The sequence below is a fragment of the Pseudomonas sp. F-14 TE3623 genome (assembly GCF_053629015.1).
This window is the reverse complement of the sequence record NZ_JBRJHM010000001.1, coordinates 685308-1146680: the sequence shown is the minus strand read 5'-3', so window position 1 is coordinate 1146680 and position 461373 is coordinate 685308. Positions and strand designations below refer to the sequence as shown.

Sequence of the window (461373 nt, the reverse complement as noted above, 5' to 3'; positions counted from 1 at the left end):
ACTACCCGCCCTGCCCTCGTGGCCTGGACGAACCCGTGACCCTGGCCATCGGCCCCGAAGGCGGCTGGATTCCCTACGAAATCGACTTGCTGGGCAAGGCCGGCCTGCAACCGGTGCAACTTGGCGAGCGCATCCTGCGGGTTGAAACCGCCGTCACTGCGCTGCTTTCGCGACTGTTTTAACGTCAAACACCCTACTTGTGGCGAGGGAGCTTGCGCCCTCGCCACAAGTGTTTACTCCCCTACAGATCCCTGCCAGCCGGCCGATACAGTTCCCATAAAACCGATTAGGTCCTAGGGGAGTTGCAGCATGTACCGTTGGCTAGCCGAGAAACTGGGAAACGTAAGCGTCAATCGCAAACTGGGTATCGGCTTCGGTCTGGTGCTACTTCTGACCTTGTTGATCACCTTCACCGGCTGGACCGGTCTGAGCGGTGTGATCAGCCGTGGCGATACGCTTGGGTTTATTTCCAGCCTCAATGAGCTGACCAAAGACCTGCGCCTCGCCCGCCTGGATTACGACATGCGCCGTGGCGAACAAGGCCCGGGCGCTGTCAACGAGCTGATCGGCCAACTCGATACCGGCCTGAAAACCGCCCGCTCGCTGATCGAACAGCCTGCCGACGTGGCAATGATCGATCAACAATTGGCCGCGGTCAGCGAATACAAACGCGCCTTCGCTGATATGACTCAGGCCACCGCTACCCGCGAAGATGCTCGCAGCAAACTGGGCGCCACCGCCGATAACGCCGTGGCCCGTGTCGCCGAAGTCGAAAAATCCTTGTTGCAAGGCGACAGCGTCGCTCAGTTCAACAACGTGATCGACCTGAGCAAGCTGATCCAACAAGCGCGTTTCCAGGTCCGCGGCTATACCTACAGCGGTAAACCCGAGGCCGAGCAGCCTGCGCTGGACGCCATTGGCAACGCTCTGAAAAACCTCGAAAGCCTGCCGTCTCAACTGCCGGAACAACACATCGCCAACCTGCAACAAGCGACCGACTCACTCAAAGCCTATCGCGCGGCCGTCAGCCAGTTCCGCGACTCCCAGGTCGCCAGCGCTGCCGCCCTCAAACGCATGAGCACGCAAGGCGACATTCTGCTCGACCTCAGCAAAAAGCTCACTGTCTCGCAAACCGTCGTGCGTGACTCCGATGCAGCGCACGCCAAAAACCTGCTGCTGATGGCCACCGTCCTCGCGTCGGCCTTTGGCTTGTTCGCAGCTTGGGCCATCACTCGCCAGATCGTCATTCCTCTGAGCCAGACCCTCAAAGTGGCCGAGCGTGTCGCCGCGGGCGACCTGACTCACAACCTGACGTCCGAACGCCGGGACGAACTGGGTCAGTTACAGCGCGCCATGCAGAGCATGACCCTGGGCCTGCGAGATCTGATCGGTGGCATCAGCGATGGCGTGACCCAAATCGCCAGCGCCGCTGAAGAGCTGTCTGCCGTCACTGAGCAGACCAGCGCCGGAGTCAACAGCCAGAAGGTCGAAACCGATCAAGTGGCCACCGCCATGCACGAAATGACGGCCACCGTGCAGGAAGTCGCGCGCAACGCCGAGGAAGCGTCCGAAGCCGCCGTCGCCGCCGACCAACAAGCCCGCGAGGGTGACAGAGTGGTCGGCGAAGCCATCGCCCAGATCGAACGCCTGGCCGTCGAAGTCGGCAACTCCACCGCCGCCATGGGCGATCTGAAGCGCGAAAGCGACAAGATCGGCAGCGTGCTCGACGTGATCAAGTCCGTGGCCCAGCAAACCAACCTGTTGGCGCTCAACGCCGCCATCGAAGCCGCCCGCGCCGGTGAAGCCGGGCGCGGTTTTGCGGTGGTCGCAGACGAAGTCCGCAGCCTGGCCCAGCGCACCCAGAAGTCCACCGAAGAAATCGAAGAGTTGATCGTCGGCCTGCAAACCGGCACTCAGCAAGTCGCAACCATCATGGACAACAGCCGCAGCCTGACCGACAGCAGCGTCGAACTGACCCGCCGCGCCGGTGGTTCGCTGGAAAGCATCACCCGCACTGTGTCGGCGATCCAGTCGATGAACCAGCAGATCGCTGCTGCTGCCGAGCAACAGAGCGCAGTGGCCGAAGAGATCAACCGCAGCGTGCTGAACGTGCGCGATGTGTCCGAGCAGACCTCGGCCGCCAGTGAAGAGACCGCGGCCTCCAGCGTCGAGCTGGCGCGGTTGGGGACGCATTTGCAGATGCTGGTGGGGCGGTTCAAGGTTTGAGCTGATGCGGGTATCCCGGTTCGCTTGAAACCGGGTGATGCATTCGCGAGCAAGCCCGCTCCCACAGGATTCGCGCCGCTCAGTCAGATCAGCAGCACAAAAAAAACCCCGCTTTCGCGGGGTTTTTCATTAGGCCAACTGAGGCTGTACGCTCACAGGCTTGAGCGGCAACAGCGGCGCATGGGGATCGGCATCCACCGATGTGCGCCAGGCTTGTAGCCACTCGGCGTGGCCTTCGTTCCAGACTTGCTCATGCAAGCGACCCAGTGCCACCGGATCACTCAGCAGGGCCACACGCTCGTCGTTGGTCAGCCCGGCAGGTCCGACCTTCATCGCATGGCGAACCCGCTCGATACGCAGCCATTCGATCGGTTCTGCCTGACGGTGACGGGACGTCGCCAGCGCGCACGCCAAGGCGTTCTGTTGTGGATCGACCACTGCCCGGACGAAGCCGTCGTTCAGCGCATGCCAACGGTTTTCGTGGGTGTACTGATCGGTCGCCAGCAACGCCTGTGGCGGATTGTATTCCTCAGGGATCAGGAACAGGCTTTCGTCACGGGACTTGAGGCCCAGGCCGACACGGCTGGAGATCACCGATACCGGGATCGACAGCATCAGCGAACCGACAATCGGCACCAGCCACCAGAGGAAGCTCGGGTTCAGCCAGATCACCAACAGCGCCCAGAAGAAGCCCAGCAAGGTTTGCGGACCGTGGCGTTTGACCGCTTCGCTCCATGGCGTGGAGTCATCGTCACGTTGTGGCGAGTTCCAGGTCGCGGCCCAGCCGAGGAACGCTGCGAGTACGAAACGGGTGTGGAAAATCATCCGCACCGGCGCCAGCAACATGGAGAACAACATCTCCAGCAGCATCGACAGCGTCACCTTGAACTTGCCACCGAACTCTTTCGCGCCCTTGGCCCAGATCAGGATGATGCTCAGCAATTTCGGCAGGAACAGCAGCACGATGGTCGTCGAGAACAGCGCAATCGCCTTGTCCGGCTGCCATTGTGGCCACAGTGGATAGAGCTGACGCGGTTCCAGGAAGTATTGCGGCTCCATCAACGTGTTGACCGCCAGCAAGGCCGTCGACAACACCAGGAACAAGAACCACAACGGCGCAGACAGGTACGACATGACGCCGGTCAGGAACACCGCACGGTGCACCGGGTGCATGCCCTTGACCAGGAACAGCCGGAAGTTCATCAGGTTGCCGTGGCACCAGCGACGGTCACGCTTGAGTTCGTCCAACAGGTTCGGTGGCAGTTCTTCGTAGCTGCCCGGCAAGTCGTAGGCAATCCATACGCCCCAGCCGGCACGGCGCATCAGCGCAGCTTCGACGAAGTCGTGGGACAGAATCGCACCGGCAAACGCGCCTTTACCGGGCAACGGCGCCAGGGCGCAGTGCTCGATGAACGGCTTCATGCGGATAATCGCGTTGTGACCCCAGTAGTGGGATTCGCCCAACTGCCAGAAGTGCAGACCGGCAGTGAACAGCGGACCGTACACACGCGTGGCGAACTGCTGCATACGCGCATAAAGGGTGTCCATGCCCGACGCACGCGGCGCGGTCTGGATGATCCCGGCGTCCGGCGTGGCTTCCATCAGGCGCACCAGACTGCTCAGGCATTCGCCGCTCATTACGCTGTCGGCGTCGAGCACGACCATGTACTTGTAGTCACCGCCCCAACGACGGCAGAAGTCGTCGAGGTTGCCGCTTTTACGTTTTACGCGGCGGCGGCGGCGGCGATAGAAGATCTTGCCGAAGCCTTTGCCTTCACGGCAGACGTCCAGCCAGGCCTGCTGCTCGGCAACGCAGATGTCGGCGTCGTTACTGTCGCTGAGCACGAAAAAGTCGAAGCGATCCAGATTACCCGAGGCCGCAACCGACTCGAAGGTCGCCCGCAAACCGGCGAACACCCGCGGCACGTCTTCGTTGCAGATCGGCATCACCAGTGCGGTGCGTGCGTCCTTGGCGATCGGCTCGTTGCCGGCGCTGGCGCCGGAAATGCGGTACTTGTCACGGCCGGTGATCAACTCGAGGAAGCCCATCAGCGCGGTCCAGAACCCCGCCGAGACCCAGCAGAACAGAATCCCGAACATAATCAGAATGCTGGTTTGCAAGGCATATGGCAGCACTTGCGTGGCGGTTTGGGTCAGAGGTTGATGCAGAACTTCTTCAAGATCGACGAACGACCAGCCCTGGTACGGCATGATGCCTTTCATGTACCAGCCGGCGACGATCGTCTGACCGAGCATCAGCACCAGCAGAATGTAACGGCGGATCGAACCGACGGTGCGCCAGCGAGCTGCCGGCAGCACGTTCTCATCCTTCGGCGGAGCCGGCGGATTGGTGCGACCGGTCAGCCGACGCCAGCCACGCACCAGAATGTTGGTGCGCCACGGCTCCGGCACGACTTTGGTCCGACGGATCGGCGGGGTTGCCTTCAGGCAAACCCGGCCACTGGCGTCGAGCACCAGCATTTCCGAGTCCGCCAGTTCTTCGGCGGTGTTCAGGGTCAGGCGCCGGCCAACCGAGGCTTGAGCAGCCTCGGTCGGCGCGTCGAACGTCGAGGACGACAGACGTTCATGCAGTTCACTGAAAGACTTGCAGCCCGCGAGTTCCGCGCGCTGCTCGTCGCTCATCGGCAAATGCGCCAGATATTCGGCAAGCGTTTGTGGCTGTACTTGTGAATTACTCATCGGCGGGCAACTGATAGCTCCAGGTCTCGGTCAGGACTTGTTCAGTCGGTGCCGATTCCGTTGTGGCTGGGGCCGCTTCAGCAGCAACAGGCTGCTTGGCGTCTTTGTTGTCCTTGTCCTTGGTGTCCTTGACTTGCTGGGCTTGCGCTTCAGTCTGCTTGGCTTCCTTGTCCTTCTTCTCTTGCTGTCGGGCGGCGATCTTGTCGGCCTTGGCAACGGAAGAACTGGACGCTGGCGCCGCGGTCTTGAGCGCCTCGGCAGGCGAGATGTTCTTGACCAGCGCTGCGCGCATTTCGGTGGCTTTGCTTGGATCCTTGATCTTCATCCGCAATGTCAGGCGCCAGCCCTTGGTTTCAGGGTTGTAACGGACGCTGTTCTCGACCAGTTCTGCGTTGTCGCCAACACTCACCTGGCTGCGTACTTCAGCATCTTCCGGCAGGACTTGCAGGGACGGGCCTTCGAAATCCACCAGATAGGCCACGCTGCCGTCCGGCTGACGAATCAGGTTCGACTGCTTGACGTCACCCGTGGAACGCAGGGTCTGTTGAACCCAGGCGCTGTCCGGCGAATGCAGGGAGGCTTCGTCGATGGTCCAGTGCATGCGGTATGCAACGTCCAGGGACTGGCCAGGCTCAGGCAGTTTTTCCGGGCTCCAGAAAGCGACAATATTGTCGTTGGTTTCGTCAGCCGTAGGAATCTCTACCAGATCGACGGAGCCTTTGCCCCAATCGCCTTTCGGTTCGATCCAGGCACTTGGGCGCTTGTCGTAGCGGTCATCGAGGTCTTCGTAGTGACTGAAGTCACGGCCACGTTGCAGCAAGCCGAAACCGCGCGGGTTCTCGATCGAGAAGTTACTCACGGACAGGTGTTTCGGATTGTTCAGTGGACGCCAGATCCATTCGCCGTTACCAGCATGAATCGACAGGCCGCTGGAATCGTGCAGTTCGCGACGGTAGTTCAGCACTTTCGACGGCTGGTTGGCGCCGAACAGGAACATGCTGGTGAGCGGCGCAACGCCGAGTTTGGCGACCTTGTCACGCAGGAACATCCTGGCCTTGACGTCGACGACCGTGTCGCTGCCCGGACGCAGGGTCAGGCGATAGGCACCGGTGGCACGCGGCGAATCCAGCAGGGCGAAGATCACCAGGTGCTTGTCGCCCGGCTTCGGCTGTTGAATCCAGAACTCGGTGAAGCGCGGGAACTCTTCGCCGGATGGCAACGCGGTATCAATGGCCATGCCGCGAGCGGACAGACCGTAGGTTTGCCCCTTGCCGATGACGCGGAAATAACTCGCGCCAAGCATCGTCATGATTTCGTCTTGCTTGTCGGCCTTGTTGATCGGGTACAGCACACGGAAACCGGCATAACCCAGCTGTTCGGTGGCTTTAGGATCGAACTTCACGTCGCCGAAATCGAAACGACTTGGGTCGTATTTGATCTCTTCGACGGTGTTGGCCGTGATTTCGTTGATTTTCACCGGCGTATCGAAGTGCATACCCTGATGATAGAACGATAGCTTGAATGGAGTTTTCTGGTTCGCCCATTCGGCTTTTTCCGTGAGGAACCGAATTTTTTGATAGTCCGCGAATTTCATCTCGCGAAATTCATTCGGCAGGTTACTGCGCGGGGCTTCGTATTTTTGCCCGGCCAGCTCTTTTGCCTTGACCGATACGTCATCCAGATTGAATGCCCAAAGTTGGCCGGCGCTGAACAGGCAGAGCAGTGCAGAGCCTGCTACCAGAGCGCTTCGAAACCGTTTGGCAGACAATTTTGGTGCATTACAGGGACTAACAATCACGAGCAACCCTCGCCGAAAACAGATCAAAAAACCAACGGCCAGTTAAAGTGCCAGCACGGTGTGCGGTGGAAAAAAACCGACCCTGCGAACGACTCTTGCCAAGTTGGCGAGCATTGTTCCGACTCCTATGGGGCAAAATGATTCCCCAACAGGCCTCGGACAAGTCTCTACCTAAGTCAAAACGGACCAACGAACGCCGATCCCCGTAGCGCGCGATTATCTAGCAGGCCGCGTTACAACGCATCAGGGGGAACCAAGTATTTATCGGGAAAAGCCTCTGTTTACAGTCGAAATGCACCTAAAAAGATATTTCAAGCGCTTTCACGTCTGTAACAGGAAGGTTACCGGGCCATCATTGACCAGATGCACCTGCATATCCGCGCCGAATCTACCTGATGCCACAGTGCCATGCACCTGTTTCGCTTTACCCAATAGATAGTCGAACAGCTCCTCGCCCAAAGCAGGAGGAGCCGCAGTCGAAAAACTGGGGCGCAACCCGTTTTTGGTGTCGGCGGCCAGGGTGAACTGCGAGACCAGCAGCAACCCACCGCCTACGTCCGCCAGGGACAGATTCATCTTGCCCTCGGCGTCACTGAATACTCGATAGTTAAGCAGTTTATGCAGAAGTTTGTCGGCACTGGCCGGAGTATCGTCGGGCTCGACCGCCACCAGCACCAGCAACCCCTGATCTATCGCGCCAACCACCTCTCCCGCAACCTCGACTCGCGCGCCACGCACGCGTTGCAGCAGGCCCTTCATGCTTCGTCAGGCGACAGATTGAGCATACGGCGGGCCATCAGATCAGCGGCGCGTACCAAGGCATCGGTGATACCCGATTCGGACGCTGCATGACCGGCGTCGCGAATCACCTGCAACTCGCTGTTCGGCCAGGCCTGATGCAATTCCCAGGCGTTGTCCAACGGACAGATCACGTCGTAACGACCATGGACGATAACGCCAGGCAGGTGGGCGATCTTGGCCATGTCACGAATCAGTTGGTTCGGCTCGAGGAAAGCATTGTTGGTGAAGTAGTGACACTCGATACGGGCGATGGACAACGCACGCTGAGGCTCGGAGAAGCGGTCGACCACCAGCGGATTCGGCCGCAGGGTGGCGGTGCGGCCTTCCCACATGGACCAGGCCTTGGCCGCGTGCATCTGGGCAATCTGATCGTTGCCGACCAGGCGTTTGTGGAACGCCGAGAGCAAGTCGTGGCGTTCGTCCTGCGGGATCGGCGCGATGTAGTCCTGCCAGTAATCGGGAAACAGGCGACTGGCGCCACACTGGTAGAACCACTCGATTTCCTGGGGACGACAGAGAAAAATCCCGCGCAGAATCAAACCGTGTACGCGCTCCGGATGGGTTTGCGCGTAGGCCAGGGCCAGGGTCGAACCCCAGGAGCCGCCGAACAGCACCCACTTGTCGATGCCCAGGTGTTTGCGAATGCGCTCAAGGTCGGCGACCAGATCCCAGGTGGTGTTGTTTTCCAGGCTGGCGTGGGGCGTGGAGCGACCGCAACCACGCTGGTCGAAGGTGACAATGCGATACAGGTTCGGATCGAAATACCGGCGGCTCTGGGCATCACATCCGGCGCCAGGGCCGCCGTGGATGAACACCACCGGCAAACCTTCCGGCGAACCGCTTTCGTCGACATACAGCGTGTGGGTTTTATCGACAGCCAGATCGTGCCGGGCGTGGGGTTTGATCTGCGGGTACAAAGTCTGCATTGCGCGCTCCGTAAGGGGTCGAGGTCATCCCTGGGGGGACTTCTATTATTCTGCCGTCCGGCATCATAAACCCGAATTACTTCAATGAGCATGCCCCTTGGCACGTCAGAGTTTGTCAGCCCGTTTTCTCAGCCAAATAGCCGAGCAGGGTTTCATAGAGTCGGTCGACCTCGGCGACCTGCCCCCGCGCCCGCAAACAGCCGTGAACCAGCCCCTCCCCGTAATAAAGCGTTGCGCTTACGCCTGCGGCGTTGAGTCGCTCAGCGTAAAGCACGCCGTCATCGCGCAGCGGGTCGAACTGCGCTACGGCGATCAATGCCGGTGGCAGACCGCTGAAATCGTCGGCGAGCAAGGGCATCGCATAGGCACCCGGTTGTCGGGGTCCGCCTAAATACAACGCGTGATAACAATCCAGATCGCTGCTGCTGAGCAATGGCGCATCGGCGCATTCGTTGCGCGACGGCAATCGGTGGTCGCCGCCCAGTCCCGGATAGATCAGAACTTGTGCGCATGGCATTGGCTCACCGGCATCGCGCAACGCGAGGCACAACGCAGCGGCGAGATTGCCGCCAGCGCTGTCGCCCGCCACCAGGGTGCGCACAGGGTCGAGCTGAAACGGTCCCGCGTGCAGCGCGCGCCAGATACTCAGGCAGTCATCGAACGCCGCCGGGAACGGATGCTCCGGTGCCAGCCGATAATCGACGGCGATCACCATCACCCCGAGCACCGACGCCAGTTCGGCGCAGATGAAGGCGTGGGAATCCAGATCCCCCACCACCCAACCGCCACCGTGCAGATACACAATGCACGGCCAACCGTTGGTCGGCGGCGTGACCGGCGGTTGCCAGGAGCGTACGGCTACGCCTGCCAATTGAAAGTCGACCACCTCAAGCCCCGCGGGACGCGGTGGGGTAAACTCCCGGCACATCTCGCTGTAGACCTGACGCAAACCGGTGAGGCTGCTGTCGGTGCTGTTGAAGCTGAGGGTTTTCTCGACGAAAGCCGCCATGTGTTCAGAGAGTGGATAAGGAGCCATGAGCCTGCAGCCAGCCAAATAGAGGAAGTCAAAAAATTTGAACGACGCAAATCCTGTGGGAGCGTGGCTTGCCCGCGAAGAATGCGCCGCGGTTTTTCAGGTATTACGCGTCATCGTTCTTCGCGGGCAAGCCACGCTCCCACAGGTTCTGCGCTCCCCCTCGCCACAGTGATCCCCGTTCGACTAGTCAGTTTTTCAAACTGGCCTGAACGGTTGCCACACCCTCCTTGCCATCAAAACTGCTGACACCTGCCAGCCAGCGTTGAAGATCTTCGGGATGATCACGCAGCCATTGCCTGGCGACCTCCTGCGGCGTCTTGCGCTCCATGATCGGCACCATCAACTGGCTTTCCTGAGCGGCGGTAAAAGTGAGGTTTTCCAACAGGCGGTTCACGTTCGGGCAGCGTTCGGCATAGTCCGGCGCGGTCACGGTGGAAACGGTCGCCGCGCCTTCGTTCGGCCCGTAGACGTCTTCGCTGCCGGTCAGGTAGGCGATGTTCATGTTGATGTTCATCGGATGCGGGGTCCAGCCGACAAACACCACGAACTCCTTGCGATTGACCGCCCGCTGAACGGCGGCAAGCATGCCGGCCTCACCGGACTCGATCAGCTTGAAATCCTTCAAGCCAAATTGATTGGTCTCGATCATGGTTTTGATCGTGGTGTTAGCACCGCTGCCCGGCTCGATGCCATAGATCTTGCCGCCAAGCTGTTCCTTGAATCTGGCGATGTCGGCGAAGGTTTTAAGGCCCGCCGCCGCAACGTAGTCAGGCACGGCAAGGGTCGCCTGGGCATCCGAGAGGCTCGGTTTGTCCATGACCTTCACTTGATTGGCGGCCACGAACGGCGCGATGTTTTTGTCCATCGCTGGTTTCCAGTAACCGAGGAAGATATCGAGGCGTTTGTCGCGGATGCCGGCGAAGATGATTTGCTGCACGGCGCTGGTTTGCTTGCTTTCGTAGCCGAGGCCGTTGAGCAATACGTCAGCCATGCCGCTGGTGGCGATCACATCGGTCCAGTTGACCACGCCCATGCGTACGGTCTTGCAGGAAGGGGGGTCGTTGGCGAAAACGCTGGTGCTCAGAAGAGCAGTGCCGGTGAGGATTAACAGACAGCGGTTGAACAGTCGTTTCATCGGGAAGGCTCGCTCGGCAGCAGATTATTATGGGCCCGGTGTCTTCATGCACCGTGCCCAGAACATTACGCAGCGTCGAGAGGGTAAAAGCGAACTGTAGCGACCGAGATTTGCACAGTGGCGACAGTTCCAGTCAGGTATCGAGGCGACCTGTGGCGAAGGGGTTAATCGCAATCCATGTGGGAGCGGGCTTGCTCGCGAAGGCGGTGTACCAGGCAACATAGATGTCGACTGACACTCCCTCTTCGCGAGCAAGCCCGCTTGTATGGTAGGACTTGAAGGGAGGAGGAGGGACAAAGCCCGATTCTGACTGTTGACGCAGTACAGATCCGTGGGAGATTTCGCCCCTCCTCCTTTCACCCAAGCGCCGATAAAGAATGCATCTGGCTAGGACCGACGATAGGAACAGGCCTGCGCCTCTGGGTGAGCCCTTCAAGTGCTCAAAACATATCCCGGAGGAAATCCAATGGCAATGCCGGTTTCTGTCACAAAGCCAATCGTAGGCGTGGATGTCGCCAAGAACGAACTGGTGATCTATCACGCCGAACTTGACCTGCTTGAAGAGATTCCCAACAACAAGGCTGCCATCAAGCAGTGGTTGAAAGCCTTGTCGGGGACAGTCGCGGTAGCCATTGAGTCGACCAATATCTATCACCTGGAGTTCGCCGATCTGGCCTATGAGGCTGGCTGCGTGATTTACATGGTGGGTGGCTATGAACTCAGCCATTACCGAAAAGGGGTGAATATCCGCGCCAAAACCGATGCGTTGGATGCCAGACTGCTCGCCCGCTATCTGAAGAACGAAGGTGATGATCTTCATCCTTGGACCCCGCCATCACCGCTGTACCGCCAGCTCTTGAGCCTTTTTCGTCGTCGCGCAGCCTTGGTTCAGGCGCGGGTCGGCCTAGTGCAAAGTTGGGCGAATGAACCGCTGCTGAAATCTGCTTTCGCCGCGCAAGTGAAAGCCATGCAGCAGCTTGAAACGCTGGTCGAAAAGACGATTAATGATCATCTGAAAGAAGCCGGTTTGCTCGGTCAGTTGAAGCGTTGCCTGAAAGTTGAAGGCATTGGATTTCTGACCGGAGCCCGCTTGCTCACGGCGTTTCAGCGGGGCGACTTCAGAAACGCAGATGCCTTTATTGCCTTTCTGGGAATGGATTTGCGGGTGGCGAAGTCAGGGCAAAAAGACGGGCGCCGGAGCTTGACCAAGCGAGGTGACCCGGAAGCTCGCCGGCTTCTGCACAATGCAGCTATGTCGGCCAGCCGTACGCCAGCCTGGAAAGGCTTTTATGAAGAGCAAAGAGCTCGAGGTTTCAGCACCACTCAGGCGCTGGTGATACTGGCTCGCAAGCTTGCTCGGATCGTATTCGCTCTACTGAAAGGACAGAGCGAATATCAACCCAAAGCTGGTTGAGGGCTTCCCTTCAACCATAGAATCTCCCACAGGTGAATGGTTATGCCTGATATCGCTGTTGACCCCACGCCAGCAGCCCTTGCAGCAATTCCCTGAGCACCACTTGCGTCGGTGCCGCCAGGTCCGGGCGATAGCGGAATGGCTCGAACTCTTCCATGTACGTGCACTGACCCAACTCCAGTTGCACGGCATGGATGTTCTCGGCCGGGTTACCGTAATGCCGGGTAATGTGCCCGCCCTTGAAGCGACCGTTCAGCACATGGCTGTAATCGCCATGCCGTGCGCAGATAGCTTCCAGTTGGCTGGCCAATTGTGGATCGCAACTGGCGCCGTTGAAGGTGCCGAGGTTGAAGTCCGGTAGCTTGCCGTCGAACAGGTGCGGGATGATTGAGCGGATCGAGTGCGCATCGAACAGCAGCGCGTAGCCGAACTCGGCTTTCAGTCGCGCCAACTCCTCCTGCAAGGTCCGGTGGTACGGCGTCCAGATCTGCTCCAGATAAGTCGCCCGCTCTGCGGCCGATGGCTCCAGCCCTTCGCGGAACAACGGAATGCCGTCGAACAACGTCGCCGGGTACAGACCAGTGGTCGCACCGACATACAAAGGCTTGTCGTCGGACGGCCGGTTCAGGTCGATGACAAACCGCGAGTACTCGGCCGCCAGGGTGCTGGCGCCCAGCTCGGCGGCGAATTCGTAAAGCCGGGGGATGTGCCAATCAGTGTCCGGCAGGCTTTTCGCGTCGGGAATCAATCCCGCTTCGACCACTGGGGTCAGGCGCAGGCCGGCGTGGGGCATGCTGATCAGCAGCGGCACGCGGCCTTGTTTGAAGTTCAGAACCTTATCCACAACTGCTCTCCTAAACGCTTGTTTCGACGCCGTGACGCACGACGCGTTTTTCCAGGTCGCCGCCCAGCCAGTACGACAGGTCCGCCGGTCGATCAATCTGCCAGGCGACGAAGTCTGCGACTTTTCCGGCTTCCAGCGAACCGTGAGTCTCGGCCATGCCCAGCGCGGTGGCGGCATGAATCGTTGCGCCAGCAAGAGCCTCTTCCGGGGTCATGCGCAAACAGGTGCAGGCCATGTTCAGCATCAAGCGCAACGACAGCGCCGGCGAAGTGCCCGGGTTGAGGTCGCTGGCGATGGCGATTTTTACACCGTGTTTGCGCAGGGCTTCCATCGGCGGCAATTGGGTTTCCCGCAGGAAGTAGAACGCGCCGGGCAGCAATACCGCGACCGTGCCGGACTTGGCCATGGCGATGGCGTCGTCTTCGGTCATGAATTCCAGATGGTCGGCGGACAACGCGTGGTAACGCGCCGCCAGGCTCGAACCGTGCAACGACGACAATTGCTCGGCATGCAGCTTCACTGGCAAGCCGAGGTTCTGCGCAGCGACGAAAACCCGTTCGACCTGTTCCGGCGAAAACGCCAGGTACTCGCAGAAAGCGTCCACTGCATCCACCAGCCCTTCGGCGGCCAGGGCCGGGAGCATCTCGGCGCAGATGTGATCGATGTAGTCGTCGGCGCGATCAACGTATTCCGGCGGCAAGGCATGGGCGGCAAGGCAAGTGCTGCGCACGCTGACCGGCAGCTCGGCGCCAAGACGGCGGATCACCCGCAGGATCTTGCGTTCGCTGGCCAGGTCCAGGCCGTAGCCGGACTTCATCTCGACCGTGGTCACGCCGTCGCGCATCAGGCTCTTCAGGCGCTTGGCGGCGCTGGCGAACAGCTCGTCTTCGGTCGCCGCGCGAGTAGCGCGCACGGTGCTGGCGATGCCACCACCGGCCGCAGCAATTTCTGCATAGCTGACGCCTTGCAGGCGCTGTTCGAATTCACCGCTGCGGTTACCGCCGAACACCGTGTGGGTGTGGCAGTCGATCAGGCCCGGAGTCACCCAGGCCCCTTTAAGATCATTGACGGCCGGGTACTCGCCCGACGGCAGTTCGCCGCGCGGACCAATCCACTCAATGTGCGCACCTGACGTCACGATGGCCGCATCCTCGATGCTCGAGTAGACGCCTTGCGCCATGGTTGCGACGTGGCAGTGTTGCCAGAGAGTTTTCATCCCTTAGTCTCCACAATGTTCAAAATCGTATCGCGGGCAAGCCTGCTCCCACAGGTTCAGCGAGTTCCTTGTGGGAGCGGGCTTGCCCGCGAAGGGGCCCTTACAGGCTAGGAAGTAATTTCACCGACACCAATTCATTCAGGCAACGCGTGGCCAACAACTCACTGGCCGCATTGATGTCTGGCGCAAAGAAACGGTCCTTCTCATAAAACGGCACTTCAGCCCGCAAAATCGCCCGGACCTTTTCCAGTTTGGCCGAGGTTTTCAGACCTTCACGCAGGTCGAGGCCCTGAGCCGCCGCCAGCCACTCCACTGCCAGAACCCCACGCGTGTTTTCCGCCATTTCCCACAGACGCTTGCCCGCTGCCGGGGCCATGGACACATGGTCTTCCTGGTTGGCCGACGTCGGCAGACTGTCCACCGAGTGCGGATGAGACAGCGCCTTGTTCTCGCTGGCCAATGCTGCTGCAGTCACCTGAGCGATCATGAAGCCGGAGTTCACGCCGCCATTGGCCACCAGGAATGGCGGCAGTTGTGACATGTGCTTATCCATCATCAGCGAGATGCGGCGTTCGCTCAGCGAACCGATTTCGGCGATGGCCAAGGCCATGTTGTCGGCAGCCATGGCCACCGGTTCGGCGTGGAAGTTACCGCCGGAGATCACGTCGCCTTCAGCGGCGAACACCAGCGGGTTGTCGGAGACGGCGTTGGCTTCGATGACGAGCACTTCGGCGGCCTGACGGAACTGGGTCAGGCAGGCGCCCATGACTTGCGGCTGGCAGCGCAGGGAGTACGGGTCCTGGACCTTTTCGCAGTTCTGGTGCGAGTCGGACACTTCGCTGCGCTCACCCAGCAGATCGCGGTAAGCGGCCGCAGCGTCGATCTGGCCTTTCTGACCGCGCGCGGCATGAATGCGTGCGTCGAACGGCGAGCGCGAGCCCAGCACGGCTTCGACGGTCAGGGCACCCAGCGCTACGGCACCGGCGAACAGATCTTCGCCTTCAAACAAGCCACGAAGAGCGTAAGCGGTGGAAACCTGGGTACCGTTGAGCAGCGCCAGACCTTCTTTGGCAGCCAGGGTCAGCGGAGTCAGACCAGCAACTTTCAGCGCTTCGGTGGCGGGTAGCCACTCGCCTTTGTAACGCGCCTTGCCTTCACCCAGCAGCACCAGCGACATGTGCGCCAATGGTGCCAAATCGCCGGAGGCGCCGACCGAACCTTTCAATGGAATGTGCGGATACACCTCGGCATTGATTAGCGCGATCAGTGCATCGATCACCACGCGGCGAATGCCGGAAAAACCACGGCTCAGGCTGTTGACCTTGAGCACCATGACCAGCCGCACCAAGGCGTCGCTGATCGGCTCGCCAACACCGGCGGCGTGGGACAGCACCAGCGAGCGCTGGAGGTTTTCCAGGTCTTCACTGGCGATGCGGGTCGAGGCCAGCAGGCCGAAACCGGTGTTGATGCCATAAGCGGTGCGGTTCTCGGCGAGGATCTGTTCCACACAGGCAACGCTGGCTTCGATTTGCGCCGAAGCACTTTCGTCGAGGGTGATGTTGACCGGTTGCTGATAGACATCACGCAGCTGGGCAAGGCTCAGTTGGCCGGGAATCAGGTTAAGCGCAGTCATTTTGTGCTCCTTTTGAGAGTTTGTTATTAACTCACCAGACGCTCCGGAGATGTCCGTTGTCCGTCGCGTCAACCCTTTTGGGGAGCCGCGCCTTGGCACGCTGGTGTTGGTAGAAATCAGTTCAGGTTCGGTAAAGCCTTGTGCAACAAAATCGGGTCTTTCAAAACACCGGCAGCGGCAGCGATGTCCGGTGCCAGCCAGCGGTCCTGGTCGTAGGCCGGAACCCGCTCACGCAGTAGACGCCACGCGGAATCGGTGCCAGCGCCAAAGCGTTGCTCCTTGAGGAATTCAAACGCCTGGGATGCCAGCAAATATTCAATGGCGAGGATCTGCGTGCAGTTTTCCAGCGCGCGATGCAGCTTCAGCGCCGCGTTGGTGCCCATGCTCAAGTGATCTTCCTGCAAGCCCGAGGTGACGTAGTTGTCGAGCACCGCCGGTTGCGCCAGTTGACGATTTTCCGCACACAGGGACGCGGCAACGTACTGGACGATCATCATCCCGGAATTCACCCCGGGATTGGCCACCAGAAACGCCGGCAGACCGCTGACGTGCGGGTTGATCAAACGGTCCAGGCGACGCTCGGCGATGGAGCCGATTTCGGCCATGGCGATCGCCAGCAAATCCGCCGCCAATGCCACCGACTGACCGTGCGGGTTGGCCTGGGACACCACCCGGAAGTTGTCCGGCGTGCCCAGCAGCATCGGGTTGTCGGTGACCGAGTTGAGTTCGGTTTCGATCTGCTTTTTCGCGTGCTCAAGTTGATCGCGAGCGGCGCCGTGGACTTGCGGGATCGAGCGGATGCTCAATGCATCCTGAGTACGAATGCCCTTGCTGCTGGCAATCACTTCACTGCCATCGAGCAACGCCCGCAGGTTGATGCCGACTTGCTGCATGCCCGGGTGAGGCTTGAGCGCGATGATCTCGGCGTCGAACGCGGCGATCTGGCCACGCTGAGCTTCGAAGCTCATGGCACCGATCACATCGGCCCACTGCACCAGACGCGTCGCATCGGCAATTGCCAGACAGCTGAGACCGGTCATGCACGGCGTGCCGTTGACCAGGCACAAGCCATCTTTGGCGCCCAGTTGTACCGGCTGCAGACCTTCTTCGCTCAACGCCTGCTGCGCGGAAACGATCTGCCCGCGATAGCTGACATTGCCGACACCCAGCAGCGTGATTCCGATGTGGGCCATGTGGGTCAGGTAGCCCACCGAACCCTGGGACGGCACTTGCGGGGTGATGCCGCGATTGAGCAGTGCCAACAGGGCTTCGACCACCTGGCGATGAATGCCGGATTTGCCATGGCTATAGTTGCGAATAGCGGCGCAGATGATTGCGCGGGTCTGCTCGTCGGCCAAAGGCGCGCCGACGCCACAAGCGTGGCTAAGCAAGGTGTTGCGCGATAACTGGCTGAGTTGTTCGTCTTTGAGCGAGACGTTGCACAGCGCGCCGAGTCCGGTGTTGACGCCATAGGCACGCTCGCCACTGACGACGATGCGCTGGACGATCGCCTGGGCATTCTCGATCCGCGCCCAGATCTGGGGCGATAGCTCGAGCTGTGCGCCGTGACGGGCTACGGCAACCACATCCTGCCAGCGCAACGGGGCGTCGGCGATAACGATTTTTTCAGCCTGGGACATCTTCAACCTCGTGCGTACAACCTGAATATTGATGCAGCTTCACCGCCGCCTTCGCGAGCAAGCCCGCTCCCACATTGGATCTGTGTCGAACACAAATTTTTAATACACCAACAATCTAATGTGGGAGCGGGCTTGCTCGCGAAGAGGCCAGCACAAACACCGCAAATCTCTTTAAACCACCGCAGCCCGCCGCTGTACAAACCGGTCCACATACTCATCCGCCGGCGAATGCAGGATCTCTCGTGGTGTGCCGACCTGAATCAGGCGGCCATCCTTGAGGATCGCGATGCGGTTGCCGATGCGCACGGCCTCGTCGAGGTCGTGGGTGATGAAGACAATGGTCTTGTGCAGGGTCTTTTGCAGTTCCAGCAACTGGTCCTGCATCTCGGCGCGGATCAGCGGGTCGAGGGCGCTGAACGCCTCGTCCATCAGGATGATGTCGGTGTCCGCCGCCAGAGCGCGAGCCAGGCCCACACGCTGGCGCATACCGCCGGAAAGCTGATGCGGGTATTTGTTTTCGTAGCCCTTGAGGCCCACGGTGTTGATCCAGTGCAGCGCGCGCTCGGCGCACATCTGCTTGCTCTCGCCACGCACTTTCAGGCCGTAGGCGACGTTATCCAGCACGGTCTTGTGCGGCAGCAGGCCGAAGCTCTGGAACACCATGCTGATCTTGTGCCGGCGAAATTCGCGCAGAGCTTCCATGTCGTATTGCAGGATGTCCACGCCGTCCACCAGGATCGCGCCGCTGGTGGGGTCGATCAGGCGATTGAAGTGGCGCACCAGGGTCGACTTGCCGGAACCCGACAGGCCCATGATCACGAAGATCTCGCCAGTGCCAATGCTCAGCGACAGGTCGTTCACGCCGACCACGCAGCCGGTTTCGGCCAATACCTGATCTTTGGTCTTGCCCTGGCCAATCATGCCCAGCGCATCCTTGGAGCGGCTGCCGAAAATCTTGAAGACGTTTTTGACTTCGATCTTGCTGATGGCTTCGTTGCTCATTTGCTCACCTCATGCCGTGGCCGACCATACGCCTGAGTAATGCGGTCGATGACCACTGCCAGAATCACGATCGCCAGACCGGCTTCAAGGCCGCGTCCGACGTTGAGGGTCTGAATCCCCACCAACACATCTTCACCCAAGCCACGGGCACCGATCATCGAGGCGATGACCACCATCGACAGGGCCATCATGGTGGTCTGGTTGATCCCGGCCATGATGCTTGGCAGGGCCAGCGGCAGTTGCACGCCAAACAATTGTTGCCAGCGATTGGCGCCGAAAGCGTTGATCGCTTCCATCACTTCACCGTCGACTTGGCGAATACCCAGATCGGTCAGGCGGATCAGCGGCGGCGCAGCGTAGATCACCGTGGCGAAAATCGCCGGGACCTTGCCCAGGCCGAACAGCATCAGCACCGGGATCAGGTACACGAAACTCGGCATGGTCTGCATGATGTCCAGCAGCGGCATCAGCACCGAACGCAGGCGATTGCTGCGCGCCGAGAGGATGCCCAGCGGAATGCCGATCAGCACCGAGATGACCGTCGCCACCATCATCAGCGCCAGGGTCTGCATCAGCTTGTCCCAGAGGCCGACCGCACCCACCAGGAACAGCAGACCGACGATGACCGACGTGGTCACGACTTTGCGGGTCGCGTGCCAGGCAACGCCCGCCACGATCGCCAGCATCAGCCACCAGGGCGCCGCACGCAGCAGCCCTTCAAGATTGACGATGGCCCACAGCAGGGTGTCGGAGATGCTGCGGAATACGTCGCCGTAGTTGGTGACCAGCGAATCGACCCAACTGTTGACCCAGTCGGCGATGGAAAAGGTAAAGCTTTCGGGAAACATAAAAAGACTCTCAATCAAGGGGTTGCGATCAAGCATCCGACTGCCGTTGCCGACAGTCGGAGAAACTCAACCTACAAGGCCGCGTCGATCTTTTTGGCTGCGTCTTCGCTCACCCATGCGTGCCAGACTTCAGGATGTTCCTTCAAGAAGATCTTGGCCAGTTTTGGCGATTCGATCCGCTCTTTGGCCATGCGCCCGAGGTTCTGATTAAGCAAGTCGATTGGCAGGTTGACCTTTTCCAGCACAGCCACCAGTTCCGGGGCTTGCTCGTGGAAGGTCTTGGACAGGCCGACCTTGATGGTCACTTCCTTGTTCACGCCTGGTTTCTCTTCGAGTTTCACCAGGTCAACCTGGCCCATCAGCGGGGTTGGCGACCAGTAGTAGAACAGGATCGGCTCGCCACGCTTGTAGCTCGACAGCACCGCGGCATCCAGCGCCGGACCGGTGCCCGGACGGAAGTTGGTGTAGGTGCTTTCCAGGCCGTAGCTTTTCAGCATTTCGCTGTTGTCCAGCTCACAGGTCCAGCCGGCCGGGCAGTTGTAGAAACGGCCCTTGGATGGCTCTTCCTGATCCTTGAACACTGCAGCGTATTTACCCAGATCGGCGATCGCTTTCAGGTCTGGTGCTTTAGGCTCCAGCTTGCGCTTGGCGTCGCCTTCGATCACGTAACGCGGCACGTACCAACCTTCGACAGCACCCACGACAGGCGCGCCGACACCGACAACTTTGCCGGCCTTCTCGGCCTTGTTCCAGACTTCGCTACGACCAACCCACTCTTCGGCGAAGATTTGAATATCGTTGCTGCTCAGGGCGTTTTCCATGGTGATGGAGTTGCCCGGCAGGCTGTCGGTCTTGCAGTCGTAGCCTTTCTCCAACACGACTTGCAGCACGTCGGTCAGCAGCATGGCGCTTTCCCAGTTCAGGCCAGCAAATTTCACCGGTTTGCCCGACTCGCACCAACCAGCCGCCTGAGTGGCGCCGGCGCTGGCCAACAGGCCCATGGAAAGCAATGTGGTCAGCAGGGTCTTGTTCGATTTCATTGTTTGACGCTCCTAATCATGAGTTGGCTTACGGCAGTCAAGAGGCATCCAGCCCTGTCCACGTCCAGTCAGGCCTGCGCCGCAGCGCGACCGGCCCCGCTTGTTATAGGTGCTGCATCGCTGTCCTGCTCGACTGGCAGAATCAGGTGATCGGGTACTGCGCTGTGCCATTTTTTTGCGCACACGTAATACAGGCCTGCGGGAAACACCAGACCGATGATCCAGGAAATATCCACACCACCCAGAGCGTGCACCAGCGGACCGGTGTAGAACTTGGTAGAGATGAACGGCAGTTGCACCAGCACACCGAAGACATAGACGCTGATACCGAGGGGGTTCCAACGGCCGTAGCGACCGTTCGGATCGGCCAGTGCCGGCACGTCATAGCGCTCGCGGGTGATGCAGTAGTAGTCCACCAGGTTGATCGCGCTCCATGGCGTGAAAAAAGCCAGCAAAAACAGGATGAAGGACTTGAACGCACCGAGGAACGAGTGCTGACCGAGCAACGCGATCAGGGTCGCAGTGCCGACGATGACCAGCACGAAGACCAGACGCTGCAAACGCGTTACTTTCAGGTCACCACGGAAACCGCTGATGACCGTCGCAATGCACATGAAGCTGCCGTAGGAGTTCAGTGTTGAGATGGTGACCTTGCCGAACGCGATGCTGAAGTACAGCAGCGCCGCGGTGGCACCGGTACCGCCCAGACCCACGATGTAGGCCACTTCGTGGCCGGCGAACTGCCCGTTGGCCGAGGCGGCCGCAAGCACGCCGAGGATCATCGCCACCTGTGCACCGATAACCGAACCGGCGCCAGCGGCGAAAAAGGTTTTCACCGAGGACGTGCTGCTCGGCAGGTAGCGTGAGTAGTCAGCCACGTAGGGGCCGAAGGCGATCTGCCAGGACGCCGCGAGCGACACCGCGAGCAGAAAGCTGGTCCAGCTGAAGTGGCGGATTTGCAGGAGTGCGCCAACGTCAGTCTGGCTCATCAGGCGACTGAACAGGTAAACAAAGGCAATCACGCCAATGACGCTGGCGACACGGCCGATCCAATGGATCACCCGATAACCGAGCACCGTGACCAGCACGATGACGCTGGCGAAGATGAGGATCCCGACGCTGTCGCTGACGCCAAACAACTGGCCCAGCGCCTGGCCGGAAAGCACGGTGCCCGTTGCGGTGAAGCCCAGGTACATCAGGCACACCAGCACGATCGGGATGGCCGCGCCGTAAACACCGAACTGCACCCGGCTAGAGATCATCTGCGGCAGGCCAAGCTTGGGCCCTTGCGCCGCATGCAGCGCCATTACGCCACCGCCGAGCAGCTGACCGATCAACAGACCGATCAACGACCAGAACACGTCACCGCCCAGCACCACGGCCAGGGCCCCGGTGACAATCGCGGTGATTTGCAGGTTGGCACCCATCCACAGGGTGAACTGGCTCAACAGACGACCGTGTCTCTCCGCTTCCGGGATGTAGTCGATCGAACGTTTCTCGATCAACGGTTTACTGCCTGCACGATCGTCATTAACAGCCATTGTTCAACCTCTGTGGATTGTTATGGGAAGCCATTGTGGAACTGCTTTTTTGTGGGAGCGGGCTTGCTCGCGAAAGCGGTGGATCAGCCAGCACAGATGTTGAATGTGCCGGCCTCTTCGCGAGCAAGCCCGCTCCCACAGGTAAAGCAATCTGCGTTACTTGCCGGTAATCATCGGCAGGTTCAGGCCCTGCTCCTTGGCGCAGTCGATTGCGATCTGGTAACCCGCATCGGCATGACGCATGACACCGGTAGCCGGGTCGTTGTGCAGCACGCGAGCGATACGCTCGGCCGCTTCGTCAGTACCGTCGCAGACAATCACCATGCCCGAGTGCTGGGAGAAGCCCATGCCGACGCCGCCGCCGTGGTGCAGGGAAACCCAGGTCGCGCCGCTCGCGGTGTTGAGCAGAGCGTTGAGCAGTGGCCAGTCGGACACGGCGTCGGAACCGTCCTGCATCGATTCGGTTTCGCGGTTCGGGCTGGATACCGAGCCGGAGTCCAGGTGATCGCGACCGATCACGATCGGTGCGGACAATTCCCCGCTGCGGACCATCTCGTTGAAAGCCAGACCGAGCTTGGCGCGCAGGCCCAGGCCAACCCAGCAGATACGTGCCGGCAGACCTTGGAAACTGATGCGCTCACGGGCCATGTCCAGCCAGTTGTGCAGGTGGGCGTCGTCCGGAATCAGTTCTTTTACTTTGGCGTCAGTCTTGTAGATGTCCTGCGGATCGCCCGACAGCGCCGCCCAACGGAACGGGCCGATGCCACGGCAGAACAGCGGACGGATGTAAGCCGGTACGAAGCCTGGGAAGTCGAACGCGTTCTCGACGCCTTCTTCCTGAGCCATCTGACGGATGTTGTTGCCGTAGTCGAAGGTCGGAATACCCATTTTCTGGAAGTCGAGCATCGCTTTAACGTGCACGGCCATGGACTGCTTGGCGGCTTTGACCACGGCAGCAGGCTCGGTCTTGGCGCGAGCGCGGTACTCTTCCCAGGTCCAGCCGGCCGGCAGGTAACCGTTGAGTGGGTCGTGGGCGCTGGTCTGATCGGTGACCATGTCCGGGCGCACGCCGCGCTTGACCAGTTCAGGCAGGATTTCAGCCGCGTTGCCCAGCAGGGCGATGGAAATCGCTTTGCCTTCTTTGGTGTATTTGGCGATGCGGGCCAGCGCGTCGTCGAGGTCGGTGGCTTGCTCATCGACATAGCGGCTGTTCAGGCGGAAATCGATGCTGATCTGCTGGCATTCGATGTTCAGCGAGCAAGCGCCGGCCAGGGTTGCGGCCAATGGTTGAGCGCCGCCCATGCCGCCGAGGCCTGCGGTCAGGACCCAACGACCTTTCAGGTCATCGTTATAGTGTTGGCGACCGGCTTCGACGAAGGTTTCGTAGGTGCCCTGAACGATGCCCTGGCTGCCGATGTAGATCCAGCTGCCAGCGGTCATCTGGCCGTACATGGCCAGGCCTTTGGCGTCGAGTTCGTTGAAGTGTTCCCAGCTCGCCCAGTGTGGCACCAGGTTGGAGTTGGCGATCAGCACGCGTGGGGCGTTGCTGTGGGTCTTGAACACGCCGACCGGCTTGCCGGATTGCACCAGCAGGGTCTCGTCGTCGTTCAGGTTGGTCAGGCTTTCGACGATCTTGTCGTAGCATTCCCAGTTACGTGCCGCACGACCGATACCACCGTAAACCACCAGTTCTTTAGGGTTCTCGGCGACTTCCGGGTCGAGGTTGTTCATCAGCATGCGCAGCGGCGCTTCAGTCAGCCAGCTCTTGGCGGTCAGCTTGTTACCGCGCTGCGCACGTATTTCAACATCACGGTACTTTGTAAAAGAGGCGGTAGTAGGTTTCTGGGTATTGTCAGTCACGAAAAAGACTCCTCAGCGATCAATCCAAACCAACCCTGGCGGTGGGCAAGCGAGCTTGTGCGCGTCAGAGCGCCACAAGCGAATCAGTGGACGTTGCGAGGAGTCTCGATCGACTCATACGCATACGTCTTTACTTGTACATACAAGCATATGCAATCAAGCGGCCAACTTGCTGGATGAGTGTTCAAGAAAAGTTTTGAAAGGGCTGGAAAGGCTGTAGATCAAGGGCCTTGAGGAAGATGAAATTTTTGGGGGGGGGGATTTTGCGCGAGGACGATGGCTGTTACTTGAGCGTGGTTTTGCGCCACGCTGGGGCGTTCGGTAACAAAGTGGTGCGCAATGGGAAACGGGGTTTCGAGCTCTGAAAAGCATCGCGGGCAAGCCCGCTTCCACAAGTACGACGGTGTCCTGTGGGAGCGAGCTTGCCCGCGATAGAGGCGACTCTCGGTGTTGGATCAGCGCGCGATCAGCTCGATCACACAGCACTGCCCCTTGATAGAGATATCCAGCAGGCCAACGTTACCGTCCAGTTGCAGACAATCATGGCGTCCTAGCTGAGAGGCGTTGTTACCCACCGTCACTTCAAGCTGTTCAGCGACGCTGAACACCAGCACGGTGCCGGCCGAACTGAAAAACCGCTGCTCACCCTCCAGCCACTGCAACCGCGCGCGGTAACGGTCCGGCGCATAAATCAGGTTGAAATCGCGAATCGGGCCGCCGAGCAATGTGCAAGACACATGACTCTCGCCACTGAAAGCAAACGGGTCCAGCGGTAACAACGACCGTGTGTCCTGACCGTCGACACGCAAGGTCATGCCCTCGCCTTGCAGCACAGTGATCACCCGCTCATAGCCGGCAAAGGTGGAAAACCCGCCCGACTCGCCGATGTCGGCAATCGACAGGCGCCAGCCAAAACCATCAAGGCCCACACCGGTATCGCGGGTGATTTCTTCAGTGCTGCCACCGCCGTTTTTCCACGGCATGCGCGGGTAATCGGCCGCGCGTAAAACTTTCAACTGGCTCATTTATGGCTCTTTATTTATGGAACCGTCCTTCCAGACGATGACGGGAACCGGGGTGAATCAAACGGGCGGCGGTCACGGGCTGACGGCCGGACCAGGTACGGCGACGAATCAGCAGGCAAGGTTCGCCCTTCTCAATCTGCAGCAATTTGCATTCGGACGGCTCGGCGAGAATCGCTTCGACCACGTGCTCGCCTTCAGTCAATGGCGCGACCTGATTCAGATAGGCGTAAGGCGTTTGCAAGGTGAAGTCTTGCTTGAGGTAGTCCGGCGCCACCAGCGCGTTGACGAAACGGTCTTCGATTTGCACCGGAATGTCGTTTTCGAAATGCACGATCAGCGAGTGGAAAACCCTCTGGCCTTCGCGCATGTCCAGGGCCAGGGCGCGCTCGGAACCGGCAGCCTCTTCTTCAAGGGTGATTACCTTGCAGGTGTGGCGATGGCCACGGGAGGCGATCTCGTCGGCGATGTTGTGCACTTCAAACAAGGCAGACTGACTTTTCGGCTCGGCGACGAACGTACCGACACCCTGCATGCGCACCAGCAAGCCGTCGGCAGTCATCTCGCGCAGGGCGCGGTTGATGGTCATGCGGCTGAAACCCAGCTGATTGACCAACTCGCTTTCCGACGGAACGCGGTAGTGCGGCGGCCAGTTTCCACTGTCGATTTGCTGGGTGATCATCTGTTTGACGCGGGCGTACAAGGGCGCCGGACTGTCGCCCATGTGTGCGGCCAACGGGGAGACTGCAGGCGGAGTCGGCACGTTTAATCCTTGTTGGTTGAATAGAGGTAATGTGGCTCGTGTTGTTAGTTCTGTCAGTCAATTTCGGCGCCAGAAAATCCAGATCCTGCGTTGCTGCTCCTCGCCATAGCCAGCTATGACTCGTCGCAGCGCCTTGGCTCTGAATTTCTGGCATCCGAACTTGAGCTGACGAACTAACCACACGAGCCACATAGCTTGCCGGAGTTTACCGAGCAGGCAAACGTCTGTATATGTATATACAAATAACACACGATGGGGTGCTGAACCATGTCCGCCTTCTTTGCCGAACGCGCGCTACTGCCTAGTGGATGGGCCAACAATGTACGTCTTGAGGTCAGTGCCGATGGCGTGCTGACCCATATCCAGGCCGATTCCCACGCAGATGACGCCGAACGGCTGAGCGGTCCGCTGCTGCCGGGAATGCCGAATTTACACTCCCACGCCTTCCAGCGGGCCATGGCCGGGTTGGCAGAAGTGGCGGGTAATCCGAACGACAGTTTCTGGACCTGGCGCGATTTGATGTATCGGCTCGTCGGAAAAATCAGCCCGGATCAACTCGGCGTCATCGCCCGTCAGCTGTACATCGAAATGCTTAAGGCCGGTTACACCTCAGTCGCGGAGTTTCATTACGTACACCACGATACGAGCGGCCAACCGTACGCAGACCCGGCCGAACTGGCGCTGCGCATCAGCCAGGCGGCCAGCTCCGCCGGTATTGGTTTGACCCTGCTGCCAGTGCTCTACAGCCATTCCGGGTTCGGTGGCCAGACCCCGAACGAAGGTCAGCGCCGCTTTATCAACAGCACCGAAAACTATCTGAAACTTCAGTCGCGCTTGCAGCCGATCCTGGCGCAGCAACCGGCCCAGGCCCTGGGTTTGTGTTTCCACTCGTTGCGTGCGGTCACCCCGCAGCAGATCAGTGAAGTGCTGGCGGCCAGCGACAAGCAGTGCCCGGTACACATTCACATTGCCGAGCAGCAGAAGGAAGTCGATGACTGCCTTAGCTGGAGCGGTCGCCGGCCGTTGCAATGGCTGTACGAAAACACCGACGTCGATCAGCGCTGGTGCCTGGTCCACGCGACCCACGCCAATCCCGAAGAAGTCACGCTCATGGCCAAGAGCCGCGCCATCGCAGGCCTGTGCCTGACCACCGAAGCCAACCTCGGCGACGGGATTTTTCCGGCGGTGGATTTCCTGGCGCAGGGCGGGCGCATGGGCATCGGTTCCGACAGCCATGTCTCGTTAAGCGTGGTGGAAGAATTGCGCTGGCTGGAATACGGCCAGCGTCTGCGCGATCAGCGGCGTAATCGTTTGTATGGCGCGGATCAGCCGATGGTAGGCCGCACACTGTACGACGCCGCGCTGGATGGCGGCGCCCAGGCGCTGGGGCAGCCGATCGGCGCCCTGGAGGTCGGCAAGCGTGCGGATTGGTTGGTGCTCGATGGCAACGATCCGTACCTGGCGACGGCCAGTGGTGACGGGATTCTCAATCGCTGGTTGTTTGCCGGTGGTGATCGTCAGGTGCGGGACGTGCTGGTCAACGGCCAGTGGGTCGTGCGTGATGGGCGGCATGCCGGGGAAGAAGAGAGTAACCGCGCCTTCACCCAGGTTCTGCGCGATCTCTTAGGCTGACACAAAAAAATGTGGGAGCGGGCTTGCTCGCGAAGGGACCGTCATCTTCAACACAATTGTTGACTGACAGACCGCTTTCGCGAGCAAGCCCGCTCCCACATTTAATCTTCGTTGGCAATCAGTTCGAAGTCTTGGCCATCTTGGTATCCGACGCGCGCCAGATCAGTCGCGTCGTGTCATAACCCTGCTGACGCGCCTTGCTCAGCAGTTCTTCTCGCACCACACCATTGACCGTCGGGGTGCGTGACAGCAGCCAGAGGTGACGGCGGCTCGGGTCGCCGACAATCGCGGTCTTGTAATCATCGCTGACGTACAACACCCAGTATTCTCCCTTCGCCACACCGGGTATCAATCGCGAGAACCAGGTATCGAACTCGACCCACAGCTTGTCGGCCTTGCCGGGCACCTGTGGATAAGCCGTGCCTTTGGCCTCTTCCCATTGCCAGTCCGACGTCAGACAGCGGTTCAGCACCGCCATGTCACCTTCAGGCTTGAGGCTGTAATGGGCTTCGGATTGCGCGCAGTTGCGCTGAAAATACACCGGCAGACGCGCCAGTTCGTACCAGGTTCCCTGGTAGCGCTTGAGGTTGACCGAGTTGACGGTCTTGGGTGCCAACGGATCTACGCCAGAAGTGGCGCAGCCAGCCAATACCAGGCCGGCAAAAAGAACGATCAGTAACCGCTTCATTATTTTTTCTCCCGTGGGCGAATAGCCCCGGTTTACTTCAGGCCTTGGCCAGAAAACATCAGCACTTTGTCACCGGCATACTGCACGCTGATAAAGCTGTTTTGGTCGCCCCAGGTGCAACTGGACATGCCGAGCGCGCCCGAGCAATCGGTAGGTTTGCCCAGCAAGGTTTCAACCTCGGCCTTGGGCATGCCAGTCGACAGCTTCGAGTAATTTTCCTGATTGATCTTGCCGCACGCTGCCAACAACACGCAGAACGAGAGCAAGGCGATAGATCGCAGCGACATGGTGTAACTCCTGGGGCGAAGGGAATGGCATGGCTGCCAAGCTGAAGCTTAGAAGAGAAAACTCCTGTCTGGTTCCCTGAGCATTCGGCTATTTGTTTGGTCGCCGTCAGCCTTTTGACGATAAATCAGCCCACTTTTTCGCGCCGTTGAGTATTTCGTCGGTTTTCCCCCAGGCCGCCTAATCTTTGGCGCTTGCCAGTCGACATAGAAGCAGCGCAAAGCCTTCCACTGTGGCAAATCGACACCCCTTGTTGACCAGCCCTTCGCGGTAGCTCATTTAATGACCAGAAATATGAAGTTCAGCCACAAAATCCTGTTGGCCGCCGCCCTCGTGGTGGCCGTTGCATTCGCCTGCTTCATCCTGTTCAACGATTACCGCCAGCGGCAGACCTTACTCAGCAGTACCGAGTCCTCGATGCAGGAACTTGGCAGCCTGACCACCAGCAACATCCAGACCTGGCTGGAAAGCCGTATCCAGCTGCTGCAATCGCTGTCCCAGCAGATTGCCGTGGACGGCAGCGCACAGGCCAACCTCAAGCGCGCCATCGACCTGCCGGCTTACACCAGCAACTTCCAGCTGAGCTACTTTGGCGGCACCGATGGCGTGATGTTCTCGGTCCCGGCCGGCAACCGCGCGGCAGACTACGACCCGCGCGCCCGTGGCTGGTACAAGGCGGCCAACAACGCGCAACAGACCATCGTCACTGAACCCTACATTGCGGCATCGTCGGGCAAACTGGTGATTACCGTTGCCACGCCAGTGAAGCATCAGAATCAAATGATTGGCGTCGCCGGCGCAGACATTGATCTGTCCAGCGTCAGCGCGATCATCAACTTGCTGAATTTCGGCGGCCACGGCCATGCGTTTATCGTCAGCGCCGACGGCAAGATCCTGATCCACCCGGACAGCAAACTGGTGCTCAAGAATCTGGCCGACGCCTATCCCAACGGCGCGCCGAAAATCAGCCCGGGCCTGAAGGAAGTCGAACTGGACGGCAAAACCCAATTCATCTCCTTCACTCACGTCAATGGTGTGCCGTCTGCCGACTGGTATGTGGCGCTGGTGCTGGATAAAGACACCGCGTTCTCGATGCTCAGCGAATTCCGCACCTCGGCAATCATTGCCATGGTCATCGCCGTGGTGATCATCATCGCACTGCTGAGCATGTTGATCCGCGTGCTGATGCAACCACTGCTGACCATGGGCCGCGCCATGCATGACATCGCCGAGGGCGAAGGTGACCTGACCAAGCGCCTGACCATTCACGGCCAGGATGAATTCGGCGCACTAGGCACCTCGTTCAACCGTTTCGTGGAACGCATTCATACCTCGATCCGCGAAGTGTCCTCGGCCACCGGCCAAGTCAACGAAGTGGCCTTGCGGGTCGTCGCGGCCTCCAACTCGTCGATGTTCAACTCCGATCAGCAAGCCTCACGCACCAGCAGCGTGGCTGCAGCGATTAACGAACTGGGCGCCGCCGCCCAGGAAATCGCCCAGAACGCCGCCCTCGCCTCGCAGCATTCGAGCGACGCCCGTGCCCTGGCCGAAGACGGTCAGCAAGTGGTGGATAAAACCATCGCCGCGATGCAGCAGCTGTCGGCAAAAATCAGCGATTCGTGCGGCAACATCGAAACCCTGAACAGCAACACGGTGAACATCGGCCAGATTCTGGAAGTGATCACCAGCATTTCGCAGCAAACCAACCTGCTGGCGCTCAACGCCGCCATCGAAGCGGCCCGTGCCGGTGAAGCCGGCCGTGGTTTTGCCGTGGTCGCGGATGAGGTACGCAACCTCGCTCACCGCACTCAGGATTCGGCCCAGCAAGTGCAGAAGATGATCGAAGAGTTGCAAGTCGGCGCCCGGGAAGCGGTCAGCACCATGACCGACAGCCAGCGCCAGAGCGAAAGCAGCGTCGGCATCGCCAACCAGGCCGGCGAACGCCTGGGCAGCGTGACGCAGCGCATCGGAGAGATCGACGGGATGAACCAGTCCGTGGCGACCGCGACCGAAGAACAGACCGCCGTGGTCGAGTCGATTAACGTCGATATCACCGAGATCAACACGCTGAACCAGGAAGGTGTGGAGAACTTGCAGTCGACATTGCGTGCGTGTGCTGATCTTGAGCAGCAGGCGGCGCGGTTGAAGCAGTTGGTGGGTAGTTTCCGGATCTAGTGCTTTTGCAGACCCCTTCGCGAGCAAGCCCGCTCCCACATATGATCTTCAGCGAACGCAGATTTTGTGTCCGACCGAGATCCAATGTGGGAGCGGGCTTGCTCGCGAAGGCGGCTTCTGCCGCAATGAAAATCTAAAACCGAGACCCGGGACCTGAAAGAAACTCCAGCTCCTCAGCCGTAGATTCACGCCCCAACACCGCATTGCGATGGGGAAACCGTCCAAACCGCGCAATGATCTTCTGATGCCGCTCGGCATAATCCAGGTTGTCGGCAAACACCGCCCGATCCGCCTCCGGTTGCTGTTCAACCAGATCAAGAAACCGCGAAACCGCTTCGTTCTGTACTGCCAGATTTTCGCAGTGCTCGAACACCAGATAGATAAACACCCGCTGGATCGGTCGCAGTTGCCGATCGAAATCCGCAGCAATGCCTTGCGCTACCAGTGCCTGAGCCCTGAGGTCGCCTGAAAAGGATTTGGGAGTGTCGCGAAAGATCATTCGCGGAAGTTGATCGAGTAGCAGCACCAGGGCCAGCCAACCTTCAGGATGTTGCACCCATTCGGTCAATCCGCCGGCCAGTGCCTGCTCGACCTGGTCCCCGAAACGCATCCGCGCTTCGAGGTCCTGGCTGTCGCGCTTGCCGAACCATAACTTGCCCTTGTCAGCCGATATCTCGTTGGGTGATTCGAAAGATCCGAACCACCATTCGAGCAACGGCTGCCAGGGCGCGGTCATGGTTTATTCCTTGTGGTAAGCCGTGACGCGGGCAACTTCTTCTTTCGAACCGAGGAACACCGCAACACGCTGGTGCAGGCCTTCCGGCTGGATGTCGAGGATGCGCTGGTGGCCGTCGGTGGACGCGCCGCCCGCTTGCTCCACCAGGAACGACATCGGGTTGGCTTCGTACATCAGGCGCAGTTTGCCCGGTTTCGACGGCTCGCGGCTGTCGCGTGGGTACATGAACAGGCCACCACGGTTCAGGATGCGGTGCACGTCGGCGACCATTGCGGCAACCCAACGCATGTTGTAGTTCTTTTTCAGCGGGCCTTCATCACCTGCCAGCAATTCGCCCACGTAGCGCTGTACCGGAGCTTCCCAGTGACGCTGGTTGGACGCGTTGATGGCGAATTCCTGGGTGGTTTCAGGAATGGTGATGTTTTCGTGGGTCAATACGAAACTGCCCATTTCACGGTCCAGGGTGAAGCCTTTCACGCCGTCGCCCAAGGTCAGGATCAGCATGGTCTGCGGACCGTAGATCGCGTAGCCGGCGGCCACTTGCTGGGTACCTGGCTGCAGGAAGGCCTTTTCATTCAAGGGCTCGTTCTGGGTCAGGTATTCGTTCGGGCAACGCAGTACCGAGAAGATCGTGCCGACCGGCGCGTTGATGTCGATGTTCGACGAACCGTCCAGCGGGTCGAATACCAGCAGGTACGCGCCTTTCGGGTATTTGCCCGGGATCTGGTAGGCATTGTCCATTTCTTCGGACGCCATGCCGGCCAAGTGACCGCCCCATTCGTTGGCTTCGAGCAGGATCTCGTTGGAGATCACATCGAGCTTCTTCTGCACTTCGCCCTGGACGTTTTCAGTGCCCATGCTGCCCAGAACGCCACCCAGGGCGCCTTTGGACACGGCGTGGTTGATCTCCTTGCAGGCACGCGCCACCACTTCGATCAGGAAGCGCAGATCGGCAGGAGTGTTGTTGCTGCGGGTCTGCTCAATCAAATAGCGACTCAAGGTAACGCGGGACATGGAAGGCTCCGGTGGAATGGGGGGGCTAAAAACCCGCGCAGTTTAGCGCGAGTCGGGGCGCATTTCCTCCTATCAGACGTGATACACCCAATAGAGTTCATGTGCGGGGTTGAGCGTAGTTCGAAATGGGGCCGATGTGGCTTGTGGATCAGTGGCAGATTGAGTTTTTTTGTGGCGGATAGACCGCTTTCGCGAGCAAGCTCGCTCCCACAGTAGATCTTCAGCGTACACAACATTTGTGTACGACCGAGATCCAGTGTGGGAGCGGGCTTGCTCGCGAATGGCGCGTAGCGCCAGCCATCCTCAGGACTTAACAACCGGCTTGCGCAGCAAGCTGAACGCCATGGCCCCCAAAAACAGCACACTGAGCAACAGCACCGCCCACAACCCGAATTTCTTCCAGTTTGTGTCCGCCACCGTTGGCACGGTCGCCGCCGGAGTCACCACGACCCCACCCTCCACCGTCGCCTTGCCCAACGCCGCCAGCTTCGCAGCGCTGTAATCCGGAATCAGCGTCGACAACGGCAAGCTCGCCGCCTTCACCGTCGCACTCCCCAGCGCCAGCGTATAAGGCCCGGCGCCGCGCGCCAGGAACACCAGTTGCGTGGAGCGCACCGCAAATCGGACGGTCGGCGCTTCGGCGCCCAGGCCACCGCCGCGCTCATCCACCGTCAGCTTCAATTGCTGTACGGTCTGGCCCGACAGCTGCAATTCGTTCTGCACCACGTCCTGGCCATTCTGGGTCAAGCGGTAGAGCAAACCGCTGGTCAACGTTTGCCACGGCAGGCTGGTTTCCCGGCGACCCGACAACGTCACCGGTGCCAGGCTGTTGGGTTGATTCAGCTCGATCTGCAAGCGCTGGACGTTCAGCCCCATCGGCAATTGCCAGATGTACTCACCGGCCTTCACGCTGGTGCCAACCAATGGTTGCGACCAGACCAACGGCAGCGGCAAGGTGCGAGGGTTAGTGCTTTCCAGTTGCGCCGACGTCAGCACTGGCGCCGATTGCGGTGAGCTCCACAGCAAGCGCAAGTAGCGCGCCGATTGCCCCGGCAGGCCGACTTCATGTTGCTCGACCCGTTCGTCGGCAAACGTCAGACGCGCCACCTGCCCTTCGCCCCACGACTGCCAATGCTGCAAGTCGTCGCTGGCTTCAATGCTGAAACGCTGGAAACCGTCACGATCACTGGTCCAGTCGAGGATCAATTGCTGTAACGGCGCCTTGATTCGACTGGCATCGAGTAACCAGCCGCGCAGCTCTTCTTCGCCCGCCTCCAACTGGCTGGACGGCTGCACTTCGATCAACGTGCCATTGGTGTTCGATTGCACGCGCACACTCGGCGCGCGCTCGGTGGCATCCGCCGAGTTGTACAACGGGAACCACTTTACGTCGTTCAGCGTGCGGTTTTCGCGGGTCTGCGCCGGTTCTCGGGCCAGAGCATAAGCCTGAGGCTCACCGGCGGCGTTGAACACGCGCAGATCGCTGAGATCGGTTTGTCGCGCTTTCAGTTGCACGCCCAAGGGCAACTCCAGGCGATACCACGGGCCCTCGCCACTCAACGACAACGGCACCTGCGTGGCAAAGTCCGCCGGTTTTTCCTGCGCGCCGGCCGATAGCGTCACACCCAGCACCACAGCCCCCCACCAGCCAAGGTTCAGTTTCTGACTCAAGACGACACTCCTTCGGTTTCAGGGGCCGGTTTTTCAACATCCGGCACAGCTTCGGCACGTTTGGGCGGCAACGGAGCGAAATAGCCCACCACCAACAGCAACACGCCAACGCCGATAAACGACACGATCCGCGCCAGCCCGCCGCGGTTACTCAATTCAACGAAGAACAACTTGGCGACCACCAGCCCTATCAGCGCTGCGCCGATCAGCCAGACTTCGCGGCGATGGCGCAGATGCCCACCGATCATCAGACTCAGGGCCATCAGGGTCCAGACGATGGACAAGCCGGCCTGCACCAACATAGACCCAAGCAGCAGATCCAGCGCGTACGGCACGCCACCCCAATGGTGAGCCGCGCGCATCACCAACGCGGTGAAGAAGACGAACAGCGAAACCCCGGCGATCACTTGCGTGGCGTTATCGGCGTACTCCCTGCGAATTGCCAGTTGCGTCACGGCGGTCCGAGACCAGACGTAAACGCCGAACAGAGCAAACAGCAGGCCCAGCTCCAGCGGGTTGATCAGTGGCACATATGGCAACGGCTCGGCGGTGCCGTCACTGGCGATGTTCGCCAGCCAGAACCAGCCGAGCATCAACAACGCCAACGGCGCAGCGGCATAGACCCGGTACTCGCGGGAATACTCCGATACCGGCCATGGCCACGCACGCGGTGCAGCCATCAGCACCAGATACAGGCTCGGCAGAATCGCCCAGCCCAACCAGCGCCAGGCGTTGTACTGCTCCGACAACAGCAACAAACCGTAACGCAGCTCCAGGGCCAACACGCCGATCAACAGCCAGCAGCCGAGTACATGGGCGGTGCTCAGGGCTGTTGCAGGCAGCGTCGGCGCCAGGCGCCGCAGGGAGAAGAAATGCACGACAAACACCGCAACCCAAACCAGCCAGCCGAAGTTGGCGCCAGGGTGATAACGCGAATGCCAGGCCGCGAGCAGCACCAGACCGGCTGCGGGAATCAGCAAGGTGCAGAGCAAGCCCAGCGACGACCACTTCAGGCGCAGCGCCAACACCGCCCACAGCGCGACACTCACGGCGGCAACGGCCAGCAACAAGGTGGCTTGCAGATTCAACGGCGCAAAGCGCAGCACTTCGCTGACCCACGCCAACGCCCACCAACCCGCGCCCCACACCAGCAACACTTCCGATAAGCGCTGCAGGCTCAACCCATCGAAGGACGAAGCATGGTTGCCGAGCTGCAGACGCCAGGCCCCGACGAATGCGGCCAGCCCCAGCACCAGCGGTGTCCAGAAACCGCTATGCGCCAGCGGTCGCAACCCTTCGCTAAGCAGTGGGCCAAGCAGATCCGGCCCGGCGAACAGGAACGCAGCGCCACCGATCACCTGCAACAGCAGACCAAAGACAAAACTCACGCGCTGCTTCAGGTACAGGCTCAGCCAGATGATGAACAAACCACTGGCGGCCCATACCGCGCTCGCGGTTTGCCATGGCAACACGAACAGCACCGCGAGGTTGATCAGCACCAGACCGGCCAGCAACACCACTGACAAGCCGCGCAGCAAACGCACGTCACTGCGCACCATTTCGTCGCGGGCCGCCAGCAACATCCCGGCGATCAATGCCAGCCCGATCAGGGACGCGCTGAGCAAACCGCTCCAACCGGCGCTGAACACCGCAGCCGACTCACCGCCCGCCCCTTGCAGCCGCAGCAGGAACAATGCACCGCCGAGCAGTTGCACGGCGAACGCGGTGAACAGGAACGTCCTCGATTGCAGGCGCAGGCCGACGAACAGCGTCGCCAACCCGGCCAGCGCCCAACTGATCGCCGTGCCATGAGTGAAGAAGAACAGCGGTGCCAGCAGATAAAGGAACGTCAGCCCCAGACAGGCCAATACCGGCAGTGCTTGGCGCTCCCACTGCGACGCCTGTTCAGGCAACGCTTTGCGCAATTGGTAGAAACTGAACAGCAGCGCCACGCCGAGCATCAACGCCCCCAGCGGCGCGCCATCGAGCAGGCTGCTCTCGCCGATCCGCAGCTCACTGAGAAACGCCAGTGCCGAGCCCAGTTGCAGCAGCAAGGCAAAGGCTCGCGCCAGCGGTCGTTGTTGGCGCAGGCCGAGCCAGAAAATCCCCGCGCCTTCCACCGCCCAGGCTGCTGCAGTCCAACGCGCGTCGAGCCCCAAGGGAATCGCCAGGCTGGCGAAGATCACCCCGAGCGCCAGACAGGTTTCCGCCAACAACAATGCTCTACCGCCCATCAGCAACCGGGCCAGCCCCATGTAAATCATGCCCAGCGCCAAGGCGCTGAAAGCCGCGGCAAATTCCAGATGCTCCACCAGCGCGAACTGCAAACCGAAACCCACCAGCGGTGGCGCGAACAACATGGTGCCGTCGACGTAATCGCCCTTGCGCGCGGACCAGTGCAGCAGTGCCTCGCGGCTGTCGTCCTCGGGTGCATCGCTCATCTCCAGCAGCTTGCGCCGGGCGAACAACAGGCCGATGGCCAGGTACATCAGGAAAAACAGAATCAGGAACGGCTCGGTGCTCCACAGCAATTCCGGTGTATAGGAACGCAGCCCCCAGGCCAACCCGATGCCGAAGGTGCCGACAAAACCGATCAGGTTGAGCAGCCGCCAGGCCTTGAACCACGCGATGGCGAGGATGCCGGCATTGAGCAAGGCGAAGTAGCTGAACAGCGCGACATGGTTGCCGGCGCCGGTGGAGGTCAGGATTGGCGCGGCGAAACCACCCAGCGCGGCAGCGGCAGCCAGGCCCAACGCGTTTTGGGTAATGGCGAGAATCGCCGAGAACACCGTCACCACCACCAGCAGCCCCAGTGCAGCCGTAGGGTCGAGCAATGGATGCAGGCGCATCGCGGCAAATACTGTCAGGTACAACACCGCAATCCCAGTGCCTTGCAGCATCAGCGCGTAGTTGCTGTTGCGCAGTCGCAGCAACCAGCCCAGCGCGAGCAAACCCAAGGCCGCCGCCGCAACACCGGCGTAACGCAACTCGACCGGCACCACCATGCCTTCAGTGGCGTAGCGCAACAGGAAGGCCAGACCGAGGAACAACAGCACCACGCCGACCCGCAGCACGGTATTGCCGCCGAACAACCAACTGCGCGCGCCGCTGATGGCGCGCTCGATGAAGTTCGGGCCGCGAGGCGCCGCCGGTTGCTGGGGTTCACGAGCAACCGGATCGGGTTTCCAGGCATCAGCGGACGGCGGACGACTGGCTTCGGTGGCAGCAGCTGTGATGGGTTCGAGTTCAGGCGGCAGCTCCCAGATCAATTCCGGGGTGGCGACAGGGGCTTGCTCAAGAATGATTTCAGGGGATGGAACCGGTTCGCTGGCCGCAGGTTCACTGGCTTCAGGTGTTTTGAAGCCCGACACTTCCAGCAATGCCAGTCGCTGCTCGACCGCATGCAGCGCCACCTGCGCCTGATCGAGCAAGCGCCGCTGTTCGGCGGTTTGAGTATTCAAGCGGCTGATGCGGATTGCCTGACCGATGCCCAGCCCGAGTAAAGCGCCCAACAACGCATCGCTGAACGACTCGTCAAGCATCCAGCCCAGCAGCAGCCCAATCAGCATGAACATCCATTGCATGGTCGATATCCCTAAGCAGCCCCGCGGTGGGGCAAATCCGGGCGATATAGCGTCAATGCTCAGTCTAGTGAGCAGACACCCGGAGTCCAGTGTGAGAGCCAGATTGCATCTGCACCACAAACCCAATGTGGGAGCGGGCTTGCTCGCGAAGAGGGCCTGACATTCGACATTGATGTTGAATGTCGGTCCACTTTCGCGAGCAAGCCCGCTCCCACAAGGGTCAAGTTGGTGCTTAGTATATCGATCAGGCCCAACGGACGTTGGGCCTTACGCACATTTGTCGCTAAAAGTTACTCCAACGCTTTCCAGATATCCGTGGCGTACTCGCGAATGGTCCGGTCGGACGAGAACCAGCCCATCCGCGCGCTGCTCAATACCGCCGAGCGCCACCATTCTTTCGAGTCGTGCCAGTGAGCCTCGACGCGCATCTGAGCGTTCCAGTAAGAGTCGAAATCGGCGCAGACCAGGAAGCGGTCATAGTCCACCAGCGAATCGATCAGTGTGGTGTAGCGGGACGGATCGTCCGGTGAGAACACCCCGCCGCGAATCGCTTGCAGCACGTCGTTGAGTCGATGGGAGGCGGCAATGTCCGGCGCCGCACTGTATTCATGGTTGAGCTTGCGCGCTTCCACTTGCTCGGCGCTCAGGCCGAAGATGAACATGTGTTCGGCACCGATGCGCTCGCACATCTCCACATTGGCCCCGTCCAGGGTGCCGATGGTCAGCGCGCCGTTGAGGCCGAACTTCATGTTGCTGGTGCCTGAGGCTTCGAAGCCGGCGGTGGAAATCTGCTCCGACAAGTCCGCCGCCGGAATGATGCTTTCGGCCAGGCTGACGTTGTAGTTAGGCAAGAAGACCACTTTGAGCAAACCACGCACGGTCGGGTCGTTGTTGACCACCCGGGCGATGTCGTTGGTCAGTTTGATGATCAACTTGGCCTGGTGATAACTGGCCGCCGCCTTACCGGCGAAGATTTTCACCCTCGGCACCCAGTCGATTTCCGGTTCGGCACGAATCGCCTGATACAGCGCGACGGTGTGCAGCAGGTTGAGCAACTGACGTTTGTATTCGTGGATCCGCTTGACCTGCACGTCGAACATCGCCGCCGGGTTGATCGCGATCCCCAACCGTTCATGAATCAGGTACGCCAGGGCTTTTTTACTGTGCAGCCGCTGCTCGGCGAACTGTTTACGGAATGCCGTCTTTTCGGCAAACGGTTCCAGCCCTATCAGGCTTTCTTCGGGGTTATCCAGCATATCCGGGCCGAGGGCGTCGACCATCATCGAGGTCAACTCGGGGTTGGCCTGATAGAGCCAGCGGCGGAAGGTAATGCCGTTGGTCTTGTTGTTGATCCGCTCCGGATAAAGTTTATGCAGTTCGGAGAACACCGTGCTGCGCATCAGCTGCGTATGCAGGCCGGACACGCCGTTTACGCTGTGAGAACCAAGGAATGCCAGGTTGCCCATGCGCACGCGACGACCGTTGTCTTCCTCGATCAGCGACACCGCACGCAACACGTCGAAATCGTGAACGCCCTTGGCCCGCAACGAATCGATGTGCTGGGCGTTGATCAAATAAATGATCTGCATGTGCCGCGGCAGCATCCGCTCCATCAAACCGACCGGCCAGGTTTCCAGCGCTTCCGGCAACAACGTATGGTTGGTATACGACAGCGTGTCGACAGTGACCTGCCACGCCGCATCCCACGCCACGTCATAAACGTCGACCAACTGACGCATCAACTCGGCCACAGCGATCGAGGGGTGAGTGTCATTGAGTTGAATGGCCGCGTGATCGCCCAGGGTCAGCACCGAGGTGTGCATGTTGCGATGGCGGCGCAGCAGATCCTGCAGGGATGCGGCGACGAAGAAGTACTCCTGACGCAGACGCAGTTCCTGGCCAGCATCGGTGCTGTCCGCCGGATAGAGTACGCGGGAGATACTTTCGGCCCGGGCCACTTCAGCTACCGCGCCCAAGTGGTCGCCAGCGTTAAAGCGCTCCAGGTGCAAATCTTCCATGGCCCGGGCACGCCACAGTCGCAGCGTGTTGACACTCGCGCCGCGCCAACCGACTACCGGGGTGTCATAAGCGATGGCCCGCACGGTTTCCGCCGGGGACCAGACTTGCCTGGATTTGCCGTTTTCATCGGTCACGGTTTCGACACTGCCGCCGAAGCCGATCGGGTAGGCGACCTCCGGCCGCTCGAACTCCCATGGGTTGCCGAAATCCAGCCAGTGTTCGGTCTGCTCCTGCTGCCAACCGTCGACGATGGCCTGGCGGAACAAACCGTGTTCGTAACGAATGCCGTAACCGTGGCCGGCGATACCCAGGGTCGACATGCTTTCCATGAAGCACGCCGCCAGACGCCCGAGGCCTCCGTTGCCTAGCGCCGCATCGGGCTCCAGCAGACGGATGCGTTCGATGTCGACGCCAAGTTCAGTCATGGCCTCGCGGGCCACATCGAGCAGGCCGAGGTTGCTCAAGCTGTCGTAGAGCAAGCGGCCAATGAGAAATTCAAGGGAAAGGTAATAGACCCGCTTCTGACCTTTACGGTAGATCTGCCGGGTGTGGTCCATCCAGTGCTCGACCATGTGATCGCGCGCCGCCAGGGCGATGGCTTCGAACCAGTCGTGGTCGAAGGCATGATCAGGGTCTTTGCCCACCGCGTAGGTAAGCTTGGTCAAGACGGCGTCGCGGAATGCGGCCACCTCTGCTTCGCGAACAAGTGGTTCTTGAGTCATCGATAAGACCTCGAGCGAGCGTGAAGTTGTCTGAGCCTAGTCGGTCTGACAGACCATTGAGACTCTGGTTCGGCAGTTTTCCCTGTTAGTGCGAGATAGATCGACATTACATTGTCGCGTGCCAGAAACAATGCAGGGGCCGTGCCGGACACAGGGATTATTTTGCGCCAAGTGAAAAAATCTGGCGAAAGGTTGTTCAAAAATCCACCAGTCCCGGTATGATCGCGCGCCCTGATGCACACGCTGGTAACAACCGATGATGAAGCCCAACCTGATCGCCGCCGCGGAGATCGATCGCCTCGATACCTGGGCCAAGTACTCTGCCCCGATGTGCGGTTCCTGCGTGTCCAGCTGCTGCACCTTGCCGGTCGAGGTCAAGATCAAGGATCTGATCCGTATCGGCATCGTTGACGAATTCGAGCGTGGCGATCCGCCCAAGAACATCGCCAAGCGTTTGCAGAAGGAAGGGATCGTCGAGCGCTATAACCAGAAGTCCGAGATCTTCACCCTTCAGCGCATGAGCAACAACGATTGCCTGTACCTGGATCGTAAGAGCCGTCTGTGCACTATTTATGATAAGCGCCCGGACACCTGCCGCAACCACCCGAAGATCGGGCCGCGGCCGGGGTATTGCGCGTACAAGCCCAAAGAAGTGGTGCGCGAGAGCAGCAGCCGTCGCACGCTCGAGAAGTTTTAATCCGCCACCGAGTTCTTCGGCGCCTGACAGCCCGCCTTCGCGAGCAAGCCCGCTCCCACATTTGATTTGTGTACGCCGCAAATCAAATGTGGGAGCGGGCTTGCTCGCGAAGGGGCCAGATCAAACACCATACAAACCCCAGACGTACAAAAACGCCCCCGACCTTGCGGTCGGGGGCGTTTTTTTTAAGCGCTAACTAAGTCGAAACTCAGTTACCGGCTTTCTTGGCAGCGCGGGTACGCTCGCTTTCGCCCAGGATCTTCTTACGAAGACGGATGGACTTAGGAGTGACTTCGCACAATTCGTCTTCTTGAACGAATTCCAGAGCCTGCTCCAGAGTGAAGCGGATAGGCGGAACCAGAGCGATGGTTTCGTCTTTACCCGAAGCACGCATGTTGTCGAGCTTCTTGCCTTTGGTTGGGTTGACACCCAGGTCGTTGTCGCGGCTGTTGATGCCGACGATTTGACCTTCGTACACGTCTTCACCGTGACCCAGGAACAGTTTGCCGCGAGCTTGCAGGGTTTCCAGCGAGTAAGTCAGCGCCTTACCGGTAGCAACCGAAACCAGCACGCCGTTCTGACGGCCGGACATGTCGCCGGACTTCATCACGTCGTAACGGTCGAAGATCGAGGTCAGGATGCCTGCACCGGAGGTCAGGGTCAGGAACTCGTTACGGAAACCGATCAAGCCACGAGCCGGGATGTTGTACTCAAGGCGCACACGGCCCTTGCCATCCGGAACCATGTTGGTCAGGTCGCCTTTACGGATACCGATCTGTTCCATGATCGAACCTTGCGATTCTTCCGGCAGGTCGATGGTCACGTTTTCGTACGGTTCGTGCTTGACGCCGTCAACCATGCGGATGATTACTTCCGGACGACCAACACCCATTTCGAAGCCTTCGCGACGCATGGTTTCGATCAGTACCGAGAGGTGCAGCTCACCACGGCCGGAGACTTTGAACTTGTCGGCGGTGTCGCCTTCTTCAACGCGCAGAGCAACGTTGTAGAGCAGTTCTTTGTCCAGACGTTCCTTGATGTTACGGCTGGTGACGAACTTGCCTTCTTTACCGCAGAAAGGCGAGTCGTTTACCTGGAATGTCATGGAAACGGTTGGCTCGTCAACGGTCAGCGGCTTCATCGCTTCGACGTTCAGTGGGTCGCACAGAGTGTCGGAGATGAACAGCTGGTCGAAGCCGCTGATGCAGACGATGTCGCCGGCAGCTGCTTCTTCAACGTCGATGCGGTGCAGGCCGTGGTGACCCATCAGCTTCAGGATACGACCGTTACGCTTCTTGCCGTCGGCGTCGATAGCGACAACCGGAGTGTTCGGCTTGATGCGACCACGAGCGATACGGCCAACGCCGATAACACCCAGGAAGCTGTTGTAGTCCAGAGCGGAGATTTGCATCTGGAACGGACCGTCACGGTCGACTTTCGGCGCAGGTACGTTGTCGACGATCGACTGGTACAGCGGAGTCATGTCTTCAGCCATGTCGGTGTGTTCCAGACCGGCAATGCCGTTCAGGGCCGAGGCGTAGACGACTTTGAAGTCCAGCTGTTCTTCGGTAGCACCGAGGTTGTCGAACAGGTCGAAGATCTGGTCCAGAACCCAGTCCGGACGCGCGCCTGGACGGTCAACCTTGTTGATAACCACGATTGGACGCAGGCCGGCTTCGAAAGCCTTCTTGGTCACGAAACGGGTTTGCGGCATAGGGCCGTCTTGAGCGTCAACCAGCAGCAGAACGGAGTCAACCATCGACATTACGCGTTCAACTTCGCCGCCGAAGTCGGCGTGGCCCGGGGTGTCCACGATGTTGATGTGGTAGCCGTTCCAGTTGATGGCGGTGTTTTTCGCCAGAATGGTAATACCGCGCTCTTTCTCCTGGTCGTTGGAGTCCATCACGCGCTCGTCGTTGAGCTCGTTGCGCTCCAGGGTGCCGGATTGACGCAAGAGTTTGTCTACCAGGGTGGTTTTACCATGGTCAACGTGAGCAATGATGGCGATGTTGCGTAGATTTTCGATCACTTGTGTATCTCGATCAGAGGATTCGGTGTGCTGACAGGTCGTGGCAGCGATTAACTTTAGAGTCCGTCAAAGCCGTTACAGCTTGACGGCGGCGTCGGGGGGCCGGTGACGCAGGCCACAGGCAAACAGCCCCGGGCACTTAGCTCGGTCGATAAACGCGCACATTGGCATGCCCCTCACTGAGCAAATGGTGGGCATGCAGGCGACTCATCACGCCTTTGTCGCAATACAACAGGTACTGGCGAGTAGGGTCCAGTTCCTTGAAACGAGCGTTCAATGCATAAAACGGCATCGTCTGCACCTCAATGCCAGCCAGTTCCAGCGGCTCGTCTTCAGCGGCATCCGGGTGACGGATGTCGATAATGATCTGGCCCGCCAGTGCTTCGCTGACTTCTTCGATCTGCAAATCCTGGCCCAATTCGTCGATCACGCGATCGATCGGCACCAGTTTGGCGTTCTCGAGCGCACGCTCGAGCACTGCCATGTCGAATTCTTTCTCTTCATGCTCCACGCGCGGACGCTTGGCGTGGGTCTTTGGGTTCACCGAGATGACCCCGCAGTATTCCGGCATGTGCTTGGCGAAATCGGCAGTGCCGATTTCGTTGGCCAGGTCGATAATGTCCTGCTTGTGACTGGCGATCAGCGGTCGCAAGACCAGCTTGTCGGTCACGCAGTCGATCACGGACAGGTTCGGCAACGTCTGGCTCGACACCTGGGAAATCGCTTCGCCGGTGACCAGCGCTTCGATCTCCAGTCGATCGGCAATACGGGAAGCAGCGCGCAACATCATACGCTTCAAAACTACACCCATATGACTGTTATCGACTTTCCCGAGAATTTCTCCCAGTACTTCCTCGAACGGCACACTGACAAATAACACGCGTTGGGAGCTGCCGTACTTCTTCCAGATGAAGTGCGCGACTTCCATGACGCCCAGTTCGTGGGCACGTCCGCCCAGATTGAAGAAGCAGAAATGGCTCATCAGCCCGCGGCGCATGATCTGGTAGGCGGCGACGGTGGAATCGAAGCCACCGGACATCAATACAAGCGTCTGTTCCAGGGCACCCAGCGGATAACCGCCGATGCTGTTGTGCTGGCTGTGGATCACGAACAACCGTTTGTCGCGAATTTCGATGCGAACTTCAATTTCCGGCTCTTTGAGCGAGATTCCGGCGGCGCCGCACTGACGACGCAGTTGGCTGCCGACATATTTCTCGACGTCCATGGAGCTGAATTCGTGCTTGCCGGCACGCTTGCAGCGCACCGAAAAGATCTTCCCGGCCAGGGCGTCACCGAAATGCGGCTTGCACTTGGCGACGATGTCATCGAAGTCGCCCAACGGGTATTCATCGACCTGCAGGAAATGCGCGATGCCCGGCATGCAGCTCAGGCGCTCGGTCATCTCCTTCAGGGCTTTCGGCTCGCTGACGCGGGTTTCCAGCTCGAGATTGTCCCACACACCGTTCACCACCACAGCCGGGTCCAGATCGCGGAGCACGGTACGGATGTTTTTGGCCAACTGGCGGATGAAACGCATCCGTACCGGGCGGCTCTTGATGGTGATCTCGGGGAAGACTTTTACGATTAGTTTCATGAAAACAGCGCGCGCTGGGCCAGCCGAAAAAGGGGGGCGCGGATTATAGCGGAAATTGCTCAAGGTTTAACCAGTTAATGTGCAGAAGGTTTTGCGCGCACCAAAACAGGTCATTTATGGATTTCAACGCTACATTACAGGGCGAGGTTTGGCGCTTTTCGAGGCTTTGCACCTTTATAAGCGTGATATTGGGGCAAAAAACCCATGGTGGGGCACTGGCATGCAATTTGCTCCCTTGTGAGGCAGGTTGCCTTGGCAGAGTATTCGCGCCGGCATCACCCACATTCTAAGGGCATCCACTACTAAGCCCGAAGCCACCCGGAGGACACTATGTCGAAGTCGGTTCAACTCATCAAAGATCATGACGTCAAGTGGATTGATCTGCGCTTCACGGACACCAAAGGCACTCAGCACCACGTGACCATGCCGGCTCGCGATGGGCTGGATGAAGCTTTCTTCGAAGAAGGCAAAATGTTCGACGGTTCCTCCATTGCTGGCTGGAAAGGCATCGAAGCTTCCGACATGATCCTGATGCCGGACGACAGCACTGCCGTTCTCGACCCGTTCACCGAAGAGCCGACCCTGATCCTGGTTTGCGACGTGATCGAGCCTTCGACCATGCAAGGCTACGACCGTGACCCACGTGCGATCGCCAAGCGTGCCGAGGAATACCTGAAGTCGACCGGTATCGGCGACACCGTATTCGTGGGTCCAGAGCCTGAATTCTTCATCTTCGACGAAGTGAAGTTCAAGTCCGACATCTCCGGCTCCATGTTCAAAATCTTCTCCGAACAAGGTTCGTGGATGTCCGACCAGGACGTGGAAGGCGGCAACAAAGGCCACCGTCCAGGCGTCAAAGGCGGCTACTTCCCTGTTCCGCCGTTCGACCACGACCACGAAATCCGTACCTCCATGTGCAACGCCATGGAAGAAATGGGCCTGGTCATCGAAGTTCACCACCACGAAGTGGCGACTGCCGGTCAGAACGAAATCGGCGTGAAGTTCAACACCCTGGTTGCCAAGGCTGACGAAGTTCAAACCCTGAAGTACTGCGTACACAACGTTGCTGACGCATATGGCCGCACCGCGACCTTCATGCCTAAGCCTCTGTACGGCGACAACGGTTCGGGTATGCACGTTCACCTGTCCATCGCCAAAGATGGCAAGAACACCTTCGCTGGCGAAGGCTATGCCGGCCTGTCCGATACCGCTCTGTACTTCATCGGCGGCATCATCAAGCACGGTAAGGCTCTGAACGGCTTCACCAACCCGTCGACCAACTCCTACAAGCGTCTGGTCCCAGGTTTCGAAGCTCCAGTGATGCTGGCCTACTCGGCTCGTAACCGTTCGGCTTCGATCCGTATTCCTTACGTGTCCAGCCCTCGCGCTCGTCGTATCGAAGCTCGCTTCCCGGATCCAGCAGCTAACCCGTACCTGGGCTTCGCTGCACTGTTGATGGCTGGCCTGGATGGCATCCAGAACAAGATCCACCCTGGCGACGCAGCTGACAAAAACCTGTACGACCTGCCGCCTGAAGAGGCGAAAGAGATCCCACAAGTTTGCGGCAGCCTGAAGGAAGCCCTGGAAGAGCTGGACAAAGGTCGTGCGTTCCTGACCAAAGGCGGCGTTTTCAGCGACGACTTCATCGACGCTTACATCGCTCTGAAAAGCGAAGAAGAAATCAAGGTTCGTACCTTCGTACACCCACTGGAATATGAGCTGTACTACAGCTGCTGATCCGGTAGCGCCGTGCTACGCGGCGTGACAAAAGAGAGGCCTCCTTCGGGAGGCCTTTTTTATGGGCGACCGTCTGTCATCGAATGCCCGGTTGCGTGCATCATGGCCTTCATCCGATAAAGCCGAGATGCCCCATGCGCCTACGCCCGTGCCTTGCCCTGCTCACCACCCTGCTGGCCAACAGCGCTTTTGCCAGCCCAGCCCCCGCCACCCTCGTCCCGTTGCTTGGCACCATCGAAGAACGCCTGGCGATTGCCGATCAGGTCGCGCTGAGCAAATGGGACAGCGGCAAACCTGTTGAAGACCGGCAGCGCGAGCGCGAAGTCATTGCCGGCGCCGTCGCTCTGGCACCTGCCTATAAATTGAGCAACGAAGCCGTCGAACAATTCTTCTCGGCGCAGATCGAGGCCAACAAACTGGTGCAATACGCGCACCTGTCTGACTGGCATGCACAAGGCAAGGCGCCCAACGATCCCCGCCCCGATCTCGTCGGGCAGATCCGCCCACAACTTGATCAGTTACAAAAACGCCTGCTGCAACAACTGGCCGATTTCAGCCCTTACCGCAACGACCCGCAGTGCCCGTCCTGGCTGGCCAAGGCCAATAAAACCGGCACCCACGCGCCATTGCGTCAGCTTGCCCAGGTACGCGCCACCGCTGAGTTGTGCAGCGCCAGCCGTTGAGCCGACCTGCCGACGTGCGCTGAAGTGCTCTATGCTCAGCGCTTAGTCGCCATGAACGGAACAGGGCCGGACACTTGCCCAACGGCCAATGGAAGCCTGCAATGCGCTCATTGTTGTTATACCTGCTTGTGCTGATTGCCCTGCCCGCCGCCGCGCAGATCTACAAGTACACCGATGCCAACGGCAACACCGCCTACAGCAATCAACCGCCTGATGGCGTAAAGGCTCAACCCGTGGAGTTGCCACCGCTCAACAGCGTCGAGATTCAACCGCCGAGCGAGCCTGTAGCGCCTGCGCAAGCCAGTAGCCGTGAACAGCCCGGCAGCGCCTATCAAGTGCTGGAGCTGACCGGTTTGCCTACCGAAGAAGCCCTGCGCGCCAACAATGGCACGTTCACGGTCAGCGTATTGATCCAGCCGCGGCTGCAAGGCTCTCATCGATTGAGGTTGTTACTGGACGATCAACCCTACGGCCAACCGAGCAACGTCCCGATTCTGCAACTGGTGAACATCGACCGTGGCGAACACCGCCTCGCGGTTCAGGTGATCGATGGGCAAAACGTCGTGCAGCAGAGCCCTACCGTGACTCTCACCGTACAACGGGTGCATAAGCCTTGAGGTTCTGGCTGTTGGTCGCATGGCTGATCTGCCTGCCGGTAATGGCCGAGGTTTTTACCTACATAGACGCCCAGGGCAATCGGGTCTTCACCGATCAGCCGGGCACCCGTAATGCCAAGCGTGTACCACTGGCGACCAGCAATCGAATGTCGGCCAACCCGAGCGGCGCCGGGCCAATGACGGCCGCGAAAAACCAGGCCAAACTCCTGTTTCATTACGACATGCTTCGTGTGCTGGTGCCGGACCCGGATGCCACGATCCGTAGCACTGCCGGTGAATTGATTGTCAGCGTTACCAGCGAACCCGGCTTGCAACAGGGCCATCGCTATCGTCTGCTGCTGGACGGCCAACCCACCGCCGAGCCCGGCCCGAGCCCGGTGTTCGCCCTGAGCAACATCGACCGCGGCACCCATCGCCTGTCGGTGGAAATCCTCGACGAACAGGGCCGTACCGTCGAACGCACGGCGAATCAACCCTTCCACATGCAGCGCATTTCCCTCGCGCAGAAACGTCAGGTCAAACCCTGCGTCCTTACCGACTACGGCCAACGGCCGGAATGTCCTCTCAAAGACAAACCCGAAGAAGAAAAAAGCTTCTTCTGACGCTAATGCCAGTCAGCTAAGGCGCGGAACCTGTGTGAGCGTGGCTTGCCCGCGAAGAATAATGACGCGTAGTACCTGAAAAACCGCGGTGCATTCTTCGCGGGCAAGCCACGCTCCCACAGGATTCTCGTCGCTCAAATTTCTTCACCACAGGCTCTGCACCGGCCTGGCCCTTTCACCTTCCTGCCCCTCTTCTAACTTCGCTCAGGTTTGCGCACTATATTGGTGCAATAGAGTGCACAGTACTCACATCGCAACCCATTTTGGTTCGAAAGTACCCGCGAAAGCTGGCAGAACGCCACGCAAATGAGCGTCAAACGCCTGTTTCAGGCTCTAAACGCTTCTTTTCGGAGCCTTGGTTTGGTTTTTGCATTTTCCCCGTATCGGCGCGTTATTCATGCGCATGCCCCGCTCCAAAAGAGGTCCTGATGACCATTAGCGACGCACTACACCGCTTGCTACTCGACAACCTGACCACCGCCACCATTCTGCTCGACGCCGAACTGCGCCTTGAGTACATGAACCCGGCGGCGGAGATGCTGCTGGCCATCAGTGGTCAGCGTAGCCATGGGCAGTTCATCAGTGAGTTGTTCACCGAATCAACCGAGGCGCTGAACTCCCTGCGCCAGGCAGTCGAGCAGGCGCACCCGTTTACCAAGCGCGAAGCGATGCTCACCGCCCTCACCGGCCAGACCCTGACCGTCGACTACGCCGTGACACCGATCCTGAGCAATGGCGCCACACTGCTGTTGCTGGAGGTTCACCCGCGTGATCGCTTGCTGCGAATCACCAAGGAAGAGGCGCAGCTGTCGAAGCAGGAGACCAGCAAGATGCTGGTACGCGGCCTCGCCCACGAAATCAAAAACCCTCTCGGCGGGATTCGCGGCGCGGCTCAGTTACTCGCCCGTGAATTGCCGGAAGAAAGCCTGCGCGATTACACCAACGTCATCATTGAAGAAGCCGATCGCCTGCGCAATCTGGTGGATCGCATGCTCGGCTCCAACAAACTGCCGTCACTGGCCATGTGCAACGTCCATGAAGTGCTGGAGCGCGTGGGTCAGTTGGTGGAGGCCGAAAGTCAGGGCTGCATCACTTTGGTGCGCGACTACGACCCAAGCATTCCGGATGTGTTGATTGATCGCGAACAGATGATTCAGGCCGTCCTGAACATCGTGCGCAACGCAATGCAGGCCATCAGCAGCCAGAACGAGCTGCGCCTTGGCCGCATCAGCTTGCGCACCCGCGCCATGCGCCAGTTCACCATCGGCCACGTGCGCCATCGCCTGGTGACCAAGATCGAAATCATCGACAACGGCCCGGGGATCCCCGCCGAGCTGCAAGAAACCATCTTCTTCCCCATGGTCAGCGGCCGCCCGGACGGTACCGGGCTCGGCTTGGCCATTACCCAGAACATCATCAGCCAGCACCAGGGCCTGATCGAATGTGACAGCCATCCAGGCCACACCACGTTCTCGATCTTTCTGCCACTGGAACAAGGAGCCACATCGACATGAGCCGTAGTGAAACCGTGTGGATCGTCGATGACGACCGTTCTATCCGTTGGGTCCTGGAAAAAGCCTTGCAGCAGGAAGGCATGACCACGCAAAGCTTCGACAGCGCCGATGGCGTGATGAGCCGCCTGGCGCGCCAGCAGCCGGACGTGATCATCTCCGACATCCGCATGCCGGGCGCCAGCGGTCTGGACCTTCTGGCACGGATTCGCGAACAACACCCACGACTGCCGGTGATCATCATGACCGCGCACTCCGACCTGGACAGCGCTGTCGCATCCTATCAGGGCGGCGCATTTGAATACCTGCCCAAGCCGTTCGATGTCGACGAAGCCGTCTCTCTGGTCAAGCGCGCCAATCAGCACGCTCAGGAACAGCAAGGCCTGGAAGTCCCGGTCGCCTTGACCCGCACCCCGGAAATCATCGGCGAAGCGCCGGCGATGCAGGAAGTGTTTCGCGCCATCGGGCGCTTGAGCCACTCCAACATCACCGTGTTGATCAATGGCGAATCGGGTACCGGTAAAGAACTGGTGGCCCACGCCCTGCACCGTCACAGCCCACGGGCGGCCTCGCCGTTCATTGCGCTGAACATGGCGGCGATCCCCAAGGATCTGATGGAGTCCGAACTGTTCGGCCATGAAAAAGGCGCATTCACCGGCGCGGCCAACCTGCGTCGCGGGCGTTTTGAGCAGGCGGACGGTGGCACACTGTTCCTCGATGAAATCGGCGACATGCCGGCGGATACCCAGACTCGCTTGCTGCGAGTATTGGCGGACGGTGAGTTCTACCGCGTAGGCGGCCATGTGCCAGTGAAGGTCGATGTGCGAATCATCGCCGCGACTCACCAGAATCTGGAAACCCTGGTGCATGCCGGAAAATTCCGTGAGGACTTGTTCCACCGCCTCAACGTGATCCGCATCCACATTCCACGGCTGTCGGACCGTCGCGAAGACATCCCGACCCTGGCCAAGCACTTCCTCAGCCGCGCCGCGCAAGAACTGGCGGTGGAACCGAAGCTGCTGAAAAGCGAAACCGAGGAATACCTGAAAAACCTGCCGTGGCCAGGCAACGTGCGTCAGCTGGAAAACACCTGCCGCTGGATCACTGTGATGGCTTCGGGTCGCGAAGTGCACATCAGCGATCTGCCGCCAGAACTGCTGAGCCTGCCGCAGGACTCGGCGCCGGTGACCAACTGGGAGCAAGCGTTGCGTCAGTGGGCTGATCAGGCGCTGGCTCGCGGTCAGTCGAGCCTTCTGGATAGCGCCGTGCCGGCCTTCGAGCGGATCATGATCGAAACCGCCCTCAAACACACCGCCGGCCGCCGCCGCGACGCCGCCGTGCTACTGGGTTGGGGCCGCAATACCTTGACCCGCAAGATCAAGGAATTGGGGATGAAGGTTGATGGTGGGGATGATGATGAGGGGGATGAGGGTTAAACACCCTTTAGCTCTTCGTTGACCGCAAGATCCAATCGCGGGCAAGCCCGCTCCCACAGGATTTGTGCCAAGCCCGTCTATTTGTGGCTGACATCAACTCCATGTGGGAGCAGGCTTGCCCGCAAAGAGGCCATCACATTCAACATTGATGTTGAATGACACACCGCTTTCGCGAGCAAGCCCGCTCCCACATTTAGGGCTCAATGCACCGCACCAATGCACCATGACCCGCAATCGCGCACGACAACCGATCCAAAATCCGACCTCCATCTAAAAAAAACCATATCGAAGAAACACAAAAGCCCCGAATTACGGGGCCTTCAGCGCTGCCCAGCGGCTTTCTGTTGCAACTTGTTAAAAACTGGCACGCCCCCTGCAATAGTCCAATCAGTGATTCGATTCACTACCCAGTTTCGGGGACCTTGGTACAGGCAGGCCGGGGATTCCCCTCTTTACACCGGGCTCATACCGCAACTGCGACGAGCCCATCCCGTTTTGGGGTCCTTGGTACAGGCAGGCCGGGGATTCCCTCTTTACACCGGGCTCACGCCGCAATGCGCGAGCCCTCCCGTTTTGGGGACCTTGGTACAGGCAGGCCGGGGATTCCCTCTTTTATTGCTCTCGGAGATGGATCTCCAGCCGCCAGCGGTCATCGACCTCGCTACCGGCCCACTCGCCCTGCAGCGGCCGGGCCGCCACCACCGTCAGCAACAATCCCCCATCACTCAATCGCGTTCGCCAGTTCACGTCTCTGCCGTTGAGCTTGAGCTGACCTTTCTGTGCACGGCCTTCAGCCTCGAACAACAGCGCCACGCTGCCGTCGACTATCTCGCCGTGGGTTTTGGGTTCGTTGTTGAACCACACCACCAGCCCATCGTCCGTCACCTCGACCTGCTGTAAAACGCTGGGGTCGGGCGCGGTCAGTCGACCGATCATCAGGCCCACCATCATCCCGACAATCGCCAGCGAAGCCATCACTCGCGGGAATAGTTTCGAACGAGGGTCCTTTGGCGGCGTAGAATGCCCGTCATCTTTACCTTCGGAGCCGTGCATGTTTCACGTCATCCTTTTCCAACCAGAAATTCCGCCGAATACCGGCAACGTTATCAGGCTGTGCGCCAACAGTGGCTGCCACCTGCATTTGATCGAACCGCTGGGCTTCGAGATGGACGACAAGCGCCTGCGCCGGGCCGGCCTCGATTACCATGAGTATGCCACCCTGCAACGCCACGCAGACCTCGCCAGCTGCCTGGAAAGCCTCGGCCATCCACGGCTGTTCGCCTTTACCACCAAGGGCTCGCGGCCATTTCACGACGCCAGCTTCGCCGAGGGCGATGCCTTCCTGTTCGGCCCGGAAAGCCGTGGCTTGCCGGCCGAAGTGCTCGACGCCTTGCCCGGCGAACAACGCCTGCGTTTGCCGATGCGCGAAGGCTGTCGCAGCCTGAACCTGTCCAACACCGTGGCCGTCGCCGTATATGAAGGCTGGCGCCAGCTCGGGTTCAAGTAACACCACATAACAAATGTGGGAGCGGGCTTGCTCGCGAAGGGGTCATCAGCTGCAACATTAATGCTGACCGATATACCGCTTTCGCGAGCAAGCCCGCTCCCACATTGGACTTGCTTTGACTTCAGGACCGCTTACTGAACGGTTGGAGTCTCGCCAGCCGCCTGCATGCGTTGCAGCTCTTGTGCGTACAGCGCGTCGAAGTTCACCGGGGCCAGCATCAGGGCCGGGAACGAACCGCGGGTCACCAGGCTGTCCAGGGTTTCGCGAGCGTACGGGAACAGGATGTTCGGGCAGAAGGCGCCGAGGGTGTGGCTCATCGAAGCATCGTCCAGGTTCTTGATCAGGAAGATCCCGGCCTGTTGCACTTCAGCAATGAACGCCACTTCTTCACCGTTTTTCACGGTGACCGACAGGGTCAGTACGACTTCGTGGAAGTCGCCTTCCAGAGCCTTCTGGCGAGTGTTCAGATCCAGACCGACGCTCGGCTCCCACTGCTGGCGAAAAATCGCCGGGCTTTTCGGGGCTTCGAAGGACAAGTCACGTACGTAGATGCGCTGCAAGGAGAATTGCGGTGCGGTTTCTTCTTCGCTAGCTGCAGTGTTCTGTTGGTCAGTCATCTCAGATCCTTTCTGATCTCGGGTCTTGTAGGGTTGGCTATTTCAAGTAAGGCAGTCAGGCCTTGAGCATGGCGTCGAGCTTGCCGGCGCGCTCCAGGGCAAACAAATCATCACAGCCGCCAACGTGGGTGTTGCCGATCCAGATCTGTGGCACGGACGTTCGTCCGGCCTTCTGAGCCATCGCGGCACGTACCTGCGGCTTGCCATCGACCTTGATCTCTTCGAAGGCTACGCCTTTGTTCTCGAGCAGGTACTTGGCTCGCGAGCAATAAGGGCAGTAATCGCTGGAATAGACGACGACGTTGTTCATATCACTTCACCAGCGGCAGATTGTCGGCTTTCCAGCTGGAAATACCGCCGGACAGCTTGGCGGCGGTGAAGCCGGCTTTCATCAGTTCGCGGGCATGAGTGCCGGCAGTCTGGCCCATGGCGTCGACCAGGATAATGGTCTTGGCCTTGTGCTTTTCCAGTTCACCAACGCGAGCGGTCAGTTTGTCGTGAGGAATGTTCAACGCGCCAACAATGTGACCGGCGGTGAAATCCTTGATCGGACGGATGTCGATCACCACGCCTGCGTCCTTGTTAACCAGCCCGGTCAGTTCACCGGTGCTCAGGCTGCGGCCGCCGCCCTGCATCTGATAAGCGATCAGCAACGCCAGCAGTACGACGAAGATACCGACGAGCAAATAGTGGTTAGTGGCAAATTCAATCAGGTGAGCAACCATCGAAGGAGGTTCCAGGGCGTTAAAATGTCGGCCAGTATACACAGCCACTATGGTGGGCCAAACCCCGTCCGGCGGTGACGGCGCCGGAACTTCGCTTTAAACTGCCACTCCCTTTTCCATCGCCCTCTTTATAACTCAGCCACGAGTGGAATCCATGACTACCACGCCTAAACCTTTGGTCCTGATTATTCTCGACGGCTTCGGTCACAGCGAGAGCCCTGAATCCAACGCCATCTTTGCAGCGAAGAAGCCCGTACTGGACCGTCTGTGGGCCACCGTGCCGAACGGCCTGATCTCGGGCAGCGGCATGGACGTCGGCTTGCCGGACGGCCAGATGGGCAACTCCGAAGTCGGTCACATGAACCTCGGCGCCGGCCGCGTTGTGTACCAGGACTTCACGCGTGTGACCAAAGCGATCCGCGACGGCGAGTTCTTCGAGAACCCGACCATCTGCGCCGCGGTGGATAAAGCCGTTGCTGCCGGCAAAGCCGTGCACTTCATGGGCCTGCTGTCCGATGGCGGCGTTCACAGCCACCAGGATCACCTGGTCGCCATGGCTGAACTGGCCTACAAGCGCGGCGCCGAAAAAATTTACCTGCACGCCTTCCTTGATGGCCGCGATACGCCACCGAAAAGCGCCCAGTCGTCGATCGAGTTGCTGGACGCGACCTTCGAAGCCCTCGGCAAAGGCCGGATCGCCAGCATCATTGGCCGTTACTACGCCATGGACCGCGACAACCGTTGGGATCGCGTGTCCCAGGCCTACAACCTGATTGTCGATGGCAGCAGCGAATTCAATGCCGCCACCGCGCAGGAAGGCCTGCAAGCGGCTTACGAGCGTGGCGAAAGCGATGAATTCGTCAAAGCCACCTCCATCGGCGAACCGGTGAAAGTCGAAGACGGCGACGCCGTAGTCTTCATGAACTTCCGCGCCGACCGTGCCCGCGAACTGACCCGCGTGTTCGTCGAAGACGATTTCAAGGAATTCGAACGTGCTCGCCAGCCAAAACTGGCCGGTTTCGTCATGCTGACCCAATACGCCGCCAGCATCCCCGCGCCGTCGGCCTTCGCCGCGAGCAGCCTGGACAACGTGTTGGGCGATTACCTGGCGAAAAACGGCAAGACGCAGCTGCGCATCGCCGAAACCGAGAAGTACGCCCACGTGACTTTCTTCTTCTCTGGCGGTCGCGAAGAACCGTTCCCGGGCGAAGAACGCATCCTGATCCCGTCGCCGAAAGTCGCCACCTATGACTTGCAGCCCGAGATGAGCGCCCCGGAAGTCACCGACCGTATCGTCGATGCCATCGAAAACCAGCGTTACGACGTGATCGTGGTCAACTACGCCAACGGCGACATGGTCGGCCACAGCGGTGTGTTCGACGCGGCAGTTAAAGCGGTCGAGTGCCTGGACCTGTGCGTCGGCCGTATTGTCGATGCCCTGGAAAAAGTCGGCGGTGAAGCCCTGATTACTGCTGACCACGGCAACGTCGAGCAAATGTCCGATGCATCCACTGGCCAGGCGCACACCGCGCATACCACCGAGCCGGTGCCGTTCATCTATGTCGGCAAGCGTGACTTCAAGGTTCGCGGCGGCGGCGTGCTGGCGGATGTCGCGCCGACCATGCTGATGTTGCTGGGGCTGGAGAAACCGGCGGAGATGACGGGTACTTCGATTCTGGTGTAATCAAAGGGGAATTGCTCAAATCCCTTGAAACAGCACCAATCAACTGTGGGAGCGGGCTTGCTCGCGAAAGCGGTCTGACAGTCAACATTGATGTTGAATGTGATGTCCCCTTCGCGAGCAAGCCCGCTCCCACATTGGTTTTGTGGTGTTTTTGGAGAACGTAACGCCCTGAACCCCACTCCAGTTATCACACAACCCCAATTGGGCATTTTTTTTGCTGCGCTTGGCGGGCATACTAGGCCGTCCCTTTCCCTGGTGTCGCCCGCCTCTATGCTTCGCGTCCTGATAGCCCTTGCCCTGACTTGCCTGCTTCAACCGGCCTTTGCCGACGAGCGCACGCAAACCCAACAACAGTTGGACGCCACGCGTCAGGACATTGCCGAGCTGAAGAAACTGCTGGGCAAACTCCAGGAAGAAAAATCCGGGGTGCAGAAAGACCTCAAGGGCACCGAAACCGAGATGGGCAAGCTCGAGAAGCAGGTCGAAGCCCTGCAAAAAGAGTTGAAGAAAAGCGAATCCGAGCTGCAGCGACTCGATGGTGAGAAAAAAAAACTCCAGAGCGCGCGCATTGAACAGCAACGACTGATCGCCATCCAGGCCCGCGCGGCCTATCAGAATGGCCGTCAGGAGTACCTGAAGCTGCTGCTCAACCAGCAGAACCCGGAAAAATTCGCCCGCACCCTCACCTATTACGACTACCTGAGCCAGGCCCGCCTGGAGCAGCTGAAGAATTTCAACGAAACCCTGCGCCAACTGGCCAATGTCGAAAAAGACATCGCCATGCAGCAGGCGCAATTGTTGGTGCAGAAAAGCAGCCTCGACAGCCAGCGCGACGAACTCGACAAGGTCCGCAAGGAACGCCAGCAAGTCCTGGCCAAACTCAGCGACGACGTGAAGGCCCGCGATCAGAAACTGGCGGCGCGCGAGCAGGATCAGGCGGACCTGTCTAAAGTCCTTAAAACCATTGAAGAAACCTTGGCCCGTCAGGCCCGAGAGGCAGAAGAGGCGCGGCAAAAAGCGCTGATCGCCCAGCAGGAAGCCGAAAAAAAGCGTTTACGTGAGGCTCAGGCTGAAGCAGATGCCACCGATGCCCCACGCAAACCCGCTAAATCGACACCCGGCGCACTGGTTTCAAGTTCAGGCGAAACCTTTGGCGGCCCCTTTGCTTCCACCCGCGGCAAACTTCCATGGCCGGTTGATGGTCGACTGCTGGCGCGCTTCGGTGAAAGCCGTGGCGACGATGCCCGCACCAAATGGGACGGCGTGATGATCAGCGCCTCCGCCGGCAGCCAAGTGCATGCCGTTCACGGCGGCCGCGTGGTGTTTGCCGATTGGTTGCGAGGCGCCGGGTTGCTGGTGATCCTCGACCACGGTAACGGTTTTTTGAGTCTTTACGGTCACAACCAGACGTTGCTCAAGTCTGCGGGTGACGTGGTAAAAGCCGGTGAGTCCATCTCCACTGTCGGCAACAGTGGCGGGCAGGACACACCAGCGCTGTATTTCGCTATTCGTCAGCAGGGTCACCCGAGTGATCCGGCGCAATGGTGTCGTGCGCAAGGATAAGTACGCCATCTACTTCAGGAGTTCGTTCGACATGCTGTATTTGTCCCGCCTTACCTCGCTGGCCCTGACGATTGCCCTGGTGATCAGCGCGCCGTTGGCGTTTGCCGCTGAGCCTGCCCCGGCGGTCGCACCTGCAGGCACTGCTGCGACCACCAAGGCGCCATTGCCGCTGGACGAGTTACGCACCTTTGCCGAAGTCATGGACCGGATCAAGGCAGCCTACGTAGAACCGGTGGACGACAAGACCCTGCTGGAAAACGCCATCAAAGGCATGCTCAGCAACCTCGACCCACACTCCGCGTACCTGGGCCCGGAAGACTTCGCTGAATTGCAGGAAAGCACCAGCGGCGAATTCGGCGGCCTGGGCATCGAAGTCGGCGCCGAAGACGGTTTCATCAAAGTGGTTTCGCCCATCGATGACACCCCGGCCTCCAAGGCCGGCATTCAGGCTGGCGACTTCATCGTCAAGATCAACGGCCAGCCGACTCGCGGCCAGAGCATGACCGAAGCCATCGACAAGATGCGCGGCAAGATCGGCCAGAAGATCACCCTGACCCTGGTACGCGACGGTGGTGCGCCGTTCGATGTGACCCTGGTCCGCGCCATCATTCAAGTGAAAAGCGTGAAGAGCCAGCTGCTGGAGTCCGGCTACGGCTACATCCGCATCACCCAGTTCCAGGTCAAGACCGGCGAAGAGGTCTCCAAGGCCCTGGCCAAGCTGCGCAAGGACAACGGCAAGAAGCTCAGCGGTATCGTCCTCGACCTGCGTAACAACCCGGGCGGCGTGCTGCAATCGGCGGTAGAAGTGGTCGACCACTTCATCACCAAGGGCCTGATCGTCTACACCAAGGGCCGCATCGCCAACTCCGAACTGCGCTTCTCCGCCACCGGCAAGGACGAAAGCGAAGCCGTGCCAATGGTCGTACTGATCAACGGCGGCAGCGCCTCGGCCTCGGAAATTGTCGCCGGCGCCCTGCAGGATCAGAAACGCGCAGTCGTCATGGGCACCACCAGTTTCGGCAAAGGCTCGGTCCAGACCGTGTTGCCGCTGAACAACGAACGCGCACTGAAAATCACCACGGCGCTGTACTACACACCGAATGGTCGCTCGATTCAGGCGCAGGGCATCGTCCCGGATATCGAAGTACGCAGGGCCAAGATCACCAACGAGCAGGACGGCGAATACTTCAAGGAAGCCGATCTGCAAGGTCACCTGGGCAATGGCAACGGCGGCGCCGACAAACCGACCGGTTCCAGTGGCAAAGCCAAGGCCATGCCACAGGATGACGATTATCAGTTGGCCCAGGCCCTGAGCCTGCTCAAAGGGCTGAGCATCACCTCCGGCCGCTGAGATGCGCCTGCGGTTGCTCCTTGGTCTGCTGTGCTGTCTGGCGGGTGTCGCTCACGCGGCGCCTGCCACAACAGCGGCCACACCTCACAAGGCTTATCTGAGCCTGATCATCGATGACCTGGGGCAGAACCTGCTCCAGGATCGCCGTGTGCTGGCGCTGCCCGGCCCGGTCACCGCGGCAATCATGCCCGACACTCCCCACGCCACCGAGTTCGCCCGCGAAGCCCATCGCGCCGGCAAGATCGTCATCCTGCACATGCCCATGGCCCCGGCCACCGGGCCGTTTGCCTGGCATCCCGAATTACCTATCGAAGAACTCGAGAAGCGCTTGAACGCAGCGTTCAAGGCTGTGCCGTATACCGCTGGCATCAACAACCACATGGGCAGCCGCATGACCGCGCAGCAACCGGCCATGGCCTGGCTGATGGCGGACTTGCAGCGTCGGCACAAGTTCTTCGTCGACAGCCGCACCAGCGCGCAAACCGTGGCGGCCGCGGAGGCGCAGAAGATTGGTCTGGCGAGCGTTTCGCGGGATGTGTTCCTGGATGACGAGCCTACTGAAGCCGCGATTTTTACTCAGCTACAGACAGCTATCAGCCTGGCGCGAAAGCAAGGTTCTGCGGTGATGATCGGGCATCCGTATCCGCAGACATTGGCGGTGCTTGAACGTGAATTACCCAAGCTCAAGGCTCAGGGCATTGACTGGATCGATATCAAACAGATGATCAGTGCGCGCGGCAATCGTGCAACGGCAGCGCACGGCAAGGATGGTCAGTACCACCTCCCGACCGCCCGGTAATTCCTCGCGGCCCACTCCATTTCGCGATAACTATTTATACCTGTCGGCACACAGACGCGTGCCACGATAGCGCTCACCCCGAATTTCATCACCAAGGAATGGACATGAAATATCTCAGCTTCTTTTGCTTCGCCGGCCTGATTGGCCTGCTGGCTATTTCCGCCGTGCAGGCTCGCGATTTGGGCGAAGGCGCCATCAACGATTCTCCTTCAAGAGCCCTGCAAAACAGTGAGCATTTTTATGAAATCTGGAGCGGCGTGGGACGACTCAGTCTCCAATCGGGCGAGACCTGCAGCGCCGTTCTACTGGATACGCGAAACAGGCAAGGCCGAGCGACCGGCCCTGCCTACCTGCTCACCAGTGGTCATTGCGTGTTCTTTGAGTACGGTTCGGCGCGGACCAACCTGCCTTTGAAAGCCAGCGTCACCTTCCACTACTTTCATGACGTGCCACAGCGTAAGCGCCAGTACGCCATCCGAACTGCCCGATGGAGCAGCCTGGTCGGGACCGATCTTGCAGTACTCGAAGTCGACGCGACATTGGCGTCGCTGATACAGGCAGGGGTCAACCCGCTCAAGCTGGCGTCCCATCAAACCTACGAGAGTCAGGATGCGCTTAACATTGGCGCGCCGGGCGGCTTTACCGAACAGGGGCTTCGATTGAGCGCCTGCGCTGAACAAACCGCCGGAACATTCATCGATCATCCCGGGGTGTTCCCTTTAGCCATGAAAAACAGCTGCGACCTTTACGCTGGTAGCTCCGGTAGCCCGATGCTGAACCGCCGCACCAACGAAATCACCGGCATCGTCAGTAAAGTCGGAGCCTACCGCAACCTGTCAGCTCCCCCCGGCTGCGAACATTCGTCGTCCTGCCAGGCAACGCGTTTCAACTACAGCTATTCCGCCAACTTCCTGTACTACTGCTTTATCGACGGCATCTTTACCAGTAATGGGCAGGACTGCTCCCTGGAACCGGTCGAACTGACTGTCTCGGAGCCTTGGAAGCTCAAGTCCTACGTTCATAGAGTGCAAAACGCGGAGGGGCATACCGTATTGCCTACGTGGGATTTCAGGTTTTCCCTCGAGGCACCCTTCTATCGCTATAAAACGGTCCATAACGCCAGGGACTGCAAGGACCTCGACAATTACAGCGCCGCCACCAGCACTGAAGATGCTTACATCAATACTGAAATCGGGCCACAAAGCGGCGCACATGCACTGTGCATTATCGGCGTCGCCTCAGGGGAACAGCAGCTGACAAGGGCGACGTTGAATAACGTGTTTACAAGTGCCGTGTACTTGAGCGCGACACCGGCCATACGCTTCAGACAACATCAAGGTAATTGCTACAGATAGCGCCCCATGATCTCGTCAACCACGCCTTCCTTGCGCAGTTGATCCAGCGCGGCTTGCAGCTTGGCGACGGTTTCGTCCGGTACGTCTTTATTCAACGCCAGGTACAACTCGGCGCTGTTGAAGCGCAGCACGGTCTTGAGCCCGTTCACGCCTTCCTGGCGCGCCAGATAGCGGCCTGCCGGGTCACCGGTAGCCCACAGGTCAATCTGGCCATTGACCAGTTTTTTGGCGTTGTCCTGATCCCGCAGCACAACAATCGGTTTCAATCCTTGCTTGGCCAGTGTCTCGGCAATCGCATCGCCCTTGTAGGCGCCGATCTTGTATTTGCGCGCCTGCTCCAGCGACTCGAGGGTGATCTTGCTATCGGCCTTGGCCAGCAGAATCCAGTCGTCCGGGCCGATAGGGCCGACCCACTTGAAGAGTTTCTCGCGGTCCGGCAACCGCGCCATCACGAACACGCCATAGCCAGGCTTCTCCAGGGCGAGTTTGTAGATTCGCTCCCAAGGGAAACGTAGCGTCAGGCTGTAAGTGATGTCGGCGCGTTTGAACATCTCACGGACAATGTCCACGGCAATGCCGTTGATGTTCTCGTCCTGAGCGAAATTTTTGCCGTTCTTCGCCATGTTGTACGGCGGGAAGTTTTCCGTCAGCAACACCAGACCGGTGCCGGGATTTTCTTCGGCGTGAGCTCCGTTGATGAGCAACAGAGAAGCGCTGGCGAGGACAAGAAGGAGACGTTTAAGCATGTCGGGCTACCGGAATCCATGGCGTGCCCAAGAGTGCCTTGAGCCCGCCATGCTGTCCACTGGCCTGTACTGTTTAGCGCATCACGATGCCGCGATGAGCCATGTAAGCCTTGGCTTCCTGCACGGTATATTCGCCGAAGTGGAAAATACTCGCCGCCAGCACCGCGCTGGCGTGGCCTTCGAGGATGCCATCGGCCAAGTGCTGCAAGTTGCCGACACCGCCGGACGCGATCACCGGAATCCCCAGCGCATCGCTGATGGCGCGGGTGACGCCCAAGTCGAAGCCGTTTTTCATGCCGTCCTGGTCCATGCTGGTCAGCAGGATTTCGCCGGCACCGAGGCCTTCCATCTTCTTCGCCCACTCAACGGCGTCGAGGCCGGTTGGCTTGCGACCACCGTGGGTGAAGATTTCCCAGCGCGGGGTTTCGCCCGGACCGGAAACCTTCTTCGCGTCGATGGCGACGACGATGCATTGCGAGCCGAAATGCTGCGCCGCTTCGCCGACGAATTCCGGGTTGAACACCGCAGCGGTGTTGATAGAGACCTTGTCCGCACCGGCATTGAGCAAGTTGCGAATATCCTGCACGGTACGCACGCCGCCACCCACGGTCAGCGGGATGAACACCTGGCTGGCCATGCGTTCGACGGTATGCAGCGTGGTGTCGCGACCGTCGACACTGGCGGTGATGTCGAGAAAGGTAATCTCGTCGGCACCTTGCTCGTCGTAGCGACGGGCGATTTCCACCGGGTCGCCGGCGTCGCGAATGTTCTCGAACTTGACGCCCTTGACCACCCGGCCGTTATCCACGTCCAGGCAAGGGATGATGCGTTTGGCCAGCGCCATGGTGAGTCCTCAGCCTTTGTACGAATCGCAGAAAGCTTGCGCTTCAGCGACATCGAGGGTGCCTTCGTAAATCGCCCGGCCGGTGATGGCGCCGATGATGCCTGGCGCCTTGGCGTCGAGCAGCGACTTGATGTCACCCAGATTGTGGATACCGCCGGAAGCGATCACCGGAATCTTCGTCGCAGCGGCCAGGGCGGCGGTGTACGAAACGTTGCAGCCCTGCATCATGCCGTCTTTGGCGATGTCGGTATAAACGATCGCGGACACGCCGTCAGCCTCGAATTGCTTGGCCAGGTCGATCACCTGGATGGTGCTGATTTCAGCCCAGCCGTCGGTGGCGACAAAACCGTCTTTGGCATCCAGACCAACGATCACTTTGCCCGGGAACGCGCGGCAGGCCTCGGCAACGAAAGCCGGATCTTTCACGGCTTTGGTGCCGATGATCACGTAGCTCACGCCTGCTTTGACGTAGTGTTCAATGGTTTCCAGCGAGCGGATACCGCCGCCGATCTGAATCGGCAGGTTCGGGTAGCGCTTGGCGATGGCGGTAACTACTTCGCCGTTGACCGGCTGACCTTCGAAAGCACCGTTCAGGTCGACCAGATGCAGACGGCGGCAACCGCCTTCCACCCACTTGGCAGCCATGCTCACCGGGTCATCGGAGAACACCGTGGAATCTTCCATGCGGCCCTGGCGCAGACGAACACAGGCACCGTCTTTGAGATCGATAGCGGGAATAATCAGCATCTGGCAAACCTTCAAATTCGAGTATTCAGCTTCGCTCGGAAATCAGTTTTTCTCGAGCGCCCACAGGTCGCTTTCGATGCTTTCGAACCTCTCTTTGAGGTGCGTCTGCACATCGAAAATCGCCCTGTTGTAATAGTGCGGAGCAATTTCGCGGGTAAACAGCTCAAGGATTTCAGCCGCTTCGAACGAACCCAGGTCCAGCTCGAAGCGATCCTCCATGAAGCGTTTGATCTTGTGATTGGCCTCGTTCTCCTGCTCGGGAGTGAGGGTCAGGATCGGCGGCTTCTTTTTGGCAGCCATTTACCAGCGACCATCCCACGCAGCGAAGTTCTGCAGCAATTGCAGGCCATGGGTATGGCTCTTCTCCGGGTGGAACTGCACGGCGAAACGCGAGCCGTCGGCCAGCGCTGCGGCGAAATCGACCCCGTAGTGACCGCTGCCCACCACCTGCCGCGCATTGCCGGCAGCGATGTAGTAGCTGTGCACGAAGTAAAAACGCGCCAGGTCCGGAATGTTGTGCCACAGCGGGTGTTCTACCGTCTGCTTCACTTCGTTCCAGCCCATGTGCGGCACTTTCAAGTGTTCGCCGTCTTCGTGCAAATCCTTGCCGAAGAACTTCACCTGACCCGGGAACAGGCCAATGCAGTCCACGCCATTGTTCTCTTCACTGCTGTCGAGCAAGGCTTGCATGCCCACGCAGATGCCGAGGAACGGACGGTCCTGGCTGACTTCACGCACCAGCGAGTCGAAGCCCAGGCGACGGATCTCCGCCATGCAATCGCGAATCGCGCCGACGCCGGGAAATACCACGCGATCGGCTTCGCGAATCACATCGGCATCGCTGGTGATAAGGACCTTGCCGGCACCGACGTGCTCGAGAGCCTTGGCCACCGAGTGCAGGTTGCCCATGCCGTAATCGATAACCGCGACCGTCTGCATTACAGAACGCCTTTGGTCGACGGCATCTGACCGGCCATGCGGTCATCCAGCTCCACGGCCATGCGCAGGGCGCGGCCGAAAGCCTTGAACACGGTCTCGATCTGGTGGTGGGTGTTGTGCCCACGCAGATTGTCGATGTGCAGGGTGACGTTGGCGTGGTTGACGAAGCCCTGGAAAAATTCCTGGAACAGGTCAACGTCAAAACCGCCGACGGTAGCGCGGGTATAAGGAACATGCATCTGCAGGCCAGGACGGCCGGAGAAGTCGATCACCACACGCGACAGCGCTTCATCGAGCGGCACGTAGGCGTGGCCGTAGCGACGGATGCCTTTCTTGTCGCCGATGGCTTTGGTGAAGGCTTGACCCAACGTGATACCGACGTCTTCCACCGTGTGGTGGTCGTCGATATGCAGGTCGCCCTTGCTGACAATATCCAGGTCGATCAGCCCGTGACGGGCGATCTGGTCCAGCATGTGCTCAAGAAAAGGTACACCGATATCAAATCGGGCCTTTCCGGTGCCATCCAGGTTGATCGAGGCTTTGATCTGGGTTTCCAGAGTGTCGCGCTCGACAGACGCCATACGTTCGGCCATCACCAGCTCCGCAAAAATCATTGGGGCGAAAAAGGCAGCCATTATAGGGTCGCGGGCGCTAAACAGAAACACGAGAGGTGATATCACTGACGGAGTGAATCCCCTGCCGTCGGGGATAGACATGTCAGTACAAGCCGGCAAACACAAAATCTGTGTCCACGGAGAGCAAATGTGGGAGCGGGCTTGCTCGCGAAAGCAGCGTACCAGGCAACATTGAAGTCGACTGACACGCCCTTTTCGCGAGCAAGCCCGCTCCCACAGGGTTTTGCGTTAGTGGAAGAGAACCGCAGTCTTCTGCAGCGTCACCCAAACACCCCACGCCAACGGTATGCCCACCACCAACCACGCAGCCACCGCCAACGGTTTGGTGCCCGCATCCGCTTTCCACTCCAGCACGGTGCTGGCGTCAGCCCCCTTGTCGTGGCCCAGCGCCTGTTCGGCGGCCAGTTCAGCGTCGGTCATAAAGTACTTGTCGGCCACTGGGCGAACCATCAGGTTGCACAGGAAACCCAGCACCAGCAGGCCCGCGAGGATGTACAGGGTGATGTCGTAAGCCGCGGCACGTTCAACGCCAATGCTCAGCTGATATTCACGCAGGTAGTTCACCAACACCGGCCCCAACACACCCGCCGCCGCCCACGCGGTCAGCAGACGACCGTGGATCGCGCCGACCATTTGCGTACCGAACAAGTCAGCCAGGTAAGCCGGCACCGTCGCAAAACCACCGCCGTACATCGACAGAATGATGCAGAACGCCGCCACGAACAGCGCGACGCTGCCCAGATGACCGAGGTTCGGGATCAGCGCGTACAGTGCGAAACCGAGGGCGAAGAACACGAAATAAGTGTTTTTGCGACCCAGGTAGTCTGAGAACGAAGCCCAGAAGAACCGGCCACCAATGTTGAACAGGCTCAGCAAACCGGTGAAGCCAGCAGCAATGGCAGCGATCGAGGCCAGTTGCCCGGCATCCAGCTGACCAAATGTCTGGTCGGTGCCCAGCAATTTACCGGCGAAGACTTCCTGCAGCAGCGGCGAAGCCATGCCGAGGATGCCGATGCCCGCCGAAACGTTCAGGCACAGCACCAGCCACACCAGACGGAATTGCGGAGTCTTCCACGCCACATTCACGTGGACGTGACGGTGAGTGATCATCGAGTTCGACGCTTTTTTCGCCGGAGCAGTCCAGCCTTCAGGCTTCCAGCCGGTTGGCGGAACGCGGTAGGACAGTGCGCCACCGATCATGAACACGAAATAGATCGCAGCCATTACCAGGAAGCTCTGCCATACGCCCACGCTGGTTGGCGAAGCGAAGTGACCCATCAGCGCTGCAGCCAGTGGAGCACCTACCATCGCGCCACCGCCGAAGCCCATGATCGCCATGCCTGTGGCCATGCCGCGCTTGTCCGGGAACCACTTGATCAGGGTCGAGACCGGCGAGATGTAACCCAGGCCCAGGCCAATACCGCCAATGACTCCGGAGCCGATCCACATCAGCCAGATCTGGTGGGTATAGACCCCGAGCGCCGAAATCAGCAGACCGCCACACCAGCACAGTGCCGACACAACACCGGCCTTGCGAGGGCCTGCGTGCTCAAGCCAGCCGCCCCAGATCGCTGCCGAGCAGCCAAGGAAGATGAAGAACAGGGTGTAGATCCAGCCGAGCATCGAGATCGGCCAGTCGCATTGAGACGAAAAGACCTGAGCGATGAAGCTCATGTCCGGCGCGCAAGTCACGGCCTTGGTGACGCCCAGGGCTTTGGACAACGGCAACCAGAACACCGAAAAGCCGTAGGCCATGCCGATGCACAGGTGGATGGCCAGAGCGGCCGGTGGTACCAGCCAACGGTTAAAACCGGGCTTGGCGATGATGCGTTCCTTGGACAGGAACGCGGGCTGGTCGGCAAAGCCGTCCGCCGTGATGCTCGTAGTCATGGTGTTTCCCCCAATTATTAGTATTGTTCGCCAGCCGTTCTTCACCCCCAGCCTTAATGCACGCAGGCATGACTGTTTTTTAGGTGAAGCTCCATTTTGGTGCGACATCACGCCGCAGAAGGGACGGACGAACGGGCAGAGGTTACCATTTGCACGTGACAGAAAAACCAAACTGATATCACCTTTTGTATGTCATCTGTTCTCGTACAACCGCAAGAACATGTTTTCACACGTAGAGGCCGGATTAACTTTTCAAAGGAAGCGCCATGCCGATCATTGTCGAACTGCTGAACCAAGCCACTTATCAGGATCAGCAAGATCTGCAGAAGATTTACCGCGATGCCCCGGACTGGCTGTTTGCGCCATTCACTGGGGAGATGCAGCTGATCGAAGGCTGCCTGCAGGACGGTTCGCTGATCGCCGGACGCTTCAACGATCGGCTGTTGGGTGCGGCACGTTTGCAACGGCACCAGGACGTCTGGCATTTGTCCCATTTATGCGTACGAAAAATCACCCGTCGTCGTGGGGTTGCCGAGCGTCTGGTGAACGAAGCGCAGAAAATGGCGTCGCAATCAGGCGCGACATTGCGGCTGTTGGCGCCTGCCGGGCACCTCGAAGCTCAAGCGCTGGCGGCTAAGCTGAAGGTACCGCTGGATGAGCTCCCGATGTGATCGCTGACCGGTCAGCCACTTCGGAGCGCTATACTCCCCGGCTAAATTTCGAATTCGACTAATACAAGGACTCGCCCATGAAAGCGTTCGGCAAAATCCTGGGTCTGGTACTTCTCGGGCTGTTGCTGATCATTGTGGCGCTGGGCTTTGCCCTGACCCACCTCTTCGATCCCAACGACTATAAAGACGAGATTCGCCAGATTGCCCGCGACAAGGCCCACATCGAGCTGACGCTCAATGGCGATATCGGCTGGAGCCTGTTTCCCTGGCTGGGCCTGGAATTGCACGAAGCCAGTGTTGCAACCCTGGCCAAGCCTACCGAACCGTTCGCAGACTTGCAGATGCTCGGCCTGTCGGTCCGCGTGATTCCGCTGCTGCGCCGCGAAGTGCAGATGAGCGATGTGCGCGTCGAAGGCCTGAACCTGCGCCTGAATCGTGACAAGGACGGCCATGGCAACTGGGAAGACATAGGCAAGGCACCTGCCACCCCGACGACGTCGGCCACGCCGCCCGCCGCCACCGGCGAACCTGCACCAACCACTACCGTTCAGGCAGAAAAACCGGCCCAGCCGATCCGCCTGGACATCGACAGCCTGACCGTCAACAACGCCCGCGTTGAGTACAGCGACGAGAAAACCGGCAAGCAGTTCAGCGCCGAAAGCATCCAGCTGAGCACTGGCCCCGTGCACGACTCGACCAACATCCCGGTCAAACTCACCGCGTTCCTCGGTACCAACCAACCGGTTCTGCGGGTGCGCACCGAGCTGGCCGGCGAGTTGCGTTTCGAGCGTGCGCTGCAGCGCTACAAATTCGAAGACATGAAACTCTCCGGTGAAGTCGCTGGCGATCCGCTGCAAGGCAAAACCATGACCTTCGCCGCTCAAGGCCAGCTGCTGCTGGACAAGGCCGCCAACGTCGCCGAATGGACCGGCATCAAGATCTCCGCCAATCAGCTGCGCGCCTTGGGCGAACTGAAGGCCAACGACCTCGACAAGACCCCGCAAATCAGCGGCGGCCTGTCGATTGCCCAGTTCGATCTGGCGAAATTCGTCGACAGCATCGGCCAGAAACTCCCGGCGATGGCCGAAGGCAGCCTGAGCAAAGTCGAACTGGCCAGCCAGGTTGCCGGCACGCCGACCAGTTTGACCCTCGACAACCTCAACCTGAAGCTCGATGACAGCACTTTCAGCGGCCGCATCGCTGTCGAGGACTTCGCCAAGCAATCGCTGCGACTGAACCTCAAGGCTGACACCTTCAACGTCGATCGTTACTTGCCGCCAAAATCCGCCGAAGCCAACAGCGCGAAGCAGGTGCGTCAGGCCGAAGTGGCCAGCACCGAGAGCGAGGCGATGGCTGGTGCAGGCAGTTCACCGCTGCCGCCCTCACCGACCAAAGGCCCGTGGAGCACCGAGCGTCTGTTGCCGGTGGAACGCCTGAGCAAACTCGACGTGAACGCCGACCTGACTTTCGGCCAGCTGACCCTCGACAAACTGCCGATTCAGAATGCGGCACTCAAGGCCACAGGCCAAGGCGGCCTGCTGACGCTGGAGAACCTGCGCGGCGACCTGTACGACGGCAACTTCGAAGCCAAAGGTACCCTGGACGTGCGCCAGCAAGTGCCGGCGCTGAACATGCAGACGCGCATCAGCAAAGTGCCTGTAGAAAAAATCCTCGAAAGCCAAGGGAAAAATCCACCGCTCCAAGGCCTGGTTACGCTCGATAGCGCGCTGACCAGCAGCGGCAATAGCCAGAGCGTGCTGATCGATAACCTCAACGGCAATGCCAGTTTCGTCATCAACAACGGCGTGCTGCTCAATGCCAACCTTGAGCAGCAACTGTGCAAAGGCATCGCCACCCTGAATCGCAAAACCCTCACCGGCGAGCCACGGGGCAAGGACACACCGTTCGAAGAGCTCAAGGGCAACCTGACCTTCCGCAATGGCGTGGCCAATAACCCCGATCTGAAAGTGCGCATTCCGGGCATGACCGTCAACGGTAACGGCGACATCGACCTGCGGGTGCTGGGCATGGATTACCGCGTCGGCGTGATCGTCGAAGGCGACAAGAGCGACATGCCGGACCCGGCCTGCCAAGTCAGCGAGCGCTTCGTCGGCATCGAGTGGCCACTGCGCTGCCGTGGTCCGCTGGAACTGGGTGCCAAGGCTTGCCGCGTCGACAATGAACGCATGGGACAAGTCGCGAGCAAACTGGCTGGCGAGCGAATCAGCGAAAAAATCGACGAGAAGCTTGGCGATAAAGTCAGCCCGGAACTGAAAAACGCGCTCAAGGGGCTGTTCAAGCGATGAGAGCCGAGCAGTTTTCAACGGCGGTGCTGGATTGGTACGACCGCCACGGCCGCCACGATTTGCCTTGGCAACAGGGCATCACCCCTTACCGGGTGTGGGTCTCGGAAATCATGCTGCAGCAGACCCAGGTCAGCACTGTGCTGAATTACTTCGACCGTTTCATGGCTTCGCTGCCAACGGTCGAAGCTCTGGCCGCCGCGCCGGAAGACGAAGTGCTGCACCTGTGGACCGGTCTCGGTTATTACACCCGCGCGCGCAACTTGCAGAAGACTGCGAAGATTGTCGTTGCCGAATATGGCGGCGAGTTTCCCCGTGATGTGGAAAAGCTCACAGATCTGCCGGGTATCGGCCTGTCCACGGCCGGCGCGATTGCCAGCCTGAGCATGGGCCTGCGGGCGCCGATCCTCGATGGCAACGTCAAACGGGTGCTGGCGCGCTTTACCGCGCAAGAGGGTTATCCGGGCGAGCCCAAGGTTGCCAAACAGCTGTGGGCCAACGCTGAGCGCTTCACGCCACATGATCGGGTCAACGCCTACACCCAGGCGATGATGGATCTGGGCGCCACGCTCTGCACCCGCAGCAAACCGAGCTGTCTGCTTTGTCCGCTGGAAAAGGGCTGCGAGGCGCACATGCTTGGCCTGGAAACCCGCTACCCGATCCCCAAGCCACGCAAAGCCGTGCCACAGAAGCGCACGCTGATGCCGATGCTCGCCAATGGCGAAGGGGCGATTCTGCTTTACCGTCGCCCTTCCATGGGCCTGTGGGGCGGTCTCTGGAGCCTGCCGGAACTCGACGACCTCGATGACCTTCAGCATCTGGCTTCGCAGCATTCGCTGGAGTTGGGCAGCCAACAGGCCCTGCCGAGCCTGGTACACACCTTTAGCCACTTTCAGTTATCCATCGAACCCTGGCTGGTTCAGGTCCAAGAGGCTGGCCATCACGTGGCCGAGGCCGACTGGCTCTGGTATAACCTCGCCACCCCGCCGCGCCTGGGCCTTGCCGCCCCGGTCAAAACCTTGCTCGAACGCGCGGCCGCCGTATTGAACGCAGGAGAGTCGTCATGACCCGCACCATCATGTGCCGCAAGTACAAAGAAGAATTACCCGCCCTGGAGCGCGCTCCATTTCCGGGTGCAAAAGGTCAGGACATTTTTGACCACGTCTCGGCCAAGGCCTGGGCCGACTGGCAGAAACACCAGACCCTGCTGATCAACGAAAAACGCCTGAACATGATGAACGCCGAAGACCGCAAATATCTTCAAGGCGAGATGGACAAGTTCTTTTCCGGCGAGGAATACGCCAAGGCCGAAGGCTACGTTCCGCCAGCTGAATAATCCCGTTTTTTCGGGGGGCGGATCGTAAGCGACGGTAATAATTAAAATTTTTTTGAAAACTTTCTTGACGACCCCCTGAAAAACCAGTTTAATGCGCCCCGTTGCCCAGATAGCTCAGTCGGTAGAGCAGGGGATTGAAAATCCCCGTGTCGGCGGTTCGATTCCGTCTCTGGGCACCAAATACCGAAAACCCTGAATCGCAAGATTCAGGGTTTTTTTATGCCCGCGATTTGATCAGGCATCGTGCAAGCGTCTCTCTTGGGCTAGTTTTCAGTATTCCAGTGGAAGACAAGATTGCGAGCGGCGCCACTTCCTACATCCGCCGTATCACGCCGTTCCTCACCATTGCGTGTCGCGACGACGGTGTACTTGCCAGGTGGCAGCTGAACATAAACCAACGGGCCGGCTTCGCTCAGCGTCAGCACGGGTTGCCCCGGGTCTTTCTGAATGACCAGATTCACATCCGGAACATATTTGCCCTCCGCCCCGATGGAGAAAGTCATGTGCAGGTTGTAGCCCTGCGCTTGTTGAATGGCTCGAGCCTCATCCTCTCCGATCCCCCCGGACAGGTAAGTAATCCCGTTTTGCTGTTGCTGCTGGACTTGCACGCCTGTGCTGTCGATCGGTTCAAGACTGGCGGCGTTAAGCACGACTGGAAACATCAGTACGCCGACGGCGGCGATGGGCAGCATGAATGAATGGATTTTCTTCATGATGGCGACTCCCGGGTTACGCAGAACCCAATCGTTACGCTTTTTAGATTTGTTGCTGAATGTTCAAGTTTTAGATCGATTAGCACTTGGGCTCACTGCGAATCGGACTACGTGATGTGCTCCTCATGCATGGGCTGCCGCCGGCCCGGTCCTGCAAAGCAAATTCGCCTTTCCTTCCGACTTACCAGTAACGCCCGGCATCGCGGACTATCACTCTCTTGCCATCCTCTTCCGCCTGTTTCCTTAGCCGCGGAAAATGTCATGAGCTCCCTCAAACCCGGTAACACTCAAGATCCACAGATCACTTCACTGCTCGGCAGTCTTGGCGAATTGATCAAGGAAGCGCGCCAGAAAGTGCTGCGAGCGGTCGATACCGTTCAGGTGCAAACCTGTTGGCAGATCGGACGGCATATTGTGGAGTTCGAGCAGGAAGGCGCTCGGCGGGCGGTGTATGGCAAACAGTTGCTATCGACGCTGGCGAAAGTACTGACGGAGCAGTTTGGGAAAGGTTTCGACGCTTCCAACCTTCGCTACATGCGCCTGTTCTATCAAGCATTCCCAATTCGTGACGCACTGCGTCACGAATTGAGCTGGACCCACTACCGCAGACTGCTACGAGTCGACAACGACAACGCTCGCCACTGGTACATGAACGAATCTGCCCTGCAGAACTGGTCAAGTCGCGCCCTCGAGCGCCAGATCAATACCCTCTATTACGAACGCCTGCTGGCGAGCCGCGACCGGGCTGCCGTCAAACAGGAAGCCGCCACCAATATCCAGCAAATGAACGCCAGCCCTCGGGATTTCATCCGCGATCCAGTGCTGCTGGAATTTCTCGGCCTGCCCAATGCGGGCTTGATCCAGGAAAGCGAACTTGAACAAGCATTGATCAATCAACTCCAGGGCTTCCTGCTCGAACTGGGCAAAGGCTTCGCCTTCATCGCTCGCCAGCAACGTATCAGTACCGAGAGCAAAGACTTCTACATCGACCTGGTGTTCTACAACTACCTGCTCAAGTGCTTCGTCATCTTCGACCTCAAGCGCGGCGTACTGACCCACCAGGATGTCGGCCAGATGGACATGTACGTGCGCATGTACGACGACCTCAAGCGCGGCCCGGAGGATAGCCCCACTGTCGGCCTTATTCTTTGCGCGCAAAAAGATGAATCAGTGGTGCGCTATTCAGTACTGCAAGGCAACGAACAACTGTTCGCCAGTACCTACAGACTGGTGCTGCCGAGCGAGGAGGAACTTCGCACAGAACTGGATCGGGAATGGGCGGTGATTGAGGAGCGGTTGTGTGGCCGGGTAATCCGGTGAACGAGTTGACCCTTCATTTTCTGCCAACCCTGGCACAAATCACCTGGAAACTCGCAGGTGAAGAACAGGCATACGAACACTTTGGCCTACCGTTTTTACTGACGACGACTCAGGTGCTGCATCGCATACGTAATATTGACTACAAGCTTTTTCCACAAAACCAATTGCTGGCCACCGAAGTCAGCAAATATGACACTCGCGTCATCCTGGAAGCCTTGCACAACTGCATTGCCCATCAGGACTATCAACTGCGCTCACGCATCATCGTCATAGAGCGCGTTGACAGATTGGTATTCGAAAATGCTGGCCGCTTCTATGAGGGTGAACCTGAGGATTACTTCAGCGGCGAGCATACGCCAAGCCGCTACCGTAACCCTTGGCTCACCCAAGCGATGGTCGGCTTGAACATGATCGACACCATGGGTTTCGGTATTTCCACAATGACCCTGTCCCAACGTAGCCGATACTTCCCGCTGCCGGACTACAACAAGTCCAAGGAAAACAAAGTTGTGCTGGAGATTTACGGGAACGTGATCGACGAAAACTACACCCGTCTACTGTTGGAAAATCAAGATCTGCCATTGAATACAGTCATGCTGCTCGACAGGGTGCAGAAAAGACAACCCATCACAGAAAATGCCGCGGTCTTGCTGCGCAAGCAAGGGCTTATCGAGGGGCGAAAACCGAATTATTACGCGGCCGCCCAAGTGGCGCGCAGCACGGGCAACCAAAGCGACTATATTCGCAACCGGGCTTTCAATGATGGCTACTATAAAGATCTGATTCTCGACTATTTGAGGCAATACGGGTCAGCATCACGCCTTGAGCTAGTCGCGCTAATCCTAGACAAACTGTCAGATGCTTTAGACGAAAAACAAAAGCAAAACAAATTTCGCAATTTGCTGCACTCGATGTCGACACGTGACCAAAGCATTGAAAAATCAGGTAGCTTGCACAAAGGCCGCTGGATTCTCAGGCGTTTTACTGACGCCATACCGTAGACAAACTCTAGACAAACTTTCTCGCTCTAAATGGGCCCGGTTAGCAACGGAGCACCAATGAGACAACAAGTCCTGCTCACGCAATTTCCAATGCTCCAACCAGGAAAATCGCCCTCCCGTGCCGCCGGAGAGCCGTTCAGCGAACCCGCCGCCGACGGCTTCATCCTTGGCGGCTTCACCTGGCGGCATGCGAATCAAGACCCAACCCGTCCAGTGGTGATCATCAACGCCGCTACTTCAGTTCGTTGCCGACACTACTCGCGCTTCGCCGATTACCTGTTCACCAACGGCTTCGACGTAATCACCTATGACTACCGCGGCATCGGCGAGTCGCGCCCTGCGTCGCTGAAGGGGCTTGAGGCCTCATGGTCCGACTGGGGCGCGCTGGATTTCGAGGCGATGCTGCAAAGGGCGCAACGCGAGTTTGCGGAACAACCCATCAATGTCGTCGGCCACAGCTTCGGCGGTTGCGCGGCCGGACTGGGAACCTCCGGGCATGTGATCCGACGCCTGGTGACAGTGGGTGCGCAGTTCGCTTACTGGCGCGACTACGCCCCTGCTCATCGCTGGCGAATGTTTGGCAAGTGGCATGTGGTGATGCCATTGATGACCATGCTGTACGGCTACTTTCCCGGCAAACGCCTCGGCTGGCTCGAAGACACCCCGGCTGGCGTAGTTCGCGACTGGAGCAAGCCCACCGCCCGATACGAGAAACGCCCCAGCGGTCGTGTGATCCACGTCAAAAACGGCCAGCTTCCCTTCGCTAACGTCACCGCCCAGACCCTGGCGATCAGCCTCAGCGACGATCCCTATGGCACGATTCCGGCCATCGAACGCCTGCTCGGCTACTTCACTGGCAGTACAAACACCCACCTGCGAATCACCCCTGAAGATATCGGCGAAGAAGAAGTCGGACATTTCGCCTTTTTTCGCAGCGCATACCAAGCCACACTATGGCCCATTGCATTGTCCTGGCTGCAGACCGGCGAGCTGGCCCCCGATACACCCGGGCGGCGAGTGCCACGCAGTTGATGGATGCGCCCCCTCAATGAATTACGGAACGACGCCCATGGCCTCCGCCAACAAGCAGAACAAACGCGCCTCCCGCGCCAAAGCCAAGGCCAAGCAAAACCGCACCCAGCGGGCTGCCGCGCCGGTCGAGCTGGACCCGAACGACGATCGCATCGACTTCGAATCGGTAGACCTGACTGAACTGTTCAAGAAAATGATCGATGCTGAAAAAATCAGTCAGCAAGCGATGTGCGCAGCCTTCCTCGAAGACCCGCTGCTGGAACTGGTGTACGAGCAGGAAGGCGAAGAAGGCGCAATGGACTTCATCCTCGCGGCACTGATCGAATACCGCCAATGGTCCACCGAGACCGACGAAGCCGGCGCTCTGGCGTGGATCGAATCCCCGGCCTTCCAGGCTGACTACGTGGCGGCGTCCGACGCCATCGCGGCCCAAACCCAACAGAAACCAAACTGAGTTCCCATGGCATCCCTGAACAAGCAACAGAAACGCGCCAAACGCGCAAAGGCCAAAGCCAAGCAAATCCGCATGGTCGGCAGAAAACCCGCGGAACTGGACGACGACCTGGGCGAACTCGGCGAGCCAATCCCGGAATACACCCTGGCGATGTTCAGCAAAATGCGCGACGCCGAGGCTACCAGCCGCAACGACATGCTGCTGACCCTGCTGTCGAACCTCGCCGAAATCATCAGCGACCATCCAGAATTGCTGGACATGGAAAACGCCGACAACGAAGCCATGGCCGCCACGCACCTGGCCGCCGACATGCTGATCGACTACCGCATGTGGGCCGATGGCATGGACCGCGACGCCGCCCAGGCCTGGCTGACCGACCCGCAATTCATCACTGACTTTGGCGATGCGCTGGACAGCTATCGTCAGTCGCTGGACTTGCCGGTGGAAAAGGCTAAGTAAGGCCACTCTGGAAGTAAAAACGGCTGCTTGTCATCTCTGACAGCAGCCGTTTTTTGTAACCATTGAAACTGTCGTGACTATCACAACCTTTCATCAGTCATCGCGTATATCCCATTGACATATCCCAACAAAATTCTATCCTTCTGACTTCAAGCGTTAGCAAAGCGCAGGAGGCCTGCCATGGAACAAACCACCCTTTTTATGAGCAATCGAAGCCAGGCCGTCCGCCTGCCCAAAGCTGTCGCAATGCCCAGTGATGTGAAGCGTGTCGATGTTATCGCTATCGGCAGGACTCGCCTCATCACCCCGGCAGGAGAAGCCTGGGATAGCTGGTTCGACGGCGAAGGCGTGAGCGCAGACTTTATGGCTGACCGTGAGCAACCAACCGATCAGGAGCGTGAGTCGTTTTAATGATCAAATTCATGCTCGATACCAACATCTGCATCTTCACCATCAAGAACAAGCCACAGATTGTACGCGAAGCCTTCAATCGTCATCACGGCCAGCTATGCATAAGCGCTGTCACCTTGATGGAGTTGATTTACGGTGCAGAAAAATCTGCTGCACCGGAAAAAAACCTCGCTGTCATCGAGGGCTTTGTTGCCCGTCTTGAGATCTTGCCTTTTGACTATGAAGCAGCAGCACACACCGGAATGATTCGCTCGGAATTGGCTAAAGCAGGGACACCAATAGGCCCTTATGACCACATGATTGCCGGCCACGCACGCTCACGAGGGTTCACCATCGTGACGAATAATCTACGGGAATTTGAGCGTGTATCCGGTTTACGAGTTGAAGACTGGGTGCACCCCGCTTGAATCGAGCACAACAGACAAAACAAAAACGGCCGCTTGTCATCACTGACAGCGGCCGTTTTGCATTACGCGGTACGAATCAGTTCAGCACCACCGCGCCCACTTTCTGCAGCTTGCGACGACGAGCCACAAACAACCCGGCAGCCACTACCAACAAGCTCAACAGGCCGGTCGCGAGGATCTCCACGCGGTGGGCTTCCTGGAACAGCATGATGGTCAGGGCCGCAACGATGAATATGATCACCGCGTAGGTCAGGCCCGGGAACAGCCACATGCTGAAGGCGATTTTTTCACCGCGAGCCATACGCTGCTTGCGCATACGCAGTTGCGAAATCGCGATCACCAGGTACACCAGCAACGCGATGGCGCCAGAGCTGGCCAGCAGGAATTCAAATACAGCGGCCGGGGCCACGTAGTTGGCGAAAACCGCGATGAACGCAGCACCGGTGGACAACATGACGGCCCAGTACGGCGTGCCGCTCTTGTTGGTGCGCTGGGAAACGGCAGGCGCATCACCGCGTTTGCCCAGAGAGAACATCATGCGCGAGGCGGTGTACAGCGCCGAGTTCAGGCAGCTGGTTACCGCAACCAGAACCACGATATCGACGATCAGCTTGGCATTCGGGATACCCATGCGCTCCAGCACGGTCTGGTAGGAACCGACGCTGGCCAGGATCGGGTCGTTCCATGGCACTAAGGCCACAACGATGAAGATGGATACAAGGTAGAACAAGCCAATCCGCCAAATGACCGAGTTGGTAGCCTTGGAAATCTGCTGGCCAGGGTTCTTCGACTCCGCGGCCGCGATGGTCACGATCTCGGTGCCCATGAAGGAAAACATGGTGGTCAGGATGGCACCCAGCACCGCGCCCATGCCGTTTGGCAGGAAGCCTTGAGTGTCAAACAGGTGCGACACGCCGCTGACCTGACTGGTAGGCAGGAAGCCGAAGATTGCCAGAATGCCAAGACCGATAAAGCCGATGATCGCCACGACTTTGACCAGGGCGAACCAGAACTCGAACTCACCATAGTTCTTCACACTGAACAGGTTGGTCACCGTTAGCAGCAACGTGATAACCAGCGTGAAGGCCCAGATCGCCACATTCGGGAACCAGGCATGCAGAATGGTCGCGGCAGCGTTAGCCTCCAGCGGGATGACCAACACCCAGAACCACCAGTAGAGCCAGCCGATGGTGAAACCGGCCCAATGACCGATCGCGCGATCGGCGTACGTGGAGAAGGAGCCTGTATCTGGCGATGCAACGGCCATCTCACCGAGCATTCGCATGACCAGAACCACCAGAGCACCGGCGGCCGCGTAGGCCAACAGTACAGCCGGGCCGGCAGCAGCAATGGCGTGGCCGGAGCCGACGAACAGCCCGGCGCCAATAACCCCGGCGATCGACAGCATGGTCACATGACGCGGTTTTAGCCCCTGCTCGAGGCCATTGGAGGAGCTTTGGCTACTACTCATTAAGACTACCTTTGCAAGTAAAGCGATGACGTCGGCCCGGTCTGACATTCCTTCTCGTAAAAAGAATCCAACAGGGCGTTTCTTATTCTGCACGCAATAATTGCGCCAAAATGTTTCATAAGCCCGCTATACGGGGCCTGCGCTTGAATCGAGCAATCATCGCAAGTCATTGAGATTAATGGCATTTCGCCAGAACGTTACCCTGCCACCCACTTCAAGAACGAATCAGCGCACCGGAAACACACCAAAAAATTCGGGCATGCACAATAAAAGTGCAGATCAGGAACGTTTGTCCGGTTAGCGCTTCCAACACCCCGCCAAAGCTGGCAACATCGCGCCTTTTTTTGGAACAGCCGCCCCGTCTCTTTATTCAAAGGCAGGGTTCAAACGGCTGTTCGGTTGATAGCAGCGCGACAGTCTGCTGCGCCGATGCGACAACCTGCCACATGCCACCCGTTTACCGTCCGTAGCGCTGTTGGCTGCCATTCGAACGCTATGCTAGCTTGGCCGCCTCGCCAGGAAGGCCGCCAACAGCAGGAGCGAAAACACTATGAGGAACGCACATGGCTGAGGCCACGCCCGCGCTTGAAATCCGCAACTTGCACAAACGCTACGGACAGCTTGAGGTGCTCAAAGGCATCTCGCTGACCGCCCGCGACGGCGACGTGATCTCGATCCTGGGTTCCTCCGGTTCCGGCAAGTCCACGTTCCTGCGTTGCATCAACCTGCTGGAAAACCCGCATCAGGGCCAGATCCTGGTGGCCGGCGAAGAACTCAAGCTCAAAGCCGCCAAGAACGGCGAACTGGTCGCTGCCGACGGCAAGCAGATCAATCGCCTGCGCAGCGAGATCGGTTTTGTATTTCAAAACTTTAATCTCTGGCCGCACATGAGCGTGCTCGACAACATCATCGAGGCCCCGCGCCGCGTGCTCGGCCAAAGCAAACGCGACGCCATTGAAGTCGCCGAAGCCTTGCTGGCCAAGGTCGGCATCGCTGACAAGCGTCATGCCTACCCGGCGCAACTCTCCGGCGGCCAGCAGCAACGCGCGGCCATCGCCCGCACCCTGGCGATGCAGCCCAAGGTCATTCTGTTCGACGAACCCACCTCCGCCCTTGACCCGGAAATGGTCCAGGAAGTACTTAATGTCATCCGCGCATTGGCCGAAGAAGGCCGCACCATGCTGCTCGTGACCCATGAAATGGGCTTCGCCCGTCAGGTGTCCAGCGAAGTGGTGTTCCTCCACCAGGGCTTGGTAGAAGAACAAGGATCGCCGCAGCAGGTGTTCGAAAACCCGCTTTCGGCGCGCTGCAAACAATTCATGTCCAGCAACCGCTAACGGAGCTACCCGCATGCAGAACTACAAAAAAATCTTCCTGGCCGCTGCTGTCACCCTCGCCTTTAGCGCCGGTGCCGCCGCCGAGACCTTGAAGATGGGCATCGAAGCGGCCTACCCGCCGTTCAACAACAAAGATGCCAGTGGCAATGTCGTCGGCTTCGACAGAGAAATCGGTGATGCCCTGTGCGCCAAGATGAAAGTCGAGTGCACCGTGGTCACGTCCGACTGGGACGGCATCATCCCGGCCCTGAACGCCAAGAAGTTCGACTTCCTGATCTCCTCGATGTCGATCACTGACGAACGCAAGCAAGCGGTGGACTTCACCGAACCGTACTACTCCAACAAACTGCAGTTCATCGCGCCGAAAGACAAAGAGTTCAAAACCGACAAGGATTCCCTGCAGGGGAAAGTGATCGGCGCACAACGTGCGACCCTCGCCGGCACCTGGATGGAAGACAACATGCCCGGCGTTGAAGTCAAACTCTATGACACCCAGGAAAACGCTTATCTGGATCTGACTTCCGGACGTCTGGACGGCATCCTGGCCGACAAATACGTCAACTATGAGTGGCTGAAAAGCGACGCTGGCCGTGCTTACGAATTCAAGGGCGACCCGGTGGAAGAAAGTGACAAGATTGGTATCGCCGTGCGTAAAGACGACACCCTGCGCGCGAGGCTGAACCTTGCCCTGAAAGAAATCGTCGAAGACGGCACTTACAAGAAGATCAACGACAAGTACTTCCCGTTCAGCATCTATTGATTCTGACCTGCCTGACCGGCGCCGTTCGCTGACGGCGCCGGTCCTTGGCGTTGCCTGCCGCGATTTGAAAAGAATTCCATGATTATCGACCTCTACGGATTCGGCCCGGCGCTCGCCGCTGGTGCGCTGATGACTGTGAAACTGGCACTCTCGGCCTTGTGCCTGGGGCTGGTGCTCGGTCTGCTCGGCGCCTTGGCCAAGACTTCCCCGTACAAGCCGCTGCAATGGCTTGGCGGCACTTATTCGACGCTGGTTCGCGGTATCCCGGAATTGCTTTGGGTGCTGTTGATCTACTTCGGCACGGTCAACCTGATGCGTGCCCTGGGCGAGTTCTTCGGCAACCCCGACCTCGAACTCAACGCCTTCGCCGCCGGCGTGATTGCGCTGGGGCTGTGCTTTGGCGCCTACGCCACGGAAGTGTTTCGCGGTGCGATTCTGGCGATCCCAAAGGGTCACCGTGAAGCCGGCGTGGCCCTGGGCCTGTCGAAATTCCGCATCTTTACCCGGCTGATCATGCCGCAGATGTGGCGCATCGCACTTCCCGGCCTGGGCAACCTGTTCATGATCCTGATGAAAGACACCGCACTGGTCTCCGTCATCGGCCTGGAAGAAATCATGCGTCACACACAAATCGGCGTGACCATATCCAAGCAACCGTTCACCTTCTATATGGTGGCCGCCTTCATGTATCTGGGCCTGACCATTCTGGCCATGACCGGCATGCACTTTATGGAACGACGCGCCGCTCGCGGCTTCGCGAGGAGCACCCAATGAACTGGGAAGTCATCATCAAGTGGCTGCCGAAACTGGCTCAGGGCGCGACACTGACTCTGGAACTGGTGGCTATCGCCGTGATTGCCGGGTTGTTGCTGGCGATTCCGCTGGGCATCGCTCGCTCGTCGCGACTCTGGTACGTGCGGGCATTCCCCTACGGCTACATCTTCTTTTTCCGTGGTACGCCGTTGCTGGTTCAGCTGTTTCTGGTCTATTACGGCTTGGCGCAGTTCGACGCGGTGCGTAACAGTTCGATGTGGCCCTATCTGCGCAGTCCATTCTGGTGCGCTACCGCGACCATGACCCTACACACCGCGGCCTATATCGCCGAGATCCTGCGTGGCGCGATCCAGGCGATTCCGCCGGGCGAAATTGAAGCGGCGCGGGCGCTGGGCATGTCCCGGGCCAAAGCGCTGTTCTACATTATGCTACCGCGTGCTGCGCGCATCGGCCTGCCGGCCTACAGTAACGAAGTGATCCTGATGCTCAAAGCCAGCGCCCTGGCCAGCACCGTGACCTTGCTGGAACTGACCGGCATGGCCCGCACCATCATTGCCCGCACCTACCTGCCGGTGGAGATCTTCTTCGCAGCAGGCATGTTCTATCTGCTGATGGCTTACGTGCTGGTTCGTGGCTTCAAGCTGCTGGAGCGCTGGTTGCGCGTCGATGCCTGCCAAGGGCGTTGATTCCTGCGCGCTGACGGGCGAGGCCCTGCTCGCCCGTTTCACCGCGCTGGATGCTTTTCTGATCGAGCATCAGGCGCTGTGGAAACCTCGACCGTTTACCCATTTGCAACTGCCTTGGGAAGCGTCCTACCCGGAGTTGGCGTTTTGGCTACGCGGGCGGTCGCTGGAGGATGCGGAAAGCAGTCATAACCAACCTTGTTTGCTTGATGCGCCGGAGCCGTTTGCTTCATTGGCGGCGATGTCTGCTGAACTGAGCGCGGTGGGTGAGTTGCCGGCTCGTGCGCTTGAAGCGGCAGGCCATCGCTTGAATGTGGATGTGCCAGGGCGCAAGTGGCAGCAGATCGAAGCCTTCGCCAGTCGGTTGGAGTTCGCTTCGGCACCGAAGCATTGGCTGGATTGGTGCTCGGGCAAAGGCCATTTGGGGCGACGCCTGCTGCAAACCGGGCAACAATTGACGTGCCTGGAGTTCGATCCGGCACTGGTTGCCAGCGGCCAGGCACTCAGTCAGCGTCATCAATTGCATGCGCTGCATGTCGAGCAGGATGTACTCGCGCCTGGCGCAGCCTCATTATTGAACGCCGATCACACGCCGGTCGCATTGCACGCCTGCGGTGATCTGCATGTACGGCTGATCCAACTCGCCAGCGTCGCCGGTTGCAAACAACTGGCCATCGCACCCTGCTGCTACAACCGGATCAGTCTGAACACCTATCAGCCGCTTTCCTGTGCAGCTGAGCGCTCCGACCTACACCTTTCCCTCGATGATCTTGCGCTGCCGATGAACGAAACCGTCACCGCCGGCGCTCGCGTTCGACGTCAGCGCGACACCTCCATGGCCCGGCGCTTGGCGTTCGACCTTCTGCAACGACAACTGCGCGGCATCGATGAATACCTGCCAACCCCTTCCCTTCCCAGCGCCTGGCTGGACAAACCTTTCGCCGATTACTGCCGCGATCTGGCTGCACTCAAAGACTTATCCACAGTCGGCGCGCCGGATTGGACTACACTGGAAGCCGCCGGTTGGCAGCGATTGGCCGAAGTGCGCAACCTGGAGCTGCTGCGAGGCCTTTTCCGACGGCCGCTGGAACTGTGGCTGGTACTTGATCGGGCACTTTTCCTCATTCAGCAGGGTTATACCGTTCGCCTCGGCACCTTCTGTGAAACTCCACTCACGCCGCGCAATTTCCTACTCCTTGCAGAACGCCCTTAAACAGCCACATCCTGTGGATAACTCTGTTGATAGATTTATCATGGATCCAATATCCACGCTGTTTTACGCCCAAAACACTGCTGGTCATTTTTTGTTCACACAAATAAAAAACCCGCAAAACAGGCATTTGCGGACAAATGAGAACGAGTCTACAAAATCGTAATGAACAGGTAGTCGCCCCTAGTCCATTGTGCATAAGCATTTCATCAAAACGTCATAACCGCCGAATACCGGACACCCATTGCGGAAAATTGCGCCCTGCAATACACGTTCACAAGAACGCCGACAATACGGTCATGAACAAGAAAAAACTGACCGACAGGATGCGACCGTGACGTTCATTTCTTATGCACAGAATTTCGAAGACATCCGCCTGCGGCGCACTCAAACCCGCCTTCGACATCCCGCCGCGCAACCTGGAGGACTTCCATTTCCACAAAGCCCACAACTTCAGACCTCCATCCCCGACACCGAAAACCACCTCGCCGCTGCCCTGTAACGCGCCGGACACGCTGAAGCGCAGCTATGGACGATGAAAAACAGCCGAGCCTGGCGCACCCTTCAGAAACTCAAGAACGTGCTGGTTCACGCCAGATCAAACGCCTGCATAAAAATAGTCTGAATTCAGGGGTTTACAGAACCAACCCAATCGCTATAATCGTCGCCCTAACACGCCGGTATAGCTCAGTTGGTAGAGCAACTGACTTGTAATCAGTAGGTCCCGGGTTCGACTCCTGGTGCCGGCACCATACAAGGTTCCAGAGAAGGCTTTCAAAATCTCTGGAACCCCCGAAAAACCCGCCTTCTGGCGGGTTTTTTCGTTTTGGCGTTCCATCGGATTCCGTCAGAAACCGGTGGATTCCAACCGTTTTAGGGGTAGTGTTAGGGGTAAGGTAATTCGATAAAGGGGGAGTACCCTTATGTCGCGCACCACTGCTCCACTCTCCGATTCGGCTTGCCGCTCAGCCAAGCCCACCGACCGCGCTTACAAGCTTTTCGACGGCGACGGCCTCTACCTTCTAGTCCAACCCAATGGCCGTAAAGGCTGGCGTCTCAGGTATGTAAAACCTGATGGCCGCGAAGGACTGACCTCGTTCGGCAGCTACCCCGTGGTCGGCCTCGCCGATGCTCGCAACAAGCGCCTGGAGGTCAAGCGGATGCTGGCGAAAGGCATCGACCCCATAGAGACCAAACACCAAGCCAAGACGCAGGCCGCAATCAAAGGCCGATCCTTTGAAAGCGCCGCACTGGACTGGCACAAAGCGATGTCTGCCAAATGGGCTCCGGGCCATGCCAAGACCGTCCTGAGCCGCCTCAAAACCCATGTCTTCCCGCTGATCGGCGCTCGCTCTATTGTCGATCTGGACACCCATGACCTGATGCAGCCTTTGGAAGCGATCCAGAAACGCGGCACGATTGACGTCGCTTTAAGGGTACAAAACTATCTACAAAGCATCATGCGCGAGGCGAAACGTGCTCGACAGATCGCGGCAAACCCTGCCTCCGACCTTGAAGGCTTGATCAAAGCCCCGAGGGTGATTCACCGCCCTGCTTTACCCTTATCGCGTCTGCCTGAATTGCAGGAGCATATCGACACCTACAGAGGCCGAGCACTTACTCGGCTGACGGTCATGCTCTCGCTGCATGTGTTCGTCCGCTCCAGCGAACTGCGCTTCGCCCGCTGGAGCGAGTTCGACCTCAAGCGCGGCACCTGGGAGATACCGGACACTCGACCCGCGTTGGACGGAGTACCCTTTTCAACAAGAGGTACGAAGATGGCCGGGGACATCCACCTTGTACCCTTATCGCCGCAAGCCGTGGCCCTGCTTGAACAGATCCACGCCCTCACCGGCGAATTCGACCTGGTGTTTGCAGGCGATGCCAAGCCCTGGAAACCCATGTCTGAAAACACGGTGAATAGCGCACTCAGAAAGATGGGCTACGACACCAAAACGGAAATCTGCGGTCATGGCTTTCGCTCAATGGCCTGTAGCTCACTGATTGAATCAGGACTGTGGTCCGAGACCGCTATTGAAAGGCAGATGAGTCACAAGGAACGCAACAACGTCCGCGCCGCATACATCCACAAGGCCGAGTTCATTGAGGAGCGCAGGCTGATCATGAACTGGTGGAGCCGGTATCTGGAGGCCAACCGGCAGGAACATGTCACTCCACACGAATTCGCGAACCAGACGGGGGCGAACGTCACTCGCCTAAAAGCAAAACGTGGCGCAACCGAGTAAGCGCTCGGTCTTCATATCTCAGTGATCCGCTTGTCCACGCGGGTCCATCCAAACAGGGCTGCAAAGCCGCCCTGTTTGGATGGACCTCACTTAAAAAATCTAAAGCCCACGCAACTGTCTGTGGAAAACCACTGATTTCCACCGGTGGATAATTTCATCCACAGCCGCAGCACTCCCGAAAATTCGAGTCTTGACCCGAATTATCCACAGGCGTAGAAAAGATCGGGCAAAGCGCTGTCGTTGACAGCAACCCAAGTAGCCAGAACCTTTGAGGCTACGCCACACCGTGGTGGTTCTCCCAAAGTGCGATTAGCGTCCGGCGGCTCGCACGGTCACAGCGATGTGATGGATGCCTACTTTTACCAGTGTGCCCACTGTGGCAACTCATCCCCTTTTCATAGCTGCCCTGCAGCAACCTATCCGCTTGGCCATTTCCTTGCTCCAACCTGCGCCCGTCTCTTTCTACCGGAAAGAGACGGGCGCTCCTACCGCTGCTGCAGCCCAACTCGTACAAGGCTTTGCGGCATTCCCCCTTGTGACAATCGGCGTGACAAACACCGAAGCCACCAGCAACAGCGATGCAGATGATGGTGCCGCAGCCCACGGAATGGACTGCACCTGACTGACAGTCAGGTATGCCCCGGTCATCGCTTCACTGCCTTCACCCGACTCAGGATCTCGCGGCATTGGTCTCGTCAACCGGCGCAGCCTCCACCCGCCCACTTCTTCGGAAGTGCTCAGGAGGCCAGATCATGAGGTGCCCAAGCTCTCGGTCGTAAAGAGCCGCCAGTCCCGCGTTAGTGGACAACCCTCACAGGTCGCAGGGGCCTTGATCCCTGATAACACTCAACATTCGTGGCGGGATGACGTGGGGGAGGGTTTTAAAAGTTTTTGCTTCGAGAGGAGTTTGATCATGGCCTTGGTCGGTAGACGGGATGGGCGAAATTTTGGGTATGGTCGGCAGTTGAGTTATGCCGGGGTGCAGGCATTGAAAGACATGTTCGGCGGTGGCCACTACGGCACGGTCAAGGCGCATTCTGATCGGTGGCAGGCATTTGTGAAGTGGTGCCGATCCGAACAGGGGCCCGGTATCAATGATGCGCGGCAGGTTGATCGGAAGGTGTTGGCCGACTATGCGGCGTATCTCCGTGACCTGGTTGGGCGCGGCGACCTCGCCATCAGCACCGCGCAAAATCGGCTATCCAGCGTTAACAGGACCATAGCGGCGCTTCGCGGTGATCAGTGCGTGAAATTGCCAAGTCCGAGCAAGGCGTTGGGTATGCAGCGCACCGGGGTTCGACACTCGGTGCCGCAGGGCCAGGACCGCGAACAGGTTAAGCAGATCGTCGATGCGCTTTGCAGCCATCATCAGCTAAGGGCCGCCGCTATCGTTCTATTGGCGCGAGCCACCGGCATGCGCTTGCGTGAGGCCATCTTGGCGGATCTGCCACGGTTAAGTCGGGAGGCTAGAGAATTCGGCAAGATCAACATCCAAGACGGCACCAAAGGCGGCCGCGCCGGTGCATCCGCTCCCCGCTGGATTACGGTGGATGAGAAAGTTCGAATAACACTGGGATTTGCGGAGCAGGTATCGCCTGCGGGTAGCCACAACCTGATTGCGCCAAGCGAAAGTTACTTGAGTGTTCTGCAGAAAGTCGTCCGCCCGGCACGGGACGTCCTACATGCACAAAACCTCAAAGGCTTCCATGAGCTACGAGCGGCCTATGCATGTGAGCGCTATGAGCAAATCACCCAACACCGCGCGCCTATTAACGGTGGCCAATGCTGCCAGTTAGATCAGCGTCTTGATCATGAAGCCCGACGGCAAATCAGCTATGAACTGGGGCACGGTCGGATTGACGTGGTTGCTGCCTACATTGGGGGGCGCGCATGAGCAAGCCATTCGATATGGAGCTGTTCTTGGCTGGAGTGCTGACCGGATCGCACGCGACGCGGCAACGTCACTTACGGCAGGCACAAACCATACAGAATAAAATTGCACTGCGCTGGCAGCGAGCGACTCCCTGGGCTTGGCAGCGAAAGCATTTGACTTGGTTCATAGAGCATTGTCTCGCCAGCCATGACGAGACGACACAATACTACTATCTGCTTACTATCCGACTGCTCGCTCGGCGCCTAGAAACGTCATGGGCTTTCAATCTCAAACTGGGATGTGATTCAGATAGTCACGACCGACAGCAACCGGCTCAAAGCAGACGTCAACATGAGTAGGAAATGCCTGCTCTGCGTCAAAGTGAATAAATCTTCTCGTGCACGCCACTCTTCTTGACTTTCGACGTTTCGAACGCATAGTCATGTTCATCAAAATTACACTCCGAAATAAAATGAGTGTATTTCAAACTCTTCACGCGAGCCATGGTCTTGCTTTTGCGCAACTCCGTTGTTTTATTCTGAACATTCATTTCAGGTTTGAAGTAGTTGATCAAACCGGCCTCGGCGGCGAGCACAAGATTTTCTTCCCCTAAGGTCATATAGTCGTTAGGTTGTTTGATGACCATGCCGTCGCGAGACGCCATCGCCTCGAACTGTGGCGTGAAGAAGTACAGATAGATTTCCGCATTGTCCTCGCATTCTGCTTGGGCTTGCTGCACACGCTTGTGCCCATCCATTCGGTCAGACAGCTCCATGGCCTTGCCGATGTACATAACTTCGTACTTTTCCGGAAGGTCATCGGTAACACGCAGCAGTTGATGAGCAAAGATGATATGCCTATTTTCATCCTTGGGCGTCGGGTCCACAGGTGTCAGAAAATGGTAGGCGATTGCCCGATCCGCACGCTCCTTCTCCCCGCTCCCCGGCATGACGGCTGCAACCATGGGCTCTCGCTTCAACAGGCGCTCATACTCATCTGCGGACTCGACATATTGAATCATTGATTGCAGATGGACCGGTGTCGGAAAGAATTCTTTATTGATAGCAGGCGCGCCGTGCATCAGTTGAGCAATGTCGACCTTGTGAGGGCGCGACAGCATGCCCTGTGAGGCATACTTAAACACAATCTGGCACTTTTTGCTCAGCGAGGCACTGGAAAATCGCACTTTACGTCGTTTGACGAGAAAATAGATTCGCCCGCTTCTGAATCTATCCACCGTCTCTAGAGGCACTTCGAATTCGCGATACAACTTATCAGGCGTAATAAAGAATGCGTCTACCAGATGAGACTTAAGAATTTTGAACGGTGGCTTTATCATAACTAATCCTTAGGCGATATAATCCCACGACACCGGGCCAATTATATCGATTCACCTAACACTCTATAGATATTCAATGACAACCTGCGGCCAATTACCAATGGCAATTATCGAGCCAAAGCTGCTACACCCGAGCCCTACGCTGCCAACCGCCCCTTAGCTGCTCTTTACAGAGAGCAGATAGGGATCGGAAACAGGCTCCAACTCTTGCGCTAACAGTTTCTCCAGCGATCAGTCCATTCGAATAAAGCGGAGAACTTTTTCACGCAAGCGCAGCAGGATAACGAACCAACTGATTGCCAAATCTAGAACGCGACCAACTCGGCAATCTTTTCAGCTATCACCGACATCGAATCTTCAGCGGTGTCCAGACCGCTTCGGGAAGCGAGCAAGGGGCTGACATTGCGGAGAGCTTCATACGTCGTGTTGTGCACGATGGGAACGAGCTGATTACCTGCCAGGAGTGCCGAAAGCTCTTTGTCGGCGACGCTCTCTTTGGGGAGGCGAGCCAACAGCGCAGGGGTCACCAGCACAAGCCCAATTCGCGAATTCGCTAAGCCCTTGTCGATGGCGCGCATCATCGGAACGCCGAGGCCAAGGTCCTTCTCGCTAAACCAAACCTTGACACCAGCAGCTACTAGAAGCTCGTGCAGCTCTTTGGCCGCCCCTTGCCGATCGTCCCACGCGTGGCACAGAAATACGTCACGCAGGTCAGGTTGCGCCGCTGCTCGCGTCTCAACGGTCTGGCGAATTGGTTGAAGTGATTGCACTTGATCCAATGTATATGACACGGACGAACCAGCTTTGGACCAGCGTGGCCTTGAACTACCGCCCGATCTACCAGCCCCACCATTATTGCTATAGCTGCTATAGCTACTCCCGCTGCTACCAAATGATGGGGTGTAGGAGCGAGAGCTGCTGCGGTAGCGGCACGCAGGGCAGGCTGCTGCCGCTGCCGCTGAGCTATGTCCGCGTATCGGTGCTGTACATCTAGACATTTCTTAACCCTTTCATGTACGGAGCGAGTGGCCTTCAGGACACAAAAATGTGTCCTGGGCTCTGTTTAAGCGATTATCAACTGGTCGCTTTTGGGCGAATGACGATACGGAACGGTTGCCCGTTAGCACGTCGAATCACCTTCCCCGACTTGGTGGTGATGGTCATCCGGTAGATAACCTCGCCTTCCCCATCGGGTTTTTCGAACATCTCAAGCTGGGACATGGAATGCCTCCTTCGAGATGGCTCAAACACAGAACTCGCTCCCTTGCGAAAGGACCCCATAGGGGCTACCATCCACAAGCTTTTTCCACAAAGCGCGAGAGACACCTGGAGCCGATTCAGACGTCTTTTTCCGAAGGCCGGTCAAGTTCGTACCTTGACCGGCTTTTGTGTTTCTGGCGTTCTGACATTTCATCCGAGCCGCCACTTTGAAGCTCATAATGTACTACAGATAGACACAACAGGAAACCACAACAGGAATGTATCATCGGCATTTTGATTACGTCAAGTGCTCTCATGTGCTATCGTGGGATCTCAGATGCGCCCGACCAGACGTTGGGGGCATTCCGCAAGGCAGGTAAGAAGGCAAGACCGTAAGAAGGCAAGACGGAGAGCAAATGATTGATTTGAGCGAATATAGCCAGGCGCAACGGGAGCGTCTGGTGTACATAGATTTCCGACTGTATTTCACGGGGACCGCTTCACGCACTGACCTCATGGATAGATTCGGGGTGGGCGCGGCTGCTGCCACTCGTGATTTCGCGCAGTATCGAGAGATTGCTCCTCAGAACACTGAGCTCGACACTGTGACCAAGCACTATGTGATGCGCGAGACGTTCTCGCCTCTAGTCGCGCATTCGCCGGAGCGCGTGCTCACAGCTCTCTCCCATGGGTACGGATACAGTCTGGATGGAGACAAGCCATTCATCCTAAATGAATCGGTTTCGCTGCTCAGCAAGCCGAAAGTAGAAGTTTTGGCGCCAATCTCGCGCGCAATCAGCCTCAACCAAGTGGTGAAAATCAGCTACACCTCGGGCTCGGGAAAATCTGAACGGGAGATTGTGCCGTTCGCTTTCAGTTGCGACGGCTTGCGCTGGCACGTCCGCGCGTACGATCGTAAGCGCGGAGAGTTTGTGGACTTTGTTCTAGCTCGAATCGGATCTGCTCAAGTTCAACTGGGAGAAAAGCCACTCGCCAAAGAGAACCAGAAGAACGATGACCAGTGGAATCGAATGCTCGACCTCCCTCTTGTCCCTCATCCTGATAAGGATTGTGCACAGATCATGATGTGCGACTACGACATGCCTGACGGTGTCCTAAGGCTTCGAGTTCGTGCGGCAATGGCTGGGTACGTCTTGCAGCAGTACCACGTGGACTGCTCGCCTGACCACAGCATCAAAGACAAGGCCTACCGCCTATGGCTTAGCGATCCCTTGGCTCTGTACGGGGTGGGGAGCTCAATGTTTGCGCCCGGATACAGAAGTCCAAATTTTGACGAGGCGGAAAGCGATAAAGTTGAAGGCAGCTAAACGAGCTGCGTTATACGTAAAATCGCGTCCAGGTATTTTCACTTTGCGAGGCAGAGTTTTCTTCGGGCTCACGATCATCTCCGCGATCATTTGGTGGTTTGGCTCTGATGCAGAACCTACTACGTTCATAGTGGAAGACAATCGGGCCAGTGCCTGAGGATAGTTTTAGAGATAGAAGCGCATAAACCTAACAATAAATAAATTATAAATCATATAGATATAAAGTCTTTCGACTCCTGGTGCCGCACCATACAAAACGAAGCCCTCGCAGAAATGCGAGGGCTTTGTTGTTTCTGGCGTACGTGAAATCCGAAACCCGTTCACGCGTCGCAAGCACTAAGCATTTAGCTGCTTTATCCAGTCAAGGCTCGCAACGGTAGAACCGGAAGGACGGTATTCACAACCGATCCATCCTGGATAGCCACGCTGCTCCAGCGCCGCGAACAAGGCAGCAAAGTCGATGCTCCCCGTTCCCGGTTCGTGACGACCCGGGCAGTCGGCAATCTGCACATGGACGGTTCTGTCATAAAACCGGTCCAGAACATCTGCTGCATCTGCGGTCAGAATCTGGGCATGGTAAAGATCGAGAATCAGCCCAACACTTGGAAAGGTCTCCAGCACCTGTTGTGCCTTGCTGAAGTCAGACATGTAGTAGCCCGGCATCGCCTGCGAACTGATCACTTCGATAAGCGGCCGCAAACCCTGATCTTCGAAGTACTTGACCGCATACTCCAGGTTACCCCCGAAAATAAGCGCCGCCTCATCCTGCGTCGTAACGCCAGACATGATGTGGACATCCGAACACGCCAGCGCCTTTGCATAGCTGGCGGCCTGGAGCAACCCGCTGCGAAATTCCTCTTCCTTGCCCTGCAAGGCAGCGATGCCTTTGGTAACGCCAGCCGGTGCAGCAAACTGAATCAGCGGCAGACTGTATTGAGCCAGGTGGTCGGCCAGGAGACTTGCGTCGAATTCGTATGGCGACGGGAACTCCACCGCCCGAAAACCAGCTGCTGCGGCAGCTTCGATGCGTTGTAGAAAAGGCAACTCATTGAATTGGAAACCGAGATGAGCATTGAACTTGAGCATTGGGTGAACATCCATCCTGGGAAGAAACGAAATCATCAGCCTGGAGCATCCTTCGCAGCTCCAGCACTGCACTATCGGGAGTGGTCAATACAGGCAGACCAGAGCAGGCCTGTGCTTGCCCTGCGGCGCTCGTCATCGAAAACTGGGCGAAACAAATCAGATCGCAGGCTCCGACCTGACTGGCCATATCCGCGATGGCAGTATCGTGATCTTCTTTGTTCCCTTCGCTCAGTGCCTGCATTGCGCCGGGGACAAAATAGGGCACCACCTCCAACGCTCGACCACTACGCTCAGCCACTTGTTTGAACTCGGCCATTATCGAGGTGATAGTTGGCTCGAATGTCGCCAGCACGGCAACACGCGATGCCTGCGTTAGAGCCAGGTTGATCATGGCTTCGTTCGGCTTGAGTACTGGAATGGCAATGTCCGGCTTGCATAGGTCGATGGCATCGCCGAAAGCCGAGCAGGTAAAAAGAATGGCGTCCGCTGCGCTTTGTACTGCGTAATGGGAAAGCGTCAGAAAGCGCGCCTTCATACTCGTGGTTAATCCGCCCTCCTCCACTCGGTCTCGGGACAACGAGTCTTCGAGCAGATTGATGATCTGCGCCTCCGGCCATAGCCGGGCAAAGGCCACCGTGATGGGATCGATCGCCAGTGCGGTCGCGTGGACCAGAAAAATGCGTGGAGCCTTCATCCTTAAGTGCCTCGACAAGGTTATTCGACAAGTCCGCCAGCGCTCTTTGTGCAGATACCCACATCCTCTTCGTATGGTATTTTCCAACCCCAGTCCGATGGGGGCATTTGCCCAGACGGGAACGGACTGAAGCTAACCATTCGAGATAGAGCCTGTGATCAAGAAAGACCTCGCCTTGCAGTTGGCCCCACGCGTTATCGACCTGGTTCGCGCCCGGTCGATGAAAGCCGGTGAGCCGTTGCGCGAGCAGACGTTCGCGCAAGCGCTGGGTGTTTCGCGCTCGCCTATTCGGCGTGTGTTTGCCTTGCTCGCTGAGTGGGATCTCGCCATTCAGGAGCCCAATCGTGGCTACTTTCTGAAGCAGGACGCAGGGCAGATTCAGGAAGCAACATTCCCTCTCGCCAGTGATCCTTTCGAAGACTTTTACCTTCGCGTAGTCGACGACATTCTTGGCGGCGAAATACCTGCCCACTTTTTCGAAGCGCAGCTGTTGCGCCGTTACGAAGTGCCCCGCGGACAATTGCTCAAGGTATTGAACAGGCTGGCCAGCGAAGCCATGGTGGAGCGCAAGCCGGGGCAAGGATGGAGCCTTAAAGACTTCGTGCATAACGCCCAGACACACATCCAAAGCTACCGCTTCCGTATGGCCATCGAGCCGGCCGCCCTGCTTGAGCCCGGTTATCAGATCAATCACGCCGCATTTGCCAAGGCCAGGCAGCAACAGCAGGCGATGCTCGATGGGGATATCCACACCTTGTCCCGCGCTCAACTGTTCCAAGTGGGCGCCCAGTTTCACGAACTGATCGTGCAGTGCTCCGGAAATGTCTTTTTCATTGATGCCATACGCCAGCAAAATCAACTCAGGCGTTTCATGGGCTACAAAGCCAACGTCGATCGCACTCGTCTTATGGCGCAATGCCAGGAACACATCCATTTGCTCGACCTCATCGAGTCTGATCGGCGTGAAGAAGCCGCGCAATTTCTCTGGAGGCATCTGGACGAAGTGGGCCGACTCAAGACTTCGCAGGACGTCATGCCAAAAGATGATGGGAATAGAGCGCACCACTAACACCCTATTTACTGATCGAAGCTTCGTCAGAGCGCTGTCCAAGAACTCGCTAATCAGCTTAGCACGATTGTTTCTACTCAATACAAAATACAAAAATACCGCTTCATCCGCACGGGGTGCGTTAATTTTATCGCCTGACATTGTATTTCATTACAATAATGAGCAATTATGCGCGCCGCTCGGACGGAACCGCATCGAATCACACAGGGATGATCGCAATGAACCAAAGGACGTTGGCTAGAGGAGCGGGAGTCTCGAACCTTCTGTTCGGGGTGTACACCATATTTGTTGCCCTGCTTGGATTGGCACTTGCCTATAGAGGGGGCGTTTTAGTTACCGCTGGCGGATCCCCCTATTACGCCATGATGGGCACCGCCCTGCTGCTATCGGCCATTCTCATCGGCCTGAAACAGTCCCTCGGCATCTACCTCTACGGCACAACTTCTCTGGCCACCTATGCCTGGGCGATCTGGGAGTCCGGGTACGACGGGTGGGACTTCATTCCGCGCTTAGCCTGGCTGGCCGTTCTCAGCGTTCTGTTTCTGGCTTTTTGGCCCTTGGTACGTCGTGACTTTGCCAACGCCAGAAGAAGTCATTACTTCACAATCATGGGTCTACTGCCGATTCTGATGGGGGGCACAATCCTGGTGTCCCTGTTCTTCCCGACAACCGTTCACCTTGCCGACTCGACGTGCGCAACGACGCGCCCCGAACAAAATATTGTGGGTTTAGTGGCGCGGACAACATTGGCCTGAACAGTCAGCACAAGAAGTCTCTCAGCCACCAATGAGCGGATTTCCCTCTGCTACGCTTCACAAGCCACTGCTTTCCTCAGTTGTGATTTCCGGTCAGTACGTGGCACCACACGACAAGAAACACAAACGAGTAAGGAACACTCCCATGACTCTCCACAAAATAACCCTGGCTGGTGCGCTGTTATTCACTCTGGCCGGCTGCAACTCCATCGCCAGCAGTACCAACACGCTAACCGATGAGCAGATCAAATCTCAGAGTGCCGGTGCGTTGGGCTATTCACCTTCTGACTTGAGTATTGTCAGCCGTCGTACCGAAGGCACGAATACTTATGTCGCGCTGAAAACCAACGATAACCAGCAGTTCAACTGCATCATTAACGGCGGCAACCTGCTGACACTGGGTATGACCAATCCGCCGTCATGCGCGAAGAAAGGTGAACCGATCAAGGTAGCGCCGTTCGGAGGTTAATGACTCAAGGATGAGAGCGCTGGTCGTCGTCCTTGCTGTGAACAGCGCCCTACTCCTGAACCGCTCTTAGTGTCCCGCACTCTGCCCACCATCGACATGCAAGATCTCGCCGGTGACAAAGTTGGCACTGTCCAGATAAACAACAGCTTGCGCAATGTCGCTGATCTCACCCATATGCCCAACCGGGTGCAAATTCCCCAAGGCTTCGTGAGTTTCCTCACCATGCATCGGCGTCTTGATGATGCCCGGGGAAACCGCGTTCACCCGAATCCCACGTTTGGCGTACTCGATGGCCAGGGATTTGGTCGCAGCGTTCAAGCCACCCTTGGTCAACGACGCCAATACTGACGGCACACCGTCGATGGCATGGTCCACCAGGCTGGTGGTGATGTTGACGACGTGACCGCTGCCCTGTTTTTCCATCTCGGTGATCGCGAGTTGGGTGATGTAGAAGAAACCATTCAGGTTCACCGACAACACCGCTGCGTAATCTTCGTGGGTGTAGGCGGTGAACGGCTTGGCGACGAAGATCCCGGCGTTATTGACCAGCGTATCGATACGGCCGAAACGTTCGATCGCTTCACGGATGACTCGCTGTGCGACCGCGGGGTCGCCGATGTCGCCGGCAACGGTGAGGATGTCTGGGTCGGTGGACGGCTGGATCGAACGCGAAGTGGCGACTACCCGGTAATCGAGATCACGGAAGGCCTTGACCATGCCTGCGCCGAGACCTTGGGAGGCGCCAGTAATAACGATGACTTTTTTCGAATTGCTCATGATGAACCTCGACTAATAAATGATGGTTTGAAAAGTGATCAATCACGCTTCGGCCGCGGCCTGCGCCATTTGCCTAAACATCTGTTCGTAGTACTCGACCGATTGCGACCCGGACACCAGGTGACGACCGTTAAGCACCATGGCCGGTACCGAATTGATGCCGCGCTCGCGGTAAAACGCCTCAAGCTCACGCACCTCATTGGCAAACGCTCCGGACGCCAACACCTCGCCTGCACGCTCTGCATCCAGTCCCGCCTGAGCCGCCAGACGCACCAGCGTCTGGTGATCGCTCGGGTTCTGGCCGGCGGCGAAGTAAGCGCGTAGCAACGCTTGCTTGAGTGCGATCTGCCGCCCTTTCTGCGACGCCCAGAACAACAAACGATGAGCATCAAAGGTGTTGTAGAAATGGCTGCACTTCTCCAGATCGAACTTGAACCCGATGGCCTCACCGCGGGCGATCTGCATCGCTTTGCCGGCGGCGACTTCCTCGGCGGTGCGCCCGTACTTGCGCATCAAATGCTCGACCGCGTTCTCGCCTTCCGCTGGCATGTCCGGGTTTAACTCAAAGGGCTTGAAGGTCAGCTCGACGGAGACTTCACCGGCCACGTTCTCGATCGCTTGCTCCAGCGCCGTCGCGCCCAAGGCGCACCATGGGCACACCACGTCGGAGACGAAATCGATGGTGACGGACGCGGTCATGACTGCCCCTGCTCCTCAGCGAGTTGTTTTCGGTACTGGGTGGTGGTGATCCCGGCATAGCCCCAGTTATCGGTGTCGACTTCTTCGATCACGATGTGGGTCAGGTCCGGGCGCTTGTTGAGGACGCGTTCCAGGGTTTCAGTGATTTCAGCGATCACCTGAGCTTTCTGCTCTGAGGTAACGCCATCGCGGGTGATGCGTACGCTTACGAAAGGCATGGGGGAAATCTCCAGTGACCTTCTCATCGGAATGATGGGGAGGCGTTGGAGAGGACTGTATGAGGTTGGGTCAGGGGGATAAAGGTGGGGGCAGGAACATCATTAGTTACTTGGTGTAATGACTACGTCGATATCGATTGGAGACGTGCGCCACGCAGAAAACCCCGAATCCAACGGGTTTTTTTGCGTTTCGCTGGGCTTCACATCTCGCTGACTTCAAACACAAACGAGATCTTGCGACTGCTCGCACTCCACACATAACGAATGTGCTTCCCTTGCTTCGGAATGGACACAGCGGGCGGTCGAAACGCGGCAACACATTCATGGCCCGGCAAACGAACGCTGTTGTAGAGCAATCCCCACGACAATGTTTCGCGCAATTGGCGGGCGAAGACCTGGGATGGGCCGTACGCGGTGGGGTCCGGATCATAAAGGTGAGGATAGTTTTGCCGGATGTCGTGCAGGGGTTTGACGACCTTGTTGACGTAGGTGCGCATGGTCAACTCAAGGTCCGGTTCGTTCGTCGCGGCGAGGAAGCGTTCCTGGTGATAGCTCGTCTCGGCGATGGCGGCGGCCTGGCTGCTGGCGGCGTAGTAGACGCCGAAGGTGCCGTCGGTGAAGCGGCTGGTTTTGCCGATGTGGGTGAACGCGGCCATGACCGGTGTGGAGCCGGGGCCGGAGACGCGGTCTTCGGGGCGCACGCGGGCGAGAACGCCGGCTTCTTCCATCAGCCGATCGTTGGTCAGGGCTTCCAGCGCGTAGGCGGTGGGCAGGTCTTCGGGGTCGAGCACGTCTTCGAACAACGAGATCGGCGGGAAGCAGCTGTTGACGATCCGGTAAGCCCGCGGCCATTGCGGGTCGGCCAGCTCCGGCGCCATCAACCGCGCACTCCGTCGAGGTAGCGGCGCACGTCAGCGATGTCGACCACGCGGCCGGCCAGCATGTAGGACAGCGCCGACTGGCCATTGAACGGCGCGGCGGTGTTGGGGCTGCTGACCCAGGTGTAGGCGCGCTCGCGGCTGTTGCTGAAGATGATGCTCAAGGCTTTGTGGATGCCCATCAAATACGAGATGCGCTCCAAGGTGTCGTGGGGCAGGCGCACGTTGGGCGGCAGGTGTTTGTACTTGTAGAAAGTGGTGTTGCCGACTTTGCCCAAAAGGGTGCGTTGTTGCTCGGCGGTGCAGCCCCAGCGTTCCATGAGGTTGAAGAAGAACTTCAGCGCGACTCGACCGGCTTCGGGAGTCTCGAGTTGTTGCTGTGGGCTGAGGACGATGGTTGAGGCAGGCATGGGGATGGCCTCCTTGAATGTGCGATATCTTGATTTCAGACTAGTACAGATACGAACAAATATGAAATTTTAATTCGTAAACGTATTACTCTCGAAAAGAGACTTCGCGCAGATTTTCCGCCCCTGAAAAGACTCCGACACACGGTCAAAGACACTCGTTGACACCCGCCATACAGGGGCAGACAATTTAATCGAGAGCGCGAAACCGACTGCCTTCAGGTGGCGATAGTCGATGTAGGAGCCCCGTTGATGACCTGAAAATCAGCGCTCGGGTAAACCTCTCCTCCCCTGCTTGAGGGAGCACAATATCAAGCACCTATTCATGAAAGCAGCCTGATCAGGCTGCTTTTTTTTGCCTTGGAAAAAGGTTTCGCTGATATCCAGAAAACGCCCCACACATCCCCCATCCGGGCCATTTTCTGACCCCGATCACCTACGCCCCACCAAAAACCCCAATCCTGTGTAAGCCTCCAACCATCGGACGCAGAACCATTTCGCTACTAAACTCGGGACAAGCATGCTCAGGTGCAGGATCATAGCCAGCACGCGACCGACGCCCACCGGGGCGATCAGGTACACAACAATAGCCAGCCCACTTTAGAGGGCATTACCCAAATGGATAGCAGAACCTTACGTAATCTCATGCGCATTGTGCAGACCGGCTCATTGTCGGCGGCGGCAGAGCATTCCTGTTTGACCGTGCAGGCATTGGCCGCGCAGTTGAACAAGGTCGAAGAGCAGTTCGGTTTTCGGTTGTTTCGTCGCTCCAACAAGGGGCTGACTCTGACAACACAGGGCACGGAGCTCACGCCCTACATGGACAAAGTGTTGGTCGCTACGCGGCAACTGGAAGAAAAAGTCGCCGCGCTCAAGGTGCCTGGACAGCGCACGCTCAAGGTTGCACTTAACACCACGCTCTCGGCCGACTTCAATCGGCGAATGATCGGGCGCCTCATTGAGGTGTTTCCTGATTATCAGCTGGAATTCAGCTACGCCGAGTCGATGGAAAACCTCAGCAAGTTGAAGAATGAGGACTTCGACCTGGCCGTGCTGATCGGGCCGCAGCAGCCGGGATTACCCAGCATTGCTCTGCCCCATGTACAGGTGCAGGTGGTCGGTGCTCATTGCGGTGAGGAAAACGATCCGCTGATGCTGCTCGGCAATAAGTTTCAGGTTCGTCCTGCCGACGATTGTCCGTATTCCCACAGCTTCTTGCGCTTTCTCGACGCAGGCCTTGGTAATTACGAGTCAGGCAAGCGGATGATCTATTCCTGCAGCGAGACCCTGACCCTGTCATTGATCACGCAAATGGACGGTCTCGGCATGGTTTCCCGTGAGGCGGCCCTGCGTAATGGCTTGACCATTTTCCCGGGTTTCGAGGATTCCCTCGAAGTGCGGCTGGCGGTCAATAACTCCGAGTTGTCGGGCCAGGCCTTAAACGACGTGGTCACTCTGTCGCTACATGAACGACCCGAGCGCGATGTACGCAGCCGTTCCCACCGCTACGCTGAGAAAGAGGTTTTTGCTGAAATACGCACATAACAACGTCGGAATGGCTGCATAAAATTCCGGGCGATCGAGCTGCACCTGCTGATCCTTGATCAACAGCGGCGTGAGGCTGATTGCAGCGACGATCGCCACCGGCAGGTATTCCAGCGCCCGGGCGACCAGGGGTGGCCAATGATCGGTGCTCACCTGCAGCGGCAACGCGCGCGGCAGGAACGTCACGGCCATCATCAGCACGACGACCAGGATCAGGAACGTTTGGTCAGGCATACACCCACCCCGCAGCCCACGAATGTGGCGATGAATACGTTAAAGGGTGAGCTGCCGATCAGGCTCAGGGCACCCATGCAGGCAACCGCGGCCAGTGCGGCGATCAGTTTATTGCGGGTGTTGCACAACGATACCAGCACGTAGAGCATCATCGCGGTCAGCGCATAGTCGAGCTGATATTTGATCAGGTGCGCCGCGTACTGCGCGCAAATTGCTCCCAGCAAACCGCCCAGCACCCATGACGTGTGGCAATACAGATTGAAGCCGATCAGGTAACGCACATTGACCGGCGTGCCCTTGCCCAGCTTGACGCTGTGGAAGGCGAACGATTCATCGGTCAGCCCACCGGCATAACACCAACGCTCGAGACGACTGAGCCCCATCGCCTGCAAGGCCTTGGCCATGTAGACCGACATCAGCATGTGCCGCGCATTGATCAGAAATGTGGTGAGGATGATAGTGGTCAGCGATGCGCCGCTGGAGATCAGCGCCAGGGCGGCAAACTGCGAGGCACCGGCGTAGACGAACAAGCACATCGCGACCGGTAGCCACACGGGCAATCCGGCATTGACGGCCATCAAACCGAACACAAACGACACCGTGAAGTAGCCCGCAATAACCGGGCTGGCTTCAGCGAACGTGCGCGAGGGCTGGGGCTCGACCATCAGCGGCTGGCTGCTGGACGTCTCATTCATAGGTCCCTCTCAAAGGTAGTTTCGCCGCTCGGCTCGCAAAAGCCCTGGGCGCTCCAAAAACGTTTGCCGGCAAGGTTAGCATCGTCGACGAACAGGAACATCCGCAGCACACCGACACGTTTCATGTCTGCCGAAGCCGCTTCCACCAGGCGCTGACCAACGCCCTGGCTGCGATACACCGGGCTCACCGCCAGGTGATTGATGGTGCCGCGGCTGCCGAGCATGCCACCCAACACCGCGCCGACCACTTCGCCGCAGACATCGAGCGCGAGGAACGCGGTGGTGGTTTTCTGCTCCAACACACCGCGCAGGCATTTGGCGTCCTGCCATTCACAGAATGACACTTCTTCGAATTGCCGAAAGAAGCGTTCCAGACGTTGGGCATCCTTGGCCATCGCGCGCTGCAACATCACCGGTGCAGCGCACTCGGCGATGTGCATCATGGGATCTAGCTGTTCAGCGAACAATGTCGAAAGCGGTCCCGGGCCGCGAGAAGGAAATGGCCAGAATCTGCCGATAGGCCATTTCGTGAGCGTGGGTGTTGCGTGCCGGTGTCACGTAGTGACGCATGTCGCGATCGAGGAAGTAGGTGGTGTCGAGGATTTCCAGATAGGTCGTCGCCGCCAATTGTTCCTCTTGGGCCGAATACAAACGGCTCTCCGCCCCATCCACGTTATTACGACCCCAGAAATGCACACCGCTGAATGGATAACCGTCGCAGTGAATGCCCTCAGGGGTGATTTCCAGTTGCTTGCCTGGCTTGATCTCAATGCGGATCTGATGGATCTGGCATTGCCAGATCTCATCATGCAACTCCGGCGGTAATACGTTTTTGTACACCTCGAAATCCACATCGATGAGGCTGCGCATCACCGGCGAATTGATGACTTCATTGGAGAAGTCCTGGAAGTGCCGCTCCAGTCCGCCGACATAGCTGTTGTTGGCCTTCGATTGCACGTAGGCGCGGTGTTCCAGCTGCTTCAAGTCACGAGTTACGGGGTTGTATTCGAAATCGCTGTAACGACGAAAACGCATGCCCGCATCGGCTTGGCCGTAATAACTGTCCGGCTCCATGCTTTCCCAACTTTTGGTCAATCTGACGAAGTCGGAAAAATGACCGAAGAGATTGAAGTCGGCTCCCTGGACGTTGACATATTTGTCGCGCCGTAGCGATTCGCCAACTTCTCTGTTCAAAACGATCATTACTAGGTCTCCACTGCATTTAGCGGCTTAATCTAGTAGGTGCAGGATTTGCGGCCCATGAGAAAGAATTTCAGGCATATCAAGCGTTGATTGAAACGCAGTATGAAGTTGCTTTAATTCGACTTTTTGCGATCGAAAACAGCAGTTTTCAGTATTTTTCCAAAGTTACGAGGCGAAAAAAAACCCCGAACCAGTCGGGGCTTTTATCCAACTCAAGCGATCATTAGAAGATGTTGATCGGGTAATCCACGAAGACACGCAGTTCGTTGCCGCTGACGTTGTACTCGCTGGACTTCTGCGATACGCGCAGGATCGAGCTGCGCACCTTCACGCTCAAATCTTTGGCCGGGCCACTTTGCACAACGTACTTGAACTGGTTGAAGATCTCGCGCTCGGTGCCGCCTTCGCTGGTGGAGGTGGTGATGTTGTCACCGCGCACGTAGGCAACGTTGTAGCTCAGGCCAGGAACGCCGAAAGCGCGGAAGTCCAGACCGTAGCCCAGCTGCCAGCTGCGTTCGTCTTCGGCGTTGAAGTCGGACCAGTAGGAGTTCGCCAGATAGATGGTGTTGCCGCCGTCGCCGACGCGACCTTGATCCTTCTGATAGCCGCCGTAGGCGTAGCCCAGGTTGCTGTCGCCGGTGCTGCGTTGGTGAGCGAGAGTGAACGAGTGCGGACCGGTGGCGAAGGTCGCTGCCAGGCTCCAGATCTTGTTGTCGTCGCCGGTAGCACCGCTTTCGCGGACGTAGGAATCGTCCAGCTTGGTGCGGTAACCGTTGAAGTCCAGGGTCAGGGACTGATCCTTGTCGAAAAGGAACACGTAGTTAGCGTTCACGTACTGTTTCTTCAGCACGTCTTCGACGTCGGACGCGTACAGCGCAGCCTTGAACTGTTCGGTGAATTGGTAGCTACCGCCCAACACGTTGATCGACTTCAAGCCACCGCTGTCACGGCCTTCAGCACTTTTGCGCGATTCGGCGGTGAAGCGACCTGCGTTCAGCTCCAGGCCTTTGATCTCCTTGGAGGTGATCAGGGTGCCGGTGTAGCTTTCCGGCAGCAGGCGCGAGTTGTCGTAGTTCAGCACCGGCAGGGCCGGCATCTGGTCGCCATAGGTCAGCGTGGTGCTGGAAAGACGGAACTTGACTGCCGCGCCACCCTTCGACAGGTCGTCAGCTGCGTTGCCGCTATCGCCCTGTTTGAAGAAGTCGATACCACCGGCGCCGCTGCGGCCTTTGCCGCCGTCCAGACGCAGTGCGTACAGACCGAAGGCGTCCACACCCACACCGACGGTGCCTTGGGTGAAACCAGACGAGAAAGCACCGATGGCCGCTTGGCCCCACTCGGCTTTGTCCTCGTTGCCGTCTTTATAGTCACGATTGATGTAGGCATTGCGCAGCAGCACTTTGAGGCTGCTATCTTCAACAAAACCCTTGGATTCGGCCTGGTCGTTAGCCATGGCCTGAGTGGCACTCAACATCCCCAATGCGATCAGGCTGATCCGCTTGTTCAACATGTTATTTTCCTTATTACGGGTTGATACGCGCTGTGTCGAACCGCTGAAACGGCGCTATCGCGCTCTTTTTTCACCGCAAAAACAAAAAGGCCCGCCCACGAAAATTCGCGGCGGGCCTTTTATTGTTTTGTAAGTCATGGCGGTTAGCCACAGGCGTTGGGCGCATCCTATCTGCGCGCTAAATAAGGTGTCAATTTCAGGAATCGTCTGTAAATAGGCGAAAATCGTCTAAGAAATCACTTGTCAGCGATAGCCAATTGCACGGTATGGCTGTCGACGAATTGTTCGAAATGCGTGACTTGGCCGTTGGCCAAGGTCCACAAGTGAGCGACCCGAGCATTCATCGGGCGGCCGGTGGCTTTGTAGATGCCGCTGTAATTACCGTAGGCAAACACCTTGTCGCCCTGTGCGACATAGTTCTCGACCTTGAACTGAAAATCTTCCCACTCGGTGGCCAGGCGCTTGAAGACATTTTCGACGATAGCGTCGAAACCGACATAGGTCCCGGCGTAGGGAAAACCCGCCGCTTCGGTCCAGCGGGCGTCATCGGCCAGCGCCGCGGCGGTATTGCGAGCGTTCTCCTGGGAGTTGGCGCCTTCGTAGGTGCTTTTGATCAGGCTCAGGTTATCCATGGTGACTCCAGGTGAATTCAATGGGCGCAGCCGTCGAGGCCACAGGCTTGAAACGCGGATGAAGACTCTTTTGCCGCAAACGACTGACCCAGCCATTGGGCGAAAGCTTGCGGCTTGCCGAGCCACGGGCCTATGTCGACCAGAGTGAACTGGCCATCCTGTTCCAACGCGAAGGTCGGGAAACCCTGACCACCGACTTTGGCCAAGAGTGCGCGGCTGTCTTTGATATGGCGCTCTGTGTCGGCTTCAGTAAACGCCAGTTGCAAGGCCTCAGGTTCAAGGCCTATTTGTGTGGCGAGTTCCAGCAGCACGGAGGTGTCAGCAATGCGTCGACCCTCCACGTAATGAGCCGTTTGCAAACGCCCCAGCATTTCAAGACCGCGCTCAGCGATCTGCTCGGCTGCCAACACAGCGGCAATCGGCGGCGTGGAATCGAACACCGCCGTCTCATCGCGCAGCAAGCCTTCAAAATATGCCTCACCAAACGGCTGGCCGGTGTACTCGGCGATGCGTCGGTCATGGGGCATGACGTAATTGCGCAGTTGTGGCGAAACGGTTTGGCGATTGGCGCCGCTCATCATGCCGCCACCGTGGGCGATCACTGGCAGCACGCTTTGGGCGGCCTGCACCAATGGTTTGGCGCCGTAGCACCAGCCGCACAATGGGTCGTAAATGTAGTGAAGGATCATGGGAAGACTCCGGCAACAAAGTGGGAAAACTCAATGCCGGCAGATTAATCCCCAGAAAGTTTCGGAAAAACGCTGGAATGGCTTTCAGTCTGTTTCATGAATCGGTCGAATACTTTCTATTTCCGCCAGGTTATGGGCGACATGACCGGAACCTGAATCTTCTAAACAATGCAAAACCTTGTGGGAGCGGGCTTGCTCGCGAAGGGGCCATCATGTTCAACATCTTCGTTGACCGGCATACCGCTTTCGCGAGCAAGCCCGCTCCCACATTGATCTCCAGTGATCATGAAATCCTTCGCCCCAAAAAAAAGCGCCGCCTTCCCGGCAGCGCTTTTATCAATCCGTTGTTTTTCTTCTTATCCTTCCATCACATCCCACAGTGCTTCCAGTTCTGCCTCGCTGAATAAACCAGCGGGGTAGCGCTCGATCATCATCCGGCGCGGATCAGGTTCCCTGATCTGACGCGTTCCATTGGACTTCAACCACTGCGCCAGGGCCTGGAGCGATTCGCTGTTAACTGCCAGGGGATGCAATGCCCGCTCGCCCACCACATTCATTTCGGCGTTCATCTCAGCGCTCTCTCCTGGTTTGTGAGCGGCTAACTTATCCAAGGTTTATGACAGAACATCGAAGTTCTCTCCCTCCCCGTGTTGCCCCATCGAAGATACAAGAGCTGTGCCAATGTTTTCGAAGTGTCGACAAGTGGATACAAAAAAGCCCGCAGTCCTGATGGGCTGCGGGCTTTCTGCAAAATGACGAGGAAAAATCGTTGCTCAATCGATTTTGCAATCAACTTAAGCTGTTACGACCTCACTCACTCCTTGTGCGGCGCGGGCTGTTGTTGGGTAAGGCAATGGATGTTACCGCCCCCCAGTAACAGTTCGCGCCCCGGCACCATGACCACTTCGTGCTGCGGGAATAAAGCCTGCAGAATCTCTTTGGCCGGACCGTCCAACGGGTCGTCGAAGCTCGGCGCGATGATGCCGCCGTTGACGATCAGGAAGTTCACGTAAGAGCCAGCCAGACGAACGGTCGGATTGCGTTCCTGAGTGCCGTCAACCGGATCCACGCCAGCGCACTCGTCTTCGGTCGCGTACAGCGGCCCGGGAATCGGCATCTTGTGCACCGTGAACGGGCGCCCCTTGGCATCGGTGCTGTTTTGCAGCACGTTCATTGCCGCCTGGCAGCGCGGGTAGTTCGGGTCCTGCGGGTCATCGGTCCAGGCCAGAAGCACTTCGCCCGGACGCACGTAGCAGCAGAAGTTATCCACATGGCCGTCGGTTTCGTCGTTGAACAGACCGTCCGGCAACCAGATGATTTTATCCACAGCCAGATTGGCACCGAGCACCGCTTCGATCTGCGCGCGGTCCATGTGCGGGTTGCGATTGCGGTTGAGCAGGCACTCTTCGGTAGTGATCAGGGTGCCTTCGCCATCGACATGGATCGAGCCGCCTTCGAGCACAAAACCTTCGGTGCGGTAGCGCGGGCTGCGCTCGATTTCGAGGATCTTGCCCGCCACCTGCGAGTCACGGTTCCACGGCGAATACAGACCACCGTCAAAACCGCCCCAGGCATTGAAGTCCCAATCCACACCACGGACTTCGCCGCGGTTGTTGATGACGAACGTCGGGCCAGTATCCCGAACCCAAGCGTCATCGCTGGACATCTCCACCAAACGAATATTCGGCACGTCGAGACGGGCACGGGCATTTTCGTACTGGCCGGCGGAAACCGCCACGGTCACCGGCTCGAAACGCGCGATGGCCTTGGCCACCGCCACATGCGCGGCTTGTGCCGGTTTGCCGCCCAGGCGCCAGTTGTCCGGGCGCTCGGGCCAGACCATCCAGGTCTGGGTCTGTGGTGCCCATTCGGCTGGCATGTAAAAGCCGTCGGTGCGAGGGGTGCTGTTCAACGTGGTCATGGTTCAGGACTCCAGGGAACCGTCGAGGGTTTTGATCGCGCCGTAAAGGTTCGGGCGACGGTCACGGAACGAACCCCATGCGCTGCGGATGTGCTCCAGCTCATCGAGGTCGAAACTGTGAACCAGAATGCCTTCTTCTGTTTCATACAGCTCTTGGACTTTCTCGCCAAACTGGTTGGCAATGAACGACGAGCCGTAGAAGGTAATGTCGTAGCCGTCCTGCTCTTCGTTGCCGATGCGGTTGCTGGCAATCAGCGGCATCAGGTTGGCGCCGGCATGGCCTTGTTGCACGCGCTGCCAGTGGTCGCGGGACGAAATGGTCTTGTCGTGTGGCTCGCTGCCGATGGCGGTCGGGTAGAGCAGGATTTCCGCACCTTGCAGCGCCATGCTGCGGGCGCACTCAGGGAACCACTGATCCCAGCAGATGCCCACGCCGATTTTCGCGTAACGGGTGTTCCAGACTTTGAAGCCGGTATCGCCCGGGTTGAAGTAGTACTTTTCGTGGTAGCCAGGGCCGTCCGGGATGTGGCTTTTACGATAAATCCCGAGGTTGCTGCCGTCGGCATCGATGATTGCGATGCTGTTGAAACGCGCGCGACCGGCCAATTCGTAGAAGCTGATTGGCAGAACAACCTGCAGTTCTTTGGCGACTTTCTGAAAATGCTTGATGGCGACGTTATCTTCAACGGTCGTGGCCAGTTGCAGGTAATCCGGGTTCGGTTTCTGGCAGAAGTACGGCGCCTCGAACAGCTCCTGGATCAGGATGATTTGCGCGCCTTTCGCCGCAGCCTCACGGACCAGCTTCTCAGCGGTCTCGATGTTGGCTTCAAGGTCCCAGGAACAGGCCATCTGGGTAGCGGCGACGGTAACGATACGGCTCATGAATCATCTCCTGGGCAAGTGCTTGAAGGTCGAGGGTGGCATCGACCGATGACAGAAAGAGGCAGCACCAGGCGTGATTCGTCCACACCGTGGGCAATGGCGACTTTATAGCCGATAAAAATCGGCTTTTAAAGCGATAAATACTCACCCAGTCAAAAATAACTCACTTAACCCAGATAATAATCGAATTTAAATACAATCCCTTGTGGGAGCACGTGTTTACAACCCTTCTTCGAGAACCTTCGACAGCATGTCGACAAAGAAATCCACGCTTTGACGCGACGTGACCATCGGCGGCTTGATCTTGAGAATGTTCAGGTCATCGCCAGTCGGCTGCATGAAGATCCCCAACTCACGAAGGCGATCACACAACGCCGTGGTTTCTTCAGTCGCAGGCTCCAGGGTTTCGCGATTGCGGATCAACTCCACGCCCAGATAGAAGCCGGAACCATGCACTGCGCCCACCAACGGATGCCGATCAATCAACGCTTCAAGACGTTCCTTGAAATACCCGCCCACAACCTGGGCGTTCTCCCAGAGTTTTTCTTCTTCCATCACATCCAGCACCGCCATGCCGATCCGGCAACTGACCGGGCTGCCACCGGCCGACGAGAAGAAGTAACCCTCGGCCTCCAGCGCTTCGGCGATTTCCCGGCGGGTAATGACTGCGCCCAACGGCTGGCCGTTACCCATGCCTTTGGCCATGGTGATGATGTCCGGCACCACGCCCTGTTCTTCGAAGCCCCAGAAGAATTTGCCCATGCGACCGTAACCGACCTGCACTTCATCGGCGATGCACACCCCGCCCTGAGCGCGGACCAGCGCATAGACCTGCTTCAAATAGCCCGGCGGCAGCGAGATACCGCCGGCATTGCCGTACACCGGCTCGCAGATGAAACCGGCCAGTTGGCGTTTCTGTTCGGCGATTTTCGCCAGGTTGTGCTCGACGCTGCGCACGTAGTCCGGCGCGCTGTCGACGCCACGAAATTCACCACGATAGGTATTCGGCGCAGTCACCGGATGCACCCAATCGGGACGGCTGCTCAAGGCCTTGGGGTTGTCGGCAATCGAGGTCGAAACCGCATCCGCTGCCACTGACCAGCCGTGATAAGCCTCCAATACGCTGAGCATGTCGCGACCGCCGCTATAAGCCCAGGCCAGACGGATTGCCAAGTCATTGGCCTCGGTACCGCTGTTGACCAGAAATACGCGATCCATGCTGTCCGGTGCCAGCTTCAGTAAACGCTCGGAAAACTCGGCAATCGCCGCGTAGTGAAAACGCGAGTTGGTGTTGAGCAACGACCACTGCCGGCTGGCAACGGCGGCCATGCGCGGATGGCCATGACCCAGTACCGCGACGTTGTTGAGCATGTCGAGGTAAGAGCGACCCTGCATGTCGATCAGGTGATTGCGCCAGCCACGCTCGACGCGCGGCGGGTCGACGTAATAGTGCTTCTGGGAGCGAGCGAAACTCGCGTCACGGCGGGCGAGCAATGTCTGTGGGTCGAGTTCTTCTTCCGCATCGCAGGCCAGGCCCAACAACAGGGCAGGTGACGGACACAGTGCCTGCCAGGCTGCTGCGCGCGAAGGTGTGCAAAACAACGGCGCGTCTAGCTGAGCGCTTCGACACAACTGCACGATCAACGGCCCGCTGACCGAACCCAGGACCTGGCCTTTGACCAGCGCCGCGCTACTGCGTACCGATGGGGCCACACCCCACAATCGGACGCTGAGTTCTGGGCCGTCCAGTTGCAGCAGGTTCTCCCCTTCAATATGGATGACCCCGGCAAACGGCGCTTCGACCGCCGTGCCGTCGGGCACTCGCAATGCAACGTGTAACGGGAAAGTATCCGGTTCACTGGCGCTGTCCGGCCGAGTGCGGGACAGACGATACTGGCCATATCGACTGGCCGCCAGACCGTGTGCCTCGGCGGCTTCCGTCAACAAACGCAGATCGATCCCTTCTTGCTCCCAGTTACCCGCCTCGAAATGCGGACTGAGCACGCCCAGATCGATCAACGCAAATTCACGCCCAACCAGACTCGGCAACAATGGCGCGAAGCCCTCGCTGCCGATGCTTGGAAGGCTTTGCCCAACCGCGTTAAGAATCGCCGCCTCCATCAACGCCAATGGCACCGATGTGGCAACGCGGAAAATTTCCCACTCATGGGTCAGGTTGTCGCGACTGTACCCATTGCCCGGATCGATGCTGACCTGCTGTTCGCCACTCAGCACCAACACCGCCGAGCGCGCAACGATCAGCGGCCATAGCGCTAGCAACTCTTCATGCTGCAACGGATTGACCGCGTGATAAGCCCGAACCGCCAGCAAAATGCAAAATGGATCGCCATCGGCATGGTGCAGCAGCGCGGCGCAGGTCACCGACAGATCAGTGATCCGCCAGGTTCGAACCAGATCGCCGAAATCGATGACGCCCTGCAACTGCCATTGGCGCTGCGAATCCCGCTGCCAGACCACATTGTCGTCGGTGATATCCATGTGAATCGCCTGCACCGGCAGCTTATCCACCAGCGGCTGCAAATGGCGCTCGGCCTGTTCGGCCGCTTCAGCAATTAACGCTCGTTGCCGCTCATCCTTGATCACCGGCAGCAAATGCGCGATCAACGCATTGGCGTGGCGGGCATCCCATTGAAGGGTGCGCTCGAGGCCAGGATGATCGAAACCGGCCAGCGCCAGGTCCATTTCGCCGCAGAGCCGACCGAAACCGGCAACCACTGAATGGCTTAGATGATCGAGGTGCGTCAGGGATTGGCCGTCGATGTAATCAAGCAGTCGTACGTGCACAGCCTGGCCCTCAATCTCAAGGGAGAGAAGGTCTGCGCCGTTTTTGGCAGCAATCACTCCAGGCACCGGCACGCCGGAATGTTCCGCCAGATGCTTGAGCCCTGCGTGCTGGGCTTGCAGCTCCAGGACCGAGTAATCGCCGCGGCAGATTTTCAGGACGAAACGCCCCTGCTCGCTGTCGACCCGGAAATTGAGATCCTGCTGGCTCCCAAGCGTCTGTAATCGTCCGCTCAACCCGTAATGCTCTTTCAACAGCTCAAGCGCTTGCGCCGCAGACACCTGCGGGCTGGGCAGACTGGCGCGGTGAATCAACGTGGCGAGCGGCATACAACAACCCCTGAAATTTTATTAGGCGCTTATATCGCCATTGCTTGGGGCGATACGCAACCCTCTTATACCGGTCAGAGGGTCGGCATTGGGGATGGTTTCCGGTCAGCGACTACTCAGATGAACTTTCCTACAGCAATCTCGGATTGCCTTTCACTGTTCCTGATTCCAACCTATAGCCTAAAGGGATCCATCAACCGTCCAGGATAAAGTCGCCACCATGACGATGCGCCGCCTTGCACTCTCAAACAAAAAAGTCCGCAACATCCCACGTCGATTGAAAGCGCTTGCAGCCTGGTCCTCTCGCTTCGAGGGCTATTTTCCGGACGATCTGACTCTCGAACAGAAATACAGCAATTGGAAAATTCCGGTTCTCACGACACTGGTAGAGGGTAAACAAGCGACCACTGCCATACGCAAAGAATGCGCCCAACAAATGATCAATGCAGCGCACCACATACGCCAGGCAAGGCCTGAAAATGCCATCGACTGTCGAATAGTCACGGTCATTTGCCTACCGGACATGTTCACCAGCGAAATCTGCATTTACACCAATCTGGACTACCACCGAGGACATATCCCGGCAATTGACAGTGAGCACTGCCGAACGGACAAAAGCCTCGCAACAGAATGGGGTCTCGTCCTTCCAGACGGGATGAAGGAAAGAGGATTGCGCTATACCGCTGAAGATTGTGACGGGCAACCCTATGAGGCCGAGCAGTGGTATTTCGGTGAGGTCGATTAACAGAGATCACCAGTTTTTTACTGATGGAACACAGCGACTAAACGAATTTTATCGCCTGAACCACCACACCACTCGCACCAACCACCACTTTGCGTAAGAATGTCGGCCATCACGCCTATTGCTGGAGAAACACCATGAATGTAGTCACCACCGACCTGCCCGGTGTTCTGATCATCGAACCCAAGGTATTTGGTGACGAGCGCGGTTTCTTCTATGAGAGCTTCAACGCCAAGGCTTTCGAAGAGGCAACCGGCCTGAACACCCAGTTCGTTCAGGACAACCATTCCCGCTCGCAAAAAGGTGTACTGCGCGGTCTGCATTACCAACTGGAAAACACCCAGGGCAAACTGGTGCGCGTCACCGCCGGTGAGGTGTTGGACGTGGCGGTGGACATTCGCCGCAGCTCGCCGCATTTCGGCAAATGGGTCGCTGTGCGTCTGTCTGCCGACAACCATCGCCAACTCTGGGTACCGGAAGGTTTTGCCCATGGTTTCGTGGTGTTGAGTGATTTCGCCGAGTTCCTCTACAAAACCACCGACTACTACACCCCGTCGGCCGAGCGCAGCATTCGCTGGGACGATCCGGACCTGGGCATTGACTGGCAGCTGGACGAAGCACCGAAACTGTCGGCCAAGGATCAGTCCGCCGCGTTCTTCAAGGACGCCGAAGTCTTTTCCTGAATTCCTGTGTGAATTTTCACCGCCAGCGCGCACTTGATCCCAGGTGCGCAGACTGCGCCCGCAAGCCTAGGCATAATGCGTCTGTACCCACAGGCGCTTGATGCTCATGACTCCGACCCTTCCCCGCAGACCTCGCTGGCGCAGCCTGGCGTTGCTCGCGCTGTGCCTGGCGCCCTTGCTGTGGCCGCTGGAGCATCTGGCCGAGCGTTACTACCGCAGCGAACTGGCCGGGCAGAACCGTCAGACCCTCGACCTCTACGTCGCCAACCTGCTGGGCACCCTGCATCGGTATGAAGTGTTGCCACAGATCCTCGGCGAGCTGCCCGCGCTGCGTGCGACATTGTCCGCACCCGACGAGGGCGTGGTTCAAGGCAATGCCAATCGCCTGCTGAAAAACATCAGCGCCCAGACCGGTGCCGAAGTCATGTACCTGATGGACACCACCGGCAAGACGCTGGCGGCCTCCAATTGGGACAAACACGACAGCTTCGTTGGCCGAAATTTCGCTTTCCGTCCTTATTTCAGCGAGGCCATGGACGGTCGTTTGGGACGCTTCTTCGGCCTGGGCACCACCTCGGCCAAACGCGGCTACTTCTTTGCGGCGGCAATACGTGATCGCGAAAAAATCATCGGCGTGCTGGTGATCAAGGTCGACCTCGACCACACCGAAAGCCTCTGGGGCAAAACCCCTGAACAACTGTTGGTGACCGACCACAATGGCGTGGTCATCCTCACGTCGCGGCCAGAGTGGCGTTTTCGCTCGACACGCCCATTGAGCGACGCAGAGCGCGAGGCCATTACTGCGATTCAACCCTACCCGACCCGCGATCCCAAGCCGTTGAACCTCGACGCCAACGCCTGGCTGACCCAAACCCGGCAGATCGAAGAAACCGGCTGGAGTGTCAGTATCCTTGCACCGCGTACCCTGATCGACCGCCCGGTGCGCACGGTCGTGGCCATCGGTGGCGCAACGCTTCTGGTATTGATGCTGCTGCTCGGCCTGATGATGCAACGCCGGCGCCATTACCTGGATCGGATCGCCTTCGAAGGCAAGGCCCGCCAGGAACTGGAAGGCCGGGTCGCCGAACGGACCAGCGACCTCGAAGGCCTCAACCGTCGACTGAAGCAGGAAGTGCTGGAGCGCGAACACGCTCAGCAGGAACTGGTGCGCGCGCAGGATGACCTGGTGCAGGCCGGCAAGCTCTCGGCGCTGGGGACGATGTCGGCGAGCATCAGCCATGAACTCAACCAACCGCTGGCAGCGATCCGCAGCTACGCGGAAAACGCCGAAGTGCTGCTCGATCATCAGCGCACCGAGGATGCTCGCGGCAACCTCAAGCTGATCAGTGAATTGACCGGGCGTATGGCCTCGATCATCGCCCACCTGCGCGCCTTCGCTCGGCGTGATCGCCACGCCCCGGAAAGCGTTGCTCTGCAACCGGCGCTGGACGACGCGCTGGCGTTACTGGCCAAGCGTCGACGCAGCATGGAAGTCGAGCTGATCCGTGACCTGCCAGCCGCCACCCTGTGGGTCGAGGCTGGGGAAACCCGCCTGCGCCAGGTACTCGGTAATCTGCTGGCCAATGCCCTCGATGCCCTGACGGAAAAAGGCCCGCCGCGTAAACTCTGGTTGAGTGCCGAATCCACCGCCGACGGCGTCAATCTGTACATTCGCGACAACGGCCCCGGGTTTTGCCTGGAAGCGTTGGGTCGTGCCGGCGAGCCGTTCTACACCACCAAGACCCGCACTCAGGGGCTTGGGCTGGGGCTGGCGATCTGCGACACCCTGATGCGCGCCTTCGGTGGTGAACTGTCGTTCTCCAACCATAAGGAAGGTGGCGCCCTGATTACCCTGAAACTGCGCGCAGGCGCACCGGGCGTGAGCCTGCAACCGTCCGAGGACCGAAGTGCATGACCATCGACAACCGCATCCAGGTCGTGTTGATCGACGACGATCCCCATCTGCGCCAAGCCTTGAGCCAGACCCTGGACCTGGCCGGCCTGAAAATCCTGCCGCTCGCTGAAGCCAAAGGCCTGGCCGGGCAACTGGAACGCGACTGGCCGGGCGTGGTGGTCAGCGACATCCGCATGCCGGGCATGGACGGTCTCGAACTGCTGACCGAACTCCACGCCCAGGACCCGGAACTGCCAGTGCTGCTGATCACCGGCCACGGCGATGTGCCGCTGGCGGTACAAGCCATGCGCGCCGGGGCCTATGACTTTCTGGAAAAGCCTTTCGCCAGCGACGCCCTGCTCGACAGCGTACATCGTGCCCTGGACCTGCGCCGATTGGTGCTGGACAACCGCAGCCTGCGCCTGGCCCTGAGCGATCGCAACGAACTCAGCGCTCGACTGGTCGGGCAATCGGCGCCGATGCTGCGCCTGCGTGAGCAGATCGGTGCATTGGCGGCGACCAAGGCCGACGTGCTGATCCTTGGCGAAACCGGTGCGGGTAAAGAAGTAGTGGCCCGCGCGCTGCACGACCTGTCGAGTCGGCGCAACGGCCCGTTCGTGGCGATCAACGCCGGGGCCCTGGCTGAGTCGGTGGTGGAAAGCGAGCTGTTCGGTCACGAACCTGGTGCGTTTACCGGCGCGCAGAAGCGTCGCATCGGCAAGTTCGAATTCGCCAACGGCGGCACGTTGTTCCTCGATGAAATCGAAAGCATGAGCCTCGACGTGCAGGTGAAATTGCTGCGCTTGCTGCAAGAGCGGGTGGTTGAGCGCTTGGGCGGCAACCAGCTGATCCCGCTGGACATCCGCATCATCGCCGCGACCAAGGAAGACCTGCGTCAATCCGCCGATCAGGGGCGCTTCCGTGCCGACTTGTATTACCGTTTGAACGTCGCGCCGCTGCGCATTCCACCGCTGCGCGAGCGGGGCGAAGATGCGCTGATGCTGTTCCAGCATTTCGCCGATGAGGCGAGCGCCCGCCACGGATTGCCGCCTCATGAATTGCAACCGGGGCACCGGGCGCTGCTGCTACGTCACACATGGCCAGGCAACGTGCGAGAACTGCAGAACGCCGCCGAACGTTTTGCCCTCGGTCTTGAACTGGCGCTGGACAACAGCGCGCCGGATGGCGGCGTCGGCACCATGATCGAAGTGGTCAGCGGCGGTTTGAGCGAGCAAGTAGAGAACTTCGAAAAGAGCCTGATTGCCGCCGAACTGGCACGCTCGCACAGCTCCGTACGCAGCCTCGCCGAAGCGCTTGGCATTCCGCGCAAAACCTTGCATGACAAACTGCGCAAGCATGGTCTGAACTTCGCCGATAGCGGTGCCGGCAACCCCACCGACGATATCGATTGAGCTACCGTCAAATCATCATCTTCAAACAAGAGGCCTTTGAATGAACCGCGACTGTCGTCACCTGGAATCGATCCTCCACCACGACATCCCTCTCACGCGGGACATGGGCCTCAAAGTGCTCGACTGGCAAGACCATCAACTGCGCCTGCATCTGCCGTTGGAGGCCAACGTCAATCACAAGAGCACCATGTTCGGTGGCAGCCTGTATTGCGGCGCGGTGCTGGCCGGATGGGGCTGGTTGCATTTGCGTTTGCGCGAAGAAGGCATCGATGACGGGCATATCGTGATTCAGGAAGGGCAGATCAGCTACCCGCTGCCGGTCACCATGGACGCGACGGCGATTTGCCAGGCACCGAGTGCGGCGGTGTGGAAGAAGTTTCTGGCGATGTATGAGCGGTATGGACGGGCGCGGTTGACGCTGCATTCGCAGATTGTGAATACCGGGAGTGAAGAGGATGCGGTGAAGTTTACCGGGCAGTACGTTCTTCACCGCTAAACCTCAGCCGCCACAAAACCTGTGGGAGCGAGCCTGCTCGCGATAGCGATTTATCAGTCAACATCATTGAATGTTCGACCGTCATCGCGAGCAGGCTCGCTCCCACGAGGATTTTGCATAACTGGCAGGAATTTTGGCAAAGCCTCTCTTGCTACGGTCACGAGCGTGCGAGTTTCAGCAGCTTTTCCCGCCATGCCGCCTTAGCCGGCAGCGCCAAAAAGAATTCATTCAACAACGATTCCCGCGCCGGATAGCAGAACGGCTCACCGCTCAAATCCAGCACCTCCCCCCCCGCGCCTTCCAGCACGCCTTGAGCCGCAGCCGTGTCCCACTGAGACGTCGGCGCCAACCGCGGATAACAATCCGCCGCCCCTTCTGCCAGCAGGCAAAACTTCAGCGAACTGCCAATATTGGCCAGTTGCAACTCACCCAGACTGTCGCTCAACCCCGCGAGTAAGCGCTCCTGCTCAGGGCTCGAATGCCGACGACTGGCGACCACCGTGAAGGCTTCACCCGTAGCCGGAATTTCGCGAACCTGAATCGGCAACGGTTCGGCGCCTTTATCGCCACGCCAGGCACCCAACCCGGCACCGCCGACATAAAAGCGCCCGTTGGTCGGCATCGACACCACGCCAAACACCACCCGCCCCTGCTCGATCAACGCGATGTTGACGGTGAACTCTTCGCTGCCGGAAATAAACTCCTTGGTCCCGTCCAACGGATCGACCAGCCACCAGCGCTGCCAGCCGGCGCGCACGCTCTGGGGGATATTGGCGTCCTCTTCGGACAGCACCGGAATGCTCGGATCCAGCGCCGTCAGCCCGGCCAGAATCAGATGATGAGCGGCCATATCGGCGGCGGTGACCGGGGAATCATCGGACTTTGCAGTCACGGCAACGTTGACGCGCCAGAACGGCAGGATCGCCTTGCCAGCCTTCAAAGCCAGTTCAACGACTGGCGCCATCAACGGATGGGGAAAATTCAAGTTCACGGCAAAAACACCCCACGTTGAGTCAGCAAGTCACGGGCCAGATACAGCGCCGCCAAGGCACGGCCCTCGGTGAATCGCGGGTTCTGCGCCAGGGCCGACAATTCACGCAGGTTGATCTTGTCCACCCCCATCGGCTCGGGCTCGTCACCCTCCAGGCGCTCTTCGTACAGGTCGGTGGCCAGCACCACCTGGATCTTCTGGCTCATGTAGCCGGGCGACAAAGACAACTCGGTCAGATGTTCCAGCTGCCGCGCGCCATACCCGGCCTCTTCCATGAGCTCCCGTTCGGCCGCCGCCAACACGTCTTCGCCCGGCTCGATCAAGCCTTTGGGCAAGGACAGTTCATAGGCATCGGTGCCGCCGCAGTATTCCTCCACCAACACCGCGTGGTCCGCGTCGAGCATCGCCACGATCATCACCGCGCCATGACCGGTGCCTTTGCCGACCAAGCGCTCGTAAGTACGCTCCACGCCATTGGAAAAGCGCAACTTCAGCTCTTCGACGCAGAACAAACGGCTGGTGGCGACGATCTCGCGGGCGAGTACGGTGGGTTTCTGGCGCATGGGAAGCTCCTTGGCGTGAACGCGTTACTATACCCGGCCTATCCTGATTGTTTATCTCGGATATCTTTTTTACCGCTGGAGAAGTTTTTTATGTCCCTGCTGCCCTGGCGCGACATCGATACCGTTTTGCTGGATATGGACGGCACGTTGCTGGACCTGCACTACGACAACCATTTCTGGATGGAGCACCTGCCCCAGCGTTATGCCGAGCTGCATGGGGTGAGCCGGGCCATGGCGGAGCTGGAACTGCAGCCGTTGTTCGAACGCAATGCCGGTCAGTTGCAGTGGTACTGCCTGGACTTCTGGAGCGCCGAGCTGAAGCTGTCGGTGCGCGAACTGAAACTGGAAACCGCGCACTTGATCGCCCTGCGACCGGATGCGGACACTTTTCTGGCAGCGATCAAACGGGCCGGCAAACGCGTGGTACTGATCACCAATGCCCACCGCGACTCGCTGTCATTGAAGCTGGAACGAATTGAACTGGCGCCGTATTTCGAGCGTTTGATCAGCTCTCACGATTACGGTTTCCCCAAGGAAAACCCGCAGTTCTGGGATGCCTTGCAGGCCGACATCGGCTTCGACCCGACGCGCAGTCTGTTTATCGACGATACGCTGCCTATTCTGCGCAGTGCGCGCAATTTTGGCGTGGCGCATCTGCTGGCCGTGAGCGAGCCGGACAGCCGCAAAGGGCCGAAGGACACGGCCGAGTTTGCGGCGGTGGGGGATTATCGGGAGTTGATTGCCGGGCTTTAGACCGAGTCGCTTGTATCGCGGGCAAGCCACGCTCCCACAGGATCTGTGTCGTTCGCATCCTTCGTGAACGACACAATTCCTGTGGGAGCGTGGCTTGCCCGCGATAGCGATCTCAAGCCTTATTCAGGAATCCGCAACACCTGCCCCGGATAGATCTTGTCCGGGTGCGAAAGCATTGGTTTGTTGGCCTCGAAGATTTTGTTGTACTTGTTCGCGTCGCCGTATTCGGCCTTGGAAATCGCGCTGAGGGTGTCGCCCTTTTTAACGGTGACGAACCGCGCCGCCTGAGCAACCGGCCCCGTTACCGTGATCTGGTCATCAACGCTACCGACACCGGCAATATTGCCCACGGCCAGCAGAATTTTTTCCTTCTCTTCCTGACTCGCCACTTCACCGGTGACGATGACTTTGTCACCCTCGATTGTCGCCTGAACATTCGGATTACCCAGGCCGACCTTGCTGATGTGTTCCTTCAACTGTTCGCTGGCATTCGCATTGCCAGGTGTCAGCAGATCGATAAGTTTTTCGCCTGCTTCTTTCACAAAGCTAAAAATACTCATGGTGCACTCTCCTTGGGGTTTAGGTGTCCAGACGCCAAAGACTAGACCAGCCTTGCGCAGCCCGGTTCCCAGCCGACCAATGACCCAACCCCGCGCAGGCGGTAGAATCGCAAACCTTGCCCGCGCCCTGGAGCGAAGATGGACATCAAGCAGCTCAAATTCCTCATCGCTCTCGACGAAACCCGGCATTTCGGCCAGGCCGCCGCGCGTTGCCACATCACCCAGCCAACCCTGTCCATGCGCCTGCGCAGCCTCGAAGAAGAGCTCGATCTGCCGCTGGTCAACCGTGGCCAACGCTTCGAAGGTTTCACTGCGCCGGGTGAGCGTGTGCTGGCGTGGGCGCGTACGGTGCTCGCGGCCTACGACGGTTTGCAGGCCGAAGCTGCAGCCTGTCGCGGTAACCTCGTGGGTACGTTACGTCTGGGTGTGGTGCCGCTGTCGAGTTTCGACCCGGTACCGCTGATGCAACGCCTGCACGCCGAACACCCGAACCTGCGCTTCGAACTTTCGGCACTGAGTTCCGAACAGATCCTCGAACAACTGGCGAACAATCGCCTCGACCTCGGCGTTTCCTATCTGGAACGCCTGGACGGCGAGCGTTTCGACTCCCTGGCCTTCCGCGAAACCCACATGGGATTGCTCTACGATCAGCGTTTCTTCAGTTTCGGCGACGCGCCCTTAAGTTGGAAATCGTTGATTGAACTGCCGCTGGGCATGCTCACCAGCGGCATGCATTTTCGCCAGTCCATCGACCATAACTTCCACAGCCGGGGCTTGGCCCCCCAACCGTTGCTGCAAACCGATGCCGTCCACCAACTGTTACAAGCAGTACACGGTGGTCTGTGCTGCGCCGTGATGCCATTGGAAGGTGGTCTGGAAAACCTCACCGATCACTTGCGCCTGCAGCCCATAGAAAACGCCCAGACTCTCGCCCGGCTGGGGCTGATCATGCGTCGCAGCGCTCCACGTTCGGCGCTTGCAGAAGCGTGTTTCGCCATCTATCAACAATCAATGACAGGCTCTTGATCGACGCCATCTATCGGCAGATCAGTAATAGCAATTAGACGCGACAAGTTGACGCGCCTAGTCTTAAAGCTGACCAAACCGTTGGTGACCCTAATGAACGCCAAGCGCCCTGTCCGCGCGGCGCCTGCTATTGAAACGCCCGCGCCCACCGCAAGCCAGACATACAGTTACTGCAACCTTGAATACACCGAATCGGCCAGCGCCGCGCTGGCCGAGGAAGTCGCCTTGGCAATCGCCTATAACGGCATCAGCCAAGCGGTCATGTTGGTGACGCCCACGGATCTGGAAGACTTCATCGTCGGCTTCAGCCTTGGCAGCGGCATTATCGAAGACGCTTCAGATATCTACGACTTGCAACTCAGCGGCTCGGGATCGGCGCAATACGCGCAAGTGACCATCGCCAACCGCGCCTTCTGGAACCTCAAGCAGCAGCGTCGGCAACTGGCCGGCACCAGCGGTTGCGGGCTCTGTGGCGTGGAAGCGGTGGAGCAAGCACTGCCCGATCTCAAAGTACTGCCCGGCGCCCCGCTGCCCCCGGCAGAATGGCTGGACGGCCTGCGCCAGCGCATCGGCGAATTCCAGCCGCTGGGCCAGTATTGCGGCGCAGTGCATGCGGCGGTGTTCATGAACGGCAACGGTGAATTACTGTTGGGCCGCGAAGACATCGGCCGGCACAACGCCCTCGACAAGCTGATCGGCGGGTTGATTCGCCAGAAAATCCCGACCACTGGCGGCCTGGCGATTGTCACCAGTCGTTGCAGTCTTGAATTGATCCAGAAAGTTTTACGCGCGGGCATCCAGACACTGGTCAGCCTGTCGTCACCCACGAGCCTTGCCGTGCAATGGGCCCGTCGTCACAACCTCAATCTCATCCACCTGCCGCAGAAAAGTGCACCGCGGGTCTACAGCCCAGCGTTGGAGAATCAAGCGTGAGTCAACACCGTCAAGCCGACCAGAAACCCGTCCCCCGCTACAAACCCTACAAAGGCCCAGCCGGTGGCTGGGGCGCGCTGATCAGCGTCGCCCAAGCCTGGTTGACCAGCGATAACGCGCTGAAAAACCTGCGCATAATGCTCAAGACCAACCAGAACGGCGGCTTCGACTGCCCGGGTTGCGCCTGGGGCGATTCTCCGGAAAAGGGCATGGTGATGTTCTGCGAGAACGGCGCCAAAGCGGTGAACTGGGAAGCGACCAAACGGCGTGTCGACGCTGCATTCTTTGCCAAACATAGCGTCACCTCACTGCTGGAACAGAGCGACTACTGGCTTGAATATCAGGGCCGCCTGACCGAGCCGATGAGCTACAACGCCGAAACCGATCGCTACCAACCCATCAGCTGGGATGACGCCTTCGCGCTGATCGGTAAACATTTACAGGGCCTGTCGAGCCCGGACCAAGCCGAGTTTTACACTTCGGGCCGCGCCAGCAACGAAGCGGCGTACCTCTATCAGTTGTTCGTGCGTGCCTACGGCACCAATAACTTTCCCGATTGCTCGAACATGTGCCACGAGGCCAGCGGTGTGGCCATGGCGCAAAGTGTCGGCATCGGCAAAGGCACGGTGACCTTCGACGACTTCGAACACGCCGATGCGATTTTCGTCTGGGGCCAGAACCCCGGCACCAACCACCCGCGGATGCTCGAACCCCTGCGCGAAGCGGTGAAACGCGGCGCTCAGGTTGTGTGCGTCAACCCGCTGAAAGAACGCGGCCTGGAACGCTTCCAGCACCCGCAGCATCCGCTGGAAATGCTCACCAACGGCGATAAGCCGACCAATACCGCGTACTTCCGTCCTGCGCTGGGCGGCGACATGGCGGTGCTGCGCGGCATGGCGAAATTCCTGCTGCAATGGGAACGCGATGCGCAGAAGGCTGGTGCCCCGGCGGTGTTCGATCACGACTTCCTCAATGAACATGCGGTCAACGTGCTGGAATACATGGGCGTCATCGACGACACCCCATGGGAGCAGATTGTCGAGCAGTCCGGCCTGACGCTGGTGGAAATCGAGCAAGCGGCGCGCATGTACGCCAAAGGCAAGAACGTGATCATGTGCTGGGCCATGGGCATCACCCAGCATCGCCATTCGGTGCCGACCATCCAGGAAATCGCCAACCTCATGCTGTTGCGCGGCAACATCGGCCGGCCGGGAGCCGGTCTGTGCCCGGTCCGTGGCCACAGTAACGTGCAGGGCGACCGGACGATGGGCATCAACGAACGTCCGCCGGTGGCGTTCCTCGATTCACTGGAGCGGCGCTTCCAGTTCAAGGTGCCGCGTGAAAACGGCCACAACGTGGTCGAGGCGATTCACGCCATGGCCGACGGTCGCTCAAAAGTCTTCATCGGTCTGGGCGGTAATTTTGCCCAAGCCACGCCGGACAGCACCCGCACCTTCCAGGCCTTGGCCAACTGCGACCTGACCGTGCAAATCAGCACCAAGCTCAATCGCAGCCATTTGGCCCACGGTAAAGAAGCGCTGATCCTGCCGTGCCTGGGTCGTACCGACATCGATATCCAGACCGAAGGCGCCCAAGCGGTGACCGTGGAAGACTCGTTCAGCATGGTCCACGCCTCCAACGGTCAGCTGCAGCCGCTGTCGAACCAGATGCGCTCAGAGCCTGCAATCATCGCCGGCATTGCCGCCGCGACCCTGGGCAGCAAACCGGTGGACTGGAACTGGCTGGTGGCCGATTACCGCCGCATTCGCGACCTGATCGCCGACACCATCCCGGGCTTTCGGGACTTCAACGAGAAAATCCAGAACCCGGGTGGTTTTCACCTGGGTAACAGCGCCCGCGCACGTCGCTGGAATACCCCATCGGGTCGGGCCAACTTCCGTGCGAACATGCTGCCCAAAGACCTGGTGCACGAACGCACCCGCGCCACCGGCGTGCTGCCGGACCTGATCATGCAGTCGATGCGCTCCCACGATCAGTACAACACCACGATTTATGGTCTTGATGACCGTTATCGCGGGGTGAAAGGTCAGCGGGATGTATTGTTCGTCAATGAGGCCGACATCATTCGCCTGGGTTTCAAACCGGGGCAGAAGGCTGACATCGTTTCGATCTGGGATGATAGCCGTGAGCGCCGGGTGAAGGGTTTCACGCTGCTGGCGTTTGATATTCCTGCCGGGCAAGCGGCCGCCTATTATCCGGAAGTGAACCCGCTGGTGCCGCTGGAAAGCACCGGGGATGGCAGCCATACGCCGACGTCGAAGTTTGTGGCGATTCGGTTGGAGGCGGCGAGTGAGACCGGGTTGATCATGGCCAAGTCGGCTTGACGCGGCGACTGGTCTGGCCTCTTCGCGAGCAAGCCCGCTCCCACACTTGATCTTCAGCGGACACAGATTTTGCGTACGACTGAGTTCCAATGTGGGAGCGGGCTTGCTCGCGAAAGCGGTGGATCATTCAACGATTCTTTCGGAACCAACACTTTCCAATCGCCCACAAAAAAGGCCGTTTCTGTATGGAAACGGCCTTTGCGAAGTAGTTAAAGACCGGCGAAAAACAGTTAAGTTCCACCCAAAAAACAGTAACTTATAGAATTGTGCTCAAGTCGTGTTACTCGTCGGATTTCTATTGTCACAACCATGACACAGCCTCAGGATCGCGCCGTCATCCCCTTGAGGTTCCTCTATGAAGTTCTCCTCGATTCTCTTGTTGTCCCTTGGCCTGGTCAGTGGCTTCGCTTCTGCAGGCGGCACCACCGAAGCGGGTGTGGGCGGCGCATTGGGCGGGGTTCTTGGCTCGGTCGTCGGTCAATCGCTAGGCGGCAATACAGGTTCAACCATTGGCGCGGCCTTGGGCGGCGCGGGTGGTAGCGCCGTCGGCGCAGACAAACGCAGCCGTGGCGAAGCCGCCATTGGTGGTGCGTTGGGCGCAGCAGGCGGTAACGTGGTCGGCCGCAGCATGGGCGGCACCACCGGCAGCCTGATCGGCTCTGCAGCAGGCGGCGGCGCTGGTGGCGCGCTGGGTAACTACATGGGCAGAGAGAGTGATCGCGACGATGATCGTCGTTCCTATCGTGACCGTGACGATCGTCGCTACTACCGTGACGGCCATCCAGGTCGCGGCCATGCCTATGGCCATCGCAAGCATAAACATCGCTATCGCGACTGAGGCTTGAATCGCCTCGTTTATCGGTAGATCAAAAAATCGCAGCCTTCGGGCTGCGATTTTTTTTTGCCGCTCAAAGCGCTAGCCGCTCCAATGCACCGCGCAATCCGGCAGGAATCGCCACCGGTTGATTCGATGCCCGATCCACGAACACATGTACGAAGCGTCCCGCCGCGCAGGCTTCCTCTTCATCCGCCTTGAATACCGCCAGTTCGTATTGCACCGAACTGTTGCCCAACTTGCCGACCCGCAGGCCGATCTCGATCCGGTCCGGGAAAGCGATGGAGGCAAAGTAGTCGCAGGCCGAACTCACCACAAAACCCACCACCTCGCCGTCATGGATATCCAGACCGCCGACTTCGATCAGGTAGGTATTCACCGCCGTGTCGAAGAAGCTGTAATAGGTGACGTTGTTGACGTGACCGTAGACGTCATTGTCGTGCCAGCGGGTGGTGATGGGCTGGAAGTGCGGGTAGTCGGAGCGTTGGGGCATCGGGTTGGACATCGGCGTCGGTTCCTGGGGTTGAATGGCTAGTTTAAGGTGAAACCGCGTCGCCCCTCTTCGCGAGCGGGCTCGCTCCCACATTTGGATCTTCATTGATCACAGATTTGTGAACGACTGAGATCCAGGGTGGGAGCGAGCCTGCTCGCGATTAGGCCGTCACAGACGCCACATAAAATCACACGTCAGCAAAGCCTCGCCCCTCTGCCGCCAGCTCACCAATCAACCGCGCCGGCGTCCACTGATCACCCTGACGGGTCTCCAGTGCCAGCAACCGCAGATGAATATCTTCCAACCCTTGCTGATCCGCCCAGGCCATCGGCCCGCCCTTCTCCGCCGGGAAGCCATAACCGTTGAGGTACACCAGATCGATGTCATGCGCCGACGTCGCAATACCTTCCTGAAGAATCTTCGCCCCTTCGTTGACCAGCGCCAGCAAGCAACGCTCCAGAACCTCTTCAGGGCCGATCTGGCGACGCTGGAACCCCAACCCTTCGCTGACTTCCAGCACCAGCGCATCGACCTCCAGATCGTGCTCAGCCTGGCGACTGCCCGGTTCGTAGTGGTAATACCCGTCGCCACTCTTCTGACCGAAACGCCCCAGCTCGCACAAGCGATTGTCCACTTGAACCTCCGGCGCATCCTGACCTTTGCCAGCCAGTTCCCGAGCGCGCCACTCCAGGTCGATGCCGACCACGTCGTACATGCGGAACGGCCCCATGGCGAAACCAAAACCTTGCAGCGCCGCATCCACCTCGTAAGGCAATGCACCCTCCAGCAGCATCTTGCGCGCTTCGAGCACGTACGGATGCAGCATGCGGTTGCCGATAAAACCATGGCAGTTGCCCGACACCACACTGACCTTGCCCATGCGCTTGCCCAGCTCCAGCGCCGCATCAAGCACTGCCGGCGCCGTCTGGGCGCCACGCACAATCTCCAGCAGTTTCATGATGTGCGCCGGGCTGAAGAAATGCAGGCCCAGCACCTGCTGCGGACGGCGAGTGGCAGCAGCAATCGCGTCGATGTCCAGCGCCGAGGTATTGCTGGCCAGAATCGCTTCAGGTTTCATCAGGCCGTCGAGCTCGCGGAAGATTTTCTGTTTCAACTCGAGGTTTTCGTAGACCGCTTCGATGACCAGATCGACATCGCGGATCGCTGCGTAATTGGCAGCCGCCGTCACCCGTGCAATGCGCGCATCCGCCTCTGCCTGATCGATCCGTCCCTGACGCACATTGTGGGCGTAGGTCTCAGCCACGCTGGTCAGTGCCTGCTCAAGCATCTGCGGATTGTTATCGACCCATTGCACCGGCACCCCGGCGTTGGCCAGGCACATGACAATGCCACGGCCCATGGTGCCCGCGCCGATCACGGCGGCGCGCTGAATATCGAACGGTGTCTGGCTCATGATTGTTCTCTTGTTAGCGATCCAAAGACAGTCCTCACCATAGTCAGGCGCCGGGCTTTTTTGAAATTTATTCCTGTGATGAGCGACATTCAGGGGATGGATGTGCGTTCAAAATAAAGGTCATCAAGACAGTTGCTCCCACATTGACGGTGTTTCAGCTTGGCAGGTGCGCTTGAGCCCACTCCCGCACGTCGCCATACGGATAATCCTCCAACGCCGCAAACCCCGGAATCGCCCGAGCCTTGAGTTTGGTAAACAACGGCACGCTGATCCCGCACAGAAACCGCGTCACGCGCTCCGCCGATGGAGCACTCCCCGTGTGCTGCTCGTGCCTGTGGATAAAACCACCACACAACGCCTCGAAATTTTTATCCACAAGCGCTGGCAATTCCGGCGGTGCCGGCAATCGCGCCACCTGACCGTGACACACCGAGCAATGCCCACACTGCCGGGGCGCGTTATCGTCGCCGAAGTACTCGGCCAGGCGGTAACCCAGGCAGTGGTCAGTGGCGAACAGATCGAGCATGGCGTGAATCCGAGCGATCTCGGTGCGCTCGTGTCGGGTGAAATAGGCGTGCAATTCAGCGCTCAGGGTTGGGGAATCAAAGTCCGCGTCCAGCAGGCTGTAGACTTCGGTCATCTGCTTGCTTTCGACCTCGACCCAGCCCTTTTCCTGAAAATAATCCAACGCCTTGACCACCCGACTGCGCTCGGCGGAATACTGCTCATACAGCGCATCGAAATTCACCGTGGCCCAGGTCCGTGCGCGGCTGGAGGTCTGGATGATGGCCGAGACGAAGTCCCTGCGCTCCCCCTCGAAACGGGCAAGCAAGGCTTCGGGCTCCTGCAAATACTTGAAGCGGTATTCGGCGTAATAGGCATAACGCGGTGCGATTATTCCGCGCAGTTCAAGCTGTACCAGCAAGGTCTTGAGCGGCAACTGGCGAATGTTGCTGTGATCAGCCAAAGGTCCCAGCAGAAACTCCCACTGCCCCTCGGGTACAGCGGCTTGCAACTCGTCGAGTACGTAACGAATGCCGTCCCGTTCCGGCGTGTCGCCGTAGACGAAGTTCTCCAGCACGTTGAGGCTGTCGCGGTTGGCCAGCACCAGGCAATCGGATGGCTGCCCGTCACGCCCGGCGCGGCCGATTTCCTGGCTGTAGTTTTCGATGGATTTAGGCAGGTCGAAATGCACCACGTTACGGATATCGCTTTTGTCGATGCCCATGCCGAAGGCAATGGTGGCGACAATGCAATTGGACTGCCCGCCCATAAACCGTTTCTGTATTCCTTCCCGCTGTTCATGGGGCAAACCGGCGTGATAGGCCTCGGCCTGGATGCCATTGCGGCCCAGATGTTCGGCGATGTGCTCGGCGGTTTTCTGCAAGGTGACGTAGACGATACTCGGCTGGCCGGGACGTTGGCTCATCCACTCGACAAGGCGTCGTCGCTTGTCCTGGCCGCGTACCGGTTCCACCAACAGGTTGAGGTTGGGTCGGTAGAAACCGGTGGTCACCACATCCTCAGGGGAGATGCCGAATTTGGCCTCCATGTCAGCGATCACCTTGGGTGTCGCGGTGGCCGTCAGCAGCAAGGCCTGAGGGATGTTGAACTGGCGCTGATAGTCCGGCAGCTTGAGGTAGTCGGGGCGGAAGTTGTGACCCCATTCAGAAATGCAGTGGGCCTCGTCCACCACCAGCAGCGAGATCGGCACCTGCTGCAAAAAATGGCGGAAGCGCTCGTTCTTCAGACGCTCCACGGAAATCATCAGAATCTTCAATTCCCCGGACTTTGCCCGGGCCATCACATCGCTGGCGTCATCGCGGCTCTGGGCCGAATCGATACTGCCCGCCGCAATGCCGTGGCGCTGCAAGAACGCCAATTGATCCTGCATCAACGCCAGCAAAGGCGAGACCACCAATGTCAGGTGCGGCAGCAACAACGCCGGCAATTGATAGCAAAGAGACTTACCCGAACCGGTCGGGAAAATCGCCGCCGCCGAGCGCCCGGCCAACACAGCACTGACCGCCGCCTCCTGGCCAGGCCGAAACTGTGGATAACCGAAAACCTGTTCCAGGGTGTTGTGCATAAGCTGTCACTCCGTTGACCGCTGCGAAGCCCAAAGCCTAGCCGGCGAACGCAGCGAGTCGAGAAAAGGTCGGGGGCAAAAACGATACGGGATGATACAGCGGATAGGTCGGGGGGCTACGGCACCAACACCGCCACCCGCAACTGCTCATCCAGCGCCTGCTCATGAAACACCCGGCTCTTGCTCGCCCAAACCGCAAAAGCCGGGCTGATCTCGCCAGTGAACGCCGCCGCCAACTGACGCAAATCCGCGACACTTCGCACACGGGGGCAAAAGGGTTCACCGTCACAGTTCTGGCTGGCGTTGCGGTAGGTAATCAGCAACCGATCCCACAACCCCTCACGCACTTGCCTGACCGACTTGAGCTTCACAGCCTGCACACCCAGTCGCTGTTTCAGACCCTGTTCATCCAGCGCTTCGCTGGCCAACAGCGCCTTGCCCACCATCAACACCTCGGCGCGGGACGCAGTATCGACGTCTGCCTGAGTGATCAGCCCCTGTGGCCAACCGGTGCGGTCCATGTTGGCAAGGATCAGCGAATGATCCCCGTCAGCAGCGCCGGTCAAACGGTAAACACCGGCCCACAACAACAAAATCGTGGCCATACGCAGCCATTGCATACCTAATTCCCTTTAAGAGTCGACTCAGACGCTTCGAAACGTCCTACAAATTCTGGCGCGCACCATGCAGAGCTTTGATGCGCTAAGCCTGACAGGCCCGTAGGAATATCGACCTCTAAGGGAAAAGCTTAAAAAATAGTTGGGGTATGCGTAGGCAAAGGCCGATAGCGCCGGTAAACAACCTACAAAACCTGTCCATTTGCGCCACCTTGCGATGCCTCGCCACGGCCCTCTATAGTTTTTCGACGCGGCTGAAAACATTGTGTCGGCCTGCCGGCGAGACTGCCCGACTTCCCACAGGACTGACCTCGATGACCACGTTCCATTCGTTAACAGACCGCTATCACCCGCTCAAAACCAGCTACAGCGATACCCCCGTGTTGGTCATCGACACCGAAGCCAATCCTCACGAGATTCTCGACGCCTCCCTGCAACGCATCCGCGCCGCCAGCGATCTGCTCGAAACGCTCTATTGCCTGTGCTTCAAACAGGCTGACGTGAAAGACATTCCCAATATCGTCAACGCACTTTACTTGCTGACCCAAGATGGCTGCAAACTTCTTGAAATCGCCAAACAGCGAATTAAATAAAAACACAAACAACTGACACACCTTACAAAACCAGCAACAACTAATCACTTCACCATTCAAACAACAAAAACTAACGTGCCAGCTCTTACATTAAACAAGAGCAACACAAATGACTGTATTAACTATTTTCTTCTGCGGCACTGGCTCAACTAAATTCGACGACACCAATGCAAATTACTGGGACGGCGAACTGGTATCGACACTCGCATCCCACCATCTTGGCCGTGAGTTTGCCGAATGGATCGTGGTCGACGGGCCCGGCAGCGGTAACCTGCAAGCCGACGATCTCTTTACCAAGTCCGAGGAATACGGCCTCAGCGGCACACTGTTCGGCAACGGCTGGGAGCAAAACGTCCAGCATGCGATCAACATCATCAAAGGCCAGTGTGACTGGCAGCGCGAGCAACTGACCGAAGAAGAATACAACCGCCTCAAAGCAGCCGGCATTCCAATCGAAGACGTAAAAGTTGAAGGCTCGTGGCTCTGGCGAAAATACAACTATGGCGATCGCAGCGTGACCCAGCAGGCGTTACAAGAACAGATCATCAAAACCTTCCGAAAGGACGGTGTTATTCCCACCCAAGTAAACTTGGTCGGCTGGAGCCGTGGCGGCATTAGTTGCCACATGCTGGCCAACGCCATGTTCAAGGACAGCGAACTTAAAAACATCCCGGTTAATATCTTTGCAATTGACCCGGTGCCGGGTATTGGCAACTTTCAGGATGACAAAGTCAAACTCGGCGCCAACGTCAAAGAGTATGTAGGTTTCTATGCCCGTGACGAACGCTCGAAAGGTTTCAGCTGCGTTATTCCGCAAACCGCTACCGGCACCAAAACCCACATTTACCCCATGGCAGGCCGCCACGCCACCCTGGTTGGAAACGCCTCCGCCGATGGCGTCAACGGCCCGAAAATCCTGGCCGAGCCAGGCCGGATCGTCCGCCACTTCGCCGAAGTCTGCCTCCAGCGTTGGGGCGTGCAACTGGACAAGTCGTTGAACCTGACCCATGCCGATCTGGAGAACCTCGGCAAAGCCATGGTCGACAACGAAGCGATGTACCAGCTGATGCACAAATACTCTTACACCTACTTCACCGAGCTGGATCAAGGCGAACGCTATGTTTCGCTGGGCAGCCAAGGGGTCAACTTCTCGGCAGTGAAAGGCACTATCTATACGCCGGCGACTGGGCTGACGACTAGCGTGCTGGATGTTGCGGCGTATCAGCATATTTGTTGAGGTGATGGCGCGGGATGGCGGAAAAATACGAGAAATTGCGTCGCGGAAAATTCCTATAGAAACGGCCTAGCCAAGGCTCATCCGGTTCCTACAAGCGGGGACTCCTTGTCGTCTATCGCTGCCCGGAGCTCGCACCTATAGTCGTGACTGTCGCTGCCAAATCAGTGACTCGGGCTTGGTCACCCGAATTAGATCTACGCACGCACCCGTTGTATGCTGCCGGCGCTTTTGCGTCAGCATGCTTTATGGCGGCTGTGTTTGGGACGTCTTCGGACGTGCCGGGTTTGCGTGTGATCTCACCGGTTGACCAACCCGAACACAGTCCGCCTCCCATCGCTTGGTCACGATGGCGGCGGTTCCTTCTGATGCATTTGAGATTACATAAAATGAATTCATGGAATCCGTCCACAACCGATCGCTACCTCCCGCTGCAAACCAACCTCACCGACTCCCCGCCCCTGATCATCGATACAGAGGCAAACCCTCAGGACATTCTCGAAGCCGCCCTCCAGCGTATCCGAGCCTCCAGTGATCTCCTCAAAACCCTGCACTGCGTTTGCTTCAAACACGGCGACATCGAAGACATCCCCCACATCACCCACGCGGTCTACTTACTGACACAGGACGGCTGCGACCTGCTTAAAGTCGCCCAGCAACGCATGATGGGCTGGAAAGCGCCGGCTTAAAACCACTCTCAGGCAGGCACTGCTCCAGACAAGGGCTGCCTGCCTGATCGACGATCAATGCTGTATCCCCCCCTTTCCAACGTGAGGAGCTGAATCTTGCAAACTATTATTGATTGCGTAGCATATGAGCCACTGTTCAACAATGGACTCGCCTTCATGACAACCGAAACCATCGATCACAGCACCCTCACTCGACTGCTTGAAAACGGTTCGGTAAACAGCGCTCATATCGTCGCAAGACCAGGCGGTTGGTCGATTCAAATCCGATACGGAAGTAAAGAATGCTCGCTGACGGCACAACGCAGTCGTCAAGTGCGCCTATTCAAACGACTTGAAACACTGGTGACTTATCTGCGAGACATGGGCATCAACCACTTCGATGTGGACGCATCGAATTATGATCCGTTCCAATTCAAAACCTACACCCGCCCTGATCGCTCCGAGGCAATGAAACAGGCCCATGAGGCTGCGGCATATGAAGAATGGTTCAAGGAACAGGTACAAAGCAGTGTTGATGATTTGAGACCGAGCGTGAGCGACGAAGAGGCCCGCCGAATATTTGCCGCCAAGCGTGATGCCATACGTCAACGAGCGCGTTGATGAGGTTGGTCTGGCGTCCGATGGCGCTTGATGACCGAAGCAGAATCATGGATCACATCAGTCAGGACAACCCAATCGCAGCTGTTGCCCTCGATGAGATGTTTGAACTGAAGGCAGAGCACGCTCGACAGCGCCCGACTCTTTACAGGAAAGGCATCGTTCCAGGGACACGCGAGATAGTCGTAACCTCAAACTACGTAATGGTCTATCTGATCAGAGACGATTTGGTAGAGATGCTGCGAGTAATGCATGCCAGACAGAAATGGCCCTGAAACGGCTCCGGCACACTATTCATGAGCAAATTAACCTTCAAACAGAAACAAGCGCACTACGAAAAAGTCTGCCGTTCAAACTACTTGGCTAGCCTACGCCTCGCCGGATTTGATACGTCTCCGGCAGACCTTGACGTGCCGCTTCCTACACGAGAAGAAGTGATCGCCAAGTACCGACAAGGAAAACCGACTCAACCTGCCCTCCCCAAGCCAAACGGACGCGCTATGAACCTCGCCCTCAACTTCCCCGACGACCACGCCATGCACCTGCTCATGCAGCTGCTGCACGAAGAACTCGGCCTGCCCGAACGAAATACCATCAGCCTCACCACCTCGATCAACTTTGACCTGGGCTGTGATGGCGCAGACGCGCGGCAGCTGATGGAAGCGCTGGAGGAACAGTTCGCCATTGATTTCGTCGACTACGATGCGTATCGGTATTTTCAGCCGGAAGGGTTTGATGTGTTTCTCAAGCGTCGGGCGAAGGGGTGCGGTGACAAGGTGCCTTTGACCATTGGCATGCTTTACCAAGCGATCAAGGTGCAACGGTGGGATACGCAGGAACTGGAGAACCAATAGGGCAGACGCCACGTCTGGAACGGCTCGCATAAGTGCAATTATTCTGGCGTTATTACCTCAGAAGTGAAGGAATATTAGCTGTATGGCTAGAAAAACAGCGGCACTTCTCCCGCGTATTGCCCGACTGCTTACCGACCTCGGCGAACGCCTAAAACTGGCTCGTTTACGTCGAAGGCTGACAGCTAAACAAGTGGCAGAACGAGCCGGCATGTCTGTCATGACGTTGCGCTCTCTGGAGTCGGGTGGTGCGAGGGTGACGATGGGAGCTTATCTGTCGGTGATGCACGTATTGGGTCTGGAGCAAGACTTGAACAAGGTTGGCGAATCCGATGAGACGGGACGTCGACTACAAGATGCTCAGTTAAGTCGAGCCCTAGGCCCAAAGGCTAAAAAACCCGGGCGCGAACCAAGCACAACTGCCGCCAAAGCAAGCAAACCACACGGCTCTCAGGCAGGTAGCGTTATTCGTAAGTGGTCTCTCAGCGAGAGTGATCTTCGCGACTTCCCGCTGAATACCCACTCACTGTCCGCATTACTGACAAGAAAAAAGAAGCCTTAGCCCAACACATAACGAATGAGGCAGGTTGTTGTGCGCGCATGGGGCTGATGCAGGGGTAAACGCCATCACCGATTACGACACTAATCGCTCTTTGCAGCCCGAAAGCTACGACGTGCACCTCAAGCGCAGGGCGAAAAGACGCGGCGACAACCCCCCATTAACCATCGGGGTCTAGTGGATCAGGACAACAGAAGGGGAATAATTCTGGCTGTTTTGCGTGTTTACTGCGGGAATATTGCCAGTTCTGTCTCGTAGAGAACTGAATCGCGCCCACAAAAAAGCCGCCCCAAAAGGACGGCTTTCTCTTACCTCAAACCACTACCGATTCTTACAACTTCGGCCCAGCAGCCTTGATCGCATCGCTCACATCAAACTTTTTAAAGTTCTCAACAAACAACCCAGCCAATGCCTTAGCAGCTTCATCATAAGCAGCCTTGTCAGCCCAGGTATTACGTGGGTTCAACAGGCCAGTCTCAACGCCCGGCACAACCAACGGAACGTCCAGGTTGATGGTGTCCAGGTGCTCAGTCTCAGCACCGATCAACGCGCCGCTCTGGATCGCTGCGATGACGCCGCGAGTGGTCGGGATGTTGAAGCGTTTGCCGACGCCGTAGCCACCGCCGGTCCAGCCGGTGTTGACCAGGTAAACCTTGGAGCCGAAGCCGCGGATGCGCTTGATCAGCAGTTCTGCGTATTCGCCGGCCGGGCGCGGGAAGAATGGTGCGCCGAAGCAGGTGGAGAAGGTCGACTTGATGCCGCTGCCGGACCCCATTTCGGTCGAGCCCACCAGTGCGGTGTAGCCGGACAGGAAGTGGTAGGCCGCTTGTTCTTCGCTGAGGATCGAGACTGGCGGCAGTACGCCGGTCAGGTCGCAGGTCAGGAAGATCACAGCGTTTGGCTCGCCACCGAGGTTCTTCTCGGAACGCTTCTCGACGTGCTCCAGCGGGTACGCTGCGCGGCTGTTCTGGGTCAGGCTGCCGTCGGCGTAGTCGGCTTTCTTGGTGACCGGGTCGATTACGACGTTTTCCAGTACGGCGCCGTGCTTGATGGCTTTCCAGATGACCGGCTCGTTCTTCTCGGACAGGTCGATGCACTTGGCATAGCAACCGCCTTCGATGTTGAACACCACACCCTCGCCCCAGCCGTGCTCGTCGTCACCGATCAGGTAACGGCTTTCGTCAGCGGACAGGGTGGTTTTGCCGGTACCGGACAAACCGAAGAACAAGGTCACGTCGCCCTCTTCGCCGATGTTGGCGGCGCAGTGCATTGGCAGTACGTCGGCGGCCGGCAGCAGGAAGTTCTGCACCGAGAACATGGCTTTCTTCATTTCACCGGCGTAGCGCATGCCGGCAATCAGCACTTTTTTCTGGGCGAAGTTGAGGATCACGCAACCATCGGAGTTGGTGCCGTCACGCTCTGGAACGCATTCGAAGTTGGCAACGTTGAGAACTTGCCACTCTTCACGGCCAGCCGGGTTGTACTGGGCCGGGTTGATGAACAGGCAACGACCGAACAGGTTCTGCCAGGCAGTCTGGGTGGTCATCTTCACGGCCAGGTAGTGCTCTTCGGCAGCACCTACGTGCACGTGGGAAACGAAATGCTCTTGCGCATTGTTGAAGGCCTCGACGCGAGCCCACAGGGCATCGAACTTGTCGGCCGGGAACTTGCGGTTGATCGGGCCCCAGGCGATGGCGTCCTGGGTGGTCGGCTCTTCAACGATGAAACGATCGACTGGCGAACGGCCGGTACGGTGACCGGTGCGAACAACCAGCGCGCCGGTATCGGCAAGCTCGCCTTCACCGCGATTCAGGGCTTCTTTAACCAGATCATCAACACTCAGATCGGTGTACACGGCGTTATTGGCTTGCGTCATGAGGTTCCCCGTCGGCCAGTGGCCGAGTGCTCCAAACGTTTTGTAGTAGAAAGTCGTGCACTACTACCGCGAAAAAAGTGGGCCGGATTATGCCAGAAAAGCCCAAAAAGTGTAGGGCCCTCCCGTCAGAACGGCGTTATTCCGGCGTTAAGCTGCGCTGAAACGTTTTAGTGACGGGTATCTGACGGCGTATCGACCCCTGCACCAGCGAACAATTGGGTGATATCGGCTGCGTCGAACAGGTAGCGTTCGTTGCAAAACTGGCAATCGATCTCCACGGCGCCACCGTGTTCGATAACGAGTGCCTGGGCATCATCCAGACCCAAACTGACCAACGCATTGCCCGAGCGTTCCCGAGAGCAGCTGCAATGGAAACGTAGGTGCTGCACGTCAAACAGGCGCACCTGTTCTTCATGATAGAGGCGATGGAGCACGGTTTCGTTGTCCAGGCTCAGCAATTCATCGGCCGTCAGCGTGCTGGCCAGGGCGGTGATGTGCTGCCAACTGGCCGCGCGTTCTTCTTCGTCTTTCAGACGGTCGGCAGGCAATTGCTGCAGCAACAGGCCACGGGCACGACGGCCATCGGCGTAGAGCCAGAAGCGCGTGCCGACCTGCTGAGACATGACGAAGTAGTTAGTGAAGCACTCCGAGAGCGTTGCGCCGTCGAGGTCGACGATGCCTTGGTAACGCTGACCCTGGGTCGGGTCGACGGTCAGCGCCAGGACACCATTGGGCATCAGGTCGGCGAGGGTCGCATCCGGGGCAATCTGGTCGGCTTCGTAACGAGCCAGGCCGCGGATCTCACGCTCGCTGGAGCACTCAATCATCAACAGCGGCACCGGGCCTTCGGAACGGGCCTGCAGAATCAGCAAGCCATCGAACTTCAAGGTGCCAACCAGCAACGCTGCCGCCGCCATCAGCTCGCCCAGCAGTTGCGCGACCGGCTCCGGATAGGCGTGTTTGGCGAGGACTTCGGCATAGCTACGCTCCAACCCAACCAGCTCGCCGCGGGTGTCGCTGTCATCGAAGATGAAGCGTTGGGTGTAGTCGTTATCCGATAGATTGGTCATAGGTCTGGGTATCTGAAAGGGTGACAAAAAAGAAAATCGCGTCATTTCCGCATTATTGAGCGGGCAAAGTTCAGCCGTAAGGGCATTTTATGAACAATCCGGGGTTGTTCCAAGCAAGGTCAAACCTCGGTTTTCGACGAACGGCGTTTTCACTCTGCCGCCGACGAGTACACCCATATGGCTGCGCAGGTGCGCGATTGCAAGTCTGCGCCAGACGACGGTCACTACTCGTCGTTGCTGTTACCGCGAAACTTGAACAGATCCCGACGCTGCTTCTTGCTCGGCTTGCCATCAGTGCTCACGCCCAATGCCCCGGCCTTGCGCATGGCCGCAGCCGCTTCACGTTTGGCAATGCTGGCTTCGGTTTCGGCATACAGGGCCTGAGCCTCCGGCGCACCACGGCGCACGATCGACAGCGCCTGGACTACCACCGTGCGCTCCTCGAAGCCGGTGCGAATCTGAAATTCATCGCCCACCCTCGGCTCCTTGCCTGGCTTGCAGCGCTCGCCCCGGCAATGCACCTTGCCACTCTCAATCGCGGCCTTGGCCAAGGCACGTGTTTTATAAAAACGCGCGGCCCACAACCATTTATCGAGACGGACCTTGTCGTCCTCTTCGCTTTTTTGTGCCATTGGATGACCTCATTCTGAAATATCGATGAACTGTACTACCGTTTCTGTCGTGCCATGAATCACCACGCTGTGGATTAGAATGCAGGCATTCCCCCGCACATTGAGGGATGGAAATTCGGGCAGTAGATATCTGTCGCCTTTTACCCATTATTCTGCGTGAATACCGCGAATTCGGCCGCACGCGGTCTGAGCGTTTTTTGCCGGTTGAGCACTTTTGAAGACATTTGACCATTTGACCGTTATCGGTCTGCGCGAGTGGGTGGCGCTCCCGGATTTGGGAGTCGCGGGCCTTCGGGCAAAAATCGACACCGGCGCCAGCACCTCCAGTTTGCACGCCACCGACATCGAGCCGTTCGAGCGCGATGGGGAACAGTGGGTGCGCTTTACCGCGCACCTGGGCACGGTGGTGCAACTGCGGCACCGGCGCTGCGAAGCCCCGCTGGTAACGAGGAAAACCATTAAAAGCTCCAACGGCCATGCGCAGATGCGCTATGTGGTCAGCACCACCCTGGCCCTCGGTGATCGGGTCTGGCGGGTCGAGTTCACCCTCGCCTGCCGCAAGTCCATGCGATATCGCCTGTTACTCGGTTCCAAAGCCCTGATCGACGGCCAGTTGGTGGTCAATCCGGGCATTAAATATGTACAAGACAAGCCGGTGTTCCCGGTATCTACCTTCTCCACAGGTGTTGCATGAAGATCGCTGTGCTGTCGCGGAACCCGCGTCTGTATTCCACCCGTCGTCTGGTCGAAGCCGGTATGGAGCGTGGCCATGAAATGGTGGTGATCGACACCTTGCGCGCCTACATGAACATTGCCAGTCACAAGCCGCAGATCCACTACCGTGGCAAACCGCTGGAGGGTTTCGATGCAGTGATCCCGCGGATTGGCGCATCGGTAACGTTTTATGGCTGCGCGGTGCTGCGCCAGTTCGAAATGATGGGGGTTTTTCCGCTCAACGAATCGGTAGCCATTGCCCGTTCGCGAGACAAGCTGCGTTCGCTGCAATTGCTGTCGCGCCGGGGAATCGGTTTGCCGGTCACCGGCTTTGCCCACTCCCCGGATGACATTCCCGACTTGATCGAAATGGTCAATGGCGCGCCGCTGGTGATCAAGGTGCTGGAAGGTACTCAGGGCATCGGCGTGGTGCTGTGTGAAACAGCGACGGCGGCGGAATCGGTGATCGAGGCCTTCATGGGCCTGAAGCAGAACATCATGGTTCAGGAATACATCAAGGAAGCCGGCGGTGCGGACATTCGTTGTTTCGTGGTTGGCGACAAGGTCATCGCGGCGATGAAGCGCCAGGCCAAGCCGGGGGAGTTTCGCTCCAACCTGCATCGCGGTGGCAGTGCGAGCCTGATCAAGATCACGCCGGAAGAACGCATGACTGCGTTGCGTGCGGCGAAGGTCATGGGGTTGGCGGTGGCGGGGGTGGATATCCTGCGCTCCAATCATGGACCGCTGGTGATGGAAGTGAACTCGTCGCCAGGGCTTGAAGGGATTGAAACCACCACCGGAAAGAACGTGGCGGGGATCATCATTGAGCATCTGGAGAAGAATGGCGGGCCGAATATGACTCGGACCAAAGGGAAAGGTTGAAGCTGGCAAGGTGATCGTTCCCACGCTCCGCGTGGGAATGCCTCTACGGACGCTCCGCGTTCGGCTCTGGATGGGACGCGGAGCGTCCCGGGCTGCATTCCTTTGCTGCGCGTGGGAACGATCGAGTCAGACAGCATCCCTCGGCAACATCAACCCAAGCGGCAACCGCACCCGCGCTTCCAGCCCACCACCGGACCGGTTGCGCAGCTCGACATTCCCGCCATGCATCGAAGCGATCCGCTTCACGATTGCCAACCCCAACCCCGTCCCCTTCCCGCCCCGGGCACGATCGCCACGGGTGAACGGGTTGAAGATCGCCTCCAGTTCCGACGGATCGATCCCCGCGCCACGGTCCATGACGCTCAGCACCACATACGGTGCACTGGTATCTCCGGACACATAAGCCGCCACTTCGACGCCGCTGCCGGCGTGATGCAGAGCATTGCCGATCAGGTTGTTCAGCAGCCGTTTCATCGACACCCGACGCAACGGGAACGGCTGGATTGGCTCCAGGCGCAAGTGCACTTTCTCTTCGTTCTGGTTGTACGGTGCAGCGACTTCTCGAACCAGCTCGCTCAGGTCCACTTCTTCCACAGACTCGTCACGTCCGTCACGAATGAACGCCAGGAACTGATCCAGAATCGCGTCCATGTCTTCAATGTCGCGGATCATGTCGTCTGTCAGGTCACTGTGATCGCCCATCAGCTCCAGGGACAGCCGCAAACGGGTCAGGGGCGTGCGTAGATCGTGAGAGACCCCGGCCAGCATCAGCTCCCGTTCGCGCCCCGCCTGTTCGACGTCTTCAGCCATTTGGTTGAAGGCGCGATAAACCTCGGTCATCTCGCTCGGTGTATCACTGATCGGCAGGCGCACGCTGCGGCCCTGACCAAGTTGCCTCGCGGCATAGACCAGTCGTTTAAGCGGTTGATTGAGCTGGCTTACGAAGATCCACGCCGAGGCGGTGGACAACAAACCAATGGCGAGGAACCAACCGAGCACGTTCCAGATTTTCTGGCCGCGCAATGGATGCGGGTACAACGGCACTTTCAGCCAGCCATCGCCCAGGCTGGGCGCCCGGACCCACAGCGCCGGCGGTGAGTGCATGCGTAATCGCACTTCGGTGTCGGCACCCAATTCGGCCTGCATCTGTCGCTGGTAGATCTCGCTGTAGGGCCAGTGCTGTTCGCCTTCCGGCACACCGGCACCCACCACCCGGATCAGGGTCGCGGCATCGGCGATCTTCGTGCGGTTCTCTTCGTCGGCGGCCCAATAGGCACGCAGCGTCAGGGCGACGCCGTGGCTGTATTGGCGATCCACCAGCACATCTTCGTTCATCAACAGATAAACCAGGGTCAGCGCCTTGGAGAACAGGACGACGATCAGCACCAGCCACAGGGTGCGGGAGAAGAAGCTCTGGGGGAACCAAACAGGGGTTTTCATGGGTAACCGCTACATACTTGCAGGAGCGAGCGATGCTCGCATATTGCAGATCGCGAGTCTGCGGGAAAGGTCATCTGACCCGTTACCCGCAAGACCCGCTCCTACAAATCACCGATCACTTCGTGGCGGCGCCATCCGGAACGAACACGTAACCCACGCCCCAGACGGTCTGGATATAGCGTGGTTTGGACGGATCGGGTTCGATCATCCGGCGCAGACGGGAAATCTGCACGTCGATGGAACGCTCTAGGGCATCCCACTCGCGGCCACGGGCCAGGTTCATCAGTTTATCGCGGGTCAGTGGCTGACGCGCGTTCATGACCAATGCCTTGAGCACCGCAAACTCACCGGTGGTGAGCATATGCACTTCTTCGCCGCGCTTGAGTTCGCGGGTGGCCAGGGACAGTTCGTAGTCACCGAAGGTCACGCTTTCGTCTTCGCTGCCCGGGGCGCCCGGCACCGGTGCCGCCTGACGACGCAGAACCGCTTTGACCCGAGCCATGAGCTCGTCCGGGTTGAACGGCTTGGCCAGGTAATCGTCGGCGCCCAGTTCCAGGCCCTTGATGCGGCTAAGCTCATCGCCCTTGGCGGTCAGCATGATGATTGGAATCTGATTGTTCGCCGTGCGCAGGCGGCGGCAAGCGGTCAGGCCGTCTTCACCGGGCAGCATCAGGTCGAGGACGACCAGGTTGAACACTTCACGCGCCAGCAGGCGGTCCATTTGTTCAGTGTTCGGGACGGCGCGGGCGCGGTAGCCCTTGCTGACGAAAAAACGCTCCAGCAGGCTGCTCAGCCCAGGATCGTCGTCAACAATAAGAATTTTTTCGCCTTCAGCAATGTTTGCAGTGCTGCTCATTGGATGCTCCTTTGATCTCGGCGCGCATTATGGCGTAGCTGCCGTTATACGCACCGTGTGCATTGTTAGCAGATTTTTCCTCTACCGCCAGAAAACCGGGCATTGTGCCTACAACCCGCGATGCCCCCGAATGGACAGAACGCTGGTTATAATGCGCGGCCTTTTGTGTCAGGCAACGTCTGATCGTTACTGTAAGCAGCCGTTTTTTTTCATGGCGCTGGCAGTAATTGTTCGATTTCACGGGTCAACGGGAAGCCTGTTGGCTCAGGTAGCGGCGCACGCCAGGCCGCTCAACCAGACTCGCCGAGCCCTTATCTCTGCGCCTGCGAGCCTGCTTTCACAATTTGTCAGGTGGTTTTATGGACAGCATCAACAGCCGCATCGCCGAGGAACTCGGCGTCCGCCCACAACAGGTCGAAGCGGCCGTCGCGCTACTCGATGAAGGCTCTACCGTTCCCTTCATCGCCCGCTACCGGAAAGAAGTGACCGGCAGCCTCGATGACATCCAGTTGCGTCATCTGGAAGAGCGTCTGCGCTACCTGCGAGAACTCGACGAACGGCGGATCAGCATCCTCGCCAGCATTCAAGAGCAAGGCAAGCTGACCCCGCAACTCGAACGCGACATCAAACTCGCCGACACCAAGACCCGTCTCGAAGACTTGTACCTGCCGTACAAGCAGAAGCGCCGCACCAAGGGCCAGATCGCCCTGGAAGCCGGCCTCGGCGAGCTGGCCGACGGCCTGTTCAACGATCCGACCCTGAACCCTGAAGCCGAAGCCGCGCGCTTCATCGACGCCGAAAAAGGCGTGGCCGATGTGAAAGCCGCCCTTGAAGGCGCCAAGTACATCCTCATGGAGCGTTTCGCCGAAGACGCTGGCCTGCTGGACAAGTTGCGCAACTATCTCAAGCAGGAAGCCACCCTCAGTGCCCGCGTGATCGCTGGCAAGGAAGAGGAAGGCGCCAAGTTCCGCGACTACTTCGAACACGACGAACCGCTGAAAAGCATGCCATCGCACCGCGCGCTGGCGATTTTCCGTGGCCGCAACGAAGGCATTCTCAGCTCCGCGCTGAAAGTCGGCGATGAACTGCCGGGCACCATGCACCCGTGCGAAGGCATGATCGGCCAGCAATTCGGCATCCAGAACCAGAACCGCGCCGCCGACAAATGGCTGGGCGAAGTGGTGCGCTGGACCTGGAAGGTCAAGCTCTACACCCACTTGGAAACCGACCTGCTGGGCGAACTGCGTGATGGCGCGGAAACCGAAGCGATCAACGTGTTCGCACACAACCTGCACGACTTGCTGCTGTCGGCCCCGGCCGGGCCGCGTGCCACCTTGGGCCTCGACCCGGGCCTGCGCACCGGTTGCAAGGTCGCCGTGGTCGATGCCACCGGCAAGCTGTTGGATCACGCCACGGTTTACCCGCACGTGCCGCACAACAAGTGGGACCAGACCCTCGCCGTGCTCGCCGCCCTGTGCGCCAAGCATTCGGTGGACCTGATCGCCATCGGCAACGGCACCGCCAGCCGTGAAACCGACAAGCTCGCTGCTGAGCTGATCAAAAAATACCCAGCCATGAAGATGACCAAAGTCATGGTCTCCGAGGCCGGCGCATCGGTGTACTCGGCGTCGGAACTGGCCTCCAAGGAATTCCCGGACCTCGACGTGTCGATCCGTGGCGCGGTGTCGATTGCCCGTCGCTTGCAGGATCCGCTGGCTGAGCTGGTGAAGATCGATCCGAAATCCATCGGCGTCGGCCAGTACCAGCACGACGTGTCGCAGCTGAAACTGGCACGCGGCCTGGACGCGGTGGTCGAGGACTGCGTGAACGCCGTGGGCGTCGACGTCAACACCGCCTCCGTGGCGCTGCTGGCGCGTATCTCCGGCCTTAATGCGACCCTGGCGCAAAATATCGTCAGCCACCGCGACGAGCACGGTGCCTTCAAAACCCGTGCGGCGCTGAAAAAAGTCGCGCGTCTGGGTGAAAAAACCTTTGAACAGGCCGCCGGTTTCCTGCGCGTGATGAATGGCGACAACCCATTGGACTCGTCCGCGGTTCACCCGGAAGCCTATCCGCTGGTGCAGCGCATTGCCGCTGAAACCGACCGTGACATTCGCTCGCTGATCGGCGACGCGAGCTTCCTCAAGCGCCTCGATCCGAAGAAGTACACCGACGAAACCTTCGGTCTGCCGACGGTCACCGACATCCTGCAAGAGCTGGAAAAACCCGGTCGCGACCCGCGTCCCGAGTTCAAAACCGCCGAGTTCCAGGAAGGCGTCGAAGACCTCAAGGACTTGCAACTGGGGATGATCCTCGAAGGCGTGGTCACCAACGTGACCAACTTCGGCGCCTTCGTCGACATCGGCGTGCATCAGGACGGTTTGGTACACATTTCCGCGCTGTCGGAGAAGTTCATCAAGGATCCGCGCGAAGCGGTGAAGGCCGGTGATGTAGTCAAGGTGAAGGTCATGGAAGTCGACATCCCGCGCAAACGCGTTGGCCTGTCGATGCGCATGAGCGACACCCCGGGCGAGAAGATCGACGGTGCTCGCGGTGCGCGTCCAGGTTCGGCACCACGCCAATCCCAGAACACCGCACCGCGCAAGGAAACCACGGCAGCAGCCCCGGCCAACAACGCCATGGCCTCGCTGTTCGCTAACGCCAAACAGTTGAAAAAACGCTGATGGAGATCCCGGTCGGCTTGACCGAAAGCGCGTTTTTCAAGCTGCTGGGGTGTCGCTTGCACAGTCTGGAAACCGGGGTGGCGCAAGTCGCCCTGGCGCTTGAGCCAGAACTGCGCAATCGCGGCGGCAAGCTGCACGGCGGCGCTTTGTTCAGTCTGGTGGACATTGCCATGGGGCTGGCCTGTTCCAGCACCCACGGCTTTGACCAGCAGAGCGCAACCATCGAGTGCAAGATCAACTACATCCGCGCCGTCGCCGACGGTGAAGTGATGTGCACGGCACGGGTGATCCATCCGGGCCGCCGCACGCTGGTGGTTGAAGCCGACGTGATGCAAGGCGACAAACTCGTCGCAAAAGCACAAGGCACGTTCGCTGTCCTGTAGCCCCCCATCATCAATTTGAGTTAATTTCGGCGCTGTGACTGCAGCGTCGGAGTTTTCTGTGGGAGCGGGCTTGCTCGCGAAGGCGGTGTGTCAGGCAACTTCAATGTTGACGGACACGCCCTCTTCGCGAGCAAGCCCGCTCCCACAGGGGATTGCGGCGATCAATCCCTGGCTGGCTGACAGCAGGCCAGTGCGGCCCGAAAACCAGGCGAAAACGCCAGTTTTAACTTCACCCTTGTAGACCGTCTTGCCCACCCCCATATTGGGGCGACTGACGCGTGAAGGAATCCAACTTGAGCGAACTTCTCAACCGCCGCCTGGCTCTGCTCGGCGAGCGCGCTAACCTCTCTCTGCTCGAACAGTGCCTTCACGGCATCGAACGTGAATGCCTGCGCGTGACAGGCGAAGGGCGCCTGGCGCAAACGCCGCACCCCGAAGAATTGGGTTCCGCGCTGACCAATGAACAAATCACCACCGACTATTCCGAGTCGCTGCTGGAATTCATCACGCCAGCTCTGCCAGACCCGGCGGATACCTTGGCGAGCCTCGATAAGATCCATCGGTTTGCCTACAGCAAACTCGGCAACGAGTACCTGTGGAGTCCATCGATGCCGTGCCCGTTGCCGGCCGAGGAAGACATCCCGATCGCTTATTACGGCACCTCCAACATCGGTCAGCTCAAGTACGTCTATCGCAAGGGCCTGGCTCTGCGTTACGGCAAGACCATGCAGTGCATTGCCGGGATCCACTACAACTTTTCCCTGCCGGAAAAGCTCTGGCCGCTGCTTAAAGAGGCCGAAGGCTTTGTCGGCACCGATCGCGATTATCAATCGTCGGCCTACATCGCGCTGATCCGCAACTTCCGTCGCTACAGCTGGCTGCTGATGTACCTGTTCGGCGCCTCGCCTGCGCTGGACGCCGGTTTCCTGCGCGGTCGTTCGCATCAACTGGAACAGCTGGACCCGGACACGTTGTACCTGCCGTACGCCACCAGCCTGCGCATGAGCGATCTGGGTTACCAGAGCAACGCCCAAGCCGGCCTGACGCCGTGCTACAACGATCTGACCAGCTACACCGACAGCCTGCGCAAAGCCGTGGCCACGCCTTACCCGCCATACGTCGAGATCGGTACGCACCAGGACGGTGAGTGGGTTCAGCTCAACACCAACATCCTGCAGATCGAAAACGAGTACTACTCCAACATCCGCCCGAAACGCGTGACCTACACCGGCGAGCGGCCGATCCAGGCGTTGGTGGCCCGTGGCATTCAATACGTTGAAGTGCGCTGCCTGGACATCAACCCGTTCCTGCCGATGGGCATCGACCTCACCGAGTCGCGGTTCCTTGATGCGTTCCTGTTGTATTGCGCGCTGAACGACAGCCCGCTGCTGACCAGCACCAGCTGTGGCAATGCGACGTCGAACTTCCTCAGCGTGGTCAAGGAAGGTCGTCGTCCGGGCCTGCAGTTGCAACGCGACGGGCACCTGGTAGACCTGAAGGAATGGGCCGGCGAATTGCTGGAAAAAATTGCGCCATTGGCGGCGTTGCTGGATCAAAGCCATGGCGGCGATGCCCACAGCAAGGCGCTGGACGCACAACTGGCCAAGGTCAAGGACTCGTCCCTGACGCCATCGGCTCAGGTGTTGGCGGCGATGGCCGAGCACAAGGAAAGCTTTGCTCAGTTCTCCTTGCGTCAGAGTCAGGTGCACGCAGAGTTTTTCCGCAGCGAGCCGCTTTCAAGCGAAGAACAGGCTAAATTTGAAGAACGGGCGCGCTCGTCGCTGGCTCAGCAGGTAGAGCTGGAACAGAACGAAGTCGGCGATTTCGATGTGTTTGTCGGGTCGTATCAGGCGAGTATTCTGGCGATCAGCAACTAAACTGCCAGAGCAAGTTCCCTCTGTGGCGAGGGGGCTTGCCCCCGTTGGACTGCACAGCAGTCCCAAAACCGACACACGCAATATTTCGGATAAACCGAGTCGCCTGCATTACGACTGCTTCGCAGCCGAACGGGGCGATGCGGCGGTCCGACAAGCCCCCTCGCCACAACGGCCTCTCTTAGAATTTTCCGCTCATAAGGTAATTCGAAAAAGTTATTTATTTTCGGATTCTTATATCATTTAGTCTCCTTTTCACGCCGACTCTCGGTCGCCTGACAAGGAGCTTCCCGATGAAACTGACTTCCCCTCTTCGCCTTCTGGCCGCCGCGTTTCTGGCTTTGGCGAGTTTCCTGGCTCAGGCGGCAGATGTGACCGTCGCCTACCAGACCACCGTTGACCCGGCCAAAGTCGCCCAGGCTGACGGCACCTACGAAAAAGCCACCAACGCCAATATCGACTGGCGCAAATTCGACAACGGCGCCGACATCATTGCCGCCATCGCGTCTGGCGATGTGCAGATCGGCTACCTCGGTTCCAGCCCCCTGACGGCGGCAATCACCCGCAAAGTCCCGGTAGAAACCTTTCTCATCGCCACCCAGATCGGCGCCGCCGAAGCGCTGGTCGCTCGCGACGGTTCCGGGATCAAGACCCCGCAAGACCTGATCGGCAAGAAAATTGCCGTACCGTTTGTTTCCACCGGCCACTACAGCCTGTTGGCCGCGCTGAAACACTGGAACATCGACCCATCGAAAGTCACCGTGCTCAACCTCGCGCCGCCGGCGATTATCGCTGCATGGAAACGCGGTGATATCGACGCCACCTACGTCTGGGACCCAGCGCTCGGCGTGGCCAAGGAAAACGGCAAAGTGCTGATCACCTCGGGCGAACTGGCCAAATTCGGCGCACCGACTTTCGATGCCTGGATCGTGCGTAAGGATTTCGCCCAGAAGCACCCGGAAATCGTCACCGCGTTCGCCAAAGTGACCCTCGATGCCTACGCCGACTACCGCAAAGACCCGAAAGCCTGGCTCGCCAACCAAAGCAATGTCGACAAACTGGTGAAGCTCTCCGGTGCCAAGGCCAGCGACATTCCATTGCTGCTGCAAGGCAACGTCTTCCCGCTCGCGGCTGATCAGGTGATCACCCTCGGCGCGCCGACCACCAAGGCCATCACCGACACTGCGGTGTTCCTCAAGGAACAGGGCAAGGTCGAGGCCGTGCTGCCGGACTACGCGCCGTACGTCAGCGCCAAATACATCACCAATTGATCGGGAGTTAACCGCGATGGCTTTGCTACAGCTGGAGCGCATCTGCGCACAGTACCCAGGCAGCACGGAACCTGTGCTGGCGGATATTTCCCTGAGTCTGGGGCCCCAGCAGTTGCTGGTCGCCCTCGGCCCGTCCGGCAGTGGCAAGACCTCGCTGTTGAACCTGATTGCCGGTTTCGTCGAGCCCACTGCCGGGCGCATCACCCTTGACGGCGTGCCAGTCAAAGGCCCGAGCGCCGAGCGCGGCGTGGTGTTCCAGGACGACGCCCTGTTGCCTTGGCAGGACGTGCTGGCCAACGTCGGCTTCGGTCTGGAACTGGCCGGCACTCCGCGGGAAAAACGTGAACAGCGCGCCCGGGAAATGCTCACGCTGGTGGACCTTTCCGGTTTCGAAAATCGCCGAATCTGGCAGCTCTCGGGCGGGCAGAAGCAACGTGTTGGCCTCGCTCGCGCCCTCGCAGCAGACCCTCGGGTTTTGCTGATGGATGAACCCTTCGGTGCCCTCGATGCCTTCACCCGCGAACAGATGCAGGAGCTGTTGCTGCAGGTCTGGCAACGCACCGCCAAACCGGTGTTCCTGATTACCCACGACATTGAAGAAGCGGTGTTCCTCGCCACGGATCTGATTTTGCTGGCGCCCAACCCCGGGCAAATCGTCGAGCGTCTGAGCCTGGACTTCGGTCAGCGTTACGCCGCTGGCGAATCGGCGCGGGCAATCAAATCCGACCCGCGCTTTATCGAAACCCGCGAACACGTGCTCGCCAAAGTGTTCTCCCAACGCAGTGCCGTCCAGCCGCAGGAGCGCGCATGAGCACCTATGAAATTCCCGCCGCGACGGTGAAGTCGAGCTCGACGGTCATTCCGTTACGTCGCAGTTTGAACACGCGCTGGATCAGCGTACTGACGCTGATCGCTCTCGTTGCCATTTGGTGGGCCGTCACGGCCACTGGTTTGATCGAACCGCTGTTCCTGCCGCCACCCTCCGCCGTGCTGCAAAAAGGTTGGCTGCTGGTGACCACCGGCTACATGGATTCGACCTTGTGGCAGCACTTGGGCGCGAGCCTCAGCCGTATTGGCCTGGGCTTGGGCTTCGCGGTGCTGACCGCCGTGCCGGTGGGTATCGCCATCGGCCACAACCGTATCGCTCGCGGCATTCTTGATCCGCTGATCGAGTTCTATCGCCCGATTCCGCCGCTGGCCTATCTGCCGCTGATCGTGATCTGGTGCGGCATCGGTGAATTGTCGAAAGTCTTGTTGATCTACCTGGCGATCTTCGCCCCGATCGCGATTGCCACCGCCACTGGCGTGCGCACCGTCGACCCGGCCAAATTGCGCGCCGCGCAGTCGCTGGGCGCGACTCGGGCGCAGTTGATTCGGTACGTGATTTTGCCCAGTGCCTTGCCAGACATTTTGACCGGTGTGCGAATTGGTCTGGGTGTGGGTTGGTCGACGCTGGTGGCCGCCGAGTTGATCGCCGCCACCAGCGGTTTGGGCTTTATGGTGCAATCGGCCGCGCAATTCCTGGTTACCGATGTGGTGGTGCTGGGGATTCTGGTGATCGCATTGATCGCATTCGCCATGGAAATGGGCCTGCGTGCCCTGCAACGCAAACTGGTGCCATGGCACGGCCAGGCTCACTGAATATTCATTGTGGGGGCGGGCTTGCTCGCGAAAGCGGTCCAGCATTCAACATCTAAGTTGACTGACACGGCCTCTTCGCGAGCAAGCCCGCTCCCACAAACAGCTCGACGCCCCAGATTGAAGAGAACCACCATGAGTAACCTGACAATCGTCCCTTTAAGCTCCGCCCTAGGCGCGCAAATCAGCGGCATCGACATCAGCCAGGCGCTGAACCTGGAACAACGCGACGCCATCGAACAAGCGCTGCTCAAGCATCAAGTGCTGTTCTTCCGCGACCAGCCGATCGAGCCGCAACAGCAAGCGCGATTCGCCGCCTATTTCGGCGACCTGCATATTCATCCGATCTACCCGAACGTGCCGGAACAGCCGGAAGTGCTGATCCTCGACACTGCCGTCACCGACGTGCGGGACAACGCGATCTGGCACACCGACGTGACCTTCCTGCCGACCCCGGCGATGGGCGCGGTACTCAGCGCCAAACTGCTGCCGGAATTTGGCGGTGACACACTGTGGGCCAGTGGTATTGCGGCGTATGAAGCACTGTCCGCACCGATGAAAACTCTGCTCGAAGGGTTGACCGCCACTCACGATTTCACCCGATCGTTCCCGCTGGAGCGCTATGGCAATACACCGGAAGCCTTGGCCCAGTGGGAAGAAGCCCGGCGCAAGAACCCGCCGCTGTCGCACCCAGTGATTCGCACGCACCCGGTGAGCGGGCGCCGGTCGCTGTTCGTCAATGAAGGGTTCACGTCGAAGATCAATGAGCTGTCGGAAACGGAAAGCGAGGTGATTCTGAAATTCTTGTTCGCCTACACCACACGACCGGAGTTCACCATCCGTTGGCGCTGGCAGAAAGACGACATTGCGTTCTGGGACAATCGCGTGACCCAGCATCACGCGGTGGATGATTACCGCCCGGCGCGGCGGGTGATGCAGCGGGCGACGGTGTTGGGGGATGTGCCTTTCTTTCGGTGAGCACCCAGCTTCTTCAGTGGCTATGAGGGCCTCTTCGCGAGCAAGCCCGCTCCCACAGGTGATCGCATTCTTATTTAAGGACTCGGTCTAATGTGGGAGCGGGCTTGCTCGCGAACGCTATGTGACAGGCGCCAGAATATCCAGCGCCGAACACTTATTCAGCCGTCGAAGGCTTTTCCCACAAATTGACACCACCCTCCTGGGCAAACCGGTCAATCTCCGCCAACTCTTCCACGCTAAAACTCAGGTTCTTCAACGCCCCGACGTTCTCGATAATCTGCTCAGGCCGGCTCGCGCCAATCAGCGCCGAGGTCACCCGCGGATCGCGCAGGGTCCAGGCCAGCGCCAACTGCGCCAGGCTCTGACCGCGGCGTTTGGCGATTTCATTAAGCGCCCGCACATGGGCGATGTTGGCTTCGGACAGGTGCGACGCCTGCAACGAACCACCGCCCGGACGATTGACCCGCGCATCCGCTGGCACGCCATTGAGGTACTTGTCGGTCAACAACCCCTGAGCCAATGGCGTGAAGGCGATCACGCCGGTACCGAGTTCATCGGTGGTGTCCAGCAGGTCCTTTTCCACCCAGCGATTCAGCAGGTTGTAGGCCGGTTGATGAATCAGCAACGGCACTTTCCACTCTTTCAGCAACCCGGCGATTTCACGGGTTTTCACCCCGGAATAGGACGAGATGCCGATGTACAGCGCCTTCCCCGCTGCACCGCGGTGGCCAGTGCGCTGGCGGTTTCTTCAAGCGACGTGTCCGGGTCGAAGCGATGGGAATAGAAAATGTCTACGTAGTCGAGGCCCAGGCGCTGCAGGCTCTGGTCGAGGCTGGCCAGCACGTATTTGCGCGAACCACCGCCCTGACCGTAAGGGCCGGCCCACATATCCCAACCGGCCTTGCTGGAGATGATCAACTCGTCGCGGTACTGCTTGAAGTCTTCACGCAGCAAACGACCGAAGTTGATCTCGGCGCTGCCGTACGGCGGGCCGTAGTTGTTGGCCAGGTCGAAGTGGTTGATGCCCAGGTCAAACGCCGTGCGCAGCAACGAGCGCTGGGTGTCGATTGGCGTGCTGTCGCCGAAGTTGTGCCACAAGCCCAGGGACAGTGCCGGCAGCACCAACCCACTGCGGCCTACACGGCGGTAAGGGATGGAATCGTAGCGGCTTTCGGAAGCGGTGTATGTCATCGAATCCTCTCTTGTCTGACTTGAATGTGGTATCGACTGCTCTGCAAGTTGCCCAGCATACGCTTGGACAAACGCCGATAAACCTCGGACTCGAGAAAATGCTGAAACGTTTCACAGATTATTAAATCTGACCCAGCGCATAGAGCCGATATCCACTCCCAACGTTTACGCCGACAACTCACGCAACGCGGCAGCCGCCAAAAAACCAGATCTTGAGCTGTATCGCTGATCTCGTCTGACCGTCTGGTCGATACGCTCAAGCAATTGCTCTGGGAGCGTGGCATTGAAGCGCACCGACTTGCCGAAGTAAGGCGTGATATCGAAGTCGACCACACCCCATACACCGCCAGCGTAATCAGAGTTATCAAGATGAGCGTCAATCTCACGCACCTGCGGCAGTGGATCACCATCGGCGACCAAGCCTTCATAGTGCAAAGCCAACGCTTCTTTCACGTTTTCAAATGCCTGCGCCACAGTAGCGCCCGCAGAGAAACAACCCGGCACGTCCGGGATAATCACTCCGTATTCTGAGTCGGCATCCTTGTGCAGAACGACCGGGAATTTCATTTCGATGAGTCCTTCCTGTGATGTGGCCCCTTCGAGGCTCTCGTTTCCGATGTCGGGTCTCATTTCAGACCCGCCTGTTTCAATATGCTGTTGATCGTCCCTTTTGGGAGATCCGAATCAGGGTGCTTTATCGTCACCCTGCCTGACTTGCACGAATGCTTGTACTGATGGTGGCTACCTTTCACGGCCACCAGATATCAGCCATCCTCCTCGATCATCCTGATCATTTCCCGACTTCGCATCACCTTCGTCCTTGTGGGCAGCATCTGCTGAGCACATTACGTGATGATCACATCTTTAATACACACGATACACACTGTGATAAATATTAGCCGAACTCAAGCAAGCCAGATTGCCCGCGGACCATCGGTTATCGGGCCTTTGCAAACCCCTCCCCCAACCAGTCCACAAACACCCGAACCCGTGGCGACATGTGTTTGTTATGGGGATACAACACGGAACTTGCCCGGCTACGCGGTGGGCCGGATTCGGCTTGGGTGAATGGTGGGTTGGTTTAAGCGCAGCGGTGCCTATGCTCAATAAGTAGCAAGGACACCGAGGTGACCCCATCGCGAGCAGGCTCGCTCCCACAGATGACCGAGCTCTCATTCAGCAACGCGGTTGAATGTGGGAGCGAGCCTGCTCGCGATGGCTGCCTCAAAAGCAATGCATACCTGAAGGGTGGACTCACCATGCACACAGCAATCATCATCTTCTTCGGCCTGGTCCTGCTGGCGCTGATGCTGTTCATCGGCGAGAAAATCGGTTTCCCCCGCCAGACCCTGGCCTTCAGCTTTGTCGTGCTGTGGCTGGCGTTGACCTTGATCAACGGCGCGGTCGGCATGGTCAACGCCGGCCAGCCGTTGAGCACCGAACTGGTGGTGGGTAGCGCGGTGTTCGGCGTGCCGGTGGCGGCGCTGGTGTTGTTCATGGCGATGAGCACTGACGCCTGACAAGACGTCAGCGCCATCCGCGTAGATCAACGCACCAAGTGCAGGAACTGCATGTGCCGTTCGTACTGGTCGAGGATGTCGTTGATGACCTGCTCCTTGGTGTAGCCCACCAGATCGTAATCCTGACTGCCCTCCCTCAAATGCACTTCGGCCCGGTGGTAGCGGCGGTTGTTGAGTTGCTTGGAACCCATGCCGCCACGGGCGAATGACGGCGTGAAGTAACCGCGCATTTGCACCTGATAGATGAACGGATGCAGTTCGCCGTGACCGATCTCCAGGCTGACGTTGTCATTGGCCGGGTCGGGCTGAGTAACCACGTGCAAGCCCTTCTCGACGAACACTGCCGTCACCTCTTCAATCGCCGGGCGCACCGTGGTATCGAGGAAGCGATAGACCTCATCCCGAGACGGGAAATGCACCGCCTGACTCAAGCGCTGACGCCATCCACCGCGCCGTGATCCGGACACCGGAGCGAGGGAATGCAGTTGTGCGATTTGCTTCTGCGATTCCAGATAAAACGCCTTGTGCAGCCCCCACATCATCAGCAGCAAAATCATCGAGAACGGTAACGAGGTGAGCACCACCGCTGACTTCAATGCGTCGATGCTGCCGGAGAACAGCAGCGCGCTGGTCACCAACGCCGTCATCGCGCCCCAGAACACTCGCAGCCATTTCGGCCCGTCTTCATCCGGGTTACCACCCTTGGCGGACAACGTCGACAGGACCACGGTGCCGGAGTCGGCGGAGGTCACGAAGAATACGAAGCTGATGAACACCGTGACCGCAATCACGGTTTTGCTCCACGGATAGGTTTCCAGCAGCAGGTACAGGGTCATCGACGGGTTGTCGATGGCCGACATGCCGAGCGCGCTCATGCCGTGGTTGAGGACCTGGTCGATGGCGCTGTTGCCGAAGATCGACATCCACGCCAGGGTGAAACCGAGCGGGATCAGCAGCACGCCGAAGACGAATTCACGGATGGTCCGGCCACGGGAAATCCGCGCGATGAACAGGCCCACGAACGGCGACCATGCAATCCACCAGGCCCAGTAGAACACCGTCCAGCCGCCCAGCCAGTCACTGGGTTTGTCATAGGCGTAGAGGTCGAAACTTTTCATCGGCAAGGCGCCGAGGTAGTCGCCGATGTTCTGGATCAGCGTATTGAGCAGGTGCTGGGTGGGGCCAGCGAACAACACAAACAGTAACAGCGCACAGGCCAGCAGCATGTTGATGTCGGACATCACTCGCACGCCTTTATCGACGCCGGACACCGCGACGATGATCGCCGCGCCCATCATCAACGTGATCAGGCCGACCTGAATCCACTGGGTGTGGGCGATGCCGAACAGGTAGTCCAGGCCCGAGTTGAGGTGCAATACGCCAAAGCCCATATCCGCGCCGAGGCCGAACACCGTGGCGATGATGCCGAAGCCGTCCACCGCGTAACCGATGGGGCCGTTGATGCGCTTGCCGATCAGCGGGTACAGCGCCGAACGCAGGGCCAGCGGCAGGTTATGTCGATAGGCGAAATAAGCCAGCGCCATGCCAACAAAGGCGAACACGCCCCAGCCGTGCAGGCCCCAGTGCAGAAACAGAATCTGCATCGCCTGACGCGCCGCATCCGCCGTGCCGGCCTCGCCTTGCGGCGGTTGTGCCAAGTGCGTCAGCGGTTCGGACACGCAAAAGAAAAACAGCGTGATGCTGATCCCGGCGGCGAACAGCATGCCGGCCCAGGACAGGTAGCTGAATTCGGGCTCGTCGTGGTCGGCACCGAGCTTGATCTTGCCGTAGCCAGACAAGGCGGTGACCACCACGAAGACCAGATACAGCGTCATCGCGAGCATGTAGTACCAGCCGACCGTATTGGCCGCCCAGTTTTGCGCTTGCAACAGCCAGGCACCGGCCTGTTCGGGAATCGCCATGACGACAACGGCGAACAGCAAAATAAAGGTCGCCGCGAAATAAAACACCGGCGGATTCATGCGGACCTGGCCGCTTGCGGGGGTGGACGATGCACTCATGAAAGGTGCACCTCAAGGGGGTGAAACAGGGCAATCAATAACGGACTCGGCAAAGGCAAGCCTCCTGTTGTGAGCGGGCAGCAAACCGGCGGTTTAACTTGAATGAGCGTTCAAGTTAAACATGGATAGGGGGCTAAGGACTAATCGCAGGGCTCGGCGGTAGCTTTTCTGTGCTAGCTCAAGGGAGGGTATAAGGTGGGATTTGCGGGATTCGTTCGGCGGGAAATTAGCTAAATGCCATTATCTGGGCCTGGCTTGAAACCATCGCGGTCAAGCCCGCTCCCACAGGTTTTCGTGTCGTTCACGGAAATACCGTTCGACACAAACCCTGTGGGAGCGTGGCTTGCCCGCGATGGCGTCAGAAAGACCACTAGAGATTTTTGCCCCCTACTTCTGCGTCCCATCATCATGCTGCAGATTCGCTTGGGTCAGATTGCACCCTGCCGGCACGCTGCGGGTCAGCCAGACGTTGCCGCCGATGGTCGAGCCCTTGCCAATGGTGATCCGCCCCAGAATCGTCGCGCCGGCATAGATCACCACATCGTCCTCGACGATCGGATGCCGCGGATGGCCCTTCTGCAACTGGCCGTCCTCGTCCGACGGGAAGCGTTTGGCGCCCAAAGTCACCGCCTGATAAATCCGCACCCGCTCGCCAATGATCGCCGTCTCGCCAATCACCACACCCGTCCCGTGATCGATGAAGAAACTGCGCCCGATCTGCGCCCCCGGATGGATATCGATGCCGGTGGCCGAGTGGGCGATTTCCGCGCTGATCCGCGCCAGCAGCGGCAAGCCGGCGCGATACAAATGATGGGCCAGACGATGGTGAATCACCGCCAGAATCCCCGGATAGCAGAGCAACACTTCATCGACACTGCGAGCCGCCGGGTCGCCGTGATAGGCCGCCAGCACGTCGGTGTCCAGCAGCGTGCGCAGCCCCGGCAAAGCGAGGGCGAAATCCTGAATGATCTGAATGGTTTTGGCCTCGACTTCAGTGTCGGCCTGGGCACTGTGGCGCGCGGCGTAACGCAGTTCGAGCCGGGCCTGAGCGAGCAACGCGTTCAGTGCCACGTCGAGTGTGTGGCCGACGTAGAAATCTTCACTTTCCTCGCGCAAATCCACCGGCCCCAATCGCATTGGGAACAGCGCACCACACAAGGCTTCGAGAATGTCCGCCATGGCCGCTCGGGACGGTAACTCGCGGCCGCCCTGCTCGCCGCTGGCACGGCCGTTTTGTGCGCGCCACCGGTCGCGCGCCGTACGCAGTTGGCTGACGATGGTCTGCAATTGCCAATGGCTGGAACGCTCGCTCACGGTAAAAACTCCTCACGGGCGGCTGGACTGTCTGGCCGCGTTAACCGCGATTACTTTACGGCAACGGCTTGCAGCCGAATTAAGAACCAATAGTGCTGTGCACAATACTTTTGGCTATAAGCGATTGGCAGTTGCCCCACTAAATACCCGTGCCTATAGTCCTGACATCTTCCTCCGCCAGTACGGACCCATGATCAAACAACAGCTTGCCCGCTTTAATCGCCTCGACCTGCTCGGTCATCCTACTCCCCTGGAAAAACTCGAACGCCTGTCGACCTGGCTGGGCCGCGATGTGTACGTCAAACGCGATGACCTGACGCCATTGGCACTGGGCGGCAACAAGCTGCGCAAACTCGAATACCTGGCCGCCGATGCCTTGGCCCAAGGTGCTGATACGTTGATCACTGCTGGCGCGATCCAGTCCAACCACGTGCGCCAGACCGCCGCCATTGCGGCCAAGCTTGGCCTGGGCTGCGTGGCCCTGCTGGAAAATCCGCTCGGCACCGATGACAGCAACTATGTCGGCAACGGCAATCGGCTGTTGCTGGACCTGTTCGATGCCAAGGTCGAGTTGGTGGAAAACCTCGACAACGCCGACGAGCAATTGGAAGCGCTGGCCGGGCGTCTGCGCAGCAACGGTAAAAAGCCGTATCTGGTGCCAATTGGTGGCTCGAATGCATTGGGCGCTTTGGGTTATGTCCGTGCAGGCCTGGAACTGGCTGAACAGATCAAGGACACCGGGCTGAATTTCGCCGCCGTGGTCCTGGCGTCCGGCAGTGCCGGCACCCACAGCGGCCTGGCGCTGGCATTGAGCGAAGCACTGCCGGATTTGCCGGTGATCGGCGTCACCGTTTCCCGTAGCGATGAAGCTCAACGTCCGAAAGTCCAGGGCCTCGCCGAGCGCACGGCCGAACTGCTCGGCGTGAGCCTGCCGGCGAGTTTCAAAGTCGAACTGTGGGACGAATATTTCGGTCCGCGTTATGGCGAGCCGAATGCAGGGACATTGTCGGCGCTGAAGCTGCTGGCGAGTCAGGAAGGGTTGTTGCTGGATCCGGTGTACACCGGCAAGGCCATGGCCGGTTTGCTCGACGGCATCGGGCGCCAACGCTTCAATGACGGCCCGATCATCTTTCTGCACACCGGCGGGGCGCCGGCGTTGTTTGCCTACAAAGACTTTCTATAACTGATCGTTCCCACGCTCTGCGTGGGAATGCAGCCCGTGATGCTCGCGTCACTAGACGCTGAGCGTCCCTAGAGGTGTTCCCACGCAGAGCGTGGGAACGATCATGAAGACGCTTGTCATATCTCAAAAAAGAATAATAAACTGAATATTTAGTATTTTCCTATCTAAATACAACATCATATAGTCGCGCCGCAGGCGAATTTGCAGCAAGACGCATAAGCTGCTTTAGGGCAGGATATCGCAGTCGTTCAAATCCCGAATTTGCCAACTTTCCTTAAGCGTCTTCCATAAGAAAACACAGGGGCTTGTCATGAATTTTTCCGCATTACGTCGAAATCTGCTGGTGGGTTCGCTGGGCCTGGCGCTGAGCGCCGGTCTGCTCGCGCAGGCAGTGGCTGGTGAGCAGCTGCAAAAAATCAAGGACGCTGGCGTGATCAACGTCGGTCTGGAAGGCACTTATCCACCGTTCAGCTTCGTCGACGAGGCCGGCAAACTGAGCGGCTTCGAAGTCGAGTTCTCCGAAGCCTTGGCCAAAGAGCTGGGCGTGAAGGTCAAACTGCAGCCGACCAAATGGGAAGGCATCCTCGCGGCCCTGGAATCCAAGCGTCTGGACGCGGTGATCAACCAGGTGACCATCACCGAAGAGCGCAAGAAGAAGTACGACTTCTCCACGCCTTACACCGTTTCCGGGATTCAGGCGCTGACCCTGACCAAAAACAAAGACACCATCAAGACCGCCGCCGATCTGGCCGGCAAGAAAGTCGGCGTAGGTCTGGGCACCAACTACGAGCAGTGGGTGAAAGAGAATGTGCCTAAGGCTGACATCCGCACCTACGAAGATGATCCGACCAAGTTCCAGGATCTGCGCGTCGGCCGCATCGATGCCATCCTGATCGACCGCCTGGCCGCGCTGGAATATGCCAGGAAGGCCAAGGACACTGCCGCTGCCGGCGAAGCGTTCTCCCGCCAGGAAGCCGGTGTTGCCCTGCGCAAAGGCGAGCCTGAGCTGCTGGCCGCGGTGAACAAAGCCATCGACAAGCTGCGTGCCGACGGTACGCTGAAAAAGCTTTCGGAAAAATACTTCAGCGCTGACGTCACTCAATAATGGGAGAAGCTTTCCAACTTGCGCTGGACTCCGCGCCCTTTCTGCTCAAGGGCGCGTACTACACGGTCATCCTGAGCCTGGGCGGAATGTTCTTCGGCCTGCTGATGGGCTTCGGCCTGGCGTTGATGCGGCTGTCGCGCTTCAAACTGGTGAGCTGGATCGCCCGCATCTATGTGTCGTTCTTTCGCGGCACGCCGTTGCTGGTGCAACTGTTCGTGATCTATTACGGCTTGCCGCAATTGGGTATCGAACTTGATCCGCTGCCGGCGGCCCTGATCGGCTTCTCGCTGAACATGGCCGCCTACGCCTGCGAAATCCTGCGTGCCGCCATCAGCTCCATCGAGCGCGGCCAGTGGGAAGCCGCTGCCAGTATCGGCATGACCCGCGCGCAAACCCTGCGCCGGGCCATCCTGCCGCAAGCGGCGCGCACGGCTCTGCCACCTTTGGGCAACAGCTTTATCTCGCTGGTCAAGGACACGGCGCTGGCGGCCACTATTCAGGTGCCGGAACTGTTCCGTCAGGCACAGCTGATCACCGCTCGCACCTTCGAAATTTTCACCATGTATCTTGCCGCGGCGCTGATCTACTGGGTTCTGGCGACTGTACTGTCGCACCTGCAGAACCAGTTGGAAGCGCGGGTCAATCGGCACGACCAGGAGTCCTGACCCAATGATTGTCGTGGAAAAACTGACAAAGCAGTTCAAGGGTCAGGTGGTGCTCAACGGCATCGATCTGCAGGTGAAGGAAGGCGAGGTGGTGGCGATCATCGGCCCCAGCGGCTCGGGCAAGACCACCTTCCTGCGTTGCCTGAATTTTCTCGAGGAGCCTAGCAGCGGCCGGATCAAGGTCGGCGACATCGAGATCGATGGCAGCCGCCCCCTGAACCAGCAGCAGAGCCTGGTACGGCGCTTGCGCCAGCACGTGGGTTTTGTGTTCCAGAACTTCAATCTGTTCCCCCATCGCACCGCCCTGGAAAACGTGATCGAAGGCCCGTTAGTGGTGAAAAAGATCCCGCGTGCCGAAGCCGTTGCCTTGGGTAAAAAGCTGTTGGCCAAGGTCGGCCTGGCGGGCAAGGAAGACGCTTACCCGCGACGCCTCTCCGGCGGTCAGCAACAGCGTGTGGCGATTGCCCGAGCGTTGGCGATGGAACCGGAAGTGATCCTGTTCGATGAACCAACCTCGGCGCTGGACCCGGAGCTGGTGGGCGAAGTGCTGGCGACCATCCGCGGCCTGGCCGAGGAGAAACGCACCATGGTGATCGTTACCCACGAAATGGGCTTTGCCCGGGACGTGGCCAACCGCGTGGTGTTTTTCGACAAGGGTGTGATCGTCGAACAAGGCGAAGCCAAGGCATTGTTTGCCAATCCGAAAGAGGAACGGACCAAGCAGTTTCTCAGCAAATTTCTTAATAACGCTTAGTGCTATCCCACTCAAAGACAGTCAACTTCCATGGATGGAAGTGACATTAACTCCGCTTTATAAAAGCGTATGACAGCCTTCAACAAATTACACGACTCGCCCTCATCATAAATAACTTCCCGCCGTCCTATGCGGTACATATATATGTCCTGCAACAGATTCATATCGCCTAAAATCTATAAAACACCTCGCTGTCCGCGCTCAAAGGGTTGCTGCCTCGGAGGCATAAAACCCACCAAATACCGGACTATATTCGACAGAGCGATGCGGTTTATTAACCACACCGCGTAGGAGCTTTCTGAATCACGCAAGAACTAACCTTTAACCAACCAACGCTATTGACACCTATTCAAGCGCACTCTTATCTAGTCTCCAACAGGCAACAGCCATCACACTCAATTATTGTTTAAGCGCGCAAATAGTGAATCGTTTTGTTGCTTGGTAATTCACGCCTTTCGATCTTTCAGAAATGGACTTCGCGGCAAAGCTTCAAGGAGAGAAACCCATGACAAGCACTTCAAACAAACCTGAACTTGCAGCCCCGACCCTGGCACAAAGCCAGAAGGCCGGCATCAACATCACTTCGGCCGCTCATCTTATGATCGACGTGCCACCCTACCCCGGCATGGACGAAGGCGATCTGATCGAACTGTTTTGGGACAACTGCTACGTGGCCTCCAATGTCTTGGGTCCCGACCATGGCGGCAACCCCGTGAGCCTGCGGGTGCCGGAAAGCTTCATTGCCAATGGTTCTGCTCGCGTCCATTACAAGGTCATGCAGGTGGGGCAAGGGGCCGCGGTATCACCGGCGGCGCGCGTCCAGATCAAACTTGATTGCCCAGGCGGCCGGCTGCTTTGCGATGAGGAAAACCAGAGCCTGGCACCGGTGTTTATCCCTGAGACCATTCGCCGTCAGGGAGTCAATCCAAACCAAGTCAAACGCGGCGTGCCGTTGACCATCGAGCCTTACCTGAACATGGCCGCCGACGACGAAATCACCCTGCGCTGGGGCGATGTGCGCATGGACCTGCCCAAGCTCAAGGCTTGCGATGTGGGTCAGCCAATTCAGGTCTGGGTACCCCCGGCGATCATTCTCGAAGCCGGCGAAGACCTTCGACTGGAAGTGACCTACTGCATCCTCGACCGCGTGGGTAACAACTCGCGCTGGGCACCGGCACGCACACTGAAAATCGGCTGTGCCAATCCCTACCTGAAAGTACCACCCAAAACAGTGCTCATGGCCGCTGAGCCTCGAAAGCCGTGAGCTCATCGGGTCTGATAACACCTTCTATACATATTCCTAAAAGTTAGTTCATTAATTATTTATACGCGTTTAGGGTATATGCACCGGACCACCGGACATTCGTGTTTTTCGTTCGCCGCAACTTGCGGCGCTTTCATGAGATGTGAGGTAGGTATGGTCCGGAACACAATCACCCCAGTGCAAATCGCCAGGGCATTGCGTGCAGCCAAGGAGCGGCACTGATGTCCAGTCTGGCAGATGCGATCGTCCAGAGTGATCTGGACATCACCCCATTGTTGTTGCCCGCGCAGGTCTTGCGCAACGACGCACAAGCCATCAAGGCTGCCCATGAGCTGGCGCAAGTCGCCCGCCTGCAAGCAGCCAAACGTGACCAGCAGCGCAAGCTGCCGTGGTCGGAAATCGAACAGTTCACCCGCAGCGGCCTGGGCAGCATTGCCATCCCGCGTGAGTACGGTGGCCCGCAGGTTTCATTCGTCACCATAGCCTCGGTGTTCGCGATCATTTCCGCGGCTGACCCGGCTTTGGGGCAAATCCCTCAGAACCAGTTCGGGATTCTCAACCTGATACTCGGCAGCGCCACCGAATCGCAGAAAAAACAGCTGTTCAAAAGCGTGCTCGAAGGCTGGCGAATCGGTAACGCGGGGCCGGAGCGCGGGACCAAAAACACCCTGGAGCTCAAGGCGCGGATCACCGCCGACGGCGATGGCTTCATCATCAACGGGCAGAAGTTCTATTCCACCGGCGCCCTGTTCGCCCACTGGGTGGCCGTCAAGGCGCTGAACGACGACGGCAAGCAAGTGCTGGCCTTCGTCCGTCGTGGTACCCCGGGCTTGCGCATCGTTGATGACTGGTCGGGTTTCGGCCAGCGCACCACCGCCAGCGGCACCATTTTGCTCAACAACGTGCGGGTCGACGCCGAGCTGGTGGTGGATAACTGGAAGATCAATGACAGCCCGAATACCCAGGGCGCCGTATCGCAGCTGATTCAAGCAGCCATCGACGCCGGCATTGCCCGGGGCGCCATCGATGACGCCATCGAGTTCGTGCAAAAACGCGCACGACCCTGGATCGACGCCAAGGTCGAGCGGGCCAGCGACGACCTCTATGTGATCGCCGACATCGGCAAGCTGAAAATCGAACTGCATGCCGCCGAAGCGTTGTTGCGCAAGGCCGGGCAAGTACTCGATGAGGTCAACGCCGCGCCGCTCACCGCCGAGTCCGCTGCACGCGCCTCGATTGCCGTGGCAGAAGCCAAAGTGCTGACCACCGAGATCTCGCTGCTGGCCAGCGAAAAACTCTTCGAACTGGCCGGCAGCCGCGCCACCCTCGCCGAATTCAATCTCGACCGCCACTGGCGCAACGCCCGGGTGCACACGCTGCACGACCCGGTGCGCTGGAAGTATCACGCCGTCGGCGCTTACCACCTCAATGGAACCTTGCCTGCACGGCATTCCTGGATCTGACGACCCGAACCCTTTTGACCAGATCTCTGGAGAAACACATGACTCTTTCTCACCACGTCGCGGTCATCACCAGCGATGAGCAAGCCCTGATTGTCGCCAGTGACCTGGCCGACGATTTCAAACGTGACAGCGCCCTGCGCGACCGCGAACGTCGTTTGCCGTACCCGGAACTGGAAGTGTTTTCCCGTTCGGGTCTTTGGGGCATCAGCGTGCCAAAAGAATACGGTGGCGCTGGGGTTTCCAATGTCACCCTGGCCAAGGTCATCACGCTGATCGCCCAGGCCGACGGCTCCCTTGGACAGATTCCACAAAACCATTTCTACGCCCTCGAAGTGCTGCGCGTGAACGGCACTGATGAGCAGAAAAAACGTCTCTACGCCGAAGTGTTGGCCGGCCAGCGCTTCGGCAACGCACTCGCGGAACTGGGCACCAAAACCGCCCATGATCGCGTCACCAGCCTGACTCGCGATGGCAACGGCTACCGCATCAACGGTCGCAAGTTCTACGCCACTGGCGCGATTTACGCCCAGCGTATCCCGACGTCAGTGGTGGACGAAAAGGGTGTGCAGCAATTGGCGTTCGTCCCGCGCAACAGCAAAGGCCTGACGGTAATCGACGACTGGAGCGGCTTCGGCCAGCGCACCACTGGCAGCGGTTCGGTGGTGTTCGAGGATGTCTACGTCGCCGCCGAGGACGTGATTCCGTTTCAAAGCGCGTTCGAGCGCCCGACCACTGTCGGCCCGTTGGCGCAGATTCTCCACGCCGCGATCGACACCGGCATCGCCCGCGCCGCGTATGAAGATGCCCTGCATTTTGTGCGCACCAAGACCCGGCCGTGGATTGATTCCGGCAACGACAAAGCCACCGAAGACCCGCTGACGATCAAGAGTTTCGGCCACTTGAGCATTCGCCTGCACGCCACCGAAGCCTTGCTGGAACGCTCTGGAGAAATCCTCGATCTGGCCCAGGCCGACACTAATGCCGAGACTGTCGCCGCCGCGTCGATTGCCGTCGCTGAAGCCCGGGCCATCAGCACCGAAATCTCCCTTGCCGCCGGCAGCACGTTGTTCGAACTGGCCGGCAGCCAGGCGACCTTGGTCGAGCACGGCCTGGATCGCCACTGGCGCAACGCTCGGGTACATACCCTGCATGACCCGGTGCGCTGGAAATATCACGCGGTGGGCAATTACTACCTCAACGATGAAAACCCTCCATTGCGAGGGACCATCTGATGGCTGATGCCAAAAAGAAAATCCTGCTCAACGCGTTCAACATGAATTGCATCGGGCACATCAACCATGGCCTGTGGACGCATCCACGGGACAATTCCACCCAATACAAAACCATCGAATACTGGACTGAACTGGCGCAGTTGCTGGAGCGCGGACTGTTCGACGGTCTGTTCATCGCCGACATCGTCGGTGTGTACGACGTCTATCAAAACTCGGTGGACGTGCCGCTCAAAGAGTCGATCCAGTTGCCGGTCAACGACCCGCTGCTACTGGTCTCGGCCATGGCTGCGGTCACCAAAAACCTCGGCTTCGGCCTGACCGCCAACCTGACCTACGAACCGCCGTATCTGTTCGCCCGGCGCATGTCGACGCTTGATCATTTGAGCCGTGGGCGGGTCGGCTGGAACATCGTCACCGGCTACCTCGACAGCGCCGCCAAGGCCATGGGCCTGAGCGAACAGGTGGAACACGACCGGCGTTACGACCAGGCCGATGAATACCTGCAAGTGCTCTACAAACTCTGGGAAGGCAGCTGGGAAAACGGCGCGGTGCTCAACGACCGTGAGCAACGGATCTACGCCCAACCCGAGAAGGTGCACAAGGTCGAGCACAAGGGCGAGTTCTATCAGGTCGAGGGTTATCACCTCTGCGAGCCATCGCCGCAACGCACGCCGGTGCTGTTTCAGGCCGGCAGTTCCGATCGCGGTTTGCTCTTCGCCGGTCGGCATGCCGAGTGCGTGTTCATCAGCGGTCAGAACAAACCGGCGACCCGGGTTCAGGTAGACAAGGTTCGCGCCAGCGCTGTCGAGGCCGGGCGCAATCCCTGGGACATCAAGGTGTTCATGGGCTTGAACGTGATTGTCGGTGAGACAGAAGAGCTGGCCTGGGCCAAACACGCCGAGTACCTGAGCTACGCCAGCGCCGAGGCTGGCGTGGCGCATTTTTCGGCCTCCACCGGGATCGACTTTTCCGAATACGAGCTCGACGAACCGATCCAGTACGTGAAGAGCAACGCCATCCAGTCCGCCACCAAGAACCTGCAAAACAACGACTGGACCCGCCGCAAACTGCTGGAACAACACGCCCTCGGTGGCCGCTACATCACCGTGGTCGGCTCGCCGCAGCAGGTGGCCGATGAGCTGGAATCGTGGATCGCCGAAACCGGTCTGGATGGCTTCAACCTGACACGGATCGTCACCCCGGAAAGCTATGTGGATTTCATTGAGCTGGTGATTCCGGAGTTGCAGCGCAGAGGGTCGTACAAGACCGCTTACGACGACGGCAGCCTGCGGGAAAAGCTGTTTCACGGCGAAGCGCATTTACCTGAGCAACATACGGGCTCTGCGTTCCGCCGCTGATCCCTGTGGCGAGGGGGCTTGCCCCCGTTCGGCTGCGCAGCAGTCGCAAAACCTGCGAAACGGTTTACCTGACACGCCTCATTGCATGGTTTTGGGGCCGCTTCGCGGCCCAACGGGGGCAAGCCCCCTCGCCACAGATGTGTGCACCCATTAAACAATTGACTGGAAAACCATCATGACCAAAAAACTGTTCAACCACCCAGTCAAAGCACTGGCCCTGGCCCTCGGCCTCTTCAGCTCCATCACCTTCGCCGCCGACGCACCACTGAAAGTCGGCACCACCGCCGCCTTCGCCATTCCCCTGGAAGCCGCAGTAGAAGAAGCCAACAAACAAGGCCTGAAAGTCGAACTGGTGGAGTTCAGCGACTGGATCGCCCCCAACGTCAGCCTCGCCTCCGGCGACATCGACGTGAACTATTTCCAGCACATCCCGTTCCTGGAAAACGCCAAGGCCGCCGCCGGTTTTGACCTGGTGCCGTTCGCCCCGGGGATCATCAACAACGTCGGCCTCTACTCGAAAAAATACAAAAGCTTCGCCGAGTTGCCCGAAGGCGCCAGCGTGGCCATCGCCAACGACCCGATCAACAGCGGTCGCGGCTTGCAACTGCTGGCCAAGGCCGGGCTGATCACCCTCAAACCAGGCGTGGGCTACAAGGCCACCGAAGAAGACATCATCGCCAACCCGAAGAAAATCAAAATCCTTCAAGTCGAAGCCGTGCAACTGGTGCGCGCGTACGACGACGCCGATCTGGTTCAGGGCTACCCGGCCTACATTCGCCTGTCGAAGACCTTTGATGCCAGCTCCGCCCTGCTGTTCGACGGCCTCGATCACAAGGAATACGTGATCCAGTTCGTGATCCAGCCGAAAAGCAAAACCGACCCACGCCTGATCAAATTCGTCGACATCTATCAGCATTCGCCAGCCGTTCGTGCGGCGCTGGATAAAGCCCACGGCAAGCTCTATCAAGCCGGCTGGGAAAGTTGAGCATGACGGCCGCGATCCAACGGCGACTGGAACTTCCGGAGCCACATAACGCCACACAAACCGAACTGCACCCAGACCTCAATCGCGCCCACGTGCGCTTCATCGGCCTGGGTAAAACCTACAACGGCCAGCAAGGTCCGGTGGCGGCCCTGCACGGCATCGACCTGGCGATCCAGCGCGGCGAAGTGTTCGGCATCATCGGTCGCAGCGGCGCCGGCAAGTCGTCGCTGATCCGCACCATCAACCGCCTCGAACAACCGAGCAGCGGGAGGGTGCTGATCGATCAGGTCGACATCGGCGAGTTCGATGAAGACCGCTTGGTGGCGCTGCGGCGGCGGATTGGCATGATCTTTCAGCACTTCAATTTGATGTCGGCCAAAACGGTTTGGCAGAACGTCGAATTGCCGTTGAAAGTCGCCGGCGTGCCCAAGGAGCAGCGCGAGCGCAAAGTCCGCGAATTGCTGGAACTGGTCGGCCTGCAAGAGAAACACAAAGCCTACCCGGCGCAACTTTCCGGCGGGCAGAAACAACGCGTCGGCATCGCCCGCGCGCTGGTGCATGACCCGCAGATTCTGCTGTGTGACGAGGCAACGTCGGCGCTGGATCCGGAGACCACGCAATCGATCCTCGGCCTGCTGCGCGAGATCAATCAGCGCCTGGGCCTGACCATTGTGCTGATCACCCATGAGATGGCGGTAATCCGCGATATCTGTGATCGGGTGGTGGTGCTGGAACACGGGCGAATCGTCGAGCAAGGCCCTGTCTGGGAAGTTTTTGGCAACCCGCAACATGAGGTCAGCAAGACCTTGCTCGCGCCATTGCAACACGGTCTGCCGCAAGAGCTGCAAAGCCGCTTGCGTCCACAACCGCAATCTTCGGACGCTGCGGTGGTTCTGCGTTTGCAATTCACCGGCAGTGCCAGCGACGAGCCAGACCTGGTGGCACTGTTCAGCGCCCTCGGTGGCCGCGTGCGCTTGCTGCAAGGAGGCGTGGAACGAATTCAGGGGCATGCGCTCGGGCAATTGCTGCTGGCGGTGACCGGTTCGTCCCTCGGCGCCGAGGAATTGCGTCAGCGCGCCGGCAACTGGGCGCAACAGGTGGAGGTGCTGGGTTATGTGGTTTGATCGGTTGCTTCAGGGTTTTATTGACACGTTTTTGATGGTGGGTGTGTCGTCGCTGATCGCGTTGTTGGCGGGCATTCCGCTGGCGGTGATTCTGGTCACCAGTTCCAAGGGTGGGATCTACGAAGCACCAGCGCTGAATCGCGCGTTGGGTGCGTTTGTGAACCTGTTTCGCTCGATTCCGTTTTTGATTTTGATGGTGGCGTTGATTCCGTTTACCCGGTTGATCGTTGGCACCACTTACGGCGTGTGGGCTGCCGTGGTGCCGCTGACCATAGCGGCCACGCCGTTCTTTGCGCGCATCGCCGAGGTCAGTTTGCGCGAGGTCGACCATGGGTTGATCGAAGCGGCGCAGGCGATGGGCTGCCGACGCTGGCATATCGTCTGGCATGTGCTGCTGCCCGAAGCGCTACCGGGGATTGTCGGTGGGTTCACAATTACGTTGGTGACGATGATCAACTCGTCAGCCATGGCCGGGGCGATTGGTGCCGGTGGGTTGGGGGACATCGCTTATCGATATGGGTATCAGCGGTTTGACAGCCAGATCATGTTGACGGTGATTGTGTTGCTGGTGGTGTTGGTGGCGGTGATTCAGTTGGGTGGGGATCGGTTGGCGCGGGGCCTCAACAAGCGCTGAGTTCGGTGCGGTTGAAGGGCTATTGTGGCGAGGGGGCTTGCCCCCGTTGGGTCGCGAAGCGGCCCCAAAACCATTCAATGAGGTGTGTCAGACAACACCGACCAGCAGGTTTTACGACTGCTGCGCAGCCGAACGGGGGCAAGCCCCCTCGCCACAAAAGCCCCCTCGCCACAGGTAATCACCGACCTCTGAAGGGAACATTTCGCACAAGAAAATCAGAGTGCCAGCAGGCCCGATCCCTTTCTTTTGCAGGACGTTTCCTAGATCATTCCGCTCGCTTGCGCCTGCCAAATTCCGTGGCTAGTCTCGGTCCGTCACTGCTCATCAGTGATCGGGTTTAGTAGCCCGGATCAATAGGCGCATAGCGATTCCTTGCTCATGTCCGGCAATGTTTGCCGCATGCAAAATATGGTGGCTGTGCGTGGGGCACCTTCGGGTGCACCGGTTTTCCTATTGACCGGCCTACTAACCTGCGCGCAGCCGCCACCCAATCGTTTAGTAGGCGATAAGTGATGGCTCCCATGTAGCAATAGGAGCATCACATGAAAAAATCCGTACCCGATCCACCTCCCGAAACACCCACCAACGAAACCGCCACCGAAGACCCGCCCAGGGATCGATCGGCGCTCTACCGTGCGATTGATTTCTACCTCACCGGCGATCAGCCCTCTCCGCCCGACGAGTTTCGCTTCTACAACGTCAGCAAAGACGTGAGCTTCGAGGATACCCAGCTCTATGTGGCTGACCTACTGCGCTGCGCTTCGGTCACGGCGTATCAGTGCGGCGATCAACTCAAGGGTGCCGATCGGGCATTGGTATTCTCCGTCTGGCATTTGCTGGAGATTGCCAAGGCGATGGTCGATCGGTCCATTGAATGTCTGGGGATGAAACAAAGCTGAGTCAGGCTTTAGTCATTGGTTGTCAGTGATACCGCTTTCGCGAGCAAGCCCGCTCCCACATTTGATCTTCGGTGAACATGGAATTTGTGTTCGACGCGATCCAGTGTGGGAGCGGGCTTGCTCGCGAATGGCTGCGCAGCAGCCCCAGGCTTGATGGCGTATATTCAGTGAATCCCAATTGCCTGCGCAGCCGACCATGAAACAGACTCCCGACGACCTGGAGCAGATCACCTCCACCACCCTGAGCCATTACAACTCGGTGGCCGAAGACTTCCGTGAAGGCACTCGCGATCACGATGTCAGCCAGAACATCGAGGCCCTGCTGCGGCATATTCAGGGTGAGGCGCCGTTCAGCATTCTCGACTTCGGCTGCGGCCCTGGCCGTGACCTGAAAACCTTCACTCACCTGGGCCACACCGCCGTCGGCCTCGACGGTTCGGAAAAGTTTGCGCAGATGGCGCGGGAGGACAGCGGTTGCGAAGTCTGGCAGCAAGACTTTCTGAAACTCGACCTGCCGGCCGAGCGGTTTGACGGGATTTTTGCCAATGCAGTGCTGTTCCACATCCCGAGTCAGGAATTGCCTCGGGTGTTGAAGCAACTGCGCGAGGCGTTGAAACCGGGTGGGGTGTTGTTCAGCTCCAATCCTCGTGGTGAGAATCAGGAAGGCTGGAACGGGCCGCGGTATGGGGCGTATTACGATCTTCACGCGTGGCAGGAACTGCTGACTGAAGCGGGATTTGTGGAGCTTGAGCATTACTACCGGCCGGCGGGGCTGCCGCGGGAGCAACAGCCTTGGTTGGCGAGTGTTTGGCGTAAGCCTGTGTAGTCAGGCCGGACGCTTTCGCGAGCAGGCTCGCTCCCACGTTGGAATGCGCTCTACTGTGGGAGCGAGCCTGCTCGCGATGATCTTCAGGGCGACGAAGAAACCTGATAGTTCATCATCGCCCCATCCACACCAAACGCCCTGATGCTCTGCCCAGCCAGTGGCTTGCCTCCAACCTCGCGCTCGCGCGAATCAAAATTGGCCACCAGCCGCGTGCCATCGGCAAACGTCGTCTGCTGCACCAGGCGATCCTCCGTCAGCCAACGAAAATCCGCCATCGCCTCAGTCGCCAGACGTTCATGCAGCGGCCGAAAAAAAACATCCTGCCGTGCAATTACCGGCAGTCGCTGCTTCAACGTATCAGCGCTCAGGTGATACAGCGGTGGCACGTTATAGAGCAACTGCATCAGTTCGTTCTCGGCCCGCACATTGCTCAGTTTAAGACTGTCGAACAGCCAGTGATGGGTGGTGATCACCGAACCGTGGAACACCGCCTGATACAGCGGCAAGCGCGTCTGCGGGGCAAAGTGCACCGTGCGATAGGGTTCCTTGAGCGGCACCGTTTTGAAAAAGACCTGGGGCTTTTCGTTGGGAAACCAGCGGCCCAGGTAATAAGGCGACTTGGGGTTCTTGCTCATGTCCGGATCACCCCAGCCGATCACCGGTGTCTGCATGCCATGGGCAAACAGCACGCCCCGGGCCGTGGTGGCGTTGCCGTCCTCGGAGCCGGCCGGCAGCTGCAACGTTTCGTTCAACCAGCGTGAGGCGTCGATATTGCCCTCGGCGTTTTGCGCCTGGGTCAGGGTGGCTCCGGGGCGATAACTGTCGAACACCATGCCCGTGGCGTAGGCATCGAGAAACCAGCTATTGAACCCGGCCTTAGTCTGTACAGCTTTGATTCGAGCCTCAAGCAACGGCCGCACACAACGCGGATCGGTGTAATGCCCGGACTGCTGGAAGCCGCTTTTGAAGGCGCCGCTGCTCAAGACAATCGCACACTCAAGGTTAGCCCGCGAGCCGAGGTGCGCGGTGGTCCAGTCCGGGTTTTCAGTGGTGGTCAACGCCGTTTCATAAGAGTCGTAAGGCGCCACCAGATACCCGGCCCCTACGCCTTGGCGCACCGCCTCGGGATGCCAAAGACCTCCCTCCCAGCCCTCGCCGAGGCCCAACCACAAGCGCGACAACCCGGCGGCTTGCAACTGGTCAAACATTCTTGGCGACAACGTGCTACCCCAGCGTTCAGGGGTTGCCGTCAGCGCCTCGACGAACGCTCTCGCCACTTCCGTGCGCAGCCGGCCATAACCCTCAGCCAGTTTTTGCATGTCCGGCTCAGCGACTGCCTGCCAACCGCTTCGCGCTTTTTGGTTGAGCGCGCCGTTGAGGCTGCGCAGCAACGTGGTTTGCTGGTAACGGTCGAGGGGCGGTTGGGCGCAGCTCAGAATCTGCCGGGTTTCAGCGTCGAAGCCGCCACGCAACTCGCGGGCCAGAGCACCTGTGCCCCGCAGTAGTCTCAGCAATGCCGGCCAACTGCGCACATCGTCGGGCCCGAGCAGATCATTGCCCCACAGATAAACATGGCTGGCTCCCAGCAATTTTTTTGCTTCAGGGGTTTTCAGCAGTTTGTCGCTCAAGGGTTCGTATTGCCCGTTGTCGATCAACCATTGCCGATAGCGTTTGGCACCAGCCAACGGATCGGCATCGCCCAACGACAGCGTGAAGGTCAGCGGTGTGCCGGGCTCAAGCGCGGTGAAAGCGTGACGGACGGCCAGCGCCAGGGTCTTACCCTCGGCGCTGAACGTCAGGTGATTGTTGTAAGGATTGGTCATCAACCAATTGAGGGTAAAGCCACCGTGATCGACGCCCCACAGCGGCAGGCTCAGGTCCTGGGTGGTATTGAACTCGCCCTGATCGAGCAAAAAGGATTGCCACAGCGGATCACCGGCGGGCACGTAATGCCCCTCGGCCAGCGGCCAGATCAGGCCTTTGCCCATGGCGCTGCCCGGTTGCCTGAGGAAGCTCAGATCTCCGGGGTCGCGGGCGGTGATGGACAGGGAGAGGTCGCGCTGGTCGAGGATGGCACTCAGGGTCCAGGCGCCGTCGTCCCATTGCCAGTCGATGCGGTTGGCGGTTTGCACAAGATGACTGGCCTTGTGCCCGGGTACTCCGGCCGACGGCTGCACGGGCAAGTTGTGCGCGGGAGTGGCGCGAACTGCCAAGGTCGCAGGATCGAGTTCGACACGCCACAGCGGGTTTTCCAGAACGATATCGGCCAAGGCCCAAGGCGAGAGCAGCGAGGTACAGATCAGCAACAGATAGCGATGGAGAGGCTGCATGGGGTGTCCCTTCTGCGTCAAGAGCAGGGAGGGTAAGGCAAGTGGAACGGGGCTGTCGGTCAGTAAAATGTTGGAAAATTGTAGATCGCCATCGCGAGCGGGCTCGCTCCCACAGTTGACCTCACTCCCCTGTGGGAGCGAGCCTGCTCGCGATGAGCGCGCAGCGCTCGCCTTACTGCACCTCTTTCTTCGGCTCGCGAATCTTGTACCAGGCCACGTACAGCGCCGGCAAAAACAGCAGTGTCAGCAACGTCGCGATGATGATCCCGCCAATCATCGCGTACGCCATCGGCCCCCAGAACACTTCCCGGGCAATCGGGATCATCCCCAGGCTCGCTGCCGCCGCCGTCAACAAAATCGGTCGGCGCCGATGTTCCGTGGCCTGCACCACCGCGTCCCACGGCGTGTAGCCGTCCTTCTCGAAAGCGTCGATCTGGGTCACCAGAATCACCGAGTTGCGGATGATGATGCCGATCAGTGCCAGAATCCCGAGGATCGCCACGAAGCCCATCGGCGTACCCGTCGGGATCAGCGCCAGCACCACGCCGATCAGCCCGAGCGGCGCGACGCTGGCCACCAGAAACAGCTTCTGCACGCTGTGCAACTGGATCATCAGGAAGGTCGCCATCAAAAACAGCATCAACGGCACGACCTTGGCAATCGGCCCTTGGGCCTTGCCACTTTCCTCCACCGTACCGCCGGTGGCGACTTTGTAGCCCACCGGCAAACTGGCGGCGAATTTGTCGATGTCCGGTTGCAGCTGTTTCACCAGATCAGTCGGCTGAATCTCGTCGCGCACCGCGGCCTTGATGGTGATGGTCGGTTTGCGATCGCGACGCCAGACCAGCGGCTGCTCCAGTTCATACCGCACCGTGGCAAACGCCAGCAGCGGAATCGAAGTGCCGCCGGGGGTGACGATCTGCAAATTCTGCAGCGTTTCCGGACTGCCGCGCTCGGCATCTTCAGCGCGGCCGACCACATTGATCAGGTAGATATCGTCATCGACCTGCGTCACCGGCGAGCCGACGACGATGCTGTTCATCAGGTTCGCCACGTCTTCGGACGACAGCCCCAATTGCCGGGCCTTGTCCTGGGCGATGTCGATGCGCAGCACTTTGCCCGGCTCGTTCCAGTCGTAAATGATTTCGCCGATGTGCGAGTTCTTATCCAGTTCGGTGGCCAGGGCGATAGCGTGTTTGCGCACCTGATCGATGTCTTTGCCACTGACCCGGTACTGAATCGGCCGACCCACCGGCGGGCCCATTTCCAGGGCCTGGACGTAACTGCCTACACCGACAAACTCTTCGCGCAGGCGCTTTTGCAGACGGGCCGTCAGGGCCGTGCGTGACTCCAGGCCTTTGCTGACGATCACCAGTTGCGCGTAGTACGGGTTCTGCAATTGCTGGTCGAGGGGCAGGTAGAAACGGATCGCCCCCTCGCCGATGTAAGTGCTCCAACGCACGATGTCCGGATCATCCTTGAACGTCGTTTCGAGCTTATCTACCACCTTGCGGGTTTCTGCAATCGAGGCGTTTTGCGGCAAGTTCAGGTCGACGAGAATTTCCGGGCGGTCCGAGGACGGAAAGAACTGGCTCTGCACGAACTGCATGGAAAACACCGAGAGCACAAACAGCGCCACGGTGATGCCAATCGCCCACCAGCGATTGCGCATGGCCCAGAGCAGGCCGCCATTGAACGCCCGACCGATGCGCCCCGGCTCTGCGTCATGAGGCTTCACCTTGGCGCTCAAAATGTGCACACCGAGCACCGGGGCGAACAACACGGCGACGACCCACGACACCAGCATGGCCACCGCGATCACAGCAAACAGCGTGAAGGTGTACTCACCGGCGGAGCTTGCGTTCAAACCGATTGGCACGAAACCGGCCACGGTGACTAACGTGCCGGTGAGCATCGGGAATGCGGTCGAGGTGTAGGCGAAGGTCGCCGCTTGCTCTTTGGTTTCTCCCATTTCCAGGCGCGTGACCATCATCTCCACCGTGATCATCGCGTCGTCCACCAGCAGACCGAGGGCGATGATCAGCGCACCGAGGGAAATCCGCTGCATGGTGATGCCGCTGTATTCCATGAAGAGGAAGACCATCGCCAGCACCAACGGAATCGAACACGCCACCACCAGCCCGGCGCGTACACCGAGACTGATGAAGCTGACGATCAGCACAATTACCACCGCTTCGAACAACGCACTGGTGAAGCCGCCGACGGCTTCCTCCACCACGACAGCCTGGTCGGAAACGGTGTGTACGCCAACGCCCACCGGCAGGTCCGCCGTCAGCTCATCCATGCGCAGGTGCAGCGCCTTGCCGAAGTCCTGAATGTTGCCGCCCTTTTTCATGGCGATCGCCAGGCCGATGGCTGGCTGACCGTTGAAGCGAAACTCCGGGGTCGACGGATCGACATAGCCTCGGCTGATGTCGGCGATGTCGGCCAGTCGGTAGAAGCGGTCGTTGAGCTTCAGGTTAACGTTGGCCAGGTCTTTCTCAGAGGCAAACTGCCCCGAGGTCCGGACCGAAATTCGCTCCGGGCCGGCCTCGATCACCCCGGCCGGGGTCACGGCATTCTGCGATTGCAGGGTCTGCACCACCTCGCGCCGATCAATGCCGAGGGCGGCCAGTTTGCGGGGGGAGAAGTTCAGGTAAAGGACTTCATCCTGCTCGCCGACCATCTCGACCTTGCCCAGCCCCGGGACTTCGCGGATTTCGGCACGCACCTGTTCCACGTAATCGCGCAACTGGCGCATCGACAGGCCGTCGGAGGTAAAGGCATACACCGAACCGAACACGTCGCCGAACTCATCGTTGAAGCCCGGCCCTTGCAGGCCCTGCGGGAAGTCACCGCGAATGTCGTTGATCTTCTTGCGCACCTGGTACCAGATTTGCGGGATGTCCTTGGCGCTGGTGGTGTCGAGCAGGTTGACGAAGACCGTCGATTCGCCGGGGCGGGTGTAGCTTTTCACGTAGTCGAGCGAGTCGAGTTCTTCGAGTTTTTTCTCGATCCGGTCAGTGACCTGCTTGAGGGTTTCTTCCTGGGTCGCGCCGGGCCAGCGGGTCTGGATCACCATGGTTTTGATGGTGAACGACGGGTCTTCTTCGCGGCCCAGGTTCAGGTACGAGAACACGCCCATCAGCAGCGCGACGAACATCAAATACCAGACAAACGACTGATGCTTGAGGGCCCATTCGGATAAGTTGAAACTCCCTTTCATTGCGGGCTGTCCTCGTCAATTTTCACTTTCTGCCCCGGCTTGAGGCTGTTCACACCGGCACTGACCACCCGCTCGCCGGACTTCACGCCGTTGGCCAGGACCACCGTGTCATCAGTCCGGCTGATCAGGCTGACGTCCCGTGGGGAAACGGTTTGCGTCTGCGGATCAACGACCCAGATCCGCAGTTTGCCGTCGACCTCCTGCAGCGCGCTCACCGGCAGTTCGAGGCGTGGCTTGATCGCAGAGCTGAGGGTCACGCTGATCGCCGTGCCGAGGCGAAAGCCCGGCGGCGTATCGGTCAGGCTCAGGCGGGCGCGACGGGTACGGGTTGCGCTTTGGGCCTGGGGTTCGATTTCGCGCACGATGGCAGTGCTGGTGATGCTCGGGTCCAGTTGTGAGGCGACCTGGAACACCACGTCGGCAGGCAATTGATCGACCAGGGTGTCGGGCAAGTCGATCACCGCTTCCTTGATGTCCGGCTGCGCCAGGGTCACCACTTGCTGGCCGGCCGTCACTACCTGCCCGGCTTCGGCATTCCACGCGGTGACAATGGCTTTGTGATCGGTGCGCAACTCGACGTAGTTGAGTTGGTCCTTCGCCTGACTGACTGCGGCGCTGGCTTGATCGAGAGAGGCCTGAGTGGTTTTCAGGTCGGTCTGGGCGATGTCCAGTTGCGCCTGCGCGCCAACCCCGCGATTGAACAGTTCCTGCTGACGCCGGGCGTTGGCCTGAGCATTGATTAGCTGCGCCTGAACACGCGCCAGATCACCTTGAGCCGAGCGCAACTGGTTCTGCTGATCGGTGGGGTCGAGGGTCGCGAGCAAGGCGCCCTTCTGGACTTCGGCGCCGACATCGACGTTACGGCTGGCGATACGCCCCGGCACCCGGAAACCGATATTGCTTTCGTAACGGGCCTGAATGCTGCCGGCAAACCGGCCGAGGTCTTCTTGATTGAGCGCTTTCACCTCCACGGACAACACCGGCCGAACCGGTTCTGGCGGCGCTTCCTCATCAGAGCAAGCTACCAGGAGTGCAGCGGCGGACAACAGCAACAGGCGCTTCATGGCTGGGCTCCTGTCGTTGGCGTCTTATAGGTGTTTTCGACGATCTCCACCTTCACGCCCGGATGCAATAATTGGCCGCCCGCGATGACGACTTTTTCGCCACCGTTGAGGCCGGCGCTGACAATCACTTTGCCGGTCAGGTAACGGCCGACGGTGACCGTGTGCAATTGCGCCTTGCCCTCGGCGTCCACCAGCCACACAGCCGGGTCACTGAGGTTTTTGGTCAGGGCCGACCAGGGCAGCTCCACTGCGGTTTTGCCGACTGGCTTGGCGGTGGCGCTCACCACCGACCCGAGCTGCATGCCCTCGGGAAGGCTGTCGAGGGTGACTTTGACTTGCACCGTGCCGGTCTGCGCGGACACTGCCGGCGTGACTTCCCGAACAGTACCCGTAGTTTTGATCTTCGGGTTGTCGAGCAGGCTGACCACAATCGATCTATCCGACGGCGGCTCGGCCAGCAGCGATTCATAAACGTTGAACACCGCGTCACGCTCGCCGTCCCGGGCCAGGCTGAAAATCGGCACCGTGGCCTGCACCACTTGGCCGACCTCAGCCTGGCGCGCGGTAATCACCCCCGGCGCATCGGCAATCAACGCGGTGTAGCTCAGTTGATCACGGGCGTTGGCCAACTGCGCCTGAGCGGCAGTCAATGCGCTCTGACTGCTGCGCAAGGCGGCTTGGGCGGAATCGTATTCGCTCTGGCTGGTGTAGCCCTTGGGCAGGAGTTTTTGTTGGCGAACGAAGGCCGCGGCGGTTTGTTTGACCCGGGCCTGTTCGGCAACGACTTGAGCCTGGGCTGAGTCAACATTGGTTTGCAGGTCTTTCGGGTCGAGTCTGGCCAGCACTTGTTTGGCCGAGACCCGGTCACCGACATCGACCAGACGCTGGATGATCTTGCCGCCCACGCGAAACGACAATTCGGTTTGTACCCGCGCCTGGACGTCGCCGGTGAGTGTCACCGCGGCGGCGTAATCCGATGGTTTGACCTCTTGCACGAAGACTCGTGGGCGGTCCTTCTCGACGGGCTTTTTATCGCCGCAGGCGGTCAGCAAGGCGATGAGGCTCAGACCAACCATTAATTTCAATCCGGGACCTGCCATGCAAACTCCTTTGCGTTGTACGACCGTGCCAGTGACGATACGACTGTGAGCTTAGAACAGGGTTCAACAGGTGCACGGGGTTGCTGCATTCCCTGTGGCTGAGGCGCTTACCTGTGGCGAGGGGGCTTGCCCCCGTTCGACTGCGCAGCAGTCGTAAACCGGCTGACGCAGTGATCCTGAAAGAAACGCGGTGACTGGTTTTAGGGCTGCTTCGCAACCCAACGGGGGCAAGCCCCCTCGCCACAGGGATCACCGTGTTGCTGACAATAAGGCAGAATGACGAACCATGTAGCAGGAAGCTACCCATGCTCAAAACCCTCGCGGTGGCCAATTACCGCTCGATCAATAAATTGGTGATTCCGCTGGGCCGGTTGAACCTGATCACCGGTCCCAACGGCAGCGGCAAATCCAACCTCTACCGCGCCTTGCGCCTGCTGGCGGAAACCGCTCAGGGCGGGGTGGTCAATGCGTTGGCCCGTGAGGGAGGGCTGGATTCAACGTTCTGGGCGGGGCCGGAAAACATCACTCGACGCATGCGCAACGGCGAAGTCCCGATCGAGGCTACGGTGAGACACGGCGTCAAACGACTGCGACTGGGGTTTGCCGGTGAGGATTTCAGCTATTCGATCAGCCTCGGGCTGCCCGATTCCAACGGCCACTTCATGCTGCCCGAACACAGTTCACCTATTCCGTCACGCTTCAACCTCGACCCGCAAATCAAGCGTGAATGCGTCTGGGCCGGGCCGATTTATCGGCCGGCCAGCCTGCTGGTGGATCGCGACGGCCCGATGATCCGTGCCCGAGCCAATCGCAGCTGGGATGTACTGGCTCAGCACACGCCGAATTTCGACAGCCTGTTCGATCAGGTCGGCAGTTTGCGTTCTTCACCGGAGGTTCTGGAGTTACGCGAGTTCATCCGCCGCTGGCGTTTCTACGATCACTTTCGCAGCGATGCCGACGCGCCAGTGCGCCAACCGCAACTGGGCACCCGCACGCCGGTGTTGCACCACGACGGTCGCGACCTCGCCGCGGCATTACAGACCATCCGCGAAATCGGCGATCCCGAAGCCTTGCAGGCGGCAATCAGCGATGCGTTCCCCGGCGCGACGTTGGACATCGCACCGCTGCAGGGCGGACGGTTTGCGATCGAGTTTTATCAGGAAGGGTTGTTGCGGCCGTTGTCCGCCGCCGAGTTGTCGGACGGGACGTTGCGCTATCTACTGCTGGTCGCGGCATTGCTGACCCCTCGGCCACCGACGCTGATGGTGTTGAACGAGCCGGAAACCAGTCTGCATCCGGACCTGTTGCCTGCGTTGGCGCGGTTGGTCATTCGAGCGTCCGAGCAGTGTCAGGTGTGGGTGGTGTCCCATGCGCGGCGCTTGATCTCGGCGTTGCAGCAAGACCCGGAATGCAATTGCATTGTGCTGGAAAAGAATTTCGGCCAGACCGGGATGGTCGGGCAGCGGATGCTGGATGAACCGGCGTGGTATTGGCCGGATTGATCGGCGCTTGAACAACTGAATCGCGAGCAGGCTCGTTCCTACACTGGTTCGGCGACTGACCCAGATGTTGTGTTCATCGAAGATCCCCTGTGTTGCGGCAGTGGAGGACGACTATTTTCCTTTGCGCTGTAGGAAGGATCTTTTTTTTAAAGTACCCCTCCAAGGACGTGCAGCTTTTGGCCAGACTCCCGGCCGAACCATCACAAGGAAGAGAAAAATGGCTGATGTAAACGTGCCACAGCAGCTGGATCCGCAGGACATCGTGAAATTGCTGATGGCGTTGCGCAAGGCGCTGAAGGCCAGAGTGGCCTGAACGATCTTCAGGTGAGCAGATTCCTCTGTGGCTGGGGACTTGTTGTGGCGAGGGGGCTTGCCCCCGTTGGGCTGCGAAGCAGCCCTATAATCTGCATCCCGATTCCCTCTGTCACACCTCATGGACTGATCGGCGACTGCTACGCAGCCGAACGGGGGCAAGCCCCCTCGCCACAGGTGCCCCCCCTCAATAAAAACGCCGACGCTGTATTAGCCGTCGGCGTTGAAACCTTGAAGGGGTTGGAGACTGCGATCAATCAGAACGCCGGCAGTACCGCGCCGCTGTATTTCTTGGCGATGAACGCCTTCACTTCCGGGCTGGTCAGGGCCTTGGCCAGTTTCTGGATGGCGACGCTGTCCTTGTTGTCCGGACGAGCCACCAGGAAGTTCACATAAGGCGAATCGGCGCCTTCGATCACCAGCGCGTCTTTAGCCGGGTTCAAACCCGCGTCCAACGCGTAGTTGGTGTTGATCATGTCCAGGTCGACCTGGTCCAGAACTCGCGGCAACATGGCCGATTCCAGTTCCTTGAACTTGAAGTTGTGCGGGTTCTTGGCAATGTCTTTCGGGGTGGCCACGGCGTTTTTCGGGTCTTTCAACTCGATCAGGCCGGCCTTCTGCAACAGGATCAGGGCACGGCCGCTGTTGCTGCCTTCGTTCGGGATGGCGATGGTTGCACCGTCTTTCAGCTCAGCCAGGCTTTTGACTTTCTTCGAGTAGCCGCCAAATGGTTCGACGTGTACACCGATCACGGTCACCAGATTAGTGCCTTTGCCTTCGTTGAAGTTTTTCAGGTACGGCAGGGTCTGGAAGTAGTTGGCGTCCAGACGCTTCTGGTCGACCTGCACGTTCGGCTGAACGTAGTCGGTGAAGACTTTGATCTCCAGGTCCACGCCTTCTTTGGCGAGGGTTGGCTTGATCAGTTCAAGAATCTCGGCATGTGGAACCGGCGTCGCCGCAACCACCAGTTTCTCGCCAGCCTGGGCCAGGCCCGCGGTCAGGGCAGCCGCCAATGCGGTGAACAACAGAACCTTTTTCATGCAGTGTCCTTATGGAAATTCGCGGCCATCATCGACGACGGCTAATGAGTACGAGTGCCAGTGATGTGCTATCGCTGGCGTGACGCGGACAATACCGGGATTTTTTATTCCCGAACAATATCTTTTATTCACTTTCATATTCCATTTTGTTCATACAACCGTCACGCCCGATGTAGAAGCTGCCGAAGGCTGCGATCTTTTGATTTTGGCGATTTCAAAGCCACCAACGATCAAGATCAAAAGATCGCAGGCTGCGCCAGCGCCTACAAAAGCCCGGCGTCTTTGAGCAGTTTTTTCAAGGCGTCTTTCTCGGCGGCGGAACCGTTGCCGAGTATCTGTTTGAGTTGCTGCTCGATCGTCACCAGCGACACAACCGCCTCGGGCAGATTCAAATGTTCCGGCAAAATCTCGTCGCCGGTACTCACCAACAGCGCAAAGTGAATGACGTTCTCCAGCTCCCGGGTGTTGCCCGGCCAACTGTGCTGCTCCAGCAGATGCTGCGCGGCTTCGCTGATCAATGGCACCGGCAGGTCGAGGCGTTGGCTGTAGATGCCGAGGAAGTATTCGGCCAGCGACAGAATATCGCCCACCCGCTCACGCAAGGCCGGCAGTTCGAGCTGGCCTTCGCTGAGGTAGTGATAAAGCCGCTCATGGAATTTTCCGGCAGCCACGGCCTGAGCCAGATCGATGCTGGTGGCGGCCACCAGACGTACGTCCACCGGGCTTGGCTGCTGAGCGCCGACGCGGGTGACTTCGTGGTTTTCCAGGGCGGCGAGCAACTTGATCTGGATTGGCAACGGCAAGTCGCCGATCTCGTCCAGATAGAGCGTGCCGCCATTGGCCGAACCAAACCAGCCAGCGCGACTGCTGGCCGAACCGCTGTAGCTGCCTGCGGCATAGCCGAATAGTTCAGCATCGGCGTAGGTCGGGCTGATCGCCCCGCAATTGACTGACACGAACAATCCCCCACGGTCACTGGCGCGATGGATATGTCGCGCCAGCAATTCTTTACCGCTGCCGGTTTCACCGCGGATCAACACCGAGATCGAACGTGGCGCCAGTTGTTCCAGCTCCTGGCGCAACTGCCGGGAACGCGGATCGACGAACACCAACGCCTTGGCGCGAATGCTCAGCGGGCTTTTTTCCGCATCGGGAAAGGTCAGCAGCGGCTGACCGAATGTTTCATGCAAGCTCATGGCAGACTCCCGCCCAAAACCGCCGGGAGGCGGGGGCCGATTCTAAAAAAAAGAAAAAAATAAAAGGTTCAGGCGCGACGCAGGGCGTGCTGTTCCATGCGGTTTTGCAGACGATAGAGGTACGCAAAACCCTGCTCCCAGCGCTGGTGACCGGACTTCACGTTGATGTGCCCGGCACCCGATAAAATCCCCGCCTCGGCGCCCCATTGGCGCGCCAATTCAAGGGCTCGTGGCGCGCTCACCGCGCTGTCGTTGTCGGAGCTGACGACCTGGCTCGGAAACGGCAGCAAATGAGTCGGGATCGGTGCGAAGTTGCGCAGGGCCGGCGCGCAAGCCGGGCGCTCGACGTCCGCTGGCGCGACCAGCAACGCGCCGCGCACCTGACGCAAAAATGGCAGCGGTGCCGTGGCTGCCCAATGGGCGACGGTGATGCAGCCCAGGCTGTGAGCGATCAGAATCACGGGCGTGCTGTCGGCGGCAATCGCCTCGGCCAGTGCCGCAACCCAGTCCTCACGACGAGGCGTCAGCCAGTCGGCCTGCTCCACCCGCGCACTGTTTGGCAGGCTGTTCTGCCAATGGGTTTGCCAATGATCTTCTGGCGATCCTTGCCAGCCCGGCACAATCAGGTAGCGAATTGATTCGTTGCGCATGGGGGAGCTCTCCTGCTGCGTGTCTGTTCCTGATCGAGTATAGGGAGGAGAGTTATATTCGTTAAGGAATAAGAAGCTATTTATTAAGACCTATATCGAATATATGACGCGATCAATGTGGGAGTGGTGTTTGGCCGGAATAAAAAAGGGGCCGCACCCTGCCAAGGAGACGGCCCCGCAAATCGTAAATTTATTAACGCGCGGTAATCACCGACAACTTGGTAATCCCTGCCCGCTCAATGGACGCCATGGCCCGCGCCACTTCGCCGTAGTTCACCTCATCGTCCGCCTGCAATTGCACTCGCACCTCTGGATCCTTGGCCTTCGCCGCCTGAAGCTTGAACTCCAGCAAATCCGGCTGGATTTCATCCTTGTTGATAAACAACTTGCCGGTGCCATCGATACTTACCACCAGCGGGTCTTTCTGCTCCACCGGTGCCACGGCTTCGGTCTTGGGCAGGTTAATCGGAATCGCATTGGTCAGCAGCGGCGCGGTGACGATGAACACCACCAGCAGTACCAGCATTACATCCACCAGCGGCGTCACGTTGATCTCGCTCAACACCTCATCACTGTCTTGCGTGGAAAAGGCCATATCAGGACGCCTCCTTCACTTTCTGCACGCCGCCCTGGACCGCAACCTTGTGCGCCGCCGGGTGAATCAGCACGCGAAACGAACTCTTCTGCGCCAGGCTGTAGAAGTCATGGGCGAAGTCATCCAGATCCGCCACCGTCAATTTCAAGCGACGCAAAAAATAGTTGTAAACCAGCACTGCCGGCACTGCGACGGCGATCCCCACACCGGTGGCGACCAGGGCCGCACCGATCGGTCCGGCAACCGTTTCCAGGCTCGCCGAGCCCGCTGCGCTGATGCCCTTCAACGCTTCCATGATTCCCCACACCGTGCCGAACAAACCAATAAACGGCGAAGTACTGCCAATACTCGCGACTACCGCCAAACCGGTTTCCAGCGAGCGGCGTTCGCGCACGATCTGCTGACGCAAAGCCCGCTCGAGGCGATCTTGATGATTGATCGCCTGGCTCAGGTCCGCCGCTTGTGGCGCCTCACCCACCTGGATCGCCGCATAACCGGCCTGCGCCACACGGGCTGCTGCACCGGGCTGGGTCTCACTCAATTCGGCCGCCGAGTCGAGACTCGAAGCGGCCCAGAACTGTTTATGAAACTTGCGATCCTGAGCCTTGAGCCGGCCGAACTGCACGCCCTTGAGCAACGCCAGGCCCCAAGTGGCGACAGAAAAAACCACCAACAGCCAGATCACCGCGCTTTCGATGGATTCAAGTGGAGATGCCAGTAACGTCATGGTGAATTCCTCGTGTAAACGTTTCGCGCTAAAAAGGTTTCGGTTTAATGAATCTTGAAATCGATGGGCACGCTGACCCAGCCGTCCTGGGCGACATCACCCTGCTTGGCCGGCACAAAACTCCACCGTTTCACAGCGCTTAACGCCGCGTCGTCGAGTGGCTGGCGACCACTGCTTTTCTGAATCTGGATTTCGCCGGGCTTGCCGCTGGCCAGCACGTGCACTCGCAACAACACCGTGCCTTCCCAGCCGCGACGCTGCGCCAGAGACGGGTATTCCGGGGCCGGGTTTTTCAGGTATGCGGCATTGGCCGAGGCTGGGGTCAACGGTGCGGGTGCCGGTGGCGCAGGTGGCGACGGAGCCGCAACAGGGACTGCCGGTTGTGGCGGTGCCGGTGGCTGCAAGACCGCTTTGGGTGTCGGTTTCGGCACCGGTTTGGCGATAGGCTTCGGCTTGGGGATCGGTTTCGGTGGTGGAGATTTCACGGCCAGTTCGTCTTCCACTGGCGGCGGCTCAATCACCGGTTGTACTGGTTGCGGTGGAGGCGGCTCGACTACTGGCGGTGCCGGGCGCGTGAACTCGATGGTCATCGGCGGGACCTCCGGCGGCACGATTGGCAATGCCTTGGTCGGTTGCTGATTGACCCAATAGATCACTGCACCATGCACCAACAACGCCAGCACACCGAGCAGGATCGTTTCCCGTCGACTCAGAATGCCCTTGGGCGCACGCTGCAAACGCAACTGGTCCAAGGGCACACGGTGTGGCCGGCCGAGATCGACCAAGTCGCCGCTCGGTGCCTGGCGCCACAGCGCCTCATGCGCACGGACAGCGGTTTGGACATTGCCCATTGATTTACTCCCTGCGGTCTCTTTTGCGAAAAACCCGACAGGTCGCACCTGATATCCCCCGTGCGTCCAATCGATGGGGGAATCATTGGGCCAGGCGCTTATCTCTTAAAGTAATTTTTAATGTTACATATAGATCAAAATAGAATATTAAAAATCGTCAGATTCGCCAAAGCCACGTCGTATAAGGCTTGTAGCCAAGTGCGTAAAAAACGATGCTTTTTACGCATTGAAATTATTTGTGGAAAGCATGGACTTCCGAGGGAGCGGGACGGTGAACACAACTAAAAATTTGAAAGGACATCCGTTAAATGATACTCACAAACAAAAACAGGCTGATGCATGACTAATGCATCAACCTGTTAGTTACTACAGCAATGTTTATTGCTTGACGAACTCGCCACCCAATGTCACTACATCACCATCGAAGTTGGTACGCGAACCCGCTGCCCGAAGTCGGGAATAGTTGTGGTCCGGCGAAAACAGTGACCAAGCCTGATACCCAGTGCCATCATTCAAACCGGTAAAGGTGACGATGGTCGGTTGCCCGGTGCTGTTCTGAAAGTGGTAATGCCCATAACTGACTTCGTAGTTCACACCACCTTGGCTGAACGAGCCACTGAATGTGCCATTGGAATCGTTGCCATCGGTAATAACCAGCTTGGCGCCAGCGTTGGAGTTCACATAAGTACCATTAATGCTCGACATGGTTCGATTTCCTTTATCGTTTAAATAAGTATCTTCCGATGAAAGCAAGTTTCCTCCTGGAAACTCACGCCAGTGAGCATGGTTCGACCCTTGGATTTTGTCCACATCAGAAAGGCTTTATTCATCTACTAAAATGCAATAATGACTATGTAAACACTTCATAATTTATTCCAAAACAAAGCACTCATTACTTCCCTTCGGACTAAGTCAGAAATCATAACGACCGGTCACGCCCAGCGTCCTTGGTGTGCCGAGTAGCCCTTCGTAGCCGCCATTACCGCCCGTCCACAAGGTCGTGTAGTAGGTCTTGTCGAAGGCGTTTTTCAGCCACAGGGAAACGTCCCATTGGCCCTGATTGAAGTCGCCGCGCAGGCCTGTGGATAAGTTGACCACCGCATAACTCGGGATCTGCCCGTAGTCAGAGTCTTCCACCGTGCCCACCGCTTTGGAGCGGAACGCGTAGCTTGCAGTAACGTACTCTTCGAAGCCGTTGGCGAGGTTCCATTTGTACTCGCCGTTGGCGTTGCCGATCCATTTCGAAGCACCGACCACCTGGTGGCCGCTGAGGTCGCAAGACGCCGGGGCGCCCGGAGCCAGGCTGACTTCCGGTGGGCATGGTGCGTCCTTGTAGGAGAGGTAGCTCACGTCGTTGTAGGAACCGTTAACGTTCAACGTCAGGCCGCGCAACGGGATCAGGGTGCTTTCGAACTCCACGCCGCGAGAGCGCACGGAGCCGGCGTTGGTCAGGTATTGCACGCGGTTCGCGGCGTCGTAGGCGTTGGTCTGGTAACCGTTGACCTGGGTCCAGAACACGTTGGCGTTAAGTTGCAGGCGACGGTCCCACAGGGTGCTCTTGAAACCCAGTTCGGCATTGTTGGCGCGCTCGGTGCCGATCAACAATGAGTCGGCGCCCGCGGTTGGCGCTGAACCGACGGCAAGGTTCACCCCGCCGGACTTCTCGCCGTGGGACAGCGTTGCGTAGCCGAGCAAGTCATCGGTGAAGCGGTAGCTGAGGTTCAACAATCCGGAAGGACTGGAACTGTATTGATTCAAATCGCCGGAATCGTAAGCGCCGGTACGACCGCGCCTTGCGGTGGCCGCCGCGCCGGTGACGGCCGCGCCACCCACCGGTGCATCGCGCGTGACCCAGGCGGTTTTCTCTTCATAGGTGCCGCGCACCCCGGCAGTAAAATCCAGACGCTCGGTGAGGTGCCAGGTGCCTTGGGCGAACAACGCAAAGCTGTCGGTTTCGATATGGCCGTGGCCCACGCTGTTGACGTTGGCCAAGGCGCCGCGTGGCGTGCCGTTCCAGATGTCCGCTTGCGGGCCGTAATAGGCGAAGGATTTGTTGTCCAGATCCGAGCCGAAGTAATAGGCGCCCAGCACGTAATCGAAGAACTCACCTTTAGGCGAGGCCAGGCGAAATTCCTGGGAATACTGTTTGTCCTCCACTGAAACCCCGGCATTGTAGGTCGCTGCCACGTTCAGACCGTCGTCATTGCGCGGGGTGAAATTCCACCAACGATAGGAGCTGATCGACGTCAGGGTGAAATCGTTCGGCAAGGTCCAGTTGGCCTCCAGCGATGTACCGCCCTGATGCACGGTGACGTGTTGATCGTTGTCCAGATTAACCTTGCGGTGGGAACCATTGACCAGCGTCGCACCGGCGGCGTTGGCCCGTGACTGGTAGAGGTTGACGCCATTGATGGTCGGCCCGGTGCTGTACAACACACGAGTGCCGGCGCTGGAGTCCTCTTCGTTGTAGTCGCCGATCCAGCGCAGGTTGAACGACTCGTTCGGTTTGTACAGCAACTGCCCACGGAAGCCCTCGCGAGATCCGCCGTTCAAATCATGGCCATTGAATTCGTTGTTGATGTCGCCGTCGCTGCGGGTGCGATAAGCAGAAAAGCGCCCGGCCAGTTCGTCGTTCAACGGCCCGGAAATCGTGCCCTTGGTCTGGAAGTAACCGTCCTCGCCCACCGACGTTTCGATACTGCGCTCTGGGGTAAAGGTCGGGGCGCGAGTGCTGATGTTGATGACGCCTGCGGTGGTGTTCTTGCCAAATAACGTACCTTGCGGGCCACGCAGCACTTCGAGTTGTTCGATGTCCATCAGATCGAACACCGCCATGCCCGGCCGGCCGAGGTAAACGTTGTCGATGTAGAGCCCGACGCTGCCTTCCAGGCCATCGCTCGCCGGGTTGTTGCCCAGACCTCGGATCGACACGCTGGACTGGCGCGCATGCATGTAGGCGACGTTGACGCTGGGCACCAGTTGTTGCAAATCCTGGATGCGATAGACCCGCTGTGATTCCAGCGCCTGACCGCTGACCACACTCATCGGCGTCGGCACGTCCTGCGAGCTTTCTTCGCGGCGGCGGGTGGTGACAGTCACGGTTTCCAGCTGCGAGCTGTCAGCCGTGACTTTCCCGGCGGGGACCGCTTCGGGGGTTGTGGTATCGGCCGCATACGCTTGGACGCTCCCCGCCAGCAACAGGGCCAGGGGCAGGCGTTTGAGCCGTCGTGGTATCAAGGGTGAGGCAGGGTTCAACGGACTCATTGAGCAGCTCCTGGTCAAAAAACACGCAGTGACTTTTCAGCGATGCATATTCTTTAAAGTTATTTATTTATGTTTTTACAGATATTTACTGCATAAGAGATTGCCTTTATAAGGAGTCGACCTAATGCATATCCAATGCATTTGCCCGATATTTTTAATGTGAAAAATGCATATCGATTTGCGCCAGCTCCGTCACTTCATTGCCCTCGCCGAACAGCGCAGCTTCGTCGCGGGCGCGATGGCGGTGAACCTGTCGCAATCGGCGTTCAGCCGCAGCATTCAGGCACTGGAACACAGCGTCGGCTGTCAGTTGGTGGATCGCGGACGCAAGGATCTGGCGCCGACCAAACAGGGTCAGATGTTGCTCGAACATGCGCGGCGACTGGTCAGCGGTGCGCAGCAGATGGCCAACGAGATCAGCCAGTTCAATGGCCTGGAGGCCGGTGAATTGCGCTTTGGTTGCGGCCCGGCGCCCGCGGCGGGATTGATCCCGCGGGCAATCGGCAGCTTCATCGGGAGCTATCCGAAAGCACGGGTGCAGTTCCAAGTGGACGACTGGCAAAGCCTGAGCAAGCGACTGCTGAGTGAGGAGTTCGAATTCTTCGTCGCTGACACTCGCTATTTCGAGGCCGACCCGGACTACCTGACCCAGCGTCTGCGCCCGCGTAAATGGCACTTCTGCTGCCGCGCCGGGCATCCGTTGGCCGGTCGCGAAAGCGTCAGTGCTGCCGAGTTGATGAGCTATCCGATGGCGGTCAGCATCCGCCCGCCGAACCTGCGAAAAGTCATCGTCGACCTCAGCGGCCGCCCGGACTTCACCCCGAATGTGGAATGCGAGAACAGCGCCAGCCTGCTCAGCGTGGTGATGCGTTCGGACGCCATCGGCATCGTCGGCATCTATTCCGATGCATTGCACAATGCCAAGGGTGAACTGGTGTGCTTGAAGATCGATGGGTTGGCCGATGACCTGGAAGAGCTGTACACCCGTTACGGAATTGTCAGCCGGGCCGGGTATCGGTTGTCGCCGTTGGCTGAGGCGATGATTGCGCAGATCAAGGCGATCGATGGGCAGGATGAGGACGTGTGTTCGCTGGAGAATCTGGCTGTCTGATCGGGCCTCATCGCGGGCAAGCCCGCTCCCACAGTGGATCTGTGCAAGCCCACAATTTGTGATCCACACAAAAACTGTGGGAGCGGGCTTGCCCGCGAAAGCGTCGGCCCAGGCAATGATGCACTTTCTGCATAAACCCCATTCCCCAAATGCACTTGCCCCCACCCCACCCCACCAGCGAAAACCGTCACCTGTCTTTTGATCGGTGAACCCCATGCCCAACACCCCGACCCCCGTGCGCAATGTGCTGTACATCATGTGCGATCAACTGCGCCGCGATTACCTGTCGTGCTACGGCCACCCGCACTTGCACACCCCGAATATCGATCGTCTGGCCGCCGCCGGCGTGCGTTTCAGTCGCGCCTACACCCAAGGCACAATCTGCGGACCGTCACGGATGTCGGCCTACACCGGGCGTTACGTCAGCAGCCATCAAGTGGCCTGGAACGCGGTGCCGTTGCCCCTGGAAGAACTGACCCTCGGCGATTACCTTCGCCCTCATGGCATCCGCACAGCGCTGGTGGGCAAGACCCACGCCACGCCCAATCTCGATGCCTTGCAGCGCTTGGCCATCGACACGCTCAGCGAGCAGGCGCAGGCGCTGAACGAAGTCGGATTCGAAGCGTACTTTCGCCATGACGGGATCTTCCCCGACAACCCGTTGTTCGACGAAAAACGCGAGTCCGCGCCCTACACCCATTACCTGCGCGAGCAAGGCTTCGAGGGCCGTAATCCGTGGCACGACTGGGCCAATGCGGCCCAAGGTGAGCAAGGGGAAATCCTCAGCGGCTGGAAAATGCGCAACGCCCATTTGCCGGCCCGCGTGCCTGAGCAGCATTCAGAAACCGCCTATACCACCGACCGCGCCATCGACTTCATTGACGAGCAAGGCGAGCAGCCATGGTGCCTGCATCTGTCGTACATCAAACCCCACTGGCCCTACATCGCTCCGGCGCCGTATCACGCGTTGTATGGCCCCGCGCAGGTGATCGCACCCGTGCGTGCGGTGCCGGGCAAGGAAAGCGATCACCCGGTGTACAGTGCGTTTCGTCAGCACGAAGAGAGCTTGAATTTTTCCCGCGATGAAGTGCGGTTGAACGTGATCCCCACCTACATGGGCTTGATCAAACAGGTCGATGACCAGCTGGGGCGGTTGTTCGATTTTCTTCAGAGCAACGGCCGTTGGGACGACACGTTGATTGTGTTCACCAGCGATCATGGAGACTTCCTCGGCGACCACTACCTGGGCGAGAAAGAATTTCTGCTGGAGCCTGCCGTGGGCGTTCCGTTGATCGTTCGCGACCCGCGTGCGGCGGCGGATGTTACGCGGGGTTCGGTGGATGACCGACTGGTGGAAACCATCGATGCGCTGCCAACCTTTCTCGAAGCGCTGGGACTACCTGGCGCAGAACATCGGCTTGAAGGACGCTCGCTGATTGCGCTGTTGCATGGGCTGGAAACTGACTGGCGCCGCTATGCGATCAGCGAATACGACTATGCGTTTCAGGCTCCGGCGCGGGAGCGACTGGGGCAGCCCATCGACCGTTGCCGCATGACCATGGTGCGCAGCGAACGCTGGAAATACCTGGCGTATGACGGCTTTGGGCCACAGCTGTTTGATTTGCTGAATGATCCGCAGGAGCTGCACGACTTGGGAGCAGATCCGGCGTTCGCCTCTGTTCGCGAAGAACATGCAGGGTATTTGTTTGAGTGGGTGCGAGGGTTGAAGCGACGGACGACCATCAGCCATCAGGAGATTGATCTACGTGGGCAGCGGTTTCGGTATGGCGAACCGGAGACCGAGAAACTGGTGCAGATCGGGGTGTGGTGAAAAAAAGCTTCGCGGGCAAGCCTCGCTCCTACAGTGTTGTGTCGCGCCCATTATCAAGGTCGGCGCGCAACTGTAGGAGCGAGGCTTGCCCGCGAATACGTCAGATCAGACAACGCCGATTTCAGCCCCCTTAATAGTCTGACTCCGCTGCCCCACCACTCCCACCGGCACTTCCCCCTTGAGCGTCACTCGGCGCACCACCCGATCCTGAGTCCCGTAGTCATCCACCGCGTAATGCTGGGTGGAGCGGTTGTCCCAGATCGCCACGTCACCGGCCTTCCAGCGCCAGCGCACGGTGTTCTCCAGGCGGGTGACGTGACTTTGCAACAGGTTGAACAGATGCGCCGAATCAGCCTGGGAATAACCTTTGATGCGTTTGACGAAATGCCCCAGCAGCAAACTCTTTTCGCCGCTGATCGGGTGTACGCGAACCACCGGGTGTTCGGTCTCGTAAACGGTTGAGGTGAAGACCTTGCGGTAGCGCTCCAGCTTCTCTGCCGAGACGTCAGGCTTGGCGCCGGCGTAGTCGTATTCATTGCTGTGAACGGCCCAGAGCTTGTCGGCCAATTCACGCAGCTCCAACGGCAGTTCGTTGTAAGCGCTGGCGGTATTTGCCCACAAGGTATCGCCACCGAAAGCCGGAGCGACCACCGAGCGCAGGATCGAGGCTTTCGGGTAGGCGTCGACGAAGGTCACGTCGGTATGCCAGGAGTTGGCGCGCTGGCCTTCAGCGCCGTCCAGTTCCAGCAGGTAGCGAGTGCCATCGCGCACCGGCACGGTCGGGTGCGCCACTGGCTCGCCGAGTAAATGCGCAAAGGCTTCCTGGCGCTGATCGTCGAGCTGGGTCTGCTCGCGGAAGAAGATCACTTTGTACTGCACCAGCGCCTGCTGGATGGCGTCAATGACGGCGGCATCCAGCTCACCAGAGAGGTGCACGCCACGGATCTCGGCGCCGATCCGGCCGGCCACCGGATGGATTTCAAGCGCGTGAACAGCGGGTTTTACAGCTAAAGCGGCATTGCTCATGGGTAGACCCTCTATCGGACTGCTGACGGTTGAGCGCCAGCGAAACAACGCTCTATCTATATTCACTTTAGATCTAATAGATATTCACATGCTTCGTTGACGGAATAAGAGCTTGCATTTAAAACCTCAACCACCCTCGTCGCAAATGCCTTCGAACTATTTTTAGGATGCCGGGAAAGCATATGGATCTTCGCCAGTTGCGCTACTTCATCGCCCTCAACGAATACCGCAGTTTTGTCCGCGCAGCCGACGCCATGGGCATCACTCAACCGGCATTCAGCCGCAGCATTCAGGGGCTGGAGCAAGAGTTCGGTTGCGTGCTGGTGGACCGCGGCAACAAGGATTTACGCCCCACGCCCGAAGGCCAGGTAGTACTGCAACACGCACTGACATTGGTGCAGGGGGCAGCACTGCTCAGCGCCGAAGTGACGCAAATGACCAAACTCGACGCCGGTGAACTGCGCTTCGGTTGCGGCCCGGCGCCAGCAGTGAAACTGGTGCCGGACGCCGTGGCGCAATTCATCAATGCACACCCGAAAGTGCGCACCTGTTTTCAAGTGGATAACTGGGAAAAACTCAGCCGTGCACTGAGCCGCGAAGAGATCGAATTCTTCATTGCTGACATTCGTCATTTCGAGGCCGATCCGAACTTCCAGACCCAGGCCCTGACCCCCAAGCGCGGGGTGTTTTTCTGCCGGCCGGGGCATCCGCTGCTCGCCAAGGAAAGCCTGTCGACCAACGACATGTTCGACTATCCATTGGCGACCACGCTGATCCCGCCGGGTATTCGCAAATTGCTGGCGAACCTCAGTGGGCGGATGGACTTTTCGCCGACCATCGAGACTGAACATTTTCCGGCGCTAGTGAAGATCGTGCTGCAATCCAATGCCATCGGCGTGGGGACCCACGAGGCGTTTGTCGAGGACATCGCCCAGGGTTCGTTGGCACTGCTGCACTGGCGCAATTTGCCGCAAAACATCGAGAGCATGAATGCCCGGTGCGGGATTGTGAGTCGCACGGGGTTTCGGTTGTCGCCGGCGGCAAGAGCAATGATCGAGACGTTGGTGGCGGTGGATAAACAGCAAATCGCTGTCGCGGTTTGATAGCTTTTGTGGCGAGGGAGCTTGCTCCCGCTGGACCGCGAAGCGGTCCCAAACCAGCCAGCGCGTTTACTCAGAAAGAGTGCGATGACCGGATTGCGACTGCTGCGCAGCCGAGCGGGAGCAAGCTCCCTCGCCACAAGTGTTCGCTTTAAAGTTTTGCGGCAGCCAACTCAGGCGCCACCCAATCGCTCACCTTGAACGGCTTGCGAATCAGTTTCTGCTGCGAAGCCAGGTCCACCGCGTCTTGCAATTTCCCCAGGAACACCGGGTCCAGCGTCGACGGGAAAACCTCGCTCAATTTTTGATCCTTCAGATCCTGCGTGAGAATCACCGCCGGGTAACTCGCCAACCCCGACACCAACTGAATGTACGCGTCCTTGTTGCTGTCCTGAGTCAACCACTCCACTGCCTGCTGCTGGGCCTTCAGCAATTTGGCGACGACTTCGGGATTCTCGTCGACAAACTTTCCGGTACCCACCAACACAGCCTGAATACTGCCCGCGCCGCCCAGGTCCTTGGTGTTCAGAGGCAACTCGGCCAACCCTTTTGCTTGCAAAGCCGTCAACCCGGAGCTGCCCCAGGATGCATCGATCTGCTTGGCCGCCAGCGCTGCAACGGCGCCGTTGAAGTCGAGGTTGATGATCTTTACGTCCTTCTCGCTCAAACCCTGGCTGGCTAATGCCGCATCGAAGGACAACTGGGTGGCGGTACCCCGAAAGATCGCCACACGTTTGCCTTTGAGGTCTTGCAGCGTTTTGATTCCCGAGCCCGGCACCACGCCCAGATACTGTTTCACTCCACGTGCCGTGGCGCTGAGCAGCCGTGTGTCCAAGCCATTCGACTTGCCGATGATCGCCGCCAGATCGCCGAGGTAGGCCAGGTCCACCTGCCCGTTGGCAAAAGCCTCGTTAATCACCGGCCCGGCCCCCTTGAAGAAACTCCACTGAATCTTGATGCCCTGGTCGGCGAAGGCCTTTTCGTAGATTTGCTGGCTGCGCAATACATCCACCACCCCGCCGCCGCTGTGCTGGGTTCCAGCGCTGAGGTCGGGTACGGCGATCCTGATTTCCTTGAGCTCGGAGGCGTTGGCCGTGAATGCCAGCAAACCCGCCAGGGCCGGCGCGGCAAACAGACTGATGACACGTTTGAAGGGGAGGTTCATGGGTGCGACTCCTGGTGGCGACGGGCGTTGAGGAGTCGAAAGTAGGCTTAATCTGCATCAGCACTTAAATACTATAAATTCACATTTTTATATCTTTTAGACCTAAGCAAGCTGGCGCGGGCATCTTGATCGGGTATGCATGGACAGCATCGAAAATATTCTTCGAATGCATTGGATGCGTGTGGGCTGTAGGCCTTAAATGGTCTCGCTTATCTCTCAATAGCATTGAATTAAATTTTTATAGATCGAATTTGCATACATCTGACCTATGGGAGCGAGGCTTGTGTGGCGAGGGGGCTTGCCCCCGTTGGGGTGCGAAGCGCCCCTAAAAACAGTCACCGCGATCTTGAATTAGAAAGTGGTGACTGATTTTACGACTGCTTCGCAGTCGAACTGGGGCAAGCCCCCTCGCCACACAAGCCTCGCTCCTACAGGTCGACAACGGAGGTCACCCATGGCCCGTGTTTCCCTGCTCAGCCTGCCGCTGACCGCCCCGCCGCTCAAATATCGAGCCCTTTGGCCAAGCCTGAGCCAACGGCTATTGCCCTGGCTGTTGCCAATCAGTCTTTTCGCACTTTGGTGGCTGGCCAGCCGTAATCACTGGATGAGCGAGCAGATCCTGCCCGCGCCTTCATTGGTCTGGAGCAGCGCGGTGGAATTGTCCCAAGGCGAGTTGTGGAGCCACCTGTGGATCAGCCTGCAACGCTTGTTTTGGGGACTGCTCGCCGGAATCGGCGCCGGTGCGATTTTGGGCGCAGCGCTGGGGTTCAGTCGCCGTCTCGAGCGCTTGGTTTTCCCGACATTCGCCGGTTTGGCGCAAGTCCCGACCCTGGCGTGGATTCCGTTGTTTATGGTGTTTTTTGGCATCGGCGAAGTGCTGAAACTGGTAGTGCTGATCAAAGCCATCGTGGTTCCGGTGACGCTGCACACGCTGGTCGGCGTGCGTGATGCGCAACCCAGGCTGCGTGAAGCCGCTGCCGTGTTGCGCTTGCCGCCGCGACTGTCGATTCGCCGTCTGGTGTTACCGGCAGCGCTGCCAGCGTTCATGGCCGGCGTGCGCCTAGCGCTGTCAGCCGGCTGGACGTCGTTGCTGGCCGTCGAATTGCTCGCCTCCAGCGAAGGCATCGGTTACCTGATGGTTTGGGCCCGACAGTTGTTCATGCTTGATATCGTCTTCGTCTGCATCGTGGTCATCGGCCTCATTGGCGTGGTCATGGATCGTGGCATCGGCCTGCTGGACAAAAAACTGGTGCACTGGCCGCACTCGGCCACCGCAGAGATTCGTCGCGGCCCGCGTTATCAGGGCTGGCAACGTGTGCAACCGTGGCTGCTGCCATTGGCATTGCTGACGCTGTGGCAACTGGCGACGAATCAGCAGTGGGTCGACGCGAACATTCTGGTCAGTCCCTTGGTAGTACTGGAAACCACCTGGAACGGTTTGTTCGGCGGCACGTTGATCAACGGCATGGCCTTGAGTCTGGGCCGTACCCTCGGTGGCCTGCTGCTGGGCGGCGGTCTCGGCTTTGCGCTGGGGCTGCTACTGGGGCTTTCGCGCACCAGCGAACGCGTGCTCGGCCCGACGCTAGGAGCGCTCCGTCAAATCGCGATTTTCGCCTGGGTGCCGTTGCTCACTGCGTGGTTCGGTCTGGGGGAATTGGCCAAATGGGTGTTCGTCGCCCTCGCCGCGTTTTTCCCGCTGTTCATCGCCACCCAGCGCAGCGTCGCCAACCTCTCGCCACAACTCAACGAAGCCGCCCAGGTGTTGCGCCTGAGTCTTCTGCAACGGCTGCGTCGACTGGTTTTGCCGGGCGCCGCGCCGGGAATTTTCACAGGGCTCAGGCTGAGCCTGATCTACGCCTGGCTCGGCACCATCGGTGCCGAATATTTCATGCCGTCCAACGGCGGCATCGGCAGCCAGATGATCGGTGCCCAGCAACTGCTGCGCATGGACCTGATCATGGCCGGCATGTTGCTGGTGGGGCTGACCGGCGCCCTGCTCAACCTCATAGGCCAACGCCTCGAAATCCGCGCCACCCGCTGGAGACATGCATGAACGCACCGATTGTCAGCTTCAATCACGTGGGCAAATCCTTCGACGTCGATGGCGTTGAGCTGGAGGCCATTCGCGAATTCAGCCTGGACATCGCCGAGGGCGAATTCGTCGCCATCGTCGGTTCCAGTGGCTGCGGAAAATCTACCTTGCTGCGGCTGTTGGTGGGCCTCGATACGCAGTTTCGCGGGCAGATAACGGTGGACGGAACAGCCGTCACTGGCATCGGCAGCGAACGCGGCATCGTCTTTCAGGAACATCGCTTGTTTCCATGGCTGACGGTGGAAGACAACATCGGCCTGGGCCTGGTCAACGAGCCGCTGAGCGCCGAGCAAAAGCACCAACGCATCGGCGATTTCATCGAACTGGTGGGGCTAACCGATTTCATCCGGGCCTATCCCCATCAACTCTCTGGCGGCATGGCGCAACGGGTGGCTATCGCTCGCGGCCTGGTGGCCAGCCCGCGAATTCTGCTGCTCGACGAACCCTTCGGCGCCCTCGATGCCTTGACCCGTCAGCAGATGCAGGACGAGCTGCTGGCGATTCGCGCCCGGGCAAAAATCACCACGGTGCTGGTCACCCACGATGTCGAGGAGGCGATCTTCCTCGCCGACCGCGTGGTGGTGATGGAACCGCGCCCCGGGCGGATCAAGCAAGTGGTCGACATTGCCCTGCCCCATCCGCGCCAGCGCAGCAACTTCGATTTCCATCAGCTGCGTGAAGAGCTGCTTCACGAACTCACCAGCGACGACCATTACCAACCAAGCGGGCCGGTGCAGATCCATGATCTGCCGCTGTCTTTTATTGCCTGCTGATCAGGAGACTTTTGATGCCGCAACGTCCCAATTTTCTGGTGATCCTGGCCGATGACCTGGGCTTTTCCGATATCGGTGCATTCGGCGGCGAAATTGCCACGCCGAACCTCGACGCCCTGGCCAACAACGGCCTGCGACTGACCGATTTCCATACCGCGCCGACCTGCTCGCCGACCCGCTCGATGCTGCTCACCGGCACCGATCACCACATCGCCGGCATCGGCACCATGGCCGAAGCGCTGACCCCGGAGCTGATCGGAAAACCGGGTTACGAAGGCTATCTGAACGACCGCGTAGTGGCGTTGCCCGAACTGCTGCGTGAGGCCGGCTACCAGACGTTGATGAGCGGCAAATGGCATTTGGGCCTGACCGCTGAACTGGCACCCCATGCCCGGGGTTTCGAGCGCTCATTTTCGCTGCTGCCCGGCGCCGCCAACCATTACGGTTTCGAGCCGACCTATGACGAACAAACACCGAGACTGCTGAAATCCACCCCGGCGCTGTACATCGAAGACACCACCTTCATCGATGAACTGCCGAAGGATTTTTATTCCTCCGATGCCTTCGGCGACAAGCTGCTGCAGTACCTCAAAGAGCGCGATCAGACACGACCGTTCTTCGCCTATCTGCCGTTCTCCGCGCCACATTGGCCGTTGCAGGCACCCAAAGAGATAGTCGATAAATACCGAGGCCGCTATGACGCCGGCCCCGAAGTTTTGCGTCTTGAACGTTTGGCAAAGCTTAAATCTCTGGGGCTGATCGACGTCGATGTCGAGCCCCATCCGCTGATTCAACTAAGCGCTCAGTGGGAGGCCTTGAGCGACGAACAAAGGCAGATCTCCGCACGGGCCATGGAGGTTTACGCGGCGATGGTCGAGCGCATGGACTGGAACATCGGCCGTGTGGTCGATTACCTGCGCAACCAAGGGCAACTGGACAACACCTTCATCCTGTTCATGTCGGACAACGGCGCGGAGGGTGCGCTGTTGGAGGCGTTTCCAAAGTTCGGGCCCGAGCTGCTGACGTACCTGAATCAGCATTACGACAACAGCCTGGACAACATCGGCCGCGCCAATTCCTACGTCTGGTACGGCCCGAACTGGGCTCAGACCGCCACCGCACCGTCGCGGTTGTTCAAGGCATTCACCACCGAGGGCGGGATTCGCGTACCGGCGCTGGTGCACTACCCGCAACTACCGATCAAGGGGCAAATCAGCCATGGCTTCGGCACGGTGATGGACATCACGCCAACCCTTCTCGATCTGGCGGGTGTGCGCCATCCGGGCAAGCAGTGGCGAGGCAAGCCGGTGGCGCCGTTGCGCGGAAAATCGTGGTTGGGGTTTCTGTCCGGAGAGACCGCGCAGGTGCATGACGAGTACACCGTCACCGGCTGGGAGTTGTTTGGACGGCGGGCGATTCGTCAGGGGCAATGGAAAGCGGTGTACATCCCGGGGCCAGTGGGGCCGGCGACTTGGCAGCTATATGACTTGGGAAGCGACCCGGGGGAGATTCATGACCTGGCATTAAGTCAGCCCGAGAAGCTCACTGCCTTGATCGAGCATTGGCAGCGGTATGTGGATGAGACCGGGGTGATTTTGAGTGAATCGCCGTTTCAGCCGGATTGATGGCATCTGAACGACCGCATTCGCGAGCAAGCCCGCTCCCACACTGGATCTATGTTGTTCACAAATTTTGTGTTCACTGAAGATCAAATGTGGGAGCGGGCTTGCTCGCGAAGAGGCCCTCAAAAACAACCCGTCAAGCCCGAACCGTACGCCCCTCTTCCCCCACCACTTTCTCCTTGCGCACAAACCGGTTCGCCCGCCCGAACGTGCCAAAATCATTGAACCTCACCCCCATCTCGCGCATCACCTTATGCGCCACCGGGACGGTCATCTGGCGGATATAAAACGGTTCTTTCACCACAAAATGATGGATCCCGTGGCTGCTGCCAAAGTTGAAGCAGAACGCCTGCAACGGCCACATCCACCAAGGGTTCAACACCTGCGTTTGCTGGATCACATTGCCGGGTTCCACGTCACCGTAGTAGTGCATATTCGAGCTGACAAAATGCAGGCAGAACGTGCGCAACACGTTCGGGCCGATGATCACCACGGCAGCGATGTCGATCACCTGCATCATCGTCAATGTAGTCGCCGACCATTCGATAGGCGCACCCAACAGATGCGCAATGCCATTGGCGGCGTGAAAACCGAGAAACACGTACCACGCCCCCCAATGCACCAGCGCCAGTGGCGCATAGACTTTCAGAGAACGCTTGATGATGCTGAACTTGTGCGCCCAGGTCCTGGCCCGCAGCATGCGGATGAACGCCGACATCACGTTGTCGCCGACCATCAACAGCCGCGCGATGCCCCAGGGCTCACCGTTGGTGATCGCCCGCTCTTCCATGTCGGCTTCGCTGCCGGACACCTTGTGATGGTTTAGGTGCAAATGGCGGCGGATCCAGGGGTTGATGGTGCTCGGTCGCGCCAGCCACACCAGACCCATCATCAGGTTGTGCGGCACGCGCTGTTTGCGGAAGTACATGCTGTGGATCAGGTCATGCTCCAGCTCGTGGGTCAGCGAAGCAAAAAACGCGTTGAGTAGCAGGCATACCCACCAAGCCATGTACCCGGTGATGTACAGCGCTGCGGAGCCGATCATCCCGGCCAAGGCGAAGGCCAGAATGCCCGCACCCAAGGCGTCCTGATGGTTGAGAATCGGGTAGCGCTGACGCAGTTCGACGCCCTTGGCCAATACCACCTCGCGAATATGCGCTGATCGCTGTGCTGCATTCAGTCGCTGGGGACTTGCAGAAGTACCGTCCATGCTTCCATCCTCTGGTTATTGATGTTCGCATCCTGCCCCGTGATGCTTTACTGAGCGGTAGCCGTGAACGCCAACCTGTTGACCGGACGCGCCAATCAACATGACAGAACCGACCTCCCTCGCCAGCTGGACCCGCGCCCTGCGCAAGCAGCTCGATGCGCTGGGGCTCGACAGCACCGCCCTGTGCCAACAGGCGGGGCTCGACCCACAGTTGATGGACGACCCGAACGCCCGTTACCCGTTGTCCGGTACCACGCGCCTGTGGCAAATAGCGGTGCAGGTCAGCGGCGATCCGGCGATTGGCTTGCGGGTGTCGCGTTTCGTCAGCCCCACCACCTTTCATGCGCTGGGTTATGCGTTGGTGGCCAGCGGCAGTTTGCGGGAGGTCTTCGAGCGCATCGTGCGTTATCACCAGGTGGTCAGTAACGCGCTGGATCTGGAGCTGATCCGCGCCGAGGATCGCTACTGCTTCCGCCTGAAAATCCCCCAAGGCAACCCCGCGCCAGCCTTCGAAGCCATTGATGCCTTCGCGGCGATTTACGTGCGCACCTGCCGCAATCGCCTGGGCCGTGACTACGCCCCGTTGGCGGTGTACCTGCGCCGTCCGGAACCTGCCGACCCCCATCAATGGCACAAAGTGTTCCGCTCGCCGGTGTATTTCAACGCCGATGAAGACCGACTGGAGTTCGCTCTGCTGGATTTCGACAGTCACCTGGACGACGCCAACCCGGAACTGGCCGAGCACAACGAAACCGTGCTCAAACGCACCCTGGCGCAACTCAAGCCCCTGACCTGGGAGCGCAAGGTTCGCGACGCCATTGAAGAGCAATTACCCGAAGGCGAACCGTCGGCCGATTGTATCGCCCAGGCGCTGCACTTGAGTCTACGCAGCCTGCAACGGCACCTGGCGGACGAAGGTTGTCGATTCGATACGCTGCTCAACGAAAGTCGGGAAAACCTGGCGTTGCTGCACCTGCGTGATCCGCTGTGCTCGTTGGGCGAAATCAGTTATCTGCTGGGGTTCGCCGACACCAGCAGCTTCAGTCGTGCGTTCAAACGCTGGACCGGGATGACGCCGGGGCAGTTTCGGGATGGGTTGCGGTGACAGATCCGGAAGGTGTTTTGTATATTCCCGCCTCTTCGCGGGTAAGCCCGCTCCCACAGGGTTTTCGGTTGCTCACAACACAGTGATTCACCCAGAACCACTGTGGGAGCGGGCTTGCCCGCGAAGGCGGTAGTCCATACGCCGCAACCTTCAGCGCCCGCGATCCCGCCGCAATAGCTTGCGCACCCGCTTCACCAGTTCACTGACGGCAAACGGCTTGAGCAGGTAATCATCCTCATGCAACTCCAGCCCGCGCAGGCGATCTTCGATGCCGTCCTTGGTGGTGAGGAGCAGCACCGGCGTGTTGCCGAGCTTGCGGATCTGCTGCAGCAACTGCCAGCCGTTGAGCCCCGGCAGCATCACGTCGAGGATGATCAGTTCGTATTCGCCGGATTCGATAAAGCGCCGGCCGTCCATGCCATTGAGCGCCACGTCCACCGCGTAACTCGCTTCGCTCAGGCCTTTGGCCAGGAGACTGGCGGTCTCGGGTTCGTCTTCCACTAGCAACACACGCATGGCACACCTCGATTATCGTTGTCACAGGCTAGGCGCCTTCGCGGATAAAGCCCACCAATACCGTGGCGATCTTTTTTTCAAATCACCGCCAACGCTCGCAACCGCTCGGCATCCAGAATCTCGATCTCGCCATACTTGAGGTCCAGAATCCCTTGCCCCTGCAAATCCTTGAGAAGCTGGTTGGTTGTCTGGCGCGACAGCGACAACATCGACGCCAGCTGCTCCTGAGGCAGTTGCAGAACACGGCGCGGTGGATCGATTTCGCCATAACCCTCGGCGATCATCAGCAAGCGATGGGCCAGGCGCGCCGGAGCTGGCATCAGGCTTAGCTGTTCGAGGTTGATGAAGGTCAGGCGCAGTTTGTGGCTCATCAACAACGCCAGTTGCCGCCAGTAAACCGGTTGTTGGTCGAGCAACTTCAGTAGCGTCGCCTGCGGGATGTGCAACAGCGTGCACTGGCCAACGGCGTAGGCATCGTGGGTTCGCGGCTGGCCATCGAACAGGCAGATTTCGCCGAACCAGTGCGGTGCTTCCACCAGGCTCAGCAGCGCTTCCTTGCCCTGCTCGCTCACCGCGCCAATGCGCACCGAACCTTCGAGCACTGCATACAGCCCGCACGGCGGATCACCGCGTTTGAACAGCAGTTGCCCCGAGGGCAGGCGCCGCACTCGGGCCGCAGCCAGCAGACTATTCTGTAAGGGAACAGGTAAATGACTGAACCACTGCCCCGTATCCAGGCGCGAACGCCAAACCTGCATGTCCATGAAAACTCCTGGAGATTGTCGCCTGGCTGACAGAGCGAGAGATGAACCCGGGGCATCATCCGTCACCCTACAGGAGGAATAACAATGAAAAGCCTCGTTGACCATCTCAGTCAATACGCCGCCTACCACCGTGACCCGCGCAATATTGCCAGCCACTTTATCGGTATCCCGCTGATTGTAGTGGCGGTCGCGGTGTTGCTGTCACGGCCGCAATGGGGCGGAGGCTGGATTTCGCCGGCGGTGCTGGTCGCGATGGCATCGGCGTGGTTTTACCTGCGCCTGGAGGTGCGTCTTGGGGCGTTGATGTCCGTGTTGCTCGGTCTGTGCATTTGGGCGGGTCAGGTTCTCGCGCAGCAAACTACGCTGGTCTGGCTGGCCAGCGGTATCGGGATGTTTGTGGTGGGATGGGCGATTCAGTTTGTCGGCCATCATTACGAGGGACGCAAACCGGCGTTTGTCGATGATGTGACGGGGCTGATTGTCGGCCCGTTGTTTGTGGTGGTTGAGTTGGCGTTTTTGCTGGGGTTGCGGCATGAGCTGAAAGAGCAGATCGAGGCGCGGGTGGGGGGGGTGCGTTTGCGCCAGAAAGATGCTGCGGCGTAGATCGCTTTCGCGAGCAAGCCCGCTCCCACAGGGTTTTGGGTTGGCCACAGATGTGTGTTCAACGCAGATCCACTGTGGGAGCGGGCTTGCTCGCGATGCTTTTGCTTTTAAAGGTTGGCGACTTTCTGCCAGACCTTGGGCTTGAAGAACAACGTCTCACCCTTCGCCAATCCGACCAGGCTGTCGTGATCCTTCACCACTTCAGCTTCGATCAACTCGCTCTGGCCTTCAACCTTCAGCGTCACCCGCGTAGTAGCGCCCAGCGGACGAATATCCCGCACTTGCGCCGCGTGGTGATCTTCCAGTTCATGCCGCGACAGCGACACTTCGTGTGGACGGAACAGCACGTGCCGGTCTTCGCCTAAATGCAGACGGTTCGAATCGCCGAGGAAGTGATAGACGAAATCGCTGGCCGGGTTTTCGTAGACGTCGCCCGGTGAACCGATCTGCTCGATCACCCCCTTGTTCATCACCACGATACGGTCGGCGACTTCCATCGCCTCTTCCTGGTCGTGGGTCACGAACACCGAGGTCAGGTTGATGTCTTCGTGCAGCCGTGCGAGCCAGCGCCGCAGTTCTTTACGGACCTTGGCGTCGAGGGCGCCAAAGGGTTCATCGAGCAGCAAAACTTTCGGCTCCACCGCCAAGGCACGGGCCAACGCGATGCGCTGACGCTGGCCGCCGGAGAGTTGTTCCGGGTAGCGATCGGCCAACCAATCCAGCTGCACCATGTTCAGCAGTTCGTGGACTTTCACCGCGATCTGGCTTTCGTTCGGGCGCTGGTTTTTCGGCTTCATACGCAGCCCGAAAGCAACATTGTCGAACACCGTCATGTGCCGGAACAGAGCGTAGTGCTGGAACACGAAACCAACATTGCGATCCCGCACGTCGTGGCCGGAAACGTCTTCGCCATGGAACACGATGTTGCCCTGATCCGGGGTTTCCAGGCCGGCGATGATTCGCAGCAACGTGGTCTTGCCGCAGCCGGACGGCCCCAGCAGCGCCACCAGCTCGCCGCTTTGAATGTCCAGGCTGATATTGTCCAGCGCCTTGAACGCGTGGAAGTTCTTGCTGACGTTACGCACTTCGATCGACATGACTTATTCCTCCGCGGCGCTGGCGCGCAGGCGGTTAATACGGTTTTCGCTCCACTGCTTGAGCAGCAGGATGAAGAGCGCCAGGATCAGCAACAGGCTCGCCACGGCGAACGCGGCCACGTGGTTGTATTCGTTGTAGAGGATCTCGACGTGCAGCGGCAGGGTGTTGGTCACCCCGCGAATGTGCCCGGAAACCACCGACACCGCACCGAACTCACCCATGGCCCGGGCCGTACACAGCACCACGCCATAGATCAGGCCCCATTTGATATTGGGAACGGTGACGTGCCAGAACATCTGCCAGCCATTGGCCCCGAGCAGGCGCGCGGCCTCTTCTTCTTGGGTGCCTTGTTCCTGCATCAGCGGGATCAACTCACGGGCCACGAACGGCACGGTGACGAAAATCGTCGCCAACACGATGCCCGGCAAGGCGAAGACGATCTGGATGTCGTGGTCCTGCAACCACGGGCCGAACAGCCCCTGGGCGCCGAACATCAACACGTAAACCAGACCTGCAATCACCGGCGACACCGAGAACGGCAGGTCGATCAGGGTCACCAGCATGCTCTTGCCGCGGAACGAGTATTTGCTCACGCACCATGCCGCGCTGACACCGAACACCAGGTTCAACGGTACCGAAATCAGCACCGCGATCACGGTGAGTTTCAACGCCGACAAGGCGTCTGGCTCAAAGATCGCGGTGAAGAACGCACCCAGGCCCAGCTTCAGGCCCTGGGACACCACGATGAACAGCGGCAACAACAGAAACAGCGCAAATACTAACCAGCCGAGGCCGATGAGGATTCGCCGCGAAGTGGCGCTGCCACGTCGGGCGGCGTTCGAGGAGGCTGCTGCAATAGACGATTGGGACATGTTCGCGCCTCCTTATGGGGTTTCGATGCGCCGCTGCAGCAAGTTGATCAGCAGCAACAGGACAAAGGAAACCACCAGCATCAGTACACCAATGGAGGTGGCGCCGGTGTAATCGTACTGGTCGAGTTTGACCATGATCAGCAGCGGCAGAATTTCGGTTTTCATCGGCATGTTGCCGGCGATAAAAATCACCGAACCGTACTCGCCGACCCCGCGGGCAAAGGCCAAAGCGAACCCGGTCAGCCAGGCTGGCAACAGCGCGGGCACCAGAATATGGCGAAAAACCTGTAACGGTTTCGCCCCGAGGCAAGCCGCCGCTTCCTCCACTTCACGCGGGATATCGGCCAGTACAGGTTGTACCGTACGTACTACGAATGGAAGCGTCACGAAAGTCAGCGCCAGCGTGATGCCGAGGGGGGTGTAGGCGATCTTGAAACCCAGGTCCGCCGCGAACTGACCCACCAGGCCGGTAGGGGTGTACAGCGCGGTCAGTGCGATACCGGCCACGGCCGTGGGCAAAGCAAACGGCAAATCGATCATCGCATCGATGACTTTGCGTCCCGGGAAGGTGTAGCGCACCAGCACCCAGGCCAGCAGCGTGCCAATGATGCCGTTGATTATCGCGGCATAGAGCGCGGTGCCGAAGCTCAGCTTCAGCGCCGCCAGTACCCGTGGCGCCGAAATAATTGCCCAGAACTGCTCCCAGGTAAGTTGAGCGGCATGAACAAACATCGCCGCCAGTGGAATGAGCACAATCAGGCTGAGGTACACCAAGGTGTAGCCCAGCGTCAGCCCGAAGCCGGGTATGACGGGGGAGATACGACGCGACATAAAAGTCCTTGGTTGAAAATGCGCTAAGCCCCGACGGTGAAATCGGGGCCTGTTGACTAATGCCAGCAGTAAAGGTGCGAAACCTGTGGGAGCGGGCTTGCTCGCGAAGGCGGTGTATCAGGCGACATCAATACTGACTGTGCCGCCGTCTTCGCGAGCAAGCCCGCTCCCACATGGATTGCGCTCAACTGACCAACATTAGGTCCATTGACTGATCCATTTCAGGTTATTGCGCCTGATAAATCTGGTCGAACACGCCACCGTCATTGAAGAATTTCGGTTGCGCGGTTTTCCAGCCACCGAAGTCCTTGTCGATGGTCACCAACTCCAGTGTCGGGAACTGCTTGGCGTACTTGGCGGCCACATCCTTGTCACGTGGACGATAGAAGTTTTTTGCCGCGATTTCCTGGCCGGCCGGGCTGTACAGGTGTTTGAGGTACGCCTCGGCGATCTCGGTGTTGCCCTTTTTCTCGGCATTCTTGTCGACCACGGCCACTGGTGGTTCGGCCAGGATCGACAGCGAAGGCACGACGATGTCGAACTTGTCGGCGCCGCCGTCTTCTTTCAACGCCAGGAAGGCTTCGTTTTCCCAGGCCAGCAACACGTCGCCCTGACCGTTGTTGACGAAGGTGATGGTCGAGCCGCGAGCACCGGTGTCCAGCACAGGCACGTGTTTGAACAGGGTCTGCACGTACTCTTTGGCCTTGGTCTCGTTACCGCCGTTGGCTTTCAGGCCATAGGCCCAGGCCGCGAGGAAGTTCCAGCGTGCGCCGCCGGAGGTTTTCGGGTTCGGGGTGATGACTTCCACGCCGTTCTTGGTCAGGTCGCCCCAGTCCTTGATGCCTTTCGGGTTGCCCTTGCGCACCAGGAACACGATGGTCGAGGTGTAAGGCGTGCTCGCTTCCGGCAGACGCTTCTGCCAGTCGACCGGCAGGCTCTTGCCCAGCTTGGCGACTTCATCGATGTCACCGGCCAGAGCCAGGGTCACCACGTCGGCCCGCAGACCGTCGATCACCGCCCGGCCCTGCTTGCCCGAACCACCGTGGGACTGCTGGATTTTCACGTTGTCGCCAGCGTGGTCTTTTTTCCAGAAGTTGATGAACTCGGCGTTGTACTCCTGGTACAGCTCACGGGTCGGGTCATACGACACGTTGAGCAGCTCGTAATCCTTGGCAACCGCGGAACCAGCAAAAAGGGCACTGGCCAGGGCGGCCAAAGCAAAATGACGAATCGACGACATGGTGAAAGCTCCTGGAATTCTTGATGTGTTGGCTTTTTCTTATGGTCTGGAACGGGTTGCCTGTTCTTTTGATCTTTCGCTTCAGCTCGGTTTGTTGTTCGGGTTCTGCAAACGGAATTTCTCTTTGCGTTCGATCTGAACCACCTGGGCGTTGTGCACAGTGATTTCCACCGCACCAAAGCGCAGATCGCGCAAGGCGCTCTGGATCTCACGCAAAATGGTGGCTTCGTCCTGCCCGTCAACACTACGTAGGGATGCGCTCATGGTGCTGCTCCTTTAATGAGAGATGCCTGGCAGTGGCGGGCACTGCTTACGGCGTAGGGGCAATAGTAGATAGGCGCTGATATTCTTAAAAAGACTATTTAAGAATGTTTATATAACCATAATGAATTAATTGATAAGGCAAGGGTTTGCGGGGGACAAGGGGCGCACAAAACCCTGTGGCGAGGGGGCTTGCCCCCGTTCGGCTGCGTAGCAGACGCAAAAATTGGGGGCCGCTACGCGACCCAACGGGGGCAAGCCCCCTCGCCACAAAAAGCAGATCAAGCGCTCATCCAATCGTTGGCGCCCGGGCCCAATCCAATAATGCCGCCGGCACTGGCTTTCCAAACCAGTACCCCTGCCCCAAATCGCAGTCGTGCTCGAGCAGGAAAGCCGCCTGCTCGACCTGCTCGATCCCCTCGGCATGCACTTGCATCCCCATGCTCTGAGCCAGTGCAATGATTACCCGCGCGATCGCCGCGTCGTCCTCATCACCCGGCAAGCCCGCGACAAATCCCTGATCGATCTTGAGCTTTTGCACCGGCAAACGCTTGAGTCGCAGCAACGATGAATAGCCTGTGCCGAAGTCATCGATGGCCAGCCGCACGCCCAACTCGCGCAAACGATGCATCTGCTCCAGCGCCACTTCCGGGTCTTCCATTACTGCGCTTTCAGTGACCTCCAGCTCCAGATAGGCCGGATCCAGGCCCGTGTCGTGCAGCACCTGAGCCACCTGCTGATACAACTCGCGCCGGGCGAACAGGCGAGAAGAAACGTTCACCGCGACAAACGACAACACCACGCCCGCCGCTTGCCACTGGCACATCTGCTGGCAGGCCTGGCGCATGACCCAGGCGTCGATCTCGGCGATCAGTCCGGTGCGTTCGGCGATGGGGATGAACTCTGCCGGCGATATTAAACCGCGTTGCGGATGCTCCCAGCGCACTAGGGACTCGACGCCGATCAGGCGACTGGTTTTGAGGTCATGCACGGGCTGGTAATAAACCCGCAACTCCTGCTGCTCCAGCGCGCGTCGCAATTGGAACGCGATCTCCACACGTTGCTGAGCATGCGCGGTCAATTCTTCGGTGTAGAGGGCGTAGCCGTCGCGGCCCGCGCTCTTGGCCTTGAACAGGGCCGAGTCGGCATTGCGCAACAATTGCTCGGCGCTCAAGGCATCGCTGGGGAACAGACTGATGCCGATGCTGGCGTTGATAAACAGTCGATGCCCATCGATCTGGAACGACTCTTTAAGGCCATCGGAAATCCGCTGAGCCAGCGCTGCGGCATGTCCCGGTTGCGGGCAATTTTCAGCCAGCACCGCAAACTCGTCACCGCTGAGCCGCGCCAGCGTGATACCCGAGCCGAACAAGGCGCTCAGGCGCTCAGCCACGGCTTTGAGCAGTTGATCACCGACACTATGGCCGAGACTGTCGTTGATCAACTTGAAATGATCGAGGTCGATCATCAGTAACGCGCAACCGCGCTTATGGACCTGCGCCGAAGCCACGGCCTGCCCGACACGGTCGGTAAGCAGCAGGCGATTGGGCAGATCGGTCAGCGGATCGTGATGGGCCAGGTGCGTTAATTCATGCTCGGAGTTCTTGATCGCGCTGATGTCGGAAAACACCGCAACGTACTGGCTGAGGTGCCCCTGATCGTCGCGAATGAGGCGGATCGTCTGCCATTGCGGGTAGATCTCGCCGCTTTTACGACGGTTCCAGATTTCCCCGCTCCACTCGCCGAGGCAGTCGAGTGCCGCGAACATCGCCTGGTAGAAACCCGGCGAGTGATGGCCCGATTTGAACATATTCGGTCGCTGACCCAGCACTTCCTCGCGCTGGTAGCCGGTGATTTCCATGAACGCCCGGTTCACATGGATGATCAACCCTTTGCTATTAGTGACCAGCACCCCTTCACGGGTGCAATCGAACACCGCTGCCGCCTGACGCAACCGCTCCCGGTCTGCATTGCGCTCATGCAATTTGGCGCCCACGCCCAGGCAGCGAAACAATCGTACCCGTGCAATGAAGATCAGCCCGGCGCTGAACGCCCCCCAGGCATAACCGTTGATCAGTTGCCAGCGCAGCAGGTCGGTGGAACTATCGAAGAACCTGTTCAGTAAATAACCACTAAACTGGAGCCAGGCTACGGAAAGCACCAGATAGAGCAGCGCTGCACGCAAAGCATCGCGATAGGTGGCTGGCATTAGAGCGTCCATGTCCCTACAAAAAGGCTGGAATTATAGATTAAAGAAACATCCAGCCACTCTTATCTGAAAGGGCGACTGGTTTTATCTGTGGGCTAAGTGATAATGCAACGGCTGTTTTTTTCTTTATCGAGGGTCCTATAGGCTATGTGGTACGAAGGTTTTCTTGGCTTATCGCCCTGGTCACTGGTGGCAGTCACCCTACTGATGACCCACGTGACGATCGTCGGCGTCACGGTTTATCTGCATCGTTATTCAGCCCATCGCTCGCTTGAGCTCAATGCCGGCCTGAAACATTTCTTCCGCTTCTGGCTGTGGTTGACCACCGCGCAGAACACCCGCGAGTGGACGGCTATCCACCGCAAGCATCACGCCAAATGCGAAACCGTCGATGACCCGCACAGCCCGGTCATCAAGGGGTTGTCCACCGTTCTGCGCAAAGGCGCCGAGCTGTACCGCGCCGAAGCGGAAAACCCCGAGACCCTGCGCATCTACGGCAAAAACTGCCCCGAAGACTGGATCGAACGCAACCTCTACAGCCGCTTCCCGCTGCTGGGCGTGGCGATCATGGGCGTCATCGACCTGCTGCTGTTCGGCACCATCGGTATCACCATCTGGGCCATCCAGATGATGTGGATTCCGGTGTGGGCCGCCGGCGTGGTCAATGGCCTGGGCCATGCCATCGGCTACCGCAACTTCGAATGCCGCGATGCGGCCACCAATCTGGTGCCTTGGGGCATCCTGATCGGCGGCGAAGAACTGCATAACAACCATCACACCTACCCTAACTCCGCCAAATTGTCGGTGAAGAAATGGGAATTCGACCTCGGCTGGGCCTGGATCCAGGTCTTCAGCTTCCTGCGTCTGGCCAAGGTCCAGCGGGTCGCGCCCATCGCCCACCGTGTCGAAGGCAAAGGCAGCCTGGACATGGACACCGCCATGGCGATCCTCAACAACCGCTTCCAGATCATGGCCCAGTACCGCAAGTTGGTGATCGCGCCGCTGGTCAAGCAAGAGCTGGAAAAGGTCGATCACTCGGTCCGTCACCAGTTCCACCGGGCCAAGCGTTTGCTCTCGCGGGAAACCAGCCTGCTGGACGACAAGCACCATATGCGCATCCAGACCATGCTCGAGCACAGCCAGGCGCTGAAGGTAATTTACGAAAAACGTCTGGCCTTGCAGCAGATCTGGGTCAAGACCAGCTCAAATGGTCACGACATGCTGGCTGCCATCAAGGATTGGGTACACGAGGCCGAGGCCAGCGGGATTCAATCCCTGCGTGATTTCGCCGACCAGTTGAAAACCTACTCCCTGCGCCCTGCCAACGCCTGATCCTCTGTGGCGAGGGGGCTTGCCCCCGTTCGGCTGCGCAGCAGACGCAAAACCTGACGACGCGTCTCACCCGTAAAAACGCGTCGTCAATTCAAGCTGCCATACCGCCCAGCGGGCCCCTTCCCCCAAGCGGGAACTTCGCTCCAAATCCCCTATCTCAAAGACACTTCGCCATCCAGGCGGGCTTTGTTCCCGGCCGCTGTCGACATAGCGGCACGCCCTTTGAGATTTGTGCCGATGGTTAATAAAAGCCTACAAGACACATCCCTTCCGCAGTGGCCCGAGGCCGCGCAAACGCTGATGGCGCTGATGCATGCCCAAGGTGAAGTGGCACGCCTGAGCGAACGCGAACAGCTGTTCAGCTCTCTGCTGGTCAGCGTCAACGCCGTGCTTTGGGCATTCAACTGGGAAACCCGTCAGGTGCTCTACGTCAGCCCAGCCTATGACCGGATTTTCGGCCGCCCCGCCGGTCTGTTGCTGTCCGACTTCAACCACTGGCGCGACAGCGTCTATCCCGACGATCTGGACTATGCCGAGCGCAGCCTCGCCCAAGTGCTGGTCAAAGGCGCCGTTGAAGATCGCGAATACCGCATCATCGCCGCCGACGGCCAGGTGCGCTGGCTCAGCGACAAGTGCTTCATCAACCGTCAGGCCGAGCCGGGCCAACCAGTGATCATCGTCGGCATTGCCGAAGACATCACCGAGAAAAAGCAGATGGAAGCCGAGCTGCAGCGCCTGGCCAGCACCGATGTGTTGACCCAAAGCAGCAATCGCCGACACTTCTTCGAATGCGCCCATCACGAATTCGAGCAAGCGCGGTTGAACGGCGCGCCGATGGCGTTCCTGTTGCTCGATATCGATGACTTCAAAGTGGTCAATGACACCTATGGTCATCAGGAAGGCGATAAGGTGCTGCAATGCATCGCCGAGAGCGGTCGCGCGGCGCTGCGGCGTGGTGATCTGTTCGGACGGATCGGCGGTGAGGAATTCGCAGCGGTGTTTCCCGGCTGTGCACCAGACATGGCCATGCAAGTAGCCGAGCGTCTGCAACGGGAAATTCAGCGGTTAAGCTTCAGCCATGACGACCAGACGTTCGGCATCACCGTCAGCCAAGGCCTAAGCAGCCTTACGCACGAGGATGAAAGCATCGACACCCTGTTCGCCCGCGCCGATGCGGCGATGTACCAGGCCAAACGCCAGGGCAAGAACCGGATTATCTCTGGCTGATCGGCCCAACACAGACCAAATGTGGGAGCGGGCTTGCTCGCGAAGAGGGTGTGTCAGTCAGCATAAATGTGGCTGACACATCGCTTTCGCGAGCAAGCCCGCTCCCACAGGGTTTCGTGTCAGATTCACTTCTTGCGCAAACGCATCAGCTCCGGCAATCCGATCTTGAGCAACCGCGCCGTCCGGCTTTTGGATAACGCTTCGATCCCCTCATGCTCGGTCAGGCGCGCCAACTGGGCGGCCATGTTCATCACCAGCGCCTCGCGGGAGTAAACCCCGCCACCGAGCTGGTACACCGCCGCAATCAGCTCTCGCAACTCCAGAGGCAGGCGCCAGCGGGCCCGCAGCGCCGAACCATAGGCCGCGCCGAATTCGGCCAGGGCATCGCCAACTTCTTCCCATTCATCCAGCTCACCGCCGGCCTGCTTCCACTCCTGCAAACAGCGCAGCAACGCCAGGTCGCCGAGGCAATGCAGCATGCCCGCGCAATAACAGCGCGCCTGATCCAGATCCAGCAAGCGTGCCAGCGTTCGCGCGTATTCGGCGGTGTGCAGGGACAACTCCCAATAACGCTCGGCATAGTCCGCCAGCTGCGGATCGCTGAGCCGGGCACTGCGCTTGAGGGCGAGGCCAAGAATCAGGTTCATGCTTTGCCCGGTGCCCAAGCGGTGCAGCGCCTGAGCCAAGGTTTGCACGGCGACGCCATGATGCTGGGCGGCGCTGTTGGCGGCGGCGATCAAGACAGCGGTGATTTGCGGGTCGGTGCGGATTTCGTCTTCCAGCCGCGTCAGATCGAGGCCATTGGGATTGAGGCTACGTTTGATCGCCACCTGCACATCGGTCATCAACGGTGCACCTTCCGCCAGTTCGCGCCGCCGCTCCAGGTACACCGACAAGGTCATGCCTGGCGCCAATGACGGCACCTCACACGACACCTCTTCACCGGCGTTCAGCAACAAATCCTGCAGGCGCTGGGTCAGGCTTTCCATGTTCAAGGGTTTGGTCAGGTACGCCGTGGGCGCCAGGGGCAAGACTTCACGTACGCTGGCGCTGTCGTTGCGGCTGCTCATCAGGATGAAGGGCAGCGGCGGATTACGTTTGCGCTGACGGACACTGCGCAAGACGTTCAGGCCATCGACGCCAGGCAACTCCCAGTCGACGATCACCAGGTCGTAAGGATTTTCCGCCAACAGGTGCAGTGCCTCCTGGCCATCGGCACACAGGTCCAGCCGTGCGTCGCAGCGCACATTCAACAACACCTGCTTGAGCAGATCGCGAGACCAGGGGTCGGCCTCGGCAATCAGCACACGAGGTACAGCGGGTAACACCACAGCAGTCATCGCACACTCCAACGGCAATGCTTGCACCTTAGTCAATGATGGCCATTCGATACAGCTCAATTGCCCCTGATGGTTTCAAGCGGCATAAAAAAACCCGCCGAGGCGGGTTTTTTGTCGATCAGATCACAATTCAATCAGAGCTCGGCGAAGCACTCTTCGATGATCGCCAGGCCTTTGTCCAGTTGCTCGTCCGGCGAGGTCAGCGGTACCAGTACGCGCAGAACGTTGCCGTAGGTGCCGCACGACAGCAGGATCAGGCCCTTGTCGCGCGCCTTGGCCACAACCGATGCTACAGCAGCTGCGTTCGGCTTGTGGCTGTCACCGTCGACGAACAGCTCGACCGCGATCATCGCGCCCAGGGCACGCACTTCGCCGATGACCGGGTACTTGGCCTGGATGGCCTTCAGGCCAGTCACCAGACGCTCGCCGACCGCTTTGCAACGATCCAGCAGGTGTTCTTCTTCGAACACGTCCATCACAGCCAGGGCCGCGGCGCAAGCGATCGGGCTACCGGCGTAAGTACCGCCCAGGCCGCCTGGAGCGATAGCGTCCATGTATTCGGCCTTGCCGCACACACCGGCCAGCGGGAAACCGCCGGCGATGGATTTGGCGAAGGTGGTCAGGTCGGCGGCAACACCCATCTGTTCCATGGCGAAGAAAGTGCCGGTACGGCCAGCGCCAGTCTGAACTTCGTCAGCGATCAACAGAATGCCGTGCTGATCGCACAGGGCGCGCAGACGCTTCATGAACTCTTTAGGCGCGACGTAGAAACCACCTTCGCCCTGAACCGGCTCGATGATGATGGCAGCGATGTCACGCGGCTCGGCGTCGTTTTTGAAGATGCGCTCGATGCTGGCGATCGAATCGTCGATGCTCACACCGTGCAGCTCGTTCGGGTACAGCGCGCGGAAGATGCCGCCTGGCATCAGGCCCATGCCGGCCGAGTAAGGCACGACTTTACCGGTCAGGCCCAGGGTCATCATGGTGCGACCGTGGTAAGCGCCGGTGAACGCGATCACGCCGGCACGGCCAGTAGCGGCACGGGCGATCTTGATAGAGTTTTCCACGGCTTCGGAGCCGGTGGTCACCAGCAGGGTTTTCTTGGCGAAATCACCTGGCACCTTGGCGTTGATTTTTTCGCACACTTCCACGTACGGCTCGTAGGCCAGCACCTGGAAGCAGGTGTGGGTCAGCTTGTTCAGCTGTTCGGTGACGGCGGCGATGATTTTCGGGTGCACGTGACCGGTGTTCAGCACAGCGATACCGCCGGCGAAGTCGATGAACTCGCGACCTTCAACGTCGGTCACGGTGGCGTTCTTCGCGGACTCGGCGAAGATCGGGTGAATCTGGCCAACACCGCGCGGTACAGCGGCTTCGCGGCGTTTCATCAGGGATGCGTTAGTCTTGCTCATAGTGTCCTCATTCACCGCTCATCGGGCGGCGTGGTTCAAGGAAAATGCGGCGGGGAGGCAACTACGGCAGCATGCGATGATCGACTGCCACAGCTTTCCCGGCCACAGAGAAAATTCCGTTTGAAGCGTCGCAAAGGGACAGCGCTCTCGTGCCCTTTGCGCTTGAAGCAATGCCTTGCCGGGCCGAGCTTAGATACCCAGGCAGAGGTATTTGATTTCCAGGTAATCTTCGATGCCGTACTTGGAGCCTTCACGGCCCAGGCCCGACGCCTTGATGCCGCCGAACGGCGCGACTTCGTTGGAGATCAACCCGGTGTTAACGCCGACCATGCCGTATTCCAGGGCTTCAGCTACACGGAACACACGGCCCAGGTCGCGAGCATAGAAGTACGAGGCCAGACCGAACTCGGTGTCGTTGGACATCGCGATCACGTCGGCTTCGTCTTTGAAGCGGAACAGTGGCGCCAATGGGCCGAAGGTTTCTTCCTTGGCCACGGCAGCGTTGTTCGGCACGTTGGTCAGGATGGTCGGCTCGAAGAAGTTGCCTTGCATCACCTTGCCACCGGACAGCACGATTGCGCCTTTGCCGACGGCGTCAGCAATGTGCTCTTGAACCTTGGCCACGGCTTTTTCGTCGATCAGCGGGCCAGTGGTGGTGCCGTCTTCCAGACCGTTACCGATCTTGAGCTTGGCCACGGCCACTTTCAGCTTCTCGGCGAACGCGTCGTAGACCGAATCCTGAATGTACAGGCGGTTAGCGCAGACGCAGGTTTGGCCGTTGTTGCGGTACTTGGAAATGATCGCGCCTTCGACGGCCTTATCCAGGTCCGCGTCGTCGAACACGATGAACGGCGCGTTACCGCCCAGTTCCAGGGAGATTTTCTTGATGTCCTTGGCGCATTCAGCCATCAGCTGACGACCGATTTCAGTCGAACCGGTGAAGGACAGTTTGCGTACGATCGGGTTGCTGGTCAGCTCGCTGCCGATGTCGCCGGCGCTGCCGGACACAACACTGAACACGCCGTTCGGAATACCGGCACGCTGGGCCAGTTCAGCCAAGGCGAAAGCCGAGAACGGAGTTTGCGAAGCAGGCTTGAGCACCATGGTGCAACCGGCGGCCAGGGCCGGGCCAGCTTTACGGGTGATCATCGCGGCAGGGAAGTTCCACGGGGTGATCGCTGCGGTCACGCCGATCGGCTGCTTGATCACGATCAGGCGCTTGTCTGGCTGGTGGCCCGGAATCACGTCACCGTAGACGCGCTTGGCTTCTTCGGCGAACCACTCGATAAAGGAAGCGGCGTAAACGATCTCGCCCTTGGCTTCAGCCAATGGCTTGCCCTGCTCGAGGGTCATCAGGCGAGCCAGGTCGTCCTGATTCTCGATGATCAGCTCGAACCAGCGACGCAGCTTGTTCGCGCGATCCTTGGCGGTCAGTGCACGCCAGGCCGGCAGCGCTTTGTCCGCGGCTTCGATTGCACGGCGGGTTTCGGCAGCGCCCATTTTCGGCACAGTGCCCAGAATTTCACCCGTTGCCGGGTTGTTGACCTTGATCGTCTGACCGTTGTCCGCATCGACCCAAGCGCCATCGATAAAGGCCTGCTGGCGGAACAACTGGGTGTCTTTAAGCTGCATGTCGGCTTTCCTTAACAGCACCGCGGCACGCGCGGAGCGAATTATGATTGTAGAAAGGCGCCTTATAGGCTGCCGTCAGGGAAATCATTCACCGGGCTGAAGCACATAAATAGCGCACAAATCGAACTCGTGCGGTTCAGCACCCAGACAAGAGCGTTTGAAATCTCAAACGAATCCTAGGATCAAAGGGGGTAAAGGACAATAGCCTGTTCGAAAAAAAGAACGAAAACGCCGCATTTGCCTATTTTTTCAGATCAGCGTAGCAAACGCAGGTTACGCTTTCGAAAACCGCAGGCGATTCAGCAGCATGGACGCCCGCAGTGCATATGAGTATCATGGCGCCCGCATTGCACCAGTAGCTCAGCTGGATAGAGTACTGCCCTCCGAAGGCAGGGGTCGTGGGTTCGAATCCCGCCTGGTGCACCATACGCAAGAACGAGAAAGCCTCAGACCCGCAGGGTCTGGGGCTTTTTTGTTGCTTCGAAATCCATGAAATGACGGCACTTGGAAACATAAACTCACGACAATCGGGTTCATGATGGTGGTTGATTTCCGACACACTGTGTCAAACCGCTTTGAACTCTTTTCCAGCCGACGCATAGACTAACCAGAGCTGATCGTGGAGCGCCCAGATGATTGATCAGAACGACGCCGACTTTCCTACGGCCCCCCAAGGCGAGCTGTTGCTGTTTCAAAGTGTTGACGGTCAGGTACGCCTGGAATGTCGCTTCGGGGCCGATACGCTGTGGCTCTCCCAGGCGATGATCTGTGAACTGTATGGCAAGGCCAAAGCCACCATCAGCGGGCATATCAGCCACATTTTCGCCGAGGGTGAACTGGTGGAAGATTCAGTTGTTCGGTTTTACCGAACAACTGCCACCGACAACAAACCTTACAACGTCAAATATTTCAGCCTGCCGCTGATTCTCGCGGTGGGCTACCGGGTTCGCTCCAAACGCGGTACTCAGTTCCGTCAGTGGGCCACACAGATACTTCAGGAGTATCTGGTGAAAGGCTTCGTGATGGATGACGAACGGTTGAAAAACCCGCCAGTGGGCCACTCGCAAGTACCCGATTATTTCGACGAGTTGCTTGAACGCATTCGAGACATTCGCGCCAGCGAGCGACGGGTCTACTTAAGGGTAAGGGATATTTTCGCGATGGCTGCCGATTATGCGCCATCGAACAGGGAGACCACGGCGTTCTTCCAAATCATCCAAAACAAACTTCACTTCGCCAGCACCGGCCTGACAGCTGCCGAGTTGATTGTCCAGCGCGTTGACGCCACCAAGCTGAATATGGGCTTGACCAGCTTCAAAGGGGATGAAGTACGCAAAAACGATGTCACGATCGCCAAGAATTACCTCAATCAAGAGGAAATCAGTGCTCTAAATCGCATCGTTACCATGTGGCTGGATTTCGCAGAAGATCAGGCATTGATGCGCAAGCAGATTTTTCTGCGGGACTGGCAGGAGAAGCTGGACCAGTTTCTGGAGTTCAACAGTCGTGAGGTTCTACAAGGTGCGGGGCAAATCAGTAAACAGACCGCAGAGGAAAAAGCGCGGGCGGAATATGAACTCTATGCCGAACAGCGCCGGACCTTGAAAGAGACAGAAGGTGAAAGATTAGGTATTGAGGCACTGTGCAGCATCTCACAAAAAAATCGTCACTGAGCCTGTCAGCATTCAGTGGAACGGTTAACCAATCCGAAGTCCCTTGGTTCATGCAGTAGGTTCTGAGTAGCAGGCCGCGTGCTGTACTGCTTTCCAGACAAAGTCCCAAATTATCCGCACCTGCTCAAACCGTACGTCTAACCGAAACACCACAACTGAAGCCCATACAAAACGGGCTTCACTGCCTCCAGTTCAAACGACGCCTGGCCATACGCAAAAACGAGAAAGCCTCAGATCTTAAGGTCTGGCGCTTTTTTGTGCACACCTCCGTAACTCAGGGCTAGCTGGTGGAAAATTCAGTTGTTCGGTTTAACCGAACAACTGCCAGGGTGCCCCCCAGTCAAGATCGTCGTCCCCAATCTCATCGTCCTCGAAGTCGTCTCCTTCAGAATCATCCCTCTTCCGGTTGATTCTGAGGAAAATCCCTACGACCCTCGGAGGTTGCAGGAGATCAGCCTGCGCGTTACCCTTCTGCCGTCGCTGCCAATTCAGCGACCGGGCTTGGTAACCCGAGAGTTAAGCGCAACAGCGCCCCCATTAGATTTGCAGGCGTTTTTTTACGCCCGCAATTTTGAGTTATGGCGGCTGTGCGTGGGACGTCTTCGGGCGTGCCGGATTCCTTGACTCCCGGTTTACCAACCTGCGCACAGCTGCCACCTATTCGCTTGGTAACGAAAAAGTAGCAGTTCCTCGTCAAGGAGCTAGACCATGCGCAATACAAATCCGTACGAAATTCGGTTCACCCCTCAACGCTATCTTGAATCACGCTTCCACCGCACCTCCGTCAATGGAGGTGACAATGACTGACCAATCTGAACTGAAAACCATCGGTTTCACCCCCTTCCACTACTGCTCTGTTGAACCGCTGTTTCGAGTGAACGGTGGTGTACCCATCAGCGAAGCGTTGGCGCAGGCGTCCGACCTGTTGTTTCTGGCCAAGTCATTTGCTGAGGACGCTGCCTACTCAAAAGACACCGACCGCCATGCCTGGGCCGCACACTATTTGACGGCGATGGGTAAGGCTGTGATTGATGATGTGGTGAAAGTTTTGACGCGACCACCGCAGTCGACGACGCAACAAGCCGCAGAATAGCGGCAACTCACCCAAAAAATTGCAGGCCCCGATTTTTCGGGGTCTGCAATTTTTGAGTGAGTGTTTTCAAGGGCGGCTACGCTCTGCTTCAACCTCATCAATGAGCGCATCAAGCTCGGCAAATAGTGTTTCGGCAGGAATAGCCGGACGTGGGTCATTACGGCTGACGCCAATAGACTCACGTATTTCTACGGCTCGTTGCTGATAGGCCGTGTGTGGCAAAGGGTGAGCAGCAGGACGGTTATGGTTGAGAACGGCAACGGGTCGCTGAAGCGGTTTTTTCATTCTTTCGTCCAGTCAAACTCGTCGTAATCATCATCCTCTTCATCCTCGATCAACTCATCATCAAGAACGTCTTCCTCAAGCGCTTCTTCTGCCTGCTTCGCCAGCAGAAACTCCTTACGACTTTCAGTCACTGCTCGCCGTAATTCCTCACCCTTCACCGGGCAGTTGAGCATTTGGGCGATGCGGTCGATTTTTTGTGCCACGGCATCCTCCAACGCATCGGCTATAGGCCGATAGTGCGCGCTTTCGGGTGTCGATGCCAAATTTGCCGACCGCTGCTCACCTCATTTCTTCTGCAAATCCTTGAGTCTTGCAGTGAGGTCTTCCTTGGGAAAGCGCTTGTGCAATGTCGTCAGCAGCGCCTCGGCGGCTTGGGTTTGACCGGTCTCTTGCAGGCGTATCACTTCACGTAATTGATCATCCAATGACTTGGCCGGCGCGGCTAAGCGTTTACTGACTTTGGCCTCGTCTGCCATTTCGCTGTTGATCGACTCGCGCTGCATCGGTGCCGAGAACTCCGCCATGGGCGCAGCAGGCGCCGGCGCGGATATAGCGCTGGTCGGTGCCGCCTGGGAGCGGGCAGCGGCTTCCGGTTTGGCGGCCGGGGCGGAGGCTTTGGGCGCAGGGGCGAAGTCATAACTCGGCAGTTGTTCCGGCGTGCGCTGCACCAGCGCCAACATCAGGGCCACACCGACGAGGCTGGCGAATGCCACTTGCCAGCGAGGCTGCTGGCAGGCGCGGAGCCAGCGTTGCCACAGGTTCGGCTTCGGTGCCGGGGCTTCGCGGTGTGCGGTGGCGAGGATGAAGGCATCGAGATGCGCCGGTGGTTCGCCGGTTGCGTGGTCGCGAAAATGCTTGAGCACTTCATCGTCAGGCGATGACGGTGTTTTTGGGGCGTCAGTCATGTCAGTACCTCCTCGGCCAGCAGCCGACGCAGTTTTTGCTGGGCGTAGCGCAAGCGACTTTTAACGGTTTCCAGCGGTGTTTCGGTGAGGGTGGCGATTTGCGGCAGGTCGAGGTCGCCGTGGGCGCGCAGCAGGAACACTTCGCGCTGGTCGGCAGGAAGGGTTTGCAGGGCGGCTTCGAGGCGTTGACCGTCGCGGCTCAGGCTCAGCAGTTGTTCGGGATCGGCCGCGTTATCGATCAGGGCGTGGGTTTGTTCGTCATAGCTGTCGTGCAAGGGGTTGTGGATTCCGTGTTTGCGCCAGTGATCGATCAGTCGGTTGCGGGCAATCTGGTAGAGCCAGGTACGAAAGTTCGCCCGGCCTTGTGGCTGACTGGTGCTGCGGATCAGGCTCAGCCAGGTTTCCTGATACACCTCTTCGGCCAGTTCGGGTTTACCGCTGAGGCCGAGGAGGAATCGATAAAGGCCCTGACGGTGGCGGGCGTACAAAACTTCGAACGCCGGCCCGTCGCCGGAGCGGTAGCGCGCCAGCAGCGATTCGTCGCTGCCGGCGGCTGAGCTGATTGCAGAATCGGACATGTCAGCGCTGGCCTCTTTCACTCTATCCGGTTGTCGTTGGGCTGTTGATTCGAGGCGGTCGGGGTTCGCAGGCTCTGCGCCAACTCCACCAATTGCACGAATTCACTGCGCAGGCCGAATTGATCATCGCCTCGTGCGCCACGGGCCAGGGTTTCGGTGTCCTTGAGGCTGAAATTACCTGTGTAACGCCCGTCCTTGAGCTGCTGGGAAAAGGCAGCGACGGCCGCGGCAAAGCGCAGATCATTGCTGGCTGCCGACAGTTTACCGGCCTCCCCTCTCAGGATCGGCCGCTCGATCAAGCGACTATTCCCACCTTCCGGCAACTGATAACGCACTCGCAGCATCGCCAATTCACCGGTTTTTGCGGAAACATCGGCCGCAGGATTGCCATAGCGCAGCGGTTCCAGCCAGCCCTTCTCACCCTTGGGCACAATTTCATACAACGCTGTCACCGTATGCCCTGCGCCGACTTCTCCGGCGTCGACTTTGTCGTTGCTGAAATCCTCACGCTTCAAGGCGCGATTCTCATAACCCAGCAGCCGATATTCGCTGACCTGCGCCGGGTTGAACTCCACCTGCAGTTTCACGTTTTTCGCCACCACCGCGAGGGTCGAGCCGAGCTGATCCACCAGTACTTTGCGCGCCTCGCGCAGGTTGTCGATGTAGGCGTAGTTGCCGTCGCCAGCATCGGCCAGTTGCTCCATCAGGTGTTCATTGTAGTTATCCACACCAAAACCCAAGGTGGTCAGGGACACGCCGGTTTTGCGTTTATCCACAGCCATTTGTTTGAGGCTGTCGAAGTCGCTGATGCCGACGTTGAAGTCACCGTCGGTGGCCAACAGGATGCGGTTGATGCCTTTGGGGATAAACGCCTGTTGCGCCAGTTGATAAGCCAGTTCGATACCCGACGCTCCGGCGGTCGAGCCGCCCGCAGTCAATTGATCGATGGCGGTACGAATTTTCGCTTTTTCCCGTCCGGAAGTCGGCTCCAGCACCACGCGCGATTCTCCGGCATACACCACCAGCGAAACCCGGTCCTGCTCGCGCAGTTGATCGACCAGCAATTTCAGCGTGCTTTTGACCATGGGCAAGCCTTCGCGACGGTCCATCGAGCCGGACACGTCCACCAGAAACACCAGGTTCGCCGGGGCCAGCTCCGCCACCGCGCGATCAGATGCCTTGATGCCGATGCGCAGCAAGCGGGTATGGGGGTTCCAGGGCGATTGCGCCAACTCGGTGGTCACGCCGAACGGCGAGCCATCGGTGGGCAAGGCGTAATCGTAGGGGAAGTAATTGACCATTTCTTCCAGCCGCACCGCCCCTTCGGGAGGCAAGCGCCCCTGATTAAGCAAGCGCCGGACATTGGCGTAAGCGCCGGTATCGACATCGGCACTGAAGGTCGAGACCGGCGCCTCGATCACGCTGTGAATCGGGTTATCCGCCAGCGCCTGATATTGCTCCCGCTGCTCATCCCGATAGCCCTGTGGATAAACTTCACCGGCCGGCATGGGCGCGAAAGCGGCCGACGGTGCCGGTCGCGCGCTGCGCTTGGCCTGCGCGGTATCCGCCATGACCGCCTCGCGCACCAACGCTTCAGTTTTCAGCGCACCTTGAACCGGAGGCGCAACCGCTGCCGGGCTGTCTATCTTAGAGTCTGACGTGGATGAAGCGCCGCAACCGGCAATGGCCAGCAGCAACCCGGCGGCGAAACCCTGGGCGGCCGGGCAGAGGTAGTGCAGAGAGAGGGACATGGGGGCTGACCTCAGGAAGAAATTGACTCATTCATCCTCTGAGACGGACAGCCCGTCAGCTTCGGGTTAACTCACCAAAAAAATCTTCAGCGGTGATAACGCCGCACCACGCTGCTGTTTTTCAGCACATGGCCTTTGATCTGCTCCATCAGCTGCGCGCGGGTCAGGCCGGCAGGCAAGGCGTCTGGCGCCAGGTCCAGGGCGTAAAGCTGAATGAGGTAGTGGTGGGAGCTGTCGCCGATGGGCGGGCAAGGACCGATGTAACCGGTGGTACCTTTGCTGTTGCTGCCGCCCACGCCTTCGAGGGCGGATTTGGCGCCGACGCCGGCCGGGATCTGGTGCGTCGTGGCCTTGATGCCGTAATGAATCCAGTGATCGACGCCCAGGCCTTTCTGGCCGTCCGGGTCGTGCATGACGATGGCGTAGCTGAGGGTGTCCGGAGGGCCGGCGTTCCAGCTCAGGGCCGGAGACTGGTTTTTGCCGCCGCAACCGTTGGCATCGCTGGCCGCCACCGACGTGAACAGGCGATTGTCCGAAACGCCGGGAATGCTGAGGGTGAAACGCTCTTGGGCCTGTGCCGGAAACTGCACACAAAGGGCGACTGCAATGGCCGCCAGCCAAGGTTTCAAAGAGGTCAATCGGGTCATACCGGAGCACCTTGTGCGGGGTGGGGCCATCGTCGGCTGGCAAACTATAGCCGGACCGTTCGTGCGGTGGCAGCGGGAATTGGCTGAACCTCGGAAAAGGCGCCAAACTCCTAAGTGAAACACCTGCCTGGAGATCGATCATGGCACTGCATCGCGTCGCCCGTTTCGCCGATGTGCCCCAAGACCGTGGCCTTGAGGTCCGGATCGACAAGATGAAAATCGTCTTGCTGCGGGTCGGCGATCAATTGCGCGCCTATCAGGGCAAATGTCCCCACGCCGGAGCACCGCTGGCCGAAGGTGCGTTGTGTCATGGGCGGCTGATCTGTCCGTGGCACAAGGCAGCCTATCGGCTCGAAGACGGCGCGTTATGCGAGCCACCGTCCCTGGACAGTCTGCGGCGCTACCCGCTTGAAGTCCGCGACGATGAGGTCTGGGTCGATGACCAGCCGATGCCCACCGCGAGCACCCCACCGGCGGACGATAAGCGAACCTTTGTGATCATCGGTGCCGGTGCTGCAGGAACAGCGTGTGCAGCGGCATTGCGGGAGAAAGGCTTCGGCGGCCGGGTGTTGCTGATCGACCGCGAGCCCGAGGCCGGTTACGACCGTACGGTATTGAGCAAATTCGTGATTGCCGGGGAGATGCCACCGGACGAAGTTCCGCCTCTGCGGGATGAAGATTTTTATCGTGAACAGCGCATTGAACGGATAAACAGCGATGTGATGGGCCTGGATGCACCGAACCGGACTCTGCGCCTGGCCGATGGTCAATCGCTGAGCTATGACGGCGCAGTGATCGCCACCGGCGGCGCACCCAATCATCTTTCACTGCCTGGCGCCGATCTGCCACAGGTGTTCGTATTGCGTTCGAAAGCGCAGGCGCTGCAGATTCTTTCAGCCGCCAAACCCGGTCAACGGGCAGTGATTGTTGGCGACAGTTTCATTGCTCTGGAGTCCGCCTCTTCCCTGCGTCAGTACGGCCTGGAGGTCACTGTCCTGGCCCGCCATGCCATCCCTTTCGAGGCGCAATTCGGCGATGCCGTCGGCAAGGCAATTCGTGCCCTGCACGAGGCCAATGGCGTGGTGTTTCATACCGATGGCGAAGCCGCGCAGATCGAAGGCACAGGCAAGGTCGAAGCGGTGCTGTTGGACAACGGTCAGCGCTTGCCGGCAGATCTGGTGTTGGTCGGCATTGGCGTCACCCCGGCAACGACCCCGTTTACCGATCTGCCAAAAGAAAAGGATCAGTCTCTGAAGGTGGATGGCGGAATGCGCGTGACCGACGGGCTCTGGGCCGTCGGCGACATTGCGACCTTCCCGCTCAACGGCCAGCCCCAACGGATCGAGCACTGGCGCCTGGCCCAGCAACAGGCGCGAATTGCGGCGGCGAATATGCTCGGCGGCGATGAGCGCTACCTCGACGTGCCGTATTTCTGGACCTGGCACTTCGGCAAAAACTACGACTACCTCGGACACGCCGAAGCCTGGGACGAGGTCGAGTTCAAGGGCGACCCAGACCATCCACCGTTTATCGGCCTGTTCGGCAAGAACGGCGTGGTGGCGGCGGCCGTTGCCTGCGATCAGGAGCGGACCATGGCAATGCTCGCCGAACGGATGAAACAACCACTGTCGGTGGATGAGGCCTGGCGGCTGATTCGGGACGTTGGCTGACCGACCCAAACAACAGAAACGTACCAGGCTCAAACGTGGCTCAGCGGCTCTCGGTTATCGTCATCTTCGGCTGACAGGCGGATCACCAGTGGATGCTCCAGTGGCGCCAAAGGCGGTGGCAGCTTGGCCGGGTCAACCGGGAAGAAGTGCGTCACGACATGACTGACATCGCCATCCTGATCGTTATGAATGGTCATAGAACCCGGCGTGCGCAGTTTCGCCAGCCGGTCGCCGGTCAGCTTGAAGCTTTTGCTGAGCCCCTGATCATCCACTACCGGCGCCGGCAAACGGCGCTGGGCGAAGCTCTTGCTTTTACGCTGTTGATAACGCGCCCACGTGATCAGGATCACCGCATTCAACAACGCCACCCACAGGTAAATCTGCAACGTGCCGAGGGCGTCGAAAAAAGACGCATCGATGCGCGGGCCCTCATGGGTATCGATCAACGGCCACAAACCCCGCGCCAGCAAATACAGCAGACCGACCCAGGCGAGCACGGTGAGAAGAACATCGATCACGACCAGAAAGGGCCGCTGCCGGGTTCTGATGATTTTCATTTGATGACCTCCTCTTCATCGTCATTCAGCGGCTTGATGCCCCGGTCCGGGCTGACCCAGCGCGCGCGCTTCTGATGTTGGCCGAACAGCACTTTGGGAAAACTGACCAGGGTGGTGAACAAGCTGATAAGCCAGAACACCAGCGGATACCAGACCACCCAGAACATGGTCTTGCCCAGGCCCTTTTCATAACGGCGGTCGATCAGGATGCTGACCGCGAACTGCACCAGGCAGACCACCGCCAATAGCAGACCGGTAAACGCCGGCGGCATCAGGTGATCGACGGCAATGGCTGGCGGCATTTCGACGAATTTGCCGACGCCCCAGAAAATCACCGACAGCAGAAAGGTGAACGCCCAACCGGTGGACAGGCAGTATTCGAACAGCAGCGGCCAGAGGTAACGATGGCGGTATTGCCAGATGCCACGGATGTTTTTGAACAGCACCTCGGCGCCGCCCTGGGCCCAGCGCAGACGCTGCTTCCACAGGCCACCGAGGGTTTCCGGCATGAGGATCCAGCACAACGCGCGGGGCTCGTAGAAAATGCTCCAGTGATCCAGTTGCAGCTTCCAACTGATGTCGATGTCTTCGGTGATCATGTCCGGGCTCCAGTAACCGACCCGGTTCAGGGCCGTACGACGGAACGCGACGATCACCCCGGAGACGGTAAAGATCCGCCCGAACACCCGTTGGGTGCGCTTGATCAGGCCGATGATCGACGAGAACTCGCCGACCTGCACACGGCCGATCAAGGTCGAACGGGTGCGGATTCGCGGGTTGCCGGTCACGGCGCCCAGTCGCGCATTGTCGAGCATCGGCGCCACCAGATACGCCGCGGTGTTCGGCGCCAGCAATGCGTCACCGTCGATGCACACCAGATATTCGCTGCGCGCCGCAATGGCGCCCATGCGCAGGGCCACGGCCTTGCCCTGGTTTTCCGCCAGGTGCAGCACCCGCAGACGCGGATCCTGCAACGCCAGTGCATCGAGCACCGCGGCGGTGTTGTCCTTGGAGCCGTCGTTGATCGCGATCACTTCGATGTTCGGGTAATGCTGGGCCAGCGCCGCGTGGATGGTATCGGCGGCGTTGTCGCCTTCGTTGTAGCAAGGGATCAGGATCGAGATCAGCGGTTCGCCGGCCAGCGGTGGCGGCAAAGTGTCGTCCTGCCACGGCCAGTGCCGCTCCCAATGCAGCCAGAAATACAGGCCGCCGGCGATCCACAGTCCCGACATGAACAGTGGATAGAAGAACACGAAGTCCATCAGGAATTGCCCGGTGAGCAGAAAGATCAGCCCGAGGGGAACCCCAAGGACGATCGCCAGAACCAGCAGGGCTAGAAGTCTGTCCAGCATGTTATGGATTCCACTTGTTGGAGAGCGCGGGCCGCACGGCTTTCAGGTCCGGCTGGTTCTCGAGGAAGTTGTCCGGGTAGTAGCCGAAACTGGTGGCGCCCTGACGCTTGAGGCGGCCCATCCAGTCAGCCAACTGTTCGCCGTCGATGTCGGCGTCGGCGTTTTTCGTCCAGTCACGGGCCTGTAATTCGAACACCGTGCGGTCGAGTGCGCCGGGGCGCGATTTCACCGTCGCCACCAGCGTTTCGAGCCAAGGGCCGGATTGCTGGAGGCTCTGTTTTTCCATGAGTGGCATGGCCATTGGCGCCGTCCAGTCGTAGGCGCTCAGGAAGTCATCGAGGTTCTGCGCGAACCAGGCTTCGCTCTCGGGGTTGAGCATTGGCTCGGCGAAAATATTGCGCGCCGTTTTTACTTGCGGGCCACGAATGGCGCGAACCTTGGCGGTCAGCTCGTGAGTGAAATCGATCAGGTAGCGGCTCTTGAATCGCGTCCAGCGTTGCAGCATGGCTGGATCGTCACGCAGGGTGGCGATCGAACCGGGCAGACCGTTGGCGGCATAAACCTTCAGGGCTTCAGGCCCAGCGTCTTCGAAGTCCGACAGCACTGCGTCATCGTGATAGAGGATGCCGTCGACCGAGGTCAGGCGTGCCACGTCTTCGTAGATTTCACCGATGATGCGCCGCACGTTTGGATCGAATGGCGACAAGCGTTTGTACTGATCCGGATCGATCGACGTGGTAGCGGTTTTCGGGTCCCAGCGAGTGACCCGTGGCAACTTCGAGTCCAGGGCAAAACTCAGCACCGGCATCCACGCGAATACCTTGACGTTAGCCCGAGTACGCAACTGCCAGGCCACGCGGTCGAAGAGATCGGCGCGCACCGGCAGGTGACGGTTGGGGAAGTACAGCGAATGCACCAGGCCATCGCCCACAGGGTCGGCGAAGGCTTGCAGGAATACGGTGTTGGCGCCCATGTCGGCCATGCGCTGGATCAGTTTGCCGAGATTGATTTCCTGTTGGGCCGGGTCCGCGTCGTAGACGTTGTCCAGGTCCACATGCACCACGCGCATCGGCGATTCGGTCTGCACCGAGACGATGCTGTTGGCGAAGTGTTCGCCATCCGGGTCCGAGGCCACCAAAAAGCGCGGGCTGCTCATTAGGTTGTCGAGGGCATCGAGGCCGTCTTCCAGGGTCAGGGCCATCTGATAACCCTGTTCGTTGACCACTTGCAGCGAGGTGCCGTCCGCCGCGCCGTATGGCCAGACCCAGACACGTGGTTTGTAACCGGTGACCTTGCGGATTTTCTCCGAGATGGCCGCCACGTCGGCGCGCATCCGGGCCTGGAATTGGGCTTCGGTTTCATAGCGTCCGTTAACAGCGTCATAGCGCCGGGTCGCGGCCGCTGGTTGCAGGTTGCCTTGCGGGTTGGCCAACACGCCTTTGTGGCTGGCGTCGGTGTGGGCGGCGATTTCCACCAGGCCGGATCGGGAAATCTCTCGGATCTGCTCCCAGGTCAGGAAGTCCGAACGCTTGCGCGGTGTACCGGCAAAATCCACCGGCTGGTTCAGCGGCGTATCGATCCATACCCCGACCGGCGCCAGCAAGGCATGCCAGTTATAGGCGCGCAGCACTGGCAACACGCGGGTGTAGAAGCTCGAATAACCGTCGTCGAAACTCAGCATGATCGCCCGTGGTGGCAGTTCAGGGCCGCCGTTGCGAGCGGCCATGACCTGGTCGACGGTGACCGGTTTGTAGTTGTTCTCCCGCAGCCACGCCAGTTGCTCGAGCAGGCGTTCGGTGCGCACGGCCACTACAGCCTGATCGGGATCACGGTCTTCGACATCGTGGTAAGAGATCCCGAGTACGTGGTTTTTCGGCCACGGCTTTTCATTGGCCGACACCGGGCGTTCGGACGGCGGTGCGAAGGCCGGGACTTGCTGGGCGCAGGCGCTGATCAACAGCGCTCCCAGCAGAAGGATGAAACGCGAAATAAAAGGCATCTTCAAACTCTTCTAGAAGCGGTAAGTGAGGTCGACGAGCAGGCGCAGATCGGTTTCGCGGTCACCGTCATAAGGCCGGTTGATCACGCTCAGCAGGCCACCCACCTCGAATACGTCGTTCCAGCTGTAGCGCTGGCCGTAACCCAGCAGGCCGACGCCGCCGGTCCCGTGATCACGCTGGCTATAGGTGCCCGCACCGGCTTGGAACTGCTGGCTCCAGGAGGTTTCGTAGCGGTGATAGAGCACATGGTTGACGTTCACCGTCGGCAGCACGCTGAAGTCGGATTTTGGGTTGAAGTACGGCACGTCGTCGGACTTGGAGTTATGGCTGGTGCCGACCTCCAGGCCGAGGTCGACTTGTAACCCCGGCGCGCGGTAAACACCCTCGCGACCGGTGAGCAACGCTTCGACACGGTTGTTGCCGTCACTGAAGTGCGAGGGGCTGACCGCCAGCCTCCACTCGCGGCTCTCATTGGCGCGCCAACGGATGAAACCGCTGCCGCCATTGGCGGTGATGTCGCTGTTCAAGGCCCGCAACGGCGTTTGCGCCGACAGGTATTCGAGGCTGCCGCCGTACTGCCAGTGATCGTCGATGTCTCGGGCAATCGCCAGGCGCGCGCCCTGCTTGTCACCGAAGCCATAAGAATGGTTGGAGACTTCCGCTTCCAGGGTCATGTCGCGGGTCCGGCGTTCTAGCCCGACGCGCTGAAAACGATGGTGACCGGTGCCTTCCTGGAAATCGCCGGTGGCGTAACCGGCACCGGCGAACACACGCCAGTCTTCATCGATGGGCGGGCTGTACAGCGTGGTTTCGATGCCGAAATCGCGACTGCCGTTGACCGCCCCGGCATCGCCGTTGCCCCCGCCATAACTCTTGCCGCCGTAGGCCTCTACCCGCAGCTCGGCCATGTCATGGACTGCACGCTGACGCTGCAAACGCTGGACCTGACGGTTGTCCGGAAAACGCGCGACCACATCGTCGGTCAGCGCATCCATCTGCCGCCATTCCTGCAGATCCATGGCGGTGTGACCTTGCGTAACTTCCAGGCCGATGTCCCGCGGGGCCATGCTCTCGGTTTCCTTGAGCTGATTTTCGGCGCGCCGTGGCCAGTCCCGAGCCAGGTACAAATCGGCCTGGGCCAGACGCAGGCCGAGGTTGCCGGGCGCCTGATTCACCAGCACCTGCAAACGCTGCTCGCCCGACGGCAGATCAGCGCCGTAGGTGCCGGCCTGGGCAGCGAGTTGCTGCGCGTCCATCCATTCATCGTTGGGATTGCCCACCGGCAAGCCTTTGAGCTCGACCCGTGGCTTCTGGGTCTTGGCCAAGTCTTCAGCGACCTTACGCGCTTCATCGGCCTTATCGCTTTCGAGCAAGGCGTAATAGAGCGCGGTGCTGTCTTCCAGGCGGTCGCCGACATCGGCATCCGGCGCCACCAGCACCTGACGATACAAATCGGTGGCGATTTCTGGCTGACGCTGGTCAAGATAGGACGACGCCACCCAACGCAGGGCGTAGGTCGGAATCTTCACGCCTTCGGCGAGCAGCTTCTGGTATTCGGCGATCACATCGGCGGTGCGTGCACGGGCCTTGAGGGCGCCCATGCGATCGATTCGCCAGCGGATGACGTCATCGTGGGCCTGAGGATCCGGCGTCCAGGTCGTCAGCAACTGGTCGTAATCGGACAGAGCCCGATCGGCGATCAGATAACGTTCTTTTTCGCTGCGAGTGGCCAGCTCCGCCAAACGCACGCGTTCTGCGGCCAGGTCACCTTCAAGGCGTCGCAGCGTGACCGGATCCAGCAATCCCGGCCGCTGACGCGCCAGGCGCAAGGCCGGTTCCGGTAAACGGGCGCGTTGCAGGGCAATCACGTATTCCCGAGCGACGTCGGGCTTGGTGCCAGCGCGGATGAAGGCCTGGTCGTATTCAAACAATGCGTCGTAGGTGGCGCCGGCGCGGGTCAAGGCATAGGCCAGGGCCAAGCGGCGGGAAGGATCATCCGGTTTCGCCGCCACCAGCGCCCTGGCGCGGGCAACCGCCTCGTCAGGTTTACCGGCGTCGGCCTGGGTCATCGCCAGCCCCAGCTGCAGGTCGGCATTTTGCGGTTCAAGGGCCAGGGCCTTGTTGTACACCTGGGTCGCCGAGTCCCAGCGCTTGAGGTTGCGATAGGATCGCGCGGTGGCGGTCAGAGCCTGAACCGGCAGCGCCCGATTGTGCCCTTGGGTTTCATAGACCTGGACCACTTCGGCATCCAGACCCGCCCAGCTGGCGATCTGCAAGTGATCGCTGATCTGACCGGTGGTGGCCTGGTTTCCCGGTACTTGGCGCAACACAGTCAGCGCAGGCGTGTAGTTGCCGGCCCGTGCATCGCGAACCATTTGGTCGTAGGGGGTGTCGGCGAGCGCCAGCATCGGCCACAGCAACTGGCCGCACAGCGCAACGCGAAACAAGGGGCGCAAACCACGATGAATAAAGGGACCAGCAATACACGGCATTCGTCAGCATCCTTACATGGCCAGCCGGGTCGCAATGTCCCTTGCCCATTCGTAGCGGAAAGCCGGGTCGAAAGACCCAGCCAAGCTTTATCGACGCAGTCTTGCATGCAAGCGTAGTCGACTATTCAGAACACAATAATTGTTCAGATTCGTGACGCATGGGTCTTTTCTGGTGCCAGTCAGCCAAGGTGCGGAACCTGTGGGAGCGGGCATTGGAACCTCCTCCCCCCTCTCTCCGTTTCGAAACCCCAGACAGCAAAACGCCCGGCGCCTGCGTGTTGCAGAGGCCGGGCGTTGAGCTGAAGCCTGCGGTTTTACTGGATGGTGACGTCGCCCGTGCCGCCGAGTTTGCTCATCACGAAGCCGACAAATTCTTCGAGGGTCATTTTCTGGCCGTTGAAGTCCACCTGATTGTTGGCGTAGTGCAGCTTGGTGACGACATTGTTACCGTCCAGTTTCGCCAATTGCGTGCCGACCGCCATGCTGCTGAACATGTCGGCGGTTGCGCTCGCCTGATCGGCGATCAGCTTGGCGTCGGTCTGGCCGTCGATTTGCGACTGCACGGTGAGCACGTCAACCAGCATTGGCTTGGACACCAACAGGTTGAAGTCCAGCAGCGCGATCAATTGCTTGACCAACTGGTCCGGCGGCAGGTCCATGGACTGCGGTTTGGTCAGGTCCAGCACCAGGTTGGCGCGGCTTTCGCCGTTGCTGGTATTGAACGACAGGTTTTCCAGAGCCACCTGCGGGCCGGCGGCCAGCAGTTTCTCCAGGCCGGTCTTGACCTGTGCCTCTTCGGCCGGCGTCAGGTTCAGTTCCGGCGCCGGTAGACCAGCGGCTGCGGCTTCAGCGGCGGCCTTCTCGTACGGTTGCAGTTTGGTCTGGTAGATCTGCATCAGCGACATCGTTGACGGGATGTCGAGGTTTTTCAGGCTCATGGCCATCTGCGCAGAGCCGATAACTTTGCCGTTCAAGGACACTTCACCAACCTTGTAATCGGCACGCCCTGAAGCGTTGGTGCCCGATTCCTCAGTCTTGTTCTTCATTTCAAAGTTCTTGACGCCGAGTATCGACTGTTTGGCGCCGAAGGTGGTCTTGCTGTTGGTCAGCTCGATGGTGTTTTCGCCGGTGTAATAGCCGTACGTGCTTTTGTTCAGGTTACTGGCCACGGTCAAGCCGTTGAGCTCGACCTGCACCGGGGTCTGATCTTCGGCCACGGTGGTCAGCTTCAGGCTGTCCATGTAACCGTCAGCCTTGACCTTTTGCGCCTGGGTACTGGCGGCTACGTCGAGTTTCATACCGGAGAAGGTCAGCTTGGATTTGTCATCCAGTGCTGTTTCCAGCGGCAGAAATTCGAGGGTGCCTTTGGTAGAGTTGTCGTAGCCGATGTTGACCACGCCTTTGACCGGGGAATTGTCCTTGGCGGCCGCAAACCACTTCTCGGTCAGCGGAGTCTTTTCCAACTCGTAGTGACTGGTGGCCAGGACCGGCAACCACTTCAGCGATACCAGACGCGAGAACGGCAGCGGGCCGTGTTCGATGCGGTCGACAAACAGCAACTCGACCGGCGCTTCACCAAACATCTCGCCTTCACCCTTGAGGCGGTAGTGCGCGGTGCTGCTGAACACATGGCGGTCCAGCGACACCAGCTCCAGCGATGCCGTACCGTTGGAACCAGCCAGCGCGGCTTGCAGCTCTTTGTTGGCGTCGGCGATCGAGGTATTCAGCACCCCATCGAGTTTGGAGCCGGTGTACCACGCACCGCCAGCGCTGATTGCACCGATGGCCACGACAATTCCTAGAAGCACGCCTGCTGATTTATTCATGAAGTACCCGTTCAATGTCCGTTGTTGAAAGTGTGGTCGTCTTCCCTGAACCCATGACAGGTTGCGGTCACGACTGCGCTAAAAGTGGGATGGAGATTAGCATTTGCGCCGCAAAGCGGCCCAATGATTAAAGGTGAAAGAGTGTCTATGGGGTATTGCTGCTTGTGGACAACTGGCAGAGGGCAAGAATTCCGGCGGTCATGCAATCGCTTTCGCGAGCAAGCCCGCTCCCACAGGGGAACGCATTCCAATGTGGGAGCGGGCTTGCTCGCGAAAGCGTCAGCCCTGCCAATACATCTTTATGAATACTGAACCTCAATCTCATCCAATTGATGATCAAAGCTCTTGAGCCGTGCGGTCCACGTATACACCAGCACTTCAAAATCCCGATTGATCACCGCCCCGCCGGTCACTTCCGCGCGCGGGTCGCAGAAATCCAGCTGATAGCGTTCGCGGGCCATGGCGGTGGCGACATCGGAAAGCTCTCGCGCATTGTTGAGCCAGTGCCACCCCTCGTCGGCCACTTGCTTGTCCAGCGCCAGGCATTGTTTTTTCAAGGTTTCGAGGCTTTTTTCCAGCGGTGTGCCGGTGAGTTCGCCCATCACTTCCTGGAACGTGCGCCCCGGTTGCCAGTAACTGCCCCAGAAATACCGGTCGAACACCGTTTCGACACGACGCAAAGCCACCTTGGTGTCCCAGATCAGCACCAGGGTCTTGCCTTGTTCGAGTTGTCGTTTCTTGATGCGCTGGCCCTGTAATGAAGCCCAGGCGACCACCACGACAGCCATCACGGCGATCAACGCCACTGCGCTGTCGAGGAATATCAGCGCCGTGTCGAGCTGGTGGGCCAGCATGACGCCGTAGAAATAGGTGGCCGACAGCAAAACCAATGCCGCAATGGCGCACCAGAAGCCGGGAGCATAAGGGTTTTTCATTATTAGATCCCCATGACCAACGCAAGCCTTGATCGACGGGTTCGCCGCGCGCCCCCATCAAATCAAAGCATAGCAACGGCCTCAGGGTTTGCCGGGTTGTGACCCTTGCGTTCGTCCGCTTTCCCAGCCGCCACCCAAAGCAAGGAACAAATCGATCTGGCTCATCGCGACTTGGGTGTTGGCCGAGGCCAGTTGCGCCCGTACGTCGGTGTAGGTGCGGGTGGCTTGCAGGTCCGCCAAAAACGACGCGCGGCCGGCCTGAAAGAAGCGGTGGGTCTGGTCTGCCGCCAGTTGCGCCGATTGCTCGGCATCTGCCAACGCATCGCGGCGCTGAAGCTGCGCGGAATATTGCGCCAGGCCGGTCTGAGTCTCGCGGATGGCGTTGAGCACCACGCCATCGAAATGCGCCAGCGCGCCTTGGGTCGCGGCCTCGGCCTCACGGATTCGCGCGCGGGAGCCGTTGGACGGCACGGTCCAGCTCAGCAACGGGCCGAAGCCCCAGCGATTGGTCGCCGGTTTACCGAGGTTTTCCAGAATCCCGACCGTACCAACGGTCGCGCCGATGCTGATATCCGGGTACAACTCGCCGGTTGCAATGCCGATACCGGCCGTCGCGGCCGCCAATCTACGCTCGGCTTGCCGCACGTCGGGTCGACGCTTGAGCAGCGTGGCGCCGTCACCCACCGGCAACAATTGCGCAATTTTTGGCAGCTCAGCGCAGTCGCTGGTGCCCACAGGCAATTGCTCGACCAGTTTGGCCAACAGCATCGACAAGCGGAACAGCCCGGCCTGACGTGCCGCTTCATAACGCGGCAACTCGGCGCGCAAGGATTTGAATTGGGTTTGCGAACGGGTGACCTGGGTTTCATCGCCGCGTCCGGCATCGCGCAAACGCTGGGTCAGCGTGGTGCTCTGGGCTTGCAGGTCGAGGGAATGCTGAGCGATCTCCCGCTCTTCGTTGGCCGCGCAGACTTGGGTGTAAGCCCGCACCACATCGGCCACCAGCGTGATACGCGCGGTGTCCGCTGCCGCCTGAGTCGCATCGGCATTGGCTTTGGCCGCTTCGATGCCGCGCTGCAACGTGCCAAACAGGTCGAACTGATAGGACGTGGTGATGCCGATGTCACCGACGTTGGCCACCGGCACTTTATCCGCCAGCAAGAACGCCTCGCCAGACTCCTGCAAACGCTGGGCACCGACTTTCACGCCGCCGCTCCAACCGCCCGCCGCCTGCGCTTCGTCGACTTGAGCGCGAGCCCGCGAAAGATTCGCCGCCGCCACCCGCAAATCGGTGTTGGAGGCCATGGCTTGCTGCACCAATTGGTCCAGACGCGGATCCTGATACAAGCGCCACCAATCGCTGGGCACCGGTGCCGAAACGACATTTTTGCCGTTCACCGCCAGATCGCTCTGAAAGTCGTCACGGTGCACGGCGGCCTCGTCCGGCAAGTGATAATCCGGCCCGACCACCTGACAGGCCGATAGCAGCAGCCCTAACCCGGCCACCGCCAATCCAGAGGCCCTGCTCATTGCGCCGGCTCCCGGGTTTGATCGTCGATGATCGACACCGTGGCCGTGCGGCCGGCAATCATGCGGAAGTCCTCTGGCACCTCGTCGAAAGCGATTCGTACCGGAATCCGCTGCGCCAGCCGCACCCAGCTGAACGCCGGATTGACGTTGGGCAACAGGTTGCTGCCGCTGCTGCGGTCGCGGTCTTCGATACCGGCGACGATGCTTTCCACATGCCCGCGCAGCCGAGCGCGGTCGCCGACGACCCGAATATCGACGCCTTGGCCGACATGAATGCCGTCCAGCTTGGTTTCTTCGAAATAACCATCGATGTGGAACGAGTTGCTGTCCACCACCGACAATACCGGCCGCCCGGCGGTGACGAACTCCTGGGAACGCGGCGCCCGGTCGTTAACGTAGCCATCCACCGGGCTGCGGATCAGCGAGCGGTCAAGGTTGAGCTGAGCGCTGTCCACCGCCACCTGCGCCTCCATTAACGCCACTTCGGCGCGGGCGACACGGGACTGGCTTTCTTCCAGTTGTTCGGCCGGGACCAGGTTGCCGAGGCCACGGTTACGCTTGGCCTCGCGCTGAGCCTGGGCCAGGGTTTCCTGGCGGTCGGCGACGGCCGCTTTTGCCTGGCGCAGTGCCAGTTTGAAACGGTCCTGATCGATGCTGAACAGCACCTGGCCGCGTTTCACCCATTGGTTGTCGCGAACCTCTACTTGCTGGATCAGTCCCGACACGTCCGGGGCGATCTGCACGATGTCGGCGCGGATGTGCCCGTCCCGGGTCCAGGGCGCGAACATGTAATACATGACCATGCGCCAGACCACGACAACGGCGAAGGTCACGATCAACAGCGTCAGGACCACGCGGCCGAGGGTCAAAAAAGGTTTTTTCATGTCATCAGGTATCGACTGAGTGAGTCCACGGCGCCGAGGAGCAAGGCGTAGAGACCCACGTTGAACAATGCCCGGTGCCAGACCAGACGGTAAAAGTGCAGGCGCGTCAGCAACCCGTGCACCAACAGGTACAACACGTAGGTAATGCCCATCAATACCAGCAGCGTGGGCAGGAACACCCCGCTGATATCCAGATCACCGATCATAAAGGCGCTCCATCGATGCCATGGGGAAGCGGTTCTTCGAGCTCGCCTGTGCCGACGAACTCCACACCCGGCAGTAAGGCCAGGCGCAAGCCGCTCAGGGCGTGCAGCAAATGCAGACGGGCGCCGTCATCGCACTCGGTGTCGAGGGCACGACGGGTGCGGTCGAGGGTCATCAGCAAAGGGCTCGGCGCTGGCAGACGTTCGTCGGCCTTGAGACAGGCCTTGAAGTACTCACCGACTTCGACCACCACTTGCTGCAGCAGCACCTGCGGCATGCCCACCACACGCGGCGTATAGGCCAGCAGGTCGAGCAGATTCAACGCCACGCGTACTTCCCGCAGCGCGATCCCGGTGTCCTGGCCGGTCATGGCCAGCCGCGGCAAGTGCTGCATCAGGCGATCGAGGACCTGCACGCCCAATTGCCGGTGTTCGGCCAACGAAGCCGGCTCGGTGAGGCTGACGATGTCGCGCCAACTAAAACGGGTCAGGCGCTTGGCCGCCAATTCCGCGCCGAATGGCCGGGCGATCAGGGTCCAGATAAACGCGAACAGCAAACCCATGGGACCAGCCAGGTTGGAGTTGGCGAAGCTGAGGAAGTCCGCGTCGTAGGCGCCCTGAATGCTGATGAAAGATGACGTGTTGACGATGGTCAGCAGCATGCCCAGGTAGAAACGCGGCTGCACCGTCAGGGTGCCAACGCAGATGAACGGGATGGCGAATGCCAGCACCAGCATCGGGAAGTCATGCAGGTTCGGCAGGATCAGAAACAGATAGAGGCTGGCGAACAGCACCGACATCGCGGTCCAGAAAAAGAACCGGTAGATCTGCGGCGCCGGGTCGTCCATCGAAGCAAAAAAACTGCACGCCACCGCCGCCAGAATCACCGCACTACCGCCGTCGGTCCAGCCGAGCAGAATCCACAGCACCGAGGCAACGATGATGGCGGTGACCGTGGACGCGGCCGAATAGAGCATCAACCCACGGTCCAGAAACGGTGACAGCCGACCGAGGCGCCAGTGCCGATACACCGCGCGCCAACTGTCCTGGCTCTCGCACTGAATGGCATGTTGAAGGCTGCGGCAGTCTTGCCACACATCGATCCATTCGCCGAGGCGATACAGGGCGTTGGAGAACAGCAGCTGCTTGCGGTCGTCCAGCGCCTCGGCATTCGGTTGCAGCGCTTCGAGCTGGTTTTTCAGGGCCTGCCAGCGGTCGAGGTCCGCGTCTTTATGGTCGAGCCATTCGGCGGTCGCGGTCAGCAGTGGCGCGAACTTATCCACAAGCTCCGGCGTGCGCCGCTCGAGGGCATAGAGCGCGTCGTCGAGGGCATCGATCACCGGCAGCAGATGGATCATTCGCCCGCGCAGTTCCTTGGTATTACGCACTGTCTGCGGCCGCGCGCCCTCGTGGGGCAACTGACCGATCATCAATTCCAGGCTGTTGAAGTTCGCCACCATCAATGAACGCAGGGTGCTGACTTCGTCCGGCTGCACGTTGCGACTGAGGAAGCGCAGGCTGTAGGTCGAGGCATCGGCGAACCATTTGTTCACCGAATCGTTGAACACCGGCGCCAGCCGCCGAGGCCAGAACATCGCGCCGACCACTGCCGCGCAGGCGATGCCGAGGAAGATCTCTTCGGTGCGCGCCTCGGCCACGTCCCACACCGCCAGCGGGTTATCTACCACCGGCAGGGCGATCAGCGGCAAGGTGTAACCGGCGAGCATCAAGGCGTAGCTGTTGGCGGTGCGCAAGTGCAAGGACAGGAACAGCAAAATCCCGGTCCACAGCGCAATGACCACCACCAACACATAAGGGCTTTGCACAAACATCGGCACGAAAAAAACCGCCGCCGCCGCACCGAGCAAAGTGCCAACGGCGCGGTACAACGCCTTGGAACTGGTAGGGCCGACGAACGGACTGGAAACGATGTACACCGTGGCCATTGCCCAATACGGACGGGGCATTTGCATGAGCATGGCGATGTACAGCGCAATCATCGATGCCGCGAACGTGCGCACACCGTAGAACCAGTCTCGCGCCGGGGGCACGCCGGTGAAAAATCCGCTCAAGGTTGAGCTACCGCTGGATGATTGGCCGCTTCGAATGCTTTCAGTACCCGCAGCGCCGCTTCCAGATCACTCGGGGCGATCCCTTCGAGTACTTCATGGCGCAAACGCACCAACTCGACTTCGACTGCCTGCACCAGCTCACGACCGGTCTCGGTCAGGCTCAGGCATTTGGCGCGGCGGTCTTGGGTGTCTTCGGTACGACAGACGTAACCGGCATGGCACAGCTGATCCAGCAAACGCACCAGAGAAGGACTCTCCATCCCCGCCGCCTGCGCGACCGTCACCTGCCGCACACCCTCGCCCAAACGCCCGATCATCAACAACGGCACGGCGCAGGCTTCGGAGATTCCATAGTTGACCAGCGTGGTCTGACAGATCTTCCGCCAATGCCTGGCGGCCACCACCATGGAGCTGCTGATGTTCATCTGGAGAGCGTCGAGGTTCTTTGGCACGAGGGGATGCACACACTGTTAGTTTGCTAACTATCAATATGGCATTGGAGGGGAAAGTTGGTCAAGTTTTGAAACATATTGGCGAGCAATGGTCAGACATGGGAGCTCCACAGGGATCGCTGTCGAGTTTGAAATCTGTGTAACGTTCGCTATCCGAACCGAGAATCGAACAATGCCTGGTGATACAACAGAAACTGACAATATCTTCGATTTCGGAGAATCGGATCGTTACCACAACTTCCTGCAAAGGAAAGTGGATGCTGCACGATTCTCGCAAAACGAAGGACAGTGCCGCAGTAACGAAGAGATCGAAACCGAATTTGCCGCTATGCGGACGCAAGCGGCAAAAATAAGAGAGGTCTAGAACTATCAGCGCTTCTTGGCTCGGTCGTACACATCGCTGCGCTCGCGCTTACCAACCGCCACCACAGAAACGACTACGCGCTCATCAAAAACTTGATACACAAGCCTGTATCCCGATGACTTCAATTTGATTTTGTAGCAATCAGGCATCCCATGCAGTGAGTCGGAAGGGATTCGAGGCAATTCAAGCCGTTCCGCCAGTTTCTTTTTGAACTGCTCACGCAATGTATGCCCCAGCTTGTCCCACTCCTTGCGTGCGGAGGGCAGGAATTCAAGCTTATAGGTCATCCAGGCTTACCGGGACCGGCGTTTCATTTCTACGAGAGCGAACAATTTCCGCCAACTCGAAGTCATCGAGGCGCTCCATCATTTGCTCGAAAACATCGGCCGGAACCATGTATCCCATCACTCGGTTATGGTTCAGCACTGCCACAGGCCCACCGTGAGCACCGCTCAGAACTGCAGATGGGTTTTTCTTCAACTCAGACACGCTAACCGCCATGTCGGCCAGAACACTTTGCATAATTAAGACCTCAATTCAGGTCTTGATTCTGGTCTATTACCTGTTTCTGAGCAACCCTGGAAAAAGCTAACAAATTAAGTTTTTGCTCAGATTTTTTTACCACTCACCAGTTTTTTTTACATTTCGCCGTTTTCCTACAGATTTTTTTACACCCCCCGCCCCTTCCTCAGCAGCACATCCAGCTGATCCACCACCTCCGCCCAATCCGCATCATCCAGAATCTCCTCACGCAGCAACTCTGCCTGGCTCTCGCTCCAGAAGAACGCGTCCGCCAGGTGCAGTTCGGGTTTGAGCGGTGAATGGGTAGCGATGAATTTATCGATGCTTTCGGCGTCATCGGGCAGGCCGAGTTGTTTGAACAGTGAGGGGAGGTTATGGGTAGGGGATTCCATGTCTGGCTCCTTCTTGATGACTGAATGGGGTGACCGCTGCGCGGTCGATCGCGAGCAGGCTCGCTCCCACAGTTGATTGCGTTTCAATGTGGGAACGAGGCGTGCCCGCGATGACGGCAGTGACGTCGACGCTACGCCGACTGGCTCAACTCGCACACCTCGGCATGCGGCACCATTTTCAAAAATTCCGGCACGCTCATGTGTACCAGATTGTTGTGGTTGCCGGCTTCGAGGTAGATGTCTTTCTGCCGGGTCAGCAGTGGGTCGATGACCATGTCCATCCCGTAGGATTCGCCCAGTGCCGGCACGGCGCCGCGTTCGCAATCGTCGAACAGGCGCGGCAGGTTGCTTTCACGGGTGATTTGCCATTCGCTGCTGCCACGTACTTTGCTCAGGTCCAGGTGACAGCTGGCGGGCAGTACGGCCATCAAGTAGTGGCCGTGACGGTCGTCGAGAATCACCGATTTGGCGACCCGTTCGGCAGGGATACCCGCGAGCCGAGCCGTTTCAAGGCTGCTGGCCGAGTGCGGGTGAGAAACGATGTCATATTCGCAGTGAGCCTTATTGAGGCTGTTCTGCACGGTTTTTGCCATACGCATGATGCACCTCGGTGTCCGCAGCAACGAATCGCGGACGGTGGTTAGCTTTTGGTCTCCCTTAAAAGTCTAGGCCCGCTGGTGGGATCCGGCGGGAAATCCGCCCGTCGGACGCTGTCGACAACTGGTCAAAGTTCATACAAGTGCAGGCTCAACTAGACTTGTGTACAGAGTCAGGAACGATTAGTGGACGGAATGACTCTTGCGGAGGGTCAAGTGAACACTTGTCGCTGTGCAATAGCGTGGCTATTGACCTTCAGCGGGTCGGTTTTCGCGGCGGACACCATCATTGTGCTGGTCCCCAATCCTCTCGGGATCTGGCTGATCACGTTCGGCATTGTGTTTCTGATCGCCGAGGCGGCCTTGCCCAATTACGGCGTGGTCGGTTTGGGCGGCTTGGTGATGTTCGTGATCGGCGCGGTGATTCTGACGAATGCCGAAATTCCTGTTCCGCTGATGATCGGCCTGGGGTTGATCAGTGCACTGCTGCTGATTTTCCTGGTGATCCGCGCCTTGAAAACCCGACCGCGCCGCAACGTCAGCGGTGATGCCGAATTACTGGGCGCCGTGACGCCGGTAACGTCGTTGCAGGCCGACAATGTTTATGTCGGCTGGGTGCACCTGCAAGGCGAGCAATGGCAGGTGTCGAGCGAAACACCGCTGCGACCGGGTCAACAGGTCCGGGTGGTGGCACGCAAGGGCCTACTGCTGGAAGTGGCCGCGGCTGACGCGGCGCCCGCAATGAACAAAGATGGCGGAGAATAATTATGGGCTTGCAACTGGGTTTTGCCGCGCTGCTGTTATTGCTGATTGCACTGGCAGGGTCGGCCTTCCGCATCCTGCGCGAATACGAACGCGGCGTGGTGTTCCAGCTCGGACGCTTCTGGCAGGTCAAGGGCCCTGGCCTGATCCTGCTGATTCCGGTGGTTCAGCAAATGGTTCGTGTCGACCTGCGTACCGTGGTGCTCGACGTACCGCCGCAAGACGTGATCACCCGCGACAACGTCTCGGTCAAGGTCAATGCGGTGCTGTATTTCCGCGTGCTCGATCCGCAAAGGGCGATCATTCAGGTCGAAGACTTTCTCATGGCCACCAGCCAACTGGCGCAGACCACGTTGCGGGCGGTGCTCGGTAAACATGAACTCGATGAATTGCTGGCGGAACGGGAGCGGTTGAACGTTGATATCCAGCAAGTGCTCGATGCTCAAACTGACGCCTGGGGCATCAAGGTCGCCAATGTCGAGATCAAGCACGTGGACCTCAATGAATCGATGATTCGCGCCATCGCCAAACAGGCCGAAGCCGAACGGGAACGTCGTGCCAAGGTGATCCACGCCGAAGGCGAATTGCAGGCCTCGGAGAAACTCATGCAGGCTGCTGAAATGCTCGGGCGTCAGCCGGGGGCCATGCAATTACGTTACATGCAGACGCTGAGTTCGATTGCCGGGGACAAGAGTTCGACCATCGTCTTCCCGCTGCCGATCGAATTGCTCAAGGGGATGGCGGATTTGTCGTCAAAACCCTAAGGAAATAATCTGTCGGCCCCAAAGATCGCAGCCTTCGGCAGCTCCTACAGGTGTACGCCGGGCCATTGTGGGAGCTGCCGAAGGCTGCGATCCTTTTCCAATGCCTCATAAGGCTCGCGCGCCCAGTGCTCCACCCGCTCACGAAGCAGCGCCGAGGCTTCACGACGCTTGTCATCGCTGTCACCGACAAACACCTGCGACGGCTGCTTGGCATGTTGTCCCACCGCCGCAAACACCTGCCTGCGCTGCTCGATATCCACCGCAAAGAACGCCGCCAACCGCCCTGCCATAGCCTGCGGCAATTCGCTGTAATTCACCGCCAGACCGCCAAACGCCTGGCATTGCGCCAACCCCGACGCCAGCAATCGGCCCAATCGCCGGGCGATATAATCCTCACGGCTGCTGAACGGCCATTCCTCATCCAGCACGCTCGCTCCGATCATCCCCGGCACCATGTGCATGCCCGGGCGACGCAGATGCGAGACGGCAATTTCCAGCGGATCGCGATAAAGAAACAACCACGGCGTTTCGGGGAAGCACTCGCGCAGCAACGGCAGTTCACCGATGTTCCAGGCGTCGAGTTTGATCACCAGCCGTTGCTCCACGCCAAGCCGACGTTGCCCGTAGGCAGACAGCAATCCTTTGATGGCCGCACGGTGCTCGACGGCGGGCAAATCACTGCGCAGCAACGCATCCAGCGGCGGTGGCTCGCTGATGACGAGGTGGTTGTCGAGTTGCGCCAGCATCTGGCTGATCAGGGTCGAGCCGCAGCGGGAGGCGTGAAAGATAAAAGCGCTCGGCGTCAGACCGGGGCTGCAAACCTGCCAGTCAGCAAGGGTCGACAATGCGGTTTTCCGGCGAAACGCCTGATTGAACGGCAGCCGCAGCGCATCCTCCACCGCATCACGAAAAAACGGCTGATGCAGCCGCGTGTCACCGAACCAGCACCAGTCGACTTGCCATTGCCCGGCCTCTTGCCAGATGCGGATCGGCAACCAGCCTTCGAGGTTCAGGCGCGCCATTGTTCATTCCATTGACGGCGGCCGTCGCGCATCGCCGCGCGCAGTTCTTCACGGGTGAACGCAAGTCCACGCTCAGCGGCCAGTTCCAGGGTGCGGGTGATAAAGGCTTGGTTGTCCTGCAACCCCTGCAAGGACTTGCACAGCTGCGGATCGCTGGCCACCAATGCCTTGAACTGTGCAAAAGCGTCAGGACCGATTTCCGGCGACGGCGTGGTTGCCAGCCCGTCAATGATCGCCTGCTCCAGCCAGGCACCAGGCCGGCAATCGAGTACCAGATGAATCCGTGCCTGAATATCGCGATTGTCCACGCGATGAGGCCGCGACAGGTCGAGAAACCAGCATTCGCCAGCGGCCATCGGCATGCGTTGGCCGTCCAGCAGAAAGTCCACTTGAGGTGGACTGAGCAGCGGAATGTGCAGACGCAAATCAGCGTCTGGTTCGCCCAGATCATAGTCGCGATGCTCGTGAATCCGCCCGCCGGGGCCGAGCCGCAACAGGCGCGCGCAGACGATCTGCAGCGGCAGATCCCGCAGCCCTTGTTGCCATCGAACATCTTGCAGCCAGGGCGCACGCAAAAGAGTCTCACCGCGACCGGGCGACAGTTCAGTCAAGGCATCGGCCGCGGAAATCAGCGCCACGCCACTCCAGTCGCCAGCGTAATAATCGCTATTGAAGTGACCTTGCCAGTCGTCCTCGCCAATCGCTGCCAGCGCCTGCAACAGCAACGGCAAATCCACCGTCACCGGCAAGCGGGAGAAGGCCGGCCGACTCATCGTTTCGGCAGCACCGCGCACTCGCCGAGCCAGGTCAGCAAACGGTCGAGACAGGCCTCCACCGACTGCGCGCCCGTGTCGAGCACCAGCGACGCGCACGGCGGTGGTTCGTAAGGCGCGGAAACACCGGTAAACCCCGCCAATTCTCCCCGTCGAGCCTTGGCGTAATGACCTTTTGGATCACGCTGTTCGCACACCGTCAGCGAGGCGCTGCACCAGACTTCACGGTAATCCTCGCCCAACCGTCGGGCGAACAACTCACGCAACTCCACCAAGGGTGCGATCATCGCGAGGATGACAATCTGTCCGTTCTCGACCAACAGCGCCGCAAGTTCGCTGGCGCGGCGGATGTTTTCCAGACGATCGCTGTCGGTAAACCCCAGATCGCGATTGAGCCCGACCCGCAGTCCGTCGCCATCGAGCACCACACTCTGCACACCGTGTTCGAACAGCTCGGCGTGCAGTGCCTGGGCCAATGTCGACTTGCCCGCGGCCGGTAAACCGGTCAGCAGAATCGCCGCGCCACGATGGCCGTTGCGGATCTCCCTTTGGGCGCGGCTGATGCTCGCTGTCGGCGCCAGCAGGTTATTGGACCGGGGCATGGGCCACCGGCACTGAGATGTTGCCCGCCGCCCACGCCTCTTCGCGATTGGCCAGGGCGGTGGCGATGGACTGGACTTCGGTCGATTGCACTTCGTCCGGCAGCGGATCGAGACCGGCGCTGGCGAAGATTTGCCCGTAAGCGTTGCGCAGGTCGGCGTAAGACAGGTCGCGACGCAGATCGGCCTGCAAGGTGTTCAACTCGCCCTGGATCAGATCCAGTTCGCCCAGCCCGGCCGCCTGATAGCGGTTGCGCAGTTGACCGACGATTTGCCCATCGATGTCTGACAGTTGCTGATTGGTCTTGAACTGTCGCATCGCCTCGCGATAGTTGGCGTTGGCCACGTAAAGCTGCGCCAGGATGGCAATCGACATCGCCTGCCGGCGTGCCGTGGCAACTTCTTCACCCGCCTTGGCGACGTCAATCGCGGCAGGCGCGGAAATCACATTGAACAGGTTCCAGGTGACTTTCACCCCGTAATCCGCCCAGCCCTGCTCCACCAAAAACGAGTTGCTGTCGTAATGCCCACCGGCGGAAAACTCCAGCCCCGGCAGCAGACGCAGCATGGCTTTGCGGGTTTCGGCGGCGCTGATGCGGGTCTGGTAATCCTGCTCTCGCAACTCCGGCCGACTGGTCAGGGCTTCCTGTTCCAGGCTGGCGAGGTCGACCTTGAGTTCCGGAATGACGTAATCGTCCTGGGTCGCCAGCGTCAGGTTGGTACTCGGAGGCAGGTTGATCAAGGTCGCCAGTTCGGTTTTCGCCAGCGACAGTGCGCGGCGTTGCTCTTCCAGCTGCCGGGTGGCTTCGATCAGTGAGCGCTGATAACCCAGCGACTGAATCGGATCGCCAATGCGCTGCTCGCTCATGCTCTGGCTATTGTTGCGAGCGGTTTCGACCCGGGCCATCAGGCTGTCGATTTGCTTGAGCAAACGTTCGGCGGCCATCGCTCGCCAATAGGCCGAGCGTACGTCCTGAACGATGGTGTTGATCACCTTGCGCCGCCGCTCCTGCACGATCAGCCGCTGATCGCCCTGCTGCTTGGCACTGATGTAACTGACACCGAAGTCGAGCACGTTCCAGACCATGGTCAGGTCCGCCACTTCACGGTCGCGGTCCTGGGAGGTCGACGGTTCCAGAGACTGGGTGCCGGTTTCCACGCTCTGACTGCTGGAAGCGTTTACGTTATTACGCCCCACATACCCGGCGTCCAGCGCCATGCGTGGCAGCATGTCAAAACTGGCGAGGTCGAGTTGGCGCTTGGCCAAGGCCTCTTCCATGATCTTGAGCCGGCCTTCAAGGTTGTATTTCACCGCGCGGGCCATGGCCTGGTGCAGGGTCAGTGGGCCGCTGAGGGGCTCCTGACCCGTGTACATCTTTTGCAGATCGCTTTTGGCGCGCTGTTGGCTGACACCCCGTTCGATCGGTTCACTGGTGACTGCACACCCGCTGATCGCCAGCGCCAGCAGGCTGGCGCCGAATAACTTCTGACTTCTCTTCATCCTTGGAGCCCCCAGGTGCCGCCCTGCTTTAATGGTTTTTTCAGGCCCGCATTTCACTGATGCCGACCTGTTGCAAAGCCGCGGCCAGGCTCTCGACCTGCCGCTGCTCGGTGTCTTTGAGTTGTTGCAATTGCTGACCAAAACTCGGTGCGCCAAACACGCCGCGCAGCCCTTGGGAAGCATCTCCCGCCCTGATTGACTGATTACCAAAGGTGTTCAGCGAATCCCCCTCGCTACTGGTGTCCTGATTGAACAGGCTTGACAGTGTGCTGCTGCCGAAGACCCCGCCATCGCCCCCGCCAAAGCCCAGGAAGCCTTGGCCTGAGCCATCGCCACCGCTCTCACTGAATACCTGCGCGATAAAGCTTGGAGCCAGCGCCCCGTGGTTCATGAAGATGTCACCCAGAGGGCGAATACCATTGCCGATCACCCGTTGTTCAAACAGCGGGGAAAAGCTCAGCGGCGAGCCAAGATCGCCAGTGGGTGGGGTGAAGACGATTGGCTGCAATGGCACGTTAGGTTGGGCGGGCACGGTGACAGGTGGTAAGACCACAAACGCCGGCACGGTGTTGATCGTGTAGTTGTTGGAGACCGCGACGCTGTCGCCGATGTTGCCCGCCAGGTCCGTCACATTGCTGGTGTCCAGCGCAATGAAATTGCTTGGGTCGGTGATGTTCGCGGCAGGTGTGAAGTTCCCGGTCCAGGTCTTGCCGCCGTCGCTGCTGGCCAGGTTGCTCAGCTCGCCGTTGGTAACGCTCAGGTCCGACAAATCGAAGTCGCTTACCGCCTCACTGAACGTGAAGGTCACCAGCGTTGTCTGGCCAATGCCCAGGTTCGGGTTGGCAACCACGATGGTGACGGTCGGGCGAGTCGCATCGAGCGCGTAGTTGTTGGAAATGGCGATGCTGGCGCCGGCATTGCCCGCCGCGTCGAGCACATTGCCGGTGTCGAGCAGGATCAGGTTGGTCGCATCGTTAAGGCTCGCGGTCGGAGTGAGCGTGGCCGTCCAGGTCACACCTCCGTTGCTGCTGGCCAGGTTGGACAGCACGCCATTGGCCACGCTGAGGTCCGACAGGTCGAAACCGGACACCGCTTCGCTGAAAGTAATGGTGACGGTAGTGGTCTCGCCGATACCCAGTTTATTGTCCGCGACCACAATGGTTGCGGTCGGGCGAGCGGTATCGATCGCGTAGTTGTTGGAATCGGTCACGCCGACGCCGCTGTTGCCCGACGCGTTGATCACTCCGCTGTTGTCCAGGCTGATCAGGTTAGTGGTGTCCGTCACGCTGGCTGTAGGTGTGAAAGTCGCGGTCCAGGTCACGCCACCATCGACGGACGAAACGTTGCTGAGTGTGCCGTTGGCAACGGTCAGGTCGGCGTTGGTGAAACCGCTGACCGCTTCACTGAAGGTGATCGTCACCAGCGAAGTTTCACCGACCTTGAGGGCATTGTCGGCAACCACGATGCTGGCGGTCGGCACCTGGGTTTCCACTACATAGTTAGCCGAGTTGGTGGTGCCGGCCCCGGTATTGCCGGCCACATCAGTCACACCAGTATTGGCCAGGGTGATGATGTTGCTGGCGTCGGTAATCCCGATAGTCGGAGTAAAGGTCCCGGTCCATGTGATGCCACCATCGCTGCTACTGACTGCACTCAAAGTGCCATTGGCGACGCTCAAGTCACTGTTGTCGAAACCTGTTACCGCCTCGCTGAAGGTGATGGTCACCAACGCAGTTTCGCCCGGTTTCAGGGTCGTATCGCTCAGCACTATGGTGGCGGTCGGGCGCTGGCTGTCGATGGCGTAGTTATTGGAATCGGTGGTACCGGCGCCCGTGCTGCCGGCCCCATCGATCACTCCGGTGTTGTCCAGGGTAATCAGGTTGGTCGAGTCGGTGACGCTCGCCGTCGGCGTAAGGGTTGCGGTATAGGTGATGTTATCGCTGGTGCTCAGATTGCTCAGGGTACCGTTGCTCACCGTCAGGTCGGCTGTGGTAAATCCGGTCACCGCCTCAGAGAACGTGATGGTCACCACCGATGTTTGACCCACCGCCAGCGCCGCGTCCGCGACCACGATGGTGGCCGTCGGGCGCACGGTGTCGATGGCGTAGTTATTGGAATCGGTGGTGCCGCTACCGGCGTTGCCCGAGCCGTTTTGTACTCCGCTGTTATCCAGGGTAATGACGTTACTGGTATCGGAGATGGCATTGGTCGGCGTAAAGGTTGCGGTCCAGGTGATGCCGCCATCGCCGCTGGTCACGGAGCTCAAAGTGCCATTGGCGATGGTCAGATCGGCATTGCTGAAACCGGTTACCGCCTCGGAGAAGGTGATGGTCACCAGCGACGTTTCACCGACGCTCAACGCATTGTCGGCGACGACGATAGTGGCGGTCGGCAACACGGTATCGATGGTGTAGTTGCCGGAGTTGGTGGTGCCGCTGCCGGTATTGCCGGCCACGTCGGTCACACCGGTATTGGACAGGGTAATGACGTTGCTCGAGTCATTCACGCCGACGGTGGGGGTGAAGGTCGCGGTCCAGGTGACGCCGCCGTCACTGCTGCTCACCGCGGTCAAGGTGCCGTTGGCGATGCTCAGGTCGGCGTTGGTGAAACCGCTGACCGCTTCACTGAAGGTGATGGTCACCAGCGAGGTTTCGCCGGCACTCAGGGTAGGGTCGGTCAGGACGATGGTCGCGGTGGGTCGGACCGTGTCGATCGCGTAGTTGTTGGAATCGGTGGTGCCGCTGCCGGCGTTGCCTGACAGATCGGCCACGCCGGTGTTGTCCAGGGTGATCAGGTTGGTCGTGTCGTTAATGCTCGCAGAAGGCGTGAACGTGGCGGTCCAGGTGATGCCGCCATCGCTGCTGCTCACCGCGGTCAAAGTGCCGTTGGTGATGGTCAGGTCGGCGTTGGTGAAACCGCTGACCGCTTCACTGAAGGTAATGGTCACCAGCGACGTTTCACCGATTCTCAGCGCCGTGTCCGACACCACGATGGTGGCCGTTGCCCGCACGGTGTCGATGGCGTAGTTGTTGGAATCGGTGGTGCCGATGCCCACGTTACCGGTGCCGACAGCCTGCACGCCGGTGTTGTCCAAGGTGATCAGGTTGGTCGTATCGGTGATGCTGGCCGTCGGGGTGAAAGTTGCCGTCCAGGTAATGCCGCCATCACTGCTGCTCACCGCCGTCAAGGTGCCGTTGGCAATGGTCAGGTCGGCGTTGGTGAAACCACTCACGGCCTGGTTGAAGGTGATGGTCACCAGCGACGTTTCACCGATTTTCAGCGCATTGTCGGCCACCACGATCGTCGCGGTCGGCAGGGTGGTGTCGATGGCGTAGTTGTTGGAATCGGTGGTACCGCTACCGGCATTGCCGGACAGATCGCTGACCCCGGTGTTGTTCAGGGTGATCAGGTTGGTCGTATCGGTGATGCTGGCCGTTGGCGTGAACGTGGCCGTCCAGGTGATGCCGCCGTCACTGCTGCTGACCGCGCTCAACGTGCCGTTGGCGATGGTCAGGTCGGCATTGGTGAAACCGCTCACCGCTTCGCTGAACGTGATGGTCACCAGCGAGGTTTCGCCGGCGCTCAGGGTAGCGTCGGCCACAACGATGGTCGCGGTGGGTCGGACCGTGTCGATCGCGTAGTTGTTGGAATCGGTGGTGCCGCTGCCGGCGTTGCCTGACAGATCGGCCACGCCGGTGTTGTCCAGGGTGATCAGGTTGGTCGTGTCGTTGATGCTCGCAGAAGGCGTGAACGTGGCGGTCCAGGTGATGCCGCCATCGCTGCTGCTCACCGCGGTCAACGTGCCGTTGGTGATGGTCAGGTCCGCGTTGGTGAAACCGCTGACCGCTTCGCTGAAGGTGATCGTCACCAGAGAGGTTTCGCCGATTCTCAGCGCCGTGTCCGTAACCACGATGGTGGCCGTTGGGCGCACGGTGTCGATGGCGTAGTTGTTGGAATCGGTGGTGCCGCTGCCCACGTTGCCAGTGACAGCAGCCTGCACGCCGGTGTTGTCCAAGGTGATCAGGTTGGTCGTATCGGTGATGCTGGCCGTCGGGGTGAAAGTCGCGGTCCAGGTGATGCCGCCGTCACTGCTGCTCACCGCAGTCAACGTGCCGTTGGCAATCGTCAGGTCGGCGTTGGTGAAACCACTCACGGCCTGGTTGAAGGTGATGGTCACCAGTGACGTTTCACCGATTCTCAACGCCGTGTCGGCCACGACAATCGTCGCAGTCGGCGGGGCGGTGTCGATGGCGTAATTGCCTGAGGAACTGATCCCGCTGCCGGTGTTGCCCGCCAGATCCGCCACGCCGGTGTTGGCCAGGCTGATGACGTTGGTCGCGCTGACAATGCCTGCCGTCGGGGTAAACGTTGCGGTCCAGGTGATGCCGCCGTCACTGCTGCTCACCGAGGTCAACGTGCCATTGGCGATGCTCAGGTCGGCGTTGGTGAAACCGGTCACCGCTTCGGAGAAGGTGATGGTCACCAGCGAGGTTTCGCCCGCTGTCAGCGCTGTATCGGCCAGAACGATGGTCGCGGTCGGGCGCAGCGTGTCGATGGCGTAGTTGTTGGAGTCGGTGGTGCCACTGCCGGCGTTACCCGCCAGATCGGCCACGCCGGTGTTGTCCAGGGTGATCAGGTTGGTCGTGTCGTTGATGCTCGCAGAAGGCGTGAAGGTGGCCGTCCAGGTGATGCCGCCGTTGCTGCTGCTCACCGCAGTCAACGTGCCGTTGGTAATCGTCAGATCCGCGTTGGTGAAACCGCTCACCGCTTCACTGAAGGTGATCGTCACCAGCGACGTTTCGCCGATTCTCAGCGCCGTGTCTGCGACCACGATGGTGGCCGTTGGGCGCACGGTGTCGATGGCGTAGTTGTTGGAATCGGTGGTGCCGCTGCCCACGTTGCCAGTGGCGGCAGCCTGCACGCCGGTATTGTCCAATGTGATCAGGTTGGTCGTATCGGTGATGCTGGCCGTCGGGGTGAAAGTCGCGGTCCAGGTGATGCCGCCGTCACTGCTGCTCACCGCAGTCAACGTGCCGTTGGCAATCGTCAGATCCGCGTTGGTGAAACCGCTCACGGCCTGGTTGAAGGTGATGGTCACCAGTGACGTTTCACCGATTCTCAGTGCAGTATCGGTCACGACAATCGTCGCAGTCGGCGGGGCGGTGTCGATGGCGTAATTGCCTGAGGAACTGATGCCGCTGCCGGTGTTGCCCGCCAGATCCGCCACGCCGGTGTTGGCCAGGCTGATGACGTTGGTCGCGCTGATGATGCCTGCTGTCGGGGTAAACGTTGCGGTCCAGGTGATGCCGCCGTCACTGCTGCTCACCGAGGTCAACGTGCCATTGGCGATGCTCAGGTCGGCATTGGTGAAACCGCTCACCGCTTCGCTGAAGGTAATGGTCACCAACGAAGTTTCGCCCGCTGTCAGCGCCGTATCGGCCAGCACGATTGTGGCCGTCGGGCGCAGGGTGTCGATGGCGTAGTTGTTGGAATCGGTGGTGCCGGACCCGGCGTTGCCCGACAGGTCACTGACCCCGGTGTTGTCCAGGGTGATCAGATTAGTGGTGTCGTTGATGCTCGCAGAAGGCGTGAAGGTGGCGGTCCAGGTGATGCCGCCGTTGCTGCTGCTCACCGCAGTCAACGTGCCGTTGGTAATCGTCAGGTCGGCGTTGGTGAAACCACTGACCGCTTCACTGAAGGTGATCGTCACCAGCGATGTTTCGCCGATTCTCAGCGCCGTGTCCGCGACCACGATGGTGGCCGTTGGGCGCACGGTATCGATGGCGTAGTTGTTGGAATCGGTGGTGCCGCTGCCGGCATTACCCACCAGATCGCTTACCCCGGTGTTATCCAGGGTGATCAGGTTGGTCGTGTCGTTGATGCTCGCGGAAGGTGTGAAGGTGGCGGTCCAGGTGATCCCGCCGTCGCTGCTGCTCACCGAGGTCAACGTGCCGTTGGTGATGGTCAGGTCCGCATTGGTGAAACCGCTGACCGCTTCACTGAAGGTGATCGTGACCAGAGAGGTTTCGCCGATTCTCAGCGCCGTGTCCGTCACCACGATGGTCGCGGTCGGACGGAGTGTATCGATGGCGTAATTGTTGGAATCGGTGGTGCCGCTGCCGGCGTTACCCGCCAGATCGCTGACCCCGGTGTTGTTCAGGGTGATCAGGTTGGTCGTGTCATTGATGCTCGCGTTCGGGGTGAACGTGGCGGTCCAGGTAATGCCGCCGTCACTGCTGCTCACCGAGGTCAACGTGCCGTTGGCGATGGTCAGGTCGGCGTTGGTGAAACCGCTGACCGCTTCGGAGAAGGTGATCGTTACCAGAGAGGTTTCGCCGATTCTCAGCGCCGTGTCCGTCACCACGATGGTTGCCGTTGGCCGCACGGTATCGATGGCGTAGTTGTTCGAATCGGTGGTGCCGCTGCCGGCGTTGCCCGCCAGGTCGCTGACCCCAGTGTTGTCCAGGGTGATAAGGTTGGTCGCATCGGTGATGCTGGCGGTCGGGGTGAAGGTCCCCGTCCAGGTGATGCCGCCGTTGCTGCTGCTCACTGCAGTCAACGTGCCGTTGGCAATGGTCAGGTCGGCGTTGGTGAGACCGGTGACCGCTTCGTTGAAGGTGATGGTCACCAGCGAGGTTTCGCCGGCCCTGAGCGCCGTGTCGGTGAACACGATGCTGGCGGTTGGTCGCGCCGTATCGACGACGTAGTTATTGGAGTTGGTGGTACCGACGCCGGCGGTGCCCAGACCGTTGATCACCCCGGTGTTGTCCAGGGTGATGACGTTGGTCGTATCGGAAAGACTGGCGGTCGGGGTGAACGTTGCCGTCCAGGTGATGCCGCCATCGCCGCTGCTCACCGCAGTCAACGTACCGTTGGCGATGGTCAGGTCCGCATTGGTGAAACCGGTCACGGCCTCGGAGAAGGTGATCGTCACCAAAGACGTTTCGCCGATGCTCAGTGTGCTGTCAGCGACCACAATGGTTGCGGTCGGCGGCGGCGAATAGGCGGTGTTGAGTACACCGCCATCGTTATAGATTGTCGCGGCGGAGGTCGGCGAGGTGCCGGTTGTCCCTCCGCCCTGCGCAGTGCCACCAGCACCACTGGCCGCGGCATTACCGGCCAGGGCGGCGAAGTTGGCGGCCGTGATCAGCAGCGTGCCTTTGTTCCAGATCGCACCGACGCCTCGGCCGCCCACGCCGCCATTGCTGGCATTGCTGCCTTGGCCACCGCCACCGCCACCGCCGCCACCGGCGCCGATGTTGTTGCTGATGGTCGACGTGCCGACGATGGTGATGGTGCCGCTGCTGGCGTTGTAGATCCCGCCCACCGCGTTGCCGCCAGCGCCACCCACCTTGTCCCAACCGGCCCCGCCGCCGCCACCGCCAATGGAAATCGTGCCATTGGTGGCCGTCGCACCGCTACCGCCGTTGCTGTAATAGGAAACGCCCACCCCACCAGCACCGCCAGTGGTGGTACCGCCGCGACCGCCCATGTGGGTCGCGTCATAACCGCCGCCGTAACCACCGGCGCCACCGCCGCCCGCACCACCACCCAGCGTGCCGGTACCCGGCCCTGCCGAACCGCCATGCCCGCCGCCCTGGCCGCCCAAACCGCCGCCGCCACCACCGCCACCGCCGTAAAAAGCGCCGGTGACACCGCCGCCGCCACCGCCACCGGAAGCGCCGTTGGAGGTCACGGTAACGTTGTTCAGGGTCAGAATCCCTGCGTTGAAAATGCCCCCGGCCATCGCACCGCTGGCACCGTAGCCACCGTTGCCGCCCGTGCCCGACACCAGGCCACGGGTGATCACCAGACCATCGAGTGTCACGATGCTGCCGGACGCCACCTCAATCACTCGGGTCCTGTACTGACCATCGAGAATCACGTCAGCCGCGCCGTCGTTGTTCAAGTCGCCATCAACGGTGATGTTCTTGTTGATCAGCAGTTCGGACGTCAGCTGCACCGTCATGCTGGCGTTGAAGGTGACGATATCGCCGTTCTGCGCCGAGGCGATGGCCGCACGCAGTGAGCCGACGCCCGTGTTGGCGTTGTTGGTGGCGGTCCAGGTGGCCAGGCCCCACTGATAGTCGCTCATGGCTGTGGCCGAGAGGACGTTGGCGCTTTCGATGTTGCCGGTGGCAATTTCCAGATTCCAGTCGCCACCGATCCCGGTGCGATTACTGGAAGCCGCCACATCGCGGCCGGTCAGTTGCGCCAGCGAGTCGACAAAACTCAAGCCACGCTCACCTTCGGCGGTGTAGCAGCCATAGATCAAAATGTCGCCGCCGACGTTTATGTCCTTGCCGATTTCCGTCAGCACTGCGCTGCGGGCCGCGACGTTGTCGGCCGACAGATAACTATCGCCCAGCCACAGATCGCCCGCGTTGCCGTGGGCAATGATCTGCACTGAGCTGATGCCCTGATGGGTGTCCAGATAATCAGCGATTTGCTGCAAGCCATCTTTGCTGGCATCCAGCTGAACCACCTGAGTACCGGGCGCGACGCCCTGAAGCAGGCTGTCGGCGTCCTTGACCCGAGAATCGACGAACACCACGCTCTGCCCCGGCACGGCAGCGGGGGCCGGTGCTGGCGTGGCATCGGCCTGGCCGTGGGTGTCCTTGCTGGCGGCCGGCTGGTCGGCCGTCGGCGCCTTGACCGCCTCGGCGGTGGCATGGCTGTCAGCCTGGGCAGTGTCGGCAACCGTGGCGGCCACCGCGCCGTCGAACAGCATTCGCGGCTCCAGGGACATGATCATTGGCGAGGCCAGCGCTCGTGCGCCTTCGGTAACCCGCGACTTGCCTTTGCTCCACCACATGCTGCTCACCCGGACTCGAACTCTCTGACGCATCAATGAAAACGCCGCGATCAACTGATCGCGGCGTCGGCTTTCATACGAATGACATTGGCGGCGCTGGCTGAGCCATCGAGCCAAAAGGACAACTCGGCGTACTGCTTGAACAAGTCCGGCGGCAGGATCGTGCGCCTGGATTGGAGTTGGACCTTGGCCTTGACCTTGTGCAGCCCCGAGAGGCCGAGCGCCTGATCGAATTCCGGCGCGTCGTAGGCCAAATGATCGAAGTCATGTTCGAACCAGGGTTCGCCGATGAAGTCGTAGACCAGCCGCATCACCCGCTCCGGCGCTTGGCTCAGCAGGTCGTAATCGATGATCAGCAACGAGTCGGCGTGTTCGCCGTAATAGGCTTCCTTGAGGGCGGCCCAGGAAAACCCCACCAGCCGATTGCGCTGGGCCAGGGTTTCGCAGCGGCTGTAGACCGTGTTGCGTTCGACCGCATCGCCGAACAGCTTGGTGTTTTCGAAGGGGTTGGCGCGGTACAGGCGCTCGATACTGTCCATGACCCAGGCGACATTGCGCACGCAGGCAATGATCTTGGCTTGAGGGAACAGATCGCTGATTGCCGGCAGGCGCGAACTCCACAGGCGGTTCGTATCGAACACCACCGGTTTGTCGGCCTTATCGGCGTAGAAAGAATCGAACAGGCCGCGCAATAGGCGGCGACGCAGGTCGGTGTCGATCACCGCACCGAACTCGCTGCCGGCGCTGCATTGTTCCAGAACACCGGAAAAGAGCGCACCCACGGGGCTGGTCATACCGGCATGAAAGCGCGGGTTCTGCAACAGAATCGCAGAAAGCAGGGTTGAGCCTGAACGCGGCAAGCCGGAAATAAAGTGAAATTGTTGCAATCCATTCACCCGTCGACAGTCCTTTGTACGACGGAGCGTAGACCACGAATGGCCATACGACTAGTGGTGCTTTGATATCAAATCGGAGCTAAATCGACTGGAAAATACAACTTATATAACACTCGGAAGATGAATCGTTTAAGCCTCACCATGAGTTATTTCAGTACATCGATCCGGTCGCCGGGAGCGAATGCTGGTTCATATAGCTGACCATGACGCTGATCTGATCATCGGTAGCCACCGTGGCATTGTTTTTCAGGCCCACGAGTTCGATACCGACAAACAGCATCAGCACGGCCAGCGCCAAGACCTTGGAACCCGCGTACAAGCGATCGATGGCCAGCGCCACAAGCATCGGCAGGCCCAAGGCATAAGCGGTCAGGTAACGCTCGATGAACACCGGCGATACGAACGACACCGCAAACACCAGCAACAACGGGAGAACGGTGTAGATCATCGCCAGTGCACTGCCACGGAAAACACTGCGATCCCGCGCCAACGCCACGCCCGCCAGGGCCAGCAGGGCCAGCGGCAGCGCGATAAAAACCAGCGTGGGCAGGTTCTCGCCATCGTCCTGGGTCAGGAACAACCAGATCATCGACGGCAATGAGCCGAACGTGACGGGTATCTCCCATCCCACATCGCCATTGGCCTTGAGCTGATCCATGTGCTGGATCAGATCGAACAGGTTGGGCACCCACGGCAGGTACAACGCCACAATCGCCACATTGGCCAGCCACCAGCCGAAGTGCTGAATGTGCTGCAATCGATACCCTGGCTGCACGCGGATCAGTCCCAGATACAGCCAGTGACAGAGCACGCACAGCACCGTGAAGTAATGGGTGTAGAACGCCGCACTCATCAGCAGGGTGTAAATCACCAGATAGCGCGTGCGTTGCGGCCGCCTGATCCAATACATCAAGGCGATCGTGGCACCGATCAGCCACAGCCCCAGCAGGGAATACATCCGCACTTCCTGACTGTAACGCACCGCCGTGGGTAGCAGCGCCAGCAGAACCCCGGCCAGCAATGCGGCGCGGCGGGTAGCGAGCAAGTCCACCAGCCAGACGCCGAGCCCCACCGTGGCAATCCCCGGCAGCGCACTCAGGCTGCGAATCGAAAAAATGCCGTCGCCGAACAGGCCGATCCAGCCATGCAGCAGCATGAAATACAGGGGTGGATGCACATCATGAGCAGCATGTTCCCAGATCCCGGCCAGGGAATACTGGCTAAGCAACAGGCTGGACCCTTCGTCGCCCCGGATCGCCGCCGCCGTGAGGTCGTAAAAACGCACCAGCGCGGCCAATGTCAGGATCGGCAACAGCCAGTGCTCCCGCGCCCATTGCAGCAAGCGACGGACAGCCGCCCACGATCCCGGCTTCGCATGCGGGTCCTGGGTATCGCCCAGCGGTGTTTCTCTGCGCGCCTCCATTACCTCCCCTTGCAACGGCCAACTGAAAACCGAAGCTTCCCAAGCACTGTAGGACAGGCACGAGCCCGACGTCGATGCTGGCCTTGCGACGGACGACGTCCGGCAATCATTCCGATCAGCGTCTACGCTTTGGCGTGGCGTGACCCAGCCATGGAGATGAAAGGAGTCGGCTGATCAGCGCGAACTGCCCGGATAACCGGGTCTGCAACGTGACGTATCAGACACTAACCTGAGGGACGAGGAACTATGGAAGTTTTCATCGGCACTATTCAGCCATTCGCCTTTAACTTCGCGCCCAACGGCTGGGCCCTATGCAACGGCCAGACGCTGGCGATCTCACAATACAACACGGTTTTCGCACTGTTGGGCGTCAACTTCGGAGGCAATGGCACCACCAGTTTCATGCTGCCCAATCTGCAGGGTCGCATGCCGGTCGCCATGGGCAACGGCTTGGGCCTGACCCCGCGCGTCATCGGCGAAGTCTCCGGGACCGAGAACGTCACCGCGACCATCACCAACCTGCCCAATCACACCCACGCCATGGCCGGGCTCACGGCCACCACCACCCTGCAACTGGCCAGCCCGGCGAGCAACCCCGTCACCAACCCGACCGCCACCAACTCGTACATCGGCGCCTCGGGAGGCGGGCCGGGCTCGGCGAGTATTTACTCCGATCAGCAAGGTGCTGCGGCCGTACCGCTCAAGGGCGTGGCCACTACGGTAACGGGGGAAATCTCGTCCGCCGGCAACGGCTTGCCCATGGAGGTGATGAACCCGTTCCTGGTACTCAACTTCAGCATCGCCCTGAACGGTCTTTTCCCTTCGCGCAACTGAGGGTCTGGCTGGGGGTTCAAATCCCCCGGCCACTTTTGCTTGATGGAGTGATGCCATGCTGCAACAGGTTCAAAGCCAACACTTTCAGGCACTGCTGGGCAAAACGGGGACGCTGCGGCTGCCCGATGGCAGTGAATTGGCGATCCATATTGACACCCTTGAAGAAACGCCCCGCTCACAGATGCCAAACAGCGAGCGCATGCCGTTCAGCGTCGAATTCAACAGCCTGCAACCCACCGATTTTGTCGATGGCTTGTGCGTGCTGGAGTTGCCGGAACTGGGTCAGGTAGAAGATATTTTTGTTTCGCGAGTACCGGCCATGGGGCGTGATCCGCAACTGGGGTACTTCTACATCGCGTTCAACTGAACAATGGGGGAGCGGGCTTGCTCGCGAAGACTGCTTAACATTCAAAAATAATGTTGGCTGTTATACCGCTTTCGCGAGCAAGCCCGCTCCCACAGTTGATCGGCGGTGTGTTCAACCCTGTGGGTACCACACCAACCGCTCCGCCGCCGGGTTGCGCTCTTCAACCTGAAACCCCAGCGCCAGGTAATGCTGGCGCGCATGGGGATTGTTGGCCCAAACCACGGTCGCCACTGGGCAGCGGATTTGTTGCGCGGCTTTCTGCACGCCTTGCAGCACCGTCCGACCGTAACCCTTGCCTCGGGCCTGTGGGATAAACGCCAGGTACAGCACGCGAATTTCATTGGGGCCGAAATCGGTGGTCAGCGCGCCAATGGCCGTGTCGAGTTTCTCGATCACGTAATGCATGGCGTTGGGGAAGTTCTCCCCCAGCCCTTGCTCCTGCACCTTGAATTGCTGGGCAACCACCTGCTCAACCACCTCTTGCTCACCGTCGATCCATTGCAGATCCGGCCGCGCCGCTTGGTAAAGACTGTGCAGAAAAGGCCCATCGCTGGTCCGCGAAGGCCTGACCACCAAGCCGTCCGCTGCCACTGAATCGGTTTTCGCCATCGCTGTTCTCCCTTAGCTATTCACCTTAGAAGCCGCTTTCCCTGACCCCCAAAGCCGCCAATCGCCGCCAGGCAACGCCCAGCAACGACTCGCCACTGCCCTGCAACACCACAATGCCGCGCAACGGCTGCACCGGCGTCGGCGTATTTTCGAGGATGCTCAATCGCGCGCCGTACTGCGCCTGTACCGGCTCGGCGCGCTGATGCTGATCGCGCCGCACGGCAATCGGCCCGTGGTGATCGGAAGTCAGCGCTTCCTGATCGACATAAGCCACTCCATTGGTATCGATTTCACTCAATTGCACTTTGATCGCCGGGTGCATCGGGTCATCGGCGATGAACCGTCCTCTGGCACCCGGGGCGACACGCCAGAGTTCGGCTTCGGCCAGATAACCGCGCAACCGCGCGCCGTCTTCGACCACCCGCGCCAAAGGATCTTTGGTCGAAAGCCAGCGACCGACCGTCAACTGCGGCAGTAGATCGCGCACCTTGCCGCCGTGGGGCGCGCGCAGCAGCAGACGCTCACGCTGGGCGGCCAGGCCCCGATATTCAGCCACGGCTTCGGCCAAGCGCTGTTCGACGATACCGGCATCGGCGGCGGTTTCGCTGCGGCTGGCCTGACGGCGCATCTGTAATTGCTGGATCTGGATTTCTCGACGGACGATAGCCTGGCGTGAGTCCAGATCCGGTGATTCCAGCTCGATTAGCACCTCACCTTGAGCGACGATCTGGCCGTCATGCACATTCACCGTTTTGACCCGCGCCGCCACCGGCGCGTGCAGGGCGCTGGCGCGTCCGGCCTCAAGCATCGTCGGCAACTCCACCGCGCTGCGCCATGGCAGCGCCAGCAGCAACAACAGCCCAAGCAACGCCAGACCGCTGAGCAGTACCCGAGGCGCATGCGCCTGTTCGCGACGGCTCCACCATTGCCGCCACTCGCTCAGGATCGGCAGAAAGATGAACCACACCAGCTCCACCAGCATCAGGAAAATCCCCAACACCTTGAAGAACAGGTGATAAACCGCCAGTGCAATCCCGAGAAACAGCGCCGCGCGCCACAGCCAAGCGCCATACCCCCAGATCAACAAACGCCGCTGCATCTTCGGCGACCAAGGCTCCGGTGCCTGGGCTGCGTAGCCGAACAAAAACTCGCGCAGCCGCCAGCGGCACAAGGCAAAGGCCCGCCCTTGAAGGTTATCCACTTCCCAAAAATCGCTTAGCAAGAAGTAGCCATCGAACCGCATGAACGGGTTGAGGTTGATCACCAGCGTGGTGATCCAGGTCGCGCTGGCGAGCATGAACGCCGCCGTGCGCCCGGGGCCGTCAGGCAGCAGTGACCAGGCAAGCAGCGCGATACACGCCAACACCAGTTCCGCCAGCACCCCGCCGGCACCGATCAGCAACCGCGCACGGCGATCATTGACGCGCCAGGCGTCGCTGACGTCCGTGTAAAACATCGGCAGCAGCACCATGAATGCCACGCCCATGCTCTGCACCCGACAACCGGCGCGCTTGGCCATGAAGGCGTGGCCGAACTCGTGGCAAAGCTTGGCGAAAAACAGCGCCACAGCAAACGCCAGCGCACCGCCGAGGCTGAACAGGTGCGGAAAGGTCGCGATAAACCGCTGCCAGTCCCGCGACACCAGAAACACCCCAAGCCCCAGTATCGCGGGCAATCCGTAGCGCAATGCGCGCGGGCCGAAACGCTCCAGCCACGGCCAGGCGCGATTGAGAAAGGCGTCCGGGCGCCACAGCGAAATCCGGAAAAACAGGTATTGATGCAGCAGGATTTGCCACAGACTCTGGCGCTGAGCCGCGGCCTTCAGGCTGTAGCTGGCGCGTTGCGACGGGTCGAGGGCGCTGATCAGGTCATGGCCGCGCAAAAACTCCAGCAATTGCTCAAGCGCCGCACCATCCAGCGGCAGCCCCGGTTCGCGGTTGGCAGCACGCAGCACTTGCTCTGGATCGCCCAGGGACCAATGGCGCAGCAGGCGCATCGCCGCCGCACCGAGTTTGAAATACCGCCCACGCACCGGGTCGGCCAGGGTCCAGCGCGGCGACCCGTCGAGGGCCGGGGCCGCCGTCGACAATTGCAGATCTGCCCGCAGGCTTGGCAGGCTCATCTAAAGGCCCACGCTCTGACGTAACCCGGCCAGCGGTCGACGCAACAGGTACAACGCCAGCGGCGCACGGTCGCCGAAGACTTTCGCAGTGCCCCGCAAACCAATGCGTGGCGGTGCGGCGTCGAACGTCGCATCCAGTCGATAAGCCAGTTGCCCGGCAGCGGTGGGCTGCGCTTCGTAGGCCGAACGTTCGAGTTTGGCCAAGTGCCGCTGCAGTGGATCGCTGTCGAGAAACAGCGCGACCTGCGCCCCCGGTTCCAGGGCAATCGCATCGCCCACGGCCAATTCGATGCGCAACTCGGCCTGGTTCGGGTCGGCGATTTCCATCAGCCGCTCGCCGGTTTGCACGGGTTTGCCGGTCCAGCGTTCGGCGTCGGCGAACACCGCGATGCCGTCCCGCTCGGCGCGTACTTCGCTGCGTTTGAGCAGTTCACGGGCGTAATCCCGTTCGGCGCGCTTCTGCTCCACTCGCGCCGCCAGCAGATCGATTTTCGAACTGGATTCGGCATCGGCGAAGGAGCGCTGGGAATTGGCCTTGAGTTCCGCTTCGGCAACGCCCAGAGCGCGCTCGGCCACATCGGCCTGAGCCTTGAGCGTAGTGCTTTCGAAGCGCAGCAGCAGGCCGCCGGTTTTCACTGCCTGGTTGGGTTTGACCAGGAATTCGGCGATCACCCCGTCCAGCGGCGCCGCCACCACCCGACCGCCCAACGGGACGACTTCGGCCGGTGCCAACACCGATTGGCGCACCGGGATCAGCAACCCGAGCAACAACACGGCAACCAGCGCCACCTGACGCTTGCGCGTCCAGCGCAGTCGCCAGGGTTTGCGCGGTTGCTGTGCGAGCCAGGCATGGCTGTAAGTGTCACCCAGTTGCGACAGCAGCACTTGTTCGGAAGGGTTCCACGGCACATCCCGCGCCAGCCATAGGCCGCCGAACACCTCGCCCTGATGATCGATCAGTGGCAGCCAGAACACCTGAGCGGCTGACAGACTTTGCCAATCGGCCAGAATCGATTCACTGAGAAGATCGGGCGCGATCACCCGCGCCTGTTTCAACACCTCAAGCTTGAACAGCTGCGCGACTGCTTGCTCGACAAACGCCACGAACGGCGCATTCGGTTCCACGGCACTGACACCGGTGACCGCCTGCACCTTGCCGGCGATCAACAGCGCGGCATGGCGGAAACCGAACAGCGCCTGACCGTCATTGACCAGGCTGTAAGCCAGTTGAGAAGGCGTGCGCGCGGCGCGGGTCTGGCGTTCGAGGTCGAGAAACCTTGCGAACACCTGCTCGGCGCCGCCGGTCACCGGGGCGTTCATTTGAGCTCCGCGAAATGCGCCGTTCCGCTCATCCCAGCCAACAGACCGTTGGCGTTGGGCAGCGCCGCCACCAGCAGCAAGGTCTGGCTGCCCTCGTCGATCCGCGCACCGAGGCGCTTGACCGTGGCATCCAGCGGCTGACCGGTTTCATCGGGGACAAAACTGAACGTCTGGCCGGGCTTGAGTTTGCCCATCCAGCGCGACGGCACCAACAGGTGAATTTCCAGAGTGCGGTTATCGACCACGTCCAGCAACGGCGCGCCAGCGGCAACGCTTTCGTAGCGCTTGACCTTGCGCTCGACGACCTGACCATCGAAGGGCGCCACCACATTGCAGCGCTTGACCTGAACCTGGTAGACCTGGGACTGCGCCTGAATCTCGCTGACCTTGGCCTCGGCCCGCGCCACTTCAAAGCGCCCGACCGAATTCAACGCCGCCAGTTGTTTGTTGTGCGCCAGTTCTTCACCAGCACCACGGCTGGCAGCTTGAGCCGCGTTGAGCTGAGCCTGATAAGCCGAACAGTCAAACCGCGCCAGAGTGTCGCCCTTTTTGAACGACTCGCCCTCACTGAACGGCAACTCCACAATCCGCCCCGACAACTCACTGGCAAGCACCGCCTGATCCCGGGCTCGCAGCACACCACGGGCTTCACTGCTGGCCGACGCATTACCGCCGACCGCGCTGTTTTCCAGCAACGGATCGTCTGGCGCAGGTGTTTGCGCCTGTACTACGCACGTTACAAAGGTCAATCCAATAACCAAAATACGAACACGCCGCATAACCGTAACTCCCTGACGGATTAGCGGAGTCTATGACAGCGGGGGTGAGCGTCAAGCCGGATGGCCATCATTGGTTAGAAATGTAATGTTTCAAAAAGGACGAAATTCTCGGTGTGGTCGTTTGATTCCTAGGGGTAATGAGCATTGGTATTAAATCCCACACGAAATCAGGAACGTCCATTCAATCTAAACTGAAGACGGCAATAGACACTTTGCGGATATAGAGACAGTCGGACATTTCCACCTTCTCCCTGCAACAATCACAAATAGTTGAACCCGGGAATGCCTTGACCATCGATCATGCAATTGCACAAAACTGGTCGGCCGGTGCTGGAAATCGTCCAGTCGAGTAGTACCTTGGTCAGTCGAGGGTTGACGTGCTAACGCACTCAATTTAGGATCAGCCCACTACTCAACCCCGTACGCAGAGATTAGGTTCTCTGGCAGTTGGGGTGAAAAAACCGGCTTAGGCCGGTTTTTTCGTTTCTGAGGATTGGATTTGTGCGTACTGCGTTCTTCGTTGACGGCTACAACGTGTTCTACGGATTGCTAGCAGGCACTCCTTACAAATGGCTGAATTTGCCAAAGTTGTTGGCCCACATCGCCTACGTCGAAAATCCTCAAAGTTCACTCGCTTCAATGGATTACTTCACTTCTTCCGTCAAGCCGGAGCTGGCTACTCGCGGCAGAATTTCCAAGGAAGCTCAGGACACCTATGTTCGAGCACTCAAGGCCAATAATGTGTCTGTTCACTATGGTCGCCACCAACTCGAACCCGCAAGAGCGCCGCGCTTTATCGACAAAAAAATTGGTGCGTCACGCCAGGACAAAGTCGCTATTTGGAAACTCGAAGAGAAAGAAACTGACGTCCATATCGCAATCAGCATGTATCGCACCGCGGCGAGAGAAACCAAAGACCACAACACGGAGCGCATTCAACAGCTCGTTCTTGTTTCCGGGGACACAGATATGGCTCCCGCATTAAAAGCCATCTGAGAGGATTTTCCGCAGATGATAGTTGGCGTTGTTCTCCCATGCAGGACCGAGTTCAAACGCTCACCGCCTGGCTCCTTGAAGGAGCACTCACACTGGATGCGACGTGTCGTAACCTCAGAAGAACTTCAGTCGCACCAGTTTCCAGTTCGTGTGCCTACTCATAAAGCACCCGCGATCAAACCGGATTATTGGTAACGGCACCTGCCACCGGATACACCGACTCCCATCCCCCACCCAACGCCTTGTACAAACCAACCATTGCCAACGACACCCCGGTCGAACTCTCGACCCACTGCTGCTGGGTCGCCAGCAATTCGCCTTGCACGGTGAGGACGTTGACGAAATCCACCACCCCTTCGACGTATTGCTGTTGCGCGGTGCGCAGGGCGATCTGGTTCTGGCGTACGGCTTCGGCGAGGCTGTCGCGGCGCAGTTGGCTGGCATTGTAGGCGGTGAGTTGATCGTCGATTTCATGCCAGGCCCGCAGCACGGTTTGCTGGTAGGCCAGCGCTGCTTCCTGTTGCTGGGCTTCGCGCAGGTACAACATGCCGCGCAGGCGACCGCCGTCGAACAGCGGCAGGCTGAACTGCGGACCGATGCCGAACGAGCGCGAGCTCCAGGAACCGAAATCGCTCAACTGCATGGCTTGCGAACCGATATTGCCCGACAGGGTGATCCGTGGATAAAAGTCGCCCTTGGTCACGCCGATGCTGGCGGTCGCGGCATGCAGACGGGCTTCGGCCTGACGGATGTCGGGGCGGCGCTCGGCCAATTGCGACGGCAAGCCGATGGCGACCTGACGCGGGGTTTGCGGCACCGGGGCGTCTGTGGATAACTCAGCGGACAGCGCTTGCGGCGGTTCGCCCATCAACAGGCTCAGGGCGTTGATCAGTTGCGACTGACGCTGCTCAAGCGCCGGCAAACGTGACTCGATGGCCGCGACTTGCGCAGCGGCTTCGGCAACGTCCAGATCCGTCGCCACACCGTCGGCCAGGCGCAATTGCGAGAGTTTCAAACTATGCCGGGCAACGTCGAGGTTCTGCTCGGTGACGGCCCGCGTGCTTTGCACACCGCGCAGCTGAATGTAGTCCTGAGCGGTTTCGGCAAGCACCGACAGCAGCACGCCGCGACGATCGTTTTCCGCCACTTCCAGGGTGGCATCGGCGGCTTCGGTTTCGCGGCGCACCCGGCCCCAGAAATCCAGTTCCCAAGAGGCGGAAAAGCCTGCGTCCCACAGGTTGAACGCCGAGTCGCCGTTGTTGCCCGACGGATCGTTCAGGCCTTCACCACTGTTGCGTTTGCGCCCATAGCTGCCGCTGGCGGCGGTATTGGGATAGCGGTTGGCGGTGTTCACCTGGCGCGCGACGCGGCTTTGCTGCAAGCGGCTGCTGGCGAGTTTCAGGTCGAGGTTGTCGGTCAGGGCACGTTGGGTCAGGGCAGAGAGTTTCGGGTCGTGGAATACCTCCCACCAGCGTTCGTCCATTTCAGCGGGAACGACCTGACTGGCGGCGGCTTTGGCTGGTTTGGTCCATTCAGCCACTTGTTGCGGCTGAGGTTTCTGGAAGTCTGGGCCGACAGTGCAAGCCGAAAGGCTCATGACCAGCAAGGCATAAAGGGGAATGCGAGGCCACTGGCCTCTTCGCGAGCAAGCCCGCTCCCACACTGGATCTCCTTTTGTGCATAAAGCTTGGGCACCCAGCAGATCAAATATGGGAGCGAGCTTGCTCGCGAAGACGTCAGTCCTATCAACAAAAATCTTCATCGTTGCGCGACCCCATGCTCGCTGGCGCTTGCAGTATCAATCCTCGCCTCCACCGACATCCCCACCCGCAACCGATCGGCCAATGCCTGACCCGGTTCCAGAACGATTTTCACCGGAATCCGTTGCACAACCTTGGTGAAGTTGCCGGTGGCGTTGTCCGGTTTGACCGAGGCGAAGGTCACGCCAGTGGCGGGTGCGATGCTCTCGACGCGACCGCGCAGGGCTTCGCCGCCGAGGCTGTCGACGTGTACTTGCACGCTCTGCCCCGGCTGTACGTCAGTCAGTTGGGTTTCCTGAAAATTGGCGACCACATAGGCCCGCTCCAACGGCACCACGGCCAGAATCTTGCTGCCCGGTGTGACATAGGCGCCGACCCGAACCGCGCGCTCGCCGACCATCCCGTCCTGGGGCGCAACGATGCGCGTATAGGACAGCTCATAGCTGGCCATTTCCAGCGCCGCTTGCGCTCGTTTCAGCCCGCCTTCGGCCGCATCACGCTGCGCAGTCAGGATCTCTACCTGCTTGCGTTCAGCCGCCAGCACTGCCGTGGCATTGGCCAAGCGAGCGGAGGCCTGATCGATGCGCGTGCGCGCTTGCTGAGCATTCTGCACCGTGCCAGCACCCACCCCGGCGAGGTGGTTGTAGCGGTTCAGTTCATGCTCGGCGAAAGCCATTTCAGCCTTCGCCGAAACCACCGTGGCCTGGGCCTGAGCGATCACCGACGTCTGGCGCTCCAGGGTGGCCCGAGCGTTCTGCAACTGCGCCCTGGCCACCAGGGTTTCAGCGTCGGCGGCCTCAGCGGCGGCGCGTAGATCGCGGTCGTCGATCAACGCCAGTAACTGTCCGGCCTTGACCAGCTGGTTGTCTTCCACCAGCACGTCCTTGATGAACCCCGCCACGCGCGGCGCCACCCGTGTGAAGTCTGCCGCGACGAAAGCATCGTTGGTGCTCTGCTGTGTGCGCTTACCGAACAAGCCCGGCGCCAGCAGGTAAACCAACACCCCGACCGCCATCACTACCGCAACGCCGACAGCGACTTTTTGCTTTGATTGAGTCGTCATAAAAACCTTCTGTTTCAGTGAAGCATTCAAGTCGGCGCGCGCGGTGGATAGATCCGCGTTGGCAGCCAGAAAATCAGCAGGATCAGCGCCACGGCGACGCCGGCCATGCACAGATAAAGATCGGAGGAGGTCAGCACTAAGGCCTGTTGATGCAGTCGGTGAGCCAGGCCTGCGTTGTCGCTTTGGACCAAGGGCGAATTACCCAGGTTGTCCACCAGCATGGTCGAATGGAAATGCAGCCTTGCAGTGGTCAGTGCCTCGATCACACCCGTAGCGATCACCGCCGCCAGGCCTTTCACGGTATTGAACCAGGCCGAAGCGAACGGCCCTTCCATTGGAGTGATGCTGCCGGTGGAGAGCATCAACAGCGGCAGCACGGCCATGGGCTGACCGAAAATCTGCAGCCATTGCAGGACATAGAAATCGTCGCGAATCCATGCCGACGTCAGCTGCGAACCACCGAGGCAAGACAGCGTCAGCATGCTCAGCCCGATCCCCAGCACCCAGCGACAATCGACCCAACGCAGGTTGCACAGCACTGCCACCAACGGCAGCGCGATCAACTGAGGCAACGCCGCCAGCAGCATGATCGGCGCGGTCTGCACCGGGCGATAACCCTGGACCTGAGCCAGGTAACTGGAGGGAATGATGACCACCGCGAGCAACACCACCAGCACACCGGCCAGCGTCAACAGGGCGAACGACAGGTTACGGATACCGAGCATCTGTAACTTGAAGAACGGAATCGGTTGCGACCATTCATTGATCAGAAACAGCACCAGCAACAGCAGCCCACTGCCGAGCAGTCCGCAAATCAGGCTCGACTCGAACCAGTCCAGCCGATTGCCTTGCAGAATGCCGATCACCAACATGCAGATCGCCGGAAACCCCAGCAGCAAGCCACGCCAATTGAACTGTTTGAAGCGTTCCAGCCGCAGCGGATCCTGGGGCAAACCGTAAGCCACCGCCGCCATGGCAATCAGGCACGGCACGACGATTTGCCAGAAGGTCCATTGCCAGCCGACGTACTCGGTCCACAACCCGGCCAGCGGCGTGCCGAGACCGGGGCCGAAGGTCGCCGTCAGGGCATAACCGGCCAGGCCATAGAGTTTCACGTTGGCCGGCAGGAACCGCAGGGCAACGGTCATCAGCATCGGCGGCAGCGCGCCACCGGCCAGACCTTGCAAGGTGCGCATGACCAGCAGGCTTTCGTAATTCGGGGCGAACGGGCACAACACACCCAGCAAGGTGAACGCACTGATCGCGTACAGGGTGAAACGCCGCAACGAAAACGTCACCGAACACCAAGGGGCAAACGCCATGGCGGCCACCGAGGTAGCGGTGTAACTGGCGACCAGCCAGGTGCCTTCGTCGTAACCGATGGCCAACGCGCCGCGGATATCGGCCAAGGCGACCTTGGTTACCATCTCGTTCAAGCCCGACACCAGCACCGCCAGCAACACGCCCACCAGGCCGATGATGATTCGCGGGCCGAAGACCGGTGGCGTGATGGCGGCCGCTGGCTTGGCCGCAGCGAGAGGCGCCGAGACCGTGAGGGAAGTCATGTACTGCAAGCTCCGGAAGGGGAATACCGAAGCATTTTAGGGAGCGTGGAAGCTTACGAAAATTGACTTATTGGCAGGTTATAAGTGCGCTTTATGCAGCAATTAGATCCGAATGGCCCGCAAATTTTGAAACAACACAAGCCCCCTGTGGGAGCGGGCTTGCTCGCGAAGAGGCCATCACCTTCAACATCAACGCTGACTGACACACCGCTTTCGCGAGCAAGCCCGCTCCCACAAGGGTATGCGTCAACTCAGGTAGGCTGTGCAGCCAGCCACGTCTCATCACAACAGGTCTTGAGTGTTTCACGCATCCAGCGATGGGCCGGATCCTTGTCGAAACGCGGATGCCAAGCCTGGGTCAGCATCAGGGTCGGTAACGGAATCGGCAGGGTGAATGAGCGCAGTTTCAAGCCCAGCCGCCGCACGCTCAGCAATGCTTCCTTGGGCACCGGCAGAATCAAATCGGAATCCGGCAAGGCGAACATCGCAGCATGGAAACTCGGCGCAATCACCGCCACCCGCCGCTCCAGCCCCAAGGCGTTGAGCGCCGTGTCGATCGGCCCGCGGGCGATCCCCCGGCGCGACATGCTGATATGGGAAAAACCGGCGTACCGTTCGGCGGTGATCTCTTCATCAAACAACGGATGATCTTCACGCACCAGCCCGACAAAGTGAGTGGAAAACAGGTTCTGCACTTTCACTTCCGGCATCAGCGGCCGATTGTTGCTGACACTTAAATCGATACGTCCTTCACGCAACGCTTCGTCGTCCCCATCGCCCTCGGGGACAAAGCGCAATTCACAATGCGGGGCCTGGCGCTCCATCGTGTCGAACAGCTTGCCGCCATAGACGCCAACAAAGAAATCATTGGCGCGAATGCTGAACCGCCGGCGCAAACTGCCCAAGTCGACGTCATCGGCGGAACGGAACAGCAAAGCGGCCTGCTCCACCAGGTCCCGCACTTGCTCGCGTAACTCCAGTGCCTTGGGCGTTGGCACCAGACCGCGACCGGCGCGCACCAGAATCGGATCGCCGATAGCCTCGCGAATTCGCGTCAGCGTCCGGCTCATCGCCGCCGGGCTGAGGTTCATCCGCCGCGCAGCGCCCACCACACTGCCCTCGTCGAGCAAGGCGTCGAGGGCGACCAACAGGTTCATGTCCGGGAGTTGCATGCTGAGCACTCGTGGCTGATCTGGATTGATTCAAACGCAATGCTAGCAAACATCTTTAGATGCGGTGGTGATAGGGCTGGTCCCTTCGCGAGCAAGCCCGCTCCCACAGTTGATCTTCAGTGGTTGCAGATTTTGTGTACGACAAAGAACCCATGTGGGAGCGGGCTTGCTCGCGAAGAGGTCAGCCCAGTCAATAGAGAACTCGAAGCCTAACGCTGCATCCCCCACCGCTTCACCGTCACCCGCTCCAACGTATCAAACACCAGATTCTCCACCAGCAACCCAATCAAGATCACCACTGCCAACCCGGCAAATACCTTGTCGGTGTACAGCTCATTACGATTCTGGAAGATGTACCAACCCAAACCGCCCTTGCCACTGGTAGCGCCAAACACCAATTCAGCAGCGATCAGCGTACGCCAGGCGAAGGCCCAACCGATTTTCAGCCCGGCAAGAATCGACGGCAACGCAGCGGGGATCAGGATGAACAACACGAAACGCATGCCCTTGAGGCCGTAATTGCGGCCGGCCATGCGCAGGGTTTCCGAGACACCCAGAAACCCGGCATAGGTGTTTAAGGCCAACGCCCAAAGCACCGAATGCACCAGTACAAAAATCAGGCTGTTCTGCCCCAACCCGAACCACAGCAGCGCTAACGGCAACAGCGCAATGGCGGGCAATGGGTTGAACATCGAGGTCAGCGTACTCAGCAGATCACGACCGAACCGGGTCGACACCGCCAGCGTCGTCAGGACAAACGCCAGAACGATGCCAATCAGGTAACCCTTGAGCAAAACAACCAGCGAAATCCACACCTTGCTCAGCAGTTCGCCGCTGAGCAAGCCCTCCTGCAGCGCGCTGGCGGTTTGCAAAAAACTCGGCAGCAGCAGGTCGTTGTTCTGATATCGGGCGACGGCCTCCCAAAGCACCGCGAGCAAAATCAGGATCAGACTTTTGCGCAGCCAACCCTGCTGCCAGAGGCGCTGGCCGAGCGGCAATTCGCGCTCCAGCGGCACACTCGTCAGCGGCTGCAAAACAGTTTCGTACTCTTTACGCGCAAATGATGAATGGCTCATCGGGCAATCCTCCAATGGCTCAATAAGCGATGCGAATGTCGGCGAAATCCAACTCACGCTCGGTTTCCGGCGACTGACCTTCATCGAACAGCAGCCGATGAATCCGCCGCGCCGATTCCTGGAACGCCACGCCACCCAAGCTGTGCAAGTCGTATTGATGGCTGTGGACTTCCGCCCGCACCCGACCCGGATGGGGCGACAGCAGCAAAATCCGGTTGCCCACCACCAACGCCTCTTCGATGGAGTGAGTGACGAACAGCAGCGTGAAACGCACCTCCTCCCAGAGCAGCAGCAACTCTTCCTGCATCTTGCGCCGGGTCAGCGCGTCGAGGGCGGCGAAGGGCTCGTCCATCAACAGGATCTTCGGCTGCATCGCCAAGGCGCGAGCAATGGCCACGCGAGCTTTCATGCCGCCAGACAAGGTATGCGGATAGGCATCGGCAAACGCCGCCAGACCGACTTTGTCCAGATAGTGCAGCGCCCGCTCTTCAGCCTCTTTGCGTTTGAGGGTTTTGGAAGCGAGCAGCGGAAACATCACGTTCTGTTTGACGGTTTTCCACGGCGGCAGCTGATCGAACTCCTGAAACACCACGATCCGGTCTGGTCCTGGCGCATCGACCCGCTGGCCTTGCAGGCGAATTTCACCCTCACAGGGCTGAATGAACCCGGCAACGGCTTTGAGCAACGTCGACTTGCCGCAGCCGGAAGGACCGAGCAGCACAAAACGGTCCGCCGGATCGATCTCGAAACTGACCTGATGGGTCGCTCGAACCACCCGCGCAGGCGTGCGGTATTCCAGGCTGACCTGGTCGACCGACAACAGCGCTTGAGCTGTCGTGATCGGTTTGCTGACCGTGTGACCTTGCAAAGGGGCGTTCATGTCGGTCAGCTCCCTTGCAGCGGTTGGGCGTCCTGGAAGAAGTAATCCTTCCACGAATCCGGTTTGTTTTTGATCGCGCCGACGCGGTAGAGGAACTCCGCCAGCGGGTAGGTATTTTTCGGTGTGATGCTGAATTCGAACTGCGGGTTGTCGATGATTTTCAGCAACGCCGCGCGGTCGATTTTGGCCTTGGTGACACGGATGTAAGTGTCGGCCGCCGCACCTTTATCGTTCTGCGCAAACTCGGCCGCTTCAGTCAGCGCAGCGATGAAGGCTTTGTAGGTTTTCGGGTTCTCGTTGCGGAATTTCTCGGTGGCGAACAGCACGGTCGGCGAGTTCGGACCAAGCAAGTCATAGGTGTTCAGCACCACATGCACGTTGGGGTTCTCCAGTGCCTGATCCTGGAACGGCGGGTTGGAGAAGTGCCCGCTTAACTCGGTGCCGCCAGCGATCAGTGCTGCGGTGGCATCCGGGTGCGGAACGGCGATGGTGTACTTGTCGAGGCGATTGAATTCCTTGTCGCCCCATTGCTTGGCTGCCGCGTATTGCAGGAAGCGCGACTGCACCGAGACCCCGACCGCTGGCACCGCAATGCGGTCCTTCTCGGTGAAATCGGCGATGGTTTTGACCTTTGGATTATTGCTCACCAGGTAGTAAGGGAAGTTGCCCAGGGAGGCCACGGCTTTGACGTTTTGCTTGCCGTGAGTGCGGTCCCAGATGGTCAGCAGCGGGCCGACGCCGGCACCGGCAATATCGATGGAGCCGGAGAGCAACGCATCATTGACCGCCGAACCGCCGGAGAGCTGAGTCCAGTCGACCTTGATGTCGATGCCTTCCTGCTTGCCGTACTTCTCGATCAGGTTCTGATCGCGCACTACGTTGAGCAGCAGATAAACGATGCCGAACTGTTCGGCGATACGAATTTCACCTTCGGCGTGAGCCACGGACGGCGCTACCAGGCTGCCGGCGAGCAGGCTGAAACCCAGGCCAATGGCCGCAGCCAATGGTGCAAATGGAAGACGTTTGGACATGGGAATTCTCCGAAATCAGAAAGGCGCGTCGCCCTGGATGGTGGTGCGATACAACTTGCGGCGCAGATGGCTGGGGCATCCGGCGGCGAGGTGAATCAGCGAACGGTTGTCCCAGAACACCAGGTCGTGGGCCTGCCATTGATGGCGGTAAATGTTTTGCGGCAGCACGCTGTGGGCGTAGAGCTCGTCGAGCAATTGTTTGCTCTCGTCTTCCGGCAAACCGACGATGCGGGTGGTGAAGCCCTCGCTGACGAACAACGCCTTGCGACCGTTTTCCGGGTGGGTGCGGACGATGGGGTGAACCACCTCGGCGACTTGAGCGAGCTGCTCCGGCGTCAGGGTCGGGCGCCAGTTGCCCTCGAATTTTGTCTCGCTGTAGCGCGCGGTATAGGAATGCGCGGCCGAGCGGCCTTCGACGGTTTTACGCAGCGCCTCGGGCAGGCTGTCCCAGGCTTTGTGCAGGTCGGCGAACAGCGTGTCGCCGCCTTCGGACGGCAACTCCTGGGCATGCAGCATCGAGCCCAGGCTTGGCAGTTCTTTATAGGACAGGTCCGAATGCCAGAACTTGCCGGCATCACCGAGGCCGATGGATTGGCCGTTTTCGATGATGTTGGAAACGATGAGGATTTCCGGATGCCCGGCCAGCAGGAACTGCTTGAGTACGTGGATCTGCAACACACCGAAACGGCGGCTGAAGGCGATCTGCTGTTCGGGGGTAATGCGCTGGTCGCGGAACACCACCACGTGATGGTCCAGGTGCGCGCGATGGACGCGGGCGAAGTCCTGGTCATTGATCGGGCGGGACAGGTCCAGGCCGATGATTTCGGCACCGACAGCGCCGCTGAATGGTCGGACTTCGAAGACTTGCGACGCGATGGTGGCGGCGCTGGTTGATGCGGGCTTTGGAGAAAAAGAGACAGCTGACATAAAAATCACTCCCACGCACGGCACGCTCAAAGGCGCGCGTCGATCAGAAACTCACGGAGGTCCCGTGTTGGTTCGTGTCGTGCGGCGCGCCGATTGGTCGGCAGGTACGCAGGGGAGTGACTTTATAGGTATAAGAATTGAAATTTAAATACCGTTAGTGAATAACGATATGGCTTTTGGCATGCAGCGTCTATGGGGCCGCCTTCGCGAGCAAGCCCGCTCCCACAGGGGTCTTGTGATCAACACAGATCCCATGTGGGAGCGGGCTTGCTCGCGAAGAGGCCATCAACCGCGCCGGAAAACTACCGCTCGTGCAACGCCTCGGCCCGAGCCCGAATAATCGGTTTGAGCAAATAACTGAGCACAGTCTTCTTGCCGGTAATGATATCCACCGACGCCACCATCCCCGGGATGATCAGCAACGGTTTTTCATCCGTCCCCAGGTGACTGCGCTCGGTGCGCAGCTTGATGATGTAGTACGTGGTCTTCTTGTCTTCGTCGGTGATGGTGTCGGCACCGATCTGCTCCAGCTTGGCCTTCAGCCCACCGTAAATGGTGTAGTCGTAAGCCGTGAACTTCACTGTGGCGTCTTGCCCCGGATGCAGGAACGCAATGTCTTGCGGACGAATCTTGGCTTCTACCAGCAAGGTGTCATCCAGTGGCACGATCTCCACCAGATCGCTGCCCGGCTGGATCACGCCGCCGATGGTGTTCACCAGCAACTTGTTGACGATACCGCGCACCGGCGATGTCACCAGCGTCCGGCTGACCCGGTCTTCCAGGGCCTTGCCAGTGGCTTGGGCCTTGTTCAGATCGGTACGCGCTTCATTGAGTTGGGTCAGGGCTTCGCTGCGGAATTTGCCGCGAGTCTCGTCGATCTTGCGCTGCACTTCCTTGATCGCCGATTCGGCGCGCGGGATCGCCAGGGTAGTGGCGTCCAGTTGCCCGCGGGTTTCGACCTCGGCACGCTTGAGTCGCAAAACCTCCACCGGTGACACCGCGCCCTGAGCCACCAACGGCTCGGACATGTTGATTTCCTGACGCTGCAAGGCCAGACCGCTGCGGTACTGAGCCTGTTTGGAGGTGAACTCGCGCAGCTCTTGTTGACGCTGGATCAACTGCTCCTTCAAGCCACCGATTTCATCGTGCAATTGCTGACGACGACTGATGTACAGCGACTCTTCACTGGCAGCCTGAACGGGAACAGCCTTGAGCACGTCGGCGGGGAAGTTCAGCGGACGGTCATCGACTTCGGCGCTCAAGCGCTCCACACGCAGCAGCATCGACAGCCGATCGGCCTCGGTTTCACCAACGTTGGAGGCAAACCGCGTGTCGTCGAGACGAATCAGCGGCGCGCCAGCCTCGACGATCTGCCCTTCGGTGACGAACAACTCGGAGACGATGCCGCCCTCAAGATTCTGGATTTTCTGGATCTTCGACGACGGAATCGCCTTGCCGTCGCCCTTGGTGACTTCATCGATCACCGCGAAGTTGGCCCAGAGCATCAGGAACACGAAGAAGCCGATGATCGCCCAGATCGTCAATCGCACCACGCGCGGGGCGTCTTCGATCAGCGCTTTGTTGACCTCGGGAAGTGGCTGGCCTTGCAGCGATGCGGAGCCTTTGAAGTAGCGGCGGATGGAATCTTTGACCCCGGACTTAAGCAACACTGATCTGCCCCTTCTTCAACGCTTCCATCACGGCGGCTTTCGGGCCATCGGCGAGTATTTGCCCACGGTCGATCACCAGCAGACGATCCACCAGCGACAACAGCGAAGCCCGGTGCGTCACCAGCACCACGGTCTTGTTTTCAACCACTGCAGCGAGGCGTTGCTTGAGGCGTTCTTCGCCAGTGTTGTCCATGGCGCTGGTCGGTTCGTCCAGCAACAGGATTGGCGGGTTGAGCAGCAGCGCTCGGGCCAGGGCGACGTTCTGACGCTGACCGCCAGACAGGTTCTGCCCACGCTCACCGACTTGCAGCTCATAACCTTGCGGGTGCAGACGGGCGAATTCGTGGACGCCGGCCAGTTCCGCGGCTTGCAGCACCAGTTCGTCTTCGACATAGCGCGCGCCCGACACTAGATTGTCGCGCAGGGTACCGGCGAGCAATTGGATATCCTGGGGCACGTAGCCGATGTTGTGGCGCAATTCGCTGACGTCGATCTGACGGATATCCACGCCATCGACCAGCAACGCGCCGTCGTCCGGTTGATAGAGGCCCACCAGCAATTTGGCCAGGGAGCTTTTGCCCGAGCCGCTGCGACCGATGATGCCGATCTTCTCGCCGGGCTTGATGATCAGGTTGATGTTCTTCAGCGCGGGGTTCTGCTGATCCGGGTAAGTGAAGCTCAGTTGACGGCATTCAATGGCGCCTTGCAGCACTTTGCGGCTCAGTGGGCGCTCGTCGAAATTGCGCTCCTGGGGCAGCTCCATCATCTGATCGACCGAGGTCATGGTCACGCGGGCCTGCTGGTAGCGGGTCAGCAGGCCAGACAACGAAGCCAATGGGCTGAGGGCACGACCACTGAGCATGTAGCAAGCGATCAAGCCGCCCATGCTCAGGTGGCCGTCAATGATCTGGTACACGCCGAAGACGATCATGATCACCCCGGCCAGTTGCTGAATCAGCAAGGTGATGTTCATCGCCAGACCGGACAGCATTTTCACCCGCAGCTCGAGGCGGCTGAGGGTACCGATGGTTTGCTCCCACTGATACTGGCGTTCGCTTTCGGCGTTATTGACCTTCACCGCATCGAGACCGGCGAGGGTTTCGATCAGGCTCGACTGGCGCTCGGCGCCCAGGGCCATGGTTCGTTCCATGGTCGCCACCAGCGGCTTCTGCAAGGCATAACCGATCAGCAGGGCAATCGGGAACGCCAGCACCGGAATCCACACCAGATGCCCGCCCAGAATCGCGATGACCATGAAGATCAACAGCGTAAACGGCAGGTCGATCAGGCTGGTGAGGGTCAGCGACGCGAGGAAGTCTCGCAGGCTCTGAAACTCATGGATGTTCTGGGCGAAGCTGCCGACCCGCGCCGGGCGGTACTTCATGGCCATGCCGACGATGCGCTCGAACAGCGTCGCGGAGATGATCAGGTCGGTTTTCTTGCCGGCCAGGTCCAGGCACAGGCTGCGCAGGCTCTTGAGAATCAGGTCGAACAGGTAAGCGCCCGTGATGCCGATCGCCAGGACCCACAGGGTCGACTCAGCCTGGTTCGGCACCACGCGGTCGTAGACATTCATCACGAACAGCGGCGCGGCCATGGCAATGATGTTGATCAGAAAACTGGCAGCGATGGCGTCGGCGTACAGCCAGCGCGAACGCTTGAGGGTGTCGCGAAACCACGAACGCGCGCGCGGGATCAGCGTGCCGTGATTGACGTCGAATTTGTGTTGGGGTTGGGCGAAGAAGACTTTGCCGCTGTAATCGTCGGCGAGCAGTTCACGGCTGACACAGACCTCGCCACCATCGCTTTCGCTAAGCAGCAGGCGGGCCTGGTCTTCACCGTGCCAGCCGAGCAGCACCGCACTGCGCCCATCCTTGAGCAGCAACAGCGCCGGCATGGCAATCGCCGGAATCTGCTCCAGATTGCGCTGCAACACCCGCCCTTGCAGCCCGGCGCGAGCAGCCGCACGGGGCAGCAGTTCGACGCTCAGGCGTTGTTTGGGTAATGGCAGGCCGGTGGTCAGCATCGCGGCGCTGGCCGGTTTCTGGTGCAAAGTGCAAAGGGCTAACAGGCCGTCCAGTAACGGATCGTCATGCAGCGCGCGCGGATCATGAATGAGTTGAACTCGACTGACTTCTGATTCCACGCTCGACACTCTTGGCTAACGATTAAAATGGGGCAGGACTCAATTCATCCCGGGCAGCTGAACCTTGGGCTTCACGTCGTTCTGCACAACGGATGCCAATGGTGCGACCACGCCCTGACTTTTGAGCAATTCGCCCATGGTCGCCTTGATTCGGTACTGAGTAAATAACTGAATGTTTTTGATCTCAGCCAGCCGACGGGAAGCGCTGAACAGCTCGTTTTCACTGTCGAGCAGGTCGAGCAAGGTCCGTTCGCCAAGGCTGAACTGCTTCTGATACGCACTGCGCACACTGGCGCTGCGATCGACATATTGCTGGGCGATCGGCACTTGGGCGTTGGCGTTATTCAAGGCATTCCAGGCCAGGCCCAGTTCTTCGTTCAATACACGCAGGGCGTTGTTGCGAATATCCAGCGCCTGGTTCGACAAGTAGGACTTGGATTCCAGATCAGCCTTGTTGCTGCCACCGGCAAACAAATTGAAGCGCATGCGCAGCATGGCCTGCCATTCGTTGCTGTGACCGTTCTGACCGTCGATATCGTTATCGGCGCTGCGACCCAGTTCGGCATCGAAGCGCGGGTAGAAGCTCGACTTGGCGGCTTCATACTGTTTCTCGGCGGCAGCGATATCGGATTCGGCGGAGCGCAGAATCGGGCTGTTTTCCAGCATCTGCGCCCGGGCTTCATTCAGGTTGGCCGGCAACAGCGCCATGAAATCTGCAGGCCGCTCCAGTTGATCGGGCATCTGGCCGACGGCGCTGAGGAAGTTGGTTTCGGCATCCGCCAGGTTGGTCTGTTCAGTGATCAGGTTGTTGCGGGCCTGGGCCATACGCGCGTCAGCCTGATCAAGGTCGGCGCCGCTGCCCACACCGCGTTGGGTGCGCAATTTGATCTGGTCAAGAATCCGTTCGTGGTTCTTCAGATTGTCTTCGGCCAGGCGCACGAATTCGCGGCGGGTCAACACATCGAGATAGACCTGAGCAACGGTCAGCCCGGTACGTTCCGACGTACCCAGCAAGGAATAAGCGCGGGAATTAACGGTGGCTTGTTGACGCCCCACTTCGCTGGACGTCGCAAAACCGTCAAATACCATCTGCGACAGACGTAAACTTGACTCACTGCGGTTCAGCGTTTCCCAGTGATTGTTGTTGCCAGCGGCACGGGTGGTGACGCTGTCGGTGCCTTCGCGACCATAACCGCCGAGCAGATCGACCCTTGGCAGGTATCCCCCTTTAGCAGCCTTTAACTGATAATCCGCGGCCAATCGGCTGTTAACCCCTGCCTGAATTTCCGGATGGACATCCAGCGCCTGCTGCATGGCCTGCGGGAGGCTTTGCGCCTGAACAAAGCTGGCGGTAAGGGCGAAGGGTAGAACCTTGAACAGGTGCAAACGCATAGTTGGAATTTCCCGAGACTTCTTGTCTTGAATCACTGCAGAACGTGGCGCTGCATCGGATGATGGCAACCGGAATGACCGTATGTCGGAAAGTTCAAAATCGGAACTGGATCACACGCTGTAGGACAGGTCGCCGCTTAAATATCAATGTGACATTACTGGGGCGATTGTTTAGGATGGCTCCCATAAGGTCAATAGTTTGGCATAAAGTTAATTTCGAAAAAATATAGCCAAATTATTGACGATTACCGCGTCAAAGTTATGCATCAAACATCTTAGAAAGTACGTCCAGCCCCGATCGGCGAACACGCCGAGCGGTTCATGGAGGTCAACTGAACGTGACACCCGGAGAGTCTTCAATGAGCAGTGTTGTTGCCATCGTCAAAAGCATTGTTGGTCAGGTTTTCGCGGTGTCGCCAGAAGGCGTCCGCCGCGTACTCGTTGAAGGCGACCGGTTGTTGGTCGGCGATCAGGTAGACACCGGTGGCGCCGGCGCCATTACGCTCGAGCTGGCTGATGGCCGGACCCTGGACCTGGGCCGCGACACTCAGTGGAGCGGCAGCGATCCGGATTCCAGCACCGACCTTGCGCAAGCCACTGCACAAGCCGCGCCATCGGTTGACGAATTGCAGCAAGCCATCGCCGCCGGCGTCGACCCGACCACCGCTCTTGAAGCCACCGCCGCCGGCCCTACGGCTGCGGGCACGGGTGGTGCTACCGGTGGTGGCCATACCTTCGTGGCCCTGGAGGCAACCGCTGCCCGGGTCGACCCGACTATCGGCTTCCCGACTGAGGGTCTCGCCACTGCCGCGTTGGCAACACAAGACACCACCGGCGGCCAGACTGCTGATACCAGCGCCAATGCCCTGCGCGCATCGACCCTGAGCCTGAGCGCCACGCCGACCATCACCGAGGCCGGTGGCGTACTGGTTTACACCGCGACCCTGACCCAGGCGCCGCTGACCGACCTGACCATCACCCTGTCCAATGGCTCGGTGATCGTGATTGCAGCCGGCCAAACCACCGGCACCGTCAACGTTCCGCTGGCACCGAACGACACGGTTTATAACGATCCGACCCAAATCAACGTGACCGTCACCGGCACCACGGGCGGCAGCGGTATCGTGGTTACCCCACCGACCGTTCCGGCCGTGACCCAGGTCACCGACACCGTCGACACCACTACCGTCACGCTGTCAGCGGGCTCGACCGTCACTGAAGGCGGGCAGATCACCTACACCGCGACGTTGACCAACCCGGCGCAGACGCCGGTCACCGTCACCTTGTCCAACGGTTCGACCATCATCATCGCCGCGGGCAACACCACCGGCAGCGTGAACGTTCCAACACCGGCCAACGACGTCTACAACAACGGCAGTACCGTCAGCACCACGATTACCGGCGCTACCGGCGGCAACTTCGAAAATCTGGTGCCGAACCCGACCCCGGCCGTCACCACCATTACCGATTCCGTCGACACCACCACCGTCACGCTGACGGCGGGCTCGACCGTCACCGAAGGCGGCCAGATCACCTACACCGCGACCCTGACCAACCCGGCGCAGACGCCCGTCACCGTCACCCTGTCCAACGGTTCGACCATCACCATCGATGCCGGCAACACCACCGGCAGCGTGAACGTTCCAACACCGGCCAACGACGTCTACAACAATGGCAGCACCGTCAGTACCACGATCACCGGGACTACCGGCGGCAACTTCGAGAATCTGGTGCCGAACCCGACTCCGGCCGTCACCACCATTACCGATTCGGTCGACAATACTGGCCTGACCCTGTCCGCCACCGGCAGCGTCACTGAAGGTGGCCAGATCACCTACACCGCGACCCTGACCAACCCGGCGCAGACACCGGTCACCGTGACCCTGTCCAACGGCTCGACCATCACCATCGAAGCCGGTAAAACCACCGGCTCCGTGAACGTCGATACCTCGGCCAATGACGTCTACAACAACGGCAGCACCGTCAGCACCACGATCACTGGCGCTACCGGCGGCAACTTCGAGAACCTCGTACCGAGCACCACGCCGGCAGTCACCACCATCACCGACTCGATCGACAATACCGGCCTGAGCCTTAGCGCCACCGGCACCGTCGTCGAAGGCGGCCAGATCACCTACACCGCCACCCTGACCAACCCGGCCGGCACGCCGATGACCGTGACCTTGAGCAACGGCTCGGTCATTACCATCGAAGCGGGCAAAACCACCGGCAGCGTGACTGTTGATACCGCGGCCAACGACGTCTACAACAATGGCAGCACCGTCAGCACTACGATCACCGGCACCACCGGCGGCAATTTCGAGCAACTGACCCCGAGCACCGAGCCGGCGCTCACCACCATTACCGATTCGAAAGACGACACCAGCCTGAGCCTGTCGGCATCCACCGAAGTGGCCGAAGGTGGTCAGATTCTGTACACCGCGACGCTGACCAATCCGGCCGGTACGCCGGTCACCGTGACCTTGTCGAACGGAGCGGTGATCACCATCGCCGCCGGCGCAACCACCGGCAGCGTGAGCGTCGATGCGCCTGCCGATGATGTTTATAAAGATGCCGGCAAGGTTGAAGTGACCATCGCGGACGCCGCCGGTGGCAACTTTGAGAACCTGGTGACGGACCCGGCGGCCGCGGTCACCGATGTGACTGACACCCTCGACACTTCGACGGTCAATCTGACGGCGACGTCTACTGTCGCTGAGGGCGGGACCGTGGTTTACACCGCGTCCGTAACTTCGCCTGTCACCGGTTCGCCAGTGGTTGTCACCCTGTCCAACGGCCAGACCATTACCATTCCGGTCGGATCGAGCAGCGGTTCTGTCGACTTCGTTGCGCCAAACGATGCGCTGGCCGGTGGCAGCTCGCTGAGCGTCAAGATCGACGATGCGAAGGGCGGTAACTACGAGAAGCTGGAAGTTGACAGCAAGTCGGCGGATACCTCGGTGACTGACACTGCGGACACCACCAACCTGTCGCTGACCGCCAGCGGTTCGGTGGATGAAGGCGGCCAGATCACCTACACGGCAACCCTGACCAATGCGGCCGGTACACCAGTGACCGTGACCCTGTCGAACGGCGCCGTGATCACCATCGAAGCGGGTAAAACCAATGGTTCCGTGACTGTCGATGCGCCGAAGGACGACGTCTACAAAGACACCGGCACCGTCGAAGCGACGATCACAGGTACGACCGGCGGTAACTTCGAGAAGCTGGTCGCCAGCGAAATGCCTGCGGTGACCACCGTTAACGACACTATCGATACCAGCACCGTTTCGCTGAGTGCCACCGCGAATGTCGTCGAGGGCGGCACCGTGGTTTACACCGCGTCCGTGACGTCACCAGTCACCGGTTCGCCAGTGGTCGTGACCCTGTCCAACGGCCAGATCATCACCATTCCGGTCGGCTCGAGCAGTGGTTCTGTCAACTTCGTTGCGCCAAACGACGCGCTGGCCGGTGGTGGTTCGCTGAGCGTCAAGATTGATGACGCCAAGGGTGGCAACTACGAGAAGCTGGACGTCGATGGCAAGTCGGCAGACACCTCGATCACCGACACTGCGGACACTACTACCCTCAGCCTGTCGGCGACTGATTCGGTCGCTGAAGGCGGTTCCATCGTGTACACCGCGACACTGACCAATGCCGCCGGCACGCCAGTCACCGTGACCTTGTCGAACGGTGCGGTGATCACCATCGCGGCCGGCGCCACCACCGGTTCCGTGACCGTCGACGCGCCGAAGGACGATGTCTACAAAGACGCCGGCCAAATCGAAGTGACCATCAAGGACGCTGCGGGCGGCAACTTTGAAAACCTGGCGACTAGCCCAACGGCGGCGGTCACCGACGTCACCGATACCATCGACACCTCGACTGTGAACCTCACTGCGACCAGCACTGTGGCTGAAGGCGGCACCGTGATTTACACCGCGTCCGTGACTTCGCCGGTCACCGGCTCACCGGTGGTGGTGACCCTGTCGAATGGCCAGACCATCACCATTCCGGTTGGATCGAGCAGCGGCTCTGTCAACTTCGTTGCGCCAAACGATGCACTGGCTGGTGGCGGCTCGCTGAGCGTCAAGATCGACGATGCGAAGGGTGGTAACTACGAGAAGCTGGACGTTGACGGCAAGTCGGCGGATACCTCGGTCACCGATACTGCGGACACCACCACCCTCAGTTTGAGTGCAACCGACTCGGTCGCTGAAGGCGGTTCCATCGTTTATACCGCGACACTGACCAACGCCGCCGGCACGCCAGTCACCGTGACCTTGTCGAATGGTGCGGTGATCACCATCGCGGCCGGTGCGACTACCGGATCCGTGACCGTCGATGCACCGAAGGACGACGTCTATAAGGACACCGGCACCGTTGAAGCGACCATCAAAGGCGCGACCGGCGGCAACTTCGAGAACCTGGTCGCCAGCAATACGCCTGCGGTGACCACCGTCAATGACACCATCGATACCAGCACCGTTTCGCTGACAGCCACCGCGAATGTCGCCGAAGGCGAAACCGTGGTCTACACCGCGACGGTCAGCGCACCCGTCACAGGTGCGCCAGTGGTCGTCACCCTGTCCAACGGCCAGAGCATCACTATCCCGGTCGGCGAAACTACCGGCAGCGTGAACTTTGTCGCGCCAAACAGCCCGCTGGCGGGCGGCAGCTCCCTGAGCGTCAAGATTGACGGCGCAACGGGCGGTAATTACGAGAAGCTGGACGTCGACGGCAAGTCGGCGGATACCTCGGTGACCGACACCGCTGACACCACCAACCTGTCGCTGAGCGCCAGCGGTTCGGTGGATGAAGGTGGCCAGATCACCTACACGGCAACCCTGACCAATGCGGCCGGCACACCGGTCACCGTGACCTTGTCGAACGGCGCCGTGATCACTATTGAAGCGGGCAAAACCACTGGTTCCGTGACTGTCGATGCGCCGAAAGACGACGTCTACAAAGACGCCGGCACCGTCGAAGCAACCATCCAAGATGCGACCGGCGGCAATTTCGAGAACCTGGTCGCCAGCGATACACCGGCGGTGACCACCGTCAACGACACCATCGACACGTCGACCGTCAATCTGACGGCGACCTCGAGTGTGGCTGAAGGCGGCACCGTGGTTTACACCGCTTCCGTGTCGGCGCCGGTCACCGGTTCGCCAGTGGTTGTGACCCTGTCGAATGGCCAGACCATCACCATCCCGGTTGGCTCGAGCAGCGCCAGCGTCAACTTCACCGCGCCGAACGATGCCCTGACTGGTGGTGGTTCACTGAGTGTGAAAATCGACGACGCCAAGGGTGGCAACTACGAGAAGCTGGAAGTTGACGGCAAGTCGGCCGACACCTCAGTTACCGACACTCCTGATACAACCACCCTTAGCCTGAGCGCTACTGACTCGGTCGCTGAAGGCGGCTCTATCGTTTACACCGCGACCCTGACCAATGCGGCCGGGACTCCGGTCACCGTGACCTTGTCGAACGGCGCCGTCATCACCATCGCCGCCAGCGCCACCACCGGCAGCGTGACTGTCGACGCACCGAAGGACGACGTCTACAAAGACGCCGGTCAGGTCGAAGTCACCATCAAGGATGCCGCTGGCGGCAACTTCGAAAACCTGACCACCAGTCCAGCGGCTGCGGTTACCGATGTCACCGATACTCTCGACACCTCGACCGTGAACCTCACTGCGACCAGCACTGTGGCTGAGGGCGGGACCGTGGTTTACACGGCGTCCGTGTCTGCTCCAGTCACCGGCTCGCCAGTGGTTGTCACCCTGTCTAACGGCCAGACCATCACCATCCCGGTTGGCTCGAGCAGCGCCAGCGTCAACTTCACCGCGCCGAACGATGCCCTGACTGGTGGTGGTTCACTGAGTGTGAAAATCGACGACGCCAAGGGTGGCAACTACGAAAAACTGGAAATCGACGGCAAGTCGGCGGACACCTCGATCACTGACACGTCGGACACCACCACTCTCAGCCTGAGCGCTACGGACTCGGTCGCTGAAGGCGGGTCGATTGTTTACACCGCGACCTTGACCAACGCCGCCGGGACTCCGGTCACCGTCACGTTGAGCAACGGCGCCGTGATCACCATCGCCGCTGACGCCACCACCGGCAGCGTGACTGTCGACGCACCGAAGGACGACGTCTACAAAGACGCCGGCCAGGTCGAAGTCACCATCAAGGATGCCGCTGGCGGCAACTTCGAAAACCTGGCCACCAGCCCAGCGGCTGCGGTCACCGATGTGACCGATACTCTCGACACCTCGACCGTGAACCTGACCGCGACGTCTACCGTCGCTGAGGGCGGGACCGTGGTTTACACCGCGTCCGTGTCGGCGCCGGTGACCGGTTCGCCGGTGGTTGTGACCCTGTCGAATGGCCAGACCATCACCATCCCGGTTGGCTCGAGCAACGGTTCTGTCGACTTCGTTGCGCCAAACGATGCACTGGCTGGCGGCGGCTCCCTGAGCGTCAAGATCGACGATGCCAAAGGTGGTAACTACGAGAAGCTGGAAATCGACGGGAAGTCAGCAGATACCTCAGTTACCGATACCCAGGACACCACCAACCTGTCGCTGACCGCGACCGGCACCGTGGATGAAGGCGGCCAGATCACCTATACGGCAACCCTGACCAATGCGGCCGGCACACCAGTGACCGTGACGCTGTCGAACGGCGCCGTGATCACCATCGAAGCGGGCAAAACCACCGGCTCCGTGACCGTCGATGCGCCGAAGGACGACGTCTACAAAGATGCCGGCACCGTTGAAGCGACCATCAAAGGCGCGACTGGTGGCGGTTTCGAGAACCTGGTGGCTAGCGACACCCCGGCGGTGACCACCGTCAATGACACCCTCGACACCAGCACCGTTTCGCTGACTGCCACTTCGAGCGTCGCTGAAGGCGGGACCGTGGTTTACACGGCATCCGTATCTGCTCCAGTCACCGGTTCGCCAGTGGTTGTCACTCTGTCCAACGGTCAGACCATCACCATTCCGGTCGGCTCGAACAGCGGCTCTGTCGACTTCGTTGCGCCAAACGATGCACTGGCTGGCGGCGGCTCCCTGAGCGTCAAGATCGACGATGCCAAAGGTGGTAACTACGAGAAGCTGGACGTCGACGGCAAGTCGGCCGACACCTCGATCACCGATACCCAGGACACCACCACCCTCAGCCTCTCGGCGACTGACTCGGTCGCCGAAGGCGGTTCCATCGTTTACACCGCGATCCTGACCAACGCCGCCGGCGCACCAGTGACCGTCACGTTGAGCAACGGCGCGATCATCACCATCGCGGCCGGTGCGACTACCGGCTCCGTGACTGTCGACGCACCAAAAGACGATGTCTACAAAGACGCTGGCAAGGTTGAAGTCACGATCAAGGACGCCGCGGGCGGCAACTTCGAAAATCTGGCCACCAACCCGGCAGCGGCGGTCACCGATGTGACCGACACCATCGACACCTCGACCGTGAACCTCACCGCGACCAGCACTGTGGCTGAAGGCGGCACCGTGGTTTACACCGCGTCCGTCAGCGCACCGGTCACCGGCTCGCCAGTGGTTGTCACCCTGTCCAACGGCCAGACCATCACCATCCCGGTCGGCTCGAGCAGCGCCAGCGTGAATTTCACTGCGCCGAACGATGCCCTGACTGGCGGTAACTCCCTGAGCGTCAAAATTGACGGCGCTACGGGCGGTAACTACGAGAAACTGGACGTCGATGGCAAGTCGGCGGACACCTCGGTGACTGACACCCAGGACACCACCAACCTGTCGCTGACCGCGACCGGCACCGTGGATGAAGGCGGCCAAATCACCTACACGGCAACCCTGACCAACACCGCCGGCTCACCAGTGACCGTCACGCTGAGCAACGGCGCCATCATCACCATCGAAGCGGGTAAAACTACCGGCTCCGTGACCGTCGATGCACCAAAAGACGACGTCTACAAAGACGCCGGCACTGTCCAGGCAACCATCTCCACCGCCACCGGTGGCAACTTCGAAAACCTGGTGCCAAGCACTGCCCCAGCTGTAACCAGCATCACCGACACCATCGACACCTCGACCGTCACCCTGAACGCCACCGCTTCGGCAGCAGAAGGCGGCACTGTCACCTATACCGCGACTGTCGGTGCACCGGTGACTGGCAGCCCGGTCACCGTGTCCTTGGCCAACGGCCAGACGATCACTATCGAAGTCGGTAAAACCACCGGTACCGTGACCACCGCCGCACCGAACGACGCATTGGCTGGTCATGCTCCGCTGACCAACTCGATCACCAACGTCAGCGGCGGTAACTACGAGAATCTGGTGGCGGATAAAACGCCGGTCAGCACCACCGTGACCGACACCGTCGACACCACCAACCTCAGCCTGAGCGCGACCAACTCGGTCGCCGAAGGTAGCCAGATCACTTACACCGCGACCCTGACCAACGCCGCCGGCACTCCGGTGACCGTGACGTTGAGCAATGGCGCCGTGATCACCATCGACGCTGGCAAAACCACCGGCACCGTGACTGTCGATGCGCCGAAGGACGACGTCTACAAAGACGCCGGCACTGTCCAGGCGACCATCTCCACCGCCACCGGTGGCAACTTCGAAAACCTGGTCACCAGCAACACCGCTGCGGTCACGACTGTCACCGACACGATCGATAAAACCGAAGCCAGCATCAGCGGCAGCACCTCGGTCACCGAAGGCCAGACCGCCAGCTACACCGTCAGCCTGACGCACCCGGCACAGACCGAAGTGACCCTGAAAATCGTCTACAGCGGCACCGCTGCCGACGGTTCGGACTTCACCGGCGTGTACACCGTGAAAATCCCGGCGGGCGCCAGCAGCGCGAGCTTCAACGTCGCGACGCTGGACGACAAGCTCACCGAAGGCACCGAGAACTTCGTGGTCAAGATTGACTCGGCCACTGGCGGCAACTTCGAAAACCTCGCGGTCAGCGCTTCCAACGGCAGCGTCAGCACCTCGATCATCGACAACGATGCAGCGCCGGTTCTCGATCTGGACGCCAATAACTCCAGCGGCGCCACCGGGGCCAACTACAACGTGACCTTCACCGAAGGCACCACCGGCCAGGGCGTCTCGATCGGCGACACCGACCTGAGCATCACCGACCCGGACAGCACGATGCTGACCGGCGCCACCATCGTGCTGACCAACCGTCAACCGGGCGACGCGCTGAACCTGGGCAATAGCGTCAATGGCATCAGCATCAACGCCAACAGCCAGGACGGCACGGTCACCCTGACCTTGTCGGGCAACGCGACGCTGGCCGACTACATGCAGCAGATCAAAAACATCAGCTTCACCAACAGCAGTGAAGATCCGAGCACCGTGCCGCGGATCATCACCGTGACGGTGACCGATGGCAGCAACTATTCCAACACCGCGACCACCACCGTCAACGTGGTGGCCGTGAACGACGCGCCAACCGCCGCACCGGTTAACGTCACCGGCACCGAAGACACCCCGCTGATCCTCGGCTGGTCGACCTTCGGCGTCAGTGATGTCGACAGCGCAACTGCCAACCTGGGGGTGAAAATCACTCAGCTGCCGGGCGAAGGCAAGTTGCAGTACCTGGACGGTGCGACCTGGAAAGACGTAGCGACCAACCAGACCTTCAGCAAAGCCGACATCGACGCCGGCAAGTTGCGCTTCACGCCAGATGCCAACGAATCGGGCATCGATGGCTATGGTGGCAGCGGCGTGGGCAACAAACAGGCCGACTACGCGCAGATCAAATTCCAGCCAACCGACGGTCAATTGCTGGGCAGCACCGGTACGGTGAAAATCGACATCACGCCGGTTGCCGATGCGCCATCCCTGAGCGTCGCGGACAATAGCGTCAAGTCCACTGGCCTGATCAAGGAAGTCTGGACCGGCCTGTCGGGCCTCGGCACCGATGGCAGCGGCGCAGCTTCCGGCACGCTGAAATCGATCATCGACGGCGCGGGTACCCCGAACTCCAGCAGCACTGTGACCAATGTGCAGTCCAACGGCAGCGTCACGGCCGGCACCGCCTCGAAAACCTCTGGCCTGATTTACCTCGAAGCCGGCAAGACGTACACCTTCAGCGGTACCGGTGACGACAGCCTGTTGGTGACCATCGGCGGTAAAAACGTGGCCGCAATCACTTGGGGTGCCGGCGGTAACCTGAACGGTTCGTTCATCCCGACCACCAGCGGTTACTACACTCTGGACATCTACCACCACAACCAGAGCGGCCCGGGCAGCTATGACGTCAACCTGTCGGTCAACGGCAGTGCGGCGGTCGACCTGAGCAGTGCCGGCGTGCCGCTGTACACCGGCGTGGCCGATCTGGCCGCATCTGGTGTGACGGTTTCCGACCTGCACGGCACCAATGGCGAAGGCTACTACGACGGCTACAAACTCAATGAAGGCGCCGAAGGCACCAGCGTTCATCTGTCCGCGATCAAAACGGCGCTGACCGACACCGACGGCTCCGAAAGCCTGAGCGTGAAGATCAGCGGCATCCCGGCGGGCTCGGTGCTCACCGATGGCGCAGGCCACACTTTCACCGCCAGCACGACCAATGGCGAAGCCAACGTCACCGGCTGGAACCTCGGCACGCTGACCGTTACTCCGCCGCCGTACTACAACGGCCAGTTCACCCTGACCGTCACCTCGACATCCACCGAAGCGCTCGGCGGTTCGGCGCCAAGCACCGCGCAGATCCCGGTCACGGTGTACCCGGCGGTATACAACGCCGTCACCGCCACTGCCGCCGATGACACCATCACCGGTATGGACGGCAATGACATCATGATCGCCGACATTGGCGGGCTGACCGTGGTGCCGGGCACCAACTACAACATCGCCTTCATGGTCGACAGCTCGGGCAGCATGAGCGCTTCTTCGATCAGCGCCGCCAAGGCTTCGCTGACCGAGGTGTTCAACACCCTCAAGCAGAGCATGGGCGGTAACTCCGGGACGGTGAACATTTTCCTGGCGGACTTCGATAACCAGGTCAACAAGTCGGTATCGGTGAACCTGAATGACCCGAACGCCCTGACCTTGCTCAAATCCGTACTGGATTCGATGTCGTCCGGCGGCGGCACCAACTACGAGGACGTGTTCAAAACCACGGCCAACTGGTTCCAGAGTGCCGATGCGATGGCCAACACCGGCGCGAAGAACCTCACGTACTTCATCACCGATGGCAAGCCGACCTACTACCAGAGCGGCGAGCAAACCAACCCGACCTTGTACGGCACCGTGCAGCTCGACGACGTCATCACCACCACCAACTACAAGTTGGGGCAGACCTATTCCCGCTATCTGGACAGCACTCACCAGCTGACCATCGACAGCGCCGGCAACGTCACGCTGCTGACTCAGCAAAAAAAGGGCACCTGGCACAGTTCTGAACTGGGCATCCTCCATGCCGAGGGTAACGGCACCTACGAGCTGTCCGATCGTGATGGTACCGGCAGCTACACCGACTCCACCGCCATCTACAACTCAACCAGCAGCTTCACATTGCTGAGCAAGGTGTCGACGGTGGAAGCCATCGGCCTGAACAAGGACGTCACCCTCGGTGACCTCGCGCCGTACGATTCGGATGACACGCCGCAGACCAACATCGACCCGAAAGACCTGGCCAACTCGATCATCGGCCATACCGAAGCGACGATGCCGGGTGCCGACACGGTCAATGGCGGTGACGGCAACGACCTCCTGTTCGGCGATCTGGTGAGCTTCAACGGTATCGCCGGCGAGGGTTATCAGGCCATGCAGGCGTTCGTGGCCCAGCAAACCGGCGTCGATCTCAGCAAAGTCACCACCAGCAACGTGCACCAATACATCACCGAGCACTACACCGCGTTCGACGTGTCTGGTGCCCACGACGGTAACGACACGCTGCTGGGTGGCGCAGGCAACGATATCCTCTTCGGCCAAGGTGGCAACGACCTCCTCGACGGCGGTAAGGGCAATGACATCCTGCTCGGCGGCAGCGGCAATGACTCGTTGATCGGCGGTCAAGGCAACGACATCCTGATTGGCGGCTCGGGTGCCGACACCTTCATCTGGAAGGCTGGCGACACCGGCAGCGACGTGATCAAGGACTTCAAGGCCAGCGAAGGTGACCGCATCGACCTGCGTGATCTGTTGCAGGGCGAAACCGGCAGCACCATTGATAACTTCCTGAAGATCACCACGGTGGATGGTGTGTCGTCCCTGCAAGTCAGCTCTGGCGGCAAGTTCAACGGCGCCGATGCCGCAGCGGCCGCCCCGGATGTGACGATCAAACTGGAAGGCAACAATTGGTCCAGCGCCAGCATCAACTCGTTGATTGCCGGCAGTGACCCGACCATTAAAGTCGATCACAACAACACCTGATCAGCAGACTGATGGCCGTCCAAACCGGGCGGTCGTCACGTTTGTGCCCACCTCACGGGTGACGATTTTGTCGTCGCACCGCATACTCGCCTGCGTTGGCCTATGCTGCTGACAGCACGACGCTGGTCCATTTCCGAGGGATGCTCAATGTTTTACGTGCAACGCGATGCGCAAGGTCAGTTGGTGCGCGTGGAAGCCACGGCCTACGCCGAGGCCACGGAAACGCTGCCGGCCGACAACCATGAAATCCAGGCCTGGTTTGCCCACGAAGTGGTTGAGACCAGCCTCAAGCAGCTCAAGCAGAGCGACCTGGAAATGATCCGGGTACTCGATGACTTGATTCAGGTGCTGACCCAAAAAGGCGTGATACGCGTCACCGACCTGCCGCCGGCCGCTCAGGCCAAGCTGATGGACCGAAACCAGGCCCGTGAAGCGTTGGGCGGGTTGAGCCAATTGATCGATGATGAAGAGACGGGGTTGATTTAACGTCCCTTCGTCGGCGCCTGCACTGGCGCCTTCGCGAGCAAGCCCGCTCCCACACTGGATTTGTGTCGAACCGCAATCATACGATCAACACAGAACCCATGTGGGAGCGGGCTTGCTCGCGAAGGCGATCTTCAACTCACCACTTCTCTACCCGGCTAAACCTCGGCCCGAGCCTGCATCATTTCCGGCGATTCAAGGTGATCCAGCGCCCGCTCCACCAATAACTGCACGCCATCGGCCATTCGGCTCAGCGCCAAAGCTACTGAGCGCCGTGAACCTTCCACATCATCCGCCAGGTCGGCAGCGATGGCGCTGATGGAGAGCAAGTCTTCGGAGGCGTTGGCGAGAAGGGCTTCGATGTCGATGTCGGGGGAGACGGTGAAGAGGCGGCCTTTGCGGTGGCCGGGGGGATTGGGAGTTACTTTGAACATAGTTAAGTCCTCACAAATGGAAGCTGAACCAGTTCGCTTGCACGCGAAATAAGGTGGCAGCTATGTGCGGGGTGCAAGACCGAGTAGGACCAACAAAACCTCGGCAGATCCGAAGATCTCCCGCACACAGCCGCCATAAAGCAGAGACCGCGAGTACAAATACTCGATGTATCGCCTGAGGCGCCGTTAGGATGTGGTTTTTACCCGGACTTGCACGTCCGTGTCACCGATTATTCAGTGACAAGGCCAGACTAGCCTTGGACTTCGGCCGGAACAAGTTCACCAAAACCGCTACAACTTGAAGGAAATCTCCTAGGATCTTGCCATCAGATTTTTCCGGTGCCTGTGCTGACGCCTTCGCGAGCAAGCCTGCTCCCACAGTTGATCGGGGCTGACCGCAGGATTGTGGTACGACACAAGTCCAATGTGGGAGCGGGCTTGCTCGCGAAGACGGACTGACGGGCACCTCTTGCACTAAAACCCTACTGCCAAGGCTTAGGCTCACCAAACAACTGCCCCTGAACCCCATACAACCCCATCTCACGAATTACCGCCAACTCTCCTTCGGTCTCGACCCGCTCGGCAATCAACGGCAAATCAATGCTATGCGCCGCCCGCTGAATCGCCTCGATGAACAGACGCTTGTCGCTCTCCTGATCAATCGCCCGGATGTAACTGCCGTCGATTTTCAGATACGCCAACCCCAACCGCGCCAGGTTGCCGATCATGCTGAAACGCCCACCAAAACGCTGCAGGCTCAGCGAGAAACCCAGTTCGCGCAGACGCCGCGTCAGCTGTTCCAGCACCGCTTGCTCAGGCAATTGTTCTTCGCCGATTTCCAGGGTCAGTCGTTCCCCGAGATTCGAATGCTGACGCAGAATGTCGAACACTTTGTTCAGCGCCTGCGGATCCGCCAGTGTCGCCGAAGACAGGTTCAGCGCCAGCGACTCTTCATGGTCGGCCATCTGCTCAAGCACCAGTTCCAGCATCAAACGGTCCAGCCGTGCGGTCCAGCCAAAACGCTCAAGCCAGGGCAAGAAACGCCCGGCGGGAATGGTCTGGTCCTGCTCGTCGAGCAGGCGCGAAAGCACTTTGTAGTGCAGCACCACCTGCGTGTCGTGGCTGGCCACCACCGGCTGGAAGTACAGCTCGAAACGCTGCTGATCCAACGCCTGATCCAGCAAGGTGTGCCAGGCATGATGGTCATCGCCAACCCGGGCCGATGTACTGTGATCGAGGCACGCCCAGCTAGGTTCGCCCTGACTTTCCGCCTGGGCCAACGCCTGATCCGCCAACCCGATGACCGCTTGCGGCGAGTCGCCATGGGCAAACGGCGCCAGCCCGATCGAAGCCACCGACGCCACGTCCGTGGCGCCCGTCGCATGCAGGCTCGCCAAGGCACTGTCGAGGTTACTCGCCAGTTGCAGCGCTTCTTCGCGCACCAGCCCCGGCGCCAGCACGGCGAATTCACCGCCACGAATGCGCGTGACGAGATTCTGGGTTTCCGGGTACTTGGCGCACTCACGGGACAACTGCTCGCCCACCGCTTTCAACAATTCATCGGTACGCTGACCGCCCAGCCGCTGGTTCAAACCCGCCAGATCCTTGACCCGCAGCAGCAGCAAATAGCCGGAACTGGCCTGCTCAGGATTGCTCACTCGCGCGTTCAATTGAATTTCGAAATAGCGCCGGTTGGCCAAGCCGGTCAGGTTGTCCTGATAGGATTCGGCTCGCAGTTTTTCACTGCGTTCGGCTTGTTCCTGGAACAGTGCCTTGAGCTTCTCGACCATCTGGTTCATCGCCTGCACCACCCGGCGCAGTTCCGGGGTGCGCGGCAGTTCGGGCAGGCTGAGGAATTCGCGGCGAGCAATGGCGTGGGATTGCTTGACCATGTAATCCAGCGGTTTCAGTTGCCGGCGCAGCAACAGCGCGCCCAGCACCGCACTCACCGCGCCGCAGATCAGCAACCAGCCGAGGCTGCCCACCGCGCTCTGCCATAGCTTGGCCAACGCGAACATCGGATGGCTAACCACCTCGACTCGCGCGGCCTGCTCCCAGCCACGGCTGACAAGCGCGTCGCCACCGGCCGGTTCCAGTCCGATCAGTTTGACGAACCAGTCCGGCACGTTGGTGACCGCCGGGATGCCGCTGCGCTCGACAATCGTCTTGTCGTTGGCCAGATCGACCACACGGATGCTCGCGTAATAACCGCTGTCGAAGATCGAACTGACCAGCAACTCGACCATCGCCGGGTCGTCGATGTTCGGCGTCAGGGACAGCGCCAATGCTGTCGCAGCGTCCTGGGCGTGGGAGCGCAACTGGTTGACATACTGGGTGCGCGAGCTTTCCAGACTGACCATGAAGCTGCCGGTGAAGGCGACCACCAGGAACAGACAGATAGCGATCAACAGCTGTTTGAACAAAGACATCCGAGCGCGTGCTCCTAGTTAGTCGTCTCGACCGGAAAACCTTCGGCCTGCATTTTCTTCAACACATCCTGCCAGCGGGACAGGCGTTTGGTGTCTCCGACCTTTTTGTTGCCCTTGGCACCCGGCAGCCACAACCCTTCGGCATTGAAAGAGTAGACCGGCAGCAAATCGGTTCGCTGGCTGGCAGGCTTGATCGCGTCGATCAGGCTGTCGAGCACCAAAGGCATCGCCTCGGGGCTCGAGTAATAGGTCAGAACCATATGCGCGCGGTTCAGGCGCAAAGCCTTGACGTAGGTGATGCGCAGCTTGTCACTGGAAACACCGAGATGGCGCAGGCTGAAATACTTGGCGATAGCGTAATCTTCGCAATCACCGGCGCCTTTCCATAAGCCTTCGATCGGTGTTTCCCAATAATCGACCTCATGCCACAGGTCGATGTCTTCTTCGTAGCGCATCTGCTTGTTGAAGAATCGGTTGACCACGTTGAGCTGTTCCAGCTCGCCAATCTGCTTTTGCGTGGCCAGCAATTGCTGCCAGGCATCAATGCGCTGCTGCCCTTCACCCAAAGGCCCGTACAATGCCTGCGCGCGACGGCTGATCAGCGAAAAATCCCAGTCGGCATGCAGCCCGCCCAGCATGACGCCGGCCAGCAGCAGTGCGCAGCCTAGCCAGCGCAGAGTCCGAGGGATCGCGAAACATACCGCCAATGCGAGGCATCCAGGGTAGGCAGGTGGAAGTCGGTTGATGGTGCAGGTTAGCCCGGCAAAAGACAATGGCACGGTGAGATCACCGTCGGCACGCTAGACTTTAAGGTAATGCGATCCTTTGCCCGTTTGACAACCCGTCAGGCAGTCACTAGTGTCCATTTGGATCCAAATAATTCAGCCAAACAGGGTGCGTTTGTTGTGACACAGAAGCCCAACCCTCTCAGCAGTATCAAGGTCAACGGGCCAATTCCCGCCCATCTGGCGCGCTCGGTGATCGAAGAAACCCTGCGCGCGGCGATTCTCGACGGTCGCATTCCTTGCGGCATCGCCCTGCGTCAGCAAGACCTCGCCGACCTGTTCGGCGTCAGTCGCATGCCGGTGCGCGAAGCCTTGCGCCAGCTCGAAGCGCAATCGCTGCTCAATGTGATCGCCCATAAAGGCGCGGTGGTAGCACCGCTGGTTCAGGGCGATGCGGCAGAAACCTATGAGCTGCGAATTTTGCTGGAGTCCGAGGCCCTGCGTCGGTCGATCCCCCTTCTTGAAGCCGCCGATTTCGAACAGGCGGCGCGCTATATCGACGAGTTGGAAACGGAACACGACTACACCGAGATCGGCCGGCTCAATCGCCTGTTCCACATGGCGCTTTATAAAAAGGCCCCCAACCAGCGGCTGCTGAGACTCGTCGAAGACGGGTTGAACGAAGAGGAGCGCTTCTTGCGCTTCAACCTGGAAGCCATGGGCCTGGGCAAACTGTCCCAGGAAGATCACCGAGCGTTATTGCGCGCCGCCGAAGAGCGGGACGTCGAGCGCTCGGTGACGTTGCTCGAAAACCACCTCAACCGGGGTGTCGAAGTCATCACCCGCTACCTCGAAAGCCCTGAGGCGCAGCGCCGGAAAACCTCAAAGTAAAAAACCGCAGCGACAACCCCGAGCGAGCCCATTAAGCGGCTCGCTTCGCTATTGAGCTGATCCGCACCTGGATTGGTCGACGAACAAATCTGCTTACAAATCCCCTTTCGTTCACACCGGACCGGTGTGCAGCGACTTCCTGCCCCCGCCCCAAAGCCCCTGCCCCCTTAACCCGACAATTGCACCTGGCAGATCATGCAGCGGTGATAGCGACTGCCGTGAATTACGCTCACTCTTGGGCTGCCAACGAATAATGACGGGCGACGCACCGCCCCGCGGAGCAGTCGACGCACCAAGAACCTATGGAAGGAGTCTTGCCACGGGAAAGGAAGAACCGGCGTCATTCCCAGCCAACTTCCACCCCTCAGATCACATCAACGAACCCAGTAGAAAGTTGCTTTGAGTGAGGCATTCACTCTTTATTTAAATTTTGACTTATATAAGCCGAAAGGAGCAACTACGCCCAAATAAAACTTTATATAAAAGTCTTATTGGAACTTATCACCCCCGAGAAAGTTAAACTTTAAATTAATTAAAAAATAACTTGCCCGACACTTCGATCGTGTATTAGTTTTTCTCCGCCACCCATACACACTGGGCATCATGCACTTCCTGGCGACTTGCAGACACCTGACAAACATCAATTCATATTGAGGCGCCCGCTCGCCAACAGAAAACTTCAACGCACCTTCAACGGTATTCCAGATCACTTATAGGCTCGTTTATGAAACCGACTAAAGATCATCTCAACCAGAAGAAAGCAGAACTTAGTGCGCACCCGATATTCTCTGAAATACATTCGTTATCGGTCCTTCAACGCTTTATGGAATCTCATGTGTTTGCGGTGTGGGATTTCATGTCGTTGACCAAGCGCCTGCAACAGGAACTGACCTGCGTTCAGTTGCCCTGGCTGCCGCCGCGAGATCCGCAGGCTGCGCGGTTGATCAATGAGATCGTGCTCGGTGAGGAGTCTGATGATCGCCCCGCCCAAGGTCACTACAGCCATTTCGAGTTGTACCTGGATGCGATGCGCGAAGTCGGTGCCAGCACGGTCGCCGTCGAACGCTTCGTGGCGCTGCAAAAAGAAGGCGTGAGCTACGACGTGGCACTGCAAAGCGTGGACGTCGACCCGGCGGCCGCGCAGTTCGTGCGCCACACCTTGCACACCGCGATGCATGCACCGGGGCACAGTGTGGCGGCGGCGTTTCTGCATGGCCGCGAGAGTGTGATTCCTCAGATGTTCCAACGGATTCTCGACGACTTGGGCATCGGCATCGAACAGGCGCCGACCTTCCGTTACTACCTGGAACGGCACATCGAAGTCGATTCCGAAGACCACGGCCCGGCGGCGGAAAAACTCCTCGCCCGCCTTGTCGATGGCGATCCGCAGCGCGAAGAAGACGTCTACGCCAGCGCCATTGCCGCCGTGGAAAGCCGCATCGCTCTGTGGGACGGCTTGCGCCTGAGCATGAGCGAACCGGTGGCGGAGGTGAACGCATGAACGCCGCCGACTACCAATCCTTCGCCGACGCCTGGGAAAGCCGCGCGACCATTCGCACCCGCCCCCGGCGCGTACTGGAGAACGACGACAAACTGATCTATCCGCTGAGCCGTCAGCCGCTGGTGCTGAGTGAAACCTTCCTGCGCGAATGCCCGGAGCAACGGGACTTTGCCCTGGTGCAGACGCTCTACAAGTTCATCAATGACGTGGTGATTTTCGAAACCGAGATCGTCGACAAGACCGCCCGCAGCATCGCCAAAAACCGCTTCAGCGTGGCGTTCCCGTTCGCCTGTCGCTACGACGCCATGACCGTGGTGGTGGACGAGGATTACCACGCCCTGGTGGCCATGGATTTCATGCAGCAAACCGTCGCCATGACCGGTATCGCGCCGATTGGGCTGCCAGATGAAATCGAACTGAGCCGTGCCATCCCGGCTGCCGTGGCACTCGCACCGGAACACCTGCGCAGCGCCGTGGAACTGATCTGCGTGGCCATCGCCGAGAACACCGTGACCGGCGATGTCGCGGCGTTCGCCAAGGACGACACGGTCAAGCAATCGATCAAGGGCCTGATGGCCGACCACTTGCTCGACGAGGGCCGTCACTCCGGGTTCTGGGCGCGGTTGGTGCACATCTACTGGCACACCGCTAGCGAAGACGATCGCCAGTGCATCGCGCAAATCCTCCCGGTGTTCATCGGCCATTACCTGACCAACGACATCCAGAAGTCCTTCGACTTCCGCTTGATCGATGCCTTGCAGATCAGCGATGTGGCGCGTCGGGCACTCAAGAGCGAAGTGTCGGGGCTGGCCTTTCCGATCAATCGCCATCACCCGCTGGTCGCCAACATCGTGCGGTTTTTCCGCAGCAGTTCGCTGCTCGATTCACCGTGTGTGCAAAGCGCCCTGAGCGACTACCTGGTTTAACGAGGAGAACATCATGAGACGTCTCGATATTTTGCTCATTGGGCAAAGCCAGGCCCTGACCGACCTGGCGCTGGAACTCGAACAACACGGTCATTCACTGGTGCGGCTGGCGAATCTGGAGGCGCTGGCGCCAAGCACGTTTGATTTGCTGATCGACGATGCGAGCCTGCCGTTTCAGGACTTCGGCGATGCACCACACCTGACGCTGCAGCTGGGTATCGGCGTGCCGGGAGCCTCAGGCCTGCCAGCATTGGACCTGCTGTGCACATACAACTCGATGCAGCTAAGTCGCGTGCCAGTCGCCGAAGAACTGTCCGGTAACGGCCAGGCATTGCGCCTGCGAGCGGTGGCCGATCTGGTCGATCACGTGGCACTGCTTGTCAGCCGCTTCTCCCGGGATGCCGATTATTTCTTGCAGGCAGAACCGATGGCTTCCGCGCACTTCGAGCAGGTGGAAAATCTGCTGTTTTTCGAGCACCTGGCCTACGTCCATCAGCTCAACACCACGGCGGAACCATGGCTGCTGCAACTCGGCAAGATCCCGATGATCGAGCGACTTGAGCAGCGCTTCATCCTGTCTGCCGAGCGGCCAGCGCTGAACATCGCCGGCTCGGTTCTGAGCTATCGGCAATTGCACGCCCACAGCCGCGCCATCCAACAGCGTTTGCAACCGTTGCTCGATCAGCATCAGGGACCGTTGGTGGTCGGGATCTGCCTGCCAAAATGCAGCGCGTTGTATGCAGGGATTCTCGCGATTCTGGGCAGCGGCGCGGTGTACCTGCCGCTGGAGCCAAACCATCCGCTGCAACGTCAGCAGTACATTCTGGAAAACGCCGGGGCGGTGTTGTTGCTGCATGACGGAGAACACCCGCTCAGCGAGACGATGCCGGGACTGGACATCAGCTACATCGACATCGGCGATGTGAATCTCGCTCAACCCTTGATGCGCCAACGACCTGATCTCGACGCACCGTGCATGGCGCTCTATACCTCGGGCACCACGGGTCATCCCAAAGGCGTGTTGCTCAGCCAGGCCAACCTAGCGCACTTCACCGCGTGGTACGCCGACTACGTGCAGCTGACCGAACAGAGTCGGGTGTTGCAGTTTTCATCGTTGAGTTTCGACTCGTCACTGATCGATATTTTCCCGACCCTGCTTCAGGGCGCCGAGCTGATCGTGCCCAACGATGACCAACGTCGCGACCCGCTGCAACTGGTCGAGCTGATCCGCCACCAACGGCTCAGCCATGCCTTTTTGCCGCCAGCGCTGTTGAGCATTCTGCCGCTGGATCAGTTGCAGGTCCTCGATCATGTGATGACCGGTGGCGATGTTTGTGAACCCTACGTGATCGAGCAACTGACCCGCCAAGGCAATCTCTACAACCTCTACGGCCCGACCGAAGCCACGGTGCTGATCACCGCGCGGCAACTACGTACCGGCGACAGCAACCGGACACTCGGCGCACCGATTGCCAACAGTCAGGTGCTGATCCTTGATGAGGACTTTCAACCGGTGGCCGAGCAAACCGTCGGTGAGTTGTACATCGTCGGCCCGGGGGTGTGCCTGGGTTACCTGAATAACCCGCAGCAGACTGCCGAACGCTATCTGAACCTGAGCCTGCCGAACGGCCAGAGCTTGCGCGCCTACCGCTCCGGCGACATGGCCAAGTGGACCCCCGACGGTATCGAGCTGTGTGGACGGCGAGATAATCAGGTGAAGATTCGCGGCTTTCGGGTCGAGCCGGAAGAGATCGAACGCTGCCTGCGCGACAGTCAGCGGTACCGGCAGGTGGCGGTGGTCATCGACCGTCATCGACGAATTCTGGCCTTTCTCGCGCAGCCTCAGGAAGAGCAACCCGGTGCCGCTCGCGAAGCCTTGAAAGTCCACGCGATGCAGTTTCTGCCGGACTACATGCAGCCGACCGCATGGACCGAACTGGCGAGCATGCCGTTCGCCAGCAACGGCAAGGTCGACCGCAAAGCGCTGCTGGAACTGCCTGTCAATGTGACCGAAAACAGCCAACGGCGTTTGCCCGCCAGCGCCGATGAAGCGCTATTGCTGGAGATCTGGGCCGAACTGCTGGAGCTGCCCGCCAGCGATATTTCCACCGACGAAAGTTTCTTCAATCTGGGGGGACACTCGATCCTGCTGTCGCGCATGTTGCTGCGTTTGCGTGAGGAATTCGGCCGTAGCATATCGATCAACCGCTTCATCGAACTGCCGACGATTGCGAAGCTGGCGACCTTGGTGCGCGGCTCCGGGACCGAAGAAGTGCTAAGCGAAAAAGCCCTGGCCGATGCCTTCCGTGAACTGGATGTCGAGCCATTGCCGGTCAGCCGAATGGGCGATGTGCACAAGGTGATCGTCACCGGCGCCAACAGCTTTGTCGGTGTTCATATCGTCGAAGCGCTGCTGGCCTGGGGCGCCAGCGAAGTAGCGTGCCTGGTGCGCGATGGCAGCGGGCAATCGGCGGCGCAACGCTTTGCTCAGGCGTTGCGGGAAAACCGTCTGGAGCATCTGGACCTGAGCCGGGTGCGGGTTTACGCGGCGGACATCACTCGCCCGCAACTGGGGCTCAGCGAAGATGTTTACCAACGACTGGACCGCGAGTTCGGCGCGCTGGTGCACAACGCCGCCAACGTCAATCACGTCCTCGATTACGAGTCGTTGGCGCGGGACAACGTCGAGCCGATTTTCGAGTGCCTGCGTTTGTGTGAAGGGCGCAGCAAGAAGGTCTTCAATTTCATCTCGACGCTCTCGGCGTCCAGCACGATTTCCGACGATGGCCGGGTGCTGGAATTGCCCGCAGCACAGACACCGCCGATCTACATCAAGAACGGCTACAACCTGTCCAAATGGGTCGGCGAGCGGATCCTCGAACGGGCGCGGGAGCGTGGGGTGCGGGTCAATCTTTATCGCCCCGGCAACATCAGTTTCAACAGCCTCACCGGTGTCTGCCAGCCCCACAAGAATCGCTTGATGCTGATGCTCAAGGGCTCGATCCAGCTCGGCAAGGTGCCGGAGTTCGCGCTGAATTTCGACCTGATGCCGGTGGATTTCCTCGCCCGTTTCATCGCCTTCCACGCCAGCCGTTACCAAGCCGAAAAAGCGGTGTTCAACCTGCACAACCCCGAGCCCCTTAGCTGGGATTGCTACGTGGCGTCGTTTCGCGAGGCCGGTCGGGAGTTCGCCATGGTCAGCGTCGCCGACTGGCAGCAGCAACTGGGCCGCGTCGACAGTGATAACGCGCTGTTTGGCGTACTGGGTTTCTACCTCAACGGCTTCGAAGAAGACATCGGCGACATCTCGATGATCGGCCACGACAACGCCCAGGCCGGCGTCCGGCAGATGGGCGCGCACTACCCGGAAAAATCCCCGGCGTTGCTGCGGCGCGGCTGCGACTACCTCAAAGAAATCAACTTCATCTGATTCACCCTAACCCTGCACGGAGCAAAACCATGAATACTCTGCAACCCGATACCCTGATCAAAAATCCTCACGGCTGCCACGTTGTGTCTTCGGTGGAAGTACCGGCCGATGCGGCGCAAGTCTGGACGGTGGTCGGTAACTTTGCCGGCTTCGATCAATTCATTCCGGCGCTGTCGCACATCGAGATGACGGGCGAAGGTGTGTCGTCGCTGCGCAAGAAATTCTTCAAGGACGGCAACCTGGTGGTCGAGCAACTCAACTCCCGGGATGACCAGGCGCTGAACATGACCTGGACGACGATCTACAACACGCTGGGCGTGGCCAATTTGTGGGCGGCGATGAGTGTTGAAACCTTGGGGGCGAGCAAGTCGCGGGCGACCTGGACCATCATCGCCGAACCGGCCCAAGGTGATGCCGAAGCCCTGCCGGGGTTCAAGGATTTTGTTCAGGGGTTTGCCGATGATGCGATGGGGAATGTGTTGAAGCTGTTTGTTTAAGGCTTTGGTTCAGCGGTGACTGATCTACCGCTATCGCGAGCAGGCTCGCTCCCACATGGGATTTTCAGTGATCACAACATTTGTGAACGACTGAGAACCCCTGTGGGAGCGAGCCTGCTCGCGATTGAACGATAACGCGGTAGAACTGACCTCAATCAGATCTTGAAACTATCAACCAACTGCTTCAACCGATTGGCCTGCTGGGACAGCGCATCGCAATCCTTCAATGTTTCATTGAGGTTGGCCACGCTCTGCTGGTTCAGCAGGTTGATCTGGTTGACGTCAACGTTGAGAGTTTCCACCACGGCGGTCTGCTCTTCGGTCGCCGCGGCTACCGACTGGTTCATGCCGTCGATTTCGCCGATGCGCTGGGTCACGCTGACCAGGCGCAGGCCGGCCTGGTTCGCCACTTCAACGCTCTGCTCGCTGGACACCTGACTGGCATTCATCGTGGTCACCGCTTCGCGAGAACCGATCTGCAGCGAGCTGATCATCTTGTGGATCTCTTCCGCCGATTCCTGAGTGCGATGAGCAAGGTTACGCACCTCGTCCGCCACCACCGCAAAACCACGACCGGCCTCACCGGCACGAGCCGCTTCGATGGCCGCGTTGAGCGCCAGCAAGTTGGTCTGCTGGGAGATACCTTTGATCACATCGAGAATGTGACCGATGTTGTCGGTGCTCGCGTTCAGGGTTTCGATCTGCGTGCAGGACAGGCTGATTTTTTGCGACAGCTCAGTCATGGCCAGGATGGTTTTTTCCACCACCTGACGACCGTCATCGGCCTGCTCGCTCGCGCCGCTGGCGTGTTGCGAAGCATCGGCGGCGTTGCGGGCGATTTCCTGGGTAGCAGCGCCCAATTGGTTGATCGCCGCGGCCACGCTGTTGGTGCGGGCGCTTTGTTCGTCGGAGCCAATGATCGAAGCATTGGACGATGCCATCACCCGTTGCGACAGGTCATGCACCTGACGGGTCGCCGAGGAGACTTCGGAAATCGACGCGTGAATCCGCTCCACGAATTGGTTGAAGGAGCCGCCCAACTCGCCGAACTCATCTTTGCTTTCTACGACCAGACGACGGGTCAGGTCGCCCTCACCCTGAGCGATGTCCTGCATCGCTCGACCCATCGTGGTCAGCGGACGCATCAGCACGCTGATCAACAGACTCAGCAGCACTGCAATGGCGGTCACGGCGATGAACATCGCGATCAGCGCCGAGGTGCGGAATTGGCTCAGTGGTGCGTAGGCCTTGGCCTTGTCGATCGACAGACCGACGTACCACTCGGCATTCGGCAAACCACTCACCGGCGTGAACGAGAGGATGCGGTCCTGCTTGTTCAGTTCTACTTCCTGATTGCCTTTCCCGATACGGACACTGGAACCCGGATAGATGTCTTTCAGGTTCTTCATCACTTGGTCCTTGTCCGGGCTGACGATCACCTGACCGTCGGCGCTGACGAGGAACGCGTGACCGATGCCACCGAATTCCACCGAGTTGATGATCTTCACCAGGGTTTCCAGACTCAGGTCGCCGCCGACAACGCCCAACAGTTCGCCTTGCTTCTTCACCGGCATAGCGATGGTCACCACCAACCCGCCGACCGCAGCCATGTAAGGCGGGGTCAGCATGGTCTTGTCGGCGACCACGGCTTGTTTGTACCAAGGGCGCTGACGCGGATCGTAGCCGTCCGGCATCTTCGCGTCAGGGCGCTGGGTGAACACACCATTGGCCTGCCCGACGTAGGTGAACTGGAAGTTGGAAGTGAGGGCGGGTTGATCGACCAGCCCCGGAAAATCGGCATTGGCGCCTTGATGAGCGACGTTCTGCGCGAGGTTTTCCAGGACCAGCACGCGGCCGCTCATCCAGTTCTGCACGCTGCTGGCGGTCAGCTCTCCGGCTTGCTCAACGGAAGACTCGAGGTTCTGTCGGATGGTGTTTCGCTGCAGATAGTCGTTGTACAAAGTGAACAACGCAAAAGCCAACACCACGACGCCTGAAGCGGCCAGCAGAATTTTATGGCTGAACTTGAGATTCATTTCATGGGACTTCTTATGCAAAAAGTGGGGATGCGTTCCGGGTTGCAACATTCCATGTAACAGCGCAGACGGCATTCTGGAGCCGCTCTACTTTGGTGCACGCATGTCTCACCAAGGCTGTCGGCACGAGTGGGAGAAATCTTAGGGATTTGTACGAAACCCGTCAGATACCCGCCGAACGGCATGCTAGAACGCCCGAGTAGCAGTGTTTGCTGACGATTGCTCGAACGGCAGTTGCAAATTTTTCGACCCTTGATGACAATGCGACTAATTATCATTTGTGACGTCGGGCTGTCGCGTTCATGTCTTCACCTGAGTTTGCAGTACAGGCGCTTTACAGCAGTCATCACGGGTGGCTCAACACGTGGCTGCGCGCGCGATTGGGCAATGCGGCCGATGCGGCGGATCTGGCTCAGGATACGTTCGTCCGTCTGCTGCAAAGAACCGAACGCCTGGAGCTCAAGGCCCCCCGCGCCTTTCTGCGAACCATCGCTCGCGGTCTGGTGATCGACCACTGGCGCCGTGAGGAAATCGAGCGCGCGTACCTGGAAACCATTGCCCATTTGCCCGAGGCCGAAACCCCGAGCGCCGAGGCACGGGCATTGGTGCTCGAATTGCTGGAAAGCATCGCCCGCATGCTTGAAGGCCTGAAGCCGAAAGTGCGTCAGGCATTTCTGCTGGCCCAGTGCGAAGGACTTACCCACAAGCAGATCGCAGAACACATGGGATTATCCCTACGCTCAGTGGAACGCTATGTGGCCGACGCGCTATATCACTGTTACGTGCTGCGGTATGAAGCGTGATGCCTGTGGATAACTCAGCGCTGAACCGTCGCGGCGAGTCACATCAGCAGGTGGTTAAACAAGCTATCCATTGGTTACTGCGTCTGCGCAACAACGCGACCAATTCCAGACTGCGCCAGCAGTGCCACGTCTGGCGAGCGGAACACCGTGAGCACGAACTGGCCTGGCAACGGGTGCAGTCCCTGCAAGCCGAGTTGAGCAGTAATCTGCGCGCGGTGCCCGGCGCCCAAGTCGCTTTCAACACTTTGGAAAACAGCGCACAGGGATTGGGGCGGCGTCAGGCATTGAAGCTGCTATCGGGCGCATTGCTAATGGGTTCAGCGGCGTGGTTGGGCAAGGATACGATCGGCTGGCAGCAGTGGACCGCCGACTTCGCCACCGCCACGGGCGAGCGACGCGGTTTCCAGTTACCGGATGGCACGCGCCTGGAACTCAACACCGCCAGCGCGGTGGATCTGGACTACACCGCGCAGCAGCGCTTGATCAAACTGACTCGCGGCGAAATCATCGTGACGTGCGGTGGGGCAAGTGAAGGGGTTTCGTTTGATCGACCGTTGCGGGTGCAAAGCCGTCATGGCGTGTTCGAAAGTGTGGCGGCGCGCTTCATCGTTCGTCAGGACACCGACTGCACGCGGCTGAGCGTCACCAGCGGCACGGTCGCGATCCATTCGCCACGGGCGGCTGATGGCCTGCCGATTCAGGTGCAGGCCGGGCAGAGTTATCTGATCGATCGCAGTCGCGCGCAGTTGGCACCGCCTCAAAACATGGATGCCGGCGCCTGGGTGGACGGCCTGATCGTCACCCGAAACATGCGCCTCGGGGATTTCATTAATGAAGTCGGGCGTTACCGGCCCGGTTACCTGACCTGCGCGGCGGACATTGCCCACTTGCGGCTGTCCGGGGTTTTCCGCCTCGAAGATACCGACAAACTGCTGGCTATCCTGCCGCACACCCTGCCGGTGCAACTGCGCTATCGCACTCGCTATTGGGTGACGCTGGAGCAACAGGCCTGAATTATTTTTGGCGGGTTTTCCGAACAAGTCCGGCTTAGTCAGTAAGCACTTCAACTCTGCCTTCAGCGACTTCCTACGGAACCTACAATGACTGTGCGCGCCATCAGTAAGAACCCTCTCCATTTCGCCGCGGAATCAGGCGTATTGCGCCACGCCATCCGCGCGGCGCTGTTCTCGACCGCATTGAGTGTCGGCCTGCTGCCGACACTTGGCGTTGCAGCCCAGGGCAGCGAAGTCACTAGTCACCGCTACAACATCGCCGCCGGCCCCTTGAGCGATGTGCTCAATCAATTCGCGCGTCAGGCGGGCATCACGCTGTCGACGACTCCAGCTCAAACTCAGGGCCTTCAATCGCCGGGATTACAGGGCGACTATTCGGCGGATCAGGCGTTGAGCCATTTGCTCAACGGCACAGGGCTTGTGGCCGTCAGTCAGGATGGCAGCAGCTATGTGCTGCGGCCGGTCGCTGAAACCGAAGCCCTGGCGCTACCCACCACCGACATCAAAGGCTTCGCCCTGGGCAATGCGCTGGGCAGCATGGATGGCTACAACGCAACGCACAGCCAGATCGCCACCAAGACCAGTACCGCGCTGCTGGAAACCTCACAAAGCGTGTCCGTGGTGACCCGCGAGCAAATGGACGACCAAGGCTCGCAAACCGTGTCCCAGGCAATGCGCTACACCCCGGGCGTGCTGACCAACCCTTACGGCGCAACCCACCGGTATGACTACGTGGCGATGCGCGGTTTCAACGACGGCTCGGTGGATAATATCTATCTCGACGGCCTCAAATCCATGGGCGACAGCGGCACCTACAGCACCATGCAGGTGGACCCGTACTTCCTCGAACGAGTCGATATTCTCAAAGGGCCATCGTCGGTGCTCTACGGTCGTAGCTCGCCGGGTGGGCTGGTGGCGTTGACCAGCAAGAAACCGTTGTATGAGCCCTATCATCAGGTTCAAGCCACGGTGGGCACGCAAGGCCAGCGCGGCATGGGTTTCGACTTCAGCGGGCCGGTGGATGATGACAAGCGTATTGCCTATCGGCTGACAGGGTTGGCGGATCAGTCTGACACACAGTTCGACCACAATAAGGAAAAGCGCTTCGCCTTGGCGCCGACGGTGAGCATCGACCTCACCGAAGATACCTCACTGACGCTGCAAGCCTATCTGCAACACGATCCCGACGGCGGCTATCACGGCGGCGTCCCGGCCGATGGCACGATCCATCAGCGCAATGGCAATCGGATCTCTCCAAACTTCTTCGAAGGTGAGCCGGGCATTGATGGTTTCCAGCGTGATCAACAGTCCTTCGGTTATCAGTTCGAACACCGCTTCAACGACGTCTTTACCGCGCGGCAGAACTTCCGCTATCTGGACTCCAAGGTGAAGATCGATCAGGTTTACGCGTATGGCTGGACCACCCCCACCAGTAACGAGTTGAACCGCTACTACACCGGCGGCGACGAAAAGCTCCACGCCTTTATCGTCGATAACATGCTGCAAGCCGAGTTCTTCACCGGCGCAACCAAACACACCGTGCTGATGGGCGCGGACTACCAACGACGCAAAACGGTGGTCGACTGGACCAGTGGCGGTCTTGCGCCGATCGATGCGTTCAATCCGGTGTACGGCAATTCGGCCATCGACTTCTACAGCCCGACCAGCTATCTGCGTCGCTTGGAACAGACCGGCATCTACCTGCAAGACCTGATCGAGATGGATAAGTGGCGCTTCTCTTTGGGTCTGCGTCAGGACTGGGTTGAAACCTCCGATGAAAATCGACTGGCTGAAGCGGGACGCCCTGTGGGCACGGAAATCAGTGACAAACGCACCAAGCTGACGGGCCGAGCCGGGGCGTTGTACCTGTTCGATAACGGCATCGCGCCGTACATCAGTTATTCCGAGTCGTTCAACCCGAACTCCTACGCGGACAGCGCCGGCAATCCTCTGGCACCAACCGATGGCACCCAGTGGGAAGTGGGCCTGAAATACCAGCCGCCGGGCACCGATAACTTGTTCACGGCATCGCTGTTCCGCATCGATCAGGAAAACCTGGCGACCAAACTGCCGCAGGAAAACTTCTATCGCGCTGTCGGCGCCGTCCGCTCCCAAGGTCTGGAACTGGAAGCGCACATGCAGCTGACCGATAACCTGAAAGTCCTCGGCAGCTACACCTTCACCGACATCGAGTATTCGAAGTCGATGATCAGTACGTTGAGCACCGACACCGACGTGATCGAAAACAAGGGCAACTCGCCGACACAGGCGCCACGTCATATGGCCTCGGTCTGGGCGGACTACAAATTCGACAGCGCAGCGCTTGATGGCCTGCGTCTGGGCGGCGGCGTGCGTTATGTCGGTTACAGCTGGGCCGATGCGGAAAACACCCTGAAGGTGCCGTCCTACACGCTGTTCGATGCGTCTGTCGGCTATGACCTGGGCAAGGTGGGTTTGAAGGGCGTGGACGTACGTCTGAATGCGAACAACCTGACCAACGAGTCCTACGTGGCCTCCTGTGCCAGCCTGAACTTCTGCTACTTGGGTGAAGAGCGCAACGTCGCCGCTACCGTGAGCTACCAGTTCTAACGACTCGTTATCCAAAAAAGCCAGCCCCTGAATCCTGGGGCTGGCTTTGTCGTCTCTGCAGGAAAATTCCATGCGTGCATTTCTGGTTTTACTTCATCGCTACATCGGTTTGGCGACCGCATTGTTTCTGCTGATGGCGGGGCTTACGGGCAGCATTCTGGCGTTCAATCATGAGCTGGATGAGTGGCTCAATCCGGAGTTCTATTCAGCGTCTGCCGACGGCCAACGTTTGCCGCCCGGCACGTTGGTCGACAAGCTGCAAGCGGAGCATCCGAGGCTGCAAGTCTGGTACATGGAGTACCCGTCAGAACCGGCTCATACCGCATTGCTCGCTGCGGTGCCACGCAATGACCCTGCGACCGGAAAACCTTTTGCCGAGCCCAATCAGGTGTTCTATCTGGATCCGGTCAATGGCGAGCAGATGGGGCAGCGGTACTGGGGGGAATGCTGTTTTCAGCGGGAGAACTTCATCCCGTTCATTCTGGAGTTCCACTACAACCTGGTCCTGCCGAATAACTGGGGATTGTTGTTAATGGGACTGGTCGCGATCGCCTGGGTTGTCGATTGTTTTATTGCGCTTTGGCTGACGCTTCCACGAGGGAAACCATTCTGGAAGAAGTGGTCAACAGCCTGGAAGATCAAGGGCGGGCACGCCTATCGGCTGAACTTCGACCTGCATCGGGCGGGTGGTTTGTGGCTTTGGTTATTGCTGCTGCCGATCGCTATCAGCAGTGTCGCCATGAATCTGCCGAGCCAAGTCTTCAAGCCTGCGGTTTCACTGTTTTCACCAATTGAACCGAGCGTCTATGAGGCCCGCGGGCGTATGCCTGCCGGAGAGTTGGGGGTTACGCGGCTGAGTTATCAACAGGCTTATGAACGTGCATTGCAGGAAGGACAAAGACTGGGGCTGACCGCTGCGATCGGAGAGTTGTACTACAGCTTTGAGTACAACTTTTATGGCGCAGGGTTTGGACAACATGATACCGAGGCTCATGGAAAATCCTGGCTGTTCTTCCATGGCACGGACGGGCGTTTACTGGGACAGGAAATCGCAGGGCAAGGCACCTTGGGAGAGCGTTTTTATCGGCTGCAATTGCCAATCCACGGAGGGCGAATCATTGGGCTCACCGGGCAAGTGATGATCGCGGTGTTGGGTGTTGTGATTGCAGTATTGTCGGTGACGGGAATCTATATCTGGTGGCGCAAGTTGCTGGCTCGAAGGAGTAGCAAGGCACGCAAGAGCGGCATGTACCCCATACCGGATTGAGGTTTCTATAGCCCAGAAAGACAAAACCCCTGTCTGCATAAGCAGACAGGGGTTTCGGAATTCAATCTTGACGATGACCTACTCTCACATGGGGAAACCCCACACTACCATCGGCGATGCATCGTTTCACTGCTGAGTTCGGGATGGGATCAGGTGGTTCCAATGCTCTATGGTCGTCAAGAAATTCTGTGACCAGCCCGTTACAGCGGTAACGTGCCAGCAAAATCGGTGACTTCTACTAAAACAAAACCCCTACCTGCATACGCAGATAGGGGTTTCGGAATTTAATCTTGACGATGACCTACTCTCACATGGGGAAACCCCACACTACCATCGGCGATGCATCGTTTCACTGCTGAGTTCGGGATGGGATCAGGTGGTTCCAATGCTCTATGGTCGTCAAGAAATTCGGTAGCCAGCTCGTTTGCCTTGCGGCTCACGCTCCAGCGAATGGGTATGCGATAGTTTGGTGTTTTGTGAGTATCTCGAACTTTCGGTTCGTTTCGTCTTCACACACCGCAATCTGGTGCCTTTTCAGGTCAGCAAATTGCTTGGGTGTTATATGGTCAAGCCTCACGGGCAATTAGTATTGGTTAGCTCAACGCCTCACAGCGCTTACACACCCAACCTATCAACGTCGTAGTCTTCGACGGCCCTTCAGGGGACTCAAGGTCCCAGTGAGATCTCATCTTGAGGCTAGTTTCCCGCTTAGATGCTTTCAGCGGTTATCTATTCCGAACATAGCTACCCGGCAATGCCACTGGCGTGACAACCGGAACACCAGAGGTTCGTCCACTCCGGTCCTCTCGTACTAGGAGCAGCCCCTCTCAAATCTCAAACGTCCACGGCAGATAGGGACCGAACTGTCTCACGACGTTCTAAACCCAGCTCGCGTACCACTTTAAATGGCGAACAGCCATACCCTTGGGACCGGCTTCAGCCCCAGGATGTGATGAGCCGACATCGAGGTGCCAAACACCGCCGTCGATATGAACTCTTGGGCGGTATCAGCCTGTTATCCCCGGAGTACCTTTTATCCGTTGAGCGATGGCCCTTCCATACAGAACCACCGGATCACTAAGACCTACTTTCGTACCTGCTCGACGTGTCTGTCTCGCAGTCAAGCGCGCTTTTGCCTTTATACTCTACGACCGATTTCCGACCGGTCTGAGCGCACCTTCGTACTCCTCCGTTACTCTTTAGGAGGAGACCGCCCCAGTCAAACTACCCACCATACACTGTCCTCGATCCGGATAACGGACCTGAGTTAGAACCTCAAAGTTGCCAGGGTGGTATTTCAAGGTTGGCTCCACGCGAACTGGCGTCCACGCTTCAAAGCCTCCCACCTATCCTACACAAGCAAATTCAAAGTCCAGTGCAAAGCTATAGTAAAGGTTCACGGGGTCTTTCCGTCTAGCCGCGGATACACTGCATCTTCACAGCGATTTCAATTTCACTGAGTCTCGGGTGGAGACAGCGCCGCCATCGTTACGCCATTCGTGCAGGTCGGAACTTACCCGACAAGGAATTTCGCTACCTTAGGACCGTTATAGTTACGGCCGCCGTTTACCGGGGCTTCGATCAAGAGCTTCGCGTTAGCTAACCCCATCAATTAACCTTCCGGCACCGGGCAGGCGTCACACCCTATACGTCCACTTTCGTGTTTGCAGAGTGCTGTGTTTTTAATAAACAGTCGCAGCGGCCTGGTATCTTCGACCGGCGTGGGCTTACGCAGTAAATGCTTCACCCTCACCGGCGCACCTTCTCCCGAAGTTACGGTGCCATTTTGCCTAGTTCCTTCACCCGAGTTCTCTCAAGCGCCTTGGTATTCTCTACCCAACCACCTGTGTCGGTTTGGGGTACGGTTCCTGGTTACCTGAAGCTTAGAAGCTTTTCTTGGAAGCATGGCATCAACCACTTCGTGTTCTAAAAGAACACTCGTCATCAGCTCTCGGCCTTAAGATCCCGGATTTACCTAAGATCTCAGCCTACCACCTTAAACTTGGACAACCAACGCCAAGCTGGCCTAGCCTTCTCCGTCCCTCCATCGCAATAACCAGAAGTACAGGAATATTAACCTGTTTTCCATCGACTACGCTTTTCAGCCTCGCCTTAGGGACCGACTAACCCTGCGTCGATTAACGTTGCGCAGGAAACCTTGGTCTTTCGGCGTGGGTGTTTTTCACACCCATTGTCGTTACTCATGTCAGCATTCGCACTTCTGATACCTCCAGCAAGCTTCTCAACTCACCTTCACAGGCTTACAGAACGCTCCTCTACCGCATCACCTAAGTGATACCCGTAGCTTCGGTGTATGGTTTGAGCCCCGTTACATCTTCCGCGCAGGCCGACTCGACTAGTGAGCTATTACGCTTTCTTTAAAGGGTGGCTGCTTCTAAGCCAACCTCCTAGCTGTCTAAGCCTTCCCACATCGTTTCCCACTTAACCATAACTTTGGGACCTTAGCTGACGGTCTGGGTTGTTTCCCTTTTCACGACGGACGTTAGCACCCGCCGTGTGTCTCCCATGCTCGGCACTTGTAGGTATTCGGAGTTTGCATCGGTTTGGTAAGTCGGGATGACCCCCTAGCCGAAACAGTGCTCTACCCCCTACAGTGATACATGAGGCGCTACCTAAATAGCTTTCGAGGAGAACCAGCTATCTCCGAGCTTGATTAGCCTTTCACTCCGATCCACAGGTCATCCGCTAACTTTTCAACGGTAGTCGGTTCGGTCCTCCAGTTAGTGTTACCCAACCTTCAACCTGCCCATGGATAGATCGCCCGGTTTCGGGTCTATTCCCAGCGACTAGACGCCCTATTAAGACTCGCTTTCGCTACGCCTCCCCTATTCGGTTAAGCTCGCCACTGAAAATAAGTCGCTGACCCATTATACAAAAGGTACGCAGTCACCCAACAAAGTGGGCTCCCACTGCTTGTACGCATACGGTTTCAGGATCTATTTCACTCCCCTCTCCGGGGTTCTTTTCGCCTTTCCCTCACGGTACTAGTTCACTATCGGTCAGTCAGTAGTATTTAGCCTTGGAGGATGGTCCCCCCATATTCAGACAAAGTTTCTCGTGCTCCGTCCTACTCGATTTCATGACCAAGAGATTTTCGCGTACAGGGCTATCACCCACTATGGCCGCACTTTCCAGAGCGTTCCGCTAATCTCAAAGCCACTTAAGGGCTAGTCCCCGTTCGCTCGCCACTACTAAGGGAATCTCGGTTGATTTCTTTTCCTCAGGGTACTTAGATGTTTCAGTTCCCCTGGTTCGCTTCTTAAGCCTATGTATTCAGCTTAAGATACCTAACTTATGTTAGGTGGGTTCCCCCATTCAGACATCTCCGGATCAAAGTCTGTTTGCCGACTCCCCGAAGCTTTTCGCAGGCTACCACGTCTTTCATCGCCTCTGACTGCCAAGGCATCCACCGTATGCGCTTCTTCACTTGACCATATAACCCCAAGCAATCTGGTTATACTGTGAAGACGACATTCGCCGAAAATTCGCGATTAAACTCACAAATTTTACCTTAGCCTGATCACCACCAGTGAAAGTGGCCATCAGTCTATCTTTCTATCACATACCCAAATTTTTAAAGAACGATCTAATCAAAGACTAGAAATCAACATTCATCACCGTCACGATGGAATGCTCATTTCTAAGCTTTCAACAAACAGAAGCAGTAGTGGTGGAGCCAAACGGGATCGAACCGTTGACCTCCTGCGTGCAAGGCAGGCGCTCTCCCAGCTGAGCTATGGCCCCGTATTTCTACAGGCGTTTCCCACACAAAATTGGTGGGTCTGGGCAGATTCGAACTGCCGACCTCACCCTTATCAGGGGTGCGCTCTAACCAACTGAGCTACAGACCCAATTTCGAGCTACTAAGGCCGACCTCACCCTGCTCTTAACCACGAAGCATGGGGTGCGCTCTAACCAACTCAGCTACAACCTGATACAGGCTGCTTCTTTATCGTCTTCTTCAATGAATCAAGCAATTCGTGTGGGAACTTATGGAGCAGCTGATGTCGTCGATTAAGGAGGTGATCCAGCCGCAGGTTCCCCTACGGCTACCTTGTTACGACTTCACCCCAGTCATGAATCACACCGTGGTAACCGTCCTCCCGAAGGTTAGACTAGCTACTTCTGGTGCAACCCACTCCCATGGTGTGACGGGCGGTGTGTACAAGGCCCGGGAACGTATTCACCGCGACATTCTGATTCGCGATTACTAGCGATTCCGACTTCACGCAGTCGAGTTGCAGACTGCGATCCGGACTACGATCGGTTTTCTGGGATTAGCTCCACCTCGCGGCTTGGCAACCCTCTGTACCGACCATTGTAGCACGTGTGTAGCCCAGGCCGTAAGGGCCATGATGACTTGACGTCATCCCCACCTTCCTCCGGTTTGTCACCGGCAGTCTCCTTAGAGTGCCCACCATAACGTGCTGGTAACTAAGGACAAGGGTTGCGCTCGTTACGGGACTTAACCCAACATCTCACGACACGAGCTGACGACAGCCATGCAGCACCTGTCTCAATGTTCCCGAAGGCACCAATCCATCTCTGGAAAGTTCATTGGATGTCAAGGCCTGGTAAGGTTCTTCGCGTTGCTTCGAATTAAACCACATGCTCCACCGCTTGTGCGGGCCCCCGTCAATTCATTTGAGTTTTAACCTTGCGGCCGTACTCCCCAGGCGGTCAACTTAATGCGTTAGCTGCGCCACTAAGAGCTCAAGGCTCCCAACGGCTAGTTGACATCGTTTACGGCGTGGACTACCAGGGTATCTAATCCTGTTTGCTCCCCACGCTTTCGCACCTCAGTGTCAGTATCAGTCCAGGTGGTCGCCTTCGCCACTGGTGTTCCTTCCTATATCTACGCATTTCACCGCTACACAGGAAATTCCACCACCCTCTACCATACTCTAGCTCGTCAGTTTTGAATGCAGTTCCCAGGTTGAGCCCGGGGATTTCACATCCAACTTAACGAACCACCTACGCGCGCTTTACGCCCAGTAATTCCGATTAACGCTTGCACCCTCTGTATTACCGCGGCTGCTGGCACAGAGTTAGCCGGTGCTTATTCTGTCGGTAACGTCAAAACAATTACGTATTAGGTAACTGCCCTTCCTCCCAACTTAAAGTGCTTTACAATCCGAAGACCTTCTTCACACACGCGGCATGGCTGGATCAGGCTTTCGCCCATTGTCCAATATTCCCCACTGCTGCCTCCCGTAGGAGTCTGGACCGTGTCTCAGTTCCAGTGTGACTGATCATCCTCTCAGACCAGTTACGGATCGTCGCCTTGGTGAGCCATTACCTCACCAACTAGCTAATCCGACCTAGGCTCATCTGATAGCGCAAGGCCCGAAGGTCCCCTGCTTTCTCCCGTAGGACGTATGCGGTATTAGCGTCCGTTTCCGAGCGTTATCCCCCACTACCAGGCAGATTCCTAGGCATTACTCACCCGTCCGCCGCTCGCCACCAGGTACAAGTACCCGTGCTGCCGCTCGACTTGCATGTGTTAGGCCTGCCGCCAGCGTTCAATCTGAGCCATGATCAAACTCTTCAGTTCAAACATCTTTGGGTTTTTAAGAAACCCTAAACTTGGCTCAGCAATCGTTGGTTACATCTTTGATTTCTCGCGGAGTAACTTGTGATGCTGATAATCTTGTTGACTATCAGTCTGACTCCACAAGCACCCACACGAATTGCTTGATTCAGTTGTTAAAGAGCGATTGGTTAAGATCTTTCGTCTCAACCGAGGCGCGCATTCTACAGCAGCCTCTGTTGCTGTCAAGCGGTTATTTTCAGAAGTTTTCAAAGTTTCCTTTGTAACTTCAACCACTTGCGCTTCCGATCTCTCGTTAGCGGGAGGCGAATTCTACAGCGTTACTCGCTGCTGTCAACACCTCTTTTTCTCCGCTTTCGACCGAGATGATCGAACCGTCAATAAGGCGAAAACACACTGCCTTACCAACTCCTTCTGGCTTCGATGAACTGAAGCGTAACCGCTGTCGAAAACCGCATAACTCTTTGTTTACCAAGGAGTTTTCCGTTTCGACTGCGCCGGAAGTGGGGCGAATTATAGACTTCCAGAATCTGCCGTCAACCCCTGATTACGCTTTTCTATCAATAGCTTGCGGAAAGCCGGAAAACTGCGCATTCCCCTCTATATAGGAGAGCAAAACCAGCCCTGCTATATAGAAGGAATACTCAGAGCACTCCAGACGCCTTGAACCCGGCAACAACGCCGGCATCCAGACCCAACACCCGCTGCAAAACCTCCAGCGTGTGCTCGCCCAACAAAGGAGGCGCATTACGGTACTCCACCGGAGTCTCGGACAGACGAATCGGGCTCGCAACCTGCGGCACCATCCCGGCCAAAGCATGAGGCAGCTCAATGGCCAACCCACGCGCCTGAACCTGAGGATCGGCAAACATCTGAGCCAGATCATTGATCGGTCCGCATGGCACGCCTGCCTGCTCTAACTGCGCCACCCATTCGGCAGTAGTCTTGAACACGGTCGCCTGGCGGATCAGCGGAATCAGTACTGCTCGGTTAGCCACCCGCAATTTGTTGGTCGCAAAACGTGGATCATCCGCCCACTGCGGCTGACCAGCCACCTGCGCAAACTTGCGGAACTGCCCATCGTTACCCACGGTGAGGATGAAGTCGCCATCGGCCGTAGGAAAGTCCTGATAAGGCACGATATTCGGGTGAGCGTTGCCCAGGCGTTTAGGCGCAACGCCTGTAGTCAGGTAGTTCATCGCCTGATTGGCCAGACAAGCCACCTGAACATCCAGCAATGCCATGTCTATATGCTGACCGCCACCGCCCTGATCCCGATGAGCCAAGGCCGCCAGGATCGCTACCGTTGAATAGAGCCCGGTCAAAATATCTGTCAGCGCCACACCGACTTTCACCGGGCCTGCACCCTCATCTCCTTCGGGACGGCCAGTCAAACTCATCAGACCGCCCAAGCCCTGGATCATGAAGTCGTAACCCGCACGTTTGGCATACGGACCTGTCTGACCGAATCCAGTGATCGAGCAATAGATCAGCTTCGGATTAAGCGCCTTGAGCGACTCATAGTCCAACCCATAAGCCGCCAGGCCACCCACCTTGAAGTTTTCAATGAGGATGTCCGACTTTGCCGCCAACTCACGCACCAACTGCTGCCCCTCTGGCCGCGTGAAGTCGATGGTCACTGATTGCTTGTTGCGGTTGGCGGACAAGTAATAGGCCGCCTCGCTGGTGTTCTCGCCATAGGCGTCTTTAAGGAACGGAGGCCCCCAGGCGCGCGTGTCATCGCCATTGCCCGGGCGCTCGACCTTGATGACTTCGGCACCAAGGTCCGCCAGGATCTGCCCGGCCCAAGGCCCGGCAAGCACCCGTGATAAATCCAGTACCCGTAGATGCGAAAGCGCGCCCATGGTCGTTCCCCTATTAATAGAACGCCTGGATGCCGGTCTGCGCGCGACCGAGGATCAGTGCGTGGACGTCATGCGTACCTTCATAGGTATTCACCACCTCCAGATTGACCAGGTGCCGAGCGACACCGAACTCATCGGAGATGCCGTTACCACCCAGCATGTCGCGCGCCATGCGAGCAATGTCCAAGGACTTGCCACAGGAGTTGCGCTTCATCATCGAAGTAATCTCGACGGCAGCAGTGCCTTCATCCTTCATACGACCCAGACGCAGGCAGCCTTGCAGCGCCAGAGTGATCTCGGTCTGCATGTCGGCCAGCTTCTTCTGGATCAACTGTGTGGCCGCCAATGGACGACCAAACTGTTTACGATCCAGGGTGTATTGACGAGCGGTGTGCCAGCAGAACTCGGCAGCGCCCAGTGCGCCCCAGGAAATACCGTAACGCGCCGAGTTAAGGCAGGTAAAAGGGCCTTTCAAACCACGGACATCCGGGAAGATGTTCTCTTCAGGGACAAACACGTTGTCCATGACGATCTCGCCGGTGATGGATGCACGCAGGCCAACCTTGCCGTGAATCGCCGGAGCGCTCAGGCCTTTCCAGCCCTTCTCCAGAACAAAACCACGGATGTCACCCGCGTCGTCCTTGCCCCAAACCACGAACACATCGGCGATCGGGCTGTTGGTGATCCACATTTTGCTGCCGGTGAGGCTGTAGCCGCCTTCCACTTTGCGTGCACGAGTAATCATCGCGCCCGGGTCGGAACCGTGGTCAGGCTCGGTCAGACCGAAGCAACCGATCCATTCACCCGAGGCCAGCTTCGGCAGGTATTTCTGCTTCTGTGCTTCGGTACCGAATTCGTTGATCGGTACCATGACCAGCGAGGACTGCACGCTCATCATCGAGCGATAGCCGGAGTCGACACGCTCGACCTCACGGGCAATCAGACCGTAACTGACGTAGTTAAGGCCGCTGCCACCGTATTGCTCAGGAATGGTCGCACCCAATAGACCCACTTCACCCATCTCACGGAAGATCGCCGGGTCGGTCTTCTCATGACGGAAAGCTTCGAGAACGCGTGGCGCGAGCTTCTGCTGAGCAAATTGCTGAGCCGTGTCGCGAATCATGCGTTCTTCTTCAGTGAGCTGTTGATCCAGCAGCAGGGGATCGATCCAGTTGAAGCTAGCTTTACCGCCCATGAGTGAGTCCTCTCGAATCGGGTCAAATAACGTGGAGTGATCCTAGGCCGGGTTCGGTTTCACGGCAAACGAGGATTTTGCATACTGTTGTGCTAATTTCTCACTCCGTAACGTCGCAAAAATAGCCTGTATGCGATGTATTAGTGAGGTTGACGTACATGCGCAGAAAAATCCCCAGCACAACCGCCCTGATCAGCTTTGAAGCTGCAGCGCGCCACGAGAGCTTTACCAAGGCCGCCCAGGAACTTTCCCTCACGCAGGGAGCGATTTGCCGACAGATCGCCAGCCTTGAGGAGTTCCTCAGCGTCGAACTATTCCGACGTTCGCGGCGCGGAGTGAAGCTGACGGAGGCCGGGCTTTCCTACAGCCGCCGAGTGGCCACCCAACTCGACGCGGTTGAACGGGACACCTTGTCAGTGATGGGCCAACAAGGCGCCAACGTGATCGAGCTGGCGGTGGTACCAACCTTCGGTACTCAATGGCTGCTGCCGCGGCTCAAGGACTTTCAGCACAAACATCCGGAAGTGACGGTTAACCTCACCAACCGCACCCGCCCCTTCCTGTTTGCCGATACCGATTTCGATGCCGCGATCTATTTTGGCGACGCCGACTGGTCGGGTACCGAATCCCACAGGCTAATGGGCGAAAATCCGATGCCGGTGTGCAGCCCCACGTTACTGGGCAAAAAAACCAACCTGAGCCCCAGTGAAATCGCCGAACTGCCCCTGCTGCAGCAGACCACACGCCCTTATGCCTGGCGCCAGTGGTTCAACTCTCAAAACCTGAATATCCCACGAGACATGACAGGGCCGCGTTACGAGCTATTCTCCATGCTTGCTCAAGCGGCGATGCACGATATGGGGATCGCGCTGATTCCACCGTTCCTGATTCAGCGCGAATTAGCAGAGAAGCGTCTGGTGATTGCCAACGCCCAGGCACTATCGAGCATTAAGGCCTACTACCTGATGATTCCCGAGCGAAAGGTCGAATCAGCCTCTTTAAAGGCATTTCGCGATTGGCTGGTGAATCAGGCACAAAGCTACAGCCTAGAAGGATAAAGGCTCGCACTTATTAGCTGACCTCGTAGTCAGCAAAACAAAAGCACTACAGATATAAGTATTTGTCGCATATTGGCAGACTGTACTGAGGAGTAGCACAAACGTCCTACAAAGGCCTGAATACGTGGCCTTGAGCCTCTATTGTCAGGCAATGACGCCTCATTCACCGTGCCGATGTGTAAATTCTTGAATTTTGGACAGAATCCTCACAAGCCACGGCCTGCAAGGGGTTGCTCCGATAAGTGCGACATTCGGTCACGGGGTGACTTGTAGTTAATTTTCCGTCACCCGTCATAATCCCTTGAAGGGCACAAAGTTCGCCTGCAAAATGCCGCGCCCCGCCCTGATTTGGCGGGATCGTGCTGATCGGCCGCCCCAGACGCACCATCCGAAGTGCATGGGTTTACTCAATAAGATCACGCAGGAGATTTGACGTGCACATTGGTGTTCCTCTCGAAACCCAGACGGGTGAAACACGGGTTGCTGCAACCCCGGAAACCATCAAGAAGTTGATCGGCCAGGGTCATAAGGTCACTGTGCAAAGCGGCGCCGGCATTAATGCCAGCGTTGTCGACAGTGCTTATGAAGCGGCAGGCGCAATTATTGGCAGCGCCAATGATGCATTTGGCGCCGAGCTGATCCTCAAGGTGGTTGCCCCCAGCGACAGTGAGCTGACTCTGATCAAGAGCGGTACCGTTGTGGTGGGCATGCTCAATCCGTTCAGCAATGAAACCATTGCCAAGATGGCTGAGTGCGGCATTACCGCTTTCGCACTGGAGGCCGCGCCGCGCACCTCCCGCGCTCAGAGCCTGGATGTGTTGTCCTCCCAGGCGAACATCGCCGGCTATAAAGCCGTGTTGCTGGCTGCTCACTACTATCCACGCTTCATGCCGATGCTGATGACCGCCGCGGGCACCGTGAAAGCGGCGCGCGTGCTGATTCTTGGCGCAGGCGTAGCCGGTTTGCAGGCGATTGCCACGGCGAAACGTCTGGGTGCCGTGATTGAAGCGTCCGACGTGCGTCCTGCGGTGAAGGAACAAATCGAATCCCTGGGTGCGAAATTCGTCGATGTGCCGTACGAAACCGATGAAGAGCGCGAATGCGCCGTCGGTGTCGGCGGTTACGCGCGCCCAATGCCGGCCAGCTGGATGCAGCGCCAGGCCTTGGCCGTGCACGAACGCGCCAAGCAGGCTGACATCGTCATCACCACCGCACTGATCCCGGGCCGCAAGGCGCCGACGCTATTAAGCGCCGAAACCGTGGCGCAGATGAAGCCAGGCTCGGTGGTCATCGACCTCGCGGCAGCCCAGGGCGGCAACTGCCCGCTGACCGTGGCCGATCAGGTGGTCGTCGAGAATGGCGTGACCATTTGCGGCCCGACCAATCTGGCCGGCGCAGTCGCGGCAGACGCTTCGGCACTGTACGCCCGCAACCTGCTGGACTTCCTGAAGCTGGTCTTCAACAAAGAAGGCCAGTTTGAAGTGAACCTCGAAGACGACATCGTCGCCGCGTGCCTGATGTGCCGCGACGGCCAAGTCATCCGCAAAAACGCCTAAGCAGGGATTCAGACGATGGAAGAGCTTATCTCCCCCGGTATCTACAACCTGATCATCTTCGTGCTGGCGATTTATGTCGGTTATCACGTGGTGTGGAACGTTACACCTGCACTTCACACGCCATTGATGGCGGTGACCAACGCCATTTCGGCGATTGTGATCGTCGGCGCCATGCTGGCGGCAGCTTTGACCGTGACCCCACTGGGCAAGACCATGGGCACCCTGGCGGTGGCTCTGGCAGCGGTGAACGTGTTCGGTGGTTTCCTCGTGACTCGCAGAATGCTTGAGATGTTCAAGAAAAAAGCCCCGAAAGCCGTAAAAGAAGAGGCGCCCAAGTAATGAGCATGAATCTGGTAACGACGCTCTACCTGATCGCGTCGATCTGCTTCATCCAGGCCCTCAAAGGCCTGTCGCACCCCACCACGTCGCGGCGCGGCAATGTCTACGGCATGCTCGGCATGGCGTTGGCGATCCTCACTACCGTGGGCCTCATCTATAAGCTGGGCGCTGAGCTTGCTACTGCCGGCATCGGTTACGTCATCGTAGGTCTGTTGGTCGGCGGCACTGCCGGCTCGATCATGGCCAAGCGCGTTGAAATGACCAAGATGCCGGAACTGGTCGCCTTCATGCACAGCATGATCGGTATGGCCGCAGTGTTCATCGCTATTGCGGCGGTGGTCGAGCCGCAGTCTCTGGGCATCGTTAAACAGCTGGGTGATTCGATTCCGGCGGGCAACCGTCTGGAACTGTTCCTCGGCGCAGCCATCGGTGCAATCACCTTCTCCGGTTCGGTGATCGCGTTTGGCAAGCTGTCGGGCAAGTACAAATTCCGTCTGTTCCAGGGCGCACCAGTACAGTTTAGCGGTCAACACAAGCTGAACCTGCTGCTGGGTCTGGCGACGCTGGCACTGGGCATCACCTTCATGCTGACCGGCAATCTCGGCGCGTTTGCTCTGATGCTGGCCCTGGCCTTCGTGATGGGTGTGCTGATCATCATCCCGATCGGCGGCGCCGACATGCCCGTCGTGGTGTCCATGCTGAACAGTTACTCCGGCTGGGCAGCAGCGGGTATCGGCTTCTCGCTGAACAACTCGATGCTGATCATTGCCGGCTCGCTGGTGGGCTCAAGCGGTGCGATTCTCTCGTACATCATGTGCAAGGCGATGAACCGTTCGTTCTTCAACGTTCTGCTCGGCGGCTTCGGCAACACCGCGGACGCGGCTGGCCCGGCTGGTTCGAAAGAAGCCCGCCCGGTGAAATCCGGTTCGGCTGACGACGCCACTTTCCTGCTGACCAACGCCGACACGGTGATCATCGTTCCGGGCTATGGCCTGGCGGTGGCCCGCGCGCAGCACGCATTGAAAGAGCTGACCGAGAAGCTGACCCACCGCGGCGTGACCGTGAAGTACGCCATCCACCCGGTTGCGGGTCGGATGCCTGGCCACATGAACGTATTGCTGGCCGAGGCCGAAGTGCCTTACGACCAGGTGTTCGAGATGGAAGACATCAACTCCGAGTTCGGTCAGGCCGACGTGGTGCTGGTGCTCGGCGCCAACGACGTGGTTAACCCGGCCGCCAAGAACGATCCGAAATCGCCGATTGCCGGCATGCCTATTCTGGAAGCGTTCAAAGCCAAGACCATCATCGTGAACAAGCGCTCGATGGCCAGCGGCTATGCCGGTCTGGACAACGAGCTGTTCTACCTGGACAAGACCATGATGGTTTTCGGCGATGCCAAGAAAGTCATCGAAGACATGGTTAAAGCCGTCGAGTAATACCCTTCGGCAACCTGAACGCCCCGACTCGTCGGGGCGTTTTTGTTTGTGGCTGTTACCGATCCTGTAACGGTGTTTTGTCTGAAAGACCCAGAATAGACGCCTCGAATGCGACCTTGGTAGCGGGACGCAGGCTCATCAAATTCACTAGACTGCGCACCTAGCTTCCGTTGCCCCGAGAAAATAATTATGTACCGTGACCGTATTCGCTTGCCTTCGTTGTTGGACAAGGTGATGAGCGCCGCCGACGCTGCCGCTCTGATTCAGGACGGCATGACCGTCGGCATGAGCGGCTTTACCCGAGCCGGCGAAGCCAAGGCCGTGCCTCATGCACTGGCCGAGCGCGCCAAGGTCACGCCACTGAAAATCACCCTGATGACCGGTGCCAGCCTGGGCAACGACCTCGACAAACAACTGACTGAAGCCGGCGTACTGTCGCGACGCATGCCATTCCAGGTGGATAGCACCCTGCGCAAGGCGATCAATGCCGGCGAAGTCATGTTCATCGACCAGCACCTGTCGGAAACCGTAGAGCTACTGCGTAACCAACAGCTCAAGCTACCGGACATCGCAGTGATCGAAGCCGTGGCAATCACCGAGCAAGGCCATATCGTGCCGACCACCTCGGTAGGCAACTCGGCCAGCTTCGCGATTTTCGCCAAGCACGTGATCGTCGAGATAAACCTGGCTCACAACCCGAATCTCGAAGGTCTGCACGACATCTATATCCCGACCTACCGGCCGACCCGCACCCCGATTCCGCTGGTGAAGGTCGACGACCGCATCGGCAGCACCGCCATCCCGATACCGCCCGAAAAAATCGTCGCGATTGTGATCACTAACCAGTCTGACTCGCCGTCCACTGTCTTGCCGCCGGACAGTGATACACAGGCCATCGCGGACCACCTGATCGATTTCTTCAAACAAGAAGTGGCTGCCGGGCGCATGACCAACAAGCTCGGCCCGCTGCAAGCCGGTATCGGCACTATTGCCAATTCGGTGATGTGCGGCTTGATCGACGCGCCGTTTGAAGACCTGACCATGTACTCCGAAGTGCTGCAGGATTCGACTTTCGACCTGATCGACGCTGGCAAGCTGAGCTTTGCTTCCGGCAGTTCGATCACCCTGTCGAGCCGGCGCAATGCCGATGTGTTCGGGAATCTGGAGCACTATAAGGACAAGCTGGTGCTGCGCCCTCAAGAAATCTCGAACCATCCCGAAGTGGTCCGACGCCTGGGCATCATTGGCATCAACACTGCCTTGGAGTTCGACCTGTACGGCAACGTCAATTCCACCCACGTCTGCGGCACGCGGATGATGAACGGCATCGGCGGCTCCGGCGATTTCGCGCGCAATGCGCACCTGGCGATCTTTGTCACCAAATCGATTGCCAAGGGTGGCGCGATTTCCAGCGTGGTTCCCATGGTCAGCCACGTCGACCACACAGAACATGACGTCGACATTCTCGTGACCGAGATAGGCCTGGCCGACTTGCGTGGCCTGGCACCGCGTGAGCGCGCCCGGGTCATCATCGACAACTGCGTTCACCCGGACTATCGACCAGCCTTGAATGACTACTTCACTGCCGCTTGCGCAGTCGGCGGGCATACCCCGCACATCCTTCGCGATGCCCTGAGTTGGCACATAAACCTGGAAGAAACCGGGCGCATGCTGGCGGGGTAATTGATACAGATTGCAGCTGGCGCAAACACAGTTTCGTCAGCTCGCGGAGATAACACTCAACATCGTCAAAAACTGTACTGCTGTACCGGTCTTTTACTATGAGATTTTCCTATATTTTGCGCTGAACTGAGCAACAATGCACTATGTTAGTGCAGACAAGTACAGTTGCCTCAATTTCGACCAGTACACTGCCTTTTAACAGTTAACTGGTCTCTCACAATACAGGTGAACTGTATCTACAGAGACTAGCCAAACGAGAGGATCATTGGCATCAGTTAAACCACTACCTAATCCCGCCATAAGCGGAAGGATGTCAACCATGGAACGTACACTCAGTTCCGAACTGTTCTTCGAAGATACTGCTGCAAAAACCCAGGCTTCCCTGCCTCTGCGCGTTATCGCCAACCTGATGCTGTGGCAGCGCCGCATCACCAGCCGCCATCAACTGGCTCGTCTGGATTCGCGTCTGCTGGCTGACGCCGGGATTAGCGAAGCACAACGCTACGAAGAGCTGAGCAAGCCGTTCTGGCGCTAAGTTAGCGTCGCTGGCTCTGATCCTCCGGATCCACCGCCAGCACCCGAATTGAACAAACAAAACCCGTCGTGGGAAACCACGACGGGTTTTGTCGTTTTGGAGCTTTCATATTGGGCCGTACAGAAGAGATAACTCCTAATAGGTACAGTTTATAAATTAAACAAATTTAACCAGTACAATTTCATCGACGTGTGTCTGTGCCCGCAGGCGTAAGGGGGGTCACCATTGAATCCCGACAAGTTGGCAAAAAGACCGCGCCCATGAATAACTTACTAAATGTTTCCATCACACACCGCAAGCGAACACCCGTTTGGCCAGGCTTCGAAGATTACTGAGAGCGTTCGCCGACAGCCTGGAAAGGGCTCGCACCCGACGGTTACTGGGCCAACTCAATGATCAAAAGCTCTCGGATCTGGGCATCAGTCATGCCGACCGCCTCAACGAAGTGGACAAACCGTTCTGGCGCTAGCTTTCTCCATTATCAGACAGGACTGTTCTAACCGCGGTGCACAGGCCTAATATCCAGATAGAACGTGGCGAGCGCTTTACGACAGGCGTCTGATCCTGAGCCACCTCTAAATCGGTCTATCCAAAGGAGCTACCCCCATGTCCCGTCTTCGTCTGCTCAGCGCTGCCGCCCTGCTTGCCGTTGCTGCCAATTCCCACGCCACCAGTTTTATCGTGACCACCGATTCCATTGTTGGTGGACTGAAGGCGTCCTCTGACGCAACGTCGGACGTCTCGTCTTCCTTTCGCGACGACAAAATCGTCCGTGCTGCTCGTGACGATGCCGCCAGCTTCGTCGCCAGTGAAGGCGCCATTCGTGGTGTGAAACTGGAAAGCGCGCTCGACCACATCCGCCAACAGACTCCACAACTGAATGCGACCGACGCACAGCTGGCCCAGGCCATCCTGACGATCTAAGCGATAGCTCTGACGCAGGACACGCCCTAATGCTGTTCAGTTAGTCGCAATCCATGTGAGAGCGGGCTTGCTAGCGAAGGCGTCAGCACATCGAACATTGATGTCGCCTGACACACCGCTTTCGCGAGCAAGCCCGCTCCCACAGGTGTCCCCATGTTTCGGCACTGGCTCCAGCCTGGGCATTGCGCTAGCCTTGGGACTCGCTTTCAGCTAACGAGTCTCATGCGTTTTCTTTCCAATCTGTCGATCACTGCGGTTTTTCTTGCGGCTTGCTGGTCGGGTTCGGCCCATGCCTTCGACGCTTTCAACCTCTCTACGCAAGGCACCGTGGCCAGTGGTTATGCCTCCAGCATGGTGACCTCCGCGCCCTTCGACCATAAACTGCTGATCGCCGCCCGGGATGATGCTGCCGCGTTCATTGCCAGTGACGGCCAACTGCGAGGATCGCAACTGGAGGCCGCCTTGATTTACCTGCGCCGGACCCAGCCAAAACTTCATGCCAGTGACCTTGAACTGGCACAGGCAATTCTCGTCCAATAGTTATCCCTTGTTCCTCCGGAGTCGTTCCATGCGTAGCCCGCTGATTGCTGCCACCCTTGGCCTGCTGTTGTTGGCCGACGTGGCCCAGGCGCACACCCTGGTAGCCACCAGTAACATCATCATTCGTGCCTCCCAGCGCTCGCTTGATTTCACATCCGATACCACCACGTCCATCCGTGATTCGAAGATTGTCCGTGAAGCCCACGACGATGCGGCCAGTTTCGTCGCCAGCGACGGTGAAATCCGTGGTGCGCACCTGGAAGCGGCCTTCGACACCTTGCGCACCCGCGTACCGGAAGCCCGAGACGCCAGTGATCAGGTTCTCGCCGAAGCCATCCTCGCACTGTGAAGTCGCTAGGCGCCTGGCTGCTGGCCGGGGTTGTGTTGCTGCTTGGCAACACAGCTCAGGCCAGCCTGCAACTATGGCTCAAGACCGACGGTCTGAGCCCCGCGCAACAGCAGGCCAGTCAGGCGCTGCTCGATGAAGCCATGCAGGCTTTACCGCCGCGCTTCATCCAGCAACTGGACCGACGAATTGATGTCGGCTGGACCGACGACATGCCGAGCGATGCTTACGGCCAGGCGTCGCTGGTGTCCGAGCTGGACCTGAATCGCAATCTGCTCGCCAGCCTCACCAACGGCAGCGCCGCGACCCAAAAAACTTATCGTCCCCACGGTACCGTGCGCCGGGAAATGCTCGCCACGGTGTTGCACGAACTCACCCATATTTATGACCGTGCGCGTCTGTGGCCAGACGCCGAGCGCACGCTGATCCAGCGCTGCAAGCAACGCAACAGCAGCTCCGGGCTGATCGGCATCCCCGATCAATGCCGCGGGCAGACGGAACGACGCTGGACCCTCAGCGATGACCCACGTCTGCTGGATTTGGCCGGCTGGCCACAATACGTCGGTCGACGCGGCGAGCGTGAACAGCACAACCGGCAGATTGCCCGCAGCCCGGATATCTACGAGACGAGCAGCCCGAAGGAGTTCGTCGCGGTCAACATGGAGTATTTCCTCCTCGACCCAAGCTATGCCTGCCGTCGTCCTGCGCTGTATCGCTACTACAAAGAACATTTCGGTTGGGCGCCCGCCGCCAAAGATACATGCGCCCAATCATTCGCCTTCCTCAATGCGGGTAACGACTTCGCCAAGCAGCCCCTGGGCCAGGTCGATCCAGAGCGGGTTTACGCTGTTGACTATCTACTGGCAGAAGCCAACCAGAACTGGGTCAGCCGCTGGGGGCACAGCATGCTGCGACTGGTGATCTGTGCACCGGGTCGGCCTCGCGGGCCGGATTGTCGACTGGATCTGGATCAGCACTTGGTGCTGTCCTACCGCGCCTTCGTCGGTGACTTACAGCTGTCGAGCTGGGATGGGCTGGTGGGTAAATACCCATCGCGCCTGTTTGTCTTGCCGCTGGCCCAGGTGATCGACGAATACACCAAGACCGAATTGCGCAGCCTGGCCTCGGTGCCGCTGAACCTGTCGCACAGCGAGATCGAAGACGTGGTGGAACACGCTGCGGAGATGCACTGGAGTTACGACGGCAACTATTTTTTCCTGTCCAACAACTGCGCGGTAGAAGGCCTGAAATTACTGCGCAGCAGCACCAACAATGCGCAACTGGTTGGCCTCGACAGCATCATGCCCAACGGTTTGCTGGAAGTGCTCAAGGGCCGCGGATTGGCGAACACCAGCGTGCTGGACGATCCCCGCGAAGCGTTACGTCTAGGCTATCGCTTCGACTCCTTCCGCGAGCGTTATCAAGCGATGTTCGAAGTGCTGAAGAAGCATTTACCGATCAAGCAGGACAAGGTCGAGGACTGGCTGTCCTTGAAAGCTGAGGAACGCCGCAAATGGATTGACCAGGCTGACTTACGCACCAGCGCGGCATTGCTGCTGCTGGAGCAGGCCAGTTTCCGTCAGCAGATGGTACTGGCCCAGGACGAAGTGAAACAACGTTATCTGGGCGCTCGGGAATTGAAGAATGGCGGCATGGATAAAGCCAATGCGACCTTGCAGGAGATTCTAGCCAACAGCGGCTTCCTCAGCCGTCCGGCCGAACTGCTCGGCACCGGTGGTTATGGTTTGCCGCAACCGAACGAGTGGACGCGTCTGGAGTCGGAAAGCAACCTGCGCCAGAAGCAGCTGCAAGCACTAACTGGGGATCTCGACAAGGAAGTGAGAGCGTTGCTCGAGCCGAGTCGTGCCGCCGAGATGGCCGCCAACGAAGCCAACCTGAAGCAGGTTGGCGAGCATTTGCGGAAGCTGCACAAGGCCGCGGGTGGGTTGGAGTTGCCCTGAAAGCAAAAGATCGCAGCCTTTGGCAACTCCTACAGAGGTATCGCATTCCCCTATAAGAGCTGCCGAAGGCTGCGATCTTTTTGTATTCAACCGCGATCAAGAATTTCATAAACAATCCCGCTGCCTACGGCGATCAACACCCTATTGCCTCCCGCTCGACGCCAAGTCTTTCCTCACAGCCATACAGCAAAAAGGGCTTCAGAACGTAGTCCTGAAGCCCTCGGTCTTGCTGTTTAGTCTGTGCTGTGAGGCTCTAATCCTCTGTATCAGGAACTTTTCCTTCAGCTGACCCGCGCTTTACGTACGCCGTCAGACAAGGCCGCGCACAGGCTGAGTACACCCTCCACAGCCTGATCCGGCGTCGAGGCATTGGCGATGTGGTCGATCAGTGCCGACCCCACCACCACACCGTCGGCCAGACGCGCGATGGACGCCGCTTGCTCCGGTGTGCGGATACCAAAACCGATGCTGATCGGCAGATCGGTATGGCGACGCAGACGGGTGACGGCTTCTTCGACATGTTCCAGAGTCGCCGCGCCCGCACCGGTCACACCCGCCACCGACACGTAGTAAACAAATCCGGAACTGCCGTTCAATACCGTCGGCAAGCGCACGTCATCAGTCGTCGGAGTGGTCAGACGAATGAAGTCCAGGCCTGCCGCCTGTGCCGGGTCGCACAGCTCGCGATTATGCTCGGGCGGCATGTCGACCACGATCAAGCCATCGACGCCGGCCTCTTTGGCTTCAGCGATGAAACGCGGCACGCCATACATGTGAATCGGGTTGAAGTAACCCATCAGCACCAGCGGAGTCTCGTTATTGCCTTCGCGGAACTCGCGAACCATCTGCAAGGTTTTCGCCAGGTTCTGTTTGGCGCCCAACGCACGAATGTTGGCCAGTTGAATCGCCGGGCCATCGGCCATTGGATCGGTGAAAGGCATGCCCAACTCGATTACATCGGCACCCGCTCCCGGCAAGCCTTTGAGGATCGCCAGGGACGTGTCGTAGCTCGGGTCGCCGGCCGTCACGAAGGTCACCAGGGCGGCGCGGTTTTGTTCCTTGAGTTCGGCAAAACGCGTTTGCAGGCGGCTCATCAGTGTTTCTCCTGCTTGGATTGCTCTTGTTGAGAGTGTTCCATGTGGTGCATCACGGTCTGCATGTCTTTGTCGCCACGGCCAGACAAGTTGACCACCATCAAGTGATCTTTCGGCAGCGTTGGTGCGCGTTTGAACACTTCGGCCAGGGCATGTGCGCTTTCCAGTGCAGGAATAATCCCTTCCAGACGGCAGCATTTGTGGAACGCGTCGAGGGCTTCATCGTCAGTCACCGAGGTGTACTGGACGCGACCGATGTCATGCAACCAGGCGTGTTCCGGGCCGATGCCCGGATAGTCGAGGCCGGCGGAGATCGAATGAGCGTCGATGATCTGGCCGTCGTCGTCCTGCAGCAGGAAAGTACGGTTGCCGTGCAGAACACCCGGTACGCCGCCGTTCAGGCTGGCCGCGTGCTTGCCGGTTTCGATGCCATAACCGGCAGCTTCGACGCCGATGATCTCAACGCTCTTGTCATCGAGGAACGGGTGGAACAGGCCCATGGCGTTGGAACCACCGCCAATGCACGCCACCAGGCTGTCGGGCAGACGGCCCTCCTGGGCTTGCAACTGCTCGCGGGTTTCCTTGCCGATCACAGCCTGGAAGTCGCGAACCATGGCGGGATACGGGTGTGGGCCGGCCACGGTGCCGATCAGGTAGAAGGTGCTGTCGACGTTGGTCACCCAGTCACGCAGGGCTTCGTTCATCGCATCTTTGAGGGTGCCGGTACCGGCAACCACCGGGATCACTTCGGCGCCCAGCAGCTTCATGCGAAACACGTTGGCTTGCTGACGTTCGATGTCGGTGGTGCCCATGTAGATCACGCAATCGAGGCCGAAACGCGCAGCCACGGTGGCGGTCGCCACGCCGTGCATGCCAGCGCCGGTCTCAGCGATGATGCGTTTCTTGCCCATGCGCCGCGCCAGCAGGATCTGGCCGATGCAGTTGTTGATCTTGTGCGCGCCGGTGTGGTTCAGCTCTTCGCGCTTGAGGTAAATCTTCGCGCCGCCGCAGAACTCTGTCAGACGCTCGGCGAAATACAGTGGGCTTGGACGTCCGACGTAATCACGCTGAAAGTAGGCCAATTCTTCTTTAAACGCCGGATCTTCCTTGGCCGCTTCGTATTCGCGGGCCAGATCGAGGATCAACGGCATCAGGGTTTCGGCGACGTAGCGGCCGCCGAACGCGCCGAACAGGCCGTTGGCGTCGGGGCCGTTGCGCAGATTAGTCTGGGTCATGGGTCGCTCCAGTTGTATTCGAGAGGTGACGATGGGGTTCACTCTACCCCTGACATCCCGCACTGAAAACCGATAAGATCGCCACAACCCGTCAGGAAAACTCACAGATTCCATGAGCCACGACCTTCCGCCGCTGAACGCCCTTCGCGCCTTCGAGGCCACTGCCCGCCTGAACAGCGTCAGTCAGGCCGCCGAACAGCTGCACGTCACTCATGGTGCGGTCAGCCGACAACTCAAGGTGCTGGAAGAACACCTCGGCGTGAGTCTGTTCATCAAGGATGGACGCGGCCTGAAACTCACAGATGCCGGTGTCCGTTTGCGCGATGTCAGCGGTGAAGCCTTCGAGCGATTGCGCAACGTTTGCGCCGAACTGACCCAAAGCACCGCCGATGCGCCGTTCGTGCTCGGCTGCTCGGGCAGCCTGCTGGCGCGCTGGTTCATTCCGCGTTTGGGGCGACTCAATGCGGATTTGCCGGATCTGCGCTTGCACCTGTCGGCTGGCGAAGGCGATCTCGATCCACGGCGGCCCGGTCTTGATGCTTTGCTGGTGTTTGCCGAGCCGCCATGGCCGGCAGACATGCAAGTTTATGAATTGGCCAGCGAACGCATCGGCCCGGTCATGAGCCCACGATTCGTCGGTTACGAAAGGCTGCAGAACGCACCGGCAAATGCACTGCTGACCGAGCCATTGCTGCATACCACCTCACGTCCGCAAGCCTGGCCGAGTTGGGCCCAGCAAAGCGGCCTCGACGCTAAGGCGCTGAAGTACGGTCAGGGTTTCGAGCATTTGTATTATTTGCTGGAGGCGGCAGTGGCCGGCCTAGGTGTGGCCATCGCGCCGGAGCCGCTGGTGGCCGAGGATTTGAAGGCCGGTCGCCTAGTTGCGCCATGGGGTTTCTGTGAAACCCCGGCGCAACTGGCGTTATGGCTACCCAAGCGCGCCGCGGACGGGCGCGCTCGGCAATTGGCACAGTGGCTTAAAAACGAACTGCGCCAGGCGCCTTAATTACCGCGTTTGCACAGCAGGTAGGCTGCCAGAAGACCCAGCGCACCAACGGCGACGCCGGCTGTAGTCCAAGGGTGTTCCTGGGCGTAGTCGCGAGTCGCGATCCCGGTTTCACGGGTTTTGACCTTGACCTCTTCATAGGCATCGGTGAGCAGATGACGCGAATGTTTCAGCGCGTTCTCGGCGTTGATTTTCAGCGTTTTAAGGGTTTTACGCGACTCGTCCGAGGCGTCGTCCTTCAGGCTTTCCAACGATTTCAGCAGACTCTCGATTTCGGCTTCCATGCTTTGCAATGAGGCTTTGCGTAACGAGGTATTGGCCATGGTGGCTCTCCTGCATTGTTTGAGTTGCGTGTGTTGGTTGGGACTTCAAGGGTTCGAGAAAGTGCAGTAAATCTGAACTCCCCTCCGGATTAGTCGACAGAAGAAATAAGAAAAATCACTGCTAGGCTGTATTTCACACCCTTAGGAGAACGCCATGACTGACCATCACACCTACAAGAAAGTCGAGCTGGTTGGCTCATCCACCACCAGTATTGAAGACGCCATCAACAATGCCCTGGCCGAAGCCAATAAAAGCCTCAAGTACATGGAATGGTTTGAAGTGACCGAAACCCGCGGACACATCAAGGACGGCAAAGCAGCACACTTCCAGGTGACGCTCAAAGTCGGATTCCGGATTGCCAGTAGCTGAGCTTAAGCTAGTCTTCTGAACTTGCGCGCCGGCCGACTGCCATAGGGAATGGCAAAGCGCTAAGTGGTGAGTGCGTCCGGCTAATGGCAGGTGCCTCACCTATTGATCCGACCAGGGAGTGCAACCCATGAAGAAGTTTATTTTGGCGATAGGTTTGTTGAGCCTTGCGGGAGCCGCCTTTGCCCAGGGCAAGTCGTGCGACGAGCTGAAAGCCGAAATCTCAGCGAAACTGGATGCCAAGGGCGTTTCCAATTACACACTGGAGATCGTCGACAAAGGCGCTGCTGCTGACGGAAAAGTCGTTGGCACCTGTGAAAAAGGCTCCAGGCAAATCGTCTATAAGCAGGGCTGACCGCCCTCGCGAATGAAAAAGCCGACGCAATGGCGTCGGCTTTTTTGTGGGTGCAACTTGAGCGTCAGCCCTTCATGACCTGCGCTAGCAACTCATAGGAGTGCAGGCGATCGGCATGTTCGTACAGGTCACAGGTAAAAATCAGCTCATCGGCCTGAGTCTGTTCGATCAGCACGTCCAGTTTGGCACGGATTTTCTGCGGGCTGCCGACCATGGCCAGGCCAAGGAAATCACCAACCGCTTCTTTCTCATGAGGCAGCCACAAGCCGTCCATGGTCTTCACTGGCGGGCGTTGCACCAGGCTCTGACCACGCATCAACGCGAGAATCCGTTGGTAGACCGAGGTTGCCAGGTAATCGGCCTGCTCGTCAGTGTCTGCGGCCACCAGTGGCACGCCGAGCATCACGTAAGGCTTATCCAAAACCGCTGAAGGCTTGAAGTGGTTGCGGTAAACGCGAATTGCCTCATGCATGAAGCGCGGTGCGAAATGTGAGGCGAAGGCGTAGGGCAAACCGCGCTCACCGGCCAGCTGAGCACTGAACAAGCTCGAACCCAATAACCAGATCGGAACATTGGTGCCGGTACCCGGCATGGCAATGATCCGCTGGTCTGGCGTGCGCGGGCCGAGGTAGCGCATCAGTTCAGTCACATCTTCCGGGAAGTCGTCCGCACTGCCGGAGCGCTCACGACGCAAGGCGCGGGCGGTCATCTGATCGGAGCCGGGCGCGCGCCCCAAGCCCAGGTCGATCCGTCCCGGATACAGGCTTTCAAGGGTGCCGAACTGCTCGGCGATCACCAGCGGCGCGTGATTGGGCAACATCACGCCACCCGAACCGACACGAATGGTCGAAGTGCCGCCAGCCAAATAGCCCAGCAGGACCGAGGTCGCCGAACTGGCGATCCCGTCCATGTTGTGGTGTTCGGCGACCCAGAAGCGGTTGTAGCCGAATTTTTCGACGTGCTGCGCCAGGTCCAGGGAATTGTGCAGGGACTGGGCCGCACTGCCGTTCTCCCGCACGGGCACCAGATCGAGGGTCGAAAACTTGATATCGGATAGTCGTTTCATGAACCTGCTTCTCCAATGGGTAAGCAGGTTTTTTCACGAACGAATACCTGCCGAGTCTATAAGCGTGTTCTATGCAATGAGGGCATATACCCGAGTTTCAATAGGAGAGACAAAATTCCTACGCAATTAGAAGACTGATCAGATGAGGTGAACTTTGCCGGACGGTCTATCCTCAGAACCCTGGTAACCGAAAACCACGAAGGCGCGACGTTTCGCGCCGGATCTTGAGGAGGCAGACATGGCTATCACAAAGAAAGCATCGGCTCATTGGGAAGGTGATCTGAAAACCGGTATCGGCTCGATTTCCACGGAAACCGGCGTTCTCAGAGACGCGCCCTACGGCTTCAAGGCCCGTTTCGAAGGGGGTAAAGGCACCAATCCGGAAGAGCTGATCGGCGCGGCTCACGCGGGCTGTTTCTCCATGGCGTTTTCAATGATTCTCGGCGAGGCCAACCTTAAGGCCGACAGTATCGACACCACTGCTGAAGTTACCCTGGACCAGGTAGACGGTGGCTTTGCAATCACAGCGGTAAAACTGATTCTCAAGGCGAAAATCCCCGGGGCGACCCAGGCACAATTCGAGGAACTGAGTAACAAAGCCAAAGAAGGCTGCCCGGTGTCCAAAGTGCTGAATGCGAAAATCAGCCTGGATGCGACGTTGGTCAGCTGATCATGGGTTGATACGTTAGCTGGTAAAAGATCGCAGCCTTCGCGGGTTCCCTTCCGCAGGTTGCGGTCTTTTTTTGCCCTGAAACATAACCTGACAGACAAAACTGTGGTCGAATAAATGACAGCAGCTTCAGCGCATCACCATGCGCGCTGCCTTAAGGGAGCTTCAACCATGAAACGTTTTGTCTTGGCGGTTATCTGTTGCACGCTGGCCACATCGGCCCTCGCGGCACCGAAATCCTGTGAGGAACTCAAGGCCGAGATCGAAGCCAAGATCCAGGCCAACAACGTCTCGTCCTACACCCTGGAAATCGTCACCAACGACGAAGTTCACGATCAGAACATGGTCGTCGGCTCATGCGAAGGCGGCACCAAGAAAATCATCTATCAGAAAAATGACCGTTGATTCGTCTCATATGAGGCAATTGGTCAGTCGATCCTCAGCAACAATCTCCCGCTTGGCGTTATAGAGCCGGGCGCTGGGGGTGAACGCCACAGAACGCGCTTCCAGCAGGTAACGCTGGCCAGCCTCGAAATGGTCGTAATTGATAGTCAGATAGCACATTCGCTCCAAGGGAGTGTTCAACAGGCCTGGCCCCCCACCAAACACTTCAAAATCGAAGCGTACTCTCAGTTCATGGCTCCCCGGGGTGACCTGGAAATAACGTCCGTCGCTCACCCGCTGGTTGTCCAGCCGTTCGGCCATCAGCAGTTTCCCGCCGGGACTCGGCGTAGCGAAGTCGACCCAGGCCATCTGCGGATCGACCGCCGGCAACGGACTCGTGCAACCGACAAAGGCGCCTGCAGCGAGCAACAGCAACAACCTGCGCATGATGAATTTCCCAAGGACTGATAATTCAGCATAGCGTCGATCAAGTACGTTGGCAGCCTGCCGGTGTGCCCTGCCCAATCACTTTTCGCTGTTGATCATAGAGCTTCGCCCACGGCCGGAAGCCGATATTCCCTGCTTGCAGCTGATAGCGCTGACCGGCGTTGAAGTCCTTGAATTTCACATTCAATTGGCAGTCGCGCCACAGCGGCTCGGCATTGGGGCCAATGTTGGTTGGCTGGACCGCAAACAAGTAGCGAACCGTCAGCTCATGGCTACCGGGCTGCACCTCGAAGTAGCGCTTGTCGATGGAGGCCTTGTCATCGACTTCCACCGCTTGCAGCGCGGCGTCTTCCTGTCGTGAATCCAGATCGATCCACGCCTGCGAAGGATCAGGGGTGGGCAGTCCAGCACAACCGGCCAGCATCAGCAGGCCTCCCGTCAGCATCAACTTGCGCATAGCGGAGCTCCAATAGGCGGGATAGTCTTGCGGGCAGACTTTCCAGGGATGTTTTTATTTTGATCAGGCCGCGTCCAAGCCTTGGGTTACTTGATCGCGTTTTACGCATTTTGTTTCCGGGTGTGATTTTTTTGTTGCTCAACGGTTGCGCAAGCGTCAGCTATTACGGCCAATTGGCCAGTGGTCAGCTGCATTTGCTGCGGGCACGGGAGCCGGTTTCCAGTGTGATTGCCGACTCCGGCCGCGATCAGCAATTGCGTGCGCATCTGGCCCAATCTCAAAAGGCCCGGACCTTCGCCAGCCAATACCTGCACCTGCCGGACAACCAGAGCTACCGCCTGTACGCCGACATCGGCCGACCGTTTGTAGTCTGGAACGTCTTTGCCACGCCGGAGTTTTCGCTGAAGCCACAAAATCATTGCTTCCCCATCGCTGGCTGCGTCGCCTATCGCGGGTATTACAGCCAGAGCGCTGCCCGCGGTGAGGCCGCGTTGCAACGATTGCAAGGTATGGACGTGTCGATTGGCGGCGTCGAGGCCTATTCGACGCTCGGTTGGTTCAACGACCCGATCATGAGCTCGATGATGGGTTGGGGCGACGAACGGTTGGCCACGCTGATTTTCCACGAACTCGCCCATCAACGTTTTTATGTGAAAGACGACACCGAATTCAACGAGTCCTTCGCCACCTTCGTCGAGCAGGAAGGTACTCGGCAATGGCGCGCATTCCGCGGCCTGCCACCGGATAACGGAGCATTGGTGCAGCAACGCGACCAGTTCATTCAGTTGGTGCTGGACACCCGCACCAGGCTGGAACGGCTTTACGCCCTGCCGCTGCCTGCCGAACAAATGCGCGAGCGAAAAGCGGCAGAGTTCGAACAATTGCGCCGTGAATACCGGACGCTACGCGACAGCCAATGGGCCGGGAACAAACGCTACGACGCGTGGATCAACACCCCGATGAACAATGCCCGACTGTTGCCGTTTGGTTTGTACGACCAGTGGGTGCCGGCGTTTGCCGCATTGTTCAAACAGGTCGAGGGGGATTGGGTGAGGTTTTATGCGGAGGTGGAGAGGCTGGGCGCGTTGCCGGTTGAGGAGCGTAAGGCGGCGTTGAAGGTATTGGCGGGATCGTAGAGTCCCGGTGGCTGAGCGGGCCTCTTCGCGAGCAGGCTCGCTCCCACATTAAATCTGCGAACATAGACCCATGTGGGAGCGGCTGCGAAGACAACTAACGCTGCAAAAACGCCCGATGCATCTCCTCCAGTGTCTCGAAGTGATACGCCGGTGCTTCAGCGCTCAACTCTTCCCGGCTGCCAAACCCATAACCCACCGCCGCTGCGTCCAGCCCATTGCTGCGAGCGCCGATCAGATCGTGTTTACGGTCGCCAATCATCAGGGTATTGGCCGGGTCCAGGCCCTCTTCGCTCATCAAGTGCGCAATCAGCTCGACCTTATTGGTCCGCGTGCCATCCAGCTCGCTGCCGTAAATCACTTTGAAATGCCTGGCGAAGTCGAAGTGCCGGGCGATTTCCCGGGCGAAAACCCACGGTTTGGAAGTCGCGATGTACAGCTGTCGTCCTTGCCCACCGAGGGTTTCCAGCAGCGGCATGACGCCGTCGAACACGCGGTTCTCATACAGGCCGGTGACTTTGAAGCGCTCGCGATAGAAGTTCACCGCTTCCCAGGCCTTGGGCTCGTCGAAGTCGTAGAACTGCATGAACGCCTGCAACAACGGCGGGCCGATGAAGTGCTCGAGCCTGGTCAGGTCCGGTTCATCGATGCCCAATTTGCTCAGGGCGAACTGGATGGAACGGGTGATACCTTCGCGCGGGTCGGTCAGCGTGCCATCGAGGTCGAACAGTACGGTTTGGTAATGCATGAAAACTCCTGAGCAATAGCGAGACACTTTCCATTATCAGGAGGCTTAGAGCTGGTCGTAGCCTTCGGCCAGATGCAGATCCTTGAGCTTCACGTAGTTCGCCGCACTGTAGGTGAAAAAGGCTTTTTCCTTGTCACTCAGCGGCCGGATCTGTTTCACCGGGCTACCGACGTAGAGGAAACCGCTTTCCAGACGCTTGCCCGGGGGTACCAGACTGCCGGCGCCGATGATCACATCGTCCTCGACCACCGCACCGTCCATGACGATGCTGCCCATGCCGATCAGAATCCGGTTACCCACGGCGCAACCATGAAGCATGACTTTATGCGCGATGGTCACATCGTCACCGATCAGCAGCGGGAAGCCATCGGGGTTGAATGGTCCGGCGTGGGTAATGTGCAACACGCAGCCGTCCTGCACGCTGGTGCGCGCACCGATTCGGATGCGATGCATGTCGCCGCGGATCACTGTCAGTGGCCAGACAGAGCTGTCTTCGCCGATTTCGACGTCGCCGATCACCACCGCCGAGCCGTCGACAAAGGCGCCTTTGCCCAGCAGCGGCGTGTGGTTCTGATACTTGCGAAGGGTCACGATAGGCTCTCTCTCTTTTGCTGATAGCTGCGGTGAGCGTCGATTGTAATTAAGATGGGGCCATGTTTCTTCCCGCATGTTTTCCAGCCAAGGTGCCAACCGTGAGCGTGAACAACCCTCTTCTGCAGTCCTACGACCTGCCGCCATTCTCGGCGATCCGTGCCGAACACGTGCAACCGGCCATTGAAAAGATCCTGGCTGACAACCGCGCCGCCATCGTCGACATCCTCAAAGTCCAGGGTAAACAACCGACCTGGGCCGGCCTGGTGCTGGCAATGGATGAGCTCAACGATCGTCTGGGCGCCGCCTGGAGCCCGGTCAGCCACCTCAATGCCGTGTGCAACAGCGCCGAGTTGCGCGAAGCCTACGAGGCTTGCCTGCCGGCCTTGAGCGCCTACGCCACCGAGCTGGGCCAGAACCGTGAACTGTTTCAGGCCTATGAAGCGCTGGCCAACAGCCCAGAGGCCGCCGGCTTCGACGTGGCGCAGAAAACGATCCTGGAACACGCCCTGCGTGACTTCCGTCTGTCGGGTATCGACCTGCCTGCGCCAGAGCAAAAACGTTACGCCGACGTGCAGAGCAAACTGTCGGAGCTGGGCAGCCGCTTCTCCAATCAGTTGCTCGATGCTACCCAGGTCTGGACCAAGCACGTCACCGACGAAGCCGCCCTCGCCGGCCTGACCGAGTCGGCCAAGGCGCAAATGGCCGCCGCCGCACAAGCCAAAGAGCTGGATGGCTGGTTGATCACCCTGGAATTCCCGAGTTACTACGCGGTGATGACCTACGCCCAGGACCGCGCCCTGCGTGAAGAAGTCTACGCCGCCTATTGCACCCGCGCGTCGGACCAAGGCCCGAATGCCGGTCAGAATGACAACGGCCCGGTCATGGAAGAAATCCTCGACCTGCGTCAGGAGCTGGCAAAACTGTTGGGCTTCGCCAGTTTCTCGGAGCTGAGTCTGGCCACCAAAATGGCCGAGTCCAATGATCAGGTGCTGAGTTTCCTACGCGACCTGGCCAAACGCAGCAAGCCGTTCGCCGCCCAGGATCTGCAACAGCTCAAGGCCTACGCCGCCGAGCAAGGTTGCCCGGACCTGCAAAGCTGGGACAGTGGTTTCTACGGTGAAAAACTTCGCGAGCAGCGCTACAGCGTCGCCCAGGAAACCCTTCGCGCGTACTTCCCGATCGACAAGGTTTTGGGTGGGCTGTTCAGCATTGTCCAGCGCCTGTACGGCATCGAGATCGCCGAGCTGAAAGGCTTCGATACCTGGCACCCGGACGTTCGCCTGTTCGAAATCAAGGAAAACGGCCAGCACGTCGGCCGGTTCTTCTTCGACCTGTATGCCCGCGCCAACAAGCGCGGCGGTGCCTGGATGGACGGCGCTCGCGATCATCGCCGCACGATCAATGGCGTGCTGCAAAGCCCGGTGGCGAATCTGGTGTGCAACTTCACCCCCGCCGACAGCGGCAAGCCAGCCCTGCTGACCCACGATGAAGTGACTACGCTGTTCCACGAATTCGGTCACGGCCTGCATCACCTGCTGACCCGCGTCGAGCATGCTGGCGTGTCCGGCATTAATGGCGTGGCTTGGGATGCGGTCGAGCTGCCAAGCCAGTTCATGGAAAACTGGTGCTGGGAGCCGGAAGGTCTGGCGCTGATTTCCGGTCACTATGAAACCGGCGAGCCGTTGCCTCAGGATCTGCTGGAGAAAATGCTCGCAGCGAAGAACTTCCAGTCCGGCCTGATGATGGTCCGCCAATTGGAGTTCTCGCTGTTCGACTTCGAACTGCACGCTACCCACGGCGACGGTCGCAGTGTGCTGCAAGTGCTCGAAGGCGTGCGCGACGAGGTCTCGGTCATGCGTCCGCCGGCCTACAACCGCTTCCCCAACAGCTTCGCCCACATCTTTGCCGGCGGTTACGCGGCGGGGTACTACAGCTATAAATGGGCTGAAGTATTGTCGGCCGATGCCTTCTCGAAATTCGAAGAAGAGGGTGTGCTCAATGCCGAGACCGGGCGCGCCTTCCGCGAAGCGATCCTGGCACGGGGCGGCTCCCAAGAGCCAATGGTGCTGTTCGTCGACTTCCGTGGCCGTGCGCCATCGATTGACGCACTCTTGCGCCACAGCGGCCTGAGTGAGGACGCGGCAGCATGAGTGAGGGACCTGTGATTACCAAAAAACGCTTTATCGCCGGGGCGGTCTGCCCGGCTTGCAGCGAGCCGGACAAGTTGATGATGTGGAGCGAAGACGCAGTTCCGCATCGCGAGTGCGTGGCCTGCGGTTATTCCGACACGCTGAATGAACAAGGTTTGTCGGTGCCCAAGGAATTGGGCACACGGGTCAATACTTCGGCACTCAAGGTGCCGGACGCCAAGGTTCAGGCCGTGCAGTTTTTTCCGAACCCGAAGTTGAAGAAGAAGCCAGACGAGCAACACTAAGTGCTGGAAACAACCTTCCACTGCGCAATGCAGTGGGAGGTATTACTTACTCGACATGGGCCGATTTGAACCAGTTCTTCATCGAGCAACTGGCAAATGGACTCGTGCTGCAATCACCGTTGGCCAGTGCCGTACGAAGTTTGTCGACATCAGCCTGCATCATGTAACGCACGCCCTCCTTGAAATGAGTGCTGTCACCAAAGCCGCCCTGGGTCATTTCATTCAAGGCCTCTTCCTTGCTCCAACCTTGCACGACCACCCGGTACATCGCGGCCATCAGGCCAGTGCGGTCCGAGCCGTGCTTGCAGTGCATAAGCACAGGGCCTTTGGCCTCGGCGGTCTGAATCGTGCGAAGGGCCTTGAGCACATCCGCATCATCCACGTGATTGGTGCGATAAGGCAGCTGTACCTGGGCGATACCTGGTGTGGATAACCAGCGTGAATCCGATTCGGGCAGGAAGTTGATAACGGTTGCGACCTTGAGCCTTTTCAGCAACGGCACCGCTCCCCGGTCCGGCAATGCGCTGCGATAGAGCGTCGGGGACATTTGATAGAGGTTGTATTGCACCTCGACTGATTGAGCCCACTCTGCCGGGCGAGGTAAAGCAGTGTCGTCAGCGAATACCGGTGTCAGGTTGAAAAATACGATCAGCGATAGGCACATCACAGAGATATAACGCGCTAGGGACATGCTCGGGCGACCGTTCAGGGAGAGGCTGAATATTGGCGTCGAGCTTGCGCCCTGAACGGTCAAAGGGCTGTGAGGGAGGTGTCAATGAAACGTGAAACGATTCTGCCGGGATTGCCTGACAGTCAATGAGCGTCGAGTTCCGGTTCTTCACCATCTTCCAGATCCAGTACTTCATTCGCCGAACGGCACTAGTCCGCCGACAATCCTCGAGATACTGTATGCACATACAGCAATCAGGACCTACCCCATGAATGCGCCATTGCCCCCTCGCGGTCGCGGCACCGCCACCAACCCGCACAATCGTTTTGCGCCAAGCCGTTCGGTGGCCGAGGATGACGGCTGGTATCAGGAAGCGCCGATCACCCAAGGCACCGAGGTGCGCATTGAGACGGCAAAAACCATCATCACCCGCAATAACTCGCCAGACCTGCCGTTCGATCGTTCGATCAATCCCTATCGCGGCTGCGAGCATGGCTGCATCTATTGCTACGCACGGCCCAGCCACGCCTATTGGGACCTGTCACCGGGGCTGGATTTCGAAACCAAACTGATCGCCAAGACCAACGCCGCCGATGTGCTGGAAGAACAACTGTCCAAGCGCGGCTATCAATGCGCGCCGATCAACCTGGGCTCCAACACTGACCCTTATCAGCCGATCGAACGCGAACACAGAATTACCCGCAAGACACTCGAAGTGCTGCTGCGTTACCGCCATCCGGTGACCATCATCACCAAGGGCTCGCTGATTCTTCGCGATCTGGACTTGCTGGCCGAACTCGCCGAACAAAGGCTGGTGGCGGTGATGATCAGCCTGACCACGCTGGATGATGAACTCAAACGCATCCTCGAACCGCGCGCCGCGGCACCCAAGGCACGACTGCGGGCGATCCGGGTGATGCGCGAATCCGGGATTCCGGTGGGCGTTTTGTGCTCACCGATGATTCCAATGATCAACGACAGCGAACTCGAGAGCCTGCTGACCGAGGCCCATGCGGCCGGCGCGCAAAGCGCGGCCTACATGATGTTGCGCCTGCCGCTGGAAGTGGCGCCGCTGTTCGAAGAGTGGCTGGCCGCCCACTATCCTCAGCGTGCAGCGCATGTGTTGAGCCTGATCCGCCAAAGCCGTGGTGGTGAGCTCTACGACAGCCGGTTCGGCGCGCGAATGCGCGGTGAAGGGCCGTTTGCCGATCTGTTGGCGCAACGCTTCGCCAAAACCATCAAGCGCCTGGGGCTCAATCGTCGGGAAGGTTTCAATCTGGATTGCGAAGCCTTTTGTCCGCCGGGTCGCCAAATGTCATTGATTTAAAGACAATTGGCCCTATGGTTGAGCAGAGAAAACGATACACCGCGTTTAGGCTGGTCACATTTCTGGTGACCTGGAACACTCGTTCTAGAGCGCTTTATTCAGTTTGAGTTAAGTTTCAACAGCTACCTTGTTCATCGAGTGACTGATGGGTCTGTCCTTTCGACCTGGATGTTTTTTAAACAGCCACTGGCTTCATACCGGACAAAACGGGAAAATTCCCTGACTCCGCCAAAGAGGATGAATTATGAGTGACAAGGATAAACAGCCGTTGGCTGCGTCGGCTTCAGCCCAACCCGAGGCGGAAACCGCCGATGCAGCGCTGAAGCATATCGTTGACGGCTTTTTGCACTTTCATCACGAGATCTTTCCGCAGCAGGAAGAACTCTTCAAAAAACTCGCCACGGCCCAGCGGCCTCGGGCGATGTTCATCGCGTGTGCCGATTCACGCATCGTTCCCGAACTGATTACCCAAAGCGCCCCTGGCGACTTGTTCGTAACCCGCAACGTCGGCAACGTCGTGCCGCCCTATGGGCAAATGAACGGCGGTGTTTCCACGGCCATCGAATATGCAGTGCTGGCTCTCGGCGTGCAGCACATCATTATCTGCGGGCACTCCGACTGTGGCGCCATGCGCGCAGTGCTCAACCCGCAGAGCCTGGAAAAGATGCCGACGGTAAAGGCCTGGCTGCGTCATGCGGAAGTGGCGAAAACCATGGTTCAGGACAACTGCCATTGCACTGATGAAAACGAGAGCATGCATATTCTCACCGAGGAGAATGTGATCGCTCAGTTGCAGCATTTGCGCACGCACCCGTCGGTGGCCTCACGCATAGCCAACGGTCAGCTGTTTATCCATGGTTGGGTCTACAGCATCGAAACCAGCGAAATCAAAGCTTACGACGCGGATCAGGGGTGTTTCCTGCCACTCGATGGCAGTCATCCGATTCCGGTGGCGACGCCTAAAGCGCGCTTCTAAATCCTCCGTGTGGTTTAGCCGAGGCTGCTGATCTGGCAGCCTGCTTTGCCATGCCTGAAGAAAACTTCGGGAGAGTCACCATGCGTGCTGCTCAACTAAAAGCTGTTCTGCCACGGGAGCTGCTGGCTTCGGTGGTTGTATTTCTGGTCGCCCTGCCCTTGTGCATGGGTATCGCCATCGCCTCAGGGCTGCCACCGTCCAAAGGACTGATCACTGGCATCATCGGTGGCCTGGTGGTCGGCTGGCTTGCCGGATCGCCACTGCAAGTCAGCGGCCCGGCGGCGGGTCTGGCGGTATTGGTCTTCGAACTGGTGCGCCAACATGGTATCGCCATGCTCGGGCCAATCCTGCTGCTGGCGGGTTTTCTGCAATTGGTGGCCGGACGCTTGAAGCTGGGCTGCTGGTTTCGGGTCACCGCGCCAGCGGTGGTGTACGGCATGCTCGCCGGGATCGGGGTACTGATCGTGCTGTCACAGGTGCATGTGATGCTCGATGCCGTGCCCAAGCCGTCGGGGCTGGATAATCTGGCGGCCTTCCCTGCTGCAGTGATTCAGGCTTTGCCTTCGTTTGGCTGGCAAGCGGGTTTGCTCGGACTGTCGACCATTGCCGTGATGTGGCTGTGGGAAAAATTCCGTCCGCACTCCCTGCGTTTCGTTCCTGGAGCATTGCTTGGGGTCGGCCTGGCAACGGTCGCCAGCCTGGTGCTCGCCTTGCAGGTCAAACGTGTGGAAGTTCCGGCCAACCTGGCGGAAGCCATCGATTGGCTGCGCCCGGCGGATCTGCTCAACCTGGCAGACCCGGCCTTGCTGATCGCCGCCTTCGCCGTGGCCTTTATCGCCAGCGCCGAAACCCTGCTCTCGGCCGCGGCTGTGGATCGCATGCACAGTGGCCAGCGCTCGGACTTCGACCGCGAATTGTCGGCGCAAGGTGTGGGCAACATGTTGTGTGGTTTGCTCGGCGCGCTGCCGATGACCGGGGTGATCGTGCGCAGTTCGGCCAACGTTCAGGCCGGCGCCACCACTCGACTATCTACCGTGTTCCATGGTCTGTGGTTGCTGGCCTTCGTGCTGCTGCTATCGAGCGTGCTGCAAAGCATTCCGGTGGCGAGTCTGGCGGGGGTTCTGGTTTACACCGGTTTCAAACTGGTGGACCTCAAGGCCTTTCGCGGTCTGGGCCGTTATGGGCGGATGCCGATGTTCACCTATGCGGCGACCGCACTGGCAATCATCTTCACCGACCTGCTGACCGGCGTGCTGATCGGCTTTGGCCTGACACTGGCCAAACTGGCCTGGAAGGCTTCGCGTCTGAAAATCAGCCTGATCGATCTGCCGGCGGACGGCGAGATGGAGCTGCGACTGGTGGGGGCGGCGACCTTCCTCAAGGTACCGGCGCTGACCCAAGTGCTGGGGAGCATTCCCGCAGGCGCAACGGTGCATGTGCCACTCAATAACCTGAGCTACATCGATCACTCGTGTCTGGAGTTGCTGGAGGAGTGGGGTCGGGCCAATGCGGCCAAGGGTTCGAAGCTGTTAATCGAAGCGCGGGGATTGAAGCGCAGGCTTGAAGGACGGTTGCGTACCACAACCGGCGTAGGCTCAGCCGCTTAATAACAATGTGGGAGCGGGCTCGCTCGCGAATGCGGTCAATCATTCGACATTAATGTCGACTGATCCGCCGCTTTCGCGAGCAAGCCCGCTCCCACAGCTGTTCAATTGCTACCGTTGAATCAAGCCGCGGGCTGATCCAGCTCAAGGCCCACGCCCAACTGGCGCGACAGGCACGGCCAGCGCTTCCACGCGGCGCCGGTGTCCGGGCTGTTGAGTTTCTCGCGGTAGGCCTCTACCGACTCCAGCGCGAAACTTTCATCGTTAAGCATCTCGTCCACAGCGTGATGCACCGCCTCATCCAGTTGATTGGCAAATTCCTCGCCGATCAGTTGGTGGGCAATCAGGTTGGCAACAGTCATGTCCAAGGGGATCAATGGCTGGCCAAAATGCTTGATGTACAGGTCGTTGACCTCTTCGACCAACCGATGCGCCAGATAAGCTTCATCCAGCAGGCCGTCCAGGCCGACATGACCGGCCATGATCGCCGGCGGCTGGAGGAAGAACTGCTCGGCGATTTTCAATACCGGCTTGATCTGCGATTCGATGCCCGCTTCCCTGGCGACTTCATTGGCTGCGTCCAGCAGGTCCGGCACTTGTTCTATATACGCGGCCACAAAACGCGTCATCACGCCGTTGGCATCGACATCCGGCAATTGGATGGCGGAGTGAAGGTGCGGCAGTTGGGTTTCCAACTGACGAGTCAACAGGCCGGTCTCGGCCTCATGTTGTTGGGCTTTTTGGATCTGCTCGCGCAATGCGGCGGTGTTCATGAAAACTCCAGGAAACAAAGGCAATGAAATAGGGGAAGACATAACGTAGCTGGCTTATGAAAAAGCCTAAGACGTATTTGTCATAATTATTTCATCCTTGAGACGTCTACGTTATATCGATTTGCCACCACTCGTCTGCATCCTTCTCCATTCGTGACCTGGAACGCAAGTCCAACCTGTTTAGGTTGATTTACGCCATCGCGTTGCGAGGTGGCAGTCGCTGTCTATACTCGGTTCTGAATGGAGTTAGCTGATGACGCCCGACTGCATATGCAGCAAGGCTCGGCGATTCAAGTTCGTAGTCTGAAAAAGCCGCTCCCTTGCCGCAGGTGAAAGCCGGCGGGATAAAAAGAACTATAAGGGGAACCCGCAATGATGCGACATCCACAAGTCTGGATGGGCCTCCTGTTGTGGTCGATTTTCAGTCAGGCGCAAGCGGCCTGGACTGTGAATATGGCGCCTGGAGCGACTGAAATCAGTCACGCAGTATTCGACCTGCACATGACCATTTTCTGGATCTGTGTAGTGATCGGCATCATCGTCTTCGGCGCTATGTTCTGGTCGATGATCCTCCACCGCCGCTCTACCGGGCAGGTGGCCGCAAAATTTCATGAAAGCACCACCGTCGAAATTCTCTGGACCATCGTGCCCCTGCTTATTCTGGTGGCCATGGCGGTCCCGGCAACCGCCACCCTGATCCAGATGTACGACAACACTGAGCCGGATATCGATATCCAGGTCACCGGTTACCAGTGGAAGTGGCACTACAAATACCTGGGTCAGGACGTCGAATTCTTCAGCAACCTGAACACCCCCGCCGATCAGATCCACAACAAGGAAACCAAGGGCGAGCATTACCTGTTGGAGGTCGACAAGCCGCTGGTGCTGCCGATCGGTGCCAAGGTGCGCTTTCTGGTGACCTCCGCCGACGTCATCCACTCCTGGTGGGTGCCGGCCTTCGCTGTCAAGCGCGATGCGATTCCGGGCTTCGTCAATGAATCCTGGACCCGTGTCGAAAAGCCCGGCATCTACCGTGGCCAGTGCGCCGAGCTGTGCGGCAAGGATCACGGCTTCATGCCGATCGTGGTCGAGGTCAAGGAAAAGGCCGATTACGAAACCTGGCTGGCCGAGCGCAAGGCGGAAGCTGCACAACTCAAAGAGCTGACCAGCAAGGAATGGACCCTCGATGAGCTCAAGGAGCGCGGCGACAAGGTCTATCACACCACCTGCGTGGCCTGTCACCAGGCTGAAGGCCAGGGCCTGCCGCCGATGTTCCCGGCACTCAAGGGCTCGAAAATCGCCACCGGGCCGATCAAGGATCACCTGAACATCGTCTTCCACGGCAAACCCGGCACCTCCATGGCGGCGTTCGGCAAACAGCTGTCGGAAGTCGATATCGCAGCGGTCGTGACCTACGAACGTAACGCCTGGGGCAACAATAAAGGCGACATGGTCACCCCTAAAGAAGTGCTGGAGCTGAAACAGGCGGAAAGCAAATGACCCGGTTTATTGCGCACGTAAGGAACCGCTCGGGGCATGACGCCCCGGCCAGCCCAGCCCATCCGTTTGCAGGAGACAGGACATGACTGCTGTAGTCGATGACCATGTTCATACCGGCACCGCCCACGCCCACGGCCCCGCCAAAGGCCTGATGCGCTGGGTGCTGACCACCAACCACAAAGATATCGGCACGCTGTACCTGTGGTTTGCGTTCTCCATGTTCCTGCTGGGCGGCTCGTTCGCCATGGTGATCCGTGCCGAGCTGTTCCAGCCGGGACTGCAAATCGTCCAGCCGGAATTCTTCAACCAGATGACCACCATGCACGGCCTGGTGATGGTGTTCGGTGCGGTGATGCCGGCCTTCGTCGGCCTCGCCAACTGGATGATCCCGTTGATGATCGGCGCGCCGGACATGGCCTTGCCGCGGATGAACAACTTCAGCTTCTGGCTGTTGCCGGCAGCGTTCCTGCTGTTGGTATCGACCCTGTTCACCCCCGGCGGCGGGCCGAACTTCGGCTGGACCTTCTATGCCCCGTTGTCGACGACCTACGCGCCGGAAAGCGTGACGTTCTTCATCTTCGCCATCCACTTGATGGGGATCAGTTCGATCATGGGGGCGATCAACGTGATCGCGACCATCCTCAACCTGCGTGCCCCCGGCATGACGTTGATGAAAATGCCACTGTTCGTCTGGACCTGGCTGATCACCGCATTCCTCCTGATCGCGGTGATGCCGGTATTGGCCGGCTGCGTGACCATGATGCTGATGGACATCCACTTCGGCACCAGTTTCTTCAGTGCCGCCGGTGGCGGTGATCCGGTGTTGTTCCAGCATGTGTTCTGGTTCTTCGGTCACCCCGAGGTGTACATCATGATCCTGCCGGCCTTCGGTGCCGTCAGCTCGATCATTCCGGCCTTTTCGCGCAAGCCATTGTTCGGCTACACCTCGATGGTCTACGCCACGGCGAGTATTGCGTTCCTGTCCTTCATTGTCTGGGCGCACCACATGTTCGTGGTCGGCATTCCGCTGGTGGGCGAGTTGTTCTTCATGTACGCCACGCTGCTGATCGCGGTGCCCACCGGGGTCAAGGTGTTCAACTGGGCCAGCACCATGTGGCAAGGCTCGCTGACCTTCGAGACGCCGATGCTGTTCGCCGTGGCGTTCGTCATTCTGTTCTCCATTGGCGGGTTCTCCGGGTTGATGCTGGCCATCGCCCCGGCGGACTTCCAGTACCAGGACACCTACTTCGTGGTCGCGCACTTCCATTACGTGCTGGTGCCGGGGGCGATCTTCGGGATCTTCGCCTCGGCCTACTACTGGCTGCCGAAATGGACCGGCCACATGTACGACGAAACCCTCGGCAAGCTGCACTTCTGGCTCTCGTTCATCGGCATGAACATGGCGTTCTTCCCAATGCACTTCGTGGGCCTGGCGGGCATGCCGCGGCGGATTCCGGACTACAACCTGCAATTCGCCGACTTCAACATGGTGTCGTCGATCGGCGCGTTCATGTTTGGTGCCACGCAGATCTTCTTCCTGTTCATCGTGATCAAGACCATTCGTGGCGGCGAGCCGGCACCGGCCAAGCCGTGGGATGGGGCAGAAGGCCTGGAATGGAGCATTCCGTCGCCGGCGCCGTATCACACCTTCACCACGCCGCCGGAAGTGAAATGAACGCTCTAGCCTTTGTGGGAGCGGGCTTGCTCGCGAAGCAGGCGCCGCGGTCTGGTAGACGGACCGCGTCATCGTTCTTCGCGAGCAAGCCCGCTCCCACAGGGTTCAATGTGGAGGGCTTGCATCGTGGCTGATTCGATTTCGATGAAGAAACTGGTCACCCGCCTGTTGCTGGTGGTGGTAGCGATGTTTGTCTTCGGCTTTGCCTTGGTGCCGATCTACGACGTGATGTGCAAGGCGTTCGGCATCAACGGTAAAACCTCCGGGCAGTATGAAGGCGAGCAAACAGTCGACGCCTCGCGGCAGGTTCGCGTGCAGTTTCTGTCGACCAACGCCGCTGACATGGTCTGGGATTTCTATCCCAAGGGCGACGAATTGGTCGCACACCCGGGGGCGGTGAACGAGATGATTTTTATCGCCCACAACCCGACTGATCGCCCGATGAGCGCTCAGGCGGTGCCGAGCATCGCACCCAGCAACGCAGCCGCGTACTTCCACAAGACCGAATGTTTCTGCTTTACCCAGCAAGTGCTGCAGCCCGGTCAGCGAATCGAGATGCCGGTACGGTTCATTGTTGACCGCGACATGCCCAAGGAAGTGAAGCACCTGACGCTGTCCTACACGCTGTTCGATATCACCGCACGTCATCCGCCCGTGGCTGTTGCAGCAAGCACCGGCGGCTAGGCGTTAAAGCGTGCCCGATAAGGAGAACAATAAATGGCAACTCACGAACATTATTACGTTCCAGCCCAAAGCAAATGGCCGATTATCGCCACAGTCGGCATGTTCGTCACGGTGTTCGGCCTGGGCACCTGGTTCAACGACCTGAAGGCCGCGCGGCCGGAATCACACGGCCCGCTGATCTTTTTCGTCGGCGGATTGCTGCTGGCCTACATGCTGTTCGGCTGGTTCGGTACGGTGATCAAGGAAAGTCGCCAAGGGTTGTACAGTGCACAGATGGACCGCTCGTTTCGCTGGGGCATGAGCTGGTTCATTTTCTCGGAGGTGATGTTCTTCATCGCCTTTTTCGGTGCGCTGTTTTATGTGCGCAACATCACGGGCCCGGCACTGGGCGGTGAAGGCACCAAAGGCCTCGCTCACATGCTGTGGCCAACGTTTGAATTCACCTGGCCGCTGCTGAACAACCCGGACCCGAAACTCTTTCCTCCACCCAAGGAAGTCATCAGCCCCTGGGGCCTGCCGCTGCTCAATACCGTGCTGCTGGTGAGTTCCAGTGTCACCGTGACCATTGCTCACCATGCCTTGAAAAAAGGCCACCGCGGCGCACTGAAAATCTGGCTGGCACTGACCGTGTTGCTCGGTTGCGCGTTCCTCGGTTTCCAGGCCGAAGAATACCTGCACGCCTACAACGAGCTGGGCCTGACCCTGGGCTCCGGCATCTACGGCGCGACCTTCTTCATGCTCACCGGTTTCCACGGCGCCCACGTGACCATGGGCACCATCATTCTGTTCGTGATGCTGATGCGGGTCATGCGCGGACACTTCGATGCCGACCATCAATTCGGCTTCGAGGCGGCGAGCTGGTACTGGCACTTCGTGGACGTGGTGTGGATCGGTTTGTTCGTTTTCGTCTACGTGCTCTGAGCCTTGGCTCTGGACTACCAAGGCACGTGAGACACCAACTGGCCGCTGAAAAAACCCCAGGCGATCAAGCCGACAGTGGTGGCGGCCAGCGCAACACGGACACTCAAGGCGATGACCAGGCGATTGGAATGGCTGTCGTCCTTGACCAGAAAAAACAGGCCGCTGAACAGGCTGACAACCGTGGCAATCAGCATCAGGACGATGGCTGCTTTGAGCATGGTGACACTCCGGGGGACAGGCGATGCATTTGAGTATAGCTATCGCGACTACCGACTTTATGGCAACGCCATGAAACGCTTCCGGCCGGGCCTCGTGCCGACCCTGGTGGTCGCGATGCTGCTGCCTTTGCTGGTGTCACTCGGGTTCTGGCAGTTGAGCCGGGGCGCGGAGAAAAGCGCGCTGCTGCAAAGCTACGCCGAGCGCCGCGCGGCCGAACCGATGGCCAGCACTGAATTGCAACACACCGAAGATCCGGCCTTCCGCCGGGTTCGCCTGCACGGCCAGTTCGATGCCGAACACAGCCTGCTGCTGGACAACCGTCAGCGCGACGGCAAGGTCGGGGTCGAACTACTACAACCGTTTCAGGACCGGGCAACCGGGCTCTGGCTGCTGGTCAATCGTGGCTGGTTGCCGTGGCCGGATCGGCGCACACCTCCGTCATTCACCACACCGACTCAGGCATTGAGCCTCGACGCCTGGGTCTACGTCTCCCCCGGCGCAACGTTCCAGTTGCACGCCGACCCAGACGCCACGACCTGGCCACAACTGGTCACCGCCATTGAACCGGCCAGGCTCTGGGCGGCGCTTGACCGTGACGGCTTTGCTTACGAATTACGCGCGCAAAACGGTCCCGCGACCTACCAGGCCGATTGGCCGGTGGTGGCCATGGGGCCGGAAAAACATTTGGCTTATGCCGTGCAGTGGTTCGCCCTGTCGATAGCCCTGCTCGGCCTTTACCTCTATCTCGGTTGGCACAACGCAAAGGAGAAAAATAATGGGAGCGGCCATGAATCCACCCGGCATGTCTGAGGCGAAAACGCCGGTAAATCGTCGGCGCGGGCGCTTACAGTTGTTACTGATCCTGTTGGGAGTGATCGGTCCGATGATCCTCGCCACCGGCATGTACAAATTGCAGTTCTGGGTGCCGGAGGGCCGCAGTTATCACGGTGAACTGATCGGCAACGGCCAGACCCGCGCCGACATCGGCGTACCGGCGCAAGAAGACCGCTGGCAGTTACTGGTGACAGCGCCCAAGGACTGTTCGGTGGACTGCCAGCAGTTGGTGTATCTGGCGCGCCAGATCCAGATCGGCCTCGGTCGTGATGCCTCCCGCGCCAGCCATGCGCTGGCCATCGCACAGCCGCTGAACAGCGATTACGAGACTAAACTTCAACGTGAATATCCGCAGCTGCGACGTTATTCACTGGACCCGCCCACCTACATCAAAGGCGCTCGGAGCAATGACACGCCGCACCTGTGGATCATCGACCCTCACGGCAATCTGGTGCTGCGCTACGACCCGACGGTGAAGGGCAAGGACCTGCTCAATGACCTGCGCCATTTGCTGAAACTGTCGAACATCGGATAAGGGCATCGTCATGGCCAAACCTGGATTTCGCCTCGCGCTGTTTGCCACCTTGCTGGCACTGATTGTGGTGTTGCTCGGCGCCTACACGCGCCTGACCCATGCGGGTCTTGGCTGTCCGGACTGGCCCGGCTGCTACGGCTTTATCAGCGTCCCGAACAGCGAAGCCCAACTGGCCCATGCCGAACTGCATTTTCCCGACGCGCCGGTAGAAGCCCACAAAGGCTGGAACGAAATGCTTCATCGCTACTTCGCCGGCACGTTGGGGCTATTGATCGCGGTGCTGGCGGGGCGCGCCTGGACCCATCGTCATCACCCGGGGCAGCCGGTGAAACTGCCGTTGTTTGTGCTGGCGGTGGTGCTCGCCCAAGCGGCGTTCGGCATGTGGACGGTGACGCTCAAGCTCTGGCCGCAAGTGGTCACCGGGCATTTACTTGGCGGCTTTGCGACCTTGAGCCTGTTGTTTCTGCTGACCTTGCGCCTGTCCGGCGTGTTGCCGGCGCTGACCGTGCCCCGGCGTTTGCAGCACTGGGCGACCGCCGGGTTGCTGCTGGTGATCCTGCAAATTGCCCTTGGTGGCTGGGTCAGCTCCAACTACGCGGCGGTGGCCTGCATCGACTTTCCGACCTGCCACGGACAATGGCTGCCACCCACTGATTTCGCCAACGGCTTTCACCTGACCCAACACATCGGCCCCAATTACCTGGGCGGGCAACTGGACAGCGATGCCCGCACCGCGATTCACCTGACTCACCGTATCGGCGCGCTACTGGTCACCCTCGTTCTGCTCGGTCTGGCCTGGCAACTGAAGATCGTCGGCATGACGCGCCTGGCCGCCATGGTGCTGATCGCCCTTGCCATACAAATCACCTTGGGCATCAGCAATGTGGTGTTTCACTTGCCGCTGCCGGTGGCCGTCGCCCACAACGCCGGTGGCGCAGCACTGCTGCTGACGATGGTGCTGATCAATTATCACGCACGAACCAGTCTGGTTCGGGTCAAGCATCAGCCCCCCGTGCGCTGGCGTCTCAGTCTGCGTAAACACTCGGCCGGGCCCATAACAATAAAAGGAGAAATGCCATGGCGACCCTGATCGGCGAACGTCACAGTCAGGCAATCTGGCGCGATTACCTGGAGCTGACCAAGCCGAAAGTGGTGGTGTTGATGCTTATCACCTCGCTGGTCGGCATGTTTCTCGCGACGCGCGCCGGGGTGCCGTGGACGGTGCTGGTGTTCGGCAATCTGGGGATTGCCTTGTGTGCCGGCGGTGCGGCGGCGGTCAACCATGTGGTGGACCGGCGCATTGACGCCGTCATGGCCCGGACTCACAAACGGCCTTTGGCCGAAGGTCGGATATCTCCGAGTGCTGCGCTGACTTTCGCTCTGGTGCTGGCGGTGCTCGGCCAGGCTTTGCTGCTGGCCTTCACCAACCCGTTGACGGCATGGCTGACCCTCGCGTCCTTGCTCGGTTATGCCGTGGTTTACACCGGCTTCCTGAAACGTGCGACGCCGCAGAACATCGTCATCGGCGGCCTCGCTGGTGCGGCCCCGCCGCTGCTCGGCTGGACCGCCGCCACCGGTCATGTCAGCGCCGAACCGTTGCTGCTGGTGCTGATCATCTTCGCCTGGACCCCGCCGCACTTCTGGGCACTGGCGATTCACCGCAAAGAGGAATATGCCAAGGCTGATATTCCGATGCTGCCGGTGACTCATGGCGAGCACTACACCAAAGTCCACATCCTGCTTTATACCTTTGCACTACTGGCCGTCAGCCTGATGCCCTACGTGATCCACATGAGCGGCGTGCTCTACCTGATTTGTGCCCTCGCACTGGGCGCGAGGTTTCTGCAATGGGCCGTGGTGCTGTACCGTGGCACTCGGCCGCACGCGGCGATCAACACGTTCAAGTACTCTATTTACTACTTGTTCCTGCTGTTTATCGCGCTGCTCGTAGACCACTACTTACTGTTGAACCTATGACTCGAACCCAGAAAACCGTCTTCATTCTCGTCGCCTTGATCGCGCTGATCCTGGGCCTGACCATCAATAAAGTACTGACCGGTAAAAACCAGGGCGACCCGACGGCACTGATCGATGCTGGGATCATCCTGTTGCCCCAAAGCCGTAACCTGCCGGACGTGAAGATGACCGATCAGGACGGTAAACCAGTGGCGGTCAACGAACTGAAAGGCAAATGGAGTGTGTTGTTCTTCGGCTACACCTTCTGCCCGGACATCTGCCCGACCACCCTCGCCCAACTGCGGCAGATCAAGAGCGAACTGCCGGCGGATGCTGTGGACAAGTTGCAGGTCGTTTTGGTCAGCGTCGACCCGAATCGCGACACGCCAAAGCAACTCAAGCAATACCTGGGCTACTTCGATCCGCAATTTATCGGGCTGACTGCGTCCTCGGTCGAAGACATTCAGAAACTGGCCAATGCGGTGAGTATTCCGTTTATTCCGGCGGACACCAGCAAGCCTAATTACACCGTCGACCACAGCGGCAACCTCGCGGTGATTGGCCCGGACGGGACTCAACGCGGGTTCATTCGTGCACCGTTGAACAACCAGAAGCTGGTGGCGCAGTTGCCGGTGATGCTCAAGCGCGAGTAACCAACACAATACCCTGTGGGAGCGGGCTTGCTCGCGAAGAGGCCATAACATCCAACATCAATGTTGACTGTTACACCGCTTTCGCGAGCAAGCCCGCTCCCACAGGTACGGTGTTTCAGACACAAAAAAGGGGCGCAGTGATTGCGCCCCTTTTTTCGTTTACATCAGCTGATCAGAACGCCGGCAATACCGCGCCTTTGTACTTCTCGAGAATGAAGGCTTTCACTTCCGGGCTGTGCAGGGCAGCAACCAGTTTCTGCATCGCAGCGCTGTCCTTGTCGTCCGGACGGGCAACGAGGATGTTCACGTACGGCGAGTCGCTGCCTTCGATGACCAGCGCATCCTTGGACGGATCGAGCTTGGCTTCCAGCGCGTAGTTAGTGTTGATCAGCGCCAGGTCGACCTGAGTCAGCACGCGCGGGATGGTCGCGGCTTCCAGTTCACGGAATTTCAGGTCCTTGGTGTTCTCGGTGATGTCCTTCACGGTTGACAGGATGTTGTTCGAATCCTTCAACTTGATCAGGCCAGCCTTCGCCAGCAGCAACAGCGCACGACCACCGTTGGTAGCATCGTTCGGGATCACCACGTTGGCGCCGCCCGGCAGCTCAGTCAGCGCTTTGTACTTGCTGGAGTAAGCGCCCAGCGGCTCCAGGTGCACACCGGCAACGCTGACAAGGTTAGTGCCCTTGGCTTTGTTGAACTCATCCAGGTACGGCTGGTGCTGGAAGAAGTTGGCGTCCAGACGCTTCTCGGCCACCTGCACGTTCGGCTGGATGTAGTCGGTGAACACCTTGACGTTCAGGTTCACACCTTCTTTGGCCAGGGCCGGTTTAACAAACTCGAGGATTTCCGCATGAGGCACCGGGGTGGCCGCGACGGTCAGGGTGTCGGCAGCGTGTGCGGAAAAGGCTGCAACGGCAGCGAACGCGACGAGTAGTTTTTTCATTCAGCTAACTCCTTGTGAGGCGCCCGTTTGGCGCCTGCCAGCGAATGGCCGGCTCATGACTTATTTACGTGAGAAGTGGACAACCAATTTGTCGCCAACGGTTTGCAGCACTTGAACCAGCATCAGCAGCAATACCACCGTCACAACCATCACATCCGTCTGGAAACGCTGGTAACCGAAACGGATCGCCAGGTCGCCCAGGCCGCCAGCGCCGACCACACCGGCCATTGCCGTGTAGGACACCAGTGTAATCGCTGTCACCGTAATCGCCGCGAAGATGCCCGGGCGGGCTTCCGGCAGCAAGGCATTGATGATGATCTGACGTGTCGTCGCGCCCATGGCCTGGGTCGCCTCAATGATGCCGCGATCCACTTCACGCAGGGCGGTTTCCACCAGTCGCGCGAAGAACGGCGTGGCACCCACCACCAGCGGTGGAATCGCACCGGCGACACCCAGGGAGGTGCCCGTGATCAACACGGTGAACGGAATCATCACGATCAGCAAAATGATGAATGGCAGCGAACGCAGAATGTTCACCACCAGCGACAGCATCGCGTAGACGCCTTTGGCTTCCAGCAATTGGCGCGGGCTGCACAGGAACAACAGCACGCCCAGCGGCAATCCCAAAAGCACGGTGAACAACAGCGAACCGCCGAGCATCAGCAGGGTGTCGCAGGTGGCCAGCCAGATTTCGTACCAGTCGATATTGGAAAAGAAACTCATCAGGACTTCCATCAGCGCAGCACCTCCATGTGGACGTCGGCTGCGGTGAAGTGAGCAAACGCCGCTTCCATGTCGCCACCGGTGACGGCCAGGGTCAATTGCCCGTAAGGGACGTCTTTGATGCGATCGATACGGCCGGCCAGGATGCTGTAGTCCACCCCCGTTTCCCGGGCGACGGTACCCAGCAACGGCGCGTAGGTCGCTTCGCCCTGGAAGGTCAGACGCACGATGCGCCCCGGTACGTGAGCGAAGTCATCGCGCTGTTCGCTTTCATCGATCTGCTCGTCTTCCTGCACGAAGCGCTTGGTGGTCGGGTGCTTGGGATGCAGGAACACCTCGGCCACCGAACCTTGCTCGACGATCTTGCCGGCATCCATCACTGCCACCTGATCGCAGACCCGACGGATCACATCCATTTCGTGGGTGATCAAGACGATGGTCAGTTTCAGCTCGCGATTGATCTCGGCCAGCAGTTGCAGGACCGACGCCGTGGTTTGCGGGTCCAGGGCACTGGTGGCTTCATCGCACAGCAGGATTTTCGGTTTGGTTGCCAGGGCTCGAGCGATGCCGACACGCTGCTTCTGACCACCGGACAATTGCGCCGGGTACTTTTTCGCATGGTCAGACAGGCCGACCCGCGCCAACAACTCCGCCACACGCCGGTCGATTTCGCTACGGGACAGTTCACCAGCGAGGGTCAGCGGCAGCGCGACATTGTCGGCCACGGTTTTGGATGCCAGCAGGTTGAAGTGCTGGAAAATCATCCCGACCTGCTGACGGAAACGCCGCAGGCTATTGGCATCCAGCGCGGTGACTTCTTCGCCATCGACAATGATCTTGCCGCCACTGGAGTTTTCCAGGCGATTGATCAGACGCAGCAGGGTACTTTTTCCCGCGCCGGAATGGCCGATCAGGCCAAAGACCTGACCATTCTCAATCGTCAGACTGGTCGGATGCAGGGCGGGAATATCCTTACCGGCGACGCGGTAAGTTTTGTGGACGTTTTGAAACTCGATCACGTAGCGAACCTTGTGGGGCGCGTTAGAAAAGGATCAGCGGTTAGCCGGGCGCGCATTTTAGCCTGTCCGTATAGAGGTTCTTAGCATTTATTTCGCATTCACCCAGCGATTTGGCAATAACGCGATCAAAGGTCAGAAAAAAGGAACGGCGCCAACTCCTCATCAGTCACTGATTAAGCAACTCGAGAATGCCTGGATACCGTGTCTGGGCAATGCCTCACAACCCTTGGCCCGACGGGAATCGCAACGAGGAGTTTACGTCTGATGAGTACTAAAAAGCCTGCCGCCCCTAAAAGCGCACTGGCCGGGACCGATACCCTGGACCGCGGCAACACCAACGCCAAGCTCGACAGCCTGGAAAAATTTCGCTCCGATGCCACCGAACAGGCCTTGCGCACCAACCAGGGCGTGAAGGTCGCGGACAATCAGAACACGTTGAAGGCCGGCGCTCGCGGGCCGTCGTTGCTGGAAGACTTCATCATGCGTGAAAAGATCACGCACTTTGACCATGAACGCATTCCCGAGCGCATCGTCCATGCCCGTGGTACCGGCGCCCATGGTTACTTCCAGCCATACGAAACCCATTCCGTACTGACCAAGGCCGGGTTCCTACAAGACCCAAGCCAAAAAACGCCGGTTTTTGTGCGCTTTTCCACGGTGCAGGGCCCACGCGGGTCAGGCGATACCGTGCGGGACGTACGAGGTTTCGCGGTGAAGTTTTTCACCGACGAAGGCAACTTTGATCTGGTGGGCAACAACATGCCGGTGTTCTTCATTCAGGATGCGATCAAGTTTCCTGACTTCGTACATGCGGTAAAACCCGAGCCCCACAACGAAATTCCTACCGGCGGTTCGGCCCACGATACTTTCTGGGATTTTGTTTCTCTGGTGCCGGAATCCGCGCACATGGTGATGTGGACCATGTCTGACCGGGCGATCCCCAAAAGCCTGCGCACCATGCAAGGCTTCGGCGTGCACACGTTTCGCATGATCAATGCCGAAGGCAAGGCGCGCTTCGTCAAATTCCACTGGCGCCCCGCCGCCGGCACCTGCTCGCTGGTGTGGGATGAGGCCCAGAAGCTCGCCGGTAAAGACACCGACTTCCACCGTCGTGATCTCTGGGAGTCCATCGAGACAGGGGACTACCCGGAATGGGAGTTGGGCGTACAGGTTATCGAGGAGGAAAACGAACATGCCTTCGATTTCGACCTTCTCGATCCGACCAAAATCATTCCCGAGGAACTCGTCCCTATCACTCCGCTGGGCAAGATGGTGCTCAACCGCAACCCGGACAATTTCTTCGCCGAGACCGAGCAGGTTGCCTTCTGCCCCGGGCATATCGTGCCGGGAATCGACTTCTCCAATGATCCTTTGCTGCAAGGGCGGTTGTTTTCCTACACCGATACGCAGATCAGCCGACTCGGTGGGCCGAACTTCCACGAGATCCCGATCAACCGTCCGGTGTCACCATTCCACAACGGTCAACGGGATGCCCAACACCGCACCACCATCGACAAGGGACGCGCCTCCTACGAGCCGAACTCTATCGACAGCGGCTGGCCGAAGGAAACCCCACCGGCAGCGCAGGACGGCGGCTTCGAGACTTATCCGGAGCGTATCGACGCTGCGAAAATCCGTCAGCGCAGCGAGTCGTTCGCCGACCACTTCTCTCAGGCGCGGTTGTTCTTCCACAGCATGAGCAAGCACGAACAGGAACACATCATCGCGGCCTACAGCTTCGAGTTAGGCAAGGTCGAACGCGAATTTATTCGTGCGCGGCAGGTGAATGAGATCCTGGCCAATATCGATCTGGAACTGGCTAAACGCGTGGCGCAGAACCTGGGCTTGCCGGTACCGAAGGCCGGAACGGTCGAGGTGCGTAAAACGTCACTCGACCACTCCCCCGCCCTGAGCCAGGCCAACTTGCTGTCGGGAGATATCAAAACCCGAAAAGTGGCCATTCTGGCGGCCAACGGGGTGGATGGTGCGGCGATTGATGCGATGAAGAAGGCTCTGATGGCCGAAGGCGCGCACGCCAAACTGCTCGGACCGACCTCAGCCCCCGTGACAACCGCCGATGGCAAAGCGCTGCCGGTGGATGCGTCGATGGAAGGTTTGCCTTCTGTAGCGTTCGACGCTGTGTTCGTGCCGGGTGGCGCGGCGTCGATCAAGGCGCTGAGTACCAATGGTGTAGCGCTGCATTATCTGCTGGAGGCCTATAAGCACTTGAAAGCGATTGCACTGCATAGCGAGGCCAGGCAGTTGTTGGATGTGTTGAAGCTGGAGGCTGATGCGGGGCTGATCGTGGGTAACGATGCCAAGCTGTTCAAGACGTTTTTTGCCGCGATCGGTCAGCATCGGGTGTGGGATAGGGAGCCTAAGGCCAAGGCGGTTCCGGCTTAAGGATTTTTATCGAATAGGAGGACGCCTTCGCGGGCAAGCCTTGCTCCTACAGATGCAGCGTAAACCCTGTAGGAGCGAGGCTTGCCTGCAAGCTTTTAAGGCTTGCGCGGACTCAAAACCATCTGCGCCGGAATGTTGCGCAAAATCTGCTTTTCCAGCTTCAGATCAAACTCCGAATCCAGCTTCTTCACCCGTTTGGTCAGCAGCGTGGCCAGCCATGGGTAATCCTGGGTGCGCGGCGCCTGAATGCTCACATCGCACTGATAATTCACCACGTCGGCGGCGATGGCATCCAGTTGACGACGAAGCTTGCTCATATCGGTGAGATTCAACGCCACCGTAGTGCTTTCAGCCGTCGGGTCGATGACTTTGGCCTGAGGTTTGGCTTCGGCAGCCTTGAGAGCCGCTTCGGCTTTATCCAGTTCAGCCTTGCGCGCATGGACAATGGCGCTGTTGACGCCACCGGTCAGCGCCGGGGCCTTGGGCATCAACACCCGGGCACGGCTGAGGGCGGTGGCTGCTGCATTCACATCACCTTTTTGCAACACGATCCGGCTGCGCAGCAAATAAGCTTCGGCCAGTTGCCGCTGGTACTGCTCGAGGGATTGATCGTTGGGCGACTCGGCCTGCAAGGCCGCCAATTGCCCTTCGGCGGTGGCCAGTTCGCTGCTGGCCAGGCTTTGTTCCAGCTGTGCGATAGCCGTGGCCCGCGCATCGGGGGCCTCGGTGGCCGCCGGTGGCGTGCTTTGGCAAGCGCCCAGCAGCAGCGAAAATGCGACAAGGAGCAGATAACGGGAGGCGAACAGCTTCATTCCTGCGACTCTCTATTTGCGCAAAAAACGAGCAAGTCTACACCCCTCGACGGGGCAGGACAAAACTCAGCAGAAACAGCGCGGCGGCCGTCACTACAATCGACGGGCCGGCCGGGGTGTCCTTGAACCAGGACAATGCCAGCCCGCCACACACCGCGAGCATGCCCAGCAGGCTCGCGCCCAGTGCCATCTGCTCCGGCGAACGGGCGTGACGCTGTGCCGCAGCCGCCGGAATAATCAGTAACGAAGTAATCAGCAACACACCGACGATTTTCATCGCCACTGCGATCACCACCGCGATCAGCAACATCAGGGCCAGGCGCAACGACGCGACGGGCAAACCTTCCACTTTGGCCAGCTCTTCGTGCACCGTGATCGCCAACAAGGGTCGCCACAGCGTGACCAGCAATACCAGCACCGCCGCGCTACCGCCGAGAATCCAGGCCAGATCGGTCGGGCTGATCGCCAGCAAGTCGCCGAACAGATAGGCCATCAGGTCGATCCGCACTTCATGCATGAAGCTTAGTACCACCAGCCCCAGAGAGAGCGTGCTCGGTGCGAGAATTCCCAAAAGCGTGTCGGACGCCAGTGGCTGGCGTTGTTGCAACGTCACCAGCAACACCGCCAGCAACAAGCAGCCTACGGTGACCGCAACGGTCGGGCTGACATCCAGCAGAAAACCCAGCGCCACGCCGAGTAGCGCCGCGTGGGACAAGGTGTCGCCGAAATAGGCCATGCGGCGCCAGACCACAAACGAACCCAACGGGCCCGCGACCAGCGCCAGGGCCAGACCTGCAAGCAGGGCGAAGAGCAGAAAATCAGCCATGCTTACAGCTATCTCCATGAACGTGGGTAGGGGCCGACGGGGCCGCGCTGACCACCGAGCCATGCAGGTCGTGAGCGTGGTCGTGATGGTGGTGATAAATCGCCAGGCTTTGTGCGTTTTTTCCGAACAACTCGACGAATGCCGGATCGCCGCTGACCTGCTCGGGATGCCCGGAGCAGCAGACGTGACGATTCAGGCACACCACCTGGTCGGTGGTGCTCATCACCAGATGCAAATCGTGAGAGACCATCAAAACGCCGCAACCATGACGGTCGCGCAAGCGTGTAATCAGGCTGTAGAGCTCGGCTTGACCAGCCACGTCGACGCCTTGCACCGGCTCATCAAGCACCAGCAGTTCCGGCTCGCGCAGCAATGCTCGCGCCAGCAGCACTCGCTGCATTTCGCCACCGGAAACACTTTGAACGGGGCTGTCGATGACTTGTTCGGCGCCGACTTCCTTGAGGGCGGCCAACGCCCGAGCGCGGTCCACGCCCGGGACCAGACGCAAGAAGCGCAGCACCGAAAGCGGCAGGGTCGGATCGACATGGAGTTTTTGCGGCATGTAACCGACGCGCAACTTCGGCTTGCGCCACACGCTGCCACTGTCCGGTTTCAACAGGCCGAGCACCGCGCGCACCAGCGTGGTTTTGCCGGCACCGTTGGGGCCGATCAAAGTGACGATCTGCCCCGGTTCGACGCTCAGCTCGATGTTGTCCAGCACGTTTTGCCCGGCAAAGGTGACAGCCACCTGCTCGAGGCGAATCAGCGCGTTGCTCATCAAGCCCCCTGGCAACCCGAGCAGAGACCGATTACTTCAACGGTCTGTGCCTCGACGATAAATCCGACATCTTTTGCGCTATTGATGATCGCGTCGCTGATGGATTTCTGTTCGAGCTCGATCGCGGCGTGGCATTCACGGCAGATCAGGAACTGGCCCTGGTGAGCGTGTTCCGGGTGATTGCAGCCGACGAAGGCGTTCAGCGAAGAGATGCGGTGTACCAGGCCGTTTTCCAGCAGGAAATCCAGCGCGCGGTACACGGTCGGCGGCGCGGCCCGGCGGCCGTCCTGCTCACTGAGCACCGCCAGAATGTCATAGGCACCCAACGGTTTGTGGCTTTGCCATACCAGTTCCAGCACCCGCCGACGCAAAGCGGTCAGGCGCAGCCCCTGACGTGCGCACAAGGCATCGGCCTCAGACAGTGCGCTATGAACGCAATGAGAGTGGTCGTGGGGACGGCTGGCAATCGGTGTTTTAGGCATGAGCGCGACGAGTTTTGTGAGAGACGTTATTATGTTACCCGTTCTCGCCTCTTCGAGTGGTCATCGTGTCCCGACTTTTTTCTATCTTTGTCGCATTTGTCGCAAGTTTTCTGCTGATTGGCTCAGCGCAAGCCGAAGTCAAAGTCCTCACCAGCATCAAGCCCCTGCAGCTGATCGCCGCTGCGGTACAGGACGGTATAGCGGTTCCGGAAGTCTTGCTGCCGCCCGGCGCTTCGCCGCATAACTATGCCTTGCGCCCATCCGACGTACGGAAAGTGCAATCGGTGGAGCTGGTGTACTGGATCGGCCCGGACATGGAAGGTTTCCTGCCTCGCGTGCTGAAAGGTCGTACGCTGCCCAGCATCGCGGTGCAGGATTTGCCCGGCCTGAAACTGCGGCATTTCGCCGAAGATACCCACTCCCACGCCGAAGAAGCCGACGAGCATGACCACGATCACCGGCCTGGCAACCTGGATGCGCATTTGTGGTTGTCACCGATCAACGCCCGCGTGATCGCCACCAAAATGGCCACCGATCTGAGTGCTGTCGATCCGGCCAACGCGGCGCGCTACCAGAGCAACCTCAAGGCGTTCGATGAGCGTCTCGATGCTTTGGACTTGCGCCTGAAGGCTCGCCTGGCGGGCATCGCGGGCAAACCTTACTTCGTGTTCCACGAAGCCTTCGACTACTTCGAAGACGCTTACGGCCTCAAGCACACCGGCGTGTTCAGTGTCGCAGCCGAAGTGCAGCCCGGTGCCCAACACGTGGCAGCGATGCGCACGCGGTTGCAAGAAGTCGACAAGACCTGCGTGTTCAGCGAACCACCGCTGCGCCCGCGCCTGGCAGAAACCCTGGTGGCAGGGCTGCCGGTGAAACTGGCGGAACTGGATGCACTGGGCGGCTACACGCCAGCAACCGCTCAGGGGTATGAGCAGTTGCTGGAAAAGCTGGGGAATGATTTGGCGGGGTGTCTGGAGTCGTTGTAACCGTCCCGCAGAACTGTGGCGAGGGGGCTTGCCTCCGTCGGGCTGCGAAGCAGCCCCCGCTCAATGAGTTTGCAGGGGAGCGCTTCGCGCTCCAATGGGGGCAAGCCCCCTCGCCACAATTTAAAGCGCGAAAGGCAACGGCGTACTGACCTTCTGCCGCTGCGCCAAGCGCAGCTGAAACTCCATCGGATCGTGAATCAACACGTCCTGCCCGGCGAAAGACTCCGCGGCGATCAAGCGCGACAACCAGAACCGTACGCACGCCACGCGCAGCATAGTCGGCCATAGCTCGGCTTCGGCAGCGGTAAATGGTCGCAACGTAGCATAAGCCCCCAGCAATGCCCGCGCCCGAGCGCCATCGATCTGCCCTTGCTCGTCCGAACACCAATCGTTCAAGGCAATCGCCACGTCATAGAGCATCGGCCCCGAGCAGGCGTTGTAGAAGTCGATCAACCCGGTCAGGTGTGTGCCTTCGAACATCGCGTTATCGCGGAACAGATCCGCGTGGATGTTGGCTCGCGGCAACGCCAGAATTTTCGTCTTCTGTTGTGTGATTTCATCCAGCGCCCGTTGCAGCAAATCGCTTTGCTCGGCATTCAGATGCGAAAGCAACTGCGTGCCCTCTTCCAGCATCCAGTCCAGGCCGCGATCGGTTTTGCGTTTGATCATGTTGGCCTGGGTCGCCAAGTGCAGATGAGCCAGCAGCTCGCCGACCTGAGCGCAATGCTGCGCGTTAGCGTCCTTGATGTGCTTGCCCGCCAGACGTGGCTGCAGCAGCGCAGGTTTGCCGGCCAGTTCGCGCAAGGCGACGCCGTCGGTGGTGCGCAGGGCATAAGGCACCGGCAGGTTGGCGTCGTGCAGCACGTCGAGCAGCTCGATGAAGAACGGCATCTCCTGCACCGGACCACGCTCGACCAGGGTCAGGACAAATTCGCCCTGCTCCAGGCTGATAAAGAAATTGGTGTTTTCGCTACCGGCGGCGATCCCCTGGAAATCAAGCAGGCGGCCAAGCCCGTAAGGGGCGAGAAAGGTTTCCAGCTCGGGCCGAGCCAGGGGGGTGAACACAGACATGGTTAAAACTGCCAGTACGGGCGCCGCGACTGCCGGCGCCGATTTAAGTTAGGAGCGGTTTACCACTCGAATATTTTCCACGACGGAATCAGCATATCCGGCTGGTCCGAGCGGATGAAGTTACCGTCCGAGCCATCAGCACGCACCAGGAAATACGGTTTACCGACTTTCGGGGTCACCTTGATGGCGTACAAAAAGCCATTTTGCCGATATTCCTGAATGGTTTTGTCACCTTCAGTGCGGATTGTTACATCTGGGTCCGCCGAGGGCGCGTCGTCCGCCGCCATGACAGCCAATGGAGTGATTGCAAACAAGCCAGCCAGCAACAAGCGATTTAGTGTGCGCATGATAACCTTGTCCCTTTGTCGTCAACGGTCCCGCTATTCTAGCGCCGGACCCGCCGAAAAGGTTGATCCTGCTCATGAGCCAAGCCCCCCTCGTCCTGGTGGACGGTTCTTCTTATCTGTACCGCGCCTTTCACGCGCTGCCACCGCTGACCACGTCCAAAGGCCTGCCGACCGGAGCGGTCAAGGGCGTATTGAACATGCTCAAGAGTCTGCGCAAGCAGTACCCGGACAGCCCGTTCGCCGTGGTATTCGACGCCAAGGGCGGGACGTTCCGCGACGCGATGTTCGCCGAATACAAGGCCAATCGCCCAAGCATGCCCGACGATATGCGGGTCCAGATCGAGCCGCTGCACGCCAGCGTCAAGGCCTTGGGCTTTCCATTGCTGTGCGTGGACAACGTTGAAGCCGACGACGTGATCGGCACCCTGGCCCGCAGTAGCGCGGCCGCCGACCGTCCGGTGGTGATCTCCACCGGCGACAAGGACATGGCGCAACTGGTCGACGGGCACATTACCTTGGTCAATACGATGACCGGTAGCGCGCTGGACGTGGAAGGCGTGAAGGAGAAATTCGGCGTCGCTCCCGAGCAGATCATCGATTATCTGGCACTGATGGGCGATTCGTCCGACAACATCCCGGGCGTTCCGGGTATCGGCCCCAAGACTGCTTCCGGCCTGCTGGTCGGCGTGAACGGCGGCCTGACCGAGCTCTATGCGCAGCTCGACATCGTCCCGACCCTGCCGATTCGCGGCGCCAAAACCCTGCCGGCCAAGCTCGAAGAGCACAAGGAGATGGCGTTCCTCTCCTATCAACTGGCAACCATCAAGATCGACGTACCGCTGGACATCGGGCTCGACGATCTGCAAATGGGTCCGCCGGATCACGACAAGCTCGCCGAGCTTTACACCTTGCTGGAATTTAAAAGCTGGTTCGAAGAGAACCAGCGCGACGCCAAGCGCTCGGGTCAGGAAATTGTCGAGGTCGTCCAGGAACAGCCGGGCGCCGCCGAAGCGAAGTACGAAACCATCCTCGACCAGAAGCACTTCGAGGCCTGGCTAGATAAGCTCGACAAGGCACCACTGATCGCCTTCGTCACCGAAACCAATGGCACCGATGCGCAACATGCACAACTGGTGGGTCTGTCGTTTTCCGTCGCGGCCAACGAAGCGGCCTACATTCCGCTGACCCATTCCTACATGGGCGTACCGGAGCAACTGGATCGCGACACCGTGCTGCTGGCACTGAAGCCGCTGCTGGAAAACCCGAACAAACTGAAAGTCGGCCAGCACGCCAAGTTCGAAACCAATATCCTCGCCAACTGCGCCATCGGTGGCGATCAGAGCAACGGGATTATTGTTCAGGGTATTGCCTACGACACCATGCTCGAGTCTTACGTCCTGGACTCGACGGCCACCCGCCACGACATGGACAGCTTGGCGCTCAAGTACTTAGGCCAAAGCAAGACCGACATTCAAGGGATCGCGGGCAAAGGCGTCAAACAGCTGACTTTCGACCAGATCTCTCTTGAGCTGGCGGGCCCTTATGCTGCCGAAGATGCCGATGTCACCTTCCAGTTGCACCTGGCTTTGCAGGAAAAACTGGCAGCAACGCCAAGCCTGGGCAAAGTGCTCAACGAGATTGAAATGCCGCTGATGCCGGTTCTGGCCCGTATCGAGCGTCAGGGCGCGCTCGTGGATGCCAACCTGCTGGGCATCCAGAGCGTCGAACTGGGCGAGAAACTGGTCGCCCTTGAGCGTGAGGCGTTCGCCATTGCCGGTGAAGAATTCAACCTCGGTTCGCCGAAGCAACTGGGCGTGATCCTCTACGAAAAGCTCGGTTTGCCCGTACTCAGCAAAACCGCCAAGGGTCAGGCCTCGACTGCCGAAGCGGTGTTGGCCGAGTTGGCCGAACAGGACTACCCGCTGCCCAAGGTGCTGATGCAATACCGCTCGCTGAGCAAGCTCAAAAGCACCTACACCGACCGTTTGCCAGAGCAGATCAATGCTCGTACCGGGCGCATTCATACGTCTTACCAGCAAGCCGTTGCCGCCACCGGACGGTTGTCGTCCATCGACCCGAACCTGCAGAACATTCCAATTCGCACTGCTGAAGGTCGCCGGATTCGTCAGGCGTTCGTCGCACCGAAAGGCTACAAGCTGCTGGCCGCGGACTACTCGCAAATCGAACTGCGGATCATGGCGCATCTGGCCAAGGACGAAGGCTTGCTGCACGCCTTCCGCAACAACCTCGATGTACACCGGGCAACGGCCGCAGAGGTGTTTGGCGTCGAGCTGGACGCTGTCACTAACGATCAGCGTCGTAGCGCAAAAGCCATCAACTTCGGTTTGATCTACGGCATGAGCGCGTTTGGCCTGGCCAAGCAGATCGGCGTTGACCGTAAACAGTCCCAGGCCTACATCGACCGTTATTTCGCCCGTTATCCCGGCGTACTGGAATACATGGAGCGCACGCGCGCCCAGGCCGCCGAGCAAGGTTTCGTCGAAACCATCTTTGGTCGTCGCTTGTACCTGCCGGAAATAAACGCGAAAAACCAGGCCCTGCGCAAAGCTGCGGAGCGCACGGCAATCAATGCCCCAATGCAAGGCACCGCGGCGGACATCATCAAGAAAGCCATGGTAACGGTGGATAACTGGCTGACATCGTCAGGCCTGGACGCCAAAGTCATCCTGCAGGTACACGATGAATTGGTGCTTGAGGTGCGTGAGGACCTGATCGACCAGGTGCGTGAGGAGATTCGCGTACACATGAGCAGCGCCGCACAGTTGGATGTACCGCTTCTGGTCGAGGTAGGCGTAGGCAACAACTGGGATGAAGCGCACTGATCGACTGAAAGACGCCTGTGCTGCGGCCTTATACCGCAGCACAAAATAACGAAGGGCTATAGTGCGGAAAATGACATCGATTATTTCCAATGGTTTTTGAAAATAGTCTGAACTAAATCCGTGAACCGCCACTCAGAGATACTGAATGGCTGGTGAAGCCCTTCGATGCTCCTATGTTGTGTTAAGTGTTGGCAGATATCTGGACCCCGCCCTAGCGGTCCGGAGCTTGAACCCCGGAACTTCTCCCTCCCCATATGAAGTCCGGGGTTTTTTTTGCCTGCAGATTTGTCTGGAGAGGGTTACTCGGCAATCTCAGCGCCTTTGTCCGCCAGCTCCATCCAGCCCGCCAGTACAGTGTAGGCGTCTTCGAGGCCCATGCGTTTGGGTGCCGAAAACAGCTGGATAGTGATCGAGTCGCCCCAGCCCTTGCGGATTTCCGCCTGAACCTTTAGCAGCGCGTTTTTCGCCGCGCCGTAGGTCAGCTTGTCGGCCTTGGTCAGCAAAATATGCATCGGCATGCCACTGGCGATGGCCCAGTCGAGCATCAGCAGGTCGAAATCGGTCATTGGATGACGGATGTCCATCATCAGAATCAAACCTTTCAAACTCTCGCGACCACCCAGATAGGCTTCCAGGTGACGCTGCCAGTGCAGCTTCAACGGGATTGGCACTTTCGCGTAACCGTAACCCGGCAGGTCGACCAGACGGCGTTCATCGTCTAGCTTGAAGAAGTTCAACAGCTGCGTGCGACCCGGTGTTTTCGAGGTCCGCGCCAGGCTGGCGTGTGTCAGGGTGTTCAACGCGCTGGATTTGCCGGCGTTGGAACGCCCGGCGAAGGCCACTTCAAAGCCTTCGTCGTCGGGGCATTGGTCGACTTTGGCGGCGCTGAGCATAAAGGTGGACTGTTGGCACAGACCGAGGATGGGGTTCTTGAGTTGCATGGGATTTCCGATGTGGGCGGCGCCGGGAATGGACGCGGCAAGCAGTGTCGTTTCCGTTTCAGTGACGCCAGTATATAATGCCGCAGATTTTGTGTGCGCTTTGTCCCAGCGTAGGATGAAGTTCACGAGAGCGATTAACCTTGATTGCGCATTAGAACGCAGCACGCTCTCAACCCTGAAAAGGTCGTTTTATGACGAAATGGCTGCTAGCTGCCGGTGTCTTGATGCCGCTTTACAGCGCTCAGGCTACACAGGATCCGGAAGCTGTGTACAACCGTGTTTGTGGTGCCTGTCATTCCGGCCAACTACCCATGGCGCCCCGCAAAGGCGATCAGGAAGCTTGGACGCCGAGGTTGGCGAAAGGTATGGAGACGCTGGTGCAACACGTGACCCAGGGTTTCAAGGCGATGCCGCCGCGTGGTTTGTGCATGGACTGCAGTGCCGAGGATTACCGAGCCATCATCCACTGGATGAGCGAGTAAACCCGGCCCATAACTCTTTAACCCTTAGCCGTAGTTGGATTAGCTGATGAACAAATTGATCGTGAGTCTGCTGTTGACCGTGGGGATCTCCGGCATTGCCCATGCTGCAGGTGATGCGACTGCTGGTCAGGCGAAAGCCGCAGTATGTGGCGCCTGTCATGGCCCGGATGGCAATAGCATGGCGCCTAACTTTCCGAAACTGGCAGGCCAGGGCGAGCGTTATCTGAACAAACAGCTGCACGACATCAAGTCCGGCAAGCGCACGGTACTGGAAATGACTGGCCTGCTGACCAACCTGAGCGATCAGGATCTGGCTGATATCTCCGCCTACTTCGCCAGCCAAAAAGGCAGCGTCGGCGCCGCCGACCCGAAAGTCGTGGCTCGCGGTGAAGCACTGTTCCGTGGTGGCGACCTGGCCAAGGGCCTGCCAGCCTGCACCGGCTGCCACTCTCCAGATGGCAAGGGCAACGCAGCTGCCGGCTTCCCGCATCTGGGCGGCCAGCATGCTCAGTACGTCGGCAAGCAACTGACCGACTTCAGAAAAGAAGAAGGCGGCCGGACCAACGACGGCGATACCAAACCGATGCAGAGCATCGCTAAAAAGCTGAGCGACGAAGATATCGCCGCAGTCTCCAGCTATATTCAAGGCTTGCACTAAGGTCTGTGATCGAGCGTTGTGAGGGGTGTACATCTCTTGCAACGTTAACACTCGATTAATCCGTCGATGCAAACATAAAAAGGGTGGCTTTGGCTGCCCTTTTTTGTGGCCGCTGCCGTTACACTACAAACTCAAGTCCGCCAGGATCTGTCTGAAAACAGGTCGCGCGAGGCGACCCAATTGTCCAGGAGTAAAGCATGCGTAATCTGATCATCAGCGCCGCGCTCGTCGCTGCCAGCCTGTTCGGCATGACTGCCCAAGCCGCCGAAAAACCTGAAGCGCCCTATGTCGAGCTGAGCAATCCGGTCCCGGTGGCCGTGCCTGGCAAGATCGAAGTCGTGGAGCTGTTCTGGTACGGCTGCCCGCATTGCTATGCCTTCGAACCGGTGATCAATCCCTGGGTTGAGAAACTGCCTTCCGACGTGAATTTCGTGCGCATTCCGGCCATGTTTGGCGGCCCTTGGGACGCCCATGGCCAAATGTTCCTGACCCTTGAATCCATGGGTGTCGAGAGCAAGGTGCATGCGGCAGTTTTTGAAGCGATTCAGAAAGAACACAAGAAACTGACCGACAAAGAAGACATGGCCGACTTCCTGGCGACCCAAGGTGTAGACAAGGACAAGTTCCTGGCCACCTTCGACTCCTTCGCCATCAAGGGCCAGATCAACAAAGCCAAAGAACTGGCAAAGAAATATGAAATCTCCGGCGTGCCTACCATGGTCGTCAACGGCAAGTATCGCTTTGACATCGGCTCTGCCGGCGGTGCCGAACAAGCGCTGAAACTGGCCGACCAACTGGTTGCCAAAGAGCGAGCGGCAACCAAGGCCGTCGCCAACTAAGCGCGGCACCTGCCATGCGCCGCTGGGGAACTGAACGCATCGTTGGCCTGCATCATCCGCGGGTCAACGAACATCACCTGGAAGCAACGGGGTTGCCCGTGGACAGCCGTCTGCGTTTGCTCAGTTTCAATATCCAGGTCGGCATCAGTACCGAGCGCTATCGGCACTATCTGACCCGCGGCTGGCAGCATCTGCTGCCGCACAACGGGCGTGCCGACAACCTGCAAAAAATCGGCAATCTGCTGGGCGACTTCGATCTGGTCGCCTTGCAGGAAGCCGATGGCGGGAGTCTGCGATCAGGCTACGTCAATCAGGTCGAACACCTGGCGCAGCTCGGCGCCTTCCCCTACTGGTATCAACAACTCAATCGCAACCTCGGTCATCTCGGTCAGCACAGCAATGGCGTGCTCAGTCGACTGCGCCCGTGGGCGATTGAAGATCATCCGCTGCCGGGGCCCAAGGGTCGCGGGGCCATTCTGGTCCGCTTCGGCGAAGGTCCAGAGGCGCTCGTGGTAGTGATGATGCACCTGGCGCTGGGCGCTCGGGCCCGCAGCTTGCAACTGGCCTACATCCGCGAGTTGATCGGCGGTTATAAACACCAGGTGCTGATGGGCGACATGAACACCCATGCCAGTGACTTGCTGCAAAACTCCCCGTTGCGTGATTTAGGCCTGCTCGCGCCGCAACTGGAAGCGACCTTCCCCAGCTGGCGCCCACAGCGTTGCCTGGACCATATTCTGCTCAGCCCCACCCTGACCCTTGAAAAGGTCGAAGTGCTGGCACATCCCATTTCCGATCACCTGCCGGTCGCGGTAGAGATTCGTCTGCCGGGTTCGCTCACGGCTGATGCATTGCCCGCGTTGAGTCCTGCCTGAATGAGCGACGAAGCACAGCGCTGGAAAGAGAAATACCTCAAAAGCATCGAGCAACAGGAAAAACTGGAACGTCGATGGGACGCCCGGCTTGATCTACTGCGTCGTGGCCTGGTGCGCAGTACCCTGGCTGCAGAAGGTACCGATCGCGCCGTTGACCAATGCATGAAGGAAATGCGCGAAGTCGTACGCACCGATGACATGGACGCCGGCCTGGCTGCCTTGCTGCCGCGTCTGGAAAAAGCCGTGCTCGACTCCGAGCAGCGCCGGGAAACCCGGGTCGATCAAGTCAGTGCCGCCCTGACAGCGCTAGTCTCTCAGCTGCAAGCGTTGCCTTTGCCCCGGGAAGTAAGCCGACCACTGAAGCATTTCGCCAAACAGCTGGACGGACGCGTAGGTCAGGCTCGCGAGATCCCTTTGCTGCTCAGCGAACTGAGCGGCTTGCAAGGCAAGGCCTTGAACCTGCTGGAGAACCCTGTAGAGCCTGGTCGCCCGGGTTTCCTGCAGCGGTTGTTCGGTAGGGAAACGGAAGAGACCGCGCCACAGTTCGCCGCCCCCGAATCGCAAATGCCTGCCCCGCAACCTGTCGAACCGATTACAGCATCGGCCGAGCCCCCACAAGCGATGGCCAATCTCACGCCAGTCGCCGATAAGCCGCAAGTGGTGTTGCCAACCGTAGAAGCCGCCCTGCCAGCTGCTGCGCGCCCTGAGCCAGCGCAAATTAAGGCGCCAACAGCAATGGCACCTGCGGCTGAAGTCGTGGCGTTTGACCCGCCCGTCCTTGAGCCAGAAGCTACGAGCAGCCAAGTCCTGGCGTTACAAACCCGACCGAATGTCGAGCAGCCACAAGACCCGGCTCCAGCGATCAGCCTACCGGCCACTCAGGCTCCGTCGGCAATCAATCCCGATGAACTGACTCCGGTGACCATCGATCCAGAGCCGTCCGAGCACGATATTCTGTATGCCCTGCCGGACTCGCCGGAGCCGTCCTACAGTTCTGTCGCCAAGCACATCGAAGACACGCTGGTGGGCCTTCTCGATGACCTGGCATTGCCCGAGCGCCATCGCCCGCAAGCCGAGGCGATGCGCGATCGTCTTCAAAATGGCTTGAATTGGTACGAATTGCTACCGATTCTCGATGACCTGGCAACATTGATGCTGGCAATCACCGACAGCGGCCAGCACGAATTCGAAGCATATCTACAGCAACTCAACGAACGCCTCGAGTCATTTCAGAGCAACCTGCAAGCGGCGAGCGACGGCCACGCCGACAACCGCTCGGCCGCGCGGGAGATGGACACGCAGATTCGCGAGAAAGTCGACGGCTTGCAAAGCAGCATGCAGGAAGCGGCAGACCTTGATGATCTCAAGCATGTGCTGGAAAACCATCTCGAAGGCCTGCTCGGCACCATGGACCAACACCAGAAGCAGCGCGACGAGCGTGAACAGGAAGTAGCAGCCCGCCTGCAAAGCCTGGCCGAAAGAGTTGCCCACATGGAGCAGGAAGCCTTGGGCTACCGCGAGCATCTCGAAGAGCAGCGCCAGAAGGCGTTGATCGATCCATTGACCGGCCTGCCGAATCGAGCAGCCTGGAGCGAACGCCTGGAGCATGAAATCGATCAATGGCAGCAACATGGGAATACTTTGTTACTGGCAATGCTCGACCTCGACCATTTCAAACGCATCAATGACAACTATGGTCATCTGGCGGGCGACAAGGTGCTGAAAATCATCGCCAGCGTGCTACGCAAGCGTCTGCGCGGGACGGATTTTATTGCCAGGTTCGGCGGTGAGGAGTTTGTGTTGTTGATGCCAGCCACACTACCTATGGCTGGCGCGAAACTGCTGGAAACCTTGCGCGCATCGATCGAAGCCTGCCCGTTCCACTTTAAGGGCGAGCGAGTCACCATCACCATTTCCATGGGACTGACTGCATTCAGACCCGGCGAACATAGCGATCTTGTGATTAAAAGAGCTGATCAGGCGCTATATCGGGCGAAAAATAATGGCCGGAATCGAATAGAACTGGGTTGACAGCTAATTGTGCCATTTTGTTTAAAACAGCACTTTTGCCGTCTGCGCCCAAAGCAATGCCGTTACACTGTTGCATTATTGTCCTGCGCGTACTGTCTTCTGCCATGAAATTTCTTGCTCTTATTGCGTCGCTGCTTTTATTAGCCGGGTGTGCCAGCGGCCCCCGGGTCGACACCAGCCACCCTTCAGCCAATTACGATAATCGTATTCAGTTTGTGGTGATGCACTACACCTCCGCTTCCCTGGAGGAGTCGCTGAAATTGCTAACCCATGGCGAGGTCAGCAGCCACTATCTGATTAGCGACGACAAGCGCGCCACTATTTATAAGCTAATGGATGAAAATTTCCGGGCCTGGCACGCTGGCGAAAGCGAATGGCAAGGTCGGACCTGGCTGAACTCCAGTTCCATTGGTATCGAGATCGTTAATCAGGGCTTTGAGGACACCCCGAACGGGCGTCTTTGGTATCCCTACAGCGAAGCCCAGATTCAGTCGATGATCTTCCTGCTCAAGGACATCAGTAAGCGCCAAGGGATCAGCCCCCGCCATATCATTGGTCATAGCGACATCGCACCGATGCGCAAACTCGACCCCGGCCCGCTGTTCCCCTGGAAGCGCCTGGCTGCCGAAGGCCTGGGGATCTGGCCGAACGAGCAGGCTGTGGCGCGGCAACAAGCGCAGTTCGCCGTGCAATTACCCAGCATCAGTTGGTTTCAGGGACAGCTTGCCCGCGTGGGCTATGCCACGCCGCAAACCGGCGAACTGGATGTAGAGACACGTAATGTGCTGGCAGCCTTTCAGCTGCATTTTCGCCCTTCCCGTTTCGACGGTACACCGGACGCACAAACCGCGGCGATTCTTCAGGTGTTGAATCAGACAAAATAATGACGCCCGCCCGACGGTCAGCGCTTTTTCCAAATCAGCAGCTATAACTCATTGGTAATTCTTCGGATATTCCATGATGCCTGCTGCTCGGGAGAGACTGCATAGCTGGTTCTATCGCCCTTGGTTTTTGGCGATGCTGGCTACTGCCTTGAGCGCAACGCTTCTGACGGTCGGCAGTTTGTTCGTGGCGATGCATCAAGTCGAGCACAACGAAAGCCTGGAAATGAATGCCCAGGGAGAACGCTTTCTGGTTCGTCTGGAGCAGCTGTTCGGGCAGTTGCGCGAAAGCCTCGATGACCTGGAAGCCCAACCGTTGCGAGGCTGCGATGACGAAATGATCGCCACCCTGCAGCAGGTCAGCTTCAACTACCGCTTCGTTTATGAAGCCGCTTATATGGACACTTCGCGAACCTGCTCCAACCGCCCTCGCCAGGAAGGGGTGTCGCTGATCCGACCGCCGGACATCAAAGGCCCCACCTACAGCTATTGGCTGAACACCACCACCGAACCCGATGAGAACCGCGCCGCCCTGATGCTAGGGCGTGGCAATTTCCGGGTGGCGACGTCCCGCGGGCATTTGACCGACATGGTCGATCTGTCTCCAGGGAGCAGCCTGTTGGTGGTGCTCGACCACGGCACCCGGGCGATTCCGGTGCTCGGTGTCGCGCAGGCCTGGCCCCCCGCGGAGCCCTGGCCCCCGAAAAGTCCCAATGCGCTGCAAGTCACCCATACCCGCCTGATTTACCGAATGCCCACTAACACCCCCGAATACCAACTGGTACTGATCACCCCACGCACAGGAATGCATGTACCGGCAGTATGGTGGTGGTTACTGCCGGCCAGCCTGGCGTTGAGTGCCTGTGTAGGCATTCTGGTGTTTTTGCTGGTACGCCAGCGTCAGTCGCTGGATGCCGAACTGCAAGGCGCCATGCGGCGAGGCGAGTTGCAGGTGTTGTATCAACCGATCTTCGACCTCGACAGCCGCAACTGCGTCGGTGCCGAAGCCCTGTTGCGCTGGCGAAGGCCGGACGGCACGCTGACCAGTCCCGACCTGTTCATTCCGATGGCGGAGAATACCGGCCAGATTCGCCAGATGACCGACTTTGTATTGCAGCGCCTGCTGGAACAGCTCGGGCAACTGTTGCGGTCCAATCCGCAGCTGTACATCTCGGTTAACCTGGCGGCCTGCGATGTCATGGTGCCGCGTATCGGTCAGGTGATAGCGCGCCTGCTAAGTGTGCACCGGGTAGCGGCCAGGCAGATTGCCTTTGAGGTGACCGAACGCGGATTGGTCGATGTGGTGGTGGCCCGAGAAAACCTGCAAGCCCTGCGGGATGTCGGGCATCAGGTGCTGATCGACGACTTTGGCACCGGCTATTGCAGCCTCGCCTACCTGCAAACCCTACCGGTGGACTGCCTGAAAATCGACAAGGCGTTTATCGACGCGCTGGGCCACGACGCCGCCAGCAGCGGCGTGGCACCGCACATCATTCGCATGGCTCAGGCCCTGCAACTCAAGGTGATTGCAGAAGGCATCGAACATGAAGCCCAAGCGGTGTTTCTGAGCAGCGAAGGGGTTAAGTTCGGTCAGGGCTGGCTGTTCGCCCACGCACTGAGCGCCGTGCAGTTCATCGAACTAATTACCCGTGGCCGCCGATTGAGGATGCGACGTCTGGATGACGAAGCCTGAGATGGCTACGGTTTATATCGCCAGTGCCATGTAGAACTGCGTCCCCTGCCCCGGCCGTGAATAGACACCCATCCGCCCGCCATGCAGTTGCACGATTTCCTTGCACAGCGCCAGACCAAGCCCGGCACCGCCCTTTTTGCGGCCGACCTGGACAAAGGGCTCGAAGATCCGTCCCTGCTGGCCGTAGGCAATGCCCTCGCCGTTGTCCTCGACACTGATAATCATCCGCTCTCCATGGCGCCGGGCCTGCAAACGGATCAGTCCGTCGTGGGAGGTATGGCGCAAGGCGTTGTCGATCAGGTTGTCGAGCACCCGCTCCAGTTGTGCCTGATCGGCTTGCAGCCGCGGCAACGGCCCCTGCACTTCCACCAGCAGCTCAATGCCCTTCTCCTGCGCCGAGACGGCAAAACGTGTCTGGGCCTGATCCAGCAAGTCTTCGATGGAGCACGGTGCCAGCGTGAGTTTTTGCAGGCCGTTCTGATAGCGAGAGAAATTCAGCAGGTCGTTGATCAACTGCATGAGGCGCTGCATTTCTTCGTTGACGGTGTCCAGCAGGTCGGCTTCGCGAGAGTCTGCGGCAAAATGCGTCCGCTCGCGGAACAGGCCGAATGCCATGTGCATCCCGGTAACCGGTGTGCGCAACTCATGGGAAGCGCGCAGGACGAACTCGCTACGTACCCGTTCGAAGGCACGCTGTTCGGTGACGTCATGCAACACCATCACCGCACCGAGAATATGACCCTGGGTATGGCTGACCGGGGTCAGGCTATACGTCAGCAATCGCGACTCGCCATCCACCTCGATATTCAGGTCCTCCGGCGCGCGCTCCAGTGTGCCGCCGCGCAATACCAGCTGCAGTTGTTCATCCAGTTCGGGACGCTCAAGCGCCGTGCCCAGCCCTTGACCGAGACGATCGGTGTCCCAGCCTAATTGGCGCTGAGCCACCGGGTTGAGGTGCTCGAGATGACCTTGACGATCGATAATCAGCAAACCGTCGTCGATGCTGTCGAGCACCGCTTGCAAACGTTGCTGACCGGCGAGCAGCTCGTCGATATTGGTAGCCTGGTGCTCACGCAGGGCCTCGGCCATGATTCCGAAACGCCGGGTCAACTGATTCATTTCCACCGCGGAAGAAATCGGCAGGGTCACTTCGAAATTACCTTGGCCGATGTTGTCAGCCGCCGCGGCCAAGGCCTCGATCGGAGCCCCGAATCGCCGGGCGATCGCATGGGCAGTAATGAACCCGATGAACAGCACTGCCACCCCGACCAACCCAAGCAGGCCGGCAATCAATAGTGCCCGCTCCCGGGCCTTGCGTTCGATCTCGTTGATATTGTCCAGTGCGCGCTTCTGTTCATAAATCAAGCCATTACGCAACGCGTTGAATTTCTCTTTGAGATCCCCGTCACCACTGACTACCTGTACCGGAGCACGGGAAAGATCAAAGGCCTGCAGTAAGCTCTGATAATCGGCCTTGGCCTTTTTGAAACCATACTGGGTGCCTTCGCTGGACGGCTCGCGAGCAATGCCTTCGTCAAGCAACTCAAGGGAATGCTGCTTGGATGCCTCGAACGCCGCAGCATCAGGTTGCTCGTCGAGCATGATGATCAGTTGATCACCCAGGGTCTGACGCAGCTTCAATCCCAGGTCCAGCGTGACGAAGTTGTCACGGATCAGGGCTTCCTGAGTACCTGCCATCTGCATCACGCTGACCAGCCCGAGCAAGAGCCCAAGCAGCGCCACCGTAATCAGCGCGGAAATACTCAGAAACAGCCGGGTGCGCAACGTCATCGCCAGTTTCATCGATTACGACTCACAGGTTGTACTGCTTGCGTTTGCGGTACAGGGTCGAGGCATCGATACCCAGGGTCTTGGCCGCCTGATCCAGCGTGTCGGCCGTGGCGAGGACCGCGCCAATGTGAGCTTTTTCCAACTCATCCAGGCTCAACGCAGCACCAATGCGCGGCGTGTGGTTGGCCGGTGCCTCGGCCATGCCCAAGTGGCTGAGCTCGACCCGCTCCTGCGGGCAAATAATGCTCGCGCGCTCCACCACGTTGCGCAGCTCGCGAATGTTGCCCGGCCAGCGGTAGCTGAGCAGCGCTTCGCGGGCCTCGTCGCTGAAACACCGGGCCGGACGCGAGTATTCCTTGACGAAGCGCGCCAGGAAGCGGTCTGCCAGGTTAAGAATGTCTTCCCTGCGCTCGCGAAGCGGCGGCAAGTGCAAGGTGATGACGTTCAGGCGATAGAGCAAGTCTTCACGAAAACGACCATCGCGAACCATGTCTTCCAGATTGAGGTTAGTCGCTGCGAGGATTCGCACGTCAGCGCGACGCGTCACCGGATCGCCCACGCGTTCGTATTCCTTATCCTGAATGAAACGCAGCAATTTTGGCTGCAAGGTCAGGGGAAAATCGCCGATCTCGTCGAGAAACAGCGTTCCGCCGTCGGCCTGATTGACACGACCCAAGGTACTTTCACTGGCACCGGTGAAGGCGCCCCGGCTGTGGCCGAAAAGCTCGCTGTCCATCAACTCTGCAGTCAGGGATGGACAATTGATGGTCACGCAGGATTTCTTCTGGCGTTTGCTCCAGCCGTGAATCGCCCGTGACAGTTCACCTTTACCGGTGCCTGACTCGCCGAGAAGCAGAATATTAGCGTCGGTACTGGCAACCTGGCGTGCGGTTTCGAGTACTACTTTCATGGCCGGACTGTGGGAATCCAGGCCCTCTTTGGGTTTGCGCACTTCACCTTCGAGGGCTTCCAAACGCGCCGAGAGTTGTCGTACTTCCAGCTGTTTGGCAGTGGCCAGACGCAACTGGTCGGGGCTGCAAGGTTTGACCAGATAGTCGGCGGCACCAGCCTGAATCGCATCCACGGCAGTGTCCACCGCCGAGTGAGCAGTCACGATCACCACCCGCATCCACGGCGCCTGGATGCGCATTTGGGCCAGCACATCGAGCCCATTGTCTTCACCCAGGCGCAAATCGAGGAAGCACAGATCGAAAACCTGGCGCTGCAATAAGGCCTCGGCCTGAGCAGCGCTGGTCGCGGTGGCCACGCTGTAGCCTTCATCTTCGAGGCAATAGCGAAAGGTTCGGAGGATGGCGGATTCATCATCCACCAGCAGAATGCGGCCTTGATGCTCAGTGGCTGATTCCATGTTCCTGCGCTCCTTTAATTGTTGATTTTGGTTAGGCCCAGAAAAATCGGGCAAGTTGCATGATTGATTGTGGCCGATTTCAGCCAAATCAGCGGAGCTATCTACTTATCAACAAGATAACCAGCTGATTTATTTGATTTTTTATTAATGAACCGTTCTTCGGCGATGGCCTGCGTCCCTTTCTGACATCTGCGCCCTTCCCTCAATTCCAAAAATATTGAAAGTATTCGCGAGTCCATCGTGCATTACGCACGACCTCAGAAGGGCCATCGTGCAGGATGCGTTCAGAACGATTTGGACAAATCATTTAACTCATTGATTTAGAACGAATTAACACTAACAAAAAGGTGGCATGCAGGCTGCAGGAGTCTGGGTAACAAGGGCATTTAATGAACCAGCGCCCGCCAAAGATCACTACCCCAGCGTGGGAGGAACTTCAGGATGAATCGCCAAGGTGCCGCCCAATTGCGTATCTCGCCATTGCTTGTCCAGCAAGGCTTGTTTGTCCTGCTGGCGCTATTGATCACCTTGATTGGCGGCCAGCAGTACTTGCGTTGGGAACAGAGCCAGCAGCCAGAGACGCCGCACCTGTCGATTCCACACACTCCCCAAACCCATTTCAGCGCCGTCAGCAGCAGCCTGGCTGACAGCGACTCGATGCGAATGATGGACGTCGACCAGGCCCAGCCTGTGGATGAGACGCCTCAGGAACGTTGGGTGTTTTAGGTAAACGAACTTGGCGCGCTCGACGCGCCGGGAAAAGCACCACAAGCACCACCTTTAAACAGAACGCGTAAGGAGAATCACCATGTTGAGTTGGGCAATCACATTCTTGATCATTGCCATCATCGCTGCAGTACTGGGCTTCGGTGGTATCGCGGGCACCGCTACGGGTATCGCCAAGATTCTCTTTGTCGTATTCCTGGTGATGTTCATTGCTTCCTTCTTCTTTGGCCGCCGCGGTCGAGGCTGACCATGAGCATTTCGTTAAAGACAGTGGCAGCCGCCCTGCTTCTGGGCGGCAGTGCCATGGCAATGGCGGCCAACGATGGCCAGATGCGGGTCAATGAATTGCTCACTGCAGACCCGCAGTACCGTGAAACCTGGCAAGGCGTTGTGAAGAAAGAAGAACGCCTGCCGGAATGGGTGATGAACCTGTCCGGCGATGCCGAGCAAATGAATGCTGTTGAAGAGGATGGCGACGAGTATCTGGTCGGGCCGCTCTGCGAAACCCGGCAGACGTGTCTGAACAACCGCTTGATCGTGGCATTCAGCTTCGACAAGAAGGATGCCTACGCCATGCTGGTCGAAGTGCCAGCAGGCCTGCCGGCCGACAAGTCGCCCACACGACATGCCGACTACCGCTTCCTGGGAAAACCGGACGAAGGCATGCAGAAGTTGTTGATGGAGCAACTGAAGAAAGATCCGAACTGGTACTGAGTTTCGAAACACGAAAGAGGCCCCAGCGCTTCTTTCCACTGCGCTACCCGAGGACGGTAGACGCATGACCAAGGGGTCGGGACGTTCTGACTGTTCAGGGTCGGAGTGACCTAGGGGTACAGGGAGTACCCGCGCAAGGGCCGGGTCAGGTAAAGCTGCGACGCAAGTTCGCCGGGGCCAGAGGGCTCGACGGACTTGCGGAGGGCTTCAACGTGCAAAACGTTGATCTAGAGCACTCAGTTCATCTGCTATTGCTGCATATTCCCCGCAAAACCGTTTCGCGGTGTTTCTTCGTGACCGTATATCGAGAAAGCTCCGACTTTCTCGAGACGATAATTCACAGCCAAACGTAGGCCTTTTCCTAAATTTCCGCCTATTTAAAAAACATCGACCTGCGCTGAAATGGCCGGCTCACGGCACTTATGCCCGCCTGAATGTCGTATTCAAACCGGGTGGGACGCGGGTTTCAGTTAAAAAATCTCATGCCGATTCGGCATAGGGTAGGCGTTTACGGCATTAGACGGCGCTTCCCGGCATCGGAATAGTTGCGCCTTTTTCGCTGCCTGAGAGCTGTAAATGCTCGCTCGCGGGGACCTTATACGGGGGCCGATGCAAGACTTGTTCGCCATTGAGCGTTTCAGTTCATGCATCAGCCTGAGTCAAACGCAAGTAAGGGTAAAGATATGAAGAAGGCAAAGCTTAGCCTCGCCTGGCAGATCCTCATCGGTCTGGTTCTGGGGATAGCAATTGGTGCACTGCTCAACCATTTCAGTGCCGAAAAGGCTTGGTGGATCAGCAATGTCCTGCAACCGGCAGGCGATATCTTTATCCGTCTGATCAAGATGATCGTGATCCCGATCGTGATTTCCTCGCTAGTTGTCGGCATTGCTGGCGTGGGCGACGCGAAGAAACTCGGTCGCATCGGTCTGAAGACCATCATTTACTTCGAAATCGTCACCACCATCGCCATTCTGGTCGGTCTGGTGTTGGCCAACGTGGTCCATCCGGGCACCGGCATCGACATGAGCACCCTGGGTACGGTGGATATTTCCAAGTACCAGGCCACTGCCGCCGAGGTTCAGCATGAACATGCGTTCATCCAGACCATCCTCAACCTGATCCCGTCGAACATATTCGCGGCCATGGCCCGCGGCGAAATGCTGCCGATCATCTTCTTCTCCGTGTTGTTCGGTCTCGGTCTGTCGAGCCTGCAATCGGACCTGCGCGAGCCGCTGGTGAAGATGTTCCAGGGCGTATCGGAAAGCATGTTCAAGGTCACCCACATGATCATGAACTACGCCCCGATCGGCGTGTTCGCATTGATCGCGGTGACCGTGGCCAACTTCGGCTTCGCCTCTCTGCTGCCGCTGGCCAAATTGGTCGTTCTGGTTTACTTCGCCATCGCCTTCTTCGCCTTTGTGGTGCTGGGCCTGATCGCTCGCCTGTTCGGCTTCTCGGTGATCAAGCTGATGCGCATCTTCAAGGATGAGCTGGTCCTGGCCTACTCCACCGCCAGTTCCGAAACCGTGCTGCCGCGCGTGATCGAGAAGATGGAAGCCTACGGCGCGCCGAAAGCCATCTGCAGTTTCGTGGTACCGACCGGCTACTCGTTCAACCTCGACGGTTCGACCCTGTACCAAAGTATCGCGGCAATCTTCATTGCCCAGCTCTACGGCATCGACCTGTCGATCAGCCAACAATTGCTGCTGGTGCTGACACTGATGGTCACCTCCAAAGGCATCGCCGGCGTACCGGGTGTGTCCTTCGTGGTGCTGCTGGCCACTTTGGGCAGCGTTGGTATTCCGCTGGAAGGCCTGGCGTTCATCGCCGGTGTCGACCGCATCATGGACATGGCCCGTACCGCGCTAAACGTGATCGGCAACGCCTTGGCCGTGCTGGTCATCGCACGCTGGGAAGGTATGTACGACGACGCCAAGGGCGAGCGCTACTGGAACTCTCTGCCGCACTGGCGCAGCAAGGAAAAATTGCCGGTTGGCGAAATTTCCAGCAACTGACGCTCCCACATTGGTCTTTTGCCAGCAGTACTAAACAAACCCCGGAGAAATCCGGGGTTTGTCGTTTCTGACTACCCCGCTATCATTCGCCGCATCTTCCGGGGGATTCGACTGATGCTTAATGGCTTGTGGCTTGGCTTCTTCATCGTGGCGGCCGTATCGGCGCTCGCGCAGTGGCTGATCGGCGGCAACGCCGCGATCTTTGCGGCGATGGTGGAGAGCATTTTCGCCATGGCCAAATTGTCGGTCGAGGTCATGATCCTGCTGTTCGGCACCCTCACCCTCTGGCTGGGGTTTCTGCGGATTGCCGAAAAGGCAGGGATCGTCGAATGGCTGGCTAAGGCGTTGGGCCCGCTGTTCCTGCGCCTGATGCCGGAAGTGCCGCCCGGGCATCCGGCCATCGGTCTGATCACACTCAACTTCGCCGCCAATGGCCTGGGCCTGGACAACGCCGCCACGCCGATCGGCCTCAAAGCCATGAAGGCGCTGCAAGAGCTCAACCCCAGCGACACCATCGCCAGCAACGCGCAGATCCTCTTCCTGGTGCTCAACGCCTCCTCCCTGACCCTGCTGCCGGTGACGATCTTCATGTACCGCGCCCAGCAAGGCGCGCCCGATCCGACCCTGGTGTTCCTGCCGATCCTGCTCGCGACCAGTTGTTCGACCCTGGTCGGCCTATTGTCGGTGGCGTTCATGCAGCGTCTGCGCCTGTGGGACCCGGTGGTGCTCGCCTACCTGATTCCCGGTGCCTTGGCACTCGGTGCGTTCATGGCGCTGCTGGCGACGCTCTCGGCGACCGCTCTGGCGGGCCTGTCATCGATCCTCGGCAACCTGACGCTGTTCGGGCTGATCATGCTGTTTCTGGTGATCGGCGCATTGCGCAAAGTGAAGGTCTACGAAGCGTTCATCGAAGGCGCCAAAGAAGGCTTCGACGTGGCCAAGAATTTGCTGCCGTATCTGGTGGCGATGCTCTGCGCTGTGGGCGTGCTGCGAGCATCCGGAGCGCTGGATTTCGGTCTGGACGGGATTCGTCATCTGGTGGAATGGGCCGGTTGGGACACGCGCTTCGTCGACGCGCTACCGACGGCCATGGTCAAACCCTTCTCCGGCAGCGCCGCACGGGCAATGCTGATCGAAACCATGAAAACCTCTGGAGTCGACAGCTTCCCGGCGCTGGTGGCGGCGACGATTCAGGGCAGTACCGAAACAACCTTCTATGTGTTGGCGGTGTACTTCGGCGCGGTGGGCATCCAGCGCGCACGGCATGCGGTGGGGTGTGCGTTGCTGGCGGAATTGGCGGGGGTGCTTGGCGCGATCGGGGTTTGCTACTGGTTCTTCGGCTAAACCAAGAACCCTGTGGGAGCGGGCTTGCTCGCGAAGAGGCCGGTACATTCAACATCTCTGTTGACTGACACACCGCCTTCGCGAGCAAGTCGAATCGTCGCACCGCCGCTCCCACATTAAATAGGCGTCGGACCTTTATGGCCTCAGCGGCGGCGCAACTTTCTGACCTTGCTCCACCGTCCAAGCCACCACCTGCGCCGTCAATTGGTCGCTGGCCAAGCCAAAACCGGTCACCACTGCCGGCACCTTCACATCACTCAACGGCTGACGCACTTCAAAGTGCCGGCTGGCGAGGATTCGCTGGTCATACCCACGCACCAACAACGCATCCAGGCGCACGACCACGCTCGCCGCCGTACCCTGGTATTCAGTCTGGAACGCTTGCAGGTTTCCGCCCAGTTCCAGGTCCGCCTGGAAATTACTGTCATCGGTGCTGAGCAACGGCACCCGACCGTCACGCTGGAAACCATCGAGCAGACGATTGCGCAACAGCACCGGTGCCGGATCGCTCCAGCGTGAAGCCTTGTAGCTGCTGATCAGGTCACCTTGAGGTATCACTGCGATTTTCGGGTTGTTCAAGGCTTCGCTGGTCTGAGGCTTGGCCAGCCGCAACGACCAGCGCTGCGGCGTGCCGTGTTGGGCCGATGCGTCGCGCTGTGCCGACGGCAGTCGATAGACATCGGAGGGCTCGGCCTTGGGGAAAATCGAACAGGAAGTAACCAACGCAAAACCGGCGAGGAGGGCGAGATGAGCCAGCTTCATGGCGTGAACTCCTTGTTCTTGTCATTGCCCAGCAGATAACCGCTGGGGTTGGCCTCAAGCCGCTGGGAAATGGTCCGCAACGAACTCAAGGTATCGCGCAGCTCACGCACCGCCGGTGCCAGGCTATTGAAGCCCTGCATGCCGTTATTGAGGGAATCCTGATTGGCGGAGAGCAATGTGTTGATGGTCGCGCTGCTTTGCTCCAGGGACTTCATGGCTTGCTCGGCACTGCCGAACATCTGCTTGCCCTGATCGTTGAGCAGGCCGTTGGCGTTGCGCATCAACGCGGTGGTCTGTTCCAGGGTGGCGCTGGCCTGCTTGCCAACCGAAGCCAGTTGCTGCATCGCCTGACGAATATCACCGCGCTGATCGGCGATGGTGCCGGTGGTTTGCTCCAAGTGCTCCAGGGTCTTGCTGATACGCGCGACGTTCTCCGAGGAGAACAACTGGTTGGCGTTGTGCATCAACACGTTCACGCCCGCCATCAGATCGCTACTGTCGTTCAGCAGCCGGGCGATGGGCGAGGGCGATGCAATGATTGTCGGCAAATCACCGTCCTTGCCCTTGAGCGTCGGACTTTGCGGCGTGCCACCGCTGAGCTGGATGATCGAAGTCCCGGTGATCCCGGTCAGCGCCAGCTTGGCCTGGGTGTCTTCTTTGATCGGAGTGTCTCCGCCCAGGCGAATCCGCGCCAACACCCGGCGCGGATCGTTCGGGTCCAGGCGCAGCATCACCACGTCGCCGACCTTGATCCCGCTGTACTGCACGGCGCTACCGTTGGACAGGCCGCTGACCGCCTCGTTGAAGACGATTTCGTAATCCTTGAATTCGGTATCGACACTGGACTTGGCCAGCCACAGACCGAAGAGCAGGGCGCCTGCCACCACTATGACGGTGAACAGGCCGATCAATACGTGATGAGCTCGGGTTTCCATGTCAGACCTCGTTGAGCTGGTTAGCGGCCGTCAGCGCCGCGCGGCCGCGAGGGCCATGGAAGTATTCGTGAACCCACGCATCATCGGTTTCCGACACCTTGTCGATGGCGTCCGCCACCAGCACTTTCTTCTGCGCCAGCACTGCCACCCGGTCGGTGATGGTGTAGAGCGTGTCGAGGTCGTGGGTCACCAGAAACACACTCAGGCCCAAGGCATCGCGCAGGGTCAGGATCAGTTGATCGAAACCGGCGGCGCCAATCGGGTCTAGACCGGCGGTGGGTTCGTCGAGAAACAGGATGTCCGGGTCCAGGGCCAAGGCACGGGCCAGGGCAGCGCGCTTGATCATGCCGCCGGACAGTGAAGCAGGGTATTTGTCAGCCGCCGACAACGGCAGCCCGGCCAACGCCATTTTCACTGCCGCCAGATGCTCGGCGTCGGCACGGCTCAGGCCGGCATGTTCAATCAGGGGCAGGGCGACGTTCTCGGTCACGGTGAGCGAAGAGAACAAGGCACCTTTCTGGAACAACACACCGAACCGCCGTTCCACCAGCGAGCGCTCGTGTTCCGACAGGCTCGGCAAGTTCTTGCCGAAGACCTTCACCAGCCCTTCGCTGGGCTGACGCAGGCCGACAATGCTGCGCAGCAGCACCGATTTGCCGCTGCCGGAACCGCCGACCACCGCCAGAATCTCGCCCTTGTACAAGTCCAGGTCGAGGTTCTCGTGCACGCTCTGCCGGCCGAAGCGATTGCACAGCCCACGGACTTCAATCACCGCCTCTGAAGGCGCTCGGGGTAAACGACTCACCAGTCCATCTCCATGAAAAACAACGCAGCCACGGCGTCGAGCACGATCACCACGAAAATCGACTGCACCACACTGGACGTGGTGTGCGCGCCGACGGACTCGGCGCTGCCGCTGACCTTGAAGCCCTCGAGACAGCCGATGGCGGCAATCAGGAACGCAAAAATCGGTGCTTTGACGATCCCCACCAGAAAGTGCTGAACGCCGATATCCGATTGCAGCAGTGACAGGAACATCGCCGGCGAAATATCCAGCGACAGCGCGCAGACCACGCCACCTCCGACAATCCCTGACACCATCGCCAGAAAGGTCAACATCGGCAGCGCCACCAGCAACGCCAGGACGCGGGGCACTACCAGCAACTCCATCGGGTCGAGGCCGAGGGTGCGGATCGCGTCGATTTCTTCGTTGGCCTTCATCGAACCGATCTGCGCGGTGAACGCACTGGCGGTGCGGCCCGCCATCAGGATCGCCGTGAGCAACACGCCGAACTCCCGCAGAAAAGAGAACGCCACCAGGTCCACGGTGAAAATACTCGCGCCAAAACTCGCCAGCACCGTCGCCCCGAGAAACGCCACCACAGCGCCCACCAAAAACGTCAGCAGGGCGACGATGGGGGCGGCATCGAGGCCGGTCTGCTCGATGTGAGCGACCATCGGCGTGAGGCGCCAGCGTTTGGGCCGAAACAACCCGCGAGCGATGGTTTCCAGAATCAGGCCGACGAAACCCAATAGTTGCAACGTGTCCCGCCAGACTGTGTCGACCGCACGACCAATGCGGGTCAGCAGTTGAATGCCGACGCTGATTTCCGGTTCTTTGATCGGCACGCAGAAATCGGTCAGCGAGCAGTACACCGTCTGCAGCAAGGCGCGATCAGCGGAAGAAAGGGTGCAATCGGGGTGTTCGGCAGATTTGCCCAGCCGCTCGGCCCCCAGCAGCTCCACCAGCAATGACGCACCCGCCGTATCGAGCGCGCCGAGGCCATTGAGATCGATGTGGGTGTTGCTGTCGTATTGGCCACGGAGCTTTTCGCTCAGGCGGCTGAGATCGGCGTAATGGGCGAGCGTCCAGTCACCCGTGACCCGCAACAGGGCAGGGCTGTGCGAGGTGTCCAGTTGGGCACTGCCGGGCATTGTGCTGCTAGTCATAAGCTCCGTGCTTGTTCGGCTATTACGCAGATCTGACTAATAGCACGAACCGCGTTACTTTTCTTTGATGGGTGTGCTGTCCAGGACCTTGAAGCGCAGCACGCCAATCAGCTGACCGTCCTCAGTCAGCACCCGGACCTGCCATTTGCCTGCGGGGTTGCCGGGGAAGTTCTGCTTGTGGGTCCAGGCGCGGTAGCCTTCCTTGCGCCCCCCGTTGATGTCCAGCGGGATACGGTCGACTTCTTTACCGTTGAACATCCAGACGTGATAAATCCGCTCGGCCAGACCCCGCGGGGCATTGATCGCGGTGTACGCGTACAGCCCACCGCCGCGAATCTGCTCGGCGCTGACTTCTTCCAGGCTCTTGCCGGGGGTTCGATCCTGCATTTGAGTGCTGATCGCCACATCGGTCATCCACAGGGTCGCCGGCGGAACCCAGGAGCGCAGTACCCAACCGGCGGCGCCGATGCCGACGGTGATGCTGAGGATCGCCAACGCATTGCGCACGGTGCGAATCGGGAAGATCGAGGCCAGGCTCGGGAACGACAGCAACATGGCAATGCCCAGCGCCAGTTTGAAGCTCTGGGCGGTGGTCAGGTGCAGGATGACGGGCAGGGCGGTCAGCAGGGCCGCGAACAGGGTCAGGGTGTGCAGCGCCAGGAACGCCCAGCGGCGCGGTGCCAGCCATTTGTAGTAGAGCGGGTCGATGATCGAAATCAGCGCCGCCATGCTCAGTAATCCCGTGAAGAACAACTGGCCGCTGTTCCAGGTGGTGGTGATTAAAAAGAACGGCAGGACGAAGAACAGGCTTTCCTGATGGATCATCTGCGTTGCGTAACGCAGCAGTGGCTGGGGTATTTCGCGCTTGAAGACCCTGGCGAACAGCTTGGTGAGGCTGTTTTCCAGCATCAGCCAGACCCAGCTGACCAGCATGATGGTGGTGATCCAGGTCGCCAGCCCTTGTTGGCGATCCACCAGCATGAAGCTGCCAACCCCTGAAATGAAACCGCCAAGCGCAATGACCCCGGGATAGCGCTTCATCAATTCGAGGATGCGCTGTACGTACAGGGTCAGATTCGGCATTCGGCGATTCACAATAGTCGTGGGGAAAATCCTCGACAGGGTACCGCCCGGGAGGCCCTGTGGCGAGGGGGCTTGCCCCCGTTGGGCTGCGAAGCGGCCCTGAAAAACGGCAACCCGGTTTATCTGACATACCGCATACATTGATATTGCGACTGCTGCGCAGCCGAACGGGGACAAGCCCCCTTGCCACAGGTGGAAACCATGCCCCGGTCCAAACAGGATTGGCTATCGTCTGCGGTGAACGCGCCAAGCCAATACTCCAAGCACCATCAGTCCAAAGCCCCCGACCATCGCCCACATCACCTGGTCATAACTCACCAGCGGCTTCTCGATCCGCAGATACCCCGGTTGCAGCAGCAACTCGCGCATTGCCTTGTTCGCCTCGGCCAGTGTCACGTCTTGCAGTGCCTTGGCCGGGTTGACGAAATGGCCGTCCTCGTAGTCGCCAAGGGCGCTCCAGTAATAGTCCGCCAGGGCGCTGTTGCCTTGCACGGCCCAAGCCTGGCGAGCGATGGCGGCTTGCTTGAGACGGGCGAAGGTGGCAGCGTCGAGGCCGTTCTTGAGTAGATCGGCTTTAAGCTCATCCAGCACCTGTTCCGCTGCCAGCACGTCGTCGCGATCAAGGTCGGCGTTTAGGCTCATGAAGCCCACCCCGCCAAATACCTCGCGCTCGGCCGAGGGACCGTAGGACAGCCTATGGGCCAGGCGCAATTGGCGATAGAGCGCCCAATCCAGATAGTCCTTGAGCAGGTCGAAGGTTTCGTCATGCTGGTCTTCCAGCACCGGTTCCGGCACCAGCCAGTGCAACTTGGCTCCGCCGCCGACGAAACCGTTACTCAAATTGCGCTCGTGGGCCGCGCTGGCCTGAATGTCTGGCAGCGGCAGGTGAGCGCTAGGCTCAACCGCTTCGAGCGCACCATAGGCCCGTTCCAGATAGGCCGGCAGCAAGCGGTCGAGGTCACCGACCACGATCAGGGTCATGTTGTTGGGCGCGTACCAGTCCTTGCGCACCTTCTCCAATTGCTCGCGGGTCAGGTGATCGACTTGCGCGCGCTCGGGGCATTTGAGGCCCAGCTCCACCGCCAACTGATTACTCGCGGTGTGGCCCAGGTCCTGGCGATCCAGCCAGCGTTGCAGGTGCGAGTAATGACCACCGTCTTCGCGCTCGACCACTTGCTTGGCGACGTTGATCGCATTGTCATCGATCCGGGTCTGGGTCAGCAGCGCCAATAACAGGTCGAGGACCTTGCGCTGGTTTTTCGCCGGGGCTTCGATGACGAAAGTCGTGTCGGCATTGCTGGTGTAGGCATTCCACTCACCGCCCAAGGCCTGCATGCGCTCTTCCAGACCGCCTTCGCCGGTGGCGTCGATGCCGCTGAACAACAAGTGTTCGAGCAGATGCGGCAGCTCTTTGTCGGCACAGCTGAAATCATCCAGGCCCACGCCAACCACCAACCGGATCGCCACATGCCCGCGCTCGGTGCCCGGTTTGAGGACCAATTGCAGGCCGTTGCGCAAGGTGTAGCCCTCGACCTGAAAGCGATCCAGGGCAAATGAAGGCAGTGAGCCAAGCAGCAGACAAGCGAACAGCAGACAACGCATAACGAGTTTCCGTACGACCAGCGTAAGTTCAACAGACTTCAGGTAACTGTGGACGTTCAGGGTGAATGAGTGATGTCAGTCAAATCGTCGACCGCCAGAGCGCCGGTGTCCGAAGTGCCCAACACCGCATAGGCACTGCTGCAGAACAGCGAATTCAAGCGTCTCATGTCAGCAATCAGTTCCAGATGCAGCGAACTGGTCTCGATACTTTGCACGATCTTACGGTTTAAACGGCTGACATGAGCGTGGGCCAGGCGGCGCTCCTGTGCGCGAAAGCGACGTTTCTCACGCAGTAACTGGCGGGCACTTTCCGGGTCGGCACTAAGGAACACTGACAACCCCAGACGCAGGTTGGCAATCAGCTGACTGTGCAGCCCCGCCAACTCCTCCAGGCCGACCTCGGAAAAAGACCGGCGTTGCGAGGTTTTCTGCTGCTGAACCTTGCGCAGCATGCGTTCGATCAGGTCGCTGGAGAGTTTCAGGTTGATCGCCAGCTCGATGGTTTCCGCCCAGCGCCGACTGTCCTGCTCGCTGAGGTCTTCGCGGGGCATTTGTGCCAAATAGAGCTTGATGGCGCTGTAGAGCGCTTCAACATCATCGGTCAGGCGACGAATTTCCTGGGTGACGGCGGTCTGTTTGCCGCGCAGCACGTCGAGCATGGCTTCGAGCATGCTGTCGACCAGATCGCCGATGCGCAGGGTTTCCCGGGCAGCGTTGGCCAGCGCCAGACTCGGGGTAACCAAGGCGGTCGGGTCGAGATGCCGCGGTTTGGCTGTGCCATTGATGTCCGGCCGCTCTGGCAGCAACCACGCACAGAGCTTGGCCATCGGCCCGACGCTGGGCAACAGGATCAGGCAACGCACGGTGTTGTAGAGCAGGTGGAAACCGATGACCATTTCCTGAGGGCTGAAGTCGAGGCTGTCGATCCAGTGCACCAACGGGTCGAGCACCGGAATGATCAGCAGAAGGCCGATCAGTTTGTACAACAGGCTGCCGAGCGCCACCTGACGACCGGCCGCGTTCTGCATGCTGGTGCTGAGGAAAGCAAGAATACCGCTGCCGATGTTGGCGCCGATCACCAGGCCGATGGCCACTGGCAGGCTGATCACGCTGGCACCGGCAAGGGTCGCGGTCAGCAGGACGGCAGCCAGGCTAGAATAGGAAACCATCGCGAACAGCGCGCCGACCAAGGCATCGAGGAGGATGTCGCCGGTCAGGGAGGCGAAGATGACCTTCACCCCTTGCGCCTGAGTGATCGGCGCGGCGGCCTCGACGATCAGCTGCAGCGCCAGAATGATCAGCCCTAACCCGATGCTGACCCGGCCCATCTGTCCTACTCGGGTCTGCTTGCGTGACAGGAAGAAAATCACCCCGAGGAAAATCAGCAGCGGCGACAGCCATGACAGGTCGAGGGTCAGTACCCGCGCCATCAGCGCGGTACCGACATCGGCGCCGAGCATGGTCGCCAGGGCCGGCGTCAGCGCCATCAGGCCCTGACCGACAAACGAGGTCACGAGCATGGCGGTGGCATTGCTGCTCTGAACCATGGCGGTCACCATGATCCCGGCGACAAACGCCAGCCAGCGCCTGGACATGTTATGGGCGATCACATGGCGCAAGTTGGAGCCATAAACCCGCAGGATGCCGGTTCGGACGATGTGCGTGCCCCAGATCAAAAGGGTCACGGCCGATAACAAATTGAGCAGGGTGAGCATGCAGGCCCCCTGTGGTGGTAGCGCCCCAGTGGGGCAAGTCAACGGTGCCGCGCGTTTTTCTACGTTGTACTTAAGCTGTAGTTGGCTAATGGTCTGGACGCCAGCATCGCATAGCTAAAGAGGCGATTGAAACAAAACTGTCATGAAAACAGTTTGCTGCAGAGATAACAAAGGGGCCCGAAGGCCCCTTTGTCATAGCAGGGTGTTCGGGTTACTGCCCCGGAACATCCTTGCGCAGTTTTACCGGATCCTGCTGTTTGCGCTTTCTCGCCATGGCGGTGCGCAACTTGATGTTGATCGCTTCCACCGCCAACGAGAACGCCATCGCGAAGTAGACGTAGCCTTTTGGCAAGTGCACGTCGAGCGATTCGGCAATCAGCACGGTACCCACCAGCAGCAGGAACGACAGCGCCAGCATCTTCAGCGACGGGTGCTTGTCGATGAACTCGCTGATGGTGCCAGAAGCCCACATCATCACTAGCACTGCAACGACAATCGCCGCGACCATGACCGGAACATGGGACACCATGCCAACGGCAGTGATCACCGAGTCCAGCGAGAACACGATGTCGATGATCGCAATCTGAATAATGGTGTAGAGGAAGTTGCCACCTTTGCCGCTCGGCTCGTCGTTGGCTTCATCTTCACCTTCCAGCGCGTGGTACATCTCTTGCGAGCTCTTCCACAGCAGGAACAGGCCGCCGAAGAACAGGATCAGGTCACGCCCGGAAATCCCTTGGCCGAAGACTTCGAACAGGTCTGCGGTGAGGCGCATGACCCAGGTGATCGACAGCAGCAACAGGATCCTCGTGATCATGGCCAGCGCCAGGCCGAAAATCCGGGTGCGCGCCTGCATGTGCTTGGGCATGCGGCTGACCAGGATCGAGATCATGATGATGTTGTCGATGCCCAGGACGATCTCCAGGGCAGTCAGGGTGAAGAAGGCAACCCAGATTTCAGGGTTGGTCAGCCATTCCATGTGTATTCCTTTGAGGATGTGTTAAACCACGAAGGGCCCAGGCTTCAAACAACAAAGCTTGGACCCGTCATGGTGAGTCTTGAGCTTATAGAGTGCTGAACAGCGGAAAAATCCCCATCAGCAATGCAGCGACCAGTATGCACAGGCAAACCAGCACTGCCCACTTCAAGGTGAACCGCTGATGGTCACCGAATTCGATACCGGCCAGGGCCACCAACAGGTAAGTCGATGGTACCAGCGGGCTCAGCAAGTGGACGGGCTGACCGACGATCGAGGCACGTGCCATTTCCACCGCGGTTATACCGTAATGACTGGCGGCTTCGGCAAGTACCGGTAACACGCCGTAATAAAAAGCATCGTTCGACATGAAGAACGTGAACGGCATGCTCACCAGCGCGGTGATCACGGCCAGGTACGGGCCGAGGAAATCGGGGATGACCGCCAGCAGGCTTTTCGACATGGCATCGACCATGCCGGTGCCCGACAGGATACCGGTGAAGATACCCGCGGCAAAGATCAACCCGACCACCGCCAACACGCTACCGGCGTGGGCCGCAATGCGATCCTTCTGCATTTGCAGGCAAGGATAATTGACGATCATCGCGATACTGAACGCCACCATGAACAGCACCGGCAGCGGCAACAGGCCGGCGACCAGCGTGCACATCAGCCCCAGGGTCAAGGCGCCGTTGAACCAGATCAGCTTTGGACGACGGGCATCCGGGAACTGCGAAACGCTGATTTCGCTGTGATCGACTTCATCACCGACCAGGTGCAGTTCACCCAGACGTGCACGCTCGCGTTTACCGTAGAAGTAGGCAATCGCCAGGATCGCCACCACGCCGGCCAGCATCGCCGGAATCATTGGCACAAAGATGTCGGACGGGTCGACATGCAGCGCACTGGCCGCACGAGCCGTCGGGCCACCCCAAGGGGTCATGTTCATCACGCCACCGGCGAGGATGATCAGACCGGCCATGATCCGCGGGCTCATGCCGATACGGCTGTAGAGCGGCAGCATGGCGGCCACGCAGATCATATAAGTGGTCGCGCCGTCACCATCAAGGGAAACGACGAGCGCCAGTACGGCGGTTCCGACCGAAACTTTCAACGGGTCGCCCTTGACCAGTTTGAGGATCTTGCGCACAGCCGGGTCGAACAGGCCGGAGTCGATCATCAGGGCGAAGTAGAGAATGGCGAACATCAGCATCACGCCGGTCGGCGCGAGCTTGGTAATGCCTTCGAGCATCATCGGGCCGATCTTCGGCGAGAAGCCGCCGAACAGGGCGAAGATGATCGGGATGATGATCAGAGCGATCAGCGCGGACAGGCGCTTGGTCATGATCAGGAACATGAACGTGATGACCATGGCGAAGCCAAGGAAAGTCAGCATAGGAATACTCCAGGCGTAGCGCGGCTAGGGAATGGCGAACCGGATGGGCTCAGCGCAGAACGGGAAGCACGTGACGTACGGGCGGAGTGACAGCGAAGAGGCGGGTAGTAGCGGACATCAGAATCACCATTGTTGTTGTTTAATGGACCGGGCGGGCGATAAAACACTCGCATTGGCCAACCGGTCTGTTGCCGGCAGTGAGGGCGATCCTAATCGGGGAAGCTTTCAGCCAGCTTTCGCGAGTGAAAGCATTGACCGAATGTACAACCGGTCGTCGGCCCGGTTGAAAGGCCGTAAACACGGGGTCAGGAGCAAAAGACATGGACAAACTTCACACCGGCGGCTGCCACTGCGGACAAATCCGCTATCAATTCAGCGGGCCATTGCACGACATCGCTCACTGCCATTGCTCGATTTGCCGACGGGTCAGCGGCGGGATCGTGACCACCTGGATCACCGTGCCCTTGCCGGCATTTGCCTGGGTGGCAGGTACCCCATCGCGGTACGAGTCTTCGTCTACTTGTGAGCGATATTTCTGCCCAAACTGTGGGGCGCAATTGGCGCTGGTGACGCAGCTCAGCCCCGAGAGCATCGACGTGACCATCGCCACTCTCGACCATCCCGAGCAGGCGCCGGCCGAGCGGCATATCTGGACCGACAGTCGTTTGCCGTGGCTGCATCTGGACGAGCACTTGCCTGGCGAGGTCCAAGAACAACTCTGATCAGAAAACAGACAGGTTCAGCGGCCGGATTGCGCCCATCCAGATCGCGTGCTCGGTGTGGTCGAGCAGATCGTCGCCCGTGTCCGGGTGCAGGAATATCACTAATCCCTTGCGGTTGAGTGCCAGCCACGGCAACACCGCGCCGAGGTGTTGCGGCTCGAACGCCAATTGGCAGCTCCAGTCTGGATGCGGGCCGACCGGGCGTTCGTGCAGGCGACCCATCTTCAGCGGAAACAATTGCGCTGCCTGCTCACACAAGGCCCGTGCCTGCGGCAGGGTGCTGGCATCGAAATAGACATGGGCGTGGTAACCCCTGATCGTTTGCATCTGACTCTCTCTGAAACCTTGTCGAACCCTCGCCGCTTCCCGCAGGTCACACACCATATACGCCGAATAGTAGGGAGCACGGCCATGAAAAATGCCGAAACCCCGGTGGTGAAGGTAGTGCTTTATGGTGCCATGAGTAGCCTGGGCAGTGCGCTGATGGCTGAAATGCTGCGGCGCCAGCATGAAGTGATCGCGATTCTCGATGACCTGAACGCGCTCGCGCCGCGCCCGGGTTTACGCACCAAGGCTGGTGATCTGTTCGATGCCAAGCGGGTCAAGCAGAGCGTGGCCGGCTGTTCGGCGGTGATCTGCCTGCTCGATGCGCCAGGGTTGCCGATGAACAGTGAACACATCGAAAAATCCATCGTGCCCGGCCCGGTCGAAGAGGTGCTAGCGGTGGATGCACTGATCGACGGCATGCAGGCCGCAGGCATTTCCCGGCTGTTTGTGGTGGGCGATTTCGAGGTGCTGGACGACCCGGAAATCGAAGACCCGTTACAACGCCACGCCGCCGAAGAAATCCGCGAAGCTCTGCAAAGCAGCTCGTTGCACTGGACCTTGGTAAATGCACCACGCCGCGTGCCCGGGTTGACCATCGAGCATTTCAGTCACGTCAGCAGTAGCCTGGAACCTGGCCTGGCCGCAGCGCTGGAACGGCTGAACAGGGTAGCTGTAGGAATTGCCGATGAGCTGCACCTGAACCTGCATGTTGGTGAGCACGTGAGTTTTATTGCGACGTCGGAATAGTAAAAATCGTCCAACCCCCGTCTACACCGCAATCGAAGGTAAAGGGAGGCCATTGAGCGATTGCGCACTGCTGGCCTGTTCCGCCATCAACCAATCCACAAACAGTTGAATCAGCGCCCCACGCCGTTTGCGCTGGGGCAGAACCACGTAATAGCCCAGCCGGGAAATCACCGTGTCGGCAATCGGGCGACACAACAGACCTTGCGCCAACAAGTTATCCACAAGGTGTCGCCATCCGATTGCGACGCCTTGGCCGCCAATCGCCGCCTGAATCAGCAGGGTGTAATTGTCGAAGCGCAGTTGCCCCGGCGCTGGGGCCGAGGTGATTCCCAACTCGCGAAACACGCCGCTCCAGTCGAACCAGTTGCTGCTGTTTTCGCCTCGCAGGTGCAGCAGCGGAAACTCCAGCAATGCCTGTGCCGGCAAGGGCAGGGGACGGTCCTTCAATAGCAGCGGACTGCACACCGGAAACACCTCTTCGCTGAACAGCCAATGGCTCTCGCCTTGCTTGAACCGGCCATCGCCGAACAGCACCGCCACATCGATATCGGTTCGCAGCATGTTGTGGCTGCGTTCGCTGGTGACCAGGCTGACGTCCACTTGAGGGTTGGCGGTATGGAAGCGGTGCAGGCGCGGCATAAGCCAGTACGCAGCGAAGGCAAAGTCGGTAGCCACCTGCAATACTTCGTGCTGTTGTTGTGCGCTGATCGCGCTCAATCCTGCATCGATGTTCTGCAAACCGAGCTGAACTTGCTCAAACAGAATAGTCCCGGCCTCAGTCAGCTCGATACCGCGATAAATACGATCGAACAACCGGGTAGCGAGCTGTTCTTCCAATCGTTTGATCTGCTGACTGATGGCCGGTTGCGTGGTGCCGAGCTCCACCGCAGCGGCGGTGAAACTGCGTTGCCGGGCCGCGGCTTCAAAAGCACGCAGCAGGTCCAGGGACAAATCACCGAGGGCGTCATACATAAGCTGTGCTTATCCTAGTCATTGCCTGGCATGGGCTTTACCACAAAGATTATGGACTCCATGCTCGATCACAGCACTCTCGCATAAATATCCACTATGGAATGCCGCGATCACATGAAGCGCAAAAATATTCTTTTCATCATGGCCGATCAAATGGCCGCGCCAATGTTGCCGTTCTACGGCCCTTCGCCCATCAAACTGCCGAATCTCAGCCGCCTCGCCGCCGAAGGCGTGGTGTTCGACGCCGCTTATTGCAATAGCCCCCTTTGCGCGCCGTCGCGTTTCACCCTGGTTAGCGGTCAGTTGCCGAGCAAGATCGGCGCCTACGACAACGCGGCCGATTTCCCCGCCGACGTTCCAACCTATGCCCATTACCTGCGGCGCCTCGGTTATCGCACCGCTCTGTCGGGCAAAATGCATTTCTGCGGCCCGGACCAGTTGCACGGCTATGAAGAACGCCTGACCAGCGACATCTATCCGGCCGATTACGGTTGGTCGGTGAACTGGGATGAGCCGGACGTACGCCCAACCTGGTATCACAACATGTCATCGGTCCTGCAAGCCGGGCCCTGCGTGCGAACCAATCAACTGGATTTCGACGAGGAGGTGGTATTCAAGGCCCAGCAATACCTGTTCGACCACATCCGCGAGGATGGCGATCAGCCGTTCTGCCTGACCATGTCGATGACTCACCCACACGATCCGTACACAATTCCCAAAGCTTTCTGGGAGATGTACGACGATGCCGACATCCCTTTACCCGAAACACCCGCACAGGATGAACTCGACCCTCACTCCCAGCGTTTGCTCAAGGTCTATGACCTTTGGGACAAGCCGCTGCCTGTGGATAAGATTCGCGACGCGCGCCGTGCCTACTTCGGTGCGTGCAGCTATATCGACAGCAACGTCGGCAAACTTCTGCAAACACTCGAGGAAACCGGACTAATCGATGACACCATCATCGTATTCTCCGGTGACCATGGCGACATGCTCGGCGAGCGCGGCCTTTGGTACAAAATGCACTGGTACGAAATGGCTGCCCGTGTACCGCTGTTGATCAGTGCACCAGGGCAATTCGGGGCCGGGCGGGTCAGCACTGCGGTGTCCACTGCCGATCTGTTGCCGACCTTTGTCGAACTGGCCGGCGGCTCTCTGGAACCGGGTCTGCCGCTGGACGGCCGCTCGCTGGTTTCGCACCTGCAAGGGCAGGGCGGTCACGACGAGGTGTTCGGCGAGTACATGGCCGAAGGCACCATCAGCCCGTTGATGATGATTCGCCGTGGTGCCTACAAATTCATCTACAGCGAAGACGACCCTTGTCTACTCTTCGACGTACATAACGATCCGAAGGAACAAGAAGAACTCAGCCAATCGCCGCAACATCGGCAGCTTTTCGAGGAGTTTCTCGCCGAAGCGCGGGCCAAATGGGATATCCCGGCGATCCACCAACAGGTGCTCGCCAGTCAGCGACGCCGGCGTTTCATCGCCGACGCCCTGACCATCGGCAAGCTGAAGAGCTGGGATCACCAGCCGCTGGTGGACGCCAGTCAGCAGTACATGCGCAACCACATCGACCTCGACGATCTGGAACGTAAAGCACGTTATCCACAACCCTGCCAAAACCAATAATGTTAAGGGGAAGTCCATGCAAAGGTTATCCACAGTACTGACGGTCGGGCTTCTGGCTCTGGGCAGTGCCTCGGCCTATGCCGAGCAAAGCTGCGAGACGGTGAAAATGGCCGACCCTGGCTGGAGCGACATCGCTGCAACCAACGCCATCACCGGGTTTCTGCTGGATGGCATGGGCTACAAGGCCAAGGTCGACACGCTGGCGGTGCCGATCACCTTTGGCGGTCTGAAGGATGGCCAGGTGGATGTATTCCTCGGTAACTGGATGCCGGCGCAGCAAGGCTTCTACGACAAGTTCGTGGCCAACGGCGACGTTACGCAACTGGCGAAGAACCTCGACGGCACCGAGTTCACGCTGGCGGTCCCGGATTACGTTTGGGACGCGGGTGTGCATAACTTTAACGACTTGAATAAATTCGCCGACAAGTTCGACAAAAAGATCTATGGCATCGGCTCCGGGGCCCCGGCGAACATTTCGCTGCAAGAGATCATCAAGAAGAACGACTTCGATCTGGGTCAGTGGAAGCTGATTGAGTCCAGTGAGCAGGCGATGCTGGCCGAAGTGTCTCGCGCGGTGAAGAAACAGAAGTTCGTGACCTTCCTCGGCTGGACGCCCCACCCGATGAACGTGCAGCTGAAAATGCATTACCTGAAGGGCGGCGAGAAGTATTTCGGTGACACCGGCAGCGTTTATACACTGACCCGCAAAGGTTATGCACAGGCCTGCCCGAATGTCGGCAAGCTGCTCACCAACCTGACTTTTACCCAGGAAATGGAGAACAGCATCATGGCCGAGGTGGTGAACAAAAAGGTCAGCAATGCCGAGGCGGCCAAGGCCTGGATCAAAGCCAACCCGGCGGTGTTGGATAAGTGGCTGGACGGTGTGAAGACCGTGGACGGGAAGGATGCGTTGCCGGCGGTCAAAGCCAAGCTCTGAACCCTGTGGGAGCGAGCCTGCTCGCGATAGCGGCGTGTCATTCAACATTAATGTGACTGACAGGGCCTCATCGCGAGCAGGCTCGCTCCCACAGGCGCCTGTCCTGATACTCTTGCGCAAAATCCCACCCGAGAGGACCCATGGCCTTCCCCAGCCGCCATTCACTCTTCCCCTTCCTGACCTGGTTGCCCCGGCAAACCCGCGCCAGCGTCGGCCGTGATCTGATTGTCGGCCTGAGTGGCGCGATTCTCGCGTTGCCGCAATCCATTGCCTACGCCCTGATCGCCGGTCTCCCACCGGAATATGGCTTGTACGCCGCGATCATCCCGGTGCTGATCGCCTGCCTCTGGGGTTCGTCGTGGCATTTGATCTGCGGTCCTACGGCGGCCATTTCCATCGTCCTATACGCCAGCGTCAGTCCTCTGGCCGTCCCTGCGTCGCAAGATTACGTCACGCTGATCCTGCTTCTGACACTCCTTGCGGGCATTTTCCAGTGGCTGCTGGGTTTGCTGCGTTTCGGTGCCCTGGTGAATTTCGTCTCTCACTCGGTGGTGCTGGGCTTCACCCTTGGAGCAGCGGTGGTGATTGCCATTGGGCAACTGCCTAACTTGCTGGGGCTGGATGTGCCCAACCAGGCCACGGCGCTGAACAGCCTGGTGCTGCTGTTCAGTCATCTCAGTGAGGTGGACAAACCCTCGCTGGTACTGGGCCTGGCCACGGTCGCAGTGGGCATCGTGCTGAAATTGCTGTTGCCGCGCTGGCCGACGCTGTTGATCGCTCTGGCCCTGAGCGGGTTGCTGGTGTGGCTGTGGCCAGCGATGTTCGGTCATGTGCAGTTGGTCAGCGCCTTTGTCGGACGACTGCCGCCCTTTAGCCCGTTGCCGCTGGATCTGGACTTGGTGTTGCGTCTGCTGCCTAGTGCTGTGGCGGTCGGCATGCTCGGACTGGTGACGAGCCTGTCGATTGCCCGCTCCTTGTCGGCGCGCTCGCAGCAGTTGCTCGACGCCAATCAAGAAGTCCGCGCCCAGGGTTTCTCGAACATGGTCGGTGCGTTTTTTTCCGGCTCGCTGTCAGCCGGTTCCTTCACCCGCTCGGCCCTGAGCTATGACGCCGGTGCCTGCTCACCGTTGGCGGGGGTTTTTTCAGCGGTGTGGGTGGCATTGTTCGCTATCTTCGGTGCGGTATTGATCGCGCACATTCCGATCCCGGCGATGGCCGGCAGCATTTTGTTGATCGCCTGGGGATTGGTCGACCATCGCGGCATTCGCGCCTTGTTGCGGGTCAGCCGTGCCGAGTTTCTGGTCATGGCGCTGACCTGTGTCGCGACGCTGTTGCTGGAATTGCAAACGGCGATCTATGCCGGCGTGCTGGCCTCGCTGTTCTTCTACCTCAAACGCACCTCGCAACCACGGGTGCAGCATTGGCGTGAGGGCGACGAAGACATTCTGAGAGTTGGCGGTTCAATTTTTTTCGGCGCCAGCCATTACCTGCAGGTGCGTTTGCAACGGATGCACGGCGCGCGGGTAGTGATCGAGGCGCAGCAGATCAACTTCATCGACTATTCGGGCGTGGAAATGCTGCACCAGGAAGCGCGACGGCTGCTGCGCCAGGATCGCAGCCTGACCCTGCGGCGGGCACGGCCACAGGTGGTGGAGGAATTGAGAAAGCTAGAGGGCGCGGAGAAATGCCCGATTCGCTTCGAAGATTGAAACATCCCACCTTGGAATAAACACCGGCCTGTGGCGAGGGGGCTTGCCCCCGTTCGGCCGCGCAGCGGTCGTGGCAGTTTTGGGACGGCTTCGCCGTCCAACGGGAGCAAGCCCCCTCGCCACAAAAGCCTAGAGCGCGAGCTGGCGGCGGAGTTCGGCCAACACCGGCGCTGTATCCGGGCGCACGCCGCGCCACAGATAGAAAGCTTCCGCCGCCTGCTCGGCCAACATTCCCAGACCATCCATCGTCACCGCCGCACCGTGCTCGCTGGCCCAGCGGCAGAACGAGGTCGGTTCTTTGCCGTACATCATGTCGTAGCAAACCGTCTTGCCCAGCTCGATCAAACTGCTGGCAATCGGCGGTATATCGCCTGACAGACTGGCGGACGTAGCATTGATGATCAGGTCCACCGGCTCCCGCAACCAATCGAAACCGCTGGCCGATACCGGCCCCAGATCCGCGAACAATTCCGCTAGCAATTCGGCTTTTTCCACTGTGCGGTTGGCGATGATCACCGACGCCGGTTGCTCCGCCAGCAATGGCTCCAGCGCCCCGCGCACCGCACCGCCGGCCCCGAGCAGCAGGATGCGTTTGCCCGCAAGGCTGAATCCGGCGTTGACCGTCAGGTCCCGCACCAGCCCGGCGCCATCGGTGTTGTCACCCAGCAGACTGCCATCGGCCAGTTTGCTCAGGGTATTCACCGCGCCGGCCCGCTGCGCTCGCTTGGTCAAACTGTTCGCCAAACGATAGGCATCTTCCTTGAACGGCACCGTCACATTCGCCCCGCGCCCTTCGCGGAAAAATGCCTGGGCACAGCCGGAAAAATCATCGAGGGGCGCCAGCAAAGTGCTGTAGTCCAGTTTTTGCCCTGTCTGCTCGGCGAACAGACGATGGATCAACGGCGACTTACTGTGGCCAATCGGATTACCGAATACGACGTAACGATCCATCAGAATTCCTCGTTCAGGCCTTGGCCAACCAATCGCGGTCTTGCAGGAAGTACTCGGTCAGGCGCGCTTCTTCACTGCCCGGCTCGGCCTTCCAGTCGTAGGCCCAGCGCACTTGCGGTGGCAGCGACATCAGGATCGACTCGGTACGCCCGCCCGATTGCAGGCCGAACAGCGTGCCGCGGTCATAGACCAGGTTGAACTCGACGTAACGACCACGCCGAAACTCCTGGAATTCACGCTGTTTGGCCGTGAACGCATCATTCTTGCGGCGCTGCACGATTGGCAGGTAAGCGTCGATAAACGCATCGCCGATGGCGCGCATGAAGGCGAAGCTCGTATCGAAGTCCCACTCATTCAAGTCATCGAAAAACAGGCCGCCAATGCCACGCGGCTCGTGGCGATGCTTGATGTGGAAGTAACTGTCGCACCAGGCTTTGTAGCGCGGGTAGACGTCTGGCCCGAACGGCGCACAGGCCTGTTCGGCGACGCGGTGCCAATGCACGCAGTCTTCTTCATTACCGTAATAAGGGGTCAGGTCGAAGCCGCCACCGAACCACCAGACCGGCTCTTCACCTTCTTTTTCAGCGATGAAAAAGCGCACATTGGCGTGGGACGTCGGTACATGGGGGTTGTGCGGGTGAATCACCAAAGACACGCCCAAGGCTTCGAAGCCTCGGCCGGCCAGTTCTGGCCGATGAGCGCTGGCGGAGGGTGGGAGACCGCTGCCAAAGACGTGGGAAAAGTTAACGCCGCCCTTTTCAATGACCGCGCCGTTTTCGATCACCCGGGTGCGACCGCCACCGCCGGCAGGCCGGGTCCAGGCATCTTCGACGAAACGCGCGCCGCCGTCTTCAGCTTCCAGGGCAGCGCAAATGCGGTCTTGCAGGTCGAGCAGGTAGGCTTTTACGGCCTCGGTGCGGGTAGTCATGGCATCACCTTGAATCGGGCAAAGCTACGCGGCGCTCATACAGGCCGGCGGCAAATTGCTGCGTAGGATAACACTGCACCTTGTGCCGTCGCAGTTGACGAAGGTCAAGCTTTAAGAGTCCGATAGGGCGCTTGGCGCTACAACTCTAGAAGCTAATACTTAAGGAAAGTGCAGATGGCAAAGCGTATCCAGTTCCGCGCCCATGGCGGTCCCGAAGTGCTCGAGCATGTCGATTACCAACCCGCCGAACCCGGCCCGCTGCAGGTGCGCGTGACCAACAAGGCCATCGGCCTGAACTTCATTGACACCTATTACCGCGGTGGCCTTTATGCGCCACCCGCCTTGCCGTCGGGCCTGGGCGCTGAAGGCGCGGGTGTGGTCGAAGCAGTCGGAAGCGAAGTCACCCGCTTCAATATCGGCGATCGCGTGGCGTACGGCAGCGGCCCATTGGGCGCTTATAGCGACGTTCATGTATTGCCGGAAGCCAATCTGGTGCATCTGCCGGACGCCATCAGCTTCGAACAGGCCGCCGGCGTGATGCTCAAAGGCCTGACCGTGCAGTACTTGCTGCGCCAGACATATGAACTCAAGGGTGGCGAAACCATTCTGTTCCACGCAGCAGCCGGTGGCGTCGGCTCACTGGCCTGCCAATGGGCCAAGGCCTTGGACGTGAAACTGATCGGCACGGTCAGCTCACCAGAAAAAGCCGCACTGGCGAAAGCCAATGGCGCCTGGGCGACCGTCGACTACAGCCATGAAAACGTCGCGCAACGCGTGCTGGAATTGACTGACGGTAAAAAAGTGCCGGTGGTGTACGACGGTGTAGGCAAAGATACCTGGCTGACGTCACTCGACAGCGTCGCACCTCGAGGGCTGGTGGTGAGTTTCGGTAATGCTTCGGGCGCAGTGGACGGAGTGAATCTGGGGATTCTCGCGGGGAAGGGTTCGCTGTACGTGACCCGACCGACCCTGGCGACCTACGCCAACAACGCTGAAAACCTGCAAAGCATGGCCGATGAACTGTTCGAGATGATCATCAGCGGCAAGTTGAAGGTGGACATCAGTCAGCGGTATCCATTGGCTGATGCGGCCAAAGCGCAGACCGAATTGTCGGCGCGGCGCACGACGGGCTCGACCGTTTTGTTGCCTTAAGATTTTTTGTGTCTGTGAGGGCCTCTTCGCGAGCAAGCCCGCTCCCACACTCGATTATTGGTGAACACAAAATTTGTGTTCACTGAAGATCTACTGTGGGAGCGGGCTTGCTCGCGAATGGGGCCACCTCGGTCTCAATCCGGGCGCACAACGTGGCCGGTGGCCAGATCGCGAATCACGCTCGGATTCTTCCGTCCACCCAGATTGCCACCCAGCACCCAATCAACCTGCCCGCGGAAATACTGCTCCACGCGAATCCGCGTCCGCGCCGCCGGCCGTCCCTGAGGGTTGGCCGAGGTCGACACCAACGGCCCGACCAACGCACACAAATCCCGCACCAGTGGATGATCGCTAACCCGCAACGCCACCGTTTCATGCACACCGGTAATCCACTGGGGCAACATATTTTGATGCGGCACCAGCCAGGTGTTGGGGCCAGGCCAGGTGCTGGCCATGCGGTCCATCCACAGTTCAGGGAAGTCTTCGAAGAGGAAGTCAAACTGGCGAATATTGTCGGCCACCAGAATCAGGCCTTTATCCACAGACCGTCCCTTGATCAGCAACAGACGATCCACCGCCTCTTCGTCCCACGGGTCGCAACCCAAGCCCCAGACAGCTTCGGTTGGATAGGCAATGACCGCCCCAGCGCGAATTTCTCGTGCGGCTTGTTGCACACGCCAACTGTTAACCATGAAAGACTCTCCGGAATAAGGCTCTGCGCAGTTTACCGATCTTCCCTGTAAAACCTAGCGTCCCCGCGCAAGCCAGCGGCCGCTTTCACAGACCGCACGGCCGTCCATTTCCAGCTCCGTCAGCGCTGCCAATACTTTCGACAACGCCCAGCCACTGGTGATCGCCAGCGCTTCGCTGGTATGGGGCGCCGCGTGGAGCAATATGAGCAGTGGATGAGTCTCTGTCGTTTGCGGCGTTTCTGTGGATAACGGCAGCCGTTGCCAGCCGCGCAAGGCTTCGAGGATGTGCTCGATGGTTTCCACCAGCACCGCACCGTCGCGGATCAGCTGATGACACCCCTTTGCCCCAGGGTGATGGATCGATCCTGGAATCGCATACACCTCACGCCCCTGTTCCGCCGCCAGCCTCGCGGTGATCAACGAACCACTGGCAACACTCGCCTCGACCACGAGCACGCCGAGGGACAAACCGCTGATGATTCGATTGCGCCGGGGGAAGTTGCCGGGGGAAGGGCCGGCCTCCAGCGGGAACTCCGAAAGTACCGCGCTTCCCGAAGCGATCATGGCGTCCGCCAGCCTTCGATTGCGCTGTGGATAAAAATTTTCCAGCCCCGTGCCAAGTACGCCGACCGTTTGCCCGCCAACATCCAGAGCCGCCTGATGCGCGGCGGCATCAATGCCCAGGGCCAGACCGCTGGTGATGACAAAACCGGCGCCGGCCAGACTGCGGGAAAACGCGGTGGCAGTGTCCATTCCCGGTCGCGAAGCACGACGGCTGCCGACCATCGCCAGCTGTGGTTTTTCCAGAATTCCCGGATCGCCCGCGACGAATAACAGCGGCGGCGCATCACTGATTTGCGCCAGCAAGGCGGGGTAGTCAGGTTGGTCCCACATCAGTAAATGCTGGCCCGGGCGCTCTAACCAGGCCAATGCGTGACTGGCGCCGTCACGGACTTCAATAGAGCGCCGGCCCTCCACGCAGGCGAGTGGCAGGCCCAACGCACGCCAGGCGTTGGCCGGTGCGCTGATGGCTTTGGAGGCAGAGCCGAAGGCCTCAAGCAATTTCTTGAAACGCGCAGGGCCGAGTTCCGGCAAACGGTGCAGGCGTAAACGGGCTTCCAGTTCCGCAGGGGAAACGGACGTGCAGGCAGACAGCGACATGGATCATCCTTGATCGTTATAGAATCCCATCGAATCGGGAATAAGCTGTGGATAACTCTGTTGGTAACTTGTGAGCAGGCTTAAGGATTTCGCACCTTGTCCATCACCGCCAAAGAGCGCGATGCGTTAAGGACAAGCCCGTAGCTGAGCTTGTCGTAAGTGCGGAAGACCATCAGCAAACCGGCCCGCTCGTCGGGAATTTTCAATGGCTGGCCGGTGATCCGGTCACGCACGGTTTCACCGGTTTTCATCACCGCCAGCACATTGCCTTCGGCCAGGCCATCGCGCTGCCCCTTGTTCAACGTGACGACATCCAGCGCGCCGATCTGGGTGACCCCACGCGGGACATCGATAATCAAGCCGTCGATTTCGGCAGTTGGCGCACTGGGCATGAAGGTCGAATTGATCGAGCGCTCTTCACCGCCGAACAGCCGGTCGCCGAGTCGCACTTCCTGTGTGGTGCGTTGCAAGGCCAGGGTGGCGACGTCGCCTTCAGTGGCAATGATCTCGCCGCCACCGATGTCGTCGGCGTTGATCCCCAGAAACTCCTTGCTCTGCGGATCGGTGTAGACCTTGCCCTGACGGAAGATGCCGTACACCGGTTGTGCCGGGTCGAAATGGCCACGCGCGAATATTCGATCACCCGTGCCGCTGAGCACCCGTTCGGCATCGCCGGCGACGATGTAGGGCGCCTTGTCGAAATCCTCTGCCTTGTCGACGATGCGATTGCTCAGCAGAAAGCTGTTGATCGATTTCAGCGGAATACTCGGAATGGCATCGGCCACCGGCGAGCTACGGATTCGTGGCGAAAGCTTGATGGTGCCCCGGGAAGCGCCGCGATTGAGGGTCAGGCGTGGCTGACCGTTGACGTAGACCAACGACAGCGTATCGCCCGGATAGATGAGATTGGGGTTTTCGATCTGTGGATTGGCCTGCCAAAGCTGCGGCCACTCCCACGGTTCACGCAGGTATTTGGCGGAAATGTCCCAGAGTGTGTCCCCTGCCACCACGGTGTATTGCTGTGGAAAACCTTCCCTGAGTTGCACTTGCCCATGCGCAAAACCGGCCGAGGCCAGAAGGAGCAAGGCGAGTAGTGATTTCCTCATGCGGTGAATCCCTTTATTATGTACGTTCGCGTGAAACGCCAGAGCCCTCGTGGCTCGCTTCCTGCTCATTATTGAAAAGCCGGAAGCTACGTTCACAACGGTAGCCTGCATCCTCGGACTCGCCAGGCCATCGACCCGACTTTACCTCACACGTGCAGCAATTGAGCTTATGGCCATTTTAGACATCCTCGAATTCCCCGACTCGCGCCTGCGTACTATCGCCAAACCAGTGGCTGTAGTGGACGACGAAGTGCGTCAGTTGGTCGATGACATGTTTGAAACAATGTATGAAGCGCCAGGCATCGGCCTCGCCGCGACCCAGGTCAACGTGCACAAACGTATCGTCGTGATGGACCTCTCCGAAGACCGCAGCGAGCCACGGGTGTTCATCAACCCCGAGTTCGAAGTCCTGACCGACGAGGTGGACCAGTACCAGGAAGGCTGCCTTTCGGTGCCGGGTTTCTACGAAAACGTCGACCGCCCGCAAAAGGTCAAGATCAAGGCCCTGGACCGCGACGGCCAACCGTACGAACTGATTGCCGAAGGCCTGCTCGCGGTATGCATCCAGCATGAATGCGACCACCTCAATGGCAGATTGTTCGTTGATTACCTGTCTACGCTCAAACGCGACCGGATCAAGAAGAAACTGGAAAAGCTCCATCGCCAGAACGCTTGATGCCCTTCTTTCAAAGGCTTGCTGCGGCAAGCCTTTTTCTTTTCAAGACGCTTTGTAATTGAGAGCTTTCATGACTGAGCCACTGCGCATTGTCTTTGCCGGTACCCCGGAATTCGCCGCCGAACACCTCAAGGCCCTGCTCGACAGTCCTTACGAGATCGTTGCGGTCTACACCCAACCGGACCGTCCGGCGGGCCGTGGGCAGAAGCTGATGCCGAGCCCGGTCAAGCAGTTGGCGTTGGAAAACAGTATCCCGGTGTTGCAGCCACCAACCCTGCGCAACGAAGACGCTCAGGCTGAACTGGCCGCACTGCAACCGGATTTGCTGGTGGTGGTCGCTTACGGGCTGATCCTGCCGCAAGTGGTGCTGGATATTCCGCGTCTGGGCTGCATCAACAGTCACGCATCCTTGCTGCCACGCTGGCGCGGTGCGGCGCCGATCCAGCGCGCTGTTGAAGCGGGTGACAGCGAAAGTGGCGTGACCGTGATGCGCATGGAACTGGGCCTCGACACCGGGCCGATGCTGCTCAAGGTCACCACGCCGATCAGCGCCGAAGACACCGGCGGCAGCCTCCATGATCGCCTCGCAGAGATGGGCCCACCGGCCGTGGTTCAGGCGATTGCCGGCCTGGCCGCAGGCACTCTGGAAGGCGAAGTGCAGGACGACAGCCTCGCCACCTACGCACACAAATTGAACAAGGACGAAGCGCGCATCGACTGGAGCCGTCCGGCAGTTGAGCTGGAGCGTCTGGTTCGCGCCTTCAATCCTTGGCCGATCACCCACAGCACGCTAAACGGTGAAGCACTGAAAGTGCTGGCTGCGAGCCTGGCCGAAGGGCAGGGCGCGCCGGGTGAAATTCTCAGTGCCAGCAAAGACGGTTTGGTTGTCGCCTGCGGTGAACAGGCACTGTGCCTGACTCGCCTGCAATTGCCCGGCGGCAAGGCGCTGAACTTCAGCGACTTGTTCAACAGCCGTCGTGAGAAATTCGCCGTCGGCACCGTTCTCGGTCAAGCGGCGGACGCTCAATGAATCCACGTCTGGCTGCCGCCAAGGCACTTGCTGCTGTTCTTAACGGAAAAGCCTCACTCAACAGTTCTCTGCCGACGCAAATGGACAAGGTCGAAGACCGCGATCGCGGCTTTACCCAGGACCTGGCGTTCGGCACGGCTCGCTGGCAGCCGCGTTTATCGGCGCTGGCGGCCAAGTTGCTGCAAAAGCCGTTCAAAGCAGCCGATGCCGATGTCGAGGCGCTGTTGCTGGTCGGCCTCTACCAACTGCTCTACACCCGGGTTCCGGCCCACGCGGCCATCGGCGAAACCGTTGGTTGCGCCGACAAACTGAAAAAGCCGTGGGCCAAAGCCTTGCTCAATGCCGTGCTGCGCCGCGCCCAGCGGGAAAGCGAAGCGCTGCTGGCCGAGCTGGAGCACGACCCGGTGGTGCGCACCGCTCACCCACGCTGGCTGCAAAAATCCCTCAAGGCCTTCTGGCCTGAGCAGTGGGAAGCCATTTGCGCGGCGAACAACGCTCACCCGCCGATGATTCTGCGGGTCAACCGTCGCCATCACACCCGCGATGCCTACCTCGGCTTGCTGACTGAAGCGGGCATCGCTGCCAAGCCCTGCGTTTACAGTCAGGACGGCATCATCCTCGACGCAGCGGCCGACGTGCGCAGCCTCCCGGGTTTCGCCGAAGGCTGGATCAGCGTGCAGGACGAAGCCGCGCAACTGGCCGCCGATCTGCTGGACCTCGCGCCAGGCCAACGGGTGCTGGACGCCTGCTGCGCACCGGGCGGCAAAACCTGCCACATCCTTGAGGCCGAGCCCAAACTGGCCGGCGTGGTGGCTGTGGATCTGGAAGCCAAACGTCTGGTGCGAGTACGGGAAAACCTTGCACGCCTGGGCCTGAGCGCCGAACTGATCGCCGCCGACGGCCGCGACACCGCGACCTGGTGGGACGGCAAACCGTTCCAGCGCATTTTGCTGGACGCGCCGTGCTCGGCCACCGGGGTGATCCGTCGTCACCCGGACATCAAACTGACCCGCCAACCCGATGACATCGCCGCGCTGGCGGTGCTTCAGGGCGAGCTGCTTGATGCCATGTGGATAACGCTGGAAGTGGGCGGCATTCTGCTTTACGCCACCTGCTCCACGCTGCCGACCGAGAACACCGAAGTCATCGAAGCGTTCCTCGCTCGCACACCGGGTGCCCGTGAACTCGACATCGCTAGTCAGGCCGGCATCAAGCAGCCCCATGGTCGCCAATTGCTGGCCCAGGAAGGCGGCCATGACGGGTTCTACTACGCCAAGCTGATCAAGATTGCCGCCACGCGCGGTTAACCGGTTTTAAAGGAGTGACTGGATGAAAATCATCATCCTCGGCGCAGGGCAGGTCGGCGGTTCGCTGGCGGAACACCTGGCCAGCGAAGCCAACGACATCACCGTGGTCGACACCGATGGCGAACGCCTGCGCGACCTCGGCGATCGGCTGGACATCCGCACCGTACAGGGTCGCGGTTCGCTGCCAACGGTACTGCGTCAGGCCGGTGCCGACGACGCCGACATGTTGGTTGCAGTGACCAACAGTGACGAAACCAACATGGTGGCCTGTCAGGTCGCTCACACCTTGTTCCACACGCCAACCAAGATCGCCCGGGTCCGCGAAGCCGCGTACCTGACCCGCGCCGAACTGTTCGATAACGAAGCGATTCCGGTCGACGTGCTGATCAGTCCAGAGCAAGTCGTTACCAACTACATCAAGCGCCTGATCCAGCATCCCGGTGCGTTGCAGGTGATCGACTTCGCCGAAGGCAAGGCGCAACTGGTGGCAGTGAAAGCCTATTACGGCGGTCCGCTGGTGGGTCAGCAACTGCGCCAGTTGCGCGAACACATGCCGAATGTCGAAACCCGCGTTGCGGCGATTTTCCGTCGTGACCGGCCGATCCTGCCCCAGGGCGATACGGTGATCGAGGCCGACGACGAAGTGTTCTTCATCGCCGCCAAAGCTAATATTCGCGCGGTGATGAGCGAAATGCGCCGCCTCGATGAGAGCTACAAACGCATCGTCATCGCTGGCGGCGGGCAGATTGGCGAGCGTTTGGCCGAGGCCATCGAAAGCCGCTATCAGGTGAAGATCATCGAGATGAACCCGGCCCGTTGCCGCCATCTCTCAGACACCCTCGACAGCACCGTGGTGTTGCAGGGCAGTGCCTCCGACCGCGACTTGCTGATGGAAGAGAACATCGCCGACGCCGACATCTTCCTGGCGCTGACCAACGACGACGAAGCCAACATCATGTCGTCGCTGCTCGCCAAGCGTCTGGGCGCGAAGAAGGTGATGACGATCATCAACAACCCGGCCTACGTCGACCTGATCCAGGGCGGCGACATCGACATCGCCATCAGCCCGCAATTGGCGACCATCGGCACCTTGCTGGCCCACGTGCGACGCGGTGATATCGTCAGCGTGCACTCATTGCGTCGAGGTGCGGCGGAAGCCATCGAGGCCATCGCCCACGGTGATGCGAAGTCGAGCAAGGTGATCGGCAAGGCCATCGAAAACATCGGCCTGCCGCCGGGGACTACCATCGGCGCGATCATCCGCGATGAAGAAGTGATCATCGCCCACGACAACACAGTGATCGAAGCCGGCGACCATGTGATTCTGTTCCTTGTGGATAAAAAGCACATTCGGGATGTGGAAAAGCTGTTCCATGTGGGGTTGAGCTTTTTCTGATGATCGTTCCCACGCTCTGCGTGGGAATGCCTCAACGGACGCTCCGCGTTCGGCTTTGAATGGGACGCAGAGCGTCCCGGGCTGCATTCCCACGCGGAGCGTGGGAACGATCACTGACTGAGGAAGCACCGATGATCGAATCCCTGGAAAAAATGCTCGCCAAGGGTGTGGATAACTCGCTGCTGCGCTTCGGCCTGGGCAAGGGTTATCTGGATCTTGGGGAAAATGCCAAAGCCGCAGAGCATTTCCAGCGCTGCGTCGAGTTCGATCCGAAGTATTCGGCGGCCTGGAAGTTATTGGGCAAGGCGCATCTGGCGTTGGCGGATTACGCGGCGGCGCGTCAGGCCTGGGAACAGGGCCTGGAAGCTGCCCGCAACCATGGCGACAAGCAGGCCGAGAAGGAGATGACGGTGTTTCTGAAAAAGCTTGAGCGTCAGGCGCACTGATCAGAAGTAACGCAGCCTGTGGGAAGCCTTTGTAGGAGCTGCCGAAGGCCGCGATCTTTTGATCTTGCTTTGATAAAAAATCAAAAGATCGCAGCCTTCGGCAGCTCCTACGGGGCTATCCACAGCAGCATCAATACCAGCGTTCTTCGCCCGGCGGACGCTTCTTGAAGCGTTTCATGCTCCACATGTACTGGCTCGGATAAGCCCGCACATAGCGCTCGACCACCTGGCTCATCGCCGCGCAGGAGGTTTCGGTATCGGTGCTGTACATGGCCTCTGGCGCGGCTTCGAGGATCACTTTGTAACCCGAACCGTCCGGCAGCCGCAGGGCATGCAGGAACACGCCGACCGCTTTGCCGCCGGCCAGCATGTTCGGGACGAACTTACTGGTCAGGGCCTGAGTGGCGAAGAACGGCACGAAGATCCCGGCGGATTCGGCCGGTTCCGGGTCTGCCGGAATACCCACTGCACCACCTTTGCGCACTTCCTTGATCACACTGAGGATGCCTTCCTTGGTGGAAGCGGCCACTCGGTTACCCAATTGCACCCGCTGCTTGCGCAGCAAGTCATCCACCGCCTTGAGCTTGGGCGGACGGTAGAAAATGATCGGTTTGCACTGGTTGCAATAGAAGTGGTTCAACACTTCCCAGTTGCCCAAGTGGCTGGTGATGCCGACCACGCCTTTGCCGGAGGCGAGGGCGTCTTTGAGCACATCGAGACCTTCGACTTCACGCACCAAATCAATGGAACGCTGAGCCGGCCAGATCCACGCGCAAGCGCTCTCGGTCAGGGACTTGCCAATGTCTTTCAGGCTCTGGCCTACCAGACGCTCACGTTCGGCCGGGTCCATCTGCGGAAAGCACTTGGCGAGGTTGATCCGTACCACGTCGCGGGAACGGTTGGGGGTTTTCCACATGATCCAGCCAATCGCCGAACCCACCGCCTGCACTGCCCGCCAGGGAAGCAGGGCAAACAGACGCAGAGCGCCTACCAGCAAGGCGCCTTTCAACTTATCCACAGGTCACTCCTGATCTTGTGCTGTGCGCGAGGCGGCTATTCTAACCGCCGTTCGCCAAGGGGGCGTAGCGATCGCAATCCCGAGTGTGGTCCATGACCATGCCCGAAGCCTGCATCAACGCGTAACAAATGGTCGGGCCGACGAACGTGAATCCGGCTTTTTTCAGGCCTTTGCTCATCTCGACGGCGACCGGTGTCACGGCCGGCACTTCACTGCGATCCTTGAAATGATTGATCACAGGCGTTCCGCCGACGAACGACCAGAGAAACGCCACCGGGTCCTCCAGCGCCAGCCAGGCCTGGGCATTGCGCCGGGCGGCATTGAGTTTGAGGCGATTGCGGATGATCCCCGGATCGAGCATCAATTCATCGATTTCCGCATCGCTCATCTGTGCCACGCGCTGTACATCGAAGCCAAACAGCACCTCGCGATAGCGCTCTCGTTTGCGCAACACAGTGATCCAGGAAAGCCCGGCCTGGAACCCTTCGAGCAAAAGCAACTCGAACAAACCCTGCGCATCGCGTAGCGGCGTGCCCCACTCCTGATCGTGATAAGCCATGTACAGCGGATCTTCGGTACACCAAAAGCAGCGTGGCATAAGGCTCCAGGGGGCGTGCGCAGGACCGAATCGGGTATACTCCCGCTCTTTAAATCGCAGCCCAAGAAACAGGTGAATTTCGTGAGCCAGCCTACGCCAGCCGTGCGTACCTTCCAAGACTTGATCCTCGCCCTCCAGCAATACTGGGCCGAGCAAGGTTGTGTGGTACTTCAGCCCTACGATATGGAAGTAGGCGCCGGCACTTTCCACACTGCCACGTTCCTGCGCGCCATTGGCCCGGAAACCTGGAACGCCGCTTATGTGCAGCCCAGTCGTCGCCCGACTGACGGCCGCTACGGCGAAAACCCGAACCGTCTGCAGCACTACTACCAGTTCCAGGTAGTCCTGAAGCCGAACCCGGACAACTTCCAGGAACTGTACCTGGGCTCCCTCAAGCACGTGGGCCTGGACCCGCTGGTGCACGACATCCGTTTCGTCGAAGACAACTGGGAGTCGCCAACGCTGGGCGCCTGGGGTCTGGGCTGGGAAGTCTGGCTCAACGGCATGGAAGTGACGCAGTTCACTTACTTCCAGCAAGCGGGCGGCATCGAGTGCTACCCGGTGACCGGCGAGATCACTTACGGTCTGGAGCGTCTGGCCATGTACCTGCAAGGCGTGGACTCGGTCTACGACCTGGTCTGGGCTGACGGTCCGTTCGGCAAGGTGACCTACGGCGACGTGTTCCACCAGAACGAAGTGGAGCAGTCGACCTACAACTTCGAACACGCCAACGTCGAGAAGCTGTTCGAGTTGTTCGACTTCTACGAAAGCGAAGCCAAGCGCCTGATCGAGCTCGATCAGCCATTGCCGTTGCCGAGCTACGAAATGGTGTTGAAGGCGTCCCACACCTTCAACCTGCTGGATGCACGCCGGGCGATCTCGGTGACCGCGCGTCAGCAATACATTCTGCGTGTACGCACCCTGGCGCGTTCCGTTGCGCAAGCCTACCTGCTGGCTCGCGCCAAGCTGGGCTTCCCGATGGCGACCCCGGACCTGCGTGATGAAGTACTGGCCAAGCTGGAGGCTGCACAATGAGTGCTCAAGATTTTCTGGTTGAACTGGGCACCGAAGAACTGCCACCCAAAGCCCTGAACACCTTGGCCGATGCGTTTCTGGCCGGCATCGACAAAGGCCTGCAAGCCGCTGGCCTGAACTACGAAACCAAAACCGTCTATGCCGCGCCACGTCGTCTGGCCGTGCTGATCACCGCGCTGGCAACCCAGCAGCCGGATCGCAGCATCAACCTTGACGGCCCGCCGCGTCAGGCCGCGTTCGATGCCGAAGGCAACCCGACTCAAGCAGCCCTGGGCTTCGCCAAGAAGTGCGGCGTCGACCTGAGCGAGATCGATCAGAGCGGTCCGAAACTGCGCTACAGCCAAAGCATCGCCGGCAAGCCGACCGCGAGCCTGATGCCAACCATCGTCGAAGATTCCCTGAACGACCTGCCTATCCCCAAGCGCATGCGCTGGGGTGCTCGCAAGGAAGAATTCGTTCGCCCGACTCAATGGCTGGTGATGCTGCTCGGTGACCACGTCATCGACTGCACCATCCTCGCGCAAAAGTCCGGCCGCGATTCCCGTGGTCACCGCTTCCACCATCCTGAAAGCGTGCGCATCACCTCGCCGGCCAACTACTTGAGCGATCTGCGTGCTGCCTATGTGCTGGCCGATGCCAACGAGCGTCGCGAACTGATCAGCAAGCGCACCGAAGAACTGGCGACGCAGCAGGAAGGTACGGCCATCGTGCCGCCGAGCCTGCTCGACGAAGTGACCGCGCTGGTTGAATGGCCGGTGCCGCTGGTGTGTTCGTTCGAAGAACGTTTCCTCGACGTGCCGCAAGAAGCGCTGATCACCACCATGCAGGATAACCAGAAGTATTTCTGCCTGCTGGATGCCGACGGCAAGTTGCTGCCTCGTTTCATTACCGTGGCCAATATCGAAAGCAAAGACCCGCAGCAGATCATCGCCGGTAACGAGAAAGTGGTTCGCCCACGCTTGACCGACGCCGAGTTCTTCTTCAAGCAAGACAAGAAGCAAAAACTCGAAGACTTCAATCTGCGTCTGCAGAACGTGGTGTTCCAGGAAAAACTCGGCAGCGTCTACGACAAGGCCGAACGTGTTTCCAAGCTCGCTGCATTCATCGCTCAACGCATTGGCGGCAACGCTGCCTGGGCTTCCCGTGCCGGCCTGTTGTCCAAGTGCGACCTGGCGACCGAGATGGTCGGTGAGTTCCCGGAGATGCAAGGTGTCGCCGGTTACTACTACGCCCTCAACGACGGCGAGCCGGAAGAAGTTGCACTGGCGCTGAACGAGCAGTACATGCCGCGCGGTGCGGGTGCTGAACTGCCTACGACCCTCACCGGTGCGGCCGTGGCCATCGCCGACAAGCTCGACACACTGGTGGGTATTTTCGGTATCGGCATGCTGCCAACCGGTAGCAAAGACCCATATGCCCTGCGCCGTGCAGCGCTGGGTGTATTGCGCATCCTGATCGACAAGAAGCTCGACCTCGACCTCAACGACGCCGTGGCGTTTGCCGTGAATGCGTTCGGTACCAAGGTCAAGGCTGCCGGCCTGAATGACTCGGTGCTGGAATTCATCTTCGATCGTCTGCGTGCCCGTTATGAAGACGAAGGGGTTGATGTCGGGACTTACCTGTCGGTCCGTGCCCTGAAGCCGGGTTCGGCGCTGGACTTCGATCAGCGTGTACAAGCGGTAGAAGCGTTCCGCAAATTGCCGGAAGCCGCTGCCCTGGCCGCCGTGAACAAGCGTGTTTCGAACTTGCTGAGCAAGGTCGAAGGCTCTGTTCCTTCGGTCGTTGAAGCCAAGTACTTCGACAACGCCAACGAGTTCTCCCTGTATTCGGCGATCCAGCAGGCTGACCAGGCTGTTCAGCCAATGGCCGCTGCTCGTCAGTACAGCGAATCGCTGGCGCGTCTGGCCGCCTTGCGCGAGCCGGTGGATGCGTTCTTCGAAGCGGTGATGGTCAACGCCGAAGATGCCAAGGTGCGAGCCAACCGCTATGCGCTGCTGGCGCGTCTGCGTGGTTTGTTCCTCGGCGTCGCCGACATTTCGCTGCTGGGCTAAGGGGTTTGCTGTTGAAACTGCTGATTCTCGATCGGGACGGAGTGATCAATTACGACTCCGATGCGTATATCAAGTCGGTGGAGGAGTGGATTCCGCTCCCCGGTTCGATCGAAGCGATCGCGCAGTTGAGCAAGGCCGGCTGGACGGTGGCGGTCGCTACCAACCAGTCGGGTATCGCTCGCGGCTATTACGACATCGCCACCCTGGATGCCATGCACGCTCGCTTGCGCGAGCTGGTGGCGGAGCAGGGCGGCGAAGTCGGGCTGATCGTCTATTGCCCGCACGGGCCAGACGATGGTTGCGATTGCCGCAAACCAAAACCCGGGATGTTGAAAACCATCGCCGCGCATTACAACGTTTCGCTGACGAATCTATGGTTCGTCGGCGATACTCTCGGTGACCTGGAAGCCGCCAGAGCCGTCGACTCTCAGCCAGTTTTGGTAAAGACCGGGAAAGGCGAAAAGACGCAGGGCTTGACCCTACCGGCGGGCACCTTGATTTTTGACGATCTGGCGGCGATTGCCGCGGAACTTATCCACAACTAAGGCTCTTCTGAACATCCTGGCCAAGGACTGATCGGGAGTGCGCTTGAATAGGCGGGCAATGCCCGCAACGGTAAATGTCGCCATGTCGATACTGCAGGCCATCAGAACTTTTCTCTTTTACCTGCTGCTGGGCACCAGCTCTTTGCTCTGGTGCACCCTGAGCTTTTTTATCGCGCCGTTTCTGCCATTCAAGGCGCGCTATCGCTTTATCAACGTGTACTGGTGCCGCTGCGCTTTATGGCTGAGCAAAGTCTTTCTGGGTATCCGTTACGAAGTGAAGGGTGCCGAGAACGTGCCTGACCAGCCCTGCGTGATTCAGTCGAACCACCAGAGCACTTGGGAAACATTCTTTCTCTCGGCGTATTTCGAGCCTCTAAGCCAGGTGCTCAAGCGCGAACTTCTCTACGTTCCGTTCTTCGGCTGGGCCATGGCCATGCTGCGACCGATCGCCATCGACCGTGGCAACCCGAAAGCTGCGCTCAAGCATGTGGCAAAGAAGGGCGATGAGCTGCTCAAGGACAATGTCTGGGTACTGATCTTCCCTGAAGGGACTCGCGTTCCTTACGGCACCATCGGCAAGTTCTCCCGCGGTGGCACCGCGTTGGCCGTCAATGCGTCATTACCGGTACTGCCGATTGCGCACAATGCCGGCAAGTTTTGGCCAAAAACAGGTTGGGCAAAGAAGCAGGGCGTGATCACCGTGATCATTGGCGCACCGATGTACGCCGAGGGTAGCGGGCCGCGAGCCATTGCCGACTTGAATGACCGAGTGCAGGCCTGGAACGAACAGATGCAACGCCAGATGGGTTCGCTGCCAGCAGCCCCGGCGGCACCCAACGCTACTGATCAAATGACTGTCTGAGATTCTGTGGATAACCTGTGTACCGTTTTGTTGAAAAACGTCGTTTTTAGTTTTTAAGTTTATGATTTACATACATATTTCTTAAGCAAATAAAACATCGGAAAAGGTGCATAAGTTTATTTCGGACGTAAAAAACCGGCTGATATAGCCGGTTTTTTTTATGCCCGTTGAAAGCGTCTGGCTCACTCGCTCAATAGCGGTAACTGGACACTGAACGTCGTGCCTTGCCCCACCACGCTATGACAGGAAATCCTCCCGCCATGACGATCCACCACGGCCTTGACCATGGACAAACCCAGTCCCAAGCCGTCGCTGCCATGAGCCGAGGTAAAACGCCGATACTGACTGAACAACTCGGGAAGTTCATCGACAGCAATCCCTCGGCCTTGATCGGCGATTTCGCACAGCAGCCAGCCCTCGGCACAACTCACCCGCACTGAGATCCGCGACCCCGCCGGACTGTACTTGATGGCGTTTTCCAGCAGGTTGAACAGTGCCCGTGTCAGTAGCGATTGATCGGCCAGGACCAACACTTCAGCGTCTTCGTCGAGGTCATGCAGCAACTGAATGTTCTTCAGATGAGCGATGCTCGAGGCCTGGTCGAAGGTATCGAGTAACAACATCGCGAACATACTCGGCTGAAACTGATAGGCCTCGGACTCGGCTTTTGCCAACTGCACAAAAGCCTCGGTCAGGTTCAGCGCTTTGCGCACTTGTAACTCGATCTGGCTGAACACTTGAGTGTCGCCGGACACCTGATGCCGCTGAACGTCGAGCAAGGCGAGTATCGCCGAGTGGGGAGCTCTGAGGTCATGAGACAAAAAGCGCAGCAACACGGCTCGCTGTTCTTCAGCGTCCCGCTCGACGCTCAAGTCGGTGAGGCTCAGTAGCCAGCCAATCACGGAGTCGCCCTCGGCTGGTAACAACGGTGCCAGGTCCAGACGCAGGCTGCGTGCCTGGGTGTCACGAAACTCCAGCGGCTCCAGGGTCGACAACGCAGACGGCATTCCGTTGGACGGCACCGGGTAACCCAGATCGCTCAGTTGCTCGAGCATGTCCTCGCCCACCAAGCCACGACCAAACACCTCTCGAGCCTTGCGGTTGGCCAGCAGAATGCGCCCTTGCGGATCGCTGATCAGCGTCGCCACCGGCAGGTATTCAAGCCCATCGGCAATGAAACGTCGGGTGTCGCGGGTCCGGCTCATGGCCTGCTCCAGCGCGACGATTTGCCCTTGCAGCACATCACCGGCCGGGGCTTGGGTGCGACGACGTTCGGGAAAGACTTTTGGCTCGCTGTCCAGGCGCGCCAGTTCCCAGCCGAAATAGGCGAGCACCGCGTTCAGCCTTCGCCAATTCCAGATCAGATAGCCCAGCATCATACCCAGCAGGCTCGCGGCCGGTGACCACCACCAGCCAAGCCGCATCAGTACACCAGAACCCAGCAGAGCGGCCGCCATTGCGCCCAGAGTCAGCCATAGGGCGCGACGCGGACGTACCAACAGCAGGCCCAGCAACTCACCGACAATCATCACCGATAACAACGCCGCCAAGCGCTGATCGAGAACCACGATGTTGCGCTGTTGCAGCAGCCCGTTGAGGATATTCGCCTGGATCTCGATACCCGGTGTGGTGCCGACGCTGGCCGATTGCGGTGTCACGTAGCGGTCGCCCAGGCCTGGAGCAGTCGAACCGATCAGGATCAAGCGATCGCGCAGTAACTCGGGCGGAACTTCGCCGCGCAATACGCTGACGTAGGGCACAGTGGGAAAGCCCGCGTCGGAATGGATGAAAGGAATCCGTATTTCGTGGGCTCGCTGCCAGCCTTGCGCCGATGTCAGGGCCGGGGTACCGGGCATCGGTACATTTCCCTTATCGGCAAGGGTTTCTTCGTACAGCAGCCAGGCCAGTTGCGGGCGGGGGTTTTGCGCCGGTCCTTCGCTTAAATACACGCTGCGCACAATTCCGTCGGCATCCGCTTCGGCATTGATGTGCCCGATGCCTTTGGCGCAATGGCTCAGCTGGGCCACCGGTTCAATTTCCCCCAAGGGCTGCCCATAACGCGCGACGCCTTCGCGCAGCAGCGGCACGAAAACATTCCCGGCTCGACAGACTGCCTGGGCCAAAAGCCGATCGTCGCCGGGATGGCTATCGGGCTCGCTGAAAATAACGTCGAACAGAACGCCTTTAACGTTCGCGGCGCTGAGCCGATCAAGCAGTTGCGCGTGCATGGCCCGCGACCACGGCCATTGGCCAAGCTGCTGCAAGCTGTAGTCATCGATCGTGACGATGAGTATTCGTGGGTCCACCGGCAGAGGGCTCAGCCGGCGCAGGTTGTCATACAGCAGATTGCTCAGGGCCAGACCCTGAGTCATGGACAGCATCGCCGTCAGCGGCAACAGGATCAGACAAACCCACAGCCACTCGCGGACCATCCGCTGAAACAACCGCTGGGCCTGGGTCGGCTCGCGGTCATCCTTCCTTGGCCGTATCTTCATCGGTCGTTGGCCAAGGCGCTATTGGACACGGGTAGTCCTGGGGTAATAGAAAATGTCATACACCCCGGTCTCTCCCTCTAGCCCCTGAGCATCATAGGCCGATAGGCGAACATGGTAGAAAAACGCTTTCAGCCCGCTGAAGTTGACCTCTGGCGTGCTAGAAAACTGCTCTTGCTTGATGTCCAGAAAGGCTGCGTCGGTAGCCACTTGCGCCCGATAACGCGTGGCCCCTTCGATGGGTTTCATGATCAATTGCCAGACAGGCACATTACCCGTCTGACCGGCTTGCCCCAACAAGCGTGGGGCAGGTAACAAGTCGATTGGCGTCAACGTGCCTTGTTTCTGAATACGCAAACCTTGACGGGCCATAACCTGGACCTCGTCAGCTTCAGAGCTCTGAGTCCGTTTGGCAGCCGACCGGGCAGGGCGGGAGCCCGACGTTTGCTCGTCACGATCGACCGTTACTTGCCCGTTCAACACTTCCAGCAGCGCCTCGCCACCGTCATCGTTGCGCACCCGAAAGTGCGTACCCCGTACGCCCAGTACACCGACCGGCGTGACGATCTGAAAGCGATCATGGTCGCTGGCACGTTTGATCACATACGACTCAACTTGCCCCTGCTCAAGAATGACCTGAGGGATCGAATGTTCTTCATTGAGGTGCAAGGTGATATGGGAACTGGAGGGCAACACCACCCGCGAGCCATCACCCAGGGACAGGCTGACAAACGCCGAGGGCGAGGTCTTGACGCCTTCCTGTTCGTCAATCGACATACCTTCCTGCAGTGGCGTCTGCTTGCCTTTGGCGTCCAGCTTCCAGGCTTCGCCGGTCAGATGCTCGACAGTCGCCGGCAGCGGTTGACCACGGCATTGTTGGTTTTCATCGATATAAGACAGGCGTTTTGCCGAGGCGACAGCCGCTGATGCACTCTGGGTGAACAATCCCATCAGGCCAGCAATCAGTAAAAGACAGACGCCAGAACGGCGTGGGAGCAATAAGGTCATGGGGTTCATGGATTGCTTTTATGCTCTTGTAGAAATCATGCCGAGGAAACGCACGCGCTTGACGCACGATACCTGACCGGACGCTCTGGCAGATAGCCATGGGAGCAAAGGACATGAGATGACACATCCCTGTGTCGGAGCCGAGCAGGCACTCCGTGTGTTTCCCCTGAACTGGAGACCGCCGAAAACCGGCAATCGACGGTCTTGCCAGGTTGGCTTGACGCTCCCTGCGTCGGAGCACATCCCAATGCCCCTGTGCCGCTCAGCGACAACGAATCTACCGGCATAAGTGACCTTGCGAGCCGATTCTCAATATTTGTTCAGAATTGGTCGAAGGCTAAAATAGCCTATCGGCGAAGTGCCATCAGCGTAGCCATACTTGGGAACATCGCAGCAATTCGCCACAATTGTTCAGATTCAATCAATCAGCCTAAACTTCCGCAGGAATTTTCACTTTGCACTTACGAGATGAAGGAAACACTCGGCATGCGTGTCGCAATACTGGATGACGAGCCCGCCGAACTCCGCCGGGTGGAACAGACACTGCGACAGATCCACGTCACGGGAGAACAGGCGTGGACGCTGCATTGCTTCGAGCGGGGAGAGGACCTGCTACGGCAACTCCGGCGGGAGACCTTCGATCTGCTGATCCTCGATTGGCAACTGCCCGATATCAGCGGCCTGGCATTGTTGCGCTGGACCCGTGAACACATGGACGTGCCACCGGCCGCGATCATGCTCACCAGTCGCGATACCGAAAGCGATATCGTCCAGGCATTGAACGCGGGGGCCGACGATTACGTGAGCAAACCGTTTCGTCCCAACGAGCTGATGGCTCGGGTCAGCGCAGTGCTTCGTCGGCATGGGCTGCAACGCGCGGCAGCCACCGAAATACTGACCTTCAATGACCTCGAATTCGACGACGCCGAACTCACCGTCACCCGCGCCGCCACCCCCATCAGCCTGACCGAACGGGAATACCGTCTCGCCCGTTGCCTGTTCGCCAATCTGGGCCGACCTTTGTCCCGTGAATACTTGTATGAACGCTTTTGGACCCATGAAGAAGTAGTCTCCTCCCGCCCGCTGGACACTCATATTTATCGCCTGCGCAACAAGCTGGGCCTGACGGCCGATCGCGGTTGGCAACTGCTGACGATTTACGGGTATGGGTATCGGCTCGAGAGCGTGGCCACTGCTAGCGAATGACGACGTTTCGACGATCAATAAAAAAGGCCAACGCTAAGCGTTGGCCTTTTTCGTTTTAGCGGTCCTGCCGGATGTAGGGTCCCACAATAAATGATCCTGAGCCCCTGCAAACATTGGCGAAAAATCATCTTTTTTGTGAATCATCCGGTTAGGACTCACAAAATAAATAAGAAAAGCCTACTCGCCTCACACAATATTTGGTTCCACGTGGAACGTGGGCACGCCGCCCCATGGTTGCTCAGAAGGCTGGCAGTCGGAAGGTCTCTCGTCAGTAGCTTAATAAAGGCGTACTCCAGCCGCCCCCCTTGGCAAAGTACACGGCGGCTTTTTGAGATGTCCCGCTCCTCCGCGCCCCCCATTCGTAGGAACTAGCAGGGCATTTAGCAATGGCTAAATTTGCAGTAGAGCAAAAGTTCAGCGTCCTTCAGGAATACGGTTTGTCGGCCTGCTTCAGCAGATTGGACATTTGCTGACATCGATCACTCCCCGAGCGTGTTCAACGGCTCGCACACTTTGATCAGCACGTCCAATAAAGATCCCCACTCGACCTCTAGTCAAAGATTGAGAGGTTCAACTGAACTAGCCCATCTATCGCATCCACGCAGTTACAATTTCTGATAATATCCAACGGGTCAGCCACTTATCTGGCAGACCAGGGACTTGCCGACTGAATACAACAGGGAGCAAGTCAGAGAGGGTGCGCCGGTCGACCGGTGTGGCCTTTTCACCACTAATCCATAGAAGGAAGTATCGATGAAACCTTTCCTGAATCCCCTAACAATTACCTGGAGGGACCCACACCGTGGCCCAGAAAAAACGCGACATCAACGAAAACACCCGTAAGCCACTACAGATCAGTTTCTACCCTAAGAAGCCGGTTATTAAGGAAATGGGAAAGGTGCCCGAAAGGGACCGGGATCGCTTCCTGATCAACCTAAACCTCAAGGCAGCAAATGAGGAATTGACCTGCGATTCAAACCCGTTGGGTTCTATGGGACATGGCGTCTACGAACTCTGTATCAACGGGAGCCCCGCGTGGCGGTGCATCTACTACACCGGCTTGGCAGGGCAGATTGTTGTACTGCATGTCTGTGAGAAAACCACGAACGGAACAGATCGGCAGATCAAGAACGTGGTGGATAAGCGCTTGAAAGCCTTGAGGAGCGAACCCAAGGCGGCCTAAGCGTGAGGACAGCGGTGCTTTAGAGCATCGCTTTTTTCAGGTTTATTACCAGTGGCCGGGCTTTGTTCTCGGGATCAAAATCCGCGTCCACTTTATAGCCGATCCGCACCAGCATCTGTAGCAGCGCATCAATAGAAAACTTTTCTAAATAACCTTTGAACAGGTTACTCATGCGCGGCTTGGTGATGCTCAGCTCGTGAGCTGCCGTGGCCTGAGTCCAGCCTTTTTGACGAATCAAAGTGATCAGTACCATAAAAAGCTGGGTTTTCAGGTGCTTCATGTTGAATTCCACAGGGTCGTCTGTGAACAATTCGAATAGATTTTGGCTCATGGGTAGTCCTCCGTCGGTCAATGGAGGTTAGGTCTCGGTTGTGTACGATTGGGTTTTAGGCGAATTCACGGTTGACATGCGTGTCAACCTCTCCAGTGATTTATTCGACCTTACACGCATACTATTATCTTTTCTTGTAACTACGCAATAGCAGCCTTCGTCAGAATTACGTTCAAAGTGAACGTCAAAAATCTGCTCGTGCTTCGTGAACGTCTTCGGCGCAGTCTTCGTCAGTGTCTTCGGCGTTTAAACGGCGCAGCGCTCTACCATACCCACCCCAACCACTCGTCTGGTAACTATCGCCTTAATCCTCGCGCTAAGCTCGATCATTGGCGACTGGCTGATGATCAAAGCTTGGGAAAAGCGCCTGAAGCAGACGCTAACCCAAAAAATCAGAGCCGCTGCCCCCAGCTAATTTAAATTCGAACGTTGAGCTGGAGAGTCCACTGTTGGCGTCGACGTCAAATCGACCCAGCTGCCGAGATTTCACTGACCCAGTCTGACTCCTTGCGAATCATTGTCTGTGCTGGATTTGTGCAGGTTTGGAGAGGGGTCAGTCTTGTCTCGGCACGTGGGTCGATTCGGCCTCGGCGTCAACAGCTAAGCAAGCCTGAGGCTTATTGAATTTGCTCAAAGTTGCCGGTCATCTATCTAGCACTTACCGAATAGCTTCAAAAAGATTGTGTGTTTCGCCTGGCGCCACGTTTCAGTCAAGTCGCCGTTGAGTTCCAGCGCTTCGAAAATGCCTTTGACCTGCTCATTTGTTATCAACTTTGCCGTGAGCATTTTCTTGAGCAGCTCGTGGCCATGCCAGACAGCAATTCCGAATTCTTGAGCCAGCTTGTGCATACCGAGGTCATCCGTGACCACAATTGCGTCGCGAATTTGGCCAAACGCAAGGACTCTGCAGTCTGTCGAGGAAGGAGGAGAGCGGCCAGCCGTGGTGTAGGCTGTCGGATTCATTAATACCCAACCACGCAGCACGCTTTGAGCAGCTTCTAACTGGCCTTTCTCGTCAGCGCTCAGGCGAATCTGCTTCGCAATCCGCTCAGCGGCAAGATCCTCGCCGTCGAACCAAGGAAACTTGAATTTCAGTGCACCACTGCGATGCACTTCCTCCTCTACATCTTTCAGAATGGTCAGGACATAGTTTTTCTGCCCAAACCCAACCCCCAGCATTGGGCGTACACGCTTCGCAAGCCGCAGATACGCGTTGGTATCCAGCAATACGAGCGTGGACGCCGCGGTCAACGCGCGAGCTCGCCGTATAGCGCGGAAGCATCACTGAGTGATACATCCATGATTTGCTGAACATACGACGGGCCCGTCCCGTGCTCGCGAATCATGCGCTTCAGCGCCAGGAAGAACTCTGACTGAAACACATTCGACGCAGCAGCAAGGTATTGCGCGGGTTTGGGTGGAGTCGGATCAAACAGAATCGAGCTGACCAGTTGGGGTTCTGAGCTGTTTCGCACCTTATGGATTGTTGTTTCAATCACCCGCAACGATGGCAGCTGGTTTTCCCTCGCATAGCCCTGCGTTTGTTGGAACACTGTGTTCAATGAAATTTGGTGATGCCGGGCATGCTGCTGAAGAATATTCACCTCCCCAGTTGCGTTAGACGCCTGCGTCGCTTCGGCATACGCGAGCTGAGCACAGGCCTCAGGAAACAGCAGGGCACCGGCAAAGGCATCTGCAAAATCCTCCCCCGCGTCACTCCCCGCCAGTTCGGGGGTGTAAACATGCGCTAACTCGTGAGCCATCCAGAACTTAAAGTCTTCCAGCTTGGTATCCAGGTTGACGAACACGAAGGTGACATCAGACGCTGGCAGTAGAATGTGCATTCCATTCTTGTGTTGCTGCTTGTGCCCCCAGAGGACAGGCACGAGCACCGCTCCACACGCCTTGAATTCGGCGATCAGCGCCTCATACCCCAGCACACTGCGCTCACCCAAACCCAATTTATTGCGTACCTGGGACGCATCGCTCTGCAAGCGTGCATAGCTGGTGGAGGGCGACGAAATCTGGGTACGTAAGGTTGGCAGCTCCGGCAAAAAGTCGACGAGGGGCTTGAGCAAACCGCCGATGCCCATCGCTTTGAGAATGTGTTCGTCGGTGGTTTTGGTTCCCGCCTTTTTGCGGAACGCCACCACGGGCTGATCCTCAGGCGGCGCAACCAACTGCGAAAATGAAAGCTGGAGCGTTGTGGCCAGCTTGAGCAGCTTGTCAGGGCGCGGAAAATCCTTACCTTTGAACCAGTTGGTAACGGACTGCGCCGACACCCCAAGCTGATCCGCGAGGTCTTTTTGTGTCCAGCCACGCTGAACGAGGGCCGCCCGAAGCGACTCGATGTGTAGGGTATTTTGCATAACAGCCAATGTAGTGCCTAGCTCAATCAAAATCAAGTTTGATCAAGTTTTACTCGCACAGTGGTTATCGAAACCACCATGCGCTTAAGGCGCCGCCACATCGCTCACCGTCCTGCGCCCAGCTACATGGAGGCGAAACCTGCGGCACCCGTTGCACGTAATGCAGCCGACGTTATGGTACTTGCGGCCCGAAGGGACAGAATCCAAAGCCGGGCAAATCGCGAAGCTCTGGCGAGGATCTATCCATAGCGTCCATTATGCGAGGCCATGGTTTACACTCGTTTCCCCAATTCTGCTAAAGAGCTTTTCCAATGGATCTGCAAAATGCTGCTCGGTTTGATGAGGTAGTGAAAGCTGTGTTTTCGGCTCTTGCTGAAGCGTTCCCGAAGGCTATTGACCTCGATTTCCAAGCGTTAGGGCTCGTTGAGGGGCCTGCTTATGAGCACAATAGGGGACGTGAAGAAGATACTGCGTACACCGAAAAACATGCATTCGCTGCGTCTTGTGTCCGCTTCTTGATTTCCGAGGAATATATTTCTGGTAAGGCTCACCCAGCATGGATTGAACACGCAATATTTACTGCCAAGGGACTGGAACGTGTCGGTGGACTCCCTGCATCTCTTCGCACTGTGTATTGATCAAATACGGAGAGTCGGCATACCTCGGCTGCCCGAAGGGCATTAGGCGCCATGAACTCGATAGCCAGGCACTGAAACATCCGTGCTGGTACCCGGCGCAATCGGTCGGTCTCAAGGCAAATGTAAAACCCCAGCGATCGGCAGACCACTGGGGTTTTTCTTCGCGTGCGGAATGTCTCTCGTCACCTCAATGTCACCTCGCGCCCTGATTTACCCAAGGCGCGGTCCCGTGGCTGGGCGCGATTCGCCGCCTAGATGAGGTCAGTCAAATGGAGGGCCGCTATGAAGGAGTTCGCCCAAGGACTTTCTGATATGTCCGACATACGAATACAGTCCTTCCTGCACGCTTTCCTCAGAAGCAGGTGCAGACATGCCGAACACCATGGTTAACGCTTTATCCACTACTGGATTTGAACGCACGGCGTTTTGAGTCGCGGGGTGGTCTAGTTCGACAAATCCCTGGATTAGGGCCTCCAGAGTTATGACTTTGTTGATAAGCAGAGGGCCGATGTGATCGAGGTTTTGTTCGGCGATTCCCGCCAAGGCGCGCTTGTCGCCCGTTAAGACTCGGCCCTCAGCGCCGTTTGCGGCTGCAGCAAACAAGAGTGCCTCACCGGCATCGATCCCTGGCGCAGCGTTTAACCGTTCCAGTACGTCGAGATCCACATCTCCGGGCGTTAATTTCGTTGCGCTATCCAGAAACGCCTCAATCCGGAAGGCCACTTCTTCGGTTTTGCACAACTCGATGCGGTTTCGCTTCGGTAATAGTTTGTACCGGGCCGAATCCAAGGCCAGCAGTTGAATATGACCGTCTTGACCTGGGAATAACTTGAGCAGATGCTCTAGGATTCCATACTGGGCAAGCTTCAGGATCACATCGTTGTCCACGAAGAGTTTGAGCGCCATGCGACATCCTATTCGGCTGGTGCTACGCGGCGGAGCAGTTCGATGGTGTCATCAGGAAGAACATCTTGATGTACACGCCGCCAAAGTAGGTCGTTGACGACGGCCCCGGCAGGCTTGAGGCCAGCCTGCAGAATATTGATCGCCGCCATTCCCAGCGCCCAAGCGTCGTTATGCTTCGCAAAATTAAGAACCACATGACCGGGGTCGACATGATTTGCCTGACCATATGCCATGGCAGAATCTGCAAGACCTTGTGAAGACATTCGGCCGGTGCCATGGCCATACGTTGCATCCTCTCTGCCGTTCAGCATGGTGATCGCAAACCGATCAGCCGCTTGCTCATCTTCATCAGGATCATCAAGGGCATACGACTGCTCACCCAGCACCTCATCGATAAGAATTTCATCCGGCTCGATATGCCCTAGGGCGCAGTGGCCAATTTCGTGAGCGATGATGAATGACTGCCAAGCCCAGGAGCGGCTCCTCTTGGACAGAATGATGACTGGACGCCCATCAAACATAGTGACCATGCCATCCATTTTCGGAAGCCCGTCACCGATATGGTCTAAGTAGATCACCGGCACACCATGTCGCCAGCATGCCTGAAGCAGGTTTCGCAGGCCCAACCAGTTTCCACCCTCGGTGCCTAGAATCTCGGCCCTGAGTTCAAGCGGATCTGGTGAAAATGGTGTGTATTCATAGGGCGTCGCATACGCGACTGACTCTGCCACGAACATTGCCAAGGACGTCGCGGCGCTGAGGTTTTTGGATTTGTTCGGGATGGATCTTTTGTACTTCGTGTCCCGCCGGCGAAGCTCCTCAAGTCCCGGATTATCGGAAAACAGCGGTGCGACCCTTAGGCCGAGTCTTTTCGCCAGAATCGAAGCAACCTCCATGGTCGCGCCCTCGTCCTGAAGCATCTCATCAGTCACCCATTCGGGTAGCAAGGAGTTCTGAAATTCCCGCGGATAGCCCGCGGACTCCAGAGCCCCGAAGATTCGATCAATTTGTGTGGCCGGCATTGCGACCTCCTTCAGCAGTGAGCTGGACAGATTGATCAGGTTGAGTTGTGGCAAGCCCCTTGAGGCTGCGAATAACTTTGATCAGTGCCCGGGCATGAGCATCCGAGCCATCCCATATTGCCATTATTGCACCCTTCAGCTCGCTCTCCAATGAACTGTCTGGGAGCTCGGGTTTTAATTCAGTAAGCCCATAAAAATTGCAGAGCTTATTGAATTGCTCACTAAAGCGAAGCCTCGGCTGCGCACCGTTACGCAATCGCCACACAGTTGGCTGTGAGACCCCACTTCTGCGGGCAATCTCAGCGTCGCTGCGAGGATCCAACCTTAGATATTCTATGATTTGGGTATAGTAAACCCGAACTTGTGCGCTATTCATGATATTCACTATATGTGAATTAATTTTTAAAATGAATAGAGAATTGCTATGCTTACAATCGTCAACGCAACCTCGGACTCATAGCAATGATCCCCTCTACCTTCTGCTGGACCAAAATGGGTATCGAATCTGGCGAAGGCCTTGATTTGATCATTCGTCGCAAGGAGTGGGAGCGTCAGTTGGGGGATGGTCTGTTTTTTTGGGGAATTGGCCAGTCCCTAGGTGAGAACGCCCGCGATGCGGCTGCTTCCATTGAAGAAGAAATGAAAGTGTTGTTTTCACCGATGTCCAGCAAAGCCAAAGCCATCGACGTAACTCCCGGCGACGTTTTTGTCTGGAACAGCTGGATCGACGGCCGAGGCAATACTGTGCCGCTTCCAGAGCACGTGTTGATTACTAGCCGCGCTGACCTGCCATCGGGGCGGCGCAAGTCCAGTCACTATGCTCTGGTCTGCAAATCCGCTGATCGTTTGGGAACGGGGACAGAGCTTGAGGTTACTGCGGCATTCCTGAGGAACTTCTCCAGCGACAAGCCCTTGGGCGCATCGCAGGTAACGGCTGTGGTGAAGAACGCCGAGTACGCGATCAGTGGGAACGTTGCCAAAAAGTACGCAGTGAGCTTCATAGCCACCATGGAAGCGCCTTACTCGGTGCAGCTTTGCGACCCCGAGTTGCTTTCGCCTCACGATGCGCAGTCCATCGAGGAGGTCTCAGCCAGCGGAGGCGTTGCGGATTGGAATCTGCTTGTCTCCAGGCTGCGTGGCAAGCGCAAGCCAGAAGCCTGCGCACCATTTACTCTCGACCTTTTTGGTACCGATCACGGATTAGCCGCTGCCATCTGAGATAGCGATCCGGGATACCTGTAAGAAGTCTTGCAACACCTCTACTCCAGATTTCGAAGCATCCTGGTAGTAGAGCCTCGCCCCCGTCTCGAATGCATAGAGAGATGCAATCTGGCATTGAAGACTGACATGCCGATCGAGTTCACTTGGCGGCGGTAAAGGCCGTCCTGCGGGATCTGCTTTTATACGATCAATAAGAGTCTGGGCGTCGGCATAGAGACAGACGATTACGTCCGGTGCCAAGTCGTGCAACATCGCCTTAGAGAACGGAGTGACCCTGAATCCGAAGCTCTCGATTGTGACGGCGTGCGAATCAATCACAAGGTAGCCTTCCTTGTGCTTGAACCGTGCAGCCATCTCAATCAGTTCAGCGTCAACCAGCCCCACATCTTCGCAAGTGATCAACTTCGCCGATTGTTCTCGCATATCGCTCTGACTGACCAATCCCACGCGGGCAGACGCAACCCGAGCAAGCTCCTTACTGTAGGTAAATACGGTTATCTGGTCCGACAGCCCAGCCAGGCGCTCGGCCAGCGTGGATTTGCCCGTCGCCGGTGCCCCCGTCAAATATACTATTTGTCCCATTCCTGGACTCCCCCCGTTTCAGTTCTTTAGGAACACTGCGAAAGGTGGCTTCACTCTAGCTATCAGGCCTATCCGCTTAACGATCCGCTCTTCAGGCGGTGGCGGGACATGAGGTTCGTGATAGATAAGACAGCCCTTGTCGTTTTGACCTTTCAAGTATTCCGAGGCGACTTTCCCTCGAGATTGTCCTAAGCCCACCTCGAAATCGTTCAGATTGACTTCGAACTCATCAAGCCGTAGCTCATCAAGGACAAGCGCAAAACGGGATCCACGAACTTCAATGCCTTTCGGCACGGCCTCCCAGTCAACGCCATCCTCAGAATAGTGGGTTGCGGCAACTGGAGGTGCGGCGTGCTTGGAGTTCATCTCGTTCATGATGATGAGCAGGTGTTTCCCCTCTTCCTGCATCGACTTTCCGAATGGCTGTACCATCGTCCGGGGATGACATGAACTGCCCCCATAGCCCCAAAAGATTGAACCGGCTTCTTCAAACTCCCGCCGCTTTCTTCGCACAATGTCTTCGAGGCTCTCTGATGCGTGCAGTCCGACCTTCATAAAGATCAGGCCTTGACCATTCTCAATAGGATTAAGCATCCGGAACCTCCTTGTAGTGTTCAAGTGAATAGCGCTGGTCGGCCTCTCGATTGACATTGAGGGTGGGCGTCTCGCGTACATATTTATAGATGAGCGGGTTGTTCTTACCGTAGAAATTGCTGAGTCGGTTGGCTGACAACTTATCCGAACTCTTCTCCATCAGACCGGGGACCACCCGCCGAAACAGGCAAGAGCAAGAGCGCAAATCGGGAGCATCATCCAAGTGGTAGAGATGAAGCTGAGGAAGCATCTCGGATACGACATATCCCAACTCGATGGCTCTTTTTTGTGTATCTCGCAGTACCTCCTGAGTCCAGGGAAGGTCAGGGTCATCGGCAATTACTACAATGCCCAACCCTTTTGCGTTTGTAGCTTGACTGCCTCGCTCCAGAAACGCTGTGACACTTTGGCCGGCGTTACTTGCTCCCCATGGGGGATTGATGTGAAAACCGTCATAGGCCCCGAAGTGCTCTGACGGAAGGGGGTCAGCGACGTTGTACAGGTGGGCAGTGATTTCGACCTTGGGTGCTAGTTTTTCGCCGAATCGCAGCACTGAATTGACGATGCGCTCGTCGAAATCGAGTAGCGTGATTGAGGAGGGGCCGTAATCGATTACACCTTGGGCCTTTAGGTGCGCCGCTGAAAGAGCGATTCCGTCCCCATCTCCCACGAAGACGACTTTCTTTCCATTGAAGACTCGGGCGACGTATTCAGCTTGGATAACCATATCGGCCACTTTCATGTAGATCTGGTCGAACTCGCGCAGGGGGGCGGGTCGGTTCATCACCACGTCTGAGATACTGTTGATCGCGTTCCTTAAATCGAATTTCACTCTCCACCTCCCTGTCCTGTGGGCTGATCCCTAGCGGCAAAGAGCGATATTGGTGGCTAAGGGCTTCTATGAGCATAGTCCTGGATCAAACTTGAGTGGAAGATGTGTTGGTCCGTATTTCGGGTTTTCCATTAGCTTTTGCGGCTGGCGGAGAACGCTGCGTGGCTGCACCGCACAACATGTGGGACTCGAACGACATCAATTTCCACGGCGCTCTCTGCCTCCCGCTGCTTCGAATATTGTTGACTCTCACACAGTAACCGTGATTCTGTGTCGAGCGTGGAGGCTAATTGCCACTACTTAGAAGATGATTAAAATTTCCAACTCGGATTGTCGATTAGCCATCCCACATGCCTTCCAATTAGAAATCGACCAAAATATTCAGCTGAGCGAATTCACAAGACAATGAACATCGACGAAATTATTAAGCATTCTAATGAATTAAACCCAAAGAGCCGTAAGAGATTTGTCGAAAATTTTGTAACACTACTTGATCAAATTGAAAGCTCTGTAATGCTGCGTGGGCCTTACAGGCTAGTCTTAGATTCAAATATTATTATGCGATTGGAGGATTATCGACAAGGAAAAATTAACGAGGGAGTTCTTTCGATACTATTAGCATTCATACTAATAAAAAAACTTCCCCACCACGTCGACTTGGTAATCCGGCCGAGCGTTTTCTACGAGTATCTAAGACTTAGAAATGTTAAAAGCACGCGAGAGCACTGGGAAAAATTTAAAGAACTTAAGTCCATCATAGAGGATGAACTCGGTTCGGTTTTATTCTTTGACGGCATCGAGACTTATTCAGGAGCCGAGTATTATCTAAACCTGATCCAAAGCGATTCCGATAAAATAACGAAAACGCTGCATTCGTATGAGCAAAGAGACTGGCGGTTTAATTTCATTCAACCCCCAGGATGCGGTTTCGGCGGTATACCAGCAAAAAATGGCGAATTCATTATCGTTCCACCCGTTTTTGCCGCAGAGGGATTGTACGAGAAAATCAAACTAGAATACTTTGACGAGCGTACAGCTAGTCGTTTCTTTATGGAACATATCGAGAAAAAAATCGCTGAGTGCAAACACAACGATCCGCAAATTATTACCCACTACAGTTCCGATACAAAATACCTTCTCACCAAAGTATTGAAGCTTACCGCTAAAGGCAACCTGGAAGGCTTGGCAGATTTAGACATATTGTCCATATGCAATGTGCAGACGCAATTCATTAATCAAAGCCACGGACGCTACGTACCAGCTTCCATTGGTCTTTCTATAGATAGAAATCTCGCTAACGCTCTTAGCTTTTATAGCTCAATTAGGCTGACTTCACCGAAAATGGGGGGCAGCGAGCAAAATGTTGACGACAACATGGCTGAAATGGAAGCCTTCTTCCACGATCAAAGTCGGATTAGAGAGGGCGAAGAGCGCTTTAAGCAGGCAATTCAATCTAGCAGAGAATTTTTCAGGGAGCTTTCTTCAAAAATGTCTGCTTAATAATTTTGCGACCCATGCTTAGGAGTAGGTAGTTAACCTATTTTTTTCATACACCTACAAAAACCAGTTTACAGCCAATCATGGTGGTGCGCTCCGGGCATTGAATAAGGTGTCTCAGGCGCACCCCGTTCCACCAGGTACCGGCAAAAAACAGCCACTGGAAATTCGCCCTACAAAAACTGTACGCATGAACAGGCTGATTGCATAGCCACTAATGCGAAGATACCATCACTCTTTGTGGTAAAACCTCGCCCATGAATTGTGGAGTAGCCCATGTCTGCTGCCCCTGACCGAGAATTGATCTAGCTGTCCTGCCGGCTGAGAACTGCCCCAGGGTTCAGCTGCTCCCACCCAGCGTTCTACCTAGAGGACAGGGTCATAAAAGTTTGGAATCAGCAACCCGCCCTAGATCAAATTGCAATCGGCAGGGTGGGCCAGTTTTCAATCAGCGCCAACAGGTAGTCAAGCCGGGTCGACCTCTTCAACACAATCGACCAATTGCAGCCTGTCATTAAGGGCCGCAACCCTGAGATGTCGGTCGCGACTAGTCAGAGTGATCCATCGCGTCTCTCTGCACTCTGCTGTCCGAACATCACTCAATCAGGGTCGCTGCGGGCGCTTCGGCTGCCATTGCGCTTCGACTATGGATGGAGGGGAATTTAACCGGTATTCTTCCTAACAAACGATCCCACCGCTAACGAATTGGAATGCTAATGAATGTAGAAATGGCACAATTCCGATCAAAACCTGTCCAATCCGCTTGGAAATATATTTGCCAGCTTAGAGTGCAGCTCCAAAAAAATAAAGCTAGCTTAGTATTGGGGGCCGGTATAAGCAGGGACCTAAATTTGCCTCTTTGGGAACTCCTAATCGAGCGAATCAAAACGGCGATGGCGGATAAAGCACCTGAGGTCTCGGCAGTAGGTGATGCTCCCGGAAAGGCTGCACTCGTGTTGTTCGAGATGTTTTATTCCTATAGGAAAGCTGAGATAGAAAAAGTCGGCGGCTATTCAAGTAGCGCCCTGTTGGAAAGGAAGATTCTTTCCGATTGGCGTGAAATGATTCATGAGGCACTGTATCAAGAAACCAGTGATAGAGAACGAATAAATACAATCGGCAAACATCCATACTTCCGGGAAATGATAGAGTTCATCAAGCAATCTGAATTGACCGTGAATTACAATTTTGATGACTATATTGAATATGGTTTGTCGCGTGATGAACTGAATCCGACGAAGCATGAGCGCCCCTATCAAACGGTGTGGTCCCATCATTCACAATTTACCAAAGACAAGTGTGTGATTTATCATCCAAATGGCTTTTTGCCGTTGGACAAAAAGAAATTCCAAAGCGAGAACTTAATATTCTCCGATGGTGCTTTTGCAGATCAGCTATTAGATGGGATCGGAGGCAGTTTATCTACCCTGCTTCACGTTTTAACAAAGAAAACCAGCATACTGATTGGGCATTCCTTAACTGACTCCACTCTTTTGCATCTGCTCCGTAAGGCAGCCTCTATTAGCCCTGGTAACTATAATTACTTTGTTAGGTTTACTGATGGTGCAATCGACCCGCAAAACCAAGCCGCGATATTTGAAGCGAATTTTAATAACTACAACCTGATAACGCTATTTTTTAATAGTGCAGATATTAAGGAGTTTTTGCTAGCCATAACCCTTCCCGAAGTTGATTTTCTGCATATCTCAGACATTTTGGGGCTCCAAACAAAGTATAATTATTACCTTGTAGGAGCTGTAGGCATTGGGAAGTCAACCGTCATAAGTCAGTTCGGTAATTTGATAACGCTTGACGAGTGGTTTGATGAGAGGCCTGCCGAAATGGCACTTTCGCCAGAGCATCTTTCCACTACCAAAACCATCACAATTGACTCGTGGGCCAACGAGCAGTTCGGCAAGAAAAATAATTATTTAGAGGGCAAGAAAGTTGGCGTATTCCTTATAGATAGATCGCCGCTCGACCCGCTTTCCTTTGTGGTGGATGTATCTGAGAGTGACAGGGCTCGATCAATGCTCGAACAGGGGATTAGGCCTGGCCAGTCAAAAAAGAAAATTGAATGTGGCGAGGTCATCCATATGTTGGGGGACCCTAACGAAATATGGTCCCGCTTAATTACCAAAAGGAAAGAAGGTGATTGGCCACCAGATAAAATAAATAAGCTTCAGGAAACGAGCATGAGGCTTTACAGCCCGCTTCAACCTAAGATTATTTATTCTACCGATAGGAAGGAAGTCGATGTTGTCCGCGATGTCGCTCGAGTCATCTTCTCTTGCACATACGCTCCAGCAGATCTTGATGAGCAAATGAGTAACATTGCAAATGGCTAAAAAAAGGACCATCTATCTGGCAGCTCCTTTATTTAATGAGATGGAACTGTCATACAATCGTGCCCTGAGGGATTTATTGAAGCCCTTCTTCAATATTTTTTTGCCGCAGGAGGATGGGCTGTTATTGCGCGAAATTGCTGCGAATGGGACACCCAAAAACATTGCAGAAAGAATGGTTTTTGACGCTGACATCCAGGCTATGAGGGAGTCCGATCTGATTTTGGCTGTTCTTCACGGCGCACATATAGACGAAGGTGTAGCTTTTGAACTTGGTTACTGCTTTGCGATGGGTAAGCGCTGCATCGGATTAAAGGGGGATGTACGTCAAGCATTGCCGACGGGGAATAATCCAATGATTAACCAAAGTTGCGAAAGAATATTCGAGGACCAGCAGGCGCTATTGACTTGGCTTACCTTAACCTTCAAAGAACGGGTCATGTCCAAGTAATTGTAATACGGTTGGCGCTGATGCGAATTTGACCCAAGATGCCGGAAATCGTTGACGTACCTGGATACTTGGTAATTGATGGCCTTATACATGTTTTCACTGATCGCCTAAGGGTCAACTGATGTCGGCAGCCTGGGTCAAATTCGCATCAGTACCAATAAAGCAACAGATGGACACACTTGATGCATCGGCTGAGGCTGCCCGAAAGCTCACTGAAGTTTCTATTCAATTTAACGTTTGGGCAGCGTACATGGCCGTAATTACCGGTGTGTGTTTAGCCTGCGCTCTTTACTTTGAGGACTAACCTAGCCATCTACACCTAGGGTAATCGTAGGGACGGCTGAACCAGTAACCCAATTTTTTACTGTGTTACCCAAGGTGGTTAACACAGTGAAAAAGTGGTTAACAATGGGGAGTGCGATGATGCACTGTCAGTGATGTGCTGCCTTCCAAGCCAAGTAATCCACCAATTTCTTGCTTCGGGGCCAGACGTATTGCCGACATGGAGCCTTCACGATCGATGGCCCCGCAACAGGGCGGAATCCGTTCATCCAGAGATGATGCGTCGTATGCTTGGGTGACATTCCCAAAAAAACCGCCAACTCAGGGCCCAATATGTACTTACGCCTAAACTTTTCAATAGCGGCAGGTTTAACCATGAGCACTGTGCTCCGCCCCTTACGAACCGATGTGCTCCACAGGATCCCTAGTCGAACCATTGCATAACCGACTTCCTCTTTGACACCTAAAAGTGCTGCCGCTTTACCGACCGTGATCCCTGGAAAATCTGAAGACTTTTGAAGCATGCGCTGCATCCAATCGGTTAGGTCTTGTGGTCTCAAAAGCCAATACCCGATCGCTGTCTTGCTTTCATCCGCATCCCTAAAAGCTCTGAGTTCCCCAGATTTGATCGCCTTAATCATCTCAACGAGACCTCCACCCGTTGGAAGATGGTGCTTAGCCAGATAATTGACCGTTACTAGCGTATTGCCCGGAGGAGCCTGCGTACGCGCGATTTCCAAGCCCCCGAGCGAGTCAACATCTATTAGCCATTGTTCGCCGGCCTTGGGCCTGCCGCCATAGAATTTCAGAATCCCTCCTGAGGTCAGTTGCCGCACGCGCTCAAGATTGATGTGCAACAGCTTGGCCGCTTGCCTCAGGTTCACTGCTTTCTCCATAAGAAGCGCGAGTTCACGGACTTGGTCGACATCAACCACTTTGGATTTACGGCCGCTTGAATGCACGATCTCCCTGGAGTCAACTTCGCCGTGGTCATGCAGTCTCTGTACACAGGATTTAAGCAGGCCCGTTAAACGAGCCGCCTCATCAATAAAGACCCAACGATGGCCCGTAATCGTCTTTTCGCTCAGATAACGGTTTCTCTTCGCTAATGGCGCCTCCCAAGCCTGCTGAACAAAAGACTCGAACTCTGCACGAACGAACGCATAGCAGGACGCTTGGAGATCATGATGGATGTCCCTGTAAATCGGTCCAAAGGCGGAGGCTAGTTTCCAACCCGTCCCCGTGGGTCTGGTCGATCTGAGATCGCTCAGCAAGTCCCTGAACGCCCGCGGCCAGTTCATGAGTATTTCTCCGGCCGCTTGTGCCAATTCACTCGATACTTCAAGCGATCCTGAATTGGCCAGCTTCAATGACTTTGAGTTTTCTGATTTAACGATCCTGGCAGCGAGCCGCACCGATAAGGCATGGAGCTCCTCGTAGGTCAGGGCATCCAAATCGCTGCATCCTAATTTGTATTCCTGCCTAAACCTTATCTCCATAGCAGCCGTCATCCACGCGCAAGCTCCCTCAGCATCGGTAGTTGGTGTATCTCTTAAGGAGAGGAAATAGCCACAGGATTTACAGCAGTTTGCCAGCATAGCGTCGCGGTTTATTTTTACAGAACACCCCGGGCATCTGTCCTGCAGGGGCACTCCATGAATTGAGCAGCTCGTTACTAACGTCAGATCCCATGACTCTCTCCAGTAAGCGCGTTCAGCCAAACAACATGAGCAAAAACGCTTGCACTGCAGTGACCAGGCCTTAAGCGCCTGGGTCGTCGGTCGTCTAAGCTCGCTGGATACTGCCGGCCAGCTCACCGGCAGCGTCATACTGCCAAACCAGTCAGTTACATCTTCATCACTTGCTTCCTGAAAAGCCTTGATCAGTTCGTTTCCCGCTAAGCCATTGGCCCCTGCCAATCGTTGTAAATACCCTAACAAGCTCTCATCGCGCTGAGGGTGTGGGTTGATTAAAAGACCAAACATTCCTGTATATCCGTGAGAACAGTGAGTTACCGAAGGGTTTCTGTAGAGGAGGGAGGCCGGGGTATCTCCCCGACCTTCTCTTTAGGCCGCGATTAGGTCGAATTTTTCGAACGGCTCATGAAATCCAATCAGAGGCTTGAAGTTAAAGCTGATACTGAATGGATTTCGCTGGTCTGTTGCTTTGCTCCACACCTCATCCAAAAACGCTTCGGCTAGGACATACAGATTTATTCCTTCGAGCTCTCGATGCTGGACGAGCCAAACAGCTCGATCCAGAATTTTGATCAGGTAGTCAATCAAGCCAAATGAAGCCATGTGAAAGCGCCTTAACAACTGAGGCTCTGTAAAGCTGATGGTCTTAACCGGCAATAGGCTAGCAATCACCTCGAGAAGCATTGCAAACTGCGCCGAAGTGCATTCGGCATAGCTGAACCGGTTGTAGTCAACCGTCGCAGAAAACCTTCGTCGCAGTTGCTCATTTGCCCATAGCAGGCCCTCGGTTCGCTTCAATCCGACTAGTACGAAGGTGATGCTGGTTTCGTTCATCAGGCTCTTGATCCAATCTGCGGCTTCATACGCATCGTTGCGTCGGTAATCCACCAAATGTTGGGCTTCGTCGAGCACCACGACTTCAACCCCCAGATTAGTCATGAGTAGAATGATGCGAGCGAACTTGACCTCCGCAGAATGACCGCGAGCATCCGCGTACGGATCCTTTAGTGCTGTCAGCATCGCTGTTGCCAAGTTTTTCTTGGTGGGTGATGAGGGAATCTCAACCACCAAGACCGTCCGCTTCCCGGACCCCGGAGGTTCCGCTGCTTTCAATTCCCTGACGTACTCCTTGATTAAGGTGCTTTTTCCCACCCCGCTCGGACCTTGGATGACTAAGCCCTTGCTCGCCCCGGTACGCCGGGTATCAGCGTGAACTTCACCCAAGCGCGTCAAGGCTCGCTCGGCCTGGGGGCTGTGAATGAAATGGTGACGCAGAGAGAAGGGACGAATACTTTGTGCGAAAGCGTTCATGGTCGATCACCTGCTGATGGCGGACGGTAGGAAACCTTGAAAGTGGAGGGTGCAGTTGGCGGTGTGAATGACCTATCAACCCACTCCATCTCAGCAACGACTACCGGAGGGGGATTCGCCTCGGCCTTACGACCCTCCCTATCCAACTTGGCCCGTGCTGCTTCCCGACGCACTCGCAGCTTTTGAGAGCGACGAGCTTCGTCAATGTCTTCTCGCAGCTCTTGGTAGCAACGATGAAGTTCGTCAAAGCTTGGTTGCTCTCCTCCAGCATCTCTAAGCGCTTTCTGGGCCGCCTTCCACATTTCTCGGCTCTTACCAATCAACCGCTTATCCTTCACCGGAACCTGGAGAAATACGTTCCTAAACCGGTCATGAACCCAAACATGCCCAGCTTCGTCTCGATAACGAACATTTACCTTCTCATCAGACGTTAAGAGCATTCTCAACTGGGCGAGCTCAGCCGAGTGGTAACCGATGCTGTCAACTTCAATTCCATAGTGATGAACCTTTACGGAGGTTCGTCGAGCAAGAATGCATTCAAGGGCATCGAGATCCACGGGCAGTCTGACCAAAGTCTGAGCCTCATCAATTGCCCAGGCTTGGGCGGGGGTCATCTTCTTGAGGCCTCGGTGTGGCGTTTGGTGGTAGCCATCCACGATCCATTTAACGACTACGGCTTCCAGCTGCGACAAGGTGAAGCAGGCATGTTTTTCTGACTTGTAATCTCCTTTCTCCTGGATATTGGAGAATGTTGTACCCGGGAGGTTGTGGATAAGTCCCAGATTCTGAGTGCTAAAAAAGCGCTCGACCGCGCCCTTCATTTCAGGTGCCCGGGAGGCGGGATACATAATCTCGATGCCTAGATCGTTGAACCCCAAAATCAAATCATCAGCATGAAATTCAGCAGCATTGTCCGGAACGATCCGCGCCGGCATACCATGGGCTCGCCACTCATTCTTTACTTTCGGAAAGCGTTGCAACAGTTCTGCTTTGGGACGGATCGAACGCTCAATGACTCGTAGAACAGATTCAGTGTTTGGCGCAGACAGGTGGAGGAGGTACCCCATGATCATTCGAGAGTACCTATCTAACACTATCGTTAGGTAAGGTCGCCCGATAACCAAACCGGTCTCTTCATCCACGAGCAGGACATCCAATAGGGTGTGATCGATCTCCCACCTCTCGAGGATCTGATTTACCTGGAGTACACCCGCAGCTACACGGTGCTTTTTATTAGCGGCATGCTTACCGAGGCGAGCAACATCCACCAAGAAGGGATCTAGCCTGGCAATGTATCTGCGGACGGTCATGCCGCTGGGGAAGACGAACTGTTCAGAGGGCAACCGTTCCCGATTAAGGGCCTCAAGTCTGAGATGGTATTCACCTATGACCTTTGAAACTTTTGGCCGGGTGTCTTTTAGATAAAGTTCATCCATGACACTCTCCAGTATGCCTTCAAGCTCATCTTTAATGGCAGCTGCCCGGCCTTTTTTATTATGTTTAGGTACCAACCTTATTATGTTGTTTCCAATGTACCTCGATGCCCAACGCCTGACAGTTGATATTGAAGGCGCACATGCATCACCTATTATTTTTGCTATTTTTTTCAATTCTTCCAACATGATTTCTTCACTCGGTAATCTTGACTGGTCCTTCCCCATTACACCCTCAAGATACCGGCGCCGACGTAAGGCTTCTTGGCTGTGATTGGCTGGAAAGCACGTAAGATCAGGGGCTACGTTCCGTACGAATGGCACCTCTCCGAGAAATGGTTGATCCGCGCAAATTTCAATTTCACGCTTTTCATACCCAACGTAGAACTCGGCCTCGGTCAACTTTGTTGATTCACCTAACTCATCAAAAAAGAGTAGTCGTCGATCAACTAATCTCCGTTGGAGAACCATCAAAACACCTTTTACGGATACGGCTAATTTTGCTTTAAGCGAAAAAATTTGCATGACGGTGCCCTCCTGTTAAGAAGACTTCTGAGTTGTTGCTAATAGTCTGATCAAGACTGACACCAACAATGCCTAAGCCCAATAAACGCCATGCCTCCATATCACCAAAAACCGCAATAAATTCACTAAAAATCTTCGGCTCGCGGGCATCAAGAAGTTCTCGAACCTCGTCGACTTGGGAATTCGAAAGCATGGGCCCGCGACGGTGGTACATAAGCTTTTGAAGGTTCCTAGCCAACGGTTCGCTATGAATCAGATCATTCGTGACGACAGTAAAATTGCGATTACTGGCGGCAAAATGAACCTTTGCAGCTTCCAGCCGTTGATCGACACTGGCGATCAAAAGCCGCTTTTGCGGCTTCACTTCGAACCACCACTCCCTACCATCCGTGAGAAATACATGGATGTCAGGAAAATATTTTATGGATGCCGAGTCGAGCGATACGCTCTCTCGGCTGGGCTGTATGGTGTAGCTGTGAACCTGAGGTGACAGCTCCAGAAGCCGGAAAAACCCACCTTCCAGCTGGGATTCCCAAGGGGTAGGTTTGCCATTTTTCAGGGAAGGAAAGTAGCCTCTGAAATGGCAAGAACGCCTGGTTACAACCTTTCGCACTGACATCGAACACCTCCATCAATCCAAAGACGAGCGCCGTCGCTGCACCTAAAATGCAAGTGCAGAGCGGGGCTCGAGAGGGCTTTCGACAGGCAACACTGTGCCGTCGAGAGGCCTCGCTAAAGTCAAAATTGTGGGAGAGGATTGACAAGCGCCAAAAAAAGGCAGAAATTGCGCGGGATCGTACGCAAGAAGTACCTGGTTGTGGCGCTGTCAGAGCCCCTGGTTTTGCAGTATCTACATTTCTCGATACCTCCTTAGGGAGTCGTCGACGAAAGCAGCCATGCTTCTGGACCTCTATTTCGAGATAGATGTCCAAAGCAGAAGTTGTTACCGGTGGCCGTTAGGAACTTGCTTCAACAAGTTTACGTAACCGGCTGATTTTCTTGGCACGCTATTACTGCGTAATAGCGTGCCAAATTCTACTCCAGCCATTCGTCTTTCTCCACGAAATTTTTCACCCTGCGTCTTGACATTTCCTCGATGTTGTTATCTCTACGCGTACAGCATCTGTTTCGAGACTTCTAGTATTATTCGCGCGTGTGCGCTCTCCTTTTCTCCATCTCCTCTGCAGAACTTTCGTCCCCGCCACGGCTTCGGCCAGCCCTACAAAACTCCGATAATTACTTCTCACGTAAGCGGTCCTTAGGTGTGGGTGCCTTCTTCAGCAGTCCCAAGATGCATTGCTCCCCAGCAACCTTGATTTGCAGAAGGGCAGGGATCGATTTTCCAAAGAGCACAAAAAAGGCCAATTCAGAGAATTGGCCTTTTTTGTGCGTGAACGCGTGGATTCAGCTATTTGTGAAAATGAGCAACTATTTTGTGAACCTACACCGGATCAGAAGTCCAGGTTGGAAACCGCCAAGGCGTTGCTTTCGATGAAGTCACGACGAGGTTCGACCGCATCACCCATCAGGGTGTTGAAGATCTGGTCTGCGCCAATGGCGTCTTCGATGGTCACTTTGAGCATCCGGCGCTGGCTTGGGTCCATGGTGGTTTCCCACAGCTGATCCGGGTTCATTTCGCCCAGCCCCTTGTATCGCTGGATGGTGTGACGCTTGGTGCTTTCAGCCATCAGCCATTCAAGTGCTTCCTTGAATTCGGTGACCGGCTTCTTGCGCTCGCCGCGCTGGATGTACGCGCCGTCGTCCAGCAAGGTGCTCAATTGAGCGCCCAACGACACAACAGTCTTGTAATCGTTACTGCCGAAGAAATCACGGTTAAAGGTGATGTAGTTCGACAGGCCGTGAGAGATCAGCTCGACCTCTGGCAGCCAGACGTTACGTTCACGGTCTTCACGCAGGCTGGCTTTGTAAACCAGGCCGGATTTCTCGACGGTACGCAAGCGAACTTCGAACTGAGCCATCCAATCCTGCATCGCTGCGTGATCGGACAGTTGCTCCATGCTCACCGCTGGCAGGTAGATGAAGTGCTCGGTCAGTTCCTGCGGGTACAGGCGCGACAGGCGCTTGAGGGTCTTCATCACCAGACGGAAATCATTCACCAGACGCTCGAGGGCTTCGCCGGAAATACCCGGGGCTTCCTCGTTCAGGTGCAAGCTCGCATCCTCCAAGGCCGACTGCGTCATGTACTCTTCCATGGCGTCGTCGTCTTTGATGTATTGCTCTTGCTTGCCTTTCTTGACCTTGTACAGCGGCGGCTGAGCGATGTAGATGTAACCGCGCTCAATCAACTCCGGCAACTGACGGAAGAAAAAGGTCAGCAACAGGGTACGGATGTGCGAACCGTCGACGTCAGCATCGGTCATGATGATGATGTTGTGATAACGCAGCTTGTCGATGTTGTACTCGTCGCGGCCAATGCCGCAGCCCAGCGCGGTGATCAAAGTGCCCACTTCTTGCGAAGAGATCATCTTGTCGAAACGTGCTTTCTCGACGTTCAGGATCTTGCCCTTGAGCGGCAGGATGGCCTGGGTGCGACGGTTGCGTCCCTGCTTGGCGGAGCCGCCAGCAGAGTCACCTTCCACGAGGTACAGTTCGGAGAGGGCAGGGTCTTTTTCCTGGCAGTCAGCCAGTTTGCCCGGCAGGCCGGCGATGTCCAGCGCGCCTTTACGGCGGGTCATCTCACGAGCCTTACGTGCCGCTTCACGCGCACGCGCCGCGTCAATCATCTTGCCGACGACCAGTTTGGCTTCGTTCGGGTTCTCTAGCAGGAAGTCAGAGAAGTACTTGCCCATTTCCTGTTCAACCGCGGTCTTCACTTCGGAAGACACCAGCTTGTCTTTGGTCTGGGAGCTGAACTTCGGATCCGGAACCTTCACCGAAATGATCGCTGTCAGGCCTTCGCGGGCATCGTCACCGGTGGTGGCAACTTTGTGCTTCTTCGCCAGACCTTCAGCTTCGATGTAGGTGTTCAGGTTACGCGTCAATGCGGAACGGAAACCCACCAGGTGAGTACCGCCATCGCGCTGAGGAATGTTGTTGGTGAAGCACAACAGGTTCTCGTTGAAGCTGTCGTTCCATTGCAGGGCGATTTCAACGCCGATGCCGTCTTCACGCTGGATGTTGAAGTGGAACACCTGGTTGACCGCAGTCTTGTTGGTGTTCAGGTATTCAACGAACGCACGCAGACCACCTTCGTACTTGAACAACTCTTCCTTGCCGCTGCGCTCGTCCTTGAGGACGATGCCGACACCGGAATTGAGGAAGGATAGTTCACGAATCCGCTTGGCCAGGATGTCCCAGCTGAAGTGGATGTTCTTGAAGGTCTCAGCCGATGGCTTGAAATGAATCTGCGTGCCGGTGGTTTCGCTCTCGCCAACGATCTTCATCGGCTCTTGCGGAACACCGTGGACGTAAGTTTGTTCCCAGATCTTGCCGCTGCGGCGAACGGTCAGGACCAGTTCTTTGGACAGCGCGTTCACAACCGAAACGCCTACACCGTGCAGACCGCCGGATACTTTGTAGGAGTTGTCGTCGAACTTACCGCCGGCGTGCAGCACGGTCATGATGACCTCGGCCGCCGAGACGCCTTCTTCTTTGTGCACGTCTACCGGGATGCCACGACCGTTGTCGCGAACGGTGATGGATTCGTCCGGGTGGATGATAATGCTGATGTCGTCGCAATGGCCGGCCAAAGCTTCGTCGATCGAGTTATCGACCACCTCGAACACCATGTGGTGCAGACCACTGCCATCGTCAGTGTCACCAATGTACATACCGGGACGTTTGCGTACGGCATCCAGGCCTTTCAGCACTTTAATGCTCGTTGAGTCGTACGTATTTTCTTCGCTCAATGCCTTCACTCCCGATGGTCGTGGGTCTGGGTGATACGGCCCTGTTCCACGTGGAACAGAGCGACTGGCGTTTCCGTCTGCCAGCCTTCCCTCAATAATTCGTGATCTACACAGGTGATAAAGACCTGGCAGCGTAAGTCTTCCAGCAAGCGGCAAAGCGCGCGACGGTGGTGCTCGTCCAGTTCGGACGGCAGGTCATCCACCAGATAAATACACTGGCCGCGACGCGCTTGGCTAACCAAGTGCCCTTGGGCGATCCGCAATGCACAGACCACCAACTTCTGCTGGCCACGAGACAAGATGTCCGCGGCATTGTGTGCGCCCAATCTAAGACGCAAATCAGCGCGTTGTGGTCCGGCTTGGGTATGACCCATTTGCTGATCCCGCTGAAGGGACCCGGCGAGCACTGCACTCAACTCACGGTCTTTGTCCCAACCTCGGTAATAGCTGAGCGTTAAGCCCTCAAGCTCAACCAGTTCGCTCAAGGTCTGTTCAAAGACTGGTTTCAAGGCTTTGATGTAAGCGCGGCGGTATTCATCTATTTCAGCGCTGGCCTGGCACAGTTCCCTGTCCCAAACCGCTTGCGAAACGGCGTCAAGTGTACCATGTCGCAGCCAAGAGTTTCTCTGGCGCAAGGCCTTCTGCAAGCGCTGCCACGTAGACATGAATCGGGGTTCCACGTGGAACACACCCCAGTCGAGAAACTGTCGGCGAATCTTCGGCGCACCTTCCAGCAGGCGGAAGCTGTCCGGGTTGATCAACTGCAACGGCAGGATCTCTGCAAGTTGCGCAGCACTTCGGGCGTTCTGCCCGTCGATGCGGATCTGGAACTCACCCTGCCGGTCGCGAGATATCCCCAACGCGCTGTGTCCACCCTCGGCCAGTTCGACCTGGCCAAACACCGTACATGCCAACTGCTCGTACTGAATGACGGGTAACAGACGGCTGCTACGAAACGAACGGGCAAGCCCCAGCAGATGAATGGCTTCCAGAACACTGGTTTTGCCGCTGCCGTTGGCGCCGTAAAGAATGTTTATTCGGGGGGAGGGGGAGAAGGTCACCGGGTGCAGATTGCGCACCGCGGTGACCGAGACGCGACTTAAGGACATCTAGGTTCTGCTGAACATGATTACAGACGCATCGGCATGACAACGTAGGCCGAGTCGTCGTTGTCGGACTCTTGCACCAGCGCACTGCTGTTGGAGTCGGACAGGATCAAGCGAACCTGCTCGGTGGTCATCACGCCCAGTACGTCGAGCAGATAGCTCACGTTGAAGCCGATTTCCAGAGAGCCGCCGTTGTACTCAACGCCCACTTCTTCTTCCGCTTCTTCCTGCTCCGGATTATTCGCCTGAATCTTCAGCTGACCATTGGCCAGTTGCAGACGGATGCCACGGTATTTCTCGTTGGACAGAATCGCGGTACGGCTGAACGCTTCACGCAACGCCTGGCGATCGCCGAGTACTAGCTTGTCGCCGCCTTTAGGCAGAACACGCTCGTAGTCAGGGAATTTGCCGTCGACCAGTTTTGAGGTGAAAGTGAACTCGCCGGTGGTGGCGCGAATGTGGTGCTGGCCCAGCACGATGCTGACGTTGCCGTCCGGTTCAGTCAGCAGACGCGCCAGTTCCAGAATACCTTTGCGCGGTACGATCACCTGATGACGATCCGGCTGACCGATATCGGCCTGCATCGAACACATGGCCAGACGGTGACCGTCAGTCGCCACGGCGCGGATGATCCCGGCCGAGACTTCCAGCAGCATGCCATTGAGGTAGTAGCGTACGTCCTGCTGCGCCATAGCGAAACTGGTGCGCTCGATCAAACGACGCAGTTTGCTTTGCTCAAGGCTGCAGGTCAGCGAGCCAGGGCCTTCTTCCACTGTCGGGAAGTCATTAGCCGGCAGGGTCGACAGGGTGAAGCGGCTACGGCCGGCCTTCACCACGAGTTTCTGCTCATCGACCTTGATGTCGATCAGCGCATCGTTCGGCAAGCTCTTGCAGATGTCCATCAGCTTGCGCGCAGGCACAGTGATGGAGCCCGGGTCCGCAGGTTCTTCGAGTTGCACACGACCGACCAGCTCGACTTCCAGGTCGGTACCGGTCAGCGACAATTGCTGGCCTTCGACAACCAGCAGCACGTTGGAGAGCACCGGCAAGGTCTGTCGGCGCTCGACGACGCCTGCGACCAGTTGCAGGGGTTTCAACAGGGCTTCGCGTTGAATGGTGAAATGCATGGTCTAGTCCCTTGCCTTAATAAGCTGCGCTGGTGTTCATCAAGTAGTCAGTGTACGCAGCAGGTTCTTATAGTCCTCGCGGATGTCCGCGTCGGATTCCTTAAGCTCGTTGATCTTGCGGCAGGCGTGCAAAACAGTCGTGTGGTCGCGGCCGCCAAACACATCGCCGATTTCCGGCAGGCTGTGGTTGGTCAGTTCTTTGGACAACGCCATGGCGACCTGACGCGGACGTGCTACCGAGCGTGAACGACGCTTGGACAGCAAGTCGGAGATCTTGATCTTGTAATACTCGGCGACGGTGCGCTGAATGTTATCCACAGACACCAGTTTGTCTTGCAGCGCCAACAAGTCTTTCAGGGATTCGCGAATCAGCTCGATGGTGATATCGCGGCCCATGAAGTGCGAGTGGGCGATCACGCGTTTGAGCGCTCCTTCCAGCTCACGGACGTTGGAGCGAATACGCTGGGCAATGAAGAACGCTGCGTCGTGTGGCAGATCGACTTTGGCCTGGTCGGCCTTTTTCATCAGGATCGCCACGCGGGTTTCCAGCTCCGGCGGCTCGACGGCAACCGTCAGGCCCCAGCCGAAACGTGACTTCAGGCGTTCTTCAAGGCCTTCGATTTCTTTCGGATAGCGGTCACTGGTAAGAATGACCTGCTGGCCACCTTCAAGCAGGGCGTTGAAGGTGTGGAAAAACTCTTCCTGAGAGCGTTCCTTGCGGGCGAAGAACTGAATGTCATCGATCAGCAACGCATCCACCGAGCGGTAGAAACGCTTGAACTCGTTGATCGCATTCAGCTGCAAGGCCTTGACCATGTCCGCAACGAAACGCTCGGAATGCAGGTACACAACCTTGGCATTCGGATTCTTCTTTAATAGGTGGTTACCCACAGCGTGCATCAAGTGGGTTTTACCCAAGCCGACACCGCCATAAAGGAAGAGCGGGTTGTAGCCATGCTTGGGGTTGTCCGCCACCTGCCAGGCCGCAGCCCGGGCCAGTTGGTTGGACTTGCCTTCTACGAAGTTTTCGAAGGTAAAGGTGCGGTTCAGGTAGCTGGTGTGCTTGAGCGCGCCTTCGACCTGCACCGTACGCTGTTCGGCGCGAACCGGGGCCTGTTGCGAACTGGCGCCGGCCATTGGATCGAAGCTGTCGCGGGACGGCTCTTCACTGATCTCAGCTATTTTTTGGGTCGCACGTTTGGTCGAGGCAGCTACCGGGGCTGGCGCCGGAACGCTGACAGGCGCTTGAGCAGCCTGAGCCTGGGACGCCGCAGCGGCCAACGGGGCATTGGGTGCCGCACGCGGCGCCGAACTGCGTTTGCTGCCTATTAATAAGGAAAGCGCAGGCGCCAGCCCATTGCCATGCTCATCCAGCAGTTCAAGGACGCGGCCCAGGTACTTTTCGTTGACCCAGTCGAGAACAAAACGATTCGGTGCGTAGACACGCAACTCGTCGCCTTCGGCTTCGACCTGTAGTGGACGGATCCAAGTGTTGAATTGTTGGGCAGGCAGCTCATCGCGCAAAAGCTCTACGCACTGCTGCCAAAGTTCCACTGACACGGATATCCCCTAAGTTGAAAGCCGGTGAGGCAAAAACAAGCGGTCATTGTAGCGACCAGACGTCCACTTATCCACATGCAGGTTGCGCACAGGGCATGATTTATCAATGCGTTAACCCTTGAAAAGAAGACCAACGGTATGTGCATAAGCTCTGTGGATAACCGCCCATGAGGGCACTGGACAAGTGGGGGCGAAACTCGGTGGATAACCTGCCTGTGGATAACTAGCCTTTCCACACACAGCTTATCCGACAGCGCAGCACAGGCTGACCACCGTTTTCCACCGTAGTTGTCATTCTCTGTACATCACGGTTTAGAAGGGCTAAAGGTAGTTATCCACAGATGAACGTGGCCCTAGCTTTTATAAGCTTTACAGAAAAGCTTTAAATAATTCCCTTCTTTATTTTTATATCTGGCTAACGACCTTCGGCGAGCAAATCGTCTGGAGATCTATTTATAAGGAAACGCTGGTTGGAAATTGACCTAGAGGCTTGCTTTCTCTAGAATCCCCGGTCTCTTAAAACGGGGGCCATTCCGGCCCGTTGTGGACGAACCAGGTAACACGACAATGAAACGTACTTTCCAACCAAGCACTATCAAACGCGCTCGTACCCACGGTTTCCGTGCTCGCATGGCTACCAAAAACGGTCGTGCCGTCCTGTCGCGTCGTCGCGCCAAAGGTCGTGCGCGTCTGGCAGTTTGATAATCCGGCACTGGAGGTGAGTCAGGACTTCAGTCGGGAAAAGCGTCTGCTTACTCCCCGGCATTTCAAGGCAGTCTTTGACTCCCCTACCGGCAAGGTTCCGGGGAAAAATCTCCTGCTCCTTGCGCGCAACAACGATCTTGATCACCCCCGTCTCGGGCTGGTTATCGGGAAAAAGAGCGTAAAGCTCTCCGTCGAGCGCAATCGCCTCAAACGTCTGATGCGCGAATCGTTTCGCCTGAACCAGGATTTACTGGTCGGTTGGGACATTGTTATCGTCGCGCGCAAAGGTTTGGGTGACGTAGAAAGCCCCGAATTGATTCAGCATTTCGACAAACTCTGGAAACGTCTGGCACGCAGCAAGCCGGTACCAGCAGTCAAAACCGAAACTGTAGGGGTAGACAGTCCCGATGCGTAAACTGGCACTCGTTCCGATCCAGTTTTATCGCTATGCCATCAGTCCCCTGATGGCCAGTCACTGTCGTTTCTACCCCAGTTGTTCCTGCTACGCGTATGAAGCCATAGAAAATCATGGCCTTCTGCGCGGTGGCTGGCTGACCTTTCGTCGTTTAGGTCGCTGTCATCCGTGGAATCCCGGTGGTTATGACCCGGTTCCATCTATCCCTACCTCCCGTTCTTCTTCGATGGCCGAGTAATCATGGATATCAAACGCACGATCCTGATCGTCGCCCTGGCAATCGTGTCCTACGTTATGGTCCTTAAATGGAACCAGGACTATGGCCAGGCTGCCCTGCCGACTCAGAATGTTGCTTCCAGTACTACCGCACCGGGCCTACCGGATACGGCGACTGGCAATAATGCTTCTGTCAGTGACGACATTCCACGCGCCGCAAGCGATACCAGTGCAACTGCACCTGCTGAAACACCAGTAGCTGCAAGCAAAGACCTCATCCAGATCAAAACGGATGTACTCAACCTGGCCATCGATCCACAAGGTGGCGATGTTGCCCAGTTGACGTTGCCGCTATATCCGCGTCGCCAGGACCATCCGGAAATTCCATTCCAGTTGTTCGATAACGGCAACGAGCGGACTTATCTGGCTCAGAGCGGCCTGATCGGCACCAACGGTCCGGACGCAAGTCCTGCCGGTCGTCCGGTTTACTCCTCCGAGAAGAAGATTTATCAACTGGCCGACGGTCAAGACCAATTGGTCGCGGACCTGAAGTTCAGCAAGGACGGCGTCAACTACATCAAGCGTTTCACACTGAAACGTGGCCTGTATGACGTAACCGTTTCCTACCTGATCGACAACCAGAGCGCTCAGCCCTGGTCCGGTGCAATGTTCGCGCAACTGAAGCGTGATGCCAGCTCCGATCCTTCTTCCAGCACCGCCACCGGTACCGCGACTTACCTCGGCGCCGCCCTGTGGACAAGTAACGAGCCGTACAAGAAAGTGTCGATGAGCGACATGGACAAGGCTCAGCTGAAAGAAACCGTCACCGGTGGTTGGGTTGCCTGGTTGCAACACTACTTCGTGACTGCGTGGATTCCGGTCAAGGGCGAAAACAACACCGTCCAGACCCGTAAAGACAGCAAAGGCAACTACATCATCGGCTACACCGCCCCGGCAATGACTGTTGCGCCAGGTGCGAAAGCTGAAACAAGCGCCGTTCTGTACGCAGGCCCGAAAAGCCAGGCTGTGCTGAAAGAGTTGTCCCCAGGACTGGAATTGACCGTCGACTACGGCATTCTGTGGTTCATCGCCCAGCCAATCTTCTGGTTGCTGCAACATATCCACGCGCTGGTCGGTAACTGGGGCTGGTCGATCATCTTCCTGACCATGCTGATCAAGGGGATTTTCTTCCCGCTGTCGGCTGCCAGCTACAAATCCATGGCGCGCATGCGTGCAGTGGCACCGAAACTGGCCGCGCTGAAAGAGCAACATGGCGACGACCGGCAGAAAATGTCGCAAGCCATGATGGAGCTGTACAAGAAAGAGAAGATCAATCCACTGGGTGGCTGCTTGCCAATCCTGGTGCAGATGCCGGTTTTCCTTTCGCTGTATTGGGTTCTGCTGGAAAGCGTGGAAATGCGCCAGGCGCCGTTCATGCTGTGGATTACTGACCTGTCGATCAAGGATCCGTTCTTCATTCTGCCGATCATCATGGGCGTAACCATGTTCATCCAGCAGCAGTTGAACCCGACTCCTCCGGATCCGATGCAGGCGAAGGTCATGAAAATGATGCCAATCATCTTCACCTTCTTCTTCTTGTGGTTCCCTGCAGGTCTGGTTCTGTACTGGGTTGTGAACAACGTGTTGTCCATCGCCCAACAGTGGTACATCACGCGTAAGATCGAAGCGGCTACCAAAAAAGCCGAGGCGTAACTTACTCTGTGGATAACCACTCAAAACGCCCCCTAGTGGGGCGTTTTGCTATCTGTCACTTTTGTCTGGATACCGGTTTATGAGCGTTCCTCGTGAAACCATCGCTGCCGTCGCCACCGCTCAAGGTCGCGGCGGTGTGGGCATTGTCCGTATTTCCGGGCCGCTGGCGAGTCTGGCGGCCAAAGCCATCAGCGGTCGCGAACTGAAACCGCGGTTTGCCCATTACGGCCCGTTCCTCAGTGCAAACGAAGAGGTGCTGGACGAGGGCATCGCCCTATATTTCCCGGGACCGAACTCGTTCACCGGCGAAGATGTGCTTGAGCTGCAGGGCCACGGCGGGCCGATCGTTCTGGATATGCTGCTCAAGCGTTGCCTTGAACTGGGCTGTCGTCTGGCCCGGCCGGGTGAATTCAGCGAGCGCGCCTTCCTCAACGACAAACTCGATCTTGCTCAGGCCGAAGCCATTGCCGACTTGATCGAGGCAAGTTCTGCACAGGCGGCACGAAATGCCCTGCGTTCGTTGCAGGGTGCGTTTTCCCAGCGTGTGCATAACCTCACCGAGCAACTGATAGGCCTGCGCATTTACGTCGAGGCAGCCATCGACTTTCCCGAAGAAGAAATCGACTTCCTCGCCGACGGCCACGTCCTGAGCATGCTCGACAAAGTGCGCGACGAATTATCCACAGTGATGCGTGAAGCCGGGCAAGGAGCCTTGCTACGCGACGGCATGACCGTGGTCATCGCCGGCCGGCCGAATGCCGGCAAGTCCAGCCTTCTGAATGCCTTGGCTGGACGTGAAGCTGCGATCGTGACCGAGATTGCCGGCACTACCCGAGACATTCTTCGCGAACATATCCACATCGATGGCATGCCGTTACACGTGGTCGATACTGCCGGCTTGCGGGATACCGATGATCAGGTGGAAAAAATTGGCGTCGAACGGGCATTGAAAGCCATCGGCGAGGCTGATCGGGTACTGCTGGTGGTTGATGCCACGGCTCCCGAGGCCCTTGATCCATTTGCCTTGTGGCCTGAATTCCTCGAAATCCGCCCTGATCCGGCAAAAGTTACGCTGATCCGTAACAAAGCTGACCTGACGGGCGAAGCGATTGCCCTGGAGGTCAGTGACGATGGCCATGTCACAATCAGCCTCAGTGCCAAATCCGCCGACATGGGACTGGAACTGTTGCGCGAACATCTCAAGGCCTGCATGGGTTACGAGCAGACCTCCGAAAGCAGCTTCAGTGCTCGCAGGCGTCACCTGGAAGCATTGCGTCATGCGAGTGCGTCCCTTGAGCATGGCCGTGCGCAGCTGACGTTAGCGGGTGCTGGTGAACTATTGGCCGAAGATTTGCGGCAGGCGCAGCAGTCTTTGGGCGAAATCACCGGCGCATTCAGCTCCGATGATCTACTGGGAAGGATCTTTTCCAGCTTCTGTATCGGTAAATAGTCCCTTCTGCAGTTCACAGACAGGCCATTCAGGCCTGTCTGTTCTCTCCTTTTCTGATTTTTTTCCCCAGTGCCGAGCAGATTCTTCGCTTGAGCGGATTTCCCTTGCCCGGGATTTGCTCATTCGGCGGCTTTTCTGTGGATTAAGCCCTGTGAATAAGTGCCGCTAAGGGCAGTTGATAACAAGGCCTCAAAACTGAAGATAACCACCTCTGTGGATAACCACCCCTTTCATCCACAGGCTTACACCGGTTATCCAAGGGCCTCCTTGGTACATGACCACAGGGTTTTGAATCTCTGTACATATTGAAAATAAAGGGCTGTATCAATCTATCCACAGAAAGGTGGCTTAGTAGAAATAAACATAAAAACAAAGATTTAATAAATTTCTCTCTTTTTAATTTCTATAACCTCGACTTCTCCACAGCTGGTTAAATTTTGTGCAAAGGGTTCTTTAGGAAGGGCGAAGTCCCTATACTTGCCGACCAGGTCCAAAAACCTGAGCTCAAACTATTTCCGGATTACCTGACTGAAGCAGGCACGAGGTGCGTGGTGGATTTCCCTTCCCGTTTTGAAGTGATCGTCATCGGCGGCGGTCATGCCGGTACCGAGGCAGCACTGGCGTCAGCACGTATGGGGGCAAAAACCCTATTGCTGACGCATAACGTGGAAACCCTCGGTGCCATGAGTTGCAACCCAGCCATTGGCGGGATCGGCAAAAGCCATTTGGTTAAAGAAATCGATGCCCTGGGCGGCGCGATGGCCATGGCTACCGATAAAGGCGGTATTCAGTTTCGCGTATTGAACAGCCGCAAAGGCCCAGCCGTGCGCGCAACCCGCGCTCAGGCAGATCGGGTTCTGTACAAGGCCGCTGTCCGCGAAGCTTTGGAAAACCAGCCGAACCTGTGGATATTTCAACAGGCTGCTGACGACCTGATCGTCGAGCAGGAACAAGTGCGCGGTGTTGTCACCCAAATGGGCCTGCGTTTCTTCGCAGATTCCGTGGTGTTGACCACTGGCACCTTCCTCGGTGGACTTATCCACATCGGCATGCAGAATTATTCCGGCGGTCGCGCCGGTGATCCGCCATCGATTGCGCTGGCTCATCGTCTGCGTGAACTGCCATTGCGTGTCGGTCGCCTGAAAACCGGTACACCGCCGCGTATCGACGGTCGCACTGTGGATTTTTCGGTGATGACCGAGCAGGCAGGGGATACGCCGATTCCGGTGATGTCGTTCATGGGCTCCAAAGAGCAGCATCCGAAACAGGTCAGCTGCTGGATTACCCACACCAACGCCCGTACCCACGAAATCATTGCTTCGAACCTTGATCGTTCGCCGATGTATTCCGGTGTGATCGAAGGTATCGGCCCGCGTTATTGCCCATCGATCGAAGACAAGATCCACCGCTTTGCCGACAAGGAAAGCCACCAGGTGTTCATCGAGCCGGAAGGTCTGACCACCCACGAGCTGTACCCGAACGGGATATCCACATCCTTGCCGTTCGACGTGCAGCTGCAGATCGTGCAATCGATCCGCGGCATGGAAAACGCGCACATTGTTCGGCCTGGCTACGCCATCGAGTACGACTACTTCGACCCGCGTGACCTGAAGTACAGCCTGGAAACCAAAGTGATCGGCGGTTTGTTCTTCGCCGGGCAAATCAACGGCACCACCGGTTACGAAGAAGCCGGCGCCCAGGGTTTGCTGGCCGGAGCCAACGCCGCACTGCGTGCTCAGGGCAAAGATGCCTGGTGCCCGCGTCGCGACGAGGCGTACATCGGCGTTTTGGTCGACGACCTGATTACCCTGGGTACTCAGGAACCGTATCGGATGTTCACGTCCCGCGCCGAATACCGTTTAATCCTGCGCGAAGACAACGCCGACCTGCGCTTGACCGAAAAAGGTCGCGAATTGGGTCTGGTGGATGACGTGCGTTGGGCAGCGTTCTGCAAGAAACGCGAGAGCATCGACCTGGAAGAGCAACGCCTGAAAAGTACTTGGGTTCGCCCAGGCACCGAGCAGGGCGATGCGATTTCCGAGAAATTCGGTACGCCGCTGACCCACGAATACAATTTGCTTAACCTGCTGAGCCGTCCGGAAATCGACTACGCTGGTCTGATCGCTGTGACCGGTGGGGGCGCAGAAGATCCACAGGTCGCCGAGCAGGTCGAAATCAAGACCAAATACGCCGGTTACATCGATCGTCAACAGGATGAAATCGCGCGTCTGCGGGCCAGCGAAGACACCAAACTGCCTGTGGATATCGATTACACGAACATCTCCGGTCTCTCGAAAGAGATCCAGAGCAAGCTCGGCGCGACCCGTCCAGAGACCCTGGGCCAGGCGTCGCGTATTCCGGGCGTGACCCCGGCAGCGATTTCGCTGTTGATGATTCATTTGAAAAAACGCGGCGCGGGCCGTCAGTTGGAGCAAAGCGCTTGAGTTCGTTGGTCACCTCGCAACACGCCGAAGAGTTATCCACAGGTGCTCGCCAGCTCGGTGTCAACCTGACGGAAGCCCAGCATGCACAGCTGCTGGGTTATCTGGCCCTGTTGATAAAATGGAACAAGGCCTACAACCTCACGGCAGTGCGTGATCCGGACGAAATGGTTTCACGGCATTTGCTCGACAGCCTGAGTGTTATGTCCTTCATCGAAAACGGCCGTTGGTTGGATGTAGGCAGTGGCGGCGGCATGCCAGGGATTCCGCTGGCGATCCTGTTTCCCGAGTCGCAAGTGACCTGCCTGGACAGCAACGGCAAGAAAACCCGCTTCCTGACCCAGGTCAAACTCGAACTCAAACTGGATAACCTGCAAGTTATCCACAGTCGCGTCGAAGCCTTCCAGCCTGAGCTGCCATTCAACGGGATCATTTCCCGTGCGTTCAGCAGCATGGAGAACTTCAGCAACTGGACTCGCCATTTGGGCGACGCCGAAACACGTTGGCTGGCAATGAAGGGCGTTCATCCCGCCGATGAGCTGGTAGCATTGCCGGCAGACTTCCACCTCGATAGCGAACACGCCCTGGCCGTACCCGGTTGCCAAGGCCAACGCCATCTGCTGATACTGCGCCGCACGGCATGATTGGGAACACAAGCAAGAATGGCTAAGGTATTCGCGATAGCGAACCAAAAGGGTGGTGTGGGCAAGACCACCACCTGCATCAACCTCGCAGCTTCCCTGGTCGCTACCAAGCGTCGGGTGCTGTTGATCGATCTCGATCCACAGGGCAACGCCACCATGGGTAGCGGTGTGGATAAACACGGCCTGGAAAACTCGGTCTACGACCTGCTGATCGGTGAATGCGATCTGGCCCAAGCCATGCACTATTCCGAGCACGGCGGTTATCAATTGCTGCCGGCCAACCGCGACCTGACCGCGGCCGAAGTCGTTCTGCTGGAAATGCAGATGAAGGAAAGTCGTCTGCGCAGCGCGTTGGCGCCGATCCGTGAAAACTACGATTACATTTTGATCGACTGCCCGCCGTCGCTGTCGATGTTGACGCTCAACGCGCTGGTTGCCGCCGACGGGGTGATTATCCCCATGCAGTGCGAGTACTTCGCGCTCGAAGGGCTGAGCGACCTTGTGGATAACATCAAGCGCATCGCTGAATTGCTGAACCCGAACCTGAAAGTCGAAGGCCTGTTGCGGACCATGTACGACCCGCGCCTGAGCCTGATGAACGACGTATCGGCGCAGCTCAAGGAACACTTCGGCGATCAGCTCTACGACACTGTGATTCCACGCAACATCCGCCTGGCCGAAGCGCCAAGCTATGGCATGCCGGCGCTGGCGTACGACAAATCATCGCGGGGCGCGATTGCCTATCTGGCATTGGCTGGCGAGATGGTTCGCCGTCAGCGCAAAAACTCACGCACCGCCGCTGCTCAGGCAACTTAAGGAATCCCCATGGCCGTCAAGAAACGAGGTCTCGGACGTGGACTGGATGCACTGCTGAGTGGTCCGACTGTCAGCTCGCTGGAAGAGCAAGCGGTACAAGCCGATCAGCGTGAGCTGCAGCACCTGCCCCTGGACCTGATCCAGCGTGGCAAGTACCAGCCGCGTCGGGACATGGATCCTCAAGCGCTGGAGGAGCTGGCGCAGTCGATCAAGGCCCAGGGCGTGATGCAGCCGATCGTGGTTCGCCCGATCGGCAGCGGGCGCTTCGAAATCATCGCCGGCGAACGTCGCTGGCGTGCGAGCCAGCAGGCTGGCCAGGAAACCATCCCGGCGATGGTTCGCGATGTGCCGGATGAAACCGCCATCGCCATGGCGCTGATCGAGAACATCCAGCGCGAAGACCTCAATCCGATCGAAGAAGCGGTGGCCTTGCAGCGTTTGCAGCAGGAATTCCAACTGACTCAGCAACAAGTGGCCGAGGCTGTGGGTAAGTCCCGCGTCACCGTGGCTAACCTGTTGCGTCTGATTGCGCTGCCGGAAGTCATCAAAACCATGCTGTCTCACGGCGACCTGGAAATGGGTCATGCCCGTGCGTTGCTCGGTTTGCCGGAAAATCAACAAGTTGAAGGGGCGCGACACGTTGTCGCACGGGGGCTGACTGTGCGCCAGACTGAAGCACTGGTTCGCCAGTGGTTGAGTGGCAAACCGGAACCTGTGGAGCCTGCAAAACCGGACCCGGATATCGCCCGACTCGAGCAGCGCCTGGCCGAGCGCCTAGGCTCTGCGGTGCAGATCCGCCACGGAAAGAAGGGTAAGGGGCAGCTGGTGATCGGCTACAACTCTCTTGATGAGCTTCAAGGTGTGCTTGCACACATCCGCTGAAACAATTCCTCATGTAGCGTGAAGTCGGAAATCACTACCTGACAGTTGAATAGGGGCAGAACCGCCCCTATACTCTGCGCGCATTTTGTCGGCACAAATTATGCCAAGTTATTGAATTCTGGCAGCCGACCATTGGGGAGCAAAAGAGATGGAAAACCGCACGCCAGACCGCTTGCCGTTCCATCGCCTGGCAGTTTTTCCGGTGTTAATGGCTCAATTTGTCGTTTTGCTGATTGCCGCTTTGGCGCTCTGGCAATGGCATGGAGTCGTTGCCGGGTACTCAGGACTCTGCGGAGGCCTGATAGCCTTGCTTCCCAATATTTATTTCGCTCACAGGGCATTTCGGTTTTCCGGCGCTCGAGCAGCTCAAGCCATCGTCCGGTCTTTTTATGCCGGCGAGGCGGGCAAACTGATTTTGACGGCAGTGCTGTTTGCATTGACGTTTGCAGGTGTGAAGCCATTGGCGCCGTTAGCATTATTCGGCGTCTTCGTGCTGACCCAACTGGTTAGCTGGTTCGCTCCCCTGCTAATGAGAACAAGACTTTCGAGACCTTAGGGCGTTTGAGGCAACCATGGCAGAGACAACCGCTTCGGGCTATATCCAGCACCACTTGCAGAACCTGACCTTCGGTCAGCACCCAACTGGCGGGTGGGGTTTTGCCCACACCGCAGCAGAAGCCAAAGAAATGGGCTTCTGGGCTTTCCACGTCGATACTCTCGGCTGGTCGGTCGCGTTGGGTCTGATTTTCGTTCTTCTTTTCCGCATGGCGGCAAAGAAGGCGACTTCCGGTCAGCCTGGTGCTTTGCAGAACTTCGTTGAAGTATTGGTCGAATTCGTCGATGGCAGCGTGAAAGACAGCTTCCATGGCCGTAGCCCGGTGATTGCACCGCTGGCGCTGACCATCTTCGTCTGGGTCTTCCTGATGAACGCCGTCGACCTGATTCCGGTTGACTGGATTCCTCAAGTGGCCATGTTGATCTCCGGCGACGCGCACATTCCGTTCCGCGCCGTATCGACTACTGACCCGAACGCTACCCTGGGCATGGCCCTGTCGGTATTCGCGTTGATCATTTTCTACAGCATCAAGGTCAAGGGCATCGGCGGCTTCATCGGCGAACTGACCCTGCACCCGTTCGGCAGCAAGAACATCTTCGTTCAAGCCCTGCTGATTCCGGTGAACTTCCTGCTTGAGTTCGTGACACTGATTGCCAAGCCAATCTCGTTGGCACTGCGTCTGTTCGGCAACATGTATGCCGGCGAACTGGTCTTCATTCTGATTGCTGTGATGTTCGGCAGCGGTCTGCTCTGGCTTAGCGGCCTGGGCGTAGTTCTGCAGTGGGCGTGGGCTGTGTTCCACATCCTGATCATCACCCTGCAGGCGTTTATCTTCATGATGCTGACCATCGTTTACCTGTCGATGGCGCACGAAGAGAACCATTAAGACCAGTCTCGACTAGTCTGATGTCCCACCCGGTAACACGGGTGGGGGCCCGAACAGGGCTATGAAACGATTTGTTTTACCGCTTTAAAATCTAAAAAACCTAAACCATACGACGTAAAAGTCGGGAGGAAAGATGGAAACTGTAGTTGGTCTAACCGCTATCGCTGTTGCACTGTTGATCGGCCTGGGCGCACTGGGTACCGCAATTGGTTTCGGCCTGTTGGGCGGCAAGTTCCTGGAAGGCGCCGCGCGTCAGCCAGAAATGGTTCCAATGCTGCAAGTTAAAATGTTCATCGTTGCCGGTCTGCTCGACGCCGTAACCATGATCGGTGTTGGTATCGCTCTGTTCTTCACCTTCGCGAACCCATTTGTTGGTCAACTCGCTGGCTAATCACTCGAATCG

General features: G+C 58.6%; 397 protein-coding genes, 5 tRNA genes, 4 rRNA genes and 10 pseudogenes (1 of these 416 cut by a window edge). 197 read left to right on the top strand and 219 right to left on the bottom strand.

The window, feature by feature from the left end:
• Nucleotides 1-182: the final stretch of a 16S rRNA (uracil(1498)-N(3))-methyltransferase gene (locus AB7M29_RS05235; RefSeq protein ID WP_454246465.1), read on the top strand. The gene continues 526 nt to the left of window position 1, outside the view; 182 of the gene's 708 nt are visible here — the last part of the coding sequence; the start codon falls outside the window, past its left edge; its stop codon occupies nucleotides 180-182.
• Between the two features lie 127 nt (nucleotides 183-309).
• The gene (locus AB7M29_RS05230) at nucleotides 310-2226 is read left to right on the top strand and encodes a methyl-accepting chemotaxis protein (RefSeq protein WP_454246464.1); all 1917 of its coding nucleotides are present in this window, start codon (nucleotides 310-312) and stop codon (nucleotides 2224-2226) included.
• Nucleotides 2227-2355: 129 nt separating this feature from the next.
• Here the strand turns inward: AB7M29_RS05230 and mdoH are convergent, their stop codons facing one another.
• The 6 genes from mdoH to AB7M29_RS05200 all read right to left on the bottom strand — a co-directional run bounded on the left by mdoH (nucleotide 2356) and on the right by AB7M29_RS05200 (nucleotide 10622).
• Nucleotides 2356-4926, bottom strand: coding sequence for a glucans biosynthesis glucosyltransferase MdoH (gene mdoH / locus AB7M29_RS05225; RefSeq protein ID WP_217855359.1), 2571 nt, complete (start codon nucleotides 4924-4926; stop codon nucleotides 2356-2358).
• Complete coding sequence (locus tag AB7M29_RS05220) at nucleotides 4919-6724, bottom strand: glucan biosynthesis protein G (protein WP_217855357.1); 1806 nt, start codon at nucleotides 6722-6724, stop codon at nucleotides 4919-4921. Before AB7M29_RS05220 ends, mdoH begins: the two co-directional genes overlap by 8 nt.
• Before the next feature lie 321 nt (nucleotides 6725-7045).
• The gene (gene dtd, locus AB7M29_RS05215; protein ID WP_123361149.1) at nucleotides 7046-7483 is read right to left on the bottom strand and encodes a D-aminoacyl-tRNA deacylase; all 438 of its coding nucleotides are present in this window, start codon (nucleotides 7481-7483) and stop codon (nucleotides 7046-7048) included.
• Nucleotides 7480-8451 (bottom strand): prolyl aminopeptidase, encoded by a 972-nt coding sequence (gene pip, locus AB7M29_RS05210; RefSeq protein WP_048396065.1) that lies wholly within the window; start codon nucleotides 8449-8451, stop codon nucleotides 7480-7482. Before pip ends, dtd begins: the two co-directional genes overlap by 4 nt.
• 115 nt (nucleotides 8452-8566) lie before the next feature.
• A complete protein-coding gene (locus AB7M29_RS05205; protein ID WP_454246463.1) occupies nucleotides 8567-9487 on the bottom strand; it encodes an alpha/beta hydrolase in 921 nt (306 codons plus the stop codon).
• 187 nt (nucleotides 9488-9674) lie between these two features.
• Complete coding sequence (locus AB7M29_RS05200) at nucleotides 9675-10622, bottom strand: choline ABC transporter substrate-binding protein (RefSeq protein ID WP_454246462.1); 948 nt, start codon at nucleotides 10620-10622, stop codon at nucleotides 9675-9677.
• 466 nt (nucleotides 10623-11088) lie between these two features.
• Between AB7M29_RS05200 and AB7M29_RS05195 the strand changes: the two genes are divergently transcribed.
• Complete coding sequence (locus tag AB7M29_RS05195; protein WP_217858081.1) at nucleotides 11089-12036, top strand: IS110 family transposase; 948 nt, start codon at nucleotides 11089-11091, stop codon at nucleotides 12034-12036.
• A gap of 40 nt (nucleotides 12037-12076) precedes the next feature.
• Here the strand turns inward: AB7M29_RS05195 and hutG are convergent, their stop codons facing one another.
• The 11 genes from hutG to hutC all read right to left on the bottom strand — a co-directional run bounded on the left by hutG (nucleotide 12077) and on the right by hutC (nucleotide 25406).
• Nucleotides 12077-12880, bottom strand: a complete 804-nt coding sequence (gene hutG / locus AB7M29_RS05190; protein WP_454246461.1) for an N-formylglutamate deformylase — start codon at nucleotides 12878-12880, stop codon at nucleotides 12077-12079.
• A 10-nt stretch (nucleotides 12881-12890) separates the two neighbouring features.
• The gene (gene hutI, locus AB7M29_RS05185) at nucleotides 12891-14096 is read right to left on the bottom strand and encodes an imidazolonepropionase (protein WP_454246460.1); all 1206 of its coding nucleotides are present in this window, start codon (nucleotides 14094-14096) and stop codon (nucleotides 12891-12893) included.
• 100 nt (nucleotides 14097-14196) lie between these two features.
• Entirely contained in the window at nucleotides 14197-15729 is a 1533-nt protein-coding gene (gene hutH, locus AB7M29_RS05180; RefSeq protein WP_454246459.1) for a histidine ammonia-lyase, read from the bottom strand.
• A 116-nt stretch (nucleotides 15730-15845) separates the two neighbouring features.
• Nucleotides 15846-17369: a histidine ammonia-lyase gene (hutH, locus tag AB7M29_RS05175; RefSeq protein WP_454246458.1), complete on the bottom strand. Its 1524-nt coding sequence runs from the start codon at nucleotides 17367-17369 to the stop codon at nucleotides 15846-15848.
• Nucleotides 17370-17540: 171 nt separating this feature from the next.
• On the bottom strand, nucleotides 17541-18371 hold the full coding sequence (locus AB7M29_RS05170; RefSeq protein ID WP_051414811.1) for a quaternary amine ABC transporter ATP-binding protein: 831 nt from the start codon (nucleotides 18369-18371) through the stop codon (nucleotides 17541-17543).
• Entirely contained in the window at nucleotides 18368-19219 is an 852-nt protein-coding gene (locus AB7M29_RS05165) for an ABC transporter permease (RefSeq protein ID WP_030129253.1), read from the bottom strand. Before AB7M29_RS05165 ends, AB7M29_RS05170 begins: the two co-directional genes overlap by 4 nt.
• A 71-nt stretch (nucleotides 19220-19290) precedes the next feature.
• Nucleotides 19291-20259 (bottom strand): ABC transporter substrate-binding protein, encoded by a 969-nt coding sequence (locus tag AB7M29_RS05160; RefSeq protein ID WP_123361141.1) that lies wholly within the window; start codon nucleotides 20257-20259, stop codon nucleotides 19291-19293.
• Nucleotides 20260-20327: 68 nt separating this feature from the next.
• Nucleotides 20328-21800, bottom strand: a complete 1473-nt coding sequence (locus AB7M29_RS05155; protein WP_454246457.1) for a purine-cytosine permease family protein — start codon at nucleotides 21798-21800, stop codon at nucleotides 20328-20330.
• A 156-nt stretch (nucleotides 21801-21956) separates the two neighbouring features.
• Entirely contained in the window at nucleotides 21957-23660 is a 1704-nt protein-coding gene (gene hutU / locus AB7M29_RS05150; protein ID WP_217855310.1) for a urocanate hydratase, read from the bottom strand.
• 455 nt (nucleotides 23661-24115) lie between these two features.
• Nucleotides 24116-24685 carry a HutD/Ves family protein gene (locus AB7M29_RS05145; protein ID WP_217855309.1) on the bottom strand — a complete coding sequence of 190 codons (570 nt, stop codon included), beginning with the start codon at nucleotides 24683-24685 and terminating at the stop codon, nucleotides 24116-24118.
• Between the two features lie 10 nt (nucleotides 24686-24695).
• On the bottom strand, nucleotides 24696-25406 hold the full coding sequence (gene hutC / locus AB7M29_RS05140) for a histidine utilization repressor (RefSeq protein WP_177409387.1): 711 nt from the start codon (nucleotides 25404-25406) through the stop codon (nucleotides 24696-24698).
• Between the two features lie 306 nt (nucleotides 25407-25712).
• Here hutC and AB7M29_RS05135 point away from each other — a divergent pair, with 306 nt between their 5' ends.
• Nucleotides 25713-27077, top strand: coding sequence for a formimidoylglutamate deiminase (locus AB7M29_RS05135; protein WP_052966807.1), 1365 nt, complete (start codon nucleotides 25713-25715; stop codon nucleotides 27075-27077).
• A 118-nt stretch (nucleotides 27078-27195) separates the two neighbouring features.
• Here AB7M29_RS05135 and AB7M29_RS05130 read toward each other — a convergent pair whose 3' ends face one another.
• Nucleotides 27196-27765 carry a lipocalin family protein gene (locus AB7M29_RS05130; RefSeq protein WP_217855307.1) on the bottom strand — a complete coding sequence of 190 codons (570 nt, stop codon included), beginning with the start codon at nucleotides 27763-27765 and terminating at the stop codon, nucleotides 27196-27198.
• Between the two features lie 32 nt (nucleotides 27766-27797).
• Complete coding sequence (locus AB7M29_RS05125) at nucleotides 27798-28052, bottom strand: outer membrane protein assembly factor BamE (protein WP_217855306.1); 255 nt, start codon at nucleotides 28050-28052, stop codon at nucleotides 27798-27800.
• A gap of 280 nt (nucleotides 28053-28332) precedes the next feature.
• Between AB7M29_RS05125 and AB7M29_RS05120 the strand changes: the two are divergent.
• Nucleotides 28333-29367: pseudogene (locus tag AB7M29_RS05120) on the top strand (HAMP domain-containing protein); the annotation flags it as partial.
• Between the two features lie 93 nt (nucleotides 29368-29460).
• Nucleotides 29461-30225 carry a methyl-accepting chemotaxis protein gene (locus tag AB7M29_RS05115; RefSeq protein ID WP_370694726.1) on the top strand — a complete coding sequence of 255 codons (765 nt, stop codon included), beginning with the start codon at nucleotides 29461-29463 and terminating at the stop codon, nucleotides 30223-30225.
• A gap of 133 nt (nucleotides 30226-30358) precedes the next feature.
• Here the strand turns inward: AB7M29_RS05115 and AB7M29_RS05110 are convergent, their stop codons facing one another.
• The 5 genes from AB7M29_RS05110 to AB7M29_RS05090 form a co-directional block, all read right to left on the bottom strand.
• Nucleotides 30359-30961 (bottom strand): DUF924 family protein, encoded by a 603-nt coding sequence (locus AB7M29_RS05110; RefSeq protein WP_454246456.1) that lies wholly within the window; start codon nucleotides 30959-30961, stop codon nucleotides 30359-30361.
• 3 nt (nucleotides 30962-30964) lie between these two features.
• Nucleotides 30965-31975, bottom strand: coding sequence for a class 1 fructose-bisphosphatase (locus AB7M29_RS05105; RefSeq protein ID WP_038978569.1), 1011 nt, complete (start codon nucleotides 31973-31975; stop codon nucleotides 30965-30967).
• Nucleotides 31976-32278: 303 nt separating this feature from the next.
• On the bottom strand, nucleotides 32279-33646 hold the full coding sequence (locus AB7M29_RS05100; protein WP_217855300.1) for a DUF3999 domain-containing protein: 1368 nt from the start codon (nucleotides 33644-33646) through the stop codon (nucleotides 32279-32281).
• Entirely contained in the window at nucleotides 33643-37230 is a 3588-nt protein-coding gene (locus tag AB7M29_RS05095; RefSeq protein WP_217855298.1) for a DUF2339 domain-containing protein, read from the bottom strand. The genes AB7M29_RS05100 and AB7M29_RS05095 overlap by 4 nt, the downstream gene beginning before the upstream one ends.
• Before the next feature lie 290 nt (nucleotides 37231-37520).
• Complete coding sequence (locus AB7M29_RS05090) at nucleotides 37521-39971, bottom strand: glycogen/starch/alpha-glucan phosphorylase (RefSeq protein ID WP_217855296.1); 2451 nt, start codon at nucleotides 39969-39971, stop codon at nucleotides 37521-37523.
• Between the two features lie 256 nt (nucleotides 39972-40227).
• On the opposite strand from AB7M29_RS05090, the gene AB7M29_RS05085 reads away from it, so the two are divergent.
• Nucleotides 40228-40668, top strand: coding sequence for a YkgJ family cysteine cluster protein (locus AB7M29_RS05085; protein WP_217855294.1), 441 nt, complete (start codon nucleotides 40228-40230; stop codon nucleotides 40666-40668).
• Nucleotides 40669-40876: 208 nt separating this feature from the next.
• On the opposite strand, the gene typA is transcribed toward AB7M29_RS05085, so the two are convergent.
• On the bottom strand, nucleotides 40877-42697 hold the full coding sequence (gene typA, locus AB7M29_RS05080) for a translational GTPase TypA (RefSeq protein WP_007907857.1): 1821 nt from the start codon (nucleotides 42695-42697) through the stop codon (nucleotides 40877-40879).
• Nucleotides 42698-42836: 139 nt separating this feature from the next.
• Nucleotides 42837-44291 (bottom strand): tRNA uracil 4-sulfurtransferase ThiI, encoded by a 1455-nt coding sequence (gene thiI / locus AB7M29_RS05075; protein WP_454246455.1) that lies wholly within the window; start codon nucleotides 44289-44291, stop codon nucleotides 42837-42839.
• Nucleotides 44292-44621: 330 nt separating this feature from the next.
• Here thiI and glnA point away from each other — a divergent pair, with 330 nt between their 5' ends.
• From glnA to ntrC, 6 genes are all read left to right on the top strand, one after another.
• Nucleotides 44622-46028, top strand: coding sequence for a glutamate--ammonia ligase (gene glnA, locus AB7M29_RS05070; RefSeq protein WP_007907861.1), 1407 nt, complete (start codon nucleotides 44622-44624; stop codon nucleotides 46026-46028).
• A gap of 134 nt (nucleotides 46029-46162) precedes the next feature.
• Nucleotides 46163-46711 carry a chorismate mutase gene (locus AB7M29_RS05065; RefSeq protein ID WP_454246454.1) on the top strand — a complete coding sequence of 183 codons (549 nt, stop codon included), beginning with the start codon at nucleotides 46163-46165 and terminating at the stop codon, nucleotides 46709-46711.
• Nucleotides 46712-46812: 101 nt separating this feature from the next.
• On the top strand, nucleotides 46813-47328 hold the full coding sequence (locus AB7M29_RS05060; RefSeq protein ID WP_454246453.1) for a DUF4124 domain-containing protein: 516 nt from the start codon (nucleotides 46813-46815) through the stop codon (nucleotides 47326-47328).
• Complete coding sequence (locus AB7M29_RS05055) at nucleotides 47325-47930, top strand: DUF4124 domain-containing protein (protein ID WP_454246452.1); 606 nt, start codon at nucleotides 47325-47327, stop codon at nucleotides 47928-47930. The genes AB7M29_RS05060 and AB7M29_RS05055 overlap by 4 nt, the downstream gene beginning before the upstream one ends.
• A gap of 428 nt (nucleotides 47931-48358) precedes the next feature.
• Complete coding sequence (glnL, locus tag AB7M29_RS05050) at nucleotides 48359-49444, top strand: nitrogen regulation protein NR(II) (RefSeq protein WP_038978561.1); 1086 nt, start codon at nucleotides 48359-48361, stop codon at nucleotides 49442-49444.
• A complete protein-coding gene (gene ntrC / locus AB7M29_RS05045; RefSeq protein ID WP_007897405.1) occupies nucleotides 49441-50877 on the top strand; it encodes a nitrogen regulation protein NR(I) in 1437 nt (478 codons plus the stop codon). Before glnL ends, ntrC begins: the two co-directional genes overlap by 4 nt.
• A gap of 612 nt (nucleotides 50878-51489) precedes the next feature.
• Here the strand turns inward: ntrC and AB7M29_RS05040 are convergent.
• Entirely contained in the window at nucleotides 51490-51930 is a 441-nt protein-coding gene (locus AB7M29_RS05040; RefSeq protein ID WP_264082246.1) for a hypothetical protein, read from the bottom strand.
• Between AB7M29_RS05040 and AB7M29_RS05035 the strand changes: the two genes are divergently transcribed.
• Entirely contained in the window at nucleotides 51929-52384 is a 456-nt protein-coding gene (locus AB7M29_RS05035) for a tRNA (cytidine(34)-2'-O)-methyltransferase (RefSeq protein ID WP_007949025.1), read from the top strand. The two genes, AB7M29_RS05040 and AB7M29_RS05035, sit on opposite strands and share 2 nt — an antisense overlap.
• Nucleotides 52385-52515: 131 nt before the next feature.
• On the opposite strand, the gene secB is transcribed toward AB7M29_RS05035, so the two are convergent.
• From secB to AB7M29_RS05020, 3 genes are read right to left on the bottom strand one after another with little or no spacing between them, the layout of a single operon-like run.
• A complete protein-coding gene (gene secB, locus AB7M29_RS05030; RefSeq protein ID WP_007897410.1) occupies nucleotides 52516-53001 on the bottom strand; it encodes a protein-export chaperone SecB in 486 nt (161 codons plus the stop codon).
• A gap of 55 nt (nucleotides 53002-53056) precedes the next feature.
• Complete coding sequence (gene grxC / locus AB7M29_RS05025) at nucleotides 53057-53311, bottom strand: glutaredoxin 3 (protein WP_018929204.1); 255 nt, start codon at nucleotides 53309-53311, stop codon at nucleotides 53057-53059.
• A gap of 1 nt (nucleotide 53312) precedes the next feature.
• On the bottom strand, nucleotides 53313-53726 hold the full coding sequence (locus AB7M29_RS05020; protein WP_123361124.1) for a rhodanese-like domain-containing protein: 414 nt from the start codon (nucleotides 53724-53726) through the stop codon (nucleotides 53313-53315).
• Nucleotides 53727-53880: 154 nt separating this feature from the next.
• Here AB7M29_RS05020 and gpmI point away from each other — a divergent pair, with 154 nt between their 5' ends.
• The 5 genes from gpmI (at nucleotide 53881) to AB7M29_RS04995 (ending at nucleotide 60478) form a co-directional block, all read left to right on the top strand.
• Nucleotides 53881-55410, top strand: coding sequence for a 2,3-bisphosphoglycerate-independent phosphoglycerate mutase (gpmI, locus tag AB7M29_RS05015; protein ID WP_201061495.1), 1530 nt, complete (start codon nucleotides 53881-53883; stop codon nucleotides 55408-55410).
• 270 nt (nucleotides 55411-55680) lie between these two features.
• Entirely contained in the window at nucleotides 55681-56973 is a 1293-nt protein-coding gene (locus tag AB7M29_RS05010; RefSeq protein ID WP_454246451.1) for a murein hydrolase activator EnvC family protein, read from the top strand.
• Between the two features lie 31 nt (nucleotides 56974-57004).
• A complete protein-coding gene (locus AB7M29_RS05005; RefSeq protein ID WP_217855278.1) occupies nucleotides 57005-58324 on the top strand; it encodes a S41 family peptidase in 1320 nt (439 codons plus the stop codon).
• Nucleotide 58325: 1 nt separating this feature from the next.
• Nucleotides 58326-59123 (top strand): divergent polysaccharide deacetylase family protein, encoded by a 798-nt coding sequence (locus AB7M29_RS05000; protein ID WP_454246450.1) that lies wholly within the window; start codon nucleotides 58326-58328, stop codon nucleotides 59121-59123.
• A gap of 104 nt (nucleotides 59124-59227) precedes the next feature.
• On the top strand, nucleotides 59228-60478 hold the full coding sequence (locus AB7M29_RS04995; protein ID WP_454246449.1) for a trypsin-like serine peptidase: 1251 nt from the start codon (nucleotides 59228-59230) through the stop codon (nucleotides 60476-60478).
• Here the strand turns inward: AB7M29_RS04995 and AB7M29_RS04990 are convergent.
• The 7 genes from AB7M29_RS04990 to AB7M29_RS04960 form a co-directional block, all read right to left on the bottom strand.
• On the bottom strand, nucleotides 60469-61224 hold the full coding sequence (locus AB7M29_RS04990; RefSeq protein ID WP_052962819.1) for a substrate-binding periplasmic protein: 756 nt from the start codon (nucleotides 61222-61224) through the stop codon (nucleotides 60469-60471). The genes AB7M29_RS04995 and AB7M29_RS04990 overlap by 10 nt on opposite strands.
• 73 nt (nucleotides 61225-61297) lie before the next feature.
• Entirely contained in the window at nucleotides 61298-62068 is a 771-nt protein-coding gene (hisF, locus tag AB7M29_RS04985) for an imidazole glycerol phosphate synthase subunit HisF (protein WP_007897430.1), read from the bottom strand.
• A 9-nt stretch (nucleotides 62069-62077) separates the two neighbouring features.
• Nucleotides 62078-62815, bottom strand: coding sequence for a 1-(5-phosphoribosyl)-5-[(5-phosphoribosylamino)methylideneamino]imidazole-4-carboxamide isomerase (gene hisA / locus AB7M29_RS04980; RefSeq protein ID WP_007897434.1), 738 nt, complete (start codon nucleotides 62813-62815; stop codon nucleotides 62078-62080).
• A 42-nt stretch (nucleotides 62816-62857) separates the two neighbouring features.
• Nucleotides 62858-63115: a DUF2164 domain-containing protein gene (locus AB7M29_RS04975; RefSeq protein ID WP_046045558.1), complete on the bottom strand. Its 258-nt coding sequence runs from the start codon at nucleotides 63113-63115 to the stop codon at nucleotides 62858-62860.
• Nucleotides 63116-63754 (bottom strand): imidazole glycerol phosphate synthase subunit HisH, encoded by a 639-nt coding sequence (hisH, locus tag AB7M29_RS04970; RefSeq protein WP_008068774.1) that lies wholly within the window; start codon nucleotides 63752-63754, stop codon nucleotides 63116-63118.
• On the bottom strand, nucleotides 63754-64347 hold the full coding sequence (gene hisB / locus AB7M29_RS04965) for an imidazoleglycerol-phosphate dehydratase HisB (RefSeq protein WP_007939452.1): 594 nt from the start codon (nucleotides 64345-64347) through the stop codon (nucleotides 63754-63756). Before hisB ends, hisH begins: the two co-directional genes overlap by 1 nt.
• A 270-nt stretch (nucleotides 64348-64617) precedes the next feature.
• The gene (locus AB7M29_RS04960) at nucleotides 64618-66279 is read right to left on the bottom strand and encodes an OFA family MFS transporter (protein WP_052962820.1); all 1662 of its coding nucleotides are present in this window, start codon (nucleotides 66277-66279) and stop codon (nucleotides 64618-64620) included.
• Nucleotides 66280-66545: 266 nt separating this feature from the next.
• Between AB7M29_RS04960 and AB7M29_RS04955 the strand changes: the two genes are divergently transcribed.
• The 5 genes from AB7M29_RS04955 (at nucleotide 66546) to AB7M29_RS04935 (ending at nucleotide 70768) form a co-directional block, all read left to right on the top strand.
• The gene (locus AB7M29_RS04955) at nucleotides 66546-66950 is read left to right on the top strand and encodes an acetyl-CoA sensor PanZ family protein (protein WP_052962821.1); all 405 of its coding nucleotides are present in this window, start codon (nucleotides 66546-66548) and stop codon (nucleotides 66948-66950) included.
• 77 nt (nucleotides 66951-67027) lie between these two features.
• Entirely contained in the window at nucleotides 67028-69256 is a 2229-nt protein-coding gene (locus AB7M29_RS04950) for an AsmA family protein (protein ID WP_217855268.1), read from the top strand.
• The gene (gene mutY / locus AB7M29_RS04945; RefSeq protein ID WP_217855265.1) at nucleotides 69253-70320 is read left to right on the top strand and encodes an A/G-specific adenine glycosylase; all 1068 of its coding nucleotides are present in this window, start codon (nucleotides 69253-69255) and stop codon (nucleotides 70318-70320) included. The genes AB7M29_RS04950 and mutY overlap by 4 nt, the downstream gene beginning before the upstream one ends.
• Nucleotides 70317-70589, top strand: coding sequence for an oxidative damage protection protein (locus AB7M29_RS04940; protein ID WP_007897448.1), 273 nt, complete (start codon nucleotides 70317-70319; stop codon nucleotides 70587-70589). The genes mutY and AB7M29_RS04940 overlap by 4 nt, the downstream gene beginning before the upstream one ends.
• A gap of 103 nt (nucleotides 70590-70692) precedes the next feature.
• Nucleotides 70693-70768, top strand: a tRNA-Phe gene (locus AB7M29_RS04935).
• A gap of 84 nt (nucleotides 70769-70852) precedes the next feature.
• On the opposite strand, the gene AB7M29_RS04930 is transcribed toward AB7M29_RS04935, so the two are convergent.
• Nucleotides 70853-71302 carry a carboxypeptidase regulatory-like domain-containing protein gene (locus tag AB7M29_RS04930; RefSeq protein ID WP_217855263.1) on the bottom strand — a complete coding sequence of 150 codons (450 nt, stop codon included), beginning with the start codon at nucleotides 71300-71302 and terminating at the stop codon, nucleotides 70853-70855.
• A 261-nt stretch (nucleotides 71303-71563) separates the two neighbouring features.
• Between AB7M29_RS04930 and AB7M29_RS04925 the strand changes: the two genes are divergently transcribed.
• From AB7M29_RS04925 to vapC, 7 genes are all read left to right on the top strand, one after another.
• Complete coding sequence (locus AB7M29_RS04925) at nucleotides 71564-72622, top strand: PDDEXK nuclease domain-containing protein (RefSeq protein ID WP_454246448.1); 1059 nt, start codon at nucleotides 71564-71566, stop codon at nucleotides 72620-72622.
• On the top strand, nucleotides 72619-73623 hold the full coding sequence (locus AB7M29_RS04920) for an ATP-binding protein (RefSeq protein WP_454246447.1): 1005 nt from the start codon (nucleotides 72619-72621) through the stop codon (nucleotides 73621-73623). Before AB7M29_RS04925 ends, AB7M29_RS04920 begins: the two co-directional genes overlap by 4 nt.
• Nucleotides 73624-73713: 90 nt before the next feature.
• Nucleotides 73714-74655 carry an alpha/beta hydrolase family protein gene (locus tag AB7M29_RS04915; protein WP_454248697.1) on the top strand — a complete coding sequence of 314 codons (942 nt, stop codon included), beginning with the start codon at nucleotides 73714-73716 and terminating at the stop codon, nucleotides 74653-74655.
• A gap of 37 nt (nucleotides 74656-74692) precedes the next feature.
• Nucleotides 74693-75109 carry a hypothetical protein gene (locus AB7M29_RS04910; protein ID WP_217855257.1) on the top strand — a complete coding sequence of 139 codons (417 nt, stop codon included), beginning with the start codon at nucleotides 74693-74695 and terminating at the stop codon, nucleotides 75107-75109.
• Nucleotides 75110-75115: 6 nt separating this feature from the next.
• On the top strand, nucleotides 75116-75568 hold the full coding sequence (locus AB7M29_RS04905; RefSeq protein WP_454246446.1) for a hypothetical protein: 453 nt from the start codon (nucleotides 75116-75118) through the stop codon (nucleotides 75566-75568).
• Between the two features lie 180 nt (nucleotides 75569-75748).
• Nucleotides 75749-75979 (top strand): type II toxin-antitoxin system VapB family antitoxin, encoded by a 231-nt coding sequence (vapB, locus tag AB7M29_RS04900; RefSeq protein WP_038978541.1) that lies wholly within the window; start codon nucleotides 75749-75751, stop codon nucleotides 75977-75979.
• Nucleotides 75979-76386, top strand: a complete 408-nt coding sequence (gene vapC, locus AB7M29_RS04895) for a type II toxin-antitoxin system tRNA(fMet)-specific endonuclease VapC (protein WP_217855253.1) — start codon at nucleotides 75979-75981, stop codon at nucleotides 76384-76386. The genes vapB and vapC overlap by 1 nt, the downstream gene beginning before the upstream one ends.
• 76 nt (nucleotides 76387-76462) lie before the next feature.
• On the opposite strand, the gene gabP is transcribed toward vapC, so the two are convergent.
• Nucleotides 76463-77857: a GABA permease gene (gabP, locus tag AB7M29_RS04890; RefSeq protein WP_217855251.1), complete on the bottom strand. Its 1395-nt coding sequence runs from the start codon at nucleotides 77855-77857 to the stop codon at nucleotides 76463-76465.
• A gap of 563 nt (nucleotides 77858-78420) precedes the next feature.
• On the opposite strand from gabP, the gene AB7M29_RS04885 reads away from it, so the two are divergent.
• The 9 genes and pseudogenes from AB7M29_RS04885 to AB7M29_RS04845 all read left to right on the top strand — a co-directional run.
• On the top strand, nucleotides 78421-79194 hold the full coding sequence (locus AB7M29_RS04885) for an ABC transporter ATP-binding protein (RefSeq protein WP_052962829.1): 774 nt from the start codon (nucleotides 78421-78423) through the stop codon (nucleotides 79192-79194).
• 13 nt (nucleotides 79195-79207) lie between these two features.
• Complete coding sequence (locus tag AB7M29_RS04880) at nucleotides 79208-79954, top strand: ABC transporter substrate-binding protein (protein ID WP_217855249.1); 747 nt, start codon at nucleotides 79208-79210, stop codon at nucleotides 79952-79954.
• Nucleotides 79955-80032: 78 nt separating this feature from the next.
• Nucleotides 80033-80728: an ABC transporter permease gene (locus tag AB7M29_RS04875; protein WP_008068748.1), complete on the top strand. Its 696-nt coding sequence runs from the start codon at nucleotides 80033-80035 to the stop codon at nucleotides 80726-80728.
• On the top strand, nucleotides 80725-81414 hold the full coding sequence (locus AB7M29_RS04870) for an ABC transporter permease (protein ID WP_123498398.1): 690 nt from the start codon (nucleotides 80725-80727) through the stop codon (nucleotides 81412-81414). The genes AB7M29_RS04875 and AB7M29_RS04870 overlap by 4 nt, the downstream gene beginning before the upstream one ends.
• Entirely contained in the window at nucleotides 81395-82624 is a 1230-nt protein-coding gene (locus AB7M29_RS04865; protein WP_454246445.1) for a methyltransferase, read from the top strand. The genes AB7M29_RS04870 and AB7M29_RS04865 overlap by 20 nt, the downstream gene beginning before the upstream one ends.
• Nucleotides 82625-83297: 673 nt before the next feature.
• Nucleotides 83298-83373 (top strand) — tRNA-Thr (locus AB7M29_RS04860).
• Nucleotides 83374-83544: 171 nt separating this feature from the next.
• Nucleotides 83545-84867, top strand: coding sequence for a tyrosine-type recombinase/integrase (locus AB7M29_RS04855; RefSeq protein ID WP_454246444.1), 1323 nt, complete (start codon nucleotides 83545-83547; stop codon nucleotides 84865-84867).
• Nucleotides 84868-85780: 913 nt separating this feature from the next.
• Nucleotides 85781-86761 (top strand): integrase domain-containing protein, encoded by a 981-nt coding sequence (locus AB7M29_RS04850; protein WP_454246443.1) that lies wholly within the window; start codon nucleotides 85781-85783, stop codon nucleotides 86759-86761.
• Nucleotides 86758-87027: pseudogene (locus AB7M29_RS04845) on the top strand (hypothetical protein); the annotation flags it as partial. The gene AB7M29_RS04850 and the pseudogene AB7M29_RS04845, both read left to right, overlap by 4 nt.
• Nucleotides 87028-87116: 89 nt before the next feature.
• Here the strand turns inward: AB7M29_RS04845 and AB7M29_RS04840 are convergent.
• The 3 genes from AB7M29_RS04840 to AB7M29_RS04830 all read right to left on the bottom strand — a co-directional run bounded on the left by AB7M29_RS04840 (nucleotide 87117) and on the right by AB7M29_RS04830 (nucleotide 89300).
• Complete coding sequence (locus AB7M29_RS04840) at nucleotides 87117-88079, bottom strand: hypothetical protein (protein WP_454246442.1); 963 nt, start codon at nucleotides 88077-88079, stop codon at nucleotides 87117-87119.
• Between the two features lie 305 nt (nucleotides 88080-88384).
• Entirely contained in the window at nucleotides 88385-88870 is a 486-nt protein-coding gene (locus AB7M29_RS04835; RefSeq protein ID WP_454246441.1) for a toll/interleukin-1 receptor domain-containing protein, read from the bottom strand.
• 283 nt (nucleotides 88871-89153) lie between these two features.
• Nucleotides 89154-89300, bottom strand: coding sequence for a hypothetical protein (locus AB7M29_RS04830; RefSeq protein ID WP_177323902.1), 147 nt, complete (start codon nucleotides 89298-89300; stop codon nucleotides 89154-89156).
• 395 nt (nucleotides 89301-89695) lie between these two features.
• Here AB7M29_RS04830 and AB7M29_RS04825 point away from each other — a divergent pair, with 395 nt between their 5' ends.
• Complete coding sequence (locus AB7M29_RS04825) at nucleotides 89696-90607, top strand: helix-turn-helix transcriptional regulator (RefSeq protein WP_454246440.1); 912 nt, start codon at nucleotides 89696-89698, stop codon at nucleotides 90605-90607.
• 336 nt (nucleotides 90608-90943) lie between these two features.
• Here the strand turns inward: AB7M29_RS04825 and AB7M29_RS04820 are convergent, their stop codons facing one another.
• Together AB7M29_RS04820 and AB7M29_RS04815 are read right to left on the bottom strand one after the other, a co-directional pair.
• Nucleotides 90944-91693: a hydroxypyruvate isomerase family protein gene (locus AB7M29_RS04820; protein WP_217855245.1), complete on the bottom strand. Its 750-nt coding sequence runs from the start codon at nucleotides 91691-91693 to the stop codon at nucleotides 90944-90946.
• Nucleotides 91653-92387: an arylsulfatase gene (locus AB7M29_RS04815; RefSeq protein WP_454246439.1), complete on the bottom strand. Its 735-nt coding sequence runs from the start codon at nucleotides 92385-92387 to the stop codon at nucleotides 91653-91655. Before AB7M29_RS04815 ends, AB7M29_RS04820 begins: the two co-directional genes overlap by 41 nt.
• Before the next feature lie 154 nt (nucleotides 92388-92541).
• Between AB7M29_RS04815 and AB7M29_RS04810 the strand changes: the two genes are divergently transcribed.
• The 3 genes from AB7M29_RS04810 to AB7M29_RS04800 all read left to right on the top strand — a co-directional run bounded on the left by AB7M29_RS04810 (nucleotide 92542) and on the right by AB7M29_RS04800 (nucleotide 94680).
• On the top strand, nucleotides 92542-93456 hold the full coding sequence (locus AB7M29_RS04810; RefSeq protein WP_217855239.1) for a GntR family transcriptional regulator: 915 nt from the start codon (nucleotides 92542-92544) through the stop codon (nucleotides 93454-93456).
• Nucleotides 93457-93674: 218 nt separating this feature from the next.
• Nucleotides 93675-94211, top strand: coding sequence for a hypothetical protein (locus AB7M29_RS04805; protein ID WP_454246438.1), 537 nt, complete (start codon nucleotides 93675-93677; stop codon nucleotides 94209-94211).
• A gap of 145 nt (nucleotides 94212-94356) precedes the next feature.
• Complete coding sequence (locus AB7M29_RS04800; protein ID WP_063341871.1) at nucleotides 94357-94680, top strand: hypothetical protein; 324 nt, start codon at nucleotides 94357-94359, stop codon at nucleotides 94678-94680.
• A gap of 66 nt (nucleotides 94681-94746) precedes the next feature.
• Here the strand turns inward: AB7M29_RS04800 and AB7M29_RS04795 are convergent, their stop codons facing one another.
• From AB7M29_RS04795 to AB7M29_RS04775, 5 genes are all read right to left on the bottom strand, one after another.
• Nucleotides 94747-95457, bottom strand: coding sequence for an SDR family NAD(P)-dependent oxidoreductase (locus tag AB7M29_RS04795; RefSeq protein ID WP_217855237.1), 711 nt, complete (start codon nucleotides 95455-95457; stop codon nucleotides 94747-94749).
• 42 nt (nucleotides 95458-95499) lie between these two features.
• Nucleotides 95500-96156, bottom strand: a complete 657-nt coding sequence (locus AB7M29_RS04790) for a DsbA family oxidoreductase (protein ID WP_454246437.1) — start codon at nucleotides 96154-96156, stop codon at nucleotides 95500-95502.
• Complete coding sequence (locus tag AB7M29_RS04785; protein WP_123361089.1) at nucleotides 96153-96374, bottom strand: tautomerase family protein; 222 nt, start codon at nucleotides 96372-96374, stop codon at nucleotides 96153-96155. The genes AB7M29_RS04790 and AB7M29_RS04785 overlap by 4 nt, the downstream gene beginning before the upstream one ends.
• Before the next feature lie 200 nt (nucleotides 96375-96574).
• Nucleotides 96575-97252 carry an RES family NAD+ phosphorylase gene (locus AB7M29_RS04780; RefSeq protein WP_217855233.1) on the bottom strand — a complete coding sequence of 226 codons (678 nt, stop codon included), beginning with the start codon at nucleotides 97250-97252 and terminating at the stop codon, nucleotides 96575-96577.
• On the bottom strand, nucleotides 97252-97662 hold the full coding sequence (locus AB7M29_RS04775) for an MbcA/ParS/Xre antitoxin family protein (protein ID WP_038978528.1): 411 nt from the start codon (nucleotides 97660-97662) through the stop codon (nucleotides 97252-97254). The genes AB7M29_RS04780 and AB7M29_RS04775 overlap by 1 nt, the downstream gene beginning before the upstream one ends.
• Before the next feature lie 615 nt (nucleotides 97663-98277).
• Between AB7M29_RS04775 and AB7M29_RS04770 the strand changes: the two genes are divergently transcribed.
• Complete coding sequence (locus AB7M29_RS04770; protein WP_052962846.1) at nucleotides 98278-99204, top strand: LysR family transcriptional regulator; 927 nt, start codon at nucleotides 98278-98280, stop codon at nucleotides 99202-99204.
• Here the strand turns inward: AB7M29_RS04770 and AB7M29_RS04765 are convergent.
• From AB7M29_RS04765 to AB7M29_RS04715, 11 genes are all read right to left on the bottom strand, one after another.
• Entirely contained in the window at nucleotides 99121-99438 is a 318-nt protein-coding gene (locus AB7M29_RS04765) for an AzlD domain-containing protein (protein WP_038978526.1), read from the bottom strand. The genes AB7M29_RS04770 and AB7M29_RS04765 overlap by 84 nt on opposite strands.
• Nucleotides 99417-100133, bottom strand: coding sequence for an AzlC family ABC transporter permease (locus AB7M29_RS04760; protein ID WP_123721679.1), 717 nt, complete (start codon nucleotides 100131-100133; stop codon nucleotides 99417-99419). Before AB7M29_RS04760 ends, AB7M29_RS04765 begins: the two co-directional genes overlap by 22 nt.
• Nucleotides 100130-100543 (bottom strand): GNAT family N-acetyltransferase, encoded by a 414-nt coding sequence (locus AB7M29_RS04755; RefSeq protein ID WP_187326451.1) that lies wholly within the window; start codon nucleotides 100541-100543, stop codon nucleotides 100130-100132. The genes AB7M29_RS04760 and AB7M29_RS04755 overlap by 4 nt, the downstream gene beginning before the upstream one ends.
• Nucleotides 100544-100589: 46 nt before the next feature.
• A complete protein-coding gene (locus AB7M29_RS04750) occupies nucleotides 100590-101336 on the bottom strand; it encodes a 2OG-Fe dioxygenase family protein (protein ID WP_217855231.1) in 747 nt (248 codons plus the stop codon).
• A 223-nt stretch (nucleotides 101337-101559) separates the two neighbouring features.
• On the bottom strand, nucleotides 101560-102846 hold the full coding sequence (locus AB7M29_RS04745) for an OprD family porin (RefSeq protein WP_454246436.1): 1287 nt from the start codon (nucleotides 102844-102846) through the stop codon (nucleotides 101560-101562).
• 236 nt (nucleotides 102847-103082) lie between these two features.
• Nucleotides 103083-103478, bottom strand: a complete 396-nt coding sequence (locus tag AB7M29_RS04740) for a nuclear transport factor 2 family protein (RefSeq protein ID WP_217855227.1) — start codon at nucleotides 103476-103478, stop codon at nucleotides 103083-103085.
• Between the two features lie 17 nt (nucleotides 103479-103495).
• Entirely contained in the window at nucleotides 103496-104167 is a 672-nt protein-coding gene (locus tag AB7M29_RS04735) for a DsbA family protein (RefSeq protein ID WP_448722710.1), read from the bottom strand.
• A 356-nt stretch (nucleotides 104168-104523) separates the two neighbouring features.
• Nucleotides 104524-104736 (bottom strand): hypothetical protein, encoded by a 213-nt coding sequence (locus AB7M29_RS04730; RefSeq protein ID WP_217855222.1) that lies wholly within the window; start codon nucleotides 104734-104736, stop codon nucleotides 104524-104526.
• 245 nt (nucleotides 104737-104981) lie between these two features.
• Nucleotides 104982-106088 (bottom strand): agmatine deiminase, encoded by a 1107-nt coding sequence (gene aguA, locus AB7M29_RS04725; RefSeq protein ID WP_217855220.1) that lies wholly within the window; start codon nucleotides 106086-106088, stop codon nucleotides 104982-104984.
• A 3-nt stretch (nucleotides 106089-106091) separates the two neighbouring features.
• Nucleotides 106092-106970, bottom strand: coding sequence for an N-carbamoylputrescine amidase (gene aguB / locus AB7M29_RS04720; RefSeq protein WP_454246435.1), 879 nt, complete (start codon nucleotides 106968-106970; stop codon nucleotides 106092-106094).
• Nucleotides 106971-107189: 219 nt separating this feature from the next.
• Nucleotides 107190-110102: an aminotransferase gene (locus tag AB7M29_RS04715; RefSeq protein WP_454246434.1), complete on the bottom strand. Its 2913-nt coding sequence runs from the start codon at nucleotides 110100-110102 to the stop codon at nucleotides 107190-107192.
• Between the two features lie 220 nt (nucleotides 110103-110322).
• On the opposite strand from AB7M29_RS04715, the gene AB7M29_RS04710 reads away from it, so the two are divergent.
• From AB7M29_RS04710 to AB7M29_RS04690, 5 genes are all read left to right on the top strand, one after another.
• Nucleotides 110323-110847, top strand: a complete 525-nt coding sequence (locus AB7M29_RS04710; protein ID WP_217855215.1) for a DUF3916 domain-containing protein — start codon at nucleotides 110323-110325, stop codon at nucleotides 110845-110847.
• A gap of 134 nt (nucleotides 110848-110981) precedes the next feature.
• Nucleotides 110982-111527 carry a dTDP-4-dehydrorhamnose 3,5-epimerase gene (rfbC, locus tag AB7M29_RS04705; protein WP_007895246.1) on the top strand — a complete coding sequence of 182 codons (546 nt, stop codon included), beginning with the start codon at nucleotides 110982-110984 and terminating at the stop codon, nucleotides 111525-111527.
• Nucleotides 111528-111633: 106 nt separating this feature from the next.
• Nucleotides 111634-113442 carry a sensor histidine kinase gene (locus AB7M29_RS04700; RefSeq protein ID WP_217855213.1) on the top strand — a complete coding sequence of 603 codons (1809 nt, stop codon included), beginning with the start codon at nucleotides 111634-111636 and terminating at the stop codon, nucleotides 113440-113442.
• Nucleotides 113439-114833, top strand: a complete 1395-nt coding sequence (locus AB7M29_RS04695; RefSeq protein WP_217855211.1) for a sigma-54-dependent transcriptional regulator — start codon at nucleotides 113439-113441, stop codon at nucleotides 114831-114833. The genes AB7M29_RS04700 and AB7M29_RS04695 overlap by 4 nt, the downstream gene beginning before the upstream one ends.
• A 40-nt stretch (nucleotides 114834-114873) precedes the next feature.
• Nucleotides 114874-115329 (top strand): thioesterase domain-containing protein, encoded by a 456-nt coding sequence (locus tag AB7M29_RS04690; RefSeq protein WP_217855209.1) that lies wholly within the window; start codon nucleotides 114874-114876, stop codon nucleotides 115327-115329.
• Nucleotides 115330-115486: 157 nt separating this feature from the next.
• On the opposite strand, the gene cysQ is transcribed toward AB7M29_RS04690, so the two are convergent.
• Both cysQ and nudE read right to left on the bottom strand, forming a co-directional pair.
• Nucleotides 115487-116320: a 3'(2'),5'-bisphosphate nucleotidase CysQ gene (gene cysQ, locus AB7M29_RS04685; RefSeq protein WP_454246433.1), complete on the bottom strand. Its 834-nt coding sequence runs from the start codon at nucleotides 116318-116320 to the stop codon at nucleotides 115487-115489.
• The gene (nudE, locus tag AB7M29_RS04680) at nucleotides 116317-116883 is read right to left on the bottom strand and encodes an ADP compounds hydrolase NudE (protein ID WP_038978515.1); all 567 of its coding nucleotides are present in this window, start codon (nucleotides 116881-116883) and stop codon (nucleotides 116317-116319) included. Before nudE ends, cysQ begins: the two co-directional genes overlap by 4 nt.
• 90 nt (nucleotides 116884-116973) lie before the next feature.
• Here nudE and yrfG point away from each other — a divergent pair, with 90 nt between their 5' ends.
• Nucleotides 116974-117636 carry a GMP/IMP nucleotidase gene (gene yrfG, locus AB7M29_RS04675; protein ID WP_030129609.1) on the top strand — a complete coding sequence of 221 codons (663 nt, stop codon included), beginning with the start codon at nucleotides 116974-116976 and terminating at the stop codon, nucleotides 117634-117636.
• 119 nt (nucleotides 117637-117755) lie between these two features.
• On the opposite strand, the gene lysM is transcribed toward yrfG, so the two are convergent.
• A complete protein-coding gene (gene lysM / locus AB7M29_RS04670) occupies nucleotides 117756-118196 on the bottom strand; it encodes a peptidoglycan-binding protein LysM (protein WP_038978513.1) in 441 nt (146 codons plus the stop codon).
• 138 nt (nucleotides 118197-118334) lie between these two features.
• Here lysM and AB7M29_RS04665 point away from each other — a divergent pair, with 138 nt between their 5' ends.
• The 4 genes from AB7M29_RS04665 to AB7M29_RS04650 all read left to right on the top strand — a co-directional run bounded on the left by AB7M29_RS04665 (nucleotide 118335) and on the right by AB7M29_RS04650 (nucleotide 123338).
• Nucleotides 118335-119222: a LysR family transcriptional regulator gene (locus AB7M29_RS04665; RefSeq protein ID WP_217855205.1), complete on the top strand. Its 888-nt coding sequence runs from the start codon at nucleotides 118335-118337 to the stop codon at nucleotides 119220-119222.
• A gap of 93 nt (nucleotides 119223-119315) precedes the next feature.
• On the top strand, nucleotides 119316-120155 hold the full coding sequence (gene fdhD, locus AB7M29_RS04660; protein ID WP_052962862.1) for a formate dehydrogenase accessory sulfurtransferase FdhD: 840 nt from the start codon (nucleotides 119316-119318) through the stop codon (nucleotides 120153-120155).
• Nucleotides 120152-122500 (top strand): FdhF/YdeP family oxidoreductase, encoded by a 2349-nt coding sequence (locus AB7M29_RS04655; RefSeq protein ID WP_454246432.1) that lies wholly within the window; start codon nucleotides 120152-120154, stop codon nucleotides 122498-122500. Before fdhD ends, AB7M29_RS04655 begins: the two co-directional genes overlap by 4 nt.
• A gap of 355 nt (nucleotides 122501-122855) precedes the next feature.
• Nucleotides 122856-123338 carry a glycine zipper domain-containing protein gene (locus AB7M29_RS04650; RefSeq protein ID WP_123721694.1) on the top strand — a complete coding sequence of 161 codons (483 nt, stop codon included), beginning with the start codon at nucleotides 122856-122858 and terminating at the stop codon, nucleotides 123336-123338.
• A gap of 70 nt (nucleotides 123339-123408) precedes the next feature.
• Here the strand turns inward: AB7M29_RS04650 and AB7M29_RS04645 are convergent, their stop codons facing one another.
• From AB7M29_RS04645 to AB7M29_RS04630, 4 genes are all read right to left on the bottom strand, one after another.
• Nucleotides 123409-123840, bottom strand: coding sequence for an acyl-CoA thioesterase (locus AB7M29_RS04645; RefSeq protein ID WP_454246431.1), 432 nt, complete (start codon nucleotides 123838-123840; stop codon nucleotides 123409-123411).
• A gap of 175 nt (nucleotides 123841-124015) precedes the next feature.
• Nucleotides 124016-125242 carry a 3-hydroxyacyl-CoA dehydrogenase NAD-binding domain-containing protein gene (locus tag AB7M29_RS04640; protein WP_454246430.1) on the bottom strand — a complete coding sequence of 409 codons (1227 nt, stop codon included), beginning with the start codon at nucleotides 125240-125242 and terminating at the stop codon, nucleotides 124016-124018.
• A 154-nt stretch (nucleotides 125243-125396) separates the two neighbouring features.
• On the bottom strand, nucleotides 125397-127331 hold the full coding sequence (locus AB7M29_RS04635) for a RecQ family ATP-dependent DNA helicase (RefSeq protein WP_454246429.1): 1935 nt from the start codon (nucleotides 127329-127331) through the stop codon (nucleotides 125397-125399).
• A 116-nt stretch (nucleotides 127332-127447) separates the two neighbouring features.
• A complete protein-coding gene (locus AB7M29_RS04630) occupies nucleotides 127448-127951 on the bottom strand; it encodes a polysaccharide deacetylase (RefSeq protein WP_454246428.1) in 504 nt (167 codons plus the stop codon).
• A 311-nt stretch (nucleotides 127952-128262) separates the two neighbouring features.
• Between AB7M29_RS04630 and AB7M29_RS04625 the strand changes: the two genes are divergently transcribed.
• The 8 genes and pseudogenes from AB7M29_RS04625 to AB7M29_RS04590 all read left to right on the top strand — a co-directional run bounded on the left by AB7M29_RS04625 (nucleotide 128263) and on the right by AB7M29_RS04590 (nucleotide 132474).
• Complete coding sequence (locus AB7M29_RS04625) at nucleotides 128263-128541, top strand: hypothetical protein (RefSeq protein ID WP_454246427.1); 279 nt, start codon at nucleotides 128263-128265, stop codon at nucleotides 128539-128541.
• Nucleotides 128542-128650: 109 nt separating this feature from the next.
• Nucleotides 128651-129778 carry a hypothetical protein gene (locus tag AB7M29_RS04620; RefSeq protein ID WP_454246426.1) on the top strand — a complete coding sequence of 376 codons (1128 nt, stop codon included), beginning with the start codon at nucleotides 128651-128653 and terminating at the stop codon, nucleotides 129776-129778.
• 386 nt (nucleotides 129779-130164) lie between these two features.
• The gene (locus tag AB7M29_RS04615) at nucleotides 130165-130464 is read left to right on the top strand and encodes a hypothetical protein (protein ID WP_217855182.1); all 300 of its coding nucleotides are present in this window, start codon (nucleotides 130165-130167) and stop codon (nucleotides 130462-130464) included.
• A gap of 96 nt (nucleotides 130465-130560) precedes the next feature.
• Entirely contained in the window at nucleotides 130561-131064 is a 504-nt protein-coding gene (locus AB7M29_RS04610; protein WP_367616726.1) for a hypothetical protein, read from the top strand.
• On the top strand, nucleotides 131064-131336 hold the full coding sequence (locus tag AB7M29_RS04605) for a type II toxin-antitoxin system RelE/ParE family toxin (protein WP_217855180.1): 273 nt from the start codon (nucleotides 131064-131066) through the stop codon (nucleotides 131334-131336). The genes AB7M29_RS04610 and AB7M29_RS04605 overlap by 1 nt, the downstream gene beginning before the upstream one ends.
• A 21-nt stretch (nucleotides 131337-131357) precedes the next feature.
• A pseudogene (locus AB7M29_RS04600) lies at nucleotides 131358-131504 on the top strand (YhfG family protein); the annotation flags it as partial.
• 57 nt (nucleotides 131505-131561) lie between these two features.
• Nucleotides 131562-131915 carry a DUF1493 family protein gene (locus AB7M29_RS04595; RefSeq protein WP_454248696.1) on the top strand — a complete coding sequence of 118 codons (354 nt, stop codon included), beginning with the start codon at nucleotides 131562-131564 and terminating at the stop codon, nucleotides 131913-131915.
• Between the two features lie 82 nt (nucleotides 131916-131997).
• On the top strand, nucleotides 131998-132474 hold the full coding sequence (locus tag AB7M29_RS04590; RefSeq protein WP_454246425.1) for a helix-turn-helix domain-containing protein: 477 nt from the start codon (nucleotides 131998-132000) through the stop codon (nucleotides 132472-132474).
• 328 nt (nucleotides 132475-132802) lie between these two features.
• On the opposite strand, the gene AB7M29_RS04585 is transcribed toward AB7M29_RS04590, so the two are convergent.
• The 3 genes from AB7M29_RS04585 to AB7M29_RS04575 all read right to left on the bottom strand — a co-directional run bounded on the left by AB7M29_RS04585 (nucleotide 132803) and on the right by AB7M29_RS04575 (nucleotide 136049).
• Complete coding sequence (locus tag AB7M29_RS04585; RefSeq protein ID WP_454246424.1) at nucleotides 132803-134347, bottom strand: phosphoenolpyruvate carboxykinase; 1545 nt, start codon at nucleotides 134345-134347, stop codon at nucleotides 132803-132805.
• Nucleotides 134348-134514: 167 nt separating this feature from the next.
• Nucleotides 134515-135417, bottom strand: coding sequence for an Hsp33 family molecular chaperone HslO (gene hslO / locus AB7M29_RS04580; protein WP_454246423.1), 903 nt, complete (start codon nucleotides 135415-135417; stop codon nucleotides 134515-134517).
• Nucleotides 135418-135641: 224 nt separating this feature from the next.
• A complete protein-coding gene (locus AB7M29_RS04575; protein ID WP_007903079.1) occupies nucleotides 135642-136049 on the bottom strand; it encodes an RNA-binding S4 domain-containing protein in 408 nt (135 codons plus the stop codon).
• A gap of 214 nt (nucleotides 136050-136263) precedes the next feature.
• On the opposite strand from AB7M29_RS04575, the gene rimB reads away from it, so the two are divergent.
• Together rimB and rimK are read left to right on the top strand one after the other, a co-directional pair.
• The gene (rimB, locus tag AB7M29_RS04570) at nucleotides 136264-136743 is read left to right on the top strand and encodes a retropepsin-like aspartic endopeptidase RimB (protein ID WP_007903080.1); all 480 of its coding nucleotides are present in this window, start codon (nucleotides 136264-136266) and stop codon (nucleotides 136741-136743) included.
• A complete protein-coding gene (gene rimK / locus AB7M29_RS04565) occupies nucleotides 136740-137645 on the top strand; it encodes a 30S ribosomal protein S6--L-glutamate ligase (RefSeq protein WP_008005189.1) in 906 nt (301 codons plus the stop codon). The genes rimB and rimK overlap by 4 nt, the downstream gene beginning before the upstream one ends.
• Before the next feature lie 126 nt (nucleotides 137646-137771).
• Here rimK and AB7M29_RS04560 read toward each other — a convergent pair whose 3' ends face one another.
• Nucleotides 137772-139085: an ATP-binding protein gene (locus AB7M29_RS04560; RefSeq protein WP_052962882.1), complete on the bottom strand. Its 1314-nt coding sequence runs from the start codon at nucleotides 139083-139085 to the stop codon at nucleotides 137772-137774.
• A gap of 115 nt (nucleotides 139086-139200) precedes the next feature.
• Nucleotides 139201-139941, bottom strand: a complete 741-nt coding sequence (ompR, locus tag AB7M29_RS04555; protein ID WP_454246422.1) for an osmolarity response regulator transcription factor OmpR — start codon at nucleotides 139939-139941, stop codon at nucleotides 139201-139203.
• Between the two features lie 359 nt (nucleotides 139942-140300).
• On the opposite strand from ompR, the gene AB7M29_RS04550 reads away from it, so the two are divergent.
• From AB7M29_RS04550 to tauD, 7 genes are all read left to right on the top strand, one after another.
• Nucleotides 140301-142625 carry a Tex family protein gene (locus tag AB7M29_RS04550; RefSeq protein ID WP_008076563.1) on the top strand — a complete coding sequence of 775 codons (2325 nt, stop codon included), beginning with the start codon at nucleotides 140301-140303 and terminating at the stop codon, nucleotides 142623-142625.
• On the top strand, nucleotides 142625-143008 hold the full coding sequence (locus tag AB7M29_RS04545) for a PaaI family thioesterase (protein ID WP_050681815.1): 384 nt from the start codon (nucleotides 142625-142627) through the stop codon (nucleotides 143006-143008). Before AB7M29_RS04550 ends, AB7M29_RS04545 begins: the two co-directional genes overlap by 1 nt.
• A gap of 293 nt (nucleotides 143009-143301) precedes the next feature.
• The gene (gene gshA, locus AB7M29_RS04540) at nucleotides 143302-144885 is read left to right on the top strand and encodes a glutamate--cysteine ligase (protein ID WP_454246421.1); all 1584 of its coding nucleotides are present in this window, start codon (nucleotides 143302-143304) and stop codon (nucleotides 144883-144885) included.
• 290 nt (nucleotides 144886-145175) lie between these two features.
• Nucleotides 145176-146153 carry a taurine ABC transporter substrate-binding protein gene (gene tauA / locus AB7M29_RS04535; protein WP_454246420.1) on the top strand — a complete coding sequence of 326 codons (978 nt, stop codon included), beginning with the start codon at nucleotides 145176-145178 and terminating at the stop codon, nucleotides 146151-146153.
• 16 nt (nucleotides 146154-146169) lie between these two features.
• Nucleotides 146170-146964, top strand: coding sequence for a taurine ABC transporter ATP-binding subunit (gene tauB / locus AB7M29_RS04530; protein WP_454246419.1), 795 nt, complete (start codon nucleotides 146170-146172; stop codon nucleotides 146962-146964).
• Nucleotides 146961-147794 carry a taurine ABC transporter permease TauC gene (gene tauC / locus AB7M29_RS04525; protein WP_454246418.1) on the top strand — a complete coding sequence of 278 codons (834 nt, stop codon included), beginning with the start codon at nucleotides 146961-146963 and terminating at the stop codon, nucleotides 147792-147794. Before tauB ends, tauC begins: the two co-directional genes overlap by 4 nt.
• A gap of 132 nt (nucleotides 147795-147926) precedes the next feature.
• Complete coding sequence (gene tauD / locus AB7M29_RS04520) at nucleotides 147927-148769, top strand: taurine dioxygenase (protein WP_217855164.1); 843 nt, start codon at nucleotides 147927-147929, stop codon at nucleotides 148767-148769.
• Between the two features lie 154 nt (nucleotides 148770-148923).
• Here tauD and mgrA read toward each other — a convergent pair.
• From mgrA to AB7M29_RS04500, 4 genes and pseudogenes are all read right to left on the bottom strand, one after another.
• Nucleotides 148924-149960: pseudogene (mgrA, locus tag AB7M29_RS04515) on the bottom strand (L-glyceraldehyde 3-phosphate reductase).
• A 165-nt stretch (nucleotides 149961-150125) separates the two neighbouring features.
• Nucleotides 150126-150590: a type II toxin-antitoxin system HicB family antitoxin gene (locus tag AB7M29_RS04510; protein ID WP_454246417.1), complete on the bottom strand. Its 465-nt coding sequence runs from the start codon at nucleotides 150588-150590 to the stop codon at nucleotides 150126-150128.
• Nucleotides 150587-150721 carry a type II toxin-antitoxin system HicA family toxin gene (locus AB7M29_RS04505; protein ID WP_225922951.1) on the bottom strand — a complete coding sequence of 45 codons (135 nt, stop codon included), beginning with the start codon at nucleotides 150719-150721 and terminating at the stop codon, nucleotides 150587-150589. The genes AB7M29_RS04510 and AB7M29_RS04505 overlap by 4 nt, the downstream gene beginning before the upstream one ends.
• A 176-nt stretch (nucleotides 150722-150897) precedes the next feature.
• Nucleotides 150898-151008 (bottom strand): annotated as a pseudogene (locus AB7M29_RS04500) (LysR family transcriptional regulator); the annotation flags it as partial.
• 211 nt (nucleotides 151009-151219) lie between these two features.
• Between AB7M29_RS04500 and AB7M29_RS04495 the strand changes: the two are divergent.
• Nucleotides 151220-151480 (top strand): hypothetical protein, encoded by a 261-nt coding sequence (locus AB7M29_RS04495; RefSeq protein ID WP_123721735.1) that lies wholly within the window; start codon nucleotides 151220-151222, stop codon nucleotides 151478-151480.
• A 26-nt stretch (nucleotides 151481-151506) separates the two neighbouring features.
• On the opposite strand, the gene betT is transcribed toward AB7M29_RS04495, so the two are convergent.
• Together betT and epsC are read right to left on the bottom strand one after the other, a co-directional pair.
• The gene (gene betT, locus AB7M29_RS04490; RefSeq protein WP_427624247.1) at nucleotides 151507-153462 is read right to left on the bottom strand and encodes a choline transporter BetT; all 1956 of its coding nucleotides are present in this window, start codon (nucleotides 153460-153462) and stop codon (nucleotides 151507-151509) included.
• A gap of 426 nt (nucleotides 153463-153888) precedes the next feature.
• Nucleotides 153889-154815: a serine O-acetyltransferase EpsC gene (epsC, locus tag AB7M29_RS04485; RefSeq protein ID WP_454246416.1), complete on the bottom strand. Its 927-nt coding sequence runs from the start codon at nucleotides 154813-154815 to the stop codon at nucleotides 153889-153891.
• 190 nt (nucleotides 154816-155005) lie between these two features.
• Between epsC and AB7M29_RS04480 the strand changes: the two genes are divergently transcribed.
• The 13 genes from AB7M29_RS04480 (at nucleotide 155006) to AB7M29_RS04420 (ending at nucleotide 168307) form a co-directional block, all read left to right on the top strand.
• A complete protein-coding gene (locus tag AB7M29_RS04480) occupies nucleotides 155006-155998 on the top strand; it encodes a D-cysteine desulfhydrase (protein ID WP_217855156.1) in 993 nt (330 codons plus the stop codon).
• Nucleotides 155999-156308: 310 nt separating this feature from the next.
• Nucleotides 156309-157103 (top strand): cystine ABC transporter substrate-binding protein, encoded by a 795-nt coding sequence (gene tcyJ, locus AB7M29_RS04475; RefSeq protein WP_454246415.1) that lies wholly within the window; start codon nucleotides 156309-156311, stop codon nucleotides 157101-157103.
• Nucleotides 157103-157768, top strand: a complete 666-nt coding sequence (gene tcyL / locus AB7M29_RS04470) for a cystine ABC transporter permease (protein WP_007903115.1) — start codon at nucleotides 157103-157105, stop codon at nucleotides 157766-157768. The genes tcyJ and tcyL overlap by 1 nt, the downstream gene beginning before the upstream one ends.
• 4 nt (nucleotides 157769-157772) lie before the next feature.
• A complete protein-coding gene (gene tcyN, locus AB7M29_RS04465) occupies nucleotides 157773-158522 on the top strand; it encodes an L-cystine ABC transporter ATP-binding protein TcyN (protein WP_008068688.1) in 750 nt (249 codons plus the stop codon).
• Between the two features lie 505 nt (nucleotides 158523-159027).
• Nucleotides 159028-159786 (top strand): hypothetical protein, encoded by a 759-nt coding sequence (locus AB7M29_RS04460; protein ID WP_454246414.1) that lies wholly within the window; start codon nucleotides 159028-159030, stop codon nucleotides 159784-159786.
• A gap of 221 nt (nucleotides 159787-160007) precedes the next feature.
• Nucleotides 160008-161249: an SfnB family sulfur acquisition oxidoreductase gene (locus tag AB7M29_RS04455; RefSeq protein ID WP_217855150.1), complete on the top strand. Its 1242-nt coding sequence runs from the start codon at nucleotides 160008-160010 to the stop codon at nucleotides 161247-161249.
• Between the two features lie 38 nt (nucleotides 161250-161287).
• A complete protein-coding gene (locus tag AB7M29_RS04450) occupies nucleotides 161288-162481 on the top strand; it encodes an SfnB family sulfur acquisition oxidoreductase (RefSeq protein WP_454246413.1) in 1194 nt (397 codons plus the stop codon).
• The gene (locus tag AB7M29_RS04445) at nucleotides 162481-163839 is read left to right on the top strand and encodes an LLM class flavin-dependent oxidoreductase (RefSeq protein ID WP_217855146.1); all 1359 of its coding nucleotides are present in this window, start codon (nucleotides 162481-162483) and stop codon (nucleotides 163837-163839) included. Before AB7M29_RS04450 ends, AB7M29_RS04445 begins: the two co-directional genes overlap by 1 nt.
• Nucleotides 163840-164014: 175 nt before the next feature.
• A complete protein-coding gene (locus tag AB7M29_RS04440) occupies nucleotides 164015-164824 on the top strand; it encodes a MetQ/NlpA family ABC transporter substrate-binding protein (protein ID WP_201061592.1) in 810 nt (269 codons plus the stop codon).
• A 2-nt stretch (nucleotides 164825-164826) separates the two neighbouring features.
• Entirely contained in the window at nucleotides 164827-165948 is a 1122-nt protein-coding gene (locus AB7M29_RS04435; RefSeq protein WP_454246412.1) for a methionine ABC transporter ATP-binding protein, read from the top strand.
• Nucleotides 165938-166582, top strand: coding sequence for a methionine ABC transporter permease (locus tag AB7M29_RS04430; protein WP_030128490.1), 645 nt, complete (start codon nucleotides 165938-165940; stop codon nucleotides 166580-166582). The genes AB7M29_RS04435 and AB7M29_RS04430 overlap by 11 nt, the downstream gene beginning before the upstream one ends.
• Before the next feature lie 542 nt (nucleotides 166583-167124).
• Nucleotides 167125-167481 (top strand): DUF6124 family protein, encoded by a 357-nt coding sequence (locus tag AB7M29_RS04425; protein WP_217855140.1) that lies wholly within the window; start codon nucleotides 167125-167127, stop codon nucleotides 167479-167481.
• A 196-nt stretch (nucleotides 167482-167677) separates the two neighbouring features.
• On the top strand, nucleotides 167678-168307 hold the full coding sequence (locus AB7M29_RS04420) for a class I SAM-dependent methyltransferase (protein WP_217855138.1): 630 nt from the start codon (nucleotides 167678-167680) through the stop codon (nucleotides 168305-168307).
• A gap of 83 nt (nucleotides 168308-168390) precedes the next feature.
• Here the strand turns inward: AB7M29_RS04420 and AB7M29_RS04415 are convergent, their stop codons facing one another.
• The 4 genes from AB7M29_RS04415 to AB7M29_RS04400 all read right to left on the bottom strand — a co-directional run bounded on the left by AB7M29_RS04415 (nucleotide 168391) and on the right by AB7M29_RS04400 (nucleotide 176027).
• Nucleotides 168391-170637: a glycoside hydrolase gene (locus tag AB7M29_RS04415; RefSeq protein WP_454246411.1), complete on the bottom strand. Its 2247-nt coding sequence runs from the start codon at nucleotides 170635-170637 to the stop codon at nucleotides 168391-168393.
• A gap of 172 nt (nucleotides 170638-170809) precedes the next feature.
• Complete coding sequence (locus tag AB7M29_RS04410; protein WP_454246410.1) at nucleotides 170810-173863, bottom strand: efflux RND transporter permease subunit; 3054 nt, start codon at nucleotides 173861-173863, stop codon at nucleotides 170810-170812.
• Nucleotides 173860-174927 carry an efflux RND transporter periplasmic adaptor subunit gene (locus AB7M29_RS04405; RefSeq protein ID WP_454246409.1) on the bottom strand — a complete coding sequence of 356 codons (1068 nt, stop codon included), beginning with the start codon at nucleotides 174925-174927 and terminating at the stop codon, nucleotides 173860-173862. The genes AB7M29_RS04410 and AB7M29_RS04405 overlap by 4 nt, the downstream gene beginning before the upstream one ends.
• Nucleotides 174924-176027 carry an efflux RND transporter periplasmic adaptor subunit gene (locus tag AB7M29_RS04400; protein ID WP_454246408.1) on the bottom strand — a complete coding sequence of 368 codons (1104 nt, stop codon included), beginning with the start codon at nucleotides 176025-176027 and terminating at the stop codon, nucleotides 174924-174926. Before AB7M29_RS04400 ends, AB7M29_RS04405 begins: the two co-directional genes overlap by 4 nt.
• Nucleotides 176028-176332: 305 nt before the next feature.
• On the opposite strand from AB7M29_RS04400, the gene AB7M29_RS04395 reads away from it, so the two are divergent.
• Entirely contained in the window at nucleotides 176333-177529 is a 1197-nt protein-coding gene (locus tag AB7M29_RS04395; protein ID WP_454246407.1) for an AAA family ATPase, read from the top strand.
• Between the two features lie 569 nt (nucleotides 177530-178098).
• On the opposite strand, the gene AB7M29_RS04390 is transcribed toward AB7M29_RS04395, so the two are convergent.
• The 8 genes from AB7M29_RS04390 to AB7M29_RS04355 all read right to left on the bottom strand — a co-directional run bounded on the left by AB7M29_RS04390 (nucleotide 178099) and on the right by AB7M29_RS04355 (nucleotide 186164).
• Nucleotides 178099-178881 (bottom strand): MetQ/NlpA family ABC transporter substrate-binding protein, encoded by a 783-nt coding sequence (locus tag AB7M29_RS04390; protein ID WP_217855125.1) that lies wholly within the window; start codon nucleotides 178879-178881, stop codon nucleotides 178099-178101.
• 263 nt (nucleotides 178882-179144) lie between these two features.
• The gene (locus AB7M29_RS04385; RefSeq protein WP_454246406.1) at nucleotides 179145-180077 is read right to left on the bottom strand and encodes a sigma 54-interacting transcriptional regulator; all 933 of its coding nucleotides are present in this window, start codon (nucleotides 180075-180077) and stop codon (nucleotides 179145-179147) included.
• Between the two features lie 68 nt (nucleotides 180078-180145).
• On the bottom strand, nucleotides 180146-180727 hold the full coding sequence (locus AB7M29_RS04380) for an alpha/beta hydrolase (protein WP_030131588.1): 582 nt from the start codon (nucleotides 180725-180727) through the stop codon (nucleotides 180146-180148).
• 193 nt (nucleotides 180728-180920) lie between these two features.
• Nucleotides 180921-181322 (bottom strand): ExbD/TolR family protein, encoded by a 402-nt coding sequence (locus AB7M29_RS04375; protein ID WP_454246405.1) that lies wholly within the window; start codon nucleotides 181320-181322, stop codon nucleotides 180921-180923.
• 1 nt (nucleotide 181323) lies between these two features.
• Nucleotides 181324-182049 carry a MotA/TolQ/ExbB proton channel family protein gene (locus AB7M29_RS04370; protein WP_454246404.1) on the bottom strand — a complete coding sequence of 242 codons (726 nt, stop codon included), beginning with the start codon at nucleotides 182047-182049 and terminating at the stop codon, nucleotides 181324-181326.
• A gap of 44 nt (nucleotides 182050-182093) precedes the next feature.
• Nucleotides 182094-182900, bottom strand: coding sequence for an energy transducer TonB (locus tag AB7M29_RS04365; RefSeq protein ID WP_454246403.1), 807 nt, complete (start codon nucleotides 182898-182900; stop codon nucleotides 182094-182096).
• 378 nt (nucleotides 182901-183278) lie between these two features.
• Nucleotides 183279-183605, bottom strand: a complete 327-nt coding sequence (locus tag AB7M29_RS04360; RefSeq protein ID WP_217855115.1) for a hypothetical protein — start codon at nucleotides 183603-183605, stop codon at nucleotides 183279-183281.
• 207 nt (nucleotides 183606-183812) lie between these two features.
• A complete protein-coding gene (locus AB7M29_RS04355; protein WP_454246402.1) occupies nucleotides 183813-186164 on the bottom strand; it encodes a TonB-dependent receptor in 2352 nt (783 codons plus the stop codon).
• Nucleotides 186165-186330: 166 nt separating this feature from the next.
• Here AB7M29_RS04355 and AB7M29_RS04350 point away from each other — a divergent pair, with 166 nt between their 5' ends.
• Together AB7M29_RS04350 and AB7M29_RS04345 are read left to right on the top strand one after the other, a co-directional pair.
• On the top strand, nucleotides 186331-187275 hold the full coding sequence (locus tag AB7M29_RS04350) for a LysR family transcriptional regulator (protein WP_454246401.1): 945 nt from the start codon (nucleotides 186331-186333) through the stop codon (nucleotides 187273-187275).
• A gap of 214 nt (nucleotides 187276-187489) precedes the next feature.
• Nucleotides 187490-189106: a sulfatase-like hydrolase/transferase gene (locus tag AB7M29_RS04345; RefSeq protein WP_454246400.1), complete on the top strand. Its 1617-nt coding sequence runs from the start codon at nucleotides 187490-187492 to the stop codon at nucleotides 189104-189106.
• Nucleotides 189107-189211: 105 nt separating this feature from the next.
• On the opposite strand, the gene AB7M29_RS04340 is transcribed toward AB7M29_RS04345, so the two are convergent.
• A complete protein-coding gene (locus tag AB7M29_RS04340; RefSeq protein WP_217855107.1) occupies nucleotides 189212-190132 on the bottom strand; it encodes a TauD/TfdA dioxygenase family protein in 921 nt (306 codons plus the stop codon).
• 182 nt (nucleotides 190133-190314) lie between these two features.
• On the opposite strand from AB7M29_RS04340, the gene AB7M29_RS04335 reads away from it, so the two are divergent.
• A complete protein-coding gene (locus AB7M29_RS04335) occupies nucleotides 190315-191235 on the top strand; it encodes a LysR family transcriptional regulator (protein ID WP_217855105.1) in 921 nt (306 codons plus the stop codon).
• A gap of 148 nt (nucleotides 191236-191383) precedes the next feature.
• Here AB7M29_RS04335 and AB7M29_RS04330 read toward each other — a convergent pair whose 3' ends face one another.
• Nucleotides 191384-192397: an ABC transporter substrate-binding protein gene (locus tag AB7M29_RS04330; RefSeq protein WP_217855103.1), complete on the bottom strand. Its 1014-nt coding sequence runs from the start codon at nucleotides 192395-192397 to the stop codon at nucleotides 191384-191386.
• A gap of 454 nt (nucleotides 192398-192851) precedes the next feature.
• Between AB7M29_RS04330 and AB7M29_RS04325 the strand changes: the two genes are divergently transcribed.
• The 3 genes from AB7M29_RS04325 to AB7M29_RS04315 are packed head-to-tail and all read left to right on the top strand — an operon-like array spanning nucleotide 192852 to nucleotide 196887.
• The gene (locus tag AB7M29_RS04325; RefSeq protein ID WP_454246399.1) at nucleotides 192852-194450 is read left to right on the top strand and encodes an ABC transporter permease; all 1599 of its coding nucleotides are present in this window, start codon (nucleotides 192852-192854) and stop codon (nucleotides 194448-194450) included.
• Nucleotides 194447-195262, top strand: a complete 816-nt coding sequence (locus AB7M29_RS04320) for an ABC transporter ATP-binding protein (protein ID WP_217855098.1) — start codon at nucleotides 194447-194449, stop codon at nucleotides 195260-195262. Before AB7M29_RS04325 ends, AB7M29_RS04320 begins: the two co-directional genes overlap by 4 nt.
• Nucleotides 195263-195276: 14 nt before the next feature.
• On the top strand, nucleotides 195277-196887 hold the full coding sequence (locus AB7M29_RS04315) for an arylsulfatase (protein ID WP_217855096.1): 1611 nt from the start codon (nucleotides 195277-195279) through the stop codon (nucleotides 196885-196887).
• Between the two features lie 133 nt (nucleotides 196888-197020).
• Here AB7M29_RS04315 and AB7M29_RS04310 read toward each other — a convergent pair whose 3' ends face one another.
• Nucleotides 197021-198094, bottom strand: coding sequence for a fatty acid desaturase (locus AB7M29_RS04310; RefSeq protein ID WP_217855094.1), 1074 nt, complete (start codon nucleotides 198092-198094; stop codon nucleotides 197021-197023).
• A 100-nt stretch (nucleotides 198095-198194) separates the two neighbouring features.
• Between AB7M29_RS04310 and AB7M29_RS04305 the strand changes: the two genes are divergently transcribed.
• On the top strand, nucleotides 198195-199199 hold the full coding sequence (locus AB7M29_RS04305) for an AraC family transcriptional regulator (RefSeq protein WP_217855092.1): 1005 nt from the start codon (nucleotides 198195-198197) through the stop codon (nucleotides 199197-199199).
• A gap of 150 nt (nucleotides 199200-199349) precedes the next feature.
• On the opposite strand, the gene AB7M29_RS04300 is transcribed toward AB7M29_RS04305, so the two are convergent.
• Nucleotides 199350-199715 carry a response regulator gene (locus AB7M29_RS04300; protein ID WP_217855090.1) on the bottom strand — a complete coding sequence of 122 codons (366 nt, stop codon included), beginning with the start codon at nucleotides 199713-199715 and terminating at the stop codon, nucleotides 199350-199352.
• A gap of 77 nt (nucleotides 199716-199792) precedes the next feature.
• Nucleotides 199793-200479 (bottom strand): Crp/Fnr family transcriptional regulator, encoded by a 687-nt coding sequence (locus AB7M29_RS04295; RefSeq protein ID WP_217855088.1) that lies wholly within the window; start codon nucleotides 200477-200479, stop codon nucleotides 199793-199795.
• Nucleotides 200480-200563: 84 nt separating this feature from the next.
• On the opposite strand from AB7M29_RS04295, the gene AB7M29_RS04290 reads away from it, so the two are divergent.
• On the top strand, nucleotides 200564-201082 hold the full coding sequence (locus AB7M29_RS04290) for an Mpo1 family 2-hydroxy fatty acid dioxygenase (RefSeq protein WP_217855086.1): 519 nt from the start codon (nucleotides 200564-200566) through the stop codon (nucleotides 201080-201082).
• A 107-nt stretch (nucleotides 201083-201189) separates the two neighbouring features.
• On the opposite strand, the gene AB7M29_RS04285 is transcribed toward AB7M29_RS04290, so the two are convergent.
• From AB7M29_RS04285 to dibA, 6 genes are all read right to left on the bottom strand, one after another.
• Nucleotides 201190-202179 carry a sulfate/molybdate ABC transporter ATP-binding protein gene (locus tag AB7M29_RS04285; RefSeq protein ID WP_030131596.1) on the bottom strand — a complete coding sequence of 330 codons (990 nt, stop codon included), beginning with the start codon at nucleotides 202177-202179 and terminating at the stop codon, nucleotides 201190-201192.
• A 3-nt stretch (nucleotides 202180-202182) separates the two neighbouring features.
• Nucleotides 202183-203052 (bottom strand): sulfate ABC transporter permease subunit CysW, encoded by an 870-nt coding sequence (cysW, locus tag AB7M29_RS04280; protein ID WP_052962920.1) that lies wholly within the window; start codon nucleotides 203050-203052, stop codon nucleotides 202183-202185.
• A gap of 12 nt (nucleotides 203053-203064) precedes the next feature.
• The gene (gene cysT / locus AB7M29_RS04275; RefSeq protein WP_008068641.1) at nucleotides 203065-203883 is read right to left on the bottom strand and encodes a sulfate ABC transporter permease subunit CysT; all 819 of its coding nucleotides are present in this window, start codon (nucleotides 203881-203883) and stop codon (nucleotides 203065-203067) included.
• A gap of 226 nt (nucleotides 203884-204109) precedes the next feature.
• Nucleotides 204110-205123 (bottom strand): sulfate ABC transporter substrate-binding protein, encoded by a 1014-nt coding sequence (locus AB7M29_RS04270; protein ID WP_217855084.1) that lies wholly within the window; start codon nucleotides 205121-205123, stop codon nucleotides 204110-204112.
• 81 nt (nucleotides 205124-205204) lie between these two features.
• Entirely contained in the window at nucleotides 205205-205387 is a 183-nt protein-coding gene (oscA, locus tag AB7M29_RS04265; protein ID WP_052962923.1) for a sulfur starvation response protein OscA, read from the bottom strand.
• A gap of 286 nt (nucleotides 205388-205673) precedes the next feature.
• Entirely contained in the window at nucleotides 205674-207593 is a 1920-nt protein-coding gene (dibA, locus tag AB7M29_RS04260; RefSeq protein WP_454246398.1) for a phosphodiesterase DibA, read from the bottom strand.
• Nucleotides 207594-207740: 147 nt separating this feature from the next.
• On the opposite strand from dibA, the gene desA reads away from it, so the two are divergent.
• Nucleotides 207741-208925, top strand: a complete 1185-nt coding sequence (gene desA, locus AB7M29_RS04255; RefSeq protein ID WP_007899628.1) for a delta-9 fatty acid desaturase DesA — start codon at nucleotides 207741-207743, stop codon at nucleotides 208923-208925.
• 237 nt (nucleotides 208926-209162) lie between these two features.
• Complete coding sequence (locus tag AB7M29_RS04250; protein WP_217855080.1) at nucleotides 209163-210152, top strand: GGDEF domain-containing protein; 990 nt, start codon at nucleotides 209163-209165, stop codon at nucleotides 210150-210152.
• Nucleotides 210153-210277: 125 nt separating this feature from the next.
• Here AB7M29_RS04250 and AB7M29_RS04245 read toward each other — a convergent pair whose 3' ends face one another.
• From AB7M29_RS04245 to gabD, 3 genes are all read right to left on the bottom strand, one after another.
• The gene (locus AB7M29_RS04245; RefSeq protein WP_052962926.1) at nucleotides 210278-211492 is read right to left on the bottom strand and encodes a response regulator; all 1215 of its coding nucleotides are present in this window, start codon (nucleotides 211490-211492) and stop codon (nucleotides 210278-210280) included.
• A gap of 134 nt (nucleotides 211493-211626) precedes the next feature.
• Nucleotides 211627-212904 carry a 4-aminobutyrate--2-oxoglutarate transaminase gene (gabT, locus tag AB7M29_RS04240; RefSeq protein ID WP_454246397.1) on the bottom strand — a complete coding sequence of 426 codons (1278 nt, stop codon included), beginning with the start codon at nucleotides 212902-212904 and terminating at the stop codon, nucleotides 211627-211629.
• Between the two features lie 189 nt (nucleotides 212905-213093).
• On the bottom strand, nucleotides 213094-214536 hold the full coding sequence (gene gabD / locus AB7M29_RS04235) for an NADP-dependent succinate-semialdehyde dehydrogenase (protein ID WP_454246396.1): 1443 nt from the start codon (nucleotides 214534-214536) through the stop codon (nucleotides 213094-213096).
• A 349-nt stretch (nucleotides 214537-214885) separates the two neighbouring features.
• Here gabD and AB7M29_RS04230 point away from each other — a divergent pair.
• The 3 genes from AB7M29_RS04230 to AB7M29_RS04220 all read left to right on the top strand — a co-directional run bounded on the left by AB7M29_RS04230 (nucleotide 214886) and on the right by AB7M29_RS04220 (nucleotide 217302).
• A tRNA-Arg gene (locus tag AB7M29_RS04230) sits at nucleotides 214886-214962 on the top strand.
• A 206-nt stretch (nucleotides 214963-215168) separates the two neighbouring features.
• Nucleotides 215169-216209 (top strand): virulence RhuM family protein, encoded by a 1041-nt coding sequence (locus AB7M29_RS04225; RefSeq protein ID WP_454246395.1) that lies wholly within the window; start codon nucleotides 215169-215171, stop codon nucleotides 216207-216209.
• 799 nt (nucleotides 216210-217008) lie between these two features.
• Entirely contained in the window at nucleotides 217009-217302 is a 294-nt protein-coding gene (locus AB7M29_RS04220) for a DUF3077 domain-containing protein (RefSeq protein ID WP_454246394.1), read from the top strand.
• A 66-nt stretch (nucleotides 217303-217368) separates the two neighbouring features.
• Here the strand turns inward: AB7M29_RS04220 and AB7M29_RS04215 are convergent, their stop codons facing one another.
• The 6 genes from AB7M29_RS04215 to AB7M29_RS04190 form a co-directional block, all read right to left on the bottom strand.
• Nucleotides 217369-217587, bottom strand: a complete 219-nt coding sequence (locus AB7M29_RS04215) for a hypothetical protein (protein WP_225922943.1) — start codon at nucleotides 217585-217587, stop codon at nucleotides 217369-217371.
• A complete protein-coding gene (locus tag AB7M29_RS04210; protein ID WP_454246393.1) occupies nucleotides 217584-217850 on the bottom strand; it encodes a hypothetical protein in 267 nt (88 codons plus the stop codon). Before AB7M29_RS04210 ends, AB7M29_RS04215 begins: the two co-directional genes overlap by 4 nt.
• Before the next feature lie 21 nt (nucleotides 217851-217871).
• A complete protein-coding gene (locus tag AB7M29_RS04205; RefSeq protein ID WP_454246392.1) occupies nucleotides 217872-218492 on the bottom strand; it encodes a hypothetical protein in 621 nt (206 codons plus the stop codon).
• Nucleotides 218489-219070, bottom strand: coding sequence for an RNA polymerase sigma factor (locus tag AB7M29_RS04200; protein WP_217855065.1), 582 nt, complete (start codon nucleotides 219068-219070; stop codon nucleotides 218489-218491). The genes AB7M29_RS04205 and AB7M29_RS04200 overlap by 4 nt, the downstream gene beginning before the upstream one ends.
• A gap of 17 nt (nucleotides 219071-219087) precedes the next feature.
• Complete coding sequence (locus tag AB7M29_RS04195; protein ID WP_454246391.1) at nucleotides 219088-220821, bottom strand: vWA domain-containing protein; 1734 nt, start codon at nucleotides 220819-220821, stop codon at nucleotides 219088-219090.
• 86 nt (nucleotides 220822-220907) lie between these two features.
• Nucleotides 220908-221468 carry a YbhB/YbcL family Raf kinase inhibitor-like protein gene (locus AB7M29_RS04190; protein ID WP_454246390.1) on the bottom strand — a complete coding sequence of 187 codons (561 nt, stop codon included), beginning with the start codon at nucleotides 221466-221468 and terminating at the stop codon, nucleotides 220908-220910.
• A 140-nt stretch (nucleotides 221469-221608) separates the two neighbouring features.
• Between AB7M29_RS04190 and AB7M29_RS04185 the strand changes: the two genes are divergently transcribed.
• Nucleotides 221609-223138 (top strand): FAD-dependent oxidoreductase, encoded by a 1530-nt coding sequence (locus tag AB7M29_RS04185; protein WP_454246389.1) that lies wholly within the window; start codon nucleotides 221609-221611, stop codon nucleotides 223136-223138.
• Between the two features lie 29 nt (nucleotides 223139-223167).
• Here AB7M29_RS04185 and pgaD read toward each other — a convergent pair whose 3' ends face one another.
• From pgaD to AB7M29_RS04110, 15 genes are all read right to left on the bottom strand, one after another.
• Nucleotides 223168-223695, bottom strand: coding sequence for a poly-beta-1,6-N-acetyl-D-glucosamine biosynthesis protein PgaD (gene pgaD, locus AB7M29_RS04180; RefSeq protein ID WP_217855058.1), 528 nt, complete (start codon nucleotides 223693-223695; stop codon nucleotides 223168-223170).
• Nucleotides 223692-225047, bottom strand: a complete 1356-nt coding sequence (gene pgaC, locus AB7M29_RS04175) for a poly-beta-1,6-N-acetyl-D-glucosamine synthase (protein ID WP_052962937.1) — start codon at nucleotides 225045-225047, stop codon at nucleotides 223692-223694. The genes pgaD and pgaC overlap by 4 nt, the downstream gene beginning before the upstream one ends.
• Nucleotide 225048: 1 nt before the next feature.
• Nucleotides 225049-227046, bottom strand: a complete 1998-nt coding sequence (pgaB, locus tag AB7M29_RS04170) for a poly-beta-1,6-N-acetyl-D-glucosamine N-deacetylase PgaB (RefSeq protein WP_454246388.1) — start codon at nucleotides 227044-227046, stop codon at nucleotides 225049-225051.
• 12 nt (nucleotides 227047-227058) lie between these two features.
• Nucleotides 227059-229539, bottom strand: coding sequence for a poly-beta-1,6 N-acetyl-D-glucosamine export porin PgaA (gene pgaA / locus AB7M29_RS04165; RefSeq protein ID WP_217855054.1), 2481 nt, complete (start codon nucleotides 229537-229539; stop codon nucleotides 227059-227061).
• A gap of 314 nt (nucleotides 229540-229853) precedes the next feature.
• Complete coding sequence (locus AB7M29_RS04160) at nucleotides 229854-231365, bottom strand: YdgA family protein (RefSeq protein ID WP_454246387.1); 1512 nt, start codon at nucleotides 231363-231365, stop codon at nucleotides 229854-229856.
• A 299-nt stretch (nucleotides 231366-231664) separates the two neighbouring features.
• Entirely contained in the window at nucleotides 231665-232300 is a 636-nt protein-coding gene (locus AB7M29_RS04155; protein ID WP_454246386.1) for an NADH:ubiquinone oxidoreductase subunit N, read from the bottom strand.
• 81 nt (nucleotides 232301-232381) lie between these two features.
• On the bottom strand, nucleotides 232382-233830 hold the full coding sequence (locus AB7M29_RS04150; protein ID WP_454246385.1) for an efflux transporter outer membrane subunit: 1449 nt from the start codon (nucleotides 233828-233830) through the stop codon (nucleotides 232382-232384).
• On the bottom strand, nucleotides 233827-234714 hold the full coding sequence (locus tag AB7M29_RS04145) for an efflux RND transporter periplasmic adaptor subunit (RefSeq protein ID WP_217855048.1): 888 nt from the start codon (nucleotides 234712-234714) through the stop codon (nucleotides 233827-233829). The genes AB7M29_RS04150 and AB7M29_RS04145 overlap by 4 nt, the downstream gene beginning before the upstream one ends.
• Entirely contained in the window at nucleotides 234711-234920 is a 210-nt protein-coding gene (locus AB7M29_RS04140) for a DUF1656 domain-containing protein (RefSeq protein WP_030128598.1), read from the bottom strand. Before AB7M29_RS04140 ends, AB7M29_RS04145 begins: the two co-directional genes overlap by 4 nt.
• Nucleotides 234917-236989, bottom strand: a complete 2073-nt coding sequence (locus AB7M29_RS04135) for an FUSC family protein (protein ID WP_217855046.1) — start codon at nucleotides 236987-236989, stop codon at nucleotides 234917-234919. The genes AB7M29_RS04140 and AB7M29_RS04135 overlap by 4 nt, the downstream gene beginning before the upstream one ends.
• The gene (locus AB7M29_RS04130) at nucleotides 236986-237414 is read right to left on the bottom strand and encodes a MarR family winged helix-turn-helix transcriptional regulator (protein WP_038978419.1); all 429 of its coding nucleotides are present in this window, start codon (nucleotides 237412-237414) and stop codon (nucleotides 236986-236988) included. The genes AB7M29_RS04135 and AB7M29_RS04130 overlap by 4 nt, the downstream gene beginning before the upstream one ends.
• A gap of 396 nt (nucleotides 237415-237810) precedes the next feature.
• Nucleotides 237811-238092 carry a type II toxin-antitoxin system RelE family toxin gene (locus tag AB7M29_RS04125; protein WP_007899567.1) on the bottom strand — a complete coding sequence of 94 codons (282 nt, stop codon included), beginning with the start codon at nucleotides 238090-238092 and terminating at the stop codon, nucleotides 237811-237813.
• Complete coding sequence (locus AB7M29_RS04120; protein WP_007899564.1) at nucleotides 238082-238327, bottom strand: type II toxin-antitoxin system Phd/YefM family antitoxin; 246 nt, start codon at nucleotides 238325-238327, stop codon at nucleotides 238082-238084. The genes AB7M29_RS04125 and AB7M29_RS04120 overlap by 11 nt, the downstream gene beginning before the upstream one ends.
• 146 nt (nucleotides 238328-238473) lie before the next feature.
• The gene (locus AB7M29_RS04115) at nucleotides 238474-238719 is read right to left on the bottom strand and encodes a DUF2789 domain-containing protein (protein WP_258618735.1); all 246 of its coding nucleotides are present in this window, start codon (nucleotides 238717-238719) and stop codon (nucleotides 238474-238476) included.
• A 131-nt stretch (nucleotides 238720-238850) separates the two neighbouring features.
• Nucleotides 238851-239318 (bottom strand): aminoacyl-tRNA deacylase, encoded by a 468-nt coding sequence (locus AB7M29_RS04110; protein WP_217855044.1) that lies wholly within the window; start codon nucleotides 239316-239318, stop codon nucleotides 238851-238853.
• A 213-nt stretch (nucleotides 239319-239531) separates the two neighbouring features.
• On the opposite strand from AB7M29_RS04110, the gene AB7M29_RS04105 reads away from it, so the two are divergent.
• The gene (locus tag AB7M29_RS04105; protein ID WP_367616723.1) at nucleotides 239532-240080 is read left to right on the top strand and encodes an NfeD family protein; all 549 of its coding nucleotides are present in this window, start codon (nucleotides 239532-239534) and stop codon (nucleotides 240078-240080) included.
• 2 nt (nucleotides 240081-240082) lie between these two features.
• Nucleotides 240083-240841: a slipin family protein gene (locus tag AB7M29_RS04100; protein ID WP_225922941.1), complete on the top strand. Its 759-nt coding sequence runs from the start codon at nucleotides 240083-240085 to the stop codon at nucleotides 240839-240841.
• Between the two features lie 44 nt (nucleotides 240842-240885).
• On the opposite strand, the gene AB7M29_RS04095 is transcribed toward AB7M29_RS04100, so the two are convergent.
• The 7 genes and pseudogenes from AB7M29_RS04095 to AB7M29_RS04065 all read right to left on the bottom strand — a co-directional run.
• Nucleotides 240886-241863, bottom strand: a complete 978-nt coding sequence (locus AB7M29_RS04095; RefSeq protein WP_217855042.1) for a sulfotransferase family protein — start codon at nucleotides 241861-241863, stop codon at nucleotides 240886-240888.
• On the bottom strand, nucleotides 241851-242636 hold the full coding sequence (locus AB7M29_RS04090) for an aspartyl/asparaginyl beta-hydroxylase domain-containing protein (RefSeq protein ID WP_454246384.1): 786 nt from the start codon (nucleotides 242634-242636) through the stop codon (nucleotides 241851-241853). Before AB7M29_RS04090 ends, AB7M29_RS04095 begins: the two co-directional genes overlap by 13 nt.
• Nucleotides 242633-243238 carry an adenylyl-sulfate kinase gene (gene cysC, locus AB7M29_RS04085; protein WP_454246383.1) on the bottom strand — a complete coding sequence of 202 codons (606 nt, stop codon included), beginning with the start codon at nucleotides 243236-243238 and terminating at the stop codon, nucleotides 242633-242635. Before cysC ends, AB7M29_RS04090 begins: the two co-directional genes overlap by 4 nt.
• Nucleotides 243222-244736 carry a TolC family protein gene (locus AB7M29_RS04080; protein ID WP_454246382.1) on the bottom strand — a complete coding sequence of 505 codons (1515 nt, stop codon included), beginning with the start codon at nucleotides 244734-244736 and terminating at the stop codon, nucleotides 243222-243224. The genes cysC and AB7M29_RS04080 overlap by 17 nt, the downstream gene beginning before the upstream one ends.
• A gap of 40 nt (nucleotides 244737-244776) precedes the next feature.
• On the bottom strand, nucleotides 244777-253551 hold the full coding sequence (locus AB7M29_RS04075) for an Ig-like domain-containing protein (protein WP_454246381.1): 8775 nt from the start codon (nucleotides 253549-253551) through the stop codon (nucleotides 244777-244779).
• A gap of 50 nt (nucleotides 253552-253601) precedes the next feature.
• On the bottom strand, nucleotides 253602-254447 hold the full coding sequence (locus AB7M29_RS04070) for a sulfotransferase family protein (protein ID WP_230174075.1): 846 nt from the start codon (nucleotides 254445-254447) through the stop codon (nucleotides 253602-253604).
• Between the two features lie 172 nt (nucleotides 254448-254619).
• Nucleotides 254620-255870: pseudogene (locus AB7M29_RS04065) on the bottom strand (glycosyltransferase family 39 protein); the annotation flags it as partial.
• A gap of 246 nt (nucleotides 255871-256116) precedes the next feature.
• Here AB7M29_RS04065 and AB7M29_RS04060 point away from each other — a divergent pair.
• Together AB7M29_RS04060 and AB7M29_RS04055 are read left to right on the top strand one after the other, a co-directional pair.
• Nucleotides 256117-256704 carry a phage tail protein gene (locus tag AB7M29_RS04060; protein WP_217855034.1) on the top strand — a complete coding sequence of 196 codons (588 nt, stop codon included), beginning with the start codon at nucleotides 256117-256119 and terminating at the stop codon, nucleotides 256702-256704.
• Nucleotides 256705-256759: 55 nt separating this feature from the next.
• Nucleotides 256760-257071 carry a DUF6916 family protein gene (locus tag AB7M29_RS04055; protein WP_217855032.1) on the top strand — a complete coding sequence of 104 codons (312 nt, stop codon included), beginning with the start codon at nucleotides 256760-256762 and terminating at the stop codon, nucleotides 257069-257071.
• 111 nt (nucleotides 257072-257182) lie between these two features.
• Here the strand turns inward: AB7M29_RS04055 and AB7M29_RS04050 are convergent, their stop codons facing one another.
• Genes AB7M29_RS04050 through AB7M29_RS04035 form a run of 4 tightly spaced genes read right to left on the bottom strand, consistent with a single transcriptional unit; the run spans nucleotide 257183 to nucleotide 261901 of the window.
• A complete protein-coding gene (locus tag AB7M29_RS04050; RefSeq protein ID WP_050682093.1) occupies nucleotides 257183-257680 on the bottom strand; it encodes a GNAT family N-acetyltransferase in 498 nt (165 codons plus the stop codon).
• Nucleotides 257681-257705: 25 nt separating this feature from the next.
• Nucleotides 257706-259802, bottom strand: coding sequence for an HlyD family efflux transporter periplasmic adaptor subunit (locus AB7M29_RS04045; protein WP_454246380.1), 2097 nt, complete (start codon nucleotides 259800-259802; stop codon nucleotides 257706-257708).
• Nucleotides 259803-261122, bottom strand: a complete 1320-nt coding sequence (locus tag AB7M29_RS04040) for an efflux RND transporter periplasmic adaptor subunit (RefSeq protein ID WP_454246379.1) — start codon at nucleotides 261120-261122, stop codon at nucleotides 259803-259805.
• Nucleotides 261119-261901 (bottom strand): efflux RND transporter periplasmic adaptor subunit, encoded by a 783-nt coding sequence (locus tag AB7M29_RS04035; protein ID WP_454246378.1) that lies wholly within the window; start codon nucleotides 261899-261901, stop codon nucleotides 261119-261121. Before AB7M29_RS04035 ends, AB7M29_RS04040 begins: the two co-directional genes overlap by 4 nt.
• Nucleotides 261902-262402: 501 nt before the next feature.
• On the opposite strand from AB7M29_RS04035, the pseudogene AB7M29_RS04030 reads away from it, so the two are divergent.
• A pseudogene (locus tag AB7M29_RS04030) lies at nucleotides 262403-263092 on the top strand (NYN domain-containing protein).
• Here AB7M29_RS04030 and AB7M29_RS04025 read toward each other — a convergent pair.
• From AB7M29_RS04025 to AB7M29_RS03975, 11 genes are all read right to left on the bottom strand, one after another.
• On the bottom strand, nucleotides 263073-264659 hold the full coding sequence (locus AB7M29_RS04025; RefSeq protein ID WP_454246377.1) for an efflux transporter outer membrane subunit: 1587 nt from the start codon (nucleotides 264657-264659) through the stop codon (nucleotides 263073-263075). The pseudogene AB7M29_RS04030 and the gene AB7M29_RS04025 overlap by 20 nt on opposite strands.
• Nucleotides 264656-265720: an HlyD family secretion protein gene (locus AB7M29_RS04020; protein ID WP_454246376.1), complete on the bottom strand. Its 1065-nt coding sequence runs from the start codon at nucleotides 265718-265720 to the stop codon at nucleotides 264656-264658. Before AB7M29_RS04020 ends, AB7M29_RS04025 begins: the two co-directional genes overlap by 4 nt.
• Before the next feature lie 26 nt (nucleotides 265721-265746).
• On the bottom strand, nucleotides 265747-267285 hold the full coding sequence (locus AB7M29_RS04015) for an MFS transporter (protein ID WP_454246375.1): 1539 nt from the start codon (nucleotides 267283-267285) through the stop codon (nucleotides 265747-265749).
• Between the two features lie 251 nt (nucleotides 267286-267536).
• Nucleotides 267537-268457 carry a LysR family transcriptional regulator gene (locus tag AB7M29_RS04010; protein ID WP_217855015.1) on the bottom strand — a complete coding sequence of 307 codons (921 nt, stop codon included), beginning with the start codon at nucleotides 268455-268457 and terminating at the stop codon, nucleotides 267537-267539.
• Between the two features lie 209 nt (nucleotides 268458-268666).
• Nucleotides 268667-269533, bottom strand: coding sequence for an ABC transporter permease (locus tag AB7M29_RS04005; protein WP_217855006.1), 867 nt, complete (start codon nucleotides 269531-269533; stop codon nucleotides 268667-268669).
• A 19-nt stretch (nucleotides 269534-269552) separates the two neighbouring features.
• Complete coding sequence (locus AB7M29_RS04000) at nucleotides 269553-270413, bottom strand: ABC transporter ATP-binding protein (protein ID WP_217855004.1); 861 nt, start codon at nucleotides 270411-270413, stop codon at nucleotides 269553-269555.
• A gap of 5 nt (nucleotides 270414-270418) precedes the next feature.
• Nucleotides 270419-271444, bottom strand: coding sequence for an ABC transporter substrate-binding protein (locus tag AB7M29_RS03995; RefSeq protein ID WP_454246374.1), 1026 nt, complete (start codon nucleotides 271442-271444; stop codon nucleotides 270419-270421).
• Nucleotides 271445-271459: 15 nt separating this feature from the next.
• Nucleotides 271460-272371, bottom strand: a complete 912-nt coding sequence (locus tag AB7M29_RS03990; protein ID WP_454246373.1) for a TauD/TfdA dioxygenase family protein — start codon at nucleotides 272369-272371, stop codon at nucleotides 271460-271462.
• Between the two features lie 302 nt (nucleotides 272372-272673).
• The gene (locus AB7M29_RS03985; protein WP_454246372.1) at nucleotides 272674-274041 is read right to left on the bottom strand and encodes an HlyD family type I secretion periplasmic adaptor subunit; all 1368 of its coding nucleotides are present in this window, start codon (nucleotides 274039-274041) and stop codon (nucleotides 272674-272676) included.
• On the bottom strand, nucleotides 274031-276187 hold the full coding sequence (locus AB7M29_RS03980) for a type I secretion system permease/ATPase (RefSeq protein WP_454246371.1): 2157 nt from the start codon (nucleotides 276185-276187) through the stop codon (nucleotides 274031-274033). Before AB7M29_RS03980 ends, AB7M29_RS03985 begins: the two co-directional genes overlap by 11 nt.
• 39 nt (nucleotides 276188-276226) lie before the next feature.
• Entirely contained in the window at nucleotides 276227-277579 is a 1353-nt protein-coding gene (locus tag AB7M29_RS03975) for a TolC family outer membrane protein (RefSeq protein WP_454246370.1), read from the bottom strand.
• 359 nt (nucleotides 277580-277938) lie between these two features.
• On the opposite strand from AB7M29_RS03975, the gene AB7M29_RS03970 reads away from it, so the two are divergent.
• Together AB7M29_RS03970 and AB7M29_RS03965 are read left to right on the top strand one after the other, a co-directional pair.
• The gene (locus tag AB7M29_RS03970) at nucleotides 277939-289974 is read left to right on the top strand and encodes a retention module-containing protein (protein ID WP_454246369.1); all 12036 of its coding nucleotides are present in this window, start codon (nucleotides 277939-277941) and stop codon (nucleotides 289972-289974) included.
• 147 nt (nucleotides 289975-290121) lie between these two features.
• Nucleotides 290122-290460 (top strand): tryptophan synthase subunit beta, encoded by a 339-nt coding sequence (locus tag AB7M29_RS03965; RefSeq protein ID WP_217858909.1) that lies wholly within the window; start codon nucleotides 290122-290124, stop codon nucleotides 290458-290460.
• 155 nt (nucleotides 290461-290615) lie between these two features.
• Here the strand turns inward: AB7M29_RS03965 and AB7M29_RS03960 are convergent.
• The 3 genes and pseudogenes from AB7M29_RS03960 to lapG all read right to left on the bottom strand — a co-directional run.
• A pseudogene (locus AB7M29_RS03960) lies at nucleotides 290616-290870 on the bottom strand (DUF6124 family protein); the annotation flags it as partial.
• 503 nt (nucleotides 290871-291373) lie between these two features.
• The gene (lapD, locus tag AB7M29_RS03955) at nucleotides 291374-293320 is read right to left on the bottom strand and encodes a cyclic di-GMP receptor LapD (RefSeq protein ID WP_217858911.1); all 1947 of its coding nucleotides are present in this window, start codon (nucleotides 293318-293320) and stop codon (nucleotides 291374-291376) included.
• 14 nt (nucleotides 293321-293334) lie between these two features.
• Nucleotides 293335-294027 carry a cysteine protease LapG gene (lapG, locus tag AB7M29_RS03950; RefSeq protein ID WP_454246368.1) on the bottom strand — a complete coding sequence of 231 codons (693 nt, stop codon included), beginning with the start codon at nucleotides 294025-294027 and terminating at the stop codon, nucleotides 293335-293337.
• Between the two features lie 198 nt (nucleotides 294028-294225).
• On the opposite strand from lapG, the gene AB7M29_RS03945 reads away from it, so the two are divergent.
• The 5 genes from AB7M29_RS03945 (at nucleotide 294226) to AB7M29_RS03925 (ending at nucleotide 301290) form a co-directional block, all read left to right on the top strand.
• Nucleotides 294226-294936, top strand: a complete 711-nt coding sequence (locus AB7M29_RS03945; protein WP_052967407.1) for a GntR family transcriptional regulator — start codon at nucleotides 294226-294228, stop codon at nucleotides 294934-294936.
• Between the two features lie 724 nt (nucleotides 294937-295660).
• Nucleotides 295661-296437, top strand: coding sequence for a DUF3050 domain-containing protein (locus tag AB7M29_RS03940; protein ID WP_454246367.1), 777 nt, complete (start codon nucleotides 295661-295663; stop codon nucleotides 296435-296437).
• Nucleotides 296434-297363, top strand: a complete 930-nt coding sequence (locus AB7M29_RS03935) for a diiron oxygenase (protein ID WP_454246366.1) — start codon at nucleotides 296434-296436, stop codon at nucleotides 297361-297363. The genes AB7M29_RS03940 and AB7M29_RS03935 overlap by 4 nt, the downstream gene beginning before the upstream one ends.
• 13 nt (nucleotides 297364-297376) lie before the next feature.
• The gene (locus AB7M29_RS03930; protein WP_454246365.1) at nucleotides 297377-300793 is read left to right on the top strand and encodes an amino acid adenylation domain-containing protein; all 3417 of its coding nucleotides are present in this window, start codon (nucleotides 297377-297379) and stop codon (nucleotides 300791-300793) included.
• Between the two features lie 29 nt (nucleotides 300794-300822).
• A complete protein-coding gene (locus AB7M29_RS03925; protein ID WP_454246364.1) occupies nucleotides 300823-301290 on the top strand; it encodes an SRPBCC family protein in 468 nt (155 codons plus the stop codon).
• Nucleotides 301291-301445: 155 nt separating this feature from the next.
• Here AB7M29_RS03925 and AB7M29_RS03920 read toward each other — a convergent pair whose 3' ends face one another.
• Nucleotides 301446-303326 (bottom strand): methyl-accepting chemotaxis protein, encoded by a 1881-nt coding sequence (locus tag AB7M29_RS03920; protein WP_454246363.1) that lies wholly within the window; start codon nucleotides 303324-303326, stop codon nucleotides 301446-301448.
• Between the two features lie 302 nt (nucleotides 303327-303628).
• Between AB7M29_RS03920 and AB7M29_RS03915 the strand changes: the two genes are divergently transcribed.
• The 4 genes from AB7M29_RS03915 to AB7M29_RS03900 all read left to right on the top strand — a co-directional run bounded on the left by AB7M29_RS03915 (nucleotide 303629) and on the right by AB7M29_RS03900 (nucleotide 308998).
• Complete coding sequence (locus AB7M29_RS03915; protein WP_008005709.1) at nucleotides 303629-304129, top strand: sigma-70 family RNA polymerase sigma factor; 501 nt, start codon at nucleotides 303629-303631, stop codon at nucleotides 304127-304129.
• On the top strand, nucleotides 304129-305142 hold the full coding sequence (locus AB7M29_RS03910) for a FecR domain-containing protein (protein WP_454246362.1): 1014 nt from the start codon (nucleotides 304129-304131) through the stop codon (nucleotides 305140-305142). Before AB7M29_RS03915 ends, AB7M29_RS03910 begins: the two co-directional genes overlap by 1 nt.
• An 87-nt stretch (nucleotides 305143-305229) precedes the next feature.
• A complete protein-coding gene (locus tag AB7M29_RS03905) occupies nucleotides 305230-307731 on the top strand; it encodes a TonB-dependent siderophore receptor (RefSeq protein WP_217858918.1) in 2502 nt (833 codons plus the stop codon).
• 70 nt (nucleotides 307732-307801) lie between these two features.
• A complete protein-coding gene (locus AB7M29_RS03900; RefSeq protein ID WP_454246361.1) occupies nucleotides 307802-308998 on the top strand; it encodes a PepSY-associated TM helix domain-containing protein in 1197 nt (398 codons plus the stop codon).
• A 65-nt stretch (nucleotides 308999-309063) separates the two neighbouring features.
• Here the strand turns inward: AB7M29_RS03900 and rrf (AB7M29_RS03895) are convergent.
• The 8 genes from rrf (AB7M29_RS03895) to AB7M29_RS03860 all read right to left on the bottom strand — a co-directional run bounded on the left by rrf (AB7M29_RS03895) (nucleotide 309064) and on the right by AB7M29_RS03860 (nucleotide 317630).
• Nucleotides 309064-309179: ribosomal RNA gene (gene rrf / locus AB7M29_RS03895) — 5S ribosomal RNA — on the bottom strand.
• 107 nt (nucleotides 309180-309286) lie between these two features.
• Nucleotides 309287-309402: ribosomal RNA gene (gene rrf / locus AB7M29_RS03890) — 5S ribosomal RNA — on the bottom strand.
• Between the two features lie 158 nt (nucleotides 309403-309560).
• A 23S ribosomal RNA gene (locus tag AB7M29_RS03885) occupies nucleotides 309561-312452 on the bottom strand.
• Between the two features lie 235 nt (nucleotides 312453-312687).
• Nucleotides 312688-312763: transfer RNA gene (locus AB7M29_RS03880), tRNA-Ala, on the bottom strand.
• 30 nt (nucleotides 312764-312793) lie between these two features.
• Nucleotides 312794-312870 (bottom strand) — tRNA-Ile (locus tag AB7M29_RS03875).
• Between the two features lie 164 nt (nucleotides 312871-313034).
• A 16S ribosomal RNA gene (locus tag AB7M29_RS03870) occupies nucleotides 313035-314573 on the bottom strand.
• Together the 16S, 23S and 5S rRNA genes with 2 tRNA genes alongside form the textbook arrangement of a ribosomal RNA operon.
• Nucleotides 314574-315214: 641 nt before the next feature.
• The gene (locus tag AB7M29_RS03865; protein ID WP_454246360.1) at nucleotides 315215-316435 is read right to left on the bottom strand and encodes a CaiB/BaiF CoA transferase family protein; all 1221 of its coding nucleotides are present in this window, start codon (nucleotides 316433-316435) and stop codon (nucleotides 315215-315217) included.
• Nucleotides 316436-316448: 13 nt separating this feature from the next.
• Nucleotides 316449-317630, bottom strand: a complete 1182-nt coding sequence (locus tag AB7M29_RS03860) for an acyl-CoA dehydrogenase (RefSeq protein WP_030129615.1) — start codon at nucleotides 317628-317630, stop codon at nucleotides 316449-316451.
• Between the two features lie 158 nt (nucleotides 317631-317788).
• Between AB7M29_RS03860 and AB7M29_RS03855 the strand changes: the two genes are divergently transcribed.
• The 11 genes and pseudogenes from AB7M29_RS03855 to AB7M29_RS03805 all read left to right on the top strand — a co-directional run bounded on the left by AB7M29_RS03855 (nucleotide 317789) and on the right by AB7M29_RS03805 (nucleotide 328008).
• Nucleotides 317789-318688, top strand: coding sequence for a LysR family transcriptional regulator (locus tag AB7M29_RS03855; RefSeq protein WP_052963602.1), 900 nt, complete (start codon nucleotides 317789-317791; stop codon nucleotides 318686-318688).
• A 434-nt stretch (nucleotides 318689-319122) separates the two neighbouring features.
• Nucleotides 319123-320244, top strand: coding sequence for a Re/Si-specific NAD(P)(+) transhydrogenase subunit alpha (locus AB7M29_RS03850; RefSeq protein ID WP_217857053.1), 1122 nt, complete (start codon nucleotides 319123-319125; stop codon nucleotides 320242-320244).
• A gap of 15 nt (nucleotides 320245-320259) precedes the next feature.
• Nucleotides 320260-320583, top strand: coding sequence for an NAD(P) transhydrogenase subunit alpha (locus AB7M29_RS03845; RefSeq protein ID WP_003187010.1), 324 nt, complete (start codon nucleotides 320260-320262; stop codon nucleotides 320581-320583).
• Complete coding sequence (locus AB7M29_RS03840) at nucleotides 320583-322019, top strand: NAD(P)(+) transhydrogenase (Re/Si-specific) subunit beta (protein WP_448722617.1); 1437 nt, start codon at nucleotides 320583-320585, stop codon at nucleotides 322017-322019. The genes AB7M29_RS03845 and AB7M29_RS03840 overlap by 1 nt, the downstream gene beginning before the upstream one ends.
• Before the next feature lie 189 nt (nucleotides 322020-322208).
• Complete coding sequence (locus tag AB7M29_RS03835) at nucleotides 322209-323702, top strand: acetyl-CoA hydrolase/transferase family protein (RefSeq protein WP_454246359.1); 1494 nt, start codon at nucleotides 322209-322211, stop codon at nucleotides 323700-323702.
• A gap of 319 nt (nucleotides 323703-324021) precedes the next feature.
• Entirely contained in the window at nucleotides 324022-324237 is a 216-nt protein-coding gene (locus AB7M29_RS03830; RefSeq protein ID WP_008018491.1) for a DUF1127 domain-containing protein, read from the top strand.
• A gap of 260 nt (nucleotides 324238-324497) precedes the next feature.
• A pseudogene (locus tag AB7M29_RS03825) lies at nucleotides 324498-324706 on the top strand (DUF1127 domain-containing protein).
• 137 nt (nucleotides 324707-324843) lie between these two features.
• Nucleotides 324844-325161, top strand: coding sequence for a DUF2388 domain-containing protein (locus tag AB7M29_RS03820; protein ID WP_007902756.1), 318 nt, complete (start codon nucleotides 324844-324846; stop codon nucleotides 325159-325161).
• A 222-nt stretch (nucleotides 325162-325383) separates the two neighbouring features.
• Entirely contained in the window at nucleotides 325384-325701 is a 318-nt protein-coding gene (locus tag AB7M29_RS03815; RefSeq protein ID WP_217857049.1) for a DUF2388 domain-containing protein, read from the top strand.
• 28 nt (nucleotides 325702-325729) lie between these two features.
• Nucleotides 325730-326050, top strand: coding sequence for a DUF2388 domain-containing protein (locus AB7M29_RS03810; RefSeq protein WP_052963596.1), 321 nt, complete (start codon nucleotides 325730-325732; stop codon nucleotides 326048-326050).
• Entirely contained in the window at nucleotides 326047-328008 is a 1962-nt protein-coding gene (locus tag AB7M29_RS03805) for a DUF7844 domain-containing protein (protein WP_454246358.1), read from the top strand. The genes AB7M29_RS03810 and AB7M29_RS03805 overlap by 4 nt, the downstream gene beginning before the upstream one ends.
• Nucleotides 328009-328094: 86 nt before the next feature.
• On the opposite strand, the pseudogene AB7M29_RS03800 reads toward AB7M29_RS03805, so the two are convergent.
• The 3 genes and pseudogenes from AB7M29_RS03800 to trpB form a co-directional block, all read right to left on the bottom strand.
• A pseudogene (locus tag AB7M29_RS03800) lies at nucleotides 328095-328181 on the bottom strand (anti-virulence regulator CigR family protein); the annotation flags it as partial.
• A gap of 108 nt (nucleotides 328182-328289) precedes the next feature.
• Nucleotides 328290-329102 (bottom strand): tryptophan synthase subunit alpha, encoded by an 813-nt coding sequence (gene trpA, locus AB7M29_RS03795; RefSeq protein ID WP_454246357.1) that lies wholly within the window; start codon nucleotides 329100-329102, stop codon nucleotides 328290-328292.
• Nucleotides 329102-330337 carry a tryptophan synthase subunit beta gene (gene trpB / locus AB7M29_RS03790; RefSeq protein WP_007902766.1) on the bottom strand — a complete coding sequence of 412 codons (1236 nt, stop codon included), beginning with the start codon at nucleotides 330335-330337 and terminating at the stop codon, nucleotides 329102-329104. Before trpB ends, trpA begins: the two co-directional genes overlap by 1 nt.
• A 112-nt stretch (nucleotides 330338-330449) precedes the next feature.
• Here trpB and AB7M29_RS03785 point away from each other — a divergent pair, with 112 nt between their 5' ends.
• Nucleotides 330450-331343, top strand: coding sequence for a LysR family transcriptional regulator (locus AB7M29_RS03785; protein ID WP_454246356.1), 894 nt, complete (start codon nucleotides 330450-330452; stop codon nucleotides 331341-331343).
• On the opposite strand, the gene AB7M29_RS03780 is transcribed toward AB7M29_RS03785, so the two are convergent.
• Nucleotides 331340-331666 carry a DUF883 family protein gene (locus AB7M29_RS03780; protein ID WP_454246355.1) on the bottom strand — a complete coding sequence of 109 codons (327 nt, stop codon included), beginning with the start codon at nucleotides 331664-331666 and terminating at the stop codon, nucleotides 331340-331342. The two genes, AB7M29_RS03785 and AB7M29_RS03780, sit on opposite strands and share 4 nt — an antisense overlap.
• 154 nt (nucleotides 331667-331820) lie before the next feature.
• On the opposite strand from AB7M29_RS03780, the gene AB7M29_RS03775 reads away from it, so the two are divergent.
• On the top strand, nucleotides 331821-332036 hold the full coding sequence (locus AB7M29_RS03775) for a dodecin (RefSeq protein ID WP_007902773.1): 216 nt from the start codon (nucleotides 331821-331823) through the stop codon (nucleotides 332034-332036).
• A gap of 127 nt (nucleotides 332037-332163) precedes the next feature.
• Nucleotides 332164-332388, top strand: coding sequence for a DUF1161 domain-containing protein (locus tag AB7M29_RS03770; RefSeq protein WP_454246354.1), 225 nt, complete (start codon nucleotides 332164-332166; stop codon nucleotides 332386-332388).
• Between the two features lie 64 nt (nucleotides 332389-332452).
• Here AB7M29_RS03770 and AB7M29_RS03765 read toward each other — a convergent pair whose 3' ends face one another.
• Complete coding sequence (locus AB7M29_RS03765) at nucleotides 332453-333454, bottom strand: LLM class flavin-dependent oxidoreductase (protein WP_217857044.1); 1002 nt, start codon at nucleotides 333452-333454, stop codon at nucleotides 332453-332455.
• 238 nt (nucleotides 333455-333692) lie between these two features.
• On the opposite strand from AB7M29_RS03765, the gene AB7M29_RS03760 reads away from it, so the two are divergent.
• Together AB7M29_RS03760 and AB7M29_RS03755 are read left to right on the top strand one after the other, a co-directional pair.
• Nucleotides 333693-334124: an OsmC family protein gene (locus AB7M29_RS03760; protein ID WP_008008030.1), complete on the top strand. Its 432-nt coding sequence runs from the start codon at nucleotides 333693-333695 to the stop codon at nucleotides 334122-334124.
• Nucleotides 334125-334295: 171 nt separating this feature from the next.
• Complete coding sequence (locus AB7M29_RS03755) at nucleotides 334296-334529, top strand: DUF1161 domain-containing protein (protein WP_217857043.1); 234 nt, start codon at nucleotides 334296-334298, stop codon at nucleotides 334527-334529.
• 6 nt (nucleotides 334530-334535) lie between these two features.
• Here the strand turns inward: AB7M29_RS03755 and AB7M29_RS03750 are convergent, their stop codons facing one another.
• Together AB7M29_RS03750 and AB7M29_RS03745 are read right to left on the bottom strand one after the other, a co-directional pair.
• A complete protein-coding gene (locus AB7M29_RS03750) occupies nucleotides 334536-334955 on the bottom strand; it encodes a PA0061/PA0062 family lipoprotein (protein ID WP_217857042.1) in 420 nt (139 codons plus the stop codon).
• Between the two features lie 40 nt (nucleotides 334956-334995).
• Entirely contained in the window at nucleotides 334996-335412 is a 417-nt protein-coding gene (locus tag AB7M29_RS03745; RefSeq protein WP_217857041.1) for a PA0061/PA0062 family lipoprotein, read from the bottom strand.
• 59 nt (nucleotides 335413-335471) lie between these two features.
• Here AB7M29_RS03745 and AB7M29_RS03740 point away from each other — a divergent pair, with 59 nt between their 5' ends.
• The gene (locus AB7M29_RS03740; RefSeq protein WP_217857040.1) at nucleotides 335472-336548 is read left to right on the top strand and encodes an aminopeptidase; all 1077 of its coding nucleotides are present in this window, start codon (nucleotides 335472-335474) and stop codon (nucleotides 336546-336548) included.
• A 94-nt stretch (nucleotides 336549-336642) separates the two neighbouring features.
• Here AB7M29_RS03740 and AB7M29_RS03735 read toward each other — a convergent pair whose 3' ends face one another.
• Nucleotides 336643-337293, bottom strand: coding sequence for an HAD family hydrolase (locus AB7M29_RS03735; protein ID WP_052963587.1), 651 nt, complete (start codon nucleotides 337291-337293; stop codon nucleotides 336643-336645).
• Nucleotides 337294-337338: 45 nt separating this feature from the next.
• Complete coding sequence (locus AB7M29_RS03730; protein ID WP_217857038.1) at nucleotides 337339-337884, bottom strand: gamma carbonic anhydrase family protein; 546 nt, start codon at nucleotides 337882-337884, stop codon at nucleotides 337339-337341.
• A 101-nt stretch (nucleotides 337885-337985) separates the two neighbouring features.
• Between AB7M29_RS03730 and prlC the strand changes: the two genes are divergently transcribed.
• Nucleotides 337986-340037 carry an oligopeptidase A gene (prlC, locus tag AB7M29_RS03725; protein WP_454246353.1) on the top strand — a complete coding sequence of 684 codons (2052 nt, stop codon included), beginning with the start codon at nucleotides 337986-337988 and terminating at the stop codon, nucleotides 340035-340037.
• Nucleotides 340034-340321, top strand: a complete 288-nt coding sequence (locus AB7M29_RS03720) for a YheV family putative zinc ribbon protein (RefSeq protein WP_048397319.1) — start codon at nucleotides 340034-340036, stop codon at nucleotides 340319-340321. The genes prlC and AB7M29_RS03720 overlap by 4 nt, the downstream gene beginning before the upstream one ends.
• Nucleotides 340322-340367: 46 nt before the next feature.
• Here AB7M29_RS03720 and AB7M29_RS03715 read toward each other — a convergent pair whose 3' ends face one another.
• Entirely contained in the window at nucleotides 340368-341012 is a 645-nt protein-coding gene (locus tag AB7M29_RS03715) for a phosphatase domain-containing protein (RefSeq protein WP_217857065.1), read from the bottom strand.
• Nucleotides 341013-341259: 247 nt separating this feature from the next.
• On the opposite strand from AB7M29_RS03715, the gene AB7M29_RS03710 reads away from it, so the two are divergent.
• The 3 genes from AB7M29_RS03710 (at nucleotide 341260) to AB7M29_RS03700 (ending at nucleotide 344901) form a co-directional block, all read left to right on the top strand.
• Nucleotides 341260-342318, top strand: a complete 1059-nt coding sequence (locus AB7M29_RS03710) for a PA0069 family radical SAM protein (RefSeq protein WP_454246352.1) — start codon at nucleotides 341260-341262, stop codon at nucleotides 342316-342318.
• A gap of 244 nt (nucleotides 342319-342562) precedes the next feature.
• A complete protein-coding gene (locus tag AB7M29_RS03705) occupies nucleotides 342563-343294 on the top strand; it encodes a carbonic anhydrase (protein ID WP_123720052.1) in 732 nt (243 codons plus the stop codon).
• 80 nt (nucleotides 343295-343374) lie between these two features.
• Nucleotides 343375-344901, top strand: coding sequence for a SulP family inorganic anion transporter (locus tag AB7M29_RS03700; RefSeq protein ID WP_123356891.1), 1527 nt, complete (start codon nucleotides 343375-343377; stop codon nucleotides 344899-344901).
• Between the two features lie 119 nt (nucleotides 344902-345020).
• On the opposite strand, the gene AB7M29_RS03695 is transcribed toward AB7M29_RS03700, so the two are convergent.
• On the bottom strand, nucleotides 345021-345671 hold the full coding sequence (locus AB7M29_RS03695) for a hypothetical protein (protein WP_217857035.1): 651 nt from the start codon (nucleotides 345669-345671) through the stop codon (nucleotides 345021-345023).
• A 372-nt stretch (nucleotides 345672-346043) separates the two neighbouring features.
• Here AB7M29_RS03695 and coxB point away from each other — a divergent pair, with 372 nt between their 5' ends.
• The 4 genes from coxB to AB7M29_RS03675 all read left to right on the top strand — a co-directional run bounded on the left by coxB (nucleotide 346044) and on the right by AB7M29_RS03675 (nucleotide 350451).
• A complete protein-coding gene (gene coxB / locus AB7M29_RS03690; RefSeq protein WP_217857034.1) occupies nucleotides 346044-347171 on the top strand; it encodes a cytochrome c oxidase subunit II in 1128 nt (375 codons plus the stop codon).
• A gap of 82 nt (nucleotides 347172-347253) precedes the next feature.
• Nucleotides 347254-348846, top strand: coding sequence for a cytochrome c oxidase subunit I (ctaD, locus tag AB7M29_RS03685; protein ID WP_123720055.1), 1593 nt, complete (start codon nucleotides 347254-347256; stop codon nucleotides 348844-348846).
• 126 nt (nucleotides 348847-348972) lie between these two features.
• Nucleotides 348973-349530: a cytochrome c oxidase assembly protein gene (locus tag AB7M29_RS03680; protein ID WP_217857033.1), complete on the top strand. Its 558-nt coding sequence runs from the start codon at nucleotides 348973-348975 to the stop codon at nucleotides 349528-349530.
• 33 nt (nucleotides 349531-349563) lie between these two features.
• A complete protein-coding gene (locus AB7M29_RS03675) occupies nucleotides 349564-350451 on the top strand; it encodes a cytochrome c oxidase subunit 3 (protein WP_052963578.1) in 888 nt (295 codons plus the stop codon).
• Between the two features lie 14 nt (nucleotides 350452-350465).
• Here the strand turns inward: AB7M29_RS03675 and AB7M29_RS03670 are convergent, their stop codons facing one another.
• Nucleotides 350466-350669 (bottom strand): twin transmembrane helix small protein, encoded by a 204-nt coding sequence (locus AB7M29_RS03670; RefSeq protein ID WP_030129650.1) that lies wholly within the window; start codon nucleotides 350667-350669, stop codon nucleotides 350466-350468.
• A 70-nt stretch (nucleotides 350670-350739) separates the two neighbouring features.
• Between AB7M29_RS03670 and AB7M29_RS03665 the strand changes: the two genes are divergently transcribed.
• The 5 genes from AB7M29_RS03665 to AB7M29_RS03645 are packed head-to-tail and all read left to right on the top strand — an operon-like array spanning nucleotide 350740 to nucleotide 354648.
• Nucleotides 350740-351480 (top strand): SURF1 family protein, encoded by a 741-nt coding sequence (locus AB7M29_RS03665; protein WP_217857032.1) that lies wholly within the window; start codon nucleotides 350740-350742, stop codon nucleotides 351478-351480.
• Nucleotides 351446-352039: a hypothetical protein gene (locus tag AB7M29_RS03660; RefSeq protein ID WP_454246351.1), complete on the top strand. Its 594-nt coding sequence runs from the start codon at nucleotides 351446-351448 to the stop codon at nucleotides 352037-352039. Before AB7M29_RS03665 ends, AB7M29_RS03660 begins: the two co-directional genes overlap by 35 nt.
• A 10-nt stretch (nucleotides 352040-352049) precedes the next feature.
• The gene (locus AB7M29_RS03655; RefSeq protein WP_454246350.1) at nucleotides 352050-353129 is read left to right on the top strand and encodes a COX15/CtaA family protein; all 1080 of its coding nucleotides are present in this window, start codon (nucleotides 352050-352052) and stop codon (nucleotides 353127-353129) included.
• Nucleotides 353117-354016 (top strand): heme o synthase, encoded by a 900-nt coding sequence (gene cyoE / locus AB7M29_RS03650; protein ID WP_052963574.1) that lies wholly within the window; start codon nucleotides 353117-353119, stop codon nucleotides 354014-354016. Before AB7M29_RS03655 ends, cyoE begins: the two co-directional genes overlap by 13 nt.
• On the top strand, nucleotides 354013-354648 hold the full coding sequence (locus AB7M29_RS03645; RefSeq protein WP_048397331.1) for an SCO family protein: 636 nt from the start codon (nucleotides 354013-354015) through the stop codon (nucleotides 354646-354648). The genes cyoE and AB7M29_RS03645 overlap by 4 nt, the downstream gene beginning before the upstream one ends.
• A gap of 172 nt (nucleotides 354649-354820) precedes the next feature.
• Here AB7M29_RS03645 and AB7M29_RS03640 read toward each other — a convergent pair whose 3' ends face one another.
• The 3 genes from AB7M29_RS03640 to AB7M29_RS03630 are packed head-to-tail and all read right to left on the bottom strand — an operon-like array spanning nucleotide 354821 to nucleotide 357336.
• The gene (locus tag AB7M29_RS03640) at nucleotides 354821-355594 is read right to left on the bottom strand and encodes a MetQ/NlpA family ABC transporter substrate-binding protein (protein WP_217857029.1); all 774 of its coding nucleotides are present in this window, start codon (nucleotides 355592-355594) and stop codon (nucleotides 354821-354823) included.
• A 60-nt stretch (nucleotides 355595-355654) separates the two neighbouring features.
• Entirely contained in the window at nucleotides 355655-356329 is a 675-nt protein-coding gene (locus tag AB7M29_RS03635) for a methionine ABC transporter permease (protein WP_052963571.1), read from the bottom strand.
• A complete protein-coding gene (locus AB7M29_RS03630) occupies nucleotides 356329-357336 on the bottom strand; it encodes a methionine ABC transporter ATP-binding protein (RefSeq protein ID WP_052963570.1) in 1008 nt (335 codons plus the stop codon). Before AB7M29_RS03630 ends, AB7M29_RS03635 begins: the two co-directional genes overlap by 1 nt.
• 264 nt (nucleotides 357337-357600) lie before the next feature.
• Here AB7M29_RS03630 and katE point away from each other — a divergent pair, with 264 nt between their 5' ends.
• On the top strand, nucleotides 357601-359739 hold the full coding sequence (gene katE / locus AB7M29_RS03625; protein WP_454246349.1) for a catalase HPII: 2139 nt from the start codon (nucleotides 357601-357603) through the stop codon (nucleotides 359737-359739).
• A gap of 95 nt (nucleotides 359740-359834) precedes the next feature.
• Here katE and AB7M29_RS03620 read toward each other — a convergent pair whose 3' ends face one another.
• The 4 genes from AB7M29_RS03620 to zur are packed head-to-tail and all read right to left on the bottom strand — an operon-like array spanning nucleotide 359835 to nucleotide 362637.
• Nucleotides 359835-360551 (bottom strand): PA5502 family lipoprotein, encoded by a 717-nt coding sequence (locus AB7M29_RS03620; protein ID WP_217857026.1) that lies wholly within the window; start codon nucleotides 360549-360551, stop codon nucleotides 359835-359837.
• Between the two features lie 37 nt (nucleotides 360552-360588).
• Complete coding sequence (gene znuB, locus AB7M29_RS03615) at nucleotides 360589-361377, bottom strand: zinc ABC transporter permease subunit ZnuB (protein ID WP_052963567.1); 789 nt, start codon at nucleotides 361375-361377, stop codon at nucleotides 360589-360591.
• Entirely contained in the window at nucleotides 361370-362155 is a 786-nt protein-coding gene (gene znuC, locus AB7M29_RS03610; RefSeq protein WP_008007978.1) for a zinc ABC transporter ATP-binding protein ZnuC, read from the bottom strand. The genes znuB and znuC overlap by 8 nt, the downstream gene beginning before the upstream one ends.
• Complete coding sequence (gene zur / locus AB7M29_RS03605; protein ID WP_007902861.1) at nucleotides 362155-362637, bottom strand: zinc uptake transcriptional repressor Zur; 483 nt, start codon at nucleotides 362635-362637, stop codon at nucleotides 362155-362157. The genes znuC and zur overlap by 1 nt, the downstream gene beginning before the upstream one ends.
• Nucleotides 362638-362702: 65 nt before the next feature.
• Here zur and znuA point away from each other — a divergent pair, with 65 nt between their 5' ends.
• Complete coding sequence (gene znuA, locus AB7M29_RS03600) at nucleotides 362703-363623, top strand: zinc ABC transporter substrate-binding protein ZnuA (RefSeq protein WP_454246348.1); 921 nt, start codon at nucleotides 362703-362705, stop codon at nucleotides 363621-363623.
• Between the two features lie 120 nt (nucleotides 363624-363743).
• Here the strand turns inward: znuA and AB7M29_RS03595 are convergent, their stop codons facing one another.
• Together AB7M29_RS03595 and AB7M29_RS03590 are read right to left on the bottom strand one after the other, a co-directional pair.
• On the bottom strand, nucleotides 363744-364694 hold the full coding sequence (locus AB7M29_RS03595; protein ID WP_217857024.1) for a homoserine kinase: 951 nt from the start codon (nucleotides 364692-364694) through the stop codon (nucleotides 363744-363746).
• 59 nt (nucleotides 364695-364753) lie between these two features.
• Complete coding sequence (locus tag AB7M29_RS03590; protein WP_008076254.1) at nucleotides 364754-365041, bottom strand: DUF2782 domain-containing protein; 288 nt, start codon at nucleotides 365039-365041, stop codon at nucleotides 364754-364756.
• 74 nt (nucleotides 365042-365115) lie between these two features.
• On the opposite strand from AB7M29_RS03590, the gene polA reads away from it, so the two are divergent.
• Entirely contained in the window at nucleotides 365116-367884 is a 2769-nt protein-coding gene (polA, locus tag AB7M29_RS03585; RefSeq protein ID WP_052963562.1) for a DNA polymerase I, read from the top strand.
• A 299-nt stretch (nucleotides 367885-368183) separates the two neighbouring features.
• On the opposite strand, the gene yihA is transcribed toward polA, so the two are convergent.
• A complete protein-coding gene (gene yihA / locus AB7M29_RS03580; protein ID WP_217857023.1) occupies nucleotides 368184-368825 on the bottom strand; it encodes a ribosome biogenesis GTP-binding protein YihA/YsxC in 642 nt (213 codons plus the stop codon).
• 191 nt (nucleotides 368826-369016) lie between these two features.
• On the opposite strand from yihA, the gene AB7M29_RS03575 reads away from it, so the two are divergent.
• The 7 genes from AB7M29_RS03575 (at nucleotide 369017) to AB7M29_RS03545 (ending at nucleotide 376284) form a co-directional block, all read left to right on the top strand.
• Complete coding sequence (locus tag AB7M29_RS03575) at nucleotides 369017-369307, top strand: c-type cytochrome (protein WP_038980343.1); 291 nt, start codon at nucleotides 369017-369019, stop codon at nucleotides 369305-369307.
• Nucleotides 369308-369353: 46 nt separating this feature from the next.
• Nucleotides 369354-369965 carry a c-type cytochrome gene (locus tag AB7M29_RS03570; RefSeq protein ID WP_007902879.1) on the top strand — a complete coding sequence of 204 codons (612 nt, stop codon included), beginning with the start codon at nucleotides 369354-369356 and terminating at the stop codon, nucleotides 369963-369965.
• A 197-nt stretch (nucleotides 369966-370162) separates the two neighbouring features.
• Nucleotides 370163-370804, top strand: a complete 642-nt coding sequence (locus tag AB7M29_RS03565) for a thiol:disulfide interchange protein DsbA/DsbL (RefSeq protein WP_217857022.1) — start codon at nucleotides 370163-370165, stop codon at nucleotides 370802-370804.
• 14 nt (nucleotides 370805-370818) lie between these two features.
• The gene (locus AB7M29_RS03560) at nucleotides 370819-371679 is read left to right on the top strand and encodes an endonuclease/exonuclease/phosphatase family protein (protein WP_217857021.1); all 861 of its coding nucleotides are present in this window, start codon (nucleotides 370819-370821) and stop codon (nucleotides 371677-371679) included.
• Nucleotides 371680-373710: a diguanylate cyclase gene (locus AB7M29_RS03555; RefSeq protein WP_454246347.1), complete on the top strand. Its 2031-nt coding sequence runs from the start codon at nucleotides 371680-371682 to the stop codon at nucleotides 373708-373710.
• A 104-nt stretch (nucleotides 373711-373814) separates the two neighbouring features.
• A complete protein-coding gene (locus AB7M29_RS03550; protein WP_052963557.1) occupies nucleotides 373815-374594 on the top strand; it encodes an N-acetylmuramoyl-L-alanine amidase in 780 nt (259 codons plus the stop codon).
• A gap of 73 nt (nucleotides 374595-374667) precedes the next feature.
• Nucleotides 374668-376284 carry an EAL domain-containing protein gene (locus tag AB7M29_RS03545; protein ID WP_217857019.1) on the top strand — a complete coding sequence of 539 codons (1617 nt, stop codon included), beginning with the start codon at nucleotides 374668-374670 and terminating at the stop codon, nucleotides 376282-376284.
• A 12-nt stretch (nucleotides 376285-376296) separates the two neighbouring features.
• Here AB7M29_RS03545 and AB7M29_RS03540 read toward each other — a convergent pair whose 3' ends face one another.
• Together AB7M29_RS03540 and algB are read right to left on the bottom strand one after the other, a co-directional pair.
• Nucleotides 376297-378087: an ATP-binding protein gene (locus AB7M29_RS03540; RefSeq protein ID WP_217857018.1), complete on the bottom strand. Its 1791-nt coding sequence runs from the start codon at nucleotides 378085-378087 to the stop codon at nucleotides 376297-376299.
• A gap of 10 nt (nucleotides 378088-378097) precedes the next feature.
• Nucleotides 378098-379444 (bottom strand): sigma-54-dependent response regulator transcription factor AlgB, encoded by a 1347-nt coding sequence (gene algB / locus AB7M29_RS03535; protein ID WP_052963554.1) that lies wholly within the window; start codon nucleotides 379442-379444, stop codon nucleotides 378098-378100.
• A 441-nt stretch (nucleotides 379445-379885) separates the two neighbouring features.
• Here algB and AB7M29_RS03530 point away from each other — a divergent pair, with 441 nt between their 5' ends.
• The 5 genes from AB7M29_RS03530 to AB7M29_RS03510 all read left to right on the top strand — a co-directional run bounded on the left by AB7M29_RS03530 (nucleotide 379886) and on the right by AB7M29_RS03510 (nucleotide 384243).
• Nucleotides 379886-380170 (top strand): hypothetical protein, encoded by a 285-nt coding sequence (locus tag AB7M29_RS03530; RefSeq protein WP_052963553.1) that lies wholly within the window; start codon nucleotides 379886-379888, stop codon nucleotides 380168-380170.
• Between the two features lie 82 nt (nucleotides 380171-380252).
• The gene (locus AB7M29_RS03525) at nucleotides 380253-380417 is read left to right on the top strand and encodes a DUF1328 domain-containing protein (RefSeq protein WP_003177151.1); all 165 of its coding nucleotides are present in this window, start codon (nucleotides 380253-380255) and stop codon (nucleotides 380415-380417) included.
• 2 nt (nucleotides 380418-380419) lie between these two features.
• Nucleotides 380420-380884 (top strand): inhibitor of vertebrate lysozyme family protein, encoded by a 465-nt coding sequence (locus AB7M29_RS03520; RefSeq protein WP_123720069.1) that lies wholly within the window; start codon nucleotides 380420-380422, stop codon nucleotides 380882-380884.
• Nucleotides 380885-381567: 683 nt separating this feature from the next.
• Nucleotides 381568-382899 carry a glutamate/aspartate:proton symporter GltP gene (gene gltP / locus AB7M29_RS03515; RefSeq protein ID WP_052963551.1) on the top strand — a complete coding sequence of 444 codons (1332 nt, stop codon included), beginning with the start codon at nucleotides 381568-381570 and terminating at the stop codon, nucleotides 382897-382899.
• Between the two features lie 114 nt (nucleotides 382900-383013).
• Entirely contained in the window at nucleotides 383014-384243 is a 1230-nt protein-coding gene (locus AB7M29_RS03510) for a nucleoside recognition domain-containing protein (protein ID WP_454246346.1), read from the top strand.
• 135 nt (nucleotides 384244-384378) lie between these two features.
• Here AB7M29_RS03510 and AB7M29_RS03505 read toward each other — a convergent pair whose 3' ends face one another.
• The 9 genes from AB7M29_RS03505 to AB7M29_RS03465 all read right to left on the bottom strand — a co-directional run bounded on the left by AB7M29_RS03505 (nucleotide 384379) and on the right by AB7M29_RS03465 (nucleotide 394662).
• Nucleotides 384379-385005, bottom strand: a complete 627-nt coding sequence (locus AB7M29_RS03505) for an ABC-type transport auxiliary lipoprotein family protein (RefSeq protein WP_454246345.1) — start codon at nucleotides 385003-385005, stop codon at nucleotides 384379-384381.
• Entirely contained in the window at nucleotides 385002-385940 is a 939-nt protein-coding gene (locus AB7M29_RS03500) for an MlaD family protein (RefSeq protein WP_454246344.1), read from the bottom strand. The genes AB7M29_RS03505 and AB7M29_RS03500 overlap by 4 nt, the downstream gene beginning before the upstream one ends.
• A gap of 1 nt (nucleotide 385941) precedes the next feature.
• On the bottom strand, nucleotides 385942-386745 hold the full coding sequence (locus AB7M29_RS03495) for an ABC transporter ATP-binding protein (RefSeq protein WP_454246343.1): 804 nt from the start codon (nucleotides 386743-386745) through the stop codon (nucleotides 385942-385944).
• Nucleotides 386742-387890, bottom strand: coding sequence for an MlaE family lipid ABC transporter permease subunit (locus tag AB7M29_RS03490; protein ID WP_454246342.1), 1149 nt, complete (start codon nucleotides 387888-387890; stop codon nucleotides 386742-386744). The genes AB7M29_RS03495 and AB7M29_RS03490 overlap by 4 nt, the downstream gene beginning before the upstream one ends.
• A 54-nt stretch (nucleotides 387891-387944) precedes the next feature.
• Nucleotides 387945-388973, bottom strand: coding sequence for a DUF5924 family protein (locus AB7M29_RS03485; RefSeq protein WP_217857011.1), 1029 nt, complete (start codon nucleotides 388971-388973; stop codon nucleotides 387945-387947).
• A gap of 225 nt (nucleotides 388974-389198) precedes the next feature.
• A complete protein-coding gene (locus AB7M29_RS03480) occupies nucleotides 389199-390575 on the bottom strand; it encodes a M16 family metallopeptidase (RefSeq protein ID WP_454246341.1) in 1377 nt (458 codons plus the stop codon).
• Between the two features lie 56 nt (nucleotides 390576-390631).
• Nucleotides 390632-392290, bottom strand: a complete 1659-nt coding sequence (locus AB7M29_RS03475) for a Na/Pi cotransporter family protein (RefSeq protein WP_123720076.1) — start codon at nucleotides 392288-392290, stop codon at nucleotides 390632-390634.
• Nucleotides 392291-392501: 211 nt separating this feature from the next.
• On the bottom strand, nucleotides 392502-393269 hold the full coding sequence (locus AB7M29_RS03470; RefSeq protein ID WP_052963542.1) for a TerC family protein: 768 nt from the start codon (nucleotides 393267-393269) through the stop codon (nucleotides 392502-392504).
• Nucleotides 393270-393354: 85 nt separating this feature from the next.
• Nucleotides 393355-394662, bottom strand: a complete 1308-nt coding sequence (locus AB7M29_RS03465) for a CitMHS family transporter (RefSeq protein ID WP_052963541.1) — start codon at nucleotides 394660-394662, stop codon at nucleotides 393355-393357.
• 320 nt (nucleotides 394663-394982) lie between these two features.
• Here AB7M29_RS03465 and AB7M29_RS03460 point away from each other — a divergent pair, with 320 nt between their 5' ends.
• Nucleotides 394983-395384: a GFA family protein gene (locus AB7M29_RS03460; RefSeq protein WP_454246340.1), complete on the top strand. Its 402-nt coding sequence runs from the start codon at nucleotides 394983-394985 to the stop codon at nucleotides 395382-395384.
• Here AB7M29_RS03460 and AB7M29_RS03455 read toward each other — a convergent pair whose 3' ends face one another.
• Nucleotides 395385-395711, bottom strand: coding sequence for a DOPA 4,5-dioxygenase family protein (locus AB7M29_RS03455; protein ID WP_454246339.1), 327 nt, complete (start codon nucleotides 395709-395711; stop codon nucleotides 395385-395387).
• An 84-nt stretch (nucleotides 395712-395795) separates the two neighbouring features.
• Here AB7M29_RS03455 and AB7M29_RS03450 point away from each other — a divergent pair, with 84 nt between their 5' ends.
• Complete coding sequence (locus AB7M29_RS03450) at nucleotides 395796-396458, top strand: NAD(P)-dependent oxidoreductase (protein WP_217857007.1); 663 nt, start codon at nucleotides 395796-395798, stop codon at nucleotides 396456-396458.
• A 21-nt stretch (nucleotides 396459-396479) separates the two neighbouring features.
• On the opposite strand, the gene AB7M29_RS03445 is transcribed toward AB7M29_RS03450, so the two are convergent.
• Nucleotides 396480-397430, bottom strand: a complete 951-nt coding sequence (locus tag AB7M29_RS03445; protein WP_123720082.1) for a choline sulfate utilization transcriptional regulator — start codon at nucleotides 397428-397430, stop codon at nucleotides 396480-396482.
• A 114-nt stretch (nucleotides 397431-397544) separates the two neighbouring features.
• Between AB7M29_RS03445 and betC the strand changes: the two genes are divergently transcribed.
• The 3 genes from betC to AB7M29_RS03430 all read left to right on the top strand — a co-directional run bounded on the left by betC (nucleotide 397545) and on the right by AB7M29_RS03430 (nucleotide 401705).
• Nucleotides 397545-399059, top strand: a complete 1515-nt coding sequence (gene betC / locus AB7M29_RS03440; RefSeq protein WP_454246338.1) for a choline-sulfatase — start codon at nucleotides 397545-397547, stop codon at nucleotides 399057-399059.
• A gap of 16 nt (nucleotides 399060-399075) precedes the next feature.
• Nucleotides 399076-399996 carry a choline ABC transporter substrate-binding protein gene (gene choX / locus AB7M29_RS03435; RefSeq protein WP_217857004.1) on the top strand — a complete coding sequence of 307 codons (921 nt, stop codon included), beginning with the start codon at nucleotides 399076-399078 and terminating at the stop codon, nucleotides 399994-399996.
• A gap of 140 nt (nucleotides 399997-400136) precedes the next feature.
• Complete coding sequence (locus AB7M29_RS03430) at nucleotides 400137-401705, top strand: SulP family inorganic anion transporter (RefSeq protein ID WP_454246337.1); 1569 nt, start codon at nucleotides 400137-400139, stop codon at nucleotides 401703-401705.
• Between the two features lie 129 nt (nucleotides 401706-401834).
• On the opposite strand, the gene aroE is transcribed toward AB7M29_RS03430, so the two are convergent.
• Nucleotides 401835-402656 (bottom strand): shikimate dehydrogenase, encoded by an 822-nt coding sequence (gene aroE / locus AB7M29_RS03425; RefSeq protein WP_454246336.1) that lies wholly within the window; start codon nucleotides 402654-402656, stop codon nucleotides 401835-401837.
• A 13-nt stretch (nucleotides 402657-402669) separates the two neighbouring features.
• On the bottom strand, nucleotides 402670-403584 hold the full coding sequence (hemF, locus tag AB7M29_RS03420; protein WP_007902928.1) for an oxygen-dependent coproporphyrinogen oxidase: 915 nt from the start codon (nucleotides 403582-403584) through the stop codon (nucleotides 402670-402672).
• Between the two features lie 174 nt (nucleotides 403585-403758).
• Between hemF and AB7M29_RS03415 the strand changes: the two genes are divergently transcribed.
• A complete protein-coding gene (locus AB7M29_RS03415) occupies nucleotides 403759-404736 on the top strand; it encodes an NADPH:quinone reductase (protein WP_217857001.1) in 978 nt (325 codons plus the stop codon).
• 134 nt (nucleotides 404737-404870) lie between these two features.
• On the opposite strand, the gene AB7M29_RS03410 is transcribed toward AB7M29_RS03415, so the two are convergent.
• From AB7M29_RS03410 to AB7M29_RS03400, 3 genes are all read right to left on the bottom strand, one after another.
• Complete coding sequence (locus tag AB7M29_RS03410; protein WP_052963530.1) at nucleotides 404871-405428, bottom strand: L-threonylcarbamoyladenylate synthase; 558 nt, start codon at nucleotides 405426-405428, stop codon at nucleotides 404871-404873.
• Nucleotides 405429-405482: 54 nt separating this feature from the next.
• The gene (gene dprA, locus AB7M29_RS03405; RefSeq protein ID WP_217857000.1) at nucleotides 405483-406589 is read right to left on the bottom strand and encodes a DNA-processing protein DprA; all 1107 of its coding nucleotides are present in this window, start codon (nucleotides 406587-406589) and stop codon (nucleotides 405483-405485) included.
• A gap of 80 nt (nucleotides 406590-406669) precedes the next feature.
• On the bottom strand, nucleotides 406670-407695 hold the full coding sequence (locus AB7M29_RS03400) for a LysM peptidoglycan-binding domain-containing protein (RefSeq protein WP_217856999.1): 1026 nt from the start codon (nucleotides 407693-407695) through the stop codon (nucleotides 406670-406672).
• Nucleotides 407696-407864: 169 nt separating this feature from the next.
• Between AB7M29_RS03400 and def the strand changes: the two genes are divergently transcribed.
• The 5 genes from def (at nucleotide 407865) to AB7M29_RS03375 (ending at nucleotide 412550) form a co-directional block, all read left to right on the top strand.
• Nucleotides 407865-408371, top strand: coding sequence for a peptide deformylase (gene def / locus AB7M29_RS03395; protein WP_454246335.1), 507 nt, complete (start codon nucleotides 407865-407867; stop codon nucleotides 408369-408371).
• A 70-nt stretch (nucleotides 408372-408441) separates the two neighbouring features.
• Entirely contained in the window at nucleotides 408442-409401 is a 960-nt protein-coding gene (gene fmt, locus AB7M29_RS03390) for a methionyl-tRNA formyltransferase (protein WP_217856998.1), read from the top strand.
• Nucleotides 409398-410708, top strand: a complete 1311-nt coding sequence (rsmB, locus tag AB7M29_RS03385) for a 16S rRNA (cytosine(967)-C(5))-methyltransferase RsmB (protein ID WP_217856997.1) — start codon at nucleotides 409398-409400, stop codon at nucleotides 410706-410708. Before fmt ends, rsmB begins: the two co-directional genes overlap by 4 nt.
• A 22-nt stretch (nucleotides 410709-410730) precedes the next feature.
• Complete coding sequence (gene trkA / locus AB7M29_RS03380) at nucleotides 410731-412104, top strand: Trk system potassium transporter TrkA (RefSeq protein ID WP_123720092.1); 1374 nt, start codon at nucleotides 410731-410733, stop codon at nucleotides 412102-412104.
• 131 nt (nucleotides 412105-412235) lie between these two features.
• Nucleotides 412236-412550: a tetratricopeptide repeat protein gene (locus tag AB7M29_RS03375; protein WP_008007911.1), complete on the top strand. Its 315-nt coding sequence runs from the start codon at nucleotides 412236-412238 to the stop codon at nucleotides 412548-412550.
• 130 nt (nucleotides 412551-412680) lie between these two features.
• Here AB7M29_RS03375 and AB7M29_RS03370 read toward each other — a convergent pair whose 3' ends face one another.
• Both AB7M29_RS03370 and tag read right to left on the bottom strand, forming a co-directional pair.
• The gene (locus tag AB7M29_RS03370) at nucleotides 412681-413568 is read right to left on the bottom strand and encodes a lysophospholipid acyltransferase (RefSeq protein ID WP_007902957.1); all 888 of its coding nucleotides are present in this window, start codon (nucleotides 413566-413568) and stop codon (nucleotides 412681-412683) included.
• Between the two features lie 40 nt (nucleotides 413569-413608).
• Nucleotides 413609-414166, bottom strand: coding sequence for a DNA-3-methyladenine glycosylase I (tag, locus tag AB7M29_RS03365; RefSeq protein WP_052966004.1), 558 nt, complete (start codon nucleotides 414164-414166; stop codon nucleotides 413609-413611).
• Between the two features lie 81 nt (nucleotides 414167-414247).
• Here tag and glyQ point away from each other — a divergent pair, with 81 nt between their 5' ends.
• From glyQ to AB7M29_RS03345, 4 genes are all read left to right on the top strand, one after another.
• Entirely contained in the window at nucleotides 414248-415201 is a 954-nt protein-coding gene (gene glyQ, locus AB7M29_RS03360; RefSeq protein ID WP_003213601.1) for a glycine--tRNA ligase subunit alpha, read from the top strand.
• A complete protein-coding gene (gene glyS, locus AB7M29_RS03355) occupies nucleotides 415198-417252 on the top strand; it encodes a glycine--tRNA ligase subunit beta (protein WP_454246334.1) in 2055 nt (684 codons plus the stop codon). Before glyQ ends, glyS begins: the two co-directional genes overlap by 4 nt.
• A 5-nt stretch (nucleotides 417253-417257) precedes the next feature.
• Nucleotides 417258-417797: a D-glycero-beta-D-manno-heptose 1,7-bisphosphate 7-phosphatase gene (gene gmhB / locus AB7M29_RS03350; protein ID WP_177409434.1), complete on the top strand. Its 540-nt coding sequence runs from the start codon at nucleotides 417258-417260 to the stop codon at nucleotides 417795-417797.
• An 82-nt stretch (nucleotides 417798-417879) separates the two neighbouring features.
• A complete protein-coding gene (locus AB7M29_RS03345; protein WP_454246333.1) occupies nucleotides 417880-418659 on the top strand; it encodes a lysophospholipid acyltransferase family protein in 780 nt (259 codons plus the stop codon).
• Between the two features lie 182 nt (nucleotides 418660-418841).
• Here AB7M29_RS03345 and AB7M29_RS03340 read toward each other — a convergent pair whose 3' ends face one another.
• Together AB7M29_RS03340 and AB7M29_RS03335 are read right to left on the bottom strand one after the other, a co-directional pair.
• The gene (locus AB7M29_RS03340; protein ID WP_454246332.1) at nucleotides 418842-421154 is read right to left on the bottom strand and encodes a CHASE2 domain-containing protein; all 2313 of its coding nucleotides are present in this window, start codon (nucleotides 421152-421154) and stop codon (nucleotides 418842-418844) included.
• Between the two features lie 18 nt (nucleotides 421155-421172).
• Nucleotides 421173-422159: a FecR family protein gene (locus AB7M29_RS03335; RefSeq protein ID WP_437180796.1), complete on the bottom strand. Its 987-nt coding sequence runs from the start codon at nucleotides 422157-422159 to the stop codon at nucleotides 421173-421175.
• A 486-nt stretch (nucleotides 422160-422645) separates the two neighbouring features.
• On the opposite strand from AB7M29_RS03335, the gene AB7M29_RS03330 reads away from it, so the two are divergent.
• Entirely contained in the window at nucleotides 422646-423365 is a 720-nt protein-coding gene (locus AB7M29_RS03330; RefSeq protein ID WP_217856991.1) for a response regulator transcription factor, read from the top strand.
• 802 nt (nucleotides 423366-424167) lie between these two features.
• A complete protein-coding gene (locus AB7M29_RS03325; protein WP_454246331.1) occupies nucleotides 424168-424548 on the top strand; it encodes a type II toxin-antitoxin system RelE/ParE family toxin in 381 nt (126 codons plus the stop codon).
• A 19-nt stretch (nucleotides 424549-424567) separates the two neighbouring features.
• Here AB7M29_RS03325 and AB7M29_RS03320 read toward each other — a convergent pair whose 3' ends face one another.
• The 3 genes from AB7M29_RS03320 to AB7M29_RS03310 form a co-directional block, all read right to left on the bottom strand.
• Nucleotides 424568-424879, bottom strand: a complete 312-nt coding sequence (locus AB7M29_RS03320) for a helix-turn-helix domain-containing protein (protein WP_454246330.1) — start codon at nucleotides 424877-424879, stop codon at nucleotides 424568-424570.
• 651 nt (nucleotides 424880-425530) lie between these two features.
• A complete protein-coding gene (locus tag AB7M29_RS03315; RefSeq protein WP_454246329.1) occupies nucleotides 425531-426130 on the bottom strand; it encodes a hypothetical protein in 600 nt (199 codons plus the stop codon).
• On the bottom strand, nucleotides 426127-427284 hold the full coding sequence (locus tag AB7M29_RS03310; protein WP_454246328.1) for an ImmA/IrrE family metallo-endopeptidase: 1158 nt from the start codon (nucleotides 427282-427284) through the stop codon (nucleotides 426127-426129). The genes AB7M29_RS03315 and AB7M29_RS03310 overlap by 4 nt, the downstream gene beginning before the upstream one ends.
• A gap of 275 nt (nucleotides 427285-427559) precedes the next feature.
• On the opposite strand from AB7M29_RS03310, the gene AB7M29_RS03305 reads away from it, so the two are divergent.
• Complete coding sequence (locus AB7M29_RS03305; RefSeq protein ID WP_454246327.1) at nucleotides 427560-427886, top strand: hypothetical protein; 327 nt, start codon at nucleotides 427560-427562, stop codon at nucleotides 427884-427886.
• Between the two features lie 261 nt (nucleotides 427887-428147).
• On the opposite strand, the gene AB7M29_RS03300 is transcribed toward AB7M29_RS03305, so the two are convergent.
• Nucleotides 428148-428792, bottom strand: coding sequence for a hypothetical protein (locus AB7M29_RS03300; RefSeq protein WP_454246326.1), 645 nt, complete (start codon nucleotides 428790-428792; stop codon nucleotides 428148-428150).
• A gap of 8 nt (nucleotides 428793-428800) precedes the next feature.
• Nucleotides 428801-429814: a hypothetical protein gene (locus tag AB7M29_RS03295; protein ID WP_454246325.1), complete on the bottom strand. Its 1014-nt coding sequence runs from the start codon at nucleotides 429812-429814 to the stop codon at nucleotides 428801-428803.
• A 462-nt stretch (nucleotides 429815-430276) separates the two neighbouring features.
• On the opposite strand from AB7M29_RS03295, the gene AB7M29_RS03290 reads away from it, so the two are divergent.
• Nucleotides 430277-431032: a hypothetical protein gene (locus AB7M29_RS03290; RefSeq protein ID WP_454246324.1), complete on the top strand. Its 756-nt coding sequence runs from the start codon at nucleotides 430277-430279 to the stop codon at nucleotides 431030-431032.
• On the opposite strand, the gene AB7M29_RS03285 is transcribed toward AB7M29_RS03290, so the two are convergent.
• The 3 genes from AB7M29_RS03285 to AB7M29_RS03275 are packed head-to-tail and all read right to left on the bottom strand — an operon-like array spanning nucleotide 431015 to nucleotide 433043.
• On the bottom strand, nucleotides 431015-431617 hold the full coding sequence (locus tag AB7M29_RS03285; RefSeq protein ID WP_454246323.1) for an ATP-binding protein: 603 nt from the start codon (nucleotides 431615-431617) through the stop codon (nucleotides 431015-431017). The two genes, AB7M29_RS03290 and AB7M29_RS03285, sit on opposite strands and share 18 nt — an antisense overlap.
• A gap of 18 nt (nucleotides 431618-431635) precedes the next feature.
• Complete coding sequence (locus tag AB7M29_RS03280) at nucleotides 431636-432211, bottom strand: hypothetical protein (protein WP_454246322.1); 576 nt, start codon at nucleotides 432209-432211, stop codon at nucleotides 431636-431638.
• A complete protein-coding gene (locus AB7M29_RS03275) occupies nucleotides 432204-433043 on the bottom strand; it encodes a bis-aminopropyl spermidine synthase family protein (RefSeq protein WP_454246321.1) in 840 nt (279 codons plus the stop codon). Before AB7M29_RS03275 ends, AB7M29_RS03280 begins: the two co-directional genes overlap by 8 nt.
• 405 nt (nucleotides 433044-433448) lie before the next feature.
• Here AB7M29_RS03275 and AB7M29_RS03270 point away from each other — a divergent pair, with 405 nt between their 5' ends.
• From AB7M29_RS03270 to AB7M29_RS03260, 3 genes are all read left to right on the top strand, one after another.
• The gene (locus AB7M29_RS03270) at nucleotides 433449-434543 is read left to right on the top strand and encodes a hypothetical protein (RefSeq protein ID WP_454246320.1); all 1095 of its coding nucleotides are present in this window, start codon (nucleotides 433449-433451) and stop codon (nucleotides 434541-434543) included.
• A gap of 713 nt (nucleotides 434544-435256) precedes the next feature.
• The gene (locus AB7M29_RS03265) at nucleotides 435257-436888 is read left to right on the top strand and encodes an SIR2 family protein (protein ID WP_454246319.1); all 1632 of its coding nucleotides are present in this window, start codon (nucleotides 435257-435259) and stop codon (nucleotides 436886-436888) included.
• Nucleotides 436881-437336, top strand: a complete 456-nt coding sequence (locus AB7M29_RS03260) for a nucleoside 2-deoxyribosyltransferase (RefSeq protein WP_454246318.1) — start codon at nucleotides 436881-436883, stop codon at nucleotides 437334-437336. The genes AB7M29_RS03265 and AB7M29_RS03260 overlap by 8 nt, the downstream gene beginning before the upstream one ends.
• A gap of 431 nt (nucleotides 437337-437767) precedes the next feature.
• Here AB7M29_RS03260 and AB7M29_RS03255 read toward each other — a convergent pair whose 3' ends face one another.
• The 8 genes from AB7M29_RS03255 to dnaA form a co-directional block, all read right to left on the bottom strand.
• A complete protein-coding gene (locus tag AB7M29_RS03255) occupies nucleotides 437768-439603 on the bottom strand; it encodes a TniQ family protein (RefSeq protein ID WP_454246317.1) in 1836 nt (611 codons plus the stop codon).
• A gap of 81 nt (nucleotides 439604-439684) precedes the next feature.
• The gene (locus AB7M29_RS03250) at nucleotides 439685-440626 is read right to left on the bottom strand and encodes a TniB family NTP-binding protein (protein ID WP_454246316.1); all 942 of its coding nucleotides are present in this window, start codon (nucleotides 440624-440626) and stop codon (nucleotides 439685-439687) included.
• Nucleotides 440623-442584: an integrase gene (locus tag AB7M29_RS03245; RefSeq protein WP_454246315.1), complete on the bottom strand. Its 1962-nt coding sequence runs from the start codon at nucleotides 442582-442584 to the stop codon at nucleotides 440623-440625. The genes AB7M29_RS03250 and AB7M29_RS03245 overlap by 4 nt, the downstream gene beginning before the upstream one ends.
• Nucleotides 442565-443203, bottom strand: coding sequence for a TnsA endonuclease N-terminal domain-containing protein (locus AB7M29_RS03240; RefSeq protein ID WP_454246314.1), 639 nt, complete (start codon nucleotides 443201-443203; stop codon nucleotides 442565-442567). The genes AB7M29_RS03245 and AB7M29_RS03240 overlap by 20 nt, the downstream gene beginning before the upstream one ends.
• Nucleotides 443204-444035: 832 nt before the next feature.
• Nucleotides 444036-446453: a DNA topoisomerase (ATP-hydrolyzing) subunit B gene (gene gyrB, locus AB7M29_RS03235; RefSeq protein WP_217856990.1), complete on the bottom strand. Its 2418-nt coding sequence runs from the start codon at nucleotides 446451-446453 to the stop codon at nucleotides 444036-444038.
• 5 nt (nucleotides 446454-446458) lie between these two features.
• Nucleotides 446459-447562: a DNA replication/repair protein RecF gene (gene recF / locus AB7M29_RS03230; RefSeq protein WP_008007898.1), complete on the bottom strand. Its 1104-nt coding sequence runs from the start codon at nucleotides 447560-447562 to the stop codon at nucleotides 446459-446461.
• Between the two features lie 20 nt (nucleotides 447563-447582).
• Nucleotides 447583-448686 carry a DNA polymerase III subunit beta gene (gene dnaN / locus AB7M29_RS03225; RefSeq protein WP_007903001.1) on the bottom strand — a complete coding sequence of 368 codons (1104 nt, stop codon included), beginning with the start codon at nucleotides 448684-448686 and terminating at the stop codon, nucleotides 447583-447585.
• A gap of 39 nt (nucleotides 448687-448725) precedes the next feature.
• On the bottom strand, nucleotides 448726-450246 hold the full coding sequence (gene dnaA, locus AB7M29_RS03220; RefSeq protein ID WP_217856989.1) for a chromosomal replication initiator protein DnaA: 1521 nt from the start codon (nucleotides 450244-450246) through the stop codon (nucleotides 448726-448728).
• 567 nt (nucleotides 450247-450813) lie between these two features.
• Between dnaA and rpmH the strand changes: the two genes are divergently transcribed.
• From rpmH to atpE, 12 genes are all read left to right on the top strand, one after another.
• Nucleotides 450814-450948: a 50S ribosomal protein L34 gene (gene rpmH / locus AB7M29_RS03215; RefSeq protein ID WP_003213577.1), complete on the top strand. Its 135-nt coding sequence runs from the start codon at nucleotides 450814-450816 to the stop codon at nucleotides 450946-450948.
• Nucleotides 450949-450964: 16 nt separating this feature from the next.
• The gene (gene rnpA / locus AB7M29_RS03210) at nucleotides 450965-451366 is read left to right on the top strand and encodes a ribonuclease P protein component (RefSeq protein WP_038983561.1); all 402 of its coding nucleotides are present in this window, start codon (nucleotides 450965-450967) and stop codon (nucleotides 451364-451366) included.
• Entirely contained in the window at nucleotides 451359-451604 is a 246-nt protein-coding gene (yidD, locus tag AB7M29_RS03205) for a membrane protein insertion efficiency factor YidD (protein ID WP_052966011.1), read from the top strand. The genes rnpA and yidD overlap by 8 nt, the downstream gene beginning before the upstream one ends.
• Before the next feature lie 2 nt (nucleotides 451605-451606).
• Complete coding sequence (yidC, locus tag AB7M29_RS03200; protein WP_052966012.1) at nucleotides 451607-453295, top strand: membrane protein insertase YidC; 1689 nt, start codon at nucleotides 451607-451609, stop codon at nucleotides 453293-453295.
• Nucleotides 453296-453374: 79 nt separating this feature from the next.
• Complete coding sequence (gene mnmE, locus AB7M29_RS03195) at nucleotides 453375-454745, top strand: tRNA uridine-5-carboxymethylaminomethyl(34) synthesis GTPase MnmE (protein ID WP_454246313.1); 1371 nt, start codon at nucleotides 453375-453377, stop codon at nucleotides 454743-454745.
• 551 nt (nucleotides 454746-455296) lie between these two features.
• Nucleotides 455297-457189 carry a tRNA uridine-5-carboxymethylaminomethyl(34) synthesis enzyme MnmG gene (gene mnmG, locus AB7M29_RS03190; RefSeq protein ID WP_008007892.1) on the top strand — a complete coding sequence of 631 codons (1893 nt, stop codon included), beginning with the start codon at nucleotides 455297-455299 and terminating at the stop codon, nucleotides 457187-457189.
• On the top strand, nucleotides 457186-457830 hold the full coding sequence (gene rsmG / locus AB7M29_RS03185) for a 16S rRNA (guanine(527)-N(7))-methyltransferase RsmG (RefSeq protein WP_038980416.1): 645 nt from the start codon (nucleotides 457186-457188) through the stop codon (nucleotides 457828-457830). Before mnmG ends, rsmG begins: the two co-directional genes overlap by 4 nt.
• Before the next feature lie 18 nt (nucleotides 457831-457848).
• Entirely contained in the window at nucleotides 457849-458646 is a 798-nt protein-coding gene (locus AB7M29_RS03180; protein ID WP_007934331.1) for a ParA family protein, read from the top strand.
• 9 nt (nucleotides 458647-458655) lie between these two features.
• Nucleotides 458656-459528: a ParB/RepB/Spo0J family partition protein gene (locus AB7M29_RS03175; protein WP_008007888.1), complete on the top strand. Its 873-nt coding sequence runs from the start codon at nucleotides 458656-458658 to the stop codon at nucleotides 459526-459528.
• A 148-nt stretch (nucleotides 459529-459676) separates the two neighbouring features.
• The gene (locus tag AB7M29_RS03170) at nucleotides 459677-460084 is read left to right on the top strand and encodes a F0F1 ATP synthase subunit I (protein ID WP_454246312.1); all 408 of its coding nucleotides are present in this window, start codon (nucleotides 459677-459679) and stop codon (nucleotides 460082-460084) included.
• A gap of 16 nt (nucleotides 460085-460100) precedes the next feature.
• Complete coding sequence (gene atpB, locus AB7M29_RS03165; RefSeq protein WP_052966015.1) at nucleotides 460101-460970, top strand: F0F1 ATP synthase subunit A; 870 nt, start codon at nucleotides 460101-460103, stop codon at nucleotides 460968-460970.
• A gap of 133 nt (nucleotides 460971-461103) precedes the next feature.
• Nucleotides 461104-461361, top strand: a complete 258-nt coding sequence (gene atpE, locus AB7M29_RS03160) for a F0F1 ATP synthase subunit C (protein WP_002555987.1) — start codon at nucleotides 461104-461106, stop codon at nucleotides 461359-461361.
• Nucleotides 461362-461373 lie beyond the last annotated feature (12 nt).

Bases quoted from the DNA above. Each gene is read 5' to 3' on its own strand.
- AB7M29_RS05230 (WP_454246464.1), top strand. From the start codon at position 310: ATGTACCGTTGGCTAGCCGAGAAACTGGGAAACGTAAGCGTCAATCGC.
- mdoH (WP_217855359.1), bottom strand. From the start codon at position 4,926: ATGAGTAATTCACAAGTACAGCCACAAACGCTTGCCGAATATCTGGCG.
- dtd (WP_123361149.1), bottom strand. From the start codon at position 7,483: ATGAAGGGCCTGCTGCAACGCGTGCGTGGCGCGCGAGTCGAGGTTGCG.
- pip (WP_048396065.1), bottom strand. From the start codon at position 8,451: ATGCAGACTTTGTACCCGCAGATCAAACCCCACGCCCGGCACGATCTG.
- AB7M29_RS05205 (WP_454246463.1), bottom strand. From the start codon at position 9,487: ATGGCTCCTTATCCACTCTCTGAACACATGGCGGCTTTCGTCGAGAAA.
- AB7M29_RS05200 (WP_454246462.1), bottom strand. From the start codon at position 10,622: ATGAAACGACTGTTCAACCGCTGTCTGTTAATCCTCACCGGCACTGCT.
- AB7M29_RS05195 (WP_217858081.1), top strand. From the start codon at position 11,089: ATGGCAATGCCGGTTTCTGTCACAAAGCCAATCGTAGGCGTGGATGTC.
- hutI (WP_454246460.1), bottom strand. From the start codon at position 14,096: ATGAAAACTCTCTGGCAACACTGCCACGTCGCAACCATGGCGCAAGGC.
- hutH (WP_454246459.1), bottom strand. From the start codon at position 15,729: ATGACTGCGCTTAACCTGATTCCCGGCCAACTGAGCCTTGCCCAGCTG.
- hutH (WP_454246458.1), bottom strand. From the start codon at position 17,369: ATGTCCCAGGCTGAAAAAATCGTTATCGCCGACGCCCCGTTGCGCTGG.
- AB7M29_RS05170 (WP_051414811.1), bottom strand. From the start codon at position 18,371: ATGAGCAACGAAGCCATCAGCAAGATCGAAGTCAAAAACGTCTTCAAG.
- AB7M29_RS05165 (WP_030129253.1), bottom strand. From the start codon at position 19,219: ATGTTTCCCGAAAGCTTTACCTTTTCCATCGCCGACTGGGTCAACAGT.
- AB7M29_RS05160 (WP_123361141.1), bottom strand. From the start codon at position 20,259: ATGAAATCGAACAAGACCCTGCTGACCACATTGCTTTCCATGGGCCTG.
- AB7M29_RS05155 (WP_454246457.1), bottom strand. From the start codon at position 21,800: ATGGCTGTTAATGACGATCGTGCAGGCAGTAAACCGTTGATCGAGAAA.
- AB7M29_RS05145 (WP_217855309.1), bottom strand. From the start codon at position 24,685: ATGAGCCAGTTGAAAGTTTTACGCGCGGCCGATTACCCGCGCATGCCG.
- hutC (WP_177409387.1), bottom strand. From the start codon at position 25,406: ATGGGCGACAGTCCGGCGCCCTTGTACGCCCGCGTCAAACAGATGATC.
- AB7M29_RS05135 (WP_052966807.1), top strand. From the start codon at position 25,713: ATGTCCGCCTTCTTTGCCGAACGCGCGCTACTGCCTAGTGGATGGGCC.
- AB7M29_RS05130 (WP_217855307.1), bottom strand. From the start codon at position 27,765: ATGAAGCGGTTACTGATCGTTCTTTTTGCCGGCCTGGTATTGGCTGGC.
- AB7M29_RS05125 (WP_217855306.1), bottom strand. From the start codon at position 28,052: ATGTCGCTGCGATCTATCGCCTTGCTCTCGTTCTGCGTGTTGTTGGCA.
- AB7M29_RS05115 (WP_370694726.1), top strand. From the start codon at position 29,461: ATGTTCAACTCCGATCAGCAAGCCTCACGCACCAGCAGCGTGGCTGCA.
- AB7M29_RS05110 (WP_454246456.1), bottom strand. From the start codon at position 30,961: ATGACCGCGCCCTGGCAGCCGTTGCTCGAATGGTGGTTCGGATCTTTC.
- AB7M29_RS05105 (WP_038978569.1), bottom strand. From the start codon at position 31,975: ATGTCCCGCGTTACCTTGAGTCGCTATTTGATTGAGCAGACCCGCAGC.
- AB7M29_RS05095 (WP_217855298.1), bottom strand. From the start codon at position 37,230: ATGCAATGGATGTTCATGCTGATTGGGCTGCTGCTGGGCTGGATGCTT.
- AB7M29_RS05090 (WP_217855296.1), bottom strand. From the start codon at position 39,971: ATGACTCAAGAACCACTTGTTCGCGAAGCAGAGGTGGCCGCATTCCGC.
- AB7M29_RS05085 (WP_217855294.1), top strand. From the start codon at position 40,228: ATGATGAAGCCCAACCTGATCGCCGCCGCGGAGATCGATCGCCTCGAT.
- thiI (WP_454246455.1), bottom strand. From the start codon at position 44,291: ATGAAACTAATCGTAAAAGTCTTCCCCGAGATCACCATCAAGAGCCGC.
- glnA (WP_007907861.1), top strand. From the start codon at position 44,622: ATGTCGAAGTCGGTTCAACTCATCAAAGATCATGACGTCAAGTGGATT.
- AB7M29_RS05065 (WP_454246454.1), top strand. From the start codon at position 46,163: ATGCGCCTACGCCCGTGCCTTGCCCTGCTCACCACCCTGCTGGCCAAC.
- AB7M29_RS05060 (WP_454246453.1), top strand. From the start codon at position 46,813: ATGCGCTCATTGTTGTTATACCTGCTTGTGCTGATTGCCCTGCCCGCC.
- glnL (WP_038978561.1), top strand. From the start codon at position 48,359: ATGACCATTAGCGACGCACTACACCGCTTGCTACTCGACAACCTGACC.
- ntrC (WP_007897405.1), top strand. From the start codon at position 49,441: ATGAGCCGTAGTGAAACCGTGTGGATCGTCGATGACGACCGTTCTATC.
- AB7M29_RS05035 (WP_007949025.1), top strand. From the start codon at position 51,929: ATGTTTCACGTCATCCTTTTCCAACCAGAAATTCCGCCGAATACCGGC.
- AB7M29_RS05040 (WP_264082246.1), bottom strand. From the start codon at position 51,930: ATGCACGGCTCCGAAGGTAAAGATGACGGGCATTCTACGCCGCCAAAG.
- secB (WP_007897410.1), bottom strand. From the start codon at position 53,001: ATGACTGACCAACAGAACACTGCAGCTAGCGAAGAAGAAACCGCACCG.
- grxC (WP_018929204.1), bottom strand. From the start codon at position 53,311: ATGAACAACGTCGTCGTCTATTCCAGCGATTACTGCCCTTATTGCTCG.
- AB7M29_RS05020 (WP_123361124.1), bottom strand. From the start codon at position 53,726: ATGGTTGCTCACCTGATTGAATTTGCCACTAACCACTATTTGCTCGTC.
- gpmI (WP_201061495.1), top strand. From the start codon at position 53,881: ATGACTACCACGCCTAAACCTTTGGTCCTGATTATTCTCGACGGCTTC.
- AB7M29_RS05010 (WP_454246451.1), top strand. From the start codon at position 55,681: ATGCTTCGCGTCCTGATAGCCCTTGCCCTGACTTGCCTGCTTCAACCG.
- AB7M29_RS05005 (WP_217855278.1), top strand. From the start codon at position 57,005: ATGCTGTATTTGTCCCGCCTTACCTCGCTGGCCCTGACGATTGCCCTG.
- AB7M29_RS05000 (WP_454246450.1), top strand. From the start codon at position 58,326: ATGCGCCTGCGGTTGCTCCTTGGTCTGCTGTGCTGTCTGGCGGGTGTC.
- AB7M29_RS04995 (WP_454246449.1), top strand. From the start codon at position 59,228: ATGAAATATCTCAGCTTCTTTTGCTTCGCCGGCCTGATTGGCCTGCTG.
- AB7M29_RS04990 (WP_052962819.1), bottom strand. From the start codon at position 61,224: ATGCTTAAACGTCTCCTTCTTGTCCTCGCCAGCGCTTCTCTGTTGCTC.
- hisF (WP_007897430.1), bottom strand. From the start codon at position 62,068: ATGGCGCTGGCCAAACGCATCATCCCTTGCCTGGACGTGGATAACGGC.
- hisA (WP_007897434.1), bottom strand. From the start codon at position 62,815: ATGCTGATTATTCCCGCTATCGATCTCAAAGACGGTGCCTGTGTTCGT.
- AB7M29_RS04975 (WP_046045558.1), bottom strand. From the start codon at position 63,115: ATGGCTGCCAAAAAGAAGCCGCCGATCCTGACCCTCACTCCCGAGCAG.
- hisH (WP_008068774.1), bottom strand. From the start codon at position 63,754: ATGCAGACGGTCGCGGTTATCGATTACGGCATGGGCAACCTGCACTCG.
- hisB (WP_007939452.1), bottom strand. From the start codon at position 64,347: ATGGCCGAACGTATGGCGTCTGTCGAGCGCGACACTCTGGAAACCCAG.
- AB7M29_RS04960 (WP_052962820.1), bottom strand. From the start codon at position 66,279: ATGACTACGAGCATCACGGCGGACGGCTTTGCCGACCAGCCCGCGTTC.
- AB7M29_RS04955 (WP_052962821.1), top strand. From the start codon at position 66,546: ATGCCGATCATTGTCGAACTGCTGAACCAAGCCACTTATCAGGATCAG.
- AB7M29_RS04950 (WP_217855268.1), top strand. From the start codon at position 67,028: ATGAAAGCGTTCGGCAAAATCCTGGGTCTGGTACTTCTCGGGCTGTTG.
- mutY (WP_217855265.1), top strand. From the start codon at position 69,253: ATGAGAGCCGAGCAGTTTTCAACGGCGGTGCTGGATTGGTACGACCGC.
- AB7M29_RS04940 (WP_007897448.1), top strand. From the start codon at position 70,317: ATGACCCGCACCATCATGTGCCGCAAGTACAAAGAAGAATTACCCGCC.
- AB7M29_RS04930 (WP_217855263.1), bottom strand. From the start codon at position 71,302: ATGAAGAAAATCCATTCATTCATGCTGCCCATCGCCGCCGTCGGCGTA.
- AB7M29_RS04925 (WP_454246448.1), top strand. From the start codon at position 71,564: ATGAGCTCCCTCAAACCCGGTAACACTCAAGATCCACAGATCACTTCA.
- AB7M29_RS04915 (WP_454248697.1), top strand. From the start codon at position 73,714: ATGCTCCAACCAGGAAAATCGCCCTCCCGTGCCGCCGGAGAGCCGTTC.
- AB7M29_RS04910 (WP_217855257.1), top strand. From the start codon at position 74,693: ATGGCCTCCGCCAACAAGCAGAACAAACGCGCCTCCCGCGCCAAAGCC.
- AB7M29_RS04905 (WP_454246446.1), top strand. From the start codon at position 75,116: ATGGCATCCCTGAACAAGCAACAGAAACGCGCCAAACGCGCAAAGGCC.
- vapB (WP_038978541.1), top strand. From the start codon at position 75,749: ATGGAACAAACCACCCTTTTTATGAGCAATCGAAGCCAGGCCGTCCGC.
- vapC (WP_217855253.1), top strand. From the start codon at position 75,979: ATGATCAAATTCATGCTCGATACCAACATCTGCATCTTCACCATCAAG.
- gabP (WP_217855251.1), bottom strand. From the start codon at position 77,857: ATGAGTAGTAGCCAAAGCTCCTCCAATGGCCTCGAGCAGGGGCTAAAA.
- AB7M29_RS04885 (WP_052962829.1), top strand. From the start codon at position 78,421: ATGGCTGAGGCCACGCCCGCGCTTGAAATCCGCAACTTGCACAAACGC.
- AB7M29_RS04880 (WP_217855249.1), top strand. From the start codon at position 79,208: ATGCAGAACTACAAAAAAATCTTCCTGGCCGCTGCTGTCACCCTCGCC.
- AB7M29_RS04875 (WP_008068748.1), top strand. From the start codon at position 80,033: ATGATTATCGACCTCTACGGATTCGGCCCGGCGCTCGCCGCTGGTGCG.
- AB7M29_RS04870 (WP_123498398.1), top strand. From the start codon at position 80,725: ATGAACTGGGAAGTCATCATCAAGTGGCTGCCGAAACTGGCTCAGGGC.
- AB7M29_RS04865 (WP_454246445.1), top strand. From the start codon at position 81,395: ATGCCTGCCAAGGGCGTTGATTCCTGCGCGCTGACGGGCGAGGCCCTG.
- AB7M29_RS04855 (WP_454246444.1), top strand. From the start codon at position 83,545: ATGTCGCGCACCACTGCTCCACTCTCCGATTCGGCTTGCCGCTCAGCC.
- AB7M29_RS04850 (WP_454246443.1), top strand. From the start codon at position 85,781: ATGGCCTTGGTCGGTAGACGGGATGGGCGAAATTTTGGGTATGGTCGG.
- AB7M29_RS04840 (WP_454246442.1), bottom strand. From the start codon at position 88,079: ATGATAAAGCCACCGTTCAAAATTCTTAAGTCTCATCTGGTAGACGCA.
- AB7M29_RS04830 (WP_177323902.1), bottom strand. From the start codon at position 89,300: ATGTCCCAGCTTGAGATGTTCGAAAAACCCGATGGGGAAGGCGAGGTT.
- AB7M29_RS04825 (WP_454246440.1), top strand. From the start codon at position 89,696: ATGATTGATTTGAGCGAATATAGCCAGGCGCAACGGGAGCGTCTGGTG.
- AB7M29_RS04820 (WP_217855245.1), bottom strand. From the start codon at position 91,693: ATGCTCAAGTTCAATGCTCATCTCGGTTTCCAATTCAATGAGTTGCCT.
- AB7M29_RS04815 (WP_454246439.1), bottom strand. From the start codon at position 92,387: ATGAAGGCTCCACGCATTTTTCTGGTCCACGCGACCGCACTGGCGATC.
- AB7M29_RS04805 (WP_454246438.1), top strand. From the start codon at position 93,675: ATGAACCAAAGGACGTTGGCTAGAGGAGCGGGAGTCTCGAACCTTCTG.
- AB7M29_RS04800 (WP_063341871.1), top strand. From the start codon at position 94,357: ATGACTCTCCACAAAATAACCCTGGCTGGTGCGCTGTTATTCACTCTG.
- AB7M29_RS04795 (WP_217855237.1), bottom strand. From the start codon at position 95,457: ATGAGCAATTCGAAAAAAGTCATCGTTATTACTGGCGCCTCCCAAGGT.
- AB7M29_RS04790 (WP_454246437.1), bottom strand. From the start codon at position 96,156: ATGACCGCGTCCGTCACCATCGATTTCGTCTCCGACGTGGTGTGCCCA.
- AB7M29_RS04785 (WP_123361089.1), bottom strand. From the start codon at position 96,374: ATGCCTTTCGTAAGCGTACGCATCACCCGCGATGGCGTTACCTCAGAG.
- AB7M29_RS04780 (WP_217855233.1), bottom strand. From the start codon at position 97,252: ATGGCGCCGGAGCTGGCCGACCCGCAATGGCCGCGGGCTTACCGGATC.
- AB7M29_RS04775 (WP_038978528.1), bottom strand. From the start codon at position 97,662: ATGCCTGCCTCAACCATCGTCCTCAGCCCACAGCAACAACTCGAGACT.
- AB7M29_RS04770 (WP_052962846.1), top strand. From the start codon at position 98,278: ATGGATAGCAGAACCTTACGTAATCTCATGCGCATTGTGCAGACCGGC.
- AB7M29_RS04765 (WP_038978526.1), bottom strand. From the start codon at position 99,438: ATGCCTGACCAAACGTTCCTGATCCTGGTCGTCGTGCTGATGATGGCC.
- AB7M29_RS04760 (WP_123721679.1), bottom strand. From the start codon at position 100,133: ATGAATGAGACGTCCAGCAGCCAGCCGCTGATGGTCGAGCCCCAGCCC.
- AB7M29_RS04755 (WP_187326451.1), bottom strand. From the start codon at position 100,543: ATGTTGCAGCGCGCGATGGCCAAGGATGCCCAACGTCTGGAACGCTTC.
- AB7M29_RS04750 (WP_217855231.1), bottom strand. From the start codon at position 101,336: ATGATCGTTTTGAACAGAGAAGTTGGCGAATCGCTACGGCGCGACAAA.
- AB7M29_RS04745 (WP_454246436.1), bottom strand. From the start codon at position 102,846: ATGTTGAACAAGCGGATCAGCCTGATCGCATTGGGGATGTTGAGTGCC.
- AB7M29_RS04740 (WP_217855227.1), bottom strand. From the start codon at position 103,478: ATGGATAACCTGAGCCTGATCAAAAGCACCTACGAAGGCGCCAACTCC.
- AB7M29_RS04735 (WP_448722710.1), bottom strand. From the start codon at position 104,167: ATGATCCTTCACTACATTTACGACCCATTGTGCGGCTGGTGCTACGGC.
- AB7M29_RS04730 (WP_217855222.1), bottom strand. From the start codon at position 104,736: ATGAACGCCGAAATGAATGTGGTGGGCGAGCGGGCATTGCATCCCCTG.
- aguA (WP_217855220.1), bottom strand. From the start codon at position 106,088: ATGACCACGTTGAACAGCACCCCTCGCACCGACGGCTTTTACATGCCA.
- aguB (WP_454246435.1), bottom strand. From the start codon at position 106,970: ATGAGCCGTATCGTTACCGTCGCCGCTACCCAGATGGCCTGTTCCTGG.
- AB7M29_RS04715 (WP_454246434.1), bottom strand. From the start codon at position 110,102: ATGCCGCTCGCCACGTTGATTCACCGCGCCAGTCTGCCCAGCCCGCAG.
- AB7M29_RS04710 (WP_217855215.1), top strand. From the start codon at position 110,323: ATGACGATGCGCCGCCTTGCACTCTCAAACAAAAAAGTCCGCAACATC.
- rfbC (WP_007895246.1), top strand. From the start codon at position 110,982: ATGAATGTAGTCACCACCGACCTGCCCGGTGTTCTGATCATCGAACCC.
- AB7M29_RS04700 (WP_217855213.1), top strand. From the start codon at position 111,634: ATGACTCCGACCCTTCCCCGCAGACCTCGCTGGCGCAGCCTGGCGTTG.
- AB7M29_RS04695 (WP_217855211.1), top strand. From the start codon at position 113,439: ATGACCATCGACAACCGCATCCAGGTCGTGTTGATCGACGACGATCCC.
- AB7M29_RS04690 (WP_217855209.1), top strand. From the start codon at position 114,874: ATGAACCGCGACTGTCGTCACCTGGAATCGATCCTCCACCACGACATC.
- nudE (WP_038978515.1), bottom strand. From the start codon at position 116,883: ATGCGCCAGAAACCCACCGTACTCGCCCGCGAGATCGTCGCCACCAGC.
- yrfG (WP_030129609.1), top strand. From the start codon at position 116,974: ATGTCCCTGCTGCCCTGGCGCGACATCGATACCGTTTTGCTGGATATG.
- lysM (WP_038978513.1), bottom strand. From the start codon at position 118,196: ATGAGTATTTTTAGCTTTGTGAAAGAAGCAGGCGAAAAACTTATCGAT.
- AB7M29_RS04665 (WP_217855205.1), top strand. From the start codon at position 118,335: ATGGACATCAAGCAGCTCAAATTCCTCATCGCTCTCGACGAAACCCGG.
- fdhD (WP_052962862.1), top strand. From the start codon at position 119,316: ATGAACGCCAAGCGCCCTGTCCGCGCGGCGCCTGCTATTGAAACGCCC.
- AB7M29_RS04650 (WP_123721694.1), top strand. From the start codon at position 122,856: ATGAAGTTCTCCTCGATTCTCTTGTTGTCCCTTGGCCTGGTCAGTGGC.
- AB7M29_RS04645 (WP_454246431.1), bottom strand. From the start codon at position 123,840: ATGTCCAACCCGATGCCCCAACGCTCCGACTACCCGCACTTCCAGCCC.
- AB7M29_RS04640 (WP_454246430.1), bottom strand. From the start codon at position 125,242: ATGAGCCAGACACCGTTCGATATTCAGCGCGCCGCCGTGATCGGCGCG.
- AB7M29_RS04635 (WP_454246429.1), bottom strand. From the start codon at position 127,331: ATGCACAACACCCTGGAACAGGTTTTCGGTTATCCACAGTTTCGGCCT.
- AB7M29_RS04630 (WP_454246428.1), bottom strand. From the start codon at position 127,951: ATGCAATGGCTGCGTATGGCCACGATTTTGTTGTTGTGGGCCGGTGTT.
- AB7M29_RS04625 (WP_454246427.1), top strand. From the start codon at position 128,263: ATGACCACGTTCCATTCGTTAACAGACCGCTATCACCCGCTCAAAACC.
- AB7M29_RS04620 (WP_454246426.1), top strand. From the start codon at position 128,651: ATGACTGTATTAACTATTTTCTTCTGCGGCACTGGCTCAACTAAATTC.
- AB7M29_RS04615 (WP_217855182.1), top strand. From the start codon at position 130,165: ATGAATTCATGGAATCCGTCCACAACCGATCGCTACCTCCCGCTGCAA.
- AB7M29_RS04605 (WP_217855180.1), top strand. From the start codon at position 131,064: ATGAGGTTGGTCTGGCGTCCGATGGCGCTTGATGACCGAAGCAGAATC.
- AB7M29_RS04595 (WP_454248696.1), top strand. From the start codon at position 131,562: ATGAACCTCGCCCTCAACTTCCCCGACGACCACGCCATGCACCTGCTC.
- AB7M29_RS04590 (WP_454246425.1), top strand. From the start codon at position 131,998: ATGGCTAGAAAAACAGCGGCACTTCTCCCGCGTATTGCCCGACTGCTT.
- AB7M29_RS04585 (WP_454246424.1), bottom strand. From the start codon at position 134,347: ATGACGCAAGCCAATAACGCCGTGTACACCGATCTGAGTGTTGATGAT.
- hslO (WP_454246423.1), bottom strand. From the start codon at position 135,417: ATGACCAATCTATCGGATAACGACTACACCCAACGCTTCATCTTCGAT.
- AB7M29_RS04575 (WP_007903079.1), bottom strand. From the start codon at position 136,049: ATGGCACAAAAAAGCGAAGAGGACGACAAGGTCCGTCTCGATAAATGG.
- rimK (WP_008005189.1), top strand. From the start codon at position 136,740: ATGAAGATCGCTGTGCTGTCGCGGAACCCGCGTCTGTATTCCACCCGT.
- AB7M29_RS04560 (WP_052962882.1), bottom strand. From the start codon at position 139,085: ATGAAAACCCCTGTTTGGTTCCCCCAGAGCTTCTTCTCCCGCACCCTG.
- ompR (WP_454246422.1), bottom strand. From the start codon at position 139,941: ATGAGCAGCACTGCAAACATTGCTGAAGGCGAAAAAATTCTTATTGTT.
- AB7M29_RS04550 (WP_008076563.1), top strand. From the start codon at position 140,301: ATGGACAGCATCAACAGCCGCATCGCCGAGGAACTCGGCGTCCGCCCA.
- AB7M29_RS04545 (WP_050681815.1), top strand. From the start codon at position 142,625: ATGGAGATCCCGGTCGGCTTGACCGAAAGCGCGTTTTTCAAGCTGCTG.
- tauA (WP_454246420.1), top strand. From the start codon at position 145,176: ATGAAACTGACTTCCCCTCTTCGCCTTCTGGCCGCCGCGTTTCTGGCT.
- tauB (WP_454246419.1), top strand. From the start codon at position 146,170: ATGGCTTTGCTACAGCTGGAGCGCATCTGCGCACAGTACCCAGGCAGC.
- tauC (WP_454246418.1), top strand. From the start codon at position 146,961: ATGAGCACCTATGAAATTCCCGCCGCGACGGTGAAGTCGAGCTCGACG.
- tauD (WP_217855164.1), top strand. From the start codon at position 147,927: ATGAGTAACCTGACAATCGTCCCTTTAAGCTCCGCCCTAGGCGCGCAA.
- AB7M29_RS04510 (WP_454246417.1), bottom strand. From the start codon at position 150,590: ATGAGACCCGACATCGGAAACGAGAGCCTCGAAGGGGCCACATCACAG.
- AB7M29_RS04495 (WP_123721735.1), top strand. From the start codon at position 151,220: ATGCACACAGCAATCATCATCTTCTTCGGCCTGGTCCTGCTGGCGCTG.
- betT (WP_427624247.1), bottom strand. From the start codon at position 153,462: ATGAATCCGCCGGTGTTTTATTTCGCGGCGACCTTTATTTTGCTGTTC.
- AB7M29_RS04480 (WP_217855156.1), top strand. From the start codon at position 155,006: ATGATCAAACAACAGCTTGCCCGCTTTAATCGCCTCGACCTGCTCGGT.
- tcyJ (WP_454246415.1), top strand. From the start codon at position 156,309: ATGAATTTTTCCGCATTACGTCGAAATCTGCTGGTGGGTTCGCTGGGC.
- tcyL (WP_007903115.1), top strand. From the start codon at position 157,103: ATGGGAGAAGCTTTCCAACTTGCGCTGGACTCCGCGCCCTTTCTGCTC.
- tcyN (WP_008068688.1), top strand. From the start codon at position 157,773: ATGATTGTCGTGGAAAAACTGACAAAGCAGTTCAAGGGTCAGGTGGTG.
- AB7M29_RS04460 (WP_454246414.1), top strand. From the start codon at position 159,028: ATGACAAGCACTTCAAACAAACCTGAACTTGCAGCCCCGACCCTGGCA.
- AB7M29_RS04455 (WP_217855150.1), top strand. From the start codon at position 160,008: ATGTCCAGTCTGGCAGATGCGATCGTCCAGAGTGATCTGGACATCACC.
- AB7M29_RS04450 (WP_454246413.1), top strand. From the start codon at position 161,288: ATGACTCTTTCTCACCACGTCGCGGTCATCACCAGCGATGAGCAAGCC.
- AB7M29_RS04445 (WP_217855146.1), top strand. From the start codon at position 162,481: ATGGCTGATGCCAAAAAGAAAATCCTGCTCAACGCGTTCAACATGAAT.
- AB7M29_RS04440 (WP_201061592.1), top strand. From the start codon at position 164,015: ATGACCAAAAAACTGTTCAACCACCCAGTCAAAGCACTGGCCCTGGCC.
- AB7M29_RS04435 (WP_454246412.1), top strand. From the start codon at position 164,827: ATGACGGCCGCGATCCAACGGCGACTGGAACTTCCGGAGCCACATAAC.
- AB7M29_RS04430 (WP_030128490.1), top strand. From the start codon at position 165,938: ATGTGGTTTGATCGGTTGCTTCAGGGTTTTATTGACACGTTTTTGATG.
- AB7M29_RS04425 (WP_217855140.1), top strand. From the start codon at position 167,125: ATGAAAAAATCCGTACCCGATCCACCTCCCGAAACACCCACCAACGAA.
- AB7M29_RS04420 (WP_217855138.1), top strand. From the start codon at position 167,678: ATGAAACAGACTCCCGACGACCTGGAGCAGATCACCTCCACCACCCTG.
- AB7M29_RS04415 (WP_454246411.1), bottom strand. From the start codon at position 170,637: ATGCAGCCTCTCCATCGCTATCTGTTGCTGATCTGTACCTCGCTGCTC.
- AB7M29_RS04410 (WP_454246410.1), bottom strand. From the start codon at position 173,863: ATGAAAGGGAGTTTCAACTTATCCGAATGGGCCCTCAAGCATCAGTCG.
- AB7M29_RS04405 (WP_454246409.1), bottom strand. From the start codon at position 174,927: ATGAAGCGCCTGTTGCTGTTGTCCGCCGCTGCACTCCTGGTAGCTTGC.
- AB7M29_RS04400 (WP_454246408.1), bottom strand. From the start codon at position 176,027: ATGGCAGGTCCCGGATTGAAATTAATGGTTGGTCTGAGCCTCATCGCC.
- AB7M29_RS04395 (WP_454246407.1), top strand. From the start codon at position 176,333: ATGCTCAAAACCCTCGCGGTGGCCAATTACCGCTCGATCAATAAATTG.
- AB7M29_RS04390 (WP_217855125.1), bottom strand. From the start codon at position 178,881: ATGAAAAAGGTTCTGTTGTTCACCGCATTGGCGGCTGCCCTGACCGCG.
- AB7M29_RS04385 (WP_454246406.1), bottom strand. From the start codon at position 180,077: ATGAGCTTGCATGAAACATTCGGTCAGCCGCTGCTGACCTTTCCCGAT.
- AB7M29_RS04380 (WP_030131588.1), bottom strand. From the start codon at position 180,727: ATGCGCAACGAATCAATTCGCTACCTGATTGTGCCGGGCTGGCAAGGA.
- AB7M29_RS04375 (WP_454246405.1), bottom strand. From the start codon at position 181,322: ATGGCCTTTTCCACGCAAGACAGTGATGAGGTGTTGAGCGAGATCAAC.
- AB7M29_RS04370 (WP_454246404.1), bottom strand. From the start codon at position 182,049: ATGACGTTACTGGCATCTCCACTTGAATCCATCGAAAGCGCGGTGATC.
- AB7M29_RS04365 (WP_454246403.1), bottom strand. From the start codon at position 182,900: ATGGGCAATGTCCAAACCGCTGTCCGTGCGCATGAGGCGCTGTGGCGC.
- AB7M29_RS04360 (WP_217855115.1), bottom strand. From the start codon at position 183,605: ATGTCGAGCATTAATGGTACTTATGTGAACTCCAACGCTGGCGCCAAG.
- AB7M29_RS04355 (WP_454246402.1), bottom strand. From the start codon at position 186,164: ATGAGTCCGTTGAACCCTGCCTCACCCTTGATACCACGACGGCTCAAA.
- AB7M29_RS04350 (WP_454246401.1), top strand. From the start codon at position 186,331: ATGCATATCGATTTGCGCCAGCTCCGTCACTTCATTGCCCTCGCCGAA.
- AB7M29_RS04345 (WP_454246400.1), top strand. From the start codon at position 187,490: ATGCCCAACACCCCGACCCCCGTGCGCAATGTGCTGTACATCATGTGC.
- AB7M29_RS04340 (WP_217855107.1), bottom strand. From the start codon at position 190,132: ATGAGCAATGCCGCTTTAGCTGTAAAACCCGCTGTTCACGCGCTTGAA.
- AB7M29_RS04335 (WP_217855105.1), top strand. From the start codon at position 190,315: ATGGATCTTCGCCAGTTGCGCTACTTCATCGCCCTCAACGAATACCGC.
- AB7M29_RS04330 (WP_217855103.1), bottom strand. From the start codon at position 192,397: ATGAACCTCCCCTTCAAACGTGTCATCAGTCTGTTTGCCGCGCCGGCC.
- AB7M29_RS04325 (WP_454246399.1), top strand. From the start codon at position 192,852: ATGGCCCGTGTTTCCCTGCTCAGCCTGCCGCTGACCGCCCCGCCGCTC.
- AB7M29_RS04320 (WP_217855098.1), top strand. From the start codon at position 194,447: ATGAACGCACCGATTGTCAGCTTCAATCACGTGGGCAAATCCTTCGAC.
- AB7M29_RS04315 (WP_217855096.1), top strand. From the start codon at position 195,277: ATGCCGCAACGTCCCAATTTTCTGGTGATCCTGGCCGATGACCTGGGC.
- AB7M29_RS04310 (WP_217855094.1), bottom strand. From the start codon at position 198,094: ATGGACGGTACTTCTGCAAGTCCCCAGCGACTGAATGCAGCACAGCGA.
- AB7M29_RS04305 (WP_217855092.1), top strand. From the start codon at position 198,195: ATGACAGAACCGACCTCCCTCGCCAGCTGGACCCGCGCCCTGCGCAAG.
- AB7M29_RS04300 (WP_217855090.1), bottom strand. From the start codon at position 199,715: ATGCGTGTGTTGCTAGTGGAAGACGAACCCGAGACCGCCAGTCTCCTG.
- AB7M29_RS04295 (WP_217855088.1), bottom strand. From the start codon at position 200,479: ATGGACATGCAGGTTTGGCGTTCGCGCCTGGATACGGGGCAGTGGTTC.
- AB7M29_RS04290 (WP_217855086.1), top strand. From the start codon at position 200,564: ATGAAAAGCCTCGTTGACCATCTCAGTCAATACGCCGCCTACCACCGT.
- AB7M29_RS04285 (WP_030131596.1), bottom strand. From the start codon at position 202,179: ATGTCGATCGAAGTGCGTAACGTCAGCAAGAACTTCCACGCGTTCAAG.
- cysW (WP_052962920.1), bottom strand. From the start codon at position 203,052: ATGTCCCAATCGTCTATTGCAGCAGCCTCCTCGAACGCCGCCCGACGT.
- cysT (WP_008068641.1), bottom strand. From the start codon at position 203,883: ATGTCGCGTCGTATCTCCCCCGTCATACCCGGCTTCGGGCTGACGCTG.
- AB7M29_RS04270 (WP_217855084.1), bottom strand. From the start codon at position 205,123: ATGTCGTCGATTCGTCATTTTGCTTTGGCCGCCCTGGCCAGTGCCCTT.
- oscA (WP_052962923.1), bottom strand. From the start codon at position 205,387: ATGAGCGCATCCCTACGTAGTGTTGACGGGCAGGACGAAGCCACCATT.
- dibA (WP_454246398.1), bottom strand. From the start codon at position 207,593: ATGCCAGCCACCTATCGCGATGCTTTGCGTGCAGCGCTGCTCTATCTG.
- desA (WP_007899628.1), top strand. From the start codon at position 207,741: ATGTGGTACGAAGGTTTTCTTGGCTTATCGCCCTGGTCACTGGTGGCA.
- AB7M29_RS04250 (WP_217855080.1), top strand. From the start codon at position 209,163: ATGGTTAATAAAAGCCTACAAGACACATCCCTTCCGCAGTGGCCCGAG.
- AB7M29_RS04245 (WP_052962926.1), bottom strand. From the start codon at position 211,492: ATGACTGCTGTGGTGTTACCCGCTGTACCTCGTGTGCTGATTGCCGAG.
- gabT (WP_454246397.1), bottom strand. From the start codon at position 212,904: ATGAGCAAGACTAACGCATCCCTGATGAAACGCCGCGAAGCCGCTGTA.
- gabD (WP_454246396.1), bottom strand. From the start codon at position 214,536: ATGCAGCTTAAAGACACCCAGTTGTTCCGCCAGCAGGCCTTTATCGAT.
- AB7M29_RS04225 (WP_454246395.1), top strand. From the start codon at position 215,169: ATGATTGATCAGAACGACGCCGACTTTCCTACGGCCCCCCAAGGCGAG.
- AB7M29_RS04220 (WP_454246394.1), top strand. From the start codon at position 217,009: ATGACTGACCAATCTGAACTGAAAACCATCGGTTTCACCCCCTTCCAC.
- AB7M29_RS04215 (WP_225922943.1), bottom strand. From the start codon at position 217,587: ATGAAAAAACCGCTTCAGCGACCCGTTGCCGTTCTCAACCATAACCGT.
- AB7M29_RS04205 (WP_454246392.1), bottom strand. From the start codon at position 218,492: ATGACTGACGCCCCAAAAACACCGTCATCGCCTGACGATGAAGTGCTC.
- AB7M29_RS04200 (WP_217855065.1), bottom strand. From the start codon at position 219,070: ATGTCCGATTCTGCAATCAGCTCAGCCGCCGGCAGCGACGAATCGCTG.
- AB7M29_RS04195 (WP_454246391.1), bottom strand. From the start codon at position 220,821: ATGTCCCTCTCTCTGCACTACCTCTGCCCGGCCGCCCAGGGTTTCGCC.
- AB7M29_RS04190 (WP_454246390.1), bottom strand. From the start codon at position 221,468: ATGACCCGATTGACCTCTTTGAAACCTTGGCTGGCGGCCATTGCAGTC.
- AB7M29_RS04185 (WP_454246389.1), top strand. From the start codon at position 221,609: ATGGCACTGCATCGCGTCGCCCGTTTCGCCGATGTGCCCCAAGACCGT.
- pgaD (WP_217855058.1), bottom strand. From the start codon at position 223,695: ATGAAAATCATCAGAACCCGGCAGCGGCCCTTTCTGGTCGTGATCGAT.
- pgaC (WP_052962937.1), bottom strand. From the start codon at position 225,047: ATGCTGGACAGACTTCTAGCCCTGCTGGTTCTGGCGATCGTCCTTGGG.
- pgaB (WP_454246388.1), bottom strand. From the start codon at position 227,046: ATGCCTTTTATTTCGCGTTTCATCCTTCTGCTGGGAGCGCTGTTGATC.
- pgaA (WP_217855054.1), bottom strand. From the start codon at position 229,539: ATGCCGTGTATTGCTGGTCCCTTTATTCATCGTGGTTTGCGCCCCTTG.
- AB7M29_RS04160 (WP_454246387.1), bottom strand. From the start codon at position 231,365: ATGAATAAATCAGCAGGCGTGCTTCTAGGAATTGTCGTGGCCATCGGT.
- AB7M29_RS04155 (WP_454246386.1), bottom strand. From the start codon at position 232,300: ATGAAAAACCCTTATGCTCCCGGCTTCTGGTGCGCCATTGCGGCATTG.
- AB7M29_RS04150 (WP_454246385.1), bottom strand. From the start codon at position 233,830: ATGAGCAGGGCCTCTGGATTGGCGGTGGCCGGGTTAGGGCTGCTGCTA.
- AB7M29_RS04145 (WP_217855048.1), bottom strand. From the start codon at position 234,714: ATGAAAAAACCTTTTTTGACCCTCGGCCGCGTGGTCCTGACGCTGTTG.
- AB7M29_RS04140 (WP_030128598.1), bottom strand. From the start codon at position 234,920: ATGATCGGTGATCTGGATATCAGCGGGGTGTTCCTGCCCACGCTGCTG.
- AB7M29_RS04130 (WP_038978419.1), bottom strand. From the start codon at position 237,414: ATGAACATCAGCAGCTCCATGGTGGTGGCCGCCAGGCATTGGCGGAAG.
- AB7M29_RS04125 (WP_007899567.1), bottom strand. From the start codon at position 238,092: ATGACCTATAAGCTTGAATTCCTGCCCTCCGCACGCAAGGAGTGGGAC.
- AB7M29_RS04120 (WP_007899564.1), bottom strand. From the start codon at position 238,327: ATGCAAAGTGTTCTGGCCGACATGGCGGTTAGCGTGTCTGAGTTGAAG.
- AB7M29_RS04115 (WP_258618735.1), bottom strand. From the start codon at position 238,719: ATGGAATCCCCTACCCATAACCTCCCCTCACTGTTCAAACAACTCGGC.
- AB7M29_RS04110 (WP_217855044.1), bottom strand. From the start codon at position 239,318: ATGCGTATGGCAAAAACCGTGCAGAACAGCCTCAATAAGGCTCACTGC.
- AB7M29_RS04100 (WP_225922941.1), top strand. From the start codon at position 240,083: ATGGGCTTGCAACTGGGTTTTGCCGCGCTGCTGTTATTGCTGATTGCA.
- AB7M29_RS04095 (WP_217855042.1), bottom strand. From the start codon at position 241,863: ATGGCGCGCCTGAACCTCGAAGGCTGGTTGCCGATCCGCATCTGGCAA.
- AB7M29_RS04090 (WP_454246384.1), bottom strand. From the start codon at position 242,636: ATGAGTCGGCCGGCCTTCTCCCGCTTGCCGGTGACGGTGGATTTGCCG.
- cysC (WP_454246383.1), bottom strand. From the start codon at position 243,238: ATGCCCCGGTCCAATAACCTGCTGGCGCCGACAGCGAGCATCAGCCGC.
- AB7M29_RS04080 (WP_454246382.1), bottom strand. From the start codon at position 244,736: ATGAAGAGAAGTCAGAAGTTATTCGGCGCCAGCCTGCTGGCGCTGGCG.
- AB7M29_RS04075 (WP_454246381.1), bottom strand. From the start codon at position 253,551: ATGTGGTGGAGCAAAGGCAAGTCGCGGGTTACCGAAGGCGCACGAGCG.
- AB7M29_RS04060 (WP_217855034.1), top strand. From the start codon at position 256,117: ATGGAAGTTTTCATCGGCACTATTCAGCCATTCGCCTTTAACTTCGCG.
- AB7M29_RS04055 (WP_217855032.1), top strand. From the start codon at position 256,760: ATGCTGCAACAGGTTCAAAGCCAACACTTTCAGGCACTGCTGGGCAAA.
- AB7M29_RS04050 (WP_050682093.1), bottom strand. From the start codon at position 257,680: ATGGCGAAAACCGATTCAGTGGCAGCGGACGGCTTGGTGGTCAGGCCT.
- AB7M29_RS04045 (WP_454246380.1), bottom strand. From the start codon at position 259,802: ATGAGCCTGCCAAGCCTGCGGGCAGATCTGCAATTGTCGACGGCGGCC.
- AB7M29_RS04040 (WP_454246379.1), bottom strand. From the start codon at position 261,122: ATGAACGCCCCGGTGACCGGCGGCGCCGAGCAGGTGTTCGCAAGGTTT.
- AB7M29_RS04035 (WP_454246378.1), bottom strand. From the start codon at position 261,901: ATGCGGCGTGTTCGTATTTTGGTTATTGGATTGACCTTTGTAACGTGC.
- AB7M29_RS04025 (WP_454246377.1), bottom strand. From the start codon at position 264,659: ATGAAGATTTTTGTTGATAGGACTGACGTCTTCGCGAGCAAGCTCGCT.
- AB7M29_RS04020 (WP_454246376.1), bottom strand. From the start codon at position 265,720: ATGACGACTCAATCAAAGCAAAAAGTCGCTGTCGGCGTTGCGGTAGTG.
- AB7M29_RS04015 (WP_454246375.1), bottom strand. From the start codon at position 267,285: ATGACTTCCCTCACGGTCTCGGCGCCTCTCGCTGCGGCCAAGCCAGCG.
- AB7M29_RS04010 (WP_217855015.1), bottom strand. From the start codon at position 268,457: ATGCAACTCCCGGACATGAACCTGTTGGTCGCCCTCGACGCCTTGCTC.
- AB7M29_RS04005 (WP_217855006.1), bottom strand. From the start codon at position 269,533: ATGAGCCATTCATCATTTGCGCGTAAAGAGTACGAAACTGTTTTGCAG.
- AB7M29_RS04000 (WP_217855004.1), bottom strand. From the start codon at position 270,413: ATGAACGCCCCTTTGCAAGGTCACACGGTCAGCAAACCGATCACGACA.
- AB7M29_RS03995 (WP_454246374.1), bottom strand. From the start codon at position 271,444: ATGTCCAAACGTCTTCCATTTGCACCATTGGCTGCGGCCATTGGCCTG.
- AB7M29_RS03990 (WP_454246373.1), bottom strand. From the start codon at position 272,371: ATGTCAGCTGTCTCTTTTTCTCCAAAGCCCGCATCAACCAGCGCCGCC.
- AB7M29_RS03975 (WP_454246370.1), bottom strand. From the start codon at position 277,579: ATGCGTTTGCACCTGTTCAAGGTTCTACCCTTCGCCCTTACCGCCAGC.
- AB7M29_RS03970 (WP_454246369.1), top strand. From the start codon at position 277,939: ATGAGCAGTGTTGTTGCCATCGTCAAAAGCATTGTTGGTCAGGTTTTC.
- AB7M29_RS03965 (WP_217858909.1), top strand. From the start codon at position 290,122: ATGTTTTACGTGCAACGCGATGCGCAAGGTCAGTTGGTGCGCGTGGAA.
- lapD (WP_217858911.1), bottom strand. From the start codon at position 293,320: ATGTCTTTGTTCAAACAGCTGTTGATCGCTATCTGTCTGTTCCTGGTG.
- AB7M29_RS03940 (WP_454246367.1), top strand. From the start codon at position 295,661: ATGAAACCGACTAAAGATCATCTCAACCAGAAGAAAGCAGAACTTAGT.
- AB7M29_RS03935 (WP_454246366.1), top strand. From the start codon at position 296,434: ATGAACGCCGCCGACTACCAATCCTTCGCCGACGCCTGGGAAAGCCGC.
- AB7M29_RS03930 (WP_454246365.1), top strand. From the start codon at position 297,377: ATGAGACGTCTCGATATTTTGCTCATTGGGCAAAGCCAGGCCCTGACC.
- AB7M29_RS03925 (WP_454246364.1), top strand. From the start codon at position 300,823: ATGAATACTCTGCAACCCGATACCCTGATCAAAAATCCTCACGGCTGC.
- AB7M29_RS03920 (WP_454246363.1), bottom strand. From the start codon at position 303,326: ATGAATCTCAAGTTCAGCCATAAAATTCTGCTGGCCGCTTCAGGCGTC.
- AB7M29_RS03915 (WP_008005709.1), top strand. From the start codon at position 303,629: ATGTCTTCACCTGAGTTTGCAGTACAGGCGCTTTACAGCAGTCATCAC.
- AB7M29_RS03910 (WP_454246362.1), top strand. From the start codon at position 304,129: ATGCCTGTGGATAACTCAGCGCTGAACCGTCGCGGCGAGTCACATCAG.
- AB7M29_RS03905 (WP_217858918.1), top strand. From the start codon at position 305,230: ATGACTGTGCGCGCCATCAGTAAGAACCCTCTCCATTTCGCCGCGGAA.
- AB7M29_RS03900 (WP_454246361.1), top strand. From the start codon at position 307,802: ATGCGTGCATTTCTGGTTTTACTTCATCGCTACATCGGTTTGGCGACC.
- AB7M29_RS03865 (WP_454246360.1), bottom strand. From the start codon at position 316,435: ATGGGCGCGCTTTCGCATCTACGGGTACTGGATTTATCACGGGTGCTT.
- AB7M29_RS03860 (WP_030129615.1), bottom strand. From the start codon at position 317,630: ATGGGCGGTAAAGCTAGCTTCAACTGGATCGATCCCCTGCTGCTGGAT.
- AB7M29_RS03855 (WP_052963602.1), top strand. From the start codon at position 317,789: ATGCGCAGAAAAATCCCCAGCACAACCGCCCTGATCAGCTTTGAAGCT.
- AB7M29_RS03845 (WP_003187010.1), top strand. From the start codon at position 320,260: ATGGAAGAGCTTATCTCCCCCGGTATCTACAACCTGATCATCTTCGTG.
- AB7M29_RS03840 (WP_448722617.1), top strand. From the start codon at position 320,583: ATGAGCATGAATCTGGTAACGACGCTCTACCTGATCGCGTCGATCTGC.
- AB7M29_RS03835 (WP_454246359.1), top strand. From the start codon at position 322,209: ATGTACCGTGACCGTATTCGCTTGCCTTCGTTGTTGGACAAGGTGATG.
- AB7M29_RS03830 (WP_008018491.1), top strand. From the start codon at position 324,022: ATGGAACGTACACTCAGTTCCGAACTGTTCTTCGAAGATACTGCTGCA.
- AB7M29_RS03820 (WP_007902756.1), top strand. From the start codon at position 324,844: ATGTCCCGTCTTCGTCTGCTCAGCGCTGCCGCCCTGCTTGCCGTTGCT.
- AB7M29_RS03815 (WP_217857049.1), top strand. From the start codon at position 325,384: ATGCGTTTTCTTTCCAATCTGTCGATCACTGCGGTTTTTCTTGCGGCT.
- AB7M29_RS03810 (WP_052963596.1), top strand. From the start codon at position 325,730: ATGCGTAGCCCGCTGATTGCTGCCACCCTTGGCCTGCTGTTGTTGGCC.
- trpA (WP_454246357.1), bottom strand. From the start codon at position 329,102: ATGAGCCGCCTGCAAACGCGTTTTGCCGAACTCAAGGAACAAAACCGC.
- trpB (WP_007902766.1), bottom strand. From the start codon at position 330,337: ATGACCCAGACTAATCTGCGCAACGGCCCCGACGCCAACGGCCTGTTC.
- AB7M29_RS03785 (WP_454246356.1), top strand. From the start codon at position 330,450: ATGAGCCACGACCTTCCGCCGCTGAACGCCCTTCGCGCCTTCGAGGCC.
- AB7M29_RS03780 (WP_454246355.1), bottom strand. From the start codon at position 331,666: ATGGCCAATACCTCGTTACGCAAAGCCTCATTGCAAAGCATGGAAGCC.
- AB7M29_RS03775 (WP_007902773.1), top strand. From the start codon at position 331,821: ATGACTGACCATCACACCTACAAGAAAGTCGAGCTGGTTGGCTCATCC.
- AB7M29_RS03770 (WP_454246354.1), top strand. From the start codon at position 332,164: ATGAAGAAGTTTATTTTGGCGATAGGTTTGTTGAGCCTTGCGGGAGCC.
- AB7M29_RS03765 (WP_217857044.1), bottom strand. From the start codon at position 333,454: ATGAAACGACTATCCGATATCAAGTTTTCGACCCTCGATCTGGTGCCC.
- AB7M29_RS03760 (WP_008008030.1), top strand. From the start codon at position 333,693: ATGGCTATCACAAAGAAAGCATCGGCTCATTGGGAAGGTGATCTGAAA.
- AB7M29_RS03755 (WP_217857043.1), top strand. From the start codon at position 334,296: ATGAAACGTTTTGTCTTGGCGGTTATCTGTTGCACGCTGGCCACATCG.
- AB7M29_RS03750 (WP_217857042.1), bottom strand. From the start codon at position 334,955: ATGCGCAGGTTGTTGCTGTTGCTCGCTGCAGGCGCCTTTGTCGGTTGC.
- AB7M29_RS03745 (WP_217857041.1), bottom strand. From the start codon at position 335,412: ATGCGCAAGTTGATGCTGACGGGAGGCCTGCTGATGCTGGCCGGTTGT.
- AB7M29_RS03735 (WP_052963587.1), bottom strand. From the start codon at position 337,293: ATGCATTACCAAACCGTACTGTTCGACCTCGATGGCACGCTGACCGAC.
- AB7M29_RS03720 (WP_048397319.1), top strand. From the start codon at position 340,034: ATGAGTGAGGGACCTGTGATTACCAAAAAACGCTTTATCGCCGGGGCG.
- AB7M29_RS03715 (WP_217857065.1), bottom strand. From the start codon at position 341,012: ATGTCCCTAGCGCGTTATATCTCTGTGATGTGCCTATCGCTGATCGTA.
- AB7M29_RS03710 (WP_454246352.1), top strand. From the start codon at position 341,260: ATGAATGCGCCATTGCCCCCTCGCGGTCGCGGCACCGCCACCAACCCG.
- AB7M29_RS03705 (WP_123720052.1), top strand. From the start codon at position 342,563: ATGAGTGACAAGGATAAACAGCCGTTGGCTGCGTCGGCTTCAGCCCAA.
- AB7M29_RS03700 (WP_123356891.1), top strand. From the start codon at position 343,375: ATGCGTGCTGCTCAACTAAAAGCTGTTCTGCCACGGGAGCTGCTGGCT.
- AB7M29_RS03695 (WP_217857035.1), bottom strand. From the start codon at position 345,671: ATGAACACCGCCGCATTGCGCGAGCAGATCCAAAAAGCCCAACAACAT.
- coxB (WP_217857034.1), top strand. From the start codon at position 346,044: ATGATGCGACATCCACAAGTCTGGATGGGCCTCCTGTTGTGGTCGATT.
- ctaD (WP_123720055.1), top strand. From the start codon at position 347,254: ATGACTGCTGTAGTCGATGACCATGTTCATACCGGCACCGCCCACGCC.
- AB7M29_RS03675 (WP_052963578.1), top strand. From the start codon at position 349,564: ATGGCAACTCACGAACATTATTACGTTCCAGCCCAAAGCAAATGGCCG.
- AB7M29_RS03670 (WP_030129650.1), bottom strand. From the start codon at position 350,669: ATGCTCAAAGCAGCCATCGTCCTGATGCTGATTGCCACGGTTGTCAGC.
- AB7M29_RS03665 (WP_217857032.1), top strand. From the start codon at position 350,740: ATGAAACGCTTCCGGCCGGGCCTCGTGCCGACCCTGGTGGTCGCGATG.
- AB7M29_RS03660 (WP_454246351.1), top strand. From the start codon at position 351,446: ATGGGAGCGGCCATGAATCCACCCGGCATGTCTGAGGCGAAAACGCCG.
- AB7M29_RS03655 (WP_454246350.1), top strand. From the start codon at position 352,050: ATGGCCAAACCTGGATTTCGCCTCGCGCTGTTTGCCACCTTGCTGGCA.
- cyoE (WP_052963574.1), top strand. From the start codon at position 353,117: ATGGCGACCCTGATCGGCGAACGTCACAGTCAGGCAATCTGGCGCGAT.
- AB7M29_RS03645 (WP_048397331.1), top strand. From the start codon at position 354,013: ATGACTCGAACCCAGAAAACCGTCTTCATTCTCGTCGCCTTGATCGCG.
- AB7M29_RS03640 (WP_217857029.1), bottom strand. From the start codon at position 355,594: ATGAAAAAACTACTCGTCGCGTTCGCTGCCGTTGCAGCCTTTTCCGCA.
- AB7M29_RS03635 (WP_052963571.1), bottom strand. From the start codon at position 356,329: ATGGAAGTCCTGATGAGTTTCTTTTCCAATATCGACTGGTACGAAATC.
- katE (WP_454246349.1), top strand. From the start codon at position 357,601: ATGAGTACTAAAAAGCCTGCCGCCCCTAAAAGCGCACTGGCCGGGACC.
- AB7M29_RS03620 (WP_217857026.1), bottom strand. From the start codon at position 360,551: ATGAAGCTGTTCGCCTCCCGTTATCTGCTCCTTGTCGCATTTTCGCTG.
- znuB (WP_052963567.1), bottom strand. From the start codon at position 361,377: ATGGCTGATTTTCTGCTCTTCGCCCTGCTTGCAGGTCTGGCCCTGGCG.
- znuC (WP_008007978.1), bottom strand. From the start codon at position 362,155: ATGAGCAACGCGCTGATTCGCCTCGAGCAGGTGGCTGTCACCTTTGCC.
- zur (WP_007902861.1), bottom strand. From the start codon at position 362,637: ATGCCTAAAACACCGATTGCCAGCCGTCCCCACGACCACTCTCATTGC.
- AB7M29_RS03595 (WP_217857024.1), bottom strand. From the start codon at position 364,694: ATGTCTGTGTTCACCCCCCTGGCTCGGCCCGAGCTGGAAACCTTTCTC.
- AB7M29_RS03590 (WP_008076254.1), bottom strand. From the start codon at position 365,041: ATGCGCACACTAAATCGCTTGTTGCTGGCTGGCTTGTTTGCAATCACT.
- polA (WP_052963562.1), top strand. From the start codon at position 365,116: ATGAGCCAAGCCCCCCTCGTCCTGGTGGACGGTTCTTCTTATCTGTAC.
- yihA (WP_217857023.1), bottom strand. From the start codon at position 368,825: ATGCAACTCAAGAACCCCATCCTCGGTCTGTGCCAACAGTCCACCTTT.
- AB7M29_RS03575 (WP_038980343.1), top strand. From the start codon at position 369,017: ATGACGAAATGGCTGCTAGCTGCCGGTGTCTTGATGCCGCTTTACAGC.
- AB7M29_RS03570 (WP_007902879.1), top strand. From the start codon at position 369,354: ATGAACAAATTGATCGTGAGTCTGCTGTTGACCGTGGGGATCTCCGGC.
- AB7M29_RS03565 (WP_217857022.1), top strand. From the start codon at position 370,163: ATGCGTAATCTGATCATCAGCGCCGCGCTCGTCGCTGCCAGCCTGTTC.
- AB7M29_RS03560 (WP_217857021.1), top strand. From the start codon at position 370,819: ATGCGCCGCTGGGGAACTGAACGCATCGTTGGCCTGCATCATCCGCGG.
- AB7M29_RS03555 (WP_454246347.1), top strand. From the start codon at position 371,680: ATGAGCGACGAAGCACAGCGCTGGAAAGAGAAATACCTCAAAAGCATC.
- AB7M29_RS03550 (WP_052963557.1), top strand. From the start codon at position 373,815: ATGAAATTTCTTGCTCTTATTGCGTCGCTGCTTTTATTAGCCGGGTGT.
- AB7M29_RS03545 (WP_217857019.1), top strand. From the start codon at position 374,668: ATGATGCCTGCTGCTCGGGAGAGACTGCATAGCTGGTTCTATCGCCCT.
- AB7M29_RS03540 (WP_217857018.1), bottom strand. From the start codon at position 378,087: ATGAAACTGGCGATGACGTTGCGCACCCGGCTGTTTCTGAGTATTTCC.
- algB (WP_052963554.1), bottom strand. From the start codon at position 379,444: ATGGAATCAGCCACTGAGCATCAAGGCCGCATTCTGCTGGTGGATGAT.
- AB7M29_RS03530 (WP_052963553.1), top strand. From the start codon at position 379,886: ATGAATCGCCAAGGTGCCGCCCAATTGCGTATCTCGCCATTGCTTGTC.
- AB7M29_RS03525 (WP_003177151.1), top strand. From the start codon at position 380,253: ATGTTGAGTTGGGCAATCACATTCTTGATCATTGCCATCATCGCTGCA.
- AB7M29_RS03520 (WP_123720069.1), top strand. From the start codon at position 380,420: ATGAGCATTTCGTTAAAGACAGTGGCAGCCGCCCTGCTTCTGGGCGGC.
- gltP (WP_052963551.1), top strand. From the start codon at position 381,568: ATGAAGAAGGCAAAGCTTAGCCTCGCCTGGCAGATCCTCATCGGTCTG.
- AB7M29_RS03510 (WP_454246346.1), top strand. From the start codon at position 383,014: ATGCTTAATGGCTTGTGGCTTGGCTTCTTCATCGTGGCGGCCGTATCG.
- AB7M29_RS03505 (WP_454246345.1), bottom strand. From the start codon at position 385,005: ATGAAGCTGGCTCATCTCGCCCTCCTCGCCGGTTTTGCGTTGGTTACT.
- AB7M29_RS03500 (WP_454246344.1), bottom strand. From the start codon at position 385,940: ATGGAAACCCGAGCTCATCACGTATTGATCGGCCTGTTCACCGTCATA.
- AB7M29_RS03490 (WP_454246342.1), bottom strand. From the start codon at position 387,890: ATGACTAGCAGCACAATGCCCGGCAGTGCCCAACTGGACACCTCGCAC.
- AB7M29_RS03485 (WP_217857011.1), bottom strand. From the start codon at position 388,973: ATGCCGAATCTGACCCTGTACGTACAGCGCATCCTCGAATTGATGAAG.
- AB7M29_RS03480 (WP_454246341.1), bottom strand. From the start codon at position 390,575: ATGCGTTGTCTGCTGTTCGCTTGTCTGCTGCTTGGCTCACTGCCTTCA.
- AB7M29_RS03475 (WP_123720076.1), bottom strand. From the start codon at position 392,290: ATGCTCACCCTGCTCAATTTGTTATCGGCCGTGACCCTTTTGATCTGG.
- AB7M29_RS03470 (WP_052963542.1), bottom strand. From the start codon at position 393,269: ATGGAATGGCTGACCAACCCTGAAATCTGGGTTGCCTTCTTCACCCTG.
- AB7M29_RS03465 (WP_052963541.1), bottom strand. From the start codon at position 394,662: ATGCTGACTTTCCTTGGCTTCGCCATGGTCATCACGTTCATGTTCCTG.
- AB7M29_RS03460 (WP_454246340.1), top strand. From the start codon at position 394,983: ATGGACAAACTTCACACCGGCGGCTGCCACTGCGGACAAATCCGCTAT.
- AB7M29_RS03455 (WP_454246339.1), bottom strand. From the start codon at position 395,711: ATGCAAACGATCAGGGGTTACCACGCCCATGTCTATTTCGATGCCAGC.
- AB7M29_RS03450 (WP_217857007.1), top strand. From the start codon at position 395,796: ATGAAAAATGCCGAAACCCCGGTGGTGAAGGTAGTGCTTTATGGTGCC.
- AB7M29_RS03445 (WP_123720082.1), bottom strand. From the start codon at position 397,430: ATGTATGACGCCCTCGGTGATTTGTCCCTGGACCTGCTGCGTGCTTTT.
- betC (WP_454246338.1), top strand. From the start codon at position 397,545: ATGAAGCGCAAAAATATTCTTTTCATCATGGCCGATCAAATGGCCGCG.
- choX (WP_217857004.1), top strand. From the start codon at position 399,076: ATGCAAAGGTTATCCACAGTACTGACGGTCGGGCTTCTGGCTCTGGGC.
- AB7M29_RS03430 (WP_454246337.1), top strand. From the start codon at position 400,137: ATGGCCTTCCCCAGCCGCCATTCACTCTTCCCCTTCCTGACCTGGTTG.
- aroE (WP_454246336.1), bottom strand. From the start codon at position 402,656: ATGGATCGTTACGTCGTATTCGGTAATCCGATTGGCCACAGTAAGTCG.
- hemF (WP_007902928.1), bottom strand. From the start codon at position 403,584: ATGACTACCCGCACCGAGGCCGTAAAAGCCTACCTGCTCGACCTGCAA.
- AB7M29_RS03415 (WP_217857001.1), top strand. From the start codon at position 403,759: ATGGCAAAGCGTATCCAGTTCCGCGCCCATGGCGGTCCCGAAGTGCTC.
- AB7M29_RS03410 (WP_052963530.1), bottom strand. From the start codon at position 405,428: ATGGTTAACAGTTGGCGTGTGCAACAAGCCGCACGAGAAATTCGCGCT.
- dprA (WP_217857000.1), bottom strand. From the start codon at position 406,589: ATGTCGCTGTCTGCCTGCACGTCCGTTTCCCCTGCGGAACTGGAAGCC.
- AB7M29_RS03400 (WP_217856999.1), bottom strand. From the start codon at position 407,695: ATGAGGAAATCACTACTCGCCTTGCTCCTTCTGGCCTCGGCCGGTTTT.
- def (WP_454246335.1), top strand. From the start codon at position 407,865: ATGGCCATTTTAGACATCCTCGAATTCCCCGACTCGCGCCTGCGTACT.
- fmt (WP_217856998.1), top strand. From the start codon at position 408,442: ATGACTGAGCCACTGCGCATTGTCTTTGCCGGTACCCCGGAATTCGCC.
- rsmB (WP_217856997.1), top strand. From the start codon at position 409,398: ATGAATCCACGTCTGGCTGCCGCCAAGGCACTTGCTGCTGTTCTTAAC.
- trkA (WP_123720092.1), top strand. From the start codon at position 410,731: ATGAAAATCATCATCCTCGGCGCAGGGCAGGTCGGCGGTTCGCTGGCG.
- AB7M29_RS03375 (WP_008007911.1), top strand. From the start codon at position 412,236: ATGATCGAATCCCTGGAAAAAATGCTCGCCAAGGGTGTGGATAACTCG.
- tag (WP_052966004.1), bottom strand. From the start codon at position 414,166: ATGCCACGCTGCTTTTGGTGTACCGAAGATCCGCTGTACATGGCTTAT.
- glyS (WP_454246334.1), top strand. From the start codon at position 415,198: ATGAGTGCTCAAGATTTTCTGGTTGAACTGGGCACCGAAGAACTGCCA.
- AB7M29_RS03345 (WP_454246333.1), top strand. From the start codon at position 417,880: ATGTCGATACTGCAGGCCATCAGAACTTTTCTCTTTTACCTGCTGCTG.
- AB7M29_RS03340 (WP_454246332.1), bottom strand. From the start codon at position 421,154: ATGAAGATACGGCCAAGGAAGGATGACCGCGAGCCGACCCAGGCCCAG.
- AB7M29_RS03335 (WP_437180796.1), bottom strand. From the start codon at position 422,159: ATGACCTTATTGCTCCCACGCCGTTCTGGCGTCTGTCTTTTACTGATT.
- AB7M29_RS03330 (WP_217856991.1), top strand. From the start codon at position 422,646: ATGCGTGTCGCAATACTGGATGACGAGCCCGCCGAACTCCGCCGGGTG.
- AB7M29_RS03320 (WP_454246330.1), bottom strand. From the start codon at position 424,879: ATGAGCCAAAATCTATTCGAATTGTTCACAGACGACCCTGTGGAATTC.
- AB7M29_RS03305 (WP_454246327.1), top strand. From the start codon at position 427,560: ATGGATCTGCAAAATGCTGCTCGGTTTGATGAGGTAGTGAAAGCTGTG.
- AB7M29_RS03300 (WP_454246326.1), bottom strand. From the start codon at position 428,792: ATGGCGCTCAAACTCTTCGTGGACAACGATGTGATCCTGAAGCTTGCC.
- AB7M29_RS03295 (WP_454246325.1), bottom strand. From the start codon at position 429,814: ATGCCGGCCACACAAATTGATCGAATCTTCGGGGCTCTGGAGTCCGCG.
- AB7M29_RS03290 (WP_454246324.1), top strand. From the start codon at position 430,277: ATGATCCCCTCTACCTTCTGCTGGACCAAAATGGGTATCGAATCTGGC.
- AB7M29_RS03285 (WP_454246323.1), bottom strand. From the start codon at position 431,617: ATGGGACAAATAGTATATTTGACGGGGGCACCGGCGACGGGCAAATCC.
- AB7M29_RS03280 (WP_454246322.1), bottom strand. From the start codon at position 432,211: ATGCTTAATCCTATTGAGAATGGTCAAGGCCTGATCTTTATGAAGGTC.
- AB7M29_RS03270 (WP_454246320.1), top strand. From the start codon at position 433,449: ATGAACATCGACGAAATTATTAAGCATTCTAATGAATTAAACCCAAAG.
- AB7M29_RS03265 (WP_454246319.1), top strand. From the start codon at position 435,257: ATGAATGTAGAAATGGCACAATTCCGATCAAAACCTGTCCAATCCGCT.
- AB7M29_RS03260 (WP_454246318.1), top strand. From the start codon at position 436,881: ATGGCTAAAAAAAGGACCATCTATCTGGCAGCTCCTTTATTTAATGAG.
- AB7M29_RS03255 (WP_454246317.1), bottom strand. From the start codon at position 439,603: ATGTTTGGTCTTTTAATCAACCCACACCCTCAGCGCGATGAGAGCTTG.
- AB7M29_RS03250 (WP_454246316.1), bottom strand. From the start codon at position 440,626: ATGAACGCTTTCGCACAAAGTATTCGTCCCTTCTCTCTGCGTCACCAT.
- AB7M29_RS03245 (WP_454246315.1), bottom strand. From the start codon at position 442,584: ATGCAAATTTTTTCGCTTAAAGCAAAATTAGCCGTATCCGTAAAAGGT.
- AB7M29_RS03240 (WP_454246314.1), bottom strand. From the start codon at position 443,203: ATGTCAGTGCGAAAGGTTGTAACCAGGCGTTCTTGCCATTTCAGAGGC.
- recF (WP_008007898.1), bottom strand. From the start codon at position 447,562: ATGTCCTTAAGTCGCGTCTCGGTCACCGCGGTGCGCAATCTGCACCCG.
- dnaN (WP_007903001.1), bottom strand. From the start codon at position 448,686: ATGCATTTCACCATTCAACGCGAAGCCCTGTTGAAACCCCTGCAACTG.
- rpmH (WP_003213577.1), top strand. From the start codon at position 450,814: ATGAAACGTACTTTCCAACCAAGCACTATCAAACGCGCTCGTACCCAC.
- yidD (WP_052966011.1), top strand. From the start codon at position 451,359: ATGCGTAAACTGGCACTCGTTCCGATCCAGTTTTATCGCTATGCCATC.
- yidC (WP_052966012.1), top strand. From the start codon at position 451,607: ATGGATATCAAACGCACGATCCTGATCGTCGCCCTGGCAATCGTGTCC.
- mnmE (WP_454246313.1), top strand. From the start codon at position 453,375: ATGAGCGTTCCTCGTGAAACCATCGCTGCCGTCGCCACCGCTCAAGGT.
- AB7M29_RS03180 (WP_007934331.1), top strand. From the start codon at position 457,849: ATGGCTAAGGTATTCGCGATAGCGAACCAAAAGGGTGGTGTGGGCAAG.
- AB7M29_RS03175 (WP_008007888.1), top strand. From the start codon at position 458,656: ATGGCCGTCAAGAAACGAGGTCTCGGACGTGGACTGGATGCACTGCTG.
- AB7M29_RS03170 (WP_454246312.1), top strand. From the start codon at position 459,677: ATGGAAAACCGCACGCCAGACCGCTTGCCGTTCCATCGCCTGGCAGTT.
- atpB (WP_052966015.1), top strand. From the start codon at position 460,101: ATGGCAGAGACAACCGCTTCGGGCTATATCCAGCACCACTTGCAGAAC.
- atpE (WP_002555987.1), top strand. From the start codon at position 461,104: ATGGAAACTGTAGTTGGTCTAACCGCTATCGCTGTTGCACTGTTGATC.